At 70.0% G+C, this 337435-nt stretch carries 214 protein-coding genes, 1 tRNA gene and 2 pseudogenes (1 of these 217 only partly in view); 125 read left to right on the top strand and 92 right to left on the bottom strand.

The annotated features are described in order from the left end of the window. From LV75_RS06080 to LV75_RS06195, 22 genes and pseudogenes are all read left to right on the top strand, one after another. Positions 1-1021 carry the 3' portion of an acyl-CoA carboxylase subunit beta gene (locus LV75_RS06080; RefSeq protein ID WP_253885661.1) on the top strand. 545 nt of this gene lie to the left of the window's left edge, so only the last 1021 of its 1566 coding nucleotides appear in the window; its start codon lies beyond the left edge, outside the window; its stop codon occupies positions 1019-1021. A 230-nt stretch (positions 1022-1251) separates the two neighbouring features. Continuing rightward, complete coding sequence (locus tag LV75_RS06085) at positions 1252-2040, top strand: ABC transporter ATP-binding protein (protein WP_253885662.1); 789 nt, start codon at positions 1252-1254, stop codon at positions 2038-2040. Then, positions 2025-3908 (top strand): permease-like membrane multi-spanning protein, encoded by a 1884-nt coding sequence (locus LV75_RS06090; RefSeq protein WP_253885663.1) that lies wholly within the window; start codon positions 2025-2027, stop codon positions 3906-3908. Before LV75_RS06085 ends, LV75_RS06090 begins: the two co-directional genes overlap by 16 nt. Positions 3909-4135: 227 nt before the next feature. Further along, positions 4136-19906 (top strand): annotated as a pseudogene (locus LV75_RS06095) (SDR family NAD(P)-dependent oxidoreductase); the annotation flags it as partial. Between the two features lie 170 nt (positions 19907-20076). Then, on the top strand, positions 20077-43482 hold the full coding sequence (locus tag LV75_RS06110; protein ID WP_253885664.1) for a type I polyketide synthase: 23406 nt from the start codon (positions 20077-20079) through the stop codon (positions 43480-43482). A 15-nt stretch (positions 43483-43497) separates the two neighbouring features. After that, positions 43498-65580 carry a type I polyketide synthase gene (locus LV75_RS06115; RefSeq protein ID WP_253885665.1) on the top strand — a complete coding sequence of 7361 codons (22083 nt, stop codon included), beginning with the start codon at positions 43498-43500 and terminating at the stop codon, positions 65578-65580. 423 nt (positions 65581-66003) lie between these two features. Beyond that, positions 66004-80619, top strand: a pseudogene (locus LV75_RS06120) (type I polyketide synthase); the annotation flags it as partial. Positions 80620-80660: 41 nt separating this feature from the next. Further along, entirely contained in the window at positions 80661-89762 is a 9102-nt protein-coding gene (locus LV75_RS06125) for a type I polyketide synthase (RefSeq protein ID WP_372504143.1), read from the top strand. Next, positions 89759-99763 (top strand): type I polyketide synthase, encoded by a 10005-nt coding sequence (locus tag LV75_RS06130; RefSeq protein WP_253885668.1) that lies wholly within the window; start codon positions 89759-89761, stop codon positions 99761-99763. The genes LV75_RS06125 and LV75_RS06130 overlap by 4 nt, the downstream gene beginning before the upstream one ends. Next, positions 99760-115989, top strand: coding sequence for an SDR family NAD(P)-dependent oxidoreductase (locus tag LV75_RS06135; protein ID WP_443612905.1), 16230 nt, complete (start codon positions 99760-99762; stop codon positions 115987-115989). The genes LV75_RS06130 and LV75_RS06135 overlap by 4 nt, the downstream gene beginning before the upstream one ends. Next, complete coding sequence (locus tag LV75_RS06140) at positions 115986-116879, top strand: ABC transporter ATP-binding protein (protein WP_253885670.1); 894 nt, start codon at positions 115986-115988, stop codon at positions 116877-116879. Before LV75_RS06135 ends, LV75_RS06140 begins: the two co-directional genes overlap by 4 nt. Positions 116880-116888: 9 nt before the next feature. After that, on the top strand, positions 116889-117626 hold the full coding sequence (locus LV75_RS06145) for a hypothetical protein (protein WP_253885671.1): 738 nt from the start codon (positions 116889-116891) through the stop codon (positions 117624-117626). A 25-nt stretch (positions 117627-117651) separates the two neighbouring features. Then, entirely contained in the window at positions 117652-118257 is a 606-nt protein-coding gene (locus LV75_RS06150) for a dTDP-4-dehydrorhamnose 3,5-epimerase family protein (RefSeq protein WP_253885672.1), read from the top strand. After that, a complete protein-coding gene (locus LV75_RS06155) occupies positions 118254-119189 on the top strand; it encodes an NAD-dependent epimerase/dehydratase family protein (protein WP_253885673.1) in 936 nt (311 codons plus the stop codon). Before LV75_RS06150 ends, LV75_RS06155 begins: the two co-directional genes overlap by 4 nt. Position 119190: 1 nt before the next feature. Beyond that, a complete protein-coding gene (locus LV75_RS06160; RefSeq protein WP_253885674.1) occupies positions 119191-120381 on the top strand; it encodes a macrolide family glycosyltransferase in 1191 nt (396 codons plus the stop codon). A 63-nt stretch (positions 120382-120444) separates the two neighbouring features. Then, entirely contained in the window at positions 120445-121674 is a 1230-nt protein-coding gene (locus tag LV75_RS06165; protein WP_253885675.1) for an activator-dependent family glycosyltransferase, read from the top strand. Beyond that, positions 121661-122371, top strand: coding sequence for a class I SAM-dependent DNA methyltransferase (locus LV75_RS06170; protein WP_253885676.1), 711 nt, complete (start codon positions 121661-121663; stop codon positions 122369-122371). The genes LV75_RS06165 and LV75_RS06170 overlap by 14 nt, the downstream gene beginning before the upstream one ends. A 79-nt stretch (positions 122372-122450) precedes the next feature. Further along, positions 122451-123878 carry an NDP-hexose 2,3-dehydratase family protein gene (locus LV75_RS06175; RefSeq protein ID WP_253885677.1) on the top strand — a complete coding sequence of 476 codons (1428 nt, stop codon included), beginning with the start codon at positions 122451-122453 and terminating at the stop codon, positions 123876-123878. Then, positions 123875-124984, top strand: coding sequence for a DegT/DnrJ/EryC1/StrS family aminotransferase (locus LV75_RS06180; RefSeq protein ID WP_253885678.1), 1110 nt, complete (start codon positions 123875-123877; stop codon positions 124982-124984). The genes LV75_RS06175 and LV75_RS06180 overlap by 4 nt, the downstream gene beginning before the upstream one ends. A gap of 49 nt (positions 124985-125033) precedes the next feature. Continuing rightward, on the top strand, positions 125034-125378 hold the full coding sequence (locus tag LV75_RS06185; protein ID WP_253885679.1) for a hypothetical protein: 345 nt from the start codon (positions 125034-125036) through the stop codon (positions 125376-125378). A 272-nt stretch (positions 125379-125650) separates the two neighbouring features. Then, positions 125651-126931 (top strand): cytochrome P450, encoded by a 1281-nt coding sequence (locus LV75_RS06190; protein ID WP_253885680.1) that lies wholly within the window; start codon positions 125651-125653, stop codon positions 126929-126931. Positions 126932-127121: 190 nt separating this feature from the next. Then, the gene (locus LV75_RS06195) at positions 127122-127697 is read left to right on the top strand and encodes a copper resistance CopC family protein (protein ID WP_253885681.1); all 576 of its coding nucleotides are present in this window, start codon (positions 127122-127124) and stop codon (positions 127695-127697) included. A 13-nt stretch (positions 127698-127710) separates the two neighbouring features. On the opposite strand, the gene LV75_RS06200 is transcribed toward LV75_RS06195, so the two are convergent. After that, positions 127711-128307: a DinB family protein gene (locus tag LV75_RS06200; RefSeq protein WP_253885682.1), complete on the bottom strand. Its 597-nt coding sequence runs from the start codon at positions 128305-128307 to the stop codon at positions 127711-127713. 159 nt (positions 128308-128466) lie between these two features. Here LV75_RS06200 and LV75_RS06205 point away from each other — a divergent pair, with 159 nt between their 5' ends. Next, the gene (locus LV75_RS06205) at positions 128467-130155 is read left to right on the top strand and encodes a PstS family phosphate ABC transporter substrate-binding protein (RefSeq protein ID WP_253885683.1); all 1689 of its coding nucleotides are present in this window, start codon (positions 128467-128469) and stop codon (positions 130153-130155) included. A gap of 742 nt (positions 130156-130897) precedes the next feature. On the opposite strand, the gene LV75_RS06210 is transcribed toward LV75_RS06205, so the two are convergent. The 3 genes from LV75_RS06210 to LV75_RS06220 form a co-directional block, all read right to left on the bottom strand. Then, on the bottom strand, positions 130898-133357 hold the full coding sequence (locus tag LV75_RS06210; protein WP_253885684.1) for a P-loop NTPase fold protein: 2460 nt from the start codon (positions 133355-133357) through the stop codon (positions 130898-130900). Positions 133358-133370: 13 nt separating this feature from the next. Then, complete coding sequence (locus LV75_RS06215; RefSeq protein ID WP_253885686.1) at positions 133371-134300, bottom strand: hypothetical protein; 930 nt, start codon at positions 134298-134300, stop codon at positions 133371-133373. A 99-nt stretch (positions 134301-134399) separates the two neighbouring features. Continuing rightward, entirely contained in the window at positions 134400-135599 is a 1200-nt protein-coding gene (locus tag LV75_RS06220; protein WP_253885687.1) for a cytochrome P450, read from the bottom strand. Between the two features lie 413 nt (positions 135600-136012). On the opposite strand from LV75_RS06220, the gene LV75_RS06225 reads away from it, so the two are divergent. Beyond that, complete coding sequence (locus LV75_RS06225; RefSeq protein WP_253885688.1) at positions 136013-136273, top strand: hypothetical protein; 261 nt, start codon at positions 136013-136015, stop codon at positions 136271-136273. 222 nt (positions 136274-136495) lie between these two features. On the opposite strand, the gene LV75_RS06230 is transcribed toward LV75_RS06225, so the two are convergent. Both LV75_RS06230 and LV75_RS06235 read right to left on the bottom strand, forming a co-directional pair. Further along, positions 136496-136951 (bottom strand): ester cyclase, encoded by a 456-nt coding sequence (locus tag LV75_RS06230; RefSeq protein ID WP_253885689.1) that lies wholly within the window; start codon positions 136949-136951, stop codon positions 136496-136498. Beyond that, positions 136948-137502 (bottom strand): acyl-CoA thioesterase, encoded by a 555-nt coding sequence (locus LV75_RS06235; RefSeq protein WP_253885690.1) that lies wholly within the window; start codon positions 137500-137502, stop codon positions 136948-136950. The genes LV75_RS06230 and LV75_RS06235 overlap by 4 nt, the downstream gene beginning before the upstream one ends. A 359-nt stretch (positions 137503-137861) precedes the next feature. Between LV75_RS06235 and LV75_RS06240 the strand changes: the two genes are divergently transcribed. Together LV75_RS06240 and LV75_RS06245 are read left to right on the top strand one after the other, a co-directional pair. Then, complete coding sequence (locus tag LV75_RS06240) at positions 137862-140840, top strand: glycine--tRNA ligase (RefSeq protein WP_253885983.1); 2979 nt, start codon at positions 137862-137864, stop codon at positions 140838-140840. Between the two features lie 683 nt (positions 140841-141523). Further along, the gene (locus LV75_RS06245) at positions 141524-141922 is read left to right on the top strand and encodes a histone-like nucleoid-structuring protein Lsr2 (protein WP_253885691.1); all 399 of its coding nucleotides are present in this window, start codon (positions 141524-141526) and stop codon (positions 141920-141922) included. 60 nt (positions 141923-141982) lie between these two features. Here LV75_RS06245 and LV75_RS06250 read toward each other — a convergent pair whose 3' ends face one another. The 3 genes from LV75_RS06250 to LV75_RS06260 all read right to left on the bottom strand — a co-directional run bounded on the left by LV75_RS06250 (position 141983) and on the right by LV75_RS06260 (position 144950). Then, positions 141983-142327, bottom strand: a complete 345-nt coding sequence (locus tag LV75_RS06250) for a hypothetical protein (RefSeq protein ID WP_253885693.1) — start codon at positions 142325-142327, stop codon at positions 141983-141985. A 550-nt stretch (positions 142328-142877) separates the two neighbouring features. Next, a complete protein-coding gene (locus LV75_RS06255) occupies positions 142878-143423 on the bottom strand; it encodes a hypothetical protein (protein ID WP_253885695.1) in 546 nt (181 codons plus the stop codon). 363 nt (positions 143424-143786) lie between these two features. Then, positions 143787-144950, bottom strand: a complete 1164-nt coding sequence (locus tag LV75_RS06260) for a cytochrome P450 family protein (RefSeq protein ID WP_253885697.1) — start codon at positions 144948-144950, stop codon at positions 143787-143789. A 123-nt stretch (positions 144951-145073) separates the two neighbouring features. On the opposite strand from LV75_RS06260, the gene LV75_RS06265 reads away from it, so the two are divergent. Further along, positions 145074-146102 (top strand): TetR/AcrR family transcriptional regulator, encoded by a 1029-nt coding sequence (locus LV75_RS06265; RefSeq protein WP_253885699.1) that lies wholly within the window; start codon positions 145074-145076, stop codon positions 146100-146102. Positions 146103-146526: 424 nt separating this feature from the next. On the opposite strand, the gene LV75_RS06270 is transcribed toward LV75_RS06265, so the two are convergent. From LV75_RS06270 to LV75_RS06285, 4 genes are all read right to left on the bottom strand, one after another. After that, positions 146527-147150: an alpha-ketoglutarate-dependent dioxygenase AlkB family protein gene (locus tag LV75_RS06270; RefSeq protein ID WP_253885700.1), complete on the bottom strand. Its 624-nt coding sequence runs from the start codon at positions 147148-147150 to the stop codon at positions 146527-146529. 1 nt (position 147151) lies between these two features. Continuing rightward, a complete protein-coding gene (locus tag LV75_RS06275) occupies positions 147152-147613 on the bottom strand; it encodes a hypothetical protein (protein WP_253885701.1) in 462 nt (153 codons plus the stop codon). Between the two features lie 144 nt (positions 147614-147757). Beyond that, positions 147758-148513 carry a methylated-DNA--[protein]-cysteine S-methyltransferase gene (locus LV75_RS06280; protein WP_253885702.1) on the bottom strand — a complete coding sequence of 252 codons (756 nt, stop codon included), beginning with the start codon at positions 148511-148513 and terminating at the stop codon, positions 147758-147760. After that, a complete protein-coding gene (locus LV75_RS06285) occupies positions 148510-149097 on the bottom strand; it encodes an RNA polymerase sigma factor (protein WP_253885704.1) in 588 nt (195 codons plus the stop codon). The genes LV75_RS06280 and LV75_RS06285 overlap by 4 nt, the downstream gene beginning before the upstream one ends. Positions 149098-149210: 113 nt before the next feature. On the opposite strand from LV75_RS06285, the gene LV75_RS06290 reads away from it, so the two are divergent. Next, positions 149211-150500, top strand: a complete 1290-nt coding sequence (locus LV75_RS06290) for an aminotransferase class V-fold PLP-dependent enzyme (RefSeq protein WP_253885706.1) — start codon at positions 149211-149213, stop codon at positions 150498-150500. 30 nt (positions 150501-150530) lie between these two features. Here LV75_RS06290 and LV75_RS06295 read toward each other — a convergent pair whose 3' ends face one another. Beyond that, positions 150531-151568: a TRM11 family SAM-dependent methyltransferase gene (locus tag LV75_RS06295; RefSeq protein WP_253885707.1), complete on the bottom strand. Its 1038-nt coding sequence runs from the start codon at positions 151566-151568 to the stop codon at positions 150531-150533. Positions 151569-151680: 112 nt separating this feature from the next. Here LV75_RS06295 and LV75_RS06300 point away from each other — a divergent pair, with 112 nt between their 5' ends. Next, entirely contained in the window at positions 151681-152274 is a 594-nt protein-coding gene (locus LV75_RS06300; RefSeq protein WP_253885709.1) for an ArsR/SmtB family transcription factor, read from the top strand. Positions 152275-152323: 49 nt separating this feature from the next. Further along, entirely contained in the window at positions 152324-153037 is a 714-nt protein-coding gene (locus tag LV75_RS06305; protein ID WP_253885710.1) for an SRPBCC family protein, read from the top strand. Positions 153038-153348: 311 nt separating this feature from the next. Here LV75_RS06305 and LV75_RS06310 read toward each other — a convergent pair whose 3' ends face one another. Next, entirely contained in the window at positions 153349-153699 is a 351-nt protein-coding gene (locus tag LV75_RS06310; protein ID WP_253885711.1) for a hypothetical protein, read from the bottom strand. A 165-nt stretch (positions 153700-153864) separates the two neighbouring features. Here LV75_RS06310 and LV75_RS06315 point away from each other — a divergent pair, with 165 nt between their 5' ends. From LV75_RS06315 to LV75_RS06345, 7 genes are all read left to right on the top strand, one after another. Beyond that, positions 153865-154680 (top strand): helix-turn-helix domain-containing protein, encoded by an 816-nt coding sequence (locus LV75_RS06315; RefSeq protein ID WP_253885713.1) that lies wholly within the window; start codon positions 153865-153867, stop codon positions 154678-154680. A gap of 67 nt (positions 154681-154747) precedes the next feature. Next, the gene (locus LV75_RS06320) at positions 154748-155899 is read left to right on the top strand and encodes an efflux RND transporter periplasmic adaptor subunit (RefSeq protein ID WP_253885715.1); all 1152 of its coding nucleotides are present in this window, start codon (positions 154748-154750) and stop codon (positions 155897-155899) included. Further along, the gene (locus LV75_RS06325; RefSeq protein ID WP_253885717.1) at positions 155896-156582 is read left to right on the top strand and encodes an ABC transporter ATP-binding protein; all 687 of its coding nucleotides are present in this window, start codon (positions 155896-155898) and stop codon (positions 156580-156582) included. The genes LV75_RS06320 and LV75_RS06325 overlap by 4 nt, the downstream gene beginning before the upstream one ends. Next, positions 156579-157778, top strand: coding sequence for an ABC transporter permease (locus LV75_RS06330; RefSeq protein WP_253885719.1), 1200 nt, complete (start codon positions 156579-156581; stop codon positions 157776-157778). The genes LV75_RS06325 and LV75_RS06330 overlap by 4 nt, the downstream gene beginning before the upstream one ends. Positions 157779-157788: 10 nt before the next feature. Continuing rightward, complete coding sequence (locus tag LV75_RS06335; protein WP_253885720.1) at positions 157789-158334, top strand: hypothetical protein; 546 nt, start codon at positions 157789-157791, stop codon at positions 158332-158334. Beyond that, positions 158331-159014 (top strand): response regulator transcription factor, encoded by a 684-nt coding sequence (locus LV75_RS06340; RefSeq protein WP_253885722.1) that lies wholly within the window; start codon positions 158331-158333, stop codon positions 159012-159014. The genes LV75_RS06335 and LV75_RS06340 overlap by 4 nt, the downstream gene beginning before the upstream one ends. Beyond that, complete coding sequence (locus LV75_RS06345; RefSeq protein WP_253885724.1) at positions 159011-160441, top strand: sensor histidine kinase; 1431 nt, start codon at positions 159011-159013, stop codon at positions 160439-160441. The genes LV75_RS06340 and LV75_RS06345 overlap by 4 nt, the downstream gene beginning before the upstream one ends. Here LV75_RS06345 and LV75_RS06350 read toward each other — a convergent pair. The 3 genes from LV75_RS06350 to modA are packed head-to-tail and all read right to left on the bottom strand — an operon-like array spanning position 160418 to position 162962. After that, positions 160418-161446: an ABC transporter ATP-binding protein gene (locus tag LV75_RS06350; protein WP_253885726.1), complete on the bottom strand. Its 1029-nt coding sequence runs from the start codon at positions 161444-161446 to the stop codon at positions 160418-160420. The genes LV75_RS06345 and LV75_RS06350 overlap by 24 nt on opposite strands. Then, complete coding sequence (gene modB / locus LV75_RS06355; protein ID WP_253885728.1) at positions 161443-162225, bottom strand: molybdate ABC transporter permease subunit; 783 nt, start codon at positions 162223-162225, stop codon at positions 161443-161445. Before modB ends, LV75_RS06350 begins: the two co-directional genes overlap by 4 nt. 11 nt (positions 162226-162236) lie before the next feature. Then, positions 162237-162962, bottom strand: a complete 726-nt coding sequence (gene modA / locus LV75_RS06360) for a molybdate ABC transporter substrate-binding protein (protein WP_253885730.1) — start codon at positions 162960-162962, stop codon at positions 162237-162239. Between the two features lie 187 nt (positions 162963-163149). On the opposite strand from modA, the gene LV75_RS06365 reads away from it, so the two are divergent. Further along, a complete protein-coding gene (locus LV75_RS06365) occupies positions 163150-163701 on the top strand; it encodes an EF-hand domain-containing protein (protein ID WP_253885984.1) in 552 nt (183 codons plus the stop codon). On the opposite strand, the gene LV75_RS06370 is transcribed toward LV75_RS06365, so the two are convergent. The 5 genes from LV75_RS06370 to LV75_RS34770 all read right to left on the bottom strand — a co-directional run bounded on the left by LV75_RS06370 (position 163674) and on the right by LV75_RS34770 (position 167462). Further along, positions 163674-164270: a hypothetical protein gene (locus tag LV75_RS06370; protein WP_253885732.1), complete on the bottom strand. Its 597-nt coding sequence runs from the start codon at positions 164268-164270 to the stop codon at positions 163674-163676. The two genes, LV75_RS06365 and LV75_RS06370, sit on opposite strands and share 28 nt — an antisense overlap. Positions 164271-164281: 11 nt before the next feature. Continuing rightward, positions 164282-164950, bottom strand: coding sequence for a response regulator transcription factor (locus LV75_RS06375; RefSeq protein ID WP_253885733.1), 669 nt, complete (start codon positions 164948-164950; stop codon positions 164282-164284). 84 nt (positions 164951-165034) lie between these two features. After that, positions 165035-166126 carry a hypothetical protein gene (locus tag LV75_RS06380; RefSeq protein ID WP_253885736.1) on the bottom strand — a complete coding sequence of 364 codons (1092 nt, stop codon included), beginning with the start codon at positions 166124-166126 and terminating at the stop codon, positions 165035-165037. After that, the gene (locus LV75_RS06385) at positions 166123-166335 is read right to left on the bottom strand and encodes a hypothetical protein (protein WP_253885738.1); all 213 of its coding nucleotides are present in this window, start codon (positions 166333-166335) and stop codon (positions 166123-166125) included. Before LV75_RS06385 ends, LV75_RS06380 begins: the two co-directional genes overlap by 4 nt. Continuing rightward, positions 166332-167462 (bottom strand): sensor histidine kinase, encoded by a 1131-nt coding sequence (locus LV75_RS34770; RefSeq protein ID WP_301318747.1) that lies wholly within the window; start codon positions 167460-167462, stop codon positions 166332-166334. Before LV75_RS34770 ends, LV75_RS06385 begins: the two co-directional genes overlap by 4 nt. 57 nt (positions 167463-167519) lie before the next feature. Here LV75_RS34770 and LV75_RS06395 point away from each other — a divergent pair, with 57 nt between their 5' ends. Continuing rightward, complete coding sequence (locus tag LV75_RS06395; RefSeq protein WP_253885740.1) at positions 167520-167891, top strand: hypothetical protein; 372 nt, start codon at positions 167520-167522, stop codon at positions 167889-167891. Positions 167892-167948: 57 nt separating this feature from the next. Here LV75_RS06395 and LV75_RS06400 read toward each other — a convergent pair whose 3' ends face one another. The 3 genes from LV75_RS06400 to LV75_RS06410 form a co-directional block, all read right to left on the bottom strand. Then, entirely contained in the window at positions 167949-168788 is an 840-nt protein-coding gene (locus LV75_RS06400; RefSeq protein WP_253885742.1) for an ABC transporter permease, read from the bottom strand. Beyond that, positions 168789-169613, bottom strand: a complete 825-nt coding sequence (locus LV75_RS06405; protein ID WP_253885744.1) for an ABC transporter permease — start codon at positions 169611-169613, stop codon at positions 168789-168791. 61 nt (positions 169614-169674) lie between these two features. Then, positions 169675-170613, bottom strand: a complete 939-nt coding sequence (locus tag LV75_RS06410; protein WP_253885746.1) for an ABC transporter ATP-binding protein — start codon at positions 170611-170613, stop codon at positions 169675-169677. Between the two features lie 225 nt (positions 170614-170838). Between LV75_RS06410 and LV75_RS06415 the strand changes: the two genes are divergently transcribed. Then, positions 170839-171159, top strand: coding sequence for a hypothetical protein (locus tag LV75_RS06415; RefSeq protein ID WP_253885748.1), 321 nt, complete (start codon positions 170839-170841; stop codon positions 171157-171159). A gap of 57 nt (positions 171160-171216) precedes the next feature. Beyond that, positions 171217-171960: an SDR family oxidoreductase gene (locus LV75_RS06420; protein ID WP_308210873.1), complete on the top strand. Its 744-nt coding sequence runs from the start codon at positions 171217-171219 to the stop codon at positions 171958-171960. On the opposite strand, the gene LV75_RS06425 is transcribed toward LV75_RS06420, so the two are convergent. The 7 genes from LV75_RS06425 to LV75_RS06455 all read right to left on the bottom strand — a co-directional run bounded on the left by LV75_RS06425 (position 171957) and on the right by LV75_RS06455 (position 198519). Beyond that, on the bottom strand, positions 171957-173666 hold the full coding sequence (locus LV75_RS06425) for a carbamoyltransferase family protein (protein WP_253885749.1): 1710 nt from the start codon (positions 173664-173666) through the stop codon (positions 171957-171959). The two genes, LV75_RS06420 and LV75_RS06425, sit on opposite strands and share 4 nt — an antisense overlap. A 15-nt stretch (positions 173667-173681) precedes the next feature. Next, positions 173682-174821 (bottom strand): glycine amidinotransferase, encoded by a 1140-nt coding sequence (locus LV75_RS06430; RefSeq protein ID WP_253885750.1) that lies wholly within the window; start codon positions 174819-174821, stop codon positions 173682-173684. A 132-nt stretch (positions 174822-174953) separates the two neighbouring features. Further along, positions 174954-175979, bottom strand: a complete 1026-nt coding sequence (locus LV75_RS06435) for an isopenicillin N synthase family dioxygenase (RefSeq protein ID WP_253885751.1) — start codon at positions 175977-175979, stop codon at positions 174954-174956. Continuing rightward, complete coding sequence (locus LV75_RS06440; RefSeq protein WP_253885753.1) at positions 175976-181630, bottom strand: type I polyketide synthase; 5655 nt, start codon at positions 181628-181630, stop codon at positions 175976-175978. Before LV75_RS06440 ends, LV75_RS06435 begins: the two co-directional genes overlap by 4 nt. Beyond that, positions 181627-187404 carry an SDR family NAD(P)-dependent oxidoreductase gene (locus tag LV75_RS06445; RefSeq protein ID WP_253885755.1) on the bottom strand — a complete coding sequence of 1926 codons (5778 nt, stop codon included), beginning with the start codon at positions 187402-187404 and terminating at the stop codon, positions 181627-181629. Before LV75_RS06445 ends, LV75_RS06440 begins: the two co-directional genes overlap by 4 nt. 13 nt (positions 187405-187417) lie before the next feature. Continuing rightward, positions 187418-191578, bottom strand: coding sequence for a type I polyketide synthase (locus tag LV75_RS06450; RefSeq protein WP_301318748.1), 4161 nt, complete (start codon positions 191576-191578; stop codon positions 187418-187420). After that, complete coding sequence (locus LV75_RS06455; protein ID WP_253885757.1) at positions 191575-198519, bottom strand: polyketide synthase; 6945 nt, start codon at positions 198517-198519, stop codon at positions 191575-191577. The genes LV75_RS06450 and LV75_RS06455 overlap by 4 nt, the downstream gene beginning before the upstream one ends. Positions 198520-198987: 468 nt before the next feature. On the opposite strand from LV75_RS06455, the gene LV75_RS06460 reads away from it, so the two are divergent. The 4 genes from LV75_RS06460 to LV75_RS06475 are packed head-to-tail and all read left to right on the top strand — an operon-like array spanning position 198988 to position 202434. Next, positions 198988-199872: a 3-hydroxyacyl-CoA dehydrogenase family protein gene (locus tag LV75_RS06460; protein ID WP_308210875.1), complete on the top strand. Its 885-nt coding sequence runs from the start codon at positions 198988-198990 to the stop codon at positions 199870-199872. Then, the gene (locus LV75_RS06465; protein ID WP_253885758.1) at positions 199873-200118 is read left to right on the top strand and encodes an acyl carrier protein; all 246 of its coding nucleotides are present in this window, start codon (positions 199873-199875) and stop codon (positions 200116-200118) included. After that, entirely contained in the window at positions 200118-201323 is a 1206-nt protein-coding gene (locus LV75_RS06470; protein WP_253885759.1) for a class-II aminoacyl-tRNA synthetase family protein, read from the top strand. The genes LV75_RS06465 and LV75_RS06470 overlap by 1 nt, the downstream gene beginning before the upstream one ends. Continuing rightward, positions 201301-202434, top strand: a complete 1134-nt coding sequence (locus tag LV75_RS06475) for an acyl-CoA dehydrogenase family protein (protein WP_253885761.1) — start codon at positions 201301-201303, stop codon at positions 202432-202434. Before LV75_RS06470 ends, LV75_RS06475 begins: the two co-directional genes overlap by 23 nt. A 196-nt stretch (positions 202435-202630) precedes the next feature. Here the strand turns inward: LV75_RS06475 and LV75_RS06480 are convergent, their stop codons facing one another. Then, positions 202631-204535: an ABC transporter ATP-binding protein gene (locus LV75_RS06480; protein ID WP_253885762.1), complete on the bottom strand. Its 1905-nt coding sequence runs from the start codon at positions 204533-204535 to the stop codon at positions 202631-202633. 326 nt (positions 204536-204861) lie between these two features. On the opposite strand from LV75_RS06480, the gene LV75_RS06485 reads away from it, so the two are divergent. From LV75_RS06485 to LV75_RS06495, 3 genes are all read left to right on the top strand, one after another. Then, a complete protein-coding gene (locus LV75_RS06485; RefSeq protein WP_253885764.1) occupies positions 204862-206331 on the top strand; it encodes a hypothetical protein in 1470 nt (489 codons plus the stop codon). Beyond that, complete coding sequence (locus LV75_RS06490; protein WP_253885765.1) at positions 206328-207668, top strand: GNAT family N-acetyltransferase; 1341 nt, start codon at positions 206328-206330, stop codon at positions 207666-207668. The genes LV75_RS06485 and LV75_RS06490 overlap by 4 nt, the downstream gene beginning before the upstream one ends. Before the next feature lie 179 nt (positions 207669-207847). Next, positions 207848-209164, top strand: a complete 1317-nt coding sequence (locus LV75_RS06495; RefSeq protein WP_253885766.1) for an ATP-grasp domain-containing protein — start codon at positions 207848-207850, stop codon at positions 209162-209164. Here LV75_RS06495 and queD read toward each other — a convergent pair. Genes queD through queC form a run of 3 tightly spaced genes read right to left on the bottom strand, consistent with a single transcriptional unit; the run spans position 209161 to position 210850 of the window. Then, positions 209161-209520, bottom strand: coding sequence for a 6-carboxytetrahydropterin synthase QueD (gene queD / locus LV75_RS06500; RefSeq protein ID WP_253885768.1), 360 nt, complete (start codon positions 209518-209520; stop codon positions 209161-209163). The genes LV75_RS06495 and queD overlap by 4 nt on opposite strands. Then, positions 209520-210158 (bottom strand): 7-carboxy-7-deazaguanine synthase, encoded by a 639-nt coding sequence (gene queE / locus LV75_RS06505; RefSeq protein ID WP_253885770.1) that lies wholly within the window; start codon positions 210156-210158, stop codon positions 209520-209522. The genes queD and queE overlap by 1 nt, the downstream gene beginning before the upstream one ends. Continuing rightward, a complete protein-coding gene (gene queC, locus LV75_RS06510) occupies positions 210158-210850 on the bottom strand; it encodes a 7-cyano-7-deazaguanine synthase QueC (RefSeq protein WP_253885772.1) in 693 nt (230 codons plus the stop codon). Before queC ends, queE begins: the two co-directional genes overlap by 1 nt. 131 nt (positions 210851-210981) lie before the next feature. On the opposite strand from queC, the gene LV75_RS06515 reads away from it, so the two are divergent. The 3 genes from LV75_RS06515 to LV75_RS06525 all read left to right on the top strand — a co-directional run bounded on the left by LV75_RS06515 (position 210982) and on the right by LV75_RS06525 (position 213830). Next, positions 210982-212001, top strand: coding sequence for a tRNA-guanine transglycosylase (locus LV75_RS06515; protein WP_253885774.1), 1020 nt, complete (start codon positions 210982-210984; stop codon positions 211999-212001). 12 nt (positions 212002-212013) lie between these two features. Continuing rightward, complete coding sequence (locus LV75_RS06520; protein ID WP_253885776.1) at positions 212014-212871, top strand: class I SAM-dependent methyltransferase; 858 nt, start codon at positions 212014-212016, stop codon at positions 212869-212871. Positions 212872-212936: 65 nt separating this feature from the next. Beyond that, positions 212937-213830, top strand: a complete 894-nt coding sequence (locus tag LV75_RS06525) for an isopenicillin N synthase family dioxygenase (RefSeq protein ID WP_253885777.1) — start codon at positions 212937-212939, stop codon at positions 213828-213830. Between the two features lie 10 nt (positions 213831-213840). Here the strand turns inward: LV75_RS06525 and LV75_RS06530 are convergent, their stop codons facing one another. Together LV75_RS06530 and LV75_RS06535 are read right to left on the bottom strand one after the other, a co-directional pair. Next, a complete protein-coding gene (locus tag LV75_RS06530) occupies positions 213841-215631 on the bottom strand; it encodes an ABC transporter ATP-binding protein (protein ID WP_253885778.1) in 1791 nt (596 codons plus the stop codon). Then, a complete protein-coding gene (locus LV75_RS06535; RefSeq protein WP_253885780.1) occupies positions 215628-217373 on the bottom strand; it encodes an ABC transporter ATP-binding protein in 1746 nt (581 codons plus the stop codon). The genes LV75_RS06530 and LV75_RS06535 overlap by 4 nt, the downstream gene beginning before the upstream one ends. Before the next feature lie 64 nt (positions 217374-217437). On the opposite strand from LV75_RS06535, the gene LV75_RS06540 reads away from it, so the two are divergent. Further along, the gene (locus LV75_RS06540) at positions 217438-218097 is read left to right on the top strand and encodes a TetR/AcrR family transcriptional regulator (RefSeq protein ID WP_253885782.1); all 660 of its coding nucleotides are present in this window, start codon (positions 217438-217440) and stop codon (positions 218095-218097) included. A gap of 10 nt (positions 218098-218107) precedes the next feature. Here the strand turns inward: LV75_RS06540 and LV75_RS06545 are convergent, their stop codons facing one another. Continuing rightward, on the bottom strand, positions 218108-218914 hold the full coding sequence (locus tag LV75_RS06545; RefSeq protein ID WP_253885784.1) for an AraC family transcriptional regulator: 807 nt from the start codon (positions 218912-218914) through the stop codon (positions 218108-218110). Between the two features lie 89 nt (positions 218915-219003). Here LV75_RS06545 and LV75_RS06550 point away from each other — a divergent pair, with 89 nt between their 5' ends. Further along, positions 219004-219816, top strand: a complete 813-nt coding sequence (locus LV75_RS06550) for an NmrA family NAD(P)-binding protein (protein ID WP_253885786.1) — start codon at positions 219004-219006, stop codon at positions 219814-219816. 109 nt (positions 219817-219925) lie between these two features. After that, positions 219926-220900 carry a TIGR01777 family oxidoreductase gene (locus LV75_RS06555; RefSeq protein ID WP_253885788.1) on the top strand — a complete coding sequence of 325 codons (975 nt, stop codon included), beginning with the start codon at positions 219926-219928 and terminating at the stop codon, positions 220898-220900. Here LV75_RS06555 and LV75_RS06560 read toward each other — a convergent pair. Further along, the gene (locus LV75_RS06560) at positions 220857-221708 is read right to left on the bottom strand and encodes an alpha/beta fold hydrolase (RefSeq protein ID WP_253885789.1); all 852 of its coding nucleotides are present in this window, start codon (positions 221706-221708) and stop codon (positions 220857-220859) included. The two genes, LV75_RS06555 and LV75_RS06560, sit on opposite strands and share 44 nt — an antisense overlap. A 158-nt stretch (positions 221709-221866) precedes the next feature. Here LV75_RS06560 and LV75_RS06565 point away from each other — a divergent pair, with 158 nt between their 5' ends. Genes LV75_RS06565 through LV75_RS06575 form a run of 3 tightly spaced genes read left to right on the top strand, consistent with a single transcriptional unit; the run spans position 221867 to position 222958 of the window. Next, positions 221867-222223, top strand: a complete 357-nt coding sequence (locus tag LV75_RS06565; RefSeq protein WP_253885791.1) for an EndoU domain-containing protein — start codon at positions 221867-221869, stop codon at positions 222221-222223. Positions 222224-222242: 19 nt separating this feature from the next. Continuing rightward, positions 222243-222389 (top strand): hypothetical protein, encoded by a 147-nt coding sequence (locus LV75_RS06570; protein WP_253885793.1) that lies wholly within the window; start codon positions 222243-222245, stop codon positions 222387-222389. Then, positions 222386-222958, top strand: a complete 573-nt coding sequence (locus LV75_RS06575) for a DUF6189 family protein (RefSeq protein WP_253885795.1) — start codon at positions 222386-222388, stop codon at positions 222956-222958. The genes LV75_RS06570 and LV75_RS06575 overlap by 4 nt, the downstream gene beginning before the upstream one ends. A gap of 374 nt (positions 222959-223332) precedes the next feature. Here the strand turns inward: LV75_RS06575 and LV75_RS06580 are convergent. Continuing rightward, positions 223333-223404, bottom strand: a tRNA-Arg gene (locus LV75_RS06580). A 207-nt stretch (positions 223405-223611) separates the two neighbouring features. Between LV75_RS06580 and LV75_RS06585 the strand changes: the two genes are divergently transcribed. Further along, positions 223612-224712: an ABC transporter ATP-binding protein gene (locus tag LV75_RS06585; protein WP_253885796.1), complete on the top strand. Its 1101-nt coding sequence runs from the start codon at positions 223612-223614 to the stop codon at positions 224710-224712. On the opposite strand, the gene LV75_RS06590 is transcribed toward LV75_RS06585, so the two are convergent. Continuing rightward, the gene (locus LV75_RS06590; RefSeq protein ID WP_253885798.1) at positions 224709-225941 is read right to left on the bottom strand and encodes a lytic transglycosylase domain-containing protein; all 1233 of its coding nucleotides are present in this window, start codon (positions 225939-225941) and stop codon (positions 224709-224711) included. The genes LV75_RS06585 and LV75_RS06590 overlap by 4 nt on opposite strands. A 154-nt stretch (positions 225942-226095) precedes the next feature. Here LV75_RS06590 and LV75_RS06595 point away from each other — a divergent pair, with 154 nt between their 5' ends. Beyond that, positions 226096-227025 (top strand): cation diffusion facilitator family transporter, encoded by a 930-nt coding sequence (locus LV75_RS06595; protein ID WP_372504144.1) that lies wholly within the window; start codon positions 226096-226098, stop codon positions 227023-227025. Between the two features lie 9 nt (positions 227026-227034). Here LV75_RS06595 and LV75_RS06600 read toward each other — a convergent pair whose 3' ends face one another. The 5 genes from LV75_RS06600 to LV75_RS06620 all read right to left on the bottom strand — a co-directional run bounded on the left by LV75_RS06600 (position 227035) and on the right by LV75_RS06620 (position 231184). Further along, entirely contained in the window at positions 227035-227577 is a 543-nt protein-coding gene (locus LV75_RS06600; protein ID WP_253885801.1) for a hypothetical protein, read from the bottom strand. Positions 227578-227597: 20 nt separating this feature from the next. Then, on the bottom strand, positions 227598-228497 hold the full coding sequence (locus tag LV75_RS06605; RefSeq protein WP_253885803.1) for an endonuclease/exonuclease/phosphatase family protein: 900 nt from the start codon (positions 228495-228497) through the stop codon (positions 227598-227600). 364 nt (positions 228498-228861) lie between these two features. Further along, a complete protein-coding gene (locus LV75_RS06610) occupies positions 228862-229479 on the bottom strand; it encodes a DUF305 domain-containing protein (protein ID WP_253885805.1) in 618 nt (205 codons plus the stop codon). A 62-nt stretch (positions 229480-229541) separates the two neighbouring features. Further along, positions 229542-230378 (bottom strand): thioredoxin-like domain-containing protein, encoded by an 837-nt coding sequence (locus LV75_RS06615; RefSeq protein WP_253885806.1) that lies wholly within the window; start codon positions 230376-230378, stop codon positions 229542-229544. Positions 230379-230497: 119 nt separating this feature from the next. Further along, positions 230498-231184 (bottom strand): thioredoxin-like domain-containing protein, encoded by a 687-nt coding sequence (locus LV75_RS06620; protein WP_253885807.1) that lies wholly within the window; start codon positions 231182-231184, stop codon positions 230498-230500. Positions 231185-231242: 58 nt separating this feature from the next. Between LV75_RS06620 and LV75_RS06625 the strand changes: the two genes are divergently transcribed. From LV75_RS06625 to rho, 6 genes are all read left to right on the top strand, one after another. Beyond that, positions 231243-232103 (top strand): DALR anticodon-binding domain-containing protein, encoded by an 861-nt coding sequence (locus LV75_RS06625; protein ID WP_253885809.1) that lies wholly within the window; start codon positions 231243-231245, stop codon positions 232101-232103. Between the two features lie 5 nt (positions 232104-232108). Next, complete coding sequence (lysA, locus tag LV75_RS06630; protein WP_253885810.1) at positions 232109-233545, top strand: diaminopimelate decarboxylase; 1437 nt, start codon at positions 232109-232111, stop codon at positions 233543-233545. Further along, on the top strand, positions 233542-234861 hold the full coding sequence (locus LV75_RS06635) for a homoserine dehydrogenase (protein WP_253885812.1): 1320 nt from the start codon (positions 233542-233544) through the stop codon (positions 234859-234861). Before lysA ends, LV75_RS06635 begins: the two co-directional genes overlap by 4 nt. Continuing rightward, positions 234858-235934: a threonine synthase gene (gene thrC / locus LV75_RS06640; protein ID WP_253885814.1), complete on the top strand. Its 1077-nt coding sequence runs from the start codon at positions 234858-234860 to the stop codon at positions 235932-235934. Before LV75_RS06635 ends, thrC begins: the two co-directional genes overlap by 4 nt. After that, positions 235931-236827: a homoserine kinase gene (gene thrB, locus LV75_RS06645; protein ID WP_253885816.1), complete on the top strand. Its 897-nt coding sequence runs from the start codon at positions 235931-235933 to the stop codon at positions 236825-236827. The genes thrC and thrB overlap by 4 nt, the downstream gene beginning before the upstream one ends. Positions 236828-237279: 452 nt before the next feature. After that, on the top strand, positions 237280-239376 hold the full coding sequence (gene rho / locus LV75_RS06650) for a transcription termination factor Rho (protein ID WP_253885817.1): 2097 nt from the start codon (positions 237280-237282) through the stop codon (positions 239374-239376). Positions 239377-240383: 1007 nt separating this feature from the next. Here rho and LV75_RS06655 read toward each other — a convergent pair. Continuing rightward, positions 240384-240776, bottom strand: a complete 393-nt coding sequence (locus LV75_RS06655) for a hypothetical protein (RefSeq protein ID WP_253885818.1) — start codon at positions 240774-240776, stop codon at positions 240384-240386. A gap of 231 nt (positions 240777-241007) precedes the next feature. Here LV75_RS06655 and rpmE point away from each other — a divergent pair, with 231 nt between their 5' ends. The 3 genes from rpmE to prmC all read left to right on the top strand — a co-directional run bounded on the left by rpmE (position 241008) and on the right by prmC (position 243240). Continuing rightward, complete coding sequence (gene rpmE / locus LV75_RS06660) at positions 241008-241229, top strand: 50S ribosomal protein L31 (protein WP_253885820.1); 222 nt, start codon at positions 241008-241010, stop codon at positions 241227-241229. Positions 241230-241298: 69 nt separating this feature from the next. Beyond that, positions 241299-242375, top strand: coding sequence for a peptide chain release factor 1 (gene prfA / locus LV75_RS06665; protein ID WP_253885822.1), 1077 nt, complete (start codon positions 241299-241301; stop codon positions 242373-242375). A 1-nt stretch (position 242376) separates the two neighbouring features. Further along, on the top strand, positions 242377-243240 hold the full coding sequence (gene prmC / locus LV75_RS06670; protein ID WP_253885823.1) for a peptide chain release factor N(5)-glutamine methyltransferase: 864 nt from the start codon (positions 242377-242379) through the stop codon (positions 243238-243240). Positions 243241-243583: 343 nt separating this feature from the next. On the opposite strand, the gene LV75_RS06675 is transcribed toward prmC, so the two are convergent. The 3 genes from LV75_RS06675 to LV75_RS06685 form a co-directional block, all read right to left on the bottom strand. Beyond that, entirely contained in the window at positions 243584-243787 is a 204-nt protein-coding gene (locus LV75_RS06675; RefSeq protein ID WP_253885825.1) for a hypothetical protein, read from the bottom strand. A gap of 3 nt (positions 243788-243790) precedes the next feature. Next, complete coding sequence (locus tag LV75_RS06680) at positions 243791-245461, bottom strand: AbeC-like domain-containing protein (protein ID WP_253885827.1); 1671 nt, start codon at positions 245459-245461, stop codon at positions 243791-243793. A 95-nt stretch (positions 245462-245556) separates the two neighbouring features. Continuing rightward, the gene (locus tag LV75_RS06685) at positions 245557-246156 is read right to left on the bottom strand and encodes a serine/threonine kinase C-terminal domain-containing protein (protein ID WP_253885828.1); all 600 of its coding nucleotides are present in this window, start codon (positions 246154-246156) and stop codon (positions 245557-245559) included. 156 nt (positions 246157-246312) lie between these two features. On the opposite strand from LV75_RS06685, the gene LV75_RS06690 reads away from it, so the two are divergent. From LV75_RS06690 to atpD, 11 genes are all read left to right on the top strand, one after another. After that, positions 246313-247134, top strand: coding sequence for a tetratricopeptide repeat protein (locus LV75_RS06690; protein WP_253885829.1), 822 nt, complete (start codon positions 246313-246315; stop codon positions 247132-247134). A 67-nt stretch (positions 247135-247201) separates the two neighbouring features. Further along, positions 247202-247849: an L-threonylcarbamoyladenylate synthase gene (locus tag LV75_RS06695; protein ID WP_253885830.1), complete on the top strand. Its 648-nt coding sequence runs from the start codon at positions 247202-247204 to the stop codon at positions 247847-247849. Positions 247850-248005: 156 nt separating this feature from the next. Continuing rightward, on the top strand, positions 248006-249160 hold the full coding sequence (locus LV75_RS06700) for a glycosyltransferase family 4 protein (RefSeq protein WP_253885832.1): 1155 nt from the start codon (positions 248006-248008) through the stop codon (positions 249158-249160). After that, entirely contained in the window at positions 249157-249726 is a 570-nt protein-coding gene (locus tag LV75_RS06705; RefSeq protein ID WP_253885833.1) for a Cg1360 family ATP-synthase-associated protein, read from the top strand. Before LV75_RS06700 ends, LV75_RS06705 begins: the two co-directional genes overlap by 4 nt. A 235-nt stretch (positions 249727-249961) precedes the next feature. After that, on the top strand, positions 249962-250744 hold the full coding sequence (gene atpB, locus LV75_RS06710; protein WP_253885835.1) for a F0F1 ATP synthase subunit A: 783 nt from the start codon (positions 249962-249964) through the stop codon (positions 250742-250744). 62 nt (positions 250745-250806) lie between these two features. Next, on the top strand, positions 250807-251064 hold the full coding sequence (locus tag LV75_RS06715) for an ATP synthase subunit C-like protein (RefSeq protein ID WP_307860482.1): 258 nt from the start codon (positions 250807-250809) through the stop codon (positions 251062-251064). A gap of 31 nt (positions 251065-251095) precedes the next feature. Next, positions 251096-251650, top strand: a complete 555-nt coding sequence (locus LV75_RS06720; protein ID WP_308210878.1) for a F0F1 ATP synthase subunit B — start codon at positions 251096-251098, stop codon at positions 251648-251650. A gap of 24 nt (positions 251651-251674) precedes the next feature. Further along, positions 251675-252499 carry a F0F1 ATP synthase subunit delta gene (locus LV75_RS06725; protein ID WP_253885989.1) on the top strand — a complete coding sequence of 275 codons (825 nt, stop codon included), beginning with the start codon at positions 251675-251677 and terminating at the stop codon, positions 252497-252499. Positions 252500-252542: 43 nt separating this feature from the next. Beyond that, the gene (gene atpA, locus LV75_RS06730; protein ID WP_253885837.1) at positions 252543-254180 is read left to right on the top strand and encodes a F0F1 ATP synthase subunit alpha; all 1638 of its coding nucleotides are present in this window, start codon (positions 252543-252545) and stop codon (positions 254178-254180) included. A 10-nt stretch (positions 254181-254190) separates the two neighbouring features. Beyond that, complete coding sequence (locus LV75_RS06735) at positions 254191-255120, top strand: F0F1 ATP synthase subunit gamma (protein WP_253885839.1); 930 nt, start codon at positions 254191-254193, stop codon at positions 255118-255120. Beyond that, entirely contained in the window at positions 255120-256556 is a 1437-nt protein-coding gene (gene atpD / locus LV75_RS06740; RefSeq protein WP_253885840.1) for a F0F1 ATP synthase subunit beta, read from the top strand. The genes LV75_RS06735 and atpD overlap by 1 nt, the downstream gene beginning before the upstream one ends. 62 nt (positions 256557-256618) lie before the next feature. Here atpD and LV75_RS06745 read toward each other — a convergent pair whose 3' ends face one another. Both LV75_RS06745 and LV75_RS06750 read right to left on the bottom strand, forming a co-directional pair. Further along, a complete protein-coding gene (locus LV75_RS06745) occupies positions 256619-257974 on the bottom strand; it encodes a hypothetical protein (RefSeq protein ID WP_253885841.1) in 1356 nt (451 codons plus the stop codon). Positions 257975-257977: 3 nt separating this feature from the next. Beyond that, positions 257978-258487: a SigE family RNA polymerase sigma factor gene (locus tag LV75_RS06750; RefSeq protein WP_253885843.1), complete on the bottom strand. Its 510-nt coding sequence runs from the start codon at positions 258485-258487 to the stop codon at positions 257978-257980. 119 nt (positions 258488-258606) lie between these two features. On the opposite strand from LV75_RS06750, the gene LV75_RS06755 reads away from it, so the two are divergent. Both LV75_RS06755 and LV75_RS06760 read left to right on the top strand, forming a co-directional pair. Then, complete coding sequence (locus LV75_RS06755; RefSeq protein ID WP_253885844.1) at positions 258607-258972, top strand: F0F1 ATP synthase subunit epsilon; 366 nt, start codon at positions 258607-258609, stop codon at positions 258970-258972. Positions 258973-259005: 33 nt separating this feature from the next. Next, positions 259006-259437 carry a DUF2550 domain-containing protein gene (locus tag LV75_RS06760; RefSeq protein WP_301318752.1) on the top strand — a complete coding sequence of 144 codons (432 nt, stop codon included), beginning with the start codon at positions 259006-259008 and terminating at the stop codon, positions 259435-259437. On the opposite strand, the gene LV75_RS06765 is transcribed toward LV75_RS06760, so the two are convergent. Continuing rightward, a complete protein-coding gene (locus tag LV75_RS06765; protein ID WP_253885846.1) occupies positions 259430-259822 on the bottom strand; it encodes a hypothetical protein in 393 nt (130 codons plus the stop codon). The two genes, LV75_RS06760 and LV75_RS06765, sit on opposite strands and share 8 nt — an antisense overlap. Positions 259823-260062: 240 nt before the next feature. On the opposite strand from LV75_RS06765, the gene LV75_RS06770 reads away from it, so the two are divergent. After that, positions 260063-261394 (top strand): helix-turn-helix domain-containing protein, encoded by a 1332-nt coding sequence (locus LV75_RS06770; protein ID WP_253885848.1) that lies wholly within the window; start codon positions 260063-260065, stop codon positions 261392-261394. Between the two features lie 50 nt (positions 261395-261444). Here LV75_RS06770 and ggt read toward each other — a convergent pair whose 3' ends face one another. After that, on the bottom strand, positions 261445-263247 hold the full coding sequence (gene ggt / locus LV75_RS06775) for a gamma-glutamyltransferase (protein WP_372504147.1): 1803 nt from the start codon (positions 263245-263247) through the stop codon (positions 261445-261447). A gap of 125 nt (positions 263248-263372) precedes the next feature. Then, a complete protein-coding gene (gene murA, locus LV75_RS06780; RefSeq protein WP_253885850.1) occupies positions 263373-264644 on the bottom strand; it encodes a UDP-N-acetylglucosamine 1-carboxyvinyltransferase in 1272 nt (423 codons plus the stop codon). Positions 264645-264707: 63 nt separating this feature from the next. On the opposite strand from murA, the gene LV75_RS06785 reads away from it, so the two are divergent. Further along, positions 264708-265280 (top strand): cob(I)yrinic acid a,c-diamide adenosyltransferase, encoded by a 573-nt coding sequence (locus tag LV75_RS06785; protein WP_253885851.1) that lies wholly within the window; start codon positions 264708-264710, stop codon positions 265278-265280. Positions 265281-265284: 4 nt separating this feature from the next. Here the strand turns inward: LV75_RS06785 and LV75_RS06790 are convergent, their stop codons facing one another. Then, on the bottom strand, positions 265285-265572 hold the full coding sequence (locus tag LV75_RS06790) for a hypothetical protein (protein WP_253885853.1): 288 nt from the start codon (positions 265570-265572) through the stop codon (positions 265285-265287). A gap of 88 nt (positions 265573-265660) precedes the next feature. Here LV75_RS06790 and LV75_RS06795 point away from each other — a divergent pair, with 88 nt between their 5' ends. Then, positions 265661-267682, top strand: coding sequence for an ethylmalonyl-CoA mutase (locus LV75_RS06795; protein WP_253885855.1), 2022 nt, complete (start codon positions 265661-265663; stop codon positions 267680-267682). A gap of 5 nt (positions 267683-267687) precedes the next feature. On the opposite strand, the gene LV75_RS06800 is transcribed toward LV75_RS06795, so the two are convergent. Next, complete coding sequence (locus LV75_RS06800) at positions 267688-268239, bottom strand: cysteine hydrolase family protein (RefSeq protein ID WP_253885856.1); 552 nt, start codon at positions 268237-268239, stop codon at positions 267688-267690. A 71-nt stretch (positions 268240-268310) separates the two neighbouring features. Between LV75_RS06800 and LV75_RS06805 the strand changes: the two genes are divergently transcribed. Beyond that, positions 268311-269258: a GlxA family transcriptional regulator gene (locus tag LV75_RS06805; RefSeq protein WP_253885857.1), complete on the top strand. Its 948-nt coding sequence runs from the start codon at positions 268311-268313 to the stop codon at positions 269256-269258. Here LV75_RS06805 and LV75_RS06810 read toward each other — a convergent pair. Continuing rightward, positions 269255-269428 carry a hypothetical protein gene (locus tag LV75_RS06810; protein WP_253885858.1) on the bottom strand — a complete coding sequence of 58 codons (174 nt, stop codon included), beginning with the start codon at positions 269426-269428 and terminating at the stop codon, positions 269255-269257. The genes LV75_RS06805 and LV75_RS06810 overlap by 4 nt on opposite strands. Positions 269429-269617: 189 nt before the next feature. Here LV75_RS06810 and LV75_RS06815 point away from each other — a divergent pair, with 189 nt between their 5' ends. Continuing rightward, positions 269618-270238: a hypothetical protein gene (locus tag LV75_RS06815; RefSeq protein ID WP_253885860.1), complete on the top strand. Its 621-nt coding sequence runs from the start codon at positions 269618-269620 to the stop codon at positions 270236-270238. Here the strand turns inward: LV75_RS06815 and LV75_RS06820 are convergent. Together LV75_RS06820 and LV75_RS06825 are read right to left on the bottom strand one after the other, a co-directional pair. After that, positions 270235-270882 carry a response regulator gene (locus LV75_RS06820; protein WP_308210879.1) on the bottom strand — a complete coding sequence of 216 codons (648 nt, stop codon included), beginning with the start codon at positions 270880-270882 and terminating at the stop codon, positions 270235-270237. The two genes, LV75_RS06815 and LV75_RS06820, sit on opposite strands and share 4 nt — an antisense overlap. Beyond that, positions 270879-272027, bottom strand: coding sequence for a sensor histidine kinase (locus LV75_RS06825; RefSeq protein ID WP_253885861.1), 1149 nt, complete (start codon positions 272025-272027; stop codon positions 270879-270881). The genes LV75_RS06820 and LV75_RS06825 overlap by 4 nt, the downstream gene beginning before the upstream one ends. Before the next feature lie 1642 nt (positions 272028-273669). Here LV75_RS06825 and LV75_RS06830 point away from each other — a divergent pair. Further along, the gene (locus LV75_RS06830) at positions 273670-275217 is read left to right on the top strand and encodes a chitinase (protein ID WP_253885862.1); all 1548 of its coding nucleotides are present in this window, start codon (positions 273670-273672) and stop codon (positions 275215-275217) included. A 63-nt stretch (positions 275218-275280) separates the two neighbouring features. Here the strand turns inward: LV75_RS06830 and LV75_RS06835 are convergent, their stop codons facing one another. The 3 genes from LV75_RS06835 to LV75_RS06845 all read right to left on the bottom strand — a co-directional run bounded on the left by LV75_RS06835 (position 275281) and on the right by LV75_RS06845 (position 280507). Beyond that, positions 275281-276054: an enoyl-CoA hydratase-related protein gene (locus LV75_RS06835; protein WP_253885864.1), complete on the bottom strand. Its 774-nt coding sequence runs from the start codon at positions 276052-276054 to the stop codon at positions 275281-275283. A 9-nt stretch (positions 276055-276063) separates the two neighbouring features. After that, the gene (locus LV75_RS06840) at positions 276064-279876 is read right to left on the bottom strand and encodes a wHTH domain-containing protein (RefSeq protein WP_253885866.1); all 3813 of its coding nucleotides are present in this window, start codon (positions 279874-279876) and stop codon (positions 276064-276066) included. Positions 279877-279964: 88 nt separating this feature from the next. Next, positions 279965-280507: an NUDIX domain-containing protein gene (locus LV75_RS06845; protein WP_253885991.1), complete on the bottom strand. Its 543-nt coding sequence runs from the start codon at positions 280505-280507 to the stop codon at positions 279965-279967. Between the two features lie 35 nt (positions 280508-280542). Between LV75_RS06845 and nucS the strand changes: the two genes are divergently transcribed. Further along, on the top strand, positions 280543-281202 hold the full coding sequence (gene nucS / locus LV75_RS06850) for an endonuclease NucS (RefSeq protein WP_253885867.1): 660 nt from the start codon (positions 280543-280545) through the stop codon (positions 281200-281202). A gap of 244 nt (positions 281203-281446) precedes the next feature. Here the strand turns inward: nucS and LV75_RS06855 are convergent, their stop codons facing one another. Further along, complete coding sequence (locus LV75_RS06855) at positions 281447-282055, bottom strand: hypothetical protein (protein WP_253885868.1); 609 nt, start codon at positions 282053-282055, stop codon at positions 281447-281449. A gap of 77 nt (positions 282056-282132) precedes the next feature. On the opposite strand from LV75_RS06855, the gene LV75_RS06860 reads away from it, so the two are divergent. Both LV75_RS06860 and LV75_RS06865 read left to right on the top strand, forming a co-directional pair. Next, a complete protein-coding gene (locus tag LV75_RS06860) occupies positions 282133-283332 on the top strand; it encodes an MFS transporter (RefSeq protein WP_253885869.1) in 1200 nt (399 codons plus the stop codon). A gap of 43 nt (positions 283333-283375) precedes the next feature. Then, positions 283376-283915, top strand: coding sequence for a DUF4262 domain-containing protein (locus LV75_RS06865; protein WP_253885871.1), 540 nt, complete (start codon positions 283376-283378; stop codon positions 283913-283915). 5 nt (positions 283916-283920) lie between these two features. Here the strand turns inward: LV75_RS06865 and LV75_RS06870 are convergent, their stop codons facing one another. Continuing rightward, entirely contained in the window at positions 283921-284436 is a 516-nt protein-coding gene (locus LV75_RS06870) for a hypothetical protein (RefSeq protein WP_253885873.1), read from the bottom strand. Between the two features lie 236 nt (positions 284437-284672). On the opposite strand from LV75_RS06870, the gene LV75_RS06875 reads away from it, so the two are divergent. From LV75_RS06875 to LV75_RS06895, 5 genes are all read left to right on the top strand, one after another. Next, positions 284673-286361: a sodium:solute symporter family protein gene (locus LV75_RS06875; protein ID WP_253885875.1), complete on the top strand. Its 1689-nt coding sequence runs from the start codon at positions 284673-284675 to the stop codon at positions 286359-286361. Between the two features lie 10 nt (positions 286362-286371). Further along, on the top strand, positions 286372-286638 hold the full coding sequence (locus LV75_RS06880; protein WP_253885876.1) for a hypothetical protein: 267 nt from the start codon (positions 286372-286374) through the stop codon (positions 286636-286638). A 45-nt stretch (positions 286639-286683) separates the two neighbouring features. Further along, on the top strand, positions 286684-287667 hold the full coding sequence (locus LV75_RS06885; protein ID WP_253885878.1) for a DUF3558 domain-containing protein: 984 nt from the start codon (positions 286684-286686) through the stop codon (positions 287665-287667). Positions 287668-287852: 185 nt separating this feature from the next. Then, positions 287853-289628 (top strand): 3-hydroxyacyl-CoA dehydrogenase family protein, encoded by a 1776-nt coding sequence (locus LV75_RS06890; RefSeq protein ID WP_253885879.1) that lies wholly within the window; start codon positions 287853-287855, stop codon positions 289626-289628. Between the two features lie 13 nt (positions 289629-289641). Further along, positions 289642-289848: an FmdB family zinc ribbon protein gene (locus LV75_RS06895; RefSeq protein ID WP_253885880.1), complete on the top strand. Its 207-nt coding sequence runs from the start codon at positions 289642-289644 to the stop codon at positions 289846-289848. 29 nt (positions 289849-289877) lie between these two features. Here the strand turns inward: LV75_RS06895 and LV75_RS06900 are convergent, their stop codons facing one another. Both LV75_RS06900 and map read right to left on the bottom strand, forming a co-directional pair. After that, entirely contained in the window at positions 289878-290120 is a 243-nt protein-coding gene (locus LV75_RS06900) for a hypothetical protein (RefSeq protein WP_253885882.1), read from the bottom strand. A 539-nt stretch (positions 290121-290659) separates the two neighbouring features. Then, entirely contained in the window at positions 290660-291424 is a 765-nt protein-coding gene (gene map / locus LV75_RS06905; protein ID WP_253885883.1) for a type I methionyl aminopeptidase, read from the bottom strand. Positions 291425-291469: 45 nt separating this feature from the next. On the opposite strand from map, the gene LV75_RS06910 reads away from it, so the two are divergent. Next, positions 291470-291736, top strand: a complete 267-nt coding sequence (locus LV75_RS06910; RefSeq protein ID WP_253885885.1) for a helix-turn-helix domain-containing protein — start codon at positions 291470-291472, stop codon at positions 291734-291736. A 2-nt stretch (positions 291737-291738) separates the two neighbouring features. Here LV75_RS06910 and LV75_RS06915 read toward each other — a convergent pair whose 3' ends face one another. The 4 genes from LV75_RS06915 to LV75_RS06930 form a co-directional block, all read right to left on the bottom strand. Continuing rightward, on the bottom strand, positions 291739-292203 hold the full coding sequence (locus tag LV75_RS06915) for a hypothetical protein (RefSeq protein WP_253885887.1): 465 nt from the start codon (positions 292201-292203) through the stop codon (positions 291739-291741). Positions 292204-292223: 20 nt separating this feature from the next. Further along, positions 292224-293417: a hypothetical protein gene (locus tag LV75_RS06920; protein ID WP_253885888.1), complete on the bottom strand. Its 1194-nt coding sequence runs from the start codon at positions 293415-293417 to the stop codon at positions 292224-292226. Further along, the gene (locus LV75_RS06925; RefSeq protein ID WP_253885889.1) at positions 293414-293728 is read right to left on the bottom strand and encodes a hypothetical protein; all 315 of its coding nucleotides are present in this window, start codon (positions 293726-293728) and stop codon (positions 293414-293416) included. Before LV75_RS06925 ends, LV75_RS06920 begins: the two co-directional genes overlap by 4 nt. A gap of 667 nt (positions 293729-294395) precedes the next feature. Then, the gene (locus LV75_RS06930; RefSeq protein WP_253885992.1) at positions 294396-295331 is read right to left on the bottom strand and encodes a carbohydrate kinase family protein; all 936 of its coding nucleotides are present in this window, start codon (positions 295329-295331) and stop codon (positions 294396-294398) included. A gap of 209 nt (positions 295332-295540) precedes the next feature. On the opposite strand from LV75_RS06930, the gene LV75_RS06935 reads away from it, so the two are divergent. Next, the gene (locus tag LV75_RS06935) at positions 295541-295717 is read left to right on the top strand and encodes a hypothetical protein (RefSeq protein WP_253885891.1); all 177 of its coding nucleotides are present in this window, start codon (positions 295541-295543) and stop codon (positions 295715-295717) included. 59 nt (positions 295718-295776) lie between these two features. Here the strand turns inward: LV75_RS06935 and LV75_RS06940 are convergent, their stop codons facing one another. Both LV75_RS06940 and LV75_RS06945 read right to left on the bottom strand, forming a co-directional pair. Further along, on the bottom strand, positions 295777-296139 hold the full coding sequence (locus LV75_RS06940; RefSeq protein ID WP_253885893.1) for a HesB/IscA family protein: 363 nt from the start codon (positions 296137-296139) through the stop codon (positions 295777-295779). An 877-nt stretch (positions 296140-297016) separates the two neighbouring features. After that, positions 297017-298042, bottom strand: a complete 1026-nt coding sequence (locus LV75_RS06945) for a glycerate kinase family protein (RefSeq protein WP_253885894.1) — start codon at positions 298040-298042, stop codon at positions 297017-297019. A 44-nt stretch (positions 298043-298086) separates the two neighbouring features. On the opposite strand from LV75_RS06945, the gene LV75_RS06950 reads away from it, so the two are divergent. Both LV75_RS06950 and LV75_RS06955 read left to right on the top strand, forming a co-directional pair. Further along, positions 298087-298737, top strand: coding sequence for a DUF3043 domain-containing protein (locus tag LV75_RS06950; RefSeq protein ID WP_372504145.1), 651 nt, complete (start codon positions 298087-298089; stop codon positions 298735-298737). A 10-nt stretch (positions 298738-298747) separates the two neighbouring features. Continuing rightward, positions 298748-299731 carry an aldo/keto reductase family protein gene (locus tag LV75_RS06955; protein ID WP_253885897.1) on the top strand — a complete coding sequence of 328 codons (984 nt, stop codon included), beginning with the start codon at positions 298748-298750 and terminating at the stop codon, positions 299729-299731. Here the strand turns inward: LV75_RS06955 and LV75_RS06960 are convergent. Beyond that, positions 299721-300587, bottom strand: coding sequence for an alpha/beta fold hydrolase (locus LV75_RS06960; RefSeq protein WP_253885898.1), 867 nt, complete (start codon positions 300585-300587; stop codon positions 299721-299723). The genes LV75_RS06955 and LV75_RS06960 overlap by 11 nt on opposite strands. A 69-nt stretch (positions 300588-300656) precedes the next feature. Here LV75_RS06960 and LV75_RS06965 point away from each other — a divergent pair, with 69 nt between their 5' ends. Then, positions 300657-301466, top strand: coding sequence for a helix-turn-helix transcriptional regulator (locus LV75_RS06965; protein WP_301318754.1), 810 nt, complete (start codon positions 300657-300659; stop codon positions 301464-301466). 1 nt (position 301467) lies between these two features. Here the strand turns inward: LV75_RS06965 and LV75_RS06970 are convergent, their stop codons facing one another. Beyond that, entirely contained in the window at positions 301468-301782 is a 315-nt protein-coding gene (locus LV75_RS06970; protein WP_253885901.1) for a hypothetical protein, read from the bottom strand. Positions 301783-301975: 193 nt separating this feature from the next. On the opposite strand from LV75_RS06970, the gene LV75_RS06975 reads away from it, so the two are divergent. From LV75_RS06975 to LV75_RS35825, 5 genes are all read left to right on the top strand, one after another. Next, positions 301976-302869, top strand: a complete 894-nt coding sequence (locus tag LV75_RS06975; protein WP_253885903.1) for a helix-turn-helix domain-containing protein — start codon at positions 301976-301978, stop codon at positions 302867-302869. Between the two features lie 5 nt (positions 302870-302874). Beyond that, complete coding sequence (locus LV75_RS06980) at positions 302875-303063, top strand: DUF397 domain-containing protein (RefSeq protein WP_308210882.1); 189 nt, start codon at positions 302875-302877, stop codon at positions 303061-303063. A 5-nt stretch (positions 303064-303068) separates the two neighbouring features. After that, on the top strand, positions 303069-303257 hold the full coding sequence (locus LV75_RS06985) for a DUF397 domain-containing protein (protein WP_253885906.1): 189 nt from the start codon (positions 303069-303071) through the stop codon (positions 303255-303257). Positions 303258-303419: 162 nt separating this feature from the next. Next, complete coding sequence (locus tag LV75_RS06990) at positions 303420-303899, top strand: Imm1 family immunity protein (RefSeq protein WP_253885907.1); 480 nt, start codon at positions 303420-303422, stop codon at positions 303897-303899. 93 nt (positions 303900-303992) lie between these two features. Then, positions 303993-304340, top strand: coding sequence for a tetratricopeptide repeat protein (locus LV75_RS35825; RefSeq protein WP_372504146.1), 348 nt, complete (start codon positions 303993-303995; stop codon positions 304338-304340). Positions 304341-304417: 77 nt separating this feature from the next. Here the strand turns inward: LV75_RS35825 and LV75_RS06995 are convergent, their stop codons facing one another. The 4 genes from LV75_RS06995 to asnB form a co-directional block, all read right to left on the bottom strand. Further along, on the bottom strand, positions 304418-305551 hold the full coding sequence (locus LV75_RS06995; RefSeq protein WP_253885909.1) for a methyltransferase domain-containing protein: 1134 nt from the start codon (positions 305549-305551) through the stop codon (positions 304418-304420). Beyond that, positions 305548-306504 (bottom strand): ATP-grasp ribosomal peptide maturase, encoded by a 957-nt coding sequence (gene tgmB, locus LV75_RS07000; RefSeq protein WP_301318755.1) that lies wholly within the window; start codon positions 306502-306504, stop codon positions 305548-305550. The genes LV75_RS06995 and tgmB overlap by 4 nt, the downstream gene beginning before the upstream one ends. Next, positions 306504-306833, bottom strand: coding sequence for a putative ATP-grasp-modified RiPP (gene tgmA / locus LV75_RS07005; protein WP_253885912.1), 330 nt, complete (start codon positions 306831-306833; stop codon positions 306504-306506). Before tgmA ends, tgmB begins: the two co-directional genes overlap by 1 nt. A gap of 223 nt (positions 306834-307056) precedes the next feature. Next, the gene (asnB, locus tag LV75_RS07010; protein ID WP_253885914.1) at positions 307057-308985 is read right to left on the bottom strand and encodes an asparagine synthase (glutamine-hydrolyzing); all 1929 of its coding nucleotides are present in this window, start codon (positions 308983-308985) and stop codon (positions 307057-307059) included. A 287-nt stretch (positions 308986-309272) separates the two neighbouring features. On the opposite strand from asnB, the gene ctaC reads away from it, so the two are divergent. Together ctaC and LV75_RS07020 are read left to right on the top strand one after the other, a co-directional pair. Continuing rightward, the gene (ctaC, locus tag LV75_RS07015; protein ID WP_253885916.1) at positions 309273-310232 is read left to right on the top strand and encodes an aa3-type cytochrome oxidase subunit II; all 960 of its coding nucleotides are present in this window, start codon (positions 309273-309275) and stop codon (positions 310230-310232) included. A gap of 54 nt (positions 310233-310286) precedes the next feature. Beyond that, positions 310287-310688 (top strand): cytochrome c oxidase subunit 4, encoded by a 402-nt coding sequence (locus tag LV75_RS07020; protein ID WP_253885918.1) that lies wholly within the window; start codon positions 310287-310289, stop codon positions 310686-310688. 627 nt (positions 310689-311315) lie between these two features. Here the strand turns inward: LV75_RS07020 and trpD are convergent. The 3 genes from trpD to LV75_RS07035 form a co-directional block, all read right to left on the bottom strand. Beyond that, positions 311316-312353: an anthranilate phosphoribosyltransferase gene (trpD, locus tag LV75_RS07025; RefSeq protein ID WP_253885920.1), complete on the bottom strand. Its 1038-nt coding sequence runs from the start codon at positions 312351-312353 to the stop codon at positions 311316-311318. Between the two features lie 4 nt (positions 312354-312357). Further along, on the bottom strand, positions 312358-312768 hold the full coding sequence (locus tag LV75_RS07030) for a hypothetical protein (protein ID WP_253885922.1): 411 nt from the start codon (positions 312766-312768) through the stop codon (positions 312358-312360). 69 nt (positions 312769-312837) lie between these two features. After that, the gene (locus LV75_RS07035) at positions 312838-313245 is read right to left on the bottom strand and encodes a hypothetical protein (protein ID WP_253885923.1); all 408 of its coding nucleotides are present in this window, start codon (positions 313243-313245) and stop codon (positions 312838-312840) included. A gap of 83 nt (positions 313246-313328) precedes the next feature. Here LV75_RS07035 and ctaE point away from each other — a divergent pair, with 83 nt between their 5' ends. From ctaE to LV75_RS07060, 5 genes are all read left to right on the top strand, one after another. Beyond that, positions 313329-313955 carry an aa3-type cytochrome oxidase subunit III gene (ctaE, locus tag LV75_RS07040; protein ID WP_253885925.1) on the top strand — a complete coding sequence of 209 codons (627 nt, stop codon included), beginning with the start codon at positions 313329-313331 and terminating at the stop codon, positions 313953-313955. A gap of 82 nt (positions 313956-314037) precedes the next feature. Continuing rightward, positions 314038-314835 carry a cytochrome bc1 complex diheme cytochrome c subunit gene (qcrC, locus tag LV75_RS07045; protein WP_253885927.1) on the top strand — a complete coding sequence of 266 codons (798 nt, stop codon included), beginning with the start codon at positions 314038-314040 and terminating at the stop codon, positions 314833-314835. Further along, positions 314832-315965 (top strand): cytochrome bc1 complex Rieske iron-sulfur subunit, encoded by a 1134-nt coding sequence (qcrA, locus tag LV75_RS07050; RefSeq protein ID WP_253885929.1) that lies wholly within the window; start codon positions 314832-314834, stop codon positions 315963-315965. The genes qcrC and qcrA overlap by 4 nt, the downstream gene beginning before the upstream one ends. Further along, positions 315962-317602, top strand: coding sequence for a cytochrome bc1 complex cytochrome b subunit (qcrB, locus tag LV75_RS07055; protein ID WP_253885931.1), 1641 nt, complete (start codon positions 315962-315964; stop codon positions 317600-317602). The genes qcrA and qcrB overlap by 4 nt, the downstream gene beginning before the upstream one ends. A 120-nt stretch (positions 317603-317722) precedes the next feature. Continuing rightward, a complete protein-coding gene (locus tag LV75_RS07060) occupies positions 317723-318676 on the top strand; it encodes a serine hydrolase (protein ID WP_253885933.1) in 954 nt (317 codons plus the stop codon). A 14-nt stretch (positions 318677-318690) separates the two neighbouring features. On the opposite strand, the gene LV75_RS07065 is transcribed toward LV75_RS07060, so the two are convergent. Then, positions 318691-318969 (bottom strand): Lrp/AsnC family transcriptional regulator, encoded by a 279-nt coding sequence (locus tag LV75_RS07065; protein ID WP_253885934.1) that lies wholly within the window; start codon positions 318967-318969, stop codon positions 318691-318693. A gap of 82 nt (positions 318970-319051) precedes the next feature. Here LV75_RS07065 and LV75_RS07070 point away from each other — a divergent pair, with 82 nt between their 5' ends. Beyond that, positions 319052-319507 (top strand): YbaB/EbfC family nucleoid-associated protein, encoded by a 456-nt coding sequence (locus LV75_RS07070; RefSeq protein WP_253885936.1) that lies wholly within the window; start codon positions 319052-319054, stop codon positions 319505-319507. Positions 319508-319520: 13 nt separating this feature from the next. Here LV75_RS07070 and LV75_RS07075 read toward each other — a convergent pair whose 3' ends face one another. Beyond that, positions 319521-321239, bottom strand: a complete 1719-nt coding sequence (locus tag LV75_RS07075) for a DEDD exonuclease domain-containing protein (protein ID WP_253885937.1) — start codon at positions 321237-321239, stop codon at positions 319521-319523. A 103-nt stretch (positions 321240-321342) separates the two neighbouring features. On the opposite strand from LV75_RS07075, the gene LV75_RS07080 reads away from it, so the two are divergent. From LV75_RS07080 to LV75_RS07105, 6 genes are all read left to right on the top strand, one after another. Next, positions 321343-322695, top strand: coding sequence for an NYN domain-containing protein (locus tag LV75_RS07080; protein ID WP_253885939.1), 1353 nt, complete (start codon positions 321343-321345; stop codon positions 322693-322695). A gap of 6 nt (positions 322696-322701) precedes the next feature. Then, positions 322702-324453, top strand: coding sequence for a D-alanyl-D-alanine carboxypeptidase family protein (locus LV75_RS07085; RefSeq protein WP_253885941.1), 1752 nt, complete (start codon positions 322702-322704; stop codon positions 324451-324453). A 130-nt stretch (positions 324454-324583) separates the two neighbouring features. Beyond that, complete coding sequence (locus LV75_RS07090; protein ID WP_204455842.1) at positions 324584-324769, top strand: hypothetical protein; 186 nt, start codon at positions 324584-324586, stop codon at positions 324767-324769. Between the two features lie 478 nt (positions 324770-325247). Further along, positions 325248-326303 (top strand): C40 family peptidase, encoded by a 1056-nt coding sequence (locus tag LV75_RS07095; protein WP_253885943.1) that lies wholly within the window; start codon positions 325248-325250, stop codon positions 326301-326303. Between the two features lie 126 nt (positions 326304-326429). Then, on the top strand, positions 326430-327788 hold the full coding sequence (locus tag LV75_RS07100; RefSeq protein ID WP_253885945.1) for a peptidase MA family metallohydrolase: 1359 nt from the start codon (positions 326430-326432) through the stop codon (positions 327786-327788). A gap of 19 nt (positions 327789-327807) precedes the next feature. After that, positions 327808-328959, top strand: a complete 1152-nt coding sequence (locus LV75_RS07105) for a glycosyltransferase family 4 protein (protein WP_253885947.1) — start codon at positions 327808-327810, stop codon at positions 328957-328959. Positions 328960-329090: 131 nt separating this feature from the next. Here the strand turns inward: LV75_RS07105 and LV75_RS07110 are convergent, their stop codons facing one another. The 5 genes from LV75_RS07110 to LV75_RS07130 form a co-directional block, all read right to left on the bottom strand. After that, complete coding sequence (locus tag LV75_RS07110; RefSeq protein WP_253885949.1) at positions 329091-329351, bottom strand: hypothetical protein; 261 nt, start codon at positions 329349-329351, stop codon at positions 329091-329093. Further along, on the bottom strand, positions 329348-329605 hold the full coding sequence (locus LV75_RS07115) for a YbaB/EbfC family DNA-binding protein (protein ID WP_253885951.1): 258 nt from the start codon (positions 329603-329605) through the stop codon (positions 329348-329350). The genes LV75_RS07110 and LV75_RS07115 overlap by 4 nt, the downstream gene beginning before the upstream one ends. Next, positions 329602-330570, bottom strand: a complete 969-nt coding sequence (locus tag LV75_RS07120; RefSeq protein ID WP_253885953.1) for a C40 family peptidase — start codon at positions 330568-330570, stop codon at positions 329602-329604. Before LV75_RS07120 ends, LV75_RS07115 begins: the two co-directional genes overlap by 4 nt. Continuing rightward, positions 330567-330911, bottom strand: coding sequence for a hypothetical protein (locus tag LV75_RS07125; RefSeq protein WP_253885955.1), 345 nt, complete (start codon positions 330909-330911; stop codon positions 330567-330569). The genes LV75_RS07120 and LV75_RS07125 overlap by 4 nt, the downstream gene beginning before the upstream one ends. A gap of 102 nt (positions 330912-331013) precedes the next feature. Continuing rightward, a complete protein-coding gene (locus LV75_RS07130; RefSeq protein ID WP_253885957.1) occupies positions 331014-332759 on the bottom strand; it encodes an AMP-dependent synthetase/ligase in 1746 nt (581 codons plus the stop codon). 81 nt (positions 332760-332840) lie between these two features. On the opposite strand from LV75_RS07130, the gene LV75_RS07135 reads away from it, so the two are divergent. From LV75_RS07135 to LV75_RS07160, 6 genes are all read left to right on the top strand, one after another. After that, positions 332841-333221, top strand: a complete 381-nt coding sequence (locus LV75_RS07135; RefSeq protein ID WP_253885958.1) for a polyketide cyclase / dehydrase and lipid transport — start codon at positions 332841-332843, stop codon at positions 333219-333221. 10 nt (positions 333222-333231) lie between these two features. After that, positions 333232-334020, top strand: coding sequence for a metallophosphoesterase family protein (locus LV75_RS07140; protein ID WP_253885959.1), 789 nt, complete (start codon positions 333232-333234; stop codon positions 334018-334020). A 105-nt stretch (positions 334021-334125) separates the two neighbouring features. Further along, on the top strand, positions 334126-334563 hold the full coding sequence (locus tag LV75_RS07145) for an SRPBCC family protein (protein WP_253885960.1): 438 nt from the start codon (positions 334126-334128) through the stop codon (positions 334561-334563). Then, positions 334564-335706: an ArsA family ATPase gene (locus tag LV75_RS07150; protein ID WP_253885961.1), complete on the top strand. Its 1143-nt coding sequence runs from the start codon at positions 334564-334566 to the stop codon at positions 335704-335706. Further along, positions 335703-336035, top strand: coding sequence for a hypothetical protein (locus LV75_RS07155; RefSeq protein WP_253885962.1), 333 nt, complete (start codon positions 335703-335705; stop codon positions 336033-336035). The genes LV75_RS07150 and LV75_RS07155 overlap by 4 nt, the downstream gene beginning before the upstream one ends. Continuing rightward, positions 336032-336919 carry an ROK family protein gene (locus LV75_RS07160; protein WP_253885963.1) on the top strand — a complete coding sequence of 296 codons (888 nt, stop codon included), beginning with the start codon at positions 336032-336034 and terminating at the stop codon, positions 336917-336919. The genes LV75_RS07155 and LV75_RS07160 overlap by 4 nt, the downstream gene beginning before the upstream one ends. A gap of 181 nt (positions 336920-337100) precedes the next feature. Here LV75_RS07160 and LV75_RS07165 read toward each other — a convergent pair. Then, on the bottom strand, positions 337101-337435 hold a 335-nt coding region (locus tag LV75_RS07165; protein ID WP_253885965.1), incomplete at its 5' end, for a transposase family protein.

Raw genomic sequence — 337435 nt, forward strand, 5'->3', positions numbered from 1 at the left:
CTTCACGGTCATGGTGGACAAGACCTCTTACATGTTCGTCACCGGACCTGAGGTCGTCTCCGCGGTCACCGGTGAGAGCACCACCCTTGATGAGCTCGGTGGTCCTGCCGTCAACAGCTCGGTGTCCGGCAACGCCCACTACGTCGGCCAAGACGAGCAAGACGCGATCGCATGGGTGCAGGCGTTGCTGGGTTACCTACCCAGCAACAACCTTGACCCGCTACCGGTATACGACCACGCACATGAGCCTGCCGTGACCGAACAGGACCAACGGCTCGACAGCCTGATCCCGGACGCGGAGAACCAGGGTTACGACGTCACCGAGGTCATTCGAGCCATCGTCGACGATGGCGACTACCTCGAGGTGCAGCCTGACTACGCCCGCAACATCGTGTGTGTGCTCGCTCGCGTAGACGGCCACTCGGTCGCCGTTGTCGCTAACAACCCACTCGTGAACGCTGGCGCCATCGACATCGCTAGCTCCGAGAAGGCTGCCAGGTTCGTCCGCTTCTGCGACGCCTTCAGCATCCCCATCGTCACCTTGGCTGACGTCCCCGGCTACCTGCCCGGCGTGGCGCAGGAACGCGGTGGGATCGTGCGCCACGGTGCCAAGCTCATCTATGCCTACGCCGAGGCCACCGTCCCGAAGGTCACCGTCGTGCTCCGCAAGGCTTACGGCGGTGGATACGCGGTCATGGGGTCCAAACACCTCGGCGCTGACGTCAACCTGGCCTGGCCGACCGCCGAGATCGCCGTCATGGGCGCGACAGGCGCCGTCCAGATCCTGCACCGCAGGACTCTTCAAGCCACCGACCCCACCGAACGCGCAGCAGTCGCCGCCGGGCTGGTCGACGAGTACCGCCGCGCGTTCAGCAACCCTTACGCTGCCGCCGAGCGCGGCTATGTGGACCGGGTCATCCAGCCCGCTCGTACTCGCCTGGAGATCTCCACCGCACTACGCGTCTTGCGCACCAAACGCGCCACCGCACCGACCCGCAAGCACGGGAACATCCCCCTCTAGCGGGTAGTGCGGACATGGGACTGTCGCGGGCTGGGACTGGTCGTTATCGTCAACGACGTCTACCTCCCGCTCCCGCGCGCCCACGAAGTGTGATCCAGGGTTCACCCCGGTGACGGCGAGCGACGGTACGATCACCGCCGCCACGGGTCCGAACCGGGCAAATCCGGCGGGCCCCCGCCCCTGCGGCACAGCGCCAGGGCGGCTGACGAGCGTGAAGGGGAACCACGAGCGTGAACGCGGTGCAGCCTAGGGTCGAGGACGGGACGGCGGCGTTGCGTCTGCTCGGCCTGCACAAGGTGTTCGGCGAGTACACGGCGGTCGACCACGCCGACCTCACCGTCGCCCCCGGTTCGTTCTACGGACTCGTCGGTCCTAACGGCGCGGGCAAGACGACGGCCCTCTCCATGGCCGTCGGCTTGCTCCGCCCGGACGAAGGTCGGTCCGAGGTGTTCGGCGTGGATGTCTGGGCCGACCCGTTGGCCGCCCGCAAGCTCATGGGCGTTCTCCCCGATGGCCTTGCCTTGCCCGAGCGCCTTACCGGTCGGGAATTGCTCACCTACCTAGGTCAGCTAAGAGGCTTGGACGCCAAGACAGTCGCTGACCGCGCTACCGAACTGCTCGACGTGATGGAGCTTTCGGGCGACGCCGAGCGCACGCTCGTGGTCGACTACTCCACCGGTATGCGTAAGAAGATCGGTCTCGCTACCGCCCTGCTGCACGGACCCCGGCTGCTGGTCCTCGACGAGCCGTTCGAGGCTGTCGACCCGGTGTCGGCGGCCACGATCAAACGCATCCTCAACCGGTTCGTCGCGGGCGGCGGCTCCGTGCTGCTCTCGAGCCACGTCATGGCCCTGGTCGAGCAGCTGTGCGACACGGTCGCGGTGATGGCCAAGGGCCGGGTGGTCGCCGAGGGCCCGCTCGACCAGGTCCGCGGCGCGGCCTCGCTGGAAGACACCTTCGTCGAGCTGGTCGGCGTCAAGGTCGGCGGCGGGGAGGGGCTGTCGTGGCTGGCGTCCTGATCCGGATGAAGCTCGCCGTCCTGCGGCACACCATCGCCGGTCCGAAGGCGACCTGGATGCTCACCGGCGGGCTCGTCGGCCTGGCCATCGCCGCCGGGACGATCGCGCTGGCCACCGCGGACGCCGCTCCCGGCACCGTCGCCGACCTGCTCGCGGTCACCTTCGCCATCTGGGCCTTCGGCTGGATGCTCGGCCCCGCCTTCGGTGGCGACCCGGTCTTACGAGCCGAGCAGTTCGCCCTGGAGCCCGTCCCACGCACCCGGCTGGCTCTTGGCCTGCTCGGCGCCGCGTTCGTCGGTGTCACTACCGCGGTCACCCTCGTCGCCTTCACCGCGCTCGTCGTCTACGCCGCCCGACTAGGCATCCTGTCGGTCGTCGTGTCCATCCCGGCCTTGGTGCTCCAGCTGACCTTGGTCGTGCTGCTGTCGCGGCTCGCTGCGCGCTTCTTCGGCGCACTCGCCCGCTCCCGCGCAGGCGCTGCCGTCACCGCCGTGATCACCGCGACGATGATGGTGCTTAGCCAGTCCGGCTGGGTCGTGTTCATCGCACTGGACGTCGTGCTTGAGACCGGGTTCTCGCGCACCACGTCGCTCGTGATCCGCGCGCTGCCATCCAGCTGGGGTGTCATCGCCGTTGAGGCTGCCGCTCGCAAGGACTGGCTGTGGGTCGTAGGGCCGCTGGTGGCGTTGGCTGGGCTGGTGGTCCTGCTCGTCCTCTTGTGGGGGCGCGTACTGGGGCCGCAGCGGCTGGCTCGTCCGGTGGTACGTGGATCTTCGGCTGCCCGTGCCGCCAAATGGACCGATCGTGGGCCGACGGCAGCGGTGTACGTCAAAGAGGTCCGCACCTGGTTGCGTGACCCGCTTCGCGTGCAGAGCCTGGTAGTCGCGCCTGCGTTCGCGTTGCTGAGCGGCCTGCTGCCACTGATGTTCGACTCGACGGCGCTCCTGCCGTTCGTCGGTGCCATTACCGCACTGATGGCAGCCACGGTCAGCTCCAACCTCTATGGCCAAGACGGCACGGCACTGTGGTTGACGCTGATGACGCCTGGCACTGAGCTAGCTGACGTACGCGGTCGCCAGCTCGCCTGGCTGACCTGGTTCGGTCCGCTGTCGATCGTCCTAACTGTCGTCGGCACCGCCATCCACGGCAGCCTCTGGCCATGGGCGATCGCCTCCACCACCGCCATCCTCGGTGGCGGCGCGGGCCTGCTGTTGCTGACAGCGGTCGACCAACTCGTGCCCGGCCCCGACCCCCACCGCAACAAGAACTCCCCCCTTGACCACGGCGACACCACCGGTCCGGCCTTCGTGGCGCTCCTCCTCGTGCTCACGGCCGCTACCCCGGCGTTGTGTGTCGTGCTCGCCGGAGACCTGTTGGACATGCCGCTGTTGATGTGGGCAGGCGGCCCCGCCGGTGTGCTGACAGGACTGGTCGCCTACTGGATTCTGGGCGGTCTTGCGGCCAAGAGGCTCGCCGAGCGCGGCCCGGAGTTGCTCTATCTGATGCGCGCGGGCAAGGAACACGAGGCAGCGCTAAGCGCGGAGACCTCCGTCATCAAAGCGATGCCCCGACACCGCCGAGGTCTCCTCTGGACCAGCTTCTTCATCGGCTGCCTAGCGACATTCCCGCAAGGCCTAGTACCCCTCGGCATGAAACTAAGCGGCGAAATCGAGCGAGTCTGGTTCCTCGCCCTCTACCTACCCGAGGGCCTCCAGTGGCCAGTGATCGCGCTCATGCTCCTGATCGGCCTCTCCGCGTTCGCCCTGGCCTCCTGGGTCTACCTCACCGAGTCCCGCAAGCTCAAGGCCAAGCTCGAGCGCAAGGCCGCCGAACGCCGCCCCCAAGAGCAACCGCTCGCGGTCGGCTGACCCCGCACCCCCGCCGCCCGCGGCGGTTGGTGATCTGAAACTCGTTGTGCTGTGACGGCCCCCGTGTTGTTGGCGGGGGCCGTTGTTTTGCGCGCCCGAGGTTAGGGGCACGGGGTGGGGGCTTAGGGGTTGGCCGTGCCGGAGGCGGCTAACTAGGGTCCGGGTGAGGAAATGGAGGATTTCCGCAGGGGGTTTCGGTCCCGGTATCGAGTGGGTTTGAGGCATTCATGTCGCAAGTGCGCGCCGAGGCCATCGCGGTGGTCGGGTTCTCCTGCCGTTTCCCCGGTGCCGCCGACCCCGGTGCCTATTGGCGGTTGCTGCGCGACGGCGTTGACGCGACGACCCCCGTGCCCGCGGACCGGTGGCGCCTGCCCGAGGTGCCGCGAGGCGGCTTCCTGGACCACGTCGACCAGTTCGACGCGGCGTTCTTCGGGATCTCCCCGCGCGAGGCGGCCGGGATGGACCCCCAGCAGCGGCTAGCCCTGGAGTTGGCGTGGGAAGCCGTCGAGGATGCCAGGCTGATTCCGCAGGCTTTACGCGGTAGCCGTACCGGCGTGTTCGTCGGAGCCATCTGGGACGACTACACGACCCTCTTGCGCCAAGACCACGCGACCGACCGTCACACGATGACCGGCACGCATCGCAGCATCATCGCCAACCGCGTCTCCTACCTGCTCGGACTGCGCGGACCCAGCCTCGCCGTGGACGCAGGCCAGTCGTCGTCTCTGGTGTCGGTACACCTAGCCTGCGAGAGCCTTCGGCGCGGCGAGACAGATCTAGCCATCGCAGGTGGGGTGAACCTCAACCTCGCGGAGGAGAGCACTGTAAGTGCCCTCCGATTCGGTGGCCTCTCACCAGACGGACGCTGCTACACCTTCGACGCCAGGGCCAACGGCTTCGCCCGAGGCGAAGGCGGCGGTCTGGTCGTTCTTAAGCCACTGCAGGCAGCGCTAGCAGACGGCGACAGAGTCCACGCGGTGATCCTGGGCAGCGCGGTCAACAACGACGGCGGGGGAGCCAGCCTCACCGCACCCAGCCGGTACGCCCAAGAGGACGTCCTCCGCGCCGCCCACACCGGCATCAACCCCGACGACGTCGGCTACATCGAGCTCCACGGCACCGGCACCCCGATGGGTGACCCGATCGAGGCGGCCGCCCTGGGCGCCGCGCTCGGTCAGGCCCGCTCGACCCCGTTGCCGGTCGGCTCGGTCAAGACGAACCTCGGGCACCTGGAAGGCGCGGCCGGGATCGCGGGTCTGATCAAGGTCGCGTTGGTCGTCGAACACGGCCTGGTTCCACCCACCCTCAATTTCGAGGCCCCGAACCCGCACATTCAGCTCGACGAGCTGAATGTGCGGGTGCAGACCGAACTCACCCCGTTGTCCGGGCCGGGAATTGTCGGCGTCAGCGCATTCGGCATGGGTGGAACGAACTGTCACATCGTTCTCGGCGCACCGGAAAAGTCCGCACTGGAAGAAGCTGCATCGGAAAAAGATGCGGCGGAATCAGCGCACTCTGGCCCGACCATCGCATTGGTCACCGGGCGGACCAAAGCGGCACTCCGGGAGCAGGCGAGGCGGCTGGCAGCGGTCGGCGGTTCGGCGCGGGACATCGCGCATTCGCTCGCCACCACCCGCACCGCTTTCGACCACCGCGCCACCGTCGTCGCCACCACGGCGGCCGACCTCCAGGCCGGGTTGGCCGCGGTCGCCCTCGGGTTGCCCGCCGCCGGGGTCGCCGAGGGCGCCCGGATCGACGGCAAGGTGGCGTTCCTGTTCTCCGGCCAGGGGTCCCAGTGGGCGGGCATGGCCGTCGACCTGCTCGACACCGACCCGGTCTTCGCCGCGAAGATCACCGACTGCGCCGCCGCCCTCGCGCCGCACGTCGACTGGTCACTGGTCGAGGTCCTGCGCGCGGGCGACCTGGACCGGGTCGACGTCGTGCAACCGGCCCTGTTCGCCGTCATGGTCGCGCTGGCGGCGGTGTGGCGGTCGCACGGGGTCGAGCCCGCCGCGGTGGTCGGGCACTCGCAGGGGGAGATCGCCGCCGCCCACGTCGCGGGCGCGTTGTCGCTGGCGGACGCGGCCAAGGTCGTGGCGCTGCGGGCCCGCGCGATCACGGCGCTGGCCGGGCGCGGCGGGATGTTGTCGGTGTCCGCCCCGGTCGCGGACGTGCGGGCGTGGTTGGCGGACTGGCCCTCGCTGTCGGTGGCCGCGGTCAACGGCCCGGCCGCCGCGGTGATCGCGGGTGACCCGGAAGCGCTTGACGGGTTCGCGGCTTCTGTTGCCGTTGACACCAAACGAATCCCGGTCGACTACGCATCCCACTCCGCGCACGTCGAGTCCATTCGCGACGAAATTCTCGCTGTTCTCGCTGATATCGAGCCGCGTGACGGCGATGTGCCGTTCCTGTCAACGGTGACCGGCGAGTGGTTTCCCGTTCTCGACGCTGACTACTGGTACCGCAACCTGCGCGGAACCGTCGAGTTCGCCGCCGCCACAGCCACGTTGGCCGAGGCCGGGTTCCGCTTCTTCGTCGAGTCGACACCGCACCCGGTACTGGCCGCCGCGGTTCGCGACACGCTATCCGAAGTGGACTCTGTTGTCGTCGGCTCGACGCGTCGTGACGAAGGCGGTCGGGAGCGGCTGCTGGCCAACCTGGCCGACCTGGTGGCGCACGGACTCGAGTACGTGCCACCGACCAGTTCCGTCGTGGACCTACCGACCTACGCCTTCCAGCGAGAGCGGCACTGGCGTCCGGGCAATGCGAAGGTCGAGCGACCCGACTCGCCGCACGCACAGGCTCTGGTCGACCCGCGGGGCACGCTGGACTTGGTCCTCGCGCACACCGCGGTCGTCGGCGGCTTCACCGGACCCATCGACCCGACACTGTCCTTCAAGGACCTCGGATTTGAGTCCCTGACAGCCGTTGAGCTGCGGGACAGGATCGCGGTGGCCGCGGGACTCCAGCTGCCGACCACGCTGATGTTCGACCACCCCACGCCCCGGGCGGTCGCGGACTACCTGCGTGATCAGCTCCTCGGCGGGGCGGCACCCGTGCGCCGACGAGCCGCGACGGCGTCCGACGAACCGGTGGCACTCGTGGCGATGGCGTGCCGGTTCCCGGGCGGCATCGACTCACCGGAAGCGTTGTGGCGGCTGGTGGTCGAGGGGGGCGAAGCGCTGGGGCCGCCACCGACCGATCGGGGGTGGGATCTCGACGGTTTGCCCGAGCGCGGCGGGTTCCTCGCCGACGCCGCGGGATTTGACGCCGCGCTGTTCGGGGTGTCGCCGCGCGAAGCCCTCGCGATGGACCCGCAACAACGGCACCTCCTGGAAGTCACCTGGGAGGCCGTCGAACGCCTCGGCGTCGACCCACAATCCCTGCGTGGCAGCCGAACCGGCGTGTTCGTCGGCGCGATGGCCCAGGACTACGGGCCCCGCATGCACGAGGCGACCGGCGAGACCGCCGGATACCTCCTCACTGGCAACACCGCGAGCGTCGCCTCCGGGCGGATCGCGTACACCTTCGGCTTCGAGGGCCCGGCGATCACCGTCGACACCGCGTGTTCGGGCGGGCTCGTCGCGCTTCACCTGGCAGCCCGGTCATTGCGGTCGGGGGAGTGCGACCTGGCGTTCGCGGGCGGCGTGACGGTGATGTCCACGCCCGGCATCTTCGCCGAGTTCACCCGCCAAGGCGGCCTGTCCGCCGACGGCAGGTGCAAGGCGTTCGGCGCGGGCGCGGACGGCACCGGCTGGTCCGAGGGCGTCGCGGTCGTCGCCGTGCGCCTGCTGTCCGACGCGCTGCGCGACGGCAACCAGGTCCTGGCCGTGGTGCGCGGCTCCGCCATCAACTCCGACGGCGCGTCCAACGGCTTGACCGCGCCGAACGGACCCGCGCAGCAACGGGTCATCCTCGACGCCCTCGACGCCGCAGGCCTTCGACCGTCCGATGTGGACCTCGTGGAGGGCCACGGAACCGGGACGACCCTGGGCGATCCGATCGAGGCGGGTGCCTTGCTGGCGACCTACGGCCAGGATCGCACGGCACCGGTGTCGCTCGGCTCGGTGAAGTCCAACATCGGCCACACCCAGGCTGCTGCGGGCCTCGCTGGCCTGATCAAACTGGTCCAGGCGCTGCGGCACGACACCGTGCCGCCGACCCTGCACGCCGCCGATCCGTCGCCACACGTTGACTGGTCCACCGGCGCTGTCGAGCTGGTGACCTCGGCGCGGCCGTGGGTTCGGGGCGAACGGCCCAGGCGCGCGGCGGTGTCGTCGTTCGGGATCAGCGGCACGAACGCGCACACGATCATCGAGGAACCGCCCGCAGGCAAGCCCGCTGGGGAGGCGCCGGAAGCTGGGTTCCCGGTGCTGTTGTCAGCACGGTCGCCGGAGGCACTGCGAGCGCAAGCGGCTCGACTGCTGGGCCTCGACGCCCCGGTCGGGGCCTTGGCCAAGGCATCGGCCACTACCCGGGCCGCGCTCGAACACCGGGCCGCCGTGCGCGCCCGTGACCACGAAGCGCTGCGAGCCGAGCTGGCAGACCTCGCCGCTGGGGGGAGCGCCGCGCTGGTCGGGCGAGCTGAGTCGTGCCGGGTGGCGTTCCTGTTCACCGGCCAGGGTGCGCAGCGCTCGGGGATGGGTCTGGACCTGCGGGTCTACCCGGCCTTCCGGTCGGCGTTCGACGAGATCCGCGACCGGCTGCCGTTCGACGACGACGCCATCGACCAGACCGTGCACGCCCAGGCGGGCCTCTTCGCCGTCGAGGTGGCGTTGTTCCGCCTCCTGGAGTCCTGGGATGTCCGACCGGACGCCGTCGTCGGTCACTCCATCGGCGAGGTGGCCGCCGCCCATGTCGCCGGGGTTCTCTCGCTGGCCGACGCCTGCACCCTCGTGGCCGCCCGGGGTCGTCTCATGCAGGCCCTCCCCAGCGGTGGCGCGATGCTCGCCATTGAGGCCGCCGAGGCCGATCTCGACCTGCCTGAGGGCCTCGACCTCGCTGCCGTGAACTCGGATCGTTCACTTGTAGTATCCGGGGATCGTAGGATTGTTGAACAGTTCAAACGTGGGATTGTTGAGCAGGGCCGCCGGGTCAAAGACCTGACCGTGTCGCACGCGTTCCACAGTCGCCTGATGGACCCGATGCTCGATGACTTCCTGCGGGTGGTTGCGGGACTGTCGTTCAACAATCCGACAATCCCCATGTTGAACAGTTCACCAGGTGACCCGGCGACGGCCGAGTACTGGGTGCGGCAGGTCCGCGAGACGGTCAGGTTCGCCGATGCCGTGGCTGGGCTCGCCGGGTCGGTGTTCGTCGAGGTCGGTCCGGACGCCGTGCTGTCGGCGCTGGTCGACAACGGGGTCCCGCTGGCGCGCAGGGGCCGACCCGGGCCGGACGCCCTTGCCGACGCGCTGGGCGCGCTCTGGGTCCGCGGTGTCAGCGTCGACTGGCACGCGGTCCACAGCGGGCCGGTCACGCGGGTCGATCTGCCGACCTACCCGTTCCAGCACGACCGGTTCTGGCCCACTGCGACCGGCTCTGGTCTGGCCGCCGCGGGCCTGTCACCGGCTGAGCACCCCCTGCTCGGCGCCGCTGTCACCCTCGACGACGGCATCGTGCTGACCGGAAGGCTCTCGCTCGCCACCCACCCCTGGCTCGCCGACCACGCGGTGCGCGGCACCGCCGTCCTCCCCGGCACCGCCTTCCTCGACCTCGCCCTGCACGCGGGCGCTGAGGTCGGCACACCAGCGCTCGCCGAGCTGACCCTGCTGGCACCACTCGTGTTCCCCACCGCGGAACCGGTTCGACTGCGGGTCACCGTGACCGGCACGACCGTCACCATCGACAGCCAGACCGGCGAGGAATGGACCTCTCACGCCGCGGGCGTCCTCACCGACTCCTTGGGCGACCCCTCGGCTGTCGTCCAGCCTGAGAGCGGGTCAACCCAACCCGGCTACGACGAGCTAGCCGCTCTCGGCCTCGACTACGGCCCGACATTCCAAGGACTCCAAGAAGTCTGGCGTGATGGCGATACCATCCACGCCCGCGTCGCGCTGGACGGGCCGCAAGCCGCCGTTCTGGACTCGGCCCTGCACGCGCTCGGTCCCGCGCTCGGCAGGGACGGCGCGGCACTGCTGCCCTTCGCCTGGTCCGGCGTCACCCGGCACCGCGCCGCCGCCACCCTGCTTGTGCGCCTCACCCGACGCGGCCCCGACGAGTACTCGCTGCACGCTGTAGACCAAACCGGCGCGCCTGCCCTGACCGTCGATTCCCTCACCTTCCGGCCTGTCTCTGCTTCCCAGCTAAGAGGAAACGGCGTCGCCTACGTCCTCGACTGGGAACCGGTCGCCGCCACCGTGCCCGTGGGAGAGGTCGCCGAGGTCGAGATCCCCGAAGGCGCACTCGCTGAACGGACATACGCAGCCACCCGGATCGCTCTGGGGCTGGTGCGGAACTGGCTGGACGAAGGCGCCGGACAACTCATCATCGCCACCCGGTCGGCAGTGTCCATTCAGGATGAGGGAGTCGATCCGGCCGCAGCTGCCGTCTGGGGATTGGTGCGTTCCGCGCAGACCGAACACCCCGGCCGGTTCGTCCTCCTCGACGGCGACATCCCAACCGCTTTGCCTGCGGGAGAATCGCAGATCGCGGTCCGGACAGGACGGACCCTGATTCCGCGACCGGTTCGACTCCCCACCGACGGCCAAGCCTCCTGGGCCGACACCGTTCTGATCACGGGCGGCACTGGCGGGCTTGGCGCGCTCGTGGCCCGTCATCTGCTCGACCAGGGAACCAGCGTCATCCTTGCCAGCCGCCGCGGTGCGGCGAGCCCAGGTGTCGGTCAACTGGTCGAGCTCGGCGCGACCATCGTCGAATGCGACGTCACCGACCGCGACGCGGTGGCCACCGTCCTCGCCGCCCACCCGGTCACGTCGATCATCCACGCCGCGGGAAACCTCGACGACGCCCCGGTTCACCTCCTCGACGCCGACCGGCTCGCAGCGGCCTTGAAGTCCAAAGTAGAGGGCGCCGTCAACCTGCACGAACTGGCGGACGACAGCACCGAACTCGTGCTGTTCTCCTCTGTCGCGGGCACACTCGGGACGGCGGGCCAGGCAGCGTACGCAGCCGCCAATGCCTTCCTGGATGGCCTCGCCATCCATCGCCGCGCCAACGGTCTGCCCGCCCGCTCCCTTGCGTGGGGGCACTGGGCGGAAGGCATGGGAGCCACGGTCAACCGCTCCCGCTTCGCTCACCTCGGCGGCACCCTCACCGCCGCTCAAGGCATGGCCTTGCTCGACCACGCTCCCAACTTGCCCCACCTCGTCGCGGTAGCGGCTCCACTGCGAGCCCCAGAGATCGCGCCCGCCGCGGTTGGCGACCTGGATACGCTGGTCTTGAGCAGCGTCGCCGCAGTGCTCGGCCACGCGTCGGCCGATCGCGTTGATGCGAACCGGACATTCAAAGACCTGGGCTTCGACTCGCTCACCGGTGTCGAGTTGCGCAACCGCGTCGCCGCCGCCACCGGGCTCACCTTGGCCGCCACGGTGGTGTTCTCACACCCGACACCGGCGGACCTCGCCGAGTTCGTGCGAACCCAGCTGGCCGACGAGAACAAGCGGTCCACGGTGCCGAGAGTGTCTAGGGCGTCCGGTGTGGCTGCTGTCGACGAGCCGATCGCGATCGTCGCGATGGCCTGTCGCTACCCGGGCGGCGTGGACAGCCCGGAGACGCTCTGGCAGATGGTCGCCGAGGGGCGTGACGGGATCAGCGAGTTCCCCACCGCCCGCGGGTGGGACCTCACCGGGCTCTACCACCCCGACCCGGAGAACCCCGGTACCACCTACACCCGCCACGGCGGCTTCCTGCACGACGCGCACCTCTTCGACGCCGAGTTCTTCGGCATCTCCGCCCGCGAAGCGCTGGCGATGGACCCGCAGCAGCGGATCATGCTGGAGTTGTCCTGGGAGACCTTCGAACGAGCGGGAATCGACCCGGCCTCGTTGCGTGGCAGCAAGACCGGGGTCTTCGCGGGCGTGATGTACCACGACTACGCCGTGGGCAACGTTCCATCTGATGTGGAGGGATATCTCGCCACCGGCGGCGCGGGCAGCGTGGTCTCCGGCCGCCTCGCCTACAACTACGGGTTCGAGGGGCCTGCCGTCACGGTCGACACGGCCTGTTCGTCGTCGTTGGTAGCCCTGCACTGGGCTGCGAAGGCGTTGCGGTCAGGGGAGTGCGACCTCGCACTTGTCGGCGGCGTTACGGTCATGTCGACGCCGACCGTGTTCGTTGACTTCAGTCGCCAGCGCGGTCTCGCGGCGGACGGCCGGTGCAAGTCGTTCGCCGCTGCCGCCGATGGCACGAGCTGGGCCGAAGGCGCCGGGATCCTGCTGGTTGAACGACTTTCCGATGCTCAGCGCAATGGTCACACCGTGCTGGCGGTAGTCCGTGGCACGGCTGTGAACTCCGATGGCGCTTCCAACGGACTCACCGCACCCAACGGCCTGGCGCAAGAGAGGGTGATCCGTGCTGCTCTGGCCGACGCTGGACTCACCGCGTCCGATGTGGACGCTGTCGAGGCGCACGGGACCGGCACAGCGCTCGGCGACCCCATCGAGGCGTCCGCCATTCTGGCCACCTACGGCCAAGAGCGCGCAGAGCCTCTGTGGCTGGGCTCTTTCAAGTCCAACGTCGGCCACACCCAGGCTGCGGCGGGCGTGGGCGGGATCATCAAGATGGTCCAAGCCATGCGCCACGGAACTCTCCCGCCAACCCTGCACGTCGACACCCCGTCCCCGCACGTCGAGTGGACCAGCGGCGCCGTCTCGCTGCTGACCTCGGCCCGCGACTGGCCAGCGGCCACGCGCCCCCGCCGCGCCGGGGTGTCGTCGTTCGGCATCAGCGGCACCAACGCCCACACCATCCTCGAACAGGCACCCGCCTCGCCCGACGCCGCGGTGGTCGACCGGAGTGATCACGACCTGCGGATTCCCCTGCTGGTCTCCGCCGCCACCGCGACCGGCTTGGCCGCCCAGGCGACCCGCCTGCTGGAGGTCGACGCCGACCTGGCCGACCTCGCCACGTCCCTGGCCGCCCGTCCGCCCCTGCCGCACCGCGCCGTTGTGTTCGGCCACGACGGGCTGGTCGACCTCGCCGCTGACCGGGTTTCGGGCGCGGTCGTGCGCGGAGAGGCGGCGGCGCACAAACTCGCGTTCCTGTTCACCGGGCAAGGCTCGCAGCGCGCGGGCATGGGACAGGAGCTGCGGAGGTTCCCCGCGTTCGCCGCGGCCTTCGACGAGATCCGAACCCGCGCCCCCTGGGACGACGACGCGATCGACCAGACCGGCAACGCCCAGGTCGCCCTGTTCGCCCTGGAAGTCGCCCTGTTCCGCCTCCTGGAGTCCTGGGGTGTCCATCCCGATTACCTGGTCGGTCACTCCATCGGCGAGGTGGCCGCCGCTCACGTCGCCGGGATCCTGTCCCTGGATGACGCCTGCACCTTGGTCTCTGCCCGTGCCCGTCTCATGCAGGCTCTCCCGGCCGGTGGCGCGATGCTGGCTGTCGAGGCGGCTGAGTCCGAGCTCGATCTTCCGGAGGGCCTCGACCTCGCTGCGGTGAATGGCGATCGTTCGATTGTCGTATCGGGGGATCGTAGGATTGTCGAGCTGTTCGAAAGTAGGATTGTTGAACAGAACCGCCGGGTGAAGCGGTTGACCGTGTCGCACGCGTTCCACAGCCGCCTGATGGACCCGATGTTGGACGAGTTCCGGGCAGTGGTGGCCGGGTTGTCGTTCAACGATCCGACGATCCCCCTGTTGACCACGTCAACAGGCGACCCGGTCACGGCTGAGTACTGGGTGCGGCAGGTCCGCGAGACGGTTCGGTTCGCCGGGGCCGTGCCGGACGGGGTGCGGTGCCTGGAGCTGGGGCCGGAACCGGTGCTGGCCGGGTTGGTCGAGGCCGGGACGTCGGTGCTGCGGTCGGGCGTGGACGAGCCGACGGCGGTTGTCCGGGCGTTGGCGACGTTGCACGTCGGCGGCACCGCGGTCGACTGGCGGGCCGTGCTCAAGCCGGTGGGCGGCAATCGGGTCGAGCTGCCCACGTACGCCTTCGAGCGCGAGCCGTTCTGGATAACCCCGTCCCACGGCGACCCCGTCGACAGCCGGTTCTGGACGGCGATCGAGCAGGAAGACATCTCCGCCGTCGCGTCCACGCTCCAGGTGTCCGGCGCCGAGCGGGACAGCCTCACCCAGCTGATGCCCGCCCTCGCGGCGTGGCGCCGATCGCACAGCCTCACGTCCAAAGTGGATGAATGGCGCTACCAGGTCGTCTGGGAGCCGCTCGACCTCCAGCCCGCCCAGCTGTCCGGTACCTGGTCGGTCGTCGGTCCTGACCCGCTCGCCATCGCGGAGGCCCTCCGCGGACTTGGCGTGACGATCCACGCGGACGCCACCAATGTCATCTCCACCGGAACCCTCGACGACGCGCTTCACCTCGTCCGCGACACCACCGCCCGCGTCTGGTGCGTCACCAGCGGAGCTGAGACCGACCCGGGCCAGGCTGCCATCTGGGGCTTCGGTCAGGTGGCCGCCCTCGAACACCCGGACCGCTGGGGTGGCCTGATCGACATCGCCGACCCGCTCACCCCGCGCACCGCGGGCCGCCTTGGCGCGATCCTCAGTGGACATGAGAACCAGGTCTCCCTGGGTCAGTCCGGTGCCCTCGTTCGACATCTGCGCCGCGCCACTTCCACTGCCTGGCAACAGGAGTGGCGCCCTCGCGGTCCCGTTCTGATCACCGGCGGTACCGGCGCCATCGGTGCTCACGTCGCCCGTTGGCTGGCCACTCGCGGCGCCACCCGTCTCATCCTCACCAGCCGCAGGGGGCTCACCGCCCCCGGTGCTCCCGAACTGGTCGCGGAACTGACTGCCCTCGGCACCGAGGCCGTCGTCATCCCCTGCGACACCAGCGACCGCGCTGCCGTCGCCGACCTGCTCGCCGCCCACCCCGTCACGGCCGTCTTCCACACCGCGGGCACCGTTGACGACGGCGTCATCGAGTCGCTCACCCCCGAGCGCTTCACCGGGCTCCTCAAGGCCAAAGTGGACTCCGCCGACCACCTCGACTCCCTCGCCGGAGACCTGGACGCCTTCGTCGTCTTCTCCTCCCTGGCAGGCGTGATCGGCAACCCTGGCCAGGCCAACTACGCCGCCGCCAACGCCGCCCTGGACGCCTTGGTCGCCCGCCGCCGCGCCCAGGGCCGCCCCGGCACCGCCGTCGCCTGGGGCCCCTGGGCCGACGCCGGGATGGCAGCGGGCCCCATCGCCGACCGCCTCCGCCGCACCGGCCTCAACCCCATGCCCCCCGCGGCCGCCCTGACCGCCCTGGCCCGGGCCCTGGACACCAACACCCCCCACACCGTCGTCGCCGACATCACGTGGTCCCGCTTCCCCGCCCGCCCCGGCCCCCTCCTGTCCGCCCTCCACACCACCACCGCCCCGGACGCACCTCCCGCGGACCTCGACACCCTCGTCCGCACCCACGCCACCGCCATCCTCGGCCGCCCCGCGCTCATCCCCGCCGACCGCGCCTTCCGCGACCTCGGCTTCGACTCCCTCACCGGCCTCGAACTCCGCAACGCCCTCGCCGCGGCCGTCAACAAGCCGCTACCCGCCAGTGTGGTCTTCGACTACCCCACCCCCGCCGCCGTGGCCGCCTACCTGCGGACCCTACTTATCCACAACCCCGCCCCCCATCCACAGCTTTCCGCCACCCCCCTCGCCGAGCCCCCCACCCCGGTAGACTGGAGCGGGGTGGCCCCCCAGGGTGGGTGGGGGCTGCCGCCGCGCGCGGGCGGGCGCGAGCCAGCGGATGGCGGGGGTGGCAAGTCGCCCGATGGGGTGGATGTTGGGGCCATCGCGATCGTGGGGATGGCCTGCCGGTTCCCAGGCGGGGTGCGGTCGCCGGAGGACCTGTGGGGGTTGGTCAGCCGCGGCGCGGACGCGGTGGGGGGATTCCCGGGGGACCGGGGGTGGGACCTCACGGGGGCGCCGGAGTTCGCGCGGGTCGGCGGGTTCCTCGACGACGTGGCCGGGTTCGACGCGGGGTTGTTCGGGATCTCGCCGCGCGAGGCGCTGGCGATGGACCCGCAGCAGCGGGTGTTGCTGGAGATCACCTGGGAGGTCTTCCAGAGAGCGGGGCTGAACCCGTTGGGGCTCAGGGGCTCCAGCGTCGGGGTGTTCGCGGGGACCAACGGGCAGGACTACGCGCGGCTCGCCGCCGGTGCCGGTGAAGGACTTGAGGGCCACCTGGCCATCGGGAGCGCGGCGGCGGTCCTTTCCGGGCGGGTCGCGTACGCGTTCGGGCTCGAAGGTCCCGCGCTCACAGTCGACACGGCCTGTTCGTCCAGTCTGGTCGCTCTGCACTTGGCGGTGCGCGCCCTGCGGGGAGGGGAGTGCGACATGGCACTCGCCAGCGGGGTGACGATCATGTCCACGCCGACCGCGTTCGTGGAGTTCGGGCACCAGAACGGGCTCGCCGCCGACGGCCGGTGCAAGGCCTTCGCCGCGTCCGCCGACGGGACCGGCTGGGGCGAGGGTGCCGGGGTGCTGTTGCTCATGCGGTACGAAGACGCCGTCGCCGCGAATCGGCCGGTGCTCGCCGTGGTCCGAGGCACAGCCGTGAACCAGGACGGCGCGTCGAACGGCCTCACCGCGCCCAACGGCCCGTCACAGCAACGCGTCATCCGGGCAGCACTGGCCGACGCCCGATTGAATCCGTCTGATGTGGACGCTGTTGAGGCCCACGGAACCGGGACCGCCCTGGGCGACCCGATCGAGGCCCAGGCCCTCATCGCCACCTACGGCCAAGACCGCGATAGGCCGCTCTGGTTGGGTTCCATCAAGTCCAACATCGGCCACACCCAGGCCGCCGCCGGGGTGGCGGGCGTGATCAAACTGGTCGAGGCCATGCGCCACGGCACCCTGCCCCGCACCCTCCACATCGACACCCCCACCCCCCACGTCGACTGGTCCGGTCCGCTGAGCGTCCTCACCGCCGACCAGCCCTGGCCCACCGGCCCGCGCCGCGCCGGCATTTCCGCCTTCGGCATCGGCGGCACCAACGCTCACGCCATCCTCGAACACGTTGACCCACCCCCATCCGACTCGGAAACCCCAGACGCCCTCCCGGCCTTCGCGACGTCTGAGCCGGAAGTCCCGACCGTGTGGGTTCTCTCTGCCCACACCCCGGAAGCGCTCCGCGCTCGCGCTGCTTCCCTCGCCGACCTCGACCTGCCCGCCACCGCCATCGCCCGTGCTCTCGCGGCGACCGACACCCGTCACCCCCACCGCGCCGCCATCGTTGTGGACGCCCACCTCCGCGACCGCCTGGCCGCGATCACCACCGCGCCCCTCACCGCGCACCGCGCGTTCCTGTTCACCGGCCAGGGCTCCCAATACGCCGCGATGGGTCAAGACCTCTACAACGCCTTCCCGGTGTTCGCCGACACCTTCGATGCGGTTCGCCTCCGCCTCCCCTTCGACGACAAGGCCATCGACCAAACCGGGAATGCCCAACCCGCCCTCTTCGCCCTCCAGGTAGCCCTCTTCCGCCTCCTGGAGTCCTGGGACGTCCACCCCGACTACCTGGTCGGCCACTCCATTGGCGAACTGGCCGCCGCCCACGTCGCCGGGATCCTGTCCCTGGATGACGCCTGCACCTTGGTCTCTGCCCGTGCCCGTCTCATGCAGGCTCTCCCGGCCGGTGGCGCGATGCTGGCTGTCGAGGCGGCTGAGTCCGAGCTCGATCTTCCGGAGGGCCTCGACCTCGCTGCGGTGAATGGCGATCGTTCGATTGTCGTATCGGGGGATCGTAGGATTGTCGAGCTGTTCGAAAGTAGGATTGTTGAACAGAACCGCCGGGTGAAGCGGTTGACCGTGTCGCACGCGTTCCACAGCCGCTTGATGGACCCGATGCTGGACGAGTTCCGGCGGGTAGTGGCGGGGCTGTCGTTCAACAATCCGACAATCCCCTTGTTGAACAGTTCAGCGGGTGATCCGGCGACGGCTGAGTACTGGGTGCGGCAGGTCCGCGAGACAGTCAGGTTTGCTGACGCTGTGGCGCGGGTGCCCGCCGATACGCGATTCCTGGAGCTCGGACCGGACGGGGTGCTGTCGGCCCTTGTCGCCGATGCGGCTCCGACTCTGCGGCGCAGTCACCCCGAGGTCGCCACGCTGCTGGCAGCTCTGGGGCATGACTACGTGCGCGGCGGAGCTCCACAATGGACGAAGATCCTCCCTGCGGGAACCGCCACCACCCTGCCCGCCTACCCCTTCCAGCACCAGCGCTTCTGGCCCAAGGCCAACCCTGCCGACAACTGGTGGTACCAGGTCGAGTGGTCGCCGATCACCACCCCCCAGAACCGACCCACCGGCACCTGGCTCCTGGTTGACCCCACCGACGACATCACCGCCGCGTTCGCCGACATCGACACGATCACCCGCACGAACATCACTCCTGGCGACCTCCACGCCATCGACGTCAGCGGGATCCTCGCCACCGCTCCCACGCCCGAAACCGTCCTCACTCTTCTCCAGAACGTCGACGCCCCCCTCTGGTGCGCGACTCGAGGCGCTGTCTCCACCGGCAAAGACGACCCCATCCGCGACCCCCGCCAGGCCGCCATCTGGGGACTGGGCCAAGTCGCCGCCCAAGAGCTCCCCAGGCGATGGGGCGGCCTCATCGACCTCGACGCCACTGTCGATCCCCACCAACTCCACGCCGCCCTCACCGGCGCCGAGGACCAGATCGCCCTACGCGACAACGGTTTCCTAGCCCGTAGACTCACCCGAACCCAGCCGTCCCCGACACGGACCTGGACCCCCACCGGCACCACCCTCGTCACCGGCGGCACCGGTGCCCTGGGCGGTCACGTGGCCCGCTGGCTGGCCGACCGAGGTGCCCCGCGTCTGCTCCTCACCAGCCGCCGAGGGCCCGGGGCCCCTGGCGCTGGTGCCCTGGTCGAGGACCTGCGCGCCCGCGGCGCCGAGGTCACCATCGCGGCCTGCGACGTCACCGACCGCGAAGCCCTCGCCGCGCTGCTCGTCGACCACGACATCACCGCCGCCTTCCACACCGCGGGCACGGCGGACGACGGCGTGATCGACACCCTCACCCCGGCCCGGTTCGACGCGGTCTGGCGCGGCAAGGCCGCCGCTGGTCACCTCCACGAACTGCTGCCCGACGCGCACCTCGTCCTGTTCTCGTCGTTCGCCGGTGTCGTAGGCAATCCCGGCCAGGCCAACTACGCCGCCGCCAACGCCTACCTCGACGCCCTCGCCGAACACCGCCGCGCACAAAGCAAATCCGCCACCGCGATCGCCTGGGGCCCATGGGCAGGCGCAGGCATGGGCGCCGAACACGCGGCAGCCGACCAACAGCACCGCACCGGCGTCACCGCGCTCGATCCGGCCGCCGCCATCGCCGCGCTGGCCAAGGCGCTCGACGCGGACCTCACCACGGTCGCCGTCGCCGCCATCGACTGGCCCCGCTTCACCTCCGGCCGCGGTGGCACCCTCTTCGCCGGTCTGGTCGAGGCCGCGCCCGCCACGACCGAACCCGATCTGCGTGCCGCGCTGGCCGAAACCCCGGTCGGCCGGCGCGGCGCGCTCCTGCTCGACCTGGTCAGCAGCCGCGCCGCCGCCGCGCTCGGGCACCGCGCAGGCGAGCTGATCGACCCGCGCCGCCCGTTCCGCGACCTCGGGTTCGACTCGCTCACCGCGGTCGACCTGCGCAACCGGCTCGACGCGGCCACCGGGCTCGCGCTGCCCACCGGCATCGTGTTCGACCACCCGACCCCCGAGGCGCTGGCCGCGCACCTGCTCGACGAGCTCACCGCCGACCCCGGTTCGCCCGCGGTCGCCGAACTCGACAAGTTCGAGGCCGCGCTGGCCGAGTTGCCGCCGACCGACGCCGAGGCGAGCGCGATCACCGCCCGGTTGCGCGGCCTGCTCGCCCGGCTCGAACCGGCCACCCCGAACGGGTCCGACGACTTGACCGGGTCCGACGACCTGGCCGACGCCTCGGCCGACGAGCTGTTCGACCTGATCCACAAAGAGTTCGGCAAGTCCGGATGAGGCCCGTGGCTGGGAGTCGCTGACCAATGGCTGATGAGAAGAAGCTGCTCGAGAACCTGAAGTTCGTCACCGGCGAACTGCGGGCGGCCCACCGGCAGCTGCGCGAGGTCAAGGAGCGGGCCACCGAGCCGGTGGCGATCGTGGCGATGAGCTGCCGCTTCCCCGGCGGGGTCGAGTCGCCCGACGACCTGTGGCGCCTGGTCGCCGAGGGGCGGGACGCGATCGGGCCGTTCCCCACCGACCGCGGCTGGGACCTCGATGCCCTGGCCGACCCGGACTCCGCGGATGCCAGCTACGGCCACACCGGCGGTTTCCTCGACAGCGCGGCGGAGTTCGACGCCGGGTTGTTCGGGGTTTCCCCGCGTGAGGCGACCGCGATGGACCCGCAACAGCGGCTGCTGTTGCAGGCGTGTTGGGAGGCGTTGGAACGGGCCGGGATCGACCCCACTTCGCTGCGGGGCGACTCGGTCGGTGTCTTCGCCGGGACAAATGGACAGGACTACGCGAGCGTCATCGCAGCCGACCCCGAGGCCGCCGAGGGCTATCTGGCGACGGGAAGCGCTGCGAGTGTCCTTTCCGGACGTATTGCTTACACGCTAGGACTTGAGGGCCCTGCGGTCACTGTGGACACCGCGTGCTCGTCATCGCTGGTCGCGCTGCACCTCGCCATCCAAGCGCTGCGGGCGGACGAGTGCCGCATGGCGCTGGTCGGCGGCGTCACCGTGATGGCCACGCCAGCGGCGTTCGTGGAGTTCAGCCGCCAGAAGGCACTGGCGCCCGACGGTCGGTGCAAGGCGTTCGGCGCGGACGCCGACGGCACCGGGTGGGGTGAGGGTGTCGGCGTCCTGGTGGTCATGCGGCTCTCCGACGCACTCGCGGCGGCGCATCGGGTACTGGCCGTCGTGCGGGGTAGCGCGGTCAACCAGGACGGTGCGTCGAACGGCTTGACGGCGCCGAACGGCCCGGCGCAGCAGCGGGTCATCCGCGCCGCCCTGGAGTCGGCGGAACTCGCCCCGTCCGATGTGGACATGGTGGAAGCGCACGGAACCGGAACCCGCCTCGGTGACCCCATTGAGGCCGAGGCGTTGCTGGCGACCTACGGTCGTGATCGCGCGCGGCCGCTGTGGCTGGGATCGGTCAAGTCGAACATCGGGCACACCCAAGCCGCCGCCGGGGTCGCCGGGATCATCAAGGCCGTCATGGCCCTGCGCCACGGCATCCTGCCCGCGACCCTGCACGCCGACACGCCGTCCCCGCACGTCAACTGGGCGGCGGGCGCGGTGTCGCTGCTCACCGGGAACCGGCCGTGGCCTGCCGTGGACCGCCCGCGCCGGGCCGCGGTGTCCTCGTTCGGCGTCAGCGGGACCAACGCGCACACCATCCTGGAGCAGGCACCGGAGGCCGACGAGCCGGTCAGTGCTGCCGACCCGGCCGTAGTGCCGTTGCTGTTGTCTGGGCGGACCGAAGAAGCTCTGCGCGCGCAGGCCGCGGCGCTGCGGATCGGCGACGCGAGCCTGCTGGACACGGCGTTCTCGCTCGCCACCACCCGCGCCGCACTCCCGCACCGGGCCGTCGTGACCGTCCGCGACGCCTCGGCTGCAGACGCCGCACTCGCCGAGATCGCGGACGGCGGCAATCCCGCTGAAGCGGAGTTCGGTGTCGAGATCGCGGGCAAGCTTGCCTTCCTGTTCACCGGCCAGGGCTCTCAACGGGCGGGTATGGGTGAGGGCCTGCGCTCGTTCCCCGTGTTCGCCTCGACACACGACGAGGTCACCGCCCGCCTGCCGTTCGACCCCGCCGACCTCGACCAGACCGGAAACGCCCAACCGGCCCTCTTCGCGCTCCAGGTATCCCTCCTGCGCCTCCTGGAGTCCCTCGACATCCACCCGGACCTGCTCGTCGGCCACTCCATCGGTGAACTCGCCGCTGCCCACGCCGCAGGCATCCTCTCCCTCGACGACGCCTGCACCCTGGTCTCTGCCCGTGCCCGTCTCATGCAGGCCCTGCCCAGTGGCGGCGCGATGCTCGCGATTGAGGCCGCCGAGCACGAGCTCGACCTTCCCGACGGTGTGGACCTGGCCGCGGTGAATGGCGATCGTTCGATTGTCGTTTCGGGGGATCGCGGGATTGTTGAACTGTTTGAACGTAGGGTTGTTGAACAAGACCGCCGGGTGAAGCGGCTGGCTGTCTCGCACGCGTTCCACAGCCGGCTCATGGACCCGATGCTCGATGAGTTCGCGGCGGTGGCGCGGTCGGTCCGGTACGAGCGTCCCCGGGTGCCGCTCCTGCCCACCTCGTCCGGCGACCCGACCACCCCCGAGTACTGGGTCCGACAGGTCCGGGACACGGTCCGCTTCGCCGCGGCCGCCGCCGAGGTCCGCGCCCGGGGCGCCAACCGGTTCCTGGAACTGGGCCCCGACGGTGTCCTCAGCGCCCTGGTCGGCGCCGGTGCCGCACCCGTCCTGCGGTCCGCCCGCGAGGACCACGAGTCCCTGCTCCGCGCGCTCGGCCGCGTCCACACCCTCGGCTCCCGGGTCGACTGGACCGCGCTCCTGCCCGGCGGCAACCGGACCGACCTGCCCACCTACCCGTTCGAGCGCCGCCGCTACTGGCCCCGCGCGTCCGCCCGCACCGACGTCACCGCGGCGGGCTTGGGCGCGGCCGACCACCCGATGCTCGCCGCCGCCGCTCCCCAGCCCGACGGCAGCTACCTCTTCACCGGACGGCTCTCCCCGAGCACCCATGCCTGGCTCACCGAGCACCAGATCGGCGGCCAGGCGCTGGTCCCCGGCACGGCGTTCGTCGAGCTGGCGCTGCACGCGGGTGAGCAGGTCGGCCTCCCCGTCCTCGACGACCTGACCATCGCCGCCCCGCTGCCGCTGACCGGTGCCACCCGCGTCCAGGTCAGCCTCGCCCCGGCCGCCGAAGACGGAACCAGGTCCATCGAGATCCATTCCAGTGTGGACGGAATGGACTGGACGCGGCACGCCCAAGGCAGGCTCGGTCAGGCCGCCACCACCTCCCGGCTGCCCTGGCCGCCCAACGCCGACCCCGTCGACCTCGACACCTTCTACGCCGCTGCCGCCGACAACGGATTCGCCTACGGTCCGCTCTTCCAAGGTCTGCGCGCGGCATGGCGCACCGATGACACGCTCTACGGCGAAGTCCAGCTCCCCGAGTCCGCCCACCGCGACGCCACCCGTTTCGGTCTACACCCGGCGCTCCTCGACGCCGCCCTGCACCCGACCGGCATCGACCCCGCCCGCGCGGGGCTGCCCTTCGCCTGGTCCGGCGTCACCCGGCACGCTACCGGCGCGACCGGTCTCCGCGTCGCCATCACGACCACCGGCGCCAACACGTACTCGCTCACCGCCACCGACCTCGCGGGCCTCCCCGTCATCACGGTCAACACCCTCACCCTGCGCGCCCCCGCTCGCCGCGATGACGACCTGTTCGCCCTCGACTGGGCCAGGATCGCACTGCCGGACGCCACGAAATCCGTGCTGCGCGGTGAGCCCGCGCAATGGGCACCCGCGGACGCGGTGCTGTGGCGAGTCCCCTCAGGCGACATCGAGTCCACTGTGGTCACCGTCCTGGCCGCCCTGCGGTCCTGGTTGACCGACGACCGGTTCGCCGACTCGACCTTGGTCCTGTTCACCCGGGGCGCGGTAGCCGCCCTTCCGGGAGACGAGATAGTGGATGTCGCGGGCGCGGCCGCGGGCGGACTGGTGCGTTCGGCGCAAGCCGAGCACCCAGGCCGGTTCATCCTGCTGGACAGCGATTGCGAACCCGAAGACGCCCTCGTCGCCTCCCTGCTCGAACTCGACGAGCCCCACCTCGCCCTTCGCGGCGGCGAGGTGTTCGCCCCCCGGCTGGCCCGTGCGAGCGGCACCCTGCCGCTACCCGATTCGCCGACCTGGCGCCTCGAACCCGGTGGTGACGCACTGGACGCGCTGGCCCTGGTTCCGGTCACTGTGGACGCGCCAGGCCCTGGCGAGGTCCGCGTCGCGGTCCGGGCGACCGGTGTCAACTTCCGCGACGTCCTCATCGCGCTGGGCCAGTACCCGGAGCTGGCGCTGCTGGGCTCCGAGGGCGCGGGCGTGGTCACCGAGGTGGGACCGGACGTCGACCTGCGACCAGGTGACCGTGTATTCGGTCTGCTCGCGGGCGGGTTCGGCCCCTCTGTCGTCGTCGACCACCGGATGCTCGCCCCGCTGCCCGACGACTGGTCGTTCGCCGAGGCGGCGACCGTGCCGATGGCGTTCCTCACCGCCTACTTCGGACTCGTCGACCTGGCGGGCCTTCGCGCGGGGGAGCGGGTGCTCGTGCACGCCGCCGCCGGTGGGGTTGGCATGGCGGCGGTGCAGGTCGCCCGGCACCTCGGCGCCGAGGTCTACGGCACCGCGAGCCCGGCCAAGTGGCCTGCCACCGGGCTGGACGAGGCGCATCTCGCGTCGTCGCGCGATCTCGGGTTCGCGGGCAAGTTCCCAGCCGTGGACGTTGTGCTCAACGCTCTGGCGGGTGAGTTCATTGACGCCTCCGCCGCGCTGCTGGCTCCCGGTGGTCGGTTCATCGAGATGGGGAAGGCCGATCTGCGCACCGGAATCCCCGGTTACCGCGCGTTCGACTTGAGCGAGGCGGGGCCGGATCGGCTGCGCGAAATGCTGCTCGAAGTGCTCGACCTGTTCGCCCGCGGCGTGTTCACCCTGTCGCCGTGGCGGGCCTGGGACGTTCGGGAAGCCCAGTCGGCGTTCCGGTTCGTGGGCCAGGGCAAGCACATCGGCAAGAACGTGCTCACCATCCCGCAGCCGGTCGATCCGCAAGGGACGGTCCTGATCACCGGTGGCACCGGTGTCCTCGGACGGATCATCGCGCGCCACTTGGCCGATGAGTACGGCGTGCGCAAGTTCGTGTTCGCCAACCGCAGCGGCGCGGGCGCGACGGACTTCCCAGGCGCTCGGGTCGTGGCTTGCGACATGGCCGATCTCGATGCCGTCGCCGCGCTGCTCGCTGACATCCCCGATCTGACCGGTGTCATCCACGCTGCCGGTGTCGCCGATGACGGCGTCCTTGAAGCCCTCACCCCCGAACGCATCGCCACAGTTCTCGCGCCGAAAGCCACCGGTGCTGTGCTGTTGGACGACCTGGTCGGCGACATCCCCCTGTTCGCATTGTATTCGTCAGCTTCGTCGGTCTTTGGTTCGCCCGGTCAGGCCAACTACGCCGCCGCCAACGCCGTGCTCGACGCGATCGCCGTCCGCCGCCAGTCCCGCGGGCTCGTCGCGACCTCGCTGTCATGGGGATTGTGGGCGACGACCAGCGCGATCAGCGGTTCCCTCGACACCGTGGACCTCGCCCGCGCGACCCGTGTCGGGCCCGCGTTGACCGAGGCCGCAGGCCTCGCCCTGTTCGACGCCGCCCACCGCGACGGCCGCGCACACCTGGTCACCATCGCCTACGACTCGGCGACGGCCCGCACACTCACCCCGGTTCCCGCGTTGCTGCGCGGACTCGTGCGCACCCCCCGCCGCGCTGCCCGCACAGGCTCACTCGATCACCTGCGCACACTGGGGTCCGCTGAGATCGGACGTGCGTTGTTGGCCTCGGTTCGGGCCGAGATCGCCGCTGTGCTCGGCCACACCTCAGCTGAGGCGGGCCGTCCGTTCAAGGAGATGGGATTCGACTCCCTCACCGCTGTCGAGTTCCGCAACCGGCTCAACACGGCGACCGGACTCCGCCTCCCGGCGACCGCGATCTTCGACTACCCGACGCCCTCGGCCCTGGTTGACCACCTGGCCACGCTGCTGTCAGCCCAACAAGTCACCCGAAAGACGGTCGTTGTCGATCCGCAGGCGACAGACGAGCCGATCGCGATCGTTGGAATGGCATGCCGGTTCCCCGGCGGCGTGGCGTCTCCCGACGACCTGTGGGAGCTCGTGTTCGAGGGTCGTGAAGCAATAGGGCCGTTCCCGACCGATCGTGGATGGGACTTGGGTGCGCTCTACAACCCGGACCCGGACGTGGTCGGTACGACTTACACCCGTGCTGGCGGTTTCCTCGACGACGTCGCCGGGTTCGACGCGCGTCTGTTCGGCGTGTCTCCGCGGGAAGCCACCGCGATGGACCCCCAGCAGCGCTTGCTGTTGGAGGCGACCTGGGAGGCATTCGAGGACGCCGGGATCGACCCGGCCGCGGCGCGCGGCACCAAGACTGGCGTGTTCGTGGGTGTTGCCCACTCCGGTTATGGCGTGGGCGTCCCACTGCCCGAGGGCGTCGAAGGACACTTCCTGACCGGCAGCGCGACCAGCGTCGCCTCGGGTCGCTTGGCCTACTTCTACGGGCTTGAAGGTCCAGCGGTCACTGTGGACACAGCGTGCTCGTCGTCGCTGGTGGCTCTACACCTGGCCACGCGCGCGTTGCGGTCCGGCGAGTGCTCGATGGCCGTCGCCGGTGGTGTCACGGTCATGGTGGGGCCGGGGATTTTCACCGAGTTCTCCCGGCAGCGCGGGTTGTCCGTTGACGGCCGCTGCAAGTCGTTCTCCGCTGACGCCGACGGGACCGGGTGGTCCGAGGGCGTTGGTGTGCTGCTGGTCGAGCGCCTGTCCGACGCGCTTGCTCGGGGGCACCGGGTGCTCGCGGTAGTGCGCGGGTCGGCGGTCAACTCCGACGGGGCTTCGAACGGTCTGACGGCGCCGAACGGCCCGTCGCAGCAGCGGGTGATCCAGTCCGCTCTGGCCGACGCCGGTCTGTCTCCGTCTGATGTGGACGCGGTCGAAGCGCACGGAACGGGCACGGTTCTGGGCGACCCGATCGAGGCGCAGGCGTTGTTGGCGACCTACGGCCAAGATCGCGGCGAGCCGCTGTGGTTGGGGTCGCTGAAGTCGAACCTCGGCCACGCGCAAGCCGCGGCAGGCGTCGCTGGGATCATCAAGGTCGTCCAGGCGCTGCGGCATGAGGTGCTGCCGCGCACTCTGCACGCGGACAACGCTTCTGGTCACATCGACTGGGCTTCGGGCGCGGTGGAGTTGCTGACCGAGCCCCGGCCGTGGGCTCGCGGTGACCGGCCCCGCCGTGCGGGGATCTCGTCGTTCGGGGTGAGCGGCACCAACGTGCACACGATCATCGAGGAGGCGCCCGCGGTCGCCGAGCTGGTGAGCGTCGACCCCGCGCACCCGGTGCCGGTCGTCGTGAGCGCCCACTCACCGCAAGCGCTTGCCGCTCGGGTCGGCCAACTCCGGCAGCGCGTCGGCGACCTGCGCCCCGTCGAGTTGGCCCGCGAGCTCGCCTCCCGCGCCCGGCACGCCCACCGCATCGCCTTCTCCGCTGCCACCCCTGCCGACGTGCTCGACGGGCTCACCAGGGCTGAACCGCAGGTCGCCGCCGGTGACGTGGCGTTCCTGTTCACCGGCCAAGGCGCTCAGCGCGCGGGGATGGGGCGCGAGCTGCACGCGGCTTTCCCTGTATTCGCGTCGACCTTCGACGAGATCCGCGCCCAGCTCCCCTTCGACGACGACGCGATCGACGAGACGGGCAACGCCCAACCGGCCCTGTTCGCCCTCGAGGTGGCCCTCTTCCGCCTGCTCGGGTCTTGGGGTGTCCACCCCGACGTCGTGGTCGGTCACTCCATCGGCGAGGTCGCGGCCGCTCATGTCGCCGGGATCTTGTCCCTGGGTGACGCCTGCACCCTGGTCTCCGCGCGGTCCCGTCTCATGCAGGCCCTGCCCGCCGGTGGCGCGATGCTGGCCATCGAGGCCGCCGAGTCCGAGGTTGATCTCCCCGACGGCGTCGACCTCGCCGCGGTCAATGGCGATCGCTCGATTGTAGTATCCGGGGATCGTAGGATTGTTGAACAGTTCAACCGCGAGATTGGTGAACCGGGCCGCAGGGTCAAAGAGCTGACCGTCTCGCACGCCTTCCACAGCCGCCTGATGGACCCGATGCTCGACGAGTTCGAGCGCGTCGTGAGCGGGCTCGACTTCCAGCAGCCCGCCGTGCGGATGGTGCCGACGGCTGAGGGTGACCTGACCACGGCGCAGTACTGGGTCCGCCAGGTCCGCGACACGGTGCGGTTCGCGGCGGCCGTCCGGTCCGCGGCGGCGCGAACCCACCTGGAGCTCGGCCCGGACGGCATCCTGTCGGCGCTCGTCGACCACGGCATCCCCACCTTGCGCCCCGGCCGCGACGAGGTCAGTTCGGTGATCGCCGCCGTCACCGCCGCCCACGCCCGTGGCGCCACCCTCGACCCCGCCGCCCTCACGCCAAGCGCGCGACGGGTCCCGCTGCCCGCGTACCCGTTCCAGCGCGAGCGGTTCTGGCTCGACCACACCCCACTCACGCCCACCCTCGACTCCTACCGCGTCACCTGGGCCCCCGTCGACCCGCGGCCGACCGGCGGCACCTGGCTCGTCCCGGACCACCTCCGCGCGCCCCTCGAAGAGGCCGGTCTGGCCACCACCGATGACCCCAGCGCCGCGACCGGCGTGCTCATCGAGCCGACCGACCCCCTCGACCTCGTCCACGACACCGCCGTCCCGCGCTGGGTGATCACCAGAGGTACGACGCGTGCGGCCGCGCAGATCTGGGGACTCGGACGAGTCGCCGCACTCGAACAGCCGCGGACGTGGGGCGGGCTCATCGAGCTGCCCGACGCCCCGGACAACCAGGCGCTCCGGCGACTCGCGGCAGTCCTCGGCGGCACCGAAGACCAGGTCTCTATCCGCCCCGACGGCGTCTTCGCCAGGCGGCTCGCCAAGACCGAACCCACACCCCCGGTCCCGTGGCGTCCAGAAGGGACAATCCTGGTCACCGGCGGCACCGGCGCGCTCGGTGCCCACGTCGTCCGCCATCTCGCCGCTCGAGGCGGCCGCGTGCTCGTGCTCAGCCGCCAGGGGCCGGACGCGCCCGGCGCCGCTGACTTGCCCGCCGAGGTCGTGGCCTGCGACGCGGCCGATCGCGACGCACTCGCGGCACTGCTCGCCCAGCACCCCGTGACGGCGGTCGTCCACGCGGCGGGCATCGGCGAGGACGCCCCCTTCGCTGAACTGACCGCAAGCCGGCTCGCAGATGTCCTGCGCCCCAAGGCTGATGCCGCTTGGCTGCTGCACGAGTTGGCACCTTCCGCGCACCTCGTCCTGTTCTCCTCAATCGCAGGCGTCTGGGGGAGTGGCGGTCAAGCCGCCTATGCCGCCGCGAACGCCGAACTCGATGCCCTCGCCGAGCACCGGACCACGCTCGGACTCCCCACCACCTCCATCGCCTGGGGGCCATGGGCAGACGCGGGAATGGCCGCTGGCACAGCCACCGACTACCTCCGTAGCCGCGGCCTGCGACCCCTTCAGCCCGCTCAGGCGCTAGCCGCCCTGGACGCGGCCATTGCCAGCGGACGTCCCACTCACACGGTCGCGGACGTTGACTGGTCCCGGTTCCTGGCGACCTTCACCGCCGCCCGCCCTAGCCCACTCCTCGGCGACTTCGCCTCTGGGTCGGAGGTGGCTGACGAGAGCGGGCTCGCCGCACAGCTGCTCTCGATGTCCACCATGGAGCGCCAGCGAACCGTCCTCGACTTGGTCACGAGCTCCGTCGGCGCAGTTCTCGGCTACCGCGAAGCGGTCGACCCGTTGATGACCTTCGCCGAACTGGGCTTCGACTCGCTCACAGCAGTAGACCTGCGAAACCGCCTGTCGACCGCGGCCGGGCTGGCCCTGCCATCCACCCTGATCTACGACCACCCCACGGCCACCGATCTCGCGGAGCAACTGCTCTCCCGCCTCCTCCCTCGCGCTGGCGAAGTGTCCGTAGTGGACCGCAGGGCCGTCGAAGACGATCCGGTCGTGATCGTGGGCATGGCGTGCAGGCTCCCCGGCGGGGTTGCTTCGCCGGACGAGCTGTGGGACATGGTGGTCGAGGGCCGCGACGGCATCGGCGGCTTCCCGGTCGACCGCGGGTGGGACCTCAGTGGTGCCGACTACCCGCTCGTCGGCGGCTTCGTCCACGACGCCACCGGGTTCGACGCCGAACTGTTCGGGATCTCGCCGCGTGAGGCCGTCGCCATGGACCCGCAGCAGCGGGTGCTGCTGGAGGCGAGTTGGGAAGCGGTTGAACGGGCGGGGATCGACGCGGGAACTTTGCGGGGCAGCCGAGGTGGGGTGTTCGTCGGGGCGTCCGGCTCCGGATACGGGTTCGGGCAGGATTCGGCGGAGGGTGCGGGGCACCTGATCACCGGAACAGCGACCAGCGTGATCTCGGGCCGGGTCGCATACCTGCTCGGTCTGCAAGGGCCCGCGCTCACAGTGGACACTGCCTGCTCCAGCGGCCTGGTCGCGCTGCACCTGGCTGCTCGGGCGTTGCGGCACGGGGAGTGCGAGTTCGCGATCGTCGGCGGCGTGACGGTCATGCCCAGCCCGGCCGGATTCGTCGAGTTTGCGAAGCAGGGCGGACTCGCCGCCGACGGGCGGTGCAAGGCTTTCGCCGACGCCGCCGACGGAACCGGGTGGTCGGAGGGCGTCGCGGTTGTCGTTGTCGAGCGGCTGTCTGACGCGATCGCCGCCGGGCACAACGTCCTGGCGGTGGTCAGCGGTAGCGCTGTGAACTCCGACGGCGCGTCAAATGGCCTGACCGCACCCAATGGCCCCGCGCAGCAGCGCGTCATTCGGGACGCTCTGGCCGATGCCCGACTCACCACGTCCGATGTGGACATGGTTGAGGGACACGGCACCGGCACCCGTCTCGGCGACCCGATCGAGGCTCAGGCGCTGCTGGCCACCTATGGCCAGGGGCGTGTTGAGCCGCTCTGGCTGGGATCCCTGAAGTCCAACATCGGCCACACTCAGGCGGCGTCCGGGCTCGCTGGACTGATCAAGGCGGTCCAAGCGCTGCGGCACGGGGTGCTTCCCCAGACCCTGCACGTCGACACGCCATCGTCGCATGTGGACTGGAACGCGGGCGATGTGCGGCTGCTTGATGAGACCCGCCCGTGGCCTGCTCTTGATCGTCCGCGCCGCGCGGCTGTGTCGTCGTTCGGGATCAGCGGCACCAACGCCCACACAGTCCTAGAGCAGGCACCCGCGCACGTCAACGCCACCAAGCCCCGCAGCGAGGCGCCCGTGGTGCCGCTCCTGATCTCGGCGCGCGGGCAGACGGCGCTGCGGTCTCGGGCCGCTGACCTGCTGCGGGTCGATGCCGAGCCGGTGGACCTGGCGTATTCGCTGGCCACGACCCGAGCGACCCTCGACCACCGTGCCGTCGCCCTCGATCGCGCCGCGCTGGAGGCGTTGAGTTCGGGGCTGACCGCTCCGGGCCTGGTCACCGGGATTGCCGTGCCCGGCCGTGTGGCGTTCCTGTTCACCGGCCAGGGCTCGCAGCGCGCGGGCATGGGGTGTGACCTGCGGGTATTCCCGGCCTTCGCTGAAGCGTTCGACGACATCCGCGCCCGTCTCCCGTTCGACGACGACGCCATCGACCAGACCGGCAACGCCCAGCTCGCCCTGTTCGCCCTCGAAGTGGCCCTCTTCCGCCTCGTCGAGTCCTGGGGCATCCGCCCGGACGTGCTGATTGGCCACTCCATCGGCGAGGTCGCGGCCGCCCACGTCGCCGGGATCCTCTCCCTCGACGACGCCTGCACTCTGGTCTCCGCCCGCGCTCGCCTCATGCAGGCCCTCCCTACCGGTGGCGCGATGCTGGCCATCGAGGCCGCCGAGTCCGAGATCGATCTCCCTGACGGTGTCGACCTGGCTGCGGTCAACTCCGATCGTTCGATTGTCGTGTCGGGGGATCGTGGGATTGTTGAACAGTTCAAGCGTGAGATTGGTGAACAGGGTCGCCGGGTCAAGGGCCTGGTCGTCTCGCACGCGTTCCACTCGTGGCTGATGGACCCGATGCTGGACGAGTTCCGGCAGGTAGTGGCCGGACTATCGTTCAACGATCCGGCGATCCCCCTGGTGAACACGTCAACGGGTGACCCGGCCACGGCTGAGTACTGGGTGCGGCAGGTCCGCGAGACGGTCAGGTTCGCCGATGCGGTCGGGGGTGCTCGGGAGCGGGGGGCGACGAAGTTCCTGGAGTTGGGGCCAGAGGGAGTCCTGACCGCCCTTGTCCGGGAGACCGGGGACGGGGTGTTCGCGGCCGCGCTGCGGTCAGGACAGCCCGGGCCGGACACCCTGGTCCGCGCGGTGGCGACCCTGTACGCGCACGGCACCCCCGTCGACTGGCCCGCGATGATCGAGCCATGGGGCGGAGCGCGGATCGACCTCCCCGTGTACCCGTTCCAGCGCAAGCGGTTCTGGCTCGGCTCCGAACGCCACCCCGCCGTCGAGAGCTGGCGCTACGCAGCCGAGTGGATCAAGCTCCCCGCGAGGACGACCAGCAGGGCCGCCACCTGGTACGTCTTGACCGACGGCCCCGTTCCGGCCGACATCGCCGCGGCTGTCCCCACCACGGACGACATCGCCTCGGCGACGGGAATCCTCAACCTCGCCGAGACCGCGGCCGACGTGCTGTCCACTGTGGAGCATTCCCTCCCCGTCTGGACGATCACCAGGGACGCCCTCGCCACCGTCGACGGCGCCGCGACCTGGGGTCTGGGCCGAGTCGCCGCGCTGGAGTTGGCGCACTGGCGGGGGCTCATCGACCTGCCCGCGGTTCTCGACGACACCACCGCGGCCCTGTTCCGCGCGGCCCTGGCTGGCGACGAGGACCAGGTCGCGATCCGACCCGACGGCGCTTTCGCCCGCAGGCTCCGCCCGGCCCCGCTCGGTGGCGCTCAGCCGTGGCGGCCCGAGTCCGTGCTGGTCACCGGCGGTACCGGCGCGCTCGGCGGGCACGTCACCCGCTGGCTCGCCGAGCGCGGCGTCGCGAAGATCGTCCTCGCCAGCCGCCGCGGCCCCGACGCGCCCGGCGCCGACCAGCTCCCGGCCGAGGTCGTCGCCTGCGATGTCACCGACCGCGCCGCCCTGGCCGCGCTGCTCGCCGAGCACCCGGTCGACGCGATCATCCACACCGCGGGTGTGGTCGACGCCGCGCCGCTGGTCGACACCACGGCGCACCAGCTCGCCGAACTCGCCCACGCCAAGGTCACCGGCGCGGTCAACCTGCACGAACTCGCTCCGGACGCGCACCTCGTGCTGTTCTCGTCGATCGCCGGGACCTGGGGCGCGGGCGGTCAAGCGGGCTACTCCGCCGCGAACGCCGCCCTCGACGGCCTGGCCGAACACCGCCGCGCACGAGGACTGCCCGTCACCGCCATCGCCTGGGGTCCGTGGGCGGGCGAAGGCATGCTCAGCGACGGGGGCGCCGAGGACTACCTCCGTCGGCGCGGCCTGCGCCCGATGCGACCCGACCACGCCCTGGCCGCGCTCGCCCAGGCGCTCGACCACCCCGTCACCGCCGTCACCATCGCCGACGTTGACTGGCCGCGCTTCACCGCGACCTTCACCGCTGGTCGCCCCAGCCCACTGCTGACCGAACTCACTCCGGTCGTAGACGTTCCCACTCGCCCGGTCGGCCCCCGCGGGGACCTGGTCCTGCTGGTCCGGACCGAGGCCGCCGCGGTGCTCGGCCACGAGTCGCCCGACGCCATCCCGGCTGATCGCGCCTTCGCCGACCTCGGCTTCGACTCGCTGACCTCGGTCGAACTGCGCGACCGCCTCGCCGAAGCGATCGGCACCGCCCTGCCCGCGGGCCTCATCTTCGACTACCCGACCCCCGCCGCCCTCGCCAAGCGCCTCGCTGGTGACTCCACAGTGGCGGACGTGGTCGCCGCCGCGCCGGTTGACGACCCGATCGCCATCGTCGCCATGGCCTGCCGGTTCCCCGGGGGCATTGATACGCCCGACGACCTGTGGGACGTGCTGATCAACGAGCGGGAGGTCAGCGGCCCGTTCCCCGCCGACCGCGGCTGGGACCTCGCCAACCTGGTGAACGCCGATCCGGATCACCCCGGAACGTCCTATGTCGACCGAGGTGCCTTCTTGGTCGACCCGGCCCGGTTCGACGCCGACCTCTTCGGGATATCGCCCCGCGAAGCGATCGCCATGGACCCCCAACAGCGGCTCCTGCTGGAGACCACCTGGGAGGTGTTCGAACGCGCCGGAATCGACCCGAAGTCGTTGCGTGGCAGTCGAACCGGTGTGTTCGCAGGCACCAACGGACAGGACTACACCCGGCTCACGCTGGCTGTCGACGTTCCCGAGGGGCATGTGGCCACCGGCGGTGCGGCCAGTGTGATGTCCGGCCGGGTCGCGTACGCGTTCGGGCTGGAAGGCCCCGCGCTCACCGTGGACACGGCGTGTTCGTCCGCGCTGGTCGCCCTGCACTTGGCCGCCCAGGCGCTGCGGCAGGGTGAGTGCGGTCTGGCGGTCGCCGCCGGTGTGACGGTCATGGCGACCCCGGGCGCGTTCGTCGAGTTCAGCAGGCAGCGCGGGTTGGCCGCCGACGGTCGGTGCAAACCGTTCTCCGACAACGCGGACGGCACCGCGTGGGGCGAGGGGATCGGTGTGCTCCTGGTCGAACGCCTCTCCGACGCCCAGCGCAACGGCCACCCGGTCCTCGCCGTGATCGAAGGCTCCGCGGTGAACTCCGACGGCGCGTCGAACGGCCTGACCGCGCCGAACGGCCCTTCCCAGCAACGCGTCATCCGGGCGGCCTTGGCTTCAGCGGGTCTGACTCCGTCTGATGTGGACGCTGTGGAGGCGCACGGCACCGGCACCACGCTCGGCGACCCCATTGAGGCCGAAGCGCTGCTGGCGACCTACGGCAGGGATCGGTCGGAGCCGCTGTGGCTGGGGTCTGTGAAGTCGAACATCGGCCACACCCAAGCTGCGGCGGGTGTGGCGGGCGTTATCAAGGCGGTACTGGCACTTCGCCACGAGACCCTCCCCGCCTCGCTGCACGCGGCCACCCCGACCACCCATGTCGACTGGTCGACAGGTGCGGTTGAGTTGCTGGCAACGGCTCGCCCTTGGCCCGCCAACGGCCGCCCGCGCCGCGCCGGTGTGTCCGCGTTCGGAATCAGCGGCACCAACGCCCATCTGATCCTCGGTGACACCCCGGTGAGTGCCGCGCCCGCTGCACGCCCAACCGGGACTTTGCCGAACCCGCCGTGGCCGGTGTCCGCGCACAGTCCTCGCGCCTTGGCGATCCAGCTGGACCGCCTTCAGCGGGTTGACGCCGATCCCGCGGACGTCGCGCACACCCTTGCCGCCCGCGCGGCCCTACCGCACCGCGCTGTGGTCCTGGATGGGCGAACTCTCACCACCCCGGACCCACGCCCGGCCCGCCTGGGATTCCTGTTCACCGGTCAAGGCGCACAGCGCGCCGCCATGGGTGCGGGCCTGCGTGCCTTCCCGGTGTTCGCCCAGGTCTTCGATGACATCCGGGCTCGCGTCCCCTTCGACGACACGGCGATCGACGAGACCGGGAACGCCCAACCTGCGCTGTTCGCCCTGCAGGTGGCCCTGTTCCGCCTCTTGGAGTCCTGGGACATCCACCCCGACGTGCTCATCGGTCACTCCATCGGCGAGGTGGCCGCCGCCCACGTCGCCGGGATCCTGTCCCTGGACGACGCCTGCACCCTGGTCTCCGCCCGCGCTCGGCTGATGCAGGCTCTCCCCGCTGGCGGCGCGATGCTGGCCATCGAGGCCGCCGAGTCCGAGATCGATCTCCCCGACGGTGTGGACCTGGCTGCGGTGAATGGTGATCGTTCGATTGTCGTATCGGGTGATGGTGGGATTGTTGACCTGTTCGAACGTAGGATTCTTGAACAAAACCGCAGGGTGAAGCGGTTGACCGTCTCGCACGCGTTCCACTCGCGGCTGATGGACCCGATGCTCGCTGAGCTCGCGCGCGTAGCCGAGGGCCTGTCGTTCAACAATCCGACAATCCCACTGGTGAGCACGTCAACGGGTGACCCGGCGACGGCCGAGTACTGGGTGCGGCAGGTCCGCGAGCCGGTCCGATTCGCCCCGGCGGTGGCGTCGCTGGCGGGAGCCGCGTTCCTGGAGTTGGGACCGGATGGGGTCCTGTCGGCGCTGGTGGACGCGGGTGTGCCGTTGCTGCGGCGGGACCGCGATGACGTCGAGACCACGATGGCGGCCGTGGCGCACGCGTTCACCAGCGGCGCCAACCCGACCTGGTCCGCCGTACTCGCCCCGTGGCGCGGCAGGCTCACTGAACTACCCACCTACCCCTTCCAGGGCGATCGCTACTGGCAGCAGGTCACCGCTGCCAAGCCCGCGGGCCTGCGCCCCACTGGACACCCGCTTCTCGCTGCCACCGTCACCTCCGCCACCGGCACGCACACCCTCCTGTCCGGCGTCATCTCCCCGGCCACCCACCCGTGGCTCACCGACCACAAGGTGCACGGCAAGGTCATCGTTCCCGGTACGGCCATCCTCGACTTGGTCCTGCACGCCGCCACCCACGCTCCCACCCAGGCGATCGACGAGCTGACCCTGCACGCCCCGGTTGCCCTCGACGCCCCCACCGAGCTCCAACTCGCCCTCGACGGCACTACCATCACCGTCCACTCGCGACCCGAAGACGGCCAGTGGACCCACCACGCCACCGCCACCCTCATAGCCACGACCACTGCGACGGCCCCCATCGCCCCGGTCGATGCTGACGAGCTCGACCTCACCGACCACTACCCGTCACTCGCCGAAGCCGGACTCGACTACGGCCCCACCTTCCAGGCCCTCACCGCGGTCCGCGTCACCGAGCACCCAGCACCGCCAACCTGGTTCCTGCGCAACGAGATCCACGCCGAGGTCGAGATCTCCGACCCGGCCACCTTCGGTCTGCACCCGGCGCTCCTCGACGCGGGCATCCAGGCGATCGCGGCGGCGGAACCCGGCGGCGCGGCCCGAGTCCCGTTCGTCTTCAGCGGCGTCACCCTGCACGCCACCAAGGCATCGCGCCTCGCCGTCCGCATCACCCCCACCGGCCCCGACACCGTCCAACTCCACGCCGAGACCCCTGACGGCACACCGGTCATCACCATCACCTCCCTGACCCTCCGCCCGGTCACCGCCGCGCGCGCGGGCGCCTTGTTCGAGATCGACTGGACCCCGACCGACCGCCCCACCACGCGCGCGGACACCGTCTCCCGGCCCACCACCGCGGCGGAGGCTCTCACCGCGATCCAGAGCTGGCTCACCAGCAGGGGCAACGGAATCCTCACGGTCGTCACAGAAGGCGCCGTCACCGCCGCGCTCGGTGACCGGATCGCCGACCCCGGCCAAGCCGCCATCTGGGGCCTGGTCCGCACCGCGCAATCCGAGCATCCGGACCGGTTCGTGCTCGTCGACACCGACGGCACCCCGGCGATCATCGCGGGCGAACCCCAGCTCGCCCTCCGCGCTGGGCAGGCTTACCTGCCACGACTTGCCCGCAGCCGCAACGCGATCACAACACCCAGCACCCCCTGGCGACTCGTCCCCGGCGGTACGACCCTCTCCGACCTGCGCGCTGTTGAGGTCCCGCGCGCAGACCTGGCGCCCGGCGAGGTCCGCGTCGACATCCGCGCCGCAGGCGTGAACTTCCGCGACGTCCTGATCACCCTCGGCACCTACCCGGACGCCGCCGACCTCGGGTCCGAAGGCGCGGGCGTGATCACCGAGATCGGCGCTGACGTCACCGGTCTGCGGGTCGGCGACCGGGTGTTCGGCCTGCTGGGCGCCGGGTTCGGGTCCAGCGCCGTGGTCGACCGCCGCCTGCTCGCACCGGTCCCGGCTGGTTGGTCGTTCGCCGAGGCCGCCGCTGTCCCGATGGCTTACCTGACCGCCTACTACGCCTTGGTCGACCTCGCCGGACTGACGACCGGTGAGCGCGTGTTGATCCACGCCGCCGCCGGCGGCGTCGGTGGCGCGGCCGTGCAGATCGCGCGGTACCTGGGCGCCGAGGTGTTCGGTACGGCCAGCCCGACCAAGTGGCAGGCCACCGGGCTCGACGACGATCACCTCGCCTCGTCGCGCGATCTCGGGTTCGCCGACAAGTTCCCCACGGTCGACGTCGTGCTGAACGCGTTGGCGGGCAGGTTCATCGACGCCTCCGCCGGGCTGCTCGGCGAGGGCGGCCGATTCATCGAGATGGGCAAGGCCGACCTGCGCGCTGGAATCCCCGGCTACCAGGCATTCGACCTGTGGGAAGCAGGCCCGGACCGGCTCGGCGAGATGCTGGCCGAGGTTGTGGCACTGTTCAGTGCAGGCACTCTCACCCTTCCGCCGATCCGCGCGTGGGATCTGCGCGACGCCAGCTCCGCGTTCCGATTCGTCGCTCAAGGTGGGCACATCGGCAAGAACGTGCTCACCGCGCCCCCGGCACTCGATCCACAAGGGACGATTCTCATCACCGGTGGCTCCGGTGCGCTCGGCACGCTGCTCGCCCACCACCTGATCGACGAGCACGGTGCCGAGCGTTTGGTGCTGGCCAGTAGGCGTGGAACCGGTCCGGACCTCGGTGACCGAGTTCGGCACGTCGCCTGCGACGTGTCCGACCGGGCCGCACTCGCCAGCTTGGTCGCGAGCGTTCCCGACCTCACCGCGGTCATCCACGCGGCGGGTACCACCGACGACGGCCTCGTCGAGTCGCTTGACGACGACCGGCTCCGCTCAGTGGCAGCCAAAGCCGATGCCGCACTACACCTCGCCGAGCTGCCGGGTGACTGGCTGCTCGTGCTGTATTCCTCAGTCGCCGCGACCCTCGGCACACCAGGTCAAGGGAACTACGCCGCCGCGAACGCGGTCCTCGACGCTGTGGCGCACCACCGAGCCGCTCGCGGGCTTCCGACGATTGCCATCGCGTGGGGGCTATGGGAGCGGGCGGGAGACTTGAGCGCGCACCTGGGAGAGGTTGCCCTCGCCCGCGCTTCCAGGCTAGGCGCGCCATTGTCTGATGTGGATGGCTTAGCGCTGTTCGACGCGGCGATCCGTGCAGGCAGGCCACACCTGGTCGCCGCAGCCCTCGAGGCTGGTCGGGTTGGTGCCGACGCGCCAGCGCTGCTCCGCAGCCTAGCTCCCGTTGCACCCAAGAAGGCCGTGGCAGCCCGATCGCAGACGTCACTGGAGCTGGTCCGAGCTGAAGTGGCCGCCGTACTCGGGCACGCCACAGTGGACACCGTGGACCCGGCCAAGTCGTTCGCCGAGCTGGGCTTCGACTCGCTCACTGCGGTGGAACTGCGCAATCGGATCACGACCGCGACCGGACAGCGCCTACCCGCCACGCTCATTTTCGACCACCCGACCCCGGCTGCGCTCGCCGCACACGTCGACTCAGCCACGGTCGTCACGCAGGCCGAGGTGCGGGCGCCGGTTGACGAGCCGATCGCGATCGTCGCCATGAGTTGCCGCTTCCCCGGCGGCATCGAGTCCCCGGAAGATCTGTGGCACTTGGTTTCCGAAGGCGGGGACGCGATCGGGCCATTCCCGGCCGACCGGGGCTGGGACCTCGACGAACTGCTGCACCCGGTGACCGGCACTAGCGACACCAACAGGGGTGGGTTCGTCACCGGCGCGGGACGGTTCGACGCCACGCTGTTCGGTATCTCACCACGCGAGGCGCTGGCGATGGACCCCCAGCAGCGGTTGTTGCTGGAAGCGTCCTGGGAGACATTCGAACGCGCGGGCATCGACCCGATGTCGTTGCGCGGCACGGACGCGGGTGTGTTCGTGGGCGCGGCAGCCTCCTTGTACGGGGCCTCGGTGCGCGCGAGCGAGGTCGAAGGACACCAGATGACCGGGGTCGCGACCAGCGTCGCGTCCGGCAGGCTGGCCTACTTCTTCGGCCTTGAGGGTCCCGCGATCACAGTGGACACCGCGTGCTCGTCTTCGCTGGTGGCATTGCATTGGGCGGCCAAGGCGTTGCGGTCTGGTGAGTGCTCGATGGCCCTCGTTGGGGGTGTCGCGGTGATGGCGACGCCGGGGATGTTCACCGAGTTCTCCCGGCAGGGTGGGCTTGCCGCTGATGGCCGGTGCAAGTCGTTCTCCGCAGACGCCGATGGGACTGGTTGGTCTGAGGGCGTTGGTGTGCTGCTGGTCGAACGGCTCTCGGACGCACTTGCTCGCGGCCACGAGGTCTTGGCCGTGGTGCGCGGTTCCGCGGTGAACTCAGACGGTGCCTCCAACGGCCTGACGGCGCCGAACGGACCGTCGCAGCAGCGGGTCATCAGATCCGCTCTGGCGGCGGCCGGTCTGAAACCATCTGATGTGGACGCTGTAGAGGCGCACGGGACGGGCACGGTTCTAGGTGACCCGATTGAAGCGCAGGCTCTGTTGGCGACCTACGGGCAGGAGCGGGACCGGCCGTTGTGGTTGGGGTCGCTGAAGTCCAACATCGGGCACACCCAGGCCGCGGCGGGCGTCGCGGGGATCATCAAGCTGGTCCAGGCGTTGCGGCACGAGACGTTGCCGCAGACGCTGCACGCCGAGAACGCCTCCGACCACATCGACTGGGCCTCGGGCGCGGTGGAGTTGCTGACCGAGCCACGACAGTGGGCCCGCGGCGACCGACCGCGTCGGGCAGGCATTTCGTCGTTCGGTGTGAGCGGGACGAACGTGCACACGATCATCGAGGAAGCACCCGCCCAGGCCGTACCGCCGCGGCCGGTTGATCCCACCCCGCCGGTCACGCCACTGGTTGTGTCAGCGGGTAGCCCAGCGGCGCTGGAAGCCCAAGTGGCGGCGATCCGCTCGGTCGACGCACCCCAGGTCGACGTGGCGCGAGCTCTGGTCGCCACCCGCGCGGACCTTCCGCACCGCGCCGTCCTCCTGGACCCGCGGTCGGCTCCGGTGGCCACTGGAGCCGCCGGCCCCGGGCGGCTGGTCTACCTGTTCACCGGCCAAGGCTCGCAACGTCCCGGCATGGGCCAAGCCCTCCGCGTCTACCCGGCCTTCGCCGAGACCTACGACGCGATCCGCGCCCGTCTCCCCTTCGACGACGCCGCGATCGACGAGACCGGCAATGCTCAGCCCGCCCTGTTCACGCTCCAGGTCGCCCTGTTCCGCCTCTTGGAGTCTTGGGGCGTCCGACCCGACGTCTTGATTGGCCACTCCATCGGCGAGCTGGCCGCCGCCCACGTTGCCGGGATCCTCTCCCTCGACGACGCCTGCACCCTGGTGTCCGCCCGTGCCCGTCTCATGCAGGCCCTGCCCACCGGTGGCGCGATGCTGGCCATCGAGGCCGCCGAGCACGAGATCGATCTCCCCGACGGCGTGGACCTGGCTGCGGTGAACTCCGATCGTTCGATTGTCGTATCGGGGGAACGTGGGATTGTTGAACAGTTCGAACGTAGGATTGTTGAACAAAACCGCAGGGTGAAGCGGCTGACCGTCTCGCACGCGTTCCACAGCCACCTGGTGGACCCCATGCTGGACGAGTTCGGCCGCGTGGTCGCAGGCCTGTCGTTCAGCGATCCGACGATTCACCTGGTGACCACGTCAACGGGTGACCCGGCGACGGCCGAGTACTGGGTGCGCCAGGTCCGCGAGCCGGTCCGGTTCGCCGATGCCGTCCAGGGGCTGGCCGACGCGACATTCCTGGAGCTGGGGCCGGACGGGGTGCTGTCGGCGATGGTGGGCGCGGGCACCCCCGTGCTGAGGTCGGGCCACGACGAGCCCACCACGGCGATCACGGCCCTCGCCGCCGCCCACGTGCGCGGTGTCGCGGTCGATTGGACCGCTGTCCTGGGCGACGGGCCCCGGGCGGCGCTGCCCACCTACCCGTTCGACCGCACCCACTTCTGGCTCACCGGCGAACCCACCACAGTGGACAGCTGGCGGTACCGGGTCGACTGGACCGAGGTCACCCCCGAACCCGCCACCGGCCACTGGCTGGTGGTCGGCACCGGAGAACCCGGCATCGTGGAAGCCCTCCGCAAGACCGCTGAGGTCACCGAGATCAGCGACGACGACCTCCCCACCACCCCGGCCGACGGCATCCTCGTCCTCCCCGACACCGCCGAAACCGTCCTACGTGTCCTCAAGTCCAACCCCGCCGCCCCTGTCTGGGCCGTCACCCGAGGCGCGCACACCGATCCCGACCAAGCCCGTGTCTGGGGCCTGGGCCGAGTCGCCGCGCTTGAGCGGCGCTGGGGCGGACTGGTCGACATCGACGGCGACCCCACCACACTTCCTCTGTCCGGGAGCGAGGACCAGCTCACGGTCCGTGACGGACGAGTCCTCGCTCGCAGGCTGGTCCGCGCACCGGAAGCCACCAGCGGCCGTTGGACCCCGGACGGCCCGGTCCTCATCACCGGCGGCACCGGCGCACTCGGCGGCCACGTCGCCCGCTGGCTGGTCCGCCGCGGCGCCACGCACCTGATCCTGACCAGTCGCCGCGGCCCCGATGCCCCCGGCGTCGCGGCGCTGGTCGCCGAACTCGGCGCGCGGGTGGACGTCGTGGCCTGCGACGCCGCGGACCGCGACGCGCTCGCCGCCATCGTCACCGAGCACCGCCCGACCGTCGTCGTGCACGCCGCGGGGGTCGCGGGCACCACCCCGATCGCCGATCTCGACGAGCTCGCCGCCACCCAACGCGCCAAGGTCGACGGTGCCCACCACCTCGACGAACTCCTCCCCGATGCGCACCTCATCCTGTTCTCCTCCATCGCGGGCGTGTGGGGCAGCGGAGGCCAAGCCGCGTACGCCGCCGCGAACTCGGCCCTCGACGCCCTCGCCGCGCGTCGCCGCGCCCGGGGCCAGAAGGCCACCGCGGTGTCCTGGGGACCGTGGGCCGACGGCGGCCTCGCCGCCGGGGACGCCGAGTCGTACCTGCGCGAACGCGGCCTGAACCCGATGTCACCCGCCCGAGCCGTCGCCGCGCTTGGAGCCGCCCTCGCCGCCGACGAGACCCACGTCGTGGTCGCCGATGTCGACTGGGACCGGTTCCTGCCCACGTTCACCGCCGCCCGCCCCAGCCCCCTGCTGGCGGCCTTCCGCCCCGTCGCGACCGAGGCCGGGCTCACCGACTTCGCCACGCGCCTGGCCACCGCCGCCCCCGCCGAACGCGAACGCGCCCTGCTCGACCTGGTGCGCCGCACCGCCGCCGAAGTCCTCGGGCACAACGGAACCGCCGCTGTCCCGGCTCGCGCCGCGTTCGCCGACTTGGGCTTCGACTCGCTCAATGCGGTCCGTGTGCGGGCTCGTCTCGCCGAAGCCACTGGCCTCGACTTGCCGACCGCCCTGGTCTTCGACTACCCGACCCCGATCGCGCTCGCCGCGCACTTGGCCGAGGAACTGGCTGTCGACCCCGATGAGGCCGAGATCCGCCGTGCACTCGCTGAACTGCCAATCGAACGCCTCCGTGCCGCGGGTGTACTCGATCTGCTGCGCGCCACCCCCGTGTCCGCGGTGGACGCCACCCCCACGGCGGACGAGTCCCCGGACATCGACCTGATGGACGTCGACGCACTCATCCAGTCCGCATTAGACAACCCCGGCACGTGACCCGTGGAGCCCAGCATGAGCCGTGAGCAGCAGATCGTCGAGGCGCTGCGGGCGTCGCTCAAGGAGACCGAGCGACTGCGCAAGCAGAACCGCGAACTGACCGCCGCCGCGGCCGAACCGATCGCGATCGTCGGCATGGCGTGCAGGCTGCCGGGCGGGGTCACCTCGCCCGAACAGCTGTGGGAGCTGCTCGAGCGCGGCGGGGACGCGATCAGCGGCTTCCCCGGTGACCGCGGTTGGGACCTGGTCAGTGCGGTCGAGTACGCCAGGGCGGGCGGATTCGTTGACGCCACCGGGTTCGACGCCGCGCTGTTCGGCATCTCGCCCCGTGAGGCGCTGGCTATGGACCCGCAGCAGCGGCTCCTCTTGGAGGCGAGCTGGGAGGCGCTTGAGCGAGCGGGGATCGCGCCGGATTCGTTGCGGGGCAGTGTGACTGGCGTGTACGCAGGGGCGTCCAACTCCGGCTATGGGTCCGGGGTTCCGCTACCTGCTGAGGTTGCCGGGCACGCGTTGACGGGCACTGCGAACAGCGTGATCTCTGGGCGCGTCGCCTACACGCTCGGGTTGGAAGGGCCCGCGGTCACCATCGACACGGCGTGTTCCAGCAGCCTGGTCGCCTTGCACCTGGCCATGCGGGCATTGCGCGCCGACGAATGTTCGATGGCGCTGGTCGGTGGAGTGACGGTCATCCCGTCGACCGCGGTATTCGCGGAGTTCGCCCGGCAGAACGGCTTGGCTGGTGACGGGCGCTGCAAGTCGTTCGCCGCAGCGGCCGACGGCACCGGGTGGTCCGAAGGCGTGGCCGTCCTCGTCGTGACGAAACTGTCTGACGCACTGGCCAAGGGGTATGACGTCCTGGCCGTTGTGCGCGGGTCGGCCGTCAACTCCGATGGCGCGTCCAACGGGCTGACCGCGCCGAACGGGCCGTCGCAGCAGCGGGTGATCAAGGCCGCACTGGCTGCCGCTGGATTGTCGCCATCTGATGTGGACGCTGTGGACGGGCACGGTACGGGGACCCGGCTGGGCGACCCGATCGAGGCGCAAGCGTTGCTGGCAACCTATGGCAAGGGGCGCACAGAACCGCTGTGGCTGGGGTCGCTGAAGTCCAACCTCGGTCACACCCAGGCCGCCTCCGGAGCCGCTGGCGTAATCAAGATGGTGCTGGCGCTGCAACACGGCGTACTCCCCAAGACCCTGCACGTGGATACGCCCACCCCGCACGCGGCCTGGCAGCGCGGCGCCGTCTCACTCCTGACCGACGCCCGCCCGTGGCCCGAGGTTGACCGGCCCCGCCGGGCGGCGGTGTCGTCGTTCGGGATCAGCGGCACCAACGCGCACATCATCCTGGAGTCCTACGCGACGGAACCGGTTGCGGTGCCGACGGCTGATGAGCCGGTGGTTGTGCCGTTGGTGTTGTCCGCGCGGACCGAGGATGCGCTGCAGGCCCAGGCTGAACAGTTGAGCGTGCTGGACGCGCCGACGGTGGACGTCGCGTGGTCGCTGGTGTCGACCCGGGCGATGTTGGACGAGCGCGCGGTCGCGCTTGACGACGCCGGGTTGTCAGCGCTGGCGAAGGGCGAGTCGGCGCCAGGTCTGGTCCGCGGCTCGGTGGTCGACGGCGACCTCGTGTTCCTGTTCACCGGCCAGGGCTCCCAGCGTGCGGGTATGGGCCAGGCGCTCCGCGTCTTCCCGGTCTTCGCCGAGGTCATCGACGACATCCACGCCCGCCTCCCGTTCGACGACGGCGCCATCGACCAGACCGGCAACGCCCAGCTGGCCCTCTTCGCCCTGCAGGTCGCCCTCTTCCGCCTCGTCGAGTCGTGGGGCCTGCGCCCGGATGCCCTCGTCGGCCACTCCATCGGCGAGGTCGCGGCTGCCCACGTTGCCGGGATCCTCTCCCTCGACGACGCGTGCACCCTGGTCTCCGCCCGCGCCCGTCTCATGCAGGCCCTGCCCACTGGCGGGGCCATGCTCGCCATCGAGGCCGCCGAGCACGAGCTCGACCTTCCCGACGGCGTGGACCTGGCTGCCGTGAACTCCGATCGTTCGATTGTCGTATCGGGGGAACGTGGGATTGTTGAACTGTTCGAACGTAGGATTGTTGAACAAAACCGCCGGGTGAAGCGGCTGACCGTCTCGCACGCGTTCCACAGCCGCTTGATGGACCCGATGCTGGACGAGTTCCGGCAGGTGGTGGCCGGGCTATCGTTCAACAATCCGACAATCCCCTTGCTGACCACGTCAACGGGTGACCCGGCGACGCCCGAGTACTGGGTGCGGCAGGTTCGGGAGACTGTCAGGTTCGCGGATGCGGTCCGAGACCTGGACGAGAGCACGCGGTACTTCGAACTGGGGCCGGACGGGGTGCTGTCCGCGCTGGTGGGTGGCGTGCCCGCGCTGCGGGCCGGGCAGGACGAGCCGGTCGCGCTGGTGACGGCGTTGGCCCGGTTGCACGTCGTCGGTGTGCCCGTCGACTGGACCGCTGTGGTGCCGCGCGCCCGGCGGATCGCGCTGCCGGTGTACCCGTTCCAGCGCTCCCACTACTGGCTCGCCCCGGCGGCGACCGAGGAGTCCGCTGTGGACAGCTGGCGCTACCGCGTCGACTGGTCCCCGGTCACCTTGTCCGAACAACCAGAAACCACCCCTGCCGCCGTCGTCGTACCGCCTGGCGCCGACCCCGCCGCCATCATCGAACTGCTGCGAGAGCCCTCGACCGCGCCGATCTGGGTGCTCACCAAGGGCGCCGTGTCCACCGGACCAGACGACCCCGTGACCGACCCCGCCGCCGCGCGACTGTGGGGACTCGGCCAGGTCGCCGCCCTGGAGCACCCGGATCGCTGGGGCGGCCTCATCGACGTCGACGCGGACCCAGATCCCGCTCAACTCGCGGCCATCATCGCGGGCGACGAGGACCAGCTCGCCCTCCGCTCCCACGGCACCTATGCCCGCCGACTCGTCCCCGCCCCCACGGCCAGCGGAACCCCGTGGCGCGCTACCGGCACCGTCCTCGTTACCGGCGGGACCGGCGCCCTCGGCGGGCACATCGCCCGTTGGCTCGCGGGCCGCGGCGCCGAGCACATCCTCCTCACCAGCAGGCGCGGTCCCGCCGCTCCAGGGGCCGCCGAACTGGTTCAGGAGTTGGCCGACCTCGGAGTCCGAGCCGAAGTCATCGCCTGTGACGTGGCTGATCGCGACGCACTTGCTCGACTGCTGGCGGAACACCACGTCACCGCCGCGTTCCACGCCGCTGGGGTCGTCGCGTCCACGCCGCTGGCCGAGACCACTGTGGACGAGTTCGCGGAGACCGTCCGCGCCAAGGCGGACGGCGCCACCCATCTACACGAGCTTCTGCCAGACGCGCACCTGGTCCTGTTCGGCTCTATCGCCGGGATCTGGGGGAGCGGTGGGCAAGCCGCCTACGCCGCCGCCAACGCTCACCTTGACGCGATCGCGGCTCACCGTCGCTCGCTGGGAAAGCCAGCTACCTGCGTGTCCTGGGGTCCGTGGGCGGGATCGGGCATGCTCGCCGACACCGACGCCGAGGACTACCTCCGTCGCCGCGGCCTCACCCCGATGGCACCCGCTCGCGCTGTCGCCGCCCTCGGTCGCGCACTCGACGCGGGCGACACCAACGTCACCGTGGTCGACATCGATGGCCCCCGGTTCGCCTCGGTCTTCACTTCAGGCCGTCCGAGCCGCCTACTCCCCTGGGCCACGCCGCAGGTAGTCGTTGAGTCCACATGGGATGAGCGCGGCGCGCTGGACCTGGTCCGCGCCGAGGTGGCTGCGGTACTCGGCTACGCGGGCGCGGTCGACGCCAAGAAGCCCTTCAAGGACTTGGGCTTCGACTCGTTGACCGCCGTCGAGCTGCGGGACCGCATCGCGCGGGTCACCGGCCAACGACTACCCGCGTCCCTCGTCTACGACTACCCGACCGCGACTGCGCTCGCCGACCACCTGCGTCGCCAAGCGCGGGGCGAGGACGAGCGGGTACGCGCGGAGGTCGCCACCCGGGTGGACGAGCCGATCGCGATCATCGCCATGAGCTGCCGCTTCCCCGGCGGCGTCGACTCGCCGGAAGCGCTGTGGGACCTGGTCTCCGCCGGACGTGAGGTCGTCGACGAGTTCCCCACCGACCGCGGCTGGGACCTCGACGCACTCCGGTCCAGCTCCCACTCCCTGCGGGGTGCATTCCTCAGCGGAGCGGCGGACTTCGACGCTGAGCTGTTCGGCATCTCCCCGCGTGAGGCCACGGTCCTCGACCCGCAGCAGCGGTTGTTGCTCGAGGCCACCTGGGAGGTGTTCGAGCGAGCCGGGATCGACCCGACTTCCCTGCGCGGGGAGCCGGTCGGCGTGTTCGCGGGCACCAACGGCCAGGACTACGCCGGGGTGGCGTTGGCGTCGGAGGCACTGGCTGGCTACCTGTCGACCGGGATCACCGCGAGTGTGCTGTCCGGCCGGATCGCCTATAGCTTTGGGCTTGAAGGACCAGCGGTCACTGTGGACACCGCATGCTCGTCGTCGCTGGTCGCACTACACCTTGCCGCAAAGGCATTGCGGGACGGGGAGTGCTCGCTCGCCGTTGCCAGTGGGGTGACGGTGATGGCGACCCCTGGTGCGTTCGTCGAGTTCAGCCACCAGCGGGGGCTTGCCGCGGACGGTCGGTGCAAGCCGTTCGCGCAGGCAGCGGACGGAACTTCGTGGGGCGAGGGCGTCGGCGTGCTGCTGGTCGAGCGCCTCTCTGACGCGGTGCGCAACGGACATCAGGTTCTCGCTGTAGTGCGCGGATCGGCCGTGAACTCCGATGGAGCCTCAAACGGCCTGACTGCACCGAATGGTCCATCTCAGCAGAGGGTGATCCTGTCCGCGCTGGCAGCGGCGGGATTAAATCCGTCTGATGTAGACGCTGTGGAAGCACACGGGACGGGCACGGTTCTGGGCGACCCGATCGAGGCGCAGGCGTTGCTGGCAACCTATGGGCAGGGGCGCACCGAGCCGCTGTGGCTGGGGTCGGTGAAGTCCAACATCGGGCACACCCAGGCCGCCGCCGGTGTCGCGGGCGTGATCAAGGTCGTCCAGGCGATGCGGCACGGGATCTTGCCCCCGTCGCTGCACATCGACGCCCCGACCACGCACGTGGACTGGTCGAGCGGCGCGGTGTCGCTGCTGACCGAGTCCCGGCCGTGGCGGACCGGACCACGCCGTGCTGGCGTCTCCTCCTTCGGCGTGAGCGGGACGAACGCGCACGTGATCCTGGAGTCGGCACCGGAGATCGAGGCTGCCCCGGCCGTGGGCGCCCCGGGTTCGGCGTGGCCGCTGTCGGCCGGGTCGTCGGCCGGGTTGCGCGAGCAGGCGGCGCGGCTGCTGGCCTTCCTGGCGGCGGACCCCGAGGTTGACCACGACGCGGTCGCGCACACACTCGTCCAGGGGCGGGCGGCGCTGTCGCACCGGGCTGTGGTGCCCGCGGGTGACGTGCGCTCGTTGACCGCGTTTGCGGAGGGCGGCGGGGACGTCGTCCAGGGTTCTGTGGTCGACGGCAAGCTCGTGTACCTGTTCACCGGTCAAGGCGCGCAGCGCGCGGGCATGGGCCAGGAGCTGCGGGTGTTCCCCGCGTTCGCCGCGACCTTCGACGAGGTGGTGGCGCGCGTCCCGTTCGACGACAGCGCCATCGACCAGACCGGCAACGCCCAGGTCGCCCTGTTCGCCCTCGAAGTCGCCCTCTACCGGCTCCTCGAGTACCGCGGCATCCGCCCCGACGTCGTGGTCGGCCACTCCATCGGCGAGGTCGCGGCCGCCCATGTCGCCGGGATCCTCTCCCTTGATGACGCCTGCACCCTGGTTTCCGCCCGTGCCCGCCTCATGCAGGCACTGCCCACCGGCGGGGCCATGCTCGCCATCGAGGCCGCCGAGCATGAGATCGAACTTCCCGAAGGTGTGGACCTCGCCGCGGTGAATGGCGATCGTTCGATTGTCGTATCGGGGGATCGTAGGATTGTTGAACAGTTCAAACGTCAGATTGGTGAGCAAGGTCGCCGGGTCAAGGAACTGACGGTCTCGCACGCGTTCCACTCGCGGCTGATGGACCCGATGCTGGACGACTTCCGCGCGGTCGTGGCGGGGCTGTCGTTCAACAGTCCGACAATCCCCGTGGTGACCACGGCAACGGGTGACCCGGCGACGGCCGAGTACTGGGTGCGGCAGGTCCGCGAGCCGGTCAGGTTCCACCAGGCGATCACCGGGCTCGCGGACGCCGGCGTCTTCCTGGAGTTGGGGCCGGACGGCGTGCTGACCGCGCTGGCGCAGCAGTCCGTGGCCGCGATCGCGATCCCGACCCTGCGGGCGGGCAAGCCGGAGGTGGATACCTTCGACCGCGCCATCGCCGCCCTCCACGTCCACGGCGTGCCAGTCCACTGGCCAACCCGCGGCCCCGGCGTCGACCTGCCCACCTACGCCTTCCAGCGCACCCGGTTCTGGGCCAAGCCCAAACCCGCTGCCACCGGCCTGGACGCCGCCACGCACCCACTCCTCACCGGCGCCACGCCACTCGGCGACGGCGGCCACCTGTTCACCGGCGCGCTCACCCCCGACGGCTGGTTGGCCGACCACGTCATCCACGGCCGCGTCGTCCTCCCCGGCACCGCCCTGGTCGACCTCGCCCTGCACGCGGGCGCCACAACCGGCACCCCCCACCTGGATGAACTGACCATCGAGGTCCCCCTAACCCTCCCGGCTGCCATCCAAATCGCCGTCACTTCACCAGCCTCCGAAGGCTCCCGCGCCTTCACCATCCACTCCCGCACGGCCGACATCTGGACCCGTCACGCCACCGGCATCCTGAGTCCCTCTCCCAGTACGACCGCCGATGCCGTCACGTTCCCCGATGCGACCGATGCGCTCCCCCTCGACGGTCTGTATCCCGCGCTAGCCGAGGCTGGGCTCGATTACGGCCCCGCTTTCCGAGGTCTGCAAGCGGTGCACCGCACAGCCGATGGCCTGATCGCCGATGTCACCGCCGCCGTGGATATCGGCGGATTTGGGCTGCACCCAGCCCTTCTCGACGCCGCTCTGCACGCACTCGCGGTGGACAGCGGTGGCGCCGCCGCGCGTGTGCCGTTCGCTTGGACCGGGGTCGCACTGCACGCGACCGGCGCCGACCACCTGCGCGTACACATCACCCACACCGGCACGGACACAGTGCGGATCCTGGCCGTGGATCGTGCCGGTGCGTTGGTCGCGATCGTCGAGTCCCTGACCCTGCGCGCCGCGCCTCAGATCGTCGACCGCTCACTTGATGACGCACTATTCACAGTGGACTGGGTCCCGGTCCCGGTGCCCGCGGGGACTGGAGTTCGTGACGTCGTCATTCCGATGCCCGCCAGCGTGGTCGACACCCTGGAACTGGTCCAAGCGTGGATCAAGCACAACCCCGACCCGCGGCTCGTCCTCGTCGGGTCCGGTGCCGTGGCCGCCGTCGTCGGTGACGACATCACCGACCTGGAGGCGGCCGCGTCCTGGGGGCTCGTCCGGGCCGCGCAGTCCGAGCACCCCGACCGGTTCGTCCTCGTCGACTCCGATCACGATGCCGATCACGATGCCGACCTGGCTGGCGCACTCACGCTCGATGAGCCGCAACTGGCCCTGCGCGACGGCGTCGTCCTCGCGCCGAGGCTCATCCGCGCCAAGCCCGGGATCACGTTGCCCGACGAGCCGTGGCGCCTGGATGTCAACACCGGTGGAACGCTGGAGAACCTGACCGCGGTGCCCAACCCCGACCGTCCACTCGCGCCAGGCGAGGTTCGTGTCGAAGTTCGCGCGGCGGGCATCAACTTCCGCGATGTGCTGATCGCCCTCGGTAGCTACCCGGAGCGCGCGATCATGGGCTCTGAAGGTGCGGGCGTCGTCATCGAGGTCGGGGCGGACGTCGACCTGGCTGTGGGGCAACGGGTCTTCGGCCTGTTCTCGGGCGGTTTCGGTCCACAGACCGTTGTGGACCGTCGTCTGATCGCGCCGATGCCAGACTCTTGGTCCTTCACCGATGCCGCTGCCGTCCCTATGGCGTTCCTGACCGCCTACTACGCCCTCGTCGACCTGGCGAACCTGCGCGCGGGCGAACACATCCTCGTACACGCTGCCGCGGGCGGTGTCGGCATGGCGGCGACGCAGATCGCCCAACACCTCGGGGCGGATGTCTACGGGACGGCCAGCCACGGCAAGTGGGCCGCGACCGGCTTGCCAGAAGAACACCTGGCGTCTTCGCGTGATCTCGGGTTCGCCGACAAGTTCCGCCGCGTCGCGGGCCGGTGGGGATTCGACGTCGTGCTGAACTCCCTCGCTGGGGAGTACATCGACGCCTCCGCTCGGCTGCTCGGACCTGGCGGCCGGTTCATCGAGATGGGCAAGGCCGATGTTCGGGACGCGGGTGACTTCCCCGACTCGCGCTACCAGGCGTTTGACCTGAGCGAAGCCGGTCTCGACCGACTCCAAGCCATGCTCCAAGAACTGCTCGTCCTCTTCGGACAAGGTGCCCTGCACCTGTTGCCAACCCGTGCTTGGGACATCCGGGACGCTCGCTCGGCCTTCCGCCACCTCGGCCAAGGGCGGCACGTCGGCAAGAACGTCTTCACCTTGCCCCGACCGCTCGCCTCGGTGCTGATCACAGGCGGCACTGGCGTACTCGGATCTGCCCTGGCCCGGCACCTCGCCACGCAAGGCGTGCGAAAGCTCGTCCTCGTTTCCCGCAGTGGATACGCGAACCCGGACCTGCTTGCCGACCTCGATGGCATCGACGTGGCTGTGGTCGCCTGTGACACAAGCGATCCAGCTGCCCTGGTGGAGGTCATCGCGGCCCACGGGCCGACCGACGTCATCCACGCAGCGGGTGTGACCGATGATGCGCTGGTCACCGATCTCACCCCGGAGCGGCTCAACGCTGTCTTGGCCACGAAGGCGGATGCCGCCAAGGCGCTTGCTGCCCTCGACCTCGACTCGCTGACCTTCTACTCCTCGGCATCGGCGACCTTCGGCACCCCCGGTCAAGCCAACTACTGCGCCGCGAACGCTGTGCTCGACGCGCTCGCCCACCAGCTCCGTGCTCGTGGCAAGCAGGCTGTTTCGCTGGCGTGGGGACTGTGGGAGCAGTCCAGCGGCATCACCGCGTCCCTCTCATCCGCCGACCGCGCTCGCCTCGGCACAGCACTGTCCACAGCGGATGGTCTCACGCTGTTCGACCGGTCTCGCGCTTTCGCGCAGCCCCACCTGCTTCCGATGCGGCTCGATACCCGGTCGCAGCACCCGCTCCTGCGTGGTCTTGGCGTGACTCCACGCCGCCGGGCTCAAGCACCCACCCTGACCGCCGACAACGCGCTTGACCTGGTGCGCGAGCAGGTTGCCGCTGTCCTCGGGTACAGCACCCTCGACGCCGTCGATCCGCGCAGGGCGTTCCGAGACCTCGGGTTCGACTCACTCACGTCGGTCGAACTGCGCAATCGCATCAACGCCGCCGCGGGCCTGCGACTACCGCCGACCGTGGTGTTCGACCACCCGACTCCCACGGCACTCGCCGCGCTCATCGCGCAGGATCGGCCTGTCGCCAAGAAGGTGGTCAATCGCGCGACCGATGCCGGCGCGGACGACATCGTGATCGTCGGCATGGCGTGCCGCTACCCCGGCGGAGTCTCTTCGCCGGAGGAACTGTGGGAGCTGGTCGCATCCGGAGTGGACGCTATCGGCGAGTTCCCGCGCGACCGGGGCTGGGACCTTGACGCGCTCTACGACCCGGACCCCGAGCGACTGGGCACCACCTACACCCGATCCGGCGGATTCCTGAGCGACGCGGCCGGGTTCGACGCCGGCCTGTTCGGCGTGTCTCCGCGCGAGGCCACCGCGATGGACCCGCAGCAGCGGCTCCTCCTGGAGACCGCGTGGGAGGCGTTCGAGCGCGCCGGGATCGCCCCGATGTCACTGCGGGGCAGTCGATCCGGCGTGTTCATGGGCGTCGCGACCTCGCTGTACGGCCTCGACAGCGGGCCGTCCGAAGGGCACTCGCTGACCGGCATCGCGACCAGCGTCGCCTCGGGCAGGCTCGCCTACACTTTCGGACTCGAAGGCCCCGCACTGACGGTGGACACCGCGTGCTCCAGCAGTCTGGTCGCGCTGCACCTAGCCGCCCAAGCGCTGCGCAACGGTGAGTGCACGCTGGCACTGGCCGGTGGCGCGACGGTCATGGCGACCCCGGGGATCTTCACCGAGTTCAGCAGGCAGAAGGGGCTTTCGGTCGACGGGCGTTGTCGCTCCTTCGCCGCTGAGGCCGATGGGACGGGATGGGGCGAGGGCGTCGGCGTCCTGGTCGTCGAGAAGCGGTCCGACGCGATCGCCAACGGCCACGAGATCCTCGCCGTCGTCCGCGGCACGGCCGTGAACTCCGATGGCGCGTCGAACGGGTTGACCGCGCCCAACGGGCCGTCGCAGCAGCGGGTCATCGAAGCGGCGCTGGCGGTCGGTGGTCTGTCCCCGTCCGATGTGGACCTGGTGGAGGCGCACGGGACGGGAACCGTGCTCGGCGACCCGATCGAGGCGCAGGCGCTGGTGGCGACCTACGGGCAGGACCGGGTCGAGCCGCTGTGGCTCGGGTCGGTCAAGTCGAACATCGGCCACACCCAATCGGCCGCGGGCGTCGCGGGCGTGATCAAGGTCGTCGAGGCCCTGCGCCGCGGTGTGCTGCCCCGGACCCTGCACGCCGACCAGGCGACCCCGCACGTGGACTGGTCGGCGGGCGCGGTGTCGCTGCTGACCGAGTCGCGGCCGTGGCCCGCGGTCGACCGGCCGCGCCGAGCTGGGGTGTCGTCCTTCGGGGTGAGCGGCACCAACGCGCACGTGATCATCGAGCACGAGCCAGCACCCTCCGCGCCCGCGACCCGGCCGGTGTCCGCGGCGGTGCCGTGGGTGCTGTCGGCGGCATCGGACGCGGCGCTGCGCGACCAGGCCGCCCGGCTCGCGGCGCACACCGCTGACTTGGCGCCGGTCGACGTCGGGTTGTCGCTGATCACCGCGCGGGCGGACCTTGATCACCGGCTCGTCGTGGTGGGGGACTCGGCGGACGCGCTGCGGGCCGCGCTCGTGGACGCGCCCGGCCGGGTGATCGCCCGGGGGCGGGTTGCGTTCCTGTTCACCGGCCAGGGCGCGCAGCAAGCGGGCATGGGGGAGGGACTGCGCGTCTTCCCGGCGTTCGCGACGGCGTTCGACGAGATCCGGGCTCGGTTGCCGTACTCGGACGCGGAGATCGACCAGACCGGCAACGCCCAGCTGGCACTTTTCGCCGTTGAGGTTGCCCTGTTCCGCCTGCTGGAGTCCTGGGGTGTTAGCCCTGACGTCCTGATCGGTCACTCTATCGGCGAGGTGGCCGCTGCTCACGTTGCCGGGATCCTGTCCCTGGATGACGCCTGCACCTTGGTCTCCGCCCGTGCCCGTCTCATGCAGGCCCTGCCCACCGGTGGCGCGATGCTGGCCATCGAGGCCGCTGAGTCCGAGGTCGATCTCCCTGACGGTGTGGACCTTGCTGCGGTGAATGGCGACCGTTCGATTGTCGTATCGGGGGATCTTGGGAGTGTTGAACTGTTCGAACGTAGGATTGTTGAACAAGACCGCAGGGTGAAGCGGTTGACCGTCTCGCACGCGTTCCACAGCCGCTTGATGGACCCGATGTTGGACGAGTTCCGGCAGGTGGTGGCCGGGCTGTCGTTCAACGATCCGACGATCCCCCTGGTGAACACGTCAACGGGTGATCCGGCGACGGCTGAGTACTGGGTGCGGCAGGTTCGGGAGACCGTGCGGTTCGCCGATGCGGTTCGGGAATCCCGGGCGACGACGTTCGTCGAGGTCGGGCCAGGTGGGGTGCTGTCCGCCCTGGTGCACCACATCGTGGACGACGCTGTCACGGCGCCCGCGCTGCGTCCGGACGAGGTGCCGTCGTTGCTGCGCGCTGTTGGGGTGGCGTGGACGCGTGGGGTCGCCGTCGACTGGGCCGCGCTGTTCGCGCACTGGGGAGCCCAGCGGGTCGCGCTGCCGACGTATGCCTTCCAGCGGAGCCGGTACTGGCTGGAGCCCGCCCGGCGCATCGAGTCCACTGAGGATTGGCGATACCGGGTCGACTGGGAGCCGGTGGTCGACCGTGCTCCCGCGACGGGCAAGTGGGCCGTGCGAGGTGCGGCTGACGTGGCCGACGCACTGCGGTCGGCGGGTGTGACCGTTGTCGATGACGTGGCCGACGCGGACGGCCTTGTGGTCGAGGCCGACGCGCCGGGGCTGATGAGCGTGGTGGCCTCGGCGACCGTGCCGGTCTGGGCGATCACGCGCGGTGGGCTTGAAGCGGCCGAGGTGTCGGGCGTTGGTCGGGTCGCGGCGTTGGAACTGCCCCGGGTCTGGGGCGGCTCGATCGACCTGCCCGAGGGGGCCGACCCCCGGATCGCGGATGTGCTCGGCGGCAAGGAAGACCAGGTGGTCGTCCGCCCGAGCGGCACCTTCGCGCGGCGTCTCCGCCGGGCGCCGCTGGGCACGCGCCGGTCATGGACCGCGGCGGGCCCGGTCATGATCACCGGCGGTACCGGTGCGCTCGGCCTCGAGGTCGCGCGGTGGGTCGTCACCCGTGGCGCGACCGAACTCGTCCTGGTGAGCAGGCGCGGTGGCACCGTGCCCGACCTCGGTGTCCCCGTGCGCGTGGTGACCTGCGACGTCGCCGACCGGGACGCGGTGGCCGACCTGCTGCGCAGGCACCCGGTGTCGACCATCGTCCACGCGGCGGGCGTCGACACCCACACCCCGCTGATCAGCGCCGACGAGACCGCCTACGCCGAGGTGACCCGCGCGAAGGTCGCAGGCGCCCGCAACCTGCACGAGCTCGCCCCCGACGCGCACCTGATCCTCTTCTCCTCCATCGCGGGAGTCTGGGGTAGCAGCGGCCAATCCGCTTACGCCGCAGGCAATGCGTACCTCGACGCCCTCGCTGAACACCGCGCTAGCCTCGGCCTGCGCGCGACCTCCATCGCCTGGGGGCCGTGGGCGGCTGCCGGGATGGCCGCCGGGGACACCTCGGCCTACCTGCGCAGGCGGGGTCTTCGTCCGCTCGCCCCCGCTCGCGCCCTTTCCGCCCTCGGCGATGCCCTTGACCACGGTGACACCGCGATCGTCATCGCCGACGTCGACTGGACCCGGTTCACGGCCGCCTTCACCTCGGTCCGCCCCAGCCCGCTGTTGACCGAGTTCCTGCCGGTCGACGCCGCGCCAACCGCGACGACCTGGGCCGCCAACCTGGCTGAACTGTCCATTCAGGAGCGATCGGCCACCGCGCTCACCCTGGTCCGTGCGCACGCCGCCGCGGCGCTCGGCCACAGCGATCCGGCCGCCATCGAGCCGGACAAGCCCTTCAAGGAGCTCGGCTTCGACTCCTTGACCGCGGTCGACCTGCGCAACCGCCTCGCCGAGACCACAGCCCTGCCCATCCAGGCCACCGCGGTCTTCGATCACCCAACCGCCCGGGCACTGGCTGATCGACTGATCGCGTCCCTGCCCGCCGTGACGAGCGCTGACATGACCAGCTCCCATCAGCGAGAGGTCGACGATCCAGTGGTGATCGTTGGCATGGCTTGTCGCTATCCGGGCGGGGTGAACTCGCCGGAGGACCTGTGGGAGTTGGTCACCGCTGGTGTCGACGCGATCGGTGACTTCCCGGGCGACCGCGGATGGGACCTCTCGGGTGATGTCGCTTACGCCCGGCGCGGCGGATTCGTCGACACAGCAACACAATTCGACGCTGACCTGTTCTCCATCTCGCCTCGTGAAGCGTTGGCCATGGACCCGCAGCAGCGGCTCGTCCTGGAGACCGCCTGGGAAGCGTTCGAGCGAGCGGGCCTCGACCCGCTGTCGCTGCGCGGATCGTCGACCGGAGTGTTCGTAGGAGCCTCGAACTCGGGGTATGGCGTCGGCGCGGAGCTGCCCGCCGAGGTCGAGGGGCATCTGCTTACCGGTACTGCCAACAGCGTCATGTCAGGCCGGATTGCCTACACGCTTGGCCTGGAAGGTCCAGCGGTCACTGTGGACACGGCGTGCTCATCTTCGTTGGTGGCGTTGCACTGGGCTATCCGCGCGTTGCGTGATGGCGAGTGTGACCTCGCGCTCGCCGGTGGTGTCACGGTGATCCCCTCGCCTGCGGTGTTCGCCGAGTTCGCGACCCAGGGCGGGCTGGCTGCGGATGGTCGGTGCAAGGCGTACGCGTCGGCGGCTGACGGGACCGGGTGGTCCGAGGGCGTTGGCGTGCTGGTGGTCGAGCGGCTGTCGGACGCGCTGCGCAACGGACATCGGGTCCTGGCGGTGGTGCGCGGATCCGCGGTGAACTCCGACGGCGCTTCGAATGGCTTGACGGCGCCGAACGGGCCGGCGCAGCAACGGGTCATCCGGGCGGCGCTGGCCTCCGGCGGCCTCGATCCGTCTGATGTGGACGCGGTCGACGGGCACGGCACCGGGACGCGGCTCGGCGACCCGATCGAGGCCGAGGCGTTGCTGGCGACCTACGGCCAGGGCCGTGGAACGCCGCTGTGGTTGGGGTCGTTGAAGTCGAACCTCGGGCACACGCAGGCCGCGTCCGGTGTGGGCGGTGTGATCAAGATGGTGTTGGCGCTGCGGCACGGCGTGCTGCCCGGCACGCTGCACGTGGACGCGCCGTCGCCGCACGTCGCCTGGGGCGCGGGCGCGGTTTCGCTGCTGACGGAGTCGCGGCCGTGGCCCGAGGTGGACCGACCCCGGCGCGCGGCCGTGTCGTCGTTCGGGGTGAGCGGGACCAACGCGCACACGATCCTGGAGCACTACCCAGTGTCCGATCCGGCGACCGATCCGGCGACCGATCCCGTGGTCGGGGTCGAGGAGCGTGCGCTGCCGTGGCTGATCTCCGGGCGGAGCGCGGCCGCGTTGCGGGCGCAGGCCGCGCGGTTGCGCGACTTCGCCGGGCAGCACCCGGTCGCGGCGGTGGCGCGGGGGTTGGCCGCGGGTCGGGCGGACCTCTCGCACCGGGCTGTGGTGACCGGTCACGCGGCATTGGACGCCCTGATCGCCGATCGGCCAGCGGCTGGCCTTGTCCGTGGGGTGGCTGGCGACGGCCAGGTGGCGTACCTGTTCACCGGCCAGGGGTCACAGCGGCAGGCGATGGGCGATGGACTCCGCTTCTTCCCGGTGTTCGCCCAGGCCGTCGATGCTGTTCGCGCTCGCGTCCCCTTCGATGACTCCGCGATCGACGAGACTGGCAACGCCCAGCCTGCTCTGTTCGCCTTGCAGGTCGGCCTCTTCCGCCTGCTGGAGTCCTGGGGTGTTCGGCCTGAAGTCCTGATCGGCCACTCCATCGGCGAGCTGGCTGCCGCCCACGTCGCCGGGATCTTGTCCCTTGACGACGCCTGCACCCTGGTCGCGGCCCGTGCTCGACTCATGCAGGCCCTGCCCGCCGGTGGCGCGATGCTGGCTGTCGAGGCTGCGGAGTCCGAACTTGACCTGCCTGAGGGCCTCGATCTCGCTGCGGTGAACTCGGATCGTTCGATTGTCGTATCGGGGGATCGTGGGATTGTTGACCTGTTTGAACGTATGATTGTTGAACAAAACCGGCGGGTGAAGCGGCTGACCGTCTCGCACGCGTTCCACAGCCGGCTGATGAACCCGATGCTGGGTGAGTTCGCGCGGGTGGCGGAGACGCTGGAGTACCGGCGACCGGAGATCCCGCTGGTGTCGACCTCGGTCGGGGACATGACCACGCCCGAGTACTGGGTGCGGCAGGTGCGCGAGACGGTCCGGTTCGCCGATGCCGTCCGGTCGGTCGACGCCGACGGGGTGCGCACCTGGCTGGAGCTCGGGCCGGAGGGGGTGCTCTCGGCGGCTGTGCAGCAGGTGGTGGCCGCGACCGCCGTCCCGACTCTGCGCGGTGGGCGCGATGACACTGAGTCCACATTGGATGCTCTTGCGCACCTGCACGTCCGGGGCGCGCGCATCGACTGGCCCGCCGTCCTCGGGCGCGCGGTGCCGATCGACCTGCCGACCTATGCCTTCCAGCGCGAACGCTACTGGTTGGAGCCCGCCGCCCCTGTTGCCGACGACACGTTCTGGGCCGCTGTCGAGTCCGGCGAAGTGGCCGCCTCCGCCGAGCTCGCCGCCGTACTGCCCCAGTTGACGGCCCTCCGCCGCGACCACCGCGAGCAATCCACTGTGGACTCATGGCGTTACCGGATCGCATGGCGCCCGATTCCCGATACCGCGCCGACGGTGTCCGGCACGTGGCTGGTGGTCACGCCAGACGGTGTTGTGCCGCAGGACATCCGGTCCGCGCTGGCCGATGTCGAGATCGTCGCCGCCGGGGTCGACGCGCTGCCGGAGGGCGGTGCGTTCGCCGGTGTGCTGGCGTTGGCGCCGGTTGAGGACGTTCTGCGGATCATCCAAGCCGACCTGGCCGCGCCGCTGTGGTGTGTGACCAGGTCCGCTGTCGCGGTCGACGGCGAGTCGGTCGATCCGGTGCAGGCGCGGATCTGGGGACTCGGCCGCGTCGCCGCCGTTGAGGTTCCTGCTCGGTGGGGCGGCATCGTCGACATCCCGTCTGAGCTGGTTGGCCGCGCCGCGCGCCGTTTCGCGTCGGTGCTGGGAGGCGCCGAGAGCGAGGTCGCGGTGCGCGCTTCCGGGGTGTTTGGCCGCCGGTTGCGCCGGGCCGCTGTCGGTGCGCGCGGTGGGTGGACGCCGGACGGGCCGGTGCTGGTGACCGGTGGCACGGGTGCGCTGGGTGCCGAGGTCGCCCGGTGGCTGGTCGACCAGGGTGCGACAGAGCTGGTGCTGGCGAGCCGTCGGGGGCAGGCGGCGCCCGGCGTGGCCGAGCTGGTGGCGGGCCTGGACGCCAAGGTCCACGTCGTGGCGTGCGATGTCGCCGACCGGGCCGCCGTGGCCCGGCTGCTCGCCGATCACCCGGTGCGCGCCGTCTTCCACGCGGCGGGCATCGTCGACGACGGTGTCCTCGACGCGCTCGACCAGGCCCGGTTCGACGCGGTGCTGCGATCCAAGTCCGCGCGCTGGCTGGACGAACTGGCGGACTCAGCGAGCACGTTCGTGGTCTTCTCTTCACTCGCCGGGGTGATCGGCAGCGCGGGCCAAGGCAACTACGCCGCCGCCAACGCCGAGCTCGACGCCCTGATCGAGGCCCGTGTCGCCCGTGGCCGCCCCGGTCTGGCCGTCGCCTGGGGCCCGTGGGCGGGCGCGGGCATGGCGGCCGACGTCGCCACCCGCCTGCGCCGCGGTGGCCTGCGCCCCCTCGCCCCGCGCCGCGCCCTGACCGCGCTGGCGACCGCCCTCGCCGCGGGCGACACCTGCATCACCATCGCCGATGTCGACTGGCCGCGCTTCACCGCCACCGGCCCGCTGCTGGAGGACTTCCCCACCCGCCAACCGACCCGCGAGCCCGTCGGCGATCTCCAGGACCTCGTCCTCACCCACACCGCGGCCGTCCTCGGGCACCCGTCCGTCGACCCCGATCGCGCCTTCCGCGACCTCGGCATCGACTCGCTGACCGCCCTCGAACTCCGCAACTCCCTGTCGACCGCCATCGGCCGGCCACTACCCGCCAGCGTGGTCTTCGATTACCCCACCCCGGTGGCCGTGGCCTCCTATCTGCGATCCCTACTTATCCACAACCCCACCGCCCATCCACAGCCTTCCGCCGCCCCCCTTGCCGAGGCCCCCACCCCGGTAGACTGGAGCGGGGTGGCCCCCCAGGGTGGGTGGGGGCTGCCGACGCGCGCGGGCGGGCGCGTGGCGGAGGGTGGCGGTGGTGGCAAGTCGCCTGATGGGGTGGCTGGTGGTGGGGCCATCGCGATTGTGGGGATGGCCTGCCGGTTCCCGGGCGGGGCGGATGGGCCTGAGGGGTTGTGGCGGGTCGTCCGGGATGGGGTGGACGGGGTTGGGGCGTTCCCGGGGAACCGGGGGTGGGACCTGGCGCGGCTGTTCCACGACGACCCGGAGCGGGCTGGGACCTCGTACGCCCGGGTGGGGGCCTTCCTCGACACGGCGACCGAGTTCGACGCGGGGCTGTTCGGGATCTCGCCGCGGGAGGCCGTGGCGATGGATCCGCAGCAGCGGCTCATGCTGGAGGCTTCGTGGGCGGCGTTCGAAGACGCCGGGGTTGATCCGCGCGGGCTGAAGGGCAGCAGAACCGGGGTGTTCGCCGGGACCAACGGGCAGGACTACCCGGCGTTGCTCCTCGCACACCGGCCAGACCTGGAGGGACACCTCGGGACGGGCAACGCCGCGAGTGTCCTCTCCGGACGGATCGCGTACGCGTTCGGGCTCGAAGGGCCCGCGCTCACCGTGGACACCGCGTGCTCCAGCAGCCTGGTCGCGCTGCACCTGGCGATGAAGGCGCTCAAGGACGACGAGTGCGACATGGCCCTCGCGGGCGGTGTCACCGTCATGTCGACCCCGGGCGCGTTCATCGAGTTCAGCAGGCAGCGCGGACTGGCGCCGGACGGGCGCTGCAAGGCGTTCGCGGACAGCGCCGACGGGACCGGCTGGGGTGAGGGCGTTGGCGTCTTGGTCGTGATGCGGCTGGCGGACGCGCTCACGGCAGGCCACCGGGTATTGGCCCTGGTCAAGGGTTCCGCGGTCAACTCGGACGGCGCGTCGAACGGGTTGACGGCGCCGAACGGGCCGTCGCAGCAGCGGGTCATCCGGGCGGCACTGGCCGATGCCGGACTGAACCCGTCTGATGTGGACGTTGTGGAGGCGCACGGGACGGGAACCGCGCTCGGGGACCCGATCGAGGCGCAGGCGCTGCTCAACACCTACGGGCAGGATCGGGCGACGCCGCTGTGGATCGGTTCGGTCAAGTCCAACATCGGCCACACCCAAGCCGCCGCCGGGGTCGCGGGGATCATCAAGGTGGTCCAGGCGATGCGGCACGAAACCTTGCCGCGCACCTTGCACGTCGACCAGCCCAGCGCCCAGGTCGACTGGACCACCGGATCCGTCGCCCTGCTCACCGAACCCCAGCCCTGGCCCGCTGACCGCCCGCGTCGCGCGGGCATCTCCTCCTTCGGTGTCAGCGGTACCAACGCGCACGTCATCATCGAGGCCTACCCGACCACCGAATCGAGCCAAACGCCGCTCGACGAGCCGACGCCGTTCGTGCTTTCTGCGGCATCCGAGGTGGCCCTACGCGGTCAAGCCAAGGCCCTGCAAGACATCGAGCCGACCCTGGACGTCGCCAACTCGCTCGTGGGCCGTGCGCTCCTCCCGCACCGGGCCGTGGTCTTCGCAGCCAACCCGGCTGAGTTCGCCGATCGGGTGCGAGCTGTGGCGGACGGGCGTGGGCTGGTCGCGGAGGCCGGACGCGGTGGTGTGGCGTTCCTGTTCACCGGCCAGGGTTCTCAGCGAGCCGGGATGGGTCGACAACTCCGCGAGTTCCCGGTCTTCGCCCGCACCTTCGACGAGGTCCGTGAGCGGCTCCCGTTCAGCGACAACGAGATCGACAAGACGGTCAACGCTCAGGCCGCGATCTTCGCCCTGCAGGTCGCCCTCTACCGCTTGGTCGAGTCCTGGGGTGTGACCCCGGACATCCTCATCGGACATTCCATCGGCGAGGTCGCCGCCGCGCACGTCACCGGCGTCCTGTCGCTGGAAGACGCCTGCGCGCTGGTCGCCGCCCGCGGTCGACTGATGCAGGCCCTGCCCGAGGGCGGTGCCATGCTCGCCGTCGAGGCCGACCTCGACGAGATCACCCTGCCCGCGTTCGTCGACCTGGCCGCGGTCAACGGCCCCCGCTCCCTGGTCCTCTCCGGTGATGAGGCCGCCGTGGCCGCGCTGGCCACCCGCTGGTCCGCCGAGGGCCGCCGGGTCAAGCGGCTCACCGTGTCGCACGCGTTCCACTCGCACCTGATGGACCCGATGCTCCCCGACTTCCAGGCGATTGTTCAACAATTGAACATGGGGACAAGTGAACGATCCTTCATCTCAACAGTTCACCCCGCCGCCGACCCGGGCACGCCGGACTACTGGGTGCGCCAGGTCCGCGAGCCGGTCCGCTTCGCCGCCGCCGTGGCCGAGGCCCGGGAGCGCGGCGTCACCCGGTTCCTGGAGCTGGGACCCGACGGCGTGCTGAGCGCGCTGGTCGACGGCGCCGTGCCCACCCTGCGCTCGGGCCGCGACGAGCGCGAGTCCCTGCTCGAAGCGGTGGGCCGACTGCACGTGGCGGGCGTCCCCGTCGACTGGCGGCCGCTGGTCGCCGGTGGTCGCCGGGTCCCGCTGCCCACCTACGCCTTCGACCGGCAGCGGTTCTGGCCGGTCGAGTCCGTCCGCTCCCGCCTCGACGACCTCACCTACACCGTCACCTGGACCCCCGTCCCCGCCCCGGCCACCACCCTCGCGGGCACCTGGGCCGTCCTCGGTGACGACCCCCAGGACATCGCGGGCACCCTCAAGGCCGCGGGCGCCACCGTCGTTCAGGAGGAGACCGCGGACACCACCGGCGTCATCTCCCTCGGTGGCCTCGCCGCGACCGTCGACCTCCTCCGCCGTGACGGCGCCCCGATCTGGTGCGTCACCACCAACGCCGTCACCACGAACAACACCCCCGCCGACCCCGAGCAGGCGCAACTCTGGGGGCTCGGCAGGGTCGCCGCCCTCGAACGCCCGACCCGCTGGGGCGGCTTGGTCGACGGCACCGGCCCAGGCCTCGTCGCCGCCCTCGCAGGCATCGGCGAGGACCAGATCGCCGTGCGCGGACCCGCCGTCCTCGCCCGCCGCTTGACCCGAACGGCCTTGACCCCGACCAGCCCGACCAAGACGTGGCACCCCACCGGCTCCGTCCTCGTCACCGGCGGCACGGGAGCCCTCGGCGCCGAGGTGGCCCGGTGGCTCGTCGACCGGGGCGCCAGCGAACTGGTCCTGGTCAGCCGCCGTGGCCTCGACGCGCCCGGCGCGGCCGACCTCGCCGCCAGCCTCGACGCGCGGGTCCACGTCGTCGCCTGCGACCTCGGCGACCGTGACGCCGTGGCCCGGCTCCTCGAGGAGCACCCGGTGACCGCCATCGTCCACGCCGCGGGCATTCCCGGCGTCACCCCGCTCGCCGACCTCGACGCCGACACCATCGCCGACACGCTGCGCGCCAAGGCACACGGCGCCCAGCACCTCGACGAACTCTCCACAGTGGATACGTTTGTGCTGTTCTCCTCCATCGCGGGCGTGTGGGGCAGTGGTGGCCAAGCCGCCTACGCCGCAGCCAACGCCGCGCTGGACGCCATCGCCGCCCGCAGGCACGCTGCGGGCGAACCGGTCACCTCGATCGCCTGGGGGCCGTGGGCTGGCGCGGGAATGGCCGCCGGTTCGGCCGACTACCTGGGCAAACGCGGCCTCACCGGGCTCGACCCCGCGGTGGCGCTCGACGCGCTCGGCGCGGCGCTGGACGCGGGCGTGCCGAGCGTGACCGTCGCCGACGTCGACTGGCCGCGTTTCGCCGACTCCTTCCACACCGCCCGCCCCGGCACGCTGTTCACCGACCTGCTGGCCACCGACCTGCAGGCCACCACGGAGCCGGTGGCCGAAAGCGACCTGCGCGATCGGCTCGCGGGCAAGTCGGAGGCCGAACAGGACGCGGCGCTGCTGGCCCTGGTCACCGCTGCCGTCGCCGAAGTCCTCGGCTACCAAGGCGGTGTCGACCCGAACCGGGCGTTCCGCGACCTGGGCTTCGACTCGCTCACCGCCGTCGAGTTGCGCGGCAGGCTCGTCACCGCCACCGGCCTCGCGTTGCCCGCGTCGCTGGCGTTCGACTACCCGACGTCGGCGGAGTTGGCCAGGCACCTGCGGGCCGAACTCGGGCCGGTCACCGGGGTCGACGCCCTGCTCGCCGAGTTGGACGCACTGGAGTCGTCGTTCGCGGGCGCCACCCCCGACGGGCTCACCCGGATCAAGCTGGCCGTGCGGTTGCGCTCATTCCTGGCCCGTTGGGACGGTGGTGCCGACACCGAGCCGGTCGACGACCTGGACACCGCCTCCGACGAGGAATTCCTCTCGCTCATCGACCAGGAACTCGGTCGATGACCGTTTCGGACAATGTCGCCGAACAGGTCACCAAGGCCACACGCTCGATGGGTGGGCTTGTTTTGCGCGGAGGTGCGGCACCCGTAGCCGGGCCATGCATTTCGGCTCCCGCTTTGCGGTCCTGTCACGGCTGTCGTAGAGCCTCGCGCAAAACAAGTTCGCCTCGTCGAGTCGCGCGCCTCGCCTGGGAAATGCGTGCTGTAATTGTAGGCGCGCATTCCCCGGTCGGTGTCGGGGTGTCAAGCCCCTGAGCCCTGGTCACCTAGGGGTGCTAGGGGGTTGTCCGGCCTGGACGGTGCTTCCTAGGGTCTGTCTCGTGTTCTGGCCCCGGAATGCCTGCCGGATTTCCGGACTTTGTCAGTGCGGCGGGCTTGCGGGTTATGTGTGCGCTCCCGTCGGCCCTGGAGAAGGTGGCATCGGGTGACTGACGAGAAGAAGTATCTGGAATACCTCAAGCGCCTCACCGCCGACCTGCGCCAGGCCCGCCGCCGCTTGCGGGTGGCCGAGGACCGGCCGCACGAGCCGATCGCGATCGTGGGCATGGCCTGCCGCTACCCGGGTGGGATTGCCTCGCCCGAGCAGCTGTGGGAGCTGGTCGCGCAGGGTCGCGACGGGGTGTCCCCGTTCCCCGTCGACCGGGGCTGGGACGTCGTGTTCGACGACGACCCCGACGCCCCGGGGACCAGCTACGCGCGCGAGGGCGGGTTCGTCCACACCGCCGCCGAGTTCGACGCCACCCTGTTCGGGATCTCCCCGCGCGAGGCCGTCGCGATGGACCCGCAGCAGCGCATCCTGCTGGAAACCGCCTGGGAGGCGGTAGAGCGCGCCGGGTTCGACCCGCTGTCGTTGCGCGGTAGCCGTACCGGCGTGTTCATCGGTTCGTCGTCTTCTGCTTACGGTGCAGGTCTTCGCGAGTTGCCGCCAGGCGCGGAGGGGCACCTGCTCACCGGCAACGCCCCTAGCGTCGTGTCCGGTCGCGTCGCCTACACGCTGGGCCTGGAAGGGCCTGCGGTCACCGTTGACACTGCCTGTTCCAGCAGCCTCGTCGCACTCCACCTAGCCGTTCAAGCGCTACGGGCCGGCGAATGCGACATGGCGCTAACCGGCGGCGTTACCGTCATGACCACCCCCGGCATTTTCACTGAGTTCAGCCGTCAGAAGGGTCTTGCCGCTGACGGGCGTTGCAAGGCATTCGCCGCCGCTGCGGACGGCACCGGTTGGGCTGAGGGTGCTGGCGTCCTCGTTGTCGAACGCCTAGCCGATGCCAAGGCTCGCGGCCACCGCGTCCTCGCCGTCGTGCGCGGCACCGCCGTTAACTCTGACGGCGCCTCCAACGGTCTCACCGCACCCAACGGGCCCTCTCAGGAACGGGTCATCCGTGCTGCCCTCGCCAACGCCCGCCTCACCCCGGCCGACGTTGACGCGGTAGAGGCGCACGGCACCGGCACCACGCTCGGTGACCCCATCGAGGCCCAGGCCCTGTTGGCCACCTACGGGCAGGATCGCGAACTACCGCTGCTTCTCGGCTCTATCAAGTCCAACCTCGGCCACTCCCAGGCCGCTGCCGGTGCTGCCGGGATCATCAAGGTCGTCCAAGCGCTCCAGCACGAACTGCTCCCTAAGACCCTGCACGTGGACACGCCCACTCCGCACGTCGATTGGGCGGCGGGCGCGGTAGAGCTCTTGACCGAGCCCACCCCGTGGCCGCGTGACGCTGAGCGTCCGCGTCGCGCTGGGGTGTCCTCGTTCAGCGTTAGTGGGACCAACGCGCACATCGTCATCGAGGAAGCCGACCCGCACGAGCCCGTCGAGCCGGTAGCGCCGCCTGCTGTTCTGGCATGGCCGGTGGCCGCCCGCACTGGGGATGCCCTGCGTGCAGCAGCCGCTGCCCTGTCGACTGTCGAGGCCCAACCGGTTGACGTGGCCTGGTCGCTGGTTACCGGGCGGGCAGCACTGGAGCACCGAGCCGTCGTCGTCGGTAGCACTACCGAGGAACTACGGGCTGGGCTAGCGGCGGTTGAGCGTGGCGAGTCGGCTGTCAACGTCGTCTCTGGGGTGGCCCGGTCGGACGCGACACCGGTGTTCGTGTTCCCCGGGCAGGGCTCACAGTGGGTCGGTATGGCTACCGGGCTGCTGGAGACCTCCCCGGTGTTCGCCGCGCGCATGGTCGAGTGCGCTGACGCCCTGTCGCAGTACGTCGACTGGTCGCTGCTTGATGTCGTTCGCCGTGGCGAGTTCGACCGGGTTGATGTCGTGCAGCCTGTGCTGTGGGCGGTGATGGTGTCGCTGGCCGAGCTGTGGGGCTCGGTCGGGGTGACGCCTGCCGCGGTGATCGGCCACTCGCAGGGAGAGATCGCTGCGGCTGTGGTCGCGGGAGCGCTGAGCCTTGAAGCTGGCGCGCGCGTAGTGGCACTTAGGAGCCGGGCGATCGCCGAGGTTCTTGGCGGTACCGGCGGAATGGTGTCGTTGGCGCTACCGCACGATGAGGCGGCAGCCCTGATTGAGCGGTGGCCGGGCCTGTCGGTCGCCGCGGTGAATGGCCCGCAGTCCACTGTGGTGTCCGGTGACGTCGCCGCGCTGGATGAGCTGTTAGCGCTGTCCGAGGAGTCGGGGGTGCGAGCGCGGCGGGTGCCGGTCGACTACGCCTCACACTCCGCACATGTAGAGCGGCTCCGCGATCGTCTTGACCTGCCTGACCTCGCACCGCGATCCGCTCAAGTGCCGTTCTACTCGGCTGTCACCGGCAACGTGATCGACACTGCTGAGCTCGACGCGGACTATTGGTATCGCAACCTTCGCGAGACCGTGCGGTTCGACCAGGCCACTTCGGCCGCGCTCGCTGCCGGGCACACCGTGTTCATCGAGGTCAGCGCACACCCCGTGCTCACCGTGGGGCTCCAAGAGACGCTGGAGCAGGCGGGCACGGGCACCGCGCTGGCCACCCTGAGGCGGGACGAGGGCGACCTGCGCAGGTGGCTCACCGCAGTCGCTGAGGCACACGTTGCCGGGGTACGGGTCGACTGGTCGGTTCTCGCGGCTGGTGGGGCCTGGGTAGACCTACCGACGTACCAGTTCCAGAGGCAGCACTATTGGCTGGCTGCGCCCATTGTCGCTGCCGAGTCGTGGCGGTACCGGGTCGACTGGCAGCCTCTTCCACTCGGTTCGGGCGCAGTTGGCACTTGGGCTGTCGTACGGACAGAGAGCGTTGACGGGCAGTGGTGCCTTGACGCTCTAGCCGCAAGAGGCGTCGAGCCTGTTGAGATCGTCCTTGCGGATGACGACCTTGACCGGTGGTCGCTGGCCGAGCGCATGCGCGAGGTCGGCTATCCGGACGGGGTTGTGTCCCTGCTGGCCTTCGACGACCGGCCCCACATCGACGACGAGGCCGTCACAGTGGGCGTCGGCGGGACACTCACGCTTGTACAGGCGCTCGGGGATGCCGGGGTCACCGCACCGTTGTGGTGCGTCACGCAGGGGCTGGATAACCCGGTACAGGTGCAGGTGTGGGGGCTTGGGCGAGTCGCTGCTCTAGAGGTGCCATCGCAGTGGGGTGGGCTGATCGACCTGCCTCCGGGCGGTGATCCTGCCGCTGTCGTAGCCATGTTGGGCGGCGACGAGGACCAGGTGGTGGTTCGCGCCGATGGCGTCTTCGGGCGGCGCTTGGAGCGGGCACCTGAACCCCGGACCGCAACACCGTTGACGCTGTCGGGCCCCGTTCTAGTCACCGGTGGCACGGGGGCCCTGGGCGCCGCTGTTGCGCGGTGGTTGGTCGGCAGAGGTGCCTCGGTTGTCTTGGCCAGCCGTCGCGGACTAGACGCGCCTGGTGCGGCAGAGCTGTCGGCAGAGTTGGGCGCGACCGTCGTTGCATGCGACGTAGCTGACCGGGCCTCCGTGGAAGCCGTGTTGGCGGCGCATCCGGTGGTCGGCGTTGTGCATGCCGCCGGCGTGGACCACTCAGTGCCCCTGGACGAGACTGACGTCGCCGAGTTCGCTGAAGGACTCCGGGCGAAGGTCCTCGGCGCTGCACACCTGGATGAACTGCTGGGTGATGCCGAGATCTTCGTCCTGTTCTCCTCTATCGCCGGTGTCTGGGGTAGTGGCAACCAGGCCTCTTACGCCGCCGCCAACGCCTACCTCGACGCCCTCGCTGAGTCCCGGCGTGCGCGCGGGCTTCAGGCGACCTCTATCGCCTGGGGGGCCTGGGCAGACGCCGGTATGGCGACTCGAGGCGGGGCGGGCGAATTCCTACGGCGGCGTGGGATCAACCCCATGTCGCCCCAGCGGTGCTTGGCAGGCCTAGCCGCCGCAGTCGACGCCGGTGAGACCGCCGTGACGATCGCCGACATCGACTGGACCCGGTTCGTCCCGACCTTCACGACGTCGCGTCCTAGCCCACTGCTCGCTGCGTTCGCTCCGGACGTCGTAGTGGCGTCCGACGTTCCTGAGGTCTCCGCGCTGGTGGGCGCGCTAGCTGACCGCACGTCTGCTGAGCGGCGACGGATCGTCCTCGACGCCGTACGCCGCGAGACCGCCGTTGTCCTCGGCTACACGGACCCTGTTGACTCCGACCGCCCCTTCAAGGACCTAGGCGTGGACTCGGTCACCGCCGTAGAGGTCCGCAACCGCCTCACTACGGTCGCAGGGGTCCGGCTTCCTGCCACCGTCGTCTTCGACTACCCGAACCCGGTAGCCCTAGCGGACCACCTCCTCGGGGAGCTCCTACCCGAGGACGCTGGATCTACCGACCTACCTGTGGCTTCCGTCGGCACCACCTCAGGCAGCATCGCCATCGTCGGGATGAGCTGCCGCTTCCCCGGCGGGGTCAACAGCCCGGAAGCGCTGTGGCAGCTGGTCCGCGACGAGGTCGACGGCGTTTCGGTGTTCCCGACCGATCGCGGATGGGACCTGGGGCGCGCTGACGGGGCATACGCGCCCGAAGGCGGCTTCCTCTACGACGCCACCACATTCGACGCCGACCTGTTCGGGATCTCCCCACGCGAAGCCGCGTCGATGGACCCGCAGCAACGCGTGCTCCTAGAAGCCGCGTGGGAAGTTCTGGAACGGTCCAAGATCGACCCGTATTCGCTGCGAGGCACCGACACCGGCGTGTTCGTCGGTGCCTCGGCCTCCGGGTACGGCGTCGGGATGAACACCTCGAGCGGCTCAGAAGGCCACTACCTGACCGGCACCTCCAGCAGTGTCATGTCCGGGCGGCTCGCGTACACCTTCGGCCTGGAAGGACCCGCCGTCACCATCGACACGGCGTGCTCCTCGAGCCTGGTCGCGTTGCACCTGGCGATGCGCGCGCTGGCCGCGGGCGAATGCGGGATGGCCCTCGTCGCGGGTGTGGCGGTGATGACCAGCTCGGACATCTTCGCCGAGTTCAGCCGCCAGAACGGCCTCGCGGGCGACGGGCGGTGCAAATCGTTCGCCGGGGCCGCTGACGGGACCGGCTGGGGCGAGGGCGTCGGCGCGCTGCTGGTCATGCCGCTCGACGAGGCCGTCCGGCAGGGCCGCGACGTGCTCGCCGTGGTGCGCGGTTCGGCGGTCAACTCCGATGGCGCGTCGAACGGGTTGACGGCGCCGAACGGGCCGTCGCAGCAACGGGTCATCCGCGCCGCGCTGGCCGACGCGCGACTCCGGGCGACCGATGTGGACGTTGTCGAGGGACACGGCACGGGCACCCGCCTCGGTGACCCGATCGAGGCGCAGGCGCTGCTGGCCACCTACGGCCAGGAGCGGGAGACGCCGTTGTGGCTGGGGTCGCTGAAGTCCAACATCGGGCACACGCAGGCCGCGTCCGGCATGGCCGGGATCATGAAGATGGTCATGGCCATGCGCCACGGCCACCTGCCCAAGACCCTCCACGTCGACGAGCCCACCCCGCACGTCGACTGGACCGCGGGCTCGGTCTCGCTGCTGACCGACGCGCGGCCGTGGCCGGACCTGGACCGCCCCCGCCGCGCCGGGATCTCCGCGTTCGGCGTCAGCGGGACCAACGCGCACGTCATCCTCGAGCAGGCCCCGGCCGCGCTCGACCGCCCGCCGCGCCCGGCCGCGGTGGTGCCGTGGGTGTTCTCCGGCAAGACCGAACCGGCTCTCGACGCGCAGCTCGACGCCACGCCCGCTGGAGCGCCCGCCGACATCGCGCACACCCTGGCGGTCGGTCGGGCCAGCCTCGCGCACCGGGCCGTGCTCCTGGATCACCAGACCATCGCGCGGGGCGTCGCCGAGCCGCGCAGGCTCGGGTACCTGTTCACCGGGCAGGGCTCTCAGCGCGCGGGCATGGGGGAGCACCTGCGGGAAGCGTTCCCCGTGTTCGCCGAGACCTACGACGCCGTCGTCGCCAAGGTTCCCTTCGGCGACGACCTCGGTGAGACCGGCAACGCCCAGCCCGCCCTGTTCGCGCTGCAGGTCGCGATGTTCCGGCTGCTGGAGTCCTGGGGCCTGGCGCCGGACGTCCTCATCGGGCACTCCATCGGCGAACTCGCCGCTGCCCACGTCGCGGGCGTCCTCTCCCTGGATGACGCGTGCACCCTCGTCGCCGCCCGCGCCCGCCTCATGCAGGCGATCCAGAACGACGGCGCCATGCTCGCCATCGAGGCCGCCGAAGACGAGGTCGAGCTGCCCGGGGGCGTCGACCTCGCTGCGGTGAACTCGGATCGTTCGATTGTCGTATCCGGGGATCGTAGGACTGTTGAACAGTTCAAACGTGGGATTGTCGAACAAGGCCGCAGGACCACCCTGCTGCGGGTCTCGCACGCCTTCCACTCGCACCACATGGACCAGATGCTCGACGCGTTCGCCGAGGTCGCCCGCGGTCTGACCTACCACGAGCCGGTGATCCGGATCGTGCCGACGGCGACCGGCCGGGTGGACAGCCCCGAGTACTGGGTCCGCCAGGTCCGCGACACCGTCCGCTTCGCCGAGGCGGTTGCCGGACAGGACGCCGACTTCCTCGAACTCGGCCCGGACGGCGTCCTCAGCGCGCTCGTCGACGGCGCCGCCTTCCCGCTGCTGCGCGCGGGCAAGCCCGAGACCGACACCGCGGTCCACGCCGTCGCCGGGGTCTGGGTCCGCGGCGCCAAGGTCGCCTGGGCGAGCGTCATCGACGGCGGCGCACCCATCGACCTGCCCACCTACCCCTTCCAGCGGCAGCGGTTCTGGCTGGACACCTTCCCCGCGCCCCCCGCTGCTACCGAGGACGAGCACGCCTTCTGGGCGGCCGTCGACCAGGGCGACGTCCAGGCCCTCGCCACCAGCCTGGACCTGGACCAGGCCACCCTCGACGCCGTCCTCCCCGCGCTCACGACCTGGCGCAGGACCCGCACCGATCGCTCCACAGCGGACTCATGGCGGTACCGGGCCACCTGGACCCCGCTCCCCGACCCCGATCGGGCACCGCTCGGCACCTGGCTCGCGGTCGCTTGCCCGCCGGACATCCACGACGCGCTGCGCGCTCACGGTGCGGAGGTCGTCGAACTCGCCCTCACCGGCACCGAGACCGACCGCTGGAACCTCGCCCAACACCTCCTGGGCACCTACGACGGCGTAGTCACCGCGGCCCTTCCCGGTCGCCACCCCGAATACCCGGACCTCCCCACCGCCGTCGCCCTTCCCGTGCTGCTCCTCCAAGCCCTCGGCGACGCAGGCAGCACAGCTCCCCTGTGGTGCCTCACCCGCGGCGCCCAGTCCACCGGCCGTAGCGACCGCCCAGCGGACCCTGATCAAGCAGCCCTCTGGGGCATGGGCCGGGTCGCGGCCTTGGAGTTCCCCGCCCGCTGGGGTGGCCTGATCGACCTCCCCGAAACTCTCGACTCGCGCGCGGCCCAACGTCTCGCCGCCGCTCTCACCGGCGCCGAAGACCAGGTCGCCATCCGCCCCTCGGGCAGCTACGGCCGTCGCATCACTCGCGCCACGAGCAGTTCGGCGGTATCCGAGGTAGCTGCGGGACGAAGTGGCTGGCTGGCAGAGGGGACTGTCCTGATCACGGGTGGCACTGGAGCGCTTGCCGCTCGTGCCGCAGAGCTCGTCCTCGATCGCGGCGCCGAGCACCTCCTGCTCCTCAGTCGCAGCGGGCCTGACGCACCGCGCGCGCAAGAACTGTTGGCCCGCTATGGCGATCGAGTCTCCATTGTGGCCGCTGACATCGCGGACCGAGATGCCCTGGCAGACGCCATCACGGGGCATGACATCACCGCCGCCTTCCACACTGCGGGCGTGGTCGAGTCCGTTCCACTGGCGGAGACAGGGTTAGGCGAGTTCGCTGATGTGCTGCGAGCCAAGGTAACCGGAGCTAAGAACCTCCACGAACTCCTGCCGCACGCCCATCTGGTCCTGTTCTCTTCGATCGCCGCCACCTGGGGTAGCGGTAACCAAGCCGCCTACTCCGCCGCCAACGCCTACCTCGATGGGCTTGCCGAGCACCGGCGTGCCCGCGATCTGCCCGTCACCTCTGTCGCATGGGGACCGTGGGCGGGGGACGGGATGCTGGTCAGCGAGGACGCCGAGGAGTACCTGCTCCGGCGCGGCCTCGCCGCGATGGATCCCGCGTTGGCGACCGCCGCGTTGGCCAAGGCGCTGGACAACGGGGACACGACCGTCACCGTGGCGGATGTCGACTGGTCGCGGTTCACCGCCGCGTTCACCACATCCCGCCCGAGCCCGCTGCTCGCCGACTTCGCCGAACCGGTGCCAATCCCGGAGCAGCGACCCGTCGACCTCGGTGACCTCCTGACTCTGGTCCGTGCCAGCGCGGCCGCGGTTCTCGGCCACAGCGACCCCGAGGCGATCGAGCCCGGCAGGCCGTTCAACGACCTCGGGTTCGACTCGCTGACCGCCGTCGAGCTGCGCGATCGCCTTGTCAGCGCCACCGGTCTGCCGCTGCCCGCGACCCTCGTCTTCGACTACCCGACCGCGCGCGCACTCGCCGATCACCTCGCGGGGGACTTGCGCGCACCCGAGGACATCGCCGCAGGCGCTGACCCCAACGAGCCGATCGCGATCATCGGGATGGCCTGCCGCTACCCGGGAGGCGTCAGGTCGCCTGAAGACCTCTGGGAGCTCGTGCGCTCCGGCGGCGACGGCATGGGCGCCTTCCCCACCGACCGCGGCTGGTGGCTCGACGGGCTCTACGACCCGGATCCCGACAACCCCGCGTCCTCGCACGCCCACGAAGGCGGTTTCCTCTACGACGTCGCCGACTTCGACGCCGCACTCTTCGGGGTGTCACCGCGCGAGGCCATGGCGATGGACCCGCAGCAGCGTCTCCTGCTGGAGACATCCTGGGAGGCCTTCGAGCACGCGGGAATCAACCCGCTGTCGCTGAACGGCTCCAGTACGGGTGTGTTCGCGGGAACCAACAGCCACGACTACCTGTCGTTGCTCGCTGACGCCCCCGAGGGGAGCGAGGGCTACCTCGCCACCGGCAGCTCCGCCAGCGTGATCTCCGGTCGAGTCGCCTACACGTTCGGGCTGGAAGGCCCGGCGGTCACTGTGGACACTGCCTGCTCTTCCAGCCTCGTCGCACTGCACATGGCGGTCCGAGCGTTGCGCGGTGGCGAGTGCACGATGGCTGTCGCCGGCGGTGTCGTAGTCATGTCGACGCCCGGCGTGTTCACCGAGTTCTCCCGCCAGAACGGCGTCGCGCCCGATGGCCGCTGCAAGTCGTACGCTGACGCCGCTGACGGAACCGGCTGGGGTGAAGGCGTCGGTGTCCTGGTCGTCGAGCGCCTCTCCGATGCCCGCCGCAACGGCCACCGGGTGCTCGCCGTCGTGCGTGGCACGGCCGTCAACTCCGACGGCGCGTCCAACGGGCTGACCGCCCCGAACGGCCCTTCGCAGCAGCGGGTCATCCGCGCTGCCCTCGCCGACGCCGGACTAACGACGTCCGATGTGGACGTCGTCGAGGGGCACGGAACGGGGACCAGGCTCGGCGACCCGATCGAGGCGCAAGCGTTGCTGGCCACCTACGGCCAGGACCGTGAGACTCCACTGTGGCTGGGATCGGTGAAGTCCAACATCGGCCACACCCAGGCCGCCTCCGGTGTCGCCGGTGTGATCAAGGTCGTCCAGGCCATGCGGCACGGCCTCTTGCCGCGGACCCTGCACGTCGACGCCCCCACCAGCCACGTCGACTGGAACGCGGGCGCTGTCCGGCTGCTCACCGAGTCGCGGCCGTGGTCCGCTGACCGCCCGCGCCGTGCTGGTGTGTCCTCGTTCGGCGTCAGTGGGACGAACGCCCACATCGTCCTGGAATCCGTGGCCGACTCCGAGCAGGCCGCACCGGTCGACCGCCCGGTCGTGCCGTGGGTGCTGTCAGCTGACACCGCGCAGGCGCTACGCGAACAGGCCGAGAATCTGTCCACTGTGGAAGTCAACCCGGTGGACACGGCGTGGACGCTCGCCACCGCTCGCGCATCACTTTCACACCGGGCAGTGGTGTTTGGCAACGAAGGACTCGCCGCCCTGGCAACCGGCCGGGAGACCATCGGCACCGGAACCTCTGCCGCGCTCGTCTTCGTTTTCCCCGGCCAGGGCTCTCAGTGGGTCGGCATGGCCGTAGACCTTCTCGACGAGCCGGTGTTCCGCGGCCGGATCGAGGAGTGCGAGCGCGCCCTCGCCCCACACGTGGACTGGTCGTTGCTCGACGTGCTGCGCGGTGGCGACCTGGAGCGGGTTGAGGTCGTGCAACCGGTGCTGTGGGCGGTGATGGTCTCGCTCGCGTCCCTGTGGACCGCGGTCGGTGTGCGGCCTGCTGCGGTGCTTGGTCACTCCCAAGGTGAGATCGCTGCCGCGGTGGTCGCGGGTGGGTTGACCTTGGAAGACGGCGCCCGCGTGGTCGCGTTGCGCGCCAAGGCGATCGCCGAATTCTTGCGCCCCGAGACGACTCCGATCAGCGACACCCATCGTGAGTGGGCGGAGTACTACGGACTCATTGATGGCGAAGGCGGCATGGTCTCCCTGGCCGCCTCGCACGCCGACGCCCAGAACCTGATCGCCTCGTGGCCTGCGTTGTCGATCGCCGCCGTCAACGGTCCACTGTCCACAGTGGTGTCCGGTGACCTCGCCGCGCTCGACGAACTGCTCGCCGTCTGCGCCGACTGCGACGTCCGCGCCAAACGCATCCCCGTCGACTACGCCTCCCACTCCGCGCACGTCGAACGCGTGCGCGACCGGCTGCTGGCTGACCTCGCCCCGATCACCCCGGTGACCGGCACCATCCCCTTCCACTCCGCCGTCACCGCGGGCCAGGTCGACACCGCCACCCTCGACGCGAACTACTGGTACGACAACCTCCGCGACACCGTGCTGTTCGAGCAGGCCACTACGAACCTGATCGACGCGGGTCGCACGGTTTTCCTCGAGGTCAGCGCCCACCCCGTGCTGACCGTCGGCATCCAGGAAACCCTCGACGCCACGGACAGCGCGGGCACCGTCCTGACCACCCTGCGCCGCGACGAGCCGGGCCGCTGGTTCACCGCGCTCGCCGAGGCCCACGTCGCCGGGATCGACGTCGACTGGGCCGAGGTCCTGCGCCACTGGGGCGGCCGGGTCGTCGACCTGCCCACCTACCCGTTCCAGCGCCAACGGTTCTGGCCCAAGCCCGTGACCAGCACCGATGTCGCCGCTGCCGGTCTCGCTGACGCGCGCCACCCGCTCCTCGGCGCCGCGGTCGCCCTCGCTGGCGATGACGGGACACTGTGGACGGGACGCCTGTCGCTGGCCACCCAGCCCTGGCTCGCCGACCACGCCGTCGCCGGTTCCGTACTGCTGCCCGGTACCGCGTTCGTCGATCTCGCCCTGCACGCGGGCGGCCACATCGATGACCTGGCCCTCCGCACGCCGCTCGTCCTACCCGAGCGCGGCGCCGTCCAGCTCCAGGTCCGTGCCAACGGCAACACCCTGACAGTCCACTCGCGACCGGAGGCAGGTGGCGACTGGACCACCCACGCAACCGGCACCCTCAGCGACTCTGTCACTGAGCCGGTCCAGCTGCCCTGGCCGCCCACCGGCGAGCCTCTCGACACCCAAGACTTCTACGCTTCCCTGGCTGAAGCTGGATATGCCTACGGCCCCACCTTCCGAGGACTCACCGCGGCCTGGAAGTCCGGCGACGACGTCTACGCCGAGGTCGAACTCGGCGATGCGGGCAGCTTCGGCATCCACCCCGCGCTCCTGGACTCGGCCCTCCACGCGGCGTCCCTCGGCGGCCTCCTCGGCGGCGGCACCCTGTTGCCCTTCGCTTGGACCGGCGTCACCCTCCACGCCACCGGCGCGACCGCGCTACGTGTGCGGATCAGCCCGATCGGCGCCGACACGATCGCAGTGACCGCGACCGACCCGCACGGCGCGCCGGTGATCACCATCGAATCCCTCGCGCTGCGCCCACTGACCGCCGTCCGCGACACCGAGTCCCTCTACCGCATCGACTGGGTCCCGGTCGCGGCGAACGCGCCTGCGGAGTTCGCCGAGCACACGCACGAACTCGCCGAGCCGCTCCCGCCGCACATCGTGTGGTCGCCCACGGCCACGACCCCGGACGAGGCCGCGCTCGAAGCCCTGATCATCGCGCAGGACTGGGCGCTCGACCCGCGTGCGGCCGACTCGAGGCTGGTCGCGCTCACCCGGCACGCTGTCGCGACCGGCCCCGGCGACCACGTCGACGACCTCGCGGGCGCCGCTGTCGACGGTCTGTTCCGGTCGGCCGCCAGCGAGAACCCCGGCCGCTTCGCCACCGTCGACCTCGACGACCACCCCGATTCCCGTGGCGCTCTCCCGGCCGCGCTCGCCGCCGGCGAACCACGACTCGCGATCCGCCGCGGCCAGGTCCTCGCCGCCCGCCTGGCCCGCGTCACCGCCCCGGCACTCGACCCGCGCCCCGGCACCCGCCTCGACGTCCTCGGCGACCGCACCATCGACAACCTCGCGTTCGTGCCCGATCCGGAGCGCGAGCTCGGGCCGAACGAGGTTCGGGTCTCGATGCGGGCCATGGGCGTCAACTTCCGCGACGTCGCGATCACCCTCGGTGTGGTGCCGGACCAGCAGGGCATGGGGACCGAGGGTGCCGGTGTCGTGCTCGCGGTCGGCGCCGACGTGCTCGACCTGGAGCCGGGCGACCGGGTGTTCGGCGTGTTCACCACCTGCTTCGCGACCGTGGCCACCACCGACCGCCGCGCGCTGGCCCGGATGCGTCCACAGTGGAGTTTCGCGGCGGCCGCCTCGGTCCCGACGCCCTTCCTCACCGCCTACTACGGTCTGGTCGACCTCGGCGGCATGGCCAAGGGCGACACTGTGCTCGTGCACGCCGCCGCCGGCGGGGTCGGTATGGCCGCGGTGCAACTGGCCCGGCACTTCGGCGCCGAGCCGTTCGGCACCGCCGGTCCGACCAAGTGGACCGCGACCGGCTTGGCCGACGACCACCTGGCCTCGTCGCGTTCCCTGGACTTCGAGCCGAGGCTGCGCGAGGCCACCGGCGGGCGCGGGTTCGACCTCGTCCTGAACTCCCTCGCGGGCGAGTACATCGACGCCTCGCTGAGGCTGCTCGCCCCCGGTGGCCGGTTCATCGAGATGGGCAAGACCGACATCCGCGCCGGAGTCGCCAACTACCAAGCATTCGACCTGATCGAGGCGGGCCCGGACCGGCTTGGCGAGATCCTCGCCGAAGTGCTCGCCCTGTTCGACCGGGGTGCGCTGGACCTGTTGCCGGTCACCGCGTGGGACCTGCGGCACGCCCCAGCCGCGTTCCGGCACATCGCGGGCGCCCGGCACATCGGCAAGAACGTGCTCACCCTGCCCACCCCGATCAATCCCGACGGAACGGTCCTGGTCACCGGCGGCAGCGGCGTGCTCGCCGGAATCCTTGCGCGACAACTGGTCGATGCCCACGGTGTTCGGGACGTGTTGTTGGTCAGCCGGAGCGGCAACGCGCCAGCTGACATGCCGGAGCAAGCTCGCGCGGTCGCCTGCGACGTCACCGATCGCGCCGCCGTCGAGGCCCTGCTGGACGGCCTGACCCTCACCGGTGTCGTCCACGCGGCAGGCGTCCTCGACGACGGGGTCCTCGGCTCGCTCACCCCGGACCGCCTCGCCGCCGTCCTGCGCCCCAAGGTCACCGCCGCCCTGCTGCTCGACGAGCTGACCGCTCACCACGACCTGGCGTTCTTCGTCCTCTACTCGTCGGCATCGGCCACCCTCGGCACCGCGGGTCAGGCCAACTACGCCGCCGCGAACGCGGTCCTCGACGCCCTCGCTCAACGCCGCCGCGCTCGTGGTCTCCCCGCCCAGTCCCTGGCATGGGGATTGTGGGAGCAGGCCAGCGGCATGACCGGACACTTGGGACAAGCGCACCGCGCGCGGGCGGGCGGCACGATCTCCGCTGAGCGGGGCATGGCCCTGTTCGACTCGGCCTTGACCCTCCCCGACGCGCACCTCGTGCCGATCCCGCTCGACCTGAAGGCCATTGTGGACGTTCCGCCGCTGTTGCGCGGCCTCGTCCGGCCCGTGGCCGCGACCAGGGCTAAGGCAGGCGCCGCGACACCGCTCGACCTCGGCGACCGACTCGCCCGACTGCCCGAACCGGAACAGCGCCGCACGCTGGTGGACCTGGTCCGGGACAACGCCGCCGCGGTCCTCGGGCACGCGGACGCGACCGCCGTCGGGGCGCAGCGGGCGTTCAAGGAACTCGGTTTCGACTCGCTCACCGGCGTTGAACTGCGCAACCGACTCGCTGGGGCGACTGACCTGCGGCTACCCGCGACGCTGGTGTTCGACCACCCCACCCCGGTCGAACTCGCCGACCGGCTCTGGACCGAACTGCTCGGCGGCGCGGACCCGGACGCCGTCGCGCTCGCCGATCTGGACCGGCTCACCGCGACCGTCCAAGCGCTGCCGGTCGGCGTCCTCGCCGACAGTGCCCTGGCCGACCGGTTGCGGGCCCTGCTGGAGACCGTGACCGGCGGCGGAGTGGCGGGGCAGCTGGAATCTGCCTCCGCCGACGACGTCTTCGACTTCATCGACAAGGAACTCGGCGTGTCGTGACCACGGCCTGAACCCCAGCAGCCCCGACCCGGACGGATGTGGTGGAGGACCCCGACATGGCTGACGACGAGAAGCTCCTGCGGTACCTGAAGCGGGTTACCGCCGACCTCGCGGACACCCGCGAGCGGCTGGCCGCGCTGCGGGAACCGGTCGCCGTCGTCGGCATGGGCTGCCGCTACCCCGGTGGCGTGCGCACCCCCGACGACCTGTGGGAACTGGTCCGCGACGGCCGTGACGCGGTCACCGGGTTCCCCGACGGCCGCGGGATCGACGCCGACCCGCTCGCCGTGCGCGGTGGCTTCCTCGACGACGCCGACCGGTTCGACGCCGCGCTGTTCGGCATCAGCCCGCGCGAGGCGCTGACCATGGACCCGCAGCAGCGCGTGTTGCTGGAGGTCGCCTGGGAGGCGTTGGAGCGCGCGGGGATCGACCCGCTTTCGCTGCGCGGGACTCGGACCGGGGTGTTCGCGGGCGCTGGTGCTTCGAACTACGGGATCGGGCTTGAACTGCCCGAGGGCGCCGAAGGGCACCTGCTCACCGGCAGCGCCGCCAGCGTCGTGTCGGGCCGAGTCGCTTACGCGCTCGGACTTGAAGGTCCAGCGGTCACTGTGGACACTGCCTGTTCAAGCAGCCTCGTCGCGTTGCACTTGGCTGTCAAAGCGCTCCAGGCTGATGAGTGCTCGGTGGCGCTGGCCGCAGGTGTGACCGTGATGGCCGGTCTGGGTCTCTACAGCGAGTTCGGCGCCCAGGGTGGTCTCGCCGGCGATGGGCGGTGCAAGGCGTTCTCGGCTAATGCTGACGGCACCGGGTGGGGCGAGGGCGCGGGTGTCCTGGTGTTGACGAGACTCTCCGAGGCCCGGCGACGCGGGTACGAAGTCTTAGCTGTTGTCAGTGGCACGGCTGTGAATGCCGATGGCGCGTCCAACGGGCTGACCGCCCCGAACGGCCCTTCGCAGCAGCGGGTCATCCGGGCCGCGCTCGCCGCCGCGGGCCTCACGCCGTCCGATGTGGACGCGGTCGAGGCGCACGGGACCGGGACCGTGCTGGGCGACCCGATCGAGGCGCAGGCGCTGGCCGCCGCGTACGGGCGGGACCGGGACGAGCCGCTGTGGTTGGGGTCCATCAAGTCCAACATCGGGCACACCCAGGCCGCCGCGGGTGTCGCCGGGGTGATCAAGTCGGTGCTGGCGCTGCGGCACGGTGTGCTGCCGATGACCCTGCACGCCGAGGAGCCATCCCCGCACATCGACTGGAGCGCCCTGCGGCTGCTGAGCTCGCAGCGGGCCTGGCCCCAGGTCGACCGGCCGCGCCGGATCGGGGTGTCCTCGTTCGGGATGAGCGGCACCAACGCGCACGTGATCCTGTCCGGTGTGGACCCGGCGCCGGTCGCGGCGGGGACCGCGCCCGCACTGGTGCCGTGCCTGGTGTCGGCGCACACCCCCGAGGTGCTCCGGGAGCAGGCCCACCGACTCCTCGGCTCGCTCGACGGGTCACTGCTCGACCTGGGGCACACCCTCGCCACCGCGCGCGCCGCGCTCGAGCACCGCGCGGTCGTGCTGGCCGCCGACCGGGACGGCCTCGTCGACGGGTTGCGCGCCATCGCCGCTGGTCGACCGGCGGGAACCGTGGTCACCGGCACCGCGGACGACGGCCGCACCGCCTTCCTGTTCACCGGGCAGGGTGCCCAGCGCGCGGGCATGGGCGAGCAGCTCGCCGCCGCGTTCCCCGTGTTCGCCGCCGCGCACACCGACGTGCTGGCCAGGTTCGGCGAGCTCGGCGACCTGGACCGCACCGAACACGCCCAGCCCGCGATCTTCGCCTTCGAGGTCGCGCTGTTCCGGCTGTTGGAGTCCTGGGGCGTCCGGCCCGACTACCTCGTCGGCCACTCCATCGGCGAGATCGCCGCCGCCCACGTCGCGGGCATCTTCACCCTCGACGACGCCTGCACCCTGGTTTCCGCCCGTGCCCGGCTCATGGGAGCCCTCCCCGAGGGCGGCGCCATGCTCGCCATCGAGGCCGCCGAGTCGGATATCGAACTCCCCGAGGGCATCGACCTCGCCGCGGTGAACTCCGATCGGTCAATTGTCGTATCGGGGGATCGTAGGATTGTTCAACAGTTGAAGGACAGGATTGTTGATCAAGGTCGCCGGGCCAAGGACCTCGCCGTCTCGCACGCGTTCCACTCTCGGCTGATGGACCCGATGCTGCCCGAGTTCAGGGCGGCGTTGGCCGGGGTCACCTTTGGCCGGGCCACCCTGCCCGTGGTGTCGACGGTGTCCGGTGAGCTGCTGGTCGAGGCCACCGCCGAGTACTGGGCCCAGCAGGTGCGGGAACCGGTGCGCTTCGCCACCGCGGTCGAGTGGTTGCGTGCCGCCGGGGTCACCCGGTTCGTCGAGGTCGGCCCGGATGGCGTGCTCGCCGCCATGGTCGACGGGGCGGTGGCGCTCTCGCGGCGGGACCGCGACGAGGTCGACGCGCTGCTCACCGGTCTCTCCCGCGCCCACGTCGCGGGTGTGCCCGTCGACTGGCGGTCTGTGTTCGAGCCCTGGGGCGGCCGGGTCGTGCCCCTGCCCACCTACGCCTTCCGCCGTGATCGCTACTGGCTCGCCGCCGCACGGGGCACCGACACCTCGGATGTCGACACCCGGGACAGCGACTTCTGGGCCACCGTCGACCGCGCGGACCCGACCGCGCTCGCCGCGACACTGCGCACCGACGAGGCCGCCGTCCGCGCGGTCCTGCCCGCCCTGCTCGACTGGCGCCGCGGCGTCCGGGACCGCGCCGAGGTCGACACCTGGTCCTACCGCGCCACCTGGACCCCGCTCACCGGTCTGACGCCGCGGCCGCCGGGCACCTGGCTCGTGGTCGTTCCCAGCGCCAAGGCCGACGACAAGTCGGTGATCAGCACGGTTCGAGCGCTGCGCGGCCACGGCGTCGACGTGGTCGAGTTGCCGTTGGCGCGCACGGAGGTGGACCGCTGGTCGGTCGCCGCGCGGTTGCGCGACATCGCGGGCATGGCCTTCACCACCGTTCTCTCACTGCTAGCCGACGACGACGCCCCGCACGCCGAGTACCCGCCGATGAGCGCCGGGCAGGTGGCGAACCTGATCCTGGCGCAGGCACTCGGCGACGCGGCCATCGACGCTCCACTGTGGCTGGTGACCAGGGGTGCCGTGTCGATCGGCCGCGCGGACCGGCTTACCGCACCCGGCCAGGCGCAGCATTGGGGGATGGGGCGTGTCGCCGCCCTGGAGTTGGGCGATCGCTGGGGTGGCGTGGTCGACATGCCCAACCCGGACGCCCGGGCGGCCGCCGCGCTGCTGGCCGTGGTCGCCAGTGGTGAGGACCAGGTCGCGATCCGCTCGACCGGCGTGTTCGGCAGGCGCCTCACCCGGGCGACACCGCCGCTGGGGGCGCCCTGGACACCGCGCGGAACCGTCCTGGTCACCGGTGGAACAGGCGCGTTGGGCGGGCATGTCGCCCAGTGGCTCACCGAGCGCGGAGCCGAGAAGGTCATCTTGGCCAGCCGTGGTAGCGCCGAGTTCGCGTTGGATGTGGCCGACCGCGAGCAGGTGACTGCGTTCCTCGCCGAGCACGAGATCGGAACTGTTGTCCACGCCGCTGGGGTTAGCGATCTGGTTCCGTTGACCGAAACCGGACTTGCCGAGTTCGCGGATGTCTTGCGCGCCAAGGTCGAGGGCGCCGCCCTGCTTGACGAGCTCCTCCCTAACGCCGAGTTCGTGTACTTCTCCTCCGTTGCCGCCACCTGGGGTGGGGGAGGCCAGGGCGCCTACGCAGCAGCGAACGCCTACCTCGACGCGCTCGCGGAGTCCCGGCGCGGCAAGGGTTTACCCGCGATCTCGGTCGCCTGGGGACCGTGGGAGGGCGCTGGTATGGCTGCCCAAAGCCACGACCAGCTCCTGCGCCGAGGCCTGCGCCCCATGTCCCCGGCGAAAGCGCTCACCGCGCTCGGCCGCGCTCTCGACAGCCGAACCGACCTCACCGTGGCCGACATCGACTGGACCACTTTCGCCCCCGCGTTCACCAGCACCCGCCCAAACCGGCTGCTCGCCGATCTGCCCGAGGCTGCCGACACCACCCCCGCCGACGCGGGCGATCTGCGCGCCCAGTGGCTGACCCGCCTCGCCGACCTGCCTGAAGGCGACCGCACCGGCGTCCTGCTCGACCTGGTCCGCGCCGAGGTCGCCGCTGTCCTGGGGTATCGGGGATCGGACGACATCGGCGCGCAGTTGCCGTTCAAGGACTTGGGCATCGACTCGCTCACCGCCGTTGAGGTCCGCGACCGGCTCGCCGCCGCGACCGGCCTCACCCTCACCGCGGGGCTGGTGTTCGACTACCCGAAGCCCGCGACCCTGGCCGAGTACCTGGCCGCCGAGCTGACCGGCACCACGCGCCAGGTCGAGGCCACCGCGCGGGTCGCCGCCGACGAGCCCATCGCGATCATCGGTATGGCATGCCGGTTCCCCGGCGGAATCGCAACACCGGAAGACTTGTGGCAGCTGCTACTGGCCGGGGAAGAAGCCATCTCCGCGTTCCCCACTGACCGCGGCTGGGACCTTGAGGAACTGTTCGCCGAGGACGCTGACGGTGGCACGTCCTACGTCCAGGCGGGTGGGTTCCTCCACGAGGCAGCGGATTTCGACCCCGCCTTCTTCGGGATCTCCCCGCGCGAGGCCATCGCGATGGACCCGCAGCAGCGGCTCCTGCTCGAAACCGCTTGGGAGGCAGTGGAACGCGCGGGCATCGACCCGCACGACTTGCGCGGGAGTCGAACCGGCGTGTTCGCGGGCAGCAACGGCCAGGACTACAGCTACCTGTTGCTCAGCGCCGAGGACGACGTCGAGGGGCACCTGCTCGCGGGTGCGACCGCGAGTATCCTGTCCGGGCGGATCGCGTACACCCTCGGGTTCGAGGGGCCGGCGTTGACGGTCGACACCGCGTGCTCGTCCTCGTTGGTCGCGCTGCACTTGGCCGCCCGATCACTGCGATCGGGCGAGTGTGACCTCGCACTTGCGGGCGGGGTGTCGGTGATGTCAACGCCCGGCCCGTTCGTGGAGTTCAGCCGATTGAGCGGACTCGCCCAAGACGGGCGGTGCAAGGCGTTCGCCGATGCCGCGGACGGGACCGGGTGGGGTGAGGGCGCAGGGCTCTTGCTGGTCGAGCGGCTCTCGGACGCGCAGCGCAACGGGCGCAAGATCCTGGCCGTCGTCCGTGGCAGTGCGGTCAACTCGGACGGTGCTTCCAACGGGCTGACCGCGCCGAACGGGCCGTCGCAGCAACGGGTCATCCGCGAAGCGGTGGCCGACGCGGGCCTATCACTGTCCGATGTGGATGCTGTCGAGGCGCACGGGACCGGCACGACCCTGGGCGACCCGATCGAGGCTCAAGCACTGCTGGCCACCTACGGGCGCGACCGCGAGCGCCCGCTGCTGCTGGGCGCGGTGAAGTCCAACCTCGGGCACACCCAGGCGGCGTCCGGAGCGGCTGGCGTGATCAAGATGGTCATGGCGCTGCGGCACGGGGTCCTGCCCAAGACACTGCACATCGACGCCCCCACCACGCAGGTCGATTGGACCGCGGGCGCGGTCGACCTGCTCACCGACACCACCACGTGGCCCACCACCGGGAAACCGCGCCGCGTGGGTGTGTCTTCCTTCGGCGCCAGCGGTACTAACGCGCACCTCGTGATCGAGGAGGCAGGGCATGTCCCGAGTGATTCCCCCGAGCAGGCCACCACACCGCCCGGACGGCCCCTGCCCTTCGTCGTGTCGGCTCGCTCGGAGCAGGCCCTGCGTGCGCAAGCCGAGGCACTGCGCGCGAACCTGACCGACGCTTTGCCCGACATCGCGCACACCCTGGGTAGGCGCAGCAGTTTCGAGCAACGGGCCGTGGTTGTCGCTGATTCCGCGGACTCTTTGCGCGAGGCGCTTTCCGTGCTCGTTGACGGAACCCCGCACCCTGCGGTGACCGTCGGCAAGGCGAGAGCGGCCAAGGTGGCCTTCGTCTTCCCCGGTCAGGGGTCGCAGTGGGCGGGGATGGCGCTGGACCTGTTGGACGAACCGGTGTTCGCCGACCGGTTCGCTGAGTGCGCCCACGCTCTGGCTCCGCACGTCGACTTCGTGCTGACCGAGGCGCTCGCCGACGAGGACGCGTTGGCCCGGGTCGAGGTGGTGCAGCCGCTGCTGTGGGCGGTAATGGTGTCGCTCGCCGCACTGTGGCAGGCCCACGGTGTCACCCCGGCCGCCGTGGTCGGGCACAGCCAGGGCGAGATCGCGGCCGCCGCGGTCGCGGGTGCGTTGAGTCTCGCCGATGCCGCCACGGTTGTCGCGTTGCGCAGCCAGGCCATCACAGAACTCGCCGGGCAGGGCGGGATGGTGTCGATCCCGCTACCCGAGGCCGCTGTTCTGGATCGGATCGCTGGCTGGGGTGAGCGGATTTCAGTCGCAGCGGTGAATGGTCCTGAAGCGACGGTCGTGTCCGGTGAACCGGGTGCACTTGACGAGCTGCTGGTCGAGTTGACCGGTGACAACATCCGGGCCCGGCGCGTGCCGGTCGACTACGCGTCGCACTCCGCCCAGGTCGATCGACTGCGCGAGCGGATCATCGCTGCGCTCGCGGGGATCAGGCCACGACGATGTGCGATCCCGTTCTACTCCGCCGTGACCGGCGACATCCTGGACACCACTGTGCTGGATGCCGAGTACTGGTTCACGAACCTGCGTGAGACGGTCCGGTTCGAGGCCGCCACCTCCGCGTTGCTGCGCGATGGTCACACGCTGCTGGTCGAGTCGAGCCCGCACCCGGTGCTCACGGCCGCGGTCCAGGACGCCACCGCCATCGGAACACTCCGTCGTGATGATGGCGGGCGAGCGCGGTGGCTGACCGCGCTCGCCGACGCCCACACTCGTGGTGTCGCGGTCGATTGGCGGCTCGACGGGCGGTTCACCGACCTGCCCACGTATGCCTTCCAGCGCCAGCGGTACTGGCCCAAGGCGCGGACCGAAGTGCCCGCCGCGGTGAGCAACCCGGGCGAGGCACGGTTCTGGGCGGCGGTCGACCGGCAGGACAGCGCGGCGGTGTCGGAAGCGCTGCGGGTACCCGCAGCGGCTGTGGAGTCCCTGTTGCCTGCGTTGTCCAACTGGCACCGGCAGGTTGGCGAAGAGTCCGCTGTGGATGCTTGGCGGTACCGGATCCGCTGGTCCGCGGTCGACACGGTCGATGAGGTGCGCGACCCGCTGCTGACCGGTAGGTGGCTGGTCGTGGTCAGCGCGGCCGTGGCCGATTCGCCGATCGTCAAGGCGATGGTGGGCGCTGAGGTCCTTGTCGTCGACCCGACCGAGGAGTCCTTCACCCGGCAGCTGCACGGCTACGAGGTCGATGGGGTGCTGTCGCTGCTGGCGCTCGACGAGACCCCGCACCCCGTGCACGCGGCGCTGCCGGTCGGGCTCACGGCGACGTTGTCGCTTCTGCACGCGGTGGTCGAGACGGACATAGCTCCACTGTGGTGTGTCACGCAAGGAGCAGTCGGGACGACGGGGGAGGTTCCCGCGAACCCGGCGCAGGCGCAGGTGTGGGGGCTCGGTCGGGTCGCGGGTTTGGAACACCCCCGGCAATGGGGTGGGCTGGTCGACGTACCGGTCGGCTTCGATGACCGAGCTGCCGCCAGGCTCGTCGGTGCGCTGGTCCGCACGGACGACGAGGACCAACTCGCGGTCCGGGCCGCGGGCACGTTCGCCCGACGACTGGTGCGGGCGGCGACGGGCTCCGCGGCGCCGACGCGGTCGTGGCGGCCCGGCGGAACCGTGCTGGTGACCGGGGGAACCGGGGCGATCGGCGGGCACGTGTCGCGGTGGTTGGCCGCCAACGGCGCTGAACACCTGGTGCTGACCAGCCGTCGCGGCCCGGACGCGCCGGGTGCGCGGGAGCTGGTCGCCGAACTGGCGCAACTCGGTGCCCGGGTCGACGTCGTCTCCTGCGACCTGGCCGACCGCGCGGACGTGGCGCACATGCTGTCCGAGCTGGACAGTCCGATCACGACGGTCATGCACACCGCGGGCATGGGGACCCTGGCGCCGCTGGAGTACACCAGCGTCGCTGACCTGGCGCACCTGATCACCGCGAAGGTGGCCGGGGCCCGCCACCTCGACGAGCTCATCGACCCCGCCCAGCTCGACGCGGTGGTCTACTTCTCCTCCATCGCGGGCGTGTGGGGGGTGGGCAGGCACGGCGGGTACGCCGCGGGGAACGCCTACCTCGACGCGCTCGCCGAGCACCGGCGCAGCGAGGGCGTGCCAGTGCTGTCGGTGGCGTGGGGGCCGTGGGACGGCGGCGGGATGGTCGCACTGACCGCCGTCGAACCCATGCTGCGCCGCGGCGTGCCGCTGATCACCCCCGGCCCGGCCATGGTGGCCCTGCGGCAGGCGCTCGACCACGGCGACACCTTCGTCGCCGCCGCCGAGGTCGACTGGGCGCGGTTCGTGCCCGCGTTCACCTCGCTGCGGCCCAGCCCGCTGCTCGCTGAACTCCCGGAGGCCGCGCTGCCCGTCGCGACCGCGGTCGTGCCCGCGGAAGCGGCGGCCGACTTCCGCTCGCGGTTGGCTCGTCTGTCCGAAGTGGAACGCTCGCGCGCCCTGCTCGACCTGGTCCGCGCGCACGCCGCCGTGGTGCTCGGCCACACCGGTTCCGCCGCGATCGAACCCGACCGGGCCTTCCGCGAGGTCGGCTTCGACTCGCTCACCGCCGTCGAGCTGCGCAACCGCCTCGCCGCCGAGACCGGGCTGACCCTGCCCGCCACCCTGGTCTTCGACCAACCCAACCCGACGGTCCTCGCCATCCACCTGCGCGGCCTGGTCCTGCCGGAGGCCACCGCGGACGACCTCCCGTCCATGGCCGAGCTCGACCGCATCGAACTGGCCCTCGCCACCCGCTCCGACGACGACATCGCCCGGGTCCGGGTGGTCATGCGCCTGGAGTCCCTGCTGGCCGCCCACCGCGGGTCGGGCAGGACTGGCGGGAACAGCGCGGGCGGGAACGGTGCGGGCGGCGACCTGCTGGACCGACTCGGATCGGCCACCAACGACGAGCTGTTCGACCTGGTCGAGAAGGACTTGGGGCTGACATGAGCGAGAACGGCACCCCCGCGGAGCGCAAACTGCGGGACTACCTCGGTCGGGTCATCGCCGAGTTGCACGACACCCGGGGTCGGCTGCGGGCGGCCGAGTCGGCCGAGCAGGAGCCGGTCGCGATCGTGGCCATGAGCTGCCACCTGCCGGGCGGGGTGTCCTCGCCCGCGCAGCTGTGGCGGATGTTGGTCGACGGGGCGGACGGGGTCAGTTCGTTCCCGACGGACCGCGGGTGGGTAGGCGACACGCTGACGCACCCGGATGGACACACCTCGACGGAGTCGGCGCAGGGCGGGTTCCTGCACGACGCCGGGTTGTTCGACCCCGGGTTCTTCGGGATCAACCCGCGTGAGGCGCTGGCGATGGACCCGCAGCAGCGGCTGGTCCTGGAAGGCACCTGGGAGGTCGTCGAGCGGGCGGGCATCCACCCGAAGTCGTTGCGGGGCAGCCAGACCGGGGTGTTCATCGGCACGAACGGGCAGGGCTACGGCGCGGGCATGCAGGCGGGCATGGCCGGGTCGGAGGGGTACCTGCTGACCGGCGGTGCGACCTCCGTGGTGTCCGGCCGCATCGCCTACACCCTCGGGCTTGAGGGTCCGGCGGTCACTGTGGACACCGCGTGCTCGTCTTCGTTGACGGCACTGCACCTGGCCAGTCAGGCGTTGCGGTCGGGGGACTGCACGCTCGCGCTGGTCGGCGGGGTCACGGTCATGCCGCACCCCACCGGGTTCCACGAGTTCAACCGGCAGCGCGGCCTGTCGTCCGACGGCCGCTGCAAGGCTTTCTCGGCACGTGCTGACGGCATGGGGATGGCCGAGGGCGCGGCGATGATCCTCGTGGAGAAGTTGTCCGACGCGGTCCGCAATGGACACCCGGTGCTGGCCGTGGTGCGCGGGTCCGCGGTGAACCAGGACGGCGCGTCGAACGGGCTCACGGCGCCCAACGGGCCCGCGCAGCAGCGGGTGATCCGAGCGGCCCTGGCCAACGCGCGGCTCTCACCGGAGGACGTCGACGCGATCGAGGCGCACGGCACCGGAACCGCGCTCGGCGACCCCATCGAGGCGCAGGCGCTGCTGGCGACCTACGGGCAGGACCGGGACCGGCCGCTGTGGCTCGGGTCGCTGAAGTCCAACATCGGGCACACCCAGGCGGCGGCCGGGGTCGCGAGCATCATCAAGATGGTGCTCGCCCTGCGGCACGAGCTGCTGCCCCGGACCCTGCACGTCGACGAGCCGACCCCGCACGTGGACTGGTCGGCTGGCGCGGTGGAGCTGCTGACCGAGGCTCGCGAGTGGCCCGCGGGCGAGCGGGTGCGCCGGATCGGGGTGTCGTCGTTCGGGATCAGCGGGACGAACGCGCACGTCATCCTGGAGGAAGCCCCCGTCGCCGAGCTCACCGCCCGCGCTGCCGACTCGCCGCCGGTCGTGCCGCTCCCGGTGTCCGGGCGCACGGCGGCCGCGTTGGCCGCGCAGGCGGACCACCTGTCCGATGTGGAGGGTGAGCTGGTCGACCTCGGGTTCTCGTTGGCCACGACCCGGCAGTCGTTCGAGCACCGCGCGGTGGTCCTGGCCGGAGACCGGGACGCCGCGGTGGCCGGGTTCGCGGCGGTCGCGACCGGCGAGAGCAGCCCGGACGTGGTGCGCGGGGTGGTCGAGCCGGGGTTGACCGCCGCGCTGTTCACCGGGCAGGGCGCGCAGGTCGCGGGGATGGGGCGGGAGCTGCACGAGACGTACCCGGTGTTCGCGCAAGCGTTTGACGCGGTGGCCGAGCGCATCGGGCTGCCACTGCGCGAGATCGTCTTCGGCGACTCGGGCACGCTCGACCGGACCGACCACGCCCAGGCCGGGCTGTTCGCGGTCGAGGTGGCGCTGTTCCGGCTGCTGCAGTCTTGGGGTTTCGCGCCGGACCTGCTCGTCGGCCACTCGATCGGCGAGATCGCGGCCGCGCACGTCGGTGGGGTGCTCTCGCTGGACGACGCCTGCACGCTGGTCGCCGCGCGCGGTCGGCTGATGGCCGCGCTCGCCCCCGGTGGTGCCATGCTCGCCGTCGAGGCCACCGAGGCCGAGCTCGACCTGCCCCCGGGGGTGGATCTCGCTGCGGTCAACGGCGATCGTTCACTTGTCGTATCGGGGGATCGTAGGATTGTTGAACAGTTCGAACGTAGGATTGTTGAACAACACCGCCGGGTGAAGCGGCTGACCGTCTCGCACGCCTTCCACAGCCACCTGATGGACCCGATGCTGGACGAGTTCGCCCAGGTCGTAGCCGGGTTGGTGTTCCAGCCGCCGGTGATCCCGCTGGTCTCGACGGTGGAGCTCGACGCCGATGTCGCGACCCCGGGGTACTGGGTCCGGCAGGTGCGCGCGACGGTCCGGTTCCACGCGGCGGCGACCCGGCTGCGTGAGCGCGGTGTGACCCGGTTCGTGGAGTTGGGGCCCGACGGGGTGCTGAGCGCGCTGATCGGCGCGGGTGCTGTGCCGGTGCAGCGATCCGGGCGGCCGGGGGTTGAGACGCTGGTGCGCGCGGTGTCGCGCCTGCACGTCGCGGGCGTCGACCTCGACTGGTCCGGCGTGTTCGGGCCGTGGGACGCGCGCGTGATCCCGCTGCCCACCTACGCCTTCCAGCGCCAGCGGTACTGGCCCGCTCTCAACGCGGCGGGCGATGTCACTGCGGCGGGCCTCGCAGGCGCCGACCACCCGCTGCTCGGCGCGGCGGTGTCGCTCGCGGGCAGCGATGGCCTCGTTCTCACGGGTCGCCTGTCGGCATCCACCCAGGACTGGCTGCTCCAGCACCGGGTCCACGGCGCCGCCTTGCTGCCGGGAACCGCGTTCGTCGACCTCGCACTGCGGGCGGGCGAGCAGGTCGGCTGTCCGGTCGTCGACGAGTTGACCCTCAGCGCCCCGTTGGTCGTACCCGATCGAGGCGCGCTCCAGCTCCAGATCGAGGTGGGTCCGTCCGAATCGGACGGCACCCGGCCGCTCGCGGTGCATTCCCGTCCGGAGGGCGGTGGCTGGACCCAACACGCCGTGGGCACACTCGCCCCTGCTCGCGCGGGAGGCGCTGGGCTCGAAAAGTGGCCACCCGCGGAGGCTGAACCCGTTGATGTCACGGGGTTCTACGAGGTGATCCAGGCCGCGGGCCTTGAGTACGGCCCGCTGTTCCAAGGTCTGCGGGCGGCGTGGCGGCGGGGTCGGGAGGTGTTCGCCGAGGTCGCGCTGGAGGGCGACGGCGAGCGGTTCGGCGTGCACCCCGCCCTGCTCGACTCGGCGTTGCACGCGATCGCCGTCGGTGGGCTTCTCGACGGCACTGAGGTTCGGTTGCCGTTCAGCTGGTCCGGCGTCGCCCTGCACGCGGTGGGTGCGACGTCACTGCGGGTCCAGTTGACCCCGGCCGGGCCGGACACGGTGTCCCTGGTGGCCGCCGATGGCACGGGTGCGCCGGTCATCACCGTTGACGCACTGACTCTGCGGCCTGCTGCCGTCGCGGAGGCAGGTCCCACCCCGCGCGACACCCTGTTCCGGGTCGACTGGGTCCGCCTCGACGGCGGCGAGATCATTCCGTGGACGCTGGTGTCAGAGCTCGACGAGCTCGGCGACGTACCACCGGTGGTCGCGGTCCGGGTCGGCGGCGATGGCATCGCCGCCGCGGCCGGGAGGGCGTTGACGCTGGTCCAGGCGTGGCTGGCCGAGGACCGGTTCGCCGAGTCGCGGCTGGTCTTGCTGACCGGTCAGGGCGTCGAGTCCGCCGCGGTGTGGGGTTTGGTGCGGGCGGCGCAGACCGAGCATCCCGGCCGTTTCGTCCTGGCTGAGGCCGAGGAGCCGTTCCCCGGTCTGGACACCGATGAACCGCAGTTCGCGGTGCGCGACGGCATCGTTCACGTACCACGGCTGGTGCGGGTCCACACCGGACGCGAGCCGGTGCGGTTAGCCGGAACGGTCGTGATCACCGGTGGCACCGGTACCCTCGGCGGGATCATCGCACGGCATCTGGTGAACCAGCACGGCGTCCAAGACATCCTGCTGTTGAGCCGCCGTGGCCCGCTGGCCACCACCGACCTGGCGGACTTGGACGCGCGAATCGAGACCGTCGCCTGCGATGTGGCCGACTTCGAGAAGCTGCGCGAGGTCCTTAGTGGACGTGATATCGCGCTGGTCGTGCACGCGGCCGGGAGCACGGACGACGGCATGGTCGAGCACCTCACCCATGAGCGGCTCGATCCCGTACTGGCCAAAGCGCATGCCGCCCTGCACCTAGACGCACTTGTGGACGACGGCGTCCCATTCGTCCTCTTCTCCTCCGCGGCAGCTACTTTCGGTGCGGCCGGCCAGGCGAACTACGCCGCCGCGAACGCCGTTCTCGACGCGGTGGCACGCCGTCGCCCGCACGCGGTGTCGGTCGGATGGGGCCTGTGGGAGCAGGCGAGCGGCATCACCGGACGACTCGACGACACCGAGCGCGCCCGCGTCACCCGTGCCGGTTCCGCCCTGACCACCGCGGAGGGTTTGGCGCTGTTCGACGCGGCGCTCGCGGGCGCGGCCCCTCACCTCGTTGCTCTCCGTCTCGATCTGCCAGCCCAGCTAGACGGGGTTGTTCCGCCACTGTTGCGTGGCCTGGTCCGGGGACGCGCCCACCGCGCCGAAGCCGCGCCGACCGCAGGACTCGGGGCTCGGCTCGCCGCGCTGGGCGACGCCGAGCGGCGCCGTGTGTTGCTGGGTGTCGTGCGAGCCGAGGTTGCCGCTGTCCTCGGACACGGCTCGGTGGAGTTGGTGGCGGAGCACAGTTCGTTCAAGGATCTCGGGTTCGACTCCTTGACAGCCGTGGAGTTGCGCAACCAGCTCGGCGCCGCGACCGGCCTGCGCCTGCCCGCGACCTTGGTGTTCGACCACCCCTCACCGCGTGCGCTGGTCGACTTCGTGCTGCCGAAGCTGCTTGGTGTCACCGGTCCGGTCACGACCGCCGTCGCCGTGCGGGCAGTGGACGAACCGATCGCGATCGTCGCCATGAGTTGTCGTTATCCCGGTGGTGTCGACAGCCCGGAAGCCCTGTGGCGCTTGGTCGCCGCGGGCGGGGACGCGATCACCCCGTTTCCCACCAACCGCGGTTGGGACTCTGACGGGCTTTACGACCCGGACCCGGACTCGGCCGGTAAGTCCTATGTGGTCGAAGGCGGGTTCGTGCACGACGCCGACACGTTCGACCCATCGCTGTTCGGGATCTCCCCGCGTGAGGCGCTGGCGATGGACCCGCAGCAGCGGTTGATGCTGGAGTCGTCCTGGGAAGTCTTCGAGCGCGCCGGCATTGACCCGACTTCCGTGCGTGGCACCAAGACCGGGGTCTTCGCCGGGCTCATGTACCACGACTACGCCGCGACCATGCCCGTGCTGCCGGAGGGCGTCGAGGGGTACCTCGGCACCGGGACCTCCGGCAGCGTCCTGGCTGGGCGCGTCTCCTACACGTTCGGGTTGGAAGGCCCGGCGATGACCGTGGACACCGCCTGCTCCAGCAGCCTCGTCGCCCTGCACCTGGCCGCGCAGGCGCTGCGGTCGGGGGAGTGCGACATGGCGCTCGCCGGTGGGGTCACGGTGTTGTCGACCCCTGCCGTGTTCGTCGATTTCAGTCGTCAACGCGGGTTGGCGTTCGACGGGCGCTGCAAGTCGTTCGCCGCGGCGGCTGACGGGACCGGCTGGTCCGAGGGGATCGGGCTGCTGTTGGTCGAACGGCTCTCGGACGCCGTCGCCAAGGGGCACCCGGTCCTGGCGGTGGTGCGCGGGTCCGCGGTGAACCAGGACGGCGCGTCGAACGGCTTGACCGCGCCGAACGGGCCGTCGCAGGAGCGGGTGATCCGGCAGGCCGTCGCCAACGCGGGACTCACCCTGTCCGATGTGGACGCGGTTGAAGCGCACGGCACGGGAACGGTCTTGGGTGACCCGATCGAGGCGCAGGCGCTGTTGGCGACCTACGGGCAGGAGCGGGATCGGCCGCTGTGGCTCGGGTCGCTGAAGTCCAACATCGGGCACTCGCAGGCAGCGGCCGGGGTGGGTGGTGTGATCAAGATGGTGCAGGCCATGCGGCACGGTGTGCTGCCGCCGACCTTGCACGTCGACTCGCCGTCACCGCACGTGGACTGGACGTCGGGCTCGGTCGAACTGCTGACTTCCGCTGTCGCCTGGGAGAGCAACGGGCGGCCGCGACGCGCGGCCGTGTCGTCCTTCGGTGTCAGCGGCACCAACGCGCACACGGTCCTGGAGGAGTACCGGGCGCCGGTCGCCGAGGCCGTCGACGGCCCCGCGCCGTGGGTCCTCTCGGCCACCTCGACCGAGGCCCTGCGGTCGCTGGCGCGCTCACTATCCACTGTGGAAGAATCTGCGGGCGACGTCGCGTGGACGCTGGCCACTGGTCGGGCGAACCTGGACCACCGGGCCGTGGTGCTCTCACCTGCCGGGCTGGGCGCCGTCGCGAACGGGACGCCGGGGGCGATCACGGGTGTCGCCGGTCGCGGCGGGGTCGCGTTCGTGTTCCCGGGGCAGGGTTCGCAGTGGGCCGGGATGGCCGTGGAACTGCTGGGCGTCCCGGCGTTCGGGCGGGCGATCGACGAGTGCGCGGCGGCTTTGGCGCCGTACGTGGACTGGTCGCTGCGGGACGCACTCGCCGGGGAGGGGCTGGACCGGGTCGATGTCGTGCAGCCCGCGTTGTGGGCGGTGATGGTGTCGCTCGCGGCGTTGTGGCGCTCGGCGGGGGTCGAGCCTTCGGCGGTGGTCGGGCACTCGCAGGGCGAGATCGCGGCCGCGGTCGTGGCGGGGGCGTTGACCCTGGCGGACGGAGCGCGGGTTGTCGCGCTGCGCAGCCGGGCCATCGCCGAGGAGCTGCGTGGCGGCGGGATGGTGTCGCTGGCGGTGCCGGTGGCCGAGGTCGCCGACTTGATCGCCGGGTCGCCGCTGTCGGTGGCCGCAGTGAACGGACCACTGTCCACAGTGGTCTCGGGTGACGCGGGCGCTCTGGACAAGCTTTTGGTGACCTGCGAGGAGCGTGGGCTGCGAGCGCGCCGGATCCCGGTCGACTACGCGTCGCACTCGGCGCACGTGGAGCGCATCGAGCAGCGGCTGCTGCACGATCTCGCGCCCGTGTCGCCGCAGGTCGCGCGGTTGCCGTTCTACTCCGCCGTGACCGGTGACCGGATGGCCGACTTGATGGACGCGCGGTACTGGTACGACAACCTGCGCGAAACCGTCCGCTTCGAGGAAGCCACCCGTGCGCTGCTGCGGGACGGGCACACGCTGCTGGTCGAGGTCAGCGCGCACCCGGTGTTGGCGACTGGGCTGCAAGAGACGTTGGAGAGCGGCTCTGGCGCTGTCCTGGGGACTCTTAGGCGCGACGAGGGTGGGCTCCAACGGTGGTGGACTGCGCTCGCTGAGGCGTATGTGGCGGGGGTTCCCGTCGACTGGTCGTCTGTCCTGCCGCGCGGCCGGTTTGTAGAGCTGCCGACGTACCCCTTCCAGCGGACGCGGTTCTGGCCAGACCCGGTGCAGCTGCCTGGCGACGTCACGGCTGTCGGACTCGGGTTGGCGGGGCATCCGTTGCTGGGTGCCGCTGTGTCGGTAGCCGGGACGGACGATGTTGTGCTTACCGGGCGGTTGTCGTCTCGCTCGTGGTTGGCCGACCACGCCGTGCTTGGGACGGTACTTCTACCGGGCTCGGCGTTCGTCGAGTTGGCTTTGCACGCGGGCGCACAGGTAGGGCTACCGTCGCTCGCTGAGCTGACCATCGAAGCGCCGCTGGTCTTGGACGATGACGGTGTCGCGGTGCAGGTCGTCGTCTCTGGGGCGTCGGTGGCCATCTATTCGCGATCTGGTGAGAGCTGGGTCAGGCACGCGGCGGGCACGCTGGCTGAATCCACTGTTAGCGGTACCCGTCTGGACGCGTGGCCACCGTCAGCCACCCCCGTGCCATTGGGCGACTTCTACGCGGCCGCAGCCGATGCGGGCTACGGCTATGGGCCAGCCTTCCAGGGGCTGCAAGCGTTGTGGCGTGGAGACGGAGAGGTCTTCGCGGAGATTGTTGGGCCTGCCGCCGACGGGTTCGGACTGCACCCAGCGCTGCTTGACGCTGCCTTGCACGGGATCGGCGCCTTACGCGAAGACAGCGAAGACAGCGGAGTGCGGCTGCCGTTCGCATGGACGGGTGTCACGCTGCACGCGGCAGGGGCGGCCAGCCTGCGGGTTCGCCTCAGCGGTGGCGACCAGGTGCGGCTGGACATCGCCGATGGCTCCGGCTCGCCTGTGGCGACCGTGGAGGGCCTCGTGCTCCGGCCGCTCACCGCCGACCAACTGACCGCGCGGCCGTCTGACCTGCTCTATGCCATCGACTGGGTGCCTTCCGCGCCCGGCGTCGGTGCCAGGTCGTGGGCTGTGGTGGGGCCGGACCCGGACGGAGCGGCCGAGTACCTGGCTGGCGTGGTCCAGGCGATCGACTGGCACCCGGACTTCGCTGCGCTGGTCGAGGCCGTGGACGCGGGCATGCCGGTGCCGGAGGTCGTCGTGGTGGCTGGCCTGGACGTCCACGCCTTGCTGGGTACTTCGCAGGCGTTCCTGGGCGATGCGCGGTTCGCTGACGCGCGTGCTGTGGTCCTCGGTTCGGGGGCCGGACGCGGGCTGGTGCGGTCGGCCGCCGCGGAGCACCCGGGACGGTTTGTCCTGGTAGATGGGGTGGAGGGGCTCGCTGCGCTGCCCGACGAGCCAGAGGTCTCGCTGAGGTCGGGGGCGCCGTTCGTGCCCCGGTTGGTGCGGGCCAACGGTGCGCCGCGGGTGCTTGAGGGCACGGTGCTGATCACCGGTGGGACCGGCGGGCTAGGGGCTCTGCTTGCTCGGCACCTCGCTGAGCAGCACCGGGTCTCTCGGTTGCTGCTGTTGAGCAGGCGGGGCCTAGAGGCGCCGGGTGCGGCTGCCTTGGTCGCCGAGTTGGGGGTTCCCGTCGAGGTCATTGCTTGCGACGCGGCCGATCGGGACTTATTGGCCGCAGCGCTCGACGGTCACGCTGTTGACGTTGTCGTCCACGCGGCAGGGGTACTCGACGATGGCGTGCTGGAGGCTCTGACCTCAGAACGGCTGTCTTCGGTACTGCGGCCCAAGGCCGACGCGGCAGCCAACTTGGACGCCTTGCTCGCCGACGCGGAGTTTGTTCTGTTCTCCTCCGGTGCCGCTACCTTCGGCACACCAGGTCAAGCCAACTACGCCGCTGCCAACGCCTACCTTGACGATCTGGCCGCCCGGCGCCGTGAACGTGGCCTGGCTGCGGTCTCTATCGCGTGGGGGATGTGGGCGCGGGAAACCGGGATGACAGCGGGCGCGGACCGTTCCGGGCCCGCACTGTCCGATGTTGAGGGCTTGGCCCTGTTCGATGCCGCGCTAGGGGCCGATCGGGCCCACGTGGTCGCGGCGCGGATAGACCTACCGGGGCTTCGAGCGCGCGGACATGTGCCGCCCCTATTGCGCGCATTGGTGCCCACGGTCGCTCGCCGAGAACAGGATCTCGCCTCTCGGCTTGCCGGTAGGAGTACCGCCGAGCAACGGGACATCTTGCTCTCCCTGGTCCGTGACCACGCCGCCGCGATTCTCGGCCATCCCACCGGCGACGCGGTGTCCCCGGAGCGCGGCTTCACCGAGATGGGCTTCAGCTCGCTGACCGCCATCGAGCTGCGCAATCACCTCGGCGGGGCTACCGACCTGCGCTTGCCGACAACTCTGGTCTTCGACTACCCGACCCCGGCCAAGCTCGCCGACTACCTGATGGAACGCGTGGGGGTCGCAGAGACGCCATCTGTGCTCGCGCACCTGGACCAGTTGGAAGCGGACCTGACCACCGTTGACGGTGAGGTGCGCTCGCGGGCCGTGGCCCGGTTGCAGGCGGTCCTCGCCCGGTTTGACGCGCCCCAGCAGGAGGCCTCGCTCGCCGAGGCGTCCGACGAGGAGATGTTCGCCTTCATCGACAACGAGTTGGGGGCCTGATGACCTCCGCCGAGTCCACCGAGGCCAAACTCCGGGAGTACCTGCGCCGGGTCACCACCGACCTGACGCAGACCCGGCAGCGGCTGCGGCAAGTCGAACGGGAACCCATCGCCATCGTGGGGATGGCCTGCCGGTACCCGGGGGGCGTGGACAGTCCGGAAGCTCTATGGCGGCTGGTTGACGACGGGGTCGACGCGATCGGAGGGTTCCCCACCGACCGGGGTTGGGACCTTACGCCGTTCGAGCAGTCCTCCGTGGCGTTCACCCGCGAGGGGGGCTTCCTCGACGGGGTCGCGGACTTCGACCCGTCGCTGTTCGGCATCTCTCCGAACGAAGCGCTGGGCATGGACCCGCAGCAGCGGCTTGTCCTAGAGGCTTCCTGGGAAGCGATTGAGCGCGCCGGGGTAGATCCGCTCTCCCTGCGCGGCAGCCGTACCGGCGTGTTCACCGGTGTCATGTACCACGAGTACGCGGCACGCCCGTTAGACATTCCGGAAGGCGTCGAGGGGTTCCTCGGCACTGGTAGCGCGGGCAGCGTCGTGTCCGGCCGCGTCGCCTACGCACTCGGCCTTGAAGGTCCTGCTCTTAGCGTCGACACCGCATGCTCCAGCAGCCTCGTGGCGATGCACTTGGCCGCGCAGGCCCTGCGTAATGGCGAATGCTCCCTTGCTCTAGCAGGCGGCGTTTCCGTGATGGTCACGCCTAACACGTTCGTCGACTTCGGTATGTCCGGCGGGCTCGCCTCCGACGGTCGGTGCAAGTCGTTCTCCGAGTCCGCTGATGGCGCGGGCTGGGCTGAGGGCGTTGGTGTTCTCCTGCTTGCCCGGCTAAGTGACGCTGAGCGGGACGGGTTACCCGTGCTGGCGGTCTTACGAGGTAGCGCGGTCAACTCCGACGGCGCTTCCAGCGGTCTTACCGTGCCCAACGGTCCTTCGCAGCAGCGCGTCATTCGCGCCGCCCTCGCCAATGCCCGGCTCAACCCGTCGGACGTCGATGTGGTCGAGGCCCATGGCACCGGGACCTCCCTCGGTGACCCCATCGAGGCCCAAGCCGTCCTGGCGACCTACGGCCAAGACCGCGCCGAGCCGCTCTGGCTGGGGTCGCTGAAGTCGAACATCGGCCACGCCCAGTCCGCCGCGGGCGTCGCAGGCGTGATCAAGATGGTCCTGGCCCTGCGGCACGGGGTGCTCCCGCGCACGCTGCACGTCGCCGAGCCCACCAGCCACGTCGACTGGACGGCGGGCTCGGTCTCGTTGCTCACCGAGGCCCAGCCATGGCCGCACGACCCCGACCGACCCCGCCGCGCCGCGGTGTCCTCCTTCGGCGTGAGCGGCACCAACGCGCACGTGATCATCGAAGAACACCCCACCCAGCCGGATCCGTGTCAGGAGCCCACGGCTCCCGCCGTCCTCCCGTGGGTGCTGTCCGCCAAGACCGCGGCGGCCCTTCGCGGTCAAGCCGCTCGACTGCGCGCGCATGTCGGGGGTGCCGCGCTGGTCGACACCGCCCACTCGCTGGTGGTGTCACGAGCGTCCCTGGACCACCGCGCTGTCGTGCTGGGTGCTTCGCCGGAGGACTTCGGGCGCGGCCTCGACGGGCTTGCCGCCGGGCGGGAGGTGCCGGGCGTCGTGGTCCGCACCGGTGACCTCGGCCAGGGCGGCGTGGTGTTCGTGTTCCCCGGGCAGGGTGCCCAGTGGCCGGGCATGGTCGCGTCGCTGCTGGACACCGAGCCGGTGTTCGCCGACCGGATCCGCGACTGCGCCGACGCCCTCGCCCCGCACGTCGACTGGTCCCTGCCGGACGTGCTGCGCGGCCGTGGCGACCTCGACCGGGTCGACGTCGTGCAGCCGGTGCTGTGGGCGGTCATGGTGTCGCTCGCCGCGCTGTGGCGCTCGGCCGGGGTGGTGCCCGCCGCCGTCGTCGGCCACTCGCAGGGGGAGATCGCCGCCGCCGTCGTCGCGGGCGGTCTGTCCCTTGAGGACGGTGCGCGGGTTGTCGCGCTCCGCAGTCGAGCCATCGCTGAGCTGCTCGGTGCTGGTGGCATGGTCTCACTTGCTCTTGGCGAATCCGCCGCGCTTGAGCTGATCGGGCGCTGGTCCGGGGTCAGCGTCGCCGCGATCAACGGCCCTACCTCGACGGTCGTCTCCGGCGACGCCGCTGCCCTAGACGACCTCGTCGAACACTGCGCCACCGCCGGGATCCGCGCCAAACGCGTCCCGGTCGACTACGCCTCTCACTCCGCCCACGTCGACCGCCTTCGCGATCGGTTGCTCGCCGACCTCGCCCCGATCCGCCCCCGTGCCTGCGACATCCCGTTCCACTCGGCGGTCACGGCTGATCGGATCGACACCGCCGCCCTGGATGCCGAGTACTGGTTCACGAACCTGCGCGAACCCGTCCGGTTCGAGGCGACCGCGCGGGGCCTGCTCGAGGCGGGCCGCTCGCTGTTCATCGAGGTCAGCCCGCACCCGGTGCTCACCTACGGTCTCGGGGAAACCGTCGCCGACGCCGGACTCGCCGACGCCGGACTCGCCGCCGCCGTCCTCACCACCCTCCGCCGCGACGAGGGCGACACCCGTCGCTGGCTCGCCGCCCTCGCCGAAGCCCACGTCCACGGCGTCACCGTCGACTGGCGCGCCCTGAGCCGTCCCTGGGGCGGCACCCGGGTCGACCTGCCGACGTACGCGTTCGACCGCAGGCGCTTCTGGCTCAACACCCTCGCCACCACCACGCTCTCCACAACAACGCTGTCTACAACCGACAGTTGGCGCTACGAGGTGGCCTGGAGTCCCGTTGTCCTGCCCGCTGCCCCGCTCGGGCAGTGGGTCGTCGTCGTCAGGGGTGAGCAGCCTCTGGCGGTCGCGGTCGCCTCCCGGCTCGGGGCCACGATCGTCGACATCGGTGCCCTGGACCAGTTGGCGACCCTGCGGCCCACCGGGGTCTTGTCGCTGCTGGCGCTCGCGGAGGAACCCACGCCCGGGCACTCTGCCGTGCCGCAGGGCTTCGCGGACACGATCGCCCTGATCCACGCCCTGCACGCCACCAAACTCCAGATCCCGCTCTGGTGCGCGACGACCGACCCCGCCGCCCACCCGGTGCAGGCGCTGGTCGTCGGCCTCGGGCGGGTCGCCGCGCACGAGTACCCCTGGTGGGGCGGCATCGTCGACCTGCCTGCCGAGCCCGACGACCGCGCGCTCGACCACCTGGCCAGCGCGGTGGCGCAGCGCGACGAAGACCAGCTCCAGGTCCGCCCCGACGGTGTCCGGGCCGCTCGCCTGCGCCGCGCCCAGCCGCCCGCGGTCGGGCGCCGGTGGACGCCGACCGGCACGGTCCTCATCACCGGCGGCACCGGGGCCATCGGCACCCACGTCGCCCGCATGCTCGCCACCGCGGGAGTCGACCACCTGCTGCTGCTGAGCCGCCGCGGCCCCGATGCCCCCGGTGCCGCGGCACTGGCGGCCGAGCTGGTGGCCCTCGGGACTCGGGTCACCATCCGCGCCTGCGACCCCGCCGACCGCGCCGCCTTGGCCGCCGTGCTGGCCGAACACCCGCCCACCGCGGTCTTCCACGCCGCCGGGGTCGTCGACTCCAGCATCCTCGACTCGCTGACCCTCGACCGCGTCGACACCGCCCTGCGGGCCAAGGTCGCCGCCGCGATCAACCTGCACGAGCTCACCGCCGACCTCGACGCGTTCGTCCTCTTCTCGTCGCTCGCGGGCGTCTTCGGCGCCGCGGGGGAGGGCAACTACGGCCCCGGCAACGCCTTCCTCGACGCCTTCGCCCAGTACCGGCGCGCCCAAGGCCTCCCGGCGACCTCGATCGCCTGGGGCTCCTGGGACGGCGCGGGCATGGCCGAAGGCCCCATCGGCGACGCCATGGCCCGCCACGGCGTCCCCCGCATGGCGCCCGCACAGGCCCTGCGAGCCCTACGGGCGGCGATCGACAACAACGACACCGCCATCGCCATCGCCGACATCGACTGGCACACCTTCGGCTGGTTCTTCACCACCACCCGCCCCAGCCACCTGCTCGACGACCTCACCGAAACCACCCCAGCCGAGCCGGTCCGCCCCCTTGCCCACCGCCTGGCAGAGGTCTCCCCGGCAGACCGCAACCGGACCGTGCTCGCCCTGGTCCGCGAACAGGTCTCCCTGGTCCTCGGCTACGACACCCCGACGGCGGTAGAGCCCCGCCGAGCCTTCGGAGACCTAGGCCTGGCCTCCGCAGGCGCCGTCGAACTGCGCAACCGCCTCACCCTGGCCACCGGCCTCCAAATCCCCGCCACCGTCGTCTTCGACCACCCCACCCCCGCCGCCCTAGCCCGCTTCCTCACCACCGAGATCACCGCCCTCACCCCCGCCGTTGCCCCTGCGGCTCCTCCCGCCGTCGCGCCAACCAGAACTGCTGACGCAGCAACGGCCCAAGCTGGCGCATCCTCCGCTGGCTTAGCTGTCGGCGAGGCCGCCGCTCCTATCGCCGGTGCGCCGACCAACGCTTCTGACGCGGCTGTAGTCCAAGCAGTCAGGCTGTCATCGCCCGCTGCAGAAGCTGGCGTCCACCCCGAGGCCGCTGGCGTGGGTTTGGCGTCCGCCGCTGAGGTGGTCGGGCAGGTGGGGGTTGATGAGGACCCGATTGTCATTGTGGGGATGAGTTGTCGGTTCCCGGGCGGGGTTCGGTCGCCTGAGGATCTTTGGGAGTTGGTTGTCAACGGTGTGGATGCCATGACGCCGTTCCCGGATGACCGGGGGTGGGATCTCGCTGCGTTGTACCACCCGGATCCGGACAACCCCGGTACGACTTACGCCCGTGAGGGCGGGTTCATCGACGCCACCGTGTTTGACGCGGGGTTGTTCGGGATCTCCCCGCGCGAGGCGTTCGCCATGGATCCGCAGCAGCGGTTGTTGCTGGAGGCGACCTGGGAGCTGTTTGAGCGGGCGGGGATCGACCCGTTGTCGCTCAAGGGTTCGCAGACCGCGGTGTACGCGGGCACCGGCGGTCAGGACTACATGAGCTTCCTGACCGCGTCCGGCAGTGAGGGGTACCTCGCCACCGGCGGATCGCCCAGCGTGGTGTCCGGCCGGGTGGCCTACGCGTTCGGGTTGGAGGGACCCGCCCTCACCGTTGACACGGCGTGTTCGAGCAGTCTGGTCGCGCTGCACCTCGCTGTGCACGCGCTGCGGCGGGGTGAGTGCGACCTGGCGGTGGTGGGTGGGGTCACGGTGCTGTCCGGGCCGGGGATCTTCACCGAGTTCAGCCGCCAGCGGGGCATGTCCACGACCAGCCGCTGCCGGTCGTTCGCGGCCTCCGCCGACGGCGCGGGCTGGGGCGAGGGCGTCGGCGTCCTGCTGGTCGAGCGCCTGTCCGACGCCCGCCGCAACGGCCACGACGTCCTCGCGGTCGTCCGCGGGACCGCCATCAACTCCGATGGCGCCTCCAACGGCCTGACCGCGCCCAACGGCCCTGCCCAGCAGCGCGTGATCCGCGCCGCCCTGGAATCAGCCGCCCTCACCCCCACCGACGTCGACGCGGTCGAAGCCCACGGAACCGGCACCGCGCTAGGTGATCCAATCGAGGCCCAAGCCCTCCTTTCCGTTTACGGCCAGAACCGCACCGAGCCGCTGTGGCTCGGCTCCGTGAAGTCCAACATCGGCCACACCCAAGCCGCCGCAGGCGTCGCGGGCGTCATCAAGGCAGTCCTCGCCCTGCACCACGGCACCCTCCCCGCCTCCCTCCACATCGACACCCCCACCCCCCACGTCAACTGGACCACCGGCGCGGTCTCCCTCCTCACCGACACCCGCCCCTGGCCCACCGTCACCCGCCCCCGCCGCATGGCGGTGTCGTCCTTCGGCATCAGCGGAACCAACGCGCACACCATCCTGGAACAGGCCCCACCCGCCCACCCCGACCTACCCGCCCAGCCCGGCTCACCTGTTCAGCCCGGCCAGTTCGCCCAGCCCGGCCAGGCTGGCCAGCTAGGTTCGTCTGCTCAGCAAAGCGAGTCCGGCTTGCTCGACGGCCCTGGCCAGGTTCAGCAGATCGACTCGCTCGTTCAGCCCGGCCAGCCTGCTCCTTTTGGCCAGTTCGGCTCGCCTGCCCAGTCCGGCAACGCTTCCCAGTTTGGCTCGCCTGTTCAGTTCAGCGGGCTGAGCCAGCCCGGTCACTCTGGCCGACCTGTTCAAGGTGGCCAGGTCAGCTCGCCTGGTCAGGTCGGCGGGGCCGGGGTGGCGGGTAGTGGGGGCGTGGGTCCCGAGGGCGGGCAGGGGGTGCCGTTGCCGTTTGTGGTTTCGGGGGGGTCGGGGGGTGGGTTGGAGCGGCAGGTTGCGGCTTTGCGGGGGGTGGTTGGTGGAGAAGCGGATGTGGCCTGGTCGTTGGTGACTACGCGGGCGGCGTTGGGGCATCGGGCTGTTTTGGTTGGGGGGCAGTGGGTCCAGGACGTGGTTGTGCATGGGGAGTTGGCGTTCCTGTTCACGGGGCAGGGGGCGCAGCGGGTGGGGATGGGGGCGGGGTTGTATGCCGCCTATCCGGTGTTCGCGGGTGCTGTTGATGCTGTGTGTGCGCGGGTTGGGCTGGATCGGCCGCTGTGGGATGCCGTTGGGGATGAGGATGTTCATCAGACGGTGTACACGCAGGCGGGGTTGTTCGCGTTGCAGGTCGGGTTGTTCAGGCTCCTTGAGTCGTGGGAGGTCGTGCCGGATGTGTTGGTTGGCCACTCGATCGGGGAGTTGGCTGCCGCGCATGTGGCGGGTGTGCTGTCATTGGACGATGCCTGCGCGTTGGTGACCGCTCGCGGCAGGCTCATGCAGGCGTTGCCGACGGGTGGGGCCATGCTCGCCGTGGAGGCCGCCGAGGGGGATCTTGAGCTGGGGGCGGGGGTGGACCTCGCGGCGGTCAACGGGCCCAGTTCGTTGGTGGTGTCGGGTGATGCGGCCGCGGTGGGGGAGCACGCGGTTCGTTGGCGGGAGGAGGGGCGCAAGGTCAAGCGGCTCACGGTGTCGCACGCGTTCCACTCCCACCGCATGGAGCCGATGCTCGGCGAGTTCGCTCAGGTCGCCGAGCGGCTGACCTATCACCGTCCGAACATTCCGATCATCACCACCGCTCCTGGTTCCGTGGACAGTCCTGAGTACTGGGTCCGCCAGGTTCGCGAACCGGTTCGCTTCGCTGACGCGATCGACTCCCTCTTCGATGTCACCACCGCCATCGAGCTCGGCCCCGATGGCGTCTTGAGCGCGCTCACCCAGCAGATCAGCCCCGATGTCGTGGCGGTTCCCGCGCTCCGCCCGAACCGGGACGAACCCAGCACCCTCGTCGCGGCCTTGGCCCGCCTCCACACCCGGGGTGTCGAGGTCGACTGGCGGGCATACCTGCGCCCGTGGGCTGCCCGCCGTGTCGCACTCCCCACCTACCCGTTCGAACGCCAGCGCTACTGGCCCGACCCCGCCCCCGAGCCGTGGTTCTACCGGGTTGACTGGCAGGAACTACCCGCGGCCGGGACCGCCCTGTCCGGTCGGTGGTTGGTGCTCGGCTCCGCCGAGATCGCGTCGACTCTGGAGCGCGCGGGCGCCCAGGTCATCTCCGGACCCGCACGAGGCGGGAACGCCGACACTGAGAACGCGGGAGATCTCGACGGGGTCGTTGTCGTGGTGGACTCCGCGGCTGCGGTGCTGGACACCCTCCGGTTCACGGCGCCGGTGTGGGCGGTCACGGTCGGCGCTGTGTCTATCGGCGCTGTGTCTGTTGATGCTGTGGCTACAGATGATGCGGCGATTGATCCGCGGAAGGCCGCGGTGTGGGGAATCGGTCGGGTGGTCGCTCTCGAAGACCCCGCCGGGTGGGCCGGGTTGGTGGATGTCGCCTCGCTCGACGACTCCGGGATCGTCGCCGCGCTGCGGTCGGGTGAGCACCAGGTCGCGGTGCGGTCGGGGCGGGTGTTCGGTCGGCGGCTTCGGCGGGCGGAACGTCCGGTCAGCATGGTCTCTCCTCCGAGTGATTCATCTACCTACAAGAACACCGGAGCCCCGGCGGGTGTGGATGCCCGAAAGGGTGATGGTCGCGGGACGGTGTTGATCACGGGTGGGACGGGCGCGTTGGGCGCCCAGGTCGCCCGCTGGCTGCGCGCCCGTGGCACGACCGAGTTGGTGTTGGTGAGCAGGAGGGGGATCGCCGCCCCAGGAGCTGAGGACCTGGCCGCCGAACTCGGGGCCCAGGTTGTCGCCCTCGACTTGACCGACCGGACCGCCGTCGCTGATCTCGTCGCCCGACACCGGATCTCCACTGTCATCCACGCCGCAGGTGTTCTTGACGACGGCTTGGTCGCTGGGCTGACAGCGGAGCGGCTGGCCGTGGTGATCGACGCGAAAGCCGGGTCCGCTGAGCTACTCGACGAGCTGATCCCCGACGACGCCTTGTTCGTCGCGTTCACCTCGCTCGCGGGCGTTCTGGGCAATCCGGGCCAAGGTGCCTACGCGGCCGCGAACGCTCAAGTCGATGCGATCGTCGAGCGGCGTAAGGCAAACGGCAAGCCTGCCTTGTCGCTGGCATGGGGTGCTTGGGCAGGCGACGGGATGGCTGCTGGGTTGACTGATCGCCTTGCCCGGACCGGAATGCACCCGATGGCCGCCCCGCGCGCCTTGAAGGCGTTCGGGGATGCCTTGACTAAGCAGGGCTCTTACGTCATCGCGGATGTCGACTGGGACGTGCTAGCACCCGGATTCACCTCTGCCCGCCCGAGCCCGCTCCTGTCCGAGCTCGTTAAGAGGAGCCATAGCGTTCCTCAGTCTGCGAGCAAACCTCGCCGAGCGCGCACTGATTTGGACTCGGTGGTCGTCGAGCTGGCTGCCTCCGTCCTCGGCCATGTGGACACCACCTCCATCGAGGCAGGTCGTCCATTCCGTGATCTCGGCTTTGACTCCTTAACCGCCCTGGAGCTGCGCAACCTGCTCGCAGCCGAGATCGGGATGCCGCTTCCTGCCGGACTCGTGTTCGACCACCCCACTCCGGCTGAGCTCGCCAAGCACCTTACTGGCCTGGTCGGCAACGCAAGCACTGTCGAAGTCACCGATAGGCCTACCGAGCGCGGGGTCACGGAACCGATCGCGATCGTCGGGATGAGCTGCCGATTCCCCGGTGGTGTTGATAGCCCGGAGGCCCTGTGGGCGTTGGTGCGCGATGGTGTTGACGCCATGTCTGAGTTCCCCGACGACCGGGGCTGGGACCTCGAAGCGCTGAAGGGCTCGGCGGCGCGTGTTGGTGGCTTCCTCGACGACATCGCCAGCTTTGACGCCGGGCTGTTCGGTATCTCTCCCCGCGAAGCCCTCGCCATGGACCCACAGCAACGGTTGCTGCTTGAAGCCTCGTGGGAGGTATTCGAGCGCGCGGGCATCAACCCTCTGTCGGTGCGTGACAGCGATATCGGTGTTTTCGCAGGCACCAACGGGCAGGACTACGCGACCCTGCTCCTGGGATCTGACGCGGCCGTAGAGGGCCATCTAGGTACCGGCAACACGGCCAGCGTGCTGTCTGGCCGGATCTCATATGCCTTCGGGCTCCGCGGGCCAGCGATCACTGTTGACACTGCCTGCTCTAGCAGCCTGGTCGCGCTACACCTCGCTGCAAGGGCCTTGCGGGACGGCGAGTGCTCTATGGCACTGGCCGGTGGGATCACCGTAATGCCGCAGCCGAGCACGTTCATCGAGTTCAGCGCACAAGGCGGGCTTGCCTTCGACGGCCGGTGCAAGGCATTTGCGGAAGGTGCCGACGGGACGGGCTGGGGTGAGGGTGTTGGGGTCCTCTTGCTCACTCGCCTGTCCGATGCGGTCGCGAAGGGCTACCGGGTCCTTGCGGTTGTTCGCGGAAGTGCCGTCAACCAGGACGGCGCCTCCAACGGCCTGACTGCACCTAACGGGCCAGCGCAGCAGAGGGTTATCCGAGCGGCTCTAGAGGACGCGAAGCTCCGCCCAGAAGACGTTCATGTTGTGGAGGCGCATGGCACCGGAACTTCGCTCGGTGACCCCATCGAGGCCGAGGCGCTGCTATCCACCTACGGCCGGGATCGCCTTGACCCGCTCTGGCTTGGCTCGGTCAAGTCCAACATCGGGCACACGCAGGCGGCAGCAGGTGTCGCTGGCGTCATCAAGATGGTCATGGCGCTGCGCCACAAGGAACTGCCGAAGACCCTGCACGCTGATCGGCCGACTACTCACGTGAACTGGTCGGTGGGCTCAATCGCGCTGCTGACCGAGAACCAGCCTTGGCCGTCGGAGGACCTCCGCCGCGCGGCAGTGTCATCGTTCGGCCTTAGCGGCACTAACGCGCACACCATCATCGAGGAATACCCCACAGACGAACACAGTGCGCCTAACGATGCCCGCGAGCTGCCCTGGTTGCTGTCGGCTCGCAGTGAGCTCGCCCTGCGAGAGTTGGCTAAGCGCCTAACGAACGTCGAGGCCAACCCCGTCGATGTGGCCACCACGTTGGCTGGCTCCCGCGCTGTTCTCGAGCACCGCGCGGTTGTCATCGGCGACTACGCGGCTGGACTGGCCGCTCTTGCCGCTGGTCAGAGTTCGCCTCACCTGTTGCAGGGAGTTGTCCGCACCCCGATTGATTCCGAGGCCATCGGCGACGACCTGCTCACCCTTGCTCACGCGCACGTCGACGGCGTTCGGATCGACTGGGCCGCAAGAGCACGCGAGTGGGGTGGAAAGGTCATCGACCTCCCCACCTACGCCTTCGACCGCACGCGTTACTGGCCTGACACGGCTAAGCCGGTCTTCGCTGCGGACCCAGGGGAGCAGAGCTTCTGGGCGGCGGTAGAGCAAGAGGACGCTGCGAGCATCGCGGACACCCTCAGAGTTGACGTCGACACGCTCGCCGACTTGCTGCCCGCTCTATCGGCATGGCGCAAGGCGCGCAAAGACGAGTCGACTGTTGATTCCTGGCTCTATCGCGTCACTTGGCGCCCGGCGGAGCTGCCTGCCGTGTCTGTCGGGCCTACTGGCCGCTGGCTCATCGTCTCTGCCGGTGAGTGCCCAGACGACCTTCGCGATGCCATCCCCGGCGCGACGTTAGCGCGCCTATCCGACGGCTTGCCCAATGGCGAGTGGGATGGCGTCGTCTCGCTGTTGCCCGCTCGCGACACAGTCACCTTGCTGAACAAGGTTGACGCTCCCATCTGGGCACTCACTCGAGGAGCAGTCAGTACGGGACGCGCGGACGCCCCCGCCGACCCAGAGCAGGCCCTTCTATGGGGCCTCGGCAGGGTCGCCGCACTGGAGCACCCAGCTCGCTGGGGCGGCCTGGTAGACCTACCGACCAAACTCGACGGCCGCGCACTTACCCGCCTTAGCGCCATCTTGGGTGGCGCTCTCCCCGGTGAAGATCAGCTCGCCATTCGCCCCGCAGGGGTCTTCACCCGCCGACTCACTCGCGCGTCAGACACCTCGCGGCCGACGTGGGCCCACCGCGGGCGGGTACTCATCACCGGCGGCACGGGCGCTCTTGGCGCAGCGACTGCCCGCTGGTTGGCCGACCACGGTGTGACGGACCTGCTGTTGATCAATCGGTCCGGCGCCGCGGCTCAAGATCTGGTTGACGACCTCGCTTCTCACGGAGCCAAGGCCACTGTCGTCGGCTGCGATGTGACGGACAAGGTCGCGCTTGGCGCTCTGCTCGACGAGTACCCGGTCACCGGGGTCGTCCACGCGGCGGGCGTGGCTTCAACGGTCCCGCTGGAGTTCACCACTCCTGAGGAGTTCGACGACGCGCTAAGCGCCAAGGTCGTCGGGGCGCGCCACCTCGACGAGCTCCTCCCTGACGCCGAGTTGTTCGTCCTCTTCTCCTCGATCGCTGGAGTGTGGGGTAGTGGCGGTCAGGCCTCTTACTCTGCCGCAAACGCTTACCTTGATGCTCTCGCTGAGCGTCGCAGGGCCGAAGGCAAGGCAGGCGCTGCCATTGCCTGGGGGCCCTGGGCAGGTGCGGGCATGGCCGAGCGGGCGCATGACTATCTGCGCAAGCGCGGCATCAACCCACTGCGTCCTGAGTTGGCTGTCACGGCGCTAGCGCTGACTGAGTCGACCACTGTCGCAGACATCGAGTGGGACAGGTTCGAACCCTCTTTCACGACTGCGCGCCCCAGCCCGCTCCTGGCTGACTTCGCATCCGTCGCCGCCGATGCGCCTGTAGTCACGAGCATCGACGGCATCCGTGAACTGGTGTGCCGAGAGGTGGCTGGTGTCCTCGGCTACCCCGAGCCAGTTGACGCTGACGTGCCGTTCACCGACCTTGGCGTGGACTCACTCACCGCCGTGCAAGTACGCGACCGGATCGCGACCGCGACCGGAATCCGACTGCCTTCCACGTTGGTCTTCGACTATCCAACCCCAGACGCCGTCGCCGACGAGCTCGTGGCCCGCATCGGTGGCAGTAACGACGTCGAGGTAGCGGCAACAGTTCCGGTGACTGAGGACGCGATCGCGATCGTCGCCATGAGCTGCCGTTACCCCGGCGGGGCTACCTCGCCGGAGGCGTTGTGGGAGATCGTGTCCGGCGGCGTCGATGCCATGACCCCATTCCCCGACGACCGGGGATGGGATCTCTCGGCGGCCGGGGAGATCACCGCAGAGGGTGGGTTCGTCCTCGACGCCACTGACTTCGACGCGGAGCTGTTCGGCATCTCGCCGCGTGAAGCGGCCGCTATGGATCCCCAACAGCGCCTTTTGCTCGAATCCACGTGGGAGCTCCTAGAGCGCGCGGGCATCGCGCCGGACTCGCTGCGAGGCAGTGCTACCGGTGTGTTCGTCGGTGCGTCAGCTTCCGGCTATGGCGTGGGAGGCGCACTGCCTGCGGGCTCCGAGGGGCATGCGATGACCGGGACCTCGAATAGCGTCCTGTCGGGCAGAGTCGCCTACTCGTTTGGCTTGGAAGGGCCTGCCGTCACCGTTGACACTGCCTGTTCCAGCAGCCTTGTCGCGCTACACCTCGCCGCTCAGGCACTCAGGTCTGGCGAGTGCACGCTGGCCGTGGCGGGTGGTGTTGCGGTGATGCCGACTCCCACGGTATTCGCCGAGTTCGCCAGGCAGGGCGGGCTCGCAGCGTCTGGGCGGTGCCGGTCATTCGCCGAGGGTGCGGACGGCACTGGTTGGGGTGAGGGCGTTGGTCTGTTGCTCGTAGAGCGGCTGTCTGACGCTCAACGCAACGGCCATCAGGTCTTAGCGCTGGTCAGAGGCTCAGCGGTCAACTCGGACGGTGCTTCCAACGGCCTCACTGCCCCTAACGGCCCGTCGCAGCAGCGAGTGATCCGTGCGGCTCTTGCCAGCGCCCGGTTGACCACGTCCGAGGTGGATGCGGTCGAGGCGCACGGCACAGGGACAGCGCTGGGTGATCCGGTGGAGGCGCAGGCGTTGCTTGCTACCTACGGCCAGGATCGTGGCGAGCCGCTATGGCTGGGCTCGATCAAGTCGAACATCGGTCACACGCAGGCCGCGGCTGGTGTCGCCGGGATCATCAAGATGGTCGAGGCGATGCGCCGCGGCATGCTGCCTAAGACCCTGCACATCGACCAGCCTTCCAGTCACGTCGAATGGGATGCCGGGGCTGTGGCGCTGCTGGCTGAACCTCGCGCGTGGCCGCAGGTAGGCCGTCCGCGGCGGGCGGGCGTGTCGTCCTTCGGTATGAGCGGGACCAACGCGCACGTAGTCATCGAGGGTGTCTCAGAAGCGGCGGAGGTGCTGGAGGCCGGTGCTGCGCCGACGGTCGTACCGTGCGTGGTGGCGGGGCGCTCGGACGCTGCTCTACGGGCCCAAGCAGGACGGTTGCTCGCCGTCGCGGATGAGGACCTTGTTGGAGTTGCTCGAGCGCTGGCCATTGAACGGGCCGGGCTCCCGCACCGGGCCGTGGTCCTCGCTGGCGACGCAGTCAGCCTCCGACGCGGCCTAACCGCATTGGTCGAAGGACGCTCGGACACGGCTCTGGTCAGAGGTGTGACGAGCAAGGGTGGCTTGGCCTACCTCTTCTCAGGACAGGGTGCGCAGCGCGCAGGGATGGGCAAGGGCCTCTATGCCGCGTTCCCCGCATACGCCGACGCGTTCGACGCCGTGTGTGCGCACATAGACCTACCGTTGCACGACATCATCGACACCGAAGATGTCCACGAGGCGACATACACTCAGACGGGCCTCTTCGCCGTTGAGGTCGCCTTGTTCCGACTTCTCGAGACTTGGGGCTTCGCTCCCGACGCAGTGGCAGGCCACTCGTTCGGCGAGTTGGCGGCTGCTCACGTCGCGGGCATTCTCTCCCTAGCTGACGCGTGCGCGTTGGTGAGTGCTCGAGCGCAGTTGACGCAATCCTTGCCTGACGGCGGCGCCATGCTGGCTGTGCGCATGACTGAGGCCGAGGTCCTTACCGCGATCGACGGCCACCGTGTCGACATCGCCGCCATCAACGCCCGCGACTCGGTAGTGCTGTCCGGGGATGCCGACGTCATCGCCGAGTTGGAGGCTCTAGCACGCTCGAACGACCGCCAGGTCAAACTCCTGCGGACCGCGCGCGCATTCCACTCCCATCGCATGGAACCCATGCTGGAGCCGTTCGCTGAGGTGGCCAAGAGTGTCACCTACGGCCCCGCGCGTATCCCGGTCGTGTCGACGCTAACCGGGCAACTCGACACCGGTGACATGTCCACGCCGGACTACTGGGTCCGCCAGATCCGCTCCACGGTGCGTTTCGCCGACGCCATCAGGACTCTCCGCGCGCGGGGGGCGACTCGATTCCTGGAGATCGGCCCCGACAGCCAGCTCATCGCCCTCGCCGATCAGACCCTGACGCACCCGGGCAACGCGCGGCCCGCGACCGCCGTCGCCGCGCAACGAGCGGGTAAGGACGAGGCGGCTTGGCTGATGTCCGCCCTCGCCACGCTGCACGTCAATGGTCAGAAGGTCGACTGGACCCAGATCATGCGTGGTTGGGGTGGTCGCCGAGTCGCACTGCCCACCTACGCCTTCCAACGCAAGCGCTACTGGGTTGACGCTGTCGCTGCTCCCGTCGCCGCACAACCCGCGCCGTTCACAGCACCTGAGTCGATGTTGGAACTTGTCCAGGCCGCGACTGCGAGAGTTCTTGGTCATGCCGACCCTGGTGCCGTCGAGGTCGACCGCGAGTTCCTGGAACTGGGCTTGGACTCCCTGACCGCGTTGGACCTCCGCGCACTACTCAAGGACGAGACCGGCACTGACCTCCCCGCGAGTATCGTGTTCGACCACCCAACACCCGCTGACCTAGCCCGCCACCTCGAAGGCGCACCAGCTGATAGCGCTGCCGGGCTTCTGGAAGGTCTTTACCGCGAAGCGCTTAGGACCAGCCGTGTCTCCGACTTCCTCAAGTTCCTCGGTGACGCAGCCAAGTTCCGTCCGGCAGCCGACAGCCTTGTCGAAGTCAACACTCCGGTTCGCCGGATCACCTTGGCGACCGGCGACAACCCAGGACTCCTCCTGTGCTGTAGTGGTTTGACTGCAGGCGGTGGGCCTCACGAGTTCGCGCGCCTCGCTGCTGCGCTACGAGGCAAACGTGACGTGTCGGCCCTACCGGTGCTCGGTTACGGCCGCGACGAGCTACTCCCGGCCACCCAAGAGGTCGCACTGGACTGGCTGGCCGAGGGAGTTCCCCATGACAAGCCGGTCTTCCTCCTAGGGCACTCCGGCGGCGCTACCCTCGCGCACAGCCTTGCGACAAGGCTTGCTCAACAAGGCAGGCCACCTGCAGGACTGGTTCTTGTCGACATCTACCCACTTGACCATCCGATGATGAACGAGTGGTCCACTGAACTGTCCGAGGGCGTCTTCGAACGACGTGAGCAGTACGTGCCAATGGACGATGCCAGGCTGACCGCGATGGCCTGGTACGGCCGCCTCTTCTGGCAAGTACCGGATCCCGACCTCTCCATCCCCACCTTGCTGGTGCGGGCCACTGAACCGCTCGGCGAGGTTACCGGTGACTGGCGCAGCAGCTGGCCCACTGTGTCCACAGCGCCCGCTGTATCCACGCCATCAGCTGTATCCGCAGTGTCCACTGTGGCTGACGTATCCACAGTGGCCGCAGTGTCCATGGTGGACGTCACCGGCAACCACTTCACCATGATGTCCGAGCACGCCGGGTCGACCGCCGACGCGGTCCACCACTGGATCGCCGCGCATGTCGGCGAGCAGCCCCATGAAAGGAAGCACCAGCGATGACCGAAGTCCTGGCCCGCGCGAGCGGCGTCACCCGGCGCTACGGCGACGTGGTCGCCGTGGACAACCTCAGCGTGGAGATCCCGGCCGGGCAGCTGCTCGGTCTGCTCGGCCCCAACGGGGCGGGCAAGTCCACTCTGATCAACATGTTCGTCGGCCTGCGCAAGCCCACCTCCGGCACGGTGGAGCTGTTCGGGCACGACCCGCGCGACGTGCGGGCCCGCCGCCGGATGGGCATGACCCCGCAGGAGACCGGCATGCCGGAGACCCTGCTCGCCGGTGAGGTGATCGAGTTCGTCGCCGCGCACTACCCGAACCCGATCTCGCGCAAGGAGCTGCTGGCCCAGTTCCACCTCGAGGAGGTCGAGCGGCGCCAGACCGGCGGCCTCTCCGGCGGCGAGAAGCGCAGGCTGGCCATCGCGCTCGCCTTCGTCGGCCGCCCCGACCTGGTGTTCCTCGACGAGCCCACCACCGGCCTCGACGTCGAGGTGCGGCGGGCGCTGTGGGACGGGGTGAAGGCCTACAACGCCGCGGGCGGCACTGCGGTCATCACCAGCCACTACCTGGAGGAGATCGAGGAGCTGGCCCAGCGGGTCATCATCATCGACAACGGCCGCGCCGTCGCCGACGACAGCGTCGAGGCGCTGCGCCGGGTCAGCGGTCTGCGCAAGGTCACCATCCGGGCCATCGAGGTCCCGAGCCTGCCCGGCGTCGTCGGCGTCGAGCAGACCGGTGACCTCGTCAGCCTCATCACCGCCGACTCCGACCAGCTGGTGCGCGACCTCGTCGCCTCCGGTGCCCCGTTCGCCGACCTCGAGGTCAGCTCGGGCTCGCTGGAGGACGCGTTCCTCGCTTACACCGCCAAGGCCCCGACCGCGGCCCCCACGGCCTAGGAGACCGACGTGAACACGATCGCCGCCTACACCAAGTTCGAGATCCTGGGTGCCATCCGCATCCCGATGGTCTTCGTCGCCCTGCTGTTCCTGCCCACCGTCGGCATGCTGCTGTTCGTGGTGCCCGCCCTCGGCGACGACCCCGTCGCCGCGACGCTGAGCACCGGCTCCATGTGCCTGTTCACCGTGCTCATCATCTGTTCCGCCCAGTACGGGCTCGGTATCGCCGACGCGCGCATGAAGCCGTGGGGTGGCTACGTGCGGACGCTGCCCGGCGGCCCGGTGCCGAAGATGGTCAGCATGATCGCGATGAGCTCCGTGTTCGTGGTCGCGGGCAGCATTCCGCTCATCGCGATCGCCGTTATCGGTACCGAGGCCACCGCGTCCTTCTTAGACGTCCTGCTCGGTCTTGGCGCGCTGGTGCTGGCGGTCATCCCGTTCTCACTGCTGATGCTCGCCATCGGCTACGCGGTCAACCCGTACCTGGTCAGCGTCATCACCAGCATCGCGCCGATCATCTTGGCCTACCTGGGTGGTCTGTTCACCGACCCGAACAGCACCGGCGGCTTCACCTCCAACGTCTCGCCGTTCATCCCCACCCGGGGATCGGCCGAGTTGGTGTGGGCGGCCATCGGCGACTACACCCCGAACGCCCTGTCGATGGTGATGCTGGGTGTGTGGACCGTTGTCTTGGCCTTCCTCGCCTATAGGGCCTACCGGTCCGACGAGGGCAAACGCTTCCGCTGACCCCACTCTTGAAAGGAGGAGCACCGTGCAGTTCCGCAAGCTCAAGGTCGACGGCGCCCTGGAGTTCACCCCCAAGGTGTTCCCCGACGACCGTGGGTTGTTCCTGTCGCCCTTCCAGGAGCCCACCTTCGTGCAGGCCACCGGGCACAAGCTGTTCCCTATCGCGCAAACCAACCACAGCCGCTCCCAGCGGGGCGTAGTGCGCGGAGTGCACTTCACGCTCACCCGCCCCGGTTCGGCGAAGTACGTCTACTGCGCCCGTGGTAAGGCCATCGACATCATCGTCGACATTCGCGTCGGTTCCCCCACCTACGGTCAGTGGGACTCCGTGCTGCTCGACCAGGACGACTTCCGGGCCATGTACTTCCCGGTTGGCTGCGGGCACGCGTTCATCGCGCTCGAAGACGACACCGTGATGTCGTACATGGTGTCTAGCAGTTACGTCCCCGAGCACGAGTTGGCGCTAGCGGTGCTCGACCCTGCGTTGGGCCTGCCGATCCCTGATGACATCACTGATCCGATCATCTCCGATCGTGATCAGGTGGCGCCGACGATGACAGAGGCACGCGAGGCAGGCATCCTTCCTGAGTACGCGTTGTGCCAGGAGATCGAGCGGGAGCTCTACCGGTGAGGGTTGTCGTCCTCGGTGCGTCCGGGTTCATTGGCACTGGCATCGTCCGCGCGTTGGCCGCGCGGCAGATCCAACTGCGGTTGGTCGCCCGCCGACCAACCCCGGTGCCCGGCGACTCGGTAGCCGAGGTGGAGGTGCGGGCAGCGGACTTACGTGATGGTGTCGCCGACCATGTTGCCGACGCCGACGCGGTCGTCCACCTTGTTGCCTACACCGACGGCGGCTGGCGTGTGGCGGACGGGGACACCACTGCCGAGCGCGTCAATGTCGGCCTCCTCAATGATGTGGTCGAGGCCTTGCGATCGCGTCCGACGCCGCCAGTGGTGCTGTTCTCCGGTACCGAGACCCAGGTCGGTCTAGCTGACAGGGTGCGCATTGACGGGACAGAGGAAGACAAGCCTCTTAGCGCCTACACCCGGCAGAAGCTCGCAGCGGAGAACCTGCTGAAGGACGCCACCTCCGATGGCGTCATTCGGGGAGTGTCCTTGAGGCTGCCGACCATCTACGGCGAACAAGGCGACCGTGGCGTTGTCGCGTTCATGGCGCGTAAGGCGTTCGCGAACGAGCCTCTGACCATGTGGCATGACGGAACCGTCCGCCGTGACCTGGTGTTCGCAGATGACGTCACCGCCGCGTTTATCGCTGCTCTCGACCACGCTGATGCGCTGGCTGGACGGCACTACGTGCTCGGTAGCGGTGTCGGTGTGCCGCTGCGGAAGGTGTTCGAGTTGGTCGCCGCTGAGGTGGCCGCCGTGACCGGTCAGCCCCCGGTTCCGGTCGTGTCGGTACCCCCGCCCGGGCATATGGAGCCGACCGACCTCAAGAGCGTGGAGGTGGACGCGTCCGCCTTCCACTCGGTCACGGGCTGGACGACCCAGGTGAGCCTCGAAGAGGGGATTCGCCGCACTGTCGCTGCTGTTGCCGGAGGCTGAGATGCGCGTTCTGCACTTGAACAACTCCGGCTACGGCCACGTCATCCCGTCGCTCGGGGTGGTGGAGGAACTGGTCCGCCGTGGTCACGACGTCACCTATGTGACTGCGGCAGGCCCAGTCGCGAAGGTAGAGGCAACCGGTGCGACAGTCCTGCCCTACGAATCGCGCCTACCGGGCATCGACCTGTCTGCGTACAACACCGCCGATGAGACTGCCGCGCTCACTGGGATCTACCTGACCGAGAGCGAGGCAATCCTCAAGGCGGTCGATGAGCACTACGAGGGTGCGCCGGACGTCATCTGCTATGACCTCACCGTCTACCACGCCGCCCGCATCTTGGGCCGCCAGTGGGACGTTCCGATCGCGCAGTGCCTGCCCGTGTTCGCTTCCAATCAACACTTCTCCCTGCTGGAGAAGATGGTTGAGAAGATGGGCCGGGCCGAGCTCACCCACCCTGAGCTGCAGTCGTTCTTCCGGCGGCTGACGGGCCTCTTAGCCGACCGCGGACAGGCCGACACGGACCTACAGGACTTCATCGGGCGCACCGAGGACCTCAACCTCGTCTACTTCCCCCGGTCCTTTCAGTTCGCGGGGGATACCTTCGACGAGCGGTTCGTCTTCGTCGGTCCTGGCCTCGCTGCCGACCCCACCCAGTGGGCACCTCCGGACAACGACAAGCCCCTGTTGTTCGTCTCCCTCGGAACCTGTGTGAACCGGCGCGCGGGCTTCTTCAAGGCCTGTGTCGACGCGTTCCGCGACCAACCGTGGCACGTCGTGATGGCGCTGCACGAGGGCGTCGACCGCGCCGAGTTGGGCACTATCCCGTCCAATGTGGAGGTCCACGGCTGGCTGCCGAACCTCGACGTGCTCGCCCACACCTCCGTGTTCCTGTCCCACGCGGGCCTGGGCAGCGTGATGGGCGCACTCTCGCGTGACGTCCCCTTGGTGGTCGTACCTTCCTCCCCGGAAGACTGGGTCAACGCGAGGCGGGTCGCGGAACTGGGTCTCGGCAGGGTTATCCGCGACGAGTTGCCCCCACCGTCCCGAATCCGCGCGGCCGTGCTGGACGTCAACAGGGACAAGATGACCCGCGAGCGCGTCGGTCGGATGCGGGCCGATATCGATGCCTCGGGAGGCGGCCCTGCCGGTGCGGACGCGGTGGAGACCTACGCGGCGAAGAGGGGCCGCTAGGGGTTGTTCGCCTTACCGGACACTCCATACCGTCCTGGGCAAATCGGACGATAGGGGCAAGCCGTGCGAATCTTGTTCGTGGCGCACTCCGAGAAGACCCACTACTTCAGCATGGTGCCGCTCGCCTCCGCGCTGCGCACCGCGGGCCACGAGGTTCGAGTCGCCACGCAGCCGGAGATGGCCGCGGCGGTCGTCGAGTCCGGCCTGGTGGCCGTCCCGCTCGGCGGCGACCACAAGTGGAAGCAGGTCATGCAGGAGAAGGGCGACGACTCCTGGGCGGCCAGGGTCGTCGACGCCGTCACCAACGACGTCGACCACGACGCCCTGTTCACCTTCTTCGACGAGACGACGCGCGACTACTTCCGCACTGTCAACAACGAGGAGTTCGTCGCCGACCTGGTCGGCTACGCCCGGTTCTGGCGGCCCGACCTGGTCATCTGGGAGCAGTTCACCTGGGCGGGCGCCATTGCGGCGGAGGCCGTCGGCGCTGCCCACGCCCGCATGCTCTGGGGCGCCGATGTCGTCACCCGTAGCCGCTTGCGCTTCCTGGACGGTGTCGACCACCGCGGCGACCCCCTCGCGGATTGGCTCACCGAGCTCCTTAAGCGTCACGGTGGTGAGTTCAGCGAGCGAGTCGTCACCGGCCACTGGACGATTGATCCCGGCCCGCCCAGCCACCGCATAGACAACGGGCTTGACGTCCTACCGGTCCGCTACATCCCCTACAACGGTCCTGCGTCACTGCCCTCTTGGCTTGCCGAGCCGCCGACCAAGCCGAGGGTCGCAGTCACGGCAGGGGTATCGGTGCGCGGCTACTTCGGCTTCGACATGTTCTCGTTAGGCGCGCTCCACGCCTTTGCGGACCTAGACGTCGAGATCATCGCGACTCTGCTGCCAATGCCCGGTGAGACTGTTGACGCTGCCCCCGCGAACGCGAGGGTGTTCGACTTTGTGCCAATGGCCGGACTCCTACCTACCTGCTCCGCGGTCGTGCACATCGGTGGCGCCGGTATCCAGTCCACTGCCGCCGTGTATGGAGTGCCGCAACTTATCCTGCCTGGCTTCTGGGACACAGTTGTGCGAGCAGGCAAGGTCGTCGAATCCGGCGCTGGCCTGTCTATCCTCCCGCACGAGGTGACCCTAGAGCACGTTCGTGACTCCCTAGTCCGGCTGCTCGAAGAACCAGCGTTCCGCGAAGGTGCCCAACGACTACGAGATGACGTGCTCTCCGCGCCATCGCCCAACGACGTGGTTGCTGAACTAGAGCGGCGGGTGGCGGATGTACGGGCGTGAGTTCGCCGAGATCTACGACCTGATCCACCGAGGTCGTGGCAAGGACTACCACGCTGAGGCCGCCTTCGTCGCAGATCTGATCCGGGCTCGGGCACCACAGGCACGCTCCCTTGTGGACATCGCTTGCGCTACCGGGGCGCATCTAGTCGCCTTCGCCGAGCTGTTCGACGAGGTCGCTGGCGTGGAGATCTCCGAGCCGATGGTCCAGGTAGCGCGTAAGAAGTTCGATGGCGAGGTCGTGCACCTAGGCGATATGCGGTCGTTCGACCTCGGTCGGGGATTCGACGCTGTCACCTGCATGTTCGGCTCTATCGGGCACACGATGGCCGAGGCCGAGTTGGATGCGGCACTAGCGTGTTTCGCCCGGCATCTCAACCCCGGCGGCGTACTCGTCGTCGACCCCTGGTGGTTCGCGGAGACCTTCACCGATGGGTACATCGCCGGTGACGTGGTAGAGGTGGAAGGCCTTACCGTGGCACGGGTGTCGCACGCGACCCGCGTTGGCGATAAGTCGCGCATGGAAGTGCATTACACAGTCGCGCGGCCTGAGGGTATTACCCACTTCGCTGAGACCTACCTGGCATCGCTCTACACAAGACAGCAGTACGAGGACGCCTTCACGAGGGCGGGTCTTACCGCCGACTACCTACCGGGCGTGCAGAACGGTCGCGGTGCCTTCGTCGCGGCGAAACACTAGGGGTACCAAGGGGTTGCTGCTGCGCTAGCGGCGTTCCTAGGCTCGCTTACATTCACACCGCAGGGGTTGGGACACGACCGTGACCGAACTGTCCGAGGCCAGGCAGGTGGACTTCGCCGCCGGGGTCGCCCGCTCCGCGCTGGCAGGCACCACCGGCGAGTTCGACTCCTGGCTCGCCGACTGCCGCGACCGGTTCCACACCCGCGTCGAACCCGTCCCGCTCGACCGCCTCGACGGCTGGTCCGTGCACCCCGAGACCGGCGACATCGGCCACCACAGCGGGAAGTTCTTCACCGTGCGCGGCCTGGACGTCGAGGTCGTAGGCGCGCCGATCCCGCGCTGGAGCCAGCCGATCATCAGCCAGCCCGAGATCGGCATCCTCGGCATCCTCGTGCGCGAGTTCGACGGCGTGCCGCACCTACTGATGCAGGCCAAGGTCGAGCCAGGCAACGTCAACGGCGTGCAGTTGTCGCCAACTGTGCAGGCCACGCGCAGCAACTACACCAGCGTCCACGGCGGTAAGGCCGTGCCGTACCTGGACTACTTCCGCGACACGTCCCGGCACACCGTCCTCGCCGACGCCCGCCAGTCCGAGCAGGGCGCCTGGTTCCACCGCAAGCGCAACCGCAACATGGTCGTGCGGGTCGACGAGCCGGTCGAGGTGCTCGACGGGTTCTGCTGGCTGACCCTGGCCCAGGTGCACGCGCTGCTGCGGCTCGACGACCTCATCAACATGGACACCCGCACCGTGCTCTGCTGCTTCCCGTTCTCCGGTGCCGGGGTGGCCTACCGCTACCCCGGGGCGCGGGACTTCGCCGCGGACCTGGTCGGCGCGCTGGACCCGGCCGCGCCCGCCGCGCACACCATGGGCGAGCTGCTCAGCTGGATCACCGACTCGCGCACCCGCCACGACGTGCGCGTGCGCGAGATCCCGCTCAACGAGGTCACCGACTGGCGCTGGGCGGGCGGGCGCATCAGCCACGACACCGGCCTGTTCTTCGACGTCGTCGGGGTCGGCGTCACCGCGGCGGGCCGCGAGGTCGGCCGCTGGCACCAGCCGATGCTGCGGCCGCGCGGCCTCGGCCTGGTCGCCTTCCTGGTCCGCCGGGTCGGCGGCGTGCCGCACGTGCTGATGAACGCCAAGGTCGAACCCGGCTACTTCGACGTCGTCGAGCTCGCCCCGACCGTGCAGTGCACCCCCGACACCTACGCCGAGCTGCCAGCCGAGGCCCGGCCGCCGTTCCTCGACGAGGTGCTCGCCGCCCCGCCCGAGCGCGTCCGGTTCGACGCCGTGCACTCGGAGGAGGGCGGCCGGTTCATGCACGCCAGGACCCGCTACGTCGTGGTGGAGACCGACGCCGAGGTCGCCCCCGACCACCCCGACTACCGCTGGCTCGCCCCGCACCAGCTGGCGACCCTCCTGCGGCACAGCCACTACCTCAACGTCCAGGCGCGCAGCGTGCTCGCCTGCCTGCACAGCCTGGTCACCCCGGAGGGAACGCCATGACCACCCGCGTCTGGGACTACCTGCCCGAGTACGAGAACGAGCGCGAGGACATCCTCGACGCGGTGGACACGGTGTTCCGGTCCGGGCAGCTCGTCTTCGGTCCCAGCGTGCGCGGTTTCGAGGAGGAGTTCGCCGCCTACCACGGCGTCGGCCACGGGGTCGGGGTGGACAACGGGACGAACGCCCTGGTCCTGGCCCTGCGCGCGCTCGGGGTCCGCCCCGGCGACGAGGTGGTGACGGTGTCCAACACCGCGGCGCCCACGGTCATCGCCATCGACCAGGTCGGCGCCACGCCGGTGTTCGTCGACGTGCACGAGCGCAACTACCTGATGGACGTCAGCCAGGTCGAGGCCGCGATCACCCCGCGCACCACCTGCCTGCTGCCCGTCCACCTCTATGGTCAATGCGTCGATCTCGCCCCTCTTACCGCCTTGTCGAGCAAGCACGGCATCCCAATCCTGGAGGACTGTGCCCAGTCTCACGGCGCGAGGCAGGGGGGCCGGATCGCGGGGACCACAGGTAGGGCTGCCGCGTTCTCCTTCTACCCGACCAAGGTTCTAGGCGCCTACGGCGATGGTGGTGCTGTCATCACCGACGACGCCGAGGTGGATGCCAGCCTGCGCAGGCTGCGGTACTACGGCATGGACAAGCAGTACTACGTCGTGGAGACACCCGGTCACAACTCGCGATTGGATGAGGTCCACGCGGAGATCCTGCGTCGCAAGCTCCGCCGCCTGGACGGGTACCTCGATGCCCGCCGCAAGGTTGCGGAGCGATATGCGGAGGCTTTGGCGGACACGGAGTTAGTCCTGCCTGCGGTTGAACCGGGTAACGAGCACGTGTACTACGTCTATGTCGTCCGCCATCCCCGGCGAGACGCGATCCTGGAGGCTTTGCAGGCCTACGACATCTCGCTGAACGTGAGCTACCGGTGGCCGGTGCACACGATGAGCGGGTTCGCCCACCTCGGCTACGGGCCGGGGTCGCTGCCGGTGACCGAGCGCGTGGCCGACGAGATCTTCTCGCTGCCGATGTACTCGTCGCTGTCGGAGGACTTGCAGGACAAGGTCATCAGCGCGCTGCGGGAGGTCTTGCGCGCGGTGTGAGCCGCCCTCGGTGGGCAATGTCCACTGTGGTCGAATAGTGTCTCTCGGCATGGACTCGCCTCATGACGCCATCGTCCTCGACCTGCTCGAGCAGGGCGTCGACGACTGGGTACCGGCGCGTTCGTTGAGCTACTGCTTGTGGCAGGTCAGCGGCGACGACCTCGCCGCGACCCGGGCCCTGGCCGTCGAGGTCGTCGGCGCGCTGCTGCGCGAGGACCTGATGGCGGTCGGTGAACTCGGTGAACCCGGTTTCGTCGCCTGGACGGGTGATCCGGCGGACGTCCTGGACCGGTTCATCAGCGCCATGGCGGCCGTCAACTGGGAACCCGACACCACGTCGTGGTGGTTCTCGCTCACCGAGCACGGGGAAGAGGTCGCCCGCGCCCGGCTGTGACCGCCCGGACCTGGCGTCAGTACCCTGGGGAAATGCGGTTTCCCGGAATTTCGGAATCGCGCCCGCGGCGGGCGGACAATGCCCGGCGGAATACCCACCGGCACTTCTTCCCCCGCGCACCCGGGCCGACCGGCCAAAACGGACTGAAGTACGCCCAGGTGCCCCGGTGTGAGTTGGGTCATGTCCACCCGTCCGGCCGCTGAGAGGTCGCTGAGACCCCGACCGGTCCCCCGGTAGGGTCGGCCCGGGCAAGCGTCCCGGGGGAGGTCGCAATGGGTCTCATTCGGACGGTCGGCACGACCGTCGCGGCACGGCTGGCGCGTACCGCGCTGGCCCGCCTGGTGCTGCGCAAAGTGGGCACCAGAGCGCTGTCGCTGCTGCCCGATGGGGCGCTGGTGCCGCTGCGCCGCGACGGCCTCGAACCGACCGCTGAGCTGGACGGGATCCGCGAGCAGGCGCCGATCACCAGGCTGCCGGTCCCGTTCGGGGTGAACGTCTGGCTGGTCACCGGCTACGCGGAGAACAAGCAGGTGCTCGCCGACACCACCTCGTTCAGCAACGACTACACCCACCTGGGCGAACTCATCGGGATCCAGGACCAGAACCCCGGCGGCCTCGGGTTCGCCGACCCGCCCGACCACACCCGGTTGCGCAAGCTGCTCACCCCCGAGTTCACCATGCGCAGGCTCTCGCGCCTCGGCCCGCGCATCGACGCCATCGTGGCCGACTGCCTGGACCGGATGGCAGCCGCCACCGACCCGGTCGACCTGGTCGAGGCCTTCGCGCTGCCCATCCCGTCGCTGACCATCTGCGAGCTGCTCGGCGTCCCCTACGCCGACCGCGACGAGTTCCAGCGCCTCGCGGTGGCCCGGTTCGACCTCTTCGGCGGCGCGGGCGCCTCCATCGGCGCCATCTCCGAATCGCTGGTCTACCTGGAGGGCGTGGTCAAGGCCCAGCGCGTCGACCCGGGCGACGGGCTGCTCGGCATGATCATCCGCGAGCACGGCGACGACGTCGACGACAAGGAGCTCGCAGGCCTGGCCGACGGCATCCTGACCGGCGGCTTCGAGACCACCGCCAGCATGCTCGCCCTGGGTGCCCTCATCCTGCTGCGCGACCAGGCCACCAGCGACCGGGTGCGCGAGGACGACGCCGCCATCGGCCCGTTCGTCGAGGAGCTGCTGCGCTACCTGACCGTGGTCCAGGTCGCCTTCCCGCGCTTCGCCCGCCGCGACCTGGAGATCGCGGGCGCCCGGATCAGCGCCGGTGACGTGGTCGTCTGCTCGTTGAACGCGGGCAACCGCGACGACGCCCTGGTCGGCGGCAGACCCGGGTTCGACCCCACCAGGAAGCCCACCCAGCACCTGGCCTTCGGCCACGGCGCGCACCGCTGCATCGGCGCGGAACTGGCCAGGATGGAGCTGCGCGCCGCCTACCCGGCCCTGGTCCGCCGATTCCCCCGGCTGCGGCTGACCAATCCGGAGTCGTCACTGCGATTCCGCAAGACGTCCATTGTCTACGGCGTCGAGGAAATCCCGGTCAGCATCGGCTGACCCCTTTCCCGGGCATCCGGCATTCACCACCGCGGGCCATTCCCGGGCACCGTGGATCCGCCGCGCGGCACCCACCTGGGTACGCTCCGCGCCGAGGGATCACGGCACCCGCTCGCGCCGTCCCCGTCGGGCAGCCCCCGACGCGCGCGGCGCCCGGGGTCCCGCATGTCCCGAAGAAGGAAGGTCCCCGATGTCGTTCCGCCGCCTCGCCGCCACCCTGCTCCTGGCGGGCGCAGCTGTCCTGGGCACCGCGCTGCCCGCCTCGGCGCACGCCGAGCTCAAGTCGAGCGATCCGGCCAAGGGCGCGAGCCTGGCCCAACTGCCCACCACCCTGACGCTGACCTTCACCGAGGCGGTCACCGCCAAGGTCGACGCGGTCGCGGTCAGCAGCCCCGGCGGGGTCCGCTGGATCGTGGGCACCCCCGCGGTCGCGGGCACCGTGGTCACCGTCCCGGTGCAGCCGGTCGGCCCGGCCGGGCCGTACGTGATCGAGTACCGGGTGAACTCCGACGACGGCCACACCGTCAGCGGCGCCATCGACTTCACCCTGGCCGTCGACGCCCCCGCGCCGACCACGACAACCACCGAGGCCCCCGCCACGACCCCCGAGGTCGTCGCTACCGAGTCCACCCAGCCCCCGGCAGCACAACCTGCCGCCGCGGAGACCGGTATGCCTACCTGGGTCTGGTTCGTCGCGGGCCTGGTGGTGCTGGTCGCGCTCGTGGTCGGCCTGCTGTTGCGCTCCCGCCGCCCCAGCGGGAAGTAGCCCCCCGCGCGGGTCAGGCCTCGGCCTGGCCCGCGTCCCGGGCCACCTGCTCCAGGGTGGCCCGGTAGTCGACCCACCAGGCGGCGTCGCCCTCGGGCATGTTGTCCACCCCCGCGCGTAGACCAACCCCGCCGTCGATGAGCTCGCGGACGATGTCGGCGTGCCCCGCGTGCCGGTGCGTCTCGGCGACCATGTGCACCAGCAGCCGGTGCAGGGTCGTCTCCGCCCGCTCGGCGGGCCAGTGCGGCACCCGGCCGAGCGCGTCCAGCGGGAGCCGGTCGATCGTCTCGTCCGAGTGGACCCACACGTTGCGGTAGAGCTCCACGATGTCCTTGCGCGACTCGTCCGCGCTGGCCCACATGTCGACGTTGGGTTCGGTGTCGACCAGGTCCAGCCACGGCAGGTGGACCGGGTACGGCCGGCCGAAGCTGTCGCCGAAGTAGCCGATCTCGCAGCCCGAGACGTGTTTGACCAGGCCGAGCAGGTTCGTGCCGGTGGGGGTCAGCGGGCGCCGGATGTCGTATTCGGACAACCCGTCCAGCTTCCACAGCAGCGCCTCGCGGGCGACGCGCAGGTAGCGGTGCAGGTCGGCTTTGGGCTCGGAGGTCATGGCACCCAGCATCGCAGCTCCCCCCGACACCCGCGCCCGGGCGACCGGCGGCTGAACCGCGGGTGAACGGATGGCTGTCGCGGTGCCCGCGGGTGATCTCCCTCCCTAGGCTTTGCGCGCGGTGTCGACTCAGGGGTCGACCGGGGAGGGGCTGTCGCCGTGACCGACCTGCGGGAGGCGCTGCGCGCGGTGCTGGACTTCCTCGGCGCGGGCAACCTGGTGCTGGGCATCGTGCTGCTCATCGCCACGCCGTTCGTCGACCGGTTCCTGATCCGGCGCAAACGGGTCAGCTACCGGGTGCACTACAACTCCAAGATCGGCCTCGGCCCGGAGAAGCTGCTCGACGAGTCCGCCGCGGGCACCCCCGGCCAGCTCGCCACCCTGACCCGGCTGCTGGACCGGCTCAGCATCGTGGTCATCCGCATCCGCAACACCGGCGGCTACGACATCGCCCCCGACGACTTCGACAAGCCGCTGACCTTCACCTTCGGCGAGCGGGTGGTGTGGAACGCGCGGTTCTCCGAGGCGGGGTCCGCCGAGGTCCGCGAGAAGCTGCGCGCCGGGCTGCGGTTCTTCCGCACCGACGGCGCCGAGCCGGTCGGTCCCACCATCACCGCCGGGGAGCGGGACAACCTGCGCACGGTCCGCGACAAGATGACCCAGCGCATGGTCCGCTGGATCGGCGGCCAGGCGCCCGCGCCCAAGGAGCCCGAGGCCGAGCCGCGCTGGCACGGCGTGCGGCTGGAGACCCTGGCGCTCAAGCGCAAGCAGAAGATCAAACTGGTCGTGGTGCTGGAGGAACCCGAGGACCACCCGGGCGGTGAGACCAGCAAGGAGATCACCGTCACCGGCAAGCTCGACGACAACGGCATCATCAAGGACGAGAAGCGCGAGCGCCGGTTCACCCTGCCCAGGCTCACCGGCGCGCTGGCCCTGGCGCTGACCGCCTTCCTGGTGCTGAGCCTGGTGTTCGCCTCGCCCCCGGTCGACCCGTCGGTGCACTGCGCGGAGGGTGAGCTCACCATCAAGGGCTCCAGCGTCTTCACCCCCACGATGGCCGCGATGGCCGAGGACTACATGGCCGTGTGCTCCGACGCCCACATCAGCACCCAGGCCACCGGCAGCATCGACGGCGTGCGCTGGCTGACCGGCGCCGACCCGACCACCTCCGCCGCCCTCTCCGACGGACAGCAGCACGCGGCGGGGCTGAACTCGCTGCAGCTGGCCGTGGTCATCTACCACGTGGTGGTCAACGCCGAGGTCCCCGTCGACTCGCTCACCACCGCCGAGCTGGTCAAGATCTACCGCGGCGAGATCACCGACTGGAACCAGCTGCGCCCGGGCACCGCGTCCCTGCCCATCCGCATCGTCGGCCGCGGCCAGTCCTCCGGCACCCGGCAGCTGTTCGAGAGCCAAGTCCTGCGCGGCGGCGAGGGCGGGCTGTCGTCCAACGAGTGCCTGACCGCCGACCGCGACCCCAGCGCCCGGGTCATCCGCTGCGAACGCGACTCCAACGCCGACTTGGTCGCCAAGATCAGCGAGGTCCCCGGGACGATGGGCTACGCGGACGCGCCCTCGGTCGCCGAGGCGCGCAAGAAGGGCGACCTGAAGTCGATCAGCATCGACGGCAAGACCTTCGACACCGCCGTGGGGCTGGCGTCGAACTATCCTTTTTGGACGGTTGAGCACCTGTACACGAAGGGGGCTCCCGCGCCGGATGGGTTGCTGGGGGCGTTCACGGAGTACATCCGGACGCACGACAGTGCTCGGTCGCGGCTGAGGGACTCTGGGTATCTGCCGTGCACGACGCCGGAGGGGGCGTCGTTGAGCTTGTGCAACAACCGTTAGTGGGGTGACGGGCGCAACGTTCGCGGGTGTGCTCAGCCTTCGCGGTTGACTTCAACGTCCGTGGTTGCTGCGGTTATCCACAACGGTTGTGGTTGTCCACAGGGTGCTGCTTGGGGCTGCCGGTTTGGTGGTGTCGCTCGGTAGGCTGTATATCGGGGGCGCTTGTGGCGGATGATCTTGTGGATGCGTGCTGTGGTGGCGTGGGTTGTCCACAATGGCTGTGGTTGTCCACAGGGCGCTGTTCGCTGCTCCCGTTGTGTCGGTGCTGCGCGGTAGGCTGTGTATTTGGGGGCTTTTGATCAGGTTGATCTTGGCGTAGGCCGTGGTTGGGGGTGCGGGGCAAGGGATTCGGGCCTCCGCCTTCGGCTCCGGTGAACGGCCTCGTCGCCTGGCGGCGACCTCGGCGCCCGATCCGCGATTTTCGAGCTTTGCTCGATGGGGTGGACCTGTTTTGTGCGGGGCCCCTACGACACCCGTGGCAGGACCGCAAAGCAGGGGCCGAAAAGACTGGCCCTGCCGCGCGGAAACGCTACGGGTGCCGTCCCCCCGCACAAAACAGGTCCACCCCATCGAGCACTTGGCACCAGCGAGTCCGACTGTCCAGGCGCTGGGTTGGCAGGGCAGCCGAGGGCGGGCTGGGATGGCACCGGATCTTCCGAGTGTCCAGGGGCTGGGTAGGTGGGTTGGGGCGGACCTGACGGGGGGCGGGTTGGCGCCAGCGGGTCCGGGTGTCCAGGGGCTGCTAGGTCCCGCAGCAGGCGCGGATGGCGTCGGGGTTCAGTGTCCTCGTCAGGTCGACCAAGGCCGGATCGGTGAAAAGGGGCCGCAGAGGTTCGGGGATGGTGTCGAGGTCGTCGGTGCCGATCTGTTCGACGGTGTCTGGGTGGGTGCGTAGGTGGTCGGCGAGGCTGGGCCAGCGGATTTCGAGGATTGTCCACAGTGCTAGGTCGGCGACCGGGACCGGGTTGCCCTCTAGGGTTCGGACGGCTCGCACCATGCTGTAGGTGTTGATGAACCGCTTCATGGCGCGGGGGTTTTTGGGTAGCCGCTTGGCGTAGCGCTGCAGTACGTGTTCGGTTGCCGCGATTGCTTCTGGGGTGGTGATGCGGCGTAGTGCCTCGGTGGCGACGCGGTCGCGGACTTCCTGGCTTGTGGTGCTCATGGTGGCCACCACCTGTGCCTCGGTCGAACTCTGGGCCAGTTCGTCGCGGACCCGGGTCTCCTCCGCGGTGATCGCGGGCCGCGTTGTGCCGGTGCCGAGGAGTTGGCTCAGGTAGCCCTCCTGCAGGGCGGGATCGATCGACGGGATGGGGACGCGGAGTTGGAAGAACTTGTCCAGGAACAGGTATCCCAACGGCCTGCCGGGTTCGGCGACGGCGGTGGTGAAGGTTTGGTACGCCTGCTCGTAGCTCGCCCGGATCCACGCCCCGTCCGCGGCGACGACGAAGTGCGGGCCGATGTCGCGGACCAGGGTTTGCACCGAGTCGAGCAGGTCGACCACATAGGACTCCTTGCAGCGGTCCAGGTCGTCGACCAGGAACACCACCGGGCGCTTGGTCTTCGCCGCCAGCCAGCCGAAGTGCCGGTTGACCTCCAGCATCGGGTTGGTGTTGGACTGCTCGAACAGCTTGGCCCCGCGCGCGGAGTCCCACAGCAGGAACCGGCTGGCCACCAGCGCGCCCGCCACCACCGTGCCCACGCCCGCGACCGCGCCGGTGACGCTCTTGACGATTTCGCCGAAGGTCTTCAGGTCGGAGGCGAACAACCACCAGATCCCCGCGCCGAGCGCCAACAAGACCGCGAAGGCCAGCGCCACCGGGGCGCCGACGCGCTTGAGCCGGGCGAACGACTCGCTGATCCGCAGGGCCAGCCGTCCCCTGAAGCCGCGTTGCCCGCGGATGGCGGTGCGCAGGGCGGTCAGCAGCGCCCACCACGCGGGACCGACCCCGGCCTCCCGCCACGCGTCGAACGGCACCACGGTGAAGTCCCGCTCCAGTTCCTCCCGCACGAACCCCAGCACGGTGCTCTTGCCGGACCCCCACGGCCCGTCAAGGTGCACTAGGAACGAGGAGTCCACCCCGCGCAGCTGGTCGGCGATCAGCCGGGCCAGCGGTTGCCGTCGCAGCAGGTCTTGGGCGGCGGGCGCGTCCGCGGTCCACTCGATCTGATCGGCCATCGGGCGCGCCCAGAGCCGGATGGTCCCGTCCGCGCCGCCGCTCAGCAGGACCGGTCGGTCGTCCAGGGTCCCGAACGCCACGCCGCTCACCGGTCCGGCGTGGCCGGGCAGGTTGGTCAGCGCCCCGGACTCCGGTTCCCACACCCGGATGAGCCCGTCGACGCCACCGATGGCCACCACCGGGGGACCGTCCGGCGTCGCCGCGGCCAAGGACGCCGGCCGCGCGGCCATGGCGAGAGCCGTACCCGCCTGCACCTCGGTGACCAGGCCGTCCTCGGTGCCCGCGTACAGCCTGGACCCGTGGCCCACCACGCAGGTGTAAGGGGATCCCGTCGGATCTGGCGCCGGAGCGGGTCCGGTGGGGTAGTCCCACAGGCGGAGCGTCCGGTCGTGGGAGATCGATACCGGGGTCGCCTCGTCGAGCAGGGTCACGCCGATGACGAAGTCGTCGTGCGCGCCGAGGGGGACCACAGAGCCGTTGGTCCAGCGCAGCACGCGGTTGTCATCGCCGCCGCTGATCACCGACGGACCGCGCCCGGCCGCGATGGTGTTGGCGATCCCCTCGTGCTGGTGCAGGACGATCCCGGGCTGTTCCCCGTAGAGCGACCAGCCCCGTACCGTGCCGTCCTGGCCGCAGGTGAACACCTGCCCGGGGGCGTACCGGCTCGCCGCCACGCCCCACACCGGGCCGACGTGCCCGCGCAATTCACGCCGGGGCGTCCCGTCCAGTGACCAGACCCGCGCCACGCCGTCCTCGCACCCGGCCACCACCATCGGCGGTTCGGTCTCCACGAAGGCCACGGAGGTGACCGGTGAACCGACCTCGATCACCCGCTGTTCCCGTAGCGGCGCCATCGCCGCCCGCTTCAGCTCGGCCGTGACCTGATCCACCGTCAGGACCAGGTCGGCCTCGGCGGGGCTGTGGACCAGGACGGTCCCGGAGTCGGCCAACAGGGACAACAGCGGCGCCGGGAGGGCGCCGCTGTGCCTGGGGATGTGGAGGCGGGTTTCCTGCTGCGGCGCCATGCGCCGAGGTTACTCAGCCGAAGAAGACCGAGGTGGCCTGGTTGTCGAACCCGAGCGCGGCCAGGTCCGGCACGTCACCCTCGACGACCAGGGACTTGCCCTTGCAGTCCTTCTCCGACCACAGCTTCAGCGAGCCCAGCGCCGAGAGCGACGAGGCGGTGCGCGGGCGGGCCAGGTTCTTGCAGCCCGGACCCGCGGTGCCCTCGGCCGCGCCGTCCTCGCTGAACCGCGGCTCGTCGAACAGCACCACGCTGGTGGCCTTCGGGCCGCCGGGCGCGGGGGTGGTGGTCGGCGCGGGCGTGCCCGCCTTCTTGCCGTCGGGGGTCACGCCGAACCACGTGCCGCCGACGCCCTGGCCCGCGGTGTCGCCGGGCTTGGTGTCCTTGGCGAAGCGGTACACCGGCCAGCCGCCGATGGTGACCTGGGTGCTGCCGTCGTCGCGCTTGACGAAGCCGACCGCGGACTTGGGCACGCCCGCGACGAACACCTTGCTGCCCTTGGCGACGGTCACCGGCGGCCACGTCTTGGCGCAATCACCGTTGCAAGTGGACTTCGACGGCTTCGCGGTGTCCTTGTCGAACCGGTACAGCGTGAGCCCGGCGCCGTTGACCACCACCGGGTCCAGCGCGCCCGCCTTGCCCGCCTTGAGCTGGACCCACTTGCGCGCGGTGTCGGCCTGCGCGGAGTTCAGCGTGCCGTCGCTGCCCTTGGCCCAGTCGCCGGTGCCCTCGGTGGCGTTGTTGGCCTTGGCCGTCCCCGCGAAGAACGACACCCCGTCCTGGGTGGGCGCGGGGTCCGAGCCGTAGCCGTCCGCGCTCGCGCTCGCCGTTGAGTCCACAGTGGACGTGGAGCTCGGTGCGGCGGACCCGCTGCCGCAGGCCGACAGCGCGACCGCGCCCGCGGTGATCAGGACGGCGACGGACAGCACGTTCTTGCGGTTCATTGGTGTTCTCCCCGATTGGTGGGTTCCGGCCTCCCGCCGGTCTTGGTACGCCTCCAACACGGGCGCCAAGACGCGGCGGTTCAACCGAACCCCGGGGAACTACTTGTGCAGGACGACCGGGAGCTTCGTCAGGCCGCGCAGGTTGAAGTGCGAGTGCCAGTGCAGCTGCTCGTCGGCGAGCTCGATGCGCGGGTAGCGGGCCAGCAGTTCGGTGAACGCGGTGCTCGCCTCCAGCTTGCCCAGCACCGCGCCGAGGCAGTAGTGGTTGCCGGAGCTGAACGCCAGCGACTTGGGCTCGGTGCGGCCCAGGTCGAGCCGATCCGGGTCCGGGTAGCGCTCGGGGTCGCGGCCCGCGGCGTCGAACAGCACGAGCACGGTCTCCCCGGCGGGGATGACCTTGTCGGCGATCGGGGTGTCCTGGGTCATGATCCGCGCGGCCAGCTGCACCGGCGGGTCGAACCGGGACAGCTCCTCCACCGCGGTGGGCATCAGGCCGGGGTCCGCGCGCAGCCGCCGCAGCGCCTCGGGCTGCTGGAGCAGGGCGAGCATGCCGTTGGCGATGAGGTTGACGGTGGTCTCGTGGCCCGCGTTGAAGATGAGCAGGATGTTGGCCACGATCTCCTCGTCGGTGAGCCGCTCGCCGTCGGCGTCGGGCTGCATCAGCACCGAGAGCAGGTCGTGCTCGGGGTCGGCCGCGCGCCGGGAGTCCATCAGCTCCAGCAGGTAGGCGCGGAACTCCGGCTCGGCCTTGTTCATCGCGATCCGCCGCTCGGGGGTGACCCCGGGGTCGATGACGTAGCCGACCTTGTCGGTCCAGTCCCGGCACTTGGCGCGGTCCTCTGGCGGGATGCCCAGCAGCTCGCCGACCACCAGGATCGGCATCGGCAGCGCGAGCCCGGTGATCAGGTCGACCTCGCCGTCGCCCATCCCGTCCAAGAGCTGGTCCACCACGTGCTGGATGCGCGGCCGCATCCGGTCGATGCTGCGCGGGGTGAACACGCGCGCGATGAGCCTGCGCATCCGCCGGTGGGCCTGGCCGTCCTGCATGAGCATCCACTTGCTGGTGCTCTTGACCACCGGGCAGGTCGGCCCGCCGCGGATCATCGCCCAGCCCGGGTCGGCCGGGAAGTTGCTCGACGCCGACGGCGCGCGCAGCAGGGCGTCGACGTCGTCGTAGCGGGAGAGCACCCAGTAGCCGAACGGCGAGCGGTGCACCGGGTCGCTCTCGCGCAGCCGCCGGTAGTAGGCGAAGCGGTCGGCGGCCAGTGCCGGGTCGTTCAGGTCGAACAGTGCGGTCATAGCGGGATCCGTCCCTGACAGGCCTGGTCGCACGACGGTCCGATCGTGCTGTCGGCCGGGGGCACCGTCAACCCCTAGGTGGACCCCTAGTGACCGTCACGGTCACACTCAGCGACATCCGCAGGTCGCTACGGTCGGTGATCTCGGTGGTGGCGTTCGGTACAAGATCACTCGGTCGCGGCCCATGAGGGGGTGTCGGACGAGGGGCGACCGGCGTTACTTTACGGTTCAACGTGTACGCCGTACGAGTGATACTTGGTTGCGAGTCGGTTGTCATAAGTCACGACGTGTAACTGATGTTATGGGTCGATGCGATGGAACGGGCAACAGAGCCCCCAGGCGGCCCAACCAGCGCCCGGACCTCGCGCAGCGGACCGCCTCGGGGCTTGGCACACAGAAGAATCGACATCGCCATGACACTGCTGTGGATCATCGGTGGCCTCGCGGTACTCGCCGTCCTCACCTGGCGCCTGCGCCGGGCCTCGTCCCTGGTCGACCGCATCCTGCTCGAGGAGCGGGTCGGCGCCGAGCACGACGCCAGGCTGGACGAGCACGCCAGGGTCGTCGCCGCCGAGCAGGCCCCGGAGCGGACCGTCGCGTGGCCGCACCCGCCGCGCCTGGCCTGGGCGCGTCCCGACACGCGCACCGGCGCGCACGACCGCTTGGTCGGCTGAACGAAGGACCCGATCGCACCGGGCCGGGTGGCCCTGGCCGGTTCGCGTACGAGGAGTCGAGCATGGAGTGGGGAAGCCGGGACTGGACGCGGTGGGCGCCGCGTCGCGGTTGGGGCAACCGTCCCGACCCGTTCGGTCCCCCGGTCGGTGGGCGCCGACCGGGGGACCACCGGGCAGGCGCGCGGCGCGGCCCGGGGGTGGATCGCTAGCGGGGACCTGGCCTCAGCACGGGTCGCCGAGGGCGGCGCGCAGTCCGCGCCGGTCGACCCAGCCCAGGTGGGCGCGGGCCAGCGGGCCGCGGAAGGACCACAGGTGGTGCTGGCACCAGCGCGCCGAGCGGCCGTCGCGCTGGCTCGGCGCCAGGTTCGGCCCGAGGTAGGTGCCGGAGAACTCCAACCGGGTCTCGACGGTGTCGGTCCCGGTGTGCCTGGCGCTGAGAATGCGGGCGTGGATATCGGGCATCCGGCGGCGCGCGGTCAACACCGAAAAGCGCAACCCGGCAATTCCGTCGTCGAATACCCGGACGTCGGACAGATCTCGGATATCGGCGTGCGCGAACTCGTCGAGAACGGTGTAGTCGCCCTCGTTCACCGTTTCCCGGATGAACGCCACCGCGATGTCCACCTGCTCGCTCGCGTGGCTGGGCCGCGCGGGCAGCAGGGCGAGCGCGCCGCTCACCGCGGTGTCGGCAGGGCGACCTCGGCCAGGGCTGCTTTGAGCGCTCTGCGGTACTCGCGGCGGATGGCCGCGGCGCGGTGGCGGGCGTACTCGGCGTCGGTCTCCGGGTGCACCGGGCGCACCGGCCGGGGCGCGCCGTCGGCGTCGACGGCGACGAACACCAGGTGCGCCTCGGCGATGCGCTCCTGCTCGCCGCTGCCGTGCCAGCGCCGGGCGTTGACCTGCACACCGATGTCCATCGAGGTGCGGCCGGTGCCCTCGACCTGGGCGACGGCGGCGACGATGTCGCCTGCCCAGAACGGGGCGAAGAAGGTCATGTCGGTCACCGACGCGGTCACCGCGTGCCCGTCGCTGTGGCGCACCGCGGCCGCCCAGCCGACCTCGTCGGCGAGTTCCAGGATCAGCGTGCCCTTGCCGGAGCCGAACATGTTCTCGTCGCCCGGCCAGATGACGCGGGACAGCTCGCAGCGCGAGTGGCCCATCGGCCGCCCGGTCGGCAGGGGCGGCGCGTCGGTCAGCGGTGCCCGTGTTGAGGTGTCGACGGGGGTCATCGGAAGTGTTTCTCCAAGGGGAGTTCGGTCACGTCGAACGGGGAACCGGAACGGGGATTTACTGGGAGACCGGGCCAGTCTAAACGATCACTTGGGTGACCCCGGCCAATTTCTCATGATCGGCGCATATCTCCCTGTGTCGGGCGACAAAGTTGACTGTCCGTGATCGAAGTGGGCCCAAAATGTCGGATACCACTAGCTCGATACGGTGATGACCGGTGAACCGCGCGGTTCGCGGTACTCGACCCTGTGGGTGACCCCCACCCTCGCCCCGCGTGCGCGAGGAGGGGCCGGGAAGGCCCCTCTAGACTTCGCGGGCACCCCCCACCAGCCCATAGTGAGGTTTCGCCGTGCTGACCATGCAGGACGCGTTGCTGGCGTTGACCAGGTATTGGACCGAGCGCGGCGCCATGGTGGTGCAGCCGTTCAACACCGAGGTCGGCGCGGGCACCCTGAACCCGGCCACGGTGCTGCGCGTGCTCGGCCCGGAGCCGTGGCGGGTCGCCTACGTCGAACCGAGCGTGCGCCCCGACGACGCCCGCTACGGCGAGAACCCCAACCGGCTGCAGACGCACACCCAGTTCCAGGTGATCCTCAAGCCGGACCCGGGCAACCCGCAGGAGCTCTACCTCGGCAGCCTCCAGGCGCTGGGCATCGACGTCGGCGCGCACGACGTCCGCTTCGTCGAGGACAACTGGGCCTCGCCCGCGCTCGGCGCCTGGGGCCTTGGCTGGGAGGTGTGGCTCGACGGGTTGGAGATCACCCAGTTCACCTACTTCCAGCAGGCGGGCGGGCAGACCCTGGACCCGGTGTCGGTGGAGATCACCTACGGCGTCGAGCGGATCATGATGGCGCTGCAGGGCGTCGACCACTTCAAGGACATCGCCTACGCCCCCGGCATCTCCTACGGCGAGGCGTTCGGCCAGGCCGAGTACGAGATGAGCCGCTTCTACCTCGACGACGCCGACGTCGAGACCCAGCGCAGGCTGTTCGAGGACTACGCGGCCGAGGCCCGCAGGCTGCTCGACGCCCGGCTGCCGGTGCCCGCGCACATCCACGTCCTCAAGTGCTCGCACACCTTCAACGTGCTCGACGCCCGCGGCGCGGTCAGCACGACCGAGCGGGCCAAGGCGTTCGCCAGGATGCGCGGTCTCGCCCGCGAGGTCGCCGGGCTGTGGTCCGAGCGGCGCGCGGAACTGGGGCACCCGCTGGGCACCGCCCCGGTCCTCGAAGCGGCCCCGGTGCCCACCGAGTTCGCCGCGGTCGAGGGCGCCAGGACGCTGCTGTTCGAGATCGGCACCGAGGAACTGCCGCCGCACGAGGTCACCCGCACCGTCGCCGCCGTCGAGCGCGCGCTGACCGACAAGCTCGCCGCGACCCGCCTTGGCCACGGCGAGATCCGCGCGTACGCCACCCCGCGCCGGGTGATCGCCCTGGTCGACGCCGTCGAGCCGGTCGAGCCGGACGCCGAGCGCACCGTGCGCGGGCCGCGGGCCTCCGCCGCCTTCGACGCCGAGGGCAACCCGACCAAGGCCGCCGCCGGGTTCGCCCGCGGTCAGGGGATCGACCCGGCCGAGCTGCGCCGGGTCGAGGTGGACGGGGTCGAGTACGTCGGCATCACCCGCACCGACCTCGGCCGCGGCGCGGTCGAGGTGCTCAGCGGCGTGCTCGCCGAGGTGGTCGCGGAACTGCGCGCGGACAAGAACATGCGGTGGAACGACCCGAAGCTCTCGTTCACCCGACCGATCCGCTGGCTGCTCGCGTTGCTGGGCGAGCAACCGGTGCCGGTCGCGGTGTCCGCGCTCGCCGCGGGCCGCACCACCCGGGTGCACCGCACGGCCGCCGAGCCGGTGGTCGAGGTCGCCTCGGCCGAGGGGTACCTGGAGCTGCTCGCCGGGCACGGCATCGTCGCCGACCAGGTCGACCGGCGGGCCCGCGTGGTGGCCTCGGCCACCGAGTTGGCCGCGACCGTGGGTGGCGTGGTCGACGGCGCGTCGGCGCTGGTGGACGAGATCACCAACCTCGTCGAGGAGCCCAACGCGCTGCTCGGCTCCTTCGACGCCCGCTACCTGGAACTGCCCGCGGACATCCTCACCACCGTCATGCGCAAGCACCAGCGTTACCTGCCGGTGCGCGACGCCGACGAGAACCTGCTGCCGCACTTCGTCGCCGTGGCCAACGGCGCCTGCGACCACGACACCGTGCGCGCGGGCAACGAGGCCGTGCTGCGCGCCCGCTACGAGGACGCGAGCTTCTTCTGGCGCGCTGACCTGCGCACCCCGCCGGAGGTGATGAAGGAGGGCATCGCCAAGCTCGCCTTCGAGCAGAAGCTCGGCTCGGTCGCGCAGCGCGCCGACCGCATCGCGCGGATCGCCGCGCGGCTCGGCGAAACCGCCGGTTTGTCCGAAGAGGACACCGCGACCCTGGGCCGGGCGGCCGCGCTGGCCAAGTTCGACCTCGGTTCGCAGATGGTGATCGAGCTGACCAGCCTCGCGGGCACGATGGCCCGCGAATACGCCAAGCGCGCGGGCGAGCCGGAGGCGGTCGCGCAGGCGCTCTACGACATGGAGTTGCCGCGCACCGGCGGTGGTGCGGTGCCGACCACGGTGCCCGGCGCGGTGCTCGCCCTGGCCGACCGGTTCGACCTGCTGGCCGGGCTGTTCGCCGTGGGCGCCAAGCCGACCGGCAGTTCCGACCCGTTCGGCCTGCGCCGCGCCGGTGCCGGTGTCGTGGCGATCCTGCGCGCCTTCCCCCGGTTGCGCGCCTTGACGGTCCCGTTCGGACTGTCCACCGCGGCCGAGCGGGTGCGCGCGCAGGGCATCGAGGTCGACGACGCGGTGCTCGCCGAGGTCGCCGAGTTCGTCAAGCGCCGCTACGAGCAGGTGCTGCTCGACGGCGGCACCCCGCACGAGCAGGTGGCCGCCGTGCTGCCGCTGGCCGACGCCCCGGCCGTCGCCGACGGGACGCTCAGCGAGCTCGGTGGCCTGCTCGCCGACCCCGGGTTCGCCGGACTCGTCGCCGCGCTGCAGCGCGTGCGCCGGATCGTGCCCGCCGACACCGGCCCCGGCTACGACCCCGCCGCGCTCGTCGAGCCCGCGGAGGTGGAACTGCACCAAGTGTTCGAGAAGGCCCGCGCGGGGGGCGGTGTCGGCCTGGCCGGGTTCACCGCGTCGGCCAACGCGCTCACCGAGCCGATCAACACCTTCTTCGACGCCGTGCTCGTGATGGCCCCGGAGCCGCAGGTCCGCGCCGCCCGGCTCGGTCTGCTCGCCGAGATCCGCGACTGGGCCGCGCCGGTGCTCGACTGGCAGGCGCTGGGCACCGCGCTGGAGGCCTGAGAATCACCCGAAGACCCGGTCCAGGTCCGCCTGGGCCGGGTTTTCGCTATCCGGGTCAGGTGTCCTGGGCCATCAGGTCAGTCTTACTTCGCAACCCACTCGGCATTGTGCCGCGCCCGCCCATTCGCCCCGCGGGTTCGATCGGCATATGTCGAACATGACCGCCGCGGCGCCCGGTGTCGCTTTTCGGCGCGAGTCCCTCGAGCGGTTAGCGAACACCCTGGGTGGTCGGCCGGTGGCCGAATTGCGTGGTCACCCCCGTCGCGGGCACCCGTTCGGCCCGCATTCGCCGCCGCCCGCCCGGCCGCCGCCCGCGCGGCGATCGGGGTATTCACCCGCGGCGGGCGAGCGGGCCGACTCGGGGAATGCCTACCGTCCGTCGCCGCCCGGATTGCCCGTCCGGGCTTTCGTATGCCGTCCGGCACGGCGCTCGCCCGGTCGGCCCATCCGGCGGAATGAACCTCCCGGCGCGGTACCCCCGCGGCGGTGAAATCCGGGGTCGACCGGCGGATATGTCCCACGTGGACCCGGCTTTCGCCGATCCGCGGCCGCGGTGGCCGCGCGCGCGGGGCATTAGCCGAAGGACGCCTATTTGAAAGAGTGTTGCGCAGCGGGTACTGTTCACGCCAAGTGGGGAGCTGTTTTCCAATTCCCGTGACACCCCGTGTGCAGTGAGGTGCCCTATGGCTCAGAAGACCATCGTCCAGCTTTACGACGACCTCGACGGCTCGGCTGGCGAGGACATCCGCCCGGTCGAATTCAGCCTGGACGGGGCGAACTACGAGATCGACCTGAATGAGGCGAACGCGACCCGCCTGCGCGAGCAGCTCGCCGAGTTCGTCGCCGCGGCCCGCCGCACCGGTGGCCGGGTCAAGCGGCACACCGCGCCGTCGGCCAAGCCAGCTGGTGACACCCGCTCCAAGGAGCAGACCAAGGCGATCCGGGACTGGGCCAGGCAGAACGGCCACGAGATCTCCGAGCGCGGTCGCATCCCGAGCGCGGTCGTCGAGGCGTTCGAAGAGGCCCACACGGTGAAGGCCAAGGGCAACGGCAAGGCCAAGAAGGCGGCTTTCTCCGGCTGATCCAGCCACCGGGACGGACCGCGGCGGGGCGACCCGCCGCGGTCCCGCTGTTGTTCGGGGCTAGAAGCTGACCCCGCCCTGGATATCGCGGGCCTGCAGCACCTTCCCGCTCACGGTTCCGGTGATCTGGTTCACCACCCCGCCGCGGTCAGCGTGCGCCCCGGCCTCGCGCGCCCAGCCTTCCCGCAGCTGTTCGGCGAACTCCGGATCGGCCACCTGCTCCCGTTCCAATTCCGCGGCCAGCGCCGCCACCTCGACGGACTCCGGGGCGGCCCCGGCCGAGGCGGTCAACACCGCCGCCGCTTCCGCGCGCTTGCTGAATCGGTCGCGCACCAGCTCGTAGAGCGCGCCGACCGACTTGGCCGCCAGGGCCGCCGCGATTGACACCAACACCGGTTCGGGCATCCGAACCCCTCCCTTAGCCTGCGGTCGTTCCACCTACGGTACGACCTCTCCCCGGGCGCGGGCACCGCCGACCCGAGTCCGCTTCCCCGGCCGGGCAATTACCCCGCCGCCGGGTGGTTTCTTGTCACGATGGGCTAAGCGCGGGCGGTGGTCGTCCAGCGTTCCCGGACTATTCACGTTCCGCCGGGGCCGCCGCGCGGGCGGGCATTAGGCCTGCCGGGTGCTGTGGCGCCCGCTTTCCGGCCCCACCGGCTCGACCGGCCCGCCGGTTTTTCCCGTCCCCGGGTGGGGTGGGTTATCCACAACCAAGATCCACAGGGGCGATCCGGGTGGGCGAATCGATTCGTCCACGACGCCCCCACCGGGTGTGGGTGAGTCGACGCGGACGCGGCGGGGTTTCCCGGCCGCCGGGCGCGGGCGCAGACGTGAAACCGTCACGCTAATAGTACCGGCGTGCGGTCAAAGCGGTGCGAAGTTAGCCCGATCTGTCGGTGTTAGGTCCACCGGGATTCATCCGAAGTCCGGGGCGGTCGGTTTGGCTGATACCCGCTCAGCTCACCCCGAGGTAGCGCACGGGCGTGTAGTCGAGCTCACCCGGCCCACCCCAGAGGTAGACCCGGTGTTTGACCGGTGTGGAGCCGAAGTCGTAGGCGAGGTACCGGGTCCGCCCCCGGTCCACCCAGCGCTCGAACAGCCGCACGTGCTCGCCGGAACGGACCAGGGCGTCGCCGGTGCGCAGCGCGGACCGCTCGATCACCCGGGTGATGTCGCCGAGGTCGCGACCGCCGCCGGGGCGCGGGGTGGCGTAGCTGACCGACAAGCCCCAGGCCATGGACACGAACCCGGAGCAGTCGGTGCGGTAGGCGGGTCGGTGGCACCCGCCGAGCACCCCCGACCAGTCGGTCTCCGCGTAGCCGGTGACCTGGTTGAAACAGCCGTCCTGGTCGTAGGTCGGGCCCGCGGTGAACCACGCCTCGGCTCGGGCCATCGCCGCGGCACCGAACTCGGCCTGCCTGATCCGCTCACCGGCGGCGGTGTCGGCCGCGCCCAACAACCCCAGTGCGGCGACCGCCGCGATCGTCAACCCCCTGCGCACCTCCCCTTTATAGCTGTTCGCCGGAGGGGGTGGCCGTGTGTCGGTGTGTCGGTGTGTGGGGTTGGAGGTGCGGTGGCTCGACGGGGCGGGCTTGTTGCGTGGGGCCCCTGCGACACCCGTGGCAGGTCCGCACAGCAGGGGCCGAAAAGACTGGCCCTGCCGCGAGGAAACGCTACGGGTGTCGCTCCCCCGCGCAAAACAAGTCCGCCCCATCGAGCAGGAGCAGGAGGTGGGGTTGGTGGGGGGTGTGTGCAGCCGCCCCATCGAGCAGAGGGTGGAGTGGAGGTGGGGGTGTCGGCAGTGCGGCCAGGGGGCGGGACGTGGTCGATGTTGTGGTTTGGCCGCTCGTGGGCGCGCGGTGGGTCAGCTGGTGAGGAGGACCGGGAGCTCGGCGAGGCGCCAGGTGCCGGGGTCGGGGGCGCGGACGGTCTCGGGGCGGGCGGGGGAGAGGGTGGGGAAGCGGCGGAGGAGGGCGGTTAGTGCGATCTCGGTCTGCAGCCGGGCCAGTGGGGCGCCGAGGCAGAAGTGTGGGCCGTGGGAGAACCCGAGGTGGCCGGGGGCGCCGAGTGGGCGGGTGATGTCGAGGCGGTCCGGGTCGGGGTAGGCCCGGGGGTCGCGGTTGGCCGACGCGATCGCGACGGTCATGGCCGCGCCCGCCGGGATCACGGCGCCGCCGAGGTCGATGTCCTCGGCGGCGAACCTCGGGGTGGTGAGCAGCTGCGGACCGCACCAGCGCATGAGTTCTTCGACCGCGCGCGGGGCGAGGTCCGGGTCGGCGCGCAGGGAGGCCAGTTGCTCGGGGTGGCTGAACAGGGCGGCGACGCCGTTGGCGATGAGATTGGTCGGGGTCTGGCCTGCCAGGACCAGGTGCCAGACGAGGGTGACCAGCTCGGTCTCGGTCAGCGGGCCGTCCAGCAGCCGCGACAGGATGCCCGCGTTCGGCTCGGTCCGGCTCGCGGCCACGGCGGCCTCGGCGCTGGCCATGATCGCGGGGATGGCGGCGATGAAGCCGGGCCCGAAGCCTGCCGCGACCGCCGCTCCGTACTCGCGCCAGCGCGGGCGGTCCACCTCGGGGATGCCGAGCAGCTCGCAGATGATCTCCATCGGCAGCGGGCCCGCGAACTCGTGCAGTAGGTCCGCCTCCGTGCCGAGGGTGTCGAGCAGCCGCTCGACGATGGCCTCGACGGCGGGGCGCATCGCGGCGGTCCGGCGGGCGGTGAACGCGGGGGCGGCGGCGCCGCGGACTCGGGTGTGCTCGGGCCCGTCCATCTCGGCCATCGTGTGCAGGTAGCGCTGACAGTGCTCGGGGATGCCCGGTGGCCTTAAGAAGCTCGACTCGCTCAAGGCGAAGCGCGGGTCAGATAGCGCTGCCTTGCCCTCCTCGTGCCGGGTGATGGCGAACATCGGCGGCATGCCCGCCCCGGTCAGCCGCGCCACCGGGGAAAGCTCCCTGGCCTGGGCGTACGCGGTGAACGGGTCGGCGAGCACCGCGCGATCGGTGACCGGGATCTCGGGGATGGGACGCACGCTCGGCCTCCAGATGACTTGATGGATGTTCTGATCAGATGATGACATCATCTGAATTTGGTGTCACGGGTGGCCCGCCCCGCGGCGGCGCCCGGGATGATGTGCCTGATGGGAGGCGCGCAGATGGATCGGCTGAGCAGGGCGCAGACCCGGGAACGCAACCGGGGGCGGATCCTGGTCGCCGCGCGGGCGGAGTTCCTCGAGCGCGGGTACCAAGACGCCAAGGTGGACGGGATCGCGGCGCGCGCCGGGCTGACCAGGGGCGCGGTCTACTCGAACTTCCCCGGTAAGCGGGCGCTCTACCTGGAGGTGCTCGCCGAGCGGGCCGAGCGGGTGCCCGAGCGGTCGCTGTCGCGACCCGAGGCGACGCTGGTGGGCGCGGTCGGGGCGTTCGCGCACACCTGGGTGTCGCGATTGGACGAGACCGGGTACCCGCTGGCGGACATCGTCGGCGACGCGACGCTGCCGTACACCCAGTTGCAACAGCTCAACGCGCTGCTCCTCGGGTTGGCGATGGAGCGGCTAGAGCCTCCGGCCAGCCCGGCAGGAGCACCTCCGGCGCGGCGGGTCCGCCAGGCCGGGGTCATCCTGACCACGTTGTACGGGGCTCGCGCTCTTGCGCCTGTCGCACCGGGGTTCGCCGAGCCGTTCGACGTGATCAGCGCTTGCGAGCACCTGGCAGGTCTTTCGCTCAACGACTGGTGGTCCTACCCGTACGCGGCAGCCCCAGCGCTCCCCGTCGACAAACCCTGGACGGCGGTCGAAGCGGTCGACCTCGTCAGCGGCGAGCCCTTCGCGATCGAGGACGGGGTGGTCGCCGTGCTGGGGACGCACCGGCTGATGGCGGTGGAAGAGGCGCTGCGACTGGGGGAGCGGGCGACGCTGGTCGTGGTGACCGGTCAGCCCGCCGAGCTGTACCCGTTGGCGCGCCTGGTGATCGCGGAGGCCTCGGTGGGGTTGCGGCGGTCGTTCCGCGACGGTCCCGCGGTGCGCGTGGTGTGCGACGAGCGGATCGCCGCGCTGGTGGGGATCACGGCGGTGAGCGACGCGACCGAGGTGGCGGTGCTGGTGCGCGGCGGTCGGGTGGTGACCCGGGCCGAGGGGATCGGTGCCTGCCACGCGGTCGCCGGACCGCGCGCCGTTCGGGTTTGAGCGAGGGTGTCCCGGACCCCGCCCACTGCGTGACCCCGCGGGGTCCGGGACGGTGTCCGCTAGCCGAGTAGACCTCCGATGAGACTGGTGATGGTCCCGATGAGGCCAGTGACGAGCTGGATAATCGGTTGGAGCAGAGAGCCGATCATGGTTCTACCTCCTCTGTCGATTCCCAGTCGGAGCGGACAACCCCGACACCGTTGTTTGTACGGTTCGAGCGGGGCCGGGGCGAGGAAGTTGCCACTGTGGAGTGTCACCCGATGGAGTGGATTTATGAAACGATCTCGCCCGCCGATCGGGGGAACGACATCTACCAGGGGTTTGTTCGGAAACTGACGAATGCTCGATTGTGGAGCATGATCCCCCGGTCGGTACGGAGTGCGTCACGCGGAGCGGCCGTGTGGGTTAGCCCGCCACCGACGGACTAGTCCATCCCGGAGGCCCGCAGGGTGATGTTCAGCCTGCCGGTCAGGCCGAGGTCGGGATCGGCGGTTCCGGGTAGGACCTTCGTGATCCCGTGGTAGGCCAACCGGGACTCGCCGCCGAAGACGACCAGGTCGCCGGAGCGGAGCTCCACATCGGTCCACGGCCGTCCCCGGTTCTCGGTGTTGCCGAACCGGAACACCGCGGTGTCGCCGAGGCTGAACGAGACGACCGGGTCCAGCGCCCGCTCGTCCTTGTCTTGGTGCAAGCCCATCTTGGCGTCGGCATCGTAGAAATTCACCAGCGCGATGTCCGGCCGGTAATCCGGGGCGAACCCGGCCGCCGTGACCGCCCGCCTGCCGAGGTCGCCGAGCCAGTTCGGGAACGGCAGCACGGCCGACCCGTCGTCCAGGACCTTGGTGTAGCGGTAGGGCGCCCAGTGCCAGCCGAGGCAGACCATCCGCACCGACATGACGCCGCCGTTGGGCAGCCGCTGGTGCCGCATGCCCGGCGACCACTCGCGGCAGGCGGCCAGCAGCCGCCGCTGCTCGGTGCAGTCCAGCCAGTCGGGCAGGTGGACCGCGCCGGGCGCCAGCTCCCTGCGAGGCCGGGGGATCAGCTCCACGTCACTCCCCCGTGGACGGTCGACTGGTCGACCAGCGCAGTTCGCCGTCGAAGAAGGACCACTGCGAGCCGTCCTCGCCCGCGCCGCACAGCCCTTCGACATCACCCACGAGGTCGGGCAGGGTCGGCAGGGCCAGCCCGGCGAACGCGATCGTCCTGTTGGCCCGCCACTGCGCCGAACTCCCCAACCGGCGCCCCATCCCCACCCACTCCGCCGCGTTGTCGGCGATCACCCAAAGATCCGGGCACCCGCCCGCGAACCGGCACGCCTGCCGCAACCACGACGCCGCCACCGATGGCCACGACACCACCAGCCCGACCTGCCCGACCTGTCCCTCCCAAGCCGCGACGAACGCCCCGGCCGCGGCGGTGGACTCCGGATCGCGCCCGTGGCCGACGTTCACCAAGCCGCCGCCGCGCCGCCGCGCCAACTCCAGCACGGTGGCCAGTTCCCGCTCGGTCACCGGATCACCCCGCCTGGGTCGCGGGAGTTCGCTTCGTCGCACATAAGAAGGGCGTTTTCCTCCATCTTGGACTGTTGGGTGCCGGTGATGTGGTGGCCACAGCTGCGGCCACCACATCACCAGCGGTCGATCGCGCGCACACCGTCAGCCCGCGGGTGCGCAGAGCTCGCACGGCCGGTTGCCCGCCGCCTCCGCCGCGGCCAGGGTGCGGAAACCGCGGGGGTTCGCCGCTGACCTGACCCGGGTGCAGGTGGGGTAGCAGACCACGCCGTCGGTGGCTTGGTAGGCGATGTGCGAGCGGGCCAGGTCCATCAGCTGGTCCACATCGGTGTCCTCGGACCGCAGCAGGCGCTCCTTGGTGTCCGCGCCGAAGACGTACTGGCCGAGGGTGCCGTCGGAGCGGGTGACCCGGTGGCACGGGATCAGCAGCGGGACCGGGTTGTTGCCCAGTGCCGTGCCGACCGCGCGCACCGCCTTCGGGCGGCCGATCGCCCGGGCCACCCAGGCGTACGGGCGGGTCTGCCCGGTCGGGATGTCCCTGGTCGCGGTGAGCACGTCCCGCTCGAAGTCGGTGAGCACCCGCAGGTCGACGGGGACCCGGTTGGCCCCCTTGCCGCGCACCGCCTGCCGCAGCCCGGCCGGGGCGTCGGTGGTGCGCCGCAGCGGGCGCTGGAACAGGGTGCGGAACCGCTCGCGGAAGCGCTCGTCGTCGTCGCCGACCGAGTCCGCGGTGCGGATGTAGCTGACGCCGATGTCGGTGAAGGCCACCAACAGTTCGCCGACCGGGCCGTCGACCCTGGTCCAGTCGCCGAACAGCGCGCCGGTCAGATCCCGTGGCGGTGCCACCGCCAGCCCGCCCAGGCGTAGCGCGAGCGGGTCGTGGATGTCCTCGCCGGTCATCGGACCACCTCCTTCGCGTACTGCTCCCGCAGCCGGGCCAGGCCCCGGGAGATGTGTGACTTGACGGTCCCCTCCGGGATCCGCATGACGGCGGCGATCTCGGCCACCGGTAGGTCGACCACGTGCCGCAGCACCACGGCCACCCGCTGGTTGTCCGGCAGCGCGCCGACCAGCACACCGAGCTCGTCGCGGGTCTCGGTGTTGGCGACCACCTCTTCGACGGTCGGGCCGACCACCGCCCGGTCGGGCAGTTCGGCCATGCTCACCGCCGGTCTGCGCGCCGCGCCGCGCAGCGCGTTGCGCCAGGTGTTGAGCAGGATCGTCAGCAACCACGACCTGGGCCGCAGCGCCAGGATCCGGGACCGGTCGTAGCCGAGCAGCGCGCGGTAGGCCCGCAGGAAGCACTCGGCGGCCAGGTCCTCGGCGTCCGCGCCGTCGACCCCGCCGCCGACGCGCAGCGCGACCGAGTAGACCACCCGCTGGTAGGCGCGGACCAGCCCGGCGAATCCCGCGTCGAGGTCGTCGACGATGGCGGCGAGCAGGGCCACGTCGGTCTCGGCGTCGGTCTCGGGTAGGTCATCCATACCTAGATAAACACCGAGGGGCCCTCCGGCGTTGCACATCGGTCCGGTCGCGAGCGTACCTGCCCGTCGGGGCCCCGGCCTGGCACACTGGGCGCCCAGCCCGAGGAGCGCCCATGGACCTGAGCCGCCGCCGGTTCCTCGCCGCGGGGTCCGGCATCGCCGTCGCCGCGGGTGCGGTCGCCTGCACCGCCGACGCCGGGACCGCCGCGCTGCCGCGCCCGTTCGACCCGGCTGACTGGGCGTCGGTGCGCGAGCAGTTCCCGTTGACCCGCGAGGTTCGCCAGTTCTCCGCTTATGTCCTGGCAGCGTCACCGCGGCCGGTGACCGATGCCATCAACCGGCACCGCGCTGGGCTAGACCACGACACTCACGCGTACCTGAACAAGGAAGCCGGGACAGCGGAGGAGGCGGTTCGTGCCGCCGCTGCTGAGTACCTGGGTGGTCGCGCCGAGGATGTGGCGCTCACCGACAGCACAACCATGGGACTCGGCCTGCTCTACGCGGGGATTCGCCTCTTGCCGGGGCAATCGGTCCTTACGACTGAACACGACTTCTTCTCTACCCACCACGCACTCCGGCTTCGCGGCGCGGAAGTACGTCGAGTGCGCCTCTATGACACGGCTGCGGCAGCATCCGCCGAAGAGATCGTCAGCAGGCTCAAGGCAGGCCTGACGCCCACGACCAGAATCGTTGCCATCACGTGGGTGCACTCCGTGACCGGGGTGAAGCTGCCGGTGCGGGCCATCGCTGACGCGATCGCCGAGCACAACGCGGTGTTGCCACCCGAGCAACACGCCCTCCTGTGCGTCGACGCGGTGCACGCGCTGGGTGTGGAGGCAGCCACCCCGGCCGACCTCGGCTGCGACTTCTTGATCTCCGGAACGCACAAATGGCTGTTCGGACCTCGGGGAACCGGGATCGTCTGGGGTCGCGAGGGCGCCTGGGCGGCGACCGCCCCGGTGCTGCCGTCCTTCAGCGGTCCCGCCTTCGACCAGTGGCTCAACGACACCCCGGCCGGGCCGACCACGGCCGAGGTGTTCACCCCTGGGGGTTATCACACGTTCGAGTACCGCTGGGCGTTGGCGGAGGCGTTCCGCTTCCACCTGGCCATCGGGCGTGACCGGGTCCAAGCGCGGACGCGCGAACAAGTGCAGCGGGTCCAGGACGAGATCCGGAAGCTCCCCTCGATCCGGGTCGTTACCCCTGCCGCGCCCGAGTTGTCCGCGGGGATCATCTGCTTCGACGTCGAGGGCCTGCAACCGCAGGCCGTAGTGGCCGCTCTCGCCGCGAAAGGCGTGTCGGCCTCGGTCACGCCCTACAACGAGAGGCACGTGCGGGTCGGACCGAGCATCGTGACGTCTGACGAGGACGTCGACGCCCTTCTGAGTTCGCTGGCCTTCTGAGTTCGCTGCGCTCCTGAGTTCCTCGCGCGCCTAGAGGATTCCCTTGTACGCGATCACCACATCGCGGACGATGGCCTGGTCGACCCGGTGGGAGAAGCCGAGGTAGGCCCCCTCGTCGAGTGGCTTCAGACCGGCGGATGCCAGAGCGTCAACCAGTGCCTCGCGCGGAACCACATTGGTGTTCCACGACAGCGCCACCGTTCCGCCTGTGCGCAGCAAGGAAACCCAGCCCGGTAGTGCTGCCCGGACCAGCTCCAAAGGACCGCGGTGGAGGCCGCCACCGGCACGGCTACCGTGTTGGACGCCGTAAGGGGCGTCGGCCACGATCACGTCGAAAGTGGCCGCTCGGTGGAACTTCGTCGCCTCGGTGGTGTCCGCGTTGACGTAGTCGAGGCTGAGGGCGTCGCCTGCCTTGTAGCTGTCCTTGTCGATCCCGACCGTTGCGGTCAACCGGCGTGCGATGACCTTGCCTTCGCGGCGTACGCGGGTGACCTCGGCGCTGTGCTTGAGCCGCTTGCGCTTGAGCCAGGTCTGCAAGAACGTCGAGTACGCGTCGAAGTCCTTCATGTCCAGATCGATCCCGGCGGTGTTGTACCCGTACATCAGCGCTTGGTTGAGCGTCGTCCCCCGACCGCACATCGGGTCGAGTACGCGAAGCCTCCGGTCCAGCATCTCGCCTGCGAAGTCCGATGACGCTACCGCGAGGTTCAGCATCAGCTTGGTGAAGTGCTCGTTTGTCTTGCCCGAGTACTTCTGGATGGTGATCAGGTCGTCGTCGAACTTGTCGAGCGCGGTTAGCTCTACTGGGGCGAGGAGGTCATCCCGCCGCTCGAACAGGGCGTACGCCGACGACAGGTTCGCCAGGTAGCGCACGTCGCGCTCCTCGAGGTCCTCGGCGTCGAAGCCGAGGTAGGGCACCCCGCCGATGCGCACCGGCTCGATCCCGCCGATCCGGCCACCCAGCACCCGCTCGCCGAACACCGCCAGTTCGGCGGCCATCAGGTCGACCGACGAGTCGGCGTAGACGCGGTTCAACGCGGGCCGCACGAGCAGTGCGTAGCTGGGCATTGGCTCCCGATCGTGGCGAGAGATGGGCAGGTCAGGGGCAGGGTACGGGCTCCGGTCGCCGACAACTCCGGTCGTCCTTGACAACAAAAGTTGTCGGTGAGAGGCTGGGCCCATGTTCGATGTGGCGGTGATCGAGGACCCGGCGGCCGCCGAGGTCACGCTGGACCCGGTGCGGTCAGCCCTGCTGGCCGCGCTCGCCGAGCCCGGCTCGGCCAGTTCGCTGGCCGCGGTGGTCGGGCTGCCCCGGCAGAAGGTCAACTACCACCTCCGCGCGCTCGAGAAGCACGGGCTGGTCGAACTGGTGGAGGAGCGGCGCAAGGGGAACTGCACCGAGCGCGTTCTTCGCGCTACCGCGGCTTCTTACGTGATTTCGCCCGCCGCGCTGTCCGCTGTGGCCCCCGACCCGTCGAAGTCGCCGGATCAGCTCTCCGCGCGGTGGCTGCTCGCCTTGGCCGCCCGCTTGGTGCGGGAACTGGGGCAGCTCATCGCAGGCGCGATGGCCGCTAAGCAGCGGTTGGCGACCTACGCGAGCGACTCCGAGATCACCTTCGCGACGGCGGCCGACCGCGCCGCCTTCGCGGGCGAGTTGCAGGACGCGGTTGCTGGCCTCGTGCGCAAGTACCACGCGGAGAACGCGCCAGAGGGCCGCAAGCACCGGTTCATCGTGGCGCTGCACCCCAGTCTCAAGCCCCAGCAAGACCGCTGAACACCAGCACCTCAGCACTCTAAGAACCCAGGACCCGAAGGAACCAGTTATGTCGAAGCAGTTCGAGATCCGCCGCGAGGTCGTTGTCGAGGCCACCCCCGAGCAGGTCTTCAACGCCATCACCGAGAACAACGGCTCCTGGCTGTTCCCGATGCCGTTGCCCGACTCGGACGGATCCGTCGACGCGTCCGGTAGCCGCGTCACGGCCTGGGACCCGCCGCACGAGGTCTCCGTCCGGACCGAAGGGCCGGACGGCTGGTTCAACGCCTTGGAGCACATCATCGAGGCGCGCGACGGTGGCACTACCGTCCTGCGGTACGTCCACAGCGGCATCTTCGCCGACGACTGGGACACCCAGTACGACGGCGCGGGTAAGCACACCGACTTCTACCTCCACTCCCTCGGGCAATACGTCAAGTTCTTCCCCGGGCAGGCCGCCACCTACGTCGCTGCGGACGGCCCGGCAGCGTCAACTGCACAGGGCTCTGTGGACGTGCTGCGCCGGGCTCTTGGCGTTACCGCGGTCGGCGACCGGATCCAGGTGGATGTGCCCGGCCTGGACCCGGTCGACGTTGAGATCGACTACCTGGAGGGCCAGTTCATCGGCCTCCGCTCCGGCGACGCTCTCTACCGCTTCTACTGCCGTGAGCCGTGGGGCGCGCCGGTTTCGTTGGCGCACCACCTGTTCGTGGCCCCCGAGGATGTCGACGCCGACAAGACCACCGAGGCGTGGCAGAACTGGCTGAATGGCGTGTTCGCCTGAGCTGCCCTCTCCGTATAGCCCTCACTGGATCAGGTAGCGATAAGAGCAAACGGTAGGGCTACCTGGCTGAGGTTGTGCGGAGGCCTAGGACCTATTCGTGGAGAAACGCCCCGGGACGGAAACCCGGGGCGTTTTCCTGTCCGCCCACATCGGCGAAACCGGACCGGAGACCGGCGGATGGCCTGGGAATTGGCAGCTTACAAAGTGCTACTTCCACCGATCGCGGGAACAGCTCCACCACACCAGCGCCGCGTAGACGAGCAGCACCGGCACGATGAGTCCTAGGACCAACTGCCAGACGTCGCCCCCGCTCATGGGATCCACAGCGAGCTCGACCGGATGACCAGGGTCGGCGCCCCCGGTTCACCCGGCACCGGCAGGTCGAGCAGGTCGCTGACCACCTCGACCAGGTCCGTCCCGTCCTTCATCCACACCACCCCCTCGGCGACGAGCCGGTTGGCCAGCACGTGGTGCCGGTCGAAGACGAACACCGCGTCGGTGAACCGCTCCTCGGTGTGCGTCGCGGCGACGCCGACCAGCTCGTCGTTCTCGGTCAGCAGGTGGAATCGCCACTGCCGTTCGCGCAGTGCCACCAGCGCGCTCAGTTCCGGGAAGCGCCGCAGTGCCTCGTCTTGCGTGATGGGGTCCTGGGTACCGGTCATCACCAACTCCGTGTCCTGTGATCTACAATCAGAAACCGATTCGCTCAGAGTCTCGTGCCGCCCAGCCGGGTTCGGCGACGCGTTTGCGATACGAGCATCCGGCGATTCATTCGCCCGGTCGGTCACCGTTGGTTGTCTCCGGCCTGTCAACAAAAAGGGGTAAGCATGGCCAGGACGCCCAAGGCCGTCGCGTTGGGGAACGTGCTGCGTCGGACCAGGGAGCAGTGCGAGCTGTCCCTGCGCGAGGTGGCGCTGTCGCTCAACCGGGACGCGCCGACGCTCTCGCGCTACGAGAGCGGGCACCGGATTCCCAAGCCAGAGCTGGTTTCCCGCATGTTCGCCACCTACGGCGTCGACGGCGCGCGCCACGACGAACTGATGACCCTCGCGTACCGGCTGGACGATCCACAGTGGTTCGCGACCAGTGATGTCGAGCGGCGCCAGCAGGAAGCCGCCTATGTGGAGCACGAGCACGATGCCAACGGCATTGTGCAAGTTTCGCCATTGGTCTTGCCGGAGCTGTTGCAGATCCCGGCGGTCCTCAGGTCCACCCGCTCTGTCGAGGAGGTGGAGAACACGCTGCGCCGCCAAGAGGTCATCACCGGAGTTAGGCCTACCCGGTTCACCGCGTTGATCGGCATCTCCGCGCTACACCAGAACATCGGCGGAGTTGACGCTGCCGTGCAGCAACTGGACCACCTCGTCGCCATGGCTCGACGTCCACACATAGAGCTGCGGGTAACCCCAACTGGGCTCGGATGGCACCCCGGCCTGGATGGCCCGTTCACCATCATCGACTCCAAGCGCGTAGGCCCGGTGACCTTCGTCGCGACCAAGACATCCACCCTCTGGCTCCACCGCGCCGAGGACGTCGACATCTACCAAGAGGCCACCAAGTTCATCCGGGATGTCTCATTCACCCCGGCGGACAGCATCCGCATCATCGATGGCATGGCCCGCCGCCTCAGCGAGGCGCCTTAGCGACTCACAGAGAACTGCCGGCTTTCTCGTAGGTTGGCCACAGCGTCCGTGCCGAAGATAACTGCTCATGAGACGCGGGTGGCTCGTCAACGGGCTCTTGGCTGTGGTCCTGGTCGGGGTAGGGCTCGGCGGGTACTTCTTGTTCTTCGACAGTGGCACCGAACCGGCGGCCGCGGCGACGACCCGGACGGCGGCGGTCACCGCGCGGGACGTCACCGAGACGGTGACCGCTTCCGGGGCCGTGCAGAGCGGCTACACCGGGACGGCTTCCTTCGGCACGGCGGGGACCGTCGCCACGGTGAACGTCAAGGTCGGCGACGTCGTGTCGAAGGGGCAGACCCTCGGCACCCTGGACACCTCCCAGGCCAAGCTGCAGCTGACGATCGCGCAGAACAACCTCAGCCAGGCGGTGACCAACCGGGACACCGCGGCCGACGCGGGCAAGGACACCGACCAGCTCGACAACCAGGTCACCCAGGCGGTGCTGGCCAGGGATCAGGCCAAGGCATCCCTTGCCGCGATGACGTTGGCGGCGCCGGGCGACGGCACGATCACCTCGGTCGGCGTGTCCGTCGGGGCTAAGGCGGGGGCGGGTGGCTCTAGTTCGAGCTCAACCTCGACAACGGCCTCGGGCGACTTCGTCATCACCGACTTGAAGAACCTCACGCTCCACGCGGACGTGGCGGAGAGCGACGTTAGCAAGCTCAAGGTAGGCCAGACTGCGACCGTTACCGTCAACGCGCTGCCCAACGAACCCATTCAGGCAGCGGTAACCGCGGTCGACCTTCTCCCGACGACCGCCAGCAACGTCGTCCAGTACGGCACCACGCTCTCCCTGACCAGCCCGCCCGCGAACCTCAAGCCCGGGCAATCCGCGAGTGTGACCATCACCGTCGCGAACGCCGCGAACGCGCTGGCGGTCCCCTCGGCCGCGGTGCAGACGGTGGGCAACGCCAGCTCGGTCACTGTCGTAGAGAACGGCCAAGAGACACGCCGGACAGTGGAGTTGGGCGTCAAGGGCGACACCTACGTCCAGGTCCTCTCCGGCCTGACCGAGAACGAGCAGGTACTCCTGCCGCAGGTGGCCACCAGCACGCAGAACAACAACAACCGCAACGCGGGTGGCCTTGGTGGCGCGGGCGGTGGCTTCGGCGGCACAGGTGGTACGGGTGGCGGCGCGAGGCCCGGCGGTACCGGTGGAACCGGGCCGGGCCGGTGACCGCGCCCGTCATCGAGGTCCGCGACCTGCGCAAGACTTATGGCACCGGCGACACCGCCGTACACGCGCTAAGAGGCCTCGATCTCACCGTCGCCCGTGGCGAGTACCTAGCCATCATGGGGGCGTCCGGCTCCGGTAAGTCCACCTTGCTCAACATCCTCGGCTGCCTCGACGTGCCGACCTCGGGCAACTACCTGATCGACGGCATCGACACCGCCGAGTTCGGGGAGGCCCAGCTCGGGCTCATGCGCAACCGCAAGATCGGGTTCGTCTTCCAGTCGTTCAACCTGATCCCGCGCACCTCCGCGCTGGCCAACGTCGAACTGCCGCTGGTCTACGCCGGGGTCCGGCGGGCGGCGCGGCGGGCCAGGGCGCTGGCGGCGCTGCGGCTGGTCGGGTTGGCCGACCGCGCCCACCACCGGCCCAACGAGCTCTCCGGCGGCCAGCAGCAGCGGGTCGCGATCGCCCGCGCCCTGGTCACCGCGCCCGCGATCGTGCTCGCCGACGAGCCGACCGGCAACCTCGACACCCGCAGCAGCCAGGACGTCATGGGCATCCTCGACCAGCTCAACGCCGGGGGCCGCACCGTCGTGCTGATCACCCACGAGGACGACGTGGCCGCGCACGCGGACCGGGTGGTCCGGGTGGTCGACGGTCGCATCGCCCAGGGGGTGCGCGCGTGAGGTTCACCGAGGTCCTGGCGTTCGCCGTGCGCGGAGTCACGGCGAACAAGCTCCGGTCGGCGCTGACCACGCTGGGCATCATGATCGGCGTCGCCTCGGTCATCCTGCTCATCGCGGTCGGCAACGGCGCCTCCCAGTCGGTGCAGCAGAGCATCGCCGGGCTGGGCACCAACGTGCTGACCGTCTCCCCGCAGCGCGCGCAGGCGGGCTCCTCGACCAAGCCGCTGACCACCGCCGACGCCAAGGCCCTCGCCGACCCGGTCGAGGCGCCCGCGGTGAAGTCGGCGTCCCCGGTCACCTCCACCTCGGCGACGGCCGCCCACGGTTCGGTCAGCTACAGCATCTCCCAGTTCCTCGGCACCGACCCGGCCTACTTCGGTACCACTAACAGCTCTGTCGCCCAAGGCGCGCTGTTCAGTGCTGATGACCTTGCCCAGGGACGCAAGGTCGTGGTCATCGGTGCCACAGTCGCCACTCAGCTGTTCCCCACCGGTAGCCCTGTCGGGGAATCCATCCTCGTCAACAACATCCCGTTCACCGTGGTGGGCGTGTTGGCAACCAAGGGCTCTAGCGGGCTACAAGACGCTGATGACACTGCCGTGGCGCCACTAAGCACCGTGCAGAACGCTCTTACCGGCTATGGCAGCTTGTCCCAGATCGTCGTGCAGGCCACGAGCGCTGACACCATCAGCGACGCTCAAGCCCAGGTGACCACGATCCTCGACGGGCGGCACAAGGTCGGGTTCGGGCAGCAGGCCGACTACCGCATCCTCAGCCAAGAGCAGTTGCTGACCGCGCGCACCGCCACCACCGACACGTTCACCGTGCTGCTGGCGTCGGTCGCGGCGATCTCGCTGCTCGTCGGCGGCATCGGCGTCACGAACATCATGCTGGTCACCGTCACCGAGCGAATCCGCGAGATCGGCATCCGCAAGGCGGTCGGTGCGCGGCGCGGCGCCATCTTGGGGCAGTTCCTGCTGGAGGCAACCATGCTCAGCCTCTTCGGTGGCGCGCTCGGCGTGGCGGTCGGCTTCATCGGCGCCCGGTTCACGATTGCGGGCATCACGCCGGTGATCGTGCCTTCGTCGGTCTTGCTCGCCTTCGCCGTGTCAGCGCTGATCGGCCTCTTCTTCGGCAGCTACCCGGCGAGCCGCGCCGCTCGCCTCCGTCCCATCGAAGCACTGCGACACGAATAGGGGTTTGGCCTTGACCACACCAGAGCAGGACCCGCTGTTGGCCCAGCCGGTCGGCGGTGACATCGACAAGGAGTTGCGCGCGGCGGGCAAGGGCGTCAGCAAGGTCACCATCGGGCTCGCGGTCGCCGTGCTCGTGGCGCTCGCCTTCGGCGGCGGTGCCCTCGTGCACAAGGCACTCGCCTCACCCGCCACCGCCTCACCCGCGACCGGCCAGGGCCGGGGCGGCTACGGCGGACCGGGCGGGGGCTTCCCCGGTGGCGGTTACGGCGGCCAGAACGGACAGGGCGGTCAGAACGGGCAGAGCGGCGCACCGGGGCAGGGCCGGGGTGGCACGGTGGGCACCGTCGACCACGTCGAGGGTTCCACCGTGTACGTGAAGACGCAGGACGGTAAGGTCGTCAAGGTGTCCACATCGGACTCCACAACGGTCGACCTGGTCACCCAGGGCAAGCTCGCCGACCTCGCCGCGGGCGACCCGGTCGTGGTGCAGGGCCAGCAGGCCGCCGACGGGTCGGTGACCGCGCGGGCGCTGACCCGCAGGCAGGCGGCGGGGTGAGCCCGGCGTCGCTGCTGGTCGTCGAGGACGACGACGGCATCCGCGACCTGCTGGCGACCAGCCTGCGGTTCGCGGGGTTCACCGTGGCCACCGCCGCGACCGGCACCGACGCGCTGCGCCAGGCCGAGCGGCTGCGCCCGGACCTGCTGGTGCTCGACGTGATGCTGCCCGACCGGGACGGCTTCGACGTGCTGCGCAGGCTGCGCGCCGGTGGGCACGGGGTGCCGGTGCTGTTCCTGACCGCCCGCGACGCCAACCAGGACAAGGTCACCGGCTTGACCATCGGCGGCGACGACTACGTGACCAAGCCGTTCAGCCTGGAGGAGGTCATCGCCCGGGTCACCGCGATCCTGCGCCGCACCCGGCCGTCCGACGCGGAGTCGGAGCGGTTGGCCGTGGGTGACCTCGAGTTGGACGTGGACAGCCACGTGGTGCGTAAGGCGGGCAAGTCGGTCGAGCTGTCGCCGACCGAGTTCAAGCTCTTGCACTACCTGCTGCGCAACGTGGGTCGCGTGGTGTCTAAGGCACAGATCCTCGACCAGGTGTGGAACTACGACTTCAACGGTGAGGCTGGCGTCGTCGAGTCCTACATCTCCTACCTGCGTCGCAAGGTCGACGACGGCGATCCGCGTCTTATCCACACCGTGCGCGGGTTCGGCTATGTGCTGCGGGCACCGTGAGAGGCCTCGCGCGGGTTGGTGAGGCTTTCGGGCGGCTACCCCTGCGCGTGTACTTGGTGCTGGTCGTCGTTGTGCTCGCCGCGGCGGGTCTGCTCGGTACGTGGGCGATCGGCGCGCAGGTCATGCAGAACTACCTGCTCGGGCAGGTCGACGCTCGGTTGGACCGGCTCAGCGGGCAGGCCCAGCGCCAACTGCTGATCGGTGTCGACCCGACCCGCTCCAACCGCGGCCCGGTCTGGGCGCAGTTGGAGTTGGTGGTCTTGCGCCACCCGGACGGGCAGGTCGTCGACGTCGGTCCGCGTCGCGACAGCGATGTCCGCCCGGCGTTGCCCGCGTTCGGCTCGGTCGAGCCCGGCAGCTACCTGACCGTCGACTCGATGGGCGACGCGTCGCCGCGGTGGCGGGTGCTGATCCGCCCGCTCGGCGAGGACGAGGTGGTCGTGGCCACCAGCCAAGCCGATGTCGACACGGCCGTCGACGACCTCCGGCGGACGTTCCTGCTGATCAGCCTCGGCGCGTTGGTGCTGCTCGCGGCCACGGGGTATGCCCTGGTCCGGGGTGGTCTGCGCCCGTTGGAGGAGGTCGAGAGCACCGCGGAGGGTATCGCCGCGGGTGACCTATCGCGCCGGGTGCCAGTGCGGCGACCGGGCAGCGAGGTCGGCAGGCTGGCTGTGTCGCTGAACGGGATGCTGGGTCAGATCGAGCAGGCCTTTCACGCGCGTGCCCGGTCGGAAGAGGCCGCTCGGATCTCCGAAGGACGCATGCGCCGGTTCGTCGCCGACGCCAGCCATGAGCTGCGCACGCCTCTTACGTCTATCCGCGGCTACGCGGAGCTCTATCGACAAGGTGCTGTCTCCGATGTCGGTGAGGTGATGTCCCGCATCGAGGGACAAGCCGAACGGATGAGCGCCTTGGTGGCCGACCTGTTGCTACTGGCGAGCCTGGACCGCCAACGCCCGTTGGAGCTCGCACCCGTCGATCTGGCTGTCCTTGCCGTTGACGCTGTGCACGAGGCTCGTGTTGTTGCACCCGATAGGTCTATCGCACTGAAGTTGGACATCGGCGACGAAGAGGCGATGGTGCTGGGGGATACCCAGCGATTGCGGCAGGTGGCAGCCAACCTCGTCGGCAACGCCCTCCGACACACGGCAGGCGCTGTGGAGGTCCGTGTCCGGTTGACGAGGCTCACCGCGGTGTTCGAGGTCGTCGACGAAGGGCCGGGGATGACCCCGGAGCAGGCGGAACGCGTGTTTGAGCGGTTCTACCGGGCTGATCCGTCACGGACCCAGGAAAGCGGCGGCACTGGGCTGGGGCTGGCGATCGTGGATGCCCTGGTCTTCGCCCATGGCGGCTCTATCGCCGTGCAGTCGACCCCGGCCGCGGGCACGACGTTCTCGGTAGCACTACCGAGACTTGTAGACGCGTAGGTCCGCTGGATCCACACTCGCCCACAACGGCCCGTCGAGGTCTAGGTCGGCTAGAGCGGTTGGTGATAGGTCTGCCGACAAGGACCGGTCCAGGTGCACGCGGGTCGTGTGCGCGTGTTGCTCCACGCCGGTGACGGTGACCTGCCAGGCGTTGGGCCCTTGTGTGCGTGTATGGCTGAGGCGGATCGCTGTGGGGGCGAACGCGACGTTGATGGCACCGGACGCGGCAGTCGTGGTCATCCACGTGTCGCCGTTGTCGAGGGTGACGATGGTGCCGTTGGCCTTACCGCGCACAAGGTTGAGACCGACCAGATGGGCGATGTAGTCGGTGCCGGGGTGCTGAGCGACATCGCGCGGGGCCCCGGTCTGGGTCACCTGGCCGTCTTCGATGACCACCAGCCGGTCACCCAGGGCCATGGCGTCCACCGGGTCGTGGGTGACCAGGACGGTGCAGCCGGGGAAGTCGCGCAGGTGACGGGCCAGTTCGGCGCGGACCCGGAGCCGGGTGGCGGCGTCCAGCGCGGCGAGGGGTTCGTCGAGCAGGAGCAGTTCCGGCTCGGTCGCCAAGGCCCGGGCGAGCGCGACGCGCTGGGCTTGTCCACCGGACAGGGCTGACGGCCGCTCTCGGGCACGATCGGCGAGTCCCACGGTCTCCAGCCACGTCAAAGCACGCGATCGTGCCGTATGGCGGGGTATCCCGCGTGCGCGCAGTCCAAAAGCCACGTTCTCCAAGACCGACATGTGCTGGAACAAGAGGTAGTCCTGGAACACCATGCCGACCGGGCGTTGCTGCGGTGGCACGAACTCCTTCGGCGGGGCATCCCAGACATGGTTGCCTAGCCGGATATGCCCCCCTTGCAATGGCAGTAGGCCTGCCAGCGCGCGCAAGGCGGTTGTCTTGCCTGCACCGTTGGGGCCTAGTACGACCACCACTTCGCCAGGCTCAACTGTCAGCGGCAGATCCAGGCAGGCTCGGTCCATCTGTAGGAGCGCGTCGAGGCTCATCCGCCTACCCACCGATCACGCAGGCTGGCCAAGACCGCAACCGACACCGCCAGCAGCACTACGCTCAACACGATCGCCGCTTGCGGATCGGATTCCAACGCTAGATAGACCGCCAGCGGCATCGTTGTGGTCTCGCCCGGGAAGTTCCCCGCGAACGTGATCGTTGCGCCGAACTCGCCTAGAGCACGAGCCCAGCACAAGACTGTGCCTGCGACGACCCCTGGCATCACCGAAGGCAGCGTCACCCGGCGGAAAGTGAGCCAACGCGACGCGCCTAGGGTCGCCGCAGCTTCCTCTATCCGCGGGTCAGCTGCCCGCAGCGCCCCCTCCACCGAGATCACCAGGAACGGCATCGCCACGAACGCCTCGGCCACCACCACCCCGGCAGTGGTGAACGGCAAGGACACGCCGAACCAGCTGTCCAACAGTTCGCCAACCGGCCCACGCCTGCCTAGCACCAACAGGAGCGCGACACCGCCAACTACCGGCGGTAGGACCAACGGCACCGTCACCAGTGCCCGGATCAAGCGGCGGCCCGGTAGTTCCCCGCGAGCTAGTACCCAGGCCAGCGGAACGCCCAACACCACGCACACGACTGTCGCCAAGCTCGCACAGAGCAACGACAACTGAAGCGCTTCACCTACCCCGGTGCTGAACAGCCGGGTAGGCAACTCCGCCCAGGGGGTCCGCAGCAGCAAGCCCACCAGCGGCAGCACCAAGAACGCCAGCCCGACGAGGGCAGGCAGGACAAGAACGGCGGGGAGCCTCCCCCGGCTCACCCGCCGTCCGTTCACGGGGCCGTGAACCCGGCGTTCGTGAGCGCGGTCTTACCGCGGTCAGAGAGGACGAAGTCGACGAACCTCTTCGCGTCCGCGGCGTTCGGGGCCTTGCCCAGCACCGCGATCGGGTAGTCGTTGACGGCGGACGCGGCCTCGGGGAAGTCGATGCCCTCCACCTCGGCACCCGCGGCCTTGACGTCCGTCCGGTACACCAGCGCCGCGTCGACCTCGCCCAGCCGCACCTTGGTCAGCGCGGCCTTGACGTCCTGCTCCAAGGTGTCCGGCGCGCCGGTGACCCCGGCGGCCGCCAGCGCCTTCTTGGCCGCCGCCCCGCACGGCACCTGCTCGGCGCACAGGGCGATCTTGCGGTTGGCGTCGCCGAAGTCGGCGAGGCCGGTGATCTTGCCGGGGTTGCCCTTCGGGACGGCGATCTCCAGTTGGTTGCGGGTGAAGGTGACCGGGGCGAGCGCGTCGGTCACCTGCTTCATGTTGGCCGGGGCCGCTGAGGCGAACACATCGGCGGGGGCGCCCTGGTTGATCTGCTGGGCGAGCGCGGAGCTGCCCGCGAAGTTGAAGGTGATCCGCACGCCGGGGTTGGCCGCCTCGAAGTCCTTGCCGATGGCGGTGAACACCTCGGTCAGCGAGGCGGCGGCGAACACGGTCACCGTCCGGGTGGGCTCCTGGCTCGACGAACAGCCGGTTAAGACCAGCAGCACCGCGAGGAGAAGGGCGCGCATCCAGACCTCCAGAGACGGGGAACCGCGGATTCGGGTCGAATCGCAGTCTAGCCACGCAGATGCGGCGTTGGGGCGACTCGGTGGCAGCGGGTAACCGCCCGTTTGCCCCTGGGCACCACCGAACTGGGGGCTGCCCCGGCGGGGACCGTGGGTGACGCTGGACCTCCACCGAGCAGCGGGAGGCGGCATGGCCAGCGGGTTCCAACGCGACAAGATCACCGGGGTGTTCACCGCGATGGACCACGACCACGACGGGGCGCTGACCGAGGCCGACTTCGACGCGCTCACCGACCGCTGGCGGGAAGTCCGCGGTGCCCCGGTCGGCTCACCCGACCACCACCGGCTCGCCACGATCATGCTCGGCTGGTGGCACACCCTGCGCGCCGCCGCGGGCACCGACCGGGTCACCGTGCACGACGTCCTCGGCGTCGTCGACCAGCTGCCCAGCGCCCTGGACGCCGTCACCGAGACCGCCAACGCCATGTTCGACGCCGTCGACGAGGACCACGACGGCCGCATCACCCCCGCCGAACACCAACGCCTCGTCGACGCTTGGAACGGCCGCCCCACGCCCCTCGGCGACGTCTTCCGCTCCCTCGACACCAACGGCGACGGAACCCTCTCGCGCGACGAGTTCACCGCCCTGTGGACCGAGTTCTGGGCCGGTGACGACCCGACCGCGCCCGGCACCCTGCTGTTCGGACCGGTGCGTCAGTCCAACGCCAAGCGCGGGGTGTAGCCGGCGGCGAGGATGGCGGTGGTGCTGGGTGGGGTCAGAACGGCCACGGGGGTGTTCTGTAGCGGGCGGGTCTCGGTGTAGCCGGCTGGGGTCCAGCGGTGCAGGGAACCGTGTGCCACCAGCCAGAGCGAGTCGTCGAGGGTGATGAAGCTGCCGGTGGGTGGGGTGGTTGTGGCGTGAGTTATGCGGTGGCCGTTGATCAGGGCGCGTTCGGTGTGCAGGGTCGCGTCCATGTCGTCGGCGCGGGGGAGCTCTACATCCTTTGTGGAGGACCAGAGCCGTTGGTAGCGCAGGTAGTCGGGGCGGCGGCACTCGGCGCAGGGGCGGTGGCCCGCCGCGAGGGCCACGGCCTCGTCGAGGAAGAAGAGCTCGGTGTACTTGCCCGGCGCCATGATCGGGCGGCGGCGGTCGCGGAAGGTCAGTTCGCAGGTGATCCAGCGGCGGACCTGGGCGCGGCGGACGATCGTCCCCTCAGGACTGTGCAGCACGCCGCGGTTGCCGAACAGCGTGCCGCGGTGCGGGGTCTCGATGAGGTCGCCGGTGGGGGTCACACGGTTGCGTCGGGCCACACCGGGCCACGCTACTCGGCGGCGTGGGAGCGGTACTCGCGGATCTCGTCGGCCCGGATGAGGCCGTCCTCGATGGCCCGGGCGAGCAGGGCGGTCTTGGTCGGCGCGGGCCTGCCGAGCTTGGCGTACTTGACCCGCGCGCGGTCGATGTACTGCCGGACCGTCGCTTCGCTCAGCCCCATGCGGCGGGCCACGGACGCCTTCGACATGGACTGGAACCACAGCAGCAACGCGGTGCGCTCCTGCGCGGACAGGTGCGGGGCCTCCGACAGCAGCGCCCCCGCCACCGACGGGGTCACGTACGGCCGGTCCGTGGCGACGGCGACGATCGTGTCGACGCAGTGGCCGCCCGCCTCGTGCTTGGACAGGAACGCCGACGCGCCCGCCTCGAGGACGGCCAGGATCGTGTCCGGGTCGTCCATCGCGGAGTAGACGACCACGCGCCTGCCCGCCGTGCACAGCTCCGCCACCCGGTCGACGACCACGGTCTCGCCCAGGTGCAGGTCCAGCAGCAGCACGTCGGCCGCGCCCGCTGGCCCGGCGAGCACCTCGTCGACGTCCGCGCCGCTGCCGACGACCACCGCCCGCTGGAGCGGGTCGGCGTTGATCCACGTGGTCACCCCGTCCACGACCACCGGGTGGTCCTCGATGATGCCCACGGTCACCGGTCGCCCGGTCATCGGCCCACCTCCCGCTCAAGGTCGAACCGGTCCGAGCCGGATCCCAGCCTACGCAAGGGGGTGCGTGCGGGGGTGCGTTGTGGATCAGGCATCGGTCCACCTCGTCTCCAGCCACAACTGGTCGCCGTCGCGGTCGTGGGTCAGTTCCACCCCGCGCGGCTGGGTCAACCGCACCGGCGGCGCGTCCGCGACGACCGCGACCGCCACCTCGTCCTGGCTGGCCACCACGGTCACCCGCGCCACCGACCGCGCCGCGCTCAACCCCACGATCGGCGCCTCGGTCAACGCCCGGCGCAGGTCGACCGGCAGCCGCGGCACCGTGCCGACCACCGACAGCGACACCTGCACCCCGCGCCGCTCGGCGACGTCGGCACCGGCGCGCAACTCGTGCAGCAGCGGGTCCGGCACGTCGTCGGTCTCGGCCATCAGCCTGCGCAGCCGCGCCGCGCCCGCTGCGGCTCGGCGGCGGATCGCCGGATCGGCCGGGTCGGCACCCGCGGCGAGTTCAGCCAGCAACGTCGCGGTGGCCCGGTGCAGCTCCCGGTAGCGCTGCGCCCGGTCCTCGGCGACGGCCTCGGCCGCCGCTTGGCGCGCGGTGGCCTCGGTCCTGGCCGCCGAGTCGCGCGCGGCCCACCCGGCCGCGGTCCGCAGGCCGTGCGCGCTGACGCTGTAGCCCAGTTGCAGGGTGAACGCCCCGAGCAGCACCATGATCGCCCGCGAGATGTGCTGGCTCGACCCCACCCCGACCGCGACCATGCTGGCCACCAGCAACGCCGTGTCCAAGGCCAGGAACGCCACCAGGTGCGCCGCGCGGTGCCGCCAGAACACGATCACCGCCACCCAGCCGACCGCCCCCCACGCCCAGTTCGCCGGGAGGATCACCTGCGCGGGCGCGGCGAGCACGAGCAGCACGTCCACCGCCAGCGCCGCGACCCCCAGCGGCCACACCCACCGCCGGGAACCCCCGCACAGCAACAAGACCGCGCCAGCCACCCCGACCAGCAGGTACAACACCCACCCGGCCGCCGCCGCCCACTGTCTGGTGTAGACACCCCAGTTCACCACGGTGACAACGGAGTCGTACCCCAGGTGCCAGAACCCGGCGATCACCACCGCCGCCACCGTCGCGCCCCGCGCGTAGCGCTCCGCGACCACCACGCTCGGCTCAGCGGTCACGACGTCCTCTCCGGTGTGCGCGGCCGGGTCTCGTCGAGCACGGCGTTCACCACGGCCGCGGCGGTTGTGCCGCGGGAGTGGTGGTCGGTGACCACGGCGTTCGGTTCGGCGGTCACAGTGTTGCCTTCGGTGTGCGCGGCCGGGTCTCTTCGAATGCGGTGTTCGCGGTGGTTGTCGCCGTTGTGCTCGGCGAATGGCTCAACCGTCACGGTGTTGCCTCCGGTGGGGCGGGCCAGCGGAGGGTGACCGTGGTGCCGGAGTGGTCGGAGGTGATCTCGGCGTCGCCGTTGGCGGAGCGCATTCGGCCGATGATGCCCTCTCGGACGCCGTAGCGGTGGCGGGGGACGGTGGTGGGGTCGAAGCCGGGGCCGGTGTCGGTGATGGTGACCAGGACCGAGGTGTAGTCGGTCGCCAGCGACACCCGGGCACGCTCCACCCGGGTGTGCCGGGCGACGTTGGCCAGTGCCTGGGCGGCCGCCTCGGTGAAGGCGGCGGCGACGTGCACCGGGACCTTGCAGGGGACCAGGTCCACCTCGACATCGAGTTGCGCCTGGTCGGCCACGGCGCGCAACTGGTGGCGCAGGTCGACATCGATGTCCGGCTCGCCCGCGTCGATCGCACCCTCGACGATCGCCAGGTCCGCCGCCGCCCGCGCCCGCAACGCCGCGGACGTCGTGGTGATGCCGTCGGTGCCGATCGTCGTCAGCGTCGCGAGCACCGTGTCGTGCAGTTCCCGGTTGTGCGCCCGTTCGTCGGCCCGCCGCGCGCGCACCACCGCGGCCGCCCGCTCGGTCGCGCGCAACTCCTCGAGCGCGTCGTCGGCGACCCGGGCCGCCCGCCGCAGCACCGTCATCAGGGCGGCCGTCGCGGCGATCTGGATCAGGTGGATGCCCAGCGTGCCCAGCGCGCCGCCGTCCTGCCAGGCGCCCAGCGAGTGGGTCAGCGCGACCACCAGGCCAGCCGGGACGGCCAGCCGCGGCCGCCAGGCGATGCTGGCGACCACGATGGTCATCGAGGTCAGCCCGTCCACCCAACTCGCCCCGCCCAACCGCAGCCCCGGCGCGACCAGCCACGGCTGCAGCAGGCACAACGCGCTGGTCAGGGCGATGTCGACCAGCATCACCGAGGTGAGCACACCGCGCCGGACGGTGATCAGGGCGAACACCGCCGACCACAGCACGCTCACCCCGACCGCGGTCAGGACCACCGGCAGCGCCAGCGGCGGCGCCATCCCGGCGACCGCGGCCACCCCGCCGAGGACCGCCACCGCGCCCCGCATCGCCGCGCCCGCCAGCGCGGTGACCCGGTTCAGCGCCGCCCGGGCGTCCTCGGTCACGGGGGCTGCCACGCACGTGTGATCGACGGGTGCGCCGCCGCCGTTTCGCCCCCGCCAGTGTCCGCTGAACGGCTGACAGCCGAAGACGGGTCGTTCGCCCGGGTCCCCGCCCGGCTGTACTGGCCGGGTGGAATCGCACCGGAGAGGGCGGGCGCCGTGGTCACCGGGTACGAGGCGCTGATCATCAGCAGGCTCGCCACCGCGGTCGCCCGCCAGGGCGGGGCGGCGCTCGCCCGCCGTTTCGCCGCTGTCGCGCGCGACGGCGGCCTGGTCAGCGGCCTGTGGTGGCTGATAGCGGCGCTGCGCGGGGTCGCCGGGGTGACCGGCCTGGTCGCGGTGCTGCGCGGGCTGGTCGAGGCCGTCGAGAGCGGCGAGCCGCGCCAGGTCGTGCTGCGCACCATCGCCGTCATCGAGGCCGCCCGTCCCTAGTGGCGCGACCCAGAACGTCGACCACGTCTCGACCCGCCCGCGCCCTGAGCCGAGTCACTAGTTGAGCAGGAGCTTGCCGATGCGCCGCGACGTGCCGTAGAGGCCCGCCGCGGTCAGCGCCACCAGGTACGCCACGTGCCCGAGCATCGCCGGGCCCAGCACCCCGACCGAGAACCCCCTGGCCAACTCCACCCCGTGGTACAGCGGGGACAGTTCGGCGATGAGGCGCAACGGCAGCGGGTAGCGATCGACGGTGAAGAAGGTGCCGGAGAACAGGAACATCGGCACCACGATCAAGTGGATGTACTCGAATTGCGCCGACGACCGCAGCAGTGTCGCGCACACCATGCCCACCGCGGCGAACGCCATCGCCACCAACAACGCGACCGGCACCAGCAGCAACGCCCACGGCGTGGTGACCAGACCCATCACCGCCATCACCGCGAAGAACGCCACCGCGTACAGGCCGCTGCGCAGCACCGTCCAGGACAGCTCGCCCAGCGCGACGTCGTAGGTGCCGAGCGGGGTGGCCAGCACCGAGTCGTAGAGGCCGTCGAAGCGGAGCTTGTAGAACATGCTCATCGTCTCCGACACCGCGCCGTTCATCGCCGACGCGACCAACAACGCCGGGGCGACGTAGGCGACGTAGCTCAGCTGCACCCCGCCCGGCCCGGTCACCACCGGCACCAGCGACCCGAAGCCGATCTGGAACGCCAGCACGTAGAACAGCGGCTCGAAGATGCCCGACAGCAACACCATCCACGCCCGCGCGTACAGCAGCGCCGAGCGCTCGACCAACCGCCGCGCCAGCCCGGCGTAGCTGCCCGACGGCAACACCCGTTGCAGCACCGCGACCCGGCGGCCCGCGCCCGGGTATTCGTTGTCCACAACAGACATTCAGACCACCAGCCTGCGGCGGAAGCAGCGGCGCCCGACGGCGAGACCGAGGCCGAGCACGCCGAGCAGGACCGCGAGGTGCCCCAGGGCTGGCCACAGCCGCACCCCGCCGAGCGCGACACCGCGGGCGAGCTCGTTGCCGTGCCACAGCGGGGAGATCCAGGCCAGCGGCCGCACCGGTACCGGGAGCCGGTCGACCGGGAAGAACGTGCCCGCGAACAGCGTCATCGGCATGACCACGAACCGGTTCACCGCGGCGAACACGTGCCCGTCGCCCTTGGTGGTGGCCGCGAACGCCATCACCGGGGTCGCGCACGCCGCGCCAGCAAGGACCGCGATCGGCGCCACCAGCAGCGCCCCGGGGTTCGTCCACCCGCCGAGCAGCGCGGTGACCGCCAGGTACAGCACCGCGCCGAGGGTGAGCCGCGCGGTGATCCACACCAGTTCCGCGGCGAACAGCTGCCCCGGGCTGATCGGCGACGACGCGACCGCCCAGTAGTCCCGCTTCCACTTGAAACCGGACAGGATCGGCAACCCGGCCTCGGCGACCGCGATCGTGATCAGACCGCTGACCAGGACCGTCGGCGCCACGTAGGCCAGGTACGGCGCGCCGCCGGTCAGCGGGCCCGGTCGCACCTGCGAGCCGAACCCGAGACCCATGGCCGCGAGGAACAGGACCGGTTGCAGTCCCGAGGAGAGCAGGCTCGCCGTCCAGTGCCGCCGGTACCAGGTCCACTGGCCCTCCAGGCGCAGCGACACCGCCCGCCACGACCCGACGACCACGCCGGTGGCCGCCGCGGCCCGCCGTTCGACCGTCGCGGTCACTTGGTGGCCCGACCCGGGGCGCGGGCGGGTCGAGACGGGGTCGACGTCCTGGGGCGCGCCACTAGTCCACCAGCGTTCGGCCGGTGAGCCGGAGGAAGACGTCCTCCAGGGTGGACCGCCGCACCAGCGTCGAGGTCGGGCGCACGCCCCGGTCGTGGGCCCGGGTCGTCGCCGCGTCGCCGTCGGTCGTGTAGAGCAGCAGGCGATCGGGCAGGACCTCGACCCGCTCGGCCAGGTCGCGCACGGCGTCGACGGCGGCGTGCTGCTCGCCGGGGGCGAACCGCAACTCCAGCACCTCGCGGGTCGCGTGGCGCGCGATCAGCTCGGCGGGCGACCCCTCGGCGGCGATCTTGCCGCCGTCCATGACCACCAGCCGGTCGCAGAGCTGCTCGGCCTCGTCCATGTAGTGCGTCGTGATGATCAGCGTGACGCCGCTCTGCTTGAGCGCGAACAGCTTCTCCCACAACAGGTGCCGCGCCTGCGGGTCCAACCCGGTGGTCGGCTCGTCGAGCAGCAGCACCTCCGGGTCGTTGACCAGCGCGCGGGCGATGGTCAGCCGCCGCTTCATACCGCCGGAGAGCGGCTCGACGTCGTCGTCGGCGCGGTCGGTGAGCCGGGCGAAGTCGATGAGCTCGACCGCCTTCGCCCGCACCTGCTTGCGGGTCAGGCCGAAGTAGCGGCCGTAGACGTGCAAGTTCTGCCGGACGGTCAGTTCGCTGTCGAGGTTGTCCTGCTGGGGGACCACGCCGATGCGGGCGCGGATCGCGGGCCCGTGCGTGTCCGGGTCCATGCCGAGCACCCGCAGGTCGCCACCGCTGCGCGGGGACATGCAGGACACCATGCGCATGGTGGACGACTTACCTGCGCCATTCGGCCCAAGGAAGCCGAAAGCCTCGCCGGGGCGCACCTGGAAGTCGATGCCGCGGACCGCCTCGAACCCGGCGAAGCGCTTCACCAGGCCGCTCCCGGAGATGATCGGTGACCGGACCTGCGATCGCACGAACACCATCCTCTTCGGTTTGCGGTGACCGTCCCGACACTACCAGCGACCGACTCGCCCGGGCGAGGGTCGGTTACTCCCCCACCGCCGTTCGGACGCTGTACGATCCGACTGCCCGCCGTGATCCACTGTGTCCGTCCCTTGTGGACAGACAAGCCACCCGTGCGGGTGATGTGGTCCACCGTGGACGAACATTTGTTCGAGAACCGGGTTAGGGTGTCGGCCATGTACGACAACCGCCCCCCAGACATGGCAGTCCGTTACCGCGTGAGCAACATCGGTGAGCGGGTGGCCATCCTGCCCGCCACCTGCAAGGTCGGCACGCACTCCTTGGCGCGGGTCGGCTACCGCGCGCAGGCGAGCGAGCAGGAGGGCGTGGTCCGCGTCTCCTGCAACGCCTGCAACGAGGACGTCGACGTCGACCACTTCTGGGCGCTGACCCTGGTCGGCGTGCCACCGGCCCGCGTCGAGCTCGACGACCAGCCCTACGCCGACGTGGTGCCGGTGATGGTCGACCCGAGGGGGCGGGCGGCCCGCACCCCCTGACCGGCAGCTGCGGGCGCGGTCGGGCCGGGTGCGCGGCCGGGCTGGTACACAGGCGGCGTGCTGAACGGAAAACTCGCCCTGGTCACCGGTGTCAGCAGGCGGGCAGGCATCGGTCACGCGATCGCCCGCGGCCTCGCCGGGGTGGGCGCGGACCTGTTCCTGCACCACCACGCCGCGGCGGACCGGTCGTGGAGCCCCGACCCGGACGGCCCGGCGGCGCTCGCGGCCGAGCTGTCCGCCGCCCACCTCGGCCTCGACCTCACCGCGCCCGGCGCCCCGGAACAGCTCTTGGCCGCCGCGCCCGCCCACGTCGACATCCTTGTTTGCAACCACGCCCACAACGGCGACGACGGCCCGCTGGGCAGTCTGGACGCGGCCACCCTCGACACGCACTGGGCGGTCAACACCCGGTCCACCCTGCTGCTCGTGCAGGCCTTCGCCGCCCAGCACGACGGCCGGGCCGGGGGCCGGGTCGTGCTGATGACCTCGGGGCAGGGCCTGGGCCCGATGCCGAACGAGATCGCCTACGCCACCAGCAAGGCGGCCCTGTCCGGGATCACGCCCACCCTCGCCGACCACCTCGCGGACCGGGGGATCACCGTGAACGCGGTCAACCCCGGTCCGGTCGACACCGGCTGGCCGAGCCAGGAGCAGCGGGCGGGTCTGCTGCCCCGGTTCCCGGCCGGGCGGTGGGGGCGACCGGAGGACCCGGCCAAGCTCATCACCTGGCTGGTGGGGCCTGACGCCGAGTGGGTCACCGGCCAGGTGATCAACTCCGAGGGCGGGTTCCGCCGCCACTAGTGCTTGCGCACCAGGAACGGCCCGATCGCCAGGAAGTCGATCTCGGTCTTCAGGAACGTGTTCAGCGCGTCGCCCGGTGTGCAGATGATCGGTTCCTGGTCGTTGAACGAGGTGTTCAGCACCATGGGCACCCCGGTCAGCGCCGCGAACTCGGCGATGATCCGGTGGAACCGCGGGTTCGTCGACTCGTGCACGGCCTGGATCCGGCAGGTGTTGTCCACGTGCAGGACCGCGCCCATCTGGGCGTACTTCTCCGGTCGGGCTGGGTAGGCCATCAACATGTAGTCGCCCGCGCTGCTGGGTTTGCCGACCTCGAACCACTCGTCCACCGCCTCCGCGAGCACACTGGGCGCCAGCGGCCGGAAGTACTCCCGGTGCTTCACCTTGTGGTTCAACGTCTCCCGCATCGCCCGCTCCCGCGGGTCGCCGATGATGCTGCGGTTGCCCAGCGCGCGCGGCCCCAACTCCATCGCACCCTGGAACAGCCCGATCACCTGGCCCGCGGCCAGCAACCGCGCCACCTCGGCTTCGAAGTCGGCCGGTTGGGACACGACGAGCCCCGGGTGCTGGGCGAGCTCCTCGGCGATCTCCGCGTCGGAGAACGACGGCCCCCAGTAGGCGTGCGGCAGCTCCGGGGACCGCGGCTGCCCGAGCACGTGGTTCCACACGTGCAGCGCCGCCCCCACCGACAACCCGCCGTCGTGGGCCGCGGGCTGCACGTACAGCTCGGCGAACGGTGACCGCTCGAACGCGATCTGGTTCGCCACGCAGTTCAGCGCGACACCGCCCGCCAGGCACAGGCGCGACGAGCCGGTGAGCGCGTGCAGGTGGTTGGTCATGTGCAGCACCAACTCGTTCGTCTTCTCCTGCAGGGCGGCCGCGATGTCCTGGTGGACCTGGTCCAGGGCGGCGCCGCGGGGCCGGGGTTCGACACCGACGAGCTCGACCAGACCGGACGTGTCGGCCGACGGCGGGTAGTAGAGGATGTCGGCGAAGCGCAGCAGGTCGTGCGCCATGTCGAAGCCGCCGTCGGGGGTGGTCCAGGCCAGGCGGTCGAAGGCCGCGGCGAAGCGGGTCGGGTCGCCGTATGCGGCCAGGCCCATGACCTTGGCCGCGTCGTACACGCCGAATCCCAAGTAGACGGACACCAGTTCCCACAGGTAGCCGATGGACGCCGGGTAGCGCACGCTGTGGACGTGGTCGAGGGTGGTGCCGCTCGCGCGGTAGAAGCGGGTGGAGAACGCGTCGTCACCGAGGGCGTCGACCACCAGGACCGCGGCGTCGTCGAAGGGCGAGGCGAAGTAGGCCGACGCGGCGTGCGCGGTGTGGTGGGCCACCCAGTGGAACGACCCGGTGAAGCCGAGTTCGCTGAACCGCAGCGGGATGTCGGGCAGCTTGCCCAGGAACTCCTCCTGCTTCTCCCGGTTGTTCCACGGCGACGGCAGCCCCAGCCGCAGGACCTCGGCGATGATGTCCGGGTCGGCCGCGACCGTGACGTGGTCCACCTCGGCGAGGGTGATGCCCGCGGTGGCCAGGCAGAAGTCGATGGCGTTGCGCGGCAGCTCGTCCGGGTTGTCCGCGCGCGCCTCCTTGCCGTGCTTGACCCGGTTGAAGCGCTCCTCCTCCGCCGCCGCGAGCACGACCCCGTCGCGGACCAGGCAGGCCGACGACTCGTGGTAGACGGAGTTGACCCCGAGGATGTACATGGCGACCCCTTCCGGTCAGACCAGCGGCTGGTAGTCGGCGTGCGGGAAGTAGTCCTCCCCGGCCCCGGTGCGCCGCACGTCCCAGGTGGCGCAGTGCAGCGACCCGCCGTACTCGAACACGTTGCGGAACGGGACCGGGAACACCTCGAAGTCCAGCTTGTACAGCAGTTCCTGCAGCGGCTTCTCCTGCTGCTCGCAGATCACCTTGCCCGGGCCGATGCTGAGCACGTTCATCGACAGCCACTTCGACGACTGGCAGAACTCGGGCATCTCGTCGTTGCCCGTGGTCGGCTCGGGCGCGTCCACCAGCTCCCAGTCGTTGGCCAGGAACAGCTTTTCCTCACCATCGCGCAGCGGGCGGTCCGGGTTGGTCAGCACCAGGCCGGGGCGCAGCGGCACGAACGTGCAGTCGATGTGGGAGGGGAAGAAGTCCAGCGGGAAGTGCACCGGGCGCACCCGGAACCCCTTGGGCTCCAGGTGCCGCTTGAGCCAGGTGATGCCCGCCCGGTTGGTGGTCATCGACTCCTGCACCACGATGTCGCGGCCGAACCGGCTCATGTCCGCGGCGTCGAAGACGACCTCGTCCTGGGTGACGCAGAACTCGAAGGAGTGCATCCTGGCGTGCCGCTCGGCCAGCGGGACGTCCCAGAACTCCTCGCGGTACATCTTGTCGGCCATCGACGGCTTCGGCGCGGTCGTCCACACCACCCGCGGGTCGGCGTTCCAGTACTCGTACACCAGTTCCCGGTAGGGCTGGTACTCGAAGTAGCGGGCCCGCCGCGACATCGGCGCCTCGATGATCTCGTTGCCGATGGTGATCATCACGTCCCGCGGGCACACCGCGCAGTACTGGTTGGCCGCGGCGAAGTCGGGCGTGCGCACCGGCCGGGCGAAGTCGTGCGGGGCGGGCCTGCGCACCCGCACGCCCTCGGATTCCAGCACCGACACCAGCCCGGCCAGCTCCTCGTTGGCCAGCTCGACCGCCCCGGCCGACTTGGGGCCGGTCGGGAACGGGGTGCCGGGCTGGTTGCGGACCTGCGGCCGGTTCCCCGGCTCGGTCGGCTCGAAGTGCGCCCCGTCGGCCGACCCGACGACGATCTCCTCCAGCGGGTCCCACTCGTTCCACGAATTGACCACTTCGGACACTTGCTGCATGCGGCGCCTGCTTTCAGTGTGCGGAAAGGGATAGCGGGTTAGTGCATGCCAGGTGATTGCGCTGTCCTGGCGGTGTCAAGCCGGGAACGATGCCGGGCGGGGAAGAGGGGGTGGGTGGTGGGAGGAATGGACTCAGTCATACGCTTTGGCGAAGAGGTCGACCACGTACGGACCGAACTCGCACGGCTCGTAGCGCGGCGGGTTGTCGGTGTCGACGCACTGCGGCAGCGGGGCGACCACCGCGTCGAAGCGCGGTTCGAAGAAGAACGGGATGGAGTAGCGGTCGCTGGTGCCCGGGATCTGCACCCGGTGCCAGGTCGCCTGGTAGCGGTCGTTGGTCCAGCGCTGCATCATCAGCCCGATGTTGACCAGGAACGTCCCGGGGATGTGCGGGGCGGCGATCCACTCGCCCCCGGCGTTGCGCACCTCGAGGCCGCCGACACCGTCCTGTTGCAACACGGCGAGGAAGCCGTAGTCCACGTGCGCGCCGAACCCCAGTTCGGTCTGGTCGATGGTGACGCCGTCCGGCGCGTGCGGGTGGGCTTCCCGGCTGAACGGCGGGTAGTGCACCATCCGCAGGTCGCTGAGCTCGGCGCCCTCGAACTGGGCGAAGAAGTGCTCGTCGAGGCCGAGGCTCAGTGCCATCCCGGCGGCGATGCGCGCGCTCAGCGCCCACATCTGGTCCCACGAGCGCATCATCACCGCCCGGAACCACGGCAGGTCCGACGGCCACTGCTCCGGGTCGTCGAGCGGGTGCTGGTCGCGCAGCGCCCGCACGGCGGCGGCGCTGGTGGCGTCCCGGCCCCACTTCGGTTGCAGGTCAAGGCATTCGTGCCAGTCGGTCTTGCCCGCGGTGACCTCGCCGCCGAGCGGGACGAAGCCGCGGAACTGGTCGGTCGTCCCGCCGAGCCGGATCTTCATCTTCGCCGCCAGCGGCAGCTCGAAGAACGCCTTCGCGGCGGCGAACATCTCGGCGCTGTCGGCCGGGGCCACGCCGTGGTTGGTGACGTAGAAGAAGCCGATGTCCCGGCAGGCCGCGCCGATCTCGTCGACCACCCGCCGCCGGGCGGTCGGATCGGGGTCCGCGCTGACCAGCGCGCCGATGTCGATCACCGGGACCTCGGTGAACGCGGTGTGGTTGTCCACGGTGTGGCTCATCGGGGGTCTCCTGGGGTGGGCAGCCGGTCCAGCGGGAGGTCCGGGTCCGCCAGCGCCGCCAGCAACGCCAGGTAGTGCTCGCACCACCGGCGCGCGGTGGCCGCGTCGAACGAGTCGGCCCGGTAGTCGCAGTCGAACCGGATCCCGCGGTCGGTCTCGATGCCGTCGATCCGGAAGTCGACCAGCGCGAACCGGGCGGGGACCGGCTCGAACTGCCCGGCTAGCCCGGCGAACTCGGGGACCGGTATGGACCTGTCCAGGTTGAACACCGTCCGCAGCGGCGCCGGGTAGTCGCCGCCGGGTTTCCAGCTGGTGAACGGCACGTCTTGGTTCTCGAACGCGGCCAGCACTGTCTCCCGGATCTGTCGCAGGTATCCGCCCACGGTGAGACCGGGCGACAGGGTGCTGCGGATCGGCAGGAAGTGGGCGCAGTAGCCGACGATCGAGCCGCTTCCGGGGAATCCGCGGCCCGCTTGTGGCACGCCGATGACGATGTCGTCTTGGCCGGTGACCTGGTGGGTGAGCAGCCCGTACCCGGCAAGCAACGCCATGAACAGCGTTGCCTTTGCCGTCTTCCCCGCCTCTTTGACAGCCTCGACACCGTCGAGTTCGAAGGTGATCCGCTCACCCCGCCGGGACGTCGATGGCGTGTCTGTGGGGAACGCGGTGTCCGGGAACCCGTCGGCGAACCGCTCGGTCCAGTATCGCTCCTGAGTGGACAGATCGCGCGGGTGCTCGACGAAATCCCGGTACTGCAGCGGTTCGGGCAGTTCCGCCTGGTTACCCGAGTACGCGGCCGCCAGCTCTTCCAAGATCACTGCCATCGACCACCCGTCGCAGACCGAGTGGTGGGCCACCACCGCCAGGTGCCGCCCCGCCAGCACCGCGACCCGCACCAGCGGCCCGGTAGCGAGGTCGAACGGCTCGATCCGGTCCCACCAACCGAGGTCGGCGACCTCCACCGGCACATCGACCGACGGCAGCACCACCGCCTCAGCGCCGCGGAACACCGTCCGCAGCGCCTCGTGCCGGGAGGTCACGACGCGAACGGCCGCCCGCAGCGACTCCAGGTCCGGTTCGCCGCTGAGCAGGATGCTCTCGGCGACGGTCCACGACGGCAACGCCAGCACGGCCCGCTGCTCGTCCCCGACCGGTGCGACGGCGTTCGGCAGGAACCCGCCTTCGCGCATCGCGGCCACGGCCTCGCGAGCCGCGGTGATGATCGCCTCGATGTCGTCGTCGGTGTGCGCGGTCGACAGGAAGCAGGTCCTGCCCTCCCACAGGTAGACGCCCCGGGTGAGCAGGTGGAAGTGGAAGACCTCGATCTCCAGCGGCTGGTGGGCGTAGCTGGCGTTGCCCTTCCAGGCGAACCGGAACACCGACGCGAACCGCAGCACCCGGATCGGCACGGCCTCCGCCTGGAACAGCGCGTTCAGCGCGGCGGCCAGCCGCTCGGTCCGGTCGTTGAGCCGCCGCTGCAGCTCGGGGCCCTGGTCGCGCAGGTGCCGCAGCACGGCCCGGGTGCTGGCCATGGCGTACGGGTGCATCTCGAACGTGCTGCCGATGTAGGTCTTCTGGCTGTTCGGGTCCGGCCCGGGGCCGTCGACCCAGTCGCCGCCGTCGACCTGGTCGAGGAACTCGGCCTTGCCCGCGACGACGCTCACCGGCAGGCCGCCGCCGACGACCTTGCCGTAGGTGGCGATGTCGGCCCGCACCCCGAAGTGCGCCTGGGCGCCGCCGGGGTGCACCCGGAAGCCGGTGATCACCTCGTCGAAGATCAGCGGGATCCCCAGCCGGGTGGTCAACGCGCGCAGGTCGCGCAGGAACGCCTCCGGCTGCAACGTCGGGTTGCGGCTCTGCACCGGTTCGACGAGGACACCCGCCAGGTCGTCCGCGTGCGCCTCGATGGTCTGCAATGCCGCCGCGGAACCGTAGGTGAGCACGAGTGCGTCGGCCGCTGCGCTTGGTGCGATGCCGGGTGCCATGGGGACGGACTGCTCGGGGTCGCCGAGGACGTCCGGCAGCGCAAGAACCCTGTCGTCCTGGCCGTGGTAAGAGCCGGAGAACATCGCGAATCGACTCTTACCGGTCTTAGCCTGCGCGATCCGCAACGCTCCACGCACGGCGTCGCTACCGGTCACAGCGAAGAACATCCGCTCCATGCCGGTCAGCTCGCGCACCAGCTCGGCCACCTCGTCGGCGAGGTCGGTGATCGGGCCCAGTTGCAAGCCCATGCCGACCCGTTCGGTGACCGCAGCGGTGACGAACTCCGGGTCGTGGCCGAACAGCAGCACCCCGACGCCCATCGCGATGTCGACGTAGGAGTTGCCATCGATGTCGCTGAACCGGGCGCCGTGGCCGCGGTCGGCGATGATCGGGTACGACACCGACCTGGTCTCGGGTCGCACCGACCGCATCCGGGTGTCGGCCCGCACGCCCCGGTGCTCGGCCGCTCTGGCCAGCGATCCAGCCGTGCGCTTCTTGTGCGTGGCCAGCAGGTCGTCGAGGTGGTGGCGCTGGCGCTCGGTCAGCTCCCGCACCGGCGCGGGCGCCTGTTTCGGTGCCGCCGCCGCCGGGCGGGGTGCTCGCGCGCCGCCGCCGAGGATGTCGAGCTGGCGGGACATGATCTCCAGCTGGGCCGCCATGAGCGCCTTGACGTCATCGCCGCCGGGCACCAGCGCGCCGCCCGGCGCCTGCGGTGCGACGGGTATCGCGGGGGTCGACAGGGCAGGTCGCGCGGCAGGCGGCGCGACCTCGGCCAGGTGGGCGGCGACGGCCTCGACCGTGTCCAGGTCGTCGAACAGTTGCCCGACGGTCAACGTGACGCCGTACCGGTCGATGATGTCCTGGATCAGCTTGGCGATCAGCAGCGAATCGGCCCCCAGGTCGACGAACGTCGTGCGCGGCGGCAGCTCCGCCAGCTCCAGGCCCGCGCCGAGCCGGTCCCGCAGGTCGTCGAGGATCGAGTCGCTCTGCGCGGGTGGCGTGCGCACGGGGTGCTCCTCCTGGGGCTGTCCGCTGAACCAGTGCCGTTCCCGCTGGAACGGGTAAGTCGGCACGGGGATCCGCCTGAGGGGGAAGGGCTTGTCGAAGGCGGCCCAGTCGAGGTCGACCCCGGCCGCGTAGAGCTCGGCGACGCTCTGCAAGACCTGCTTCCAGTCGTCGCGGCCCTCCCACAGCGAGGACAGCCACCGCACCGGCTGCCCCCGCCAGCTCTGCCTGCCCAGCAGTTGCAGCACCGGCTGCGGCCCGACCTCCAGTACGACCTGGCAGCCTTCGCCCGCCAGCGTCGCCATGCCATCGGCGAACAAGACCGCTTCGCGAGTGTGCCTACGCCAGTGCTCAGCGTCGATCGCGTCGACTACGCCGCCAGTGACGTTGGAGATCATCCGCACGGTTGGCGCGCGATAGGTGACCTGTTCGGCAGCTAGCACGAGCTCCGGCAGCACAGCGTCGACCAGAGGCGAGTGCGGCGCGTGCGGGATCTTCAGCGGCCGACCGTCCAGCCCAGCTTCCTTCGCCGCGGCCAATGTGGCTGCGACCGCGTCCGCGGCCCCCGCGATCAGGGTCTCCCGCGGACCGTTGACCCCAGCCACTCCGACCAGGTCAGTGAGTAGCGGCTCGACCTCTTCGCGTGGCGCCAGTACGGCAGCGGTAGCGCCACCGGACGTGGCTTCCTCGATCAGTCGGGCTCGACGGGTGAGGAGGGCAAGGGCGTCTTCCAGGTCGAGGAACCCGGCGACGCAGGCGGCGGCGAACTCGCCGGTGCTGTGGCCCATAACCACGTGCGGGCGCACACCCCACGACTCCCACAACCGGGTCAGCGCGTACTCCAACGCGAAGATCGCCGGTTGCGCGTAAGAGGTGCGGTCGATGAGGCCGGTGGTGTCGGAATAGAGGATGTCGAGCAGCGGGACGTCGTGCGTGCGCAGGATCTTGTCGCAGCGGGTCAACGCCTCCCTGAAGACCGGGTGGGTGTCGAAGAGGTCCTTGCCCATACCGGCGTACTGCGACCCCTGACCGGTGAACAGGAATGCCACGCGTGGAGGCTCGTCAGCTTGCCCGCAGGCGGTAGGCCTACCTTCAGCGAACCGAGCCAACGCCTTCACGGCTTCCGTGCCGGTGGACGCGGTGATCGCCAGCCGGTGGACGAACTTGGTGCGCCCGGTCGCGACTGTGTGGAAGTAGTCGGCAACCTCGCCAACATCTTCCAGCGCGTTCGCGTGGCGAGCGGCTAGATCTCGTAAGGCCTCAGGCGACCGCGCTGACAACGGTAGGACGTGCCGAGGCCGGTCGGGCCCATCCACCGCGGCTGGTGCGGGTGCGGCGGTAAGGACCACGTGCGCGTTGGTGCCGCTGAAACCGAACGAGCTGACCCCTGCGGCAGAGGTACCTATAGGCCACGGCGTCAATTGCGTCGGTACGGCTACCGCGTCCCACGCGATGTGTGGGTTCGGTTGGTGGAAGTTCCGGTTCGGCGGGATCTCGCCTCGGCTCAGAGTGAGGACGGCCTTGATCAGCCCGGCGGCACCGGCAGCGGCCTCTAGGTGGCCGATGTTGGTCTTCGCCGCGCCCAACAGCACCGGGTTTGACCTACCTGCGAACACCGCGCTCAACGCGCCGACCTCAACCGGATCACCTAGCTGCGTCCCAGTGCCATGCGTCTCGACATAGCCGACAGCCGATGGCTCTACCCGGGCGTCGGCGAGCGCAGCGCGGATGACTTCCTGCTGAGCAGGACCGTTGGGGGCGGTAAGACCATTGGTGCGGCCGTCTTGGTTGACTGCGGTACCTCGGATCACCGCGCGAATGGGGTCGCCAGCCGCGATAGCGTCATCGAGCCGTTTGAGCACGACGACCCCGGCACCTTCACCGCGCCCGTACCCGTCAGCGGCAGCGTCGAACGTCTTACAACGCCCATCAGCAGCGAGCGCGTTGCCATCGGCGAAGGCCACGAACGCGTCCGGCGACACCATCAGGCTCACCCCGCCCGCCAACGCCACGTCAGACTCGCCGCGCCGCAGGCTCGCGACCGCCAAGTGCACCGCCACCAGAGCCGACGAGCACGCCGTGTCCAGCGCAAGGTTCGGCCCGCGCAACCCGAGCAGGTAGGACAGCCGACCACTCGCGACGCTCAAGGCGTTGCCGGTCAGATCGTGCATCTGGACCGGCCCACCGGCCTTCGCACGCATCACCGGCAGGTACTCGGCCTCCGAGATGCCGACGAACACCCCGGTACGGCTACCGGCCAACGACCGCGGATCACGCCCGGAGTCCTCTAGCGCCTCCCACGCGACCTCCAACAACAGGCGCTGCTGCGGGTCTATATGCCGAGCCTCGCGCGGGGAGATGCCGAAGAACGCCGGATCGAACCCAGCGATGTCGTCGAGGAACCCGCCCCGCTCGGTTCCGTTGTCCCATCGGTCGGCAGGCACGGTGGAGATAGCCTCGCCGCCAGCGCGCAGCAGCTCCCAATACGCATCCGGGCTCGGCGCACCGGGGAAGCGGCAACCAAGGCCAACCACGGCGATAGGCGAGTCAGCCGCCTCCAACTCCCGGACCCGCCCTTGCAACGTCCGAATCGCCGACAACGCCCTCTGCAGCCGCTGCTGGTCCGCCTCCCCGGAATTAGCGGTAGGTAGATGGCTCATCGGTCGGCCTCCCCGAGATCAATGAACTCGTCCAGCAGGGCGTCCAGTTCGGCGCGGGGGTCGGCGCCCAGGCCGAGGAGGCCGGCGAGGTGGTCGCACAGGCCGCCCACGGTGGGGTAGTCGAACGCCACGGTCGCGCCCAGCGGCACGTCCAGGTCGCGCTGTAGGCGGTTGCGCAGCTCCACGACCATCAGCGAGTCCATGCCCAGCTCGGTGAATGCCGACCCAGGATCGATCCGGTAGCCCGGCGGCAGCCCCAACAGTCGCACCAGCTCCCGGGTCAGGTGCTCCACCAGGCCCGCGAGGTCTTCGGGGCGCGAGTGGACAGGCGACTCCACCGCGGCGGGTGTTGCCGTCCGTGGCATCACCGCCAGCTGCGCGGTGGGAGCACCGAGGAGGCTGGCAGCGGCGTCGACTCCCTCGGCGGGTGGGATGCCGCCCGCGCCCAACCGGGCGGCCATGCCGATCTCCGACCACGAATCCCAGTTGATCGACAGCCCGGCCTTGCCCTCGGCCCGCCTGCGGGCGGCGAGACCGTCGAGGAAAGCGTTTGCGGCTGCGTAGTTGCCTTGGCCGCCGTCGTCGAGCAGGGCGGCGACCGAGGAGTACGCGACGAAGAAGTCCAGCTCCCCGGCGAGCTCGTGCAGGTGCCAGGCCGCATCGACCTTCGGGGCCAGCACGGCGTGGAACCGCTCGGCGCTCTGGTGGGCGAGGATCCCGTCGTCCAGGACACCGGCGGCGTGGACAACACCCCGCAGCGGCCCGTGCTCGGCGAGGATCCGCTCGACGGTCGCCCGGTCGCTGAGGTCGCCGGGCCGCACGTGGACCCGGGCGCTGATCTCCGCGATCGCGCCTGCCTGCTCCGGCGTCGGTTCGCTCCGGCTGGTCAGCACGATCGTCCCGGCGCCGCGCTCGGCCAACTCGTGCGCCGTCCGCAGACCGAGCGCGCCCAGACCGCCAGTGACCAGGTAAGTCCCGTCCGCGCGGAGCCGGACCGGGCGGTCGAAGGTGAGCACGACCTTGCCGATGTGCCGGGCCCGCTGCATGAACGTGTACGCCGCCACCGCCTCGGTCCGGGGGAACGGCGTCGCGGGCAGCGGCCGCAGGGTGCCGTCGGCGAACCCGGCCGCGACTTCGGCGAACAGCCGCGGGATCAGCTCCGGGTCCTGCTCGCCTTCGTCGCCCAGGTCGAACGGCAGGTACTCCACGTCCAGGTCCGGCCGCAGGTCCAACTTGCCCATCTCGACGAACCGGCCGCCCTCGGCGAGCACGGACAGGCTCGCGTCGATGAACTCGCCGGTCAGGCTGTTGAGCACGACGTCAACCGGGGCGGTGGACTCGGCGAACGCGGTCGTGCGCGAGTCGTGCACCTCCTGGACCCCCATCGCCCGCACGTAGTCCTGTTTGGACTTGCTGGCTGTCGCGACCACCTCGGCACCGATGGCGAGCGCGATCTGCACCGCCGCCTGCCCGACACCGCCCGCCGCGGCGTGGATCAGCACCCGCTCACCTGGTCGCAACTCGGCCAACTTGACCAGCGCGTACTGGGCGGTGAGGAACGCGAGCGGGATCGTGGCGCCTTGGGTCACCGTGAGGCCCGCGGGGAGCGCGGCCGCGTACCCGGCGGACACCGTGACGTAGTCGGCGAAGCCGCCCTCGACCATGGCGATCACCCGGTCGCCGGGGGAGAACTCGGTCACTCCGTGGCCGACCGCGACCACGGTTCCTGCGCACTCGAACCCCAACGGCACGTCGGCCGCCCGGGCGGCGTAGCCCATCATGCCCAGGGACACCAACACATCCCGGAAGTTCACCCCCGCCGCCGCGACCTCGATCTCGATCTCCCCGCGACCGGGCTCACGGCGGGTCAGCGTCGCGGTCCGCAGGTCCTCCGGTGAGCCGTAGGAGTCCAGCGCCAGCCGGATCGGCTTGCCTGAGGTGTCCACTGTGGTCTTGCGCAGGAGGGGGACGTGGTTGACGCCATCGCGGACGGCGTTGTGCGGGTGTGTGGTGTTGAGGTGGCTCGGGTCGTATGAGTCGACGTCGATGGTGGTCGTGCGCAGCTCGGGGTGCTCGGCGACGATGGCGTGGGTCAGGCCCCACAGCGCGGTGTGCGCGGGATCGGGGAGGTCGCCGGGCGCCACCGCTTGGGCGTTGCGGGTGATGACGTACAAGCGCGGCGGTCGCGGCAGCCGGATTAGGTTCTGTACCAGGGTGAGCAGCTCGGTGGTCAGGTGGTGTGCGGCATTCACCTTGTCAGGACTGGATTCCGCGATGTAGACGACCGAGTCCGCATCCTCGACCGGGTGGTGCACGTCGTCAACCACCAGAACCCGGCCGGGCGAGGCGTGCTCACCGGGCATGGGCTCCCAGTGGATCTCCCGCAGCCAGTCGGTCCAGGTGTGGATCAGCGTGGGCCGGTCCTCAAACCCCACGACCTGGCCCACCGGCGCGCCTTCGGCGTCGAGCAGGTCGATGTCCCACCAGTCCCCGAACCGGGTGGCGTGCACCCACCGCGCCCGGGTGTCGACGTCCGAACCGAGCCACAGCCGCCGGACCGCGAACGGCACCCGCGCGCCCTGCTCGGTGTTCAGGGCCTCCGTCGCCTGGAACAGGGCGTCGAGCAGGCCGGGGTGCGCGGGAGCGACCTTCCGCGTGCCGGGCGGCCTGGCCACCGCCGCCAGAACCTCGTTGTGTCCGGTGTGCACCTCGGTCAACCAGCGGAACCTCGGCCCCAGCTCGATTCCGTTGTCCGCCAGTCGTTGGTACAGCGCGTCTGCGTCGACCCGCGTGGCTATCCTCGCGCGCAGCTCCTCCAGCGGCTCGGGCTCGTCCGGCGTGCCGGACCCGATGGTGCCCACCGCGTGGATGGGGGCCGTGTCGTCATCCTCGGGCACGCTGATCAGCTGGAAGTCGCTTCCGGTCACCTCGATCTGGACCGTTCGCGGCAGTACCAATGGTTCCGGGAAGACCACGTTCTCCAGGAAGACCTCACCAGCCGCCAGGACGTCCACCGCGCTCGCCACCATCGCCAGGTGCGCCGCGGCGGGAGACACGACCCGGCCGCCCACCCGGTGTTCGGCGAAGAAGCCGGTCGCGTCCAGCTCGGTCTGGAAGACCGTCGACCGGTGCGTAGGCAACCGGAGTCGCACGTCCAGCAACGGCCGGACCCGATCTTTGGTCGGTGCCACGTCGATCCAGTGCCGGTCCCGCTGGAACGGGTAGGCCGGGATGGCGACCTTCCGGCCACTATCCACAGCGGACCAGTCGATCGCGACGCCAAGCAGGTGCAGTGCTGCGGCGGTGGTCAACGGTTCCGCCCTGCCACGGCCGGGCCGCATGCTGGGCAGCGGCACCGCGTCCGGCACGGTGACCTGCGCAGACGCCAGCAGCACCGGCTTCGGACCGATCTCGACGAACACCTGCGCGCCCGCCGCGCGAACGGCGTCGGCGAACCGCACCGGCTCCAGTGCGTGCCGCACCCAGTAGTCGGGATCTGAGAGGTCCTCGACGACCGCGCCGGTCAGGTCCGAGACCACGGTGATCTTCGGGTCGGTGAAGGTGATGCGCCGCGCTGCCGCACGCAGGCCATCGGCGATCGGTGCCATCAGCGGCGAGTGGAAAGCGTGCGACACCGGAAGGTGCTTTCCCTCGACACCCAGATCGCTGAGCACGGCCGCGACTTGGCCCCGTTCTCCCGAAATCACGACCTCGCCCGGCGCGTTCACCGCAGCGACCGCTACCAGGTCGAACCGGGCCACCACCGCCGCGACCTCGTCCTCGGGCGCGCGAATCGCGACCATCACGCCACTCGGCTGGGCCTGCATCAGCCGCGCCCGCTCGGTGACGAACGCCATCCCGTCGGCCAGGCTGAACACACCCGCTACACAAGCCGCGACGATCCCGCCGACACTGTGCCCGAGCACGACATCCGGTCGGACGCCCCACGACTGCCACATCCGGGCCAGGGCGTACTCGACGACGAACAGCGCGGGCTGCGTGGTCGCGGTCTGGTCCAGGTCACGGCCCTCGAACAGCGGCGGCTCACCGAGAGCCTCCGCGCAGTCCAGGACCGCTTGGCGGAACGCGGGTTCGGTCTCGAACAGGTCCCGCCCCATGCCCGCGTACTGCGCCCCCTGGCCGGAGAACAGGAACGCGACCTTCGGCGGTGTCCGATGGGTCGGCACGTGTCCGGTGGGCGCGCCCGCGCGCAGCCGTTCGGCCAACTCCGCGCTGGTGGCGCCGACGACGGCCAGTCGGTGCTCGTGGTGGTCGCGGCCGGTGTTGGCGGTGAAGCAGACATCCGCTGTCGAGTGGGCCGTGTCGAGGAAGGCCGCCATCTCGGCGATCGCGTCGGCGAGTGCCTGCCCGGTTCGACCGGACAAGGTCAGCACTCGTGGACGGTCTGGACTGTCCTCTGTGGTCTGCTCTGGAGCGGCTGCGAGGACGATGTGCGAGTTCGTGCCGCTCATGCCGAACGAGCTGACCCCGGCGACGTGGCGCGCGTCCCACGGTGTCGACTTGGTCGGTACCTCAAATGGCAGCCGTGCCCAGTCCACGTGCGGGGTCGGGGTGGTGAAGTGCAGGTTCGGCGGGATCGTGCCGTGCCGCAACGCCAACACGGTCTTGATCACGCCCGCGATGCCCGCCGCGCCCTCGGCGTGCCCGATGTTGCTCTTGACCGCGCCCAGCACCACCGGGTGCGCGTTCCCGCCGAACACCGTGCCCAGCGCGCTGATCTCGATCGGGTCACCCAGGGCGGTCCCGGTGCCGTGCGCCTCGACGTAGCCGACCGCGCTCGGCTCGACCTCGGCGTCGCGCAACGCGGCGCGGATCAGCGCCACCTGTGCGCTCTCGTTCGGCACGGTGAACCCGCTCGCCGGGCCGTCGTGGTTCACCGCAGACCCGCGGATCACCGCCAGCACGGTGTCGTTGTCGCGCTGGGCGTCGGAGAGTCGCTTGAGGACGATCATCCCGCAGCCCTCGCTCCGGCCGAACCCGTCGGCGGACGCGTCGAACGCCTTGCAGCGGCCGTCCGGTGACAACGCACGGGTTCTGGCCAGCGACAACGACGTCGTCGGTGCCAACCGCAGGTGCACGCCGCCCGCCAACGCGTGGTCGCACTCGCCCAGCCGCAAGGCACTCACCGCTTGGTGGATCGCGACCAGCGAACTCGAACACCCGGTGTCGACGGCGATGTTCGGGCCCTGGAAGCCGAACACGTGCGAGATCCGACCGGACGCGAAGCAGAACCCGGTGCCGGTCGCGTCGTAGTGCTCCAACTCGCCCGCGCTCTCGACCAACCGCGCGTAGTCGTTCTCCGCGATGCCCACGAACACGCCGGTTCGGGTGCGCCGCAGGGACCTCGGTGGGATCGCGGCGTCTTCCAGCGCGTGCTGGCTCACCTCCAGCAGCAGGCGGTGCTGCGGGTCCAGCCGCGCGGCCTCCTTGGGGGAGATGCCGAAGAACAGCGGGTCGAAGCGGTCGACGCCGCGGATGAACCCGCCGTGGCGGGCGTAGATCGAGCCGGGGGTGTCCGGATCCGGGTCGTAGTAGGCGTCGGCGTCCCAGCGGTCCGGCGGGACCTCGGTGATCGCGTCGACCCCGTCGCGCAGCAGGTCCCAGAAGGCCGCTACCGAGTCCGCGCCGGGGAACCGGCACGCCATGCCGATCACCGCGATCGGCTCGCGCGCGCGGGCCAGCCTGCCCTCGAGCTGGTCGATCACCCGCACCGACCGGCGCAGTGCGGTGACCAACTCGTCGGTTCCGGACACGTCTGGATTCCTCCTAGTCCTCGTCCACGTGCGTGCTGAAGCTCCGGCTGATCCGCGCGACCAGATCGGCCGCCGCGATGTCCTCCTCGTCGTCGGTCTCTTGTGGACCTATGTCGAGTTCTTCGGCGAGGTAGGGGATGAGGTCGTCGAGGTTCGAGTGCTTGAAGACGACAGTGGGTGGGATGGGCAGCTCGAGAGCACTCGCCAGGCGGGAGTGGAACTCCACAGCCATCAGCGAATCCATGCCCATGCTGAAGAAACCCCGTTGCCTGCTCAGCTCCGAACGCTCGCCCAAGACATCACGGAGGATTAGCTCAACCTGTTCACCCAAGAAGGCCATCTCGTCCTTGGCCGCGGCGATCTCCGCGCGCAAAGATGAGGCTGCCTGCCGCTGTTCTGGTTCGAACCCGAGTTCTGTTTCGACACCGAGTTCTGGTTCGACACCGAAGAAGCCGGGTACGGTGCCGGTCGTCGCGCTGAGAGCGGTCCAGTCGCCGTTGATCACTGCGACCGAGTCGCGGCTCAGCACCAGCCGGGCACCCCGGTCTGGTTCGATCATCCGCAGTCCGGACCGCTCGTGCGCTTCATCGGCCGCCATGCCGATGCCAGACCATGGGCCCCATTGGATGGCGGCACCCGGTAGCCCGGCTGCCCTGCGCTGTGCCATGAGCCCGTCGAGGAAGGCGTTCGCTGCAGCGTAGGCGCCGGAGGCGAAGGTTGGGAGGAACGTTGAGATGGACGAGAAGGCGATGAAGAAGTCCAGCCCGGTGGCCTTCTGATGCAGGTGCCACGCGCCATCGACCTTGGGGGCGAGCACGGCGTGGAACCGTTCAGCGCTCTGCCGCAGCAGGATCGCGTCGTCGAGAACCCCAGCCGCGTGCACGATCCCGTTGAACGGCCCGTGCGCGTCGATCAGGGCGTCCACCGCGGTCGGATCGCTGATGTCGGCGGGGTGCACCCGCACGGTCGCTCGGATCTCCGCGATCTTGGCTCGCTGGTCGGCCGCCGGCTCGCGACGGCTCGTGAGCACGATCGTGCCCGCGCCACCCTTGGCCAGTTCTTCGGCCGTGCGCAGGCCCAGCGCCCCGAGACCGCCGGTGATCAGGTAGGTGCCGTCCCGCTTGAGGTCGACGGTGTCGGCAGAGGTTGCCGGAATGAGCCTGGGCCGGTGGTGGATCCCGTTGCGGATGACGGTGTAGGGCGCACTGGTGGGGGCGTCGGCATCGTCGGTGTCGACGGCGGTGAGCTGCAGCTCGGGGTGTTCCGCTGCGATGGTGTGGAGCAGGCCCCAGACGGCGGTGTGCGATGGGTCGGTGTTCTCTTGTGGACTCAGCGCGTGGGCGTGTCGGGTGACGACGTGCAGCCGGGGCGGTTTGGGGCGCGAGGTGATGTCCTGGACCAGCGTCAAGAGGTCGGTCACCAAGCGGTGGGTGTGCGCGGCCGGATCGCCGGTGGCGGGTTCCGGCTCGAAGCGGACACTATCCACAGTATCCACAGAGGGCTGTGGATCAGTTGGTTCCCAGCCGACGCGGTGCAGCCACTGTTCGTCTGAAGTGGACTCTGGGGCGAACCAGTGCCGCTCGCGCTGGAACGGGTAGCCGGGTAGGTCGACTCGACGCTGTGGGGTCTCGTGGTACGCGGCCCAGTCGATGGGGTAACCGCGGACGTACAGTTCGGCCAGGCTTGTGGCCAGCTCCTCCCACTCGCGGGATCGACGGGCGCTCGGCAGCCACGTGTGGTCGGGGAGGAGACCGCGGCCGAGGCCGGACAGCACCGGCTGTGGGCCGATCTCGATGAACACGTGGTTCTCGGCCAGCTCGCGCACACCGTCGGCGAACAGCACGGGGTTCAGGGCGTGCCGCACCCAGTACGCCGGGTCGGTCGCCGTGATCGGCCGACCGGTCACATTGGACACAACCGGGATCGACGGCGGCGAGAAGGTGGTGTCGCGCAACACCTCGGTGAACTCCCCGGTGATCGGCTGCATCAGCGGAGAGTGGAACGCGTGGGAGACGCGCAGGTCACGGTTGGTCACTCCGAATGCGGCCAACTCCTCGACCGCGGCCGCCACCTGCGTCCCGTCCCCGGAGATGACGATCTCCTCCGGCCCGTTCACCGCCGCCACGCTCACCAGCGGGTATCCGGAGATGGCCGCCTCGATCGCCTTCTGGTCGCCGCGCAGCGAGACCATCCGGCCGCCCTCGGGCAATGCCTGCATCAACCTCCCCCGCGCCACGACCAACCGCAGCGCGTCTTCGAGCGACAACATCCCGGCCACGCACGCGGCGACCAGTTCGCCTACGCTGTGCCCGAGCACCGCGGCCGGGCGCACGCCCCACGAGATCCACAGCCGTGCCAGGGCGAACTCGTAGGCGAACAGCGCGGGCTGGGCGTACTCGGTGCGGGCGAGTTCCGCTTCGCTGACCTCGCCGTCGAGCAGGTCACGAAGACTGCGGCCCAGCAGCGGCTGGACGACCTCGTCGCACTCGCGGATGGTCTCGTCGAAGACCTTGCTCCCGCGCATCAGCCAGCCGCCCATCCGCGGGTGCTGCGCGCCTTGGCCGGTGAACAGGAACGCGACCCTGGGCGGGGTTTGGCTCGCGTGGCCAGTCCTGGTCGTCAGCTCGCCCTCCGACGACACGACCACGGCCGCCCGGTGCTCGAAGTGGCTGCGAGCGGTGTTCGCGGTGTAGGCAGCCTCGCTTGTGGCTATCTCCGCCAGTTGGCGCTGTGCGGCTCGCAACGCGGGCGCCGAGGCAGCGGACACGGTCACGACGGTGGCCGACCGGTGACGGGCTGTGGCCTTCGCTAGAGGCGCCTCTGGGCCTGCCAGCACGATGTGGCAGTTGGAGCCGCTGAACCCGAACGAGCTGATCCCCGCGACCCGGCGGCCTCGCTGCCACGCTTCCGCCGCTGTTGGTACTCGGAGCGGTAGCGACCAGTCCACGAACTGGCTGGGCTTTTCGAAGTGCAGGTTCGGCGGGATAGTGCCGTGCTGAACAGACAGCACTGCCTTGATGACCCCCGCGATACCGGCTGCGGACTCGAGGTGGCCGAAGTTGGACTTGACCGCGCCCAACACGAGCGGCTGCTCCCGCTCACCGAAGACAGCGCCCAAAGCAGCTGCCTCGATCGGGTCGCCCAGGGCGGTACCGGTGCCGTGGGTCTCTATGAAGCCAACCTCGGCAGGGGAGACGCCCGCATCGCGTAGAGCATCTCGGATGACGGCCTGCTGAGACGGGCCGTGCGGCACGGTAAGACCGCTTCGCCTGCCGTCCTGGTTGGTCGCGCTGCCTAGCACTACCGCGAGGATGTTGTCCCCGTCGCGTTCGGCATCCGACAAGCGCTTAAGCACGACTATGCCGCAGCCCTCGGCCCGGACATACCCGTTCGCTGCGGCTGAGAACGGCTTGCAGCGACCATCAGGGGCCATCATCCGGGCCTTGGAGAGGCTGATGGTCTCGTGCGGGGTGAGGATCTGGTTGACCCCACCCGCCACAGCGACGTCACATGTGCCGGTCCGCAGGTCGCGAACCGCGAGGTGAAGCGCGACCGCCGATGACGAGCACGCTGTGTCTACGGACAGCGACGGGCCCGTTAGGCCGAGGAAGTACGAGAGGCGACCGCTCGCGGTGCTGGTAGTGCTACCGGAGCTGAAGTAGCCGTCGATCCTGTCGTCGCCGTGAAGGACCATCGCCTCGCGGTAGTCGACATTGCTGATACCGACATAGACGCCGGTGCGCTCCGGTAGGTCCTTCACCGGCATCCCGGCGTGCTCGAACGCGCGCCAGGTGACCTCTAGCAGCATCCGTTGCTGCGGGTCGATGCTGGCCGCCTCACGCGCGGAGACCCCGAAGGCGGCGGTGTCGAACCCGGCCGGGTTGGGTACGAATCCGCCATACCGGGTGTTCATCCGGCCGGGCTTGTCCGGATCCGGGTCGTAGTAGGCGTCGATTTCCCAGCGGTCCGACGGCACCTCGGTGATCGCGTCACGGCCCTCGAACAGCAGCCGCCAGAACTCCGCAGGACCCTCCGCACCGGGAAAGCGGCAGCCGATCCCGACCACCGCGACCGGCTCCGGGGCAACCACCTTCGCCGCTTGGAGTTCAGACTCCAAGTGCTCGATCCGCGCCAAGGCCTTGCGCAGCAGTACGTCGTAGTTGGGGCTGCTCATAAGTCTCCCAGCCCGAGCTTGGCCGCCAAGAGCCGAGCCACGTCGTCGGTGTCGGTCAGCCCCAACTCAGCGACAAGGTGGTCGGTCAGGCTCGACAGGGTCGGGTAGTCGAAGACGACCGTCTGCCCCAGCGGCTGACCTAGCACCGTCTGGAGGCGGTTGCGCAGTTCGATCGAACTAAGCGAGTCCAGCCCTAGCGAGAAGAACCCCACGTCCGGGCCTAGACCACGGTCGGTGCCGATGCTGTGCACGACCTGGTCGCGAACCTCGGCCGCAAGCAAGTCTCGACGCTGCTCAGGTGGGGTCACCTCAAGCCGGTCGCGGAACGAGTCGTCGTCCCGTTTGGTCTCGAATCGGGCCAGTACCGGAGAGGCGTTGAGTTGGTGCTTGAGGAACCTCGGCCATTCGATTGGTAGGACTGCCCGCACGCCGTTAGTGCCGAGCAACGCCGCCAGTGCTGCCAGGCCATCTTCGGTGGGGATGACGCCTTCGCCTAGTGAGGTCAGCTTGTCGTTCAGGCCCGCCCGTGCACTCATGCCGGTCTCTGCCCACGAGCCCCACTGCACGGCCAAGGCAGGTAGCCCTAGACCCCGTCGGTACTCGGCGAGACCGTCGAGGAAAGCGTTTGCGGTGGCGTAGTTGCCCTGGCCGGGGGATCCCAGTGCCGAGCTGATCGAGGAGAACAGCACGAAGAAGTCCAGGTCCCCGGTCAGTCGGTGCAGGTGCCAGGCCGCGTCCGCCTTGGGGCCGAGAACGGTCCGGAACCGCTCGGGGGTCTGCTGGGCGAGCACGCCGTCGTCGAGGACCCCGGCCAGGTGGAACACGCCCTTGAGGTCGATGATCCCGTCGAGGAACGCCCTGAGCGCCGCCTCGTCGGACACGTCGACGACCGCGGTGCTGACCTCGGCCCCCGCGCCCCGCAGCTCGGCGATGACCTTCTCGGCCTCGGGGCCGGGCGCTGAGCGGCCGATCAGCGCGAGACGGCGGGCGCCTTGGCGGCGCAGCAGCCGGGCGGTCTCCAGGCCGAGGCCACCGAGGCCGCCGGTGATGAGGTAGGTCCCGTCCGCACCGAGGGTGGGGCCCGCGTCAGGCGCGGTTTCACGGGTCAGGCGCGCGACGTAGCGGGTGCCGTCTTGGTAGGCGACCTGGGTCTCCGGCCCGGACAGGTCGTTGAGCAAGGCTGTTGCCGGAGTGGACTCGTCCAGATCGATGAGCGTGAGGTGGAGGTCGGGGTGCTCCAAGGCGATAACCCTGCCCAGACCCCATAGTGCTGCCTGGGCCGGGTTGGTCACCACCCGGGTTCCGGCGGCTTGAGCGCCTCGGGTGACTATGACGAGCTTCGAGCCACTGTCTGCCAGATCGCGGACAACGCTAAGTAGGGGAGTGGCGAGCTCGGCTGGATCGGTGCTGGAAGACTCGGCAGGCAGGCAGTAGAGGACGGTCCGACCCTCGATAGCGCTGCCTGCGGAGTCACCGAGGTGGGCGAACGCGCCTTCTGTGACTACCACCGGGCGTTCGGTAGATGCGGCCGCTGCAGGGGCTTCCGTCCACTGGATTGCGTAGAGCCACTCGCGCCACGTCTCGGTCCCTAGCATTGCGCGTCGACTGGCGAGCTTGAGGAGAATGCCTTCCATGGTAAGCACTAGGTTCCCGTCCGCGTCGAACAGGTCCACATCGCCGTGCAAGGTCTCTGGGGCCTCGCAGTCGTTAGGCCGCAGCCGGGCGTGACACCAGGCCCGAGTGCCGACCTTCGCGTGGAGTGTCAGCTTCTCCACACCCACCGGCACGTAGGTGCGCCTGCCGTACTTCTCCGGGTAGGTGACCGTAAGCGCGAGGAAGCATGCCTCTAGCAGCACCGGATGGATTCGATGCTCGGTCTCGCCGTGCAGAGCCCGCGGTAGCGCTATCTCGGACAGGCAGGTGATGCCATCCCGCCACAGCCGCTCGGTTGCCCAGAACAGCTCACCGAGGTCGATCTCCCGTTCTCGTTCGCCTTGGTAGATCTCCTCGACCGGTACCTCGCTGGTGAACCGCTCCTGCAGCCCGGCCAGCGGCTCCACCTCCAGCGGCGACCCTGCCGGGCCTGTGGCCCCGGAGGCGTGCAACGTCCACTGGCGATCACCAGGGACTCGGGAGTGGATCCTTAAGCCCTCGGGCAACAACGCGATCTGCACCTCGCGAAGAGCACCTGCGTCCGCGAAGCTCATGGCCCGGTGGACGAAGAAGTCGCGCACCACAGCACCAGGACCGCCGAACACCTCGTGATGGGCGGCCAGGGCGGTCTCCAGGAACGCCACACCAGGCATGACGATCGACTGGAACACCCGGTGGTCACCCAGCCAGGACAGCGTTTGAGGGCCCAGCGTGGCCTGGAAGCGGACACCATCGCTATCGGCGATGTCCAGTCGCTGCCCGATGAGCGGGCCGCCTGCCTTCGGTGTCCGGGTCTTAGCTGTCTGGGCGGTAGGTGCTTGGGTGCTCGGTGCGTCGACCCAATGCCGTTCCCGCTGCCACGGGTAGGTAGGCAAGGCGACCTTGAGATAACCCTCTTGCGAGTAGAGCTCGGCCAAGTCGATGTCCACGCCTGCGGCGAAGAGATCCCTTGCGCCACGCAGCAACTGCTCCGACTCGTGTCCTGGCCGCAATGACGGCACCAACAAGGCATCAGCATCTACGTGGGACAGCAGCGTCGGCTTAGGCGACACCTCGACGAACACATCCACACCGGACTCGACAAGGGTGTGGACGCCATCGCCGAACCGGACCGTGTTGAGCACATGGTCGACCCAGTACTGAGCCGTCGCGATCTCTGGTCCCGCGACAGCGCCGGTAGCGTTAGAGACGACTGGGATGGTCGGCTCGTGGTAGGTGATTCCACCGGCGATCCTGGTGAAGTCGTCGAGCATCGGCCGCATAAGAGGCGAGTGGAACGCGTGCGAGACAACGAGCTCCTTGCACCGCACGCCCCTGCGCTCAAGCTCTGCTTGGACTTGCCTGACCTGCTCAGCGCGACCCGAGATCACGGTCGACCCTGGAGAGTTCACCGCAGCGATCGACACCTCGGTGTACTGGTCGACCAACTCGGCCACAGCCGCCTCGGCAGCGGCTACCGACACCATCCGGCCCGGCTCGTCGAGCCTCTGCATGAGCCGACCCCGGTGCGCCACCAGCGTGATCGCGCCGGTCAACGAGAACACCCCGGCCAGGTGCGCGGCGACGAACTCACCCACGCTGTGCCCGAGCAACGCCTCAGGCCGCACACCCCACGACAGCCACAGCTTCGCCAAGGCATATTCGACCGCGAACAGCGCAGGCTGCGCATGCGCCGTGTCGTTGATCGCCTTCTCGTCAGCCAGCACCGCGTGTAGGTCGAACAACCCCGAGAGCAACACGGCGCACTCATCGACGGCATCCCGGAACACCGCGTGCTCGTCGTAGAGCGCTCGCCCCATCCCCGCGTACTGCGAACCCTGGCCGCTGAACAGGAACGCGACCTTCGACCGCCGTGTGTCCTCCCTATAGGACTCCAACGCGTCCCGAGCATCCGCAGTCGTCGACACCACGGCCGCGAAGCGATGGCCAAACACCTGTCGCCCGGTCGCAGCGGTCGCGCACATGTCGGACACCGGGAGGTCGGGGTGCGCGGTGAGGTGCTCGGCGTACCGGGCAACGAGCTCTCGTAGTGCTTGCGCCGTCTTGGCGCTCACAGTCAGCACGTGCGGCCCCGGTTTCGCGGGCACCTCCGGCTGCGGGGGAGCCTGCTCCAACACGACGTGGCAGTTCGTGCCGCCCATGCCGAACGAACTCACCCCGGCACGGCGCTTCGTCGCCCACTCCGGCCACGGCGTCGGCTCGGCGGAGACGAAGAACGGGCCCGCGCCGAAGTCGATCTCGGGGTTGGGCTTGCTGAAGTGCACCGTCGGCGGGACCGTGCCGCGCTCGACCGCCAGCGCCGCCTTGACCAACCCGGCGATGCCCGCGGCCTCGTCCAGGTGCCCGATGTTGGTCTTGACCGACCCCAGGACACAACTGCTCTCGGGCAGTGGGCCATCGAGTTGGAACGCCGAGTTCAGCGCGGCCACCTCGATGGGATCCCCGATCGCGGTCCCGGTGCCGTGCGCCTCCACATACCCGACCGACCCCGCGGACACCCCAGCGTCGGCCAAAGCGTCAGCCACAACCTCGGCTTGCCGCTGCACGCTCGGCGCGGTGAATCCCACCTTCACCGACCCGTCGTTGTTGACCGCGGACCCCTTGACCACCGCGATCACCCGGTCGCCATCGGCTAGAGCTTTCGCCAGCGGCTTAAGCAGCACGACGCCACCGCCGTTGCCGAACAGCGTCCCGTCTGCCTCAGCATCGAAGGCACGGCAGTGCCCGTCGCGAGAACGGACCATGCCCTCTTCATAGAGGTACCCGCCTCGCTGCGGCACGATCACGGACACTCCACCTGCCAATGCCATGTCGCTCTCGCCTGAGCGCAAGCTCTGGCACGCCAGGTGCACCGCCACCAGCGAGGTCGAGCACGCGGTCTGTACCGCCACACTCGGCCCGCGCAGGTCGAGTTTATAAGAGACTCGAGTGGGTAGGTAGTTGCGGTCGTTGCCCAGCTTCGCTTGGAACTGGGCCATGTCCGCCTCTATGAACGGACCGCTCGCACCTCGGGTGAGGTTGTTCACCAGGTACGTGCTCACGCTGGAACCGGCGAACACCCCTATCGCGCCGTGTTCCGACCCCGGCCGGTACCCGGCGTCCTCGAAGGCCTCCCACGCGCACTCCAAGAAGAGTCGGTGCTGTGGGTCGGTCACGGCGGCCTCTTTGGCGTTCATGTCGAAGAACGCCGCGTCGAACCGGTCGATATCTGGCAGCACAGCCGCTGCCCGTACATAGTTGGGGTTGCCGAGCAGAGCTGGGTCTGCCTGGTCGAGTTCGTCCAGGGTGGTTACCGACTCCACTCCTGCGACTAGATCCCTCCAGAACGCCTCTATGTCGTCCGCGCCGGGGAACCTGCCCGCCATACCGATGATCGCGATGTCCCCTTGCGCCGCTGCCCGGCGGCGTGGCGTGAGCACTGGGGCCTCTTGGTCCAAGTGGGCCGCCAACGTCCGGATCGTGGGATGGCTGAACAGGTCGACCAAGGCGAACGCGCCGCCGGTCCGTTCGGCCAGCGCCTCCCTCAGCGCGACCAGGTGCAAAGACGTGCCGCCGATGTCGAAGAAGTTGTCCGTGGTGCCGACCTCGTCGAGCCCCAGCACATCCCGCCACACCCCGCTGAGCAGGCGCTCGGTGGCGGTACGCGGCGCGGCAGCGGGCTCGTCGGACAACCGCTCCACCACGTCCGGCGGCAGCAGCGCCCGGCGGTCGGTCTTGCCGCTCGCGGTGCGCGGCATCGCCTCCAGCAGCTCGTACACCTCCGGCACCAGGTACCGGGGGAGCTGGGCCGACAGGTACCGGTGCAGGCGGCGCGGCAGGGTCCAGAGATCCTCCGACGTGGTCGCCGTGCTCTCTGCGGTCATCGTGCTCTCTGTGGTCACCGTGATCACCACGTGTGCGACCAGCCGTTCCTGCCCGGCCACCTCTTGGGCCAGCACCACGGCTTCCCGGACCTCCGGGTGCGACTCGAGGACGGCCTCCACCTCGCCCGGCTCGACCCGCACGCCGTTGACCTTGACCTGGTCGTCCGCGCGACCCAGGTGCTCCACCGTTCCGTCCGGGGCTATTCGGCCCAGGTCACCCGTGCGGTAGATACGCCCTGGCCCGAAAGGGTTGTCCAGGAAACGCTGTGTGGTCAGGTCTGGGCGGTTGAGGTACCCGTGGGCGACACCGATCCCGCCGATGTACAGCTCTCCCTCGGCAACCGCGTGGTGGTCCTCGTCCAGGACGTGCACCTCGACCCCGGAGATCGGCTTGCCGATCGGTACCGCCGTCGGCCACTCGGCGGGGTCGCCGTCGAGGGTGTGCGCGGTGGCGTCCTGGAACTCCGTGGCCCCGTAGTGGTTGTGCAGCCTGCCGCCGTCGGTGCGCTGGAAGAACGCCCGCAGCGCCGGGGTGAGCCGCAGCCGCTCACCGGTGGTCACCACGTCCCGGAGGGGCAGTGCGCCGGTGCGGTCCGCGGCGGCCTCGGCCAGCCGCGTCAGCGTGGACACCGGCGCGAACAGCCGCTCGATGCCTTGCCGTTCAAGGAAATCCGCGAGCGCGTGCGGGTCCCTGCGGGTCCGCTCGTCGGCCACGACCAGCGTGCCGCCGAAGCACAGCGTCGAGAACACCTCGTGGAACGAGAAGTCGAAGCTCGCCGCGCACACCTGCGCGGTGCGCGCCTGGTTGCTGCCCGGCCTGCTCCGCTCGTGCCACCACAGCAGGTTGACCAGCGACCGGTGCGTCATCGGGACGCCCTTGGGACGCCCGGTCGACCCCGAGGTGAAGATCGTGTACGCCGGGGCGTCCAGGTCGACGGCCACCGGTGCGCGGGTGGGACTGTCCGGTGGGGCACCATCGACCACACCACCGTGCGCACCACCGACAACATCACCGAGCACGTCGCCGGGAACTCCGTCGAGCACGAGGGTCCGCGCCGGGAACGGGGTCTCCCGCCCGGCATCGGTGATCAGCACCGCGATGTCGGCGTCCTCGGCGATCGCGCGCAGCCGGGGCGCGGGGTCCGCGGTGTCCATCGGCACGTAGCACGCGCCCGCCTTGAGCACGCCCAGCATCGCGGCGAACAACTCCGGGCCGCGGCGCAAGTGCAGCGCCACCAACGAGCCCGCGCCGACACCCGCGCCCAGTAACCAGGACGCGACCCGTTGCGCCATCCGGTCGAGGTCGGCGTAACTCACTTGGCGGTTGCCGTCCACCACCGCGACCGATTCAGCCGGACGCTGGGTGAGCACCAGCTCGACGAGACCGTGCACTGTGATCACTGGCACAGCGGCGCGCTCGTTCATCTGTGTGCCCCCAACGACATGCGCCCGACACCTCGCGTGGACGCCTCGACGACCGGTCCGACAACAGCGTGCGTACAACGTCGTGCGAACTGCTCCGGTGCTTGCGACATCGGCGAACGGGTCCAAAAGGGGTGCCGCGCCAATGGGGGCGAACAACGGCCCCGGCTTTTGACTATACCCAGCCACGCCGTCAGTTCCAGTCCCTCGCGAGTGGATCGACCGGATCGCTGTCGCACCCCTGCCGCACAAGCGCCCCGTTGGGGTAGTGTCGAGTCGAGGCCCCGGTTGGGGCTGTTTGTTCGGCGCGGGGAGGATCGTGCACAGTGGACCCGACCGACTAATCCGGTAATACCCGGTACGGGTATCCGGCGGCGGGTCTGTGCCGAGGCCTTGTGCGTGGCGGCCAGTTCGAACTCAACGGATTTCCGCCCTGGTGGCGGATGGTGCGGCGAGGGGGTTGAATCGGCAGTGGCCAGCGTTCACACGGTTGGCGTGGTCGGCGCGGGGGTAATGGGCCGGGGCGTCACCATTGCCCTGCGCCAGGCTGGATTCCGGGTCATTCTCATCGACCGCGAGACCGCAATCCTGGAAAGCGTACAACGCACGATAGCCGATGACGTCCGGCTCTACGCGCTGTTGGCGCCGGGGTCGGCGATCACCGCCGAGGAGGTCGTCGACGGGACGGTGTTCAGCACCGACCTGGCCGCGCTCGCTGGCGCGGACCTGGTGGTCGAGAACGCCACCGAGCGCTTCGAGGTCAAGGCGCCGATCTACCGGCGGCTCGGCGAGCTGCTGGCACCGGGCACCCCGGTCGGGGTCAACACCTCGGCCATCCCGATCACCCGGTTGGGGGCGTTGACCGGCCGGCCGGAGGACGTGGTCGGCACCCACTTCATGAACCCGGTGCCGCTCAAGCCCACGGTCGAGGTGATCCGGGGTCGCCGCACGTCGGAGGCGGCGCTGGGGCGGGTCCGGGAGTTCATCGCCGCCCTGGGCAAGAAGAGCGTGGTGGTCAACGACTCGCCCGGGTTCGTCACCAACCGGGTGATGATGCTGACGGTCAACGAGGCGGTGTTCCTGCTGCACGAGGGCGTGGGCACCGCGGCGGACATCGACCGGCTGTTCGTCGAGTGCTTCGGGCACACCATGGGGCCGCTGGAGACCGCGGACCTGATCGGCCTCGACACCGTGCTGCTGTCGATCGAGGTGCTCTACGACGAGTTCAAGGACGGCAAGTACCGGCCCTGCCCGCTGCTGACCAGCATGGTCGACGCCGGGCTGCACGGTCGCAAGACCGGGCGGGGGTTCTTCGACTACGGATCCGGCGCGAGCGGGTCGGGAAGGGCGAGGTAGATGGGCGCGGACAGCAAGGCGAGGATCCGGGAGTTCGTCCTGGACAACATCCCCGAGACCGAACTCGCCGATGACGACGACATCTTCGAGCGCGGCCTGGTGCGGTCGATGTTCGTGATGCAGTTGGTGGTGTTCGTCGAGCAGGAGTTCGGCGTCCAGATCACCGGCGACGACCTGCGCTTCGACCATTTCCGCAGTGTCGACCGGGTCGACGAGTTGGTCGCCCGCAAACTCGCCTCGGTGTGATGCGCGCGCTGCGGGTGGCGCTGGCGGAGTCGGTTCCGGTGGACTTGGCGCCGGAACTGGCGAAACGGCTGTTCTTCGTGTCCAGCGCTATTGCCGAGTTCGACCTGGTGGCTCAAGGCGGGGTTGTCAACGCGGTCGACCTGGTGATTTCCGACGATGTCGAGGAATCGGCCATAGCGGTGAAAATCGGGAAGGTCGTGGCCGCCGAGGTGTTGACCCAGCGCCCGCTGCCCCCGAGGCAGGTGTGGCGTTCCCCGGTCACCGCGACCTTCGTCGACCCGTTCCCCGAGCTGCTCGCCAGCGACACCGCGTTCGTGGCGGGGGAGGGGCAGGTCGGCTTCGGTGAGCCGCTGCTGTCCCTTGTGGACTACCTGGATGCCAGGCTGCGGTCGATCGCGCTGGGGTTGCCCCGGTCGCGGGAGTTCCGGTACCCGACGCTGCTGCCGACCAGCGTGCTGGACCGCTTCGGCTACTTCGGGTCGTTCCCCCAGTTCGCCATGTTCGTCACCCGCCTGCACAACGACATCGACGTGTACGGCGACTTCGTCGAGCGCTACCGCGCCGAAGGACACCTACCGGACACCCTCTTCGAGCAGTGCGGCGACAAGGAGTACTGCCTGCCGCCCACGATGTGCTACCACACCTACCACCAGTACACCGGGCGTCAGCTCCCGCAGGAGATGGTCGTCACCGCGCGCGGCAAGTCTTTCCGCCACGAGTCGCGCTACCACACCAGCATGGAACGGTTGTGGGACTTCACCATCCGCGAGATCGTGTTCCTCGGCGGCGAGGACTTCGCGACCGAGTGCCGCAACGCGGTCATGGCGCAGGCGTACGCGCTGCTGGAGGAACTGGAGCTGGCAGGCTTCTGCGAGGTGGCCAACGACCACTTCTTCGGCAACGCGGACACCGCTGGCAAGATCCTGACGCAGCGCGTGATGGAGCTGAAGTTCGAGCTACGCGTCCCGGTAGCCGAAGATCGCGACATCGCGGTGGGATCCTTCAACCTCCACGGCCGCTTCTTCGGCGAATCCTTCGGCATCACCGATTCCGCCGGTAGTCCCACCGCCAGCGGCTGCGTCGGCTTTGGTCTAGAGCGCCTCGCCTACGCCTTCCTCTGCCAACACGGCGCCGACCCGGCAGGTTGGCCTACCGCCGTCACCGACCGGATTGGGGATCCAGGTGCTGCACGGCCTCACCACTGACCAGCGCGACAACCTCCTCGCCTTCGCCCGCTTCACCGACGAGCACCTCCTCCCCCACGCCAACACCTGGGACCACCAGGAGCGCCTGGACGACTCGATCATCGCGGAGTTGGCGGCGGCGCACCGGCTCGTCCCCACCCTGCCCGTGGAAGCGGGCGGGACCGGGATGGACGCGGTGACCTACGGCTTGCTCAGCGAGGAACTCGGCCGGGGCTGCGGCTCGGTCCGGAACCTCGTCGCGGTCCAGGGCATGGTCGCCCACGCCATCCTGCGGTGGGGGAGCAAGACCCTCGCGGACCGCTGGGCCCCCGCCATCGGCACCGGCTCGGTCATCGGCTCCTTCGCCCTCACCGAACCCGAGGTGGGCAGCGACGCCCGCAACGGCACCACCACCGCCCGCAGGGTCCTGGACGGCTACGAGATCACCGGCCGCAAGAAGTGGATCAGCTTCGCCCAACGCGCCGGCGTCTTCCTCGTCTTCGCCCGCCTGGACGACGACCCCGCCGCCTTCATCGTCGAACGAGATTCCCCAGGCCTGTCGGTGTCGCCCATCAACGGCCTCTTGGGCTTGCGAGCCTCTGAACTCGGCGAAGTCCACCTCGACTCAGTCGTAGTACCGGAGTCCAACCTGCTCAGCCACGGCCGCCTCACCTTCGACCTAGTAGCCACCTCCTCTCTCGACTATGGCCGCTACAGCACCGCCTACGGATCGGTGGGGTTGGCGCAGGGGTGTTTGGACGCGAGTCTGGAGTACGCGCGCAACCGGGTGCAGTTCGACGTGCCGCTCGCTGAGCACCAGTTGGTCCAGCAGGCATTGACCGAGATGGTGACCTCGGTAGAAGCCGCCCGCTTGCTGTGCCGCCAGGCGGGCCAGATGCGCGCCTCCTCTCATCGCGACGCCATTCGGCAGACACTGATCGCGAAGTACTTCGCTTCACGGGCCGGGTTCGAGGTGGCCGCTAGCGCGGTGCAGATCCACGGCGCCAACGGGGTTTCAGCGGACTACCCGGTGCAGAGGTACCTGCGGGACGCGAAGATCCAGGAGATCATCGAGGGCACCTCCCAGATCCAACAGGTCCAGATCGCCGACCTGACCCTCGCCCGAACCTGACCCCGTCTGCCCCCGACCCCGCCTGCCCCCGACAGCCGCACATCGCACCGACCTCCATGACCGGCACGGCAACAACATGCCATCCATGACGTGTGCCGATCGAAGATCGTCCTCCTTCGTTGGCTGCCGCTCGATCGCGGTCAAGTAGCGGCTTGGTGAGAGCCTCCGGGTGCTCGACCGCGTCGACAGCAGGCGCCTAGATGGATGGGCTGGGGTCGTCGCGGTAGGAGTTGGCTTGGAGGGTGTAGAGGTCGGCGTAGTGGGGGTTGGTGGCTAAGAGGTGGGTGTGGGTGCCGGTCTGGAGGATGCGGCCCTGGTGCATGACCACGATGAGGTCGGCGTGGCGGGCCGAGGCTAAGCGGTGGGTGATGAGGATGACGGTGCGGCCGGATTGCAGGGTGCGCAGGGACTCGTAGACGGCGGCTTCGGCGCGGGCGTCCAGGGCGGCGGTGGGTTCGTCGCAGATGAGGATGGGGGCGTCGCGGTAGAGGGCGCGAGCGACGCTGAGGCGTTGCCATTGGCCGCCGGAGAGGTCGTGGCCGTCGCGGAACCTGGTGGTGAGGAGCGAGTCCCAGCCGTGGGTGAGGGTGGTGACCACGGTGTCGGCACCGGAGTCGCGGGCCACCTGGGAGAGGTAGTGGTCGTCCGGATCCCAGCGGTCGGGTTGGCCCAGTGTGACGGTGTGGCGCGCGGTGAGGGGCCAGCGGGTGGGCTCCTGCATCACGACGGCCACGTTGTTGGCGACCGACGGGGCGTCGACGGTCGTCAGGTCTACCCCGTCCCAGGCGATACTGCCTTCAGAGGGTTGGTAGAGGCCCGCGAGCAGTTTGGCGAGGGTTGACTTGCCGGAACCGTTCTCGCCCACGAGGGCGATGACCTGCCCCCGGCGGATGGTCAGGTCGATGTCGGCGAGCGCGGGTTTCGCGGCGCCCGGATAGCCGAACGACACCCCGCGCACGGCGATCACCTCGGGGTCCGCGGGCGCGGTTCGACCGGTTGGCTGCCGGGTCCGGCTCTCGGCGTGGGCGAAGAACGCGAGCAGGTCGCTGATGTAGAGCGACTTCTCGAACATCCGGTTCGCGGCGAGCACCACCTGGGTCAACGACGCGCGCACCGTCCGGATGGCGAGCAGCGCGGCCCCGGCGACGGCCAATGGCGTCGCCCCGGTGTAGAGCAGCCAACCGAGGGTGGCGTAGGCGAGGCCGATCCCGACACCGGACAGGCCGCGGCCGAGCAGGGCCACCCTGGTCTGCCTGGCCCCCAGCGCGATCTGGGCGTCCTCCATCACGCGCGAGTGGCGGTCGTGCTCGGCGAGCAGGAACGGCTGCGCCCCGAACACGCGCACCTCGGCGGCGGACTCCTTGTGCGCGAGCAGGTCCGTGGTCAGTGACCGCCTGCGCCTGGTCTCGATCGTGGTCGCCACGAACTCGTACTCCAGCCGGGCGGTCCGCAAGGTCGCCCAGGTCTCCGGGGCCACCGACAGCAGCAGGACGGGCAGCAGCAGCGGGTGCAGCAGCGCGGCGGTCGCCGCGGTGGCGGCCAGTGCGATCAGCCCGCCGACCACGACGATGGCCTGGTGGGTGGCCGAGTCGACGGCGTCCATCCCCGCGTGCCGGGACCGCTCCAGAGCGTCGTGGAAGTCGGGTTCGTCGAAGGTGATCAGGTCGATCCGCGACATCGACTCGGCCAGGTCGCGCTCGACGCGGTGCCGCACCTTGGGGCGCAGCCGCAGCGTGGCGCCCGACACCACCGTGTCGGCCACCCCGCGCACCGCGTACGCGGCCGCGAGCACGGCCAGCGACGGCGCGGCGGCCACCAGGCGCTCCGGCGTCGGACCGGCGACGAACAGCGAGGTCAGCACCCCGGTGACGGCCAGCAGGCCGACGGCCGTCACCAGCCCGGACACCACCTGCGCGGCGAACCCGAGCGCCACCGCGGCGCGGTCGGCCCGCCAAGCCGTGCGCGCCACCAGCCCCATCGCCCTGGGCAGCGCCCGCAGGAGTTGCCAGAGGTTGGCGCGGATCACCTGGTCCGCGTGCCCGAACCACACCGGGGCGGACAGTTCCGCCAGCGGTGCCCCGGGTTTGGTCTTCATCGCCATCACGTCGTGCTCCCCCTCGGTCGTCGATGCGCACCACCGAGGATCCGGGCGGGGTCCGACAGTTCCGCGGCCCAAGATCGGCTTGTCCGGGGAAGTCATCTGGTTTGACCAGCGGATCCCACACCATCAGGTGAAGCTGGACGGCGTCCGCGCGGACCGTTCTCCTTGCGGTGGCGGGGATCTCGCGAGAGCGTGGGCCCGGGCGCCGCGGCCACCTGGCCGAAACCCTTGGCCTGTCGTGGAAGTGTCACGTGGTTGGCGCGGATCTGCAGCGAAGTCCGGTTGGCAAGATCGCTAAAGTCAGGGGGCCATCCGAGGGGGCAGCCATGGTCGAGTTCCTGAACAGCTTCTTCCAGATCGGTCTTCCCGTGATCGCCGGTCTCCTGTTTGTCTTCATGTACGTGCGACCCGCGGTTCGGCTGCTGAACCGAACCGTGTACCGGCGGTTCAAGCTGACCAGAATCTTCCGGGCTGTCTTCGCGGTGGGCAGGTCTCTTGGATTCGGACTCACGCGCAAGGAGCTCTATAGGGCGGCCTGCATGCGTGCCGAGTCCGAGTTGCTGAACCCTCGGCCGGTTAAGCCGGACAAGTACGAGTTTCGGCACCGGTATGAGTACCGTGCTGCCGTGCGCCAGTACCGCATCGACCTCCGGGACTGGCTCTCGGCGCTGAAGGTGCAACTGTCGCACCTGATGAAGGACGAGAACGGCGCCCTGATCACCGTGCCGACCTGTTTCGACCTCGCCAAGGCCGAGTCGGACATCGTGCGCTACTTCCGGGTGCGCGTGGCGGGCAACTCGATGGTCGACGCCACTCCCGAGGTGTTCCAGTCGACGATCCGGGTCGAAGAGGGCTTCGTGGCGCCCTTGCACCTACTCGCGGGGCTGCTGTCGCGGTTCGACGAGGACTGGAAGAAGTCGATTGACGGGTACAGCCAGATCATGACCGGCACCGACAACAGCCTAGAGAACCTGCGGTCGTTTCAAGCGAACCTGTTCACCTGCTGGTCGGCATGGGGTCCGAGCGCGCCGTTCGGCACCTGTGACCGGTGGATCGGGCAAAAGGTCCTGCAGTTCGGCTATGGCGATGAGAACAACTCCATCGCGCTTGTCACCCGGTCTGGAGAGGCCAGCGAGATGCCCCTATCCCAGTCACCGCAAGGTGGCTTCACCACACTCGCCGTGCGTTCGGTCGTTGTCGGCGTGCTCAAGAACGCCACCACGATCGATCCGGAGGACCTGTGCGCGGCTCAGCAGCCCGAAACCAGTCCAGGTCAAGGCAACCTCGTCTTACAGGTGACCAAGCCGATCCTGCGCGCCGGCGGTAGGGCGGGCAACGCACCCCGGCGGTACTACTCCGCCTACATCTGGGCGATCCTGGTGATCTGCGGTCCGGATGGCAAGCCCGAGTCGCAGCTTGAGCCCTGGCGGAACATGCTGACGTTCTTCGAGCACGGGAACGTGGCGGATGAGCTCACCTACCGCATGTTGAAAGAGCAGCTCGCCACGAAGATCCGCACCTCGGTGGAGACGATCCTGGCTGCCAGGCCTGATGTGGTACTCAGCTTCGCTTGCGCTATCGACGAATGCGGATGCGGTAAGCCTATAGAGTTCCCGGCGCCGCTGGGCCAGTCGGTCAAGGAGACCCTGTTCGGAGATGCCTGGGTCGGCCACTTGACGAAGAAGGGGTGGGCTGGCCGAGTGCGTCAGTCTTTGCCCGCGAAGCATCGTGAGACCTATGCCGCTTGTCAGCTGTCGCAGGTCCTCACTTCCTACCTGGCCAAGGTTGCCGCGTGACGCTCGAGTTCCGTGACCTCACCGCCGCCCCGGCTGACATCGCGCTACTAGCGGACTTCTACCGCCACTACGAGCTGGAGTTCCCCGACCCGGATGAGCGCGAGTCGTTGGACAACATGCTCGACTACCTGCGCCGCAAGGAAGTTGGGTGGTACGGCCCCAACAGCTATCACATAGTCCTAGCGATCAGTGGCACCGTCACCGTCGGTTGCTCGGTGTCTGACTACCTAGCCGAACCGAACACGGGTGTCATCGAGTTCCTCTTGGTGACACCACAAGCTCGGCGCGGTGGTACCGGCCGAGCGCTGTTGGCGGAGACCGAACGTCTGCTTGACAACGACGCCCGAGCAGGAGGGCACAGGCAGCTAGCGCATGTGGTCGCGGAGATCAATGACCCACGCGCACCAACCGATGTACCCGACAACCTGGACCCGGCCGTAAGAGCACTGATCTGGGGTCGCTGGGGCTACCGAGGGCTGGACTTCCCCTATACGCAACCAGCGCTCTCAGCGGACCAGGGGGCGGTAACGAACCTGCTGCTCATCGTGAAGTCGTTCGTGCCAAGCCAGCTGACGCCAGACACCGTTCGGCTCATCGTCCATGAGTACCTGCATTGGGCCATGCGGATCAATGAGCCGGATCGCAGCTCAGACTACCAGCGAATGGCCGAACACCTGCGTCAGACGTCCGAGATGCACACCCTGTCACTCGCGGAGTACGTGGGAGTTGAGCCTAAGAGGTCGCTACACGTGCACAGGCTCACCGGCGCAGACGATCCCGAACTGGGCGAGCTCCGCGCCTGCTATCGCCGGGCGTTCGGCAATAGTCCGTTGGCAGTGCCGGAGTCCGAGTTCGACCGCGCGCTGACGGAGGTCGACGGATACCACCTGTGGACACTGCGGGACAACGAGGATGCCGAGGTAGCGGGCATGGTGTCGCTGTTCGGCTTCGAAGCGGCCGGGCTGTGCGGGTACGTGGCGCTGGAGGGACGGCTGCGCGGGCGCTTTCGTGCGCTCGTCGCCAGGATCGAGTGCGCCCTGCTACGCGATCGGCCCACAGCCCGCGGCTGGTACGTCGAGGTGGGATGCCATACCGATCCGGGCCCGTTCCTGGCTGTCGGGTTCGAGGAGCTCGTCGTGGACTACCGCCAGCCAGGGGTCGCGGAGCCGGTGCGCTTGCTGTTCAAGCCGTTCGGTCGCCGCTACGGTCCGGTGTCGTTGCCGGTCAGCGAGGTGCGGGCGACGCTGGCGGAGATCATGGACGTCGTCTATCACGCACGGTTGGCGCCTGGGGTGCTGGGATCGCTGAATGGGTTGGAGTTCGCCAGGTTCCACTAGGAACTCGTTGGAACTGTTCGCAATTCCCGCCGAGTCCGATTAGCATCGGTGTCGGAACACGGAAGCGCGGTCGGGGGCCGTCGCGGCACTCGGTGCTGTCCACTGTGGTTGTGTTCGCCCCCCGTCGCGCCCGTCTGACATGGGCCGTCGATCGGACGAGGCAGGGGTTGGGCGCCAAGATGCAGGAGAACAGCGGCGAGTTCCACGTAGACGTCGCACTTCCCGGGCTGGAGCGGTTCGGGGAAGTCGAGATCCGCTGCGACCTGCTGCGCAAGATGGGGTTGCGCTCACTGGTACTTGCCGCGCCGGAGTCTGTTGAGCGGTATGTGGACCACGCGGACGTCGTGTTGGCCTGCGCGGATGTGTACTCGACCGATGTCGTCACCGAAGTGCTTGAGGCCTATAGGGGTCGCCTGGCCAACTGGGTCACCCTGAACGACAAGGTCTGGCACATGCAGTTGGGCGTGTCGGACCGGTTGGGTATCTCCTTCCCCGGTAAGCGCGGGCAGCTCAATTGTCGCATCAAGCCACTGCTGCGCGAGGTGTTGTCGGACATCATGCCTACGCGGGCCTTGGTGCTCGGTCGAGACGAGGTCACTCGCGAGCGGGTGGCTGAGCTGGGGCAGCAGTTGGGCTACCCGTTCATCGTCAAGCCCATCTGGGGAACGGGTGGCTCTTACGTCGAGATCATCGATAGCGCCGAGCAGGGCTACGACCTCATTAGCACGGTCTTCGCGGAACTGGCCGAGGACAACGACATCCACACCTACCGCACCGACGACGGCAGGATGTGGGATCCACGCACGCAACTCCTCCTAGAAGCGTTCGTGACTGGTCGCGAGCTGTCCCTAGAGGCGTTCGTGCAGCACGGCAAGCTCACCAGCCTGCTGACCCAAGAGAAGTACCTATGGGACAGCGATGGCGCGTATCGCTTCGAGACCGCCAATCTGTGCCCGACGCCGTTCCTCAGCGAGTCCGAGCACGCCGTCATCCACACAGCGATGCAAGAGGCCGTCACGGCCCTTGGCGTGGACGACACCTTCGTGCACATCGAGTTCAAGTGGGACGGCAACCGTGTCCACATGATCGAGCTCAACCCCCGCCTGGGCGGCGGTGCCGTCCCGCAGACGTTGGACAACTGGTTCGGCATCGATACGCGTCAGATGCGCTTCCAGTTGCTGGTAGGGGAAGCCCTGCCGGAGAAGTTCGAAGGCCGAGAAGGCTTCACCCTGGGCGTGTTCGTCAACGCGCACGACTCGGGGACGTTCCGGGAGCTAGAGGGCCTGCCGTGGGTGCATGCGCAGCCAGAGTTCAGCTTCGAACAGAAGTACCTTCAGGAGGGCCAACACATCCCTCCGCGAGACGGCTCAAAAGCCAACCGCGTCCACTGGCTCTACTGCTACGACGCCTTCTACGACTGCCACGACATCGACCAGATCGACCGCCTCTACGCGGAGACCCGGAAGCGGGTGCAGCTGAAGTTCGCCGAGGTTTAGCTCTGCGGTCCGCGATAGGTGCAACCGGACGTGCACGTCTCGCGCACGGTGATCTCCGACAGCGGGAGGTCACCGGCGAGGCGGGCCCACAACCACTCAGCGAGCACCTCGCTCGTCGGGTTCTCCAACCCGGGGATCTCGTTGAGGTAGTAGTGGTCGAGCTCCTCGATCACGGGCTTTACCACAGCCTTGAGGTCACCGAAGTCCATTACCCAGCCCGCGGTGGGGTCAACTGGGCCGGACACGGTCACCACCACCCGGTAGGAGTGCCCGTGCAGTCGGGCGCACTTGTGGCCCTCCGGGACGTTCGGCAGCCGGTGGGCGGCCTCGAAGGTGAACTCGCGGAAGATCTCCATCAGGCGATTCCCAAGTACTTGTGGGTCTGCAGGCTCAGGTGCCACTGCGGGTGCTTCAAGCAGTACTCGACCGTGGCGCGGGTGTTGGCCTCGACGTCCGGGCCGTCCATGGGCTGGAGCAGGAAGTGGGTGAAGTCGAGGTGTTCGAACCGGTCCGGCAGCGCGTCGGGCTGGGGGTAGACCAGCTTCAGGTCGTCGCCGGTGGTCAACACGACCTCGGCGGTCGACTTGGGCGAGACGCAGATCCAGTCCAGGCCGGGGGGTGCCGGGCGGGTGCCGTTGGTCTCGACGGCGACCTCGAACCCGGCCGCGTGCAGGGCGTCGACGGCGGCCTTGTCCAACTGCAGCAGGGGCTCGCCGCCGGTGCAGACGACGTAGGGCTTGCTGCGCGGGTGGGCGGCGCCCGCCCAGGCGGCCGAGATGGCGGCGGCCAGGGCCTCGGCGGTGGGGAACTTGCCGCCACCAGGGCCATCGGTGCCGACGAAGTCGGTGTCGCAGAAGGTGCAGACCGCGCGATGCCGGTCCTTCTCCCGACCGGTCCACAGGTTGCATCGGCTGAAGCGGCAGAACACCGACGGGCGTCCGGCGTGCGAGCCCTCGCCTTGCAGGGTGTAGAAGATTTCCTTGATCAGGTACATCAGGCGAGGGCCGGGTCGGTGAGCCCGAGTTCGGCGAAGCCGCGGCCGCGCAGCAGGCAGGAGTCGCAGGTGCCGCAGGCCCGGTCGCCGAGCGGGTCGTAGCAGCTGTGGGTGAGGCTGTAGTCGACGCCGAGGGCGATGCCCCGCTCGATCGTCTGCGCCTTGGTCAGCGCCACCAGCGGCATGTGGATGGTGAGGTCCTGGGTGCCCTCGACACCGGCCTTCGTGGCCAGGTTGGCCATTTTCTGGTACGCCTCGATGTATTCCGGGCGGCAGTCGGGATAACCGCTGTAATCGAGGGCGTTGACGCCGATGAAGATGTCCTGCGAGCCCAGTGTCTCGGCCCAGGCGAGGGCGAAGGAGAGGAAGATGGTGTTGCGCGCGGGCACGTAGGTGATCGGGATGTCCTGCGTGAGGCCGTCGACGCTGTCGTGGTGCGGGACCTCGATCGAGTCGTCGGTGAGCGCGGAGCCGCCGAAGACGCGCAGGTCGATGTCGGCCACGACGTGCTTGGCCGCGCCGAGGGCGGTCGCGACCCGACCGGCGGCGGCGAGTTCGACCGAGTGGCGCTGGCCGTAGCGGAAGCTCAGCGCGTAGGTCTCGAAGCCGTCCGCCGCGGCGATGGCCAGGACCGTCGCCGAGTCCAGACCCCCGCTGAGCAGCACAACCGCCTTGCGCTTCGTCGCTGTCACGCTTTCCCGACCCTCTCATCCACGCCCGTTGTCCCCGTAAGAGCCTACTCCGGTCGGGTCAGTGGCACGGCTCACCCGGTGCTGCCGCGCCTGCGTCGGTGACCGGTGTTCACGCTGGTTAGACTGGGTCGATGCGGGCTTCGCGGGTATTCGTGACCAATCGGGAGAGCAAACACCGGCTTCCCCTGTTCCTCCCGGTGTACCAGCCGCACCGCCAGCACGGCCTGTTGGAGAGCTGGGAGGACGGTCCCCGGGTCGACGGCTGCATCGTCAACTCCTATTTCCTCTACAAACAGCGTGACCTGCGGGAACAGGTGCTCGAGCAGGGCCTGCACGATTACCTCGGTTTCGACGGCCTGGTCACCACCGATTCCGGTGCTTTCCAGGGCTTCACCCGCAAGCTCTACTTGGACAACCGCGACATCGTCCGGTTCCAAGACCGCATCGGTAGTGACATCCTCGCCCCCTTGGACCTGGTAACCCCGCCTGGCGACTCCCGCTCTATCGCCGAGGCGAAGCTGACCGCCACCGAGAAGCGCATCAAACAAGCGCTGGGGATCGTCGAGCGCGGCATCCTCGCCGGGGTCACCCAGGGTGGCCGGTACATGGACCTACGCCTGCGGAGCGTGCGCACCCTGCGTGACATGGGGGTCCGCTACCTGGCGCTAGGCAGCTTGGTGCCGTTCTTCAACCGCAACCACGACCTGGGGTTCGTCGGTGCCGTCGCTAAGGACGCCCGCGAGGTCATCGGTCCGGAGGTGCCGATGCACCTCTATGGCGCGGGCGACCCGTGCGAACTGCCGTTCCTAGTGGCCTGCGGCGTCAACATCTTCGACTCTGCCTCTTATGGCCACTTCGCCCGCGACGGCTGGTACATGACGCCGTACGGCGCGATCCGGGATCCCGGGCCGCTGAAGGCAGGGGAGTACCGGTGTGCCTGCCCGGCCTGCGCGGAGGACCCGACGGTGTTCCCGGAGGGGGAAGACCTCTTCCTGCACAACCTGTGGACGATCTGCGCCACCATGGAGGAGATCAACGCCCGGCTGGACACCGACACCCTGAACGCGTACCTCGCCGAGATCCTCGAGGTGCACGGCTCCTGGTTCCCCGACAGCGCGCTTGAGCGGTCCTGGCGCGAACTGGAGGGCTGAGCCATCGACCTGATGCGCTCCGTCGCCGCCGACCTCGCGGGTGACATCGTCCGGCGCTACCGCATCGAGCACGACCAGGCCGTGGACATGGTGGTCGAGTCTTTCGGCCGCAACCGCGCCCTGGTCACCGCTATCGCGGACGCCGACTCAGTGGACAAGGTCAAGCGGCTCCGGGTCTATCGCGATGCCGCTACCGCCGCTAAGAAGGAGATCTACCACCACCTCCGCCGGTACCGGCCCGCTGAGTCTTCGGCTACCGAGGCCGTGGATCGCCTGGTAGACCTACCGCCAGATGTCTCTCTCGCCGACGCTGTGCAGGCCGTCGTCGCCGGGCACATCTCCACGGCTGAACGCCTGGGCAACCTCGACAGCTTCTTCAGTCAACTCTTTGACCACATTGGCACCCCTGACACCATCCTGGACGTCGGCTGCGGTGTCCTCCCTTTGGTCTTCCCGCTGGACGACCCGCCCGTGAGCCAGCTGTGGGCCGTCGACACCGACCCCGAGGCGATCCGGGCCGTGAGCGCCTACGCGCGCACCGACGCCCGCATCCACCCCGTGCGGTGGGACCTGACCGAGGACTGGCCCGCGCTCACCGCCCAGGGCCTGCCACCGCGGGTGGACGTCGCGCTGGTCCTGAAAGTCCTCCCGGTGGTGGCCCGCCGGGCCCCCAACGCACTCGAGGTGCTCGCCCGCACCCCCGCCGACCTGCTCGTCTTCAGCGGGTCGCGCACCGCGATGGCCAAGCGGCAGGACATCGAGCGCCGGGAGACCGGGGTGCTGCGCCGCTTCTTCGCCGACCACGGGTTCACCGAGGTGGGTGAGTTCCGTACCGAGGACGAGGTCTGCCTGGTGGTCCGTCCGGGTTGATTCCGCGCACCCGGGCCGCGACCGCCTATAGGCTGCGAAGTCCCCGTTCCGGCCGGGAGGCAGCGATGATCCCCACGGTGTCCCTCACCGCCCTGACCGCTGGTGACCCCCGCGCGGTGGACGCGATCCACACGGCGACAAGGGATGTCGGCCTGTTCTATGTAGACGGCAGCCCGGAGTTCGCCAAGGACCTGTTCGACATCTCGCGGCGGTTCTTCGCGCTGCCGATGGCCGACAAGCAAGCCATCTCCATCACGCGCTCCCCGAACTACCGGGGTTACGTGGGCATGGGTGAGGAAAGCACCAACGGCGCCGCCGACCTCAAAGAGTCTTTCGAGTTCGGTATGGAGTCACTGCCGCCGTCGGTCGCACATCCACCGCCGTACTACCAGATGTATGGCGGGAACCAGTGGCCGTCGGAGTTAGCACTACCTGGGTTCCGTAGCGCTATTGAGGCGTATTCGGCCTACCAGGAACAGATTGGCGCTGCCGTCGTTGTCGCACTGGCGGGCACGTTGGGTCTATCGGGGGTTCTGGGGCAATCCGACTCGGCTTTCGGAGAGGCGCTGTGCTCGTTCGCGCGGGTGATCTACTACGGGAACCCTGGGGCGTATGGGGATGACGCCCGGTTGGCGGCGCACACGGACAGCGGGATGGTGACGGTCAGCGTGCAGGACTGCCCGGGGTTGGAGGTGCTGGCCGGAGGGGAGTGGGTGTCGGTAGCACCACCGGATGGGTGCTGCGTTGTGTTTACCGGGGAACTGTTGGAGCTATGGAGCAGCGGGTACTACCGGGCTTGTGTGCACCGAGTGCACAACCGGGCTCTACGGGGGGATCGGGTTTCGTTGATCACGTTCTTCATCCCGGAGTTGCGGAGCGTGTTGCGGCCGGTTGGTGGAAGTGGGGCGGAGTTCGTTGTGGGGGAACGGGAGTGGGCTCGGGTCGGGCAGATCTTCTGAGGCTGGGTCTTCATGCCGCGGCCGATTCGCTGAACTGTGCCGCGTACAACCGCGCGTAGGCTCCCCGCGCCGCCAAGAGCCGCTGGTGGGTGCCCTGTTCGACGATCCGGCCCGCCTCCAGCACCAAGATCAGGTCGGCGTCGCGGATGGTGGCGAGCCGATGGGCGATCACGAAGCTGGTCCTGCCGCGCCGGAGGGCGGTCATGGCCTGGTGGACCAGCATCTCCGTGCGGGTGTCCACCGAGCTCGTCGCCTCGTCGAGCACCAGCACGGGCGCGCGGACCAGCGCCGCGCGGGCCAGCGTGATCAGCTGCCGTTCGCCCGCTGACAGGCCGCCGCCGTCGTCGTCGAGGGTGGTGTCGTAGCCCTGCGGCAGGGTGCGGATCAGGTGGTCGACGTGGACGGCGGTCGCGGCGGCGACGATGTCCGCGTGCATCGCGCCCGCTCTGCCGTAGCCGATGTTGTCGGCGATGGTCCCGTGGAACAGCCAGGTGTCCTGCGGTACCAGGGCGATGTCGCCGCGCAGGTCTTCACGCGTTGTTGTGGCGATATCAACACCGTCCAGGGTGATCGTCCCGGTGTCGGGCTCGTAGAACCGCAGCAGCAGGTTCACCAGCGTGGACTTGCCCGCGCCGGTGGGTCCGACGATCGCCACCATCTGCCCCGGTTGGATGGACAGCGACAGGTGTTCGATCAGCGGCTGGTCCTTGGCGTAGCCGAACGACACGTCCCGGAACTCGATGGCGCCGCGTGGTCGCTCCCGGTGCGCGGGGCGGGTGGTGTCCGGGTCCTGTTCCTCGGCGTCCAGCAGGTCGAAAACCCGTTCCGCCGACGCGACCGCCGACTGGATGCGGCCCGCGAGGAAGCCCAGCGTCGTCACCGGCTGGTTGACCTGCGTGACGTACTGGAGGTAGGCCTGGATGTCACCGAGGGACAGCGCCCCCGAGGTCACCCGGAGCGCGCCGAGCACCGCGACCAGCAGGTAGTTGATGTTGCCCAGGAACGCCATCGCGGGCGCGATGAGACCGGCGGTGAACTCGGCTTTGACGCCTGCCGCCCGTACCTCCGCGTTGTGCTCGGCGAACGCGCGCGCCACGTCGTCGCGGCGGCCGAAGGCGGTGATGACCTCGTGGCCGGAGTACACCTCCTCGACGTGCCCGTTGAGCCTGCCGGTGGCGGCCCACTCCCGGTCGAACCCCGGCTGGGCCCGCTTGCCGATCACCCTGGTCAGCAGCACCGACACCGGCATCGTCACCAGCAGGACCGCGGTCAACAGCGGCGAGATCACCAGCATCATCACCAGCGCGCCGATGAAGTTGATGAACGACGCCAGCACCCGGAACGAGATGTGCTGCACGGTCTGCCCGACGTTGTCGATGTCGTTGGTGGCCCGCGACAGCAGCTCCCCGCGCGGCCGGGTGTCGAAGTAGCGCAGCGGCAACCGGCTCAGCTTGGTGGCGGCCCGCTCGCGCAGCCGGTAAGCCAGCCGCTGCGCGACCGTGGCGATGAGCCTGCCCTGCACGACCATGCACACCCACGCCGCCGCCGACAGCGTCCCGGCCACGGTCAGCACCCGCGCGACCGCGGCGAAGTCCACGTCACCGCTGCCGATACCGCGCACGACGATGTCGGTCGCGGTACCCAGCAGCGCGGGAATCGCGATCAACATTCCGAGGCCGAGCGCCCCGCTCAGCACCACCGCAGCGACCCGACCCCGATCCGGCCCCATGGCCTGCAACAACCGGATCACGGTCCCGCGAAAGTGCGACGGCCGGTCCTTCTGTGCCTCTGACGTGGTCACTTGCTTCCCAACCCCTGGGTCTCGTGGGATCCCGGCTGCGATCGGACTATCTCCCTATAGATCGAGCTCGTTCGCAGCAGCTCCTCGTGTGTGCCGCTGGCCTCGACCCGCCCCGCGTCCAGCACGACGATCCGGTCCGCCGAGCGGATAGTGGACACGCGTTGGGCGACGACCACTACGGTCGCCGCGCCGACCTCACGGGCCAATGCGGCGCGTAGGGCCTCATCGGTCGTGTTGTCTAGAGCGGAGAACGCGTCATCGAACAGGTAGACCTGGTGCTGGGCAAGCAGTGCGCGCGCTATCGCCAGCCGTTGACGCTGTCCGCCGGAGACAGTGCTACCTCCCTGCCCGACCGGCGTCTCTAACCCAGCAGGCATGGCTTCCACGAACTCACGCGCTTGGGCGATCTCTAACGCGCGCCACAGCTGCTCGTCGGTAGCTTCAGGAGATCCGTACCGCAGGTTCGAAGCGATAGTGCCGGAGAACAGGTACGCCCGTTGCGGCACAAGCCCAACAGTGCTTGAAAGCGTGTCCCGGTCCATCTCACGCACATCAAGACCGCCAATGGTCACAGAGCCGCTGCCCACGTCTAAGAGCCGCGCCATCAGGTTCACCAGCGTCGTCTTACCTGCCCCGGTAGATCCCACGATCGCTGTCGTCTCCCCAGGCCGCGCGATGAGATCTACCTCCTGCAGCACAGGGTTCTCTGCTCCCGGGTAGGAGAAGCTCGCCTTCTCGACCGTTAGCGTCACCGGTCCTGCAGGCGGCCGCCGTCCCTCAGCGGGATCTGGCACCCCCGGCTCAGTTGTTAAGACCTCGTTGATGCGGCCCGCGCTCACCTTCGCTCGGGGAAGCATCTCGACCACGGACATCGCGACCATCACCGAGATCAGGATTTGTGTCAGGTAGCTCAAGAACGCCACCAGCGAACCCAGCCGCATGTCCCCGTCCGCGATCCGCGGCCCGCCGAGCGCGACCACCGCGATCCCCGACAGGTTGACCACCAGCAGCGCGGACCCGGCGAAGTACGCCTGCAGCCGACCTAACCGCGTCGCCACGGTCATCAGATCGGTGTTGGCACCGGCGAACCTGACCCGCTCGTGCCGGTCGCGCACGAACGCCCGGATCACCCGGATCCCGGTGACCTGCTCGCGCAGCACCCGGTTCACCGCGTCCGTGCGGGTCTGCAGCTCCCGCGACGGCGCCGTCATCCGCCGCTGCAGCAGCCCGATCACCACCATCGCCACCGGGATGGCCACCAGCAGCACCCCCGAGAGCGCCACGTCCTGCCCCAGCGCGAGCACGACACCGCCCAGCGCCAGGAACGGGGCGCTGAGCAGGGCAGACAGCGTGCTGAACACCATGACCTGCAGCTGCCGGACGTCCTGGGTGGTGCGGGTGATCAACGTCGGCGTGCCGAACCGGGCCAGGTCGCGCGCGGAGAACCGCAGCACGGCGCCGAAGGTCGCCGCGCGCAGGTCCGCGCCCAGTCCCAGACCGACGCGCGCGCCGAGGTAGATCGCGCCGGTCGCGGCGCTCGCCTGCAGCACCGTCACCGCGAGCATGAGGCCGCTGCGGCTAAAGATGTGGCCGGTGTCGCGGGCGAGGACGCCGTTGTCGATCACATCGGCGTTGAGCGCGGGCAGGGCGAGTAAACCCAGTGCCTGCACCAATTGCAGCACGAGGATGAGCACCACGGTCTTGGCGTGCGGACGCAGCCGGTGCCGGAGTAGGAGGAGCACGGGAGCGACCGTAGCAAGAAAGTGCACCGGGTGTAAATTTACATCCGGACGACAAGTAGTCCTGATGTACGCTGGCTTCGTGGACGACCAGCCCGGCCTGCGCGAACGCAAGAAGGAAGCCACGCGGCGCAAGTTGTCGGCCGCTGCCCTCACCTTGATGGAGGCCCACGGCTTCGACGACGCGTCGTGCGCGGCCATCGCCGAGGCGGCCGACGTGTCCAAGAAGACCCTGTTCAACTACTTCGCGCTCAAGGCCGACTTGGTCCTGGAACTGGCCACGAGACCGCACGTCTACGAGGCCGCGGCCGCTGTCCGCGCGCGCGAACCGGGGGAGACCCCGCACAGCGCGCTGCGCGCTTACCTGCTCACCGCGCTCGCCGAACGCCGACCGGTGACCGGCCTCAGCGACCACCCGGACGTACTGCGGCTCAACCGGGTGGTCCGGGACAACCCGGCGCTGGCCGATCGCGCCGCCCAGTACCGGGAGGAGAGCAGGCGCCTGCTGGCCGAGGCGCTGATCGAGGAGGGCAGCCCGGAGTTGACCGCGCGCCTGGTCGCCACCCAGGTCCACGGCACGCACGAGGTCCTCATCGCCGAGAACACCCGCCGGGTGATGGCCGGTGAGTCCCCCGACGCGATCTACCCCGACGCCGTTGCCGCGACCAACCAGGCCTACGACCTCCTGGCCCACGGCCTCGGCGACCTGCTTCGCCGCCAGGCTTGATCCGGAACTGCTAGGAGCAGACCTGGTCGACGCACTCGGCGGTCGGGTCGCAGGTCGCCCGGTACTCGCTGGGGCTGGTGCCGTGGAAGCGCTTGAAAGCCGCGCTGAAGCCGAACGCGTCGGCGTACCCGACCTGGCGGGCGACGGCGGCGACGGTGGCGGCCGACTCGGTGAGCAGGTCGGCGGCGAGGGTCATCCGCCAGTCGGTGAGGTAGGTGAGCGGGGGTTCGCCGACGAGCTTCGCGAACCGGGTCGCCAGGGTCGTGCGGGAGACGCCCGCCTGGTCGGCGAGGGTCGCGAGCGTCCACGACCGCTCCGGCTCGCGGTGCATCGCCCGCAGGACCGGGCCGACGGTGTCGTCGCCCATGGCGTGCAGCCACCCCGTGCCCGCGGCCTCCGTGTCGAACCAGCCGCGCAACGTGCACACGACCAGCCAGTCGAGCAGGCGGTCCTGGGCGACCTGGGCGCCACCGCTGGTCTGCGCGTCGACGAAGCCGCGGATCGACTCGCACCCGGCGCCGTCGGGGACCACCAGCACGGACGGCAGGACCCCGAGCAGGCGACGGCCCACCTTGCCGCGCACCTGGTACGTGCCGACGAACAGGACCGCGTCCCCGACGACGGTCACCGGCTCGCGCGCCACCAAGGTCTCGCCGACGGGCACCGCCCTCCCGGCCGCGGTGACGCTGCCGCGCAGCGGTGCGCACAGGACCAGCGACCCCTCCGCGCCGAGCCGCCGGGTTCCGGACAACTCCACCCGCCGCAGGTCGGCACCACTCGCGCGGACGCCCCGCAGCAGCTCGTCGAACGGATCCATGCTCCCCACGATAGCGGCCGGACGATGACACATGTGGTGCGTACGCCGGGCCATGGTCGACCGGCGGCCCGCTGGGTTCACTGAGCGGTATGACGATCCTGGTCCTCGGCGCGACCGGCAAGACCGGCCGCCGCCTCCACCGCGCCCTGCACGAGGCGGGCGAGCCCGTGCGGGCCGCCTCCCGGCAAAGCCCCACCCGGTTCGACTGGTCCATTCCGGACACCTGGGCTGGCGCCCTGTCCGGCGCCTCCGCGCTCTACCTCGTCGCACCGGACGACCCGACGCCGATCAAGGCGTTCGTCGACCAAGCCGCCGAGTCGGGTGTCCGCCGCTTCGTGGTCCTCTCCGGCCGCGGCCTCGACACCCCCGCCGGGGCGATCTTCCCGGGTATGGCTGAGGCGGAGCGCGCCGTCCGCGACCTCGGTGTCGAGTGGACAGTCCTGCGGCCCAACAACTTCAACCAGAACTTCAACGAAGACCTCTTCCACGGCCCGCTCCTGGCAGGCCGCTTGGCCCTGCCCGCAGGCGCCGTCCCCGAACCCTTCATCGACGCCCAAGACATCGCCGACGTAGCCGCCACAGTCCTGACCAACGGCGGCCACCACGGCAAGACCTACGACCTGTCCGGCCCCGAGGCGCTGACCTTCGCCGAGGCCGTGGACATCATCGCCCAGGCCGCGGGTAGGCCCATCAAGTACGAAGAACTAACCCCCACCGAGTACGCCAACGAACTCCACGCCGCCGGAGTCCCGACCGAGGTCGTATCCATCCTCAACGGACTCTTCGCCTACCTCCAGACCGGCCAGAGCGCACCCCCCACGACCCATGTAGAAGACCTACTAGGCCGCCCCGCCCGCCGCTTTACCGACTACGCGACCAAGGCCGCCGAGGCCTGGTCCTAGCGCCCGTACCGGCAGTATCGGACCGTGGCAGCGTGATTTGCCCCGCACCCGGTGGTCAATCGCCTGGTTAGAGGCGGTTGGCCACCGGTGTTCGGAGGTAGCGTGAGTCATGAAGATCGTGCTGCCCGGGGGGACCGGGAACGTGGGTGGGTTTCTCAGTCGCTCGCTTGCTGCTGCTGGGCATGAGGTGGTGGTGTTGAGCAGGCGGGCCGCTGGGGTTGGGGGCGGGGTTCGGGTGGTGGGGTGGGACGGGCGTTCGCTTGGGGCTTGGGCTGCTGAGGTTGACGGGTGTGATGTGGTGGTCAACTTGGCTGGGCGCAGTGTTGATTGCCGCTATACCGAGGAGAACTTGCGGGAGATGATGGAGTCCCGTGTGGACTCCACGCGGGTGGTGGGTGAGGCGATCGCCGCGGCTGCTGTGCCGCCGCGGGTGTGGTTGCAGATGAGTACCGCCACCATTTACGCCCACCGCCACGACGCTCCCAATGACGAGTTGACCGGTGTCATCGGCGGCGACGAACCGGATGTCCCCGCGTACTGGGCCTTCAGCGCCGAGATCGCCAAGCAGTGGGAGTTGGCCCAGCAGCAGGCTTCGACGCCGTCCACGCGCAAGGTGGCCCTGCGCGCCGCCATGGTCATGAGCCCCGACCGCGGCAGTGTCTTCGACATGCTCTCCTGGATGGCCCGCTTGGGTCTCGGCGGTCCCGTGGCGGGCGGTCGCCAGTACGTGTCGTGGATCCACGACCGGGATTTCCTGCGCGCGATCGACTTCCTCATCGAGCGCGACGACCTCGACGGGCCGGTCAACCTGGCCTCGCCCGGCCCGCTCCCGCATCGCGACTTCATCCGGGTCCTCCGCCGGAGTTGGCGCAGGCCATTCGGCTTGCCCGCCACCGGGTGGATGGCCGAGATCGGTGCGTTCGTCCTGCGCTCCGACACCGAACTGCTGCTCAAGAGTCGACGCGTAGTCCCAACTCGGCTCCTGGACGCGGGTTTCACCTTCGACTTCCCCGACTGGACCTCCTCCGCCGCGGATCTCGTCAAGCGCGCAAGAAATCGAGGATCTGTTGCGTCTGCCCGATGATGGAGTGGGCGACACCGGGTAGCAAGTTCACCTGTGCTTGCGGCACAGCGTGTTCGAGGCGTTTGGCGGTGCCGCGGGAATCCAGCATCGCGTCCTGTTCGCCGACGATCGCCAGCACTGGCATGGTGAGCCGCTGGAGGGCTTCGTCGGAGAAGATGGGCAGTTGCTCCCGACGGGGCCGGAAGTGGGTGAACGTCAACACGAGGTAGTCCGACACCTCCGGCGTTTCCGCGGCGTCGACCCCCGCGACGGCCTTGATGGACCGGCGCATGCCCCACTTGCCGAATGGCTTGTACAGCAACGCTTTGAACAAGACCCCCGTCTTCTGCCTGCCAACCCCACCCGGGCACAGCAACACAAGCCGCTCCACCCGCCCCACCCGCCGCGTGGCGTAGTCCAACGCCAGCCACCCACCGAGCGACGCCCCAACGACCGCGGCCTGTTTGAGTCCAAAGTGGTCAAACACGTCATCGAGCCACCCCGCATACGCCCCCGACCCCAACTCCGGCCGCGACGCCGCCGACAACCCCGGCTCCCCGATCACGTCCACCGCGTAGACCCGGAAGTGCTCCGCCCACGCCGCCACATCCCCGGCCCACATGGCCGCATTGGTCCCCGCCCCGTGCAACAACACCACCGGCGGCGCCCCCACCTCCCCGCTGACCACCACAAACGTCTCCCCCTCCCGCGTCGGCACCCGAACCTCCGCCGCGGCCACCGGCCACCCGTCGAGCACCCGCCGGTACCGCTCCAAGATCGCCTGCCTACCGCCCTCGCTGACGTAGACCGCCTTCTGCGCGTTGTCCATGTACGCACCATAACAGCCCTGTACGACCGGTGTCAGGTACTTTTTGGGAAGGTTGCGTCAGCAGTGGTCATCGCAAGGTGAGGCTCAAGGAACTCCGAAGCTCGCCGTCGCGGATGGGGGCGTGCAGGGCGACGATGTGCTGCAGGTAGAGCACCCCGGTGCCACCGGTCACCGGCCTCGGCAGGCTGATGATCACGCCGGAGCGGCAGCACCACATCCTGGTCGGGGAGCAGGTGGCGGACGGTGGCTACAGCGGTGGCCACGCCTATCCGGGCAACCCGCGCAAGGACGTCTTCCCCCAGTCGTGGTCCGACGACCAGATCCTCGACGCGATCGCGGAGGTGGCCACCAACCCGGCCGCGCGCTGGGTGGAGAAGCCCAGGAACGACTACGACAGGCACAACCGTCCGAACCGGGGCCACCTCATCGGCACCTACTACGGGGTGGAGATCAAGGTGGTTTACGAACCGCTACGGACCGGATCATCACCGCCCACCCCACAAAGCAGCAGTTGAACCGCAATCCCGTAGGCCCGTGACCGGAGCACCGCCGGAAGGTGACCGGCGAGCCCTGACCATCGACTCCGGCGCCTGCTCGGGAGAGCACGCCCACGACTTCGGTGGCGAGGAGTCGACCGCCAAGGTGCGCATGCCGCGAATGCTGGTGAGATGGGGGACATGACGGAACCGGACCTGGTCGTGAACCGGCACACCATCGACGACGTGCTCGCGCGGCTGGTGGACGAGACGCCGGGGTTTCCCCGGCACCAGGCCGAGTCCGTTCGGGAGGACGCGGCCGCCGGTGAGTGTGAAATCGCGTTCGACTGGCTGGTTTCCTGGCTCATCGACGAGTACGTGCCGCTGGCGCCCTCGTACTTCCGGCGGTTGGAAGCCGTCGCGGACTACCTCGGCGACGAGCGCAGCTGGTACCACGTGGCCTGCCTGCGCGACCAGGTCCAGTGGGACGGCCCACCACCGGAGCGGGCTGACCCACCGCTGAGCGCCACCACCGCCGCGCGGGTCGTGCTGAGTCTGATCGCGGAGTGCCAGGGGCTGGAGGGTGGGGCGCTGCGCGATGCCCTCGAAGGCGTCGACGCCGGTGATCCGCGGGCGGGCTTGCGGGAACTGGTCACCTGGATCGAGGTGTTCGAGACCCCGACAACCCCGTGGTTCCTGCGCAACGCCCTCCGGGTGGCCGAGTTCTACCACGACAACGCCCTGTCCGAACGGCTGGCCGCTCTGACCCACTAGAGCGTGTCCGCCAGAGCGTTCCGGCCGTCGATGTTGCCCATGTTTGTGTGCCCCCGGGCAGGCTCGTACAGCATCCACACGGCCACCGAATGGGGTCCGGAGGCGCAGCCCGCCGGGCGTCTCTGGGGTCGCACCCCAGAGAGAATGACGAACGACCCGGTTCCACACGCCCACCGAATGGGGGTCCGGGGCGCAGCCCGCCGGGCGGGCCTGGGGTCGCACCCCAGAAAAAACAACGAACGACCCGGTTCCACATGGCCACTGAATGGGGGTCCGGGGGCGCAGCCCGCCGGGCGGGTCTGGGGTCGCACCCCAGAGAGAATGACGAACGACCCGGTTCGCGCTTTCCGCGAACACAGGCCGCCTGAAGTGAGTGCCCCCGGCAGGATTCGAACCTGCGCTCCCGCCTCCGGAGGGCGGTGCTCTATCCCCTGAGCTACGGGGGCGGCTTTTCAACGGGGGGAAGAGTACCGCACGCGGGGTGGAGGACGCGCGCAGGGGGTGTGTGACGGGGTTGGTCACGGTCGGGAATCGGCGGCGAAGTGGTCTGGACCTTTTGGGGATCTGGCACTAGCCTCTGCTCGATCGCTGAGGCAATTTTGGCCTTTCGGGGGCGTCTGAACGCATTCGGGCGCGACGGCTAGGAGGGTGTTGTGGCCGAGGTCCGGTACGAAGCTGCGTCGAGGGTGTACCCCGGGTCCCCGCCGGTGCGGGCGGTGGACGGGCTGGACCTGTCGATCGAGGACGGGGAGTTCCTGGTCCTGGTGGGGCCTTCCGGCTCCGGGAAGTCGACGGCGCTGCGGATGCTCGCCGGGCTGGAGGACGTGGACGAGGGCGCCATCCGCATCGGCGACCGCGACGTCACCTCGGTGCCGCCCAAGGGGCGCGACATCGCCATGGTGTTCCAGTCCTACGCGCTCTACCCGCACATGACCGTCGCGCAGAACATGGGCTTCGCGCTCAAGCTGCAGGGGCTGTCCAAGCAGGTCATCTCGGAGAAGGTCACCGAGGCGGCCAAGCTGCTCGACCTGGAGAAGTACCTCGCCCGCAAGCCCAAGGCGCTCTCCGGCGGCCAGCGCCAGCGGGTGGCCATGGGCCGGGCCATCGTGCGCGACCCCGCCGTGTTCCTCATGGACGAGCCGCTGTCCAACCTCGACGCGAAGCTGCGCGTGGAGACCCGGGCCAACATCGCCGCCCTGCAGCGCCGCCTGGGCACCACCACGATCTACGTGACGCACGACCAGGTCGAGGCCATGACCATGGGCCACCGCGTCGCCGTGCTCAAGGACGGTCTGCTGCAGCAGTGCGACACCCCGCGCGCGCTCTACGACCGCCCCGCGAACTCCTTCGTCGCCGGGTTCATCGGCTCCCCCTCGATGAACCTGCGCACGACCACCGTCGGCAACGGCACCCTGCGCGTCGGTGAGCTCGACATCCCGCTGACCCGCGACACCGTGGCCGCCATCGCCCAGGACAGCCTGAGCACGGTGACCGTCGGCATCCGCCCCGAGTCGCTCGGCCTGGTCCCCGCGGGCGCGCCCAACGCCTTCGACCTGGTGGTCGAACTGGTCGAGGAGCTGGGCGCGGACGCGCTGGTGCACGGTTCGGTCGCCGCCGACCCCGAAGGCCCGCGCCTGGTGCTGCGGGTCGACGGCCGGATCCCGCCGAGCCTCGGCCAGACCGTGCGCGTCGTGCTGCGCGACCCGACCGAGATCCACCTGTTCCACCCCGAGAGCGGCGACCGGCTGATCTAGTTGCGCCCGCAGTCACCCTCCGGCGCAGTTGCCGCAGCTGCGCCGGAGGTGTTTTCCTCCGCGCCACCACTGCCCGCCGCAGCGCCACCGCTCACGGCCCCGCCATCCGCGGGGCCGTTGGCGTCTGTCGGGGCGCAGTCCTGCTGCCCGGGCCGGGGCCGGTGCGGCCGCGCCGGTCGCGGCGTCGGTCGGGACGTCTCCGTGGGCGTGACCGTCGGCGTCCCCGTCGCGGTGTCCTCGGTGTTCTCGGTGGCCTCGACCGGGGGCTCTGACGGCTCCGTGGACGGCGGCTCGCTCGGCACCGAGGACTCCGTCGGCGCGGGCGTCTCCGAGGGCGGCAGCGTCGTCGTGGGGGCCGGTTCCGGCGACGGTGACGGCGGCTGCTCCGGCACCGCGACCACCGGCGCCTCCTCGACCGGCGGCGCGGGCGGGATCGGCGTGACGCCCCCCGAGTACGCCGTCAGCCAGGTCGTCACCGCGACCACGTAGTCGCCGGAGTGGTTGTAGCGGAAGATCGCCGCGCCCAGGTCGTCGACGTTGGTGAGGTCCATCCCGCCCGAGCACAGGTAGCGGCCCGCGGCCACCGCCGAGTCGTAGATGTTGTGCGGGCTGCGCACCCCGTCGCCGTTGCCGTCCGCGGCGTACTTGCGCCAGGTCGACGGGATGAACTGCATCGGGCCGACCGCGCGGTCCCAGGTGGTGTCCCCGTCCAGCTCACCCCCGTCGGTGTCGGCGATGGCCGCGACCCCGGGGCCGCCGGAGAGCACCGGGCCCAGGATGCGCGGCGCGGTGTCGCCGTTGTCGTCGGCGCGCCCGCCGCCCGCGTGGCCGGACTCGACCCGCCCGATCGCCGCCAGGTGGTACCACCGCAGCCCGCAGTCCTTCGGCGCCATCCGCTCCGCCTTGCGGTAGGCGTCGAGCATGTTGCTGGGCACCCCGGTCGAGGTCACCGGGGCCTGCGGTGCCGCCTGCTCGACCGGGGTCGGCGCGGGCAGCTGGGTGACCGGCCCGACGGCCGGGAACCCGGCGACCAGCTGGGGCACCGCGGCCCCGGCTTGATCGGCCGCGGCCGGTCGCGGCTCCCGCACCGGCGTCATCGCGACGGGGTCCGCGTGCGCGGGCGGTTGGGCGGGCCCTGAGGCTTGTGCCGCGGCCGTGGCCAGCGACAACAGGACCAGGGCGAGGGCGGTGACCGGGCGCGCGCCCCCCGGCTGCGATGGGGTAACCACACCTTCCCGTTTACCAGAGCGCTGACAGCACCTCGGGGAGTCCGTCAGCATGATCCCTCGTTCGAGTGGCTATCCGCGCCGATCGGGTCACAGTCCGTTGTATGTATGCGCATGCGACTATATGTTGGTCCGGCAGGCGGGGAAGGGGTACGTGGTGGGACACGGACACGGGCATGGCCACGGCCATGGGCACGCGGTGGCGACCAGCGCCTCCGGGCGGCTGGTCGGCAGGCTCTGGGCCGCCTTCGGCATCGCCGCGGCGATCATGGTCGTGGAGTTCGCCGTCGGCGTCGTCACCGGCTCGCTGGCGCTGATCTCCGACGCCGCGCACATGCTCACCGACGTGGTCGGGGTGGGCCTCGCCCTCGCCGCCATCGTCGTGGCGCGCCGCGCGGTCGCCAAACCGGGCCGCACCTTCGGCCTCTACCGGGCCGAGGTCCTGGCCGCCCTCGCCAACGCGCTCCTGCTGTTCGGCGTCGCCGGGTACGTGGTCTTCGAGGCCGTCGAGCGCTTCGGGAACCCGCCCGCGGTGCCCGGGTTCCCGGTCCTGGTCGCCGCCCTCGCGGGCCTGGCCGCCAACGTCGTCTCGTTCTTCCTGCTGCGCGGTGGCGCCGAGGAGAGCCTGAACGTGCGCGGCGCGTACCTGGAGGTCGTCGCCGACCTCATCGGCTCGGTCGGTGTGCTGGTCAGCGCCCTGATCACCCTCACGACCGGCTGGCGCTGGGCCGACCCGATCATCGGCGTCGCGATCGGCCTCTGGGTCCTGCCGCGCACCTGGTCGCTGGCCAGGCGCGCGCTGCGGATCCTGTTCCAGCACGCCCCGGAGCGCGTCGACGTGGACGAGATGGCCACCCGGCTCGGCGCGGTCACCGGCGTCGCCGAGGTGCACGACCTGCACGTGTGGACGCTGACCTCGGGCATGGAGGTCGCCTCGGCGCACCTGACCATGGCCGAGGACGCCGACCAGGGCCGGGTCCTGGCCGCCGCGCGCGAGCTGCTGCACGACGAGTACGGCCTGGAGCACGCCACCCTGCAGGTCGAGCACCGCGACGCGGCGTCGAAGTGCAGGCAGCTCTCCTGGTAGCTCGGCCGCTCAGGGCAGGTCGGGCACCGTGGCGGTCGAGGTCACGCCGCGGAAGGTCCACGACTGCTGCTTGGGCGCGGCCAGCTCCTCGTCCAGCGCGACCGCGCCGCCGCTGCTGGAGATGGTGATGTAGCGGCCGTCCTCGTTGCGCAGCGTGGTGGTCGCCCCGCCGTCGCGGGTGCCGGTGTACCAGCGCTGGTCCTCGTCGAAGCGGTCGCAGCGCACCGCCTCGGCGTCGTCGGCGTCGAGTTCGGACGCCGAGTCGTCGGGGTCGTGCGGCCGCAGGCAGGCGCCGGTGTTGTGGTTCTGGATGAACACCGCGCGGCCGTCCCCGGTCTCCACGAAGAACCAGTAGCTGAAACTGTTGCCGCACGGGACTTTCCCGCCCTTGGTCCCCGTGTGCAGGACCGGGGTCCCCGCGGTCGCCCGCAGGCAGGAGTTGCCCCACTCCACCGAGAAGGGGCCGTACCGGTAGACCGTCGGCGCCGCCGCGGCCGGTGTCGCGCCCGCGATCAGGGCGGCGGCGGTGACGAGCAGGACGTGGCGGTTCATCGCCGGGTCTCCTCCAGGTGTCAGGACTCGGTGAACGACACCGGCCGGTGGTCCGAGCCGAACTGCTGGCCCGGCTCGGGCGCGACCCGCTCGAAGACGCGCGCGTCGAACCCCTTCGCCCCGTCGGGGTCCGACCACATCAGGTAGTCCAGCGTGAGGTCGCCCTTGCGCGTCGTCGCCCTGGTCGGGGCCGCGAGGCGGATGTCCGGGTCGAGCGCGGGGCGGATGTACTTGGGTTCGGCGTTGAAGTCGCCCAACACCAGCCACCCGCGGGCGCCGGGCACCGCGTAGGTGGCTTCTTCCGCTTTCCGCAGCAGCGCGCCGATGTTGATCCCGCTGGGGGCGTTGGCGTTGGCGTGCGCGGTGTAGATGACGTTGTTGTCGGTCAGCACCAGTTGCAGCAGGCCGCGGTCGCCGTCGTAGTAGTCCTCGCCCCGGATGGGCGGGATGTAGTCCCAGGACTTCACCGGGACCGTGGCCGTGTCCACGACGAACGCCAGGTTGTTCTTGCTGTTCTGCTCCCCGGTGCCCACTTTTCGATCATCCGATTCCACGAAATACAACTGGCGGTTGTAAGTGTTCGCCCCCAGCTTGACGGGCCAGGCGCACTGCCGGGCGTGGCGCAGCGACTTGACCGACGCCGTGCATTTCCACCTGCTCGTGGAATCGTCGATCTCCTTGAGCGAACCGGCCTCCTGCAGGGCGACGACGTCGTGCGCGGGCACGAGACTGGCCACACCGCGCTGCTGCGGCGACGTGACCCAGACGTTGCGCCCCTTGTAGGTGGCGCCCTGCATGTTCCAGGTGGCGAAGGTGTACTCGGTCACGTGCGCCGCGGCCGCGGGCCGCGCCTCCACCACCGCAACCCCCACGGCGACGGCCACCGCCACCAGCAGGTGCGGAACTCCTCGTTTTGCCACAGCCCACCTCAAGCGAATCCCGACGCGATAGGCCCCGGACCGTCCCACCGGTACTGATCACGCGTCAATCGGATCACCGCGCGGCCACCCGACCGTGCGGCCGATGTCACCCGGGAGCGGCTCTCGCCGCACCCGGGCAGCCGGACACCGCGCTTTCATTGCCAACAACAGAAGTGGGCAATTCGCGATTTCGTTCGGGCGGCGCCCCTGGTTGAATGTGGAACCGATTCGAAATTCGACCTCGGGCCGCTCTGGCTATGAAAGTGAAACTAGGAAGTTGTTGCGCACTGCCCATTTCCGGGGCCTAGATGACAGCCGCCCGCCCCGGGTGACCGGGACGGGCGGAGGAGGGGAGAGCCGGCGGCTAGTTGGGCAGCGGTTGGGCGCCCCGGGCCTTGATCATGGAGGTGAGCAGGGTGACCTCGGCCTGCTGACCAGAGGCGATCTTCTGCGCCAGGTTCCGCACGTACCCCAGCCGGGCGTGGTCGGCGGCGTAGGAGGCCATTTCCAGGCCGCCCTCGTGGTGGCGGAGCATGAGCTGCAGGAAGTAGACGGTGAACTCCGTGCCCTTGAGGGCGCGCAGCTTCATCAGCTCCTCGCTCGTGGCCATGCCGGGCATCAGGTCGACGCCGGTGGTGTCCGAGTGGGTGTGGGCGCCCGCCATCCAGCGCATGTGCGGCTGGTCCGGCGGCGACAGCGTCGGTTGGCCCCACACCGTCAGCCAGCCGCTGAGCTGGCCGCTCTGGTCGAGCTGGGTGGACTCGATGTCGAAGGCCAGTTGCCGGACCTCGGTGTCCTCGCTGCGGTCGCGGGCCATCCCGGCCAGGGTGATGGCCTGCAGGTGGTGCACCCGCATGTCCTGGGAGAACCCGACGTCGATCGAGTCGGGGCCGGGGTTGTCGTCACCGCCGCCCACCGCGGCGAGCGTGATGAGCATGCCCGCCGCCGCGCCGACCAGCAGCACGACGACCGCGGCCGCCACGTAAACGAGCGTCGACCGCCCCCCGGATGAGCTGGGGGCGGTCGACGGGGTGTCCTGGTCGGTCACTGGGAGGGCTGGGCGGCCGACGTGGTCGGGGCGGCGGGGGTCGAGGCCGCGGGGGCCGACGGGGCGGTGCTGGCGCCCGGGGCCTTGCCGTCCATGCCGACCGCGTCCGCGCCGGGCTTCTCGGCCACGAACGGCGGCGGGGTGGCCGGGTCGAAACCGGTCTGGTTGCTGTCGCAGCGGCCGCCCGGCTCGGGGTTCTGGTAGTTGTTCGTGCGCAGCGACTTGATGAACTGGTCGATCCGCTCGTCGTCGGCGCTGTCGAGCTTGAGCTGGTGGCCCCACGACTGCAGCGAGATCGGCCGGTCGAGACCGGGGTAGGGCGACATCAGCATGTACGCGGTGCCCTCGACCTTGGACTTCAGCTTGTCCAGCGCCGCGCCCTGGACCTTGTCCGGGTTGTAGGCGATCCACACCGAGCCGTGCTCCAGCGCGTGCACCATGTTCTCGGTGCGGACCGCGCTCGGGTACACGATGCCGGTGCAGTCGGCCCAGACGCCGTCGTGCGGGCCGCCGAAGGGCGGGCTCTGGTCGTAGGCCACCCGCTGGGTGGACTGGACGTGCTGGCCGGAGGCGTACTGGACCTTGACCACGCCCTGGATGGACTCCGACGGGTCCTTGTTGTCCTCGGAGGCGATGAACTTCTGCGCGTCCGAGACCTGCAGGAACGCGTAGGTGAACACGCCGCCCGCCAGCAGCACGATCGCGGTGATGCCCGCGATCAGAGCCCAGGGCGGGCCCTTCTTGGTGACCACGGTCGACCGCGCGGCCTTGACCGCGTTCTTGCCGCCACCCTTGCCGCCCTGTGGGCCCTTCTTCTTCGTTCCGCTGGCCATGCCGTCCCTCGGACCTCGAGCGCGTCGGTTCCCGACCGGGAAACCCGCACCTGGTGGGTGCGGAGGCCAAGTCTAGGGAACAGGTGTCTGGTCGGTGTCAACCGAGGGCCACCGGTGGGTCACCGACCGGTCGGCGGGATCGCACCAGGTCCGGGGTCCGACGGGTCGAACGGGGGCGGGTTGTCCTGGTCGAAGCGATCGGGATCGATCTGGTCGCAGGACGCCCCCGGTTCGGGGGTCAGGTACTGGTTGGCCCTGGTCGCCTGGATGAACTGGTCGACCCGCTTGTCGTCGGCCGAATCCACCTGCAGTTGGCGCCCCCAGGACTGCACGGACACCGCCTTGGGCTGTCCGGGGTAGGGCGACAGGACGGTGTACGGCTTGCCGTTGACCTTCTTCACCAGTGCGGCGACACCGTCCTCGTCGAGCTTGTCCGGGTCGTAGGTCAGCCAGACCGCGCCGTGCTCCAGCGAGTGCACGAGGTTCTCGGTGCGCACCGCCTTCTTGTAGACCACGCCGTTGCACGGCGCCCACACCGCGTCGTGCGCGCCGCCCAGCGGGGGCTTGTGGTCGTAGGCGACCCGCTCGGTCGGCTTGACGTGCTTGGCGCCCTCGTACTCGATCGCCAGCACGCCGTCGATCTTCTTCGTCGGGTCCTGGTTGTCCTCGGTGGGGCTGAACCCCGGATCGGCGCTCGAGGCCCCGCTCGACTCGGCGACCACCGGGCTGCCCTGCTGCTCGCTCGCGCAGCCCGCGAGCGCGACGCAGGCGGCGGCGAGGGCGAGGTGGCGCGCGTACCGGATCATGCTGGTGAGTCTATGGACCCCAGGCGGCCGCCAGTACCCCGATACCTAGACTTGAGCGGTGACCCCAGCCGTGCTCGCTGACCTGGTTCGTTCCGCCGTGGTGCGGGTGCTGGGCGATCGCGGGCTCGACACCGGGGCCGTGCCGAGCGAGGTCGCCGTCACCCGTCCGCGCGACCGCGGCCGGGGTGATTACGCCACCGCCGTCGCGCTGCGCGCCGCCGGTCCGGCCGGTGTCCCGCCGCGGTTGCTGGCGCACTGGCTGGCCGACGAACTGCTCGGGCACCCCGCCGTGGCCGCCGCCGAGGTCGCGGGCGCCGGGTACGTCAACGTCGAGTTGACCGCCGAGACCCGCGCCGACGCCGTCCGCCGCGCCATCGAGGCCCCCGCGCCCCCGGCGCCGCGGCTCACCCTCCCGGCCACCGTGCGCACCACCACCGGCGACCTGCCCTTCGCCGACCTGGTCGCCGCCGCGGGTGCCGACGCGGCCAGGTTCGCCGCCCTGAGCGATGTCACCGTGGACGTCGGGGTGCTGCGCGGGCGGACCGAGGAGAACCCGTTCCACGTCGTGGTCTACGTGCACGCGATGCTCAGCGCACTGCTGCGCAACGGCGAGGATCTCGGCGTCGTGCCGACCACAGTGGACGTCCACCTGCTCGACCACCCCGACGAGGTCGACCTGGTGCGCACCGTCGCGGAGTTCCCCGACGCCGTCACCGGTCCGCCCGCGCGAACCGTCCGCTACCTGCGCAGGCTCGCCGACCAGGCGTGGGAGTTCACCGAACAGCACCGCGTGCTGCCCCAGGGCGACGCGCAACCGCGCCGCGAGCACGACGCCCTGCTGGCGTTGTGCGCCGCGGCCCGGCGGGTACTGGCCACCGGGCTGGGGCAGCTCGGGATCACCGCACCGCAACGATTGTAGGAATCATGAGGGCACACCCGGCAGGTCCGCGGCACGCGGAGGTCCTGCCGCCGAGCAACACCGCGAGCGAGCGGCCGACGACCGCGGCCGCGCTCGACGAGCTCGTCGAGTCCGTCTGGCCGCGCAACACCACCCGCGGCGCGGACGGCGCTGTGCGCGTCGCTGGCGTCGACGTGCGCGAGCTGGCCGAGACCTACGGCACCCCGCTGTTCGTCGTGGACGAGGCCGACTTCCGCGCGCGCTGCCGCGAGCACGCGCAGGCCTTCGGCGACCCGGCGCTGGTGCACTACGCGTCCAAGGCGTTCCTGTCGGTCGAGATCGCCCGCTGGGTCGCCGACGAGGGCCTGAGCATCGACGTCTGCAGCGGCGGCGAGCTCGCCGTGGCGCTGCGCGCGGACTTCCCGCCCGCGCGGATCACCTTGCACGGCAACAACAAGTCGACCGCGGAGCTGGCGCAGGCGCTCGACGCCGGGGTCGGCACCATCGTGGTCGACTCGTTCTTCGAGATCGCCCGGCTCGACCAGCTCGCCCGCGAGCGCGACACCGTCGCCGACGTCCTCATCCGGGTGACCGTCGGCGTCGAGGCGCACACCCACGAGTTCATCGCGACCGCGCACGAGGACCAGAAGTTCGGCTTCTCGCTCGCGGGCGGCGACGCCGCCGAGGCGGCGCGGCGGGTGCTCAAGGCGGGCGGGCTGCGCCTGATCGGCCTGCACAGCCACATCGGGTCGCAGATCTTCGACGCCGACGGCTTCGAGGTCGCCGCGCACCGGGTGATCGGCCTGCTCGCCGAGCTGCACGCCGAGCACGGCGCCGAGGAGCTCGCCGGGGTCGCGACCGTCGACCTGGGTGGCGGCCTGGGCATCGCCTACACCGCCCAGGACGACCCGCCGCCGCCCGCCTGGCTGGCCGAGCAGCTGCGCACCATCGTCACCAAGGAGTGCGAGCAGGCGGGCCTGCCGCTGCCGAAGATCGCCGTCGAGCCGGGCAGGGCCATCGTCGGCCCCGGCATGATCACCCTCTACGAGGTCGGCACCACCAAGGACGTCTCGCTCGGCCACGGAACCGGCCGCCGCTACGTCAGCGTGGACGGCGGGATGAGCGACAACATCCGCACGGCCCTCTACGACGCCCTCTACGACACCCGACTGGTTTCGCGCTCCAGCGACGAGGGCGAGCGCGGCGCGCACGCGGTGCTGTCCCGAGTGGTGGGCAAACACTGTGAGTCCGGTGACGTTGTGGTGCGAGACTGCTGGCTGCCCGACAACCTGGCACCCGGCGACCTGCTGGCGGTGGCGGCGACCGGCGCTTACTGCTATTCGATGGCGAGCAACTACAACCGGCTGCCCCGGCCCGCCGTGGTCGCCGTGCGCGAAGGCGGGGCGCGGCTGCTGCTGCGCCGCGAGACCGTGGACGACCTGCTGAGACTGGAGACCTCTTGACCTCGGCGACGAGCGAGACAGCACAACCGATCCGGGTGGCCCTGCTGGGCTGCGGCACCGTGGGGACGCAGATCGTGCGGCTGCTCACCGAGCAGGCCGACGACCTCACCGCCCGCGTCGGCGGGGGGATCGAGCTCGTCGGCATCGCGGTGCGCAGGCCCAACAAGCACCGCGACGTGCCAGCCGAGCTGCTCACCACCGACGCCGCTGCCCTGGTCACCCGGCCGGACGTGGACGTGGTGGTCGAGGTCATCGGCGGCATCGAGCCGACCAGGGGCTGGCTGCTCGCCGCGCTCAACGCGGGCAAATCCGTGGTCACCGCGAACAAGGCGCTGCTGGCCGAGCACGCTGGCGAGCTGTTCGACGCCGCGGGCCGCTCCGGTGCCGACCTGTACTTCGAGGCGTCGGTCGCCGGGGCCATCCCGCTGCTGCGGCCGCTGCGCGAGTCGCTGGCCGGTGACCGCATCACCCGGGTGATGGGCATCGTCAACGGCACCACCAACTTCATCCTGTCCGCGATGGACGAGACCGGCGCCGGGTACTCCGAGACCCTCGACGAGGCGTCGCGGCTCGGCTACGCCGAGGCCGACCCGACCGCCGACGTGGACGGCTTCGACGCCGCGTCCAAGGCCGCGATCCTGGCCTCGCTGGCGTTCCACACCCGGGTCACCGCTGGCGACGTGCACCGCGAGGGCATCTCCGCGGTCACCTCGGCCGACTTCGCCGCCGCCCGCGCGCTCGGCCGCACGATCAAGCTGCTGGCGATCTGCGAGCGGGTGCGCGACGCCGACGGCCAGGAGTCCGTCGCGGTGCGGGTGCACCCGGCGATGATCCCGCGCAGCCACCCGCTGGCGGGCGTCAACGGCGCGTTCAACGCGGTGTTCGTCGAGGCGGAGGCCGCCGGTCAGCTCATGTTCTACGGGCCCGGCGCCGGCGGTGCACCCACCGCCAGCGCCGTGCTCGGCGATCTGGTCGCGGTCGCCCGCAACCGGGTCGTCGGCGGGCGCGGACCGCGCGAGTCGGCCTACGCCGACCTGCCGGTGCGCCCGATCGCGCAGGCCTCGACCAGGTACCACATCAGCCTGGACGTGGCCGACCGCGCGGGTGTGCTGGCGGCGGTCGCCGCCGAGTTCGCCCAGCACGAGGTGAGCATCGCCGCGGTCCGCCAAGAGGGCCGGGCGAACGACGCGAGCCTGGTGATCGTCACCCACTCGGCGCCGGACGCCGCCCTGCGGTCCACTGTGGACAAGGTGGCCGGGTTGCCGTTCGTGCACGAGGTGGTCAGCGTGATGCGGGTCGAAGGCGAGGAGTCATGAGCAACCCCACCGGTGCGCGGCCAGGGTGGCCGGGCATCATCGAGGCGTACCGGGACCGGATCGCGGTGCCCGACGGCGCCAAGGTCATCTCCCTCGGCGAGGGCAACACCCCGTTGCTGCCCGCGCCGTACCTGTCGGAGCGCACCGGCAGCGCCGTCTACCTCAAGGTCGAGGGCCACAACCCGACCGGGTCCTTCAAGGACCGCGGCATGACCGTGGCCATCACTTACGCGCTCGCCCAGGGGCTTGAGGCGGTCATCTGCGCCTCCACCGGCAACACCTCCGCCTCGGCGTCGGCCTACGCCGCCCGCGCCGGGCTCACCTCCGCGGTCCTGGTGCCGCGCGGCAAGATCGCGCAGGGCAAGCTCGCCCAGGCCGTCGCCTACGGCGCCCGGGTCCTGCAGATCGACGGGAACTTCGACGACTGCCTCGAGTTGGCCCGCAAGACCTCGGCGGAGTACCCGGTCGGGCTGGTCAATTCGGTGAACCCGGTCCGCTTGGTCGGCCAGAAGACCGCGGCCTGGGAGATCTGCGACGCCCTCGGCCGGGCCCCGGACATCCACTGCCTGCCGGTGGGCAACGCGGGCAACATCACCGCGTACTGGCGGGGGTACCGCGACTACGTCGACGACGGCATCACCGGGCACGCGCCGCGGATGTTCGGCTTCCAGGCCGAGGGCGCGGCACCGATCGTGCGCGGCGAGCCGGTGCCCAACCCGGAGACCATCGCCACCGCGATCCGGGTCGGCAGCCCAGCGTCCTGGGCGGGCGCGGTGTCGGCCCGCGACGAGTCCAACGGGCTCATCGATGCGGTGAGCGACAAGCAGATCCTCGAGGCGTACCGGTTGCTGCCGCTGCGCGAGGGCGTTTTCGTGGAACCGGGTTCGGCCGCCAGCATCGCCGGTCTGCTCGCCACCGCGGCCGACGGTCGGCTGCCGGAGGGGTCCGTGGTGGTCTGCACGGTCACCGGGCACGGCCTCAAGGACCCCGACACCGCGCTGGACGGGCTGGTCGAGGTCGAGCCGGTGCCGGTGGACGCCGCGGCGGTCGCCTCCGCGCTGGAACTGCGGTGAGCGCGGGGGTCCGCGTCCGGGTCCCCGCCTCCTCGGCGAACCTGGGCGCGGGGTTCGACGCGCTCGGCCTCGCCCTCGCCCTGCACGACGTGATCGAGGTCCGCCCGCACACCAGCTCGCTGACCGTGCTGGTCAGCGGGGAGGGCGCCGACGACGTGGCGCTCGACGAGTCGCACCTGGTCGTGCGCGCGCTGCGGGCGGCGGTCGAGCACCTCGGGTACGACCCCGGCGGCCTGGAACTGACCTGTGCCAACGCGATCCCGCACGCGCGCGGTCTCGGGTCCTCCGCCGCGGCGATCGTCGCGGGCATCGCCGCCGGGTACGGCCTCGCGGGCGTCGAGCTGACCGGGACCGCGCGCGAGGACGCGCTGCACCTGGCCGCGGAGTTCGAGGGGCACGCCGACAACGTCGCGGCGAGCCTGCTCGGCGGCCTCGTGCTCGCCTGGGGCGACGAGCGCACCGGGCGCTTCCGCGCCGCGCGGGTCGAGCCGCACGAGGACCTCAGCCCGGTCGCGATCGTGCCCGCCGAGCGGTCGGCGACCCACGTGACCAGGGGGTTGCTGCCCGAGGTCGTGCCGCACGCCGACGCCGCGTTCGCCGTGGGGCGCGCCGCGCTCGCCGTGCAGGCCATCGCCGAGCGGCCCGACCTGCTGCTGCCCGCGACCGCGGACACGCTGCACCAGGACTACCGGGAGAAGGCGTGGCCGGACACCCTGCGGGTGGTCCGCGAACTGCGCGCCCGCGGCGTCGCCGCCGCCGTGTCCGGTGCCGGGCCGACGGTCCTGGCGCTGACCACGGGCAGTGCCCTGCCGCGGGCGGTCGACCTCACCGGCTTCACGGTCATCCCCGTTGCGGTAGACCGATCGGGCGTCGTGGTGACCCCGCTCGGCTGAGCCGCGACACCGGCGGTGACGGTGCCACTGCGTCAATGGGGGACGGCGGGGTGACCCAGATCACCGTCCCCCGGTCGACATCCGGGCCGACGCGCTGTGAGCCGGTTGTTGCACCTTGAGTGACTGCCGTCTACCCTCGGGGGCGTTCAGTCACCGCGCGCACGGGCGCCGGTGCAGTTCCCGGGGAGCTCTTTCCCCGGGTCGCATCATCTGCCGGGGTATCGGCTCTGTCCTGAGTTTCAAGGTCCGAGTCGGGCTCGCAGATACCCGATGGCCGCGGTGGCCAGCAGCTCCCTGTTTTGGCGGCCGCGTTCGCACGGTTGGCCCGGCCCCGTGACCTCCTCTTGGTGGCGCGGGAGTTCGGCGCAGGGGAGATACGCCGTCTCGCGTTCCGACGACACGGCGGTCCGCTGGTCCACGTAGGAGGCGGGGACCGGTCAGGAAGGACTTGTGTGAGCAATACCGATCTACTGAGCAGCGACCCGGCCGCCAAGGCGCAGGCCAACGGGGGCACACCCCGTCGCAGGGCGGGGCTGTCCGGCATGGTCCTCGCCGAACTGCGTGAGCTCGCGGGTCAACTGGGGATCACCGGTACCACGGGGATGCGCAAGGGCGACCTCATCGCTGCCATCAAGGAGCGGCAGGGTGGCGGCTCGGGCGGAGCCGCCCAGCAACTGCCGCTCAACGGCACCGACGCCCCCGTCGAGGCCAAGCCCAAGCGCGAGCGGGCGGCCAAGGCCGAGCGCACCGAGGTCGCGGAGGCGCCTGCCGCCGCGACCGAGACCGCGGCGCCGGAGGCACCGCGGCAGACCGACGGCGGCCGGGACAACCGCCGCCGCCGGGGCTCCAGCCGCGCGGCGGGCAGCCCGGAGCAGGCCGCGGGGACCGCGACCGCGGCCCCGGCGCCCAGCACCGCCCCCGCCAGCACCCCGGCGCCCGCCGAGCAGCAGGTGACCGCTCCGGCGCAGGCCGAGCAGCCGCGGCGGACCGAGTCCCGGGAGGACACCAGGCAGGACCGCCGCGACCGGGGCGAGCGCGGGGAGCGGGGCGAGCGGGGAGACCGCCGCGACCGCAACCGGCCCGACCGCGGTGACCGGCCGGACCGGGGCGACCGGCAGGACCGGCCCGACCGCTCCGAGCGGTCCGAGCGGTCCGAGCGCCCCGACCGGCAGGACAGGCAAGACCGTCCGGACCGGCAGGAGCGCCAAGACCGCCAGGACCGGCAGCAGGACCGCCAGTCCGAGGGTCGCCAGTCCGACCGGCAGGACAACCGGCCCGTCGACGACGATGACGACGACGAGCGCGGCGGTCGCCGCGGCCGCCGCTTCCGCGACCGCCGCCGCCGCGGTGGTCGCCCCGAGGGCACGACCGGCGGTGGCGGCCAGAACGACACCGAGGTCCGCGACGACGACGTCCTGCTCCCGGTCGCCGGTGTGCTCGACGTGCTGGAGAACTACGCGTTCGTGCGCACCTCCGGCTACCTCGCGGGCTCCAACGACGTCTACGTCTCGCTGTCGCTGGTGCGCAAGTACGGGCTGCGCCGCGGCGACGCCATCACCGGTCTGGTCCGCCAGCCGCGCGAGGGCGAGCAGCAGCGGCAGAAGTTCAACCCGCTGGTGCGGGTGGAGTCGATCAACGGCCTGGAGCCGGAGCAGGCGCGCAACCGGCCCGAGTTCACCAAGCTGACCCCGCTCTACCCCAACGAGCGGCTGCGCCTGGAGACCGAGTCGCACATCCTCACCACCCGCGTCATCGACCTGGTGATGCCGGTGGGCAAGGGGCAGCGCGCGCTCATCGTGTCCCCGCCCAAGGCGGGCAAGACCTCGGTGCTGCAGGCGATCGCGAACGCGATCACCACCAACAACCCCGAGGTCTACCTCATGGTGGTGCTCGTCGACGAGCGCCCGGAAGAGGTCACCGACATGCAGCGCTCGGTCAAGGGTGAGGTCATCGCCTCCACCTTCGACCGGCCGCCGGGCGACCACACCACCGTCGCGGAGCTGTCCATCGAGCGCGCCAAGCGCCTGGTGGAGATGGGCCACGACGTGGTGGTGCTGCTCGACTCGATCACCCGCCTGGGCCGCGCGTACAACCTCGCCGCCCCGGCGTCCGGCCGGATCCTCTCCGGCGGTGTCGACTCGACGGCGCTGTTCCCGCCCAAGCGCTTCCTCGGCGCCGCGCGCAACATCGAGGGTGGCGGTTCGCTGACCATCTTCGCCACCGCGCTGGTGGAGACCGGTTCCGCCGGTGACACCGTGATCTTCGAGGAGTTCAAGGGCACCGGCAACGCCGAGCTCAAGCTCGACCGCAAGATCGCCGACAAGCGCATCTTCCCCGCGGTCGACGTCGACCCGTCCGGTACCCGCAAGGAAGACCTGCTGCTCTCGCCGGACGAGCTCGCGGTGACGGTCAAGCTGCGCCGGGTGCTGCACGCCCTCGACAGCCAGGCCGCCATCGAGCTCCTGCTCGACCGGCTGCGCAAGTCGCGCACCAACATCGAGTTCCTGATGCAGGTAGCGAAGTCCACCCCCGGCGGAAACGACGACTAGTCGCACCCCCCCGGTTCAGTGACCGCCGAGTCCCCGTGCGCCTAGAGCGCGCGGGGACTCGGCCGTTGCGGGGTCGGGCCAGTCGGTATCAGCGCTGAGTGGGAGACCGGTCGTGATGATCAGGTCCGGCTCCTCGTCCGGGTGATCGCCCAGCGGGACCGAGCTCGGTCTCAGTGGCCGCCGAGGCCCACCTGCCCAACCACCGAGGGCTGAGCCATTGCGGCGATCAGCGCGGCGAGTGCGGGGCTGGGCCAGTCGGGTCCGGCGAAGCGCCGGGCGACCCGGCTCGGTGGCCGCCGAGGCTGCGGGTGCTCGGGGCGCGCGCGGGGCCTTGGCCGCTGCGGCCGCGATCAGACTGACTCTGGCGAGCACTCCGGTGCCGCCGCTTGGCGGTCGCCACGGCAACACGGTGCGTGCGAGGACAGATCAGGAGCACGGCGGCTGCTGGAGATGGCCGTGGTCGGCGCGGACCGCCGCTGCCGAGCCTTCACGTGCCCAGGCACCGAGGGCTGAAGCCGTTGCGGCGATCAGCGCGGGGCTGGGCCAGTCGGTTCGGCTCGGCGCGGGGCGACCGGGCTCGGGCTCGGTGGCCGCCGAGGCGGCGGGTGCGCGCGGGGACTCGGTCGTTGCGGCGGCGATCCGGGCAACGGTGGCGCACTCCGGTGCCGCCGCTTGGTGGTCGTCACGGCAACACAGTGCGCGGGTGGGCAGGTCAGGAGCGTGGCGGCTGCTGGAGATGGCTGTGGTCGGCCTCAGCCTCGGTGATCGCCGGGTTCGTGTGCGCACGAGGCGCGTGCTTGGCGTCGGGGTCGGGGCCTGCCGCCTGTTCGGCGAGGTTGCGTGGCTGGTCGGCGCACCGGCGGTTTCGGGGATGACGGTGCCCGGCTGCCAAAGGTTCTGCGGGCTCAGCGGTTGCGTCGATCAGCGCGAGTCGGATTCGGCGCGGGGCGGGGCGATCAGATCTGGCTCCTCGTTCGGGTGATCGCCGAGCGGACTCAAGTTCGGTCTCAGTGGCCGCCGAGGCCGCGGGTGCCGGGGGCGCGGGGGGACTCGGTCGTCGCGGCGGCTATCAGGGCTACCGCGGCGGGGACGCCGATGCCGACGGCCAGGCCGGTGGGTACGGCTACCCCGTGCAGGGCGAGTCCGGCGCAGAACACCGCTGCCGGGTAGGGCAGGGCCAGGGCTATCCGCTGCGCGGCCGACCACCAGGTCACCGAGGGGGCCAGCACGACGGTCAGGCCCGCGGCGGCGCCGAGCAGGCCGCTGGAGAGGGTGACCGACCAGGAGGCGCCCAGCAGCAGCCCGCCGAGCGCGGTCAGCCCGAGCACGGCGAGGGTGAACAACACGGGTACCGCCAGCCACGCCACCGGCGACAGCGGTCTGCCCAGGCCTCGCAACACCCGTCGATTCTCCGTCCGACCTGGCGATTCCCCCAGGTGGGCATCGGCGAGCGGGCGGGCGGCCGCGGCGGGAGGGCGCCTGGGCGCGACGAGCGGTGGAATAGCCCGATCCGGGCCCGCGTTACACCGATCGCCAGCGCGTCTGGCAAACTGTCAGGTCGAGTCCGGCTCCGGTTCACCCCTGCTCGGCAACGGGGACCCGGCGGCCATTTCCACCGAGAGGCGACCACCGTGAAGAACGGCATCCACCCCGAGTACGTCAGCACCGACGTGACGTGCGGCTGCGGGAACACCTTCACCACCCGCAGCACCAAGACGACCGGCAGCATCTTCGTCGAGGTCTGCTCCGCCTGCCACCCGTTCTACACCGGCAAGCAGAAGATCCTCGACACCGGCGGCCGGGTCGCGCGGTTCGAGGCCCGCTACGGCAAGCGGACCAAGACCGCCAAGTAGCCACGCTCACGGCGCCCGCCCGGGACTCGGGCGGGCGCCGTTCGCATAACCGCACGAGGGGAGCCCGGCGTGGACGCCGGATCGCTGAGCCAGTTGCGCACCGAGTACGCCGAGCTGGAGACCTCGCTCGCCGACCCGGCGGTGCACGCCGACCAGGACCGGGCCCGCAAGCTGGGCCGCCGCTACGCCGAGCTGTCCGCGGTGGTCAAGGCCGCCCGCGAGCTCGACACCGCGCGCAGCGACCTGGGGGCGGCCAGGGAGCTGGCCGACGAGGACCCGGCGTTCGCCGAGGAGGCCGACGAGCTGGCGGCGCGGATCCCGGTGCTGGAGACCAAGCTCACCGAGCTGCTGCTGCCGCGCGACCCGCACGACAGCGCCGACGTGCTGCTGGAGGTCAAGTCCGGCGAGGGCGGCGAGGAGTCGGCGCTGTTCGCTGGCGACCTGCTGCGGATGTACCTGCGCTACGCCGAGCGGCACGGCTGGAAGGCCGAGGTCCTCGACGGCACCGAGTCCGACCTGGGCGGCTACAAGGACGTCACGGTCGCCATCAAGAGCAAGGGCACCGACCCCGACGGCGTGTGGGCCCGGCTGAAGTTCGAGGGCGGCGTGCACCGGGTGCAGCGGGTGCCGGTGACCGAGTCGCAGGGCCGCATCCACACCTCCGCCGCGGGCGTGCTCGTCGTGCCCGAGGTCGAGGACTCCGAGGACTTCGCCGAGATCCCGGACAAGGACCTGCGGGTCGACGTGTACCGCTCGTCGGGCAAGGGCGGGCAGAGCGTCAACACGACCGACTCGGCCGTGCGCATCACGCACCTGCCGACCGGCATCGTGGTGTCCTGCCAGAACGAGCGCTCGCAGCTGCAGAACAAGGCCCGCGCCATGCAGGTCCTGCGCGCCCGCCTGCTCGCCGCCGCCGAGGAGGAGGCCGCCAAGCAGGCCTCCGACGCGCGCCGCAGCCAGATCCGCACGGTCGACCGGTCCGAGCGGGTGCGCACCTACAACTTCCCGGAGAACCGCATCTCCGACCACCGGGTCGGCTACAAGGCGCACAACCTCGAGGCCGTGCTCGACGGCGACCTCGACGGCGTGCTGGACGCCCTCGCCGAGGCCGACCGCACCGAGCGCCTGGCGAGCTCGGCGGGCTGACGTGCGCCACCCCCTGCGCCTGGCCGTCCGCGACGCCGAACGCATCCTCACCGCCGCGGGCGTGGACTCCCCGCGCAACGACGCCGAACTCCTGGCCGCCCACGTCCTCGGCGTCGACCGCGGCAGGCTGGTGCTGATCCCGCTGGTCTCGTCCGAGGAGGTCGACGAGCTCGCTGGCCTGGTCCGCCGCCGAGCGGCCCGGGAACCGTTGCAGCACTTGACCGGCACGGTCGCGATGGGGGCGATCGAGGTCTCGGTGGGACCGGGCGTGTTCGTCCCCCGCCCGGAGACGGAACTGTTGTTCGCCTGGGCACTGGCGGCGTTGGAGGGCGTGCACGCCCCGGTCGTGGTGGACCTGTGCACGGGTTCGGGAGTACTCGCCCTGGCCGTCGCCCAAGCCCGCCCGGACGCCGTCGTGCACGCCGTGGAACTGGACCTGTCCGCCCTGGCCTGGGCCCGCCGCAACGCCGACACCCGCGTCACCGCCGGGGACACCGCGATCCGCCTGCACCACGGCGATGTGACCGCCCCCGACCTGCTGTCCGAACTGGACGGACAGGTGGACCTGGTGCTGTGCAACCCCCCCTACGTCCCCGAAGGCACCGACGTCCCCCCCGAGGTCGCCGACCACGACCCCCACCACGCCGTCTTCTCCGGCCCCGACGGCCTCACCGTCATCCGCTCCGTCGTCTCCCTGGCCGCCCGCCTCCTCCGCCCCGGTGGCCACCTCGCCATAGAACACGACGACACCCACGGCGAATCCGTGCCCGACCTCCTCCGCGCCCGCCGCGTCCTGTCCTCTGTGGAGTCTCACCTAGACCTCGCCGAGCGCCCCAGATTCGCCACCGCTTCCCGCACTGGCTGACACTCCTCGACTCCTCGAGCATGGTTGGTTCCGCAGTTTTCCCTTTGCTGTTGCCCTTCCCGAACCTCCGGTGCCAACTCAACCCACCCGCCACCAACCCCGCCCCCGCCACACTGCTCGATGCGGTGGATTTGTTTTGCGTGGGGGGACAACACCCGTAGCCTCGTTCGGCGGCTGCTGGGCCGTCCCTTTGGCCCCCAGCTTTTGAGCCCAGCACGGGTGTTGTAGGGGCCCCGCGCAAAACAAGTCCACCGCATCGAGCACCCCCACCCGAAACCACGTCCCCCCGCCCCACGCCCGCCGACGGCGAAGCCGAGGTCCGCCCAGCGCAGCCCCGCACGCGTCAGCTGAACGGATCCGACAACGCCCGATCCAGCGCACTCAACTCCGAACGCACAACCGGCGCATCGTCCGGCGCATCGTCAAGCAACTCAGCGTCCACCGAAACCGCGTCCACCGAAACAGCTGACGCCCCAACAACATTGCCGTCCCCCGCCACGAAGTTCCCCGTAGCGTCCCCACCGACGTGGATGCTGTTCTCCGCCACGGATCACTCCTTCGGCTTGGGCTCCAACGGACTGCTCACCTTGTTCCCGCTCCCCGCCACTACCGCGCCCTGCACCGACCCGCCGATGCGGATGTTGTTGTTGACCACCGTGCTCGCCTGGGCCTCGAACGACGCGGGGGAGTAGCCCGCCTCGCGCAGCAGGGTCGTCACGGCGACGACGAGGCGGCTCTCCAGGAGTTTGAGGTACCGCTCGGTGTCGGCGAGCTGGAAGTAGTTGTGCAGCCCGGGGTCCTGCGCCAGTTCGCGCAGGCTGTCGCGGGAGCCGTAGCGGTCCGGGTCGAGGTCGTCGTGGGAGCGGCGCAGGAAGGTCAGGGCGCTCGCGGCCCGCGCGGGCAGGGTCGCCGGTAGCCGGATCAGGTCGCCGAGGCCCGCCAGGTACGGGCGCAGCGGGGAGTGCCTGGCCTTGTCGATCTGCTGGAACCGCTGGTCGATCGGGCGCAGCACGCAGGGCGTCCACTCCACGTACAGCGTCGACCCGTCCATCGCCACGTGCAGGTACACCGACAGCACCAGGTCCCGGTCCCAGGTCTCGACCTGGAAGCACCGGTAGTAGCGCGCCCACTCCACCGGCAGGTCGCGCAGCACCTCGGCGCGGGTGCGCCCCACCCACCTGGTGGGCCGCTGCCCCGGCGCGGCGAGGAACTCCGCGCCCTCCGCGGTGCCAACGTGGTCGACCAGTTCGCGCGCGGAGACGATCACGTGCTCCGTTGTGGACAGTGCGCGCAGCCGCGCCCCGGGGGCCAGCGCCGTCGCCGTGTGCAGCTTGGCGACCTCGGTGGTGATCGCCTCGTACAGCGCGGAAGTCGACAGCAGCGCCGTCTGCTCGCGCTGCTCGTCGCGCACCAGCGCGGTGGCGATCGACCACGGCTCGAACGTGGATCCCGCGCCGACGAACGGGTGGTAGCCGCGGTGCACCACCACCGGCACCGCCGCGGGGTCCTCGTTCGCCGTGCCAGACAGGTATTCCGCGTGCAGCCGCTCGGTGAACCGCGACGGCGCGCTCTCCAGGATCGGGCGGTTCGACAGCCCGGCGCGCAACGCCGCGCCCGCGCGGTTGCCCCGGTGGAACTGGACGGTCAGCAGCCGCCACACGGCAAGCCGGTTGAGCAGCAGCACCGCCAGCAGCGGCACCACGACCGCGAACACCACCGCGATCGACCCGTCGTCGTCCTCGGCCAGGGTGTAGATCTCGGAGCGGGAGCGGCGGCGCGAGTACGCGGACGCGAACGGGTCGCTGTCGAGGTAGGTGAACAGGGCGAGCCCCACGACGACCGCCGCGAGCGTGCCGACGACCGCGCCGAGCACCGCACCCGAGGGCGGGGTGCTCGGCCGTACCGGGCCCTTGCGCCGCTGCCAGGCCGTGATGGCGCCCGTGACCAGGAGCGCGAGCAGCAGCCAGACCAGCAGCAGGGTGCCGGGGAGGGTGAACAGCGCGATCACCGCCAGCACCAGCACCGACCAGTCGACCAGTTTGCGCCTGCGCCTGGCCGCGATCGCCTCGCCGAGCACCGGGGCCGCGTCCACCCCCGGCGACGGCGCGCCGGGGCGGGTCGGTTCCAGCAGGTACTCGCGGATCGCGTTGTCGGCGAACCCGGCGTCCAGGTGCGCCGCCGCGCAGAGGTAGCGGGTGGTGTCGTCGCGGTCCTCGGTCATCGGACCCCCGGAGCCGAATTCGTATGAAGTACGGTCACTCGTGGTGCGTCATAGTCCACCAACGGGTGAAATCGGTCAACCCTCGACCCGGCGGCTCACGGGGTGGTGTTGTCGACCATGGTGCGGTAGATCGGCGCGGTCTCCGACCAGCGCGCGGCCTGCGAACTCGCGTAGAGGAAGTACTCCGTGCCGCCGACCCGCCAGTACATCGAGTGCGCGTGGCGCCTGCCCGCGGCCGAGTCGTGCTCGAACTCCCAGTCCAGCGCGGGGACCTTGTGGTAGGTCGTGGTGCCCAGGCTCAGCCGCTGGAACCCCCGGTGCGCCTCGGCGAAGCGCAGCTCGTAGTCCACGTGCGCGTCGACCAGGTCCTGCGCCGGGGCCGCCGAGCCGCCGTAGCGGACGTAGCGGGTCGGGTCGGTCGGGTCGGTCGCCTGCATCGCGCCTGGCCCGGACGACCGGGTGATGGTCCAGCCGGTGGGGATCGTCGTGATCAGGCCACCGGGGCCAGCCACCCGCTGGTAGCCATCGGGGATCGGCATCGCGACCGGCGAGGGCGGACCCGTGGTGGTCGAGGCCGCTGGTGGGGTCGGCGCCTCGGTGTAGATGTACACCGGATAGGCCTGGACCTGCGGTTCCTTCGGGGTCACCAGCAGCACCGTGCCCACCGCGGCGCTCACCGCGGCGTAGGCGACCACGAGTGAGGACGCCAGCCAGCGCGAGCTCAGCTGGTATCCCCGGTGAGCTCGGCGTCCCCGCTGCCGATGACTGGTCGTGATCGCTCCCTGGCACGTCCGGTATGCCGGATCCCCGGTATGGCGTACTGAGGGTAGCGTGCGCACCTGGGTGATCCAATGCTTCGCACATGGCAGGACGTCACCGCCAAGTGGCGGCTGGTGACCGACAGCGACGACAGCGCTACCGATTCGCTCGCCGCCCGGCAGTTCGCCGCCGCGGCGCGCACCGCGCTGCTCGCCGGACGGCTCGACGAGGCCGTCGCGGGCTTCGAGGAGGCCGCCGCGCTGCGCACCCACCCGGTGGACCAGGTGGGCATCGGCGACGTGCTCCTCGCCAGGGGCCGCTGGCGCACCGCGGCCCAGCACTACCAGGCCGCGGTGGCGCTCGACCCGGACAACGTGCTCGCCGCGCTCGGCCTCTCGCAGGCCATGGTCGCCGGGCGCGACGCCGAGGGGGCCGCGCGCGAACTGGAGCGCCGCTTCGGCGACAGCACGCACCCGGTGCTGCGCTACTACCTCGCCAGCACCTGGGCCTCGGTCGGGGACCAGATCAGGGCCACCACCGACGACGAGGTCCTCGTCATCACCAGCGAGACCCAGTTGCGCCAGTGCGAGCACGCCGCGCTGCGCATCCTCGAACTCGACGTCGAGGACCACGAACTGCGCCGCGGCGCCGAACGGCTGCTCGCCGAGGTCCACTCCGGACGGAAGTGGCAGTGGCGCCCGGAGGGCATCGCGGTCAGCCTCGCCGTGCTGGCCGTGTCGCTCGGGATCACGCTCGTGGCCGTGGGCGGGGTGATCGGCAGCGTCCTGGTCGTCATCGCGGGCATCGTCGCCGGGAGCGCCCTGCTCTACCTGATCGTCGTCCACTTCCGACGGCAGGCGTGGCAGGCGCGCGCGGCGAGCATGGCCGACCGGATCACCCGCCCGGGCGCGTGAGCCCGCGCGGTGATCACCGGCGGATCTGCCTGACACGGCGGAGCCGGACACCGCTAGGCTCGCGCGGGTGACGGTCTTCGACTGTGGTGAACGTGGTCAGCGCGAGGACGGCCTCGGGGCCGCCGCGAGCGCGGTCCGCTCCGGCAGGCTCGTGGTGATCCCGACCGACACCGTGTACGGCATCGGGTGCGACGCCTTCTCCTCGACCGCGGTGGCCGGGCTGCTGGCGGCCAAGAACCGCGGCCCGGACATGCCGGTCGGGGTGCTCGTCGGGTCCTGGACCACCATCGACGGCCTGGTGCTGTCGGTCCCGCACACCGCGCGCACCCTGGTCGAGGCGTTCTGGCCGGGTGACCTGTCCATCGTGCTGCCGCACGCCCCGTCGCTGAACTGGGACCTCGGCCGCACCGGCGGGACGGTCATGCTGCGGATGCCGCTGCACCCGGTGGCGATCGAGCTGCTGCGCGAGGTCGGCCCGATGGCCGTCTCCAGCGCCAACCGCTCCGGCGAGCCGCCCGCCTCGACCGCGCAGGAGGCCGTCGAGCAGTTCGGCGACCTCGTCGGCATCTACCTCGACGGCGGCCCGTCCGGCGACCCGGTTCCGTCCACGATCGTCGACCTCACCGGCGACGAACCACTGGTGCTGCGCGAAGGCGCGGTCGGCGTCGCCGCCGTGCGCGAGGCGCTGGGCACCGAGGTCCGCACCGCCAGGTAGGTCCGCCAGGCCGCGGGCAAGACCCGCTCTGCCCGAGCGCACCGCCCGAGCAAGCACCGCCAGAACAGCTAGCACCCGAACAGCAGAGCCCGACCAGCAGGAGAGTCGACCCGCCGTGCCCACGCCCACCCGCCCCAGCGACCGGGGCACCCCCGCGTGATCCCCACGGGCGATTTCGCTCCAGCGGGCCTGCCGGTCCGCGAGTACCTGCTGGTCGGCCTGGTCACCGCGGTGCTGACGTTCCTGCTCACCGGCCTGGTCCGGCTGTTCGCGATCCGCTTCGGCGCCGTGGCCTACCCGCGCCAGCGCGACGTGCACGTGGTGCCGATCCCGCGCCTGGGCGGCCTGGGCATGTACCTCGGCGTGTGCGGCGGGATGCTGCTCGCGCACCAGCTCCCGGTGCTGCGCCGCGCTTTCGACTACTCGTTCGACCCGACCGCGGTGCTCATCGGCGGCGGCATCATCGTGCTCATCGGGATGCTCGACGACCGCTTCGAGCTGGACTCGCTCACCAAGCTCGCGGGCCAGATCACCTGCGCGGGCATCCTCGTGCTGTACGGGATCCAGTGGGTGGTGCTGTGGGTGCCGTGGGGCGGTGACGCCGACGGGTTCGGCTCGGTGCTGATCCTCGACCAGAACCAGGGCGGGCTGCTGGCCATCCTGCTCGCGGTCACCCTGATCAACGCGATCAACTTCATCGACGGCCTCGACGGCCTCGCCGCAGGCGTCGGCATGATCGCCGCCGCCGCCACCGCCGTGTTCGCCCTGCACCTGCTCGACCTCTCCGGCGGCGACGTCGGCACCTACTCGCCCGCGCTGATCGCCGCGACCCTGGCAGGCGCGTGCCTGGGCTTCCTGCCGCACAACTTCCAACCGGCCCGGCTGTTCATGGGCGACTCCGGCTCGATGCTCATCGGCCTGATGCTCGCCGCGGCCAGCACCACCGCCTCGGGCAGGGCCAATCCGCCCATCTGGGGCCTTTCCGACGCCATCGCGCTGTTCTCGCCGCTGCTGATCGTCGCCGCCGTGCTGTTCATCCCGGTGCTCGACCTGCTGCTCGCGGTGATCCGGCGCACCAGGCGCGGGGTCAGCCCGTTCTCCGCGGACAAGATGCACCTGCACCACCGGTTGCTCGAGATCGGCCACTCCCAGCGCCGCGCGGTGCTGTTGATCTACTTGTGGGCCTGCCTGCTGGCCTTCGGCGCGGTGGCGGTGACCATCTACGACGTCTCCGCCGTGGTCTGGGTGGTCGGCGTCGGCGTCCTCATCGCGGTGATCATTTCCGCCATCCCTAGACTGAGGTCACGATGAGCGAGCACACCCACGACACCGAAGACCAGAGCGCGACCGCGGCCCAGCCCGCAGACGCGGCGCAGAGCACAACCACAGCGCAGAGCGCAACCACAGCGCAGAGCACGACCGCTGCGCAGAGCGCGACCACGGCGCCGGAGATCGATCCGCACGCCAAGTCCCTGCTGACCCTGGCCAACGCCATGTTCCGCTACGCGCTGTGGCCGTCGCTGGCCACGATCGCGATCGGCGCGGTGGTGTTCGGTCTGATCAACGGCAGCGCGGGCCTGTTCGGCGCACTGGTCGGCGGCCTGCTCGCTGCGGCTTCCTCGCTGCTGACGCTGTTGCTCATGCGCAAGACCGCGCACCTGGGCCCGCACATAGGCATGGCCGCGTCGCTGGGTGGTTTCGTCGGCAAGTTGCTCGTCCTGCTGCTGGTCATGACGGCGCTGCGCGGGGTGGACGCGTTGCACGCCAAGTCACTCGGCATCACGATGGTCGCTGTGGTGCTCGTCGCTGCGGCCGCCGAGGCCGTGGCGTTCCGCCGGACCAAGCTGCCGACCATCATCCCGGCGGGCGAGAAGTAGCCCTTTACCTGGGAACAGGCAACTAGCAGTACGCCTGTCCGGAGTGCGTGCACTGCCTGCTATCGTTCGCGTCAGCGGTGGGCGGCCGGATGTGCACGCGTGCTCACCATGGCGACCCGGGATCTCGGGTGGCCGCCTGAAGACATACCAAGTTCGTCAGGTACGTTACGTCCTGATCGTGACGATTCCCCCGGCGGAGTGAACGCCGGCCGGGAGAACCGGAAGGAGCCCACAGGTGGGCAGGCTGGTGCTGGCCGAGGGTGACAAGTTCGCACCCCCCGGAGTCAAGGACTTTTTCCTCCCGCCGATCTTCGGCGATGTCACCAAGCCGATGGTGCTGATGGTCCTGTCCATCGTCATCATCTCGGCGTTCTTCCTGATCACGTCGCGGAACCTCAAGATCGTTCCCACTCGCTGGCAGTTCGCCGCCGAGTCGGTCTACGACTTCGGCCGCAACAACATCGCCCGGGAGCAGATCGGCTCGAAGGACTTCAAGCCCTTCGTCCCGCTTATTCTCACGCTGTTCACCTTCGTGTTGGTGAACAACCTCTACGGGATCATCCCCATCATCCAGTTCCCGACGATGGCGCGCTTCGGTTTCCCCCTCGCGATCGCGGTGCTGGTGGTCTACCCGGTTTACCACTACGTCGGGTTCAAGCGGCACGGCTTCGTCGGCTACCTCAAGCACGCGACCGTCCCGCCCGGCGCGCCGACGGCGATCTACTTCCTGCTGACTCCCATCGAGTTCCTGCAGAAGTTCGTCCTGAACCCCGTCACGCTGGCGATCCGGGTGTTCGCCGCGATGTTCGCGGGCCACCTCATTCTGCTGGTGTTCACCCTTGGTGGTGAGTACCTGCTCCTGCACGCCGCCGGACCGCTCAAGCCGGTCTCGCTCGTCTCCTGGGCCTTCGCCATCGCGATGACCTTCCTGGAGGCGTTCATCCAGGTGCTGCAGGCGTACATCTTCGCGTTGCTGTCGGCCAACTACATCGGCATGGCGCTCGCCGAAGACCACTAAGGAACACCATCAAGCCCCCGATCCGCGGGTACCCGCGGACCGAGTTGGAAAGGGATACACAAGTGAGCAGTGTTCTCCTCGCTCAGGAAGTCGCGACGACCGCGGGCATCAACCCGGGTCTTGCCGCCATCGGCTACGGCCTCGGCGCGATCGGCCCCGGCATCGGCGTCGGTCTGATCTGGGCCGCGGTCATCAACGGCACCGCCCGCCAGCCGGAGGCCCAGGGCAAGCTCATGGGCATCGCCTGGACGACCTTCGTGCTCGTCGAGGTGCTCGCGCTGATCGGTCTGGTCGTCTACTTCATCGCTTCCGGCGGCTGATCCACAGCCCTTCGTCAGTTAGGGAGTCGACGTGGTGAAGTCAGCCGCAGTGCTTTTCCTCGCCGAGGACGCGCCCAGCCCGGTCATGCCGCACATCGCCGAGGTCATCCTCGGTCTGGTGGCGTTCCTGCTCCTGCTGTTCGTGATCTCGAAGTTCGTCGCGCCCAAGTTCGAGGCCCTCTACACCGAGCGGACCGAGAAGATCCAGGGCGGGATCGAGAAGGCCGAGGCCGCGCAGAAGGAAGCCGAAGCCGCGCTGCAGCAGTACAAGGCGCAGTTGGCCGAGGCGCGGGCGGAGTCGGCGCGCATCCGCGACGACGCCAGGGCCGAGGCCGAGCAGATCAAGGAAGAGCTGCGCGCCCAGGCCCAGGCCGAGTCCGCGCGCATCGTCGCGCAGGGCCAGGCCCAGCTGCAGGCCCAGCGGGCCCAGATCGTCGCCGAGCTGCGCGCCGAGCTGGGGCGCCAGGCCGTCGAGCTGGCAGGCCGCATCGTGGGTGAGTCCCTTGAGGACGAAGCCCGCCGTCGCGGCACGGTCGACCGGTTCCTGGCCGACCTCGACACGGTCTCCGCACCGGCGAAGCGCTAGGGGACGTCCTCGATGACCTCAACTGTGACCAGCGCGCTGCACGCGGCCAGCCGGGAGGCGCTCGCCGCCGTCGAGCTCACGCTGCTCGACGTGCTCGAGGCCGCCCCGGCCGGGTCGACGACGCTGGGCGGGGAGCTCTTCGCCGTCGTCGGCCTGCTCGACCGGGAGATCGGCCTGCGCCGCACGCTGGCCGACTCCTCGACCGCGGCGGGGGCCAGGTCCCGCCTGGTCACCGACCTGCTCACCGGCAAGGTGGCCGCGGACACGCTCAAGGTGCTCACCACCGCGGCCGCGGCCCGCTGGTCGAGCCCGCGTGAACTGGTCGACGGCCTGGAGTCGCTCGCCACCACCGCCCTGCTGGTCGGGGCGGAGCGCGCGGGCAGGCTCGACGCGGTCGAGGACGAGCTGTTCCGGCTCGGCCGCATCCTCGACGACCAGAGCGAGCTCGAGCAGGTGCTCGGCGACCGCAACGGCAGCGTCGAGGGCAAGCTCGCCCTCGTCCGCGAACTCATCGGGGCCAAGGTGGACGCCACCACCGAGACCCTGGTGGAGAACCTGGTCGCGCAGCCGCGCGGCCGGTCGCTGGTGCCCGGCCTGGAGGCGCTCGCCGCCGAGGCGGCGCGGCGCAGGGAGCGGTCGGTGGCCCACGTGGTGTCCGCGGGCGCGCTCTCCGCCGAGCAGCAGGACCGGCTCGCGGCGACCCTGCAGCGGATCTACTCGCGGCCCATCGCGCTGCACCTGGAGATCGACCCCGGCATCGGCGGTGGCCTGGTCATCAAGGTCGGCGACGAGGTCATCGACGGCAGCACCTCAGGACAGCTCGACGCGCTGCGGCGTCGGTTCTCCTGACCCCTAACTTCCCCCGAAGCAACGAAGTGAGAGCAGGAACGACATGGCGGAGCTGACGATCTCGTCGGACGAGATCCGCAGTGCGATCGAGAACTACGTCTCCAGCTACTCCCCGGACGTCAACCGGGAAGAGGTCGGAACGGTTTCCGACACCGGCGACGGCATCGCCCACGTGGAGGGCCTGCCCTCGGCCATGGCCAACGAGCTGCTGGCCTTCCCGGGCGGCATCGTCGGCGTGGCGCTGAACCTCGACGCGCGCGAGCTCGGTGTCGCCATCCTCGGTGACTACGACAAGATCGAGGAGGGCCAGGAGGTCAAGCGGACCGGCAAGGTCCTCTCGGTCCCCGTCGGCGACGCCTTCCTCGGCCGGGTCATCGACCCGCTGGGCAACCCGATCGACGGCCTCGGCGAGATCGCCGCGACCGGCGAGCGCGTGCTCGAGCTGCAGGCGGCCACCGTGGTGCAGCGCCAGCCGGTCGAGGAGCCGCTGCAGACCGGCATCAAGGCCATCGACTCGATGACCCCGATCGGCCGCGGCCAGCGCCAGCTGATCATCGGTGACCGCAAGACCGGCAAGACCGCGGTCTGCGTCGACACGATCATCAACCAGAAGAAGGCCTGGGCGACCGGCGACCCGAAGCAGCAGGTCCGCTGCATCTACGTCGCGGTCGGCCAGAAGGGCTCCACCATCGCGGGCGTCAAGTCCGCGCTGGAGGACGCTGGCGCGCTGGAGTACACCACCATCGTCGCCGCCCCCGCCTCGGACTCCGCGGGCTTCAAGTGGCTGGCGCCCTACACCGGCTCTGCCATCGGTCAGGACTGGATGTACCAGGGCAAGCACGTCCTGATCATCTTCGACGACCTGACCAAGCAGGCCGAGGCCTACCGCGCGATCTCGCTGCTGCTGCGCCGCCCGCCGGGCCGCGAGGCCTACCCCGGCGACGTCTTCTACTTGCACTCCCGCCTGCTGGAGCGCTGCGCGAAGCTCTCCGACGAGCTCGGTGGCGGCTCGATGACCGGTCTGCCGATCATCGAGACCAAGGCGAACGACATCTCCGCCTACATCCCCACCAACGTCATCTCCATCACCGACGGCCAGTGCTTCCTGGAGTCCGACCTGTTCAACGCGGGTCAGCGCCCGGCGGTCAACGTCGGCACCTCGGTGTCGCGCGTCGGTGGCGCCGCGCAGACCAAGGCGATGAAGTCGATCTCCGGCACGCTGCGCCTGGAGCTGGCCCAGTTCCGCGAGCTGGAGGCGTTCGCCGCCTTCGCCTCCGACCTGGACGCCACCTCCAAGGCCCAGCTGGAGCGCGGCACCCGGATGATGGAGCTGCTCAAGCAGGGCCAGTACGCGCCGCTGCCGGTCGAGGAGCAGATCGTCTCGATCTACGTCGGCACCAAGGGCTTCCTCGACTCGCTCGCCGTGGCCGACGTGCGCCGCTTCGAGTCCGAGCTGCACGAGCACCTGCGCCACCGGCACGCCGGTGTGCTGGAGGAGATCCGCATCTCCGGCAAGTTCTCCCCGGAGAACGAGGAGCGCCTGGTCGCCGCCGTCACCGCGTTCAAGGACTCGTTCACCGCGGGCACCGCGGCGGGGACCGACACCGCGGCCGACGCGCTCGACGCCAACGAGGTGGGCCAGGAGACCGTCAAGGTCAACAAGTCCGCCCCGGCGGAGTAGGCGGCCCGCCATGGCACAGCTTCGCGAGATCCGGCAGCGGATCAAGTCGGCCCAGTCGTTCAAGAAGATCTTCAAGGCGCAGGAGCTGATCGCCACGTCGCGGATCAGCAAGGCGCAGGCCAGGGTGGCCGCGGCCAAGCCGTACGCCGATGAGATCACCTCGGTGCTCACCGCGCTGGCGACCGGCGCGACCACGCTCGACTCGCCACTGCTCACCCCGCGCGAGAAGTACCGGCGCGCGGCGGTGCTCGTGGTGACCTCCGACCGCGGGCTGTGCGGTGGCTACAACGCCAACGCGCTGCGCCGGGCCGAGGAACTGGTCACGCTGCTGCGTGGGCAGGGCAAGCAGCCGGTGGTCTACGTCATCGGCCGCAAGGGGCTGAACTTCTACAAGTTCCGCCAGCGGGACGTGAAGGCGAGCTGGACCGGCTTCTCCGAGCGGCCCACCTACGCCGACGCGGTCGCCGCCAGCGAGGCGCTCATCCAGGCCTTCCTGCACGGCGCCGACGACGTCGAGGACAAGCCCGGCGTCGACGGTGTGCTCGGCGTGGACGAGTTGCACATCGTCTACACCGAGTTCAACTCGATGCTCTCGCAGAAGCCGGTCGCCGTGCGGATCGCCCCGCTGGAGATCGAGTACGTCGAGACCCCGGTCGGCCTGACCTCGTCCTACGCGTTCGAACCGAGCGCCGAGACGCTGTTGGGCAACCTGCTCCCGAAGTACATCAACACCCGCATCTTCGCGGCGCTGCTGGAGTCGGCCGCGTCCGAGTCCGCTGCCCGCCGCACGGCGATGAAGTCCGCGACGGACAACGCCGACGAGCTCGTCAAGAGCTTCACCCGTGTCGCCAACCAGGTCCGCCAGGCGCAGATCACCCAGGAGATCAGCGAGATCGTCGGTGGCGTCGAGGCGCTCGCTGCCGCAGGAAGTGATGACTAATGACTGCCATTCAGGAACCAGGCACCAAGAACGCGGTCGGTCGCGTCGTCCGGGTGATCGGCCCCGTCGTCGACGTGGAGTTCCCGCGCGGCGCGGTGCCCGAGCTCTACAACGCGCTCAAGGTCGAGGTCGACCTCGAGTCGCTGCGCAAGACCATCACCCTCGAGGTCGCCCAGCACCTGGGTGACAACCTGGTGCGCTGCATCTCCATGGCGCCCCAGGACGGCCTGGTGCGCGGCGCCCCGGTGCGCGACACCGGCGAGGCCATCTCGGTGCCGGTCGGCGACGCGGTCAAGGGCCACGTGTTCAACGCCCTCGGCGAGTGCCTGGACAAGCCGGGCCACGCCGCGGACGCCGAGCGCTGGCGCATCCACCGCCGCCCCCCGGCCTTCGACCAGCTCGAGGGCAAGACCAAGGTCCTCGAGACCGGCGTGAAGGTCATCGACCTGCTCACCCCGTACGTCGAGGGCGGCAAGATCGGCCTGTTCGGCGGCGCTGGCGTGGGCAAGACGGTGCTCATCCAGGAGATGATCACCCGGATCGCCCGCAACTTCGGTGGCACCTCGGTGTTCGCCGGGGTCGGCGAGCGCACCCGCGAGGGCACCGACCTCTTCCTCGAGATGGAGGAGATGGGCGTGCTGCCCGACACCGCGCTGGTGTTCGGTCAGATGGACGAGCCGCCGGGCACCCGCATGCGGGTCGCGCTGTCCGCGCTGACCATGGCGGAGTACTTCCGCGATGTGCAGAACCAGGACGTGCTGCTGTTCATCGACAACATCTTCCGCTTCACCCAGGCGGGCTCCGAGGTCTCGACGCTGCTGGGCCGCATGCCCTCCGCCGTCGGCTACCAGCCCACCCTGGCTGACGAGATGGGCGAGCTGCAGGAGCGCATCACCTCGACGCGCGGTCGCTCGATCACCTCGATGCAGGCGATCTACGTGCCCGCCGACGACTACACCGACCCGGCCCCGGCGACCACCTTCGCCCACCTGGACGCGACGACGGAGCTCTCCCGGCCGATCTCGCAGAAGGGCATCTACCCGGCCGTCGACCCGCTGACCTCCTCGTCGCGGATCCTCGACCCGGCCGTGGTCGGTGACGAGCACTACCGGGTGGCCCAGGAGGTCAAGCGGATCCTGCAGAAGTACAAGGAGCTGCAGGACATCATCGCCATCCTCGGCATGGACGAACTGTCCGAAGAGGACAAGGTGACGGTCAACCGCGCCCGCCGCATCGAGCGCTTCCTCTCGCAGAACTTCTTCGTCGCGCAGAAGTTCACCGGCGAGGAGGGCTCGTTCGTCAAGGTCTCCGACACCATCGAGGCCTTCGACCGCGTCGCCAAGGGCGAGTACGACCACGTGCCGGAGCAGGCCTTCCTCTCCATCGGTGGTCTCGACGACCTGGAGCGCAAGTACCAGGCGCTCACCAAGAAGTGAGCTAGAGCAGAACGCGCGAACGGGCCGGTGTCCTCAGTGGACACCGGCCCGTTCGCGTTGGTTCACTGCCGCAGCAGGCTGTGCACCTCGGAGCGGCCCTCGGGGGTGAGCAGCTGCACGGCTGTGGCGTTCGGTGGGAAGACCGCCGCGTCGGTGCCCGCGTCGATCCACCCGCTCAGGGTGTCGCCGGTCTGGGTCTGGTAGCTCAGCTTCATCCCCGGCGCCACAGCGAAGTAGCCCGACTCGCCGGGCAGGACGCAGGTGCCGACCAGCCCGCCGCCATCGCGGTGAACCGGGTCGCAGGACGTCCAGCGGGTGATGGTGCCCGCCGCGTCGCGTTCGGCCAGGAACAGGTGGCTCATGATGAAGGTGGTCACCACTTCCACCGCCACGACGCTGCCACCGGTGGGCCGGTCGACGACGAACTGGGCCCCGGTCGGTGAGACGCCCGCCAGCGGGTCGAGCAGTCCTTCCGCCGTGAGCGTTTCGTGGATGTTGTCGCCTAGTGGGCGGGCTGTGCTGCCGCCGACCCGGTAGATGTCGGTGGGCTTGGTGCGCAGGACATTCTCGGGAACCGGTTTGGCCTGCCGATCGGTGCCCAGCGACCACCGGGTGCTGGGCAGCGTCGTCAGGGTCTGGTCGTAGCCCGCCTTCGCCGGGTCGCCGGTGACGACGCGGATCTCCTCCGGCGGTGTCCGGTCGGCGGCCTGGCCCAACCACACCCCCTTGCGTTCGACCATCGGCGTCCACAGGCGCCCGGGCTTGCCCGTGGCGGTGATGTACGTCCACCCGGGCGAGACGCTCAGATTGTCGGCGCCCATCGCGATGATGTCGCGGTTGTGTGGGCCATAGATGAACGCGAACCCCCGCGGCGGCGTGCTGTAGGGCTGGGGGAAGGAGTTCACCAGCACGGGTTTGGTCCCGACCAGCAGGCCGACCACGCTGCGCTGCACGGCGCGCATGTCCACCACGCGACCGTCCGGGTGGTACTCGACGCCGTCGTCGGGCTCCACCACCTGCACCACCACCGCGACCTTGCCCGCGTCGGTCGTGCCCGCCCAGTAGACGCGTGGACGGCCGACCCGGGCCTTGTCCGGCTCGTTGGGCATGCCCTTGTCGAAGGCCGCCACGGCGGCGTCCAGGTAGGCGTGGTCGGTCGCCAGGTCACCGCGGGTCGGCGCGGTCAGCATCTGGTTGGTCGCTGTGGTGATCTGCGGGGCGGCGTCGTCGTGTCCGTTCAGCTCGACCACGGCGGTGCCCGCCGCCGCGATGACCACGGCCGTGGCCCCGGCCAGCAGCACCCGCTTGCGCACGCGGCGCCGCTTGCCGCCGCGCAGGACGTCGGCGGTGAACCCGGGTCGGGTGCCGAGGCCGTCGGTGGCCGCGCGCAGCGCGCGGGCCAGGTCGGTCGTGTCCATGTCTCAGCCCCTCGTCATGTCGTGTTCGGCGAGCAGGTCGCGCAGTCGCGCGACCCCCCGGGCGGTCTGGCTCTTGACCGTCCCCGGCGACACCCCCAGTGCCGCCGCGGTGTCGGCCTCCGACAGGTCGTCGAAGAAGCGCAGCACCAGTACCGCCCGCACCCGCACCGGCAGTTCGCCCAGCGCCCTGGCCACCCGGTCGCGGTCGAGGACGGCACCTTCGTGACCGCCCACCCCCGGTTCGCCCACCTGCTCCAACGGCGCCTCGCGCACCCGCCGCGACCGCGTCCGCCACCGGTTCGCCGCCGCGTTGGCCAGCGCGGCGCGCACGTACGGCTCCAGGTCGCCGCGGACCCTGCGGTGCCGGGCGTAGACGCGCTCCAGGACGTCCTGGAGCAGGTCCTCGGCCGCGGCCCGGTCACCGGCGCAGAGCAGGTACGCGGTGCGCAGCAGCGCGGTGGACCGGTGCGCGACGAAGTCGGCGAACTCGCTGTCCGGTCTGATCGTGCTCACCCCCTGTGTTCGTCTCGTTCTCGTCTGGTCTTGCGCCTGCTCTGACACCGGGCTGGCTGGGGCGGTTGTCAGGAGGCCGACTAGACTGGCGGACAACCGCGAGCTGTGAGGAGATACGCGTGGCTGAGATGTCGGTCCAACTGGTCGCCGTGGAACGACGCCTGTGGTCGGGCACCGGCACGTTCGTCGTCGCGCAGACCACCGAGGGCGAGATCGGGATCCTGCCCGGTCACGAGCCGGTCCTCGGCCAGCTCGTGCACGGCGGCGTCGTGAAGATCGTCACCACCGACGGCGAGACCATCACCGCCGCGGTCTACGGCGGCTTCCTCTCGGTCACCGCCGACGCGGTCAGCATCCTCGCCGAGTCCGCCGAGCTCTCCCACGAGATCGACGTGGACAAGGCCCGCGCCGACCTCGCGACCCAAGACCCCGAACAGCGCGACCGCGCCGCGGCGAGCCTGCGCGCCGCCGGGCAGCCCGCCTGATGTCGGCCTAGCGGGCAGGGGGCGGCCGTGGACATGAGCGTGCTTGTCGTGGCGCTCTTGGCCGCCGTCCTGCTCGTGCTGCTCCTGCTCGTAGGCCGTCGCGTCCGCCTCTTGCGGGCAGGCGGCATCCACGTGGCCCTGCGCACCAGGATCGACGAATCCGGCAAGGGTTGGGCCTGGGGCGTCGGCCGCTACAACGGCGACGAGTTCGCCTGGTTCCGCGCGATCAGCCTCCGAGCGGGCCCGGACCAGGTCCTGCGCCGCGAAGGCCTCGAGATCGCCGCCCGGCGCGAGCCGGACCACGGCGAGACCCCAAATCTGCCGTCGGGATCGCGCGTGTTGCGCTTCGACCCGCCTGGGGGGCTCCCCGCGGTCGAGGTGGCGATGGGACCGGACGCGCTGACCGGGTTCCTCTCCTGGATGGAGAGTGCCCCACCCGGCAGCCGCCTGCCGTGGGCTAGCTGACCGCCTGCATCCGCAGCCAGTGCAACACCCACTCGCCGGTCCTCTCTTGGCGCACGCCGAGCACGTCTTCTTCTGCCAATGGCGCCGCGACCACCGCGGTGGTGCCGTCGTGCAACCGCCCGAACACCAGCGCCCTCGGTGTCCCGACCTCCAGGCACAGCGATGACCGGCTGAGGCTGTCGCGCCACCGCAGCAGCCGCGCGCACGCCTGGGCGCGTTCGCCCGAGACGTAGACCTCCACGTGCCCCGCACCGGTCCCGGTCGCGGACACGTCGACGCTGCCCACCTGCAGGGTCGTGTGCCGGTCGAGGTGCTCGCGCACCGATCCGACCAGCCTGGTCAGCTCGCCCCACAGGTCGGTGCGCGTGTCGAGCGTGGTCGTCATGCCGGGGTGCCTCCGCTTGCGTTCGTCCGCTCGGTCCGGACCGAGCGTGCCGTGCTCGGCGGACCCCGGGCGAGACCACGACCCGGTTCCCGTGCTCGCAACGTGGCCCGGTTGTCGTGGCGTCACCGGCTTGATATGCCGGGCATATACCTCGCGCTTCTTCCCGTGACCCGGCCCCACCGGTGTTGTTACCGTGGGTGCCTGGTCGGCTACCAGGGCCGACCCGCCCAGGGAGCGGACATGTGGCGCGACCAGCACGAGCGGCCTGACCCGGCGATCTGGGAGCTGCCCGCCATGCGCACCGCACTGGCCCGCCGCGACATCACGGCGGTGTACCGGCTGCTCAAGCGGCACGGCGTCTCCCAACGGCGGATCGCCCACCTGACCGGCCAAGCCCAACCCGAGATATCTGTGATCGCGCGCGGTAGGCAGGTGATGTCCTACGACGTGCTCGACCGGATCGCCGACGGGATGGGGATTCCGCGTGGGCACATGGGCTTGGCCTACGGCGCACCGGCGGAGCCCACGAGCGAGGCGAAGGACAGGGCGGTGGGCGGGGGAATGGACGGGGTGGTGGACGTGCCGGATCGACGGGAGTTCATGGGGCTGTTGGCCAAGGTCGCGATGGGGGCGGCGGTGACGACGGCGGACCTGGCGCTGCTGGCCAATCCCGCGGTCGCCACGCCCGCGCCCAGCCGGGTCGGGGCGACCGAGGTTGAGCAGTTGCGGGATCTGACCCGGGTGTTGTGGGCGCAGGAGAAGGCGCTGGGCGGCGGTGCCGTGCGCGAGGCGGTGATCGCACAGCTCGGGTGGGCGCGGGGGCTGCTGCGGGCCGAGCACACCGACGAGGTCGACCGGGAACTGCACGCGGTGTTGTCGGACCTGTTCGCCCTGGCCGGTTGGGCCTCCCACGATGTCGGCTTGCCCGGAGCCGCCTTGCGCTACCTGGGGCAGGCCGTGACCACGGCCAAGGAGGCCGATGATCCGGTTCGAACCGCCCTGGCGCTGGGGAAGGTCGGGCGTGTCTACACCCACCAGGGTGCCTTCGGCGAGGCACGGGATGTGATCGGACTGGGCATGGTCGTCGCCGAGAAGTCTGGTTCAGGGGAACTCGCGGCCCAGTTGTTGTGCAACCAAGCTCGCGCGCACGCCCATGCGGGCGCGGCCGTCCACGCCACTGAATCACTCGACCGCGCAGGTGGTGCGCTCGCTGATGTCCGCGAGCCACTCACCGTTCCTGACGCGACCTTCGGCGGCGCACTGCTGGCCAGCGAGCGCGGACGTGTTCTCACCACCCTCACCATCCACGACCGCCGCTATGCCGCCGAAGCGATTGAGACCCTGTCCGCCTCCACGCAGCGCACCGATCCCGCTCGCGCCAAACGCCTGGCGTTCGGTCTCACCGAGCTCGCCACCTGTCATCTCCGGGGCGGCGACACCAACACCGGTCTCCGCCTGGGGCACCAGGTCGTCGACATGGCCGCCGGTATCCGCTCCAACCGGCTGACCGAGCACCTCAAGCTGCTCCGCGCGGCCGCCCACCGCCAACCCGAGTTGGCGCAGCGCATCTAACGAGAGCGGGCCGCCCCCAACGTGGGGGCGGCCCGTTTGCGTGCAGTGGACTAGCGGGTCGGGTGCACTACGCCCGCAGAGGTGCCGCTGCGCCGGGTGGGCTCACCGACGGCGAGGATCTGGCCGTGGTCGATGAACTCCAGGGTCGCCGCGGCGCCGATCTCGGCCTGTTCGGTGAAGGTGTGGCCGTAGCGGGCCAACAGCGGGTTGGCGGCGATGAAGGCCGGTTCGGCCGTCACCGTCGGGGCGTTGCGCTGGGTGGCGCGCGGGGCGGCGACGGCGTCCGGGAGGGACAGGCCGAAGTCGACCCGGTTGATGATGATCTGCAGGACGGTCGTGATGATCGTCGAGCCGCCCGGGGAGCCCAGGGCCAGCCAGGGCTTGCCGCCCTTGAGGACGATCGTCGGGGACATGCTGGAGCGCGGGCGCTTGCCCGCGGCGGGCAGGTTCGGGTCGGGCGCGGTGCCCTGGGTGGGCGCGAAGTTGAAGTCGGTCAGCTCGTTGTTGAGCAGGAACCCGCGGCCCGGGACGACGATGCCGCTGCCGCCGACCTGCTCCAGGGTGTTGGTGTAGGTCACGACGTTGCCGCGGGCGTCCGCGACGACGAAGTGGTTCGTGTGGACCTCGTTCTCGCTCGTGGGCGTGGCCGAGGGCGGCGGCGGGGTGCAGTCACCGGGGTTGAGCGGGTTACCCGGGGCCACCGGCGCCGGGGTGGCCCGAATCGGGTCGATGCGGCAAGCGCGGACGGCAGCGTAAGAGTCCGACAGCAGCTGTGCGGTGGGCACGTTGACGAACTTGGGGTCACCGACGTACCGACCGCGGTCGGCGTAAGCGAGCTTGGTGGCCTCGAAGTAGAAGTGCAGTGCCTGGTCGCGCGGGGCCTTGTTCAGGTTGAAGCGCTCGAGGATGTTGAGCGTCTCGCCGACGGTAGTGCCACCGGAGGACGACGGCGCCATGCCGTAAACGTCCACATCGCGGTACTTGATGTGCGTCGGAGCCTGGTCCAACGTGCGATAGGCACGAAGGTCCTCAACGGCGAGCTTGCCCTTAGGGGGCGTGATCGTCGCGTCTGACGCCAATGGCGGGTTCTGGGCGGTGTTAGCGACATCCCGACCGATAGAGCCGCCGTAGAAGGCACGCGTGCCGTGGCGAGCGATCTCGCGATAGGTCTTGGCCAGATCCGGGTTGCGCAGCGTGGAGCCGACGGCAGGCGGCGCGCCACCCGGCAGGTACAACGCGGCCGTAGAGCTGAACTGCTTGAACCGCGGCTGGTTCTGCTCGATCTCCTTACGCAGCTGCGGCGTCACAGGGAAGCCGCGCTCAGCGACGCGGATCGCGGGCTGGAGGGCGTCGTCGAGGTCGTACTTGCCCCACCGGTCCAACGCCCGCTGCCACAGCGCCAGGTTGCCCGGCGTGCCTACCGACAGACCACTCGTCACCGCGTCGGCGAAGGCGTAAGGCTGCCCGGTGGCCGGGTTGATGAACAGGTTGGCGTCACCGGCGGCGGGCGTCGTCTCGCGACCGTCGATGGTGGACACCTTGCGGGTCTTGGCGTCGTAGTAGACGAGGTAACCGCCACCACCCAGCCCTGCCATGTTGGGGTCGGTCACGCCCAGCACCGCAGCGACCGCGACCGCCGCGTCCGCCGCCGTGCCACCGCGGCGCAGCACATCCAGGCCCGCCTGGGTGGACTGGACGGTGTCGGAGACGACGGCGCCGCCGTACCCCTTGGCGACGGGTGCCTTGGGCAGCTCTCGGGCTGGGTCGGCCACCGCGGCCGTGGGCACCAGCAGCGCACCCGTCACGGTGGCGACCGCCACCGTGCACACACCTACTCTGCGCCGAACACGCATCAGGACCTCTTCCGTTGGTCGCACAGGTGGTCCTTGTTGTACTCGGCCACCCCATACCGGGGGACCGCTGTTCGGACCGCGTCACCCAGTGGGACTGGGGGATCTACCTGGGCCAAACGGGTGAATCAGGCCCGTGTCGGCTCGCCGAGCACCCGCCGCACGTCCGCACCCAGGCGCTGCATGTTCTCCACGAACTTCGGATAACCCCGGTCGATGTGGAACACGTCCCACACCTCGGTCACCCCGTCCGCGCACAACCCGGCGAGCACGAGGCCGACCCCCGCCCGGATGTCGGACGCCCACACCGGCGCGCTGGAGAGCCGCGGCACCCCGCGCACCACCGCGTGGTGACCGTCCGTGCGCGCGTCGGCGCCCAACCGGATCATCTCCTCGACGAACCGGAACCGGGCCTCGAACAGGTTCTCGGTGATCATGGAGGTGCCGTCGGCCACGGCGCTGAGCGCGATGGCGAACGGCTGCAGGTCGGTCGCGAACCCCGGGTAGGGCAGCGTCATGAAGTCCACCGAGGTCGCGCGGCCGTCCTGCACGACGCGGAAGCCGTCGTCGAACGTGGTGATCTCGGCGCCCGCGGTGCGCAACTTCTCCAGCACCAGGTCCAGGTGGTGCGGGTTGACGCCCTTGACGGTGATGTCGCCACCGGTCATCGCGGCGGCGAAGGCCCAGGTGGCGCCGACGATGCGGTCGCCGACGACGCGGTGCTCGGTCGGGGCGAGCTCGGTGACGCCGTGCACGGTGAGCGTCGAGGTGCCCGCGCCCTCGACCTTCGCGCCCATCTCCTGCAGCATCAGGCACAGGTCGACGATCTCCGGCTCGCGCGCGGCGTTGTCGATCACCGTGGTGCCCTCGGCGAGCACCGCGGCCATCAGGATGTTCTCCGTGGCGCCGACGCTGGGGAAGTCCAGCCAGATCTGCGCCCCGCGCAACGCCTCGGCCTTGGCGACCACGCAGCCGTGCTCGATCTCGCTGCTCGCTCCGAGCTGGCGCAGCCCGTTCTGGTGCATGTCCAGCGGCCGCGACCCGATCGCGTCACCCCCGGGCAACGCCACCACGGCGTGCCGCAGACGACCGACCAGCGGGCCGAGCACGCACACCGACGCGCGCAGCTTGCCCATCGACGCGGAGTCGGCGCGGTGGTTGAGCTGGGCGGGGGTGGTGATCCGCACCAGGTCGCCGTCGATGTCGACGGTGCAGCCGAGACTGCGCAGCACGTCGCCCATCAGCGGGACGTCGAGGATCTCCGGGCAGTTGGTGAGGGTGGTGGTGCCCTCGGCGAGCAGGGCGGCCGCCATCAGCTTGAGCACGCTGTTCTTGGCGCCGACGACCTCGACCTCGCCGACGAGCCGGGCCCCGCCGCGAACCTGGAAGTGCTCTGTCACGGGGGCAATGATGCCTTGTGCTGTCCGCATCCCGGACGGCCGGGGCGGTCTAGGCTCGACCCCATGTCGGTCCGCATCAACCGCGTGTACACCAAGGTCGGCGACAACGGCACCACCGCCCTCGGCGACGGCACCCGAGTCCCCAAGACCTCCCCCCGCCTCACCGCCTACGCCGACGTCGACGAGGCCAACTCGGCCATCGGCGTCGCCATCGCCCTCGGCGCCCTGCCGGAGGACATCACCGCCGCGCTGCGCTCAGTGCAGAACGACCTGTTCGACGTCGGCGCGGACCTGTGCACCCCGATCGTGCCCGACCCGCCCTACCCGCCGCTGCGCATCACCGAGGACTACGTGACCCGGCTGGAGGGGCAGATCGACTCGTTCAACGAGCGGGTGGGGAAGCTGACCTCGTTCATCCTGCCCGGGGGGACGCCGGGCGCGGCCCTGCTGCACGTGGCGCGAACGGTGACGCGGCGGGCGGAGCGGGGGGCTTGGGGGCTGGTGGAGGTAGAGGCGTCGACGACGAACGCCTTGGCCGCCAAGTACTTGAACCGGCTGTCGGACCTGCTTTTTGTGCTGTCGCGGGTCGCGAACCCGGGCGGGGACGTGCTGTGGCAGCCGGGCGGGGAGCGTTAGGCGCTCAAGAGTTGAGCAGTAGGTCGATCGCCGCGCGCTCGTCGGCAGGGAAAACGAGGATGCGGTAGGCGTCCCCGTCCTCGGTAGGGACGGTGGTCGATTTGACGCCTGCGCGACGGAGTTGGTCTTCGACTGCCTTGGCCGCGGTAGGGGTGGGTGCCTTGGCGACCTGGCGGAGCAGGCCGTAGTCGCGGTGGGGGTCGGGGGAGTGGAACGCCCAGCGCAGGACCAGGCCGAGTAGCCCTATGACGAGGAGGGCGACCAGCAGGAGGAACGGGGCGGGCAGATCCATGCCCCCATCATCGCGCGTGTGAGCAAGTCCACGCGCGATGATGGTTACCGGCCAGTACGCTCGGTTCAAAGTGAACGGAGGCTAACCGGTGCCGTATCCCTCTGATCGCGAGCGCGACCGGCCGTGGGTCATGCGGACCTACGCGGGCCACTCCTCCGCCGCTAAGTCCAACGAGCTCTACCGGCGCAACCTGGCCAAGGGGCAGACCGGCCTCTCAGTGGCCTTCGACCTGCCTACGCAGACCGGCTACGACCCCGATCACGAGCTGGCGCGCGGTGAGGTCGGCAAGGTCGGCGTCCCGGTGAACCACCTTGGTGACATGCGGACCCTCTTCGGGGGGATCCCGCTGGGCGCGGCGAACACATCGATGACGATTAATGCGACAGCCATGTGGCTGCTCGCCCTCTATGTCACCGTCGCCCAAGAGCAGGCCGAGGCCGAAGGCACCGACTGGCATGAAGTCGTCGTGCGGATGGCCGGGACCACGCAGAACGACATCATCAAGGAGTACCTCTCCCGGGGCACCTACGTCTTCCCGCCCGGCCCTAGCCTGCGCCTGATCACCGACATGGTGGCCTTCACCGTCGCCAAGGTGCCTAAGTGGAACCCCATCAACATCTGCAGCTACCACCTGCAGGAGGTTGGGGCGACCCCGGTGCAAGAGGTCGCATACTCGATGTGCACGGCGATCGCGGTTCTTGACGCGGTTCGCGACTCTGGCCAGGTACCGCAAGAGGAGTTCGGCGACGTTGTCGCGCGGATCTCGTTCTTCGTCAACGCCGGGGTGCGGTTCATCGAAGAGATGTGCAAGATGCGTGCCTTCACCGATCTCTGGGATGAGATCTGCCGCGACCGCTATGGCATCGCGGACGCTAAGCAACGTCGGTTCCGCTATGGCGTTCAGGTCAACTCGCTCGGTCTCACCGAGGCGCAGCCGGAGAACAACGTCCAGCGGATCGTGCTGGAGATGCTCGCGGTGTCCTTGTCGCGTAAGGCAAGGGCGCGCGCGATCCAACTACCCGCGTGGAACGAGGCGTTGGGCCTACCGCGTCCGTGGGACCAGCAGTGGGCGCTGCGCATGCAACAAGTACTTGCCTTCGAGACGGACCTACTGGAGTACGAGGACATCTTCGACGGCTCACCGGTCATCCAAGCGAAGGTCGACGAGATCCTCACCGGTGCGCGCGCCGAGATTGACCGCGTTCAGGCCATGGGTGGCGCAGTTGCCGCTGTCGAGAGCGGTTACATGAAGACCCAGATGGTCGGGTCTCTAGCCGAGAGGCGCCGCCGGATCGAGGTAGGCGAAGAGGTAATCGTTGGCGTAAACCGGTTCGACACCACCGAACCGAGCCCGCTGCAGGCTGAAGGCGCCAAGGCCATCGAGACCGTTGACCCTATCGCCGAGCGTGAAGCCGTCGCCGCTATCGCAGCCTGGCGTGCTTCCCGGGACGACACGGCCGTTCAGGACTCCCTGGAAGTCCTTCGCGCGGCAGCAAAGACAGACGCGAACCTGATGGCCGCCACCCTCTCCTGCGCTAGGGCAGGTGTCACTACCGGAGAGTGGGCAGCCGCCCTGCGCGAGGTGTTCGGCGAGTACCGCGCACCTACCGGCGTCTCGGGAGCCTCCGCAGTGGGGGAGGCGGGCGCTGAGTTGGCCAAGGTTCGCGAGTGGGTCAAGGCCACCGGTGAGGAGCTGGGGGAGCGGCTGCGCATGCTGGTCGGCAAGCCCGGCCTTGACGGGCACTCCAACGGTGCTGAGCAGATCGCCGTGCGCGCCCGTGATACCGGCTTTGAGGTCGTCTACCAAGGCATCAGGTTGACCGCGGACCAGATCGTGTCCGCGGCAGTGCAAGAGGGCGTGCACGTGGTGGGGCTGTCGATCCTGTCCGGATCGCATCTAGATGCCGTGCCCGCGGTCGTCGAGGGCCTACGAGCCGCGGGCGCTGGCGACATCCCAGTTGTGGTGGGCGGGATCATCCCGCCCGAGGACGCCACAACCCTGCTAGCGAGCGGGGTCGCGCGGGTCTTCACGCCGAAGGACTACGAGATGACCCAGATCATGGCCGAGATCGTCCGTGTTGTGCGGGAAGCCCACGACCTACCGGTCTAACCGAGCTAAGACAGCAGAGACAGCACTGCCTGCGTGCTGCTGACCGTCGCGAACCCGCCCCCGTGGAGGTTGGTGGCGGTCGCTCGGCTGAGCTCGTCGGCGGTCTGAACGTCGCCGTCGGGGCCGGTGAGGTCAAAGGTGTAGGTCGCGTCCAACGCCACGTGCACCTCGTAGCCGAGGTTGCCGCCAACGCGCGCGGTGGTCTCGACGCACATGTTGGTCTGGATCCCCGCCAGCACGATCCGGTTGATGCCCTTACCGGTGAGCCAGCTGTTGAGGTCGACCGCGCCGTGGAAGGCCGAATTGACGTGCTTGGTGAACATCAGGTCCGGCTCCGCGCCGTCCAGTTCCGGCTTAAAGCGGGCTCCGTCGGTGCCCTGCTCCAACGGTGAGTCCGCGATAAGAGAGTCGTGCCGCACCAGCACGAGCGGTTGTCCTGCCGCCGCCCAAGCGTCGATCAGGACCTTGATGTTGCTCTCGGCGGCGGGGTTGTTGCGGTTGCCCAGGCGCGGATCGTCGAAGCCGCGCTGGACGTCGATCAGGATGAGTGCGGTCATGGGGTCAACCGTGCCGGGTCCCGGCCGCGGGCGGGAGGTGCAGGAAAGGCGCGATGCGATACTTTCCTGCCATGCGCACGATCGGCGTCCTCCTGCTGCCGGGCACCCGCGTGTTCGACTTCGCGGTCGTCAACGAGGTCTGGTCGGTCGACCGCACCCCGCACGAGGTCGGGCCGTTCGAGGTCCGGCTCTGCGGCCCGGCCAAGCGCCCGGTCGAGCTGCACCCGGCGGGCTCGGTGACCCCGTCGCACGGCCTCACGGGGCTCACGGGCTGCGATCTGGTCGTCGTCCTGGGTCGGGCCGACCCGCGCGCCGACGTGCCCGCCACGGTCCGCGTGGCCCTGCGCGCGGTCCACGCCGAGGGCGTGACCGTCGCGGCCCTCTGCTCCGGCGCCTTCACCCTGGCCGCGGCCGGTCTGCTCGACGGCCGCCGCGCCACGACCCACTGGGCGCTGCTGGACGAGCTCGCCAGCGCCTACCCGACCACCACCGTCGAGCGGGACGTCCTCTACACCGAGCACGACGGCCTTCTGACCTCCGCGGGCGTCGTAGGCGGCCTCGACCTGTGCCTACACCTCGTGCGCCGTGACCTAGGCATCCGCGTGGCCAACACCCTCGCGCGCAGGCTGGTCATGCCCGCTGTCCGGCAAGGCGGTCAAGCGCAGTACGTGGATGCTCCCGTCCCTGCCCGTCCGGATCGCGGCGACATCGCCACCACCATCGATTGGGCTCTATCAGCGCTGAGCGATCCCATCGGCGTTCCCGAACTCGCTGCCCGGACCCAGATGAGCCCGCGTGCCTTCCACCGCGCGTTCGTCGCTGCGGTGGGCGACACCCCTGGCCGTTGGCTCTTGCTTCAACGCCTCAGGTTGGCTCAATTGCTGCTGGAGACGACGCCCCTCTCTGTCGAGCGCGTCGCGACTCGTAGTGGGCTCGGCACACCAGCCAACCTCCGTCGCCGCATGCGCGCCGAGTTCGGCACCACGCCGTCGACCTACCGGCGCACCTTCGCTTCTTAGGCTTCCTGCCCCTTCGGCGTGTCCGCCTCTGCCATCCGTTCGCGAAGACGGTCACGGATCTCGTCCGGGGTGTAGGCGCGGCGCTGGCGTTCCGACCGGGCGATGACCGCACCGGTGGCGGCTACCCCCACCAGCCCAGCGAGGCCTAGGAACTTCCAAACGTGTCGCATGCGCCGAGGTTACCTAGTGGCTCGACTCAGGGCGTCGGCCGTGTATCGGCGGGTCCACGGCGTGGCTGGCAAGGCGCCGGAACGTCCTCGTACTGGGTGTACTTGGTCGTTTCGGCAACGCGGCCAGGCGCGTCGTAGGCGGGTCGAGACATGGTCGACGTTCTGGGTCGCGCCACTAGGGTTTGGGGTATGGGCTCTCTCACGCTCGACGAGGCAGTGGCGTCGACCCGCACTGGTGACCTGTGGCTGTTCCGCGGTCGCAAGCCCGCTGACCGGGCGATCCAGACCTTGACCAACTCCCCGGTGAACCACGTCGGCCTCGCTGTAGTCCTCGACGACCTGCCCCCGCTGATGTGGCACGCGGAGCTTGGCCGCTCGCTCCCGGACCGCTGGACCGGCACCCACCAGCGCGGCGTGCAACTGCACGACCTCAAGGACGCCGTGGTCGTGTGGGCCACTAAGTACGGACAGCAGGCCTGGCTGAGGCAGCTACCGGGGCCGGTCAGCCGCGAGCAGGAGGACGCCATCCTGCGCACCATCGCCCGGCTGGACGGCACCCCGTTCCCCTCTACAGCCCGACTTGCGGGCCGTTGGGCCAAGGGGCGCGTCCCGCGCATGCGGTGGCAGAAACCCCGCCCGGCTGAGCTTGAGAGCGCCTATTGCGCCGAGGTCGTCGCGGTCACCATGGAAGCCATGGGTCTACTCCCCACCGGCGAACGTCCACATGCCTACGACCCTGGTCGCTTCTGGAGCGGAGACGGGATGGACCTACCGCACGGCGGCGAGATCGCCGTCGACATACCGCGTTAGTTGACGAGCCCGGCCTCTTGCGCGAGCACCGCCGCTTGGACTCGAGAGCGAAGGTCGAGCTTGGTGAGAACCCGGGACACGTGCGTCTTCACCGTGGTCTCCCCAATACCGAGCCGTCGGGCGATCTGCTGGTTGGACAGCCCCTCACCGACGCAGACCAAGACCTCCGACTCCCGATCAGTCAGCTGGTCCAAGCCCGGCGGTGGGACTGTCTCGCGTGGTTGAGCCGCCGCGAACGCGTGGATCAGACGGCGGGTGACGCTGGGTTCGATCACGCCATCCCCGGCAGCCACCACGCGGATTGCGTCAAGGAGCCGAGGCGCGTCTACCGACTTCAACAAGAAGCCCGACGCACCTGCACGTAGAGCGCCATAGACGTAAGAGTCCATGTCAAAGGTCGTTAGGACCAACACGGCGCATACACCCGCAGAGACCAGACGCCGCGTGGCCTCTATGCCGTCGACCTCCGGCATGCGGACATCCATAAGCACCACATCCGGCCGCAAGGCAGTCGCCTTGCGCACAGCGGAGGCACCATCACCAGCCTCAGCCACCACCTCTATGTCCGGCGCGCCGTCGAGGATCATCGCCAGCCCCGTGCGGATCGCGGAGTGGTCATCGGCCAGCAAGACCCTGATCGTCACGCTTCCTCCACCGGGAGCTCGGCACGCACGCGCCACCCACCTTCCACCGGGCCCGCGGTAAGGCTGCCGCGGACCGCTTCGGCTCGTTCAGACATTCCCAGCAGGCCGGTCCCAGAGGGGTTGGCGGCCGCGGCGGGCTTATCGCTGATCACTTCCACCACCAGGTTCCCGGCTGACCGGCCGATACGCAGCAGCACAGTCGCCCCCGGCGCATGCTTCACGGCATTGGTCAACGACTCCTGCACGATCCTGTACGCAGACAGGTCTACCGCTGCCGGAAGATCCTCTATGTCCTCGACCGACACATCGACAGTTAGCCCTGCCGCGTCCGCCGACCGAACAAGCCTGTCGAACTCGCGGAGCCGCGCAGGCGAGGTGAACGCCTCTTGCCCGTCCTGCGACCGCAACAGACCGATCATCGCCCGCATCTCCGTCAGCGACGACACGCTGTTCTCCCGCACCGACCGCAGCACCATCCTGGTCCGCTCCGGGTCGCCGTCGCGCATGGTGAGCAGCGCCTCGGACTGGATCGCGATCGCCGAAAGGTGCCCGGCGATGACGTCGTGCAGGTCACGAGCCATGCTCGCCCGCTCAGCATGGATCGCCGCTTCCCGATCAAGCTCGGCGATCCGCGCCAACTGATCCGCCCGCGCCCGCTCAACGTCAGCGATCTCCCGCTGCTGGCGCACGTTGAGCGCCCACCACGCGGGCATGGCGGGCAACGGACAGGCGGTCAGGATGATCAGCAGCGCCACCCGCAACGAGTCAGCCACCAACAGCGCGGCCACCACAGCGACCCCGACGTAGCACCACAAGACCACGATCACCGCATTACTGGCCCGCCGAGACCCGTACAGCACGGCCAGATAGATCAAATCCCCAAACGCCAACGCAACCGGCAGCGTCAACCCCATCGCGATGTCCAAGCCCAAGAAGGGCAACCCGGCCGCAAGCCCCACCGCGGGTGCCCGGTGCTTAGCAAGCTGCAACAAACACAACCCCCCAAGCGCCGCGTACCGCACCCACATAGGGGCCTTCAAAACCCCCGCATCTGCCAACCCAGGCGCGTCCACCGCATACAAAACCACCCCAAGCAGATAGACGAACGCAATCTGCGCCAGTCGCCCACTCCACTCCTTGACCACCCGGACATCACAACACACCCCACCCCCACCCAACTCCCCCAACAGTCGAGCTCCCCCGTCGTCCGAAGTGATGACAGCCTTCCTTTGCCATCACCTGGCCCCCACCAGTCTCATCACCCCACGCCCCTGCCCCCACGCCAGCTGCTCACTAGCCCCCGCCGCCCCCACCCCCCGATGCCGTGCGTCCCCCACGCCCCTCATACCGCGCTCACCCCCAACCACAGCGCCCCCCAAGCCCCGATGCCAGCCCACCTACGCCCCCGCTTCCCCACAGCCCGCTTCGCCCCGCCTTATGTCCCACATCCGTCCACCACGCCCCCCGCCTTGAACCCCCCAGCAACCCGCCTCTCATGCGCGCGGTCCGAGCGCGCAACCTTCACCCGGAACCCCGCCGATGGCCGAAGAGTGCCCACGCTCCTTGCCGACTACGGCCGCGCCCTCTCACGCGCGGGTCCGAGGCACGCCACCTTCACTCGGGAACCCCGCCGATAGTCGATGAGCTCCCACACGCCCACTCACGCGGCTCAACCGCGCCCCCTCGCGCGGGCCTAGGCGCGCAACCTCCACTACTCGCAGACAGTCGAAGACCCCCATTGCCCCAAGGCCCCAGCGACACTGCACCCACACACGGGTCCCCGGCCGCGCACTCTCCCCGCCAACAGCCGAGGAGCTCACACCCCCTCGCCCCGCCTTAGAGCTACAGCGACACTCCACCCCTCGGACCCCAAGTAGCTCCACAGCGCTCCGCCCTCACCCGAACCCGAGCGATACCCCACCCCCGTGCCCGCTGCCCGCATAGCCCTCACCCGAACCCCAACGACAGCCACCGGGCTCCCACCCCTCGCGCCCCACTCGAAGCGCTGCCCGTATCCCAAGTCCCCCGCGCGCAGGTCCGAGGCCGCAACCCCCGCCCCACCACCCCCGGCGGCGCAGCCCCCGGCAGCACAATCTCCGCTGACCGCCCCAGTGGCTCAAGACCCGCCCCCGCTCTCGGCGGTACAGCCTTCGCCCACCACCTTCGCGGCCTAAGACCCTGCCTCACCCCGCTGCCCCCGCGCGCGGGTCCCGGGGCGCAGCCTCCGCTGACCGCCACGGTGGTTCAAGACCCGCCCTCCGCCCCGGCGGTACAGCCCCCACCCACCACCCCCGGTGGCCTAAGACCCCGCCTCACCCCACTGCCCCCGCGCGCGGGTCCGGGGCGCAGCCCCCACCCTCTCCGGGGGGCGGCCCCAGGGCCAGTCTACTAGGCCCCACTGGCAGTGGATCTTGAAAGCGGCACCCCGAAGATCCACATGTGGATAACTTCTGTCGCTGAACCGGGTGAAAGGAAGGCGGGCATAGTCCCGTTCGGACCGGGGTTGATCAATGCCCTGGGAACAAGCGATCACAGCCGAGATCACGTCCACAGTGGTCGACTCACCACAAGAGTCCCATGTGGACGATCGGGAGCGTGGACGACGGTGTCCGCCGTGCGGCATACGCTGGTCACGCGCTGTTGTTGGGCTGATTGGCCGGGGGGCGGGAGAGGGTCGCGCAGGGGCTACCGTTCGTCGACCCGGGGGTTGACAGCGTGCAATGGTCTAGTCCATTTTGAGGTGGTCTCGATCACCCTGCACCTGCACATGCCCCTTGGGAGGCAGCCATGACGTCCCACGCTCGGCGTGCGATCGTCGCCCTGCTGTCCGCTCTGTCGGTCACCGTAGGCCTGGTCCTGGCCTTCGCGGGCAACGCGTCCGCGGCCAACCTCGTCGCCAACCCCGGGTTCGAGGCGGGCAGCCTCTCCGGGTGGACCTGTTCCGGCGGCGGCTCCGTCACCTCCACCGACAAGCGCACCGGCAGCTACGCGCTCACCGCCGCGCCAGCCGGCTCGGACAACGCCCGTTGCTCGCAGACCGTCACGGTCAACCCGAGCTCGCGCTACACCCTGACCGCCTGGGTCAAGGGCTCCTACGTCTACCTCGGCGCCTCGGGGACCGGCACCACGGACGTCAGCACCTGGAACCCCACCGGCGGTTCCTGGGTGCAGCTGTCGACCAGCTTCAGCACCGGCGCGAACACCCGCTCGGTGACCGTCTACGTGCACGGGTGGTACGGCCAGCCCGCCTACCTCGCCGACGACGTGAGCCTCGACGGTCCGGGCACCCCGCCGACCTCCACCACGACCACCACGACGACGCGTCCCACGTCGTCGACCACCACCACGACCAGCACGACCACTACGACGACGTCGACCACCACTACGACCACGACGCCGCCTACTACGACCACGACCACCACGACGCCGAACCCGAACGTGCCGCTGCCTAAGCACGTGCTGACCGGCTACTGGCACAACTTCGACAACGGTGCCAAGCCCCTGACCATCGCGCAGGTGCCGACCACCTACGACATCATCGCGGTGTCCTTCGCCGACGCGGTACCCGCTGTGCGCGGCAGGGTCGAGTTCAACCTCGACCCGGTCCTGTCGCAGAAGCTCGGCGGCTACACGATCGAGCAGTTCAAGGCCGACATCAAGACCGTCCAGGGCCGCGGCCAGAAGGTCATCATCTCCGTCGGTGGCGAGAAGGGCACCATCTGGGCCGGTGACACCACCTCGGCCACCGCGTTCGCCAACAGCGTGATCGAGCTGATCCGCACCTACGGCTTCGACGGCGTCGACATCGACCTGGAGAACGGCGTCAGCGCGACGTACATGGGCCCGGCGCTGCGCACCATCTACAACGGCGGCGGCAAGATCATCACCTTCGCCCCGCAGACCATCGACGGCCAGTCGACCGGTCAGCAGTACTTCCAGCTGGCGCTGGCGGTCAAGGACATCCTGACCATCTGGAACATGCAGTACTACAACTCCGGCACGATGCTCGGCTGCGACCAGCAGGTCTACTCGCAGGGCACGGTCAACTTCCTGACCGCGCTCGCCTGCATCCAGCTGCAGGGCGGCCTGCGCGCCGACCAGGTCGGCCTCGGCCTGCCCGCGTCGCCGTCGGGTGCCGGTGGTGGCTACCAGTCGCCGACCAACGTCAACAACGCGCTGAACTGCCTCGCCCGCGGCACCAACTGCGGGACGTTCAAGCCGTCGACGACCTACCCGACCATCCGGGGTGCGATGACCTGGTCGATCAACTGGGACGCCTCCAACGGGTACGCGTTCGCCAACACGGTGGCGCCGTTCCTGGACACCCTGCCGTAAGAGGGGGGCGGACCGGTTAGGACGTGCGCGGCGGGGCGAGGGTGCCCGCCGCGCACGTTCTTCTTAGTCTGGCCAGGATGGCGGGCGCTTCTCCAAGAAGGCCGCCATCCCCTCCTTAGCTCCCTTGAGCTGGGACGCGCTAGCCATCACCTCGATGGCTAGCGCATAGGCGTCTTGCTCAGGCCGATCCAACTGTGCATAGATCGTCTGTTTGCCCAACGCCTTGGACGCCGCGCTACCCCGGGTAGCGCGGCGCATCAAGTCATCCACCGCGTTGTCCAGCTCGTCATCCGGCACAGCCCGATTGACGAGCCCCCACTCTTCCGCTGTCCTGGCGCTGATGACGTCGCCGGTCAGCGTTAGCTCCATCAGCCGCTTCCGCCCTACCGTCCGAGCCACGGGCACCGCAGGCGTATGGCAGAACCACCCGCCCTTACCTCCCGGCAGCGCAAACCCCGCCGACTCCGCCGCGATGGCCAGGTCGCAGGTAGCCACCAACTGACACCCCGCCGCCGTGGCCAACCCGTGCACTCTTGCGACAACCACCTGCGGCACGGTCTGGATGGTCCGCATGAGCTCGGTGCAGAGCCTGAGCAGCCCTCTTACCCCTAGAAGGTCCCGCGCAGCGACGTCCGCGAAGTCATGCCCTGCGGAGAACACCGGCCCCGCCCCAGCCAACACAATCCCCTTGGCATCGGACGTCCCGGCCACGCAGAACGCCGCCAGCAGCTCCGCCAGGTGCTCGGCGGACAACGCGTTCCTGCGCTCGGGCCGGTTCATGGTGATCCGCACGAGCTCGCCATCGCGGGTGACCAGGATGTGCTGGTAGTCGGACATACCCCGACCCTAGCCATCCAGCCGCGGCACCCGCTCCATCAACCGCGAGATCGCCTCGTCCACGGGCTCCACCTCGTAGTCGAGCTCCGCCAACCGGCGCGCGACCTCGGCGACCGGTATCCGCCTGGCCAGGGCGTGCCCGAGCACCTGCCTGATCGGAATCCGCTGGTCCGGGTCGTACTCGCGGCCGCTGTCGAACTCCTTCAGCAGTTCGGCGTTTTCCTGATCCGCTCGGACTGCCTCGCGCCGGATTCCCAGCTCGTCCAAGCGGTCTTCGACCGCGAATCCAATGCGATCTCGGTTGGCGAGGAGATACCTGGGAGCTCGCCCCTGGGTGAGGATGATCTCGCAGCTTCGCTTGAACTGGAAGATGTGTGCATCGAGTTTGCTCGGCACATGCAGCGGCAAGGGCAACGCTGGGGTTGAGAGGCATTTCTCGTGGGCCCAGTGGATCACGTCGGCGAGCGAAGTGCTTATGGTGAACGCGACTTGAATGCATGCCCACGCGAGATCTGTTGAACTCCATGATTGATCGGGAATCGTGCCTGCGACTTGTTGGAACTGTTCAGCAGTGGCGTCGGGAGGGTTGACCTTGCATTCCACTGATGTGTGGGCCTCGTGGTCGGCAGTGTCGATCTGATACCCGAGAGCGCTGAGTCTGTCTTGTACCTGCTGTGCGGGAAGCTTGAGTAATTCGGCAGCTTTCGCCACGTGGGAGGGCGCAACTTTATCGTCGTCCAACCAGGGGGTCGACCGGTTGAGGTTCCTGCTGAGGATCAGCAGGTCCGTTTCCAGGTAGAATTGGATGGAGGATTGGCGCTGGATTGCAAAAGAGTACGCCGAGAGTCGTTTCACCACTACCTGCGGTGAAACTCTTGTACGGCGGGAACAGAGTGCGATGTGGCCGCTCGGGACGACTTCCGAGGCGTCCAGCCACGGCGGGACGCCTCGCCCGCTCGTACTTAGAAAGAGGTAGTCCATCGTATTGACTTCCTCCTCGTCCGGCAAAGCATCGATGCTGTCGACCTGATAGCCGAGTATCGTCAGTCGAGACGCGGTTAATCGAACGCTCATTCCGGTTTTGCCAGCGGATTGTGCGATTCTACCCACCGGCAGTCGAACGGATTCGATTGCGTATCCGTCTTCTGAAGACAAGCTTTCGAGCAATGCGCAGTCTGTTGGTAGTGCTGGGCGAACGGGCTTCGCCCAGCGTTCTGGGAGTAGTTCGGTGTAGTGGGCAAGTAGGCGCCACAGTAGAATCCAGGAAGAGAAATGCCTCCTTCTGAATCCCAGCAGATTGTCGGAGTCTTCGGATCTCGGTGTAAGCAAGTGTTGATCTGCGGGGAAGAAGCCGGTTGCGGCGATGTTTCGTGGGCCTTGCGCGGACTGGATGTGCATACCCATCTCAATGGCGGATGTGGTGATGATGTCCGCTACGCGAGGCTGCATCATTGCTACGGAGTTCAGCCAAGTGTGGGACAAAAAGTCGGTAGTCGTAGATAGCAAGCTTGTTGTCGACTCCGTCAGGAGTTGTTCGACGCGCTGGGAAACATCGTCAAGCACCGTGGTGCGGTCGACTGTGAGCTTGGGTGTCCACGATCGGGTGAGGTTCACCAACGCGCCTTGGACGCTTGCGCTGAATGCGTGCGAACTCATCATGCCGCTCTGTTTCTGCGGGCGGGCATGCAGGCCATCGACAAGCAGGCCGCCGCCAGAATTGCACCACACTACCTGACCCTCGGGGCGCTGCGTGCCGTAAATGAGCTCACCCCCGGCTTGGATCTCGTTTCGGAACGGCTCGAAATACCCTGTCCGACTCCGAAAGGTGTATGGTTCCCACAGGAGGGCGACTCCGTCGTGTTCGGCGGTTGTGGTGAACTCAGCGATCCCCAGGAGTCGGTCCAACACGTCCACACAGGACGGAGCCTCGGCCCCATCACGCAAGTACAAGGTGACACTGGTACCGGGTTGCGCGCCGTGCTCCTCAGCCACGGTGATGCGGAACAGGTGCCCCGGCCCCACGATCCGCACGTGCCATTGCGGCCCGGGCCGACCCCCGTGCCGGTCCATGCGGCAGGTGGTCACCTCGATCTCGTCCGCCAGCATGAAGTAGCTCAAGACGCCGATGCCGAAGCGGCTGTTGGGGTAGAGGTGGATGTCGCGCTCAGCCCACTCCGCCTGTTCCTCCAAGAACTCCGGCCGATCAGCGAACCGGATTCCCGCCTGCGAGAAGACTTCCCGCAGTTCCTGGTCGCCCATCCCAATGCCGTTGTCGGTGCAGCGCAAGTAATTCCTGCCCTGCTCGTCCACGCCCTGCTCGAAAGTGATGTTGCCCGTCCACGGCCGGTCCAAGTACTCCTGCCGGGCTTGGCGGTAGCGGCAGGCGTCCAGTGCGTTCTGGTACAGCTCCCGGATGGCCAGCGATTGGTCGCCATAAAGCTGTTGGCCCATGAGGAGTTCGCGGACGCGGGTTTCGTCGAGGCGGAAGCGGGTGACCGGGACCGTGAACGCGGGCACGCCGTCGGTCGAGGCGGGTTCGACGCGGTCGGCGGAGGCTCGGGCGGGGAGGTGGAGCAGGGGCTGCAGGTGGGCGTCGTCCTGGGCGACCGCGTGGATCGCGGCGAACACCGCGTCCGCGCGGGACACGTGGTCGCGCAACGCCTCCATGACCGCCTCGTGGTGGCACTCCGCGACCATGCCGACGCCGATGTGCACCGGTTCCCAGCTCAGGTAGTCGAGCGTGGTCCGCAGCGCGCCCAGGTCGACCGGGTTGGGCACGCCCAAGTGCTCCACTACCACCGGCGACAACGTGATCGGCTCCACGGCAAGGCAGTGGGCGACCGCCACGAGCAGGCCCAGCAAGCGCTCACGGACGACGACGCCGCCGAGGTGGCTGGTTTTGGGCCGCAGGTCCAGCCGGGCGGGGTTGCCGAGGTCGCCGGGGGAGAGGCGGAGCAGGCGGGTCATGCGGTCGAGGACGTCGATGAGGACCTTGCGGGTTTGCGGGTCGTCGAGGGTGATCGTGGTCGGGGGGAGGGGGTGGGTCTCGACCCAGCGGTGGAACAGCCACCAGCCGATCTCCTCCGCGGCCGCCTGGCGGTCACCCAGGTCGCGTTGCGCGGCCCTGGCCACCAACCGGCGTTCCTGCTGACCGTCCAGGTGCCGTTCGTACGACTCGCGCGCCTTGTCGCCCGTCGTCGAGAGGTCCGTGGGGTCGACGTGGGTGAGCGAGGCCGCCGCCCTGGCCGTGCGGGTCTGGTGCACGAGCGGCGCCAACGACAGCAGCGCCGCCTCCAGGGGCGAGAACTCCAGCGGCTCGTGCTCCCTGATCGTGGCGATCAACGCGGCGACCCGGTCGGTCATCCGCTTCGGGAACGCCTCGTCGCGCCACGGATCGCCCGCCAACGCGTGCTCGGCGTGGTTGTGCGCCGCGAACAGTTGCTCTGCCGTGGACATCGCGCCCGCCAACGCCGGTCCCGCGTCCGCGACCTTCGTCCACGCCGGGTGCAGGCGGACCAGGTCGGTCCAGTCGGTGGAGGTCGCCTGCGGTGGCGTTGCCTCGGCCCGACCGTGCAAGTCCCGCCAGAAGGGGAGTTCGGTGGTGACCGAGGACGGCGTCGTGGCGAGTCCGGCGCACGCTTGGACCACCGCCCGCACCACGTCCCACGACGGCGCGTTCTTCACCGTCCCACCGAGGATCGCGCGGACCTGACCCTCCGACAGATCGCACCGGACCGCCAAGTCCTTCTGGGCGGGCCTGCCGCTCTCCTCCCACAGCTGCCCCAACTTCGCGAACAGCTCCGCGACGTCCGCTGCCGCCATCCAGTGCCTCCCAGGTCGTCCCCGCCTGGGGTTCTTACCGCTCGCCGCCCGATCGCGTCCGGGGACAGGGGTGATCCCCCCGAACGGCCTAGCGGTGGTGCTCGTGCAGGAGCAGCTGCGTGTAGGCGGCGACGGACTGGGCGTCGGTGATGTCGTTGGAGCGGATCATCGCCTCGAAGGTCGCGCGGGGGAACCAGGCGGCGCGCATGTCCTGCTCCTCGAGCTCGCGCGACGGCGGGCCCTCGGTGAGGTCGGTGGCGAGGTAGACGTGGCCGCGCTGGCTGGACATCCCTGCGGCGACGTCGAGGGTGCCGATGCGGGTCATGGTGCCCGCGCGCAGGCCGGTCTCCTCGCGCAGCTCGCGGGCGGCCAGCTGGTCGGGCGGCAGGACGGCGCGGTCGGGCGCGGTGCCCTGCGGGAACTCCCAGCGGCGGGCGCCCAGCGGGTAGCGGAACTGCTCGACCAGCATGAGCCGCTCGCCGTCGAGCGGGATGACCAGGGCGTAGTCCGGTTTGTCGATCACCCCGTAGATGCCGGGGCTGCCGTCGTGGCGGCGGATGCGGTCTTCGCGGACGGTCATCCAGGCGTTGGCATAGACCTGTGTCGAGTCGAGGCGTTCCACAGGGTCGATCCTGCCGTGCCCGCCGGACGGGCTAACCTGCCCGGGTGCGTCTAGTGATCGCTCGCTGCCAGGTCGACTATGCCGGACGGCTCACCGCCCACCTGCCGATGGCCAACCGGCTGTTGCTGGTCAAGGCGGACGGCTCGCTGTCGGTGCACTCCGACGACCGCGCCTACAAGCCGTTGAACTGGATGACCCCGCCGTGCTGGCTCACCGAGGAGCCCGGCGTGTGGACGGTGCAGAACAAGGCGGGCGAAAAGCTCGTGATCACCCTCGACGAGGTCATGCACGACTCGGCGCACGAACTCGGTGCCGAACCCGGCCTCGTCAAGGACGGCGTCGAGGCGCACCTGCAGGTCCTCCTCGCCGAGCACATCACCACCCTCGGCGAGGGCTACACCCTGGTCCGCCGCGAGTTCCCCACCGCCATCGGCCCGGTCGACATCATGTGCCGCGACGCGGGCGGCGCCTCCGTGGCCGTCGAGATCAAGCGCCGCGGCGAGATCGACGGGGTGGAGCAGCTGACCAGGTACCTGGAACTGCTCAACCGCGACCCCTTGCTGGCCCCGGTGCGCGGCGTGTTCGCGGCGCAGCTGATCAAGCCGCAGGCGCGGGTGCTCGCCGAGGACCGCGGCATCCGCTGCGTGACCCTCGACTACGACACCCTGCGCGGCATCGAGTCGGACGAGTTCCGCCTGTTCTGATCGCGGGGCCAATCCGCACCAGCGGGCCGGCCACCGCCAGGTGTTCCCGCGACGTCTCTTCGCGCACGGACCACGCGTCGGACAGGCCCCCTGCTCTGACGCTGGCCGACTTCGCCTCTGGCTCATTGTCCACAACCCCCGGCGTTGTCCACAGCCGCTCGTCCACCGGTTTCGTCGGTGCTGTCTGGAAGGCTGTGTATTGGGGGCTGCTCAGCCCGGTTCGATCTTGAACTGACCCCGCGGGTCAGTCCGTGAAGAAGTCGACCATGGCTTGGAAGCGGGGGTCCGGGTCGCCGATCCAGCGGCCTGCGCCTACCTGGTGTTCCCAGGTGCGGTGGTGGGTTAGTAGTGCCTCAACGAGGTCGGTTGCTAGGGCGGCGGCTTCGTACAGGTCTTGGTCGGCGGTTTGGGAGCTTGCGCCGATGATGAGGCCGCGGACGTTGGCGGAGTGGCCGTAGCGGAAGTTGCCGGTGCCCAGCAGGTGGTGGTCGACCAGGGCGGCTTCGCCGTGGTTGCGGTGGGTGCGGCGGTGGCCGGAGGCTTTCGCGGCGGCGTTGGGGAGGAAGGGGAGGGCGCCGTCGCCGATGGTGAGGGCGGCCAGGACGGCTTCGTGGTCGGGTTCCCAGGCGTGGGCGGTGGGGTCGAGGATCACGAAGGCCATGCACGGCCTGGGGTAGCGGCCCCGCGGACCATCGGTGCCGTGCCCGAGCGCGATGCTCTCGGCGCGGCGCAGACCCGCGGCCAGCAGCACCTCGGCGAACCGGGTGTCGTCGAGCATGTACGTGTAGGGGTTGCGGCGGTGCCGGGCGCGCACGGCGAGGCCCTGGGGTGAGACGGCGTCCTGAGTGGTCACCGGGGCATTGTGCGCGACGACCGGCGGTTGGCCACCTGGGTGGTGCCCGCCGGGTCCGATTGGTATAGACCTTACCCGTGACCATCACCGAAACCCGGCGGCTGTGGACGTCGAACTTCGCGCTGTACTTCACCGCGCGGATCGTCTCGATGCTCGGCGACATGATGATCCCGGTCGCCATGTCGGTCGCCGTCCTCGGCCTGGGCTACGGGGTCGTCGGCGTCGGGCTGGCGCTCGGCGCGTGGATGGGGGCCTTCGCCCTGTTCGTCGTGTTCGGCGGGGTCTTCGCCGACCGGTTCCACCCGCTGCCGCTGATGATCGGTGCCGACGCGGTCCGCTGCGCGGTGCAGGTGGGGCTCGCGGCGTACCTGTGGCTCGGCCACCCGCCGCTGTGGTTCATCGTCGGCGCATCGTTGCTCGGCGGGATCGCGACGGCCATGTTCCAGCCGGGGTTGACCAGCATGGTGCCGCAGGTCGCAACTGATGCGCAGCAGGCCAACGGTGTGCTGCGCATCAGCCAGGGCCTGGCAACGATGCTCGGTCCGGCCCTCGCCGGGGTCTTGGTCGCCACCACCACGGTCGCCTGGGCGTTCCTGGTCGACGCGGCGACCTTCGCGATCAGCGGGATCTGCCTGCTGCTGCTCAAGCTCCCCAGGTTCGAGGTCACCGACACGGCCACCACCTGGCAGAACCTGCGCGCGGGCTGGCACGAGTTCCGGTCCAGGTCCTGGCTGTGGACGGTCATCCTGATCTGGTGGGTGCTCGGCGTCCTGGTCTGGGGCCCGATCCACCCGCTGGGCGCGGCGTCGATCATCGAGGTGCACGGCACGGCCGCGTTCGGCTACGCGGAGGCCGCCTTTGGTGCCGGGAGCATCGTCGGCGGTCTGATCGCAATCAAGCTCCGCCCGGCCCGTCCGTTGTTCGGCGGTGCGATCGCGATGTTCTTGTTCCCGCTGATGCCGCTCGGTGCCGCACTGGTGCCCGCCGTGCCGCTGCTGTACGCGCTCTACGCGGTCAGCGGCCTGGGCTGGGCGTTCTGGGGCGTGCAGTGGGCGACCACCGTGCAGACCCAGATCCCGCAGGACCGCCTCAACCGGGTCGCCGCCTACGAGGTCGCCGGTTCCATCCTCGCCGTCCCGCTCGGCCAGGTCCTCGCGGGCCCGGCCAGCGCCCTGTTCGGCATCCACCCGCTGCTGTTCGTCGCCGCCATCGCGGGCACCGGCTGCGCCATCGCCCTCGTCGCCACCACCCCGATCCGCCGCCTGACCCGGGTCTAGCGGCCCGGAACGCCACCACAGTGGACGGTTACCATCCCGCCCCATGCGCCCCGACTGCCGCTGCCTGGTCTGCCACGACTACGGCGACCGCGACCAACTCGACGACATCGACACGAACCTCGTCGGCCACCTCGACGACCCGGGCTGGGGAGTCCTGGCCATCCCGGCGGACGACATCAGCGCGGGCTGGGCCTTCACCGTCGGGCTCTGGCACAGCTACCGCTCACCCGAGATCGCCGTGTTCGGGCTGTCGGTGGAAACCTCGATCGCGCACCTGAACGTCATCGGTGAGCGGGTGGCCGCCGGACTGGCCCTCGCCCCGGGCGACCAACTGCCCGAAACCCTCAAAGGCGACTACCTGGTCACGCTGAAGCCCGTCGACCCGAGCTGGCACGAGGACTTCTTCGGCACGGCCTCGGGCTTCTACCGCGCCACCCCGGAGGTGCCGTTCCTACAGGTCACTTGGCCAGACCGCGAGGGCCGATTTCCCGACGAGCAGGAGTTCGCGCAAGGTATTGCGCACTTGCAGCCCCACCTGTGGCTACCGCGCGACGAGCACCCGGTCGGTCCCTGGCGGGAATAGGGCGGTCATTGCACGCTGGTCACCTTCGCGACCAGTTCGGCCTTCGCCGACTTGGTCGCGAGGGCTTCCTTCTCGTCGAAAGCCGCCGTTCCGCCGGTGATGGTGAAGTGGCCGATCTTGGCGTCTTCGCCGCCGGTGACTTCGTAGATGACGGTGAGAGTTCTGTCGGTGGGCAAAGGAGTCGCGCCGGTATAGGTGGGATTGATCCGATACACGATGCTGCAGCCCGCTGACCCGAAGCAGTCCTTCTCCAGAACAATGATCGCGATGGTGAAATCCGCCGGGGTCGGAAGGGGGAGGGGCGCGACCTCATCCACAACAGCGGCGTCGCCCGCCACGCCTATCAGTGCGGAACCGTCCGTCGACTTCGGCGTGGAACGGGAGCTCGTGCCAATCGCGATCCCGACGATGAGGGCGAGTATCACGCTGACGCCCCACACCGTCGCGATCCGGGATTTCGTCGGCTTCTTCGCCTCGACGGGCGGGGCGACGGTCAGCACGGGGCCAGTGGTCTCGGACATCGGCGCTCATCTCCTGGTTCGTCGTGCCTGTGCATTCGGGCTGGTCAGGAGCGGTGTTACCCGGGCGGGCCCGCTGTCGCCCGTTCGCGTGGTCGCGCCGAGCGGTGTAACGCGGGCGGAAATCACCGCGAGCGGAAACGGGCAAAAGGGACTGGTTGAACCTTCGTCATGCGGGCGTGGCCGGGCGGGTCCATGCTGTCCGGGTGATCACACCGAGGTGACGGGTGGTGGTTGGCGTGCACCTTCTCGCGGATGCCGACTTGCGGCTGGACGCGGCTCCTATCGACTACGTCCTGCTGGGCGTTTACTTCGTCGTCGTCCTCGGGATCGGGGCGATGGCGCGGCGGTCGGTTTCGAGCAGTTTGGACTTCTTCCTCTCCGGCCGGTCGTTGCCCGCGTGGGTGACCGGGTTGGCGTTCATCTCGGCGAACCTCGGCGCGGTCGAGATCTTCGGGATGACGGCGAACGGGGCCCAATACGGCCTGCCGACGATGCATTACTACTGGATCGGTGCCATTCCGGCGATGGTGTTCCTCGGTCTGGTGATGATGCCGTTCTACTACGGCTCGAAGGTGCGCAGCGTCCCCGAATTCCTGTTGCGCCGGTTCGGGAAGTTCGCGCACCTGGTCAACGGGCTCAGCTTCGCCACCGCGCAGGTGCTCATCGCGGGCGTCAACCTGTTCGCGCTGGCCACCGTCGTCAACCTGTTGCTCGGCTGGCCGTTGTGGCTCAGCGTCGTCGTGGCGGCCGCGATCGTGCTCGCGTACACCTCGCTCGGCGGTCTGTCGGCCGCGGTCTACAACGAGGTCATGCAGTTCTTCGTCATCGTCGCGATGATGCTGCCGTTGACGTTCATCGGGTTGCACAAGGTGGGCGGCTGGCAGGGGTTGGTCGACAAGATCACCGCGGCTGACCCGGCGACCGCGGGCGAGCAGTTGTCGTCGTGGCCGGGGACGAACCTGACCGGGATCGGGGACGCGACGCTCAGCGTGCTCGGGATCGTGTTCGGGCTGGGGTTCGTGCTCTCCTTCGGTTACTGGACAACGAACTTCGCCGAGGTCCAGCGGGCGATGTCGGCCAAGAGCATGTCCGCGGCCCGGCGGACGCCGCTCATCGGCGCGTACCCGAAGACCTTCATCGCGCTGATCATCGTCATCCCCGGGATGATCGCCGCGGTGCTGGTGCCCGAACTCGCCGAGTTCAAGAAGGGCCAGGACACCGGCGTCACCTACAACAACGCCATCCTGCTGCTGATCCGCGACCTGCTGCCCAACGGCATGCTCGGCATCGCGATCACCGGTCTGCTGGCCGCGTTCATGGCGGGCATGGCGGCCAACGTCAGCTCCTTCAACACCGTCTTCACCTACGACCTCTGGCAGGCCTACGTCCGCAAGGACAAGCCGGACGAGTACTACCTCAAGGTCGGCCGGGTCGTGACTGTGGTCGGCTGCGTGATCGCGATCGGCACCGCGTTCATCGCCAGCAGCTTCACCAACATCATGGACTACCTGCAGACCCTGTTCGGCTTCTTCAACGCGCCGCTGTTCGCGACCTTCATCCTCGGCATGTTCTGGAAGCGGATGACCCCGCTCGCCGGTGGGCTCGGCCTGATCGCGGGCACCGCCTCCGCGGTCACCGTCGACGTGCTCAACCGGGCCGAGGTGCTGCACCTGGCCGGTCAGGGCGCCAGCTTCGTGGCCGCCAGCGCCGCGTTCGTGGTCGACATCGTGGTCAGCGTGGCGGTGTCGCTGGCGACCCGGCCCAAGCCGGACGCCGAGCTGGTCGGGCTGGTGTGGTCGCTGACCCCGCGCGACCGGTTGCGCCACGACGACACCGGGGAGAACGCGGGCTGGTACCGCAGGCCCGGGGTGCTGGCCATCGGCGTGCTGGTGCTGACGCTGGCCCTCAACATCATCTTCTGGTGAGGAGCGGGACATGGGCGAGAAGAGGGCAGCGGGCCTGTTCGACCTGCGCACGGTGCTGGCGCTGCTGTTCGCCGTGTACGGGTTCGTGCTGACCGTGATGGGCATCGCGTTCACCACCGACGCCGACCTGGAGAAGGCGGGCGGGGTCAACGTGAACCTGTGGATGGGCATCGGGATGGTGGTCGTGGCCTTGCTGTTCGCACTCTGGGTGCGCGTGCGACCGCTTTCCGTGCCCACCACCGAACCCGAGCGGGAGTCCGAACAGGAGCCCGGCTGAGCGGTTCCCCGCACGCGCGGCGGACCGGGTGGTTACCGTTGGCCCGTGCGGGGATTACTTCGACTGGTCGCGGCGGGCACGGTTCTGGTGCTCGCCGCGGGCTGTGGCGCGGATCTGTCCAAGTCGAGCACCGCGCGCAGCACGGTGCCCGCCACCTCCGGCCTCGGCACCAGCGCGCCCACGCCCAAGCCGACCGACGCGTTCGACCCGGAGAAGCTGCTCGGGCTCAACCCGTGCGGCCTCATGGACGACGCCGCGCTCAAGCCGCTCGGGCAACCGGCGGAGAGCAGGCTGCGCGACTACTCGCAGTGCTCGAACTACATGAAGGACAAGGACGGCAAGGAGCTCAACCTCAACCTGTCCATCGGGGAGCCCACCATCGGCCAGCCCGAGGCGGGCGCCGAGATCGACGGGCTGCCGTTCGTCAAGTCCGAATTGGACGACAAGACGGCGTGCTTCCTCACCGCCGTCACCGAGACGAACCCCAACCGCGGCATCACCGTGCAGGCGGGCCGCCGGGACAAGGGCGACCTGTGCACGCCGGGGGAGGCGCTGCTGCGGTCGGTGCTGGCCAAGATCCGCGAAGACCCGCCGCGGCTGGACCTCGCCGACAACACGCTGGTCGAGCTGGAGCCGTGCACGCTGGTCTCGGACGCGGTCATCACCGCCGCGGTCGGCCCGGACTCGCGCAAGCGGCCGAGCGGGGCGCACGTGTGCTCCTGGAGCGGCGGCGGCAGGTCGCTCATGCTCACCTTCCGCATCGGCCCCCGCCCCGACGACATCGCCGACGCGGCCAAGAGCAGCCCGGTCAACCTCGGCGACGGCGTCACCGCCCAGCAGCGCGGCGAGGCCGATGGCAAGCGCTGTCGCGTGGAGTGGGCGCACGCGGCTTTCCCCGGCGACAAGGAGCGCGCCGAGGTGGTCGCCCTCGACCTGAGCCGCTACGGCGACGCCACCGCGGGTGAGGACCTCTGCGCGAAGGTGCAGGCAGTGACCAAGGCGCTCATCCCGAGGTTGCCCAAGCGGTAGCTGTCCCAAGTGGATGGTCGGGCCCCTGGCCCAACCGGGTGACCGATGATGGGCAACGGGCTGGTCGGCGGGTTCCGCCCCCGTCGCGGAACCGGTGCAGTGGCGCAGTTCACGTCGTGCGACAGCCTTCCCGTGGCATCATCAGCGCAAGATGTTACCGGCAGGTAGCAACGCGGGAGGTAGCTGTGACGCGTGAATTCACTGTCGTCGGCGTGGTCGGACTGGGCACCATGGGCGCCGGGATCGCCGAGGTGCTCGCCCGCAGCGGGGTCCGCGTGGTGGCCGTCGAGGTCGACCCGGCTGGCATCGAGCGCGGCCGCGGCCACGTCGAGTACTCCACCGGGCGCGCCGTCGCCAAGGGCAAGCTCGCCGAGGACGCCCGGGCGCGGCTGCTCGACCTGATCACCTACAGCACCGCGCTCACCGACCTCGCCGACGCCGACCTGGTCATCGAGGCGATCCCCGAGTCGCTCGACCTCAAGGCGGGCCTGTTCGCCGAGCTGGACCGGATCGTGCGCCCCGAGGTCGTGCTGGCGTCGAACACCTCGTCGTTGTCGATCACCCAGATCAGCGTCCACGCCGGACGCCCGGGCAAGGTCGTCGGGCTGCACTTCTTCAACCCGGCGCCGGTCCAGCGGCTGACCGAGGTCGTGCGCACCGTGGTCACCGAGCCGGACGTGGTCACCGACGTGGTCGACTTCGCGCGGCGGCTGGGCAAGGAGCCGGTGGTCATCGGCGACCGGGCCGGGTTCATCGCCAACGCCCTGCTGTTCGGCTACCTCAACCACGCCGTCGCGATGTACGAGTCCCGCTACGCCACCCGCGAGGACCTCGACGCCGCCATGCGCTTCGGCTGCGGCTACCCGATGGGTCCGTTGGCGCTGCTCGACCTCATCGGCCTCGACACCGCTTTCGAGATCCTCGAGACGATGTACGCGCAGTCGCGCAACCGTTTGCACGCGCCGACGCCGATCCTCAAGCAGATGATCACCGCGGGGTTGCTCGGTCGCAAGAGCGGGCGCGGCTTTTATACTTACGAGGCCCCGGATTCGCCCACTGTTGTGCCTGACGTGCCGGTGACCTCGCCTGAGGAGGTCGCGTCGGTGCGTCGCGTTCGTCGTGTTGGTGTTGTGGGCACCGGGACGATGGCCACCGGGATCGTGGAAGTGTTCGCCCGCAAGGGGTTTGACGTCGTCTTGCGCGCCAGGTCGGCGGAGAAGGCTGAGGCGGCGGTCGGCAAGGTCCGCAAGTCGTTGGAGCGTCAGGTGACCAAGGGGCGACTATCCGAAGAGGACCGCGATGCCGTGTTGGGTCGGGTCGCGCCCGTGGTCGAGTTCGCCGAACTGGCCGACTGTGATCTGGTGATCGAGGCCGTCGCCGAGGAGCTGTCGGTCAAGCGGGCCGTGTTCGCCGCGCTCGACGAGGTCGTCAAGCCGGGCGCGGTCCTGGCCACCACGACGTCCTCGCTGCCGGTCATCGAGTGCGCCGCAGTGACCGCGCGACCCGGTGACGTGATCGGGCTGCACTTCTTCAACCCCGCCCCGGTCATGAAACTGGTCGAGGTCGTCGCCACCATCGCCACCGCACCCGACGTCGTCGCGACCGCCCGCGCGGTGTGCCTGGAGATCGGCAAGCACCCCGTCCACTGCGGCGACCGCGCCGGGTTCATCGTCAACGCCCTGCTGTTCCCGTACCTCAACGACGCGGTGAAGATGCTCGAGGCCCACTACGCCGAGGCCGACGACATCGACACGGCGATGAAGGTCGGCTGCGGCCTGCCGATGGGCCCGTTCGAACTGCTCGACGTGGTCGGCCTGGATGTGTCGCTGGCCATCGAGCGGACCCTCTACAACGAGTTCCACGAAGCCGGCTACGCGCCCGCCCCGCTGCTGGAACACCTGGTCACCGCGGGCCGCCTGGGCCGCAAAACCGGGAAGGGCTTCCGCGACTACAGCCGGTGAGGATAATGGCCCCGTGCCCACCTACGAGTTCCGCTGCCGCGAGTGCGGCTCCACCTACGACGTCAACCGCCCCATGATCGCCGCGAACGACCCCGCCCCCTGCCCCGACGGCCACAACGACACCGTCAAGCTCCTCACCATGGCAGGCCTGTCCGGCCGCGCCGGGGCAGGTGCGCCCCAGGCTGGGGGTGGCTGTTGCGGCGGTGGCTGCTGCAGCTGACCGGACGCCTATAGGACGGCTGCTCGCGACTACAGACTGCTGGAGTGCACGCTCACGACAGGCAGTTCAGTGCGGGGAGGTTCAATGGTGAACCGGACAGCGGCGCAGCGGGAGAAGTTGACGACGATAGCGCTCTCCATACCGATGTTGATAAGACGCGGCAACCCCGACGCGGCGAGCCTGCCCACGGCCTTTGCCATGTCAGCCGCGCTGTCGGTGTCGACCACCCGGAGCACTGCCCCCAACTGCGGCGAGAAGATGAAGACGGCCATCTGAGCAGGCTACGCACGCGCGTTGCTCCGAGCACAGCCGAGAACGCCCCCCATCACCCCTTCGATCCGGCGGCGTGACCCCGCCGAACCACAGCCCGCCGGATCGGCTGATCAATGGTGCTCAAGCGCGCGGCCGTGACCTGAAGCACCAACCCACCACGTCGGTGCCCCCAGCCAGCCAGCAACGGCCGGTAACACCCGGCTGGCGGTCACCCGGTAGTCGCGCCGGTGGCTGCGGTGGCCGACCCGGTTGCCCGCTGGACGGTGGCCCGTGGCTGGTCCAGGTGTCTGCTGGCCTGTGGCGGACTGGGTGCTGGCTGGGCTGTTCGCGGGGAGTGGCCCGTGGGCGGTTGCGGCCTGTTGCCCACAGGGTGCGGTCTGCTCCGGGCGTTCTGTCGGCGTCCGCCGGTAGGCTGTATATCGGGGGCTGATCAGCGCGGGTTCGATAAAGATTCGCTGGTCAAGGCGTACTTCTGCCATCGGGTGTGTGCTGTGGCGCGGCACCGTTTCGGGTGGTCGTGGGTGAGTTGTCCACAGGTCTACGGGGTCGTCAGCACCACCGGCCCGTCCTCCGTGATGGCCACCGTGTTCTCGACGTGGGCGGCTCGGCTGCCGTCCACTGTGCGCAGGGTCCAGCCGTCCGGGTCGGTGGTGAAGGGGTCGGCGCCCGCGTGGAGCATGGGTTCGATCGCGATCACCAGGCCGGGGCGTAGTCGCATGCCGCGACCGGCTCGGGCCTCGTTGGGGACCGAGGGCGACTCGTGCATGGCGCGGCCGATGCCGTGGCCGCCGAAGTCCGGGGGGATGCCGTAGCCCGCGCCGCGGACGACGGTCGCGATGGCGTGGCCGATGTCGCCGAGGCGGTTGCCGGGGGTGGCGGCGGCGATGGCGGCGGCCAAGGCCCGCTCCGCGGTCTCGATCAGCTTCAGGTCCGCCGGGTCGGGGGTGCCGACCACGAAGGAGCGGGCCGCGTCGCCGTGCCAGCCGTTGAGGTGGGCGCCGAAGTCGATGCTGAGCAGGTCGCCGTCGCGCAGGGGGGTGGCGGTGGGGATGCCGTGCACGATGGCGTCGTTGACCGACGTGCACAGGACCGCCGGGAACGGGCTGTCGGCGAAGCCCGGCTGGTACCCCAGGAACGACGACCCCGCCTTGTGCTCGGCCAACACCTCCCGCGCCACCGCGTCCAACTCCAGCAGGGTCACCCCAACGCCCGCGGCCGCCCGCACCCGGTCCAGCGCCTCGCCGACGATCCGGCCCGCCTCGCGCATCGCCGCCACCTCGGCGGCTGTCTTCAGCTCGATCATGCGGATAACTATACCGGTATATCTATCCCGCGCTAGGATGGCCCCATGGTGCGCCCCCCGCTCAGCGACGACGAACGCCAGCGCGGCGAACTGCTCGGCGCCCTCCTGCGCTCCGCGCGCGGCGACCGCAGCATGGTCGACATCGCCGCCGCCGCCGGGATCTCGGTGGAGACCCTGCGCAAGATCGAGCGCGGCCGCGTCCCCACCCCGGCCTTCTTCACCGTCGCCGCCATCGCCGGGGCCGTCGGGCTGCCGCTGGACGAACTCCTCGCCCGCACCGCACCCGCGGAAGTCGGGAAGCTGACCGCTTAGCGCTACTGACCCTTCGCCACCAAGACGACGGTGTTGGCGTCCTTCGCCAGGTATGCCGTGGCAGACCAGCCCTGGGCGGCGAATGCGTCGTCGAGGGTGGGGCCGGTTAGGTAAGGGCCGTCGGGTAGCTGGTCTTGGAGGCCCTCCACGACCGCGGGCTCGGCCTTGTCATCGTGCGCGTTCGGCGAGAGCTTCGCGACCAGTGACGGCGGCAGGGTCACGATCGCGTCGATCCAGTACGTCGAAGGGCCGGGGACCCGGTCGTCGCCGAGGGTGCCGGACATCCACCGGGCCGACTCCGCCTCGGCGAGCGCCGGGAAGCGCGTGGTGAGCGGCTCGAGGTCGGTGCGCACCTGGCCGGTGCCCGACTTGGTGGGCATGGTGGGTCCCTTCTCCGGCGCGGCGGTGCCGCAGGCGGTGGTGAACAGCAGCAGCGCCGCCGCCGCGAGGTGGGTGGTACGGGGCACCGCGAGTGGTCCTTCCGGCGTCACCGGCCGGACAGGTCGGTGGTCAGCTTGGTCGGCGGGTTGCCGAGGTCCCAGGTGATGGTCTTGGTCATGCTGCCGTGGCTGTCGAACGGCTTGGCCCAGCCTATTTCGGTGAACCGGCCGTTCGCGTTGTCGGGGGCGCCGGTGGCGATGTCGGACTGGCCCCGGTTGAAGTTGTACCGGTCCTGGCCCTCCACCGTGACGACCATGGTGACCTTGTTGCCGTCGACCTTCACGTTGCCGTGGCTCCAGATCTGGTAACCGCCGACGGCCTTCTGCCAGTTCTCCGTCGCCGGGTACGGGCCTGCGCTGCTGGGCGCGCCGGTCATCGAGAAGTCGGTGCGGCCGGACCGGATGATCTCCTCGGCCGCGCGCGCCGCCCGGGTGACCTCGGAGTCGACACCCTGGCGGATGCCGGTGTCCTCCCGGTACGCCTTCTCGTAGTTCCACTCCTTCGGCGTGCCGGTGTTGTCCCAGTAGTGGTCGTACATGCCGGTCGCGTCGGGCAGGTAGCCGAGCGCCTGGGCGCCGCGCAGTTGCGCCAGCCACTTGGCCTTCTGGGCGTAGTCGCCGAGCTCGGCGTCCTTGGAGCCGTAGACGAAGTCCTCGTCGAAGGTGAAGGTCGGCTTCTCCGGCGGACCGGTGTGGTACTTGCCGTCGGCGGTCGTGGTGATGTCCGCGTCGGCGAGGTTGGTGGCGCCGTGGTCGCTGACCTTGCCGTCGGCCGCGGCGGCCAGGGCCTTCGCGAGCTGGGCGTCGACCTCTGCGGCCCCGGTCATCACCCGGCGCACCCGGTCGACGAGGCCCTGGGCGATCCGCGGCCGGTTCGCGTCCTTGGAACTCGGATCACCGTCGCGCACCGACCCGTCCGGCCCGATCCCGAACCGGTGGGTCCTGGCCACGTCCTCCAGTTCGTCGACCGACCGCCGGAGCTCGATCACGGCGTCAGCGGCGTCCTGCAACGCCTTCTGCACATGGGCCGCCTCGGCGACAACGTGCTCGGCGCGGTCGCGTAGACCGCTGAGGGACGTGCGCGCGGCGGTGGCGTTCTTCCCGTGCCAGAACAACGGCCCGAACGCCATGTCGAGTTCGTCTTGCAGGCCCAGGACCCGCTCCTTACGCCCCCGCACCGCCTGCGCGGCATCCTCAAGCGCTTCGGCATTCCACGACCGGACATCGGCGTAGGTGGTCATATCCCGAACCTCAACACATTCCCCAGCACATCAAAGTCCTGCGCCGCAGCGGCTTCGTCCTTCTCGTAATCATTGGCGGACGTGGTGATGTTCCCGCTAAGCAAGACGATGTCGGCCGACCAGTCCCGCATCCGGTTGTTCCACGCTGCGGCGAGGGCCTTGGCCTGGCCCGCTGAGGCGGACCCGGGCATGGCTTCGGACACTGGGGTCACTGCCTCCCCCAGCTTGACCTGCGCCGCTTGGTCGCCTGCCGAGTCCGCAGCTTTCGCGGCCCGCCGCAAACCCTCGACGTTGACGTTGTAGCCGTCCATGGCCCTCCCCACGGGATGCGTGAGGCGAAGGTAGGGGTGGGTGGGGGTGACGGGGGGTGGTTTCGTTGGGCGATCACTCGGATGGATGCGGGTGGGGGGTGGTGAGTGGGGGGCGGGTACACGGGTGGCGGAGTCTTGGGGTGGGGCTGGCTTGCTGTGCTGGAGGTGGGGTGGGGGATCGCGGGAAGTGAATGAACTTGGGGGCTTGGACGGGTAAAGTCCCTGGTCACCAAGTGTCTTCCCCGCGCACGCGGGGCTGTTCCCTATCACCCGCCCGCGAACGCGCCGGTCGACGCGTCTTCCCCGCGCATGCGGGGCTGTTCCCGCGCGGTAGCCCGGGACCCGTAGCTGAACCGTGTCTTCCCCGCACCTGCGGGCTGGTCCTCCACGGCAGCCTGAGAACCACCCACCCCCGCTCCCCACGCGCGCGGGTCGGGGGCGCAGCCCCCACCCTCACCGGGGGGCGGCCCCAGGGCCAGTCTACTAGGCCCCACCGACAGTGGATCTTGGAAGCAGGCACCCGAAGATCCACATGTGGATAACTTCTGTCGCTGAACCGGGTGACGTTGTGGTCGGTCTTGCCGGCGAGCGTGGGGGAGGGTGGCCGCCCAGAAACAAGAGGGCCGCCACCCCAAGTGCGCAGGTGGCGGCCCTCCGAGAGAAGCACTCAGCCGGGCAGGATGGCGGCGATCTCCGCGCCTGCCTCCGGCCCGAAAGCGTCGCCGATGCGTGCCACGGCCTCGGCCTTCGCGAAAGTCCACTCCTGCGGTCCGTCCGCCTCCAGCACCAGGACCGCCACCATCGACCCCAGTTGGGCGCACCGCTCCAGCCCCAGTCCCTGCGTCAGGCCCGCCAGGAAGCCCGCCCGGAAGCCGTCCCCCACCCCCGTCGGGTCGACCTTGGCCTTCTCCGGGACGGCGCCGACGTGCAGGGAGGTGCCGTCCTTGGTGACGATCTCCACGCCCTTCTCGCCCAGGGTGGTGATCCGCAGGCCGACGCGGTCCATGACCTCCGCCTCCGACCACCCCGTCTTGCGGCGCAGCAACTCCCACTCGTAGTCGTTGCTGAACAAGTAGTCCGCGCCGGTGATGAACTGGCGGATCTGCTCGCCGTCCATCCTGGCCAGCTGCTGCGACGGGTCGACGGCGAACTTGTAGCCGCGGTCGCGGCTCTCCTGGGCGTGGCGCAGCATGCCCTCGGGGTCGTTCGGGCTGATCAGCACCAGGTCGAGGCCGCCGACCCGCTCGGCGATGGGGGCCAGCTCGATCTGGCGGGCCTCCGACATCGCGCCCGCGTAGAACGAGGCGATCTGGCACAGCTCGTCGTCGGTGGTGCAGACGAAGCGGGCGGTGTTGGCGACCTCGGACACGTGCACGCCGGAGGTGTTCACCCCGTGCCGCTCCAGCCAGGACCGGTAGTCGGCGAAGTCGTCACCCACGGCGCCGACCAGCACGGGGGCGGTCCCCAGGACCCCGAGCGCGAAGGCGATGTTGGCACCGTTGCCGCCGCGGCGCACGACCAGGTCGTCGACGAGGAAGCTCAGCGAGATGCGGTGCAGCTGCTCGGTGACGAGCTGCTCGGCGAAGCGACCGGGGAAGTGCATCAGGTGGTCGGTGGCGATGCTTCCGGTGACGGCAACGGGCACGGAGCCCCTCCTGTGTTCCTCGGCCCAGCGACGCCCGATCGACGTCGAACTCGGCTCGGCGCGGTCATGGCGGATCAACCACCCACCCGGGTGGCGTCAGGTCACCGTTGAACACTACCGCTTGGTACGCCTGGGAACCGCCGCCATCCGCGCCTACATTGCGACGAATGAGCGCACCGCAGCAACTGCCGGACACCATGGACGAGTTGATCGCCGACTGCGCCGGGCTGCCCCCCGCGCTCACCCAGCGACGCCCTGAGCTGCCGTTGCCCCGCCTGCCCAAGCCCTGGCGGGTCGATGAGGCCTGCCACGCCCAGGTCGCCGACCTCGACGAGTACGTCTAGCGGCTTCCGGACACGCAAAAGGCCGCGACCCAGCCCGGGTCGCGGCCTTTTGGCGGTGACTAGTGGAACGAGTCGCCGCAGGCGCAGCTACCGCCCGCGTTCGGGTTGTCGATGGTGAAACCCTGCTTCTCGATCGTGTCGACGAAGTCGATCGTCGCGCCCTGCACGTAGGGGGCGCTCATCCGGTCGACGGCGACCTTCAAGCCGCCGAAGTCGCGGAAGAGGTCCCCGTCGAGGGTGCGCTCGTCGAAGAACAGCTGGTAGCGCAGGCCCGCGCAGCCACCGGGCTGCACGGCGATGCGCAGGTGCATGTCGTCGCGGCCCTCCTGCTCGAGCAGGGCCTTGGCCTTCACGGCGGCGGCGTCGGACAGTTCGACACCGTGGGTCGCCGCCTCGGTGCCAGTCTCCTGAGCGGTGGTCATCGTTCTCCCTGGGAATGGTCCTACGCGGGCACGTACCCGGCACAACAGCGTTGGCCCGGACTTTGTTCCGGACTACCTCATCCCATGGTGACACACGTCAGTGCCATCCCGGCAGCGATGCGCTCAGTACCACTGAGGACAACCGCGTCCGCCCAGGTCAGCGCCTTCTCCCGCTCGAATGTCCCCCCGCTCACCACCCACGAGCCCCCATCCAGAACTTCTCCCGCGCCGCTCTGCTCCACGCACCCAGCCGCCGCTCGCGCCCACCCGGGCCGCGCCTCCCCGCACCGACCCGCCACGCCTTCGACCCAGCTGCCCCTCCCCGCGCGCGCCCGCGACCGAGTGGCGCCCGGCCCCCACCCTCTCCGGGGGGCGACCCCGGTGCCAGTCTACCGGGCCCCACCGACAAAGGATCTTGGAAGCGGGTGGCAGAGATCCACATGTGGATAACTTCTGTCCCTGGGACGGGTGAATCCAGGTCACCCTCCCGACATGGCGCCCCAGGTCGGAGCGCCTCGAGGGCGGGGCCGGGCGGCTGGTGGAGCGAAGCAGAGTCGCAGGTAAGACGCCTGGGCGACCAGTGCGAGAGCCGTTCAGCCCGGAATCGAGCAGGCCCGGTAAGACCCCACAACGCTCCCCGCACGCGCGGGTCGGGGGCGCAGCCCCCACCCTCACCGGGGGGCGGCCCCAGGGCCAGTCTACTAGGCCCCACCCACAGTGGATCTTGGGAAACCCAAGCCGAAGATCCACATGTGGATAACTTTTGTCGCTGGAACGGGTGAAGACGAGAGCGGGTGGGCGGCCTGGACCTGGGGGAATGCGGAAAGGGGGTCGGGTGGGAGGCGTAGTCGGACAAAGGCGGGTGATCAGGAAGGGGTCAGCGCCACTGGCGGGCGGTGTGGTCGGCCAGGGCGGCGAGGGTGCCTGCTGGGTCGGCCAAGGAGGCGTCCAAAGAGCCAGCGAAGTCGGCCACCGAGTGGGCCTCTGCCACCCCCACCGCCCCCGCTTGGCGGCGGCCAACAGACACCTGCCCAGCCAAGACCACGCACGGGATCCCGCGATCGGCAGCTGCGCGGGCTACCGAGGTCACGAGCTTCCCGCGCAGCGATTGCCAGTCGAAGCTGCCTTCGCCGGTTACAACCAGTGCCGCGCGGTCCAAGGCGTCATCCAAGCCCGTGGCGGCGCGGACTACCTCCGCGCCAGACACGACAGCGGCGCCCAGAGCCAGTAAGGCGAAGCCGAGCCCCCCGGCTGCCCCAGCGCCCGGTTCATCCCGGAGATCCCGGCCAAAGCGAACAGCGACCTCCTCCGCCCAAGCGGCCATCCGAGCCTCCAGACGGGCCACCGCGGCCGGGTCAGCGCCCTTCTGGGGGCCGAAAGTCGCCGCCGCGCCGTGCGGGCCCAGGAGGGGGTTCTCGACGTCCACGGCGGCGAACAGTTCGGGCAAGGGCCCGTCCAGGACCTCAAGCGCGCCCCGGCCGCCGTCGGTGGTTGCGGAGCCGCCCAGGCCGATCACCACGCGCGACACCCCGGCGTCGCGGGCGGCCAGCACGAGCTCGCCGACGCCCCTGGTGGTGGCGGTCTCGCAGGCCTCGGCGCGGCGGTCGGCGGGGACCAGGTGCAGGCCGATGGCCTCGGCGGACTCCAGGTAGGCGACGCCGTCGTGGATGAGCCACTGGGCGTCGACGGGGTCGCCGAGGGGGCCGGTGACGGTGGTCAGCACCCGCTCGGCGCCCAGCGCACCCAGCAGGACCTCGGCGAACCCGGGCCCGCCGTCGGCCAGCGGGAAGGTCGACACGCGGTGGTCGGGGGCACCCCGGCGCCACCCCTCGGCGATCGCGGTGGCCGCCTCCGCTGAGGTGAGCGTCCCGCCGAAGCTGTCGGGGGCGATAACGACTCGCACGGGCGCAGCGTAGCGACCGCGGGGCTTGTCCTACCCTTGTCGACGTGAGGTTCCTGCGCCGCAACTCCGCTGACAGCCCCGACGCCGACTTGGTGGAGGACGACGCTGTCACCGTCGGTGACGGTGGGCCCAAGGGGCACACGCCCGGCAAGGGCAGGCCGACCCCCAAGCGCCGCGAGGCCGAGGGCCGCAAGCGCGGTCCGGTGGCCCCGCCGCCGAAGACCACCCGCGAGGCGATCCGCCGGGCCCGCGGGTCCAAGGAGGAGCGCAAAGCGCTCAACGCCCAGCGCCGGGAGCAGCGCTCCGAGCAGCGCCGCCGCATGGCCGACGGTGACGACCGCTACCTCATGCCGCGCGACCGCGGCCCGGTGAAGGCGTACGTGCGCGACCTGGTCGACAGCAAGCGCAACCTGCTGGGCCTGTTCATGCCGCTGGCGGTGCTGGTGTTCGTCTCGCTGCTGTCCACCTCGCTGGTGGTGCAGCAGTACGCGACCCTGGTCTGCCTGGTCATGCTGGTCGCGATGATCATCGAGGCCGTGCTCAACGGCCGCCGCGTGGTCAAGCGGGTGCGCGAGAAGTTCCCCAAGGAGAACGTCGGCGGCGCGGGCATCGGCTGGTACGCGTTCGTCCGGGCGACCCAGCTGCGCAAGCTGCGCGTTCCCAAGCCGCGAGTCACCCCCGGTACCGCGGTCTAGATTCGGCGGTATGGAGTTTCGTCGCCTGGGCCGTAGTGGCCTCAGCATCAGTGAGATCTCGTTCGGCAACTGGCTCACCCACGCCTCCCAGGTCGAGGAGGAGACCGCGCACGCCTGTGTGCGGGCCGCCCTCGACGCCGGGATCACTACGTTCGACACCGCTGACGTCTACGCGGGGACCAAGGCGGAGGAGGTCCTCGGCCGCGCCCTCGAAGGTCACCGACGCGAGAGTGTTGAGATCTTCACGAAGGTCTATGGCGTCACCGGTCCCGGACCTAACGACCGCGGACTCGGGCGCAAGCACATCATCGAGTCCGCCCACGGCTCCCTCCGCCGGCTTAAGACCGACTACGTCGACCTCTATCAAGCGCACCGGTTCGACCGGACCGTGCCGCTAGAGGAGACGTTCCTCGCGTTCGCCGACCTCGTGCGGCAGGGCAAGGTCCTCTACATCGGTGTCTCCGAGTGGACCGCCGACCAGATCACCCGCGGCGCCGCGCTCGCCCGCGAGCTGAACGTGCCGCTGATCTCCAACCAGCCGCAGTACTCGATGCTGTGGCGGGTGATCGAGGACCAGGTCGTCCCGGCCTCGGAGCGCGAGGGCCTCTCGCAGATCGTCTGGTCGCCGATCGCGCAGGGCGTGCTCACCGGCAAGTACCTGCCCGGCTCCCAGCCGCCGAGCGGCTCCCGCGCCACCGACGACCAGGGCGCCAAGATGATCTCCCACTTCCTGCGCGACGAGGTGCTCACCGCGGTCCAGGACCTGCGCCCGCTCGCCGAGGAGGCCGGGCTGTCGCTGGCTCAGCTGGCGATCGCGTGGGTCCTGCAGAACCCGAACGTCGCCTCGGCGATCATCGGGGCGTCGCGGCCGGAGCAGGTCACCGAGAACGCGGCGGCCGCGGGCAAGAAGCTGGACGCGGACCTGCTGGCCTCGATCGACAAGGTCCTCGAGGGCGTCGTGGAGCGCGACCCCCGGCTGACCGTCACGCCGTGAAGTCCAGAACGCGCTGAACAACGCGGTCGAAGTCGCCGGGGCGGCGCAGGACGTCGTGCCCGGCGCCGGTGATCGTCTCCACGGCGGCACCTGGGACCAACTCCTGGAGTCGACGGGCGGCGGCAGCGGAGTCATGGACGACGCTGTCGCCGCCGAACAACGCCAACACCGGCACCCGCACACCCCTTAGTGACTCGGCCGCGGGCACCTTCTGGAAGGGCCCGCCCGGCCGGAAGTGCCGGATCGCGCTAAGCAACAGCTGCGCTTCCGGGCTGTCGTAGATGTCTTCGCCTAGGCACCAACGCAAGAACCGCCGCCATATCCACTCCCGGTTCAGCACCGAGGTCACCAGCCCGAAGGCCGCCACCCCCGCGGAGAACGACGCAGTCACCGTCGTCGGGTCGAGCAGGCTGATGGACGCCAGCCGGTCGGGCCGGTGAATGGCCTGGTTGACCGCGTGCCAGCCCCCGGTCGACGCGCCGACGAGGTGCGCGCCCTCCAGCTCCAGCTGACCGAGGACGTCGTCGAGGCACCGCGCCCGGTCCTCGAAGTCCTTGAAGCGCACGGACTGCACGCTCCGCCCACCCTCGCCAAGCGTGTCGATCGCATACACAGTCCGGTGTTCACCCAGTACAGGCCCCAACTTCCAGTAACCCGCGGCGGTGGCCAGCAGACCGGGAAGCAGCACCACCGGAGGACCGGATCCGAACCGGTACAACCGGGTGGTGCCGTGCGCTGTGCCGACATCCAGCGCCGCCAATGGATCCGGCCACTGCGCCATAGCGATCTCGTACGCCTGTAGGTACTTTTCTTGTGCCGCAGCACTCTTGAACTGCCCAACACCTTTGGTCGTCATGCGCCCGAAGCTACGCAAGTCGGGGACCCCCGTCTTGGAAGCAGGTAAGGTTGCCCCAGGGGGATACGCATGGCCGACTGGTCACTCGTAGTGGCGCGCAAAGACATCGAGCGCTCGCCAAGCGAACACGTCTTTAGCCGGCCAGACCCGCGCTTAGCAGGCCTAGTGCGCACGTACGCCGCGCACACCTTCCCGAACACAGAACCAACCCCATGGCGGGTCACCCCGCTAACCGTGCTCACCGTTGTCTTAGACCTAGAGGCCCCGCAGCGACGCCTGCCGGACGGCACGGACCTCCCGTCATGCCCGGTCCTCGGTCTACGCGACCGCCCCCTCGACCTGGAACAGGCAGGCGTGGCCCGCGGTGTCAGCATCACCCTCACCCCACCCGGCGCGTACGCGCTATTCGGCCTGCCGCTCAAGGAACTGGCCAACGAGACCGTCCCGCTGGCCGACCTGCTCCGCGTCGACCTCCTGCGCGAGCGGCTCGCCGAGGCCGACGGCTGGCCCGAGCGGTTCCGCCTGCTCGACGCCTACCTGCTGGGCCGCGTCGCGCGCGGTCCGGCGCTGAGCGGTCAGGTCGAGGGCGCCTGGCACCGGCTGATGTCATCCCCGGTGTCGGTCGGCGCGCTGGCCGAGGCGAGCGGGTGGACGCGCCAGCACTTCCACGCCCGGTTCCGCGAGCAGATCGGGCTGGCACCGCGCACGGTCGCCCGCATCGCCCGGCTCAACCGCGCGGCCCTGCTGCTGGCGCGCCCCGAACCGCCGTCCCTGGCCGCGGTGGCCCACGTGTGCGGGTACGTGGACCAGCCGCACCTCAACCGCGACTTCCGCACGCTGACCGGCTGCACGCCGACCGACTACCGGACCGGCGGCTGACTCAGTCCTGCTCGGCGGTCGGGTCGACCCAGACCAGGTGGGCGCGGGTGTGGTCGCGGGTGAACAGCGGCAGCGCCGACTCCGGGCCGTTGAGGCTCATCCGCAGCGGCCGGTGGATCCCGACGAGCTCGGCGTGCTCGGGGAACGCCATGCCCCACGCGGCGATGCGGGCGTCGGCCCGCTCACCGAACTCCTCGACGACGGCGAAGAGCCGGGGCGCCTCGACAGCGACCGCGCCGGTCAGCAGGGCGGCGAACTCGGCCTCGTCGCAGGCAGGCGGCAGGGGGCGGTTGCCGGGGGTGGCGATCGTGGTCATAAACTAGCCTCCGTTGCGGGATGAAATGCGGCTTGCGATAGCCAGGCTGCGCCCCAACCTTCAAGATTCGCCAGCGGGACCGGCTACCAAGTGCCGCTGAGCTTATTCTGTAACTCCAGTTTGTATAGTCACCTAAAAGGGTGATCCCGGGTGCGGGTCACTCAACGTGATCGATGTGGGAGGATCCGGGGCCATGACGAGCCCATCGCGGTCGATCAGCATGCAGCGGCGGCTGCTGGGAGCGGAGCTGCTGCGGCTGCGCGAACAAGCGGGCCTGACCCAGGACGAGGCCGCCGAGCACCTGGGCAAGGCCGGGAACAAGATCAGTCGGGTCGAGTCGGGCAAGATCGGCATCGACAAGAGCGACCTGGACGTGATCCTGGAGCTCTACCGGGCGACGGAGAAAGACCGCCTCTGGTGCCGCGAACTGTCCCGCCTGTCCAAACCCAAGCGCGGTAGGCCTACCGGCGAGACAACGCTCTACCTGGGACCCCGCTGGTTCCGCGCCTTCCGCGACCTGGAGGCCGACGCCACCGAGATCATGGAAGTCCGGTCGGAGATCATCACCGGCATCCTGCAGACGGATGACTACATCCGAGCGATGTTCGAGGCTCAAGGCACCGATGCGGCTGACCAAGAAGTGGATGATGCTCTGCGGATACGTGCCGATCGGCGAACCTTGCTGACAAGAGAGGACGCCGCTCGCTTCGCCTTCGTGCTTAGTGAGTCGGCACTGCGTCGCCAAATTGGTGGTCCCGAGGTGATGGCTGAACAACTGCGGCATCTGGTTGACGTGGCGATGTTGCCGAACGTGACGCTCCAAATCATCCCGTTCGCCAGCCGGTCGTATGACTACTTGAGTACGACGTTTACGCTTTTCCGGTTCGGGCATGAGATGGCCAATGACATCGTCTACCTGGAGATGTACTCCGACGCTGCCTACCTCGACAAGCCCCCGGAGACGGTTCGCCGCTACAGGGAGCTGTTTGCAAGGTTGCAGGGGGTAGCCCTCGGCCCGGTGGAATCGCGACACTTGGTGGCGACCGTGGCGGAGGAGTACGCCTCGGTGGCAACCACAGGGAGATGACAGCCATGACTGACTGGGCCACGGTCCCGTTCCGCAAGTCCAGCCGCAGCGATGTGAATGGCGGTCAGTGCGTCGAGGTGGGCTTCCGTCCCGGCCTGGTCGCCGTTCGGGATTCCAAGTGCCCTGGTGGTGGCTTGATCGTGCTGCCCGCCGCCGCGTGGGCAGGCTTGATGGCTACAACCTCGAGGAGTTGATCCCCATGCCCAACTGGTCCACGGTCCCGTTCCGCAAGTCCAGCCGCAGTGGCACGAACGGTGGCAGCTGCGTTGAGGTGGGTTTCCGTCCCGGCTTGGTCGCCGTTCGGGACTCGAAGTGCCCCGCTGGCGGCCTCCTCGAACTCCCACCCGGCGCGTGGACCGAGGCCCTGGCCTCCTTCCGAACCCCCTGACCCACCAGGCCGCCCGCCCCACCGGACGGGCGGCCTCGGTCGGACAGGCACGATCGACGGCTACCCCAGCCACTCGATCCGCGCCTGCATACGACCACCTACGTACGCGGGGTGGGTTACTCCTATGGCGATCCAACGCACGTACCACGGGAAGGCGAAGTGGTGACCGACTCCCGCACACCCATCACCCACTGGGGTTTCATCGCCCGGGACGAACTGTCCGACGATGTCGACCTGGTCGGCGAGGTTTTGGCGCTCAACGCGGCGGGCCCCTCGACCTGGAGAAGGGCGGACGTCGGGTGGATGTGGGAGCTGGGCGAGACCCGGCCAGACCCCGACGCCGAGGAGGAGGGGCCGACGCTGGCCTTCGGCGTGCACAACGCCATCGGCTTCCTCCAGTGGCACGACGGCCTGGACGTGCTCGTGCCCACCTCGGGTACCAACACCGACTGGGTCGAGTACCACAGCGCGGGACTGCACCCGGCGGGCATCCGACCGCACGCGGAAGTACCGGTCGACCTGGTGCTGGCCGCCGTCGTCGAGTACCTCGACACGGGGCAACGGCCGACTTGCGTGGAGTGGGAACCAGGCGCCGCACTGAAATCCCGGTGGTCCACCCGCGGAACAGCCACGGCAGGCTAGTCGCCACGCCGTGATGCGCGGTCCGGCGAGGCCGGTCTCGTACAGACAACCGCGAGCGATTCGGCGGCGCAGCTTGGGCTGGGGTTGCGGAGCATGTTGGCTAGATCAGGTCGGCTCGGTGAGGCTGAAATTGAGTTGGCGACAGTCGTTGATGCGCGTATCAGTGTTCTCGGGTCCGATCATCCCCACACGCTAACGAGCCGTGTCGCCCTTGCGAGCGTGCTTGCCGAGTTAGGTCGTCTTGATGACGCCGAGGTCGAACTTCTGGCTGTCCTTGAAAGTCAGACCCGGATGCTTGGGGCAGAGCATCCGGTCACCCTTGTAAGTCTCAATAATCTCGCGGTAGTGCTCGTCCGCAAGGCGCTTGTGCAACAGGGCGCCAGCTTCAAAGCTTCACCGGGTAGTGCGAGTCCGGGATCACCGGCGTCATCCGGTGCTTGATGAAGATGCTGTTTCAGAGCACGAGCATCAGCAGTGCCCAGATCTGCCGACTGTGCCAGCGCCCCCGCACAGGTGGCTCACCGAGCAGGCAATACCCACTCATGGCCGCTATCGGGCTCATCCAGCCACACCCGGTGCAGGCCGTCCGGGGTGACGCTGAGGCCGAGGCGGTCCCAGTCCGGACACCCGAGCGTCTCCCATTCGTCGTGGGCGGCTTCTACGCGATCCCACAGCCGCACGGGTCCACCCTGGCGAATTTCACGGGCTCCGGTGATACGGGCCCAGGCCCACGAGCCGTCAGCGGCGCTGAGCGTGGACCATTCGGGACGGCCACCGGCTAGGCCCGTGTACCCAACCGACACTTCACCTGGCATCCCGACTTGGGCGAGGAACCAGGGCACCAGGTGGGTCCACGGCGTCGCGGGCAACGTGGTGTCCGACCGAGTTCCTGCCGATTGGTCGCCGAGTGCGGGCGCGGCGTCCGGTGCTCGGTCGGCATCGCGCATCGCCATGAATCCGGCCCAGCGCGGCAGGAAGCGCCCCGTGAGCCCATCGGCGGTGCGCCTCAACAGCGCCAGGTTCCCCGCGTGCACACTGGGTTTCAGGTCGACGAGCACGAGCCCACCCACCCGGACCTGGCCGGCCCACGCCCGCGGAACCGCAGGGACCGAACACGTGGCGATGATCCTGTCGAACGGCGCGTGCTCGGGCAGTCCCAGCCCGCCGTGACCGACCACGAGAACGGGGGACAGCCCCAGCGAAGCCAAGCGCTCACCAGCGGCCTCGACCAGCGCCGCACCGATGTCGACCGAGAAGACCCGCCCATCCCCGAGGCGGTGGCACAGGAGGGCGGCGTTGTACCCGGTCCCGGTGCCGATCTCCAGCACGCGGTGGTGGTCGGCGAGGTCGAGGGCTTCCAACATCCGAACCATCAGACCCGGCTTGGTCGACGACGACACCGTGACCCGGTCGCCATCAGCGGTGGTAGCGAGATCCGTCACCAACGGCTGGTTCCGGTACACAGCGGCGAGCCACTCTTCGCCTCCCGCAGCCGTCTGAACCCACGACCGGTCCGGTTCCTGGGTGTAGAAGCGCGGTACGAACAGGTGTCGAGGGGTCTTCTCCACTGCTTGCCGCAGCGAGGGAGTCCGAAGGACACCCTCGGCCACGATCTCCGCGGCGAGTTCGCGCGCCAGATCCTGCCAGGTCATGCGCCGGTCCCTTTCGCCAAGAGATCAGCCAGAGCCGACGTGATCGGCAATTCGGCCGCATCTTCAAGCCAGCCGTACTGCCCGCCCGCGTTGCACTCCAGGAAGATCCACTGCCCGTCTGGCCGAACGACGAAGTCGAACGCGCCGTATACCAACCCGAGTTCTCGGCAATAGTCCCGGACGCCGGTCAGCACATCGAACGGTGGATCGACCCGGTCGTAAGTCAGGGCCTTGTAGTCGTTGCGCCAGTCGACGTACGCGTCCGCGGTAGTCGCGTGGATCGCGGCTGCGAACACGCTGTCCCCGACGACGATCACGCGCGCCTCGTACGCCTTGGGTACCCATCGCTGGAACTGGTGCGATGTGACCTCGACGCCACGAAGATCGCTCATGTCGGAGGCATCGAGGAGTCGGGTGAAGGCCGTCTTGCGCCCACCCTCTTCGCGAATCGAAGGGGCTCCGAGCGCCTTGATCACGGTTTGCCCCGCCGCGGCGAAACGCAGTACCGCGGTCTGGGTGTTGGTGATCAGGGTGTCAGTGACCTGCAGGCCGCAGCGCGCAGCCGTCACAAGCTGCACCGGCTTGTAGGAGGCGTCGGCATTGCGGGCCGGGTGGTTCACCCACCGCACGGGCAGCGATGAGAGCACCCCGCCGAAGCCGAGCTTGGCCTCGGTCATGGCCCACTGCCGCTCGGTCGGCGACATGCCCTCAGCGAAGGTGAACGCAGTGGGGCTGCGGTACCAGATCGACCGCAGTGCCTCCAGTCGCACAGTTCGCCCAGCAGTGGACAAGCTCCCCACCCACCGCCCGTGCCGCAGTTCGGCGTCGATGCTCACGTGCTGCGGAAACCAGGCGGTGTCCAGGCGGACCACAGGCACGGCCCGGTCCTGCAGCGCGTCGACCATGCGGTCAGCCGTGAGGTCCAGTTCGGGCGCGAGGATGAGAACGGTCATCAATCGTTGACCCAGTCCTCGGAGCTGGGCGGGTCCTCGCCGTCAACGCTCGACGTGGTCTTGGCAGTCGGGTCACCCATGCTGGGCAGCTCGATCAGCGGTACACCGGAGGTGGCAACGGCCTTCTGCGCGTCGCTGTCGTAAGTCCACTCCGGGATCACCGTGCCCGGTCGTACGGGCGTGGCGCGACGAAGCCCGAAGGGGCGGATGCCCGCAGGCGTTGGGAAGTCATTCGCCCGTTCGACCGAGGTCGAACCGTGGAGGGCGAACTGACCGCTGAGTGGTGCGAACGGATCGGCCTCAGGCGCTTGGGCATGAGTAGTGATCATGCCTCTGTTCTTAGCAGCGTCCTTCGCCGCGCGGGAGGTCCTCGAGTGCGGCGCACCCGTTGAGCTGAGAGAAACGACGAGGGTCCCGCACCCACACGGTGTGGACCCTCGTCGTTGGAAGTGCGCCGTCGCTGAGCTCGGCGGCGGGATTGTTCTCCGGCGCTGGTCGAGCCTGCGGGCGACGAATCAGGGCCGCCAGCCTGCTGGCCGGCGGCCCTGAAACTCAGATCTTCACCGGGTAGTGCGGTTCCGGGATCACCGGCGTGATTCGGCGTTCGATGAAGATGCCGTGCCAGAGCATGAAGACCAGCAAGGCCCAGATCCGCCGACTGTGGTCGAGCGTGCCCGCGCGGTGTTCCTCCAGCAGGCGCATCACCGCGTTCTTGTCGATCAAGGCGTCGGTCTGCGACGCCATCACGATGTCGCGGGCCCAGTCGTACATCTCGTCCTTGAGCCACAGGCGGATCGGCACCGGGAAGCCGAGTTTGCGGCGGTTCAGCACGTGCGCGGGGACGACCTTGCGCAGGGCCTGGCGCAGGGCGAACTTGGTGGTCTCCTTGGTGATCTTCTGCTCCAGCGGCACCTCGGCGGCCACCCGGAACACCTCGGGGTCCAGGAACGGCACCCGCAGCTCCAGCGAGTTCGCCATGGTCATCTTGTCCGCCTTGACCAGGATGTCGCCGCGCAGCCAGGTGAACAGGTCCACGTGCTGCATCCGGGTCACCGGGTCCCACGACACCGACTCGCGGTAGTGCGGGGAGGTGATGTCGCGGTGGCTGACCCCCGGGTCGAACGTGCGCAGGACGCCGCGCAGCTGGTCGTCGCGGAAGATGCGGGCGTTGCCGTAGTAGCGGTCCTCCAGCGACAGCGACCCGCGGCGCAGCAGGTCCTTGCCGCGGGTGCCCTCGGGGATCTTCGCCGAGACGCGGCCCATGAACTTGCGCAGCGAACCCGGCACCCGCTCGAACGGCGCCAGCGACAGCGGCTCCCGGTAGATCGTGTACCCGCCGAACAGCTCGTCGGCGCCCTCACCCGAGAGCACGACCTTCACGTGCTTGCGGGCCTCGCGGGCGATGAACCACAGCGGCACCAGCGCCGGGTCGGCCACCGGGTCGTCGAGGTACCAGACGATCAGCGGCAGCGCGTCCATCATCTCGTGCGCCGACACCGTCCGGACCACGTGCTTGACCCCGATCGCGGCCGCGGACTCCGCCGCCACGTCGACCTCGGAGTAGCCCTGGCGCTCGAAGCCGGTGGTGAAGGTCACCAGGTCCGGGTTGTGCTCGCGGGCCAGCGCGGCGATCGCGGTCGAGTCGATGCCACCGGAGAGGAACGAACCCACGGTGACGTCGGCGCGCATGTGCATCCGGACCGAGTCGCTCATCACGTCGGCGATCCGCTGGTAGAGCGCCTCGGCGTCGGCGGGGCCGCGCACCGGGGTCGGCGAGAACCGCGGCTGCCAGTAGCGCTTGGTCACCGGTTCCTCGCCCGGTACCAGCGTGAAGCAGGTGCCCGACTCGATCCGGTGAACCGTCGAGTGCAGGGTGTCCGGCTCCGGCACGTACTGCAGCGTCAAGTAGTGCTGCAGCGACCGGCGGTCCAGCTCCAGCCGCGCGCCGATCAGCGGCGCGAGCTCCAGGATGGACTTCTTCTCGCTCGAGAAGGCCACCCCGCCCGGGCCAGAGGCGTAGAACAGCGGCTTGATGCCGAACGGGTCGCGCGCGCCGAACAGGGTCTGCTTCTGCGAGTCCCAGATCAGGAACGCGAACATGCCGCGCAGCCGGGTGACCGCGGCCTCGCCCCAGTAGTGGTAGGCGGCGACGATCGTCTCGCCGTCACCGTCGGTGACGAACCGCGCGCCGTGCCGCTCGGCCAGTTCGGCCCGCAGCTCCAGGTAGTTGTAGATCTCGCCGTTGAACAGCAGCGTGTACCGCTGCGGTGTCTCCGGCGGCCCCCACGGCAGCGGTTGGTGGGAGTGCTCAATGTCGATCATGGACAGCCGGTTGAAGCCGAACACGACCTCACCGCCGGTCCACGTCCCGCTCTCATCGGGGCCGCGGTGGCGCTGGCAGCGCATCGCCGCCCCCACCGCCGACCGCGCGGCGGCGGCGTCCATCTCCGAAGGGCAGACCAGGCCAAGCAGACCGCACACGCTTCTCGCGCACCTCTTCCGTGTCGAGCCGGGGTTGTCTCTGGCGGGGAAGACGCAAGTATGCCGGGCGGGGTTGCCCGGCCCCGACCTGGCCGACCCCGTGCGCGCAGCGTCACCGCCCGGTGTGACCGACATCCGATCACCCCTCGGGGGGTGTGGCCCACGTCGCTGGGCTAGGCTCCGCAGTGCTCCCCAGGAGCGTCGATCTCCGCTGTCCAGCGCCGGGATCGGCGGTCGCGGGGGCAGCGTCAAGTGCGTGGAGTTACCGCTCGAGGAGGAGTCGCGCAGTGGGCACACCCAAGGCCGCCGGGAACCGTTCGCCGGTCGCCCGGCTGAGCAAGGTCGCCGGTCTTGTCGCGCTCGTCGTCCTGGGCGCCACCGGCTGTTCCACCGACGAGGTGCTGCGGTTCGGTTGGCCGGAGGGCGTCACCCCGCAGGCCGAGCGGATGCGCGAGTTCTGGACCTGGTCGGTCGTCGCGGCGCTGATCATCGGCGTGATCACCTGGGCGCTCATCCTGTGGCCGGTGGTCGCCCACCGCAAGCGCGGGGAGACGCTGCCCAAGCAGTTCCAGTACAACCACTTCCTGGAGTGGATCTACACCGGCATCCCGGTCGTGATCGTGGTCGTGCTGTTCTACTTCACCGCCACCACCCAGAACTACGTGCAGGCCGAGACCGACAAGCCGGACGTGACGGTCGACGTGCTCGCCTTCCAGTGGAACTGGGAGTTCGACTACAAGAGCTACGTCAACACCAAGGGCGCCCTGGAAGAGCCCGCCGCGCCCGGTGACACGACGGTGCGCACCATCGGCAGCTCCGCGGAGATCCCGCTGCTGGTCCTGCCGACCCAGCGCACCATCCAGTACAACCTGAAGTCGCGCGACGTCATCCACGCGTTCTTCGTCCCGGAGTTCCTCTTCAAGCGCGACGTGTTCCCGCACCCGGAGAAGAACAACCAGGACGCCACGTTCCAGAACCGGATCGACAAGACCGGCTCGTTCGTCGGTCGCTGCGCCGAGCTGTGCGGTACCTACCACGCGGTGATGAACTTCGAGGTCCGCGCGATCACCCCGGAGCAGTTCGACCAGTACCTGGGGCTGCGGACCAAGACCAACCCCAAGACCGGCAAGCCGTTCACCGCCGCCGAGGCGCTCACCGAGATGAACTGCGGCGAGCTGTGCTCCCCGGTCGCGGTGACGACCAAGCCGTTCAACACCGACCGCACCGCCCGCACGGCCACGAACTGATGTAGTCGGTCCACTGCGGACTGAGCGCCACGAACAGGTGAATGTGAGGACAGCATGAAGGTCGAAGCCCGCCTCTTCGACATCACCACCGCCTTCTTCTTCCTATCCGCCATCGTCTACGGCGTGTGGTCGAAGGAACCGGTCGGCACGGTGGCCCTGATCCTCACCGGCGGCCTCTCGCTCATCGTGGGCACCTACTTCCACTTCGTCGCCCGCAGGCTCGACCAGCGCCCCGAGGACAACCCGGACGCCGAGGTCAGCGACGGCGCCGGTGAGCTCGGCTTCTTCAGCCCCGGCAGCTACTGGCCCGTCGCCCTGGCCGCCTCCGCCGCCCTCGCCGCCTTCGCGATGGCGTTCTGGCAGATCTGGCTCCTGGTCATCGCCGTGGTCCTCATCCTGATCGCCGTCGGTGGTCTGGTCTTCGAGTACCACACCCGCCCCAACGCGACGGACTGATCACACTCTCTCGGTGAAGGGCCCTGCACCAGGATCTGGTGCAGGGCCCTTTCGTCGTTTGGTCCTTCGAATCGACACTGGCCGCGCCGTTCAAGGAGGGGTGGGCAAGGTGGTGGAGGTCCGCCCCAGCCCACCCACTCAGCGCCTGGACACTCGGACCCTGCGGTGCCATGCCCCTCGTCAGGTCCGCCTCAGCCCTCCTGCTCAGCGCGTGGACAGTCGGAGTCGCTGGTGCCAGGCCGGCTCGATGGGGCGGACTTGTTTTGCGTGGGGGGACAACACCCGTAGCGTCGTCAGCGGCAGGGCCTGCTTTTGGGCCCCTGCTTTGCGGTTCTGCGTCGGGTGTTGTAGGGGCCCCGCGCAAAACAAGTTCGCCCCATCGAGCTTTCCGCATTGTCGCGGATCGGACGCCGAGCTTGCCGCCAGGCAACGAGGCGTCCCCCGGAGCCGAAGGCGGAGGCCCGAAGTTCTTGCTCCGCACTCCCAGCCACGGCCTACGTCAAGATCAACCTGATCAAAAGCCCCCAAATACACAGCTTACCGACGCACCCCGACAAAACCGGCGCCTCAGCAGCACCCTGTGGACAACAGCAGACGTTGTGGACAGCCAGCACCTAGCGGCAGTCGCTAAGCGAGTTCCTGTGACCGCGCGATCCACCGGTCCAGCAGCCGCTCAGCAGAGCCGTTGTCGATGGCTTCAGCGGCGGCTCCGAGGCCTGCCTCGAAGTCCGCGTATAGATCTCCCGACAGCCCCTTGAACGCCGCGATTGCCCCGGCCGCGTTCAGCACCACAGCGTCTCGGACCGGGCCGCGCTTGCCGCCCAGTAGGTCTCGCACCACCTGTGCGTTGAACTCAGCGTCCCCACCGCGCAGGTCTGTGGGGACCGACACCGGGATCCCCAAGCGGGAAGGGTCGAATGTCTGCTGTTGGACGGTCCCACCCGACACGACCCACACGCTCGTCGTCGTAGTCGTGGTGATTTCGTCCAGATTGTCGTCACCGCGCACAACCAGCACCGAAGCGTCGCGGGAGGCGAATACCTCGGCCATCACCGGGGCCAGGCGCAGGTTCGCGCAGCCCACCAGGCCCGCGCGCGGCTGGGCCGGGTTCGTCAGCGGACCCAGCACGTTGAACGCCGTGGGGATGCCGATCTGGCTGCGGACCGGGCCCGCGTGGCGCAGGGCCGGGTGGAACGCCGCGGCGAAGCAGAAGGCGATGCCGACGTCGCGGACGCAGGTGGCCACGGCTTCGGGGGAGAGTTCGATCACTACGCCGAGCTCTTCGAGGACGTCGGCGGTGCCGCACTTGGAGGAGGCCGCCCGGTTGCCGTGCTTGACGACCGGGGCGCCGGTGGCGGCGGTGACCAGGGCGGTCATGGTGGAGATGTTCACCGTGTGGGCCTGGTCGCCGCCGGTGCCCACGACGTCCACGGCGTCGATGTCGAGGTGCACTAAGCGGGCGTTGGCCATCATGCCCTCGGCGAGGCCGCCGATCTCCGCGGCCGTTTCGCCCTTGGCGCGCAGGGCCACCGCGAACGCGGCGATCTGGGCCGGGGTGGCGGCGCCGGACATGATCTCGTTCATCGCCCACGACGTGTCCGGCGCGGTCAGGTCCCCGCCGTCGACCAGGTGGTTGAGCAACGACTTCCAGCTGCGCTCACCCACGCGGTCAGCCTCGGACCAGTGGCAGGCGCTTGGTGCGCAGCACGTCGGCGACGGTCTCGGCGGCGGTCAGCGGGTCGAGCGGGTGCACGAGGACCGCGTCGGCCTGCGACCAGGTCGCCAACCAGCGGTCGTCCTTGCGGCGCACCGCGATGATGATCGGCGGGCAGTCGGTGATCTCGTTCTTGAGCTGCCTGCACAGGCCCATGCCGCCGGTCGGCTGCGCCTCGCCGTCGAGGATGGCCAGGTCGATGCCGCCCGCGTCCATCTCCATCAGGACCTCGGAGACCGTGCCCACCTCGACGTAGGCGACCCGGCCGATGTCGGCGGCGGGCCTGCGGCCCACGGCTGTGATGATCGTCTCGCGGACCTCGGGCCGGTGGCTGAAGACCAGGATCTTCAGTGCTGCGGTGCTCATGCGTCCTCCGGGTGGGCGAGGGTGTTGACGAAAAGCTGGAGCAGGCGCGTTGATGTTATCGGTCTCACGTCAGCGGGTCTGCAAGACGTCCCACCCCAGGGCGTGCCCGCCCAGGCGGGTCGCGAGACTGGCCATCCTGGACCGTTCGCGCGCGCACTCCAGGGCCGTCACGACCTGCGCGCGCAGGGCGTAGGCGAGCACCGGACCACCGTCGAACGGCAGCACTTCCCGCAGGACGTAGCCGTCTTGAGCGATCAACGCGGCCGCCTCGCCGACCCGGTCGGCGGGCAGTGACAGGTGGTGGCGCAGCACCGCCTGATCGGTGGGTCGCAAGTCGCTGGACCGGGTGAGCGCCGCCGACGCCGCCTCGGCGTCGTCGAAGCTGGCCGCCACGACCACCAAGTCCGGGTCGTCCGGGTTCACCCGGGGTGTCCGTTGCCTGGTGAACGCCGTACGAAGCTTGTCGAGAAAGCCCACGTCCCCGCCCTTCCACCCGCCCCGACGCGCCGAGGCGGTCTACTCGCGACCCGACCGGGCGAGCCCACTACTCGCAAGACATAATGCGACCCGTGACTGCAGCAGCGCCCTCCATTGGCCAGCGTGTGCACTCGCTGAACCGGCCGAACATGGTCAGCGTCGGCACCATCGTCTGGTTGTCCAGCGAGCTGATGTTCTTCGCCGGGCTGTTCGCCATGTTCTTCACCGTCAAGGCGCAGAACAGCACCGGCCACTGGCCACCGCCACTGGCCGACGGCGAACTCGTGCACCTGGACGTGCCCTACGCGCTGCCGTTCACGATCATCCTGGTGGCCTCCTCGTTCACCTGCCAGCTCGGCGTCTTCGCCGCCGAGCGCGGCGACGTGTTCGGCCTGCGCCGCTGGTACATCGCCACCCTGATCATGGGCGCGATCTTCGTCGGCGGTCAGGCCTACGAGTACTACAACCTGATCAACGAGGGCGTGACCATCCCGTCCGGGGCGTTCGGGACGGTCTTCTACCTCACCACCGGGTTCCACGGCCTGCACGTCATCGGCGGCCTCATCGCCTTCGTGTACCTGCTCATCCGCACCAAGCTGAGCAAGTTCACCCCGGCGCAGGCCACCTCGGCGATCGTGGTCTCGTACTACTGGCACTTCGTCGACGTGGTCTGGATCGGCCTGTTCGCGGTCATCTACCTGGTCCCATGACCGCCGCACCCGAGCCAGCAGCCGCCCAGCCCGCCACCACCAGCTCCACCGGGCCCGAACCGACAGCAAGGGTTGCCGTTCTATGAACAAGAAACTGCCGCGCCGCGGCAAGCTCCGCAGGCGCGTGGCCGGTCTGCTGGCCCTCGGTTTCGCGCTGATGTCGGTCGGCGTCCTGTACTCCGCGTTCGCCCCGCAGCCACCGGTCGCGCAGGCCCAGGGCGACCCGGCGCTGGTGCGCGAGGGCGAGCGGATCTACAACACCACCTGCATCAGCTGCCACGGCGCCAACCTCGAGGGCGTCGCCGACCGCGGCCCCAGCCTGATCGGCGTCGGTGAGGCGGCCACCTACTTCCAGACCGCGACCGGGCGGATGCCCGCGGTGCGCCAGGAAGCCCAGATCGAGCGCAAGCCCCCGAAGCTCGACCCGCACCAGATCGACGCCATCAGCGCGTTCGTCGACTCCAAGGGCGGCGGCGCCAAGCTGCCGGAGGAGCAGGGCGAGGCGCTGCGCGGCGACAACCCGGCGCGCGGCGGCGAGCTGTTCCGGCTCAACTGCGCGTCCTGCCACAACTTCACCGGCCGCGGCGGCGCGCTGTCCTCGGGCAAGTTCGCGCCCAAGCTGGACGGCGTCTCCGAAACCGAGATCTACGCGGCCATGCTCACCGGCCCGCAGAACATGCCGAAGTTCTCCGACCGGCAGCTCACCCCGGAGGAGAAGAAGGACATCGTCGCCTACGTCAAGTCGGTGACCGATGGCAACAACAACCCCGGTGGCAACCCGATCGGCGGGCTCGGACCGCAGTCGGAGGGTCTGATCGCATTCATCGTGGGGATCGCCGCGCTGGTCGGCGTGACCCTCTGGATTGGGGCTAAAGCATGAGTTCCACCAACCCCCAGCAGCTGCCGAGCGAGGAGGAGCTCGCGGGCATGTCCCGCGAGGAGCTCGTGCGCCTCGGCGGCAAGCTCGACGACGTCGAGATCGTCGAGTACCCGGACCCGTGGCCGGTCAAGGGCACCCGCGCCGAGAAGCGCGCCGAGCGCCTGGTCGCGCTGTGGTTCCTGCTCGCCGCGGTCGGCGGGCTCGCCTTCGCCGGGGTCTTCCTCTTCTGGCCGTCGGCCTACACCGCGCCGTACACCGACGGGTACTTCATGTACTCGCTGTACACCCCGCTGCTGGGCGCCTCGCTCGGCCTGTCGGTCATCTCGGTGGGCATCGGCACGCTGCTCTACACGAAGAAGTTCATCCCGCACGAGATCGCCGTGCAGCAGCGCCACGAGGGCAGCTCGACCGAGCTGGACAAGGCCACCATCCTGGCCCACCTCGCCGACGCGGGCACCCGCAGCGGCATCGCCCGCCGGTCGCTGATCAAGCGGACCGCCGGTCTCGGCGCGGGCGCGATGGGCCTCGGGGTCGGCGTGTTCGCCCTCGGCGGCCTGGTGCGCGACCCGTGGGCGCAGACCGACTCGCCGAACTCGCTGTGGCACACCGGCTGGAAGTCCGACAACGGCGAGCGCGTCTTCCTGCGCCGGGCGACCGGTGACCCGGAGGAGGTCGTGCTGGTCAAGCCGTCCGACCTGGACGCCGGTGGCATGGAGACGGTCTTCCCGTTCCGCGAGTCCGAGCGCAAGGACCACGAGGCGCTGTCGAAGGCGCTCAAGCGCTCCGACAACCCGGTGATGATCATCCGCCTGCGCCCGGAGGACGCGGCCAAGGTGATCAAGCACCAGGGCCAGGAGGACTTCAACTACGGCGACTACTACGCGTACACGAAGATCTGCAGCCACCTCGGCTGCCCCACCTCGCTCTACGAGCAGCGGACCAACCGGATCCTCTGCCCGTGCCACCAGTCGCAGTTCAACGCGCTGGAGTACGCCAAGCCCATCTTCGGTCCGGCGACGCGCAAGCTGGCCCAGCTCCCCATCGCGGTCGACGAGGAGACGGGTTACCTTTATGCCAGGAGCGATTTCATCGAGCCGGTAGGGCCCGCCTTCTGGGAGCGGAAGTCATGAGTGCCATCACATCTCCCACCAAGCCCACCAACGCCGCCCTCCGCGCGGCCGGTGGGGCGGCGAAGTGGGCCGACGACCGGTTCCACCCGGCCGGTGGCCTGCGCAAACAGCTCAACAAGGTCTTCCCGACGCACTGGTCGTTCCTGCTCGGCGAGATCGCCCTCTACAGCTTCATCGTCCTGCTGCTGACCGGCACGTACCTGGCGCTGTTCTTCGACCCCTCCATGCAGGAGGTCGTCTACCAGGGTTCGTTCGCCAACCTGCGCGGCCTGGAGATGTCGCGGGCCTACGAGTCGACCCTGATCATCAGCTTCGACGTGCGCGGTGGCCTGTTCGCCAGGCAGATGCACCACTGGGCGGCGCTGCTGTTCATGGCCTCGATCGTCACCCACATGTTCCGGGTGTTCTTCACCGGCGCGTTCCGCCGCCCGCGTGAGGTCAACTGGGTCATCGGCGTGAACCTGTTCCTGCTCGGCGCCACCGAGGGCTTCGCGGGCTACTCGCTGCCCGACGACCTGCTCTCCGGCGCTGGCCTGCGAATCATGTCCGGCCTGCTGCTGTCGATCCCGGTGCTGGGCACCTGGGTGCACTGGCTGCTGTTCGGCAGCGAGTTCCCCGGTGAGGACATCGTGCCCCGGCTCTACACGGTGCACATCCTCTTGTTGCCGGGCATCCTGCTCGCGCTCATCGGCATCCACCTCGCGCTGGTCTGGTACCAGAAGCACACCCAGTTCCCGGGCGTGCGGCGCAAGGAGACCAACGTCGTCGGCGTGCGCATCATGCCGGTGTTCGCGGTCAAGGGCGGCGCGTTCATGGCCGTCGTCGTCGGCGTCACCGCCGCGCTGGGTGGTCTCTTCCAGATCAACCCGATCTGGAACTTCGGACCGTTCAACGCCGCGCACATCTCGGCGGGCACGGTGCCCGACTGGTACATGGGCTGGACCGACGGCCTCATCCGGTTGTGGCCCGCGTGGGAGATCTACCTCGGGAACTACACGATCCCGGCGGCGTTCTTCCCGTTCATGCTGGGCCTGCCGCTGCTCGGTGGCATCGCGACGGTCTACCCGTGGATCGAGCGCAAGTTCACCAAGGACTACGCGCACCACAACCTGCTGCAGCGGCCCCGCGACGTGCCGGTCCGCACCAGCCTCGGCGTGATGGCGATCACCTACTTCATGGTGTCGCTGCTGTCGGCGGCCAACGACGTGCTGGCGGAGAAGTTCTTCATCTCGCTCAACGCCACCACCTGGATGGGCCGGATCGGGCTGCTCGTGCTGCCCCCGATCGCGTACTTCCTCACCTACCGGATCTGCCTCGGCCTGCAGCGCTCCGACCGCGAGGTGCTCGAGCACGGTGTCGAGACCGGCATCATCAAGCGCCTCCCGCACGGTGAGTTCATCGAGATCCACCAGCCGCTGGGCCCGGTGGACGATCACGGCCACCCGCTCCCGCTGGAGTACCAGGGCGCGTCGGTGCCGAAGAAGATGAACAAGCTCGGCTCCGCCGGTGCCCCGGTGCAGGGGTCTTGGCTGACCCCGGACCCGCCGGAGGAGACCGCGGCCCTGGCCAGGGCGCGCGCGGCCGAACACGCCGAGCAGGCCCAGTTGGAGTCCGGCAAGTCGGACCCGACGCACTGAGTTCGACCTCCAGTTCGTCTCCCAGGTGGGGCGTTACCCGATCGGGTAACGCCCCACCTGCGTGTGGTGACCTGCTCATCGCCCTGCCGGACGTCGCGGATTCGCGATAGCCTGCCGGGCGTGATCCAGCGGGTGTTACAGGGTGTTGCCGCTGCCGCCGTGCTGGTGTTGGCGGCCTGCGGGTCCGGTGGGACGGCCGCGCCGGAGTCCACCCCGCACCCCGTCGTCGCCCAGGTCCCGACCGACTCGACCGCCGCCACGCTCTCCTCGGTCCCGCCGGTGCTCACCGCGCCGTCGCCGAGTGCGGCCCAGCCCGAGGACTGCCCGTTGCCCCAGTCCGGGTTCGACTGCGACTTCCAGCGCCGCATCGCCGCAGCCGAGAGCTATGCCGGGGGCAGGCCGGGCACGGTCGGCATCGTGCTGCGCGACCGGCAGACCGGCGCCGTGTGGCGCAACGCGCACGCGGGCGACCTGACCTGGACGGCGTCGACGATCAAGCTCGCCATGGTGGTCGACCTGCTGCGCCGCTCCCGCACCCACGCCATCACGCTGTCCGCGGGTGACCGCGCGCAGATGGCGGCCATGCTGCACAACTCCGACGACGACGCAGCGACGACGTTGTGGACTAAGTACGGCGGCAAGGACCATACGGCGTTCAACGAGGCTTTCCCCGCTTACGGCATGACCTCGCTGCGCGCTGAACGCGGCTACAGCAAGGTCTTCCCGTACTGGGGCTTCCAGAAGTGCACAGCCGACGACCTGGACCGGCTGATCAACCACGTGCTCGGGATCGCACCGGCAGAGGATCGGGCGTTCATCCTCGACCACATGCGCCAGGTCGCGCCGAACCAGCAGTGGGGCGTCTGGGGCGCGGGCGCGGCAGCCCACCCCGGCAACAAGGACGGCTGGTCCGACGAGGACGGCGGCTGGGTGATGAACACCGTCGGCTTCGTCGGACCAGGCGAGCGCTACACGCTGGCCATCATGAACAACCTGCGCGGCAAGGGCGGCTACGACGAGGGTCGGCAGACCGACACCGAGATCGCGCGGCTGTTGTTCGCGGGCCGGTTCTAGCCGCTCTAGTCGCTTTAGTCGTCGCCGAGGTCGAAGGCGGCCTCGGTGTCCTTGCGCGAGAACGAGCGATAGGCGATGTGCGTCGCGGTGTCGAGCACGCCGGGGATCTTGCTGATCCGGCCGGGGATGAGGCGGGCCAGGTCCTCGTGGTCGGGCACCCGGAGGATGGCCACCAGGTCGATGTCACCGGCGCACGAGTAGACCTCGGCCACGCCCTCCACATCGGCGATCGCCTGTGCGGTCTCGGCGATGGCGTCGGTCGCCGCGCTGATCAGGACGATCGCGGTGATCATTCCCGTACCTCCCGTGTGGTCGTCCCGGTAAGCCTAGAGGGATCGCTAGGCTCGTGCCGGAGCCTAGGGAGAGGACACCGGGGTGCAGACACCTGATGAGTGGCTGGCGGACTTCGAGGCCAAAGTCGCCGACTTACAGCAGAAGGCGACCGAGTTCAAACAGGCCGTGGAGTCCTCCGCGACCACGCTCAGCTCCGACGAAGGTGACATCTCGGTGACCGTCGCCCCCAACGGTGCCCTGACCGGGCTTGAGCTGACCGACGCCGCCCTGCGCGCCGCGTCCGGCAAGGCGCTGGCCGACCGGGTGATGGCGTTGGTCCGTTCGGCGCGGCAGAACGCGGCCGACGGGGTGGCGCAGGCGTTCGTCCCCTTGGGCGGGGACGCTGACGTGGTGCAGCACATCGTCGTTGCTGAGACTGCTGTCGACGAGACCGCTGCCGCCGAGGTGGAACCTGCGCCGGGGAAGCCGCGTCGGGTGGTCGCGGACGAAGAGGACTATTCGCAGTCGCGGGCGGTGTACAAGAACGACAGCTGGTGACCCTCCCAAGTGGTCAGTCGCGGGGCAGGGTCGAGGCCCGCGCCCGGTCGGCGCGGTCGAGCCAGCCGCGCCACTTCGCCGCCGCGTGCGCCGGTTCGGCCCAGGGCTCGGAGCAGCGGACCATCCGGGTGCCCGGTTTGTCGAGCCAGCGCAGCACCACGCCGACCTCCTCGGCTGGCGCGCCCAGCAGCGGCCCGTCGCCGGGGATGACGGTCTCCGCCGACGCGATCAGGCTCTCCACCACCGGCATCGGTGACACCCCCCGGCGCGCCACCCCCGCGGACGCCAGCCGCCCGTGCCGGACGACGGCGAACTCCCAGCCGCCGCTGCCGTCGGGGCGGGCGGCGACGAGTTCGGCGACCTTGGCCAGCGCCGCCAGCCGCTGACCCCGGTCGAGCGCGCGGATCAGCGAGCGCATCCGGTCCCGCTCCCCGCCCGCCTGCTCGTAGCGCTGCGCCGAGGACAGCTCGGTCAGCCGCAGGTGCAGCCGGTTCAGCGGACCCAGCTCCCGCCCGGCCACCAGCGACACGACCGAGGTGACCGCGGGCGCGTACTCGTCCGGGGTCTGCCCACCGACGCACGGCGCGGCGCACCGGCCCAACTCGGCCAGCGCGCACGGGCTCGCCTCGCCACCGCCGACCGGGATGCGCAGCGTGCACGGCCGTACCCCGGTGGCCTCTTGCAGCGCGGCCATCGCTTCTTCGGCGTGTCCCCGAGCGCGGAACGGACCCAACGCGCCTTCGCGGGGCTTGCGGACCAGCGATAGCCGGGGGAACGCCTCTTCGGTCAAGACCAGCCACCACCCGTGCCGGGGATTCTTCGAGCGGCGGTTGTATTGCGGCTTGTGCGCCGACAGCAGCCGCAGTTCGCGGACCTCGGCTTCCAGCGGGTGCGCGCAGCTGATCGTGTCCACCCGCTCGGCGAGCGCGACCATCTCGCGTAAGCGCCGCCGGGTCTCGCTTGCGGTGAAGTACTGCCTTACGCGCCGCCGCAGGTCGGTAGCCGTACCGACGTAGAGGACCTCGTCAGAGGGACCGCGGAACAGGTAGACCCCGGGGTCGTTCGGCACGTTCTCGGCCAAGGTGCGCTTGCGCCGCTGCGCGGCGGTGACCTCGGGGATGTAGTCGAGCAACTCTTCCAGCGACTGCACTCCGAGCGACCCGACCCGCTCTAGCAAACCGTGCAGCACGTCCACGGTGGCGCGCGCGTCGGCCAACGCCCGGTGGTTGGGCGTCGTCGAGGCGCGGAACAGCTGCGCAAGCGCGGACAGCCTGCAGCTCGGTGCCTCTTCGCGGGTGAGCACCCGCCTGCCCAGCCGCACTGTGCACACCACGGCGGGTTTCGGCCAGTGGTAGCCCAACCGCTGGCAGGCGGCTTTGACGAACCCCACGTCGAACCCGGCGTTGTGCGCGACCAGCACCGAGCCCGCCGCGAACTCCAGGAACGCGGGCAGCACCTCGTCGACCCGGGGCGCGGTGTAGACCATGGCGTCGGTGATGCCGGTGAGCGCCACGATCTCCGGCGGGATCCCCCGACCGGGGTCGACCAGGGTGGCGAACTCGCCGATGACCTCGCCGCCGCGGACCTTGACCGCGCCGAACTCGGTGATCGCGTCCTGCTCAGCGCTGCCCCCGGTCGTCTCCAGGTCGAAGACGACGAAGGTGGTGTCGCGCAGCGGGGTGCCCAACTCGTCGAAGGTGAGTTGCGCCCGGGTGCTCATCGGCGTGCTCATCACGACCGAAGCTAGATCACCCCACCGACAGTCCCGCGCCCCGCGCCGTCCCACAGACGCGGTTCCCCGCTGCGCGTCGCGGCGGCACGACTAGCCTTAGGGGATGGCACTGTCCTCGCTGCCCGACCCACCCGACGGGTCCGAAGCGTCCACATCGGACGATCAGGGCCCGGTCGTGGAGTGGTCCGGGCTGCCTGAGCCGGTCCGCGGCAGGCTCGCCGAGCTGGCCGCCGAGGCGGTCGGGACGCTGCCCAAGGTCGACGTGCCGCAGCAGCTGCGCGCGGTGGCGCGCTTCGCCCCGGCCAAGCGGGCCCGGCTCGGCGGTGCCGCGCTGATCGCCAGCCTGCGCGACGCGCCCGGCTTCCGCACCGCGGTGCTCCAGTGGTGCCGCGAGCACAAGCCCGCCGCCCTTGACCTGGGCGGGGACGACCCGGTGGCGGTCGCCGCGGCCGCGGTGCTGCTCGGCGAGGAGACCGCCGTGCACTACCTGGAGCTGGTGTCGCGGCGGGCGTCGGACTCCTCGCTGCGCGCCGAGCGCGACACCGCGGTGGCCAAGCTGCGCAAGGCCGAGGCCGAGCTGGAGCGGATCCGCGCCGAGCTGGCCTCCTCGACCGGGGTCGCCGACCGGGTCCGCGCCGAGGGCGAGGTCGAGCTCGAACGGCTGCGCAAGCGGCTGCGCGAGCAGGGCGCCAAGCTGCGCGAGGCCAAGGACGCCGCCGCGGCCGCCGAGGGGGCGGCCGAGCAGGTCCGCAAGGAGGCCCGGGCCGAGGTCGCCGCGCTCACCGAGCAGCGCGACCGGGACCGCGACCGGGCCAAGGAGGAGCGGGCCAGGGCGGCCCGCGCCGAGGCCGACGCCGAGATCGCCCGCCAGTCCGCCAGGGAGGCCCGCCAGGCCGACGAGGTCCGGCTCGCCCTGTTGGTCGACACCCTCGACGGCGCTGTCACCGGGCTGCGCCGCGAGCTCGCCCTGGGCGGTGGCGGACCCCGCCCCGCAGACCTGGTGCGTGGCGCGACAGCCGCGCAAGGCGTCGTGGGGCGCGTAGAGGACCCGGCAGCGCTCGATCGACTGTTGGCGCTACCCGCGGTGCACTTGGTCGTCGACGGGTACAACGTCACCAAGACCGGTTATCCGGAGCTGTCGCTGGCTGACCAGCGAGACCGGTTGGTCCGCCAGCTCGCGTCGCTCGCCGCGCGCACCTCCGCCGAGGTCACCCTCGTCTTCGACGGGGCAGGCGTTGTCGCCGTCCCGGTCGCTGCGCCGCGCGGGGTGCGGGTGCTGTTCAGCGACCCCGGGGTGCTGGCGGACGACGTGATCAAGGCCCTGGTCACCGCGGAGCCCGAGGGCAGGCCGGTGGTCGTGGTCACCTCCGACCGCGCCGTCGCCGACGCGGTGCGCAGGCGCGGGGCGCACCCGGTGCCCTCCGCGGTGCTGCTGGCCAGGCTGGGGCGCGTGTAAGCGGCCATGCGGTCGGCGATCGCGATGGGCGCGGCGGCGGTGCTGGTCACGGCACTGCTGAGCGGGCCTGTGTCCGCGCAGCCGGTTCCCCCGCAGATCGAGGCAGGCGTACCGCCGGGCACCCCGGCACCGGATACCCGCCCCGGCGAGGCCTTCGCCGACCCCAAGGTGGCCGCGCTGCAGCGGACGGCCACGGATATCCAACGTGAGCTGGCCGGGTTGGGTGAGCTGGCGCGCACCGCCGAGCAGGAGTTGGGGCGGGCCACTACGCAGGCGACCGAGGCCACCGCGCACCGCGAAGAGGCCGACAGGGTCGTTGCCGCGCAGCAGGCCGATGTTGACTCCTATACGTCCGCTCTCTACGCGTCTCTTGGCGTACCGGGCGGCGTGCACGTGCTGCTCACCGCAGGTGGACCGGATGACTTCTTGGCTGGGAGTTCGCTGATCGGTCGACTGCGGGCCGACCTCGATGCTCGCCTGGGCGCGGCTGTCGAGCGGCAGCGGGAAGCGGCGCGTGCGGAGAGCGACGCGCTGGGTGCGCAGCGAGAGGCATCTGACCGTAAGGGGGAGTTGGACCGTCGCAGCGCGGACGCGTCCAACCGCGCCGCGGCGGTGTCATCTGAGCTGCGCGGACAGTTGGCGGATACCGACGCTGCTGTGGTCGCGCTGCAGAAGGCTCAGCAAGAGCGCAACACGACGACGGCGGCCAACTGGAAGACCTACACGGACAAGCTTGCCGCGGCCGGGGTGGTCCTGCCGAAAGCTGCGGCGCTGCGTGACCCGGATCGACTGCCTACGGGCCTCTTGCCACTCGTAGGGGCTGGCGGCGTCCGGCAGCCCGGGGTGGCGCAGGTGGTGGCGGGCGCTGATCGACTGTTGGTGCTGCCTGCGGAGACAGTGACAGCGGTGACCTTGGCGGTCGGGGCCTTGGGCAAGCCCTATGTACCGGGGGTTGGTGGTCAGGGACCGACTGCGTACTCATGTGATGGGCTCGTCCGTGCCGCCTATGCGTCGGGTGGCATAACGCTGCCTGGAGGCTTGGGGGAGCAGTTCGGGGTTCTTACGCCGGTGACCGACCCGCACCCCGGAGACGTCGTGTTCCTCGGCCCCGCGCGGCTAGGGGCGCAGAGCGTCGGGATCGTCTTGGACGAGAAGTCCATGCTCGTCGCCGACGCCAGGCTGGCTGGTGTGGTCGTGGCAGACCTACCGGGCGTTGACACCGTCCTCGGGTTCGGTAGGCCGTCCCTGGCGTTCCGGCAGCCCGAGGCCGCCCCCAAGGCGACCGACGGTGGTCTCGCCTGGCGGTGCGGAGGTGTACAGCTGCCTGCACGGGCCCCTGGCGAGGCGGCGGGGGCTTGGGGTGGGTTTCCGAACGGTCTGATCCCACTCACGGCGCTGTGTCCTATAGGCGTCGCCAGCCACGTCCTGCGGTGTGACGCGGCTCAGGGCTACCAGGCGATGTCTGCGGCGTTCACTACCGTGTTCGGGCAATCACTGTGCGTTACTGACTCGTATCGGACCTACACCGCGCAGGTCCAGTTGTACGCGGTTAAACCGGCATTGGCGGCCGTGCCAGGAACGAGCAACCACGGTTGGGGACTCGCACTCGACCTCTGCGGCGGGGTCCAGGCCGCCGGTTCGGCCGAATACGCGTGGATGATCGCCAACGCCCCTTCGTTCGGCTGGTCGAACCCGCTTTGGGCGCGTCCGGGTGGCGGCCGGGAGGAACCGTGGCACTGGGAGTACGCCGCGGGCTGAGCCATTGCGGGCCGAGCCATTGATCGACTCGTTCGGGGTAACTTCTCGAACAGGTGAGCGAAATTGTCGGTGCCCTCTCCTAATCTCGTCCTTGATCGCCAACCACGGGGGAACGGGAAGGGGACGGACCGTGATCATCGACTGCGACACCTGCGAGGTTCGAGGCGACGCGTGCACCGACTGCGTGGTCACGGTCCTGCTCGGTGCCCCGCCGACCGTCGAGTTGGACGAGCGCGAGCGGGCCGCCATCGACGTGCTGGCCGGTGCCGGAATGGTGCCCAGGCTGCGGCTCATCCCGATCGAGAAGTCCGCGTGATCCACCGACACGCCCGGGGTGAATCCGGCACGCGGTGAGTGGTCGCTTCCCGCGCCGAACGGTTTCGGCTTGACTCCACCTGCGGGTGAACTGGGCTGTTGCCGTCATCACAGACGGCAGTCAGCACTGCTCCGTTGGGGTTTTCCGACGACTGGCAAGCCAATTCGGCCCCGGCCGGTGGACGCGTGGGCTCACTTTTCGTAACCTGTCCGAGATCTCGCGGCCCGCAGTCACCACCCCGAGGTGACGACGCGAGATCGCCGCCGAATCGGCCCTCTCCCCGGGCTGAACCGGATTCCCCCACGGTGGGGCTTCCTCGATCGGGCGCGTTCGTGGCCTTGCTCTTCCGGGCCGCGCTGTGCAGGCCACGTCGCTGTGGCCATGTCGCACGCCCGATCGCGCGGCCCCCGGTGCGCGTGCGCGCCGGGCCGCCAGGTCGCCCCGTCGGCGGTGCGACAGACGAAGGAGTACGCGCGACGTGTCGTCGCATCGACTCAAACGTGCCAAGCGCGGCGCCATGACGGTCGCGGCCGTCATCGCCGTGGTCGCTTTCTCGCCGTCCCCCGCCTATGCCCAGCCGCCCGCACCGCCGACCACCGCGTCCGAGGCGGTCAAGCAGTACCAGGAGCTGAGCAAGCAGGCCGAGAAGGTCAACGAGGACCTGCTCAAGGCCAAGACCGACCTCGAGGCCAAGCGCGTCGAGTTCGACAAGGCCACCAACGACGTCGCCCTCGCCGCGGCCAACGAGAAGCAGGCGCTGGCGCTCGAGGAGCAGTTCCGCGGCCAGGTCGACCTGCTGGCCAGCGCCTCCTTCCAGGGCGCCCGGTTCAACAAGATCTCCGCGCTGCTCACCGGTTCCTCCCCGGACGACTTCCTCGAGCGCGCCTCGGCGCTCAACGTGCTCGCCGAGGACAACCAGGAAGCGCTGGAGAAGTACACCGGCGCGGTGAACACCGCCGCCGACGCGCGCAAGCTCGCCGAGGACGGCCAGCGCCGCGCCGCCGAGGCCAAGGCCGCCGCGGAGAAGCTCACCGCCGACGTCACCAAGACCTACAACGACCTGCAGGCGCAGATCAAGGTCGTGGACGAGGCCAAGAGCAGGCTCACCACCAAGGAGAAGACCGACCTCCAGGGGCCCAAGGACGACGGTGTCTACCTGGCGCCCCCCGGTGCGGCGGGTAAGGCCATGGAGGTCGCCCTCGCCCAGCGCGGCAAGCCCTACGTGTGGGGTGCCGAGGGCCCGGGCAGCTACGACTGCTCCGGCCTGGTCCTCTACGCCTACGCCGCGGCCGGGGTCAGCCTCCCGCACTCCAGCCGCGCCCAGTACGGGTACGGCAAGTCGGTCTCGCGCAGCGAGCTGCAGCCCGGTGACCTGCTGTTCTACGGCGGCAGCGCGGGCTCGATCCACCACGTCGCGATGTACATCGGCGATGGCCGCATCGTGCACGCCTCCACCTCGGGTGTCCCGGTGAAGACCGACACCGTCGACGGTGGTGGCCGCGACTACTTCGGTGCCAAGCGCATCGTCGGCTAGCTCCACGCACCACCGGGCGGACCCGGGGCCCCGCGGGCCCCGGGTCCGTTCGTTTTCTCGCGGGCCCGGGTGTGTGGTGGGCCGTATCTGGTCGCCCGGGCGGCGGGGCGGCCCTAGGATTTGCCGGTGGCCACCAGGGCGAGGGTGAGGGCGTGGTTGAGCGCGGCGGTCGCCGTGCTCGCCCTGGCCGGCGTCGTCGTGGCGGGCCTGCCCCAGCCGCGACCGGCGGAACCGCCTGGTCAGGTGGGTCAGGCGCAGCCGATGGGGGCGATCCCGCCGCCCACCGAGTCCGAGCGGACCGCCGCCGCCGAGCGCTCGGCCGCGGTCACCGATCTGCTCCGCAGGCGCGCCGAGGCCCTGGTCAACCGGGACGAGGCGGGCTTCGTCGCGACCCTGGACCCCCAGGCCGAGCAGGTGTTCCTCGACGAGCAGCTGGCCCTGTTCGCCAACCTCGCCGACATCCCGTTCGACACCTGGTCCTACCTGCTGCGCCCCGACGACACCCTCGACCTGACGACCCTGCCCACCCCCGCGGCCGACCCGACCGCCGAGCTGTGGGCCCCCGCCGTCGAGCTCAAGTACGCACTGCGCGGCATCGACCTGATCCCCACCACCCGGACCATGGGCTACCTGTTCGCCAGGCGCGGCGACACCTGGTACCTGCGGTCGGACTCGGCGCTGACCGACCTGGGCAGGCGCAGTTGGCGCGGGCCCTGGGACTTCGGGCCCTGCGTGGTGACCCCCACCGCCACCGGCGTGGTGGTCGCGCACCGCGGCAGCCAGCCCATGGTCGACCGGCTGGTGCGCGAGCTGGACTCCTCGGTCGCCGCGGTCACCGAGGTGTGGGGCGACCAGTGGCCGCAGCGGGTCGCGCTGATCCTGCCGGACAGCCCGGCGGAGATGCGCGCCCTGGTCGGCCCGGACTTCCCGGTCGAATCGGTGGTCGCGGTGGCCATCGCCGACCGGGTCGACACCGCCCGGCACACCGCGACCGGGCAGCGGGTGGTGCTGAGCCCGACCGGGTCGCGGGCGCTGTCGGTCACCTCGCTGCGGGTCGTGCTCCGGCACGAGATCACCCACGTCGCCGCGCGCGCCGCCACCGTCGACGGGTCCCCGATGTGGCTGCTGGAGGGCTTCGCCGACTACGTCGGCTACCGCGACAGCGGCATCACCCTGGCCCAGGGCGCCCCGGACCTGGCCCGGCGGGTCCGCGAGTCCGGGCCGCCCGCCGCGCTGCCCGAGGACCGCGACTTCCGGGCCCGCGACCGCACCCTGGACCTCGCCTACCAGCAGGCCTGGTCCATCGCCCGGTTCCTCGCCGACCGCTTCGGCGAGCCCAAGCTGGTCGAGCTGTACCGCGAGCTGGCCGGGGCGGGCCCGATCTCGGCCAGCGACACCGACGACCTGCTGCGCGGCGTCATCGGGGTGGACCGGGCGGGCCTGCTCAAGCAGTGGCAGTCCTACCTGCGCGCGACCCTGCGCTGACCGGGTCTAGGTTGGACGGGTGCGCAAGACCCTCCTGGTCACCAATGACTTCCCCCCGCGCCCGGGGGGCATCCAGACCTACCTGCACTCGTTCGCCAAGTGGCTGCCCGGGCAGGAGTTGGTCGTCTACGCGCCCGCGTGGCCCGGCGCCGAGGCCTTCGACGCCGCCCAGCCGTTCCCGGTGGTGCGCCACCCCGGCAAGCTCATGGTGCCCACCCCCGCCGTGGCCCGCCGCGCCCGCGACATCCTCCGCGCCGAGGGCTGCGACGCGGCCTGGTTCGGCGCCGCCGCTCCGCTGGCGCTACTCGCGCCCGTCTTGCGCAAGGCTGGAGCTCGCCGCGTAGTCGCGAGCACGCATGGCCACGAGGTGGGGTGGTCGATGCTGCCCGGTGCCCGGCAGGCCATCCGGCGCATCGGCGAGACTACCGACGTCGTGACATACGTGAGTCGCTATACACGGTCCCGGTTCGCTGCCGCCTTCGGACCGCAGGCCGCTCTAGAGCTGCTTCCGTCTGGTGTGGACACTGAGCTCTACCGGCCAGATGCCGCTGCCCGTGCAGAGATCCGCGCTCGGTATGGCTTGGGTGACCGACCAGTTGTGGTGTGTGTGTCGCGGTTGATGCCGCGTAAGGGCCAGGACGTGCTGATTCGGGCTCTTACGGCTATTCGCGCACAGGTGCCTGACGCTGCGCTGCTGCTGGTTGGCGGTGGGCCTTACCGTCCCCGGTTGGAAAGCCTTGCTGCGCAAGCGGGATTGTCTGAGCATGTGGTCTTCGCTGGCTCGGTGTCTTGGGAGGAACTCCCCGCGCACTACGCCGCCGGTGACGTGTTCGCCATGCCTTGCCGCACCCACGGCAAGGGCCTGGACGTCGAGGCCCTAGGCATCGTCTTCCTAGAAGCAGCCGCGACAGGCCTACCGGTGATCGTGGGCAACTCGGGCGGTGCGCCAGAAACGGTGCTAGACGGCGAAAGCGGCCATGTGGTGGACGGCCGCGCAGTGTCGGACATCGCCACCCGCATCGCCCACCTGTTGTCCAACCCGGACGAAGCCGCCCGCATGGGCGCCGCAGGACGGAAGTGGATGGAGAAGGCCTGGACCTGGCCCACCCGAGCCGCCCGCCTAGGCCAACTCCTAGACGGCGAGACCGTCTACCGCTTCAGCGCCCACTAGGCGGCTTGCGCCAGAACGACGACGTGTCGACACCACTGCCGACCAGGTCCTGCATGGCCTTTCCGCGTCCAGCCCTGCCTCCCACATGCACTGGCTGGTGGTCGCGCCGAGCTTCAGCAGCGGCTGCCGTGCTAGATCTCCGTAGGTAAGTCCTGGGTGGGGAACAGGTCGGCGAAGGGGGCCAGGACGGCCATGCCTTCGGTCAGGGCCGCCGCGGCTGCGGTCTTGGCTAGGGACTGGATTTCGGTTGCCAGGTCTGGTGCGGTCATCCGGCGTTGGGCGGTGCCTAGGGTCAGGCCGATCAGCTTGCCCTCCAGGTTCACCGTCACCTCTATGCCGTGTTGGCCGGTCGCGGACGCGGTGATGGCGTTGAGGCGTTGGGCGATGGTCACTGGATCCGCCAGGTGTCGGGTGTGGTGTCTTCGGCGGTCTTAGGCGAAGAGAGGTTGAGCAGGGCGGGATCCACGTCGTTGAGGAGGTGTTGGATGCGGCGGTTGGCTTCGGCTGTTGCCTGGTCGACTACGCGGAGGATCAGCTCGGCCAGGTCGGGGCGGCGGAGGGCGGACTCGGTGAGCGACAGTCTCGACAAGATGCCGCCGGGGTGGACGGTGGCTTCTACGCCGTTGGAGTGGGCTTGGCCGGTCATGACGGGTGGACGCCCCCGTAGAAGGTGTTGTGGGACAGGGTGTGTGTTCGGCGTGCGACAGCGTCACCGGCGTTGCCTTCGATAAGAGTCACCGTGTTGCCGTTGACCTTCTCGACGATGCCGATGTGGGTGCTGGTGGATGTGCTTTGTGGTCCGGTGCCGAACAGCAGCACGTCACCTGGCTTGGCCCGGCTGAGGTCCCGATACGCCAGCCCGTTGCCCTTACCCCAGTTGAAGACGTCACCGGTGAATGGCAGCAGTGGGATGTTCACCCCAGCGCGTCGCCAGACCCAGGTAGCGAAAGAGGAGCACCATGCCGCTGCCGGGCCGTACTTGTTCGTGTTGCCAGGGCCCTCGTGGTATCCGAGTTGGCTTGCGGCGATCTGGGTGATGTTGCCGTGCTTCTTTGGTTCCGGCTTAGCAGGTTCCTTGTGTGGAGGCGCTAGCTGTCGTAACCGGTGTGCGGCGTCAGATAGCGCTGCCTTGGTCTCGGCGACGTGTTTGGCCGACTCGCTCGTGTAGTGGCGCACTAGGTCCGCGACCTGACCCGCCGCGCGTAGTACCGCCGCTCGCTGTCCTACCGCAACAGCCGCGTCGAGGATGCGGACCGCGCGGTCGGTGTACTCGTCCAGCAGCCGGACGACCGCGCTGTGGCCGGAGGTCAGCGCCTGGGCGGCGTGCGTGGTGATCGTGGCCGCTTTCGCCGCGGACTCGCCGGTCTCGCGCAGGGTGGCCCGGGTGCGGTCCGACCGCCGCTCGAAGGCCGACGCGTTGCGGCCGACCCAGTCCGCCAGCACGGCCTCACCTGCCAGGCGGTGGTCCTTGCGCTGCTCGGCGAGCTCGTCGTGCACTCGCGCAAACGCTTGCCCGGCGGCTTCGGCGTCCTCGGCCTTGCCCGCGAGCCGGTTGCGGTGCTCGATCATCGTCGCCGCGAAGTGCCGGGCGACCTGCTGGGTGTCGATCACGCCAGCCGCCCCAGCTCAGCCGCCGCCCGGTGGTCGTCGCGCCGGTGCGCCGCCCCGGTCCTGGCCACCGCGATCCCCAACCGCTCCACCGCGTCGGCGCCGTCCTCGACCCGCTCCCGCACCCGCCCCGCACACTCCCGCAGCGCGTCGGCGAACCCGGACTCCCGCCCGATCCACCCGAACCCGGTCCCGTCCACCACCGCGAGCCCCCGCCCGATCCGCCGCACCCCCTCAGCCCGCGCGTCCGCCCCCCGCCCGTACCGCCCCAACGCCGCCGCGTCCACCGCGAACCCGCCGTCCAGCTCACCACTGATCAGCCCGACCAGCTCGTGCTCGTCCATCCCCGCCTCCTCGCTCACCCCCAACCCTCGCGGGGAGAGGGCGGAGCCGGAACCGGCCGTGCACACCCGATCATGATCACTGCACAGTTGGGCCAACCCGCTCTATCGCGCGTAGAGGGCGGCCACGTCCGCGGCGCGGGTTTTGAGGATGGCGTCGCGGCGGAGTTTGAGGCTGGGGGTGAGTTCGGCGGCGGCTTCGGTGAAGTCGGTGGCGAGGATGGTGAAGCGGCGGATGCCCTCGGCGCGGGAGACCAGGGTGTTGGCGGCGTCCACGGCCGTTTGGATCTCGGCGTGCAGGGTTGCCGACTCGGGGGAGAGGCGGGCCCAGCCGCGGGTGAGGAGCTCGTCGGGGTCGAGGGTGATCAGCGCGGCGATGTAGGGCTGCCGGTCGCCGACGAGCATGCACTGGCTCACCAGCGGGTGGCGGCGCACCGCGTCCTCCAGCGCCGCTGGCGAGACGTTCTTGCCGCCCGCGGTCACGATGATCTCCTTGTTGCGCCCGGTGATCCGCAGGAACCCGTCGGCGTCGATGGTGCCCAGGTCACCGGTGTGGAACCAGCCGTCGACCAGCACCTCCGCGGTCGCCTCCCGGTTGTTCCAGTACCCGGGCGACACCATGTCCCCGCGCAGCGCGATCTCGCCGTCGTCGAGCACCCGCACCGCGGCCCCCGCCACCGGCCGCCCGACCGTGCCGACCCGGGTGGCCGCCTCGGTGTTGACGCAGATCGCCGCGGCCGTCTCGGTCAGGCCGTAGCCCTCGTACACCGGCACGCCGACGCCGCGGAAGAAGTGCGCCAGGTGCTCGCCCAGCGGGGCACCGCCGGAGATCGCCGCCCGGCACCGGCCGCCGAGCGCGGCCCGGACGCGGGCGTTGACCAGCCGGTCGGCCACCAGGTGCTTGGCCAGCAGCGCCAGCGACCCCGGGGCGCGGCTGTACTGCACCGCCACCCGCTCCGCCGCGTCGAACACCCCGCCGAGGCCCTTGCCCGCCGCCCGCTGCCGGGCCGTCGCGTGCAGCTTCTCGAACACCCGCGGCACCGCGACCACGAACGTCGGCCGGAACGACGCCAGGTCGTCGGTCAGCGTCTTCACGTCCGGCAGGTGCCCCAGCGTGGTGCGCGCGTAGACGCAGGCCAGCGCGATCGTGCGGGCGAACACGTGCGCCAGCGGGAGGAACACCAGCATCGAGTTGCCCGGCCGCAGCAGCGTGGGGAACGCCGCGAGGTCGGCGCGGGCCTGGGCGAGCAGGTTGCGGTGGGTCAGCATCACGCCCTTGGGGCGCCCGGTCGTGCCGGACGTGTAGACCAGGGTCGCCAGGTCGTCGGCCCGCGGTGCCCGCGCGCGCACCACCCGTTCGTCCACACCGGACCCCAGCGCGGTCAGCTCGTCCACCGCCGACCCGTCCAGCTGCCAGATCCAGCCGACCTCGGCCAGCCGGTCCACGACCCGCTCCACGGTCGCCCGGTGCGCGCCGGTCTCCACCACGACCGCCCTGGCCCCCGAGTCGGCCAGGATCCACGCCACCTGCTCGGCCGAGGACGTCTCGTACACCGGCACGCTCACGCACCCGGCCGCCCAGATCGCGAAGTCCAGCACCGTCCACTCGTAGCGGGTCCGCGACACCAGCGCGACCCGGTCACCCGGCGCCAAACCCGCCGCCACCAGGCCCTTCGCCAGCGCGAGCACGTGCGCGGCGAACTGCGCGGCGGTCACCTCCGCCCAGCCGCGGTCGAGCTGCCTGCGGAAGGCGACCCCGTCGGGGAAGCGCGCCGCGTTCGACCACACCACGTCGGCCAGGTTCTCCCCGTCGCCCACCGGCGCGCTGCCGGGCACGCTGTACTCCCGCATGGCGACCTCCCGACCCAGCCGACCACACCCGCCGCTCAGGTGCCGACCCGGGTCCCGGGTCCACCGTGGCATGCTGCGCGGATGCCGCAAGTCGATGTGGTGGACGAGACGTTCCTCGCGGTGCCGCCGCCGGTCGTGGCCGCCGTGTTCGCCGACCCGGCCGCCTGGCGCCGGTTCTGGCCGGACCTGCTGCTGGCGGTCTACGCCGACCGCGGCGCCGAGGGCGTGCGCTGGACGGTGCGCGGCGCGCTGGTCGGCACCATGGAGGTCTGGCTGGAGGCCGTGCTCGACGGCACCCTGGTGCACTACTTCCTGCGCGCGGACACCCCCGGGCCGATGCCGCCGCGCCAGCTCGCCGCCGAGCGCACCCGCCGCCAGCTCGCCGCCAAGCGGGTGGCGCTGGGGCTCAAGTCCGTCCTGGAGGCCGGGAGGCCACCCGGGGTGGCGCCCGGGCCCGCGTAACCTGATCGCTGTGCGGGTCCATGTGGTGTCCGATGTGCATGGCAACGCCGAGGCGCTGGCCAGGGCCGGGGACGGGGCCGACGCGCTCGTCGTGCTCGGCGACCTGGTCGACTTCGTCGACTACCACGACCACTCCGGCGGGATCATGGGCCGGGTGTTCGGGCCGGAGCGGGTCGCGGTGTTCGCCCGGCTGCGCCGCGAGCGCAAGCACGGTGCCGCCGCCGCGTACGCGCGCGAGCTGTGGACCGGCCTCGAGGACGCCGCCGCGGTGGTCGAGGAGGCGGTGCGCGCCCAGTACAAGGAGCTGTTCGCGGCGATGACCGCGCCCACCTACGCCACGCCGGGCAACGTCGACCAGCCCGGGCTGTGGCCGGAGTTCGTCGGCGACGGCGTGCGCGTGCTCGACGGGGAGAGCGCGCTGATCGGCGGCCTGCGGTTCGGGTTCGTCGGCGGGGCGCTGCTGCCGCCCGGGTCGGTCCCGCGCCGCGGCTCGGTGTTCCGGCCGTACCTGCGCACCGCCGAGGACTTCGACGCCGGGGTCGCCGCGCTGGGGCCGGTGGACGTGCTGTGCAGCCACGTGCCGCCCGACGTGCCGGAGCTGACCTACGACGTGCTGGCCCGGCGCGCCGAGATCGGGTCGGGCGCGCTGCTGCGGGCGATCACCGAGCACCGGCCCAGGTGGGCGGTGTTCGGGCACGTGCACCAGCCGCTGGCGGCGCGGGTGCGGGTCGGGCGCACCGAGTGCGCCAACGTCGGGCACTTCCAGCGCACGGGCACGCCTTACGTGCTGCGCTGGTGATCCGTGCTGCGCTAGTAGATGTGCGCTGCGCTGGTGAACGTGCTGCGCTGGTGAGTCCGGTGCGCCGTGCCCGCGCGGGGGTGGGCACCGGGTAGCCTCCCGGGCATGGCCGACGAGTCCACCCAGTCCATCGTCGTCGACGCGCCGCCGGAGCGGATCATGGCGGTGATCGCGGACTTCCCGGCGTACCCCGAGTGGGCGCAGGCGTTCACCAAGGCCGAGGTGCTCGCCGCGGATGCGGACGGCCGCGCCGAGCAGGTCGCCTTCACCCTGGAGTCGGGGCCGTTCAAGGACTCCTACACGCTGGCCTACCAGTGGTCAGCCGATGGGCTCACCGTGGCGTGGTCGCTGGTGAAGGGGCAGATGCAGCGCTCGCAGACCGGCCGCTACGCGCTCGCGCCGGACGGGGACCGCACCACGGTCACCTACACCCTGTCGGTGCAGCTGGCGGTGCCGATGATCGGCCTGTTCCGGCGCAAGGCGGAGAAGATGATCATGGACACCGCGCTCAAGGAGCTCAAGCGCCGCGTCGAGCGGGGCTGAGTGCGGGTACTGCTGTTCACCGGGAAGGGCGGGGTCGGCAAGACCACCCTCGCCGCGGCGACCGCCGCCCTGCTCGCCGCGCGCGGGCAGCGGACCCTGGTGGTCTCCACCGACCCGGCGCACTCGCTCGCCGACGCCCTCGCCGTGCCGCTGGGCGCCGAGCCGTCCCCGGTGGACACCGCGCTGCACGCGGCGCACATCGACGCCCGGGCGCTGGTCGACCGGTCCTGGCCCGCGCTGCGCGGGCACCTCGGCCGCTTCGCCGCCGGGCTGGGCTTGGCGGCGCTGGACGCCGAGGAGCTGACCGTGCTGCCCGGTGTGGACGAACTGCTCGCCCTCACCGAGGTCGCCCGGCTCGCCCGCACCGGGACCTGGGACGTGCTCGTCGTCGACTGCGGCCCGACCGCCGAGACGCTGCGGCTGCTCGCCCTGCCCGAGGCCGTCGCGAGCTACCTGGACCGCACCCGCGCCCGTCTGGTGGCGGATCTGCGGGCCGCGGCGGCTGTGGCCGGTGAGCTCGCCGAGCACTTGGCGCTGTTGCGGTCGCTGCTGACCGACCCGACCACGACCGCCGTGCGGCTCGTGCTCACCCCCGAGCGGCTCGTCGCCGCCGAGACCCGCCGCACCCTGGCCGCCCTGGCCCTGCGCGACGTCCACGTCGACGCCATGATCGCCAACCGGCTCGTGCCGCGGGCCAGCCGCTGGCGCGGACCCGCCGCGGCCTGGATGCGTGCCCGGCGGTCCGAACAGGACGCTGTGCTGTCCGAATTGGACACCGGCGGGCTGCCGCTGCACCGGGTGGAGCACGTCGCCCACGAGCCCGTCGGCCTGGCCGCGCTGCGCACCATCGCGACCGAGCTCTACGGCGACACCGACCCCCTCGCCTGCCGACCCGCGGGCGCCCCACTGCTGTCCATCGTCGCCGACGGCCCGGACCACCTGCTGCGGGTCACCCTCCCGCTCCCCGACGCCGCCGCCCTCGGCCTGGCCCGCGTCGGCGACGACCTCGCCATCACCATCGACGGCGTCCGCCGGGTGGTCGCCCTGCCCGTGCTGCTGCGCAAGCACACCGTCACCGACGCCGAAGCCGACCGCACCGGCCTGGTCGTCCGGTTCGCCCCCGGCCAGGAGGACACCCCGTGACCGACCCCGGCACCCGGCTGGCCAACGAACTGGCGCTGCTGCTCACCGCCACCGCCGACCACATAGCCCCCTGGCTGGACCGCATCGCCGCCACCCCACCGTCGGCGACCCCGTGCCAGTCCTGCCCGCTGTGCGCCCTCGTGGCCGTCCTACGCGGTGAACCCAACGAACTGGCCGCCACCGGCATCGACCGCCTGGCCGACCTGGTAGCCCTCCTCCGAGCCGTCCTAGCCGACCGCTGGACCCCCGGCGACCCCCACATGCCCGGCTTCCAGCCCGACCCACCCCCATCGGGCCGCGTCCAACACATCCCCATCCGCAAATCATGACCACCATCGGCATAGACGTCGGCGGCACTTCCATCCGAGCCGCCGCCGTCGACCCGTCCTCCGGCGCGGTGCTCGCGGTCGCCCGAGGCTCCACCCGAGTCCCCTCCCTGGACACAGAGATCTGCCGAGTCGTCGCCGAACTCCGTTCCGTTGTTGACGTCTCAGCCGTCGGCCTGGCCGTCGCAGGTTTCGTGGCTTCAGACCGGCGAACGGTGATGTTCGCGCCGCACTTGCCTTGGCGCGCATCTGCGGTTGCGGATCGGTTGGCGGGACTTATCGGGCTGCCGGTTGTGCTTGAGCACGACGCGAATGCCGCTGGGGTGGCGGAGTCGCGCTTTGGTGCGCTGCGAGGTGCTCGAGTCGGGCTGCTGGTCGCTCTGGGGACAGGAATCGGCGCTGCGTTGGTGATTGATGGCGCTGTCTATAGGGGAGCGTTCGGCGTAGCGCCGGAGTTGGGGCACTTGCGGTTGGTGCCTGAGGGGCGGGAATGCCCTTGCGGGAAGAGGGGATGTTGGGAGCGGTACTGCTCGGGGACTGCTCTAGCGGCTACTGCGTTGGAGATGGGGGCGGGGGAGCTGAGCGGGCGAGAGGTGGCCCGGTTGGCTGCTGCGGGGGATGCGGTGGCTTTGGCTGCCGTGGGGGAGATGGCGCGGTGGCTGGGGGAGGGGCTGGCGTTGGTGGCGGACGTCTATGACCCGGAGGTGGTGGTGATCGGGGGAGGGGTTTCTGGGTCGGCGGAGTTGTTCTTGGGGGACGCGGTGCGGCGGTATGAAGCGGTGATGACGGGGGCGGGACACCGGCCGGTGGCGCGGGTGGTGGGGGCGGAGATGGGGGAAGAGGCGGGAATGGTTGGGGCGGCTGTGTTGGCGGGTGGGGTGGGGTAGGCGTTGTCGCTGCGGGGCTGCGGGGCTGCGGGGCTGCGGGGCTGCGGGGCTGCGGGGCTGCGGGGCTTGTGGCTGTTGCGGGTTCTGCTGTGGGTGGGTGGTTGTCCACAATGGCTGTGGTTGTCCGCAGGGGAGCTTCGGTGGGGTCGTGTTGTCGGGTCTCGTCGGTAGGCTGTGAGGGTTATTCAGAGCGTGCGTAGAAGTAGAGTCCGATGACTGCTGTGATGGTGGCGGTGAAGGTGTTGAACGGGCGCCGGTAGTCGGTGTGGAGTATCCGCCAGGTTTTGAGGTGGGCGATGGCTCGTTCGACGGCGACGCGGATCTTGTTGTGTTGGAAGTTGTATTCTTTCTGCCATCGGGGTTGTTCGCGTTTGCGGGGTTTGCGGAACGGGGTGATCATGTCGCTGCCGATGTAGCCTTTGTCGGCGAGCCAGGAGGTGGTGTCCCGGCCCTGCAGGATGCCTGATTTCCTGAGGCAGTGAATGTCGTGGTGGCGACCCTCGAACGGTGTTGATA

Source organism: Actinokineospora diospyrosa, assembly GCF_024171925.1.
Taxonomy (GTDB): Bacteria; Actinomycetota; Actinomycetes; order Mycobacteriales; family Pseudonocardiaceae; genus Actinokineospora; species Actinokineospora diospyrosa.

Excerpts from the sequence above, each read along its gene's own strand:
- LV75_RS06110 (WP_253885664.1), top strand. The coding sequence starts at position 20,077 with ATGGCTGATGAGAAGAAGCTGCTCGAGAACCTGAAGTTCGTCACCGGC.
- LV75_RS06115 (WP_253885665.1), top strand. The coding sequence starts at position 43,498 with ATGAGCCGTGAGCAGCAGATCGTCGAGGCGCTGCGGGCGTCGCTCAAG.
- LV75_RS06130 (WP_253885668.1), top strand. The coding sequence starts at position 89,759 with ATGAGCGAGAACGGCACCCCCGCGGAGCGCAAACTGCGGGACTACCTC.
- LV75_RS06140 (WP_253885670.1), top strand. The coding sequence starts at position 115,986 with ATGACCGAAGTCCTGGCCCGCGCGAGCGGCGTCACCCGGCGCTACGGC.
- LV75_RS06160 (WP_253885674.1), top strand. The coding sequence starts at position 119,191 with ATGCGCGTTCTGCACTTGAACAACTCCGGCTACGGCCACGTCATCCCG.
- LV75_RS06170 (WP_253885676.1), top strand. The coding sequence starts at position 121,661 with ATGTACGGGCGTGAGTTCGCCGAGATCTACGACCTGATCCACCGAGGT.
- LV75_RS06180 (WP_253885678.1), top strand. The coding sequence starts at position 123,875 with ATGACCACCCGCGTCTGGGACTACCTGCCCGAGTACGAGAACGAGCGC.
- LV75_RS06185 (WP_253885679.1), top strand. The coding sequence starts at position 125,034 with ATGGACTCGCCTCATGACGCCATCGTCCTCGACCTGCTCGAGCAGGGC.
- LV75_RS06190 (WP_253885680.1), top strand. The coding sequence starts at position 125,651 with ATGGGTCTCATTCGGACGGTCGGCACGACCGTCGCGGCACGGCTGGCG.
- LV75_RS06195 (WP_253885681.1), top strand. The coding sequence starts at position 127,122 with ATGTCGTTCCGCCGCCTCGCCGCCACCCTGCTCCTGGCGGGCGCAGCT.
- LV75_RS06200 (WP_253885682.1), bottom strand. The coding sequence starts at position 128,307 with ATGACCTCCGAGCCCAAAGCCGACCTGCACCGCTACCTGCGCGTCGCC.
- LV75_RS06210 (WP_253885684.1), bottom strand. The coding sequence starts at position 133,357 with ATGGCGCCGCAGCAGGAAACCCGCCTCCACATCCCCAGGCACAGCGGC.
- LV75_RS06215 (WP_253885686.1), bottom strand. The coding sequence starts at position 134,300 with ATGAACCGCAAGAACGTGCTGTCCGTCGCCGTCCTGATCACCGCGGGC.
- LV75_RS06220 (WP_253885687.1), bottom strand. The coding sequence starts at position 135,599 with ATGACCGCACTGTTCGACCTGAACGACCCGGCACTGGCCGCCGACCGC.
- LV75_RS06225 (WP_253885688.1), top strand. The coding sequence starts at position 136,013 with ATGACACTGCTGTGGATCATCGGTGGCCTCGCGGTACTCGCCGTCCTC.
- LV75_RS06235 (WP_253885690.1), bottom strand. The coding sequence starts at position 137,502 with ATGACCCCCGTCGACACCTCAACACGGGCACCGCTGACCGACGCGCCG.
- LV75_RS06240 (WP_253885983.1), top strand. The coding sequence starts at position 137,862 with ATGCAGGACGCGTTGCTGGCGTTGACCAGGTATTGGACCGAGCGCGGC.
- LV75_RS06245 (WP_253885691.1), top strand. The coding sequence starts at position 141,524 with ATGGCTCAGAAGACCATCGTCCAGCTTTACGACGACCTCGACGGCTCG.
- LV75_RS06250 (WP_253885693.1), bottom strand. The coding sequence starts at position 142,327 with ATGCCCGAACCGGTGTTGGTGTCAATCGCGGCGGCCCTGGCGGCCAAG.
- LV75_RS06265 (WP_253885699.1), top strand. The coding sequence starts at position 145,074 with ATGGATCGGCTGAGCAGGGCGCAGACCCGGGAACGCAACCGGGGGCGG.
- LV75_RS06280 (WP_253885702.1), bottom strand. The coding sequence starts at position 148,513 with ATGACCGGCGAGGACATCCACGACCCGCTCGCGCTACGCCTGGGCGGG.
- LV75_RS06285 (WP_253885704.1), bottom strand. The coding sequence starts at position 149,097 with ATGGATGACCTACCCGAGACCGACGCCGAGACCGACGTGGCCCTGCTC.
- LV75_RS06290 (WP_253885706.1), top strand. The coding sequence starts at position 149,211 with ATGGACCTGAGCCGCCGCCGGTTCCTCGCCGCGGGGTCCGGCATCGCC.
- LV75_RS06295 (WP_253885707.1), bottom strand. The coding sequence starts at position 151,568 with ATGCCCAGCTACGCACTGCTCGTGCGGCCCGCGTTGAACCGCGTCTAC.
- LV75_RS06300 (WP_253885709.1), top strand. The coding sequence starts at position 151,681 with ATGTTCGATGTGGCGGTGATCGAGGACCCGGCGGCCGCCGAGGTCACG.
- LV75_RS06305 (WP_253885710.1), top strand. The coding sequence starts at position 152,324 with ATGTCGAAGCAGTTCGAGATCCGCCGCGAGGTCGTTGTCGAGGCCACC.
- LV75_RS06310 (WP_253885711.1), bottom strand. The coding sequence starts at position 153,699 with ATGACCGGTACCCAGGACCCCATCACGCAAGACGAGGCACTGCGGCGC.
- LV75_RS06315 (WP_253885713.1), top strand. The coding sequence starts at position 153,865 with ATGGCCAGGACGCCCAAGGCCGTCGCGTTGGGGAACGTGCTGCGTCGG.
- LV75_RS06320 (WP_253885715.1), top strand. The coding sequence starts at position 154,748 with ATGAGACGCGGGTGGCTCGTCAACGGGCTCTTGGCTGTGGTCCTGGTC.
- LV75_RS06350 (WP_253885726.1), bottom strand. The coding sequence starts at position 161,446 with ATGAGCCTCGACGCGCTCCTACAGATGGACCGAGCCTGCCTGGATCTG.
- modA (WP_253885730.1), bottom strand. The coding sequence starts at position 162,962 with ATGCGCGCCCTTCTCCTCGCGGTGCTGCTGGTCTTAACCGGCTGTTCG.
- LV75_RS06365 (WP_253885984.1), top strand. The coding sequence starts at position 163,150 with ATGGCCAGCGGGTTCCAACGCGACAAGATCACCGGGGTGTTCACCGCG.
- LV75_RS06375 (WP_253885733.1), bottom strand. The coding sequence starts at position 164,950 with ATGACCGGGCGACCGGTGACCGTGGGCATCATCGAGGACCACCCGGTG.
- LV75_RS06400 (WP_253885742.1), bottom strand. The coding sequence starts at position 168,788 with ATGTCTGTTGTGGACAACGAATACCCGGGCGCGGGCCGCCGGGTCGCG.
- LV75_RS06415 (WP_253885748.1), top strand. The coding sequence starts at position 170,839 with ATGTACGACAACCGCCCCCCAGACATGGCAGTCCGTTACCGCGTGAGC.
- LV75_RS06425 (WP_253885749.1), bottom strand. The coding sequence starts at position 173,666 with ATGTACATCCTCGGGGTCAACTCCGTCTACCACGAGTCGTCGGCCTGC.
- LV75_RS06430 (WP_253885750.1), bottom strand. The coding sequence starts at position 174,821 with ATGCAGCAAGTGTCCGAAGTGGTCAATTCGTGGAACGAGTGGGACCCG.
- LV75_RS06435 (WP_253885751.1), bottom strand. The coding sequence starts at position 175,979 with ATGAGCCACACCGTGGACAACCACACCGCGTTCACCGAGGTCCCGGTG.
- LV75_RS06440 (WP_253885753.1), bottom strand. The coding sequence starts at position 181,630 with ATGAGCCATCTACCTACCGCTAATTCCGGGGAGGCGGACCAGCAGCGG.
- LV75_RS06450 (WP_301318748.1), bottom strand. The coding sequence starts at position 191,578 with ATGAGCAGCCCCAACTACGACGTACTGCTGCGCAAGGCCTTGGCGCGG.
- LV75_RS06455 (WP_253885757.1), bottom strand. The coding sequence starts at position 198,519 with ATGAACGAGCGCGCCGCTGTGCCAGTGATCACAGTGCACGGTCTCGTC.
- LV75_RS06465 (WP_253885758.1), top strand. The coding sequence starts at position 199,873 with ATGGGCGCGGACAGCAAGGCGAGGATCCGGGAGTTCGTCCTGGACAAC.
- LV75_RS06470 (WP_253885759.1), top strand. The coding sequence starts at position 200,118 with ATGCGCGCGCTGCGGGTGGCGCTGGCGGAGTCGGTTCCGGTGGACTTG.
- LV75_RS06480 (WP_253885762.1), bottom strand. The coding sequence starts at position 204,535 with ATGGCGATGAAGACCAAACCCGGGGCACCGCTGGCGGAACTGTCCGCC.
- LV75_RS06485 (WP_253885764.1), top strand. The coding sequence starts at position 204,862 with ATGGTCGAGTTCCTGAACAGCTTCTTCCAGATCGGTCTTCCCGTGATC.
- LV75_RS06495 (WP_253885766.1), top strand. The coding sequence starts at position 207,848 with ATGCAGGAGAACAGCGGCGAGTTCCACGTAGACGTCGCACTTCCCGGG.
- queD (WP_253885768.1), bottom strand. The coding sequence starts at position 209,520 with ATGGAGATCTTCCGCGAGTTCACCTTCGAGGCCGCCCACCGGCTGCCG.
- queE (WP_253885770.1), bottom strand. The coding sequence starts at position 210,158 with ATGTACCTGATCAAGGAAATCTTCTACACCCTGCAAGGCGAGGGCTCG.
- LV75_RS06515 (WP_253885774.1), top strand. The coding sequence starts at position 210,982 with ATGCGGGCTTCGCGGGTATTCGTGACCAATCGGGAGAGCAAACACCGG.
- LV75_RS06520 (WP_253885776.1), top strand. The coding sequence starts at position 212,014 with ATGCGCTCCGTCGCCGCCGACCTCGCGGGTGACATCGTCCGGCGCTAC.
- LV75_RS06525 (WP_253885777.1), top strand. The coding sequence starts at position 212,937 with ATGATCCCCACGGTGTCCCTCACCGCCCTGACCGCTGGTGACCCCCGC.
- LV75_RS06540 (WP_253885782.1), top strand. The coding sequence starts at position 217,438 with ATGTACGCTGGCTTCGTGGACGACCAGCCCGGCCTGCGCGAACGCAAG.
- LV75_RS06545 (WP_253885784.1), bottom strand. The coding sequence starts at position 218,914 with ATGGATCCGTTCGACGAGCTGCTGCGGGGCGTCCGCGCGAGTGGTGCC.
- LV75_RS06550 (WP_253885786.1), top strand. The coding sequence starts at position 219,004 with ATGACGATCCTGGTCCTCGGCGCGACCGGCAAGACCGGCCGCCGCCTC.
- LV75_RS06555 (WP_253885788.1), top strand. The coding sequence starts at position 219,926 with ATGAAGATCGTGCTGCCCGGGGGGACCGGGAACGTGGGTGGGTTTCTC.
- LV75_RS06560 (WP_253885789.1), bottom strand. The coding sequence starts at position 221,708 with ATGGACAACGCGCAGAAGGCGGTCTACGTCAGCGAGGGCGGTAGGCAG.
- LV75_RS06575 (WP_253885795.1), top strand. The coding sequence starts at position 222,386 with ATGACGGAACCGGACCTGGTCGTGAACCGGCACACCATCGACGACGTG.
- LV75_RS06600 (WP_253885801.1), bottom strand. The coding sequence starts at position 227,577 with ATGAACCGCCACGTCCTGCTCGTCACCGCCGCCGCCCTGATCGCGGGC.
- LV75_RS06615 (WP_253885806.1), bottom strand. The coding sequence starts at position 230,378 with ATGGCCAGCGGAACGAAGAAGAAGGGCCCACAGGGCGGCAAGGGTGGC.
- LV75_RS06620 (WP_253885807.1), bottom strand. The coding sequence starts at position 231,184 with ATGATCCGGTACGCGCGCCACCTCGCCCTCGCCGCCGCCTGCGTCGCG.
- lysA (WP_253885810.1), top strand. The coding sequence starts at position 232,109 with ATGAGGGCACACCCGGCAGGTCCGCGGCACGCGGAGGTCCTGCCGCCG.
- thrC (WP_253885814.1), top strand. The coding sequence starts at position 234,858 with ATGAGCAACCCCACCGGTGCGCGGCCAGGGTGGCCGGGCATCATCGAG.
- LV75_RS06680 (WP_253885827.1), bottom strand. The coding sequence starts at position 245,461 with ATGACCGAGGACCGCGACGACACCACCCGCTACCTCTGCGCGGCGGCG.
- LV75_RS06690 (WP_253885829.1), top strand. The coding sequence starts at position 246,313 with ATGCTTCGCACATGGCAGGACGTCACCGCCAAGTGGCGGCTGGTGACC.
- LV75_RS06705 (WP_253885833.1), top strand. The coding sequence starts at position 249,157 with ATGAGCGAGCACACCCACGACACCGAAGACCAGAGCGCGACCGCGGCC.
- atpA (WP_253885837.1), top strand. The coding sequence starts at position 252,543 with ATGGCGGAGCTGACGATCTCGTCGGACGAGATCCGCAGTGCGATCGAG.
- LV75_RS06735 (WP_253885839.1), top strand. The coding sequence starts at position 254,191 with ATGGCACAGCTTCGCGAGATCCGGCAGCGGATCAAGTCGGCCCAGTCG.
- atpD (WP_253885840.1), top strand. The coding sequence starts at position 255,120 with ATGACTGCCATTCAGGAACCAGGCACCAAGAACGCGGTCGGTCGCGTC.
- LV75_RS06745 (WP_253885841.1), bottom strand. The coding sequence starts at position 257,974 with ATGGACACGACCGACCTGGCCCGCGCGCTGCGCGCGGCCACCGACGGC.
- LV75_RS06760 (WP_301318752.1), top strand. The coding sequence starts at position 259,006 with ATGAGCGTGCTTGTCGTGGCGCTCTTGGCCGCCGTCCTGCTCGTGCTG.
- LV75_RS06765 (WP_253885846.1), bottom strand. The coding sequence starts at position 259,822 with ATGACGACCACGCTCGACACGCGCACCGACCTGTGGGGCGAGCTGACC.
- LV75_RS06770 (WP_253885848.1), top strand. The coding sequence starts at position 260,063 with ATGTGGCGCGACCAGCACGAGCGGCCTGACCCGGCGATCTGGGAGCTG.
- ggt (WP_372504147.1), bottom strand. The coding sequence starts at position 263,247 with ATGCGTGTTCGGCGCAGAGTAGGTGTGTGCACGGTGGCGGTCGCCACC.
- LV75_RS06785 (WP_253885851.1), top strand. The coding sequence starts at position 264,708 with ATGTCGGTCCGCATCAACCGCGTGTACACCAAGGTCGGCGACAACGGC.
- LV75_RS06790 (WP_253885853.1), bottom strand. The coding sequence starts at position 265,572 with ATGGATCTGCCCGCCCCGTTCCTCCTGCTGGTCGCCCTCCTCGTCATA.
- LV75_RS06800 (WP_253885856.1), bottom strand. The coding sequence starts at position 268,239 with ATGACCGCACTCATCCTGATCGACGTCCAGCGCGGCTTCGACGATCCG.
- LV75_RS06805 (WP_253885857.1), top strand. The coding sequence starts at position 268,311 with ATGCGCACGATCGGCGTCCTCCTGCTGCCGGGCACCCGCGTGTTCGAC.
- LV75_RS06810 (WP_253885858.1), bottom strand. The coding sequence starts at position 269,428 with ATGCGACACGTTTGGAAGTTCCTAGGCCTCGCTGGGCTGGTGGGGGTA.
- LV75_RS06815 (WP_253885860.1), top strand. The coding sequence starts at position 269,618 with ATGGGCTCTCTCACGCTCGACGAGGCAGTGGCGTCGACCCGCACTGGT.
- LV75_RS06830 (WP_253885862.1), top strand. The coding sequence starts at position 273,670 with ATGACGTCCCACGCTCGGCGTGCGATCGTCGCCCTGCTGTCCGCTCTG.
- LV75_RS06835 (WP_253885864.1), bottom strand. The coding sequence starts at position 276,054 with ATGTCCGACTACCAGCACATCCTGGTCACCCGCGATGGCGAGCTCGTG.
- LV75_RS06840 (WP_253885866.1), bottom strand. The coding sequence starts at position 279,876 with ATGGCGGCAGCGGACGTCGCGGAGCTGTTCGCGAAGTTGGGGCAGCTG.
- LV75_RS06865 (WP_253885871.1), top strand. The coding sequence starts at position 283,376 with ATGCGCCCCGACTGCCGCTGCCTGGTCTGCCACGACTACGGCGACCGC.
- LV75_RS06870 (WP_253885873.1), bottom strand. The coding sequence starts at position 284,436 with ATGTCCGAGACCACTGGCCCCGTGCTGACCGTCGCCCCGCCCGTCGAG.
- LV75_RS06880 (WP_253885876.1), top strand. The coding sequence starts at position 286,372 with ATGGGCGAGAAGAGGGCAGCGGGCCTGTTCGACCTGCGCACGGTGCTG.
- LV75_RS06900 (WP_253885882.1), bottom strand. The coding sequence starts at position 290,120 with ATGGCCGTCTTCATCTTCTCGCCGCAGTTGGGGGCAGTGCTCCGGGTG.
- map (WP_253885883.1), bottom strand. The coding sequence starts at position 291,424 with ATGATCGAGCTGAAGACAGCCGCCGAGGTGGCGGCGATGCGCGAGGCG.
- LV75_RS06910 (WP_253885885.1), top strand. The coding sequence starts at position 291,470 with ATGGTGCGCCCCCCGCTCAGCGACGACGAACGCCAGCGCGGCGAACTG.
- LV75_RS06920 (WP_253885888.1), bottom strand. The coding sequence starts at position 293,417 with ATGACCACCTACGCCGATGTCCGGTCGTGGAATGCCGAAGCGCTTGAG.
- LV75_RS06925 (WP_253885889.1), bottom strand. The coding sequence starts at position 293,728 with ATGGACGGCTACAACGTCAACGTCGAGGGTTTGCGGCGGGCCGCGAAA.
- LV75_RS06930 (WP_253885992.1), bottom strand. The coding sequence starts at position 295,331 with ATGCACTTCCCCGGTCGCTTCGCCGAGCAGCTCGTCACCGAGCAGCTG.
- LV75_RS06935 (WP_253885891.1), top strand. The coding sequence starts at position 295,541 with ATGAGCGCACCGCAGCAACTGCCGGACACCATGGACGAGTTGATCGCC.
- LV75_RS06940 (WP_253885893.1), bottom strand. The coding sequence starts at position 296,139 with ATGACCACCGCTCAGGAGACTGGCACCGAGGCGGCGACCCACGGTGTC.
- LV75_RS06955 (WP_253885897.1), top strand. The coding sequence starts at position 298,748 with ATGGAGTTTCGTCGCCTGGGCCGTAGTGGCCTCAGCATCAGTGAGATC.
- LV75_RS06960 (WP_253885898.1), bottom strand. The coding sequence starts at position 300,587 with ATGACGACCAAAGGTGTTGGGCAGTTCAAGAGTGCTGCGGCACAAGAA.
- LV75_RS06965 (WP_301318754.1), top strand. The coding sequence starts at position 300,657 with ATGGCCGACTGGTCACTCGTAGTGGCGCGCAAAGACATCGAGCGCTCG.
- LV75_RS06970 (WP_253885901.1), bottom strand. The coding sequence starts at position 301,782 with ATGACCACGATCGCCACCCCCGGCAACCGCCCCCTGCCGCCTGCCTGC.
- LV75_RS06975 (WP_253885903.1), top strand. The coding sequence starts at position 301,976 with ATGACGAGCCCATCGCGGTCGATCAGCATGCAGCGGCGGCTGCTGGGA.
- LV75_RS06980 (WP_308210882.1), top strand. The coding sequence starts at position 302,875 with ATGACTGACTGGGCCACGGTCCCGTTCCGCAAGTCCAGCCGCAGCGAT.
- LV75_RS06985 (WP_253885906.1), top strand. The coding sequence starts at position 303,069 with ATGCCCAACTGGTCCACGGTCCCGTTCCGCAAGTCCAGCCGCAGTGGC.
- LV75_RS35825 (WP_372504146.1), top strand. The coding sequence starts at position 303,993 with ATGTTGGCTAGATCAGGTCGGCTCGGTGAGGCTGAAATTGAGTTGGCG.
- LV75_RS06995 (WP_253885909.1), bottom strand. The coding sequence starts at position 305,551 with ATGACCTGGCAGGATCTGGCGCGCGAACTCGCCGCGGAGATCGTGGCC.
- tgmB (WP_301318755.1), bottom strand. The coding sequence starts at position 306,504 with ATGACCGTTCTCATCCTCGCGCCCGAACTGGACCTCACGGCTGACCGC.
- tgmA (WP_253885912.1), bottom strand. The coding sequence starts at position 306,833 with ATGATCACTACTCATGCCCAAGCGCCTGAGGCCGATCCGTTCGCACCA.
- LV75_RS07020 (WP_253885918.1), top strand. The coding sequence starts at position 310,287 with ATGAAGGTCGAAGCCCGCCTCTTCGACATCACCACCGCCTTCTTCTTC.
- LV75_RS07030 (WP_253885922.1), bottom strand. The coding sequence starts at position 312,768 with ATGAGCACCGCAGCACTGAAGATCCTGGTCTTCAGCCACCGGCCCGAG.
- ctaE (WP_253885925.1), top strand. The coding sequence starts at position 313,329 with ATGCGACCCGTGACTGCAGCAGCGCCCTCCATTGGCCAGCGTGTGCAC.
- qcrC (WP_253885927.1), top strand. The coding sequence starts at position 314,038 with ATGAACAAGAAACTGCCGCGCCGCGGCAAGCTCCGCAGGCGCGTGGCC.
- qcrA (WP_253885929.1), top strand. The coding sequence starts at position 314,832 with ATGAGTTCCACCAACCCCCAGCAGCTGCCGAGCGAGGAGGAGCTCGCG.
- qcrB (WP_253885931.1), top strand. The coding sequence starts at position 315,962 with ATGAGTGCCATCACATCTCCCACCAAGCCCACCAACGCCGCCCTCCGC.
- LV75_RS07065 (WP_253885934.1), bottom strand. The coding sequence starts at position 318,969 with ATGATCACCGCGATCGTCCTGATCAGCGCGGCGACCGACGCCATCGCC.
- LV75_RS07075 (WP_253885937.1), bottom strand. The coding sequence starts at position 321,239 with ATGAGCACGCCGATGAGCACCCGGGCGCAACTCACCTTCGACGAGTTG.
- LV75_RS07080 (WP_253885939.1), top strand. The coding sequence starts at position 321,343 with ATGGCACTGTCCTCGCTGCCCGACCCACCCGACGGGTCCGAAGCGTCC.
- LV75_RS07085 (WP_253885941.1), top strand. The coding sequence starts at position 322,702 with ATGCGGTCGGCGATCGCGATGGGCGCGGCGGCGGTGCTGGTCACGGCA.
- LV75_RS07115 (WP_253885951.1), bottom strand. The coding sequence starts at position 329,605 with ATGACCGGCCAAGCCCACTCCAACGGCGTAGAAGCCACCGTCCACCCC.
- LV75_RS07125 (WP_253885955.1), bottom strand. The coding sequence starts at position 330,911 with ATGGACGAGCACGAGCTGGTCGGGCTGATCAGTGGTGAGCTGGACGGC.
- LV75_RS07130 (WP_253885957.1), bottom strand. The coding sequence starts at position 332,759 with ATGCGGGAGTACAGCGTGCCCGGCAGCGCGCCGGTGGGCGACGGGGAG.
- LV75_RS07135 (WP_253885958.1), top strand. The coding sequence starts at position 332,841 with ATGCCGCAAGTCGATGTGGTGGACGAGACGTTCCTCGCGGTGCCGCCG.
- LV75_RS07145 (WP_253885960.1), top strand. The coding sequence starts at position 334,126 with ATGGCCGACGAGTCCACCCAGTCCATCGTCGTCGACGCGCCGCCGGAG.
- LV75_RS07160 (WP_253885963.1), top strand. The coding sequence starts at position 336,032 with ATGACCACCATCGGCATAGACGTCGGCGGCACTTCCATCCGAGCCGCC.